We start from the raw sequence: 457,218 nt of genomic DNA, 5'->3' as shown, positions 1-457,218 counted from the left end.
GCAGCCAATCCGCCGCTGCCGACCACCTGGACCTCTCGCGCCCGGTGGTCTCGCGCTACCTGGCCGAACTGGAAGACTGGGTGGGCGCACGCCTGCTGCACCGCACCACGCGCAAGCTCAGCCTCACCGCCGCCGGGGGAGAAACGCTGCCGCGATGCCGGCAATTGTTGGATTTGTGTGGGGATATGCAGGCCGCCGTCAGCGAGCCCGATGACGCGCCCCGAGGCCTGTTGCGCCTGAGCGTCAGCACCTCGTTCGGCCAGGCGCAACTGGGCGCGGCGATTGCCGAGTACGTCAAACGCTACCCGTTGGTGACGGTCGATTTGCAGATGCTCGACCGCACGGTGAACCTGGTGGACGAGCGCATTGACCTGGCGATCCGCACCAGCAACGACCTGGACCCCAACCTGATCGCCCGGCGCCTGACCGTATGCCGCTCGGTGGTGTGCGCCACACCGGCCTATCTGCGCGAGCATCCGGCGCCGCAGAAAGTCGAAGACCTGGCCCGGCACAACTGCCTGACCCACTCTTACTTCGGCAAGAGCCTGTGGCATTTCGAAGAAAATGGCGAACACGTGTCGGTGCCGGTCCACGGCAATATCACGGCCAACGAGGCCAGCACGTTAATGCGCGTGACGCTGGCCGGGGCAGGGGTGGCGATGCTGCCCAGTTATCAGGCCGGTGAGCTGATTCGCAGTGGAGAATTGGTACGCTTGCTGCCGCACGCCGAGCCACGGCAAATGAATATTTACGCGGTGTACGCCTCACGCAAACACATGCCCTCGGCGCTGCGCAGCCTCCTGGATTTCCTGGTGCTGCGTTTCCCCGAAGAGCCTGTTTGGGACGTCGGGCTTTGAGCTGAAATAAGCGCGCTGAATGGCATCGCATCAGGGCAAGTTGACCTATGCTTTAAACAGCACCCTGTAGATCCGTTCAGAGGTCTGTGCCATGAGCATCAAAACCAGAAAGTACCTGACCATTTTCACCCTCTGCGCATTGGCGACAGCGCTGTATGGGACTGCCGCCTATCGCGTCGAGCAAACGCGCATGCAGCCGGCGGCGTTCGCCATCAGCTGCCATCAGGACCAATGCGTTCCGCGCACCGGCAGTTTCAGTGCACTCAGGTAGGCTGCTCGGCCTTCAGTTGTTCACGAAACGCCTTGGGTGAAAACCCGACCCGTCGGCGAAACAGCCGTGAGAAGTTGGTCGGGTCGGAAAAGCCCAGCACCTCGGACATCTCGTTGATGGTCATGCTGGTGTAGGTCAGCAGGCGCTTGGCTTCCAGCAACTGGCGGTCATGCATGATCTGCAATGCCGGCTGCCCACCCAACTCCCGACACGTCCCGTTCAAGTGTGAGACCGAGATGCCCAGCTTGTGGGCCAGGTCTTCAATCTTGGGGTGTTCGCGGTAATGCTGTTCGACCAGTTGCGTAAACCGCCGAAAGTACTCACGACCCCGCGGTGCGCGTGGATGGCGGCGTTGGATCGCCTGGCGGCTGACCCATACCAGCAACACACTGACCAGGGCGTGCAGCATCATGTCCCGTGCTGGTTGATCATCGGCGTATTCGTCCTGCAAACGCATGAACAGGCTGTTCAAGTAATCGCTGTCCTTGCCCGCTGGGTAACTGCCCAGGGTGTGCAGGCCATCGACGGTAGAGCCCAGTTGCGCCTGCAAGTGGCTGACCAGCGGCGCCGAAAGCGTCACCACGAACCCTTCCACATCCTCGGAAAAACGAAAGCCATGCACGCACAGCGGTGGCAGCACTTGCAGGCTCGATTCGTTGAGGGTGGTGCGCTGGCCTTCGATTTCCAGTTGTGCCTGGCCTTTGTGCACATACAGCAACTGGCACAGGTCCGCGTGCCGGTGGGGCTGGATTTCCCACTGGTATTCCCGACTGCGCCGGGAAATGGTTTCGCAGTGCAACAAATCGGGAGTCGGCCACTGCTGGCTTTCCCCGTAAAGCTTGAAGACCGGAATCGCGGTTTTGGTCATGGTTTCAATCCGATACTCAGGATAATGGTTCGGTAATCGCCCCGATTGGCGAAAAGCACAGGTTTTGACGCAGTTTTCACCTTCTTATGCGGCTCGCTCAAGTGAAAAATGTCAGCCATAAGAGCAATGACAACTCTTTCACTCCATACGTTCGCGTGAAGCTTGAAGGCCATAAAAATAATGAAAACCCTTAAAACTCAAGTCGCCATTATTGGCGCCGGTCCTTCCGGATTGCTGCTCGGCCAACTGTTGCACAATGCTGGCATCCAAACCCTTGTTCTAGAGCGCCAGAGCGCCGAGTACGTACAAGGCCGTATCCGCGCCGGCGTGTTGGAGCAGGGCATGGTCGACCTGCTGCGCGAAGCCGGGGTCAGCCAACGCATGGACGCCGAAGGTTTGGTGCACGACGGGTTTGACATTGCCCTCAACGGCCAACTCACGTCCATCGACCTCAAGGCCTTGACCGGCGGCCAGTCAGTGATGATCTACGGCCAGACCGAGGTCACCCGCGACCTGATGGCCGCCCGCGCAGCCGCCGGTGCTATCACCCTGTACGAAGCCTCCAATGTTCAACCCCATGACCTGAAGAGTGAACAGCCGTGGCTGACGTTCGAGCATGAAGGCCAAGCCTATCGCCTGGAATGCGACTACGTTGCCGGCTGCGACGGTTTCCATGGTGTGGCCCGCCAGTCGATACCGGCGCAAGCGCTGAAGGTGTTCGAGCGGGTCTACCCCTTCGGCTGGCTGGGTGTGCTGGCTGACACGCCGCCGGTACACGCTGAATTGGTGTACGCCAAACATGCGCGGGGTTTTGCGCTGTGCAGCATGCGGTCGCCGACCCGCAGCCGTTACTACCTGCAAGTGCCGGTCGAAGAGAAGCTGGAAGACTGGTCAGATGAACGTTTCTGGGATGAACTCAAAAGCCGCCTGCCCGGCTCATTGGCCGAACACTTGGTGACCGGCCCCTCGATCGAGAAAAGCATCGCGCCGCTGCGCAGCTTTGTGGTGGAACCCATGCAGTACGGGCGCCTGTTCCTGCTCGGCGATGCCGCGCACATTGTGCCGCCCACCGGTGCCAAGGGCTTGAACCTGGCGGCCAGCGATGTGAGCACTTTGTTCCGCATCTTGCTCAAGGTGTACCGCGAAGGGCGCCTGGACCTGCTGGAAAAGTACTCGGCAATCTGCCTGCGCCGGGTGTGGAAAGCCGAGCGGTTTTCCTGGTGGATGACCTCGATGCTGCATCAGTTTCCCCAGGCGGATGGCTTCAGCCAGCGCATTGCCGAAAGCGAGCTGGACTATTTCATTCACTCCCAGGCCGGGCGCAAAACCATCGCAGAAAATTACGTCGGCCTTCCTTACGAGCCTATCGAATAGCCTGCTATCGTATCGAGCATTCCCACCGGTGACCGTTGCCTGTGGGCCCTGCTCGAAGGTTCTGCCGTGACACACCTCAATCAGCCCGCTCCAACCGTCCCCGCCGTGCGCAGTATCCTGGTCGCGCTGATGATGGCGATCTTCCTGGGTGCCCTGGACCAGACCATCGTCGCCGTGTCCATGCCGGCCATTTCTGCGCAGTTCCATGACGTCAACCTGCTGGCCTGGGTGATCTCCGGCTACATGGTGGCGATGACCGTGGCGGTGCCGATCTACGGCAAGCTGGGTGATTTGTATGGGCGTCGGCCCATGATGCTGATCGGCATGGGCGTGTTCACCCTGGCGTCGCTGTTCTGTGGCCTGGCGCAAAGCATGGAACAACTGGTGTTGGCGCGGGTGCTGCAGGGTATCGGCGCGGGTGGGATGGTCTCGGTGAGCCAGGCGATCATTGGCGACATCATTCCTCCCCGCGAGCGTGGGCGTTATCAGGGCTATTTCAGCAGCATGTACGCGGTAGCCAGCGTGGCCGGGCCGGTGTTGGGCGGCTATATGACCGAGTACCTGTCGTGGCGCTGGGTGTTTTTGATCAACCTACCACTGGGTGCCGGCGCCTGGTACGTGGCCCATCGCACCCTGGTGGGGCTGCCGGTGCCGCAGCGCAAGCCCATTATCGATTACCTCGGCACGGTGCTGATGATCATCGGCCTGACTGCCTTGTTGCTGGGCATCACCGAAATCGGCCAGGGCCATTCGTGGCATGACGATCACGTGTTGGGGTTGCTGGCCTGCGCCCTGTTGGCCTTGAGCGCGTTTGTGTGGCACGAACGCCGGGCGCAAGAGCCGCTGCTGCCCATGCACTTGTTTGCCAACCGCAGCGCGGTGTTGTGCTGGTGCGCGATTTTTGTCACCAGTTTCCAGGCGATTTCCCTGACCGTGCTGATGCCCCTGCGTTACCAGAGCGTGACCGGCGCCGGTGCCGACAGCGCGGCCTTGCACTTGCTGCCCTTGGCGATGGGCTTGCCGATGGGCGCGTATTTCGCCGGGCGCATGACCTCGGTGACTGGCCGCTACAAACCGATGATCCTCAGCGGCGCGGTGTTGAGCCCACTGGCGATTCTCGGCATGGCCTACAGCGCGCCCCAGGCGGTGGTGCTCACCAGCGTATTCATGTTGTTGTGCGGTATCGCCGCCGGTATGCAGTTCCCGACCTCGTTGGTGGGTACGCAGAACTCGGTGGAACAGCGGGACATCGGCGTCGCTACCAGCACCACCAACCTGTTCCGCTCCCTGGGCGGGGCAGTGGGGGTGGCCTGTATGTCGGCGTTGCTGCTGGCGCTGTTGCACGATTCCAGCTTCGCCCATCTGGCAAACGGCGCACTGATGGCCGAAGGCAGTTCCGGCAACGTACTGCTCGATGGCCTCAACGCCGCACCCGGCCCGGCGCAGGATGCATTGCGCGGCGAGTTGGCGGTGACGTTCCGGCATTTGTTGATGGTGAGTGCGGCAGTGTCGCTGCTGGGGTTGGCCGCCGCGATAGCGATGCCGAATCGGGTACTGCGCGGCCGTGAAGACAAAGTTAGATAAGCGGACGCGGAGCGTCCCAGGCGGCGTTCCCACGCAGAGCGTGGGAACGATCAATAACGGTTAACCACCCTCTATAGGAGCGAGCTTGCTCGCGAAAAACGTCAACGATAACGCGGGCTTTCTGAGTGAACGCGGCGCCTTTGAGTTTTTCGCGAGCAAGCTCGCTCCTACAAAAAAGCGCTGCCCCCGCCCACCGTTTTATTACCGTTCAAATCTTGGATCAGGGGCTGTAATACCCCACCGCAACCATGAAATGCCCGCTCTTGCGCACATAAGCGTGCTTGTTCTCGACCTTGCCCGTCACCGGGTTTTTCCAGCGGTATTTGTATTCGCCCTGGTCCTGCTCGGCCATCATCTTGAGGATTGGCACACCCACCGGTTTGCCATCCGGGTCCTTGATCTTGGCGAAATCGGTGTTGATCAGGCGCAGGTTGGTGCCGTGGGCGACGTAGCGCCGGGTGTTCAGGTCCACCACGAACACGTACAGGTCATCTTGCAGGAAGCCGCCCTGCAAAGAGTTGATCGCCTTGAGCGTGCCGGTTTCGTCCTTGACCAACGCCTCCACCGCCTTGTTGCGCAGCGCCCGTGCCTGTTCCGGCGTGGCGCGCGGCAAGTAATAACCGACCGCCAGGATGCGTTCGCCCACCCGCTGATAAAACACATGCTTGTGTTCGACCTTGCCGTCATTCCAGTTCTGCCAGCGATAGTCAGCCTGCTGGATACCCTGGCCTTCGGGCACGCTAAGGGCTTGTTTGAACGAGGCTTGCAGGTCGGGCCCGAGCACCTCGGACACGTCGCGACCGATCAGCGCGGAGGAGGGCCCGCCACTGGCCAGCAGCACGCCTTTTGTATCGACCACAAACACATAGCGGTCCTGGTCGATGAACTCGCCCTGACGGCTGAAGGCGGCGAACGCCTTGTCACCTTGCTTGTGGTAGTACGCCAAGGCCTTTTCCAGCAGGGCCTTGGCGGCTTGGGCATCCGCTTCCTGTGCCGTGGCGGCATGCACCTGGCTGCAACACAACAGCAGCAGCCAGGTGTATCGGAGCAGTCTCTTCATTTACCCGTCCCTCGTTCTTGTTGGTGTGCCAAGAGCGTAGACGGTTGGCGGCAAATCAGAAGGGTTTGGTCGGCAGGTATTTGCCGTCCAAGGTGATGACCGCACGGGAGCCGCCGTCCGGGTCTTCGACTTTCTTGATGTCCAGTTTGAAGTTGATGGCGCTGATGATGCCGTCGCCAAACTGCTCATGCACCAGGGCCTTGAGGGTGGAGCCGTAGACCTGCAGCATCTCGTAGAAACGGTACATAGTCGGGTCGGTCGGCACACCGCTTGGGAAACTGCCGCGCAGGGGTACGCTTTGCAACAGGCGGCTGGCGTCCTCGTCGAGGCCGAGTTTGCTGCACACGATATCGGCTGCCTCCTTGGGCAGCGGGTGCTGGCCGAGCAGGGCGGCGGTGACGAATGCCAGGCTCAGCCCGGTGCCGTCGGTGAGGTCCTGCCACGACAGGTTTTTGCGTGCCTTGAGGTCGATAACGGTGTCGGCCAGGGCCAGGCGTGGGGTTTGGGCGAATTGGGATTGCAACATGGTGAGGTCCTCTTGGGTTGAATAAGGTTCAGGCGGCGTGGGCGCGGGTGCTGGGGTGGTCGAGCAGGGAGACGAAGCGCCCGGTGTGCCCGTCCAAAGCGTCAATGCCGCCGGTTTCGATGTCGTACACCCAGCCATGCAGGTTCATCCGGCCTTGTTCCAGCGCCAGGGCGACCGAAGGGTGGGTTTTGAGATTAGCCAGTTGGGCGACCACGTTTTCGCGCACCAAGGCATCCAGGCGTGCAGCGTCCGAGGCATGTGTGCGGGCGGCATTGATCACTTTGGCCGACTCGGCATGGCGCAACCAGTTGGCCACGGCGGGCAGGTGGTCCAGGCATTTGCAGGTGGAAATCGCAGTCATCGCGCCGCAGTCCGAATGCCCGCAAATCACAATGTCGCTGACGCCCAGCACCGCTACGGCATATTCGACCGTGGCCGACACACCGCCAGGCTCCGGGCCGTAGGACGGCACTATGTTGCCGGCATTGCGGATGACGAACAGGTCACCGGGTTCCTGCTGGGTCAACAGCTCGGGGACTACGCGGCTGTCAGAGCAGGACACGAACAAGGTGCCGGGGTTTTGCGTGGTCGCCAGGTGTTTGAACAAGTCACTGCGAGGGGTAAAGGCTTCACGTTGGAATTTGCGAAAGCCGTCGATGAGATGCTGCATGGTGGTTCTCCTTGCGTCGCTGATGGGGCAAGGATGGAAGTTTTCGGTTATAGCGTCCAAGACCGGTTTATGATGCTGTCTATAAGCTATGCCTATAGTTGGAGCGCTGCCCATGCTGTTGCGTCATATCCGTTACTTGCTGGCCGTTGCCGAGCACCGCAACTTCACGCGGGCTGCCGAGGCGCTGCACGTGTCGCAGCCGACTTTGTCGCAGCAGATCAAGCAACTGGAAGAAAACCTGGGCGCGCCACTGCTGGACCGCACCGGGCGCAGCATCAGCCTGACCGACGCGGGGCAGGCGTACGTACGCTATGCGCGCTTGGCCTTGCAGGATCTGCAGGCCGGCACCCGTGCGATACACGACGTGCAGGACCTGCGCCGAGGGCATTTGCGTCTGGCGATGACGCCGACCTTTACTGCCTACCTGATCGGCCCGCTGCTGGCACGGTTCAATGCGCTGTACCCCGGCATCACCCTGAGCATCGAGGAACTGACCCAAGACCGTATCGAAGCCGCGCTGGGGGAGGACCTGCTGGATATCGGCATCGGGTTTACTGGCGAGCATGGGCTAGAGATCGACTGTGAGGCGCTGTTTGTCGAAGAGCTGAGCCTGGTCGTCAGTACCAGTCATCCCGAACGCACACAACCGGCCTGGCTCGAACAGCCTCTGGTGCTGCTGAACACTGGCTTTGCCACCCGCCGCTATATCGACGATTACTGCCACCGGCAAGGGGTTAAACCGCAGATTGCCATGGAAGCCAATTCCATCAGTGCGATTATCGAGATCGTACGCAGCACGCCCCTGGCAACTATCCTGCCCCGGGCACTGGCCGAGGCTCAGGCGGGTCTGCATGCTGTGGTGATCGAGCCTGCGTTGCCGCAGCGTACTGCGGCCTTGTTGAGCCGCAAGGGGGGGTATCGCAGCGCTGCGTGTGCGGCGTTTGTAGCGTTGATCAAGGAGTAGGGCCGGACAGCCTGCGCTTATCTACCTGACACCCCGCGATCAAACTGTGGGAGCTGGCTTGCCTGCGATGGCGGCCCGCCAGCCGACGCCTTTCTACCTGATGCCCCGCGATTCAAATGTGGGAGCGGGCTTGCTCGCGAAGGCGGCCTGGCAGTCAACACAGTTGGACCGGGTACATATCCGTTATTTAGGTAACGGCCACTTAGGGTTCCGCCCTGACGGCGGCTCACTTTCGAAAAGCGCGAAAGTAAGCAAAGCGCTCTTGCCCCACCACTCGGCACCTCGCTTAGGCTCGGTGTGCCCGGAATTCGCCAGTGATTTGGGGGGCCGCCGCCACGCGCCATCCATGGCGCGGGGCGGCTAAACCGGCATCCCTGCCGGTTTACCCCCCAAATCCCTGGCGAATTCCGGCCAGCGTGGTTTAACGGGGCGCCTAAGATCAAAAGCAGATCAAGATCAAGAGCGGCTCGCTTCGCATCGTGGTTACCTTGGGCAGCAGCAGCTTTTTGTGTAGGTACTTATGGCCAATCGCAGGCAAGCCAGCTCCCACATTTAGACCGCGGGGGGCCACATTTATGGCGCAGCCAACCACTGCCCGACAATCCCCGCATACGCCCCGGTCGCCACACTCAAATGCAACCACTGATCCACATAACTCTTCCAGGCCACATCATCGCGCGGCAGCAAAAAGGCTTTTTCACTGTACTGCATCGGTTGCTCGGGGTTGACTGCACATAACCCAGGCTTGAGCTTCTGCTGATAACGCGCCTCGCTGGCGTCGGTGATCATTACATCGGCCTTGCCCGTCAGCAGTTCATCAAAAATCGTTACGTTGTCATGCAGGCGAATCTGCGTCTGGCCCAAGTGTGCACGGGCAAACACTTCGTTGGTGCCGCCCGCCGGTTCGATTACCCGCACCTGGGGCTGGTTGATCTGTTCCACCGTCTGGTAGCGCTGCACGTCGGCGCAGCGTACCAGTGGGATCTTGCCATCGACCCCGAGCGACTGGCTGAAGAAGGCTTTTTTCTGACGTTCCAACGACACGGAAATACCGCCCACGGCGATGTCGCAGCGTTGGGCCAGAAAGTCCGGCATCAGGGTTTTCCAGGTGGTGGGCACCCAGTTGATTTTGGCGTTGAGGCTCTTGGCCAGGGACTCGGCCATGGCAATGTCGATGCCTTCGTAGCCGCCGTCGCTGCGCAGCGAGGTGTAAGGCTTGTAGTCGCCGGTGGTACACACGGTGAGGGTGCCGCGTGCAATCACTTCGTCAAGGCGTGACGCGGCGGTGTCGGCCAGGGCGACATTGGCCAGGCTTGCCAGTACACAGAGGGCCAGAGGCGCTTTCATGGAGTCGAATCCTTAGGGCACGGTCGAAGCCGCCATAATGCCCGTTTTTTGTAGGAGCGAGCTTGCTCGCGAAAAACCTGAGTGCGCCGCTGTGAATCTGGCGTCCCGCGTTTTCGTTGACGATCTTCGCGAGCAAGCTCGCTCCTACAGACAGAATGTTTAGCCAAACTGCAACCAAACTCCGTCAAGCCTGAATTGACCCGCGTATCCCACCGTGTGACGCTCAGGTATCTCTCTCACTGTGACTTGCGCATGCACGCTTGCCCCGACACTCACACCGCGACATTGCCGTCTGCGCTTGCGTTCTGGGCCTTGTTCCATTGCCGGCACGCGCGCCCGCCAGATACCTCTCTCCTACGTTGATCTACCCCCATGGATGACGCGCACCTGTGCGCATCTGCCCGGCGGCGCCTGTGCGCTTGCCTGACGCAAACGTATGAGAATTCCCATGAGTGTTTTTGCCAGCCTGCACGAAGCCCAGGCGTTCCTTGAACAGAACCCCGACATTGAGATGTTCGAGCTGTTTATCCTCGATAACAACGGCGTACCACGCGGCAAACTGCTGCATCGCGACGAACTGCTGGCGGTTTACGAAAGTGGCCGGCCCCTGCCCAGCACCATCCTCGGCCTGACTATCAATGGCGATGACGTAGAAAACTCCGGGCTGGTGTGGGAGGTGGGGGATATCGACTGCCGCGCCTACCCGATCAGCGGCAGCTTGCAGCGCATGCCGTGGCGCTTGATCCCCACCGCGGCGGTGCAAGTCAGCATGCACCCCACCGAAGGCCTGCCCGCCACCGTGGCCGACCCCAGGCACCTGCTGGCCAAAGTTATCGACGCGCTCAAGGCCGACGGTTATTACCCGGTAATGGCGGCGGAGCTGGAGTTCTACCTGCTCGACCAGAAGCCCGACAGCAACGGCCGCCCGCAACCGGCACGGGATGTGGATGGCAATCGTCCGCGCTCGACTCAGGTCTACGGCCTGCGCGAGCTGGAGCAGATCGAGCCGTTTCTTGCCGACCTCTACAGCGCCTGCAAGCTGCAAGGCATTCCGGCGCGCACGGCCATCTCCGAATACGCGCCGGGCCAAGTGGAAATCACCCTCGAACACCGCCCCGACGCGTTGCAGGCGATGGACGAAGCCGTGCGCTACAAACGCCTGGTCAAGGGCGTGGCGCACAAGCATGGAATGACCGCCTGTTTCATGGCCAAGCCGTTCGACGACCTGGCCGGTACAGGCATGCATATGCACGTCAGCCTGGCCGATGCCCAGGGCAATAACCTGTTTGCCAGTGAGGCGGCCGACGGCACGCCACTGCTGCGCCAGGCCGTGGGCGGCATGCTCAGTACCTTGCTCGATTCACTGTTGATGTTCTGCCCCAACGCCAACTCTTATCGGCGCTTCCAAACCAACAGCTATGCGCCGCTCGCCGCCACTTGGGGCGTGGACAACCGCACCGTCAGCCTGCGCGTGCCCGGTGGCCCGGCCCAGTCCCGGCATATCGAACACCGCATCTGTGGCGCCGACGCCAACCCCTACCTGGCCGCAGCCGCCATTCTGGCCGGTATTCATCGAGGCATCCGCGAACAGCTCGACCCTGGTGCCCCGGTGGAAGGCAACGGTTATGCCCAGGCCAACGAACTGCTGCCCACCGACTGGCTGACCACCTTGCGCGCGCTTGAAGCTTCCCGCTGGGCGCCGGACGCGTTCGGGCGTGAATTCCTCGGCGTTTATCTGGCGGTCAAACGTGCCGAATACCGCCAGTTCATGGGCGAGGTGGGGGAGCAGGATTGGCGCTGGTATTTGCACCAGGCATGATCGATTTTAGCGGGTAGGGGCTTTCGACCTTTTTTTCACGTTGCGGCGGTTAAGCTGCGAATCAAGGTCGTTTACTACCGTTTCATTCACATGAGCCCGCGATGTCGCCACAACCTCCATCCTCCATCGAGACCGAATTCACCGAGCGCTATGACCGTGAGCATGCCAGGGGCTGTGGCGACCCGCGTCCGCCCAGGCTGTTGCAGCGCCTGTCGGCGTGGCGCGATGCGCGGCTGGTGCGCCAAGCCCTGAAGGTGGCGGGCGAGCCTGGGCTTATCCTCGACCTGGCGTGCGGTTCCGGGCGCTTCTGGCCGGTGCTGGCCGAACACGTCAACCGCGTGATCCTGGCCTCGGACAACTCCCAGGCGATGCTCGATCACGCACGTACCCATCACCCGGGCGCGTTGCTCAAGCGTGTCAAAACATTCCAGGGGTCGGCGTTTTCCATTGGCCTTTCGGCGAATGCGGTGGACTGCATTTTCTGCCTGGATTTGTTTCGCCATGTGCCCGACAGCGATGCGCGACTCATGTTGTTGCATGAATTTCACCGCGTCAGCCGCGACACCGTGATTGTTGCCGTGAACGTGGGCACGCCGGTAGAGAGCGAGTTTCGCCAAGCCGGTTTCAAAATCCTCAACTACCAAGAGTTCCTGCCGGGCTCGCGACTATGGTGCGTCTACGTTTTGCGTAAGAAGGGATAACTCCCCTTTGTCGGACTATTCTTCATCTCCTGTCGGAGTTTTCATGATGGCGTGTGCACTGCGGATGCTCGCAAGCCCCTTTCGCGATATATACTGCGCGCCATTCTTCAAGGGAGAGCCGTGTGGCCATCGATATTCACTGGATCTGCGACAACGATAGCCTCGGCCAGCATTGCGCCGAATGGCAGCAGTTGCCATTCGTCGCCCTCGACACCGAATTCATGCGGGTCGACACCTTTTACCCTATTGCCGGGCTGATCCAGATCGGTGATGGCGTGCGCGCTTACCTGATCGACCCCCTGACCATCGACAATTGGCAACCTTTGGCCGCCTTGCTGGAAAACCCAGCGGTGATCAAGGTGGTGCACGCCTGCAGCGAAGACCTGGAAGTGCTGTTGCGCTTGACCGGCAGCTTGCCGGTGCCGTTGTTCGACACCCAATTGGCGGCGGCGTACCTCAACCTCGGTTTCTCCATGGGCTACTCGCGCCTGGTGCAAGCGGTGTTGGATATCGAGCTGCCCAAGGGTGAAACCCGCTCCGACTGGCTGCAGCGGCCATTGTCGGAGACGCAGATCAGCTACGCCGCCGAAGACGCGGTGCACCTGGCCGAGGTTTACACCCGCCTGCGCCCGCAACTGTCGGACGACAAATACGCCTGGGTACTGGAAGACGGCGCCGAACTGGTGGCCAACCTGCGCCGCGAGATCGACCCCTACGAGCTGTACCGCGACGCCAAGCTGGCGTGGAAATTGTCCCGTGCCCAACTGGCGGTGCTGCGTGAACTGTGCGCCTGGCGCGAGCAGCAGGCCCGTGCCCGCGACTTGCCGCGCAACCGCATCGTTCGCGAACACTCGTTGTGGCCCTTGGCCAAATCCCAGCCGGATAACCTCGCCGCCCTGGGCAAGATCGAAGACATGCACCCGCGCACCGTGCGCCAGGACGGCCAGTTTTTGCTGGACCTGATCAAGCGCGCTGGTAGCGTGCCCATGGACCAATGGCCGCCTGCCGTGGCAGAGCCGTTACCCGTGGACGCCGCCGCGTTGATCAAGCAACTGCGAGCCCTGGGCCAAACCTTCGCCGAGCGCCTGGACATGGCGCCGGAACTGATGCTGCGCAAGAAAACCCTCGAAGCCCTGGTTAAAAGTGGCTACCCCGATGGGCCTTACCAATTGCCAGACTCGCTGCGTGGCTGGCGCCGTGAGTTGATGGGCCAGGCGTTGCTCGACAGCCTGGCCAATGCCGGAGAACAGCCTTGAAACGTATTTGCTCCATCTACCGCAGCAAGAAAAAAGACGGCATGTACCTCTATGTGCTCAAGAGCGATGCCCTGGAGCGCGTACCCGAGCCGTTGATGGACGCCTTCGGCAAGGCGCATCACGCCTTTGACATGGTGCTGACGCCGGAGCGCAAGCTGTCGCGCGAAGACATCACCGTGGTCCTGGAAAACCTCGACAAGCAGGGCTACCACCTGCAAATGCCGCCGGCCGAGGACGAGTACATCGAGCACTTGCCCGAAGAGCTGCTGCGCCGCAACGACCCGATGTGATCGACCAGTGCCCGCCTCAGGGCACAGTTTCAATGGAATCGTATTAGAGGACGGTGGCCGTAAGGATGCGGGCGGCCGTCTGCACTGTTTTTTCAAAGGTTTGAACCATGCGTGTTCTGATTGCTGAACAGGATCATCCGCTCTACGCCCAATTGCTCAGGGACGCCGCCCCAGACCTCGAAGTGCTGACCAGCGGTGACTCGGCCGAACTTTCGCGCCTGGCCGCCGACTGCCCGGTGTGGTTGGGCCAGCCCGACCTGCTGGCGACCTTGCTGCGCCAGGGCCATCACCCGCAATGGCTGCAATCGACCTGGGCGGGTATCACGCCGCTGCTGGCCGACGGCTTGCCCCGCGACTATCGCCTGACCCGCGCGGTGGGCATTTATGGCCAGGTCATGGCCGAGTTTGTCCTCACCTACATGCTGGGCCACGAGCGCGAAGTGCTGGCGCGGTTGGTCAGCCAGGTGGAGCGCAAGTGGGATAACCGCATGGGCCAGAGCCTGTCGGGGCGCAAGGCGCTGATCGTCGGCACCGGAGACATCGGCCAGAGCGTGGCCGAGTTTCTGCTGCCGTTTGGCGTGCAACTGTATGGCATCGCCAGCCAGGCCCGCGAGCAGGCACCGTTTATCGAAGTGGCCGGGCTGGACCAATTGGGCCGGCTGGTGGGGGAGGTGGATTACGTGATCAACCTGCTGCCCAACACGCCTGATACCCATGATTTGTACGACGCGGCGCTGTTCAAGCAATTCAAGCCCACCGGGTTGTTTATCAACGTCGGGCGCGGCGTGGCGGTGGTGGACGCCGACCTGGTCGAGGCGCTCAAAGAAGGGCATCTGGCCGGCGCGGTGATCGACGTGTGCCGCCAGGAGCCTTTGCCGCAACGCCACCCGTTCTGGACGGCGTGGGGGTTGCTGTTGACCGGGCACAGCTCGGCCCCGACCTCGCCGCCGATGATGGTGGAGTTGTTTGTGCAGAACCTGCGGGCGTATCAGGCCAAGCAAGCATTGCGCGGGGAAGTGGATTTCGAGCGCGGTTACTGAGCAGCTCGCCCAATGGCCTCCTGTAGGAGCGAGCTTGCTCGCGAAGAACCTCAACGATGACGCGTACTTTCTGAATAAACGCGGCGCCTGTGAGTTTTTCGCGAGCAAGCTCGCTCCTACAGAGGGTCAGAGGGTGATGCTTAGAGGCTGAAGTCCCCCTCGGACACCAGTTCGCTCAACGGCTTGCGCGGGCTCGGCATTTCGCGCCCTTGCAGGTACTCCGGCAAGCTCGACTTGTCCCCCAGCTTGCCCACCGCCACGGCTGCATGCAGCGCATAACCCTGGGGAATCTTCAGCTCTTTGCGGGTCAGTTCCTGATCGAAACCGGCCATGCCGTGGGTGTGCCAGCCACTGAGGCTGGCTTGTAGCGCCAGGTGGCCCCAGGCCGAGCCGGTGTCAAAGGTGTGCCACAGCGCCGGGGTTTCTTCGGTGGCGCCGGGGGCGATGAAGTCGGTTTTCGACGCGATGATCACCAGGGCCGACGCATGCTGTGCCCAATTGCGGTTGAATTCATTGAGCAGGCCCAGGAAACGCTCCCAATCCGGCGTGTCACGGCGCGCGTACAGAAACCTCCACGGCTGCGAGTTGTAGGCCGAAGGCGCCCAGCGTGCGGCTTCGAAGAAACTCAGCAGCGTCTCCTGCGGGATGCTCTCGCCGGTAAAGGCGCGGGGCGACCAGCGCTCGGTGAATTGGGTGTGGATCGGGTAATCGGCAACGCGGGGGTTATTGCTCATGGACAGATCCTGATGAAAAAAACCGGGATTCAACGCTACTGCGCCCAACCAGGCCTGACAAGCCTTGCAACACCGTCAGTCGTAAGCGCTTGGCCCCAACGGGCTTGGGCACTAGACTGGCGGCCTTTTCACCTTCCGATACTGATGCAGAGCCATGGCCGCCAAAGTCGAACCTTTCTGGATACGCAAAACCCTTGAGCACCTCGACCAAGAGGAGTGGGAGTCATTGTGCGACGGCTGTGGCCTGTGCTGCCTGCAAAAGCTTGAGGATGAAGACGACAACAGCGTCTATTACACGCGTATTGCCTGCAAACTGCTCGACCTGAAAACCTGCCAGTGCACCGATTACCCCAACCGCCGCGCCTCGGTACCCGACTGCATCCAGCTCACGCCGGGCCAGGCCGACCAATTCAAATGGTTGCCGCCGACCTGCGGTTACCGCCTGGTCAGCGAGCGCAAGGACTTGCCGCTGTGGCATCACCTGGTCTGCGGCGACCGTGACGCGGTGCACCACGAACGCATTTCCCAGTCCGGGCGCATGCTCAGCGAAGGCAGCGTGCCCGAGGACGACTGGGAGGATTACCTGATTTTTCGCGCAGGCTGAACGAGGAGTGTGTATGAAGGTGGCCGCCAAGTGGGCAGCGGGCCTGGTCGTGCTGGCGCTGAGCGGGCCGGGCTGGTGCGCGAAGAAAGTCGACCTGGATTACCACATCAAGCTGTTGCCCCAAAGCCAGCAGGCCGAGGTGCGCGTCAGCCTGTCCCAGGGCGCGGCGGTTCGCAGCCTGAACTTCGACCTGGGCCGTGACGGTGACTACAGCGACTTCAAGGCCGATGGCCAGTGGCAGATCACCGGCAACCGTGGCCTGTGGCAACCCAGCGCCGATAAGGCCAGCCTGACCTACCGGGTGCGCCTGGCCCATGCGCGCAAGCCTGGCGTCTATGACACGCGGATCACGCCCGCCTGGGCGTTACTGCGCGGCGAAGACCTGGTGCCGGCCGCACGTCTCGACCAGCAAGACGGCATCGAGTTGGTCTCACGCCTGCTGTTCGAACTGCCGACGGGGTGGAAAAGCGTCGAAACCGCCTGGCCGCGCATTGGCCAAAACAAATTTCGCATCGACAACGTCTCCCGCCTGTTCGACCGCCCCACCGGCTGGATGCTGGCGGGCAACCTCGGCAGCCGCCGCCTGCGCCTGGGTGAAACCGACGTCACCGTGGCCTCGCCCAAGGGTCAGGGCATGCGTCGCATGGACGTGCTGACGTTGCTGACGTTTGTCTGGCCCCAGGTGGAAGCCGCGTTCCCGCGCCATCCCGGCAAGCTGTTGATCGTCGGTGCCAGTGACCCGATGCGGCGGGGCGCTTATTCGTTACGCGATTCGATCTACCTCAACAGCCGCACGCCGCTGGTGGGCGAAAATGGCAGCAGCCCGTTGCTGCGCGAAGTGGTGCAGGCCATCGGACGCTTTAATGACCACGACAGCAGCGACTGGATCAGCGAGGGCTTGGGCGAGTACTACGCGATTGAACTGATGCGACGTGCCGGCGGCATCACCGATGAACGCTATGCGGCGATCCAGGCGCGGCTGACCAAGGAAGGCAAAGACGTCACCACGCTCAAAGGCGAGCACGTCAACGGCGCGACGCTGGCGCGTTCAGTGGTGGTGTTGCAGGAGCTGGACCGAGAGATCCGCGTGAAGACCCACAACAAACGCTCCCTGGACGATCTGGCGCAGGCGGTGATGCGGGTGAACAGCATCAACACCCAAGAGTTCGTGCAGTTGGCCGAGAGCGTGATCGGTGAGTCGTCGGTGGTGCTGGACAGCAAACTACTGCGCTGATCCCAACCCCTGTGCAATTCAAAATGTGGGAGGGGGCTTGCCCCCGATGGCGGTGGGTCAGCAAAAAGTAGGCTGCTGACACTCTGCTATCGGGGGTAAGCCCCCTCCCACATTTGAATCTCCAGCATGTCCAAGTCTTAGATCAGGCTTTAGGTTCCACCGCCTTTTCAGCCGCCACTTCGGCCTTGGTCTTCAGGTTCTTCAGCTCTTCCCCGGCGCGTTCGATTTTCGTGCGCACGCTGTTCATTTCCTGGCGGCCCTGCTCCAGTTTGTCCTTGAGCGAACTGTGCCCGGTAAAGCCACGGGCCAGTGCCACGCCACCAATCGCCACCTGGATCAAGCCGAAAATCCCGCCGCGGCGCAGGCCTTTACCCACCATCATCGCACCGCCGGCCACCGAGCCGATGCGCTCCCAGCCATGCACGTTCTGGGTGGGTTGAGGCTTCAACGGTGTGGCTTCGATGACAGGTCGCAAGGTTTTGCTGTCGCTCATGATCAGTCTCCAACAAGGGCAAGTGTTACTAGCTGACTGCGCGCACGTGCCGGATGTTCCCGCAATCTCAGTACTTGGGGCCCGAACGGGTGTTGTTGCCCTTGGCCAGGCGGTCATAGAGCACCACGTTGACCGTGGCCGCCAGGTTCATGCAGCCGGTGGTGGGGATGTACACCACGTCCTCGCACCAGTCGCGGATCTCTTTGTCCAGGGAGCCGTCTTCGGGGCCGAAGATATACAGCGCGCGGTCGGGGTGGGTGTATTCAGGCAACGGGCGGGCGCCTTCGACCAGTTCCACGGCCACCGGGATGCAGCCTAAGGGCAGGATCTTTTTCAGGTCGTCGATGCCGATCAGCGGGATGTCGTGGTGCACCTTCTTGGTGTCGGTAATGAAATCCCGGGCGCGCTCGTAACGCACGCCGGTGTAGAACACCGAGGCCACGCCGTAGCAGCCGGCGGCACGCATCACCGAACCGACGTTTTCGGGGGATTTGGGGTTATACAGACCGATGCAGCTGTAGCGTTTATTGCCCACGGGGAAGGGTGCCTTGAGAAAAACGGCGATTATACGGGGAATGTGGGACGGCGGTCGGGAACAAGTTATGTGTTGTTGCAGCCGCCGCCTTCGCGAGCAAGCCCGCTCCCACATTTGAATGTGTTCACACATCAAAATGTGGGAGCGGGCTTGCTCGCGAAAGGGCCGGGACAGTCAGCCAGGGCTTCAGTCGTCCTTCTTCATCAACCCCGCCAACGCCGCAAACGGGTTGTGCGTCGCCTTGGCAATGCTCGGGCTGCTGGTGGAGCCTTCGCCGAAGTATTGCTGGTCGGTGTAGCGCGAGTGTTCGTTGTCGTGGCAGTACAGGCACAGCAACTCCCAGTTGGAACCGTCCTGGGGGTTGTCATCATGGTTGTGGTTACGGTGGTGAACGGTCAGTTCACTCAGGCGCTTGCCGGAAAACTCACGGGCGCAGCGGCCACACACGTGGGGGTACATCTTCAAGGCTTTATCGCGGTAGCCCATTTCGCGGTCGCGCTGGGCATCGGCGAGGATGCGGTCCAGCTTGGCGGTGTGGGAGGGCGGGTTGTTCGAGCTCATCATGGCTCCTGGCTATTGTTGGGTGGTTCACGGACAAGGTTGATTCTAGCCGCTCCCACCGGGGATTGGCGCGATTGAATCAACCGTGATCAGCCCTTGAGCTTCTCTGCAATCCAGATGGTATGCCGCGTGCCCTTGTTGCCATGGGCAAATACTTGCACTTCCTCGGCCTTGAAACCGGCCTTGCGCAGTTTGTCGCTGAACAGCTTGTCGGCGCTGGCCGACCACACCGCCAGCACGCCTTTGGGCCGCAGAGCCTTGGCACAAGCGGCCAGGCCACTGGCCGAGTACAGCCAACTGTTGGCCTTTTGCGTGAGCCCCTCGGGGCCGTTGTCGACGTCGAGCATGATCGCGTCAAAGCCTTGGGGTTCGGCCTGCAGTACCTTGGCAACGTCTTCCTGGCGGACCACGGTGCGCGGGTCCAGCAGCGGGCGGCCGGACTTTTCCCCCAGCGGCCCACGGTTCCATTCCACGACGCCGGGCACCAGTTCGGCCACCACCACTTCGGCGCTCTTGCCCAAGTGCTTGAGCGCCGCGGCCAAGGTAAAGCCCATGCCCAGGCCGCCGATCAGCACCCGTGAACCCGGGCGCCCGGCCACTTTGCGGCAGGGAATCTCCGCCAGGGCATCTTCGGAGCCGTGCATGCGCGTGTTCATCAACTGGCCACCGTCACCGCCCTGGATCTTGATGACAAAGTCTTCGCCGTATTCGAACAGGCACAAGGCGCCGCCGTTGTCGGGGATTGGGGTGGTGTCCAGCAGAACGAAACGTTTCATGGAAATCTCATTGGGAAGGGCATTCTTGCGCGGTTGGGAGTAGCCTTAAGGCATTCCGGTCAGGCCATGGAGCCATCGATGAAGTGCAGCATTCTAACGGTCATTGTGTTGAGCGCGCTCGCATTGGGTAACGCGCAGGCTCAGGAGTTACAAACCGTACCGGTCGCGCCCACGCCAACCCCAGGCGCGCCGGGCACGCCAACGCCCACGTTGTACCCGCAAGTCACGCCGCCCGTAGCGCCCAAGACTCATAATGGCGCGCCACCGCTGGCGCCCATCGTGCTGCCGGCGCCGCCCAAGGACCAGACGGTCCCTGGCCTGCAGCAGAACGACAGCAAGCCAAAGACGCCAGGCGGTTAGACCAGGCCGAGGGCCTTGAACACAAAGGCATATTCGAGGGCGACGTCACGCAGGCCCTGATAGCGCCCGCTCATGCCGCCATGGCCGGCACCCAGCTCGGTCTTGAGCAGCAGCAGGTTGTCGTCCGTCTTGGTAGCCCGCAGCTTGGCCACCCACTTGGCGGCTTCCCAGTACTGCACGCGGCTGTCGTTATAACCGGCGATCACCAGCGTGGCCGGGTAAGCCTGGGCGCGGACGTTCTCGTAGGGCGCGTAGGCCTTGATGCGCGCGTACACCTCGGGGTCCTCGGGGTTGCCCCATTCGTCGTACTCGGTGATGGTCAGCGGCAGTTCCGGGTCGAGCATGGTATTGAGCACATCGACGAACGGCACTTCGGCAATCGCCGCCTGGAATAACTCCGGGCGCTGGTTGAGTACCGCGCCGATCAACAGGCCACCGGCACTGCCGCCGCTGATCGCCAGTTGCCGGGAGGTGGTCAGGCCCTCGGCGATCAAATGCTCGGCGCAGGCAACAAAGTCGCTGAAGGTGTTCTGCTTGTGTTCCTGCTTGCCGTTGCGATACCAGGCTTCCCCCAGCTCACCGCCGCCGCGCACATGAGCGATGGCAAACGCCACGCCACGGTCGAGCAGGCTCAGGCGCGCATGGGAGAACCACGGGTCCAGGCTTGAGCCGTAGGCGCCGTAGCCATACAGGTACAGCGGCGTCGGCTTGCCGAGCTGGTCACGCTTGACCACCAGGCTGATGGGCACCTGGGTGCCGTCGGCAGAAGTGGCCCACAGGCGTTGGCTAACGTAAACGTCGGCGTTGAAGACGCCCAGCACCGGGGTTTCCTTGAGCACGACCTGCGCGCCTGTCGCCAGGTCGAGTTGGCGCACTTGGGCCGGACGGTTCAAGGCCTCATAGCGCAGGCGGATCTTGTCGCTGGGAAACTCCAGGCTGTTCTGCACGTAAAGGCTGTAGGCGGCGTCAGGCAATTGCACCCGATAGGCCGGCACGTTCTCAGGGTGCACTTCGATGACTGGCAGGCCACCAATGCGCAGGCTCAAGGTCATGGCGTCGGCGTTCAGGCTCACGCCGTCGAGCATGACCTCATCACTGTGGGGGATCAGGTTGTGCCAGTCGGCTTCGGTGGGCGGCGTGCCGGTGTCGGCGGCCACGTACAGCGCATGGTTGATGCCGTCGCGGTTGCTGCGGATAAACCAGGTCCATTGGCCATTGCGCTTGCCGTGGTCGACGTCGTATTCGTGGTCTTCGACCCGTGGCGCCAGGCAGGTGAAGGCCAGGTGCGGTTGCTCGGCGTCCAGCGCCCAGACTTCGCTGGTGGTCTTGCTGCCCAGGGCCAGCAACAGTTGGCGCTCGGAGCTTGAGCGGTAGCAATGCAGGAAGAAACGGCCGTCGGGCTCGTGGAACACTTCCTGCGCGGCGGTGCCGTCCAGGCGATAGCGATACAGTTTGTGCGGGCGGTGGGTGTCGTCCAGTTCGCCGAAAAACAGGGTCAGGCTGTCATTGGCCCAGGTCATGCTGCCGTCGCAGTTGTCGAACGCCAGTTCGCTGACCTTGTCGGTCGCCAATTCCTTCACGAACAGGGTGTAAATCTCTTCGCCGCTGGTATCGAGGCTGTAGGCCAGGCGTTGGTGGTCGGGGCTGATGCTGAACGCGCCCAGGGAGAAAAAGCCGCCATTGGCCAGCACGTTCGGGTCCAGCAACAGTTCCTCGCTGCTGGCGTCCACCTGGTTGCTGTCATCGGCCGGGCGGCGGCAGCGGTAGTGGCGGGCGTACTCGTCGCCGGCGGTGGTGCGGGTGTAATACAAATACGGGCCCCAAGGGGAGGGCAGGGACAGGTCGGTTTCCAGAATGCGGCCCTTGATCTCGTCGAACAGGGTCTCGCGCAACGCCTGCTGATCGGCCAGTTGGGCTTCCTGCCAGGCGTTTTCGGCCTTGAGGTAGTCGAGCACCTCAGGGTTGTCGCGTTCTTGCAGCCAGGCGTACGGGTCTGGGCCTGGGGCCTTGCGGGCAATCGGTGCGGTGGAAATAGGCATGGATAATTCCCTATCTGGCAGACGGTGGCAGGCATTGCAGCCGCGACACGCAAAAGCCGTTATCATAGCCGCCTGTTTGCCAACCTTGCCATGGACACCATGACCGAGAACGACTATCTGACCGCTTGGGGCCTTTACGCCTTCGCCGCTTTGGGCTGCCTGTTGGTGTGGTGGCGCATGACCCGCTGGATCTGGCGCTGGCTGCGCGAGCCCCTGCAATTGCTGATGGCGGTGTTGCTGTTCAGCCCGACCATTGTCGACCCGGTCAAGACCCAGTTTGCGCCGGCCGTGGCCATTACCGCCCTGGACCTGGTGCTCAAGGTCGGCAACAACGCCTGGCGCGCCATTTCCGACCTGTTCATGTACACGATGATTGCGTTTGCCCTGTACATCGTGTTTGTGCTGATTCGCTGGCCCATCGAACGCGCCGCCAACGCTCGCCGTGAGCGCAAGGCGGCTGCGGATGCCGCCTTGGCCGCCGAGCCGGAAGACGACGAACCGTTCCGTCGCCCGGCGCCTGCCGGTGGTGTGCGGGTCGAACCGCGCCTTTAACGTTGTTTGCCCTGCAGCGAGAGCCCTGGCATGTGTGAATTATTGGGCATGAGTGCCAACGTCCCCACCGATATTGTGTTCAGCTTTACCGGGCTGATGCAGCGCGGTGGGCGCACTGGCCCGCACCGCGACGGTTGGGGCATTGCCTTCTATGAGGGCCGTGGCCTGCGCTTGTTCCAGGACCCGGCCGCCAGCAGCGAGTCAGAAGTCGCGTTGCTGGTGCAGCGTTACCCCATCAAGAGCGAAGTGGTGATTGGCCATATCCGCCAGGCCAATGTGGGCAAGGTCAGCCTGGCCAATACCCATCCGTTCGTGCGCGAGCTGTGGGGGCGTAACTGGTGTTTTGCCCACAACGGCCAACTGGCGGACTTTAACCCCCGCGCCACCTTCTACCGGCCGGTGGGTGATACCGACAGCGAAGCGGCGTTCTGCGACTTGCTCAACCGCGTGCGCGAGGCCTTCCCCGAGCCGGTGGACATCGAACAGGTGCTGCCCGACCTGATCGCCGCCTGCGCCGAGTACCGCAGCAAAGGCGTGTTCAACTGCCTGCTCAGCGACGGCGACTGGCTGTTCTGCTATTGCTCGACCAAGCTGGCGCAGATCACCCGGCGTGCGCCTTTTGGCCCGGCGCGCTTGAAAGATGTCGACGTGATCGTCGATTTTCAGGCCGAAACCACCCCCAATGATGTGGTAACGGTGATCGCCACCGAACCCTTGACCGACAACGAAAACTGGACCCGCTACGAACCGGGCCAATGGAGCCTGTGGCGACGCGGTGAATGTGTCAGCCAGGGCGTTACCGAGTAAGGAATCGAGCATGTTGCTGAGCTATCTGCGGTTGGTATTGTTTGCCGTTGGCTTGTTGGTCGGCGTGCAGGTGCCGGGGTTTATCAATGACTACGCCAAGCGCGTCGAGGCCCACCTGATCGAGGCTCAGACCGGCTTGCGCGGTTTCGAGTCCACGGCGCAGCAGTTCTTCAACGGTGATATGCAAGCCTTGGTGGCGCATTACCGCGCCAGCGATGACCCGGTATTCCAGAGCGACGCCAGCAGCCTGGGCGCCATGCTCGATCGCCAACTCGAGTTGGACAAGCAATACCAGGCCATGCAAGGCCCGTGGTACATCCGCGCCCTGCAGGTGGCGGTGGCCGCCGACCCGGATATCCGTCTGGAAACCTGGAATGGTTACAGCTACCAGATTCTGCTGACGCCTGAAGCCATGGGGTGGGGCCTGGGCGGGGCGATGTTGTTGTCATTCGGCATTGAATGCCTGTATCGCTTGATCGATTGGGTGGTGTTGGGCGGCCGGCGCCTGCGCCAGAGCCGGCCCATCGAAGAGCGGGACCTTAAGGGCCTGTAACGACCCACTGATCGTTCCCGCGCTCCGCGTGGGAATGCTTTTTCTGACGCTCCGCGTCGCGCGTGAGGGCGCAGAGCGCCCTGTGCTGCATTCCCACGCAGAGCGTGGGAACGATCAGTCGGGTTTATTCAGTTGCATGCGTTCTGTACCCACTTCCTCGGCATAGCGCGCCACGACCTTCTGGCACAACCCCACAATCTCCTCCACCAATTCCACCCCCACGCGCCACGACACTACCACCTGCAAGTTCGGCAGGCGCTGGGCCATGGGCAGCATCACCAATTCCCCTCGCTCCAGCTCTTCGCTGACCAGCACCGGCGGCAGCGCGCCAATGCCGAAGCCATCGCGCAGCAACCGGGTGATCGCCGACACCGAGTTCACACAGTTCATGCGCGGTGCGGCCACGCCATTGGCCTGCATCAAACTCAACACGTCCTGATGCGGGTGTGAGTTTTTCGAGTAGGTGATGATGCGTTCCTGGGCCAGTTCCGCGAGGGACGCGTAGTCGCGGTTGTAGATCGACTGGCTGGCCACGATCCAGGCCATGGGGTGGCTGGCCAGCTCCAGGCTGCGCACGGTTTCCAGGCGCAGCAGGTCGGTTTGCAGGATCAGGTCGAGGAAGCCTTTTTGCAGCTGATCGCTGAGGTTCAGCGCGGTATCGGCGATCAACTCGATCTCTACCAGCGGGTACAGCTTCATCAATTCAGCAACCAGCGGGCTCAGCCAGGTGTGGATCACCGTGTCCATCGCGCCGATCCGAATGCGCCCGACCTTGCTGCTGGTAGTCTCCAGGGACTGCTTCAAGCCCTGCATGGTCACCATCATCTGCTCGGCATAGTCGAGCACTTTCAAGCCTTCCGGCGTCAAGCTCACGCCACGCGAATCACGCAGGAACAGCTTCACCCCCAACTCGCTTTCCAGCACCGCGATGCGGCTGGAGATCGAGGCTTGGGTGGTGAACAGCTTCTCGGCCGTGAGCCGGAAGCTCTTGAGCTTGGCCACCCAGACGAAGGTTTCGAGGAACTTCAAATTCATGGGATCAACTTTTTCTTATGCATGGATCGGTTTTTATTAGTTGGACGTCGCACCGGGCAAGCGCCAAAAATCGAGCTATTCCACGATAAGCGTCGTTGGGGTGTCAGGACAAGTTGCGAGTTCTGCGTAAAAAATCCCACACTACAAGAAAACAAATCCTACAGGAGCGACCACCGTGAGCCGCCTGCTACTGAACTGCGACATCGGCGAAAGCTTTGGCAACTGGACCATGGGTCTGGACGCCGAGGTCATGCCGTTCATTGATTGCGCCAACGTGGCATGCGGTTTCCATGCGGGCGACCCGAGCATCATGCGCAAGACCGTCAGCCTGGCGTTCAAGCACGGTGTGCAAGTGGGCGCCCACCCGGCCTACCAGGACCTGCAAGGCTTCGGCCGGCGCTCCATGAACTACACGCCGCAGGAAATCCAGGACCTGTTGCACTACCAGATCGGCGCACTGGACGGCATCTGCCGGGCCCAGGGCGGGCGCGTCAGCTATGTGAAACCCCATGGCGCGATGTACAACGACATGATGGCCAACCCGGCGCAATTGCGTGCGGTGATCCAGGCCGTGGCGGCCTACGGCGACCTGCCGCTGATGCTGCTGGCCACCCGCGACAACCGCGCGGCCCAGGCCTTGGGCGACGAATACGGCGTGACCCTGTGGTTCGAAGCCTTTGCCGACCGTGCCTATGACAGCAAGGGCCATTTGGTGTCCCGGCAGTTGCCGGGCGCGGTGCATCACGATGCCGAGACCATCGTGCAGCAGGCCCTGACCCTTTCCCGTGGCGAAGCGCTGATTGCCAGCGACGGCAGCCCATTGGTACTCCAGGCCAATACCCTGTGTGTGCATGGCGACAACGCCAGTTCGGTCGCCGCCGTGCAGCGTATCCGCGAAGCGTTGAAAACAGCATGAACCCACGCATTGAAGTGGTGGCGATCGACTGCCTGATGGTGCGCCTGTTTGACGTGATCGCCGAAGCCAACATGCCGTGGATGCTCGCGGCTACCGAGCGCCTGCGCAACGGTTTTGGCCCGGCCTTGGTGGACTTGGTGCCGTCCTACACCACCTTGATGGTGCATTACGATCTCACGGTGCTCACCCCGGCCCAGGCCCGGGCGCTGATCGACCAGGCCCTCACCGATCTGCAACCCCAGGCTCAGGGCAGCGGCCAGTGCCATGTGCTGCCGGTGTGGTACGACCTGAGTGTCGGCCCGGAACTGGCCCTGTTGTCCCAGCGCAGCGGGCTGGCCGTGGAGGAGGTGATCCGCCGCCACAGCGTCCACGAGTACCAGGTGTTCGCCCTCGGTTTTGCTCCAGGGTTTGCCTTTATGGGGCTGGTGGACGAAGTGCTCGCCACGCCGCGCCTCAACACGCCGCGCAAACGCGTGGCCGCTGGCAGCGTCGGCATCGCCGAACGGCAAACCGCCGCGTACCCGGTGGTGTCCCCAGGCGGCTGGAACCTGATCGGCCGCACCCCGGCCAAACTGTTCGACCGTGAGCGCGACGGCTACAGCCTGATGCAGCCCGGCGACACGGTGCGCTTCGCCCCGGTCAGCCACGCCGAATTCGTCAACCTGGGTGGCGATGACACGCCGCTGGAGGCGCAGGCATGAGCCGCTTGATCATCGAGGCCAGCACACCGCTGTGCCTGTTGCAGGACGCCGGGCGGTTTGGCGTGCGTCATCTGGGCGTGACCCAGGGCGGCGCGCTGGATTGGGTGTCGATGTCCTGGGCTAACTGGCTGCTGGACAATGCCCTGGATGCGCCGGTGGTGGAAATCACCCTGGGCGGCTTTACCCTGCAGGCTGAGGACTATTGCCTGCTGGCCTTGGCCGGTGCGGATCTGGGTGCCTATGTCGATGAGCGCGCGATCAGCCCCGGTCGCAGTTTTATCCTGCAAAAGGGCCAGCGCCTGCGCTTCACCCAGCCGTTCAATGGCGCGCGCGCTTATCTTGCGGCACCTGGTGGCTTTGATGCGCAGGCTGTACTGGGCAGTTGTGCAACGGTGGTGCGCGAAGCGTTGGGCGGGGTGGACGGTTTCGGCAAGGCGTTGGCCGAAGGCGGGCGGTTGGCTTATTCCGGTACGGGCGGTGCGATGAAGGTGCTGGCCGAGCCGGATGTGCAGTCCGGTGCATCGCTGGACGTGATCATCGGCGCGCAGATAGGCCAGTTCAGCGGGCAGAGTCTGTTCGACGCCTTCAACAGCGAATGGGCCCTGGACAGCCGTGCCGACCGCATGGGTATGCGCTTGCTGGGCACGCCGTTGCAGTACCAGGGGCCGTCGTTGATTTCCGAAGGGATACCGTTGGGCGCGATCCAGGTGCCCCCGGATGGGCAGCCGATTGTGTTGCTCAATGACCGGCAGACGATCGGTGGTTATCCGCGCCTGGGAGCGCTGACGCCCTTGTCGCTGGCGCGGCTGGCGCAATGTCTGCCGGGGCAGAAGGTGCGGCTGGCCCCGGTGGTGCAGGAGGTGGCGCATCGGCAGCACATCAAGTTTTTGCAGCGGTTTAGCCAACCCTTGTAGGAGCGAGCTTGCTCGCGAAAAACGTCAACGATAACGCGGGCATCCAGATGTACGCGGCGGTCTCAGGTTTTTCGCGAGCAAGCTCGCTCCTACAGTAAGGCGGTGGTGTTATTTGGAGAGAAAGCGCATACCTTCTTCCAGCCCGCGTAGCGTCAGCGGATACATCTGATCCTCCACCAACTCCCGCACAATCCCCGTCGACGCCGTATAGCCCCAGGTATCTTTCGGGTAGGGGTTAATCCAGATCAGCTTCTTGTACTTGGCCATGAAGCGCTGCATCCACACATACCCCGGCTCCTCGTTCCAATGCTCGACGCTGCCACCTGCCTGGGTGATTTCATAAGGCGCCATGGCCGCATCGCCGATAAAGATCACTTTGTAATCGGCGCCGTATTTGTGCAGCAGGTCCTGGGTGGAGGTGCGTTCGGACGTGCGGCGCTGGTTGTTCTTCCACACCGATTCGTACACGAAGTTGTGGAAGTAGAAGTACTCCAGGTGCTTGAACTCGGTCTTGCACGCGGAGAACAGCTCTTCGCAGATCTTCACGTGGGCATCCATCGAGCCGCCGATGTCGAACAGCAGCAACAGCTTGATGGTGTTACGCCGCTCGGGGCGCATCTGGATGTTCAGCAAGCCGGCATCGCGGGCGGTGTGGTCGATGGTGCCGTCGATATCCAGCTCTTCGGCCGCGCCCTGGCGCGCAAATTTGCGCAGGCGGCGCAGGGCGATCTTGATGTTGCGCGTGCCCAGTTCCACCTGGTCGTCGAGGTTCTTGTACTCGCGCTGGTCCCAGACTTTTACGGCCTTGCCCTGGCGCTTGCCGGCGTCACCGACGCGAATGCCTTCGGGGTTGTAGCCGCCGGAACCAAAGGGGCTGGTGCCGCCGGTGCCGATCCACTTGTTGCCACCGGCATGGCGCTCTTTCTGTTCTTCCAGGCGTTTCTTGAATTCTTCGATGAGCTTGTCGAGGCCACCCAGGGACTGGATCTGCGCGCGTTCTTCATCGCTCAACGAGCGTTCGAACTCCTTGCGCAGCCACTCCTCGGGGATCAGCGCCTGCAGGTGGTCGTCGAGCTTTTCCAGGCCGTTGAAATAGGCACCGAAGGCCCGGTCGAACTTGTCGAAATGCCGCTCGTCCTTGACCAGGATCGCCCGGGCCAAGTAGTAGAACTCGTCCATGTCGGCGAAGGTCACGCGCTGTTTGAGCGCGTTGATCAGGTCGAGCAGCTCGCGCACCGATACCGGTACCTTGGCGGCACGCATTTCGTTGAACAGGTTGAGCAGCATCAGCGATTACCGCGACGGCTCATGAACGCCAGACGCTCCAGCAACTGCACGTCTTGCTCGTTCTTAACCAAAGCGCCAGCCAGGGGCGGGATGGCCTTGGTCGGGTCGCGCTCGCGCAGCACCGCTTCGCCAATATTGTCGGCCATCAGCAGCTTGAGCCAGTCGACCAGTTCGGAGGTGGAAGGTTTTTTCTTCAGGCCCGGCACCTTGCGCACATCGAAGAACACGTCCAGCGCTTCGCTGACCAGGTCTTTCTTGATGTCCGGGTAGTGCACATCCACGATCTTTTGCAGGGTGGTGCGGTCGGGGAAGGCGATGTAGTGGAAGAAACAGCGGCGCAGGAACGCGTCCGGCAGCTCTTTTTCGTTGTTGGAGGTAATGATGATGATCGGGCGTTTCTTGGCCTTGATGGTCTCGTCGATTTCGTAGACGTAGAACTCCATCTTGTCGAGCTCTTGCAGCAGGTCGTTGGGGAACTCGATGTCGGCTTTGTCGATTTCATCGATCAGCAGGATCACCCGCTCTTCGGACTCGAAAGCTTCCCAGAGCTTGCCCTTCTTCAGGTAATTGCGCACGTCGTGCACTTTGTCTACGCCCAGTTGCGAGTCACGCAGGCGGCTGACCGCGTCGTACTCGTACAGGCCTTGATGCGCCTTGGTGGTGGACTTGATGTGCCAGGTGATCAACTTGGCACCGAAGGATTCGGCCAGTTGCTCGGCAAGCATGGTCTTGCCGGTGCCCGGTTCGCCCTTGACCAGCAACGGCCGCTCCAGGGTGATGGCGGCGTTGACGGCCAGTTTCAGGTCATCGGTAGCCACATAGGCCTGGGTGCCTTCGAACTTCATCGGTCATTCCTCGAATTCATCAATGGCCTGACTATACCGCGCAGCCCCGGCGACTGTGAACGCAGACGGGGCATTCAGTCTCTGAATGGCGGGTCACATCGGCCTAGGCCCATACAGGACGTGTGGGAGCTGGCTTGCCTGCGATAGCGATGTATCAGCGAAAGATTAGTTGGCTGACCCACCGCCATCGCAGGCAAGCCCCACAGGGTTAATCAGCGCTGGGCTTGGGCTGTTCATACCGAGCATTGAACGCTTGGATAAACCCATTGCGCAGAATCGCGATCACCGCCGAAAACGCACTGACATTTTGCTGATGCACGCTACCGCTCAGCTCCACACGGGTGGCGAACTGGTTTTTGCGCTGGTTTTTCAGCACGGTTTCGCTGGCGCCCACCACGGCTTCCCAGATCGAGCGGAAGATATTCTTGTCCTGGTTTTCAACGTCTTGTTGCCAGTCAAACACCTCCACATCGCGCAGCAGCGGCTTGATATAGCCGGTGAGCCGGCCATTTTCAGCCTGGGCTTCGATCACCACGTCACCCGTGCCGGCCTTGAAGTCGAACTTGCCATAGGCTGAGGCGAAGTCATTCATGCGCTTGAGTTGCAGGTCGCGGGCGCGGAAGCGGAATTCGAACTCTTCAAAATCGCTCAGCGGGTCAAAGGTGGCGTTGGCCTCCAGAGGCGCCTGGCCTTGCAGCAGCGCCTTGCCTTCGAAGCGCGCGTCGCGCTTGCCTTTGACATCCACCACATTGGTCAGGTTATAGAAGCTGGCGTTGACCCCGGTGGCGTTGATATTCACCTGAGGCTTGGAGCTGAAGTTATGGAAGGCGATCTCGCCGTCTTCGATGCGCACTTCATTGAGGGTGATCGGCAACAGTTTGCGCAGTTGTTCCTGCCAGTCGGTACCTTTACCGGTCTGGGACGCCTGCTTGTTGGCACCGCCATCGACAAAGTTGATCTGCGGGCGCACAAAATGCCCCTCGGCCACAACGGCATGGTCGTACCACAGCGAATGCCAGCTCACCGCGAACTCGATCAGCGGCGCCTTGACGAACGGCACCGGGACCTTGCCGTCCACCTTGACGATTTGCAGGCCGTTGATCCGGTAGGCGCCGCGCCATAGCGCCAGGTCCACATCGGCAATCTCGCCACGGTAATCGCCCATGTTGGCGAGTTTGTCGTTCAGGTAGTTGCGCACCAGGTAGGGCAGCGCAAGGTGGATGGCAATCAAGACCAGCACCAGAGCGGCGATGGTCCCTAACGGCCAACTGTAGCGACGTTTCATAGGGCAGTTCTCCTTGCTTGTAGGAGATTGACTGTTCTGATTGGCGCAACGTTCCTCCGTCTGGACGCTTGGGAGCACGAGGCATACCCTTGGGGCCTTTCCCAACGCCTCGACAATAGGAACCGCCATGAGCCGCATCTTTGCAGACAACGCGCACTCCATCGGTAACACGCCCCTGATTCAGATCAACCGCATCGCACCGCGGGGCGTGACGATCCTGGCCAAGATCGAAGGGCGTAACCCCGGCTATTCGGTGAAGTGCCGCATTGGCGCCAGCATGGTCTGGGATGCGGAAAGCAGCGGCAAGCTCAAGCCGGGCATGACCATTGTCGAGCCGACTTCAGGTAATACCGGTATCGGCCTGGCCTTTGTCGCCGCCGCCCGTGGCTACAAACTGCTGCTGACCATGCCGTCGTCCATGAGCCTTGAGCGCCGTAAAGTGCTCAAGGCTCTCGGCGCCGAACTGGTGCTGACCGAGCCGGCCAAGGGCATGAAGGGTGCCATCGACAAGGCCGCCGAGATCGTCGCCAGCGACCCGGCCACCTACTTTATGCCGGCCCAGTTCGACAACCCGGCAAACCCTGCCATTCACGAGAAAACCACCGGCCCGGAAATCTGGAACGACACCGACGGCGCCGTGGATGTGCTGGTGGCGGGCGTAGGAACCGGCGGCACCATCACCGGGGTATCGCGCTATATCAAGAACACGGCGGGCAAGCCGATCCTGTCGGTGGCCGTGGAGCCCATGGTTTCCCCGGTGATCACCCAGGCATTGGCAGGTGAAGAGATCAAGCCCAGCCCGCACAAGATCCAGGGCATCGGTGCCGGTTTCGTGCCGAAAAACCTCGACCTGTCGATGGTCGACCGCGTGGAGCTGGCGACCGACGAGGAGTCCAAGGCCATGGCCCGGCGCTTGATGCTGGAAGAAGGCATTCTGTGCGGGATCTCCTGTGGTGCCGCCATGGCCGTGGCCGTGCGTCTGGCCGAGAAGCCGGAAATGCAGGGCAAGACTATCGTGGTGATCTTGCCGGACTCCGGTGAGCGCTACCTGTCGAGCATGTTGTTCAGCGATTTGTTTACCGAACAGGAAAACCAGGCCTGAAACGACTGTAGGAGCGAGCTTGCTCGCGAAAAACCTGAGAACGCCACGTTGTATCAGTAAACCCTCGTTATCGTTGACGTTCTTCGCGAGCAAGCTCGCTCCTACAAGGGTTGCGGGGGGTTGATACAGGTCAGTCCGTTTTCCTGGGCCTTCTGCATAATGGCTCAAGTGTTTATCATGGCCGGCTGTTACGTCTGGTTTCCCATTGACGGAAATTTGCTGGCCAGGCGCTTATTTCCAGGAGTTGCTGCATGACCTTTTCTTTGGCCGCCAAATTGTCGGTGTTGCTGCTGTTCATCGGCAGCACGCTGTATGTGCACCTGCGTGGCAAGGCCCGTTTGCCGATGTTGCGTCAGTTCGTCAACCATTCGGCGCTGTTCGCCCCCTATAACGCCCTGATGTACCTGTTTTCCGCGGTGCCGTCCAAGCCGTACCTGGACCGTAGCAAGTTCCCGGAACTGGATGTGCTCAAGGACAACTGGGAAGTGATCCGCGAAGAGGCCATGCACCTGTTCGACGAGGGCTACATCCGCGCCGCCGAAAAGAACAACGACGCCGGTTTCGGTTCGTTCTTCAAGAAGGGCTGGAAGCGTTTCTACCTCAAGTGGTACGACAAACCGCTGCCTTCGGCCGAGGCACTGTGCCCCAAGACTGTGGCGTTGGTGAGCAGCATCCCTAACGTCAAGGGCGCGATGTTCGCGCTGTTGCCGGGCGGCAGCCACCTCAACCCGCACCGCGACCCGTTCGCCGGTTCCCTGCGTTATCACCTGGGGCTTGCCACGCCGAACTCCGACGACTGCCGTATCTTCGTCGACGGCCAGGTCTACGCCTGGCGCGATGGTGAAGACGTGATGTTCGACGAAACCTACGTGCACTGGGTGAAAAACGAAACCGAACAGACCCGCGTGATCCTGTTCTGCGACATTGAGCGCCCCCTGAGCAACCGCGTGATGACCCGCATCAACCGCTGGGTCAGCAAGCAACTGGGCCGCGCGACCGCGCCGCAGAACCTCGATGACGAGCGCGTGGGCGGCATCAACCAGGCGTACGCCTGGAGCAAGACCTTCAGCGACAAGTTCAGCGGCCAGGTCAAGCAGTGGAAACGCAAGCATCCGAAGGCCTACCGTATTGCGCGGCCGGTGCTGGCGGTAGTCGTCTTGGTACTGCTGTGGAAGTGGCTGTTCGGCTGATCTGAAATACGGTCAAAACTGTGGGAGCGGGCTTGCTCGCGAATACTGAGTGTCAGTCGATACATTCTTGACTGACTCACCGCCTTCGCGAGCAAGCCCGCTCCCACATTAGTTTTGCGGCGTTGGTCAGGAGGCGATCAACTGGCGCAGCACGTAGTGCAGAATCCCACCGGCCTTGAAGTACTCCACCTCATTCAAGGTATCAATCCGGCACAGCACCTCAACTTTCTCGCTGCTGCCATCCTCCCGCGTGATCACCAACGTAAGGTTCATCCGCGGCTCGATCTCGGCATCGGTCAGCCCGAGGATATCGATCTTCTCCTTGCCGGTCAGCTTGAGTGTCTTGCGGTTCTGATCCAGCTTGAACTGCAACGGCAACACGCCCATGCCCACCAGGTTGGAGCGGTGGATACGCTCGAAACTCTCGGCGATCACTGCCTTGACGCCCAGCAGGTTAGTGCCCTTGGCCGCCCAGTCGCGGCTGGAGCCGGTGCCGTATTCCTGGCCGGCGATCACCACCAGCGGTGTGCCCGAGGCCTGGTACTGCATGGCGGCATCGTAGATCGCCATTTTCTCGCCAGTGGGGATATACAGCGTGTTACCGCCTTCTTCGCCGCCGAGCATTTCATTGCGGATACGGATATTGGCGAAGGTGCCGCGCATCATCACTTCATGGTTGCCCCGGCGTGAGCCGTAGGAGTTGAAGTCACGCGGCTCCACGCCCTGTTCGCGCAGGTAGCGACCGGCCGGGCTGTCGGCCTTGATGTTGCCGGCAGGCGAGATGTGGTCGGTGGTCACCGAGTCGCCCAGCAGGGCCAGCACGTTTGCGCCCTTGACGTCCTCGATCACCGGCAGCGGGCCAGCAATGTCGTCGAAGAACGGCGGGTGCTGGATGTAGGTGGAATCCGGCTGCCACACATAGGTGGCCGCCTGCGGCACCTCAATGGCTTGCCACTGCTCGTCGCCGGCAAACACTTCGGCATATTCCTTGTGGAACATGCTGGTGCTGACCTGGGCCACCGCCTCGGCGATTTCCTGGCTGCTGGGCCAGATGTCCTTCAGGTACACCGGGTTGCCCTGCTGGTCATTGCCCAGCGGCTCGCTGCTGATGTCGATGCGCACGGTGCCGGCCAACGCGTAGGCGACGACCAGGGGCGGTGAGGCCAGCCAGTTGGTTTTCACCAGCGGGTGCACGCGGCCTTCGAAGTTACGGTTACCGGACAGCACCGAGGCCACGGTGAGGTCGGCCTTCTGGATGGCTTTTTCGATCGGCTCGGGCAGGGGCCCGGAGTTGCCGATACAGGTGGTGCATCCGTAGCCCACCAGGTCGAAGCCAAGCTTGTCCAGGTATTGAGTGAGGCCCGCCGCCTTGTAGTAGTCGGTGACCACTTTGGAGCCCGGCGCCAGGGAGCTTTTCACCCAGGGCTTGCGGGTCAGGCCTTTTTCCACGGCTTTCTTTGCCACCAACCCGGCGGCCATCATCACGCTGGGGTTGGAGGTGTTGGTGCAGGAGGTAATGGCGGCAATCACCACCGCGCCGTTTTTCAGGCGATAGGTGTTGCCTTCATATTCATAATCGGCCTCGCCGACCAGGTCGGCATTGCCCACGGCAACGCCGCCACCGCCTTCGCTTTCCAGGCGGCCTTCTTCTTTGCTGGTGGGTTTGAATTGCAGGTCGAGAAAATCGCTGAACGCTTGGCCGACATTCGGCAGGGCAACCCGGTCCTGTGGGCGTTTGGGCCCGGCAAGGCTGGCCTCGACAGTGCCCATGTCCAGGGCCAGGGTGTCGGTGAAGATTGGCTCCTGGCCGGCGTTGCGCCACAGGCCCTGGGCCTTGGTATAGGCTTCCACCAGCTTGACCGTCTCAGCCGGGCGGCCGGACAGGCGCAGGTAGTCCAGGGTCACCTCATCCACCGGGAAAAAGCCACAGGTCGCGCCGTATTCCGGGGCCATGTTGGCGATTGTCGCGCGGTCGGCCAGGGGCAAGTCGGCCAGGCCGTCGCCGTAGAACTCGACGAACTTGCCCACCACGCCTTTTTTGCGCAGCATTTGCGTGACGGTCAGCACCAGATCGGTGGCGGTGATGCCTTCCTTGAGCTTGCCGGTGAGCTTGAAGCCGATCACTTCCGGGATCAGCATCGACACCGGCTGGCCGAGCATCGCCGCTTCGGCTTCGATGCCGCCCACGCCCCAGCCGAGTACGCCGAGGCCGTTGATCATGGTGGTGTGGGAGTCGGTGCCGACCAGGGTGTCGGGGAAGGCGTAGGTGCGGCCGTCTTCCTCTTTGGTCCACACGGTGCGGCCCAGGTATTCGAGGTTGACCTGGTGGCAGATGCCGGTGCCCGGCGGTACCACGCTGAAGTTGTCGAAGGCGCTCTGGCCCCAGCGCAGGAAGGCGTAGCGTTCGCCGTTGCGCTGCATTTCGATATCGACGTTCTGCTCGAAGGCGCTGGTGCTGCCGAACTTGTCTACCATCACCGAGTGGTCAATCACTAGGTCCACCGGGGACAGCGGGTTGATGCGCTGCGGGTCACCACCGGCCTTGGCCACGGCGGCGCGCATGGCGGCCAGGTCGACCACGGCGGGTACGCCGGTAAAGTCCTGCATCAGCACGCGAGCGGGGCGGTACTGGATCTCGCGGTGGGACTGGCGTTCTTTGAGCCAGGCGGCGATGGCCTTGAGGTCGGTGCCGGTGACGGTCTTGGCGTCTTCCCAGCGCAGCAGGTTTTCCAGCAGCACCTTGAGGGACATCGGCAGCTTGTCCAGGTCACCCAGGCTCTTGGCGGCTTCGGGCAGGCTGAAGTAGTGGTAAATTTTGCTGTCTATTTGCAGTGTCTTAAGGGTTCTCAGGCTATCAAGGGATGACATTACATGACTCCTTATGGTCCGCACGGCTACGGACCTGACGGGACGAACAGAGCTATCACGTTAGCGCTGTTTTCATTAGCAGGCTAATAACTGGACTCTATCGCTGAGTCCAAGGTTCCGAACTCGGCTATCATGCGCGCGTTTTCATGACAGGTATTGCGATAGCGCAAGGCCAGTTGATTCACCAGGAGATTCAATGAACACCCTTTTTATGCACTGCCGCCCGGGTTTTGAAGGCGAAGTCTGTTCCGAGATCGCGGAGCACGCCGCGCGCCTGAACGTTTCCGGCTACGCCAAGGCCAAGACCGGCAGCGCCTGCGCCGAATTTGTCTGCACCGAAGAAGATGGCGCCCAGCGCCTGATGCACGGCCAGCGCTTTGCCGAGCTGATCTTCCCGAGGCAGTGGGCGCGCGGGGTGTTTATCGACCTGCCGGAAACCGACCGCATCAGCGTGATCCTCGCCCACCTGCGCGAATTCCCCGTGTGCGGCAGCCTGTGGCTGGAGATGGTCGACACCAACGACGGCAAGGAACTGTCCAACTTCTGCAAGAAATTCGAAGTGCACCTGCGCAAAGCCCTGCTTAACGCCGGCAAGCTGGTGGACGACCCGAGCAAGCCGCGCCTGCTGTTGACCTTCAAGAGCGGCCGCGAAGTGTTCATGGGCCTGGCCGAGTCGAACAACTCGGCGATGTGGCCCATGGGCATTCCGCGCCTCAAGTTCCCGCGTGACGCGCCCAGCCGCTCGACCTTGAAGCTGGAAGAGGCCTGGCACCACTTTATCCCCCGTGACCAGTGGGACGAACGCCTGCACGGCGACATGACCGGCGTCGACCTTGGCGCAGCGCCAGGCGGCTGGACCTGGCAACTGGTCAACCGTGGCATGCTGGTGACCGCCATCGACAACGGCCCCATGGCCGAAAGCCTGATGGACACCGGCCTGGTGCAGCACTTGATGGCTGACGGCTTTACCTTCGTGCCCAAGCAGCCGGTGGACTGGATGGTCTGCGATATCGTCGAGAAACCTGCGCGCAACGCGGCACTGTTGGAAACCTGGATTGGCGAAGGGCATTGCCGCGAGGCGGTGGTAAACCTGAAGTTGCCGATGAAGCAGCGTTACGCCGAAGTGAAGCGTTTGCTGGAGCGCATCGAAGAGGGCTTCAAGGCGCGTGGCATTCGTGTGGAGATCGGCTGCAAGCAGCTCTACCACGACCGCGAAGAAGTGACATGTCACCTGCGCCGCCTGGTAGATGTAAAGAAATCCAAAAACCGCTGATATTAAATGTGGGAGCTGGCTTGCCTGCGAAAGCGGTATAACAGTAGAAATTTATGTTGAATGTGCCCCCGTCATCGCGGGCAAGCCCGCTCCCACAGTGTTGAGCGGTGCCAGTTTTAGGAGTGAAGTATGAGTCTTGAACAGCCTGTCGATGGCACCCTCGACGCCACCGGCCTCAATTGCCCAGAGCCGGTGATGATGTTGCACCAGCACATCCGCGACCTGCCGGCGGGCGGCCTGCTCAAGGTGATCGCGACCGACCCGTCGACCCGTCGCGATATCCCCAAGTTCTGCGTGTTTCTCGACCACGAACTGGTGGATCAACAGGAAGATGCTGGCACCTACTTGTACTGGATCCGCAAGAAAGCCGATTAAGCCTGCGCCTTTTCGGCCCGAATGCGTCGGCGTGCACTGCGCGCCAGGCGCACCACCAACATCCCCGCCGCACAGCTCAAGCCCACGATCAGCCCTTGCCATAAACCGCTCGGGCCGCTGGGCTCACCGAGCCAGTTGGTCAGGCCCAGGGCGTAACCCACCGGCAAGCCCACGCCCCAATAGGCGAACAGGGTCAGCACCATGGTCACCCGGGTGTCCTGGTAGCCGCGCAATGCGCCCGCGGCGGTGACCTGGATCGAGTCAGAGAACTGGAACAACGCCGAAAACACGATCAGCATCGACGCCAGATGGATCACCACCGGGTCGGGGGTGTAGATCGCTGCAATCTGCTCGCGAAACAGCAGCATCAAGCTGCAGGAAAAGCACGCGTACGCCAGGGCGGTGCCCATGCCGACGCCGGCGGCGAAGCGAGCTTCCCGGGGTTCGCCGCGCCCCAACGCCTGGCCGACCCGCACGGTGACGGCCATGCTCAGGGAATACGGGATCATGAACACCAGGGAGCTGACGTTCAGGGCGATCTGATGGCCGGACACCACGGTAGCGCCCAGGCTGCCAAGCAACAGGGCAATCACCGCGAAAATGCTCGACTCGGCGAAGATCGCCACACCAATCGGCAGGCCTATGCCCAATATGCGCTTGATCACCGTCCATTGCGGCCAGTCGAAGCGCTTGAACAATTCGCTGCTTTGATAGGCCGCGCCCCAGCGCGTCCAGATGGCCAGACCGATCATCATCACCCACATCGCAATGGCGGTAGCCCAGCCACAGCCCACGCCGCCCATGGCCGGTACGCCAAAGTGGCCGTAGATGAAGATGTAGTTCAGCGGAATATTCAGCGCCAACCCGCACAAGCCCATGACCATGCTCGGCCGTGTGCGGCCCAGGCCGTCACTGAAACAGCGAAACACGTAATACAACGCAACCGCCGGCATACCAGCGGCGATGCCGTGCAGGTAGCCCATGGACGGCTCGATCAGGTCGGGCTCAACCTTCATGGCATGCAGGATCGGCTCGGCGCACAGCAACAGCAGTGCGCCGCAGAGGCCGACCACCACGGCCAACCACAACGATTGGCGCACCAGAGGCCCGATCTCGGTGAGTTTGCCCGCGCCATAACGCTCGGCAACTTTCGGCGTGGTGGCCAGCAGAGTACCGGTCATCAACAGGTACACCGGGATCCAGATCGAATTACCCAGGCCCACCGCCGCCAAGTCCTGCGGGCTCACGCGCCCGGCCATTACCGCATCGACGAAGCTCATCGCGGTGGTTGCCAGTTGGCCAATCATGATCGGCAAGGCCAGCGTCAGCAGGCCGCGCACTTCCCGGCTGATGCGGGCGGGGCGGGAGAGGGTAGCGGTGGCAGTGTTCACGTACAGGTGTCCAATAAAAAGGCAGTCGCAAGGACGGCGGATTCTACGCGTTGACGCAGTGGTCAGGAAAAAACCTGTGTTAGGGATTTGTAAGCAATGCTCCCAGGCCTGCGCTGATCCCTGTGGGAGCTGGATCTTCTGTACACTGCCATTCCGCCAAAGGAGCCTGCCATGCTGATTGTTGCCGACGAAAATATCCCGCTGCTCGATGCATTCTTCGAAGGGTTTGGCGAGATTCGCCGTGTGCCCGGCCGTTCCATCGACCGCGCCACGGTCGAGCAGGCCGATGTACTGCTGGTGCGCTCGGTGACCAACGTCAACCGTGCCCTGCTCGAGGGCAGTAACGTGCGTTTTGTTGGCACTTGCACCATCGGCACCGACCACCTGGACCTCGACTACTTCAAGCAAGCGGGTATCCAGTGGTCCAGTGCGCCCGGCTGCAACGCGCGCGGGGTGGTGGACTACGTGCTTGGCAGCTTGCAGACCCTGGCTGAAATCGAAGGCGCCGACCTCAAGCAGCGTACCTACGGCATCGTTGGCGCCGGTGAAGTCGGCGGGCGCTTGGTCAAGGTGCTCAAGGGCCTGGGCTGGAATGTGTTGGTGTGCGACCCGCCGCGCCAGATTACCGAGGACGGTGACTACGTCAGCCTGCAGCAGATCATCGAGCAATGTGACGTGATCAGCTTGCATACGCCGCTGATCAAGTCTGGCAATGGTTCGACCTGGCACCTGTTTGATCGCCAACGCCTGGAACAGCTCAAGCCGGGCACCTGGCTGATCAACGCCAGCCGGGGCGCGGTGGTGGATAACGCCGCCCTGCGCGAGGTGTTGCTGGCGCGCGAAGACCTGCAAGCGGTGCTGGATGTGTGGGAAGGCGAGCCCGAAGTGGACGTCGACCTGGCTGACCTGTGCGTGCTGGCAACGCCCCATATCGCCGGCTACAGCCTCGATGGCAAACAGCGCGGCACCGCGCAGATTTACCAGGCGCTGTGCGCGCACCTGGGCCAGGAACCGAGTATTCAATTGAGTGATTTGCTACCGGCCCCCTGGCTGGCCGAGATGCACCTTAACGCTACGACTGACCCGGCCTGGGCGCTGGCGACCTTGTGCCGCAGTGTGTACGACCCACGCCGTGACGATGCGGATTTCCGTCGCAGTCTGGTAGGTACCGTGCAGGAACAGCGCCAGGCCTTTGACCTGCTGCGCAAGCATTACCCGGAGCGTCGCGAGATTGATGGCTTGAAGGTGCGCATCAAGGGGGAGTCGGCGGTGCTGTCGCAGATCGTGGCTGCTCTGGGTGCCGAAGACCTATAACCTATAACTGTAGGAGCGAGCTTGCTCGCGAAAAACGTCAACGATAACGCAGCGTTTCTGATTTAACGCGGCGCCCTCAGGTTTTTCGCGAGCAAGCTCGCTCCTACAGGGACACAAAAAACCCGGCCACCGGGGCCGGGTTTGAAAGAGCGTGGGCGCTTCAGCCTCGCGGGGCAGGATTAACCAGTCGCTGTTCCAGTTCGCAGCAGGCTTGCTGGATCATTTCTTCGGTAATCTGCACTTCCTGGCCTTTGGCATCGATATACGAGCAAGGCAGCTGCTGCGGCTGGCGGATCACTTCAATCTTGGCGTCGCTGCTATTTTGCAAGGTCATGGCCTGTCTCCTCATCAGGTTGTGTACCTACTTTAATTCCCCCGCATGAACGCGCTGTTACAACTCCTTACACGCTCATCGGTTTGAACACCCAGTCCACCAGAAACCGTTACATATTTCCAGATCAGGCTTAGACCGATAGCCTCTAGCGGCCTGTATCGGTGGGCATAATTAACCTGACTCATTGTTATTCACGCAAGTTCCCCCAATGTTGGAGGGTACAGACTCCTCATTGGTGATGCCTTCCATGTTCTCCATTCGTCAACGCCGTGCGATTCGCCTGGCCAGTCGCTTTATTGCGCCCTACCGCTGGCAGGCGCTTGGCGCACTGCTGGCGCTGATCGTCACCGCTGGCATCACCTTGTCCATGGGGCAGGGCATACGCCTGCTGGTGGACCAGGGCTTCATGACCCAGTCGCCGCACCTGCTCAACCAGTCCATCGGCCTGTTCATGCTGTTGGTGCTCGGCCTGGCCGTGGGCACCTTCACGCGGTTTTACCTGGTGTCGTGGATTGGCGAGCGGGTGGTGGCCGATATTCGCCGGCAAGTGTTCAACCACCTGATCTACCTGCACCCAGGCTTCTACGAGAACAACCGCAGCTCGGAAATCCAATCGCGGCTGACCACTGACACCACCTTGCTGCAATCGGTGATCGGCTCATCGCTGTCGCTGTTTCTGCGCAATGCGCTGATGGTGATCGGCGGCATCGTATTGCTGTTTATCACGAACCCCAAACTCACCAGCATCGTGGTGGTGGCGTTGCCGCTGGTGCTGGCGCCGATCCTGATCTTCGGGCGCCGGGTGCGCAGCCTGTCGCGTTTGAGCCAGGACCGTATTGCGGATGTCGGCAGCTATGTCGCCGAGACCTTGGGCCAGATCAAGACCGTGCAGGCCTATAACCATCAGGTGCAGGACGAACAGCGCTTTGCCGTCACCGTCGAGGACGCCTTCATCACCGCACGTAAGCGCATCTTGCAGCGCTCCTGGCTGATCACCCTGGTGATCATGCTGGTGCTCGGCGCGGTGGGTGTGATGCTGTGGGTGGGCGGCATGGACGTGATCAGCGGGCGCATTTCCGGCGGTGAGCTGGCGGCGTTCGTGTTCTACAGCCTGATTGTCGGCAGCGCCGTTGGCACCCTGAGCGAAGTGCTTGGCGAGTTGCAGCGTGCTGCCGGGGCGGCCGAGCGGATCGGTGAGCTGTTGCAGTCAGGCAACGACATCCAGGCGCCGGCCACTGGCGGCGTACGCTTGCCGGAACGGGTCAGCGGCCGCATGGAACTGCAAGACCTGCGCTTTTCCTACCCCTCGCGGCCGGACAGCTACGCCATCGATGGCTTGAACCTCACCATCAACCCGGGCGAAACCCTGGCGTTGGTAGGGCCGTCCGGCGCGGGAAAATCGACGATCTTCGACCTGCTGCTGCGTTTCTACGACCCCCAGCAAGGCCGCATCCTGCTCGAAGGCCAGCCGCTGACCGAGCTTGACCCGTTAGACCTGCGGCGCCATTTCGCCCTGGTGTCCCAGAGCCCGGCGTTATTCTTCGGCAGCGTCGAGGACAACATCCGCTATGGCAACCCGTCCGCTACCACCGCCCAGGTGGAAGCCGCCGCGCGTATTGCCCACGCCCACGACTTCATCCTGCAAATGCCCGACGGCTACCAAACCCACCTCGGCGAAAGTGGCCTGGGCCTCTCTGGCGGCCAGCGCCAACGCCTGGCCATCGCCCGCGCCTTGTTGGTCGACGCGCCGATCCTGCTGCTGGACGAAGCTACCAGCGCCCTCGACGCTCAGAGCGAACACCTGATCCAGCAAGCGCTGCCGCAACTCATGCAGGGGCGAACCACGCTGGTGATCGCACACCGTTTGGCCACGGTGAAGAATGCCGACCGCATTGCGGTGATGGACCAGGGCAAGCTGGTGGCGGTGGGCACGCATCAGCAGTTGATTGCGAGCAACCCGCTGTATGCGCGGTTGGCGGCGTTGCAGTTCAATGATGGAGATGAACAGGTGAAATAAAAAATGCCCGCATCTCTCGATGCAGGCACTGGAACCTCTGTAGGAGCGAGCTTGCTCGCGAAAACCTCACAGGCACCGCGTTCATCCATGAAGCACGCGTTAGCGTTGACGGTCTTCGCGAGCAAGCTCGCTCCTACAACATGTTACTGGTCGTCGAAGTAGCGCTCATGCCAATCCACCAACGGCTGCGGTGAATTGAGCTTCTGCCCGTAGATCACCGAATAAGACAGCACGTTCTGCACATACTGGCGGGTTTCGTCGAAGGGGATGCTTTCCACCCACACGTCGAAACTCAGGTGGTCTGCGCCGCGCAACCATTGGCGCACGCGGCCGGGGCCGGCGTTATAGGCGGCGGAGGCGAGCACGCGGTTGCCGTTGAACTGGCTGTGCACCTGGCTCAGGTAGGCAGCACCGAGCTGGATGTTTTTATCCGGGTCCAGCACCTGGGCCGGGGAGGCCAGGGGAATGCTGAACTTGCGCGCGGTTTCCTTGGCGGTGCCGGGCATCAGTTGCATCAGGCCGCTGGCGCCAACGCCGGAGCGGGCGTCATCCATAAACGCGCTTTCCTGGCGCGTGATGGCAAAGATCCAGCTGGAGTGCAGGCCGCGTACCTTGGCTTCGCGCACCAGGGTGTCGCGGTGAGCCATCGGGAAGCGGATGTCCAGGTCGTCCCAGTACTGGGCCTGGCTGATGGTGCGGATCGCCGGGAAGTACCACTTCATGTCGTAGGCCAGTTTGGCCTGGGCGACCATTTCGTCACGGTTGAAATGACGGCTGACGTGGTACCACTCACGGCGGCCGTCGACGATCTGGCCGCGGGCGTAGAACTCCAGGGCCCGGCGCACGCCTGGGGTGTTGCGGACCTTGTTGACCAGGGCCTGGCTCATCACCAGCGGCTTGTTGTTCAACTGGTAAGGGGATTTGGAGCGGTCAGCGGCGAGGAAACCGTAGAAGTCGCGCTCCTTGGCCACATTTTTGTACAGCACCAAAGCCTGCGGGTTTTTCGGCTCGGCCAGCTCCAGGCTGCGCGCCTGCCAGTAGCGCCAGCGGTTGGTGGTGGCCAGGTCTTGTGGGAGTTTGCGGGTCAATTGGTAGGCGTCTTCCCAGCGCGCCAGGCGCAGCAGCAGGCGCAGGCGCCACTCGGAGACCGTATTGTCGCGCAGTTCGGGGTCGTACTTGGTCATGACCTCCAGCGCGCGCGGGTCGAAGCGCTTGGCCAGGGTCAAGCCGATCTCGCGGGCAATCGACACTTTTTCGTCACGGGAGAAGTGCATGCTGCTGGCGTAACCGTCGAGCAGCGACATGGCTTTGTCCGGATCCTGGCGCGCCAGGCGGCGCAGGCCCAGGCCCACGGCGTCAGCCATGGCCTCGGTGGCCGGCTGAAAGCGTGACGGGTCGCTGAGCATGTCGGGCTTTTGCGCTACATCAACCATCAAGCGGCCCTGGGCGCCGAGGGTAGGCAGGGTTTTCACCAGGCTGTTGGCCAGCGCGTAGTTACGCGCTTCGGCGGCGAGCTTGGTGCGCTCCCAGATCTTCTGCTCGGTGAGTTGGCCGGCAGCGGCCCACTGGCCAAACGTGGCGTCACAGGCGGCGGGCTGGGATTTGCCGGTCATCCACAGCTTTTCGGCGGTCTTGTAGCCTTCGGCCTTCAGGTTATGGCTGAGCTGGTATTGGCCATGCAGGCAGTCCAGTTCGACGAAATTGAGCTTGGTGTCGTAGTACTTTTCAAAGGTCTGCCAATCGCCGCGTTCGGCCAGCCAGCGCAGCCAACGCAGTTTCATCCAGTTGGCCTGGGGCAGGTCGCCGTGTTTGGCGAGGAATTGTTCGATTTCCTCGTTGCTCGCGGTTTTCAGGCGCGCGGTCAGCTCGTCATAGGCCAGGTAGGGCGTGAGCGGGTAATCGGCCAGGGCCTGGCTGTATTGCATGTAGGGGTCGCTGTCGCCTTTGGCAAGGGCGCGTTTGGCTTGATCGTAATACTGGCGTTGAGTGGTGAGGTCCACCGCCTGGGCGGATTGAACGGCAGTGGCGGAAAGAAGCAGACAAGATAAAAAGTTGAAAAGGCGACTGCGCATGAGACGTCCGTGCAGAGAAATCACGACTAGCACCGGCACTGCCGACACTGATTGCCCCTAGCTTAGCCTTTTGCCAGCGGCCCGCGAAAGCTTTGCCGGCTGGTTCGTTCAAGTTCGCCGGAAATGTCCTACAGAACGTGTCAATAGAGAAAATGCCGACCGCATCCCACCCTCACATCAGGTAGAATGCGCGCCCAGTTTTTGGAGAAGCGTATGACCCTGCTCAAATTCAGCGATGTGTCCCTTGCTTTCGGCGCCATGCCGTTGTTGGACAAGGTGTCCTGGCAGATCGCCCGTGGTGAGCGGGTGTGCATCATCGGCCGCAACGGCACCGGCAAGTCCAGCATGATGAAACTGGTAAAAGGCGACCAGAAGCCCGATGACGGCTCTGTGTGGCGTGCCCCGGGCCTCAAGATCGGCGAATTGCCGCAAGAATTGCCGGTGGCCGACGGACGGACAGTGTTCGACGTGGTTGCCGAAGGCCTGGACGGCGTTGGCGAGTTGCTCGCGCAATACCATCACCTGGCGCAGAACTGCGTTACCGAGGAAGACCTCGACAAGCTGATGCACGTCCAGCAAGATCTCGAAGCCCGTGACGGCTGGCGCTTGCAGCAACTGGTGGACAGCACCCTGAGCCGCCTGCAACTGCCGGCCGACAAGACCCTCGCCGAATTGTCCGGCGGCTGGCGTCGTCGCGTGCTGCTGGCCCAGGCCCTGGTGTCCGAGCCGGACCTGCTGCTGCTCGACGAACCGACCAACCACCTGGACATCGGCGCCATTGCCTGGCTTGAAGAAGCCATCAAGGACTTCCAGGGCGCCGTGCTGTTTATCACGCACGACCGTGCATTCCTGCAGAGCCTGGCCACGCGCATCCTCGAACTGGACCGTGGCGGCCTGATCGACTGGAACGGCGACTACGCCAGCTTCCTGGTGCACAAGGAAGCCGCCCTGGCGGCCGAAGAAACCGCCAACGCGCTGTTCGACAAGAAGCTGGCCCAGGAAGAAGTCTGGATCCGCCAGGGCATCAAGGCCCGTCGCACCCGTAACGAAGGCCGCGTGCGTGCCTTGAAAGCCTTGCGCGTCGAGCGCAGTGAGCGCCGCGAGCGCACCGGCAAGGCCAATATCCAGCTCGATACTGCCGACAAGTCGGGCAAGCAAGTGATGGTGCTGGAGAACGTCAGCTTCCATCACCCGGACGGCCCGTTCCTGATCAAGGACTTCTCCATGGTCCTGCAGCGTGGCGACCGTATCGGCCTGCTGGGCGCCAACGGTACCGGCAAGACTACGTTGCTCAAGCTGATGCTCAGCGGTCTGCAACCGACCAGCGGCAAGGTGGAAGAGGGCACTCGCATCGACGTGGCCTACTTTGACCAGTTGCGCCACCAGTTGGACCTGGAAAAGACCGTGATCGACAACGTCGCCGAAGGCCGTGACTTTATCGACATCGACGGCCAGAGCCGCCACGTACTCAGCTACCTGGGCGACTTTCTGTTCAGCCCGCAACGTGCGCGCACGCCGGTCAAGGCGCTGTCCGGTGGTGAGCGTGCGCGTTTGCTGCTGGCCAAGCTGTTCAGCAAGCCGGCCAACCTGCTGGTACTCGACGAACCGACCAACGACCTCGACGTGGAAACCCTGGAACTGCTGGAGGAGGTCTTGCTGACCTTCAACGGCACCGTGCTGATGGTCAGCCACGACCGGGAATTCCTCGACAACGTGGTCACCAGCACCCTGGTCTTCGAAGGTGAAGGCAAGGTGCGTGAATACGTGGGCGGTTATCAGGACTGGCTGCGCCAGGGCGGCTCACCGCGCCTGCTGGGCGTGACCGAGAGCAAGTCGGGCAAAGCAGACTTGAACACGGCGGTGGTGGCTCCGGTCGCTGCCGAAGCGCCTGCACCGGCGGCTGACGCTGCGCCGGCCAAGAAAAAGCTCAGCTATAAGTTGCAGCGCGAGCTGGAAGCTTTGCCGGGTGATATCGACGCCAAGGAACAGCAGATTGCTGCGGTGGAAGCGGAAATGGCTGACGCTGGTTTCTACCTGCGCCCTGCGGCAGAGACCGCCAAGGTTATCGCCTCCCTGGAGACGTTGAACCAGGAGCTGGAAGCGTTGGTTGAGCGTTGGGCCGAGCTGGATGCCTGAGTGATCGCACCGCAATAAAAAAGCCCGGCGCTCTTCTATGAGCGCCGGGCTTTTTAATATGAAATGCGATTCAACTGTGGGAGCTGGCTTGCCTGCGATAGCAGTCTGTCAGTTGATGCATCGGGTGGCTGATACACCGCTATCGCAGGCGAGCCAGCTCCCACATTAGACCTTCATTGGTCTTACGAACTCTTTACCAGTTTGACGGCCAATACATCGCACGGCGCGCCGTGCAATACATCATTGGCAGTAGAACCCAGCAACAACGCCAAACCGTGACGACCATGGCTACCCACCACGATCAAGTCGCAAGCCTTTTCCTTGGCCAATTGGTGGATTTCCTGGCGCGGTTGGCCGTATGTCAGGTGGCAGTCATCCTTTTTCAGGTGCGGGTATTTGACAATCAAACGTTCCAGGCGCTCCTTGGCCTGGTCAAATTGTTGTTGCTGCAACTGGGAAAGGTCCATTGGCACGTCACCACCAAAGGCCATGGCCATGGGCTCGACGATATGTACCAACGACAGTTTGGCGCCATTGGCAATCGCGGATTCCTGTGCGCGCTTGATCACTGGGTCGCACTCTTCGGTCAGGTCGACAGCGACCAGAATATGTTCGTAGGGCATGAGGCGTTCCTCCAGGGGACTGCAATAAGTTCAGTATGGCTGCTTTCAAGCGGATGGGGTTGCCGCAGATCAAATCCGCTCATCTAGAAATTCGGGAGTACACATATGACGGTCTGGATAGTGGTGTCAATCCTTGCGGTGGTTTTAAGCCCCCTGGTATGGCTGCGTCCTTCGCGCCAGCAGAGTGGGCGCATGGCCCTGCGCATGGAGGCACGCCGCATCGGCTTGGCCATGCAGTTGGCGCCTCAGGAGTGGCCGCATTGGCTCAAGCAGGAGCCGCCGAGCCCCTGTGCGCAGTACTGCCGACCACGGCGCGGCAGCACCCCCGCGACCTGGAGTTACTGGCAGTTGGAGCCAGGGCTATGGGTCAATCAGTGGCGTGAACCTTGTGTGGATGAGAAGTTGTTGCCGCATTTTGCAACGCTGCCGGCGAACGTCTACAAGGTCGAGGCCGACAAGCAGATGATTGCTTTGTATTGGGGTGAGAAGGGCGACGCTAGCGTCCTGAAAGATATTGATACGCTGCTCAAGGCCCTGGCCTGACCTAAACCTTGTAGGAGCGAGCTTGCTCGCGAAAATCGCCAACGATAACGCGGGTAATCAGGCTATACGCGGCGCTCTCCAGATTTTCGCGAGCAAGCTCGCTCCTACAGAAAAGTCGAGCGATAAAAAGCCCGGAAAACCGCGCAATAAAAAGCCCGACATCATCATCGGGCTGGAGGTGGCCAGGCAGGCCGGTAAATCTGTAGGTTGCCGCTAGCCTAGCTGTGTATTGCTTTCTGTACAGCCTTTTCCCACATCTTTTCTATTATTGATCCTGTGAATATTTGAATATTGACGGGTGGCCCGCCTGTGGGGCGGGTTCTGAAATGACTGGAAAGTCGCGTTTTTACTAGCCTTTGGAGCGATTGACAATTGCTCGGAATTGGATGAAGGTGGCGTACCCAAATCAAACGGGCGTATGAATTGAGCGTTTGCCTGTCAGACGACTCATACAAAACCCGACTATCGCATTGGCGGGTGTGCCTGGCGGATTGGCGTGAGCATTGACTCAACTGTCAATGTCAAACCAGAGACCAGCGTCCAGTGTGTACTGTTCAGCTTCCATATCGTGGAGATCAGTTGATGATTTACGAAGGTAAAGCCATCACGGTTAAGGCTCTTGAAAGTGGCATCGTCGAACTCAAATTCGACCTCAAGGGTGAGTCCGTCAACAAGTTCAACCGTCTAACCCTGAACGAACTGCGTCAGGCCGTAGACACCATCAAAGCAGATGCTTCGGTCAAGGGCGTGATCGTCTCCAGCGGCAAGGACGTGTTTATCGTCGGCGCTGACATCACCGAATTCGTCGACAACTTCAAGCTGCCCGATGCCGAGCTGGTGGCTGGCAACCTCGAAGCCAACAAGATCTTCAGCGATTTCGAAGACCTCAACGTGCCGACCGTTGCTGCCATCAATGGCATCGCGTTGGGCGGCGGCCTGGAAATGTGCCTGGCGGCAGACTTCCGCGTCATGTCCGCGACGGCCAAGATCGGCCTGCCGGAAGTCAAGCTGGGCATCTACCCAGGCTTTGGCGGTACCGTGCGCCTGCCGCGCCTGATCGGTGCTGACAACGCGATCGAATGGATCGCCGCCGGTAAGGAAAACAAAGCCGAAGACGCACTGAAAGTCGGTGCCGTCGACGCGGTAGTAGCTCCGGACAAGCTGGCCGAAGCCGCGCTGAACCTGATCAAGGGCGCCATCAGCGGCGAATTTGACTACAAGGCTAAGCGTCAGCCGAAGCTGGAAAAACTCAAGCTCAACGCCATCGAACAGATGATGTCGTTCGAAACCGCCAAAGGTTTCGTGGCAGGCCAGGCCGGCCCGAACTACCCGGCGCCGGTTGAAGCGATCAAGACCATCCAGAAGGCCGCGAACTTCGGTCGCGACAAAGCCCTGGAAGTGGAAGCGGCAGGTTTCGTCAAACTGGCGAAAACCTCGGCTGCGCAAAGTCTGATCGGCCTGTTCCTGAACGATCAGGAGCTGAAGAAAAAGGCCAAGGCCTACGACGAAATTGCCAAGGACGTGAAACAGGCTGCCGTACTCGGCGCCGGTATCATGGGTGGCGGTATCGCCTATCAGTCGGCGTCCAAAGGCACGCCGATCCTGATGAAAGACATCAATGAACACGGGATCGAGCAGGGCCTGGCCGAAGCCGCCAAGCTGCTGGTGGGCCGCGTTGATAAAGGCCGCATGACCGCTGCAAAAATGGCTGAAGTGCTTAACGGCATTCGTCCTACGCTGTCCTACGGCGATTTCGGCCACGTCGACCTGGTGGTCGAAGCGGTTGTCGAAAACCCGAAGGTCAAGCAAGCCGTACTGGCTGAAGTAGAAGCCCAGGTCAAAGATGACACCATCCTGGCCTCCAACACCTCGACCATTTCCATCTCGCTGCTGGCCAAGGCCCTCAAGCGTCCGGAAAACTTCGTCGGCATGCACTTCTTCAACCCGGTGCACATGATGCCGCTGGTAGAAGTGATCCGTGGCGAGAAGTCCAGCGAACTGGCCGTGGCCACTACCGTTGCCTACGCCAAGAAAATGGGCAAGAACCCGATCGTGGTCAATGACTGCCCGGGCTTCTTGGTCAACCGCGTGCTGTTCCCGTACTTCGGCGGTTTCGCCAAGTTGGTCAGCGCCGGCGTGGATTTTGTACGCATCGACAAGGTCATGGAAAAATTCGGCTGGCCAATGGGCCCGGCGTACCTGATGGACGTGGTCGGCATCGACACCGGCCACCACGGTCGCGACGTCATGGCTGAAGGCTTCCCGGACCGCATGAAAGACGACCGTCGTTCGGCTGTCGACGCACTCTACGAAGCCAAGCGCCTGGGCCAGAAGAACGGCAAGGGCTTCTACGCCTACGAGACCGACAAGAAGGGCAAGCAGAAGAAAGTGGCCGATCCGTCGGTGCACGAAGTACTCGCTCCGGTCATCTACGAACAGCGTGAGGTGTCTGACGAAGACATCATCAACTGGATGATGATCGCCCTGTGCCTGGAAACCGTGCGTTGCCTGGAAGATGGCATCGTTGAAACCGCCGCCGAAGCCGATATGGGCCTGGTGTACGGTATTGGTTTCCCTCCATTCCGTGGTGGTGCGCTGCGTTACATCGACTCCATCGGTGTGGCCCAGTTCGTTGCCCTGGCTGATCAGTACGCTGATCTGGGCCCGCTGTACCACCCGACCGCGAAGCTGCGTGAAATGGCCAAGAACGGCCAGAGCTTCTTCGGTTAAGTGCCCAGACGACTAGAGCGAGAATATTTATGAGCTTGAATCCAAGAGACGTCGTGATCGTCGACTTCGGTCGTACGCCGATGGGCCGCTCCAAGGGCGGCATGCACCGCAACACCCGCGCCGAAGACATGTCGGCGCACCTGATCAGCAAAGTGCTGGAGCGCAACACCAAGGTCGACCCGAACGAAGTCGAGGACGTGATCTGGGGCTGCGTCAACCAGACCCTGGAGCAGGGCTGGAATATCGCGCGCATGGCGTCGCTGATGACCCAGATCCCGCACACTGCCGCTGGCCAGACCGTCAGCCGCCTGTGTGGCTCGTCGATGAGCGCGCTGCACACCGCTGCGCAAGCGATCATGACTGGCAACGGCGATGTGTTCGTAGTCGGCGGCGTGGAGCACATGGGCCACGTCAGCATGATGCACGGCGTCGATCCTAACCCGCACATGTCCCTCTACGCGGCGAAAGCCTCGGGCATGATGGGCCTGACCGCGGAAATGCTTGGCAAAATGCACGGCATCACCCGTGAAGCCCAGGACGCCTTCGGCCTGCGCTCCCACCAGCTCGCCCACAAGGCGACTGTGGAAGGCAAGTTCAAGGATGAAATCATCCCGATGAACGGCTACGACGAGAATGGTTTCCTGAAACTGTTCGACTACGACGAAACCATTCGTCCGGACACCACCCTGGAAAGCCTGGCGGCTCTCAAGCCAGCCTTCAATCCAAAGGGCGGCACCGTGACAGCCGGTACTTCCTCGCAGATCACCGACGGTGCTTCGTGCATGATCGTGATGTCGGCGCAACGTGCCCAGGACCTGGGTATCCAGCCGCTGGCCGTGATTCGTTCGATGGCAGTGGCGGGTGTGGATCCGGCGATCATGGGCTATGGTCCAGTACCGGCCACACAAAAAGCCTTGAAGCGCGCGGGCCTTTCCATCTCCGATATCGACTTCTTCGAGCTCAACGAAGCTTTCGCCGCACAGGCCCTGCCAGTGCTGAAAGATTTGAAAGTACTCGACAAGATGAACGAGAAGGTTAACCTGCACGGCGGTGCGATTGCCCTGGGCCACCCATTCGGTTGCTCCGGTGCGCGTATCTCCGGCACTTTGCTTAACGTGATGAAGCAAAATGGCGGCAACCTTGGGGTTGCTACCATGTGCATTGGTCTCGGCCAAGGCATCTCCACCGTCTTCGAACGCGTCTAAACGTTCGGTTGACGGAAGCCGGGGCCCAGTGCCCCGGTTTTTGTTTTTTGGAACTTTTAAATATTTTTTTTCAACAAATTTTGTACGAGGGCCAGAGCATGAAAGTCGAACCCGGGCTCTACCAGCATTACAAGGGGCCGCAGTACCGTGTTTTCAGCGTGGCGCGCCACTCTGAAACCGAAGAAGAAGTGGTGTTTTACCAAGCGCTGTATGGCGAATACGGTTTTTGGGTGCGCCCTTTGAGCATGTTCCTGGAGACCGTCGAAGTTGACGGCGAGCAGGTCCCGCGCTTTGCTTTGGTCACGGCCGAAGCCAGTCTTTTTACAGGGCAATAACGGCAGGTCGCGCAGAATGCTGCGCTTGACCTCATCCGGTTGCCACTATATATAGCGTTGCCGCGTCAGGCGCCAACTGCCTTTCACTTCTCGAATTCAGGAATTTTCCGATCCATGGGCAAATCGCTGGTCATTGTGGAATCCCCGGCTAAGGCCAAGACCATCAACAAGTACTTGGGCAACGAGTACGTGGTGAAGTCGAGTATCGGCCATATCCGAGACCTGCCCACCAGCGGTTCGGCTAGCGCCAGCAAGGAGCCTGCCGCCAAGCGCGGCAAGGCCGCCGCGGGCGAAGGTCCTGTACTCACGCCTAAAGAAAAAGCGCGCAAGCAACTGGTTTCGCGCATGGGTGTGGACCCGGACCATGGCTGGAAGGCCAAGTACGAAATCCTTCCGGGCAAGGAAAAGGTCATCGAAGAGCTGCGCCGGCTCGCCAAAGATGCCGACACCATCTATCTCGCGACGGACTTGGACCGCGAAGGGGAAGCCATTGCCTGGCACCTGCGCGAAGCCATCGGCGGTGATGACAGCCGCTACAAGCGCGTGGTGTTCAACGAAATCACCAAGAAAGCCATTCAGGAAGCGTTCTCCAAGCCGGGCGAGCTGGACATTGACCGTGTCAACGCCCAGCAGGCCCGTCGCTTCCTCGACCGCGTCGTGGGCTACATGGTCTCGCCACTGCTGTGGGCGAAGATCGCCCGTGGCCTGTCTGCCGGCCGTGTGCAATCGGTAGCGGTCAAGCTGGTGGTGGAGCGTGAGCGCGAGATCCGTGCGTTCATCCCTGAAGAATACTGGGAAGTCCACGCCGACCTGGGCACTGCCAAGGGCGCCAACGTGCGCTTTGAAGTGGCGCGTGAGAAAGGCGAGGCCTTCAAGCCGCTGAACGAAGCCCAGGCCATGGCCGCGCTGGAGAAGCTCAAGGCCTCCAGCTACAGCATCGTCAAGCGTGAAGACAAACCGACCAGCAGCAAGCCATCGGCGCCGTTCATCACCTCCACCCTGCAACAAGCCGCGAGCAACCGCCTGGGCTTCGGGGTGAAGAAGACCATGATGATGGCCCAGCGTCTGTATGAGGCTGGCTACATCACGTATATGCGTACGGACTCCACCAACCTGTCGCAAGACGCGGTGGCGATGGCGCGTACTTATATTGAAAGCGAATTCGGCAAGACCTACCTGCCGGAGAAGCCGAACGTCTACAGCAGCAAGGAAGGCGCACAAGAGGCTCACGAAGCGATTCGTCCTTCTGACGCCAACACCACGCCTGCCAAGCTGAGCGGCATGGAGCGCGACGCTGAGCGCCTCTACGAGCTGATCTGGCGCCAATTCCTGGCGTGCCAGATGCTGCCAGCGCAATACCTGTCTACTACCGTCAGCGTGGGCGCGGGCGATTTCGAGCTGCGTGCCAAGGGCCGTATCCTCAAGTTCGACGGCTACACCCGTGTGATGCCGCAGATCGCCAAGCCTGGCGATGATGACGTGCTGCCGGACATGGCCCAGGGCGACACGTTGAAGCTGATCAAGCTCGACCCGTCCCAGCACTTCACCAAACCACCGGCACGTTATTCCGAAGCCAGCCTGGTCAAAGAGATGGAGAAGCGCGGTATCGGTCGTCCTTCGACCTACGCGGCGATCATCTCCACCATCCAGGACCGTGGCTACGTTGCGCTGCACAACCGTCGTTTCTATTCGGAAAAGATGGGCGACATCGTGACCGAGCGTCTGTCGGAGAGCTTCTCCAACCTGATGGACTACGGCTTCACTGCCGGTATGGAAGAGAACCTCGATGACGTGGCCCAGGGCGAGCGCGACTGGAAAAACGTGCTCGACGAGTTCTATGGCGACTTCAAGAAAAAGCTCGAAGTGGCCGAGAACCCAGAAAACGGGATGCGCGCCAACCAGCCGGTGATGACGGATATTCCGTGCACCACCTGCGGTCGACCGATGCAGATTCGTACCGCCTCCACCGGCGTGTTCCTCGGTTGCTCGGGCTACAGCCTGCCGCCCAAAGAGCGCTGCAAGGCGACCGTCAACCTGGTGCCGGGCGATGAAATCGCGGCTGACGATGAGGGTGAATCCGAGTCGCTGGTGCTGCGCGGCAAGCATCGCTGCCCGATCTGCAGCACGGCGATGGACGCCTACCTGCTGGACGAGAAGCACAAGCTGCACATCTGCGGTAACAACCCCGATTGCAACGGCTACGAGATCGAAGAGGGCACCTACCGCATCAAGGGCTATGAAGGCCCGAGCCTGGAATGCGACAAGTGCGGCAGCGAGATGCAGCTCAAGACCGGCCGTTTCGGCAAGTTCTTCGGGTGCACCAACCCGACCTGCAAGAACACCCGCAAACTGCTGAAAAGCGGGGATGCGGCGCCGCCGAAAATGGACCCGGTGAAGATGCCTGAGCTCAAGTGCGAGAAGGTCAACGACACCTACATCCTGCGTGACGGCGCTTCGGGGCTGTTCCTGGCCGCCAGCCAGTTCCCGAAAAATCGCGAGACCCGTGCGCCCTTGGTGATGGAGATCGTGCCGCACAAGGACGAGATCGATCCGAAGTACCACTTCCTGTGTGAAGCGCCGAAGAAGGACCCGGATGGTCGCCCAGCCGTGATCCGCTACAGCCGCAAGACCAAGGAGCAGTACGTGCAGACCGAAGTGGACGGCAAGCCTACTGGCTGGAAAGCCTTCTACGACGGCGGCAAGTGGAAGGTCGAGGACAAGCGCCAAGGCGCTTGATCCGCTAGTCTGTTAACGCCAAAAGCCGTCTGTATAGACGGCTTTTGCTTACTGTAGGAGCGAGCTTGCTCGCGAAGATCGTTAACGAAAACGCAGGAAACCTGGCTCCCTGCGGTGCCTGGAAGTTTTTCGCGAGCAAGCTCGCACCTACACAGCCAGCATCACGCCTATTCGTTGTGGAGATTGCCGTCATGGCCAACGAACTCTATACCCGTACCAATCAGAAAATTTACTTCGCGGGTTTATCCCTGGAGGCCCTTGGCCGTGCCGAGGACGGGAAAGAGATGAATGCCATCGCGCTGGTACAGGCGGGGCGCGAAGCGGCGTTGTTCCACCTGTACGGTGCCTTGCTGGGGCTGTGCCATGAAATCGCCGGGTTCTACCGCTTGCCCCAGGCGGGCGCACCGCGGGCGGAAATGATCATGAATCGTGAAGTGCTGGATTCCATGGCCATCCCCGAGTTGGCCGAACTGGTGGAAATGGCCCAGAGCCCTGACAGTTGGGTGGCGCGGCTGCTCAAGGCCCATGCGGATATGTTTCAGCCACCGCGTATTCCCCATGTGCCCAAGGGGGATGTCACCCAGCCGCTGATTGTCGCCGTGGCGTTGGAGCAGGATGAGCCCAAGCCGTTGAGCCGTGAGGAGTTGGAAGGCTGGCGCCAGGAGTTGAAAAAGATGGCGTTGCGTTTTCGTGAAGGGCTGAACGAGTGCTGAACCTGTGGCGAGGGAGCTTGCTCCCGTGGCGACCGGACAGCCGACGCTTATCGACCTGGCGCCCCAGGATCCAACTGTGGGAGCTGGCTTGCCTGCGATGACGGCCTGCCAGCCGACACCTATCTAGCTGACGCCCCGCGATCAAATTGTGGGAGCGGGCTTGCTCGCGAAGGCTGCCTGGCAGTCAACACAGTTGTATTGTGTACATATCCATTGCTGCGGTAATGGCCGCTTAGGGTTCCGCCCTGACGGCGGCTCACTTTGCAAAAGCGGCAAAGTAAGCAAAACGCTCTTGCCCCACCACTCGGCACCTCGCTTAGGCTCGGTGTGCCCGAACGCAGGCTTGAATCCGTGGGCCGCCGCCACGCGCCATCCATGGCGCGGGGCGGCTAACCCCGCGTCCTGCCGGGTTACCCACGAATTCAAGCCTGCGTTCGGCCAGCGTGGTTTAACGGGGCGCCTAAGATCAAAAGCCAGATCAAGATCACAAGCAGAGCGAGATCAAGAGCGACTCGCTTCGCATCGTGGTTACCGTTGGCTGCTACAGCTTGCAAAGTTCTGTGAATGCCCATGCTGCGATAGAGGTGAGTCAGAAAAGCCCAGTAATAACTGACCCACCGCCATCGCCGGCAAGCCAGCTCCCACAGAGAGAAGCGTGTTGCCCAGGACACCATTCATCAAGCCGTCAACAAACCTGTCCATATCCCCTGCGAGGCTGGGTGGATGACTGATATAATCCCAGGCCTTTCGTGGAGAACAGACTTTTATGCCAACGTCCTTTCTGGAAATTGTTGAACTGCCTGACGGCCGAATCGAACTGCGCCGGGCGGAGGACGAGGGTTCTCTGGTTATTCTGGATTTCTCCGAAGACGCCAAGGTCTTCCTGCAAGGCCAGCACGTCGAAGTGGCTAAAGCCATGTTGAGCGTGGGCGTGCAGATGGCAGGTCGCCTTGCCGAAGGCGAGCCGGAAAAAGAAGAAGGGCCGCGCGTTCTTCACTGAGTCTTTGGTGAAGGCTGCGTCTGTGGCGCGCCCGTCATTACCCCAATCGAATATTCAAACTCTGTGCATCACCCGTGCGTGCAGCGCTGATCAGTTGCTGCTTGGCGCTGGCATTCAACGGGTTCAACCAGCTCACCACCGTATGGCTGCGGCCCAGGCGCAAGGCTTCGCAGGTTAGTTGCTGGGCGCTTTGTGCGCCGCGTGGTTGCAGCAACAGGATGCGCTCACGGTTGAGCCCGGCGTCCCGCAGCCAGGCCTGGGTGAGGCTGGCGGGCGGGGCGATCAGTGTCAGCCAGCGGGCGTCCTGATCTTCGCTTAATTCGCGCAGGATAGGTGCCAGCAGGTTCAGGCAGCTCTCAGCCGCACCGCGCAACGACAATTCACTGAACGCCTCAGGTTCGCCGCCCCAGGGGGCTTCGACCGTTTCCTTGAGGATCGGCGCAAGGGGCTGGGCCATGAAGGCCTCGAACAGCGACAGTTGTGTGTGTTGTGGGGTGTGCACGAGCTGCATGATGCCTCCTTTAGCGGCGAATGACGCCGACACTCAAGCCTTCGATCACCAGGTCCTGGTCTTTCAGGTTGACTTCGATCGGGGCAAACTCAGGGTTTTCGGCCAGGAGCCAGACCTTGCTGCCTTCGCGCTTGAAGCGTTTGACCGTGACCTCGTCACCGATACGGGCCACGACGATCTGGCCATTGCGGGCTTCGCGGGTGGTATGGACCGCCAGCAGGTCACCGTCAAAGATGCCCACGTCTTTCATGCTCATGCCGTGCACACGCAATAGGTAGTCGGCGCGAGGATGGAAGAAGGTCGGGTTGATGTTGCAGGATTCCTCGACGTGCTGCTGCGCCAGGATCGGCGCACCTGCGGCGACGCGGCCGATGATCGGCAATGTCGACTCGTCGGCCTTGGCTTCGAAGCCAGGGATACGAATACCCCGCGAAGCACCCGGGGTCATCTCGATCGCACCTTTGCGAGCGAGGGCCTTGAGGTGTTCCTCGGCGGCGTTCGGGGACTTGAACCCCAGTTCCAGGGCAATCTCCGCACGGGTAGGCGGGTACCCGTTGTCATCAAGGCAGCGCTTGATAAAAGCCAGAATCTCAGCTTGGCGTGGCGTCAGTTTTAGCATGTTGATCGCTCTGTCTTTTTATACAGTGACTGGGATTATATACAGTGAACTGCGCTTGGCAATCATCCTTTTTAGCGGCTCCGCTGGACGGTCATCCGTCAGCCGTCCTACAGAGCAGAAGCGGCGCTGCCTACAGAGCTGCGAGGATGTGATTAAATAGCGATGAAACAGATGACCGACCAGCCGCAAAGCGGACCCCCAGGCTTGACAAGACACACTCTGAAACGTATGTTTCAAACAAGTGTTTGTTTGTCAGGCGGAGTAGCCATGGCCCAGTCGGAAACCGTTGAACGCATTCTCGATGCTGCCGAGCAATTGTTCGCGGAAAAAGGATTTGCTGAAACTTCATTGCGGCTGATCACCAGCAAGGCTGGGGTCAACCTCGCTGCTGTGAACTATCATTTCGGCTCGAAAAAGGCCCTGATCCAGGCAGTGTTCTCACGCTTTCTGGGCCCGTTCTGCGCAAGCCTCGACCGTGAGCTGGAACGTCGCCAGGCCAAGGCCGATCACAAGCCCAGCCTGGAAGAGCTGCTGGAAATCCTGGTGGAGCAAGCGCTGGTTGTGCAGCCTCGCAGCGGCAACGACCTGTCGATCTTCATGCGCCTGCTGGGCCTGGCGTTCAGCCAGAGCCAGGGCCACTTGCGCCGTTATCTGGAAGACATGTACGGCAAGGTGTTCCGCCGCTATATGCTGCTGGTCAACGAAGCGGCCCCGCGTATTCCGCCTATCGAACTGTTCTGGCGCGTGCATTTCATGCTCGGTGCCGCTGCCTTCAGCATGTCCGGTATCAAAGCGTTGCGGGCGATTGCCGAGACCGATTTCGGCGTGAACACTTCCATCGAGCAAGTCATGCGCTTGATGGTGCCGTTCCTCGCCGCTGGCATGCGTGCCGAAACCGGCGTCAGCGATCCGGCCATGGCCGCCGCCCAGTTACGCCCACGCAGCAAAACCGTACCGGTCGCCGCCAAGGTTTGATCGCTGCGGGTGGGCGCGGCCGCTTGCATCCGCTAAGCTAGCCGCCATGCCGATTTCAGCTATTTATTCGCAACCCGTCGTCCTTGCCGTGCCTGGCAAGGACGACGGGTTGTGTGCGTTATTTAAGGAAGGTTTATGACTGCTGCCCTGCAAGGTTCTTTGATGGTCGACGTCGCCGGTACCTGGCTCACGGCCGAGGATCGTCATCTGTTGCGCCAGCCGGAAGTGGGCGGCCTGATCATTTTTGCGCGCAATATCGAGCACCCGCGCCAGGTTCGCGAGTTGAGCGCAGCCATTCGCGCAGTGCGCCCTGATTTACTGCTGGCCGTGGACCAGGAAGGCGGCCGCGTGCAGCGTCTGCGCCAAGGCTTTGTGCGCCTGCCGGCCATGCGTGCGCTGGCGGATAACCCCAACGCCGAATACCTGGCCGAACAATGCGGTTGGATCATGGCCACCGAGGTGCTGGCGGTGGGCCTGGACCTGAGTTTTGCCCCAGTGCTGGACCTCGACTACCAACGCAGCGCCGTGGTCGGCACCCGCTCCTTTGAAGGTGACCCCGAGCGCGCTGCCGTGCTCGCCGGTGCCTTTATCCGCGGTATGAACAGCGCCGGCATGGCTGCCACCGGCAAGCACTTCCCTGGCCACGGTTGGGCCGAGGCCGATTCCCACGTCGCCATTCCCACTGACGAGCGCAGCCTGGAACAGATTCGCGCCAATGACCTGGTGCCTTTCGCACGCCTGAGCAAGCAATTGGCCGCCGTGATGCCAGCGCACGTCATCTACCCGCAGGTCGATGCCCAGCCCGCCGGCTTCTCACGCCGCTGGTTGCAGGACATCCTGCGCGGTGAGTTGCAGTTCGACGGGGTGATCTTCAGCGATGATCTGTCCATGGCCGGCGCCCATGTGGTCGGCGATGCGGCCAGTCGTATCGAAGCGGCCCTGACCGCCGGCTGTGACATGGGCTTGGTGTGCAATGACCGTGCGGCGGCCGAGTTGGCGCTCAGTGCAGCGCAGCGGATGAAGGTCACGCCGTCAGCGCGGATTGCGCGTATGCGTGGGCAGGCGGTTGCGTCGACGGATTACAAGCAGGATCCACGCTGGTTGGCGGCCCTCACAGCGTTGCGAGACGCTCAACTGATCGAATAAACGTTAAAGAAAGAGGCGTGGTGTAGGAAGCGTCTGGGTGTTGCTGTAGCTATCTCTTACCGCTTTGTGGGAGTCGGCCTGCTTTAAATCGCGTTGCCGACCGTTGTAGAGTGCTGCCCCATGAATGACCTTATTGCACGTATCGTCGAGTTGGATTGGCAAGAGAGCTTTGACCCTCGTTCACTGGAGCGTGGTTTCGAGTACGCTGGCGAAAGTCGTCTCGAAATTGTCGAAGTGGGAAAACACCGGTTGATCGCACGTTGCAAGGGCTCCGGTCGCAACGTCTACACCCAGGTGATCACACATGTTGTCACATCAAATTGGGCGACTGTCGAGTGTGTGTGTTCTTGCCCGGTAGCGATCAATTGCAAGCACGCGGCTGCGGCGCTGTTTATGTTGACTGTCCTGCACGAAGACCTGAACTCGCCTGTAAAGCAGCAAAAGACACCGGTTGAGCGCCTCAGCCCCCAGCTCGAAAAGTGGCTTGAAAGCATCCCTGAACCCACGCCTGTGGATGAGGAACAACCCAGGAATACGGGCACCTCTTTGCTGTATCAGCTCTCCCCCGATCCCTATTCGACGAGGTGGTCATTAGAGCTATATCGGGCGCGTGTGTCGAAGAAAGGTGACTACAGCGATATCAAGCCGCTGTACTCGATCGATGAGACGTTGCGACGTGCTCCCGCCTATATGCATGAGCTGGATACACGTATTTGTCGATTGCTGTTGTTGAGCCGGTCTTATAGTTCCTATAACACCCGTTATCAGCTGGCCGGCGAGCCAGGTGCCGAAATTCTCCAATTGGCGCTGAAAACCCAACGTCTGTTTATTGAGCAGGGCTCTGGCCTGGCGCTTAAGCCCGGCCCGGCCCGGCCCGCGCGTTTTGATTGGGCCATGTTGTCCGATGGCAATCACATTCCCAAGTGGATCAGCAACGGGCGCGAGTTGAACGAGGTATTGCCCCTTAAACCGCTTCATTATCTTGACCGCGATAACCTGGCTATCGGGGTGGTCGAGCACGGGCTGGATGACAATCTGGCCATGCATCTTTGCGCCTTGCCGATGATTCCAGCTGATCAGGTCGCGTTATTCAGTCATCGGATCAGTTCGATATCCAAGGTGATTCCTCCGCCGCGCGAGCTGACCGAGCGTGTGGTCGATACGTTAGAGCCTCAAGGATGCCTCACCTTGGGTAGCGACGAGTCCTACGTCTACAGCCAGGCGCACCATCGGCAAATGCTCACGTTTGAACACCGCGCCGCCTTGGCTTACCGATACGACGCCTGCCTGGTCAGCGGCAAAGGCACTGAGGACATCCTGTTTCTCAACGGCACCGAAACCCAACGTATCCAACGCAAGCCGTTGGCTGAAAAAGCCCTGCGCAAGACCCTCACGAAGATCGGCCTTAAAGCGGTCACTCGCAAAACCCGTGCGCTGCCTGCCAGTGCCGGAGAGATGTTCGATCTACCCACTGATGAAGCCTGGCTGCGCTTTGTTGAGCGCGATTTGGCGGTTTTGCGCGAGGCCGGGTGGGAGGTGGTCATCCATCCGGGCTTTTATTACGACGTGGAGGCTGTGGATTACTGGTACGCGGACATCGAAGAGACGCCGGGTCATGAATGGTTCAACCTTGAGCTGGGCGTCGAGGTCAATGGCGAGCGGCACAGCCTGTTGCCAATCATGCTCGACTTGATGCGTCGTCAGCCCAAACTGCTCGATGCCACTTACATGGCTGAACGTGACGACGATGAACGGGTCTTGGTCAGTTTGGGCGCCGGCACTCATACAAAGGTGGCGCTGCCCTACGGCCGTATCAAACCCCTGATGGCGACCCTCGGCGAACTCTACCTGCGTGCACCTGAAGGCGATGCACTGCGGTTGAGTGCGCCCGACGCGGCAAGGCTCAGCAACCTGGATGCAATACCTTTGGTCTGGCAGGGCGGCGAGCGGCTGCGTGATTTCGCCAAGCGTCTCAAGGAGGCCACGCACGTCAATGTACCTGCTCCCCAGGGCCTGAACGCCGAACTACGTGGCTACCAGCTCGAAGGCCTTAACTGGATGCAAGCCCTGCGCGAGTTGGACGTCGGCGGGATTCTTGGGGATGACATGGGCCTGGGGAAAACACTGCAGGCCCTTGCCCATTTGCTCTGTGAGAAACAGGCCGGCCGCTTGCGGGCGCCTGCTCTGGCGGTGATGCCCACCAGCCTGGTCCCAAACTGGATGGATGAAGCCGCGCGCTTTACCCCTCAACTCAAGGTCCTGGCGCTGCACGGCTCGCAGCGCCAGGCTGACTTCGCGCGCCTGGCCGATTACGACCTGGTCCTCACCACTTACGCGCTGCTGTCGCGAGACCTTGAAGTGCTGCAGCCTCAATGTTGGAGTGTGCTGATCCTCGACGAAGCGCAAAACATCAAGAATCCCAATAGCAAGGCAGCCCAGGCGGCTCGTGAGTTGGAGGCCGGCCAGCGTTTATGCTTGAGCGGTACGCCATTGGAAAACCACTTGGGCGAGCTGTGGTCACTGTTCCATTTCTTGATGCCGGGCTGGTTGGGTGATAGCAAGAGCTTTAATCGCGATTACCGCACGCCCATCGAAAAACACGGTAATGCGCAGCGTATGCAGCACCTCACAGCGCGTATCAAGCCGTTCCTGTTGCGGCGCAAAAAGGAACAGGTTGCCACGGAGTTACCGCCCAAGTCGGAAATCGTGCACTGGGTAGAGCTCAGCGATGCACAGCGGGATGTCTACGAAACGGTGCGTGTGGCCATGGATAAAAAGGTGCGCGATGAGATCAGTCGTCATGGCGTGGCCCGCAGCCAGATCATCATCCTCGAAGCCCTGCTCAAACTGCGCCAGGTGTGCTGTGACTTGCGCCTGGTCAAGTCTGTGCCGATGACTAAAGCGGCCAAGGCCGGCACTGGCAAGCTGGGCAGCTTGATGGACATGTTGGAAGAGTTGCTCAGCGAGGGGCGGCGGATTTTGTTGTTCTCGCAGTTCACCTCGATGCTGGCGTTGATCGAAGAAGAGCTCAAGCTGCGTGGGGTTGAGTATTCGATCCTGACGGGAGACACCGTTGACCGACGTACGCCCGTTGAGAACTTCCAAGACGGCAAGACACCCCTATTCCTGATCAGCCTGAAGGCGGGCGGGACGGGCTTGAACCTGACAGCGGCGGATACGGTGATTCATTACGACCCTTGGTGGAACCCGGCGGTGGAAAATCAGGCCACCGACCGTGCCTACCGCATCGGGCAGGACAAACCGGTGTTTGTGTACAAGATGATTGCCCGGGGCACGGTGGAGGAAAAGATCCAGGCCTTGCAATTGGAGAAGGCTGCGTTGGCTGATGGGGTGCTGGAAGGTGGCGCCAGTGCGGGTTGGAAGCTGGAGCAGCGGGATATTGAGGCGCTGTTTGCGCCTTTGCCAGGCTGAAGACCGCGGCGCGGCCATCGCAGGCAAGCCAGCTCCCACACTTGAATGTATTTACAAATCAAAATGTGGGAGCGGGCTTGCTCGCGAAGGCGGCCTAACAGTCAGCGCTTCTCTTGCTTATTGGGCAACGGCGCAAACAACGCCTCAATCTCTTCATTGCCCAACTGCCAATCCCCCGTGGTTCGCCCATCCAGCACGCCCGCCGCCAGATCGGACTTCTCCTTCTGCAAGTGCTGAATTTTCTCCTCCACCGTGCCTCGGGCAATCATCTTGTACACGAACACCGGCTTTTCCTGCCCGATGCGGTACGCACGGTCGGTGGCCTGGTTTTCCGTGGCCGGGTTCCACCAGGGGTCATAGTGGATAACCGTGTCGGCTTCGGTCAGGTTCAAGCCTACGCCGCCAGCCTTCAGGCTGATCAAAAAGATCTGCAGCTTGCCGCTCTGGAAATCCTTCACCGGGGTGCGTCGATCCCGGGTCTGGCCGGTCAGCAAGGCGTAGGCAACCCCGCGTTTTTTCAGTTCGGCCTCGATCAGGCTCAGCATCGAGGTGAACTGCGAGAACAGCAGGATCCGGCGGCCCTCGGCAAACAGCTCATCGAGCATGTCCATCAGGCTGTCGAGCTTGCCCGAGCTGCTGCCACGGGCGGGCAGGGTAGCGTCGTTGACCAAGCGCAGGTCGCAGCACACCTGGCGCAGTTTCAGCAGGGCTTCAAGGATGATGATCTGGCTGCGGGCCACGCCCTTGCGGGTGATTTCGTCGCGGACCTTTTTATCCATGGCCAGGCGCATGGTTTCGTACACGTCGCGCTGGGCCTCGTTGAGGTCGACCCAGTGGATAATCTCGGTCTTGGGCGGCAGTTCAGTCGCCACTTGCTCCTTGGTACGGCGCAGCAGGAAGGGTTTGATCCGACCGTTAAGGTGTTGCAATCGCACCTCGCTGGCGCGTTTTTCAATCGGCACGCGGTAATCACGGTTGAAGCTCTTCACGTCGCCCAGCCAACCCGGCAGCAAGAAGTGGAACAGCGACCACAGCTCGCCCAAGTGGTTTTCCAAGGGCGTGCCGCTCAGGCACAGGCGCTGGCGGGCATTCAGTTCGCGCGCGGCCTGGGCCGCCTTGCTGGACGGGTTCTTGATGTACTGCGCTTCATCCAGGATCAAGACGTGCAAGGGCAGGGCGGCGAGCTGTTCGATGTCCTTGGGCAGCAGGGCGTAGGTGGTCAGCAGCAGGTCGTAGTCATTCAGGTTGGCGAAATGTTTCTTACGCCCCGCGCCATAAAGTGCCTGCACTCTCAGCTGCGGGGTGAAGTGCGCAGCCTCATCGAGCCAGTTCGGAATCAGGCTGGTAGGCATCACGACCATGCACGGCCGATCAAGGCGCCCGGCGATTTTCTCGGTAAGGATATGCGCCAGGGTTTGCAGGGTTTTACCCAGGCCCATGTCATCCGCGAGTATCCCACCCACCTCCAGTTGGCGCAGTGACTGCATCCAGCTCAAGCCTTCCAGCTGATAGGGGCGCAAGGTCGCATTCAAGCCTTCAGGCGCCGCGCAGGTGAAGTCCTTGATATCGCGCAGGCGCTGGGCGAAGTTGCGGATCTTCTCGCCGCCTTCCCATTGCAGTGGCAGGTCTTCCAGCGGGTTGAGGCGAATCGCGTCGGCCCTGGCCAGGCGCAGCGCGGTGGTGCCGGCTTCCTGCAGGTAAAACTCGCCGAGAGTCGCCAGCACCGGCTTCAAGCGGCCGTAGGGCAGCGCCACTTGCAGCGGGCCGTGGCCGTTGGGCAGGCCGGGGATATTCACCAGGATCAGCTCTTCATCGCGGCGCCGCGCGAGCTTCTCCGGGTTGAGAATCTCGGTGTGGGAGCGCATCAGGTTCAGCAGGATCGGCAGCAGGCTCAAGCGTTCGCCGTTGACGATAATGCCCAGCTCCAGGTCGAACCAGTCGCGTTCCGGCCCTTCATCCACCGTGGCATACCAGTCATCGACCGGGCTGAGGTCAAAGCCGAAGTCTTCATCGATCTGCAGCTCCCAGCCCTCGGCGCGCAAGCTTGGCGACACATTGAGGGTGAAGTTCAGCCAGGCGCTGTCATTGACCATCTCGAACAGCTCGCCGGCGCTTTCCGGCAGGGCCTTGCTCTGGCGCGTGGCGATCTTGAAGCCAAGCAGGCGCAGGTGTTCGCGATAGGCCTGTTCCTGCTCGGGTTGGCGCTTGATCCGCAGGCTCTGGGTCTCCTGGCGCACAATGATGTCGGCATTTTTTTGCCCGCTGACATAGTTGCCCAGGTAGTTGAACGACAGCGCCGCACGGTGCTGGATATAGCGCTGCATCTTGCCGTTGCGCGGCTCGAACGCGCTGAACTCCACGCTGGCCAGCCAGAGGCGCGGCACCGGTGGCACGTCGTCCATCACCACCTGGGGCAGGACCACGCGGTTATCCAGCACCGCCTGGAGCTTTTCCAGCAGTTGCGCATCCTGGGCTGCTGCCGGGTAGGCCAGGGTTTCCTGAACCTTGAGCAGCACCGCCGCGATGTGTTTGCAGTTGGTGTGTACCGGGCACGTGCAGCGGCTGTCTACCAGGATCAGCAAACCCTTGGCCGATTCGCGCAGTGAGATGGTCTGGCGGTAAACATTGCCGCCCGAGCCTTCGCAACTGGCGGTGATGGTGCTGTCGCCGCACTCGACGATGCGCACGCGGTTTTCCAGGGCGTAGCGCCGCCCGCGCTCAAGGCTCTGCTCTTTGAAGCGATTGGCCCACGAAGGGGCCAGGGGTTTGGTCAACGACGACGTCAGGGGCATGGCGCGCAATCAGTCCTGAAGGTCGGGCGGTGGTGCGCTGGGTGGCTTGGCGGTCAGCGAGGTGATCTTGATCAGCAGCGCCAGGTGGCCGCCGTCCAGGTAGTTGAGCTGGTTGTTCTTGGTGCGCACGTCTTTCTGGCTCAAGTGTTCGCTGGCAATCACGCTGCCGTTGCCGTCGAACTGGTTGATCCAGAAATCCGCATCGATATCGGTAAAGCGCCCCAGTTGCAGGCTCAACACCCCTTCGATAGGGAACTGGCCGAATTGCTCCTGGCCATCGGTGATCGCCACCTTCACCGCTTGCTCGCCCAGGTTCTGTTCCCAGGCCTTGTGCGCGAGCACCGTGTAGTTGGCGTCGGCGCGCAGCTTGTCGACGATATTGCCCAGGCGCGGCGGGCTCATCCGCTCACCCAGGCGCGGCGCGCCCGCATCCCAGTTTTCCGGGGCGGCGCGGCTGTTGATCACAGGTTCCGCATTCTGGCGCACCAGGATCATTTCCACCTGATACAGGCTGTCGGCAAAGGCCGAAGGTGCGAGTACCACCAACAACAGGCTCAAAATGCGGAACACGCGCATGGGGGCGTCCTTAAACGGATTTCGGAATGAGGCGTTCAAACAGCGCCTCCAAGGTGTTGAAGCGTTCTTCGGCACGTTCCATCGGCACCATGAACTTGAACAGCGTAGCCCCTTCGAACTTGTAGCGGTTGGGCTGGCCCTGGATCAGCTTGATCAGCACCAACGGGTCGACCGGCGTCTGCGCTTCGAATTCGATACGCCCGCCTTGCGGCCCGGCGTCGACTTTCTTGATGCCCAACTGCTCGGCCTGCAACTTGAGCAGGGTCAGGCGCACCAGGTTCTTGGTCGGCTCCGGCAGCAGGCCGAAGCGGTCGATCATCTCTACCTGCAAGTCCTTGAGGCCTTCTTCATCGGCCGCCGAGGCAATGCGCTTGTACAGGATCAACCGTGCATGCACATCCGGCAGGTAGTCTTCGGGAATCAACGCCGGCAAGCGCAGGTTGATCTCCGGGCCGCCGCCCAAGGGTTGGTCGAGGTTCGGTTGCTCGCCTTTGCGGATGGCTTTCACCGCGCGTTCGAGCATCTCCATGTACAGCGTGAAACCCACCGCCTGGATCTGCCCGCTCTGGCCGTCGCCGAGCAACTCGCCGGCACCCCGGATTTCCAGGTCGTTGGTGGCCAATACAAAGCCAGCGCCGAGGTCCTGGGTATTGGCGATCGCCTCCAGGCGTTTTTCCGCATCGGAAGTGATCTGCTGGCGCGGTGGCGTCAGCAGGTAGGCATAGGCCTGGTGGTGACTGCGCCCGACGCGGCCGCGCAATTGGTGCAACTGCGCCAGGCCGAACTTGTCGGCGCGCTCGATGATGATGGTGTTGGCGCTCGGCACGTCGATGCCGGTCTCGATGATGGTCGAGGCGATCAGCACGTTGAAGCGCTTGTGGTAGAAGTCGCTCATCACCTGTTCGAGTTCGCGCTCGCGCATCTGCCCGTGGCCGATGGCGATGCGGGCCTCCGGCACCAGTTCGGCGAGGTCGGCGGCGCATTTTTCGATGGTCTTTACGTCGTTGTGCAGGTAATACACCTGGCCGCCGCGCAGCAGTTCGCGCAGCAGGGCTTCCTTGACCGTGCTCTTGTTCTGCTCCATCACGAAGGTGCGCACCGACAAACGACGCGCCGGTGGCGTGGCGATGATCGACAGGTCGCGCATGCCCGACACTGCCATGTTCAGCGTGCGCGGAATCGGCGTGGCGGTGAGGGTGAGGATGTCGACTTCGCTGCGCAGGGCCTTGAGCTGTTCTTTCTGGCGCACGCCAAAGCGGTGCTCTTCGTCGATGATCACCAGGCCCAGGTTCTTGATCTTCACATCGTCCGACAGCAACTTGTGGGTGCCGATCACGATGTCGATCTTGCCTTCGGCCAGATCGGCGACGGCGGCATTCACTTCCTTGGCGGACTTGAAGCGGCTCATCACCTCCACGGTCACCGGCCAGTCGGCAAAGCGGTCGCGGAAACTGTTGTAGTGCTGCTGGGCGAGCAGGGTGGTGGGCACCAGGATCGCCACTTGGCGACCGCCGTGTACCGCAATAAAGGCTGCACGCATGGCCACTTCGGTCTTGCCAAAGCCCACGTCGCCACACACCAGGCGGTCCATCGGCTTGGGCGCGAGCATGTCGGCGCGCACGGCTTCGATGGTGGTTTGCTGGTCGGGGGTTTCTTCGAAGGCAAAACCGGCGCTGAAAGTGGCGTAGTCGGCTTTCGGGTCGGCGAACGCGTAACCTTCGCGGGCGGCGCGGCGCGCATAGATGTCGAGCAGTTCGGCAGCCACGTCGCGTACCTGTTCGGCGGCCTTGCGCTTGGCTTTCTGCCAGGTCTCGGAGCCCAGGCGGTGCAACGGCGCCAAGGCGTCGTCGCTGCCGGTGTAGCGGGCGATCAGGTGCAGGTTGGCCACCGGCACATAGAGCTTGGCGCCCTCGGCGTATTCCATGGTGAGGAATTCGGCGGCCTGGTTGTCGATCTCCAGGGTCTGCAGGCCCAGGTAGCGGCCCACGCCGTGGTCGATATGCACCACCGGCGCGCCTTCGCGCAGCTCGGTGAGGTTCTTGATCACCGCGTCGTTGTTGGCGTCGGCGCGTTTTTCCCGGCGTCGGCGTTGCATCACGCGTTGGCCGAACAGCGGGCTTTCGGCGATCAAGGCCAGTGCCGGGTCATCCAGCCGCAGCCCTTCGTCCAGCGGCGCGATGGTGATCGCCAGGCGCTCTTTGCTGGCGACAAAATCCGGCCAGCTGTCGACGGTTTTCGGACGCAGCTTCAGGCGTTCCAACAGCTCCAGCAGCACTTCGCGGCGCCCGGCGGATTCGGCGGTGAACAGCACGCGGCCGGGGAAGTCACCGAGGAAGTTCGACAACGCCTCCAGCGGTTGCGTGGCTTTGGCCTGGATCGCCAAGTCGGGCAGCGCGCTCGCCGGGAAACGCTCGCGGCCACTGCCAGCGTCCACGTCCTGCTGGCTGGCGACCACTCGCGGCCAGTTTTTCAGGCGCGCGAAGCAGTCTTCCACCGGCAGGAACAGCTCAGCGGGCGGCAATAAAGGCCGGGACGGATCCACGCGGCGCTCTTCATAGCGGTTGCGCACGTCGTTCCAGAAGTTTTCCGCGGCCTGTTCGATACCCGGCAGCGAGAACACCTGGGTGTCCTGGGGCAGGTAGTCGAAGAGGGTGGAGGTTTCGTCGAAGAACAGCGGCAGGTAGTACTCGATGCCCGCGGGCGTGATGCCGCTGCTCAAGTCCTGGAAGATCGGGCAGCGACGGAAGTCCACGTCGAAGCGTTCGCGAAAGCGCGCCTTGAAGCGCGTGACCGCGTCTTTTTGCAGCGGGAATTCCCGCGCCGGCAGCAGCTTGATCGAATCGACCTTGTCGATGGAGCGCTGGTTCTCCGGATCGAAGGTGCGCAGCGTCTCGATCTCGTCATCGAACAGGTCGATGCGGTACGGCAACTTGCTGCCCATCGGGAACAGGTCGATCAAGGCGCCGCGCACCGCGAACTCACCGTGTTCGTACACCGTGTCGACGCAGCGGTAGCCGCTGGCTTCCAGGCGCGTGCGCATCTGCTCCACATCGAGCTTCTGGCCGACGTCCAGCACCAGGCTGCTGCCCAGCAGGAACTTGGTCGGTGCCAGGCGGTGCAGGGCGGTGGTGATCGGCACCACCAGCACACCGTGGGCCAGTTCCGGCAAGCGGTACAGGCTGGCGATACGCTGGGAGATGATGTCCTGGTGCGGCGAGAACAGATCGTAAGGCAGGGTTTCCCAGTCGGGAAAATGCAGCACCGGCAAATCCGGGGCGAAGAAGCTCAGCTCCTGCTCCAACCGTTCGGCACTTTGGCTGTCGGCGGTGAGCAGCAGGGTAAAGCGCTTGGCTGCGCTGGCAGCCTCGGCAATGGCCAGGCTCAGGGCGGCACCGGGCAGGTTGCCCCAGTGCTGTTTACCTGCCGCGGCAGGGAGTAGCGGTAGACGCAGAACGGGCACGGAAGGTTGAGCTCCAAGCGTTGCGACAAAGTCGGTAATTGTAACGGCCCCAGGTGCCGCCTGTCAGTTGCTGACTGTGCCTATTACGGTTTGTAGGAAATGTAGTGGCTAAGACAAACAATGGCGGGTTTTGACTCAATATGTAGTGCCAAAATGCGCGAATGTTTAGGAGGGTTACGGACAAGTCGGCCTGCTCGCCAAACTAGTGGCCTTCTGGAACCCGCGTGTTTCCTGGGCTGTAGCGCGGTGGTATTTTTTTGCAAGGGCTTTTTGTTGTCCTTCGCGCATTGCTCAACGCTCAGTCGGGCGACATAATGTAGCCCCTTTTTTCTGCCCCTACATGTGGAAGGTTCCCGTGACTCAGAAGCCCGACCAGTGTCTTGGTGAATGGATCGACCGTGAAGCACTCGCTGAAGCGATGATTCCGCTTATCGGTCAGCTGTACCGCAATAACAATGTGGTGAGCTCGATCTATGGCCGCAGCCTGATCAACCAGTCTGTCATCGCGATTCTCAAAGCCCACCGCTTTGCGCGCCATCGCTCCGCCGACGACAGCGAACTCTCCGTCCACGAAACATTCCCACTGCTCAAAGCCATGAGCGAGCTCAAGCTCGGCGCGGCCTCGGTAGACCTGGGCAAGTTGGCGTACAAATTCCGCAAAGAAGGCGCTGGCCGCACCGCCGAGCAGTTCGTGCGTGAAGAAATGGCCGATGTGGTTGGCCAGCAAAACGCTGCCGCCCGTAAAGGCACCGACGTGGTGCTGTACGGCTTTGGCCGTATCGGCCGCCTGCTGGCGCGCATCCTGATCGAAAAAACCGGTGGCGGCGACGGCCTGCGCCTGCGTGCCATCGTGGTGCGCAAAGGCGCCGAGAACGACCTGACCAAGCGCGCCAGCCTGCTGCGTCGCGATTCGGTACACGGCTCGTTCAATGGCACCATCACCATTGACGAAGAAAACAACACCATCACCGCCAACGGTAACCTGATCCAGGTGATCTACGCGAAGAACCCGACTGAGGTGGATTACACCCAGTACGGCATCCAGAACGCCCTGCTGGTGGACAACACTGGCGTATGGCGTGATGCCGAGGGTCTGGGCCAGCACCTGGCGTGCCCGGGTGTCGACCGCGTTGTACTGACCGCGCCTGGCAAGGGCAAGCTCAAGAACATCGTGCACGGCATCAACCACGCTGAAATCACCGCTGACGACAAGATCGTGTCCGCCGCTTCCTGCACCACCAACGCCATCGTGCCGGTGCTCAAAGCTGTGAACGACAAGTTCGGCATCGTCAACGGTCACGTTGAAACGGTTCACTCGTACACCAACGACCAGAACCTGATCGACAACTTCCACAAAGGCGATCGCCGTGGCCGTAGCGCCGCGTTGAACATGGTGATCACCGAGACCGGTGCTGCTACCGCTGCTGCCAAGGCCCTGCCTGAGCTGGCTGGCAAGCTGACCGGTAACGCCATCCGTGTACCGACGCCGAACGTGTCGATGGCCATTCTCAACCTCAACCTTGAGAAAGCCGCCACCCGTGAAGAGATGAACGAGTACCTGCGCTACATGGCGCTGCACTCCGACCTGCACAAGCAGATCGACTTCGTCAATTCCCAGGAGGTGGTCTCCACCGACTTCGTGGGCTCGCGCCACGCCGGTGTGGTGGACGCCGAAGCGACCATCACCCAGGACAACCGTGTTGTGCTGTACGTGTGGTACGACAACGAGTTCGGCTACAGCTGCCAGGTGGTTCGCGTGATGGAAGACATGGCTGGGGTCAACCCGCCTGCGTTTCCGCGCTAAGCCTTTGCGCTGAATGAAGAAGCCCCGACTGGTTCGGGGCTTTTTTTATGGCTGTGGGTTATGTGGTGTCTGGGAGGGCCTTATCGCAGGCAAGCCAGCTCCCACAGTTGAAATGCATTTACCTGTGGGAGCGGGCTTGCCCGCGATGACGATGGAACCGTCGACACCGCCATCACTTGAGTAGCGTGTTGCGCAAACTGTCGGACAGCCCTTTGGGCCCCAACCAGATACCCAGGTAGGCCTTCGCTAATTCAGCGTCCGGGCTGCTGAACACCACCTGGCCATTAATCTCCAGATTCAACCCGCGCCCCGGACGAAAATCCAGGGCATAGCGATCGCCGCTGCGAATATCCCGAAAGCGCGCGTGCAGCTTGGCTAACTCCGGGTTCAACCCGGCATTGGCCTGCTGGCGTTCCAGGGTGACGGTGGCCGCCTTGATCACATCATTGCGGTCGATGTCGCGAAAGTAATACAGCGCCAGGCGCACAGCCCTCTGCTGGTCCCATGCCTGCTTTGCCGGCAGTTCAGTCGGGGCATACAGCGCCGCCGCATACACATCCGCCCACAGATAGTTGAACACCGCCTGGTTTTTCAGGGCCAGCCCCTCGACCTGTGCGGGGAAGCTTGCCTGCTTGAGCCGCTGCGCATCGTTGGCGTGCGCCGTGAGCGACACCATCAGCATCAAACAGAAAAATAGTTGTCGCATAATGGCTCATCCTGAATTCGGCGCTGGTTTGCGTCCTGTAGTATGGCAACACTGGCCTACGACGCGACCAAGGGTTAATGTTCGCGGCGCTCGGGCTTCTATAGACTGTGCCCCGGTTCACACACTTGAGCCAAATTGTCCTTCATGCTCGCTGGCCGCGGCATGATTTAGCCCGGCGTCCAACCGTACGCCTGGCCTGTTCTGAGGAGTACGCATGGCTGTCTACAACTACGACGTGGTGGTACTGGGTTCCGGCCCAGCTGGAGAAGGTGCGGCGATGAACGCTGCCAAAGCAGGGCGCAAGGTGGCGATGGTCGATAGCCGTCGCCAGGTCGGCGGTAACTGCACCCACCTGGGTACCATCCCGTCCAAGGCGTTGCGTCACTCGGTACGGCAGATCATGCAGTTCAACACCAACCCGATGTTCCGGGCCATTGGTGAGCCGCGCTGGTTCTCGTTCCCGGACGTATTGAAAAGCGCTGAAAAAGTCATCTCCAAGCAAGTCGCCTCGCGTACCGGCTACTACGCCCGTAACCGCGTCGACCTGTTCTTTGGCACCGGCAGTTTCGCCGACGAGCAAACCGTCGAAGTGGTCTGCGCCAATGGCGTGGTCGAGAAGCTGGTGGCCAAGCACATCATCATCGCCACCGGGTCGCGCCCGTATCGCCCGGCGGACATCGATTTTCACCACCCGCGTATCTACGATAGCGACACCATCCTGAGTCTGGGCCACACCCCGCGCAAACTGATCATCTACGGCGCCGGCGTGATCGGCTGTGAATACGCCTCGATCTTCAGTGGCCTGGGTGTACTGGTAGAGCTGGTGGACAACCGTGACCAGTTGCTCAGCTTCCTCGACTCGGAAATCTCCCAGGCGTTGAGCTACCACTTCAGCAACAACAACATCACCGTGCGCCATAACGAAGAGTACGAGCGGGTCGAAGGCCTGGACAACGGGGTGATCCTGCACCTCAAGTCCGGCAAGAAGATCAAGGCCGACGCCTTGCTGTGGTGCAATGGCCGTACCGGCAACACCGACAAGCTGGGCATGGAAAACATCGGGGTCAAGGTCAACAGCCGTGGCCAGATCGAAGTGGACGAGAATTACCGCACCTGCGTGCCGAACATCTACGGCGCCGGTGACGTGATCGGCTGGCCAAGCCTGGCCAGTGCCGCCCATGACCAGGGCCGCTCGGCCGCTGGCAGCATCGTTGACAATGGCAGCTGGCGCTACGTGAACGACGTGCCGACCGGGATCTATACGATTCCCGAGATCAGCTCCATCGGCAAGAACGAGCACGAACTGACCAAGGCCAAGGTGCCTTACGAAGTGGGCAAGGCGTTTTTCAAGAGCATGGCGCGTGCGCAGATCGCCGGCGAGCCGCAAGGCATGCTGAAAATCCTGTTCCACCGCGAAACCCTGGAAGTGCTCGGCGTGCATTGCTTCGGCTACCAGGCCTCGGAGATCGTGCACATCGGCCAGGCGATCATGAACCAGCCGGGTGAGCAAAATACCCTCAAGTATTTCGTCAACACCACCTTCAACTACCCGACCATGGCCGAAGCCTATCGGGTAGCGGCCTACGACGGCCTCAACCGGCTTTTTTGAGCGGCTCCGGCCGGTGGCCTGAGCCGGCCGGGGAGACCGATTTCAGTAATTCTCGAGGGTGGCAGTGGCCAAACCGGGAAAGTCTGTAATCAGGCTATCTACGCCGAAGTCGGCGAGCCTGCGCATCAGCGCAGGTTCGTTGACTGTCCACACGGACACATGCAAGCCCTGGCGCTGGGCTTTTTCCAGCCGCTCGGGGGTGCACAGCGTCCAGTTCAATGCCAAATACTCACAGCCATAGTTCTGCGCGACCTTCAGCGGGTCGAGCCAGGCGTATTCGGCGACCAGGCCGCGTGACAGGTCTGGGGTGAGTTCCACGGCGGCCTTGAGTACTTCCCGCGAGCTTGACGTGACCGTGACCTTGTCCATCAAGCCAAAGCGCACGGCCATTTCGCGAATCGCCAGCACGGTGGTCGCGGCACGGGTACGCGAGGCGCTTTTGACTTCCAGTTGCCAGTGATCGAAGTCGCACTGTTCGAACAACGCCTCCAGGCGCGGGATCGGGCAGGGGCTGACCCAGCCTGGGCCGCCTTTGCGCGCGTCCATCTTCACCAGGTCAGCCGCCGAATACTCGACGACTTTGCCGCGCCGGTCGGTGGTGCGCTTGAGGGTCGGGTCGTGGATGACCATCAACTCGCCGTCCATGGACAGGTGCAAGTCCAGCTCGCAGCGGCGTACGCCGTGCTTGAGGCACTCCTGAAAGCTGGTCAGGGTGTTTTCCGGTGCTTCGCCTTTGGCACCGCGGTGGCCGTAAATCAGGGTCACAGTTGCTCCTTTGCGCCAGGATGGCTGGCGTCGTGAATACGCATTCAGAGGTCTTCGCTTTGTTCTCGCGCCAGGCGGCGTTCCTGGGCCTGTTTCTGCAGGATATAGCGCGCCAGCAATTGGCGTTGGGCATCGGTCATGGACTCGAATTCCGTGCCCACATCAAAGCCGTCGCCCTTGGGGTCGCAATGGGTCACCCGCGCGCGCAGCAACAGGCCGAGCGCCTGGGGCATCAGCACCAGCTTGACCGCCAGGTGAGTGTCGGCGGCCAGCGGCGTGGGGTGCTGGAAGTCGATGCCGCCCTCGGAGAGGATCACCGGTTGCGGCGCGCCCACCTCGTTCAGCAAACCGCGGGCCATGACCTGGCTGAGCAGGTCCAGGCGTTTGTTCTGCACTTTGAGGAACGCCGCGAGGCTGCGGTCTTTCTCGTTGATCTGGCGCAACAGGTGCTGGGCTTCGAATTCGCTCAGGTGCAGTTCGCTGAGCAGATTGAACAGCGGCGAATCATCCAGCAACACTTCCTTGCTCGCCGCGTCGGGGCCAGACAGGGGTTTGATTTGAAGTGCGATCATGTCATCGATACGGTAGTATTCGCGGCGCTCTTCTTCATCTAATGTCGACATGGCGAACCCCAGGTAACGGTAATGGTCTGAGTGTAAAGCTGCTGACCAGACCCCGCCACCGGGACGTCTTCTTTTCCTCCGAACAAGCCCCGACATGTTCAGACCTCTCTTCGTATTTATCGGCACGCGTTATACCCGTGCAAAGCGTCGCAATCATTTTGTGTCGTTCATTTCCTTGACCTCGATGATCGGTCTCGCCCTGGGCGTGGTCGTGATGATCGTGGTGCTGTCGGTGATGAATGGCTTCGATCATGAGATGCGCACCCGCGTGCTGGGCATGGTGCCCCACGCGACCATTGAAGGCGATGCGCCGATCAATGACTGGCAAAGCCTGGCCGCCAAGGTCCAGCAGAACCCCAAGGTGGTGGCGGTAGCGCCGTTTACCCAGATGCAAGGGTTGCTGACCAACGACGGCAAGGTGCAGAAGATCCTGCTCAACGGCATCGATCCGGCCCAGGAACACAACGTCTCGATCATCGACAAGTTCATGCTGCAAGGTAAGCTCGACGCGTTGGCGCCGGGCAGCTTCGGCATCGTCATCGGTGACAAGGCCGCGGCCAAGCTGGGCGTGGGGGTTGGCGACAAGCTGACCTTCGTCGCCCCGGAAGTCACCGTGACCCCGGCCGGCATGTTCCCGCGCATGAAGCGCTTTACCGTGGTGGGCACCTTTCACGTTGGCGCTGGCGAGATCGACGGCTACATCGGCCTGACCAACCTCACCGACCTGGCTCGCCTGCATCGCTGGCAGCCCGACCAGGTGCAGGGCCTGCGCCTGAAATTCAACGACCTGTTCGACGCCCCGCGCGGCGCCTGGGAAATTGCCCAGCACCTGGGGGAGACCGAGTATTACGCCCGCGACTGGACCCGCACCCACGGCAACCTGTACCAGGCTATCCGCATGGAAAAAGCCATGATCGGTCTGTTGTTGCTGCTGATCGTCGCCGTGGCGGCCTTCAACATCATCTCCACTCTGGTGATGGTGGTGAACGACAAGAAGGGCGACATCGCCATCCTGCGTACTTTGGGCGCCACGCCGGGGCAGATCATGGCGATCTTCATGGTGCAGGGCACCGTGATCGGCGTGGTTGGCACCTTGATCGGCACGGCGGTGGGCATCCTGGCAGCGCTGAACGTCAGCGCCGCCATTGCCCTGCTTGAAAAAGTGATTGGCCATAAGTTTCTCAACGCCGACGTCTACTTCATCGATTACTTGCCGTCCCAGGTGCAAACCCAGGACGTGCTGATGGTGGGCGGCGCTGCGTTGGTCCTGAGCTTCCTTGCCACCCTGTATCCAGCCTGGCGCGCGGCACGTACCCAGCCAGCACAGGCATTACGTTATGAGTGAATCGGGCATGAGTGAAAAAGCAATCCTGAGCTGCCGCAACCTGGGCAAATCCTACGAGGAAGGCCCGGAGTCGGTGGTGGTGCTGTCCAACCTGCAGCTTGAACTGCACCCTGGCGAGCGCGTGGCAATCGTCGGCAGTTCCGGTTCCGGCAAAAGTACCTTGCTCAACCTGTTGGGCGGCCTCGATACGCCGTCCCAGGGCAGCGTATGGCTGGCCGGCGAAGAACTGTCGGCCTTGAATGAAAAGGCCCGTGGCCAACTGCGCAATCGCTCGTTGGGCTTTGTGTACCAGTTCCATCACTTGCTGCCGGAATTCACCGCCCTGGAAAACGTGTGCATGCCGCTGTTGATCGGCAAAACCGCAATTCCCGAAGCGCGCCAGCGTGCCACGGCCTTGCTTGAGCGTGTCGGCCTGGGCCATCGCCTGGAGCACAAGCCAGCAGAGTTGTCCGGTGGTGAGCGCCAGCGCGTGGCGATTGCCCGTGCCCTGGTGAACAACCCCGGCCTGGTGATGCTCGATGAGCCGACCGGTAACCTCGACTCCCACACCGCCCAGGGCATCAAGGACTTGATGCTGGAGTTGAGCACCCAGATGCGCACCGCGTTCCTGGTGGTGACCCATGACATGAGCATGGCCCGGCAGATGGACCGCGTACTGCATTTGCAGGAAGGTCATCTGGTCGCTATCTGACCTGTTGCAAGCCCGGTTTTTTGAGGCCGGGCTTTTTCATTTTTCCAACGGTGCCCGCGAATGTTCAGACCGTTATCGATTTTTATCGGCACGCGCTATACCCGCGCCAAGCGCCGCAACCGTTTTGTCTCGTTTATCTCGATGACCTCGATGATCGGCCTCGCCCTGGGCGTATTGGCGATGATCGTAGTGCTTTCGGTGATGAACGGCTTTCAGCGTGAAATGAGCTCGCGCATCCTCGGCATGGTGCCCCACGCCACTATCGTCGGCGTAAAGCCGATTGATGATTGGCAGCCGGTGGCCGCCGCTGCGATGAAGAATCCGCAAGTCACCGCCGCCGTGCCCTTCACCCAAATGGACGGCATGTTTTCCTATAAGGGCGCGATGCAGCCGATCGAGATCAGCGGCGTCGACCCGGCCCAGGAAGGCAAGGTGTCGATCGTGGCCCAGCACATCGTGCGCGGCAAACTCGACGACCTCAAACCTGGCGAATTCGGCGTGGTGGTCGGTGATATCACTGCACGCCGCTTTCGCCTGAGCGTGGGCGACAGGCTGACCCTGATCGTGCCGGAACTCAGCAGCGCGCCGGGCGGCATCACCCCCCGCATGCAGCGCCTGAACGTGGTGGGTATCTTCAAGGTCGGCGCCGAACTGGATGGCTCCATGGCCCTGATCCATATGGCCGACGCCGCTGAAATCCAGCATTGGCAGCCCAACCAGGTGCAAAGCGTACGCCTGGCGGTGAAGGACCTGTATGCAGCGCCCAAAGTCTCGGCAGATATCGCCGCCAGCCTGGGCGCGGCCTACAAGCCGGACGACTGGACCCACACCCAGGGCAGCCTGTTCAGCGCCATGAAAATGGAAAAGACCATGATCGGCCTGCTGTTGCTGATGATCGTCGCCGTGGCCGCGTTCAACATCATCGCCACCTTGATCATGGTGGTGAACGACAAGGGCGCGGACATCGCCATCCTGCGTACCATCGGCGCCACACCTCGGCAGATCATGGCGATCTTCATGGTGCAGGGCACCGTGATTGGCGTGGTCGGCACCTTGATCGGCGGCGTGCTCGGGGTGATTGCGGCCCTGAACGTGAGTGAGCTGGTGGGCTGGCTGGAGCGGGTGAGCGGGCAGCATATCTTCAGTTCGGATGTGTACTTTGTCAGCAACCTGCCTTCGGAGCTGCAAGGTGGGGATGTGTTGCTGATTTGCTCGGCGGGGTTTGTGTTGAGCTTCTTGGCGACGATTTACCCGGCGTATCGGGCGGCGAAGATTGAGCCGGCGCATGCGCTGAGGTATTCGTAACCTGATCGTTCCCACGCTCTGCGTGGGAATGCCTCACCGGGCGCTCCGCGTCCGCTGTTGGGACGCAGAGCGTCCCGGAATGCATTCCCACGCGGAGCGTGGGAACGATCAGCAAAGCGTGGGAACGATCAGCAGTCGCCCTTGGGCAACTCAATCACAAATCTGGTCCGGCCCGCCTGCGACTCACAATAAATCCTCCCGCCATGCGCCCGCACAATCGACTGGGTAATTGCCAACCCCAACCCCGCATGTTCGCTGCTGCCTGCACGCCTGGACGGATCGGCTCGGTAGAAACGATCAAACAGCCGCGGCAATAACGGCGCGGGAATGCCTTCCCCGCTGTTCTCCACCGTCAGTGTCACGCCACTCTCGATCCGTACCCGCACTTCACCGCCCGGTGGGGTAAAGCGCAGCGCGTTATCCAGCAAGTTCGACAGGGCCCGGCGCAACATGCCGCGATCGCCCATGGTATGGGCGCTGCCTTCGCGCACCAGCGTCACCTGCGCGTCCTCCGCCAGCAGGGCAAAAAACTCCAACAGTGCGTCGACCTCATCGCCCAAATCCAGGGCTTCTCGGCTGGGCATCAGCAAGCCGTGGTCAGCTTTGGCCAGGTACAGCATGTCGTTGACCAGTTGCGCCATCCATTGCAGCTCTTCGAGGTTGCTGTGCAGCGCCTCGCGGTAATCCTCCAGCGGGCGTGGCTGGGTGAGGATGACTTGGGTTTGGGTCAGCAGGTTGGACAGCGGTGTGCGCAGTTCGTGGGCGATATCTGCGCTGAAGGCAGACAGGCGCTGGAACGCGTCATCCAGGCGCGCCAGCATAGCGTTGACGGCCTGGGCCAGTTCCGCGAGTTCCACCGGCATTTGCTCCTGGGGTAAGCGTTGTGTGAGGGAGTGGGCGGAGACGCTGGCGGCCACTTCGCCCATGCGCCGCAGCGGTCGCAAGCCACTGCGCGCAGCCCAGGCGCCGAGCAGGGCGGTGGCCAGGGCCGAGAGGCCGACGGTCAGCCAGATCAAGCGTTGCATGCGCTGTAGAAAGTGCTGGTGGTGAGTGATGTCGAGGATCAGGGTCAGCTGTGGCGAATCCAGCTGGCTGGGCGCCAAGGGTGCGATGAACACGCGGTAGTCGGTGCCCGCCTGCTGCAGGCTATGCAGGCCGGGCGCCTGGGGCAAGCTAAGGTTGGGCGCGCCGTCCAGCCAACGTTGACCCGCCCCGGTGATGCGCAAGGTGAGGTCGGGCTGGTGATCGAGTTCGGCACGCAGTTGAGGGGTGCGCTGGGCGAGGTCTTCCGGTGAGGCGACACCCTGCAAGGTGCTGCGCAAGGCCACCAGTTTGCTTTCGAGCTGTTGCTGGTCCAGCTCCATGAAGTGCGCCTCGCTGGCCCGGTTGAACAACACCCCGGCGATCAACGAGACCACCGCCGTGCAGGCGGCAAACAGCAGCGCCAGGCGGCTGGTCAGGGACAGGCGCTTGATCACGTGAACCGCTCCTCCAGCACGTAACCCATGCCGCGCACGGTGTGGATCAGTTTGTTGGGGAAATTGTCGTCGACCTTCAGGCGCAGGCGGCGAATGGCGACTTCGATGATATTGGTGTCGCTGTCGAAATTCATGTCCCACACCTGGGAGGCGATCAGGGTCTTGGGCAGTACTTCGCCCTGGCGACGCAGCAGCAGCTCCAGCAGGGCGAACTCCTTGGCGGTGAGGTCGATGCGCTGGCCGCTGCGCTCGACGCGGCGGCGGATCAAGTCCAGGCTCAGGTCGGCCAGTTGCAACAGGGTGTCCTGCGGCGTGCTGCTGCCCCGGCGCAACAAGGTGCGCACCCGCGCCAGCAGTTCGGAAAAGGCGAAGGGTTTGACCAGGTAATCGTCGGCGCCCAGCTCCAGGCCGTGTACCCGGTCTTCGACGGCATCGCGAGCGGTGAGGAACAGCACCGGGATGTCCAGGCCGGCACTGCGCACCGCCTGCAGGATTTGCCAGCCGTCGCGGCCGGGCAGCATCACATCGAGGATCAACAAGTCATAGTCGCCCGTCAGCGCCAAGTGCTGGCCACTGGTGCCGTCTGCCACCAGCTCGGTGGTAAAACCCGCCTCGGCCAGGCCCTGGCGCAGGTAATGACCGGTTTTGGGTTGGTCTTCGACGATCAGCAGTTTCATATCGGGCTCTTGGTCAAGGTGGGCGCCGGCCTTTATACCCTGGGCTCCGGGGTATGGGCACAAGCTGACAAAGTTGTAATCTAGCAGTCAGCTGGCTGGCAGCGAGGCCATCTTAAAGTGTTGCCCAAGCTGGATACCTATTGTGGAGAGTGAAAGATGGCGTTGCGTACACCCCTGTTATTGGCGGGCTGCCTGCTGGCGTTGAGTTTCAATGCGCTGGCGGATGCGGCCCATACCTACGCGTTCGGCCAGCCGGCCCCGGCAGATAAAGCCACGCGCACCGTTGAAGTCACGCTGCGGGACATCGCCTTTGAGCCCAAGTCCCTGGACGTCAAGGCCGGTGAAACCGTGCGCTTCGTGCTGGTCAACAAGGGCAAGTTGCTGCATGAGTTCAACCTGGGCGACGCGGCCATGCATGCCGCCCACCAGAAAGAGATGATGCAGATGCAGGCCAGCGGCATGCTGACCGCCACCGGCATGGGCAAGATGGACCACGGCGCCATGGGCCACGGCGATATGGGCGGCATGAAGCACGATGACCCCAACAGTGTATTGGTGGAGCCGGGCAAGAAGGCCGAACTGACCTGGACGTTCAAGCAGGCCACCGACCTTGAGTTCGCCTGCAACCTGCCAGGGCACTACCAGGCAGGCATGGTCGGCAAACTGACCGTTGAGTGAGGCGTTTGTTAAGGGCGGGGGCAAAGGCTGGTAGACTGGCGCGGTTTATTTAGCCAGGTTTCCGCCATGCATCCCGCAGCCGAACATTCGCCGCTGGGCAAGTCCAGTGAATACATCAGCACCTACACGCCTTCGTTGCTGTTTCCGATTCCACGCGCCGCCAAGTGGGCCGAGCTGGGCCTGAGCGCCGAGACCCTGCCGTACAAGGGCGTGGATTTCTGGAACTGCTTCGAGCTGTCCTGGTTGTTGCCGTCGGGCAAGCCGGTGGTGGCCATCGGTGAATTCAGCATTCCCGCCGACTCGCCGAACATCATCGAGTCCAAGTCCTTCAAGTTGTACCTCAACTCGCTGAACCAGACCGCGTTTGCCGACACGCAAAGCCTCGAAGCCACCCTGCGCACCGACCTCAGCTTAGCGGCCGGCAAGCCCGTGAATGTGCGCATTCGCAGCCTGGCCGATATCGAAGCCGAAGGCGTGATGGCGCTGCCGGGCGTGTGCATTGATGGCCTGGATATCAACGTCAGCAGCTACGAACACCCGCGCCCGGAGCTGTTGCGTTGCGATGATTCGCGCGTGGTAGAGGAGAGCGTGCACAGCCACCTGCTCAAATCCAACTGCCCGGTGACCAGCCAGCCTGACTGGGGCAGTGTGGTGGTGGAATATCGCGGTGCGGCACTGGATCACGCCAGCCTGCTGGAATATATCGTCAGCTTTCGCCAGCACTCGGACTTTCATGAGCAGTGTGTGGAGCGGATCTTCCTGGACTTGCAGCGCTTGCTCAAGCCGGAGAAGTTGACCGTGTATGCGCGGTATGTGCGCCGGGGTGGGTTGGATATCAACCCGTACCGCAGCACTGAGAACACCCAGTTCCTGAACGTGCGGCTGGCGCGTCAGTAAACCTTACCCAAATCCCAATGTGGCAGGGGGCTTGTGTGGGAGCGGGCTTGCTCGCGAATGCAGTGGGTCAGTTACACATGAACTGACTGATACACCGCATTCGCGAGCAAGCCCGCTCCCACATTTTGCTTCTTTGTTTGGTTTGGGCTCGGGTTAGATGCCGATATTGGCCAGGGTGGTCATGATATTGCGCAAGGTCCCAGAAATGACTGGGTGTTCAGCATCAAACTCTATGGCCGCTTGATTCACATCGTCGGAAATACTGGGTGTCTGAGTCGCCGGTTCCAATTCAAGTTGCATTTCGAACTTGGCAATCAGCGCCTCCAGTGCTTTGCGTTTCTCCACTGGCAGCGGCGGGTCCTGTTCCAACTGCCCGCGCAGGATCTCGACCTGTTCTTCCAGTTTTTTGCGATCAGGCATGACGTTCTTTCCTTTTATCGATAGGCACTGGCATAGACCGCGGCGCGCCGTGAAAGGTCTACGGGCTGACCTGTAGATTAATCCACTGGGGCCAACTGTGCATGATCTCGATCAGGGCTTCTCGCCCTTGAGCTGGCGCAGGCGGATGTCGGCCAGGCAGGTGCCGAGTTCGCCGAGGTGGTCGATCACCGAGTGCACGCCCAGGCTGTAGAGTGCCACCGTGGCCTTGCCACGCTTGTGTTCGCGTTGCTGCTCGGTGAGCGCCTGCCATTGCTGGGGCGACAGGCCGCAGAGCGAACCGCAGGAGGCCAGGCCGATGGTCCACAAACCGGCATTCAGGCCCGATTGCAGCAGGCGCGGCTCGCCGCTGACCAGTACGCAGCCTTCCAGGCGTTCGATGTTCAACTCCATCAAGGCTTGCCAGCAGGCGTGGGGCGCAGGCCAGCGAATGGAGGAGGGCGAGGCGGCCTTGAGCCAGCCAGGCAGGCCGGCGCACAGTGGCGTGGTCACCGAGGGTGGCAGTTCATCCAGCCAGGCGCAGGGCACGCCTTGTTCTTTGAGGCTGCGCAATATCTTCAACGCCCCCGGCGTGGCCTCGGCGTCGGCGCAAGGTGAGTCGGTGCGCGCCAGGGAACCAAAATCCACCAGGCAGCCACTCAGGCCAAATAACACGGCGGTCAACGAGGGGGCGGCGGCGACGGCAATCTCGGCGTGTGGCATCTGAACGTCCCTGAAATAGCTGCCACGCTATCGGGGCGGCATGACAAGGGGATGACACTGTCGATATTTGTGGGAATTTTGTGCATTTTCCGTAAGACGATTCCAGGTAGCTGCCTAAATCGACACTTCCGTCATATACTGACAGCCTTATTCAGGGCATAGCGCCCATGACAGACCATTCAAGGAGCAAAAGCTATGCGCTGGAGCCAGTACTTCGCTCAGCTATCGGTGTGTGCCACCATCCTGTTGGCACCGTTCGCAGCCCAAGCGGCCTCGGAAGATGACCCATGGGAAAGCGTCAACCGCCCCATCTTCACCTTCAACGACACCGTTGACACCTACGCCCTCAAGCCCCTCGCCCAGGGCTATCAGTTCGTCACCCCGCAATTTGTGCAGGACGGCGTTCACAACTTCTTCCGCAACATCGGTGATGTCGGCAACCTGGCCAACAACGTGCTGCAACTCAAGCCGCACAATGCAGGCGTCGACACCGCCCGCCTGTTGGTCAACACCACGTTTGGCGTACTCGGCTTTATCGACGTCGGCACCAAAATGGGGCTGCAGCGCAGCGATGAAGACTTCGGCCAAACCCTCGGCTACTGGGGCGTGGGCAGCGGCCCGTACGTGATGATCCCGTTGCTGGGCCCAAGCACCTTGCGTGATGCGCCGTCCAAATACGTCGACAGCTATACCCAACCGTACCGCTACATGAACGACATCGGCTGGCGTAACAGCACCTTCGGCCTCAACGTCGTCGACGTGCGCGCCAGCCTGCTCGACAGCGAGAAGCTGATCAGCGGCGACAAGTACACCTTCATTCGTAACGCTTACCTGCAGAACCGCGAGTTCAAGGTCAAGGACGGCAAGGTCGTTGACGACTTTTAAGCTGTGACGTTTTGAAATGAAAAAGGCGACCTTTATAGGGTCGCCTTTTTTGTGCGCGCTGATCGTTCCCCACGCTCCGCGTGGGAACGCCTCCTGTGACGCTCCGCGTCACCCTTGCGCAGGGGCTGGATGTTGCGTTAGCGCATTTTCAGAATCTTGAGGCCCAGATGCTGGTCATCGCCTACCGCCTTGGTCCACACCACCTCTGTATCGGCCTCAAGGCCTTTGAGGGCAGCGTGTTCTGAATCAATGCGCACGGTCAGCAGGTCGCCCACGGTGAACTGGCGAGGTGCCTGCACCTGCATGCCGGAACTGGAGAGGTCCACGCAGGTAGCGGCAATCTCCTGCCCGGCATGGATCAAAGACACATCGGCATCTATTCGCATGCGGATGAAATCGCGTTTTTCGGCGTAGTCGCGCTCGTGTTCGCTCACAGCATCCATCCTTACTTTGCGTTGTGGTAGTGAGGGTTCTTATAACTCCCGGTGATTTGCGGTGTAAAGACGCCCGGCGACCATCGGCATGAGCTTGAAACCCCTCACGGATGGGAGTACCGTCTGCGCCTTAGAAGGGCACCTCTGCTTTACCGTTGTGCATGGGCCAAATCCCAATGCTTTGTAGGACAGAGAGGCTAGAAAGCGAATCCAGTACGTGAGCCCGGCCATTGCCGAGCCGCCTACGCCAACCTAATTCTGGCGCCGTTTGCCCACATGCAAAAAACCAGTGCCACGCTGCTGATAATCGATGACGACGAAGTAGTGCGCGCGAGCCTCGCGGCCTACTTGGAAGACAGTGGCTTCAGCGTCCTGCAGGCCAGTAATGGCCAACAGGGTCTCCAGGTATTCGAGCGCGACAAGCCCGACCTTGTGATCTGCGACCTGCGCATGCCCCAGATGGGCGGCCTTGAGCTGATTCGCCAGGTGACCGAGCTTGCCCCGCAAACGCCGGTGATTGTCGTGTCCGGTGCCGGTGTCATGAACGATGCCGTTGAAGCCTTGCGCCTGGGCGCCGCCGATTACCTGATCAAGCCCCTGGAAGACCTGGCTGTGCTGGAGCACTCGGTGCGCCGCGCCCTGGACCGTGCACGCCTGCTCCTGGAAAACCAGCGCTACCGTGAAAAGCTCGAGACCGCCAACCGCGAACTCGAAGCCAGCCTGAACCTGCTGCAGGAAGACCAGAACGCCGGTCGCCAGGTGCAGATGAACATGCTGCCGGTCAGCCCCTGGACCACCGACGAATTCAAGTTCGCCCACCAGATCATCCCGTCGTTGTACCTGTCGGGTGATTTTGTCGACTATTTCCGCGTCGATGAGCGGCGCGTAGCGTTCTACCTGGCCGACGTTTCCGGCCACGGCGCGTCTTCAGCGTTTGTGACCGTGTTGTTGAAGTTCATGACCACACGGCTGTTGTTCGAGTCCAAGCGCAATGGCACCTTGCCGGAGTTCACCCCCTCCGAGGTGCTGGGCCACATCAACCGAGGCCTGATCAGCTGCAAGCTGGGCAAGCACGTGACGATGGTCGGCGGCGTGATCGACGAAGAAACCGGTCTTTTGACCTACAGTATTGGCGGTCACCTGCCGATGCCTGTTTTATACACTCCTGACAGTGTGCGCTACCTGGAAGGGCGTGGCCTGCCCGTAGGCTTGTTTAACGAAGCCACCTACGAAGACCACATCCTGGAACTGCCGCCGACCTTCAGCCTGACGCTGATGTCTGACGGTATTCTGGACCTTCTTCCAGAGCCTACACTCAAAGAGAAAGAAGCCGCCTTGCCCCAAAAGGTCAAGTCGGCGGGCGGCAGCCTGGATGGCCTGCGGCAGGTTTTTGGATTGGCCACGCTAGGGGAGATGCCGGATGATATCGCCCTATTGGTGTTGAGCAGGAATCTTTGATGAGTACCGGAAGAATCCAATTCGCCGAGCAAGACGGGACCTTCGTCCTGAAATTTGTCGGTGAAGTGCGCCTGACCTTGTGTTCGGCCCTGGATGCGACGATCGAGCGGATCTTCACAGCGCTGAACTTCTCGGCGATCGTGATCGACCTGACCGAAACGCGCAGCATCGATAGCACCACCCTGGGCCTGTTGGCCAAGTTGTCCATTCTGTCGCGGCAGAAGGTCGGCCTGTTGCCGACCGTGGTCACCACCCACGAAGACATCACCCGTCTGTTGCAATCCATGGGTTTTGACCAGGTGTTCAACATCGTTGACCGCCCGATCCCCTGCCCGGAATGCCTCACCGACCTGCCGTCCCAGGACCAGTCCGAGGAAGTGGTGCGGGTCAAGGTGCTGGAAGCGCACAAGATCCTGATGGGCTTGAATGAGTCCAACCGCGAAGCCTTCCACGACCTCGTCAACGCCCTCGAGCGGCACTGACAGCTCCCCTGTTGAAACACATTCCCCTGTGGGAGCTGGCTTGCCTGCGATTGCGCCGTGTCAGTCGATGAAGTGTTGGCTGGCCCACCGCTATCGCAGGCAAGCCAGCTCCCACATCGGACGGCGGTCACACCGAGGCAAAAAAAGGGCGGCACCCTCACAGGTGCCGCCCTTTTTGCCGCTATCTGCCTTTACAGCTTGGCCGACAACAACGCTTCCAGCTTCTCCTGGTCCCGAGCAAACTGACGAATCCCCTCGGCCAGCTTCTCAGTCGCCATCGCGTCCTCGTTGGACTCCCAACGGAACTGCGCTTCAGTCATATGCACCCGCGCCTCACCGGCATGCCCTGGCGCCAACTTGCGCTCCAGCTTGCCTTCATCGGCTGCCAGTTTCTCCAGCAGGTCCGGGCTGATGGTCAGGCGATCACACCCGGCCAGCTCTTCGATCTGGCTGAGGTTACGGAAGCTCGCACCCATCACCACGGTCTTGTAGCCGTTAGCCTTGTAGTAGTTGTAGATGCGCGTCACCGACTGCACGCCCGGGTCATCGGAACCGGTGTAGTCGTTGCCGTTGGCCTTCTTGTACCAGTCGTAGATACGGCCCACGAACGGCGAAATCAGAAACACACCCGCTTCAGCACAAGCCACGGCCTGGGCAAACGAGAACAGCAGGGTCAGGTTGGTCTGGATGCCTTCTTTTTCCAGCTTCTCGGCGGCGCGGATGCCTTCCCAGGTGGAGGCGATCTTGATCAGCACGCGGTCCCGGCCAACGCCGGCTTTGTCGTACAGGTCGATCAGACGGTGCGCACGCTTGAGAATCGCGGCCTCGTCGAACGACAGGCGCGCATCCACCTCAGTGGAAATACGGCCCGGCACTACTTTAAGAATCTCTTGGCCCACCGCCACCGCAAAGCGGTCACTGGCCAGGCCCACATCGCCGTTGCAATCCTGCACACACTCATCCAGCAGCTTGGCATAGCCAGGAATCGACGCAGCCTTGAGCAGCAGGGAAGGGTTGGTGGTCGCGTCTTGCGGCTTGAGCTTGGCGAGCGTGGAGAAATCGCCGGTATCGGCTACGACGGTGGTGAATTGCTTGAGTTGTTCCAGCTTGGAAGTCATGGGCGTGCTCTGTCCTGTGGGTCTAGTGACATTACCCGAGCGCTGGCAGGCGCTCAAGGGCGCAAATGCGTTAGGTCGTTTGCGAGGGCAATAACCTGGAAACAGCCGTTTGAATCATCGGCCGTGGTGCTCATTTGGAGGGCAAAATCGATGGCAGGTTCAACCCAACTGCCCGATAACCACGTCATTGCCCTTGAGCCTGCTCCCAATACTGTAGGAGCGAGCTTGCTCGCGAAAAACCTCAACGATAACGCGCGCTTCCTGAATAAACGCGGCGCCTAAGGGTTTCTCGCGAGCAAGCTTGCTCCTGCACGCGGGCGAGGGGCAGCCGCCTAGAAGCTGTAGCGCGCAGTCAGCTTGAAATTGCGTGGGTCGCCGTAGATGTCGTAAGGCTCATAGGCGCCATTGGCGACGCTGGAGTAGTACTTGCGGTCAAACAGGTTGTTTACGTTCAGCTGCAGATCCAGATGCTCGTTGGCCTTGTACCCCGCTACCAGGCCGGCGATCGTGTACGAGCCCTGGCGGTTTTTCCATGCACTGGTGCCGCTGCCCCCCGAGGTGCGGATCTGGCTCTGCTGGTAGAGGTCACCGCCAATGCGCCAGCGGTTCAGGTCACCGGACAGGTTGTAGATGGTGGACACCTTAAACAGTTGGCGCGGCAGTCGGCGGTTGAAATCCTGTCCTTCCCTGGAGGTATCGGTATCGGTGACATATTTGGTCTGGGTGTAGGTGTACCCACCGGCCAGTTGCCAGTTTTCGGTCAGGGCGCCCTGAACTTCCAGGTCAATGCCTCGACTGCGCACCAGGCCGGAAGCCTCGTAGCATGAGCTTACAGGGGTTGTACCGCAGCCTTTGACATCAGGCATTTCCTGGGCACGATTGTTCTGATCGATCTGGAAGATGGCTGCACTGGCGTTCAGCGCACCATCAAAGTATTCGCCCTTGATGCCCACCTCGTAGTTTTCACCCTTGATCGGCTTCACCACTTGCCCTCCGAGACCTTTTTCGGTCTGCGGCTTGAAGATATCGGTGTAGCTCACGTAGACCGAGTGGTTGGCATCCAGGTCGTAGACCAGGCCGGCATAACGGGTCAGGTTGCGCGTGACCTTGTAGTTGCTTTCGGGGGTTTCCCGGCTTTCGAATTCGTACCAGTCCAGGCGGCCGCCGAGAATCAACGACAACGGCTCGGTCAAGCGCAAGCGGGTGCTGGTATAGAAGCTGTCCTGTGTGGTGGTCTCGGGACGCAGGGTGCGCCCCTTGGTGATCTCCGGCTTGGTATGACCCCGTGGATCCCAGCCGAAGAGGTCGACGTTACTGTCGATGAAACGCTCCCACAGTTTGCCGGTACGGTAGTCCAGCTGGCGCTTGCTGGCACCCACGGTGAAGTCATGTTCCATACCCAGTAGCTGGAAGGGGCCGCTGAGGGCCAGATCGTAGCCTTTTTCCTTCTGCTCCATGGCTTGCGTCCACAGGTAGTGGCGGTTGTATCCCCAGATGGAAGAGGCCAGCACGTCCGTGTTGGTCGTCGCCTGCATGGCGGCCATGCGCAGTTTCCAGTCATTGGCGAAGCCATGTTCCAGGGTCGCGAAATAACCTGTGGTGCGGTTGTCCATGTATTCATAGTCATGGCCCAGGAAGGTGTCGCGCGGCAATCCCAGATGGCCACCACCTCGGGCCATAGGCAGCCCACCCCAGACGTAGTTGGTGTAGTCCTTCTGCCGGTAGGCACCCACCGTCAGGGTGGTGGTATCGGTCAGGTCGGCGTCGACTACGCCGTAGTACAAGTCGGCGTCACTCTCGACCGCTTCGCGAAAACTTTTCGAGTCCTGCTTTGAGAGTACGGTGCGGGCGCGCAAGGTGCCGCTGTCGTTTAGCGGGCCGCCGACGTCCAGGGTGCTGCTGTAATCGTCCCAGCTACCGGCACTGCCGGTGAGCGTGGCCTGGAATTTACGGGTCGGGCGCTTGCGTATCAAGTTGATGGCGCCCGCGGGGCTGCCGGCGCCCTGAGCCAGGCCGGTGGCGCCGCGAACGATTTCGACGCGGTCATACATTGCCAGGTTGGCTTCGCTGCTGGGTATATAGGTGAGGAAACTGGTGGGGAAACCGTCGTACAAAATGGTATCGACGTCGAAGCCACGCGCGCTGAACGTGGGCCGCCCGGCGCCGCCGGAGGTATTGAGGAACACACCCGGCGCACTTTCGGCGACATCGCTGAGGGTGGTCATGGCCTTGTCGTCCATGCGCTTGCGCGTGACCACGCTGACCGACTGCGGCGTTTCCCGCAAGGTGAGTGGCAGCTTGGTGGCAGTCTGCATGGCCCCCGTCGTGTAGGAACCGCTGCCCTCGGTCGTCTCGCCCAAGTGCTGAGCGGTGATCGAGGTCTCACCCAGCTGCAAGGCACCGCCTGATTCAGCTGCCTTCTCCAGCGTCACGCTACCCTCAGCGGTAGGCCGCCACGTCAAGCCGCTGCCGCTCAACACTTCAGCCAGTGCGGCCTGCGGTTCTTTGGAGCCGACTACGCCAGGGCTGTTCTTGCCCGACACCAAAGAGCCATCAACGATCACCCGTAAACCGCTCTGAGCGGCCAGGCGATTCAGCGCGCTTGCCAAGGGCTGTGGTGCGATATTGAACTGATGAGGGTCGGCAGCCGCCAGATCGGACATCAGTACACACAGCATGGTAAGCGGCGCTACAGACAAAGATTTCACGCGCGAAACTTTATACAGCGGACGGTACATCGGCGCCTCCCCTAAATACGAAAAATTATCGTTCTAGGTAGTGAGACGGACGAAACACCAATAACCGTAAAAGATAATTGTAATATTCTGGGTGACCGCTAGAGACGGCTGCTCGTGCAGTGCTCGAATTTCATAACGACCGTGCGCAGCGAGCAGCACTGCCCCAATCAACGCCCCTCCAGCAATTCCCCCGCCTGATCCAACAACGCCAACGGATCACTCGCCTTATGAATATCCACCGACAACAACTGCCGAAACTTACGCGCCCCTGGAAAACCGGTCCCCAGCCCCAGAACATGGCGCGTAATGTGATGCATCGCGCCACCTGTCGCCAAGTGCTCGGCTATATACGGACGCAACTGCACCAGCGCCTCAGCACGGGTGATCACGGGCGCGGTGCTACCAAACAACTGTTGATCCACCTCCGCCAACAAATACGGATTGTGATAAGCCTCCCGCCCCAACATCACCCCATCAAACGTCTGCAAATGCTCCTGGCACTGCTCCAACGTCTTGATCCCACCGTTGAGATTAAACTCCAGCTCTGGAAAATCCCGCTTCAACTGCGCCGCCACGTCATAGCGCAACGGCGGAATGTCCCGGTTCTCCTTGGGCGACAACCCCTCCAGAATCGCAATCCGCGCATGCACGGTAAAACTGGTGCAACCGGCATCCTTCACCGTGCCGACGAAATCACACAGCTCGGCATAACTGTCCCGGCCATTGATGCCGATACGGTGCTTCACCGTCACCGGGATCGACACTGCATCGCGCATCGCCTTCACACAGTCCGCCACCAGGGCAGGGTGCGCCATCAGGATCGCGCCGATCATGTTGTTCTGCACCCGGTCGCTGGGGCAGCCGACGTTCAGGTTCACTTCATCGTAACCGGCGGCCTCGGCCATACGGGCGCAGGCGGCCAGATCGGCCGGGACACTGCCGCCCAGTTGCAGGGCCAGCGGGTGCTCGGCTTCGTTGTGGCGCAGGAAGCGGTCGTGGTCGCCATGGAGGATAGCGCCGGTGGTGACCATCTCGGTGTAGAGCAGGGCGTGCTTGGAGAGCAGGCGCAGGAAGAACCGGCAGTGGCGGTCGGTCCAATCCATCATGGGGGCGACGGAGAAGCGGCGGGAGAGGGGAGCGGTTTGTAGGGGCATGGGGGATCTGAGTTGGCGAGGCGAATGGGGCGTAGTTTATCAGGGATGTTTGTCGGGTACTTGGCGGGTTCTCAAGCCTAGCCAGTCAGCCTTCGGTGATAACCAGAGCACACGCTCGGTCAGGCGTTCGACGCGCACTTTGTGTTGATGATTTATTGTGGCTACGATAATCGTATACGGATTACCTATGACCCAGCCAAAGACGCTTGTGACGTTGAAGAACGTGGACTTCCGTTTGCATTGGTGCGGGACTTTGAATGCTCTACGGCCTTGATCGTGGAAGATGATCGATTCGACTACGGCGAGTGTCGTTATCGAGCGATGGGATACGTAGGGGATCGGCTGCAAGTCGTAGTGTTCACCCCACGAGGTGATGTGGCCCACATCATCAGCTTTCGTAAAGCCACCAAACGGGAGGTCAAAAATTATGACCAAGAAACCCAATCCTGAGAAGGTCGATACAGCGAACCCGGAATGGTCGGCTGAAGACTTTGCTAAGGCCAAGTCAGCCAGCGAGGTGCTTGTGGGATTGTTTGGCAAAGCTCAGGCGAAGGAAATGCTCACCCAAGCGCGGGCGGCCAAAGTCGTTAGCCGCTAAAGAGCACGTTAATGTTCGTTTTGATGCTGACGTGCTGGAGCGATTCAGGGCTGCCGGGCCGGGCTGGCAAACGCGAATGAACGCCGCCTTGGCTGATTGGCTTAAGGCGCATACGCCAGAAGAGCTGAAGGCCTAAGGCAAAAAGCCGCGGATGACGCGGCTTTTTGCTGTCTTGTGATTAGCTTTTTCTCAGCGATGGTGTAAATAAATCTGTCCTCTTTTTTTGATAGGTAAGTCGACGATACGCGCAACCCGCTCGGTGAAGCCAAAGATCATGTTGTTGCTGTCACATCGACCTCCCGCTGAATGGGCCTTACTTGTCGTGCCAGTTTCGTTCTGTTCGTATGTATGCATCGCTGTCCCAGTGCACAAATCCCTCCGGGAAATTTCCCACACTTTTCTCGGCTTGCCCCTCAGACCATCCATAGCTAACCTCCTCAAGCCGCTGCAAACCCAGCGGCCGGAGGTGGAAGTCCGTATTGCTAAGGCGTTTTTAACTCCCGAAAATATTTGGAGCTTCGCCAATGCACAACAACACACGCAGTTCTTCACTTGATCAAAGCGCATCGCCCATCGATCCCAAGCTTCAAGCCGCAGCCCAGCGCGCAATCCATCATCACTTGCCCCCATCCGACGACGCTGCGCCCGTCGAACGCCCAAGCAACAACCTATTCCTTGTCAACCCAACCATCGATCCCGAAACCCTCCTGGCCAATGCCGCCGAAAACCTGGCATCCGCCAACGAAATGGCCGCCACCTTGGCGTTCGACCTCGACGACTCCCAACGCGCCATCGCCTTGGGCATTCAGCAGTTAATCGAGTTGAGCTCGCTGCTCGTTGACCGGGCCCAGGAGCAAGTTGCGCCTGTAACCGCCCCAGTCAAAGCCTGACAACTAACCCTGCCGCCTTACCCAAGGCGGCAACCTGAACTCATGCTGTCACCCAGCAAAGTTTCATAATTCCCTGCGCCGTTGAGGTCTACGATTCCCTGTAAGAGAGGACCCCAGCGCCTCCAGCCCACAGGGAACTGAAACCATGATCTCGAACCTCGTCAAAGTCGTGATGATCACCGGCACGTTGTTGGTGAGTGCTTGTTCATCTTCATCGAGTGTGACCAACAGCGACCCGTGCTTTTCAGGCGGGTGCCAGGCATTTGGCGACCATAGCCCCAACAAAGCCGCGAAGATGAATTTTGGCGGTAGTGGGCTGGGGAGTAGTTATGGGGAGTATGGTTCGGGGTTGTTGCATGATGATTGATGGGGGCGGGGGCAGGCACTAATACCTGTCAGTTAAGCGTCATCGCCTTCTGTAGGAGCGAGCTTGCTCGCGAAAAACGTCAACGATAACGCGGGCTTCCTGAAGAAATGCGGCGTCTGTGAGTTTTTCGCGAGCAAGCTCGCTCCTACAAGAAGCCCTCCCACAGTTTGATTCAGTAGGGCGTTAGTGGCCGCCTTTCATCTGCCGGGCGATCAGGTAGAGTCCCAGGCCGACCAGCGCTGTGGCGGCGCCGATGTAGCCGGTGCTGGTCCAGCCCAGGCCGGCAGTGATGGCCATGCCACCAAACCACGGCCCCAGCGCATTCGCCAGGTTAAACGCCGCATGGTTCGAAGCCGCCGCCAGGCTCGGCGCTTCATGGGCAATGTCCATCAACCGAATCTGCAACGGCGCCGCCAACGCGACCATAGTGCCCACCAACCCCATGCTCAGCAGCACGCCCCACAGCGACGCCGCGGCGAAGGGGAAGAACAGCAGCACGGCCATCGACCACACCAATATCAAACCCACCGCCCGAAACTGCATGCGGTCAAACAACTTGCCGCCGGCAATGTTGCCGATGATGCCGCCCACGCCAAAGGCGGCGAGGCCGAAGGGAATCCACTGGGGCGAGACTTTGGTCACTTCGAGCATGGTCGGCGCCAGGTAGCTGAATACGCAGAACATCCCGGCAAAGCCAATCGCGCCGATGGACAGGGCCATCCATACCTGGGGTTTGGTGAAGGCGCGCAGTTCTTTGCGTGGGTCGCTGCGTTGTTCGTCGTGGCGGTGGGGTACGAATTGCCAGACCAGGGCGATGGTGAGCAGGGCGATCACGCTGACCAGGGCGAACGCCGAGCGCCAGCCCAGGTGTTGCCCGAGGAAGGTGGCGATGGGGTTGCCCAGCAGCATGGCCAGGGTCAGGCCCATCATCACTCGGGCCACGGCGCCGGCGCGTTTGTCGGTGGGTACCATGCTGGAGGCAACCACGGCGGCGATGCCGAAGTAGGCGCCGTGGGGCAGGCCACTGATAAAGCGGAAGGCCACCAGCGAGCCGAAGGTGGGGGTGAAGGCGGTGGCGAAGTTGCCCAAGGCGTACAGGCCCATCAGCAACAGCAGCATGTGTTTGCGCAGCAGCTTGGCGCCGAGGATGGCCAGCAGCGGGGCGCCCACCATGACGCCAAGGGCGTAGGCGCTGATGGCGTGGCCCACCTGGGGTTCGCTCAGGCCCAGGTTCTGGGCGATGTCGGGCATCAGGCCCATGACGGCGAATTCGCCGGTGCCGATCGCGAAGGCGCCCACGGCCATGGCTGCTTCCATTTTGGCGGCGCTGCGCGCGGGCAGTACGTGCCCGGGTGTTTGCTGGATAGTCATGGGTAACTCTGTGTGGAGGGTGTGCACGAAGGACGTCGCCGATGCTACGCAAGCCGCGACGAAGGTGTCTAGAACCGCCATTTTCGGCAGAGTTCCACGCCTGTGACCGCAGGTCGCGGCTGCCAGGCTTGACAGGGGCGCATTAAAACCCGCGATTTAGGCCTGTCAATTGGCCAAACGGCGCATAAACGCTGTTTAGCGTGATATTCTGCGCGCCGTCTTGGGCTAGTCTTTCCCTGGTGCGTACACCCGTATACGTCCCAGCGGTTGGCTGTCGCCCAGGTAGCTGAAGCCAATAATGATAAGAAGTCAGCGCAGAAGGGACATAACAGTGAGGTCGATCCATCGGCCTTGTGTGCCCACCCTGCAGCCTTTATGTGACTGTGCAGACCCTGCGGTACGTTGCCTGACGTAGCGTGAACGAGGGTTACTCATGATCAGGGGCGGTAGGGCGGATGGCGTTTTATCATAGGTGCTACTGATGTTTAAAAAAGTAAACACTGCCCTGCTGGGGCTGGCTTTGTCGATGGGGATCACGTCCGTTCACGCGGAAGAGGCAAAGAAAGTCGATGTGCTGCTGATCGGCGGCGGCATCATGAGTGCAACCCTGGGTGTCTGGCTCAATGAGCTGGAACCGGACTGGTCGATGGAGATGGTCGAGCGCCTCGATGGCGTGGCCGAAGAAAGCTCCAACGGTTGGAACAACGCCGGTACCGGTCACTCGGCCCTGGCTGAGCTGAACTACACCCCGGAAGACAAGAACGGCAACGTTGAGATCCCTAAAGCGGTCGAGATCAACGAAGCGTTCCAGATCTCCCGTCAGTTCTGGTCCTGGCAGGTTCAGCAGGGCGTGTTGAAGAACCCGCGTTCGTTCATCAATTCCACTCCGCACATGAGCTTTGTGTGGGGCGATGACAACATCAAGTTCCTGAAAAAACGCTACGAAGCCCTGAAGGCCAGCCCGCTGTTCGCCGGCATGCAGTACTCCGAAGACCCGGCGCAAATCGCCAAGTGGGTTCCGCTGATGATGGAAGGGCGTGACCCCAACCAGAAAATCGCGGCCACCTGGAGCCCGATCGGTACCGACGTGAACTTCGGCGAGATCACCCGCCAGTTCGTCGCTCACCTGCAAACCACGCCGAAGTTTGACTTGAAGCTGTCGAGCGAAGTGCAGGACATCACCAAGAACGCCGACGGTTCGTGGCGCGTGAGCTACAAAAACCTCAAAGACGGCACCAAGACTGAAACCGACGCCAAGTTCGTGTTCATCGGCGCTGGCGGCGGTGCACTGCACCTGCTGCAGAAGTCGGGCATTCCTGAAGGCAAGGAATACGCAGGCTTCCCAGTCGGTGGTTCGTTCCTGGTGACCGAGAACCCGACCATCGCTGAGCAGCACCTGGCCAAGGCCTACGGCAAGGCTTCGGTAGGTTCGCCACCGATGTCGGTTCCGCACCTGGACACCCGTGTGCTGGATGGCAAGCGCGTGATTCTGTTTGGCCCATTCGCGACCTTCTCGACCAAGTTCCTGAAGGAAGGCTCGTACCTGGACCTGCTGACCAGCACCACCACCCACAACATCTGGCCCATGACCAAAGTCGGTATTCGTGAATACCCACTGGTCGAGTACCTCGCCGGCCAACTGATGCTGTCCGATGACGACCGCTTCAAGGCGCTGCAAGAGTACTTCCCGAACGCCAAGCAGTCCGACTGGCGCCTGTGGCAAGCCGGCCAGCGTGTGCAGATCATCAAGCGTGACGAAGAGCAAGGCGGCGTGCTGAAGCTGGGTACCGAAGTGGTCAGCTCTGCCGACAACACCATCGCCGGCCTGCTGGGTGCATCGCCAGGCGCGTCCACCGCGGCTCCGATCATGCTGACCGTGCTGCAAAAGGTGTTCAAGGACAAAGTAGCCAGCCCGGCCTGGCAGGAAAAACTGCACCAGATCGTGCCAAGCTACGGCACCAAGCTGAACGACAGCCCTGAAGCGGTTGCCAAGGAATGGGCCTACACCGCCGGTATCCTGCAACTGACCCCGCCACCTGCGATCCCGCAGCTGGCTGCTCCACAGGCCACCGAGGCTGCCAAGCCTGCGGCTGAGCCAAGCAAGCCGGTTTCTGACCTGGCGCTGTAAGCCACACCCACGAAAAAGCCCGCTGAACCGGTGACGGTCAGCGGGCTTTTTTGTGCGCGGTGTTCAGACTCTGAAATACCTGACTTGCTCGTACAGGTGCAGTGCCAGTGCATTAGCGGTATCGCACAGCAGGTACAGATGCTGCGCGGGGAGGGCTGGCAGCTCCGTCATTTGCCTCAGCCCTTCGCCCATGCGGCTTTCCTCCATCAGGCCCACGGCCACGCCGCTGCGCATGCATGCCTCTACCGCCGATGAGTTGGGACTTTCCAGCAGTACGCGATGGTAAACCCCGTGATCTTTCAGCGCCTGTAACGCTGCCGCTCGATAAGGGCAACCCGCGATGGGTACGGTAACGGGCAATGGCACATTCGGCGGTGAGCTGAAACCCTCGGCCGCCACCCACAGCGGTTGCACGGGCCCCAGGCGTTCACCTTGGGCCAGGGGGAGTGGGCTGACGGTGAGCGTCAGGTCCAGCTGGTTGGCGATAAATAAACCCAGCAATTGCCCGCTGGTGCGCGCTTCGATTTCCAGTTCCAGCAGGGGGTTGTCAGCGATCAGTCGCGGCACAAACTCCTGTATGAAGGCGGGCGCATAGGTATCTGGCACGCCCAGGCGGATTTTGCCTTGCATGCGTTGGGGCATCAGTGAGATCAGCAAACGGTCATGGCTTTTCAGAAACTCGGTGGTTTCCCCCAGCAGTTTCTGGCCATACAGGGTCAATTCCACGCCCTGGTTGCTGCGGCTGAACAGACGCTGGCCGACCTGATCCTCCAGCTTCTGGATCTGCGTGGTCACGGTGGAGGCGCTGCGGTGCACATGCTCGGCCGCCTCGTTGAAGCGCCGAAAGCGTGCTACCGCATGGAAGGTGCGCAACAGTTCGATGTTCAGTTGTTTGGCCATGATTCTGTTTTTTCGGATTGGTTGTTCCAGTTATTCAAATATACAGAATCATGCGCGGCGCTTAGCCTTTAAGTCGATCACAGCGACGGGAGGCCATATGAAGCGATCTACCTTGGTGTTGGGGCTGTTGCAGGCGCTGTTTGTGCTGTCTTGGAGTTCAGGCTTTATCGGCGCCAAGCTGGGGACTCAGGGTGGAGATGCATTCAACCTGCTTTTCTGGCGTTTTCTGTTGGTTTCGCTGTGCCTGGCGCTGTTTTTGAACAGGCGTTTGCTGAGGGTTTCCTGGCAGCAGATCCGGCATCACGCGGTCGTTGGTTTCCTGTCGCAATTCCTCTATTTGAGCTGCGTCTACGTGGCGATCCAGAACGGTCTGCCGCCCGGCATCGCGGCGATCATTGCGGCGTTGCAGCCGTTGATGACAGCGGCATTGTCGACGGGCATGGCGTCCGAACGCAGTGGCGGCTGGCAGTGGGTGGGCTTGATGATCGGCTTTGTCGGTGTGTCGATTGTAATTGCTGGGCAGTATGGTGGTGGCGGGCAGCGTGTCGGGTTGGTCATGTATCTGTTGCCTCTGGTGTCGGCACTTGGGTTAACGCTGGCGACCTTGTACGAGCGTCGCTCGGTGCAGAGCCAGGACAGCGGGTTGGTGTTGCCGCTGTTTATCCAGTCGCTGTTGACCTTGATAGGTTTTACCGCGGCCGTGATCTACACCGACACCCTGAGCATTCCCCATGACACCAACGTACTGATCTCGATTGTGTGGCTGACCGTGTTCTCCACTTTCCTCGCCTACTTGAGCCTGTGGATGCTGCTGCGGGCGATGACTGCAACGCATGTGGCGGCGCTGGTGTACCTGGAGCCGCCGGTGACGCTGGTGTGGGCGGCGTTGATGTTTGGCGATGTGATCCATGCATCCACTTACGCGGGCGTTGCCGTAGTCGTGGCGGGGCTGGTGCTGGTGCGCCTGAAGCGACCGACTGTCGCCTGTACTTCCTGAGGCTTGCAGGTTCAGCAATCTGACAGACATCGCCTGTTAAAAAGTACCCAGGGCCAAGCAGGAGCGCGGCTGTAACAAGGGGGGATTTTTACCAGTGCAGGTGTTGGGCGTTCGCGCCCGAGGGTTTTGTATGTTGCTACGTTATGCAGCATTGGCCGCCGTGGTGGTGGCAGCGTCCGGGTGTGTACAAGAGCGTGTGGTGCATGAGCGCAGGCCGGTGCAACGTGAGTATGTTGAAGTGGTGGCGCCGCAGCCGCCACCGGTGCAGGTGATCGAAGTCGAACCGGCGGTACGCGAGGGTTATATCTGGTCACGCGGTTACTGGCGTTGGGAGGGCGGGCGTTACGTCGCGGTGCACGGCCATTGGGAGCCGGTGCGCCAGGGCTATCGCTACGTGCATCCGCACTGGGTGCAGCGTAACGATGGCTACCATTGGCAGGTCGGTGGCTGGATACGCTGACACACGCCATCTCCCATTGTAGGAGCGAGCTTGCTCGCGAAAAACGTCAACGGTTACGCGGGCATTCAGGTTGCACGCGGTGTCTGTGAGTTTTTCGCGAGCAAGCTCGCTCCTACACAAAAAAGCGGGCTAGCCGAGCCGTTTCATCCCCGCTGCCTTGGCCGCGTTCAGATCAAAGGTGGCGGTGTACTCGCAGCCCGCCGCATGGCCACAGCGTTCAACCAGGCAGTCGGCAAAGTCGGCTTTGCCTGCGGTGAACTTGCGCAGTGCCTGCCAGATGATATCGGCGTGCTCGACGGTCAGCTCCCGCGTGTGCAACAAGGTTTCCAGCACCATTACCACGTCGCTTTTGGCCGACTGGTAGCAGGACTGCAACACCCACACCAATTCCGTAAGGGTTACCAGGCTGACAAAGCCTGGCGAGGCGGCGGTGAGCGATTCGATCAGTTGGGATGCTTTAGCGGATTGAACCGGGTCGTCCTGGGTCACATAACGCACCAGCACGTTGGTATCCAGGCCAATCATCCAGCGGTTGCTCCCTGGGCCGCGATGGCGCGGTTCATGTCTTCGATAGACACGGCATGGGCGGGCTTGCGGATCAAACCCTTGAGGTCTTTGACGGTTTTGCTCGCGGCAATCATGGAAAACTTGCCGTCTTCCATTTCAACGAATTCCACCCGGTCGCCTGTTTCCAGGCCCAGGGCCGTCCTGACCTGGACAGGGATGGTGATTTGCCCTTTTGAAGTGAGTGTGGCGGTGGCCATAGTGAAGATCTCCATCGTGATATTCCTTACCATAGGGTAAGGAATGACAGAGGACAATATCCGTTGGTCCATAGGTCGCTCGCTGAGGTGGGTGAGTTGGAAGGAATAGTAAAACCCTAGCCCGAACACTCGAACCTCACACGCCGGGACATGCCCCAAACAGATACAAACTATGACCGACCGCCGCTAGCTCATTGCACCACGCGGTAGCACGGTACATAGGCCGCGCCGCCTGGCAACTTCATGCGGTGCTGGGCCACGAAGGCCTTCAGCAGCTCATCCAACGGTTTCATGATGGCCGGGTCACCGTGAATCTCATACGGGCCGTTTTCTTCGATCAGGCGAATGCCCTTGTCCTTGACGTTACCCGCCACAATCCCGGAGAACGCCCGGCGCAGGTTGGCCGCCAGTTCATGGGCCGGCAGCGCGTGGTTGAGTTGCAGGCTGGCCATGTTTTCGTGGGTGGGGTCGAACGGGCGCTGGAAGCCTTCGTCGATCTTCAGCAGCCAGTTGAAGTGGAACGCGTCGTTACGCTCGCGGCGGAACTGCTTCACCGCCTTGAGGCCAGTGGTCATCTGGCGGGCCACTTCAGCCGGGTCGTCGATGATGATCTGGTAATGCTTCTGCGCCGCTTCGCCCAGGGTGGCGCCGACGAACGCGTGCAATTGTTCCAGGTACGGCGCGGCATGTTTGGGCCCGGTGAGTACCACCGGGAACGGCAGGTCGCGGTTGTCCGGGTGCATGAGGATGCCCAGCAGGTACAGGAACTCCTCGGCCGTGCCGGCGCCGCCGGGGAAGATGATGATGCCGTGACCGACACGCACGAAGGCTTCCAGGCGTTTTTCGATGTCCGGCAAAATCACCAGTTCGTTGACGATGGGGTTCGGCGCTTCGGCAGCGATGATGCCTGGCTCGGTCAAGCCCAGATAACGACCATTGGTGATGCGTTGCTTGGCGTGGGAAATAGTCGCGCCTTTCATCGGGCCTTTCATCACGCCGGGGCCGCAACCGGTGCACACGTCGAGACTGCGAAGGCCCAGTTCGTGCCCGACTTTCTTGGTGTATTTGTATTCTTCGGTGTTGATCGAATGGCCGCCCCAGCACACCACGATCTTCGGCTCCACACCCGGGCGCAGCGTACGGGCGTTGCGCAGCAGGTGGAACACGTAGTCGGTGATGCCTTGGGAGTTGCTCAGGTCGATACGCTGGCTGTCCAGCTCGTTCTCGGTGTAGACGATGTCGCGCAGGGCGCTGAACAGCATCTCGCGGGTGCTGGCAATCATTTCGCCATCGACGAAGGCATCGGCCGGGGCGTTGAGCAGTTCCAGGCGCACGCCACGGTCTTGCTGGTGAATACGCACTTCAAAGTCTTTGTAGGCGTCGAGGATGGTCTTGGCGTTGTCGATATGCGCGCCGGTGTTGAGAATCGCCAGGGCGCATTGGCGGAACAGGGTGTAGATGCTGCCGGTACCGGCTTCGCTCAGTTGCTGCACTTCACGTTGGGACAGGGTTTCGAGGCTGCCCTTGGGGCTGACGGAGGCGTTGATGACTTGACGTTGGGGCATTCTGATTCCTTGAAAGCATAGCCACCGCGCCCGCTTGGGGGCGATGGCTTGAGAAAGGTGAGCGCCACTTAAGGTCGCACGAGACGGATATTTACCTCAGGCGCAAGGCCGAGCGCAAATGCCGTCCAACACCATCATGCCGCAGAACTTACTGAATCAGCTTCCAGTTTTTGTAGAAAACCCGACGCAGGGTAAAGACCAGGCCGGCAAACCCTGCGATCACGGCGTTGAGCACCGAGGGCAGCAAGGTCGGGCGCACAATATCAATGAACAGGCAGTAGCGTTTGGCGTCGTTTTTGTTGAAGGACGCGTGCATCAGCGTGTCATCGAATATAAACAGCGGGTCGTCGTGCCAGTAGTGCTTGTGCTTGCCCACCTGGATATACACGCCCTCATGGTGCGGTGCCGGCGCCATGTTGTAGAGCACACGGAACATCATGCGCAGGGGGCCGAAGTGGAACGACGTCGAGCGGTTCTCGTTGAACACCGAGACGCCGATGGTTTTCACGAACGGCAGTTTCTTGCGCAGTTGCGGGATATCCAGGGTGGTTTCGATCGGGCGACCGTACCACTGGAAGAACAGCATGCCGCGTTTCTTCTCGGCCATGCGCTCGTCCAGGTAGCTGATGATTTCATCCTTGCGAGCCATGGCGTCGTCGATCACCTGTTGCAGGTCTTCGCGCCAGGCCGGTGGCAGGTCGTTCAGGGTGTAGACATGCCGGTTGCGGCTGCTGAGCAGGTCGAGCAGGGTGTTGAACGGTGCCAGCACCCAGGTATTACGGCCGTTGCCGATAAAATACTTCTTGATGGTGTCGCGGTCGTACAGGCCGTTACGCAGGAAGTCATAAACGCCGCAGCACACCACCAACAGCAGAAACACCAGGCAACTGCGCGGGAAACAGTAGATCAACAGCAGAACGCCGAGCACCCAGGCCAGGGACACCAGCTTTTTGCCGACAGCATTTTTGCTCATGAAACGAGGCTCCAAAGCCGAAATATATCGAAACAATATCGTCATCATAGGGCTTTATCAGGCTCGCAGGCGTTTTTAAATAGGATGAAATTGTGAAGCCGCTGCACAATTTGTAACCGTTGCCGTGCAGGCTCCGACGTTTTGTGGATTGAATTTTGAGAACAGAAGATTTGCGACTATCGTGACGCTTCGGTTTTTCGGACGTCATAGACCGGTACGATTGAAGTTGAATGGCCACTATTGGCCTTCGGCACCTTGGAAGAGGCAGAAATTTTTATGATCATCAAACCGCGGGTTCGTGGCTTTATCTGTGTGACCGCTCACCCTGTTGGCTGTGAAGCGAACGTCAAAGAGCAGATCGACTACGTAACCAAAAACGGCGTCATCGAAGGCGGCCCTAAAAAGGTACTGGTCCTCGGTGCCTCCACCGGCTACGGCCTGGCCGCGCGCATCAGTGCTGCGTTTGGCTGCGGCGCCGACACCCTGGGCGTGTTTTTTGAGAAAGAAGGCGAAGAAGGCAAACTGAGCTCCGCCGGCTGGTACAACAGCGCGGCGTTCGAGAAGTTTGCCGTGGAAAAAGGCCTGTACGCCAAGAGCATCAACGGCGACGCGTTCTCTGACGAGATCAAGCGCCTGACCATCGAAACCATCAAGAAAGACCTGGGCAAGATCGACCTGGTGGTCTACAGCCTGGCCGCGCCACGCCGTACCGACCCGCAAGGCGTGGTACACAACTCCACCCTCAAGCCAATCGGCAAAGCTGTGACCTTGCGCGGTATCAACACCGACAAGGGCGTGGTGGTCGACACCACGCTTGAGCCTGCGACCCAGGAAGAAATCGACGGTACCGTGAAGGTCATGGGCGGCGAAGACTGGCAGCTGTGGATCGACGCCCTGCGTGACGCCGATGTATTGGCCGAAGGCGCCAAGACCACCGCGTTCACCTACCTCGGTGAGAAGCTGACCCAGGACATCTACTGGAACGGCTCCATCGGCGAAGCCAAGAAAGACCTGGACAAGAAAGTTTTGACCCTGCGCGAAAACCTCGCTGCGCTCAAGGGCGACGCCCGCGTGTCGGTGCTCAAGGCCGTGGTCACCCAGGCCAGCTCGGCGATCCCGATCATGCCGCTGTACCTGTCGCTGCTGTTCAAGGTGATGAAAGAGCAGGGCACCCACGAAGGCTGCATCGAGCAGGTCTACGGCCTGTTCAAAGACAGCCTGTACGGCAGCCAGCCGAAACTCGACGCCGATGGCCGCCTGCGTGCCGACCTGGCCGAGCTGGAACCGAAGGTCCAGGACGCCGTGGCCGCACTGTGGAACCAGGTGACCGACGACAACGTCAACGAGATCAGCGATTTTGCCGGTTACAAGGCTGAGTTCCTGCGCTTGTTTGGCTTTGAAGTCGACGGCGTGGATTACGACGCGGATGTGAACCCGACCGTCAAAATCCACGGCCTGATCCAGGCTTAAAACCATCGCCTTCTTGTAGGAGCGAGCTTGCTCGCGAAAAACGTCAACGATACCGCGTGCTTGCTGAATGAACGCGGCGCCTTTGAGTCTTTCGCGAGCAAGCTCGCTCCTACACTGACTTGCGCCGCGTTTTTTTCAGACACGTCTTACGCCCCGGCGCGCGCCTCCCTCTTGTAGATCTGTCAGACTCCAGCTGCTATCAAGCCACGCTAACGGAGGATCTGATGACGATTCGTGCAGTAGTTTTTGATTTCGGCGGTGTCCTGTTCGACTGGAGCCCGCAGCACCTGTACCGCCAGCTGATTGCCGACGACGTCGAGCGTCAGTGGTTTCTCGACACCATCTGCACCCAGGACTGGAACACCGAGCAAGATGCTGGTCGCTCCCTGGCCGAAGCCACCCGCACCCTGATTGCCCAATACCCCGAACACGAGACCTTGATCCAGGCTTATTACAAGCGCTGGCCCGAAATGCTACGCGGTGAATTGCCCGAGGGCGTGGCGATTCTCAAGGCGTTGGACCAAGTTGATATGCCGCTGTTCGGGCTCACCAACTGGTCAGCTGAAACCTTCCCTTACGCCCAGGCCAACTACCCGTTTCTGGAGCGTTTTCGCAATATTCTGGTGTCCGGCAAGGTGAAGTTGATCAAGCCTGACCCGGCGATCTACCACGCCAGCCTCAGTCAGGTGCGTGAACACTTGCCAGACATCCAGGCCAGTGAAGTGGTGTTCATCGACGACGTCGCCGGCAACATCGACGCCGCCATCGCATTGGGTTGGCAGGGCATTCACCACGTATCGGCCGAGCGCACCGCCGCGCGTTTGCGTGAGCTGGGCGTAGCGTTCTAGCGCGCCCATTTCTCCATCACAAAGTCGACGAACGCCCGCAGCTTGGGCAGGCGGTAGCGGTCCTGGCGATACATCAGGTGCATCGGGCGGCTGGGCAGTTTATAGGTGGTCAACAAGGCCACCAGCTTGCCGCTCGCAAGGTCCGGTTGCACCAGGGCATCGGCCAGCATGGTGATGCCCATGCCGTTGATGGCGGCCTGGCGCAAGCCTTGGGAACTGTTGATGGTCAATGAGCCGGACACCGGCACCTCGACTTCACCTTCATCGCCAGTCATGCGCCAGAGTTTATCGGTGTCGCGCCAGTTGTCGTTGGCGGGGTAGGCAAACGCCAGGCAGTCATGTTGCTGCAGGTCGGCCGGGGTTTGCGGTGTGCCGCGTCGCGCCAGGTAGGCAGGGGAGGCGCAAAGGGTGAGGGTGTAGGCCTGCAGGGGCCGGGCGATCAGGCTGGAGCTTTCCAGTTCGCCGAGACGGATCGCCACGTCAAAACCGCTGTCGACCAGGTCCATGCGCTCATTGCTCATCACCACGTACAGGTCGATAAGGGGGTAGCGCTGGGCGAACTCACTCAAGGCCGGCACCAGGCGTTCAGTGCCGAACACCGGCGGCGCGGTGATGCGCAGGCTGCCTTTGGGGGTTTCGCTGTGGACCTGCTCGGCCAGTAGCTCCGAGTCGGCCACCAGCCCCAGCACTTCCAGGCAGCGCTGATAATACTGCCCGCCAAATTCGGTGAGGTTCTGTTTGCGCGTAGTGCGTTTGAGCAGGCTGACGCCAAGCCGTTGCTCCAGCGCCCGCAGATGGTTGCCCACCATGGTGGTCGAGATTCCGCATTCCTGCGCGGCGGCGGTCATGCTGCCGGTTTCGACGACTTTCACGTACACCGACATTGCCTGGAACAGGTCCATTATCAAGCCCTGGTTTAAAGTTATTGCAGCGATTCTACGTTTATCCAGCAAGGGTGGTTAACCATACTGGATCCACCCCAACGATGCACTGGAGCCGCCACCATGACCGCCGCCTGCCTGATGAGCACTTATCAACCCCTGGCCCTGAGCTTCACCCGCGGCCTGGGCACGCGCCTATGGGACCAACAGGGCCGCGAATACCTGGACGCCGTGGCCGGCGTGGCGGTGACCAATGTCGGCCATTCCCACCCAAGGTTAGTAGCCGCCATCAGCGAACAGGCCGGCTTGCTGCTGCACACCTCCAACCTCTACAGCATCGACTGGCAACAACAATTGGCCCGGCGCCTGGCCCAACTGTCCGGGCTGGACCGAGCGTTCTTCAACAATTCCGGCGCTGAAGCCAACGAGACGGCGCTGAAGCTGGCGCGCTTGCATGGCTGGAAAAAAGGCATCGAACAGCCGCTGGTGGTGGTGATGGAGAACGCCTTCCACGGCCGCACGCTGGGTACCATGGCCGCCAGCGACGGACCATCGGTGCGCCTGGGGTTCCAGCGCCTGCCCGGCGATTTCATCAAGGTTGGCTTTGGCGACATGGCGGCTCTGGAGGCGCTCACCGCACAGTTCGGCACGCGCATTGCGGCGGTGTTGCTTGAACCGATCCAAGGCGAAAGTGGCGTGTTGGTGGCGCCGTCGGGGTATCTGAAAGCCCTGCGCGAGCACTGCACGCGCCACGGCTGGCTGATGATGCTCGACGAAATCCAGACCGGCATCGGGCGCACCGGCACCTGGTTTGCTTTCCAGCACGAAGGCATCGTGCCGGACGTGATGACCCTGGCCAAAGGCCTCGGCAATGGTGTGCCCATCGGCGCCTGCCTGGCCCGCGCCGCCGTCGCAGAGCTGTTCACCCCAGGCAGCCATGGCAGCACCTTTGGCGGCAACCCGCTGGCGTGTCGCGTCGGGTGTACGGTGCTGGAGATTATCCAGGAGCAAGGCTTGCTCGAAAATGCCGCACGCCAGGGCGAACACTTGCTGGCGCGGTTGCGCATGGAGTTGGAGGAACATCCCCAGGTGCGGGCAATTCGTGGCAAGGGCCTGATGATCGGTATTGAGCTGGCCAGCCCTTACCGCGACCTGGCCCAACGGGCGGCGCAGGAGCATGGGCTGTTGATCAACGTCACGCGGGGCAAGATCATTCGGCTGTTGCCGCCGCTGACGTTGCAAGGCAAGGAAGTAGAAATGATCGTGCGAGCCATCACCCGTCTCCTGGATTGAAAAAGTGTGGGAGGGGGGGGCGATGCTCGTTCCCACGCTCTGCGTGGTAACGCCTCCTGTGACGCTCTGCGTCACGCCTTAAGAGCCAGCCCTTTCAAGGTCTTTTCGTTTTGGCAGCCTTGATTACCCTGTCCGTTGAAACATGCGCATTCACCGCCTTGCCTTGCACCCATGTCTTGGGTTTAGGCACCTTGGGGCCGCGGGGACTTTTCGCAACTTGTTTGGGTTGGATGTTTCTGGCCAGCTCCAACAAACGCTGGGCCAACTTTTCCACAGGGATGGCGGGAAGATATTCCGAGGGAAGTGCAATCTGCATTCCCTCATAACCACTCCTGACCTGGACCGCCAAGTGATAGATCGAGGCTTCCCAGCCATCAGGCTGGGTCTCCCGATGGGCTTGCTCCACGCTTCGCTTGAGTACGGCCAGGACGTTGTAGGCCAACACTGCCGTAGTGAACCCGAGCAAGGCGGCCTTTGGGCTGCCGAGAGTTTCGATTTCACTTTCCAGGATCGCTTCCAGTCGCTGGAACATACCTTCAATGCTCCAGCGGCGGCGATAGAGTTGCGCGATCTGCTCAGCGCTGACGCTTTCAGGCAGGTTGCTCCAGAACATCAAGCTGCTGTCACCCGAGTCTGTTGGCGAATGAAGCGTCAGTTCGACGCGCCGACATTGGTAACCGCCTCTGACCTGGATGATCTGCTCACGCACAGAGCCTGTTTCCACAGGCACGGGTTCTTGCCACTCACCCTCTTGAATCAGGCGTGGATGTTTGGCTTGCTGGCGAATGACAAAGGACGTCTGGACCTGCTCACAAGCTTCCATTACCGGAAGCGTGCAGTAGAGTCGGTCAGCCAGCCACACCTGGCCCGGTTCAGCATTAGCCAACAGAGGCAACACGCAAACGCGCTCGCTGGCGTAGGCATCCTCACATGCCTGAAGGTCGATGACCTGATCGAGATCAGGATCGTAGACCACTACCGAAAAACCGGGACGAGCCGCACCTCGCTCCTGGCGTAAAGCCCCCAGACGCTTCTCAGTGGATGCCAGGTGATTGCCGTCTACCACGCGAACCTGCCAGTCCGGCAGCATCGTCGTGCAGCCCAGTTCTTTGATGGTTGGAGTCAGTCGTTGCGCACTACCGGTGACCAGAGCGCGCAATAGCTCGGGTTCTGTACGACTGATTTTGTCGTAAAGCGCCGCCAAGCTGACAGGGAGATCTTCCAGTTGCCGCGCAGCGGCGTGCAGGGATGGCTTCAAGCCCAATGAAACAAGGGACATCAGCTTGATTATGGTCGAGAACAGTAGTTCACGAGAATACTGCCGTTGCCGATGTTCTTCGAAGACCTGATCGACCCACTCAGGTGCAATAGCTTGTTCCAGCGCCAATTTGGCCATGACGCTGGCGGGTGCTTTTTTCTCGAAACGCGCTAGAACATCGGCCCACATCGTTTGGGATCCCTGAATGAAATTTCAGGGGATTTTACCGAAGACCTTGAAAGGGATGGCCTTAAGAGCGGACGCGGAGCGTCCAGGGCAGCATTCCCACGCGGAGCGTGGGAACGATCAGGGGGAGGGGCCATTGAGCCATTCCTGGTTCATGGTCTCCGTATCGCCCAAGTATTCCAGCAACCACGCCATGGCCGGCGACAGCTTGTTCTGCGCCCACGCCACACACGACGGGCTGGCCGGAAATGGCCGGCTCAATTGCAGCGCCACCAGTTCACCGCGCTCGATCCACGGCAACACCTGATGGGCCGGCGCCATGCCCACACACAGCCCATCGCGCAGGCAATCCAGGGCCGACGCCCAGTTGGGCACCACCAGGCGGCGCTGGTTATCCAGGGTCCAGGTGTCGCGCTTGGGCAGGTTGCGTGAGGTGTCGGTCATGCACAGCGAGGCAAAGGGGCGCAGTTGGTCATCACTGAGCAAACCTTGCACCGCCGCCAGCGGGTGCCGGGCGCTGACCACGCACAGCCAGTTCAACAGGCCCATGTCGCGGAAGCTGAAGTGGCTGGCCACTGGCACCGCGCTGGTGGCGCCGATCACGATGTCGGTGCGTTCATCCGCCAGCGCATCCCACACGCCGTTGTACACCTCGTATTCGAGCAGCAATTCCACTTCGGGAAACTGCCGATAGAAGTCGAGCACCAACTGCCGGCAGCGTTGGGGTTTGACGATCGAGTCCACAGCCACCTTCAACTGGCCACTCCAGCCATTGGCCACCTGTTGGCACAGGCGCCGGGTGCCGAGCATTTTTTTCATCACGCCGCGGGCTTCGTCGATGAATAAACGCCCGGCGGGGGTCAGTTCCACGTCGCGATGCCGGCGCACAAACAGCGGCACGGCCAGCCATTCTTCGAGCTGGCGCACGGTGTAACTGATGGCCGAGGGGACGCGGTGCAGTTCCTGGGCAGCGGCGCTGAAGCTGCCGTGACGGGCGACGGCGTCGACCACATCCAGGGACTATTCTGACCACATAGCGGCTGCCTTCAAAATTATTGATGAGAGTGTCCAATTATTATCGCTTCACACAAATATTGTCAGCTTCATAATGGGCGCCAGTCAGCAAATAGTTTGATGGCAGTATTTACAAGGCTTCGATGAAAAATTCTTTTGGTTTTACTTGGTATCTGGCGGGGCTGAGCATGCTCGGTTATCTGGCCATGGACATGTACTTGCCGGCGTTTGGCGCCATGGGCGAGCAGTTGAATATTGGTGCTGGCGCGGTGGGCGCCAGCTTGAGTATTTTCCTCGCAGGCTTTGCAGTGGGGCAGTTGCTGTGGGGGCCGCTCTCGGACCGCCTGGGGCGCAAGCCCATCCTGCTGGCGGGCCTGAGCCTGTTTGTGCTCGGTTGCCTGGGCATGTTCTGGGTCGAAACCGCGCCGCAGCTGCTGGCCTTGCGCTTTATGCAGGCGATTGGCGTATGTGCCGCCGCCGTAAGCTGGCAGGCCTTGGTGATTGACCGCTACCCGGCCGACAAGGCCCACCGCGTCTTCGCCAGCATCATGCCGTTGATGTCACTGTCCCCGGCCTTGGCACCGCTGTTGGGGGCCATAGTGCTGAATCACTTCGGATGGCAGGCGATCTTCGGCGTGTTGCTGGTGGTGTCGTTGCTGCTGCTGGTGCCGACCCTGTTCTTGCGCAACATGCCCAAGCGTCTGGAGCACAAGGGCAGCCCGGTGCGCCTGGGCTATGGGCAATTGCTCACCTCGCGGGTGTTTACCGGCAATGTGATGATCTTCGCCGCCTGTTCGGCCAGCTTCTTCGCTTGGCTGACGGCCTCGCCGTTCATCCTCGGTGGCATGGGCTACAGCCCCAATGACATCGGCCTCAGCTATGTATTGCCGACCCTGGCGTTTCTCATCGGCGGCTACAGTTGCCGCAGCGCCTTGCAGCGCCTGCCGGGTAAAACCCTGCTGCCGTGGTTGCTGGTCGCCTACTGCTTGAGCATGGTGGCGTTGTACCTGGTGGCCACCTTGAGCGTGCCGACCCTGACCACCTTGTTGATCCCGTTCTGCCTGATGGCGCTGTGCAACGGCGCCAGCTACCCGATTGTGGTGGCGAATGCGCTGATGCCCTTTGCAGAAAACTCCGGCAAGGCGGCGGCTCTGCAAAATACCCTGCAGTTGGGCCTGTGCTTCTTGGCCAGCCTGTTGGTGTCGTCGATGATCGAGCAACCGCTGTTGATCACGGTGATTGTGATGCTGGCGACGGCGCCGTTGGCGGTGTTGGGGTATTGGCTGGCACGCCCGAAGGGCAATTCTTCAGAGTTGGCAAGCGCCTGAGCTGATAACTCGGTCAAAAAATGTGGGAGCGGGCTTGCTCGCGAATACGGTGTGTCAGCCGGCACATTCGGTACTGACACACCGTATTCGCGAGCAAGCCCGCTCCCACATTTGGAGTCGGTTTCATCAGTGGTTAGAACGTGACTTCCATGTTCAACGTCGGCGTTGAGGTGCGGCTGCCACGGCCACCGTCCACGCCGAATTTGTTATGCCAGTACTCATACCCCACCCCCAGGTACAGGTTCGGCTTGACGCTTTTACCCGGCCGCACCGCCACCATCAGCGCTGTACGCATCAGCGCTTCCGCTGCGGTATCGCGGCCATGGTAATCCTCGCCTTTCTCTCCGACGTAGTTAATGAACCCCTGAAATTTCGCCGCATGGTTACCGATTTCGAACGGTCGCATCCACGTCAGATTGAGCATGTAGGTGTCGTCGAAGGTGTGGTTCGACTCCTGCGCGCCGGGAATGCCGGTGTGGTTCTTTTCCTTGTAATACATCAGGCTCAGGTCCAGTACGCCCACAGTGTTGAACTTCAACGTGGGGCCAATCACCAGGGCGCGCTTCTTGGCGGAAGCGAAGTTGTTGTTGCGGTTGGCGTCGAAGCCCAGGGTCAGCGCGTAATCCTTGATCAGCCCGGTGCCTGGCGGCAGGTCGAACACGCGTGAGGCATACAACTGATGCCGGTACACGGCGTACACCTCGCTGCCACCGTGGTCGGTGCCCTTGCGCGGGTCGCTGCTGTCGGACAGGAACACATCGAGGTTGAGGAAATTGCTGCCGTAACGGTAGCCGCTGGCGTGGGTAAAGCTGTAGATGCGCTTGCTGAAGTCGTCGGGGTTGTTGGGGTTGGTGAAGTGCTGCCCGTAGCGAAACCCGACGCTGTTGTTCATCCATTCCACCGCGACAGCCTCCCCGCCGCCCAGAAGGGTTAATGCGACGGTGGCGCCCTGTAGTGCCTTTTTCATTCTTTTTGTCCTTTGGCGTTCTGGCTCGTGACGGCCGGATTGTTTTTGTAACGCCGTTGGAGGGTATCTTGTTCGATTGATTGTATACAACTCTATGGACATACAGTCTTAACATTGCATACAGTGAGCGCACAACAAAAACAGAGAACCCCTCACCATGACTATCCCGAAAGCGTCACCGCAGCGGCCCGAAGATGAAAATCTGGGCGTCGCCGCCAACATGGCTTACGGCCTGCAGCATGTGCTCACCATGTATGGCGGCATCGTCGCTGTGCCGTTGATCGTCGGCCAGGCCGCCGGGTTGTCGCCGGCGGATATCGGCCTGCTGATTGCTGCATCGCTGTTTGCCGGTGGCTTGGCCACGCTGCTGCAAACCCTGGGCCTGCCGTTCTTCGGCTGTCAGTTGCCGCTGGTGCAGGGCGTGTCGTTCGCGGGTGTGGCGACCATGGTGGCGATTGTCGGCAGCGACGGTGCCGGTGGCGTGCCAGCGATTCTCGGCGCGGTGATGGCCGCGTCCTTTATCGGCTTGTTGATCACACCGGTGTTCTCAAGGATCACCAAGTTTTTCCCGCCGCTGGTGACGGGCATTGTGATTACCACCATCGGCCTGACCCTGATGCCCGTAGCGGCGCGCTGGGCCATGGGCGGCAACAGCCGGGCGGCGGATTTTGGCAGCATGTCCAACATCGGCCTGGCTGCGCTGACCCTGGTGCTGGTGCTGCTGCTGAGCAAGATCGGCAGCGCAACCATCTCTCGCTTGTCGATCCTGCTGGCGATGGTGATTGGCACGGTGATCGCGGTGCTGCTCGGCATGGCGGACTTCTCTGGCGTCATGCAGGGGCCGATGTTCGGTTTCCCCACACCCTTTCACTTCGGCATGCCCACCTTCCATGTGGCGGCGATCATTTCCATGTGCATCGTGGTGATGGTGACGCTGGTGGAAACCTCGGCGGACATCCTGGCGGTGGGTGAGATCATCGACACCAAGGTCGACTCCAAGCGCCTGGGCAACGGCTTGCGTGCCGACATGCTGTCGAGCATGTTCGCGCCGATCTTCGGTTCGTTTACCCAGAGCGCATTCGCCCAGAACGTCGGCCTGGTGGCAGTGACCGGGGTTAAGAGCCGGTTTGTGGTGGCCACCGGCGGGGTGTTCCTGGTGGTGCTTGGCCTGTTGCCATTTATGGGCCGGGTGATCGCGGCGGTGCCCACCTCTGTGTTGGGCGGCGCCGGGATTGTGTTGTTCGGCACGGTGGCGGCCAGCGGGATTCGCACGCTGTCGAAGGTGGATTACCGCAACAACATGAACCTGATCATCGTTGCCACGTCTATCGGCTTCGGCATGATCCCCATCGCCGCGCCGAGCTTCTACGATCAGTTTCCAAGCTGGTTCGCGACCATCTTCCACTCGGGCATCAGCTCGTCGGCGATCATGGCGATTTTGCTGAACCTGGCGTTCAACCACTTCACCGCCGGCAACTCGGACCAGCAGTCAGTGTTCGTGGCAGGGACTGAGCGCAGCTTGTGCTTTCGCGACGTGGCCGCGTTGCGCGATGGGGATTACTACCGGGGTGGGAAGTTGTTTGATGCAGAGGGCAAGGAAATTCCGCTGGTAGCGGATACCTCAAAGAAAGCCGCAAAACCCGAAACCACTGAGGTTTAAACAGGTAGGAGCGAGCTTGCTCGCGAAAAACGTCAACGATGACGCGTGCTACCTGAATAAACACGGCGTCGATGAGTTTTTCGCGAGCAAGCTCGCTCCTACAGAGGGCGGATTTCAACCCGCTTTGAGGGCTTTGTGCGGCAACGAACACGCCTCATCCAAAAACTTCACCACCGTCCCCATGCACGCCTGGCGTTCTTCCACATGGGGCATGTGGCTGGAGTCTTCAAACAGTGCCCAGCGCACGTTCTCTATCTCATCCAGGAACGGCTTGACCACCAACGGTGTGGCTTCGTCGTGCCGGCCGGAAATCACCAGGGTTGGCACCTTGATGGCTGACAGGCGGCCAATCACGTTCCAATCCTTCAAGCTGCCGATCACGTGGAATTCGGTCGGGCCGCTCATGGCGTGGTACACCGTCGGGTCGGCATCCACCTGGGCGAAGGTGCGCGCCACTTCTTCGGGCCACGGGTTGACCCGGCACACGTGCTGGTCATAGAAAATCCGTGAGGCCGCCAGATATTCCGGGTCTTGGTAGGTGCCGGCCTGCTCGTGCTTGAGCAGGGTTTCGTGCACGCCTTCAGGCAACAGCTTGCGCAGGCGGTTGGCTTCGCTGACCCAGGTGCGCATGCAGGTGGGCGAGTTGGCAGGAATAAACGCGCGCAAGCCCTTGGGTTGCAAGATCGCGTGCTCGCTGCCGAGCATGCCACCCCAGGATTGCCCGAGGATCGCGTAGTTCTCGCTGATTTGCAGGTGGTCCAGCAGGTTGTTCAACTCGTCGAGGAACAGGCCGATGGTCCAGAACGACGGGTCTTTTTCTGGCAAGTGCGTGGAGCGGCCGTTGCCCAACTGGTCGTAGTGGATGACCGCATGGCCGCTGGCGGCGACGTCCTTGAAGGCGTCGACGTAATCATGGGTGCAGCCCGGGCCGCCATGGATGATCACCAAGGGCGTGCGGCCTGTGCTCAGGTCGCCCGTGACGCGATACCAGGTCTGATAGGCGCCAAAGGGCGCGTAGCCTTCGCGAACTTTTTCGATGAATTCCATTTCGTACCCTGCTCTGAAAAAAAGGATCAGGGTTACGATAGTCTGAACAAAAAGTTTAGGTAACTAGCAAAACAGATAGGTTTTTGCCCAAAGCTCAACCTTCCAGCAAGCGGTAATGGGTGGCCCGAACCACTGCCTGAACACGGTTTTTGGCCCCCAATTTGTGCATCGCCGAGGCCAGGTGCAGGGTCACCACCGCCAGGGAACGGCTCAATTGCGTGGCGATTTCGGCGGCGGTCAGGCCTTCAGCCGCCCATTTCAGGCATTCGCGCTCGCGCTTGGTCAGGCGGATGTGCGGATAAGCCCGCACCTCCTTGCTGAACAGCGGGTACGCCGCTTCCTGGAGGGCATGGGTAATCAGGCTGAAATCGGCCAGGGTATGTTGGGCGTCCTTCAATACCGTGCGCGCCTTGCCGGTGCGTAAGCCGGTGAGCGAGGCAAAACCGCCCTTGGGCAGATGAATCGGCACACTGACGCCGCAGGTCAGCTGGCGTTCATGCAGGTAGGAAGAAACGGGGGCGTGGCAGGGGTCGATGATCTTTTGCAGGGCCGTCTCGGTCTTGGCCTCATAGGACCAGACAAACGGTGATACCGAACTCAGTGCCAGGTGTTGCACCGGGTCGATCTGGTAAAACCCTTCGCTGCACCATAAGGCGTGCCAGTCGGCCGGCGTGTTGCGCAGTTGCAACAGCGAGGGGGTGATCAGTGCGCCGTCGAGGTCGATGGGCACCGGGCTGTAGTCATACACCAGGGCATCGAAGCCCAGTTGTTGGGCAAGGATAAACGTATTGTCCATCTGTTCATCCAGGCTCCTGCCCGGTATGAGGCGATTATTGAAGGCGGTCAGCTTGGCCAGCATCCGTTCTGCTCCCGAATTCATTTGAATCTCGACTTGCTGCAAGTAGAATGCCACGCCCCGGCGAAGGACTGCCAGGCCAAACCTATAAGAAATACTAGGTTATGGACGCACGGCATCCTCGGTAGTGTTGACCTGATAAACGGCCGCTACCCGCCAGGCCGATACAACACAAGGAATGTATGCATGTGGCGTGAAATTGCCCCCGACCAGCAGTACAACGTGCAAGTCGACGGCCATAACCTCGTGGTCTACAGCTTTGGCGAAGGCGATGAGGTGCTGCTGTGTCTCAACGGCGGGCCGGGCCTGCCGTGTGACTATCTGCGCGACGCCCATGGCTGGCTCAAAGCACATAACCTGCGAGTGGTTGCATTCGACCAGCTTGGCACAGGCGCATCAGCCAGACCGACCGATGCCGCACTGTGGGAAATCCGCCGTTATGTCGAAGAAGTCGAGACCGTGCGCCAGGCGCTGGGCCTGGGCCGCGTGCATTTGCTCGGGCATTCCTGGGGCGGCTGGCTGGGGATCGAATATGCCGTGCATTATCCCGGTGCGCTCAAAAGCCTGATCCTGGAAAACACCGTCGGCGACATTCCCCACCTGTCCCAGGAACTGGAACGCCTGCGCGGCGCCCTGGGCAGCGAAACCGTGGCCATGATGCAACGCCATGAAGCCATGGGCACCCTCGACCACCCGCAGTACCAGGCCGCCATCACCTTGCTCAACTACCGCCACGTGTGCCGCCTCGACGAATGGCCGGAGCCGGTCAAGCGCTCCCTGGCCGACTGGAACATGGGGCCTTACGAAACCATGCAAGGCCCCAACGAGTTCCTCTATATCGGCAACCTCAAGGACTGGAACCGTCTCAAGGAAATGGCCGAGTTCACGATGCCGATCCTGATCACCACCGGCCAGCATGACGAACTTACTCCCGCCTGTGCGATGCGCATGAAACTCGCGGCACCCCATGCCGAGTTGCATGTGTTCCCCAACAGCAGTCATATGCCGTTTTACGAGGATCCGCAGGCGTACTTCCCGGTGCTGCTGGACTTTCTCGCTCGCCACCGAGGCTGACGCATGAACCTGGCGCGCTACCGTTTTGTGTTGTCCCGGCCCCTGCAATTGCTGCCGGTGCTGCTGGGCATCAGCCTGATCACCTTCGTGCTGGTGCGCTCGATTCCTGGCGACCCGGCGCGCGCCTTGCTGGGTTCGCGCAGCACGCCGGATGCGCTGTTGAAGATCCGCGCCCAGTTCGGCCTCGACCAGCCCTTGTGGCTGCAATACTTTTACTTCCTGAAAAACCTGCTCAAGGGCGACCTCGGCCAATCGCTGCTGTACAAGGTCGACGCTCTCAAACTGATCGTCACCCGCATCGAGCCGACCCTGGTGCTGGTGCTGGGCAGCGTGGTGCTGGCTTTGTTGATAGCGGTGCCACTGGCGACGATTGCGGCGCGCCAGCAAGGCCGTTGGGCGGACAAGCTGATCCGCGTGTTCACCACGGTCGGCCTGGGCATGCCGGCGTTCTGGCTGGGGTTGATGCTGATCCTGCTGCTCAGCGTGAAATGGGGCTTGTTCCCGGTGTCCGGTTACGGGCGCACCTGGCTGGACAAGGCGCACCATATGCTCTTGCCGTGCCTGACCATCGCCCTGGCGCTGTCGGCGGTGCTGGTGCGCAACCTGCGGGCGAGCATGTTGATGGAGTTGCAGGCAGACCATGTCACCGCCGCACGTGCGCGCGGGCTGCCTGAAGGCGCAGTGTTTCGCCGGCATGTACTGCCCAATGCCCTGGTGCCGGCGGTCAACCTGCTGGCCGTCAACATCGGTTGGCTGATCAGCGGTACGGTGGTCATCGAAAGCCTGTTCGCGATTCCAGGCATCGGCCAATTGCTGGTGCGCGGCATTTTCACCCGTGACTACATGGTGGTGCAGGGCGTGGCGATGGTGCTGGCCTGTGCCACGGTGGTAGTCAACTTCCTGGCCGACTTGGTAACCGTGGCCCTCGACCCACGGGTGAAGATGCAATGAGCAGCCGCCCCATGATTGCCCCGTGGCGCTTGCGCCTGCGCTTTGGTTTTCGCAATGGCCGACTGACCGCCGCATGGGGGTTGTTGATCCTGTCCGCGTGGTTGGCCCTGGCGCTGTTTGCGCCGTGGGTCGCGCCCTACGACCCCATCGCGCAGGACACCAGCATCAGTTTGCTGGCCCCCAGCCTTGCCCATCCGTTGGGTACGGACAATTACGGCCGGGATATCCTCTCGAGGGTGATCTGGGGCGCGCGCATCGACCTGCAACTGGCGGTGATCGGAGTGATCTTCCCGTTCATCATCGGCACCTTTATCGGCGCGGTTTCGGGTTACATCGGCGGGCGTTTCGACAGTGTCTGCATGCGCGTGATCGATGTGGTGCTGGCGTTCCCGTTCCTGGTGCTGATGCTGGCGATCATGGCCATCCTCGGGCCGGGCTTGCAGAGTTTTTACATCGCCATGGCGCTGGTGGGTTGGGTGTCGTACGCACGCCTGATTCGCTCGCAGATCCTGGTGCTCAAGGAAAGCGAATTCGCCCTGGCCGCCAAGAGCCTGGGCTTTGGCCATGGGCGCATTCTGTTCCGGCATTTGCTGCCCAATGCGCTGTTTGGTTCCATTGTGTTTTCCATGTCCGACGCGGTACTGGTGCTGCTCAACGGCGCCGCCGTCAGTTACCTGGGCCTGGGGGTGCAACCGCCGACCGCCGAATGGGGGACGATGGTGGCCGAAGGGCAAGCCTTTATCACCACCGCCTGGTGGATCTGCACCTTCCCGGGCCTGGCCATCGTGACCTTGGCCATGGGCTTCAGCCTGTTGGCCGACGGAGTTGCGCAGGTATTGGGAGAGCGCTCATGAGCCTGCTGCAGGTGCGCGACCTCAGTGTGATCGCCAACAATGCCGGGCGTGATATCACCTTGGTGGACAGGGTGTCGTTCGACCTGGCCGAAGGTGAAATCCTCGGCCTGGTGGGCGAGAGCGGTTCGGGCAAGACCATGGCCTGCCGCGGCTTGATGCGCCTGCTACCGTCACCCAATCTGCGCGTGCAGGGCGGCGCGGTGCGGTTGGCCGGCCAGGACCTGCTGGCGCTGGATGATGCCGGTATGCGCACCGTGCGCGGCGGGCAGTTGGGCATGGTCTTCCAGAACCCCAGCAGCCACCTCGACCCGTTGATGCGCATCGGTGAGCAAATCGCCGAGGGCATCCGCCTGCACCAAGGCGCGTCGAAAAAAGACGCGCGCGTGCAGGCGATCGAGGTATTGCGTCAGGTCGGGATTCCCGACCCCCAGGCGCGGGTCGACAACTACCCCCATGAGTTTTCCGGTGGCATGCGCCAACGCGCCATGATCGCCGTAGCCCTGGGCTGCAACCCGAAGGTGTTGATCGCCGACGAGCCGACCACCGCCCTGGATGTGACGGTGCAGGCGCAAATCCTGCGGCTGTTGCTCGACCTGCGCGACCAGCGTGGCCTGTCGATCATCATGATCACCCATGACCTGGGCGTGGTGGCGCAAACCTGCGATGCCATCGCCGTGATGTATGCCGGGCGCCTGTGCGAGCACGGCAGCAAATACGAACTGCTGGCCCAACCGCAACATCCGTATACCGCAGGCCTGATCGACTGCCAGCCGGCCCACAGCAGCGGCCATGCGTTGTTGCGCACCATTGCGGGCCAGCCGCCGTTGCTCGATGCATTGCCCGACGGCTGCCGCTTCCACCCGCGCTGCCCACAGGCCGGCGCCTTGTGCACCGAGTTGCTGCCCCAGGGCGCACGCGTGGCCTGTCACTATCCGTTGGGAGAGCGCCCATGAGCCTGTTGCAGATCAAGGATCTGGAGGTGCGCTTTGCCGCGTCCGGCAGCGGCCTGCTGGGCCTCAACCGCCAGTGGGTGAGGGCGGTGAACGGGGTGTCGCTGAACCTCGCCGCCGGGGAAACCCTGGGGTTGGTGGGCGAGTCCGGCAGTGGCAAGAGCACCCTGGGCCGGGCAATTTTGCACCTCAACCCGATCAGCGCCGGGCAGGTGCTGTTCGACGGTATCGACATGGCCCATGGCAGCGCTATCGACATTGCCCGGCTGCGGCATGAAACCGCGATGATTTTCCAGGACCCGTACGCAGCGCTGAACCCTCGGCATTCCATCGGCGAAACCCTGGCCGAAGTGCTGCGGGTACAGCGCAAAGTAGCGGTGACGCAGATTCCCGCGCGCGTCAACGAACTGCTGGAACTGGTGGGCCTGCGCCCCGAACTGGCGACGCGTAAGCCGGGCTCCCTGAGTGGCGGCCAGTGCCAGCGCGTGGGGATCGCCCGGGCGCTGGCGGTGGAGCCACGCCTGATCATTGCCGATGAATGCGTGGCGGCACTGGATGTGTCGATCCAGGGCCAGATCATCAACCTGCTGCTGGAACTGCAACAGCGTATGAACCTGGCGATCCTGTTTATCGCCCATGACCTGGCCATCGTGCGGCGCCTGTGCGACCGCGTGGCCGTGATGTACCTGGGCAAGATCGTCGAGGAAGGGCCGGTGGAGGCGGTGTTTACCGCGCCCCGTCACCCGTATACCGCGGCGTTGATCCAGGCCATCCCGGAGATCGATCCGCACCGCCCATTGCCAGCCCAGCCATTGCCCGGCGAGCCGCCCAGCCCGCTGAATCTGCCGACAGGCTGTGCCTTCCACCCACGTTGCCGGTATGCGCAAACCATGTGTTCCACGGTATTGCCCCCCACCCAATTCCTGCACGAGCATCGGTACAGTTGCGTGCTTGAAGACCCTTTGCTTTGACCCTCTGCCATTCATTAACAAGGAGTTGTGATATGCACTCGCGCCACTTGAAATTGCTCGCCGCCGCTACCCTCACGGCCTGGTCGCTGACCGCCGGCCTGGCCCAGGCCGCCGGTGTACTCACCATCGGCTGCCGTGAAGACAGCACCACCTTCGACCCGATCAAAAGCGCGCAAAACCGCGACACCTGGGTGTTTGCCAACGTCTACGACACCCTGGTGCGCGTGGATAACCTGGGCACCAAGATGGAGCCGGGCCTGGCCGAAAGCTGGGACATTTCCAAGGATGGCCTGACCTACACCTTCAAGCTGCGCGAGGCGAAGTTCTCTGACGGCTCGCCGATCACCGCCGCCGATGCTGCGTTCAGCCTGCTGCGCATCCGTGACAACAAGGCCTCGTTGTGGAGCGACCCGTTCAGCCTGATCAACACCGCCACGGCCAGCGATGCCAAGACCCTGGTGGTCACCCTGAAAACCCCGGCGGTGGCTTTCCTCTCGCAACTGGCGTCGCCAACGGTATCGATCCTGTCGGAAAAAGCCATGACCACGATGGGCGAAGACGCCTACTCGGAAAACCCGGTGACCTCCGGCGCATTTACCGTGGACGAGTGGCGCAAGGGCGACCGTGTGATCCTGAAGAAAAACCCGAATTTCTGGCAGGCCAGCAGCGTGAGCCTGGACGGCGTGGAATGGGTGTCGGTGACCGATGACAACACGCGCATGCGCATGGTGCAGAACAACGAACTCGACACGGCGATCTTTGTGCCGTTCTCCCGGGTGCAAGAGCTGAAAAAAGACCAGAACGTGGTGATCCACGCCGACCCGTCCACCCGTGAAGATCACCTGTTGATCAACCACGAGCACGGCCTGTTGGCCAAGCCTCAAGTGCGCCAGGCCCTGGACATGGCCATCGACAAGCAATCGCTGGTCAAAGCCGTCACTTACGGTCAAGGCACCGTGGCTTATTCCTACATTCCAAAGGGCTCGCTGTACCACTACGCCAACAACCTGCAACGCCCGTACGACCCGGCCGAAGCCAAGAAGCTGCTGGCCGCTGCGGGTGCCCAGGATTTGAAGCTCAACTACGTGGTCAACGCCGGCAACGAGGCCGACGAGCAGATCGCGGTGATCATCAAGGACCAACTGGCCAAGGTCGGCGTGACTGCCAACCTGGAGAAAGTCGACCCCACCCAAAGCTGGCAGATGCTGGTAGACGGTGAGTACGATATTTCGGTGATGTACTGGACCAACGACATCCTCGACCCCGACCAGAAAACTACCTTCGTGCTGGGCCATGACACCAACCAGAACTACATGACCCGCTACAAGAACGACCAGGTCAAGGCATTGGTGGCGGCCGCGCGAATCGAGGCAGACCCGGCCAAGCGTGAGCAGATGTATGTGGAGTTGCAGAAGCTGGCCAAGCAGGATGTGAACTGGATTGACCTGTACTACAGCCCGTATATCAACATCTCACGCAAGAACGTAAGCAACTTCCTGCAGAACCCGTTGGGGCGTTTCACTCTGGAGGAAGTGGTCAAAAACTGAGATTTTAACTACACCACAAAACAAAGGTGGGAGCAGGCAAGCCAGCTCCCACCTTTGTTTTGCGGGGTGTCAGGGCTTATTGCGCATCGAATGCCTGGCCATTGATGCCCGCACTGTCCGGCCCCATCAGGTACAGGTACACCGGCATGATCTCTTCCGGTGCTGGCCTTTCCATCGGGTTTTCGCCGGGGTACGCCTGGGCGCGCATGCTGGTGCGGGTACCGCCCGGGTTGATGCTGTTGGCGCGCACTGCGGCCACGTCTTCCAGCTCATCGGCCAGGGTTTGCATCAAGCCTTCGGTAGCGAACTTGGACACCCCATAGGCACCCCAATAAGCACGACCCTTGCGCCCGACGCTGCTGGAGGTGAACACCACCGACGCATCCTGGGACAGCTTGAGCAACGGCAGCAACGTGCTGGTCAGCATGAACATCGCGTTGACGTTCACATGCATCACCCGCATGAAGTTCTCGCCGGACAACTGCTCGATGGGCGTGCGTGGGCCGATGATCGAGGCGTTGTGCAACAGGCCGTCGAGGTGGCCGAATGCCTTTTCGATCATTGCTGCCAGCTCATCGTATTGATGGGGCAGGGCGGTCTCCAGGTTGAACGGGATCACCACCGGCTGCGGGTGGCCAGCGGCTTCGATCTCGTCATACACCTGGGCCAGGTTGGCTTCGGTCTTGCCCAGCAACAGCACGGTGGCGCCATGGGCGGCATAGGTTTTTGCCGCTGCCGCACCAATCCCGCGACCGGCGCCGGTCACCAGGATGGTCCGGCCTTTGAGCAGTTCTGGCGGTGCAGAGTAATCAAACATAAAAAGCCTCGACAAAATTCAAGGTGATACACCACTTGAAGTGGAATCCATTTCCTGTGGGAGCTGGCTTGCCTGCGATGGCGGACTACCTGTCGCCAAATGTGCTGGCTGGCAGGCCGCTATCGCAGGCAAGCCAGCTCCCACATTGATCTCAGTGTTGTTGAGATCTTCGAGCCATCAGCAACTGCACAGCGCGTTATCCAGCACCTTGCGCAATTCCAGCGGGTGATCCACCACCACGTCCGCGCCCCAGTGGCGTGGGTTGTCGTCCGGATGTATATAGCCGTAGGTGACCGCCGCCGTGCGTGTACCGGCGTCGCGGCCGGATTCGATGTCGCGCAGGTCATCGCCCACGAACAGCACGCTGGCCGGGTCCAGGTTGAGCATCTTGCACGCCAGGATCATCGGCTCCGGGTCCGGCTTGCTGTTTTTCACATGGTCTGGGCAGATCAGCACGGCCGAACGCTCGGCCAGGCCCAGGCGCTGCATGATCGGTTCGGCAAAGCGCACCGGCTTGTTGGTGACGACGCCCCAGATCAGCTTGGCTTTCTCGATGTCTTCCAGCAGCTCGGCCATGCCGTCGAACAGTTTGCTGTGCACTGCGCAATCCTTGAGGTAACGCTCCAGGAATTCCTGGCGCAGTTCCTCAAAGCCCGGCGACTCCGGGTCCATCGAGAACGTCACGGCGACCATCGCCCGCGCACCACCGGAAATTTCATCGCGGATGTGTTCGGGGTTGATCGGCGCCAGGCCACGGTCGGCGCGCATGGCCTGGCAGATGGCGATAAAGTCCGGCGCGGTGTCCAGCAGGGTACCGTCCATGTCGAAGAGAACCGCTCGCAACTTCACAGGCTTACTCCTCGCGCAGGGTCTGGATCATGTAGTTGACGTCAACGTCGTTGGCCAGCTTGTAGTGCTTGGTCAGCGGGTTGTAGGTCAGGCCGATGATGTCCTTGACGGTCAGCCCGGCCTGGCGGCTCCAGGCACCCAGCTCGGAAGGGCGGATGAATTTCTTGAAGTCATGGGTGCCGCGCGGCAGCAGCTTCATGATGTATTCGGCGCCGATGATCGCGAACAGGTAAGCCTTGGGGTTGCGGTTGATGGTGGAGAAGAACACCTGGCCGCCGGGCTTGACCATGCGGAAACAGGCGCGGATCACCGAGGACGGGTCTGGCACGTGTTCGAGCATTTCCAGGCAGGTGACCACGTCGAACTGCTCGGGCATTTCTTCGGCCAGGGCTTCGGCGGTGATCTGGCGGTATTCGACGCTCACGCCGGATTCGAGCTGGTGCAACTGGGCCACGGCCAGCGGCGCTTCGCCCATGTCGATGCCCATGACGGTGGCGCCGCGCTGGGCCATGGCTTCGCTGAGGATGCCGCCGCCGCAACCGACGTCCAGCACCTTCTTGCCGGCCAGGTTGACGCGCTCGTCAATCCAGTTGACCCGCAGAGGGTTGATGTCGTGCAGGGGTTTGAATTCGCTCTCGCGGTCCCACCAGCGGTGGGCCAGGGCTTCAAACTTGGCGATTTCGGCGTGGTCGACGTTGCTCATGGTGAATCCTCTGAATCTGATAAGTCGGTGTGTCGCGGCTGAACCCAAGGCCTCAGCCGCGTCGTTATTCGCTGTGCCCGCTGATGCGTTGGCCCCAGGCAATGGCCGTGGCGGTCAACTGTTGTTCATCCATGCGGGTCAATTGCCGGTCGTCGAGCAATGGCTTGCCGGCGACCCAAAGGTGTTTCACGCAATCGCGCCCGGTGGCATATATAAGCTGTGAGACCGGATCGTAGATCGGTTGTTGCGCCAGCCCGGAAAGATCAAAGGCGACGATGTCGGCTGCCTTGCCGACTTCCAATGAGCCAATCTGGCTGTCCAGGCCCATCGCCCTGGCACCGTTGAGCGTGGCCATGCGCAAGGCGCGGTGGGCATCCAGTGCTGTAGCGGAACCGGCCACGGCCTTGGCCAGCATCGCCGCCGTGCGGGTTTCGCCGAGCAAATCCAGGTCATTGTTGCTGGCGGCGCCGTCGGTGCCGATGGCCACGTTGACGCCAGCCTGCCACAAGCGCTCCACCGGGCAAAAGCCGCTGGCCAGTTTCAGGTTCGATTCCGGGCAGTGAATGACGCTGGTGTTGCTTTCTACCAGTAAAGCCAGGTCGTCTTCGCTGATTTGGGTCATGTGCACGGCCTGAAAGCGCGGGCCCAGCAGGCCGAGGCGAGCCAGGCGCGCCAATGGCCGCTCGCCGGTCTGCTCGACGGCTTGCTGCACTTCGAAGGCGGTTTCGTGAACGTGCATATGGATCACGGCGTCCAGCTCTTCGGCGATCACCCGGATCTTTTCCAGGTTGGCATCGCACACGGTGTAGGGCGCGTGGGGGCCGAAGGTGATCTTGATGCGCGGGTGGTGCTTGAGGTCGCCGAACAGCTCGATACCCTGGCGAATCGCCTCGTCGGCACTGCTGGCGCCGGGAATCGGGAAGTCGAGGATCGGCAACGCGATCTGCGCACGCATACCGCTGTTGTGCACGCAGTCGCTGGCGACCTTGGGGTAGAAATACATGTCCGAAAAGCAGGTGATGCCGCCCTTGATCTGCTCGGCGATGGCCAGGTTGGTGCCGTCGCGCACGAACGCTTCGTCGACCCACTTGGCTTCGGCGGGCCAGATGTGTTTTTCCAGCCATGTCATCAGCGGCAAATCGTCGGCCAGGCCACGGAACAGGGTCATGGCGGCATGGCCGTGGGCATTGATCAGGCCAGGGCTGAGCAGCATACCGGGCAGTTCACGCACCTCGCGCGCTGCCAGCTTCAACGCCGCGTCCCGTGGCCCGATAAAGGCAATGCAGCCATCGCGGATACCCAGGCCATGCTCCTTGAGCACCACGCCAGCGGGCTCGACGGGTACCAGCCAGGTCGGCAGCAGCAACAAGTCGAGCGGGGCGGCAGTGGAGGTCATCGCAGGCTTCTTCCCAGGCAGCTATAAAAGAAGGGCGAAGTATACCCGAGCGTCCTGGCTGGCGGATCGCTATAATCGGCGGCTTTTGTTCATGAGTGCGGGGTAAGGGATGCGCGACCGACTGTTGGCTGCAGAGAAAGTGAAGGCCATCCAATGGCGTGATGGCGCGCTGCACCTGCTCGATCAGCGTGTTTTGCCGTCCCGTGAGCGCTGGGTAGCCTGCGTTACCGTTGAAGCGGTGGCCGACGCCATTCGCACCATGGTGGTGCGTGGCGCGCCGGCTATCGGCATCTGCGCCGCCTATGGCTTGGTGCTCGCTGCCCGCGAGCGCATCGCCGAGGGTGGCGACTGGCAGGCCGCGTGGGAAGAAGACTACGCCTTGCTGGCCCATACTCGACCCACCGCATCGAACTTGTTCTGGGCCTTGCAGCGCATGCGCGACCGCCTCGACCGCCTCAAGCCGCACGCCGACCCGCTGGTGGTGCTGGAAGCCGAAGCCGTCGCGATCCATGAAAGCGACCGGGAGGCCAATGTGGTCATAGCCCAGTTGGGTATGGAGCGGATTCGCAAGCACCAGGGCAACGCCCAGGCGATCCTCACCCATGGCAACGCCGGCGCGTTGGCTTCCGGCGGCGTTGGCACAGCCCTCGGGGTCATTCATGCAGCGTATCTGGAGGGCTTGGTCGAGCAGGTCTATGTCAATGAAACCCGCCCATGGCTGCAAGGCTCGCGCCTGACGGCGTGGGAGTTGGCGGGCCAGGGCATCCCCGTGGCGGTGAATGCCGACTCCGCCGGGGCGCATATCCTCAAGACCAAAGGCGTGACCTGGGTAGTGGTCGGTGCGGACTGTATCGCGGCCAATGGCGATGTGATCAGCAAGATCGGCACTTATCAGCTGGCCGTGTGTGCCATGCACCATGGCGTACGCTTTATGGTGGTGGCGTCGAGTTCGACCCTGGATTTGATGATGGCTACTGGCGATGATGTTGCCCTGGAGCAGCGCGATAGTGGCGAGTTGCTGGAGGTTGATGGGCAGCGGTTGAATGTCGCGGCGTTTAACCCTGTGTTTGATGTGACGCCTGCGGATCTGATTGACGTGATCGTGACTGAAAAGGGCGTGGTGGAGCGGCCGGATGTGGCCAAGTTGGCCAAGTTGATGTGCCGTAAGCGCCTGCATTGAATGTGTCGGTGCCTGTGCGGGCGCTATCGCAGGCAAGCCAGCTCCCACATTTAACGGTGTTCACAAATCAAAGGTGGGAGCTGGCTTGCCTGCGATTGGTCCTTGAAGTCAACAAAACTTCTGCATTCCACCCTCAAAAAAACCACCACCGCGCCTCTGAGCCCCTCTCGTCCCCTTCAAGCCTGTCATCCGTCAAATTACTAGCCTCCATGCGCATCAGGGGGATAGGTGCGTGGCGGCGATTGTGATAACATCCGGCGGTTTCCAGGGCTGCCCCGAGGGGTTGCCTATAACGTGCAGATCCGTGTCATAACTCGTTGATTTGTCGTAAGTCGTTGTCAGGCACCGTGCCGGCAGCGGCGAGCTTCGTTCGTCCCGAATGGATGTGACGAGGTTTCACCCGAAAAAGGAATCAGGCTTCTCATGGGCGAACTGGCCAAAGAAATCCTCCCGGTCAATATCGAAGACGAGCTGAAACAGTCCTACCTCGACTACGCGATGAGCGTAATTGTCGGTCGGGCACTGCCTGATGCGCGCGATGGCTTGAAGCCCGTGCACCGGCGTGTGCTGTTCGCGATGAGCGAGCTGGGTAACGACTGGAACAAGCCGTACAAGAAATCTGCCCGTGTTGTCGGTGACGTGATCGGTAAGTATCACCCTCACGGCGACACTGCGGTGTACGACACCATCGTTCGGATGGCGCAGCCGTTTTCCCTGCGCTACCTGCTGGTAGACGGCCAGGGCAACTTCGGTTCGGTGGACGGCGACAACGCCGCGGCCATGCGATACACCGAAGTGCGCATGACCAAGCTGGCGCACGAGCTGCTGGCCGACCTGCACAAAGAAACCGTGGACTGGGTGCCGAACTACGACGGCACCGAAATGATCCCGGCTGTCATGCCCACCAAGATCCCCAACCTGCTGGTCAACGGTTCCAGCGGTATCGCCGTGGGCATGGCCACCAATATCCCGCCGCACAACCTCGGTGAAGTCATCGACGGTTGCCTGGCCCTTATCGACAACCCTGAGCTGACCGTCGATGAGCTGATGCAATACATCCCCGGCCCGGACTTCCCGACCGCCGCGATCATCAACGGTCGCGCCGGCATCATCGAAGCCTACCGCACCGGTCGCGGGCGCATTTACATGCGTGCCCGCTCGATGATCGAAGACATCGACAAGGTCGGTGGCCGCCAGCAGATCGTCATCACCGAACTCCCGTACCAGCTGAACAAGGCACGCTTGATCGAGAAGATCGCCGAGCTGGTTAAAGAGAAGAAGCTGGAAGGCATCACCGAGCTGCGCGACGAGTCCGACAAAGACGGTATGCGCGTAGTAATCGAGCTGCGCCGTGGCGAAGTGCCTGAGGTGATCCTCAACAACCTCTACGCCCAGACCCAGCTGCAAAGCGTGTTTGGTATCAACGTGGTTGCCCTGATCGACGGCCGCCCGCGCATCCTGAACCTCAAGGACCTGCTGGAAGCCTTCGTGCGTCACCGCCGCGAAGTGGTTACCCGCCGTACCGTGTTCGAACTGCGCAAGGCCCGCGAGCGCGGCCATATCCTGGAAGGCCAGGCGGTTGCGCTGTCGAACATCGACCCGGTGATCGCCCTGATCAAGGCCTCGCCAACCCCGTCGGAAGCCAAGGAAGCGCTGATCAGCACGCCGTGGGAATCCAGCGCCGTAGTGGCCATGGTTGAGCGCGCTGGCGCCGACTCGTGCCGCCCGGAGACCCTGGACCCGCAATACGGTCTGCGTGAAGGCAAGTACTTCCTGTCGCCAGAACAGGCCCAGGCCATCCTGGAACTGCGTCTGCACCGCCTCACCGGCCTTGAGCACGAGAAGCTGCTGGCCGAGTACCAGGAGATCCTCAACCAGATCGGCGAGTTGATCCGCATCCTCAGCAGCGCCGTGCGCCTGATGGAAGTGATCCGCGAAGAACTGGAAGTGATCCGCGCCGAATACGGCGACGTGCGCCGCACCGAAATCCTCGATGCGCGCCTGGACCTGACCCTGGGTGACATGATCCCGGAAGAAGAGCGCGTAGTGACCATCTCCCACGGTGGCTATGCCAAGACCCAGCCATTGGCGGCTTACCAAGCCCAGCGTCGTGGCGGTAAAGGTAAATCGGCTACCGGCGTGAAGGATGAGGACTACATCGCTCACCTGCTGGTCGCCAACAGCCACACCACGCTGCTGCTGTTCTCCAGCAAGGGCAAGGTGTACTGGCTCAAGACCTACGAGATCCCGGAAGCCTCCCGCGCTGCTCGTGGTCGTCCGTTGGTCAACCTGCTGCCGCTGGACAGTGATGAATACATCACCACCATGCTGCCGGTCGAGGAATACACCGAAGGTCACTTCATCTTCATGGCCACCGCTAAAGGCACCGTGAAGAAGACCCCGCTGGAATCCTTCAGCCGTCAACGCAGCGTGGGCCTGATCGCCCTGGAGCTGGACGAAGGCGACGTACTGATTTCCGCAGCCATCACCGACGGCGAACGCGAAGTCATGCTGTTCTCCGATGGCGGCAAGGTCACACGCTTCAAGGAATCCGATGTACGTGCCATGGGCCGTACTGCCCGCGGTGTACGCGGCATGCGCCTGCCAGAAGGGCAGAAGCTGATTTCGATGCTGATCCCGGAAGAAGGCAGCCAGATCCTCACCGCTTCCGAGCGTGGTTATGGCAAGCGCACCGCCATCAGCGAGTTCCCGGAGTACAAGCGTGGCGGCCAGGGCGTGATCGCCATGGTCAGCAACGACCGCAACGGCCGTCTGGTCGGCGCGGTGCAGGTGCTCGATGGCGAGGAAATCATGCTGATTTCCGACCAGGGCACCCTGGTGCGTACCCGTGTGGCCGAGGTCTCGAGCCTGGGCCGTAACACCCAGGGCGTGACCCTGATCAAGCTGGCCAAGGACGAAAAACTGGTCGGCCTGGAGCGTGTGCAGGAGCCTTCGGAAGTCGAAGGTGAAGAGCTCGAAGGTGAGGAATTTGAAGGCGAGGTGATCGCAGCCGGCGATGACAACGTTGACGAGCCAACCCTCGACGCTGCCGCAGACGAAGAAGAACCGCAGGAATAAGCGGACACACAGGGGGCGGATGAAGATTCGCCCCCTTGTTGTTTGTCCGGATGGAAATATCGACAACCATGGAGATCCCTTGTGGGAGCGGGCTTGCTCGCGAAGGCGGACTGACATTCACCGAAGATGGCGCCTGTTAGATCGATTTCGCGAGCAAGCCCGCTCCCACATGGGGTCCGGTGTCGGCTGATATGTTTGCCTGACTACCACCAGATCAGAGTGAGATTGGATGTGAGCAAGAGAGCCTATAACTTCTGTGCCGGTCCCGCGGCGCTTCCTGAAGCAGTCCTGCAGCGTGCGCAGGGTGAACTCCTCGACTGGCATGGAAAAGGCCTCTCCGTGATGGAAATGAGCCATCGCAGCGATGAGTTCGTGTCCATCGCCAACAAGGCCGAGCAGGACCTGCGCGACTTGCTGGACATCCCATCCAATTACAAAGTGCTGTTCCTGCAAGGCGGCGCGAGCCAACAGTTCGCCCAGTTGCCGCTGAACCTGCTGCCCGAAGGCGGCACTGCCGACTATATCGACACCGGTATCTGGGGGCAGAAGGCTATCGAAGAAGCCTCGCGCTATGGCCATGTCAACGTGGCAGGCACCGCCAAGCCCTATGACTACTTCGCCATTCCCGGCCAGAACGAGTGGAAGCTGTCCAAGGACGCGGCCTACGTTCACTACGTCGCGAACGAAACCATCGGCGGCCTGGAATTTGACTGGGTGCCTGAAGTCGGTGACGTGCCACTGGTGTGCGACATGTCCTCGGACATCCTCTCGCGCCCGATCGACGTGTCCAAATACGGCATGATCTACGCCGGCGCGCAGAAGAACATCGGCCCAAGCGGCATCCTGGTCAATATCATCCGCGAAGACCTGCTGGGCCGCGCCCGCTCGCTGTGCCCGACCATGCTCAACTACAAGGTCGCGGCCGATAACGGCTCGATGTACAACACCCCGCCGGCGTTCGCCTGGTACCTGTCGGGCCTGGTGTTCGAATGGCTCAAGGAGCAGGGCGGCGTGGCGGCCATGGGCAAGCTCAACGAAGAGAAGAAGCGCGTCCTGTACGACTTCATCGACGCCAGCGGCCTGTACAGCAACCCGATCAACCTCACTGACCGCTCGTGGATGAACGTGCCGTTCCGCCTGGCTGACGACCGCCTGGACAAGCCGTTCCTGGCTGGTGCCGACGCGCGCGGCCTGTTGAACCTCAAGGGCCACCGCTCGGTAGGTGGCATGCGCGCCTCCATTTATAACGCCGTCGACATCCACGCCATCAATGCGCTGGTTGCCTACATGGCAGAGTTCGAGAAGGAACACGGCTAATGTCTGAGCAAGAACTCAAGGCCCTGCGCGTACGCATTGACAGCCTGGACGAGAAGGTCCTGGAGCTGATCAGTGAACGTGCGCGCTGCGCCCAGGAAGTGGCACGGGTGAAGATGGCGTCCCTCGCCGAAGGCGAAGTGCCGGTGTTCTACCGCCCCGAGCGTGAAGCCCAGGTGCTCAAGCGTGTGATGGAGCGCAACAAAGGGCCGTTGGGCAACGAAGAGATGGCGCGGTTGTTCCGTGAAATCATGTCTTCGTGCCTGGCGCTGGAGCAGCCGCTGAAAGTGGCTTACCTCGGCCCTGAAGGCACCTTCACCCAGGCGGCGGCCATGAAGCACTTCGGCCACGCGGTGATCAGCAAGCCGATGGCGGCTATCGACGAAGTCTTCCGTGAAGTCGCGGCCGGTGCGGTGAATTTTGGCGTGGTGCCGGTGGAAAACTCCACCGAAGGCGCGGTCAACCACACCCTGGACAGCTTCCTTGAGCACGACATGGTCATCTGCGGTGAGGTGGAGCTGCGTATCCACCACCACCTGCTGGTGGGTGAAAACACCAAGACCGACAGCATCAGCCGCATCTACTCCCACGCCCAGTCCCTGGCCCAGTGCCGCAAGTGGCTGGACGCCCATTACCCGAATGTCGAGCGCGTGGCGGTGTCCAGCAACGCCGAAGCGGCCAAGCGGGTCAAGGGTGAGTGGAATTCGGCGGCGATTGCCGGCGATATGGCCGCGGGCCTATACGGCCTGACGCGCCTGGCCGAGAAAATCGAAGACCGCCCGGACAACTCCACGCGCTTTTTGATGATCGGCAGCCAGGAAGTGCCGCCCACCGGCGACGACAAGACCTCGATCATCGTTTCCATGAGCAACAAGCCCGGCGCGCTGCATGAGCTGCTGGTGCCGTTCCACGACAACGGGATTGACCTGACGCGCATCGAGACTCGTCCTTCGCGCAGCGGTAAATGGACCTACGTGTTCTTTATCGACTTCATCGGCCATCACCGCGACCCGCTGGTCAAGGGCGTGCTGGAGAAGATCAGTCAGGAAGCCGTGGCACTCAAGGTGCTGGGCTCTTACCCGAAAGCGGTTTTGTGAGGCTTTGACATGAGTGGCAACTTCCTCGCCCTGGCGCAGCCGGGCGTGCAACAACTTTCGCCTTACGTTCCAGGCAAGCCTGTGGACGAGTTGGCCCGCGAGTTGAATCTGGACCCGTCCAAGATCGTCAAGCTGGCGAGTAACGAAAACCCGCTGGGGCCGAGCCCCAAAGTGTTGGCGGCGATTCGTGAAGAGCTGGCCGAGCTGACCCGTTACCCCGACGGCAACGGTTTTGCCCTCAAGTCGCTGCTGGCGGACAAGTGCCGGGTCGAGTTGAACCAAGTGACCTTGGGCAACGGCTCCAACGACATCCTTGAACTGGTCGGCCGTGCCTACCTGGCGCCAGGTTTGAACGCGGTGTTCAGCGAACACGCGTTTGCGGTCTACCCGATCGTGACCCAGGCGGTGGGGGCGGATGCTCGCGTGATTCCTGCCAAGGACTGGGGCCATGACCTGCCGGCGATGCTGGCAGCCATCGATGCTCAGACTCGCGTGGTGTTTATCGCCAACCCGAACAACCCGACCGGCACTTGGTTTGACGAGCAGGCACTGAACGAATTCCTGCAGGATGTGCCGGAGCACGTGCTGGTCGTGCTGGACGAAGCCTACATCGAGTACGCCGAAGGCAGCGACTTGCCCGACGGCCTGGATTTCCTCGCGGCCTACCCGAACCTGCTGGTGTCGCGTACGTTCTCCAAGGCTTACGGCCTGGCGTCGTTGCGGGTCGGTTATGGCTTGTCCACGCCTGTGGTGGCCGATGTGCTGAACCGCGTGCGCCAGCCGTTCAACGTCAACAGCCTGGCCCTGGCGGCCGCCTGTGCGGCGGTGAAGGATGCCGAATACCTGGAAGAAGGCCGTCGCCTCAATGAAAGCGGCATGCTGCAATTGCAGGAAGGCTTTCGTGAGCTGGGCCTGGGCTGGATTCCGTCCAAGGGCAACTTCATCTGCGTCGACCTCGGCCAAGTGGCCGCGCCGGTGTTCCAGGGCTTGCTGCGCGAGGGCGTGATTGTGCGCCCGGTGGCCAACTACGGCATGCCGAACCACCTGCGTATCACCATCGGTTTGCCGGCTGAGAACAGCCGCTTCCTTGAGGCGCTGGCCAAGGTTCTGGCCCGTGGTTGATGTCACTGCATTGCAACCTGCTGTGCCTATGATCGGTCGCCTGGTGGTAGTCGGCCTGGGGTTGATCGGTGGCTCCTTCGCCAAAGGCCTGCGTGAAAGCGGGCTGTGTGGCGAAGTGGTGGGCGTGGACCTCGACCCGCAATCGCGCAAATTGGCGGTGGAGTTGGGGGTGGTGGACCGCTGTGAGGCGGACCTGGCCGTTGCATGCCAAGGCGCGGATGTGATCCAGCTCGCCGTGCCGATCCTGGCCATGGAGAAATTGCTGGCGGTACTGGCTGGCATGGACCTCGGGCAAGCGATCCTCACCGATGTGGGCAGCGCCAAAGGCAATGTGGTGCGCGCGGCACGATTGGCGTTTGGTGGCATGCCGCCGCGCTTTGTGCCGGGCCACCCCATTGCTGGCTCCGAGCAGAGCGGGGTGGAGGCGTCCAATGCGCAGCTGTTCCGTCGGCATAAGGTCATCCTGACGCCGCTTGCGCAAACCGATCCCACGGCGTTGGCAGTGGTGGATCGTCTCTGGCGCGAGCTGGGCGCGGATGTGGAGCATATGCAGGTCGAGCGTCACGACGAAGTGTTGGCAGCGACCAGTCACTTGCCGCATCTGCTGGCATTTGGCCTGGTGGATTCGCTGGCCAAGCGCAACGAGAACCTCGAGATTTTCCGTTACGCCGCTGGTGGTTTTCGCGATTTCACGCGGATTGCCGGCAGCGATCCGGTGATGTGGCACGACATCTTCCTCGCCAATCGCGAAGCGGTGTTGCGCACCCTGGACACCTTCCGCAGTGACCTCGATGCCTTGCGCGACGCGGTGGATGCGGGAGACGGCCACCAACTGCTGGGCGTGTTCACCCGTGCGCGGGTGGCGCGTGAACATTTCAGCAAGATCCTCGCGCGCCGGGCCTATATGGAAACCGCAGTGAACGCCGATGACCTGACCTTCATCGCCAGCCCGGGTGGCCGCTTGAGCGGGCGCATCCGCGTGCCGGGTGACAAGTCGATCTCTCATCGGTCGATCATGCTGGGTTCGTTGGCCGAGGGTGTGACCGAAGTCGAGGGTTTTCTTGAGGGCGAAGACGCCCTGGCGACCTTGCAGGCCTTTCGCGACATGGGCGTGGTGATCGAGGGGCCGCACCATGGGCGCGTGACCATTCACGGCGTCGGCCTGCAGGGCCTGAAGGCTGCGCCGGGGCCTATCTACGTAGGCAATTCCGGCACATCGATGCGCCTGTTGGCCGGTGTATTGGCGGCGCAGAGCTTCGACAGCGTGCTGACCGGCGATGCTTCGCTGTCCAAGCGCCCGATGAACCGCGTGGCCAAGCCGCTGCGGGAAATGGGCGCGATCATCGAAACCGGGCCGGACGGCCGTCCGCCACTGAGCATTCGTGGCGGGCAATCGCTTAAAGGCTTGAACTATGTACTGCCCATGGCCAGTGCCCAGGTGAAATCCTGCCTGTTATTAGCGGGGTTGTACGCTGAGGGTAAAACCTCGGTGACCGAGCCCGCACCGACCCGCGACCACACCGAGCGCATGCTGCGCGGCTTTGGCTACCCGGTGGCGGTGCAGGGCGCGACGGCGTCACTGGCGTCGGGGCATGGGTTGACCGCTACGCGTATTGAAGTGCCGGGGGACATTTCGTCTTCGGCGTTTTTCCTGGTGGCGGCCTCGATTGCCGAGGGATCCGAGCTGCTGCTGGAGCATGTCGGTATCAACCCGACCCGCACCGGGGTAATCGATATCCTGCGGCTGATGGGGGCTGATATCACCCTCGAAAATCAGCGCGAGGTGGGCGGCGAGCCGGTGGCGGATTTACGTGTGCGTGCCGCCGTGCTCAAGGGTATCGAGATTCCAGCGGCCCTGGTGCCGTTGGCGATTGATGAGTTTCCCGTGCTGTTTATCGCCGCAGCCTGCGCTCAAGGCCGCACCGTTTTACGCGGTGCCGAGGAGCTGCGCCTCAAGGAGTCCGATCGCATCCAGGTAATGGCCGACGGTCTGTTGGCCCTGGGTGTGAAGTGTGAACCCACGCCTGATGGGCTTATCATTGACGGTGGCCCGATGGGCGGCGGTGAAGTGCATGCCCATGGCGATCATCGGATTGCCATGGCGTTCAGTGTGGCTTCCCTGCGGGCGACGGCGCCTATTCGTATCCTTGACTGCGCCAATGTTGCTACGTCTTTTCCGAACTTTCTGACACTGTGTGCCCAAGTCGGCATCCGTGTTGCCCAAGAGGCTCAATTGTGAATATCAAAGCACCGGTGATTACCATCGACGGGCCTAGCGGCTCGGGCAAAGGCACAATCGCTGGCATTCTGGCCAAGCGCCTGGGTTGGTGCCTGCTGGATTCTGGCGCGTTGTACCGCCTGCTGGCGTTTGCTGCGCACAACCATGGTGTGGACCTGACCAACGAAGAATTGCTGACCAAACTTGCCGCCCATCTGGATGTGCAGTTCATTGCGGCGACCGAGGGTCAGCTGCAGCGCATTATTCTGGAAGGTGATGAAGTCAGTGATGTGATTCGCACCGAGAGTATCGGCGCGGGTGCCTCCCAAGTGGCCGCGCTGCCTGCCGTGCGCGAGGCGCTGCTGCAGCGCCAGCGCGCATTCCAGGAAGCGCCGGGCCTGGTGGCCGATGGCCGCGACATGGGCACGGTGGTGTTTCCCGAGGCGCCGCTGAAGATTTTCCTGACCGCCAGCGCCGAGGAACGGGCACGCCGCCGATACTTGCAGTTGAAGGGCAAAGTCGATGGTGTTAGTCTGTCGAGTCTGCTAGATGAGATCCGTGCACGCGATGAGCGTGATACCCAGCGTGCGGTAGCCCCGCTCAAGCCGGCGGCTGACGCCATACAGCTGGATTCCACGGAGTTGTCCATCGAGCAGGTGCTGGAACGCATCATGAGTGAAATCGCCATTCGCGATATCGCCGGGTGATCAAGAAGGCCGCAGGGGACCAGTCATAGTCCTGCGGTGGCTTCTTTTAACTGAAACTGACCCACACCGTCTGGGGTGTGGAGATGGGCGTATTCTTCGCCCTTATCAACAGGAATTAAAATGAGCGAAAGCTTTGCGGAACTCTTTGAAGAAAGCCTAAAAACCCTGAACCTTCAGGCAGGCTCCATCATCACCGGTGTTATCGTTGATATCGATTACCAAGCTCGATGGGTAACCGTTCACGCTGGTCTGAAGTCTGAAGCTCTGATCCCGCTGGAACAGTTCTACAACGATGCTGGTGACCTGACTATCAATGTCGGTGACGAAGTTCACGTTGCTCTGGACTCGGTTGAAGACGGTTTCGGTGAAACCAAGCTGTCCCGTGAAAAAGCCAAGCGCGCTGAATGCTGGATTGTTCTCGAAGCAGCCTTCGCAGCTGAAGAAGTGGTCAAGGGCGTTATCAACGGTAAGGTTAAAGGCGGCTTCACTGTCGACGTTAACGGCATCCGTGCGTTCCTGCCAGGTTCTTTGGTCGACGTTCGTCCAGTGCGCGACACCACGCACCTGGAAGGCAAAGAACTGGAATTCAAAGTCATCAAGCTCGACCAGAAGCGCAACAACGTTGTCGTTTCCCGTCGCAGCGTGCTGGAAGCAGAGAACTCCGCCGAGCGTGAAGCTCTGCTGGAATCCCTGCAGGAAGGCCAACAAGTCAAAGGTATCGTCAAGAACCTCACCGATTACGGCGCATTCGTCGATCTGGGTGGCGTCGATGGCCTGCTGCACATTACCGACATGGCTTGGAAGCGTATCAAGCATCCTTCCGAAATCGTCAACGTTGGCGACGAGATCGATGTAAAGGTTCTGAAGTACGATCGTGAGCGTAACCGCGTTTCCCTGGGCTTGAAGCAGCTGGGCGAAGATCCATGGGTTGCTATCAAAGCTCGTTACCCAGAAAGCACTCGCGTCACCGCGCGTGTTACCAACCTGACCGACTACGGCTGCTTCGCAGAGCTGGAAGAAGGCGTGGAAGGCCTGGTACACGTTTCCGAAATGGACTGGACCAACAAGAACATCCACCCTTCGAAAGTCGTACAAGTCGGCGACGAAGTGGAAGTTATGGTTCTGGACATCGACGAAGAGCGTCGTCGTATCTCCCTGGGCATCAAGCAGTGCAAATCTAACCCGTGGGAAGATTTCTCTGGCCAGTTCAACAAGGGCGATAAAATCTCCGGCACCATCAAGTCGATCACCGATTTCGGTATCTTCATTGGTCTGGACGGCGGCATCGACGGCCTGGTTCACCTGTCCGACATCTCCTGGAACGAAGTTGGCGAAGAAGCTGTTCGTCGTTTCAAGAAGGGCGACGAGCTGGACACCGTTATCCTGTCGGTTGACCCAGAGCGCGAGCGCATCTCCCTGGGCATCAAGCAACTGGAAAGCGATCCGTTCTCCGAGTACGTTCAAGAGAACGACAAAGGCGCCATCGTTAAAGGCACTGTGAAAGAAGTTGACGCCAAAGGCGCCATCATCGTTCTGGCCGACGATATCGAAGCGACTCTGAAAGCCTCCGAAATCAGCCGTGACCGCGTTGAAGACGCGCGCAACGTTCTGAAAGAAGGTCAGGAAGTAGAAGCCAAGATCATCAGCGTTGACCGCAAGAGCCGCGTGATTCAGCTCTCCATCAAGTCGAAAGACGAAGTGGAAGAGAAAGAAGCTATCCAGAGCCTGAAAGAAGCTGCTCCGGAAGCTGCTGCTGACACCACCATGGCGGCACTGCTGCGCCAGGCAATGGCTAAGCAGAACTAAGTTCTGTAAAGCTATAGAAAAAGGGCGACTTCGGTCGCCCTTTTTTGTTGCCTGACGCCTCAACGGTAGGAGCGAGCTCGCTCGCGAAAAACTCACAGACGACACGTTCATTCAGGATTCATGATCGTCCCCACGCTCCGCGTGGGAACGCCTCTTGAGACGCTCTGCGTCTCGTCCGTTAGCGCCAGTGAGGCAGAGCGTCACTGGCTGCATTCCCACGCAGAGCATGGGAACGATCACGATCAAGGGCCTTGCGATGCGAGGCCCTTTTTTTGCCTGAAATTTGATGAAGCAACTGCACCGAACCAAGGCATTCAGCCCAATGTCAGAACTGACTATAGTCTTGAAAACGGCTATTTCGCGTTGCTGACTCAATAAGGGTTTGAATGAACAGGATTATCGTAATACTCGCCTTGCTGGTACTTGCAGGCTGCTCCTCCACCAGCGCCAAGACCCACGCCAAGCGCGGCGTCAGCGGCATCGAGATCGACTGCTCTGGCCTGGGCAACAAGTGGGAAAAGTGCGAGAAGCGCGCCGCCCGTGAGTGCAAGATGCAGGGCTACAAGGTCATTACCCGTTCCAGTGATGCCGAGGACGAAGAGGGCGACTACCTGTTCGGCTGGAACCCTGCTGGCGCGGTGACACGGACCATGTTGGTGATCTGTAAGTAAGGGGTTGACCGCTCGCTGAGCATGTTTATTCAGCCTCAGATAAGTTGACACATGGGCTGTTCAAATTCATCAACTCATGCTAAAACCTTCGGAGCGCTTTTCCTAGCTGCTTGAAAAAGAAGGGAAAAATATGACGAAGTCGGAGTTGATCGAACGAATTGTCACCCATCAAGGGCTGCTCTCATCCAAGGATGTAGAGCTGGCTATCAAGACCATGCTTGAGCAAATGTCCCAATGCCTCGCCACCGGAGACCGCATCGAAATCCGCGGCTTCGGCAGCTTCTCCCTGCACTACCGCGCACCCCGCGTAGGCCGCAACCCAAAAACCGGTCAATCCGTCAGCCTCGACGGCAAATTCGTTCCCCACTTCAAACCGGGCAAGGAATTGCGCGATCGGGTGAACGAAGAAGAGGAAGAAGGCGTCTGAGTGTTTTTGGGGAAGGAGAAGGGTATGCGTGGGGTTAAGCGCGTTGTTGCGGTGTTGATTGCAGTGCTTGCAGCGTTGGTGGTTTTGGCGTTTGTGCTGGAGAACCAGCAGGGCGTGGCACTGTCGTTCCTGGGGTGGAGTACTGCGCAGATGCCGGTGGCGGTGTTTGTGGTGGTGGCTTTGATTGTGGGGATGGTGATTGGGCCGGTGTTGGGGGTGGTTGTGCGTAGGCGTCGGGGTAAGGCGGTGGTTTAGGGTTTAGTTTTAGGAGGATGGGAGGGGCGGTATTGGCGACCGTTTGTCAGAAACCATGCCATGTAGCGCGCTTTGAACTGCCTACCTACCTAGCCCTGTTGGTTACGACAGTTCTCCTAGAAAATCAGAATCGCCTGACAGACATGTCAAGACTTGTAATATGCCAAAGAGATGGCAGAATGGAATCTGTTCTCGATAACAGGCATTTTGTGCGCTCAAAATTTGGCAGAGACGCTGGGTTTTGGCGGTCACCTAATTAGAATAAAAAAACGCAATTTTGTCTGCATAACGAGCCCGCAGTTTCTCTTTGAAGGCAGGTTTTTGTTGTGAGTAGTAGCTTCCGCGCCCCCCCGATTCCTTCGTCCGACGAGATTGATCTCGTTGCGCTTTTTCAGGCTGTCTGGAAGCAGAAAAAGTTAATCATAGCCACTACTGCAAGCGCTGGCCTGGTCGCTGCGGTCTATGCGTTCGTCACGATTCCTCAGTATGAAGTCAGCAGTGTGTTGCGCCCGGCTGCAATCAACGAACTGGATTCTTTGAATCGATCCGAGATTTATACGCTTCCTCCTGGTGATGCTCTTGTCAGAGTGGGCGCGTCGTTGGAGTCTTACGATACCCGATTGGGTTTTTTTCGTTCACACCAGAAGTTGTTCACGGCCTTTGAGCAGCCGGGCAGAACGTTGGAGCAGAGTTTCGAAGAGTTCAACCGCAACTCTATTGAGCTCAGTTTACCTGATCCGAAGAAGGCCAACTCCCTTAGTGCTTATATCAAGCTTGAAATGAGTTATCCGAAAGGCGTCGATGGCGTCGCCATTCTCAACGGCTTCATCGATTACGCGATTGCCACAGAACGTGAGCAGATTGCGGCAGATCTGGATGTTATCGTAAAGAACCGATTGAACGAGCTCAAAGGCAAGATTGATGCTGCCCGCTCTGCCTATGAAGTTGATAAAGAGGCGAAAATTGCGGCCCTCCGGGAAGCGGATAGTCTGCGACGGGCGCAGTTGCAGGATGAGCTCAAGGCATTGCGCGCGCAACTGAAGACTGGGCGCACCGACCGAGTGGCGCAGTTGAACGAAGCTATCGCAATTGCAAGGTCCCTGGGGATCAGGAAGCCCAGTACGCCTTCCGCTTTGGGTGATTCAGACCGTAACGGTTCATCAAGTGTGATGCGCACAGAAATCAACAACCAGCAAATCCCTCTGTATTTCATGGGGGTTGAGGCGCTTGAGGCTGAGCGCGCCGCGTTGATGCAGCGCAAGTCCGATGATTTTACCGAGGGACGCATTGCGCAGATTGCCAAAGAGCTGCAATTGCTCCAATCCAATCGTGAGATTGAAGTGCTCAGTCGTCGTGAAAACGAGGACATGTTCCTCGCAGGCGTTCAGCCGGTGCGTGCCGAGGTGGCCCGGTTGAGTAACCTGAATATTGATATGAGCCGGCTCAAGCTGGTGACGATCGATAAGCAGGCGCTGGAGCCGTTGCGTCCGGTCAAGCCGAAGAAGGTATTGGTTATACTGTTGGGGCTGGTTCTGGGTGGCTTCATCGGGGTTTTCATTGCTGTGATTCGTCAACTCATCAGCACTCGTCAGCCCCAGTCGCAGTCGGTACTACTGTCCGTGCAGCCAGACTCACCGACGATGGTGGGTAGCGATACAGGTTTGAGCAAGCCACAATAAATGACTATGCAACCCGCATTTTATTCTCAGGCGGTGCAGTATCTGATCCCGCAAGGAAACTAGCTTGCAACTTGTTGTCTATAACGCGCGGGGATAAATGGTTCTTGATTTCAGGCCTCATGTGATATCTGAGGTTAGCCGCAGTGACTGGCACTTGAGGGGCTGTCTCCATGCCTGGCAGCATTCATGAAAAAAAGGCAGCGACTCGTAGCGGATGGATCATAATCACGCGAGTCGTTCAGCCTGGCCTGTCCTTCCCGGCGTAAAGTATTGCCTGCGTTTGCTGGGTACAGCTGCAGGCGAGGATTCTATCGTGAAAAAATAAACTTTTATGTTGGCGATTTTGGATGGCAGACCGCAGGCATTGAAATTGCGGTTCAATACCGAGAAGCTACGCGCTATTTTTCACCCGCCTGCCCGCGTGTTGGCCTGGTGTAACACAGATATTTAAGGAAGTTTTACAGACATGACGTACATCAAGCGCAAAGGCATCATCCTCGCTGGCGGCTCTGGGACGCGTTTGCATCCACTGACACTGGGTGTATCCAAGCAAATGTTACCGATTTTCGACAAGCCGATGATTTTCTATCCCCTGTCGGTGTTGATGCTTGCTGGCATGCGCGAAATCTTGATCATCTCTACTCCTGAAGATCTGTCTTGCTTTAAAAAGCTTCTGGGAGACGGCAGTCAGTACGGCATCCAGCTCAGCTATGCCGAGCAGCCAAGTCCAGACGGTCTGGCCCAGGCCTTCCTGATTGGTGAAGCGTTTATTGGTAACGATCCTTGCTGTCTGATCCTTGGCGACAATATTTTCTACGGCCAGCACTTTTCCGACAACTTGCGCTCCGCCATGTCCCAGACATCCGGAGCGACAGTCTTTGGCTATCACGTATCAGACCCTGAGCGTTTTGGTGTTGTTGAGTTCGATGCCACCGGTCGGGCGCTGAGTATCGAAGAAAAACCTTCGCAGCCGAAGTCCAACTACGCAGTAACAGGCTTGTACTTCTACGACAATCGCGTGGTGGACATTGCCAAAAGCATCAAGCCGTCCCCTCGTGGCGAGCTTGAAATTACTGACGTCAACCGCGCCTACCTGGATGACAAGTCGTTGACCGTCGAGATGCTGGGCCGTGGCTTTGCATGGTTGGACACGGGTACTCACGAATCGCTCCTTGAAGCGAGTCATTTCGTCCATACCATCGAGCACCGTCAGGGGCTGAAAGTCGCCTGTCTGGAAGAGATTGCGTTCCATAAAGGCTGGATCACCCCAGAACAGCTTGGGGCCCAAGCAGAGAAGCTGAAGAAGACAGGCTATGGCCAGTATTTGCAGGAACTTCTGGAAGAGGCTTCCAAGGCATGAAACTGATTCAGACTGCTATTCCTGACGTTGTAATCATTGAGCCAAAGATTTTTGGTGATGATCGCGGCTGGTTTATGGAAAGCTTTAACGAAGAACGCTTTCATACAGCGCTTAAAGAGCTAGGATTGTCCATCCCGCGAGCGTTTGTTCAGGATAATCACTCCTGCTCGACAAAGGGCGTGCTCAGGGGCTTGCACTTCCAGCGTGCGCCGCATGCCCAGGGCAAGCTGGTGCGTGTGGTGCGGGGTGCTGCATTTGATGTGGCGGTGGATATTCGGCCTGAGTCCAACACATACCTGCAATGGGTTGGTGTAGAACTCAGCAGCCAAAACAACTTGATGCTGTGGATTCCCGAAGGCTTTGCCCATGGATTTGTTGCGTTGGAAGATGACACGCACTTTTTGTATAAAGCGACAGATTATTACGATAAAGACTCTGAAGGGTCGGTTCATTGGAGTGACGTAAGGCTTGGGATAAATTGGCCTGCGATCGGCGGCTTTAACGTTAGCGATAAAGATGACAAGGCTCCGACATCCGATAGCCTGTCGGAGAAGCAAGCATGAGTTTGATCAGGTTTTTGGATATCACCTCAAAAGGTGATGAGCGTGGCCAGCTGGTTGCACTGGAATATGAAAATGATATTCCGTTTGAAATTAAGCGCGTTTATTACCTCACCGAAACAAAAGAAGGTGTTCCGCGCGGGTTTCATGCGCACAAGGAACTGATGCAGGTAGCCGTATGTGTATCTGGGCGCTGTCTGATGAAGCTTGATGATGGTGTGAATAAGGAGGAAGTGTGGCTGGATGCTCCTGACAAGGCTATCATTATCGACCGGATGATCTGGCGAGAAATGCATGAGTTTAGTTCGAATTGCGTATTGCTGGTGTTAGCAAGTGCTGTTTATGACGAACGTGACTATATAAGGGATTATTCAGTGTTTAAAAGCCTGGTTAATCAATCCTGAAATATAGAGAATATGCTAAAATGGCCGGCTGATTAAGTCGATAGTTGAAACGGTCTCTAGCTCTGTCAAAGTAAACGAGTGTTTGGTAAATGATAAAATTTCTTGATTTGAAGTCTGTGAATGATCTCTGTCGCGATGAGCTGGTAGCCGCTTGTACACGCGTTGTTGATTCCGGTTGGTATATCGGTGGGAAAGAACTCCAGACATTCGAGCATGAGTTTGCCCAGTATTGTGGCGCCGAGCATTGCATTGGCGTTGCCAACGGACTGGATGCCCTGGTACTGGTCATTCGTGCGTGGAAAGAGCTGGGCCGCCTCAGTGACGGTGATGAGGTTCTCGTTCCGTCCAATACCTATATCGCCAGCATCCTTGCCATTTCGGAAAACGGCTTGGTTCCGGTGTTGGTTGAGCCTGATCCAAAGACTTTCAACATTTGCCCCGTCAATGCAAAAGCCGCGATTACATCAAAAACCAAGATGATCCTACCTGTTCACCTCTATGGTCGACTGGCTGATATGCTGAACCTCATGGAGCTTGCCCGTTCCCATGATTTGTTGGTCCTAGAAGATTCGGCGCAAGCGCATGGTGCGATGATCGATGGGAAGAAGGCCGGGAGCTGGGGGCATGCGTCCGGATTCAGCTTCTATCCTGGAAAAAATCTCGGCGCACTGGGTGATGCTGGGGCAGTCACGACCAATGATGAGGTCTTGGCCAAGACGGTTCGTGCGTTGGGCAACTACGGATCTCATGAGAAATACAAAAACGTATATCGTGGCGTGAATAGCCGGCTTGATGAAATACAGGCCGCGTGTTTGTCGGTTAAGTTAAAACATTTGGACAAACAAACCGCCTATCGTCGTGAGCTCGCTGAGCTGTATAGCCGTTCGATCACCAACCCGGCGATTACCTTACCTGTGGCTACGGCATTCAACGCCTCAACCAATGAATGCCATGTTTGGCATGTCTACACGGTGCTCTGTGCTCAGCGAGATAATCTTCAAGCCCACCTTGCGGCCCAAGGTATTCAGACGCTCATCCATTATCCGATACCGCCTCATCTCCAGCAGGCATATGCTGAACTGAAGGATCAACAGCTACCGATATCGACGCAGATACATGAGCAGATTCTCAGTTTGCCAATCGGCCCCACGCTGTCGGTAGAGGAGGCTCGGGGTGTCATCGAAGCCTGCAATAGCTTTAGACCGGCCGCTGTATGAATCTTGTTCGGACCAGCTTGTTAAATGGTATTGCAGTTGCCATTAAAATGCTTACCTTGCTGGGCCTTAACAAAATCTTGGCGATCTATGTGGGGCCTGCTGGATATGCTGCGATAGGGCAGTTTCAAAACGCGCTGCAAGTGATCACGATATTTACCGGTGGCGCGATTACCAATGGCGTTGTCAAATACACTGCGCAATATCATGAGCAGCCTGAGCAGCAGATAAAATTGTGGAAAACAGCAGGGTTTGTAGCGATTCTGGGGAGTCTTATTGTTGCGGTGCTTGTTACTTTTTTTAATAAAGAGCTTGCGTCGTTATTCCTGAAAGATGCTGCGTTGAGTGGTGTTTTTCTTTGGTTTGCCGGTGTCGTAGTTTTTTTCTCGCTAAATATATTATTACTGGCGATACTGAACGGTCGAAAGGAAATCGTACTGTATATCGTGGCTAATATAGCCGGTAGCTTCTTGTCATTTTGGGTGACTTTTTACCTGGCTACCAGCTTTGGTCTGTACGGTGCGCTGGTGGCCTTGGTAGTTTATCAATCTATCAGTTTTGTCGTGACTTTATTGTTATGCCTGAGAACACACTGGTTTAAGCTTTCCTTCTTGTTTGGATGCCCCGATAAACAGATTGCGAAAAAGCTGTTTGCCTTTTTCTTGATGGCGGTCGTTTCTGCCGCATGTGCGCCTCTGGCACAGATGTTGGTTCGCAATCATATTGGGACAGTGTACGGCTGGGAGATGGCTGGTTATTGGGAAGCCATGTGGCGTCTAAGTGCCGCTTATCTTTTGCTGGTAACGACTACATTGAGTGTCTATTACCTGCCAAAACTTTCTGAGCTGAAAACGGCGGCCGAGGTTAAAGCCGAAATTATCCAGGGTTATAAACTGATTTTTCCGGTTGCCCTGTTAGCTGCTGCTGCAATGTATGTGCTGCGAGACTTCGTCGTGGCTGTACTCTTTACCTCTGATTTTTATCCTGTCCGAATGTTCTTTGCCGGACAAGTAGTGGGTGATTGCCTGAAGATATTCAGCTGGATTATGGCGTATGTCATGCTGAGCCGGGCCATGGTCAAGGTTTTTATTACCACTGAAATTATATTTTGCGTTTCCTTGTACTTGTTGACCATGGCGTTCACGCAATGGTGGGGGGTCGAGGCTGCTACCTGGGCTTATGCGGTAAATTACGCGGTGTATAGTCTGGTCATGTATATTTTTGTCTACCTAAGGCTTGATGATTATTTTTATAAGAAGCTGGAACACCACGCTTGAAAAAACTATTTAAGGATTTTGAAGTTGCCATTCGTGAGACGGCTGATCTGAATCAGGCGCTCACGTTGGCAAGTGCTTATGGCAACCTGCTCTGGTTTGCGGATGTAGGGATTCATGATGCTCCACTTGTCGAGGCTGACCTGATTGAACGCAGCCTCTCGATAGCGGGCACAAACTTCGTAGCAACATCCAATGAGCGTGGAGGGGTTTTGCATGTCGTGAGCGAGCCCTTCATGACTGGTGGGCATACGAGGTTAATGGAAAAACTGGCCTCCATGCATGCCGAGCCTGCCGATCTGTTGATCTCACGGCATGCGACGCCAGATGCCAAGGCCTGGGTTTGCAGATTTTTTGCTGATACCAGAGTTGTTAGTGCTACGTTTCCTGTTGATGCGCTGACGGAGATGGTGTGTCTATTGTTGAGTTATGAAAAAGCCGTACTGCATATCCATCCTGACGATATTCTGGTCGTCATTGCGTGCGGAGTCGCAAAACGAATTTCTGGGCTTGAGGTATTTTTTGTCAATCATGCCGACCACGTTTTCTCCTATGGGAGTTCAGTTGCTGACTATTACTTCGAACTCAGTGGACACGGCTGCCGCTTTGATTTGACCAAGCGTATTCAGGGGCGCAAGAGCTTCCTGGGTATCCCGGTGAACATCCCGCACGGGAAGATGGCCATTGATTTCAAACCCACGAAGCAGGCCCCGTTGCTTTTCGTTTCTGCAGGTTCGGATATCAAGTACAAGCCTCGTAAAGGCTTCAGTATTTTCAAATTGATAGCGCGTATTCTTGATGACTACCCCGCCTCGACATTCTTGGTTATCGGCAGTGATATCAAAAAAGCATTCTGGTGGTGGCCCTTAAAGCTGAAATATCGCTCCCGGCTGAGTATCAGGACTCACCTTGATTTTCAAGAGTACAGCGAACTGGTCAGTAAGGCGGACTTTTACGTCGACAGCCATCCGCTACCCGGAGGAACCGCATTTGCGGAGCAGTTCGTCAAAGGGCAGAGGTGTGTTGGGTTGATCTCCCCGATCCGCGGTTACTCACCGGCGGACAGGCTTAAGCGAATCGATATCAATGCTGTCATGGACTCTATAGCGGACTATCGGTACGACGAAGAGGTGCTTTTTGCTATTGAGAAAGTTAATGCCTATGACTCGGTAAAGGAGCGCTATCTGAGGTGTCTGTACGACGGGCAGGCTTACGCTAATCTATTGGATTCAAACGGTGACTGGCCTGGAGATAGCGCTTTTTTCGAGGAAGAGAAAGGTTCCTTAAAAGCGGACATTGCTTTGGACACATTTTTACTATTTTTCAGGCTTCAGCGCACCCTGGCCCTTCGCTTGTTTGTAGCGTTATCTATGGGGAAAAAAATAAAATTGCTAGCGAAGATGATCTTGGCGAGGAAAGTCCGATGAATGTTATTTTTGTTGGGCAAGAGTGGGTTTCCAATGAGTAGTCGGATTGTAAGTTGGCTTTTGTTCTTCTATTGCCTGTCAACCGTGCTGCTGCCGGTATTTATACTGAATAAATTGTTTTTTATACCACTTTTCTTGACGGCGATTTATGTTTTGTTGACTAGGCCAATTAAAACCCTTGCGCCACTTGTTGGTTTTTCGATTTTTTTATACGGTTTTTTTCTCGGGTTAATAGGCAGCACAGATGCTGATTATTCCCGGCAAATGCTTTTGGGCGCTGTTTCACTGTTTCTGATTTATTCTGTTGTCGAATTTAGGGTGAATGTGGGGACGATTGTCAAGGCGGTAGGCGCTATCTTTGCGCTTATCATGTGTGCTTTTTCTTCTGTGTTGATGGCTGAGCCGGGATCATCATTGAGCGGGGCGTTGCTTGACTTTTACAATGTCAATGAACTTGGTTACTACGGGTTACGTAGTTTTGGCGGGTTGGATATGTTTATGCTTCATCATCGATCCTCACCGTTTCTATTACTTCCATTGTCACTATTTTTTCTTGATTTTCTACAAATAAAACGCCTCTGGTCTCTATTTTTTGTGGCTGTTATTTTAATGGCTGTGATCTGGTCTGCCTCTAGGGGGTTGATCGTGATGGCGGCTGTTTCCATGTTAATACTTTATTTTTATAACAAAAGTTGGTCTGCTCGGCTGTTGATGTTGTGTATCTTGGTGCCGGTAATTATTCTGGGTATGGGTTACTTGCTAACAGAAACCAGTATGTTTAGCTCCGACGAGCAATCGAATAATATAAAAATTGGCCACATACTGTCGTTCCTGAGTGTGGCGGATTGGAAGATGCTAGTGTTCGGTAATGGTTTGGGGTCGTATTATTATACCGAAGGTTATGGCGAATTGGCTGCCCAAACTGAAATTACCTGGATGGATTCTATTCGGTATGTTGGGCTTCCATTGTCGCTTTTGTTGTTTTATGTGCTGCTTTTTCCTAATCGAAGATATATAGCGAGTGCGCAAAGCTCTTCCAGTCGTTTGATAATATTCATGTATCTGTTGATGTCATTAAGCAATCCCATTCTTTTCAACTCATTCGGGTTTCTAGTAATATTGTGGTACTGGTCTGTCGTGATTAAAAATCAAGAACCTTTGGCGTTGCACGCTGGAGTCAGGAGGTAAGTTGGATACTGTTGCAGCAATAGTCGTCGGTTATAATCCCGATATTGAGGTTCTTGATGAGTTGCTGACTTCCTTGGCAGCACAGGTTGAGTTTTTGGTGTTGGTCGATAACGGTGGGAGTGAGTCATTCTTGGCGCAAGCGCCTGAAGTGCGCGCGCGGGTCAACTATGTTTCGCTCAATGGCAACAAGGGGTTGGGCGCCGCGCTCAATATCGGCTTTGCAATGGCAATTGAGGCGGGTATGCAATACGTCGTGACGTTCGACCAGGACAGTCACGCCGAACCTGATCTTATTGCTCGGTTGTATCAGGCGATGATCAGCGCCAAGGCAAAGGATGCCTGTTGCATTGCTGTCAGTCCGGCGTTTTTTGATCGCCGCGATGGAAAGAAAATCAACTTCCCTTTTTACAGCTCCATCGGCGATGTTATCAAGCCGGTTTTCAGTTCTGACGATGAGCACGGTCTCGTGAAGGCTGATGCGCTGATTACTTCGGGTATGTTCATCAGTACTCGAGCGTGGATCGAAGGTGTTCGCTATGACGAAGGGATGTTCGTTGACTTTACGGATACGGAATGGTGTTTTCGGGTTTGTGACAAGGGCTATACGTTGTACGGTTGCCTGAATGTGGAAATGGGGCATGCATTGTCTGATGCTCCGCCCGTAAAAATTTTTGGCTTGAGTTTTTTCAGATACTCACCTGTGCGTCGTTATTTTTTCTTTCGTAATACTGTCGCTGTTTGCCGTATGCGACATACTCCGACTTGTTGGAAAAAGCGTTTGCTGTCTGCGCTGATACTGCGTTTTTTCGTTAACCTGTTGATTGATGACAGTAAGCTCAAATCACTGAAAATGATGATCCGTGGCGTAAGTCATGGCTGGCAGAAGAAGTTGGGCGGGGTGCGTTGAATGTCGTTTTCAGGACGTAACCTTCCATGGATTGTTTTTGGGTCAAGTACTAAGGGTGGATTCTGATGCAGCCACGTATTCTGGTTCTGCTCGCTGCCTACAACGGCATGCGTTGGATGGCCGAACAAGTTGACTCGATCTTGGGTCAAGTTGGTGTATCCGTTTCGATTCTGATCAGCGTGGACAGCTCCAACGACGGTACGGAAGAATGGGTCGATCAACTGTGCCAGATAGATTCAAGAGTCAAATGCTTGCCCCATGGTGAAAAATTTGGGGGGGCTGCACGAAATTTTTTCCGCCTGATCAATGAAGCTCCCACTGAAGGCTTTGATTATTTTTCATTCGCCGATCAGGACGATATATGGTTGGTGGATAAACTCGCCAGCGCCACGCAGCACATGAACCATACTGCGGCTGATGGCTACTCAGGCAACGTAACGGCATTCTGGCCCGACGGCCGTGAGTCGATCATCGTTAAATCGCAGCCTCAGGTTGCGTTTGATCATCTGTTTGAGGCTGCCGGGCCTGGGTGTACGTACGTTTTTTCCCGGCGTCTGTTTGTTGAGCTTCAGCAACATATCAACGGCTGTTATGCGCAAGTTGAGGGTGTGACGCTGCATGATTGGTATTGTTACGCGTATAGCCGTTCACATGGCTTCAAGTGGGTGATTGATGCCCAGCCTTATATGCGTTATCGCCAGCATGGTGGTAACCAGGTCGGTGTGAATAGCGGCACGAAGGCGTTCAAAAAGCGCTTATCTCAAGTGTTCGACGGATGGTGGCTGAACCAGGCTGCACTGATTGTCAGCATGGTGGGTATGGCGGACGAACCGTTTGTTCGGCGTTGGATCGGCCTGGGGCGTCTGGACTTGCTGCGCTTGGCGATCAGTGCTGCGAAGTGTCGCAGACGCCTGCGGGATAAGCTGGTATTCGCTGGTTTGTGTTTGGTATTGGCGGTCTTGAGGCAAAAGAAATGAAAACCCGCTTGTTAGTTACAGGTAGTAGCGGTTTTGTCGGCCGTCATCTGATTCAACAGTTGCAAGGAAGCACGGACTTGCAGGTACGTGCCCTTGTTCGTCGTTTACCGGATGTTTCGGCGTCGGATGTCGAGTACGCTGTGCTGCCTGATTTTTCGGCAGTCTCGCCAGAGCATCCGGCAGTGCAGGGCGTCGATGTTGTTGTTCACCTTGCTTCGCGTGTTCATGTCATGAACGACACTGAAGTGGATCCTCTTGCGGCTTTTCGACGGGTCAATGTCGGGCATACGCTCGCGTTGGCCCGTAGTGCCGCAGCTGCTGGAGCCAGGCGTTTTGTGTTCGTCAGTTCGGTGAAGGTCAACGGCGAGAAAACAGCCCTGGGCCGACCTTTTCGTGAAACAGACCCATCGGCACCCGTTGATCCTTACGGTATCTCCAAGATGGAGGCGGAGGACGCACTGAAGGCTCTGGCGCTTGATACCGGGCTTGAGGTGGTGATAATCCGACCGGTACTTGTGTATGGGCCCGGAGTAAAAGCGAACTTTGAAAGTATGATGAAATGGCTCGTGAAGCGCGTTCCACTGCCATTTGGTGCCATACGCAACCAAAGAAGTCTCGTTGCGCTGGACAATCTCGTAAGCCTGATCCTGACCTGCACGACTCACCCGGCTGCTTCCAATCAAGTCTTTTTGGCTAGTGACGGAGAGGACGTGTCGACTACTGAACTGCTACGCAAATTTGCAATAGCCCTGGACGCACCTGCCAGGCTTATACCCATTCCACAGTGGTTGCTGGTTTGGGGAGCGATGTTGTTAGGCAAAAAAGCACTGTCCCAACGTCTTTGCGGCTCGCTGCAAGTCGATATTACCAAGGCGCGTAAAGTGTTGGGTTGGCAACCGCCACTGACACTCGAGCAAGGTCTAGAGGTCACTGCGCAACACTATTTCAGCGAGCGAACTGAATGAAGTACTGGTACATCTTTCCCATTGTTGCCTTGGTTTCCCTGGCGCTGACTGCGCTCCTGCGTCAATATGCGTTGCATCGCAGCATCATTGATGTTCCCAATGCCCGCAGTTCGCATACGGTCCCGACCCCTCGCGGTGGGGGTGTGGCAATTGTTCTGACATTTGCGCTGTCGCTCGTTTGGCTGGCATGGGTGGAGTTGATAGCCGTTGCTCAGAGCGCTGCATTACTGGGCGCCGGATTGTTGATCGCACTCATTGGCTTCATGGATGATCACGGCCATATCGCCGCTCGCTGGCGCTTATTAGGGCACTTCTTTGCGGCGATCTGGACGTTGTTCTGGATGCATGGACTACCGGCAATTACAGCTTTTGGTATTACGTTCGATCTTGGTTTGGCGGGTCATGTCCTAGCCGTGTTTTATTTGGTCTGGATGCTCAATCTCTACAATTTCATGGATGGTATTGATGGTCTTGCCAGCTTGCAGGCCATCTGTGCTTGTCTCGCTTTGACGCTGATTTACTTTTTGAGCGGACATCAGTCGATGATCTGGGCCCCCTTGTTGTTGAGTGTGTCTGTGGCTGGCTTCTTGTATTGGAATTTCCCACCTGCCCGTATTTTCATGGGCGACGCAGGCAGTGGGTTCCTAGGGATCATTCTGGGAGGTCTTTCCATTCAGGCTGCCTGGGCCGGTAGCGAGTTTTTCTTCGCATGGCTGATCATGCTGGGAGTCTTTATCGTGGATGCAACCTTTACCCTCATTCGGCGGCTTGCCCGGGGCGATAAAGTCTACGAGGCTCATCGCAGTCATGCGTATCAATTTGCCAGCCGCCAATATGGGCGCCATCTGCCCGTCACACTAGCGGTCGCTGTCGTCAATGTGGTTTGGCTGTTGCCGTTGGCATTGGCGGTAGCGCTTTTTGGGTTGGATGCAGGGCTGGGCTCTGTTATTGCCTATGTTCCCCTGGTCTTCCTGGCTTTCAAATACAGGGCCGGGCAGAGAGAGTAGCGCCGCTGGCGAGGAAGTGGAGCAAGCGCATCAATGCGGTATTTACAGTGGTTATCTCGGGAGTTCGGTTAGATGGGTGGCAGGGCAATGATCCAAGGACGCAATGAGGAAATGAAAAAAACCGACTCGTTGGCACCCCATTTGAGCTACCGGCCCGATATCGATGGGTTACGTGCATTCGCGATCATTTCAGTTGTTTTGTATCACGCCTTTCCGGCCTATATGCGTGGCGGATTTATTGGTGTTGACATTTTTTTCGTTATCTCCGGTTATTTGATCTCAAGCATTATCTTTAAAGGGCTTGAGGCGGGTAGTTTTAGTTTTCCTGATTTTTACAAGCGCCGGGTCAACCGTATTTTTCCAGCCCTGATCGTTGTTTTGCTTGCCTGTTACGCCGTCGGCTGGTTTTCACTGATGACGGCAGAGTTCAAGTTTCTGGGCAAGCATGTCTTAGGTGGGATCGGTTTTATTCAAAACTTGGTCCTGTATAAGGAATCCGGTTATTTCGATACGTCTTCGGAACTGAAGATCCTGCTTCACCTCTGGTCCCTGGGGGTCGAAGAGCAGTTCTACATTCTGTTTCCCTTAGCGGCCTGGGTGTTGTGGCGTCGTCGGGTTCTGATGCTTCCACTCCTGATCAGTATGGCGGTAATTTCGTTCTGCGCTGGTCTTTACAAGTTGTCGGTAAATCCTTCGGCAGCTTTCTACATGCCGCAATATCGATTTTGGGAAATTTTGGTGGGTAGCTTAGTTGCCTACTTTTCGGTGTTCGGCAAGTCGGTGTCCGAGGTGACGAAAGGTTCATTGCGCGTAAGCGATCTGCTCTCTGTACTGGGCCTTGCTTTTTTGTTCGCCTCGGTTGCCCTGATTGATAAATACAAAGCGTTTCCTGGTTTTTGGGCACTGATCCCGGTCTGCGGTGCGGTGATGACGATACTTGCGGGGCCCCAGGCCTGGCTCAATAGCAAGTTTCTCGCCAGCAAGCCGTTGGTGTGGATTGGCTTGATTAGCTACCCGCTTTACCTGTGGCATTGGCCTGTCATTACCTTTATCCGTATCATAGGGGGAGATGAGCTAAATCTTTTCTCCGGCGTTTTTGCAGTAGGCCTCAGTGTGTTGTTGGCTTATATTACATACAGGTTCCTTGAGTTACCGCTACGCAGGGTCAGTCCTAAGGTGCCCAAGGCATCGGTGCTACTCGCTATAGGTGCCGCACTAGTTGTGCTCGGAGGCGTGACCTACGTAAAAGGTGGCTTTGTTGACCGTTTGGGGTTGCCAGCATCTCTCAAAGAGCGGGAAGGTTATGCTCAATACTATGAAAACTCCTTGCCCGGCTGGGCGTATTCCAGCAAACACGGGCTTTTTGAGAAATACAGATTCGAGTGCGACTTCTTTGACGTCGACAGTTACCGGGCGGGCAATGCGACAATGACGCCACGTCCAAAAATAGATGCAAGCTGTTACACCCCTGTCAGCAATACCAAGGTGATGATTTGGGGCGATTCGCATGCCCAACAGTTTTCCTACGGGCTTAGAGAAACGTTACCCCGTGATATCTCTTTTCTTCAGGTGGCAAGTTCAGGTTGTGAGGCAAACTTGCCTAGGCGCGCTACTGTCGGGCGTAAGTATTGCGATCGGTCAAACGAGTTTGCACTGGAAGTGATGCGCAAGGAAAGACCGGATGTATTGGTCATCGCGCAACTTGAAGGACATGACTCGATCAATAACCTAAAAGAGCTTGCACGAGTTGCAACAGAGTACGGAGTCAAAAATGTCATAGTTGTCGGGCCTGTGCCCCGTTTTGAACAAAACTTATATCAATTGGTTGTCAGGAAGTATTGGTCGCGAACTCCGCGGCGGATATCCGGTAATCTTCTGCCTGTGCCGTTTGAGACTGATAAGCTCTTGACGCAGCGGTACGCGGATGGCGCCGGCGGCTTCGAATATCTTTCTGCGATCAGTGTGTTTTGTGATCAGGACGGTTGTCTCACCTACCTGGGAGACGACCGGAAAACAGGTTTAGTAACGTTCGATTATGGCCATTTGACATCTATGGCTTCAGTATTTTTTTCCGAAAAAGCCTTGGGGCCGTTGATTATCAAAAAACTCATTGAAACGGGATACAGCCCTCAGCCGTCCAACTAGGTAGGCCGTTTGGGCAAGAAGATATAGAGCAGGCTGGAAACTCCGGCTGCCAAGGCGGAGATGGGCATGCAGGCTGAAGCTTTGGTTGTCATTTTTTTGCTTGGATACTTAAGCCTGTATGATTTGTTGGGCGAGAATCTCTGGGGAGGCGCGAAGGCCACGACAACACGCTTGTCTTTACCCATCAGAGCGGCGGGTGGAAGCCTCCAGCCGAGCGTTTTTCAATTGTATGCAGTAAGGGGTGGTCGGGAACAACATGGATAAATTACGGGCATATTTACTGAGCCTTCCTCGCAGGCGCAAACGGATCCTTCAGGTCCTTGCCGACATCGTGCTGGTCTGGTTCGCCCTCTGGACGGCGTTTGTTGTTCGTCTCGGGATCGATGAATTGGTTAACCCCGTCGTCCTGCATTCATGGCTGTTCATCAGCGCGCCAATCGTTTCAATCCCGCTATTTATTCGTTTTGGTATGTACCGCGCCGTGATGCGGTACTTCGGTAACGATGCACTCATTGCAATCATCAAGGCGGTGAGCCTGTCGGCGCTGATTCTTGGTGTTGTCGTCTATTGGTACAGCAATCACGAAAATGTGGTGCCGCGCTCCATCGTGTTCAACTACTGGTGGCTCAGCCTGATCATGATTGGTGGTTTGCGCCTGGCCATGCGCCAGTACTTTTTGGGTGACTGGTTTGCAGCAGTCCAACATGTACCGTTTACCAGTCGCGATGATGGGCTGACCAAGGTTGCGATCTACGGTGCAGGTGCTGCAGGCAATCAACTCGTTGCTGCGCTTCGCATGGGACGGGTCATGCGTCCGGTGGCTTTTATCGATGATGACAGCAGCATTTCTGATCGCGTCATTTCGGGCCTCCAAGTGTTCAAGCCCAAGCATATTCAACAGATGATCGATACAACGGGGGCCCAGGAAATCCTGTTGGCCATTCCATCGTCCAATCGTGCGCGTCGTCGTGAGATTCTTGGCTTGTTGGAAGGATTTCCGCTGCACGTACGTAGCGTCCCGGGTTTCATGGATCTTGCCAGTGGGCGGGTAAAGGTCGATGACATTCAGGAAGTAGATATCGCCGACTTGCTCGGGCGTGACGCCGTGCCTGCCCAGGGCGACTTGCTGGAGCACTGCATCAAAGGCCAGAGCGTGCTGGTGACGGGGGCGGGCGGTTCTATTGGTTCAGAGCTTTGCCGGCAGATCCTGGCATTGCGTCCAACGACCCTGTTGCTGTTTGAACACAGTGAATTCAACCTTTACAGCATCCTTTCCGAGCTTGAGCAGCGTATCATCCGTGAGTCGCTTCCTGTTCGTTTGCTACCGATCCTTGGCTCGGTACGCAACCAGGCAAAACTGCTCGATGTGATGAAAACCTGGCATGTTGATACGGTCTACCATGCGGCAGCCTACAAACATGTGCCGATGGTCGAGCACAACATTGCGGAAGGCGTCCTGAACAATGTCATTGGTACATTGAATACCGCTCAGGCGGCGCTTCAGGCCGGGGTATCCAACTTTGTACTGATCTCCACCGACAAGGCTGTTCGCCCAACCAATGTGATGGGCAGTACTAAGCGGTTGGCCGAGTTGACCTTGCAGGCATTGAGCCGCGAGTTAGCCCCCGTATTGTTTGGCGATAAGGCCAATATTTCCCGCGTCAACAAGACCCGTTTCACCATGGTTCGCTTTGGTAATGTACTTGGCTCGTCCGGCTCGGTTATCCCATTGTTCCACAAGCAGATCAAATCAGGTGGGCCGCTCACGGTCACTCATCCCAAGATTACGCGTTACTTCATGACTATTCCTGAAGCGGCCCAGTTGGTGATCCAAGCGGGTTCGATGGGACAGGGCGGGGATGTGTTCGTGTTGGATATGGGAGAACCGGTGAAAATCGTCGAGCTGGCAGAAAAGATGATTCATCTGTCTGGCCTGAGTATTCGCTCGGATAAGAATCCCCATGGTGATATCGCCATCGAGTTCACTGGATTACGTCCTGGCGAAAAGCTCTACGAAGAGCTACTGATTGGCGACAACGTCGTGGCCACCCAACATCCGATGATCATGAGTGCCAATGAGGATCATCTGGATTGGGAGATACTCAAAGGCAAGCTGAGCGAGCTGCTTGCGGCTGTGGATGCAGATGACTACAGCAGAGTCCGTCAACTGCTACGGGATACGGTCAGCGGATACGCTCCGGATGGTGAGATCGTAGATTGGATCTACCAGCAGCGCCGCCTTGAGCCTTGAGGGGCTGATTGGCTCATCGGTTAACTGTAAAAGTTTACCGATGAGTCCGTGTATCAGAGGTTATGAAAACTCCTTGATCCATTCAGCGACGGCTTTCGCTGGATAACCACGGTGGAAATGCCGACGCCAAGGATAGGCGTGCTCCCCGGAACCGTCCTTCAATTTGATTTTCTCCGTGCCACAAATAAACTTCGCGGGCGAGCCGGCCACAACCGCATCTGGATTGACGTCCTTGTTCACCGAGCTGTGGGCACCCACCAGTGCGCCTTTTTTGACGGTAACACCGGGCAGTATGATCGACATGGTGGCGATGACCGCGAAGTCTTCTATAGTTACACCGGCCATCACTTCACTCGGGGGATGAGGATCATTGGTCAAGACCACGTATGGGAAGATCCAGACATAGTTACCTATCGTGGAGTGCTGTCCAATATGAACATTGCTATGACATTTGACATAGTCGCCAATATGGCAATGACCCTGAATATCGCCCAACGTGCCAATCTGAAAGCCGTCTCCGGCCGTTGTCAGTTCTCTAATCGTGACTCGATGGCCCGTAACCAAGTTTTCACCAAAAGTCGAGCCTTCGTAAAGCACGCTGTGAGAGCGAATAACGGCGCCTTTACCAATGATTAGTGGGCGTTCGTTGGCAAGATTTGTCGGCAAGCCTATTTCGCAGTACGCACCGATCTCGGTGTTATCACCGATGACGACATTTTTATGAACGATACTGTACGGGCCAATATTGACATTTTTCCCGATCTTTGCACTATTATCTATAATTGCAGTTGTATGTATCATTGAGGACTCCCCTCCGGCAAAGCACTTAGATTAAATAAGTATTTTTGAGAATTAGTATTTGTAAAAGCCTTGGCCTGTTTTTCTACCTAGGTGATTGGCTCTAACCATTTTTCTCAACAGGGAATGGGCGCGGTATTTAGGGTCACCTGTTTCATTATGCAGAGTTTCCATAATCGAGAGATTCACATCATTGCCGATCAGGTCAGCAAGTGCTAGTGGGCCTATTGGGTGATTAGCGCCGTAGCGCATTGCCTTATCAATTTCCTCGGACGTGGCGACGCCCTCTGCGAGAATTCCAATGGCTTCGTTGATCATTGGAATTAACATGCGATTGACGATGAATCCTGGAGCTTCGTTAACAATTACAGGCTCTTTGCCTAACGCCTTTGAAAAATTCACCGCCCAGTCAAGCGTTGCACTTGAAGTAGCCAGTCCAGCAATCACTTCAGTCAATTTCATGACTGGGGCTGGATTGAAAAAGTGCAGGCCTACTACGTTTTGTGGGAAGGGGCAGAGAGAAGCTAGACCAGTAATAGAAAGTGACGAAGTGTTTGAAGCTAGGATCATGTCGGGTGAAGATATAGTTGAAAGTTCTTTAAATATAGCTTGCTTGGCGTCCATATTTTCCGCAATAGCTTCAATGATCAGTTTTATCCCAGACAGAGAAGCGTAATGCTCAACAGTGACTATTTTTTCGCGATATTGTTTAGCAAGCGACTCTTCTAATCGGCCTTTTTTAACTTGTCGACTCCATTGGTTTTCCAGCTCTACTAACGAGTCATTAACAGAAGCAAGACTACGTCCCTTCCAAAATACAGTCGAGATTTGATTCGACTGCGCGAGGATCTGTATTATTCCTTTACCCATAGTGCCGGTCCCAATTACCGCTACAGAGTACAGGTCAGTCGACATTTGCATTTCGTCCCGTCTCGCTTCTTTTCAAAAAAGTCTATGATATCCAATTCTCTTGGTAAGATGAAGCAATCAGTTCGTGCCCCGACACCGCGCGTTTATATTGGCTTAGTATTTACGGCAAGGTGTGGTTCTGCTCCATTCGCGGCCCACGGGCCTCGTCGGGTGCAGAGGAGGCAGAAAATATCTATTTTCGGTTGCCATATGTTGTAACTCATCCATTTTTGACTATCCCGGTACGTCATCTAATTTTTAAAAGCAGCTTCGGAAAAGCTGCTTTTCTCTTACCGATGTCATGGAGCGTCACCAATGCAAAACCTCTACATTTCCTCCCTAATCTTCGCCTTCCTCACCAGCCTCTCCATCGCAACCACCGCTGCGCCTCCCATGAAACCAGAAGCCCCCACGCCCATCTCCACCCAAATGACCAAGACCGAGCAATCCACCAAGGTCAACCTCAACGCCGCCGACGCCGAAACCCTGCGTCGCGATCTCTTCGGTATCGGCGCTTCCAAGGCGAAGGCAATCATCGCCTATCGCGAAAGCAACGGCCCGTTCACTGCGGTGGATGAGTTGCTTGAAGTAAAAGGCATCGGCAAGGCACTGCTGGAGAAAAATCGCGACAGGTTGGTGATTAATTGAGGATCTGAAAACAGCGCGGAGGGCCGGTTAATGACCGGCCTTTCCTTTATCCGGCCTTGCGATTTCCCTTCGCGGGCAGCATTGGCACGAAACGTGGTTACCTCTTCCTCAGTGATTGTTCAACAATCTCGAGGTAACGATGCCACTCACTTTATCTTTAGCCGACCAAATAGCCCTGGAACTACGCGCCGACATCATCGGTGGGCGTTTGCTGCCGGGTGTTTCGCTCGTCGAGGCGGAGTTAGTCAAGGCGTACAACGCCTCACGCAATACCATCCGTGAGGCGCTGCATCGCCTGGGCCAAGAAGGCCTTACCCGCTATGTCCGCAACAAGGGCGTAATGGTTCGGCGCTTGGAGCGAGCAGAGGTGCGTGATCTCTTTGTAGTCCGCCGCACCCTGGAGTTGCGGGCAATAGCCCAATGTGGCCCGCTGACGGACGCTCAATCAGGCCGTATGCAAAACGCCATCGACGCCTCCACCCTGTCCCGGGAGCGCGAGGATTGGCGAGCGGTGGCCACTCACAGTCTTGTGTTCCACCAACAGATCGTCGCGTTGATGGGCAGCCCGTTGTTCGACGAGTTCTTCGCCCAGGTGATTGCCCAGTTGCGCCTGGCGTTCTGCGCCGCGCCTGACGAGCAACGTTTCCAATCACCCTGGCTGGAGCGTGACCATGAGATATACACACTGCTAACCCGCAACCAAACCCAGGCCGCCAGCGAGGCGATGAGTCTGTACCTGGATGACTCGGAACACCTTTCCCTCGCCTTGTTTGATCACCCTTGATGGAGGAGTGCCCCATGTACAAAGACTATCCCGCCGCGTACCAGGTCAGCAAAGGTTCGGCGTTGCAGGTGGATACGGCGTTCTATGAGCGCATTCGTGATCAGAAAACCCAGCGCACGTTGATCGAACAGTTCGAGGTGCCGATTCGAACGGGGAGGGCGTGGAAGGTGCCGGCGGGGCATGTGTTTCGTGTGACCACGCCGGTGGGTCCGCAGGTGGGGGATTTCAATGTCTGGAACGCTAACGACCCACGCGAACGTTTGTGGGCCGCGCGCACCCGGCAGCTTCAAGGCGCCCATGTCAGCACCCATGATCGGTTGTGGTCGAACCTGCCTTTTCTACGGCCCTTGGTCACGATCACCGATGACAGCCTGGCCAGCTACGGCATTGATGAGCACGGTGGGCGTTTGCACGATTTGTTGGGCACGCGATGCGACCCCTATGTGAACCGTATGTTGACCGGGGAGGACTTTCATCACCATTGCCACTCGAACCTGACGCGTGCGGTATTGCCCCATGGGCTGACGGAGTTCGATGTGCATGACGTGTTGAATATTTTCCAGTGCACCGGGCTCAATCACGATGACATGTACTTTATGAAGGCCTGTCCGGCGCAGAAGGGCGATTACCTGGAGTTCTTTGCCGAGATTGATCTGCTGTGTGCGTTGTCGACGTGCCCAGGCGGGGATTTGTCGCTACCGATGTGGGGGCCCGATGCGCAGGATCCCCTGACGGTGTGTCGTCCGTTGGGGGTGGAGATCTACCGGTTGGAGGATGAGTTGCTCAATGGCTGGAGCCAACCGGAACGTGCGGCCTATAAGGGGCAACATGGGTTGCATAGTGCCAAGGCGGCATGGGAGTAGGGGGGCTGCTTCGCAGCCCAGCGGGAGCAAGCTCCCTCGCCACGGGGGAATAAGCGTTTATCTGTCTTGTGCATCCTTGGCATCCGCCTGCGCATTGCGCTCGGCTACGCGTTTGCGTTGTTCGTCGGTGAGTTCCACCTTGTTGGCGCTGTCACGCAGCATCATCAGGCCACCGACGATCGATCCGATCGCTACCACCATAATCAACCATGCATACCACGGCATAAGACGCTCCTTGAGGCAGAGGTTCGTGGGAGAATTTTCCCACGGTAATCACTGCTTTGAGTGACGGGCTTTCTGAGTAGTTCAGTGTAGGCCCGTTCTGCCTCATAGGCGCTATTGTCCGGTCAACATCGCATCCGCCGGTGCATCGACGCGGTCTTGTGCGGTCAACTGGAAGTAGATGAAACCCACCGCCATAAAGCCCAGAAAAATCAGCCCGATCACGGCATTGAACCAGGCCATCGCCACCAGGCACACCAGCGCCAGTACCAATGCGATACCGGGCACGATGGGGTAGCCCGGCGCGCGGAAGGTGCGTTCCAGCAGCGGTTCGGTCTTACGCAGTTTGAACAGGCTGAGCATGCTCATGATGTACATGACGATGGCGCCGAACACCGCCATGGTGATCATCGCGGCGGTCAGGGTCATGCCGCCCAGGTTGATCAGGCCATCGCTGTAGATGGCGGCGATGCCCACCACGCCGCCGGCGAGGATGGCCCGGTGCGGCGTCTGGAAGCGTGAGAGTTTGGCCAGGAAGGACGGCAGGTAACCGGCACGGGCCAGGGCGAAGAACTGGCGCGAGTAGCCGAGGATGATGCCGTGGAAGCTCGCCACCAGACCGAACAGGCCAATCCATACCAGCATGTGCAACCACCCGGAGCTGTCGCCCACCACGGTTTTCATCGCTTGGGGCAATGGGTCGTTGATGTTCGACAAGGTGCGCCAGTCGCCTACGCCGCCAGCGAAGAACATCACGCCCATGGCCAGAATTACCAGGGTGAGGATGCCGCTGATGTAGGCCTTCGGAATGGTGCGCTTGGGGTCCTTGGCTTCTTCGGCGGCCATGGCGGCGCCTTCGATGGCGAGGAAAAACCAGATGGCGAAGGGGATGGCGGCAAACATCCCGGCAATCGCCGGGGCACCGAAGGTGTCGGAACCGGCCCAGCCGTTCAGGGCGAAGTGGCTGAAGCTGAAGGCCGGGGCGACTACGCCCATGAACACCAGCAGTTCGGCGACGGCGAGTACGCACACCACCAACTCGAAGGTGGCGGCGAGTTTCACCCCGAGGATGTTCAGGCCCATGAACACGATGTAGGCGCCGACGGCGGCGTGCTTGGGGTCGAGTGCCGGGAACTGCACGTTCAGGTACGCGCCAATGGCCAAGGCAATCGCGGGCGGGGCAAAGACGAATTCGATCAAGGTGGCCAGGCCGGCAATCAAGCCGCCTTTTTCACCAAAGGCGCGACGGCTGTAGGCAAAAGGGCCTCCGGCATGGGGAATCGCGGTGGTCAGCTCGGTGAAGCTGAAGATAAAGCAGGTGTACATCGCGGCGACCATCAACGAGGTCACCAGAAAGCCCAGGGTACCGGCGACGCCCCAGCCATAGCTCCAGCCGAAATATTCGCCGGAGATCACCAACCCCACGGCGATGCCCCATAGATGCAAGGTGCCCAAGGTGGGCTTGAGTTGTGTGTTCATTGTGCTGCGCTCCCTGAACCGTTTGGAATGATTCAAGGTGTTGCAGTGGCTATGCCAAGCCTCAGAACTGTGTCGTAAAGCAGTGCCTATGTCGCCGGGGGGACGGTTTGGCGTTTGAATGTGGCATGAGTTGCACCACATAAGTGCGGTGGTGACTTGGCGGGCGCTTTCGCGGGCAAGCCCGCACACACTTGACCGAGTGTTAACTGAAAGAATGCAGTCGAATGTGGGAGCCGGGCTTGCCCGCGATGAGCATAGGTATCTACACAACTCTGTAGCGCTCAACGGTAACCACGATGCGAAGCGAGCCGCTCTTGATCTTGATCTGCTTGTGATCTTGATCTTAAGCGCCCCGTCAAACCACGCTGGCCGTAATTCGACAGTGATTTGGGGGGTAAACCGGCAGGGATGCCGGTTTAGCCGCCCCGCGCCATGGATGGCGCGTGGCGGCGGCCCCCCAAATCACTGGCGGATTACGGGCACACCGAGCCTAAGCGAGGTGCCGAGTGGTGGGGCAAGAGCCTTTTGCTTACTTTTGGGCTCTTCAAAAGTGAGCCGCCGTCAGGGCGGAACCCTAAGCGGCCGTTACCGCAGCAATGGATATGTACACAATCCAACTGTGTCGCCTGCCAGGCCGCCTTCGCGAGCAAGCCCGCTCCCACAGTTGGATCGCGGGGTGTCTGGTAGATAAGCATCGGCTGTCAGGTCGTCTTCGCAGGCAAGCCAGCTCCCACATTTGGATCCTGGGGCGTCAGGGAGATAGGCGCCGGCCGTCAGTCCGCCACGGGAGCAAGCTCCCTCGCCACCAGTCCAGCGTCACACCAAAGTTGTGTAGATACCTATACCGCGATGAGGCCCTCCCAGCCATTGCACATCTTCCTGTAAACCCCGCATAAACCCACTCTTTACGCCATCTTTACGCCCCACCCAGCCCCTCGCTCTCGTTCCTTTACACCGCTCCTGCGGACAATGCCCCCACACGCGGCAATCGCCGCACGAAGGGGAGACTTCCATGAGCGTTCTGGACGGGGTGTCACTGCTATTGGCCGTGGCGCTGTTCATTTATCTGCTGGTTGCGCTGTTACGCGCGGATCGGAACTAGGAGCGGGCTATGCACAGTTATGACTATTGGCTGATCATCGCCTTCTTCGCCGTGGTACTGGTGCCGGCACCGTTTCTGGGGCGGTTCTACTACAAGGTGATGGAAGGCCAGCGCACCTGGCTCACGCCCGTATTGGGGCCTGTTGAAAAGGCCTGTTACCGCCTCTCGGGCGTGGATGCGCAGCAGGAACAGAGCTGGCAGAAATACATGCTGGCCTTGCTTGCGTTCAACCTGGCGGGCTTCTTGTTGTTGTTTTCGATCCTGTTATTCCAGGGCTCCCTGCCACTGAACCCGCAGAAATTGCCCGGCCAGGAATGGACGCTGGCGTTCAACACTGCCGTTAGTTTCATGACCAACACCAACTGGCAGAACTACAGCGGCGAGGCATCTTTAAGTTACCTCAGCCAGATGGCCGGCCTCACTGTGCAGAACTTCGTCAGTGCCGCGACCGGCCTCGCGGTACTGGTCGCTTTATGCCGTGGGATCGGGCGCAAATCTGCCCAGACCCTGGGCAATTTCTGGGTCGACATGACCCGCGCCACCCTCTACGGCCTGCTGCCGTTGTGCCTGGTGCTCGCGCTGTTTTTGGTATGGCAGGGCGTGCCGCAAACCTTCGCCCACTATGTGGATGCCGTCACCCTGCAGGGCGTGGACCAGGTGATTCCCCTGGGGCCGGCTGCCAGCCAGATTGCGATCAAGCAATTGGGCACCAACGGCGGTGGCTTCTTCGGCGTGAACTCGGCGCATCCGTTCGAAGACCCGACCGCCTGGGCCAACCTGTTCGAAGTGGCCTCGATCATTCTGATCCCGGTGGCGTTGGTATTTACCTTCGGCCATTACGTCAAGGACCTGCGCCAGAGCCGGGCGATCCTCGCGTGCATGCTGGCGCTGTTCCTGATCGGCGGCGCGACGTCGCTGTGGTCCGAATACCAGCCCAACCCAACCTTGAACAACCCGGCGGTGGAGCAAACCGCACCGTTGGAAGGCAAGGAAACACGCTTTGGCACCACCGGCACTGTGCTGTGGTCGGTGACCACCACCGCGGCCTCCAACGGCTCGGTCAATGGCATGCAGGACAGCCTCAGCCCCCTGAGCGGGATGGTGGCATTGGTCAACATGATGGTCGGCGAAGTGATCTTCGGCGGTGTCGGTGCCGGCATGTACGGCATGTTGCTCAACGTGTTGATCGCAGTGTTCCTCGCCGGCTTGATGATCGGCCGTACCCCGGAGTACCTGGGCAAGAAGCTGCAAGCCAAGGAAGTGCAATTGCTGGTGGTGACCCTGCTGGTGATGCCGGTCGGCGTATTGGTGTTGAGTGCCATCGCTGCCAGCCTGCCCGGCCCGGCGGGCGCCATCAGTAACCCTGGCCCCCATGGGTTCAGCCAGTTGCTCTACGCGTACACCTCGGCCAGTGCCAACAACGGTTCGGCGTTTGCTGGCCTCGGCGCCAACACCCCGTTTCATAACCTGATGCTCGGCCTGGGCATGCTGATCGGCCGTTTCGGCTACATCCTCCCGGTGCTGGCCCTGGCCGGCAGCCTGGCGATGAAGAAGGCCGCACCGATTGGCCAGAACAGTTTCCCCACCCATGGCGCGCTGTTCGTGACCCTGTTGACCGTGACCATTTTGCTGGTGGGCGGCCTGACCTTCCTGCCGACACTGGCGTTGGGCCCCATCGCTGAACACTTGAGCATGGGCTTCTAGTTAAGGGATATGAAAATGAATATGCCTGCAAAAAACGCGGCCCCGGTCAAACCCCAGGAGCCTGCCAAAACCGCAATCTCTGCGCTGTGGCGCCCGGCGCTGGTCCAGGCCTTCGTCAAGCTGGACCCACGCCAACTGCAACGCTCGCCGGTGATGCTGGTGGTCGAACTGACCGCCATCCTCACCACCGTGCTGTGCTTTGTGCCCGATACCACCGTTCCAACGTTTGTCGCCGTGCAAATCGCCGTGTGGCTGTGGTTCACCGTGCTGTTTGCCAACTTCGCCGAAGCCTTGGCCGAGGGACGTGGCAAGGCCCGTGCCGATAGCCTCAAGGCCGGCAGCGAAGGCTTGAGCGCACGCCGCCAGGAGGCTGACGGCAGCTTCAAAATGATACCGGCCACCAGCCTGCGCAAGGGTGATGTGGTGCGTGTGGCCGCCGGGGAAATGATCCCCGGTGATGGCGAGGTCGTCGAAGGGATTGCGGCGGTCAACGAAGCGGCGATCACCGGCGAATCCGCCCCGGTCATCCGCGAGTCCGGCGGCGACCGCTCGGCCGTTACCGGCAACACGCGGCTGGTCTCGGACTGGCTGCTGATCCGCATCACTGCCAACCCGGGCGAGTCGACCCTGGACCGCATGATCGCCCTGGTGGAGGGCGCCAAGCGCCAGAAAACTCCCAACGAAGTCGCGCTGGATATCCTGCTGATCGGCCTGACCCTGATCTTCCTGCTGGTGGTGGTGACCCTGCAGCCGTTCGCCCACTTCGCCAATGGCAGCTTGCCTTTGGTGTTTCTGGTGGCACTGCTGGTGACGCTGATTCCTACCACCATTGGTGGCTTGTTGTCGGCCATCGGCATTGCCGGCATGGACCGCCTGGTGCGCCTCAATGTGATCGCCAAGTCTGGCCGCGCCGTGGAAGCGGCGGGGGACGTGCATGTGCTGTTGCTGGACAAGACCGGCACCATCACCTTCGGCAACCGTCGTTGCTCGGCCGTGGTCGCGGCGCCTGGCGTCAGTGGCCGCGAATTGGCCGAAGGCGCGCTGCTGGCGTCGCTGGCCGATGACACGGCGGAAGGCAAGTCCATCGTTGAATACCTGCGCGTCTTGCACCCGCAGGCCGAGCCAAGCCTGGAGGCGTTGACCGCCGTGCCTTTCAGCGCCGAGACCCGTTTGTCCGGTGTCGACTACCAGGGCCGTGTGTTCCGTAAAGGCGCGGTGGACTCGCTGCTGGCGTTTATTGGCCAGCAACGCAGCGACCTGCTGCCTGCGCTGTCGCGGGAAATCGACAAGATCGCCCAAAGCGGCGGCACGCCTTTGCTGGTGTGCGCCGATGGCAAATTGTTGGGAGCGATCCATCTCAAAGACGTGGTCAAGCCCGGTATCCGCGAGCGTTTTGCCGAGTTGCGCAAGCTGGGGATTCGTACCGTGATGGTCACCGGCGACAACCCGCTGACCGCCGCCGCGATTGCCGCTGAAGCGGGGGTGGACGACGTGCTGGCAGAAGCCACGCCAGAGAAGAAACTCGCGCGTATTCGTCATGAGCAGAACGATGGTCGTCTGGTTGCCATGTGCGGCGACGGCGCCAACGACGCCCCGGCGCTGGCCCAGGCTGACGTCGGTATGGCGATGAACGACGGCACCCAGGCCGCGCGCGAGGCCGCCAACATGGTCGACCTCGACAGCGACCCGACCAAGCTGCTGGACGTGGTGCAGATCGGCAAGGAACTGCTGGTGACTCGCGGCGCGCTGACGACCTTTTCCATCGCCAACGACGTGGCCAAGTACTTCGCGATCCTGCCAGCGCTGTTCGCCTCGATCTACCCGCAACTGGGCGTGCTCAACATCATGCACTTGCAGAGCCCCCAGAGCGCGATCCTCTCGGCCATCGTGTTCAACGCGCTGATTATCGTGGTGCTGATCCCCCTGGCTCTGCGCGGCGTTCGCGTACAGGCGGCAAGCGCGGCGGCGTTGTTGCGGCGCAATCTGCTGATCTACGGGCTGGGCGGGCTGTTGGTACCGTTCGTGGGCATCAAGGCCATCGACATGTTGCTGACCGCGCTGCACCTGGTTTGACCTGGCCGCTGATCGTTCCCACGCTCCGCGTGGGAATGCCACCCCGGACGCTCCGCGTCCCACCGCACCACTGAATTGAGGAGTCTGAAATGTCCAACATCATCCGCCCAGCTCTGAGCTTGCTGGTACTCATGACCCTGATCACCGGCGCGGCCTACCCGTTGGTAGTCACTGGCGTGGCGCAAGTGGCCTTCCCCGACCAAGCCAACGGCAGCCTGGTGCGCGACGCCAGCGGCAAGGTTCGCGGTTCCAGCCTGATCGCCCAGGACTTTACCGGCGACCGCTGGTTTCACCCACGCCCGTCAGCCGGTGCGTTTGCCACAGTGTCCAGCAGTGCCAGTAACCTGGGGCCCAGCAATCCGGCCTTGGCCACTCGCATAGTCGAGGAGGCCAGCAAGCAGTCAGTGCCGGGCCAGGGCCCGGTGCCACTGGCCTCGCTGACCACCTCCGGCAGCGGCCTTGATCCACACTTGCCACCGCAGGCGATTGCCTATCAACTGGCGCGAGTAGCGGCGGCGCGAAATGTGCCGGTGTCGACCTTGCAGCGGTTGCTGGATGAGCACATCGAAAGCCCGTTGGTTGGCCCGCCCGTAGTAAACGTCCTGGCCCTCAACATGGCCCTGGAACAACTCTGACCCCCTGTAGGAGCGAGCTTGCTCGCGAAGGTCGTTAACGATGACGCGGGCGCCCAGAATAAACGCGGCGCTCTTGAGTTTTTCGCGAGCAAGCTCGCTCCTACATTAATTATCGAAGGACCACAGCATGAGCGACGCCGGCCGCGCCGATGCCCTGTTAGCCGATCTGCCCCGGGACGGCCGTGGCCGGCTCAAAGTCTTCCTCGGCGCTGCGCCCGGTGTGGGCAAGACCTACGCCATGCTCCAGGCGGCCCATACCCAACTGCGCCAGGGCGTGCGCCTGATCGCCGGGGTGGTCGAAACCCACGGCCGCGCCGAAACCGAAGCCTTGCTCAGCGGCTTGCCGCAACAACCACTGTTGCGCAGCGAATACCGTGGCGTGATGCTCGAAGAAATGGACCTCGACGGCCTGCTCGCCGCTAAGCCAAAGCTGGTGCTGGTGGACGAACTGGCCCACAGCAATGCCCCCGGCAGCCGGCATGAAAAACGCTGGCAAGACATCCAGGAACTGCTCGCCGCCGGCATCAACGTGTTCACTACGGTCAACGTCCAGCACCTGGAAAGCCTCAACGACCAAGTGCGTGGCATCACCGGTGTGCAAGTGCGCGAAACCCTGCCGGACTGGGTGCTGCAAGAGGCCGACGAACTGCTGCTGATCGACCTGCCGTCCCGCGAGTTACTTGAGCGCCTGCGTGACGGCAAGGTGTATGTGCCCGAGCAGGCGCGTGCGGCCATCGATGCGTTTTTCACCCAGACCAACCTCATGGCCCTGCGCGAGTTGGCCATGCAAACCGCCGCCGCCCATGTCGATGACGACCTGGCCCAGGGCTACCGCCAACTCGGCCAGGCCGCGCCGGCGGTGCGCGGGCGCTTGCTGGTCGGCGTGGATGGCGACGCGCAAGCCGAACGCCTGGTGCGTCATGCCAGCCGCGTGGCCCAGCGTCGGCATTTGCCTTGGAGCCTGGTGCACATCGACAACGGCCGTGCGCGGAATGAGCAATCGCGCCTGCGCCTGCAAAACGCCCAGCAACTGGCAGAGCGGCTGGGCGGCGAAGTGGTGTTACTGCGCGCTGGGGAGGTGGCCAAGACTCTGATCCAGCATGCTGCCGAGCGCCGCGCCAGCCTGGTGCTGGTGGGGCAGTCGCGGATGCGCTGGCGGCGGCGTTTGTTCGGTGGCGGCTTGGCGGCGCGCCTGTTACGCAATGCCCGCGGCTTGGAAATCAACGTCCTCGACAGCGATGACATGCCTGCACCGCCACGGCTGCCCGATGTGCGCGGTTTGGTGTGGTTCGATTACGCCTTGGCGGTGGTGGCGACCCTCGCCGCTGCCGCAGTGGCCTGGGCCGTGTCCAGTGCGTTGGCGCTGCCGAACATCTCGTTGGTGTTTCTCGCCGCCGTGCTGTTGGTGGCGGTGCGCAGTAGCCTGGGGCCGTCCCTGATGTGTGCGGCGCTGTCGTTTTTGACTTACGATTTTCTGTTTATCCCGCCGAATTTTTCCTTCGCTATTCAGCGTGAAGAAGACGTGCTGACCCTGTTGTTCTTTCTGTTAATGGCGGCGTTGACCGGCAACCTCGCCGCACGCCAGCGTCGCCAGCTGCAGGCGTTGCGCGATACCCAGGAAGAAACCAGCGAGCTGCTCGACCTGTCGCGCAAACTCACCGCTGCCACCGACCGCCAAGCCGTCATCAGCGCCGCCGCCCACCATCTGCAAGGTTGGAACGACCTTGACCTGTGCCTGGTCAATCGCGACGGCCAGGGCGGCTGGAAGGTCGAAACCGGTGGCCCGTTGACCCTCACCGAAGCCGAACGCGCCGCCGCCGATTGGGCCTGGCAGCACGATCAGCCGGCTGGCATGGGCACCGGCACCTTACCGTTGGGGCGTTGGTGGTGGTGGCCGCTGTCGGGTGAAGAGGGGCCCTTGGGGTTGCTGGGTGTCAGTGCCAAGCCTGGCCTGGAATTGAGCGGGCAACGTCGGCGCTTGCTCACCGCGTTGAGCCAACCGCTGGCCCAGGCGCTGGCGCGGGCACAGCTGGGGCAGGAGTTGGAATCGGCACGCCTGCACGGCGAAACCGAACAACTGCGCAGCGCTTTGCTCGCCTCGGTGTCCCACGATTTGCGCACGCCGTTGACGTCCATGCGCGGCAGCATCGACAGCCTGCTGTCCCTCGGTGAAGCCATCCCGCTGGAGGATCGCCGCGAGTTGCTTGAAGGCACCCGCGATGAAGCCGAGCGCCTCGACCGCTATATTCAGAACCTGCTGGACATGACTCGCCTGGGCCACGGTGCGCTGAAACTGGCACGGGATTGGGTGTCGCCCGGCGATATTGTCGGCAGTGCCCTTGGGCGATTGCGCGCCGTGCTGGCGCCGTTGCAGGTGAGCACCGATGTGCCGCCGGAACTGCCTTTGTTGTATGTGCATGCGGCGTTGATCGAGCAGGCCCTGGTCAACGTGCTGGAAAACGCCGCACGGTTTTCGCCGCCCCAGGGCCGTTTGCAGTTGCGCGCGGGCGTGCAGGATGAGCAATTGTTTTTTGCCGTGGCGGATGAAGGGCCAGGGATTCCCGAGGAGGAGCGTGCGAAGATCTTCGACATGTTCTACACCGCCGCCCGCGGTGATCGAGGCGGGCAGGGCACCGGCCTCGGGTTGGCGATCTGCCAGGGCATGGTCGGCGCGCACGGTGGGCATATCAGCGTGGCCGATGGCATTGACGGGCGGGGTACCTGCATCACCTTGTTTCTTCCATTGCCGACACAACCTGCCTTGGAATAACCCTGTAGGAGCGAGCTTGCTCGCGAAGGTCGTTAACGATAATGATGGCGCCCTGAATGCACGCGGTGCCTAGAGGTTTTTCGCGAGCAAGCTCGCTCCTACAGAGAGGGTGATTTTTAATGGTTTTTAATGAGACACCATGAGCCAGACCGCGACGATTCTTGTCATTGATGACGAACCCCAGATCCGCAAATTCCTGCGCATCAGCCTGGCTTCCCAAGGCTATAAGGTGATCGAAGCCGGTACCGGCAACGAAGGCCTGGCCCAAGCGGCCTTGAGCAAACCGGATCTGCTGGTGCTCGACCTGGGCCTGCCCGACATGGACGGCCAACAGGTGCTGCGCGAGTTTCGCGAATGGTCCACGGTGCCGGTGCTGGTGCTGTCGGTGCGGGCCAGCGAAGGTCAGAAGGTCGAGGCCCTCGACGGTGGCGCCAATGACTACGTGACCAAACCGTTCGGCATCCAGGAGTTTCTTGCCCGTGTGCGTGCGCTGCTGCGCCAGGCACCGGCGGGAGAGGCCCAGGAAGCTGCCTTGAGTTTTGGCCCGCTGACCGTAGACCTAGCCTACCGCCGTGTCCTGCTGGACGGCGCCGAGGTGGCACTGACCCGCAAGGAATACGCAGTGCTGGCGCAACTGGCCCGCCATCCGGGGCGGGTGATTACCCAGCAGCAGTTGCTCAAGGACATCTGGGGGCCAACCCATACCGAGGACAGCCACTACCTGCGTATTGTGGTGGGGCACCTGCGCCAGAAGCTGGCAGATGACCCGACCCAGCCGCGGTTTATCGTGACTGAGGCGGGGGTGGGGTATCGGTTGCTAGGTGCCTGAATCTGTTGTGCCTGCGCTGGCGCCATCGCAGGCAAGCCAGCCACAGTTGAAATGCATTCCCCTGTGGGAGCCGGGCTTGCCCGCGATGAGGCCATCCGCAACACCCACACGCTCAACTCTGTTCGCTTTCATACCGATCCAACGTATCACTGGCAATCTCCCGCCCCAACGCGATCAACTCCGGCGCCTTGTAGAACTCGAAAAACCGGCACACCCGCTTTGGCACGTTGATCAGCACATCCGGCGGATACCCAGCGATCTTGTATTGCGCCAATGAGGTTTGCATCACCTCGAAACTCTGGTTGATCAGGTCCAGCAGCGATGCAGGCCCGACGTTGTCGATGATGAACGAGCCGGTCGCCGACTTCGGTGCGCCGGCTTTCTCCGGCGCCGCGGCAGGTTGCTGGGCTTCGGGTTCGGCAGACTCCAGCCACGGGTTGATTTCAGCGGCCTGGGCCTGCAAGGCTTCTTGTTCCAGCTTCATCAACTGCTCGGCCTGTTTGCGGCGAAACGGCAGGTGCGAGCCCAGGGACTTGGCCAGGCTGTTGAAGCGGCTCTTGAACGCGGGCGGGCGCTGGATCACCGGCAATTGGTAGTGCTTCTGGTTGGTGGCGTTGAGGTTGACCGCAATGATCAAGTCACAATGGCTCGACACCACCGGCACGATGGGCAGCGGGTTGAGCAGGCCGCCGTCCACCAGCATGCGGTTGCCCTGCATCACCGGTGTGAACAGGCTCGGGATCGCCGCCGAGGCGCGCATGGCCTGGTGCAGGCAGCCTTCCTGGAACCAGATCTCCTGTTGGTTGGTGAGGTCGGTGGCGACGGCGGTGTAGGGGATGCGCAGCTCCTCGATATTGATATCGCCGACAATCTTGCGGATTTGCCCGAACACCTTTTCACCACGAATCGCTCCCAGGCGAAAGCTCACATCCACCAGGCGCAATACGTCGAGGTAGTCCAGGCTTTCGATCCAGTTGCGGTACTCGTCGAGCTTGCCGGCAGCGTAGATCCCACCCACCACGGCACCCATGGAACAGCCGGCGATACAGGCGATGTCATAGCCGCGTCGTTCGATTTCTTCGATCACCCCGATATGGGCGTAGCCCCTGGCCCCACCGGAGCCCAGCACTAAGGCAACACGTTTCTTCATGGCCAGATCCTTCGCAAAACAGGGGCCCACAATGCACCCATCAAGGGGCCTGCTTCAATCCTTGCTGACAGCGCGCAATATTTTTCCAGGCTGGCGATCAGGCTCGGGTATGCTCTGGCAATAGGTACTACTGATTTCAGGCTAAGGACAAGGCACTTTTCCCTGTAGGCAACGTCTACAGGCTACGACTGAATTTGTATATTTGAGGTGTCATCAATGAAAGCCTGGATCTGTGTGCCTGTGATCGTGTTGGCCTTGGCTGGCTGTGCCGGGAAAACCGCGTATCGCGACAGCTGCGGCTCGCAATTGGACGCCGCCTGGAAAGAACTGGACCTGGCCAAGGCCGAAGGTTTTGCCGGCACTGTCAGCTACTCCAAGGCGTTGTCGCTGTTGACTGGCGCCAAGACTCAGCAGCAGTTCGAAGCCTTCGAGGGCTGCTCCAACAAGGCCGAAAAGGCGCGGTTCTACATTCGTGAGTCTCGCGCCGGGCGATGACCCCGCGGCGGGTAGGATTTTTCATCGGAAAGTGAGGGCAGGATGTCAGCGTTGGTCAATCAGTTAGTCGCTCAGGTCATTGGCCTGGAAGTAGGGTTACTGAGCTGCCAGGCTCGCCTCGCCGCCGTCACTGACGATGAAGCCCTGCATGATTTGCGCACCACGGTACGCCGCCTGCGCAGCCTGTTGCGGCCTTTGCGCGGGCTGCCCGGTGTCGAACAGCTTGAATTGGCCGCCAGCACGGTTGGCCAACTGACTACGCCGCTACGCGACCGAGAGGTGCTGGCGGCGTATTTGCATCAGCACGGTTATCACGACGCGGCTGATCGGCGTCTGCGTCTGCAGCCCGAGGCTTATCGCCAGGTGGCGCAAAGCCCGGAGCTGGCGCACTTGCTGCTGATCCTGGATGCATTCCCGCGGTTTATCCGCGCGTCCCAGCACCAGAAACTGCTCAAAGGCTTGCGCCCGCGTATCCAGAAGCGCCTGGCCAAGCAATGGCAGAGACTCGATGAGGCCCTGAAGGATCCCGATCATGATCGCCACCGGCTGCGGTTGCTGATCAAGCGTGTGCGCTACGCTGCCGAGGCGTATCCGGAGCTGGACAAGTTACCCACCAACGCCCTGTCGCACTTGAAGAAAGCCCAGAGTGCCCTGGGTAACTGGCATGACTGTTGGCAGTGGCTGGCCCAGGCCGGTCACGAGCCAGACCTGCAACCCTGCGTAGCGGTGTGGCAGCGCACCATGCTCAAGGCGCAAGGCAAGGCCGACCGCGTGCTGGATAAACTTAGCGCCGAGTGTTTTTAAACCGGTCCGGTTTTTGGCCGGAATAGGCGCTGTGCCTGTGCAATTGGATGGTTAAGATTCCTCCACGATTTACTTGATGTGAGGTCGCCATGCGCTTTAGTGATTTGCTCGATGCTGCCCGTAGCAATCCGCTGGATGTCACCATTCCTGCCGAATGGGCCCAGGGCCGGGCTACCTTTGGTGGCCTGGTCGCCGCCTTGCAATACGAGGCGCTGCGCGCTCAGGTGCCGGCGGATCGACCGCTGCGCTCCCTGGCCATCACCTTTGTCGGCCCGGTAGCGCCGGATGTACCTGCCAGCTATCAAGTCGAAGTGCTGCGCGAAGGCAAGGCGGTCAGCCAGTTGCTGGGGCGCGTGGTGCAGAACGGTGAAGTGGCGACCCTGGTCCAGGCCAGTTTTGGCGCCTCTCGCCCGTCGGAAATTGACGTGGCAAGTGAGCCGCCACCGGTCTTCAAACATTGGGATGAGTGCCAGGAACTGCCCTATATCAAGGGCGTTACCCCCGAGTTCATGCGCCACTTGGCGATGCGCTGGAGTGTCGGCGGCCTGCCATTTACCGGCAATAAATCCCGCGAGATGGGCGGTTGGGTACGGTTGCGAGGGGACGTAAAAGAAGAGCCACTGACCGAGGCGCATATCCTCGCCCTGGTCGACGCCTGGCCACCTGCATTGCTGCCCCACCTGAAAAAGCCCGCGCCGGGCAGCACCCTGACCTGGACCATCGAGTTCATCCAGCCCCTGCAAGATCTGAGCACCCTTGATTGGTGCCAGTACCACGTCAACATCGAACACGCCCGCGACGGCTACGGCCACGCTGCCGCTGCCTTGTGGAGCCCGACCGGCGAGTTGATCGCCCTCAGCCGCCAGACTGTGGTGGTATTCGCCTGAACCTGCCAGTCAGTGGTGGTGCCGCTGCCGCCAGGCGCGCCACCAGCCACCGCTGAGCACAAAGCGCGGGAAAGTCACGAACTGCTCCACCACCAGGCGCTGCACCGCATCTTTACGATCGCTGAACGGCTCACTGGCCTGGGCCTCCAGGCTATGGCCATGACGCTGCAACGCCAAGCCCGCGACAATGCCAATCACACCGACGGCGAAGCTGGCCAGGCTGAGACTGAACACGCCCGACACGATTAGCAGAAAACCGACGATAAACAGCGGCACGGCAATCAGGTGCAGCGCCAGGTTGGTCGGGTGCTGATGGTTCTGTGGGTACTGACGCCATTGCCAGGCGGGGAGATTGGGGTGACGTTTGCCCATGGTGGTGAATCCTCTGTCCGTTGAAACAACTTGAACAGAGTCTAGGTTTAGGTGGGCGGGCTGGCGAATTGGGGCTGGCTATGGGGGTCATAGTAATTACGCGATTTTTGTTCTATCTAGAAAAAATAATCGTCTGGACCATTTATGTATACGTTCGGATCGCAAAGTGAAATGAATTTAGCCTTGAATTCAATTAGAGAGCTTTCATTCTTTGCTTGGAAATGAAAAAGGTCATTTTGCTTGGTGATATCAACAAGAAACACCTCTCTAATGGGGATGTTGTGTATTTTTAATTCGCGAATGCCATGACAATCGATGCCCATTCTGCAGGTGTTATAGCCTTTTCCTTCCCATTTTTTTGGCAAAGTATCTGGGAATTCGGGTATGTCGAATCCTAATCCCACAGAAGGTCGATCATTTTCTATTTGCAAAGAAAAAAGAGCAATTTTGCCGATTTCTACAGGCGTGCTAAAAATTTTTTCAAAAAAAATATTATGATCAAGTTCGTTCCAGTATTTCATCGACTTCTCCTAAAGTTGTAATGGTCCTTGCCGCCGTCCACGGTTCCGTTTCGAGGCTTGTCTATTGGTCGCAAATTGAAATGCGCTTTTTGGTCACCTATGCCGTCTGGTCTGCCGAATTTATGCCCGGCAGAATGGTCCTGAATAAGAACCTTAGAGCCATCTGCTCTCGTGAATTGATAAACCCTTGAATTTATGGTTCTACCGCTTTCATCCAATATATTGTCATCATTCAAATCAGTCATTTTTTCTATTTTGTACTGTGTCGTTCTTCCTGAGCTCGGGTGTGTCATCACATCGGGGTTTTGAGTCATAGGCACATTGGCATCCCTTTTTGCTTGCCTGAACGCCCCTCTACGAGAGACATCAGGTATATCCGGTTCTGCCGGCAAGGAGCAGATCGGTTTTTTCTTTCCTGAGTCAGGACAATTTGCGCTTAACCCTAGAGGATCAACCCACCCGGTAGGATTGGGCACATACCGGTACCCATTGATCCCCCCCGCCAACTTCACCGGGTCCGGTGTCAGGTAGCGACCAATATCCGGATTGTAGTAGCGATGGCGGTTGTAGTGCAGCCCGCTTTCCGCATCGAAATACTGCCCTTGAAACCGCAGTGGGTTGTCGATTTTGCCTACGTCGAGCCGGGCAATATGGCCGTAGGCGCGGTAGTGGGCGGACCAGACGATGTCGCCTTCGGGGCTGGTGAGTTCCTGCGGGGTGCCGAGGTGGTCGAGTTGGTAGTGGTAGGGCTTGGTTTCTTTGGGGCCGAAACCTTCCAATAGTGCTAATGGGCGGAAGCTGTCGGGTTCGTAGAGGTAGCTGCGATGGCAGTCAGCATGGTGCTCGGCAATCAGCTTGTCGCCTTGCCAGAAAAACTCGGTGGTCTTGCCGTCGACGGTTTTGCTGATGCGCCGTCCAAACGGGTCGTAGCGATAGCTGGCGGTCTGGCCGTTGGGTTGGGTAACGCCGATCAGCCGATGCTGGCAGTCGTAGCGGTATTCGGTGGCGAGTTGCTGGCCCTTGCCACGTCGTTCGCGGATGAGGTTGCCGAAGGCGTCGTAGTCGTAGTGGCGGTCGCCTTGGATTATCAGGCGGTTGGCCGCGACGATGTCCGGGCCGGGGCGGTCTTGCGTCAGCAGGTTGCCGGCGGGGTTGTGGCCGAAGCGTTCCTGCACGTCTTGGGAGTGGTCGGCGCGGGTCAGGCGGGCGAGCGGGTCGTAGTGGTAGCGGTGTTCGCCTTTGCGGGTGTCGAGCAGGCGGGTGAGGTTGCCGGCTTTGTCGTAGTCGTATTGGCGTTGGTAGAGGTGGTTTTTTTGCTGCGTTACCGCGTGGGCGTGTAGGCGGTGTTGGTCGTCGTAGTGGTAGTGGCTGAGCAGTTGGCCTTGCTGGCGCTGGTGTTCGCGGCCGCTTTTGAAGAGATGTGAGGTGAGCACTTCTCCGTTGAGTTCTACGGTGGCGAGGTGGCCGCCTTTGTCGTGGTTGAAGGTGACGCGGTTGTTGTCTGGCAGGCACAAGTTTTTCAGCTGGCCGCAGGCGTCGTAGCCGTAGCGCAGGGTGCCCCAGCCTTGGTGTTCGGCGGTGAGGCGATTTTGGCGGTCGTACTCGTAGGCCAGCGCCCAGTGGCCGTCTTCGACGCTGAGGAGGTTGCCTTGGCGGTCGTAGGCGTAGTCGACAACGTTGCTGTCGGGCAGGGTTTTTCGTACGAGGCGTCCGGCGTGGTCGCGCTCGTAACGGGTGATTAGCTGCCTGCCATCGTCGCCGTATTCTGTTTTCTCCAGCAGGTTGCCGTTGAGGTCGTAGGCGTAGGCGGTGCGCTGGCCGTCGAAGCCGGTTTCCTGGCGGATCAGGCCGTTGGGGTGGTAGTCGAGTTGGTAGGTTTCGCCGGCTTCGTTTTCGATCTCGGTGAGCAGCAGCCGAGTGTTGTCGTAGCGGTAGTTGACCTGGGTGCCGTCGGCGTTGAAGCGGCGGCTGATCAGGTGCAGGCCGTCGGCGTATTCGTAGCGGGTGACGTGGCCGAGTTCATCGCGTTCAGCGATGATTTTGCCGTAGGGGTTGTAGCTGAATTCCTTACAACCACCGCCGGGCTGGGTCAGTTTCAGCAAACGTCCTGCGGCGTCCCACTGATACTGGATTAGTGCGCCGTGCTCATCCTCACGGGCAACCTGTCGACCCAGATCGTCATAGCGATAACGCTTGATCCCACCATTGGGCAATTGCTCCTCAAGCAACTGCCCACGCTCGTTCCACACCAGCCGATGACAACTGCTGTCCGGGTACCAAATCCCCGTCAGTTGCCCCTGTTTGTTGTAGCTGTAGTCAGTCGAATGGCCATCGGGATCAGTCTTGCGAATGACATCGCCCTGGTCATTACGCTCATATTTCCAGACCGCCTCACCACGCCGTACAACCCGTACGAACCCATTCTCATGTTCGTAGGAAGTCGGCTCATCATCCCCCGGAAACAGCGCCACCAAGCGTCCAGCGTCGTCATACTGATAGGCCGTCACCGCGCCCATAGGGTCTTGCTCGACGGTCAGCCGCCCCTGATCGTCGTAGGATTTGAAATGCGTGGCGCCATCAGGATCAATGCGCTGCACCAACCGCGCCCGCTGATCATGGATATACACCTCCTGGCTACCATCGGCGTTATGCACCGTGACACGCCCGTCATCGTCCCAGGCATAGCGCGTGTCCATCTGCGAAAAACTCGCCCAATGCCGGACGCAACGCGCCGCCTTGCCTGCGTGCTCCCATTCCCAAAAGAAGCTCGCCCCACCGGCCAGTTGCCGCTCCAGAATGACGTGCTGATCGTCGTACCGATAACGCTCGCTTTCCCCGACAGCATTGGTCGCGCAGACCAGTCGTCCATCTTCGTCATAGGCGTAGGAAACAACGTTCTGCTCGGTCTCCCACACGTAGGGCTCTCGCCCTTTGGCGCGATGCACCTGGTAGTCCACCGCCACAATGCGATCCAGCTCATAACGCAACAGCAGCGAACGGCCAGCACCGTTATCCAGCCGCTCAATTCTCCCTGAGTGATCACGGCAAAGGCGCAGGCGGTTGTCATACGCATCGCTGATCGAGACCAGTACACCATCGCGAAAGTGATAGAAGCGCGAGGCCTGGGCCAGCACCAACTCATCAGGAGCCGAACCTAAATAGATCGCTGCTTCGGCCAGGCTATTGGTGATCGCGGGCCGAGAGTCGGTGGGCAAGGGCAGGGTAGTCGAGCGGTTCTCATGGTCAGTCCACACCACCGAATCGCCCGACACCACCAGCCGATGGGCCAGCGCATGGCTCCAACCAAACCCCAACCCACAATCGACTTCCACCGCGCTGGTGCGATACAGCCGCGTCCACTCAAACGGCAAGATTCCATCCAGCGCGCCGTCGGTAAGGGTCAGCAATTCCTCACCAGTGACCATCGACACCGGGCAACCGTGAGTGACGGTTTTATCCGCAGAAGCCGCCGCATCCCCCTTCGGATTTGAAGCCACAGCCGGCACATCATCGACAGGCTCCTGACGGACCAACGTGGTGCGCTGGGTCTTGCCGCGCACCATCGGCACCGGGTTCGAAACCAGCGTATCGCCCGCCTTCAACGGCACAGCCGGCACCGCCTTGACCGGCGTCGCCGCACTGCTCAGCAACACCGGCTTGGCGACCTCGACATGGGTTTCCAGCCGAGGCCCTGCCACCTGCTTGGCCAGCAATTCCAACAACGCCCGTGCCCGCCCGGACTTGACGTGACTGAGCGTCTGCGCGCCCAGGCGCAGCTGTACCCCAATGCCTCGCGTGGCCCAGATCAGCAACAGATTGATCAGGACCTCACCGGTGATTTCACCCAGCAGTTCGTACATGTCGGGCGGCGGCAGCATGCGTACCCAGGTCACCAGCGCCGACAGGTAGATAAACAACAGCGGCTCATCACTGAGCACCAGCAATCCCTTGGCCAGCGTGTCTTTGCCCAGCGCGAGCAGCGCCTTCAGCTCGGCTTCGGACAGGTATTTCAGCAACTTTTCGCTGTTGGATTTGAGGTTGGCGAGCAGGTCGTACAGCTCGGTGATGTTGTCCCACAGGTTATAAAGCGCGTTGCCAAGCCCGGCAGCAAAGGCCATGCCCTGTAATGCACTGCGCTTGTAGGCGGGCGCTTTGGCAAAGTCTGCCCATCGAGGTTTGAAGTGCTCGGCCCAGGCCTTGCGCAAATCGGCTTCCAGCCCGGCGATCACAGACTCATAGGACGCGTACAGCGCCTGGACGTGAGCCTTGGAAACGTTGGGGTAAAAGGTGATTTCGTACGTCTGGTCGCGGGTACAGTCGTTGACTTCAAGAATGCCGCTGGGGCCAATGGTGCGATGCAGTGGCGCACCTATCGGGCTTCTGTCTTGTGCAACGGCTTGCAGCCTCACGGGCGTGTTGCCGATGGGCACGAACTGCGTGCTTTCGAACAGATGCACTAAGGTCAGCCCACCTTGGGCTTTGCATTGAGCGACCGTGCGACTGGGTTTTTTCGAAGAAACCGGTGCGACCAGTGCGACCTGTTCTCCAACCTTGAAGACCTGCTCCACGCTAAGTGCCGAACCACTTAAAAAGCTGTCGGCCCACTTATCAAAGGTATTCAGGCAGGTGCGGAAATCCGCGAATACGCGCTCAACCTTCGGCGCTTCGGGATCCATCGGCACCAGCACCAGGTTGGCCAGCACCGAGATCAAGAGACAGCCCCATCCACCAGGGCTTTAACGAACACCACCATCTGCACTCCCTCGCACTGTTTGATCAGGCGAGGGACTTTGCAGCGGTTGTCAGGTAAAAGAAGTCGGCGTTATTCGCGAGAGGGGCGAGGAAGTTTCGTCTTAATCTCAGGTAAATCGAGGCTTGGTCGTAGGAGTCGGATTACAGCTGGAACAGTCTTACAACTTCAACTGCCCAATCGCCTTGCTCAACTCTCCGGCCAGCGTCGCCAGTTCATTGCTGGTAGTCGCGGATGCCACGGTTTGATGTACGGTGTTTTCGGTCACGTCGCGAATGCTCACCACGGCGCGGTTCATTTCTTCGGCGACATGGCTTTGTTGCTCGGCGGCCACGGCAATCTGGGTGTTGCTCTCACGCATCTGTGCCACGGCCCCGGTGATTTCAGCCAGCGCGAGGCCGGCTTCCTGGGCCTGCTGTACGCAGTCGTCGGCCTTGAACGAGCTTTCCTGCATGAAGTCCACGGCGTCGCGGGTGCCGGCTTGCAGCGCCGAGACCATGCGGGTGATTTCGTCGGTGGAGCTTTGCACGCGTTTGGCCAGGTTGCGCACTTCGTCGGCGACTACCGCGAAACCGCGGCCCATTTCCCCGGCGCGGGCGGCTTCGATGGCGGCGTTGAGGGCGAGCAGGTTGGTCTGTTCGGCGATGCTGTGGATCACCCCGACCACGCCGTTGATTTTCTGGCTGTCTTCGGCCAGTTTCTGGATCATTTCGGCAGTCTGCTGCACGCCACTGGACAGCCCGGCGATCGAGCGCTGCACCCGGGTGACCACTGCCTGGCCGCTGCCGGCGAGGGTGTCGGCGGACTGCGACAAGTCACGGGTGGCGCCCGCGTGCTGGGCGATGTGGTAGACGGTGGCGGTCATTTCGTTGATGGCGGTGGCGGCCTGGTCGGTTTCGCTTTGCTGGCCAAGCATGCCGTGCTGTACCTCGTTCATGCTGCTGGCCAGGCGTGCGGCGCCGTCGTCCAGTTGCCGGGCGGTGCGGGCCACGGTATTGACCACCCGCTGGTAGCCGGCTTGCATGGCGTTGAAGGCACTGGCCATCTGGCCGACTTCATCCTTGCAAGCCAATGGCACCCGCGCCGAGAGGTCGCCGGTTTTTTCAACGTGCAGCATCACATCCTTGAGGGTGTTGAGTTGGCTGAGCAGAAAACGGATCAACAACTGCGAGGCGCCGAGCATGGCCAGCATCAGCACGGCCACGGCGACGGCGTAATGAGTGAAGCGTTCACGGAACACCTGGCTCAGGCTCGGCGCGTAGGCCAGGACTGCGACCTGCTGGCCGTCGGCCCGGCTGATCACTTCGGCGCCGATCAGCGGGTTTTCACCGAACAACGGCATGGGGTTGAGTTCAGTCCAGCCGCTGGCACTACTCAGCGCGGGCAGATCCTGGGGGATCTGGCCTTTGGCAAAGGTGAGCCAGTGCTCACCCGTGGGCAAGGTTTTGTCGGCTGGCCAGGCGCTGAGCAGGCGCCCCTGAGCCTGGGCCGATGCCTGCGACGCCTGGCTGCGCGCCTGTTGTTCAAGCTGTACGGCGTACAGCACCAGCAGCAGGGTGGTGATAAAGGCGACCGCATTGACGGCCCAGAATTTGTATTTGAGCGAGATATTGCTAAGCCAGGCACCCATGGAAGGTTTTCTCTGATAGCGGAAACAGTATTGGCAAGGTGCCATTATTGTGCCGCTATTCAGAACAGCGCTTTTGACATGGGTCAATGCGCCGCATTAATCGATGGCAGGCAAGCCGAAAAAGCGCCGGGCGCACGCGGTGCTGTGCAGCGCCAGGTCTTCCATTGTTTCGTTACGGTGCAAGGCCACTTCACGCAGTACTTCGGGCAGGTACGCCGGTTCATTGCGACCGTTCTTTGGTTTGGGACGCAACGTGCGTGGCAACAGGTAGGGCGCATCGCTTTCCAGCATCAGACGGCCTCGGGGAATTTCCCGGACCAGCGGATGCAGATGAGTGCCACGGCGTTCGTCGCAGATCCAACCCGTGATGCCAATGTGCAAGTCCAGGTCCAGGTAGCTGAACAGCGCCGCCTGTTCACCGGTGAAGCAGTGCACCACGGCGGCTGGCAGGTGGTCGCGGTAGTCCTTGAGGATCTCCAGCAGACGCTGGTTGGCATCGCGCTCATGGAGAAATACCGGCAGTTGCAGCTCGACCGCCAGGGCCAGGTGTTCTTCGAGGACTTTTTCTTGCTGGGGGCGAGGGGAGAAGTCCCGGTTGAAATCCAGCCCGCATTCACCCACGGCGCGCACTCGGCTGTCGCCCAGCAAGCTGCGCAGGCGTTGAGCGCTGTCGCTGTTCCAGTCGCTGGCAGAGTGGGGGTGAATGCCGGCGGTGCTGAACAGTCGCTGGCCGCTTTCGTCGAGTTTTACACACAGTTGCAGGGCCTGTTCGCTGCCCTCGACGCTGGTGCCGGTGAGTACCAATTGCTGCACGCCAGCGGCGTAGGCGCGTTCGAGAACGGCCGTGTGCCTCTCGTCGAAACTGGGGTTGGTCAGGTTGACGCCAATATCAATGAGTTGCATGGTGCTATCTCCGCCTGCGGCCGGAAAGCATATCAGAGCTGTAGATTGATAAGAAAAACCAAGAACTACAATGCGTTAACGCTGTCTTTGAACGTCGCAAGCGACATTGTGGTGGGCCGATTGCCTGCCACCGTGGCGCCGTTGCACGCCTTGCCAGCGCATAAAGCGCTCTGTTTCTGACCACCAGCACTGCGTTATTCGCGCAGGCGCTGGCCAGTTTTCTTTCCGGAGAGCGGATGATCCGACCCTCGGCGTTGCTTATGTTGTGTCTGACGTTATGGCTGCCCATGGCGGCGGTCGCACGTCTGGATGGGCCGCTGCAGGTGGCCAAACCCGGCAAGGTCCGCGACCTCGCGCAAATTCGCTCCAGCCGCACCCTGCGCGTCTTGGTCAACCAGAGCCGCAACAGCTCCGGTGAAGTGCAGGGCCAGGCCATCGGTGTCGAATACCACCGGTTGCGCGCCTTCGAGCAGTACCTCAACGGCCATGCCCGTGATGGGCAGGCCATCAACCTCAAGATCATCCCCAAGGCCAAGGACCAGTTACTCGGCGCGCTGGCCCGCGGTGAAGGCGACCTGGTGGCGCCCGGTGAGTTGCTGGACGTGAAGGGCGTGCGCAAGGTCAGTGCCAGCGACCCGATTGTCAGCGATGTGCCGTTGTGGCTGGTGGGCGTCAAGGGCGAACGGCGGTTTACCAAGCTGGAGCAACTGTCGGGTCGCACGGTGACGCTGACCACAGGCAGTGCGGCGGCGGATGCCATCAGTCAGGTCAATCAAAAACTGGCCCTGCACAAACGCCCACCGGTGAAAGTGGAATGGGTTGACCCCAGCCTGGCGGTGGAAGATGTCCTGGAGATGGTGCAGGCCGGGATTTTTCACCTGACGATTGTGGAAAAACCGATTGCCCAACGCTGGGCGAAAATCCTGCCCAAGTTGCGCTTTGACAAACAAGTAGTGATCAGCGAACCGGGCGACGAGTTCTGGTTTGTGCGCCAGGACGCGTCGATGCTGCGCGCGAGCATTGATCGGTTTCTCAAGACCTATCACACGCCTTCCGATCAGGATGTGGCCTTCCAGCGTATCTATCGACGCCTCTACCAGGTCCGTAACCCATTGGCGCGGGCTGACCGCCAGCGCCTGGAAAAACTGCGCCCGGTTTTGCAAAAACATGCACGTGAGCAAGGTATGGACTGGCTGAACCTGGCGGCGTTGGCGTTCAAGGAGTCTTCCCTGGACCCAGGTGCGCGCAACAGCGGCGGCCCCACTGGCCTGATGCAGATCACGCCGTCGGCGGCCCAGCGGGTGGGGGTCAACAATATCGAGACGCTCGACAATAACGTGCAAGCGGGGGCACGTTACCTGGCGATGATCCGTCGCAAGTTTTTCGCCAGCCCCAAGCTCAATGAGCGCGAGCGCATGGCCTTTATGCTGGCAGCGTACAACATGGGGCCGGAGCGAGTGCAAGGCATGCGCACCGAGGCCAAGCGCCGCGGGCTTAACCCCAATCAGTGGTTTTTCCAGGTTGAACGCATTGCCATGGAGCAGGTAGGGATGGGCGGCGTCAGCTATGTTAATAGCGTCAACAAGTATTATTTGGCGTTCGATCGGGAGCGGGAGTCCCTTGAGCCGGTAGCTGCTAAAATTGCCTCGCGCAAATAATCGAATTGTTAGATATTAATTAGGCAATATTTCGGCTTTTATCATTGTTTAAACTGATTAATATAGCGGCCAACCAACCCCTACCTGGAAAAGGATTTACCCCATGAGCCCAATGATTACCCGTGTACTGTCCACTCGCGCCGGTTATGGCCTGACTATTCTGCGCATCTTCGTCGGCATAATCTTCGCTGCCCACGGCTCGCAAAAACTCTTCGGCTGGTTTGGCGGTGGTGGCCTGGCGGGCACCGCACAATGGATGGAAAGCATCGGCCTGGCGCCGGGTACGCTGATGGCGCTGCTGTCGGGCGGTACCGAGTTCTTCGCCGGCCTGGCCCTGATCATCGGTTTGCTGGTCCGCCCTGCTGCATTGGGCCTGACCTTCCTGACGCTGGTGGCGATTTTCTCTGTACACATCCACAACGGGCTGTTCATGGCCAACAACGGTTATGAGTTCGCACTGGCGTTGCTCGGCGGCGCGCTGGCGGTGTTGCTGGAAGGTGCGGGCAAATTGTCTGTCGACCGCGCGATCACTCACTGATCGTTTTGCACGCTGCACAAAAGGCCCGCTGATGCGGGCCTTTTCGTTGCCCGGGATTCTTGACACTGCCCCACCGGCTTCTCTAGGATGCTGCTCATGCGCCGATTTAAACAGCTAATTGCGGGGCGCCACTGGGTCTCAATGCAGCCCGACAGAAGCACGCTTGCTCACGCAGGGCGTTCCTCGAAATACCGCTAAAGCGCTGGTTCGGTGTTGCCTCTCACCTGCCCGCAGACTTTTGAGGCAGAGACACGACACGATGAATGCACTACGCCCCCTCATACGCCTGGCCCCGATCACCGCGGACCTGACGCAACGCAATCCGAAAATCCTGTTGGGCGGCAAGCACCAGCCGACACTGCTGCGCTATCTGGACGGCTGGCCACGTCGTTCCGGTCGGCCCTCGGCGTTCCTGATCCAGTTTGTTGAAGATGGTGACTCTCTGGCCCGTTTTGCCAGCGACAGTTTCGACCTGGCAGTGATTCAGGCACCGAGTGCCAGCAACGCCCATGAGGTGATCCACCAACTGACGCGCATTGCCCGGCAAGGGCTGATTGCCCGTCGGTGAGCGATTAGTGAAAGATCGCGGGGGTACGACGCCGGCGCTGGTGTAGGAAAAGTAACCAGGCAATCAGGCACAACAGCAGCGGAAGGGGCACGATTATCAGCCCTTTGAGCTGTCGCTCGAAACGCTGCACCGGGGCATAGGCCTGCGCCTTGAGTGCTTGCAACTCGATGGGCAACTGCAGGCGCTCCTTGTTGAGTGCCTGCAACTGGGTACTGGTATCCACCGCTTGGGTAATAAGCCGTGTGTGCAGTGGGTTCAACCTTCGCCACGCTTGCTCCGTCTGCTCAAATCGTCGCTCCAGCTCAAGCGAATTTTTCCGATACGCCTGTGCGGCTTGGTCCCGCATCTGATCCAGCCTGTGCAACGGTTGGTGCATGACACGGGGTCGAATGCGTTTGAGTGCGTCGGGCGCCGCCAGGTTATCCAATGTGTTCAATACCAACTGCGCGTTGCCGTTGGGTCGTGCCTGGCTGAGAGTGTCCGCTAGCAGGTCAGTGTCGGCCACGACTACCATCTGAATCAGTTCTGCTTTTTGCAGCCCGGGCGGCTGGCCCTTGTAACCGTCGGGAAACGCTGAGTAAGCGGGCCCCTCAATGCGCGCTGCGATTACGTGGCGCTGCCCTGAAGTTGCCGTTTCATCGATGAGCGAGTCGAATGTGGTCGCTGAGGCAAAGCGTTTTGCGTCCAACAGGGCCGACTGCCCTGAGCTCAGTAGAAGTGGGGTCAGCAGTGAGCGGCTCTTGGGCGCTAGCGAAAGCGCGCCGCTGCTTGAGACGATGACGCTGTCCAGTCCCCAGGTGCTGATATCCGTCGTGGCCATGGCCTGTCGTGGCAGGTGTAGCCGGGCCGGGTGCAGTACCCGGGGCATTCCCGGACCGGGCGTGGCTGATGAGGCATAAAGATTGTCGATCAACAGCTTGTCCTCCGGCATCTGGATGCCCCACGCGTTCAGCAGCCCCTCCATTCTCGCGTTCGCTGACACGGCGTCAGCGCCTATCTCGCTCACAGGGTCGATGAACATCATCAACGGGGTGCCTTTCAATACCGATTGCTCAATGGCATATAAGGCCCGCTCAGGTAAGGCGTGCGGCTGTATGACCATCAATGTCGCGATGGATGGCGGTACCTGAGCAATGTTCGACGCCAGTTCCACCACATTGAATTGCTCGCGCATCAACGCCAGCAGCTCGCTGGCTGGTTTATCCAGCGACAGGCCCGACAGCAGGCCGACAGTGGCACGCTCAGGGTGCCCCAACTTATAGATCAGGTGGCTGATCTCATATTCTAGTAATGACTCGTGCTCAGGGCGGAACGCTTCGATGCGTTGGGCGCCCTGGCCAGCGCGGGTGCCGATAAGACCAAGAAATCCTTGCGTGTCATCAAGCCCGAACAAGCTGGCTTTGTAGGCGTCTTCAGAAAAGGGAGCGGGGTTGATGATATGTAAGTTGATCATGCCGTTTGCCGCTTTTTCGAACGCCTTGAGCACGTCTTCGACGCGCCGGCCATAACGTTCTAATGCCTGGCTTTTTTGCGGCGCATTGAGGGTGTTGAAGTAATACAGATCCAGTGGGCTTTCAAGTGAGGCAAGTAGTTGCCGCGTTGCCGGCGATAACGTATGGATTTTTTCTTGGGAAAAGTCCCATTGGGCAGTAGGTAGTTTGGGTACCCAGACTAGATTGAGTGCCAGAAACAGCAGTGATATGACGAGAAGTGTCATACCCGCACGAAAAGCGGATCCCATCAGTGGTCTTCCTTTTCTCAACTGCTTTTGTAGTTGAGTGTGAGGGTGGTTGCAAACAGAAAAGCAACGATCATGCTGATAAAGTACAGGCTGTCATGCAGTGTGAGTCTGCCGTTATCCATCGCGCTGAAGCGGGCGATGGGATCCAGGGATATCAAACTGTCGATAACCCATATCGGTGCTTGTTGTTCAAGTGCATCCAGTACTGACGAAAGCCCACTGGCGGTCAGCAATAAGCCGAGGGTGAAAAAGAAAATCAGCAGGCGTTGGTTCGCAAGTACACAGATGAAGCAACCCACGGAAAGATAACTTCCCGCCAGCAACCAACTGGCCAGGAACTGCGAAGCGATAACGGTATTGTCAGGCGTGCCCAGATAATTGACGGCAATTACCAAGGGGAAGTTAAGCATCAGCGCAATGCCACAGACAGTCCATGCTGCGATAAATTTTCCGATCACTCGTTCCACTGAGGTGACAGGCAAGGCATTCAGGGTGTCGTAAAAGCTGGCGTTGGATTCATCCGACCACAACTGCGTCGATAACAGGGGGACCAGCAGGAGATAGAGCCAGGGATGCAGCTCGAAAAAGGCCTGCAGATCGCTGCTGTTGCGCTCCATCCATTGGTTGGAATGCAGTCCCAGCACGGCGCATAGCGCGAGAAAAATTGCCACGCTCAGATAGGTGCTGGGCGCGCAGGCGTAGCTGGCGAGTTGTCGTTTGAAAATGACAGGTAGCAGTCTCAAGGTGTTACCTCTTGGCTCAGATGGTGAACGACATCGTTCAGGCGACCCGGCTCCAGATTCATTGACGTGATGTTCCAGCCGCGATGGGTGATAAGCGCGTTGATTGCGGGAAATACGGAATGCCCAGGCATGGCCAGGACCGTCACCTTGCCGGGTGCATGTCGGTCTTCTTCGATGCCGGCGACGCCGGGCAATACGGCCAGCGCGAGCAAGTCCAGCGGGGTGTCTGCTGCGAGGGTGACGGCCTGGAAATGCCGGGAGCTGCGCTGTAAGTCGGGCAGCGAGGCATCGGCCACCAGGCGGCCACCGGCCATAACCAAGGCACGGGTGCAGATGTCCGCCAGCTCCTGGTAATGGCGGGAGGCGATGATGATGGTCATTTCATCGCTCAGGGACTCAATGAGTGCCCGGAACTTGAGCCGTTGATCAGGACAGAGCCCTTCTGTGGGTTCATCCAACAGCAGCAGGCTTGGTGAATGCAGGAGCGCCTGGGCCATTGCCACTCTGCGCTTCAAGCCAAGGGAAAGTGCGCTGATGGCGCAGTCGAGCACGGGCAGCAGTTCCAGGCGTGCGACGACCTGCGCCACTTGGCTGCGTTTTTCCAGCCCGCTCAAACCGCGAATGGCAGCAATGAAATTGAGCATGTGTTTGACGGACATCGTGTGATGGTCGAGGCCGCCTTGAAGTTGATAGCCAATGACTTTTTTGGCTTGAGTTGAATGGGTATGGGTATTGAAACCTTGAATAGTGATATGCCCGGCCGTCGGCTTGATCGCCCCGGCGATCAAGCTCAATAGTGTGGTTTTCCCTGCACCGCTCTCTCCCAGCAGGCCCACACACTCCTGGCGCTGGGCACAGAAGGACACGTTGCTGATTACGCGTGTTTTGCCCAGCTGTTTTGTCAGGTTGCTTATCTCGATCATGGTTTTACCGAATAAGTTTTGCAGGGCGTGTGAGAGGGGCCGGCTGTAGGGGAAAGTGCTTTAAAAAGGGTACGTTCAATATGAAGGCTTGGGAACGCGAAGTATGCTTAATAAGAAGAATCCTACGTTCGCTCCGATAATTCGCTGAAACAATTGTTTTGTTTTGAATACTTATTAATGCCCGGATGTTTATCGGATGTTTATATAAAGTTTTCTTTTTTGTAATGAGGCCTGATTGCCATGATGCTTCTACGTACTCTTGTTCTTGAGCGCAACGATGAAGGGACGCCGGTTAACGGCGCCTTGTTGTGCGGGTTTGCTGTTACGCAAACGGCGTCCAACTTTCTGGTGTACAGCCTGGATGAGGAGGCGGAGCCCGGCCACTCCAGGGTTTATATCGCCGCATTACGTAAAAAGATTGAACGGTATTTCCTGGGAGGCGTTGATTCCAAAGAGGACCTGCAATTAGCCATGCAAGTCTTCAAACAGATCTTGACGATGGCAGCCGCAGCCGGCTCGAAGACGACGCCCATTGCCGAACCCCAGGTTCCCTTTCATTTCATTGATTTGAAAGGCTGCCGGTTACCGCCGGCCAGGCCAGAGGATCACCACTCGGTGATCATCAAGAAGGCCCTGGTCATGAAGGTCATCACCCTGGGCATGTCAGCCCCGGCGTTGCCTGCGATCGAAAGCAGTGCAGTGATCGTGCCGTCCATTCGCTTCTCGTCGCAAATGGTTGCGCCGCCGCGAAATCCGCGCTCAGCCAAGACTGCGCCGCAGCCTATGGATGAAGACACCGTTGAGGAACCGGCGCGGTCGCTGGTCGCGATACCGCAGGAGCAGGTTGAGAGCAGTGCGTCGCCTGTTCCGGTTGAACAAGATGACAGTCACTTTGAGCCAAACAACCTGCGGTTGGACCCACCCGAGCCGGAGCCCGAACCCTTGGACCCGCCTGCTCAGATGGACCATACCTCTTTGCTCGAAATGGACAGCGCACTGAGCAACCTGGCCAAGGTCGCCCAGGAATTGACGCAAAAAAAATGCGCAGTACTGGAGAAGGAACAGATGCTGGAACAGTGGCAGGCGCGATTGCAACAGCAGCAGAGCCAGCTGGAAGAGAAGGGCCGTGAACTTGAACAGCGCCATGCCTATTTGCAGGAGCAGGGCTTGGAGGTCAGCCAGAAGGCCGAAAAGCTGGCGATGATGATGTTGCAGTTGTCGGGTATGCGCCAGCGTATGCAGGGCACGTTGCTTGAGTTGGATCAAGTGCTGGAGGGGCATGGGTGAGGTAATGGGGCGCCGGCCTGGATACTTTCCAGGGTTCATTTATCATCAGTCCCAGCCAGCCGCTGCCTGGGCATGATGCCCTGGCATAACGGCACCATTGGACATTGCCTGGGGATGCAAGCGTTTGAGTACCAAGCTGATTACCAAAGAAGGTCATGAAGCGCTGAAAAAAGAGCTGGATTACCTGTGGCGTGAAAAGCGTCCGGATACCACGCGCAAAGTGACCTGGGCGGCCTCCCTGGGAGATCGCAGTGAAAACGCCGATTACCAGTACAACAAGAAGCTGTTGCGCGAGATAGACCGGCGCGTGCGTTACCTGCGCAAACGCCTGGAAGACATGCGGGTGGTGGAGTACATGCCCGAGCAGGAGGGAAAGGTATTTTTCGGCGCATGGGTCGAAATCGAAAACGAACAGGGCGAGACCAAGCGTTTTCGCATCGTGGGTTATGACGAGATCTACGACCGTATGGATTACATCTCCATCGACTCACCCATGGCACGGGCCCTGCTGCGCAAGGAGGTGGATGACGAGGCAATCGTACAGACCCCCGGCGGAGAGGTGTGCTGGTGGATCACCAAGATCGAATATGTGAAGCCCGCCTGATGGCACGTACCTTGGCTGGGTACGTGCCATCCGGGTTTCAGCCTTCGCGCAATACGGTCAGCGGGCTGGCATTCAGCGCACGGCGCGTGCCGAACACCCCGGCAGCGCCAATCAACAAAGCACCGATCACGGGCAGCAGCAACAGCCACGGGTGGGGATGCCACGCCAGGTCAAAGGCATAGCGGTACAGTACCCAGGTCACCAGTTCGGTGCCCAGTGCCGCCAACAAGCCGCTGACGGCGCCCAGCAGGCCGAACTCAATGCGTCGGGCCTTGACCAGCAACTTACGCTCGGCACCCAGGGCGCGCAGCAATGCACCCTGGCGGATTCGTTCATCCAGGGTGGCCTGCAGGCCAGAGAACAACACCGCCATGCCCGCCGCGAGTACAAACAACAGCACGTATTCGACGGCCAAGGTCACTTGGGCAAGGATGCTGCGCAACTGCTCCAGCAGGGCCTCGACCTGCAGGATAGTGACCGCCGGGAAGGCCCGTGACAGGTCGACGATCTGTTGGTCATGGCCGGGAGCCAGATAGAAGCTGGTGAGGTAAGTCGCGGGCAGATCCTTCAAGGTGCCCGGTTGGAAAATCATGAAGAAGTTGGGCTGGAAGTTATCCCAGTTGATGGTGCGCAGGCTGGTAACCCGCGCCTCACGGTTTTCACCGCCGATGGTGAACACCAGATGGTCGTTGAGCTTGAGCTTCAGGCTCTCGGCCACTTTGGCTTCCACCGACACGCCAGGAACCCCATCAGTGGGTTGCGCCGACCACCAGCTACCTGCCGTCAGGACGTTACCCGCTGGCAAGTCGGCTGCCCAGGTCAGGCTCAGGTCGCGTTGAATGGCACGGTCGCCGCTGGAGTCCTTGCTGACAATCTCCTGCACCGGTTCGCCATTGATGCTGATCAAGCGCCCTGGCACCACCGGGTAGAGCGGCGCCGCTTGCGCCTGGACGTCCAGCAGGCGGGCGCCAAAGGCATCCTTGTCGGCCGGCAGGATATTCAAGGCGAAGTAGTTGGGCGCATCCTTGGGCAACTGGTTTTGCCAGGTGTCGAGCAATTCGCCCCGCAACAGCGCGATCAACCCCATCGACAGCAGGATCAAGCCAAAGGCCAGGGATTGGCCTGCCGCCGCCAACGGGTGACGCAACAACTGGCCCAGGCCCAGGCGCCAGGGCAGGGAGGCGCGAGCCAATAACCGTCGCAGACTTTGCAACAACAGCAACAGCAAGCCACCCAGGAGCAGCGCAGCGACTACACCGCCGCCGAGTAACGCGAAGGTCAGTACCAAATCCAGGCTCAGGCGCCACATGATCAGGCCCAAGGCAAACAGTGCCGCGCCGTAGACCATCCAGGTGCTTGAAGGAATAGGCAGCAAATCGCGGCGCAACACCCGCAGCGGCGGTACCCGGCCCAGTGCGGCCAGTGGCGGCAGGGCGAAGCCGGCGAGGGCGACCAGCCCGGTACCGATCCCGGCGACGGCCGGCAGCAGCCCGCCCGGCGGTACGTCGGCGGGCAGCAGGTCGTGCAGGAAATAGAACAGGCCAAACTGCGCCAGCCAGCCGAGCAGGGCGCCGGCCAGGCTCGCCAGCAAGCCCAGCACACTCAGTTGCAGGGTGAACAACAACATCGCTTCACGGCGCGACAGGCCCAGGCAGCGCAACAACGCGCTGGCATCGAAACGTCGACTGGCGAAGCGGTTGGCCGACAGCGCCACGGCCACCCCAGCCAGCAGCACGGCCACCAGGCTGGCCATGTTCAGGTAGCGCTCAGCCTTGCCCAGCGCGCCGCCGATCTGCTGGTTGCCATCGCGAGAGTCCTGCAGGCGCTGGTTGGCGGCCAGGCCCGGCTTGACCAGGTCGCGATAGGTTTGCAGCGCTGTGCTGCCTTGCGGCGCACGCCATAGTTCGCGGTAGCTCACCCGGCTGCCTGGCTGCACGACACCGGTGGCGTCCAGGTCCGCCAGGTTGATCATGACCCTGGGCGTGAGGCTGTAGAAGTTGCCGGCGCGATCGGGCTCATAGGTCAGGATGCGCGCCAAACGCAGGGTCTTCATGCCGACATCAATGCTGTCGCCGACTTTCAGGTCCAGCGCCGTCAGCAATCGTGCTTCCACCCAGGCTTCGCCGGGTTTTGGACCACCGCCCGGAACTTCAGCGCCGAAGGGCTCGGTGCTGCTTTTAAGCTCGCCACGCAACGGGTACTGCTCGTTGACCGCCTTGATGCTGGAAAGCTGGATGCCGTTGTCGGTGGCGATAACGCTGGAGAACTCCACGATGCGAGCGTGATCCAGGCCCAGTTCGGTCCCTGATTTGATTTGCTCGGGACGGGCCGGCGAGCTGCCTTCGAGCACCAGGTCGGCGCCGAGGAACTCGGTGGCACGCAGCAGCATGGCGCCGTTGAGGCGCGCACCAAAGTAGCCGATGGCGGTGCTGGCGGCCACGGCCACCAGCAGGGCAAAGAACAATACGCGCAATTCACCGGCGCGGGCATCGCGCAGTAACTGACGCATGGCAAGGCTGAACAGACGCAACAGCGGCAAACGTGCCATCAAGGCTCCAGGGGCGCGACCATCAGGCCGGCTTCAAGGCGGATCAGGCGTCGGCAACGATGGGCCAGGCGCTCGTCATGGGTGACCAGTACCAGGGTCGTGCCGCTCTCTTTATTCAACTCGAACAGCAGGTCGCTGATGCGCTCGCCAGTATGGCTGTCGAGGTTGCCGGTGGGCTCGTCGGCGAACAGCACGTCCGGTTCGGCGGCAAACGCGCGGGCGATCGCCACCCGCTGTTGTTCGCCACCGGACAGCTGGCGGGGCGAGTGGGTCAGGCGCTGGCCCAGGCCTACGCGCTCCAGCAGGTGTTTGGCACGCTCGCGGGCGTCCTGGCGACCGTCCAGCTCCAACGGCAGCATCACGTTTTCCAGCGCGTTCAAGCTGTCGAGCAACTGGAAGGATTGGAATACGAAGCCCACATGTTCGGCACGGATGCGTGCGCGCTGGTCTTCGTCGAGGGTGCTTAGGGCTTGCCCGGCCAGGGTCACTTCGCCGCTGCTGGGCAGGTCGAGGCCGGCCAGCAGGCCCAGTAGGGTGGATTTACCGGAACCGGAGCTGCCGACGATAGCCAGGCTATCGCCCTTGTTCAGTTCCAGGCTCAGTTCGTGCAGGATAGTCAGTTCACCTTCCGCGCTGGGAACCACTTTGCTAAGGTTTCGCGCGGTGAGAATGCTTGCGCCCATGGAGAATCCGATGCGAGTGTGGTTTTTGAGTGCTGGCCTGGCCTTGATGTGCATGGCCCAGAACGCAGCGGCGGGTACAGTCCTGATCGTTGGCGATAGTATCAGTGCCGGTTTCGGCCTGGATACCCGCAAAGGGTGGGTCGCGTTGCTGGAGCAACGGCTCAAGCAGGAGGGTTTTGACGATAAAGTGGTCAATGCTTCCATCAGCGGCGACACCAGTGCAGGAGGCCTCGCGCGGCTGCCGGCGGCACTTGCGGCGCATAAACCGGATGTGGTGGTGATCGAGTTGGGTGGCAACGATGGCTTGCGCGGCCAGCCGCCTGCGCAATTGAAACAAAATCTTGCGTCGATGATTGACCAGTCCAAGGCCGGTGGTGCCAAGGTGCTGTTGCTGGGCATGCAGTTGCCACCCAATTATGGGCCCCGATACACCAATGCGTTTGCACAAGTCTATGGTGCATTGGCCCAGGAAAAAGACATTCCTCTGGTACCGTTTTTCCTTGAGGGCGTGGGCGGTCATCCTGAGCTGATGCAGGCTGATCAATTGCATCCGGCAGTCGCCGCGCAAGGCAAGTTACTGGAAAATGTCTGGCCAACGCTAAAACCGCTGTTATGACGCTTTTCTACCGGCAGGCTTTCGGCTAAGGTGGCGCCCCCCCGATTTGGAGCCCTCGATGTCGCGCCCTGCCTGGTCCCTTTTTAACTACCAACTGATCGAGCCGGACGAGCAGCTGGACCTGTTCGCCTGCCAGGAAGTGCGGGTGCATTTGGTGGCGCGTCAATTGGAACTGGGCGGCTCCATTGATCGCACGCTCTGCGGCACTCTATTGCCGGCACAGCCACGCTGGTCATCGGTCAACCGCTCGATTTTCCAAGACCAGCGACTCTGCCCTTTGTGCCGGGCGATTCTCGAATCGCAAAAGCGCGGCACGCCGCCGATCTGGCCGGAGCTGCGCTTCGAGCTGTAAAACCGCTTGAAGCTTGGCGCTGCGAAGCCGTATACAATCAATTTTTCCCTACCCGTCGTCTTGCGAAGGATTTTTCGGATGTTGTCGCGCCTTTCCGTCGTTACCTGCTGCCTGTCTCTTGCTGCGCTTTGTGCGGCGGGTTCGGCGGCGGCCTTGCAGTTGCCCTTGCCACCGCCCGGTGAGGACATTGTCGGCCAGGTCCAAGTGATCAAGGCCAAGTACGAAGACACCTTTGCCGATCTGGGTACTACCTACGACCTGGGCTATTCGGAAATGGTCGCGGCCAACCCGGGTGTCGATGCCTGGTTGCCGGGCGCGGGCACCGAGATTGTGCTGCCCACACGCTTTATCCTGCCGCCCGGGCCGCGGGAAGGCATTGTGATCAACCTGGCGGAATACCGGCTCTACTACTATCCAAAAGGCCAAAACGTCGTCTACACCTTCCCCTTGGGTATTGGCCGAGAAGGCTGGGGTTCGCCGATCGCCCATACCAGTATCATCGCCAAGACGCCGAATCCGACCTGGACGCCACCGGCCTCGATCAAGGCCGAGCACGCCGCCAACGGTGATCCGTTGCCCAACGTGGTGCCTGCCGGCCCCGATAACCCACTGGGGCCGTTCAAGTTCACCCTGGGCACGCCGGGTTACCTGATCCACGGCTCCAACATGAAGTTTGGTATTGGCACACGAACCAGCCACGGTTGCTTCCGCATGTTCAATAACAACGTGTTGGAAATGGCGGGCATGGTGCCGGTGGGTACGTCAGTGCGCATCATCAACGACGCGTACAAGTTCGGCAGCAGCGGTGGCAAGGTCTATCTTGAAGCCCACACGCCGTTGAACGATGACGGTACGCCATCGGTGGTCGACAAGCACACCGCAGTTATCAATGCGTTGCTCAAGCGCGAAGACCTGTCCAATAACCTGCGGGTCAACTGGGACCAGGTACGTGATGTGGTCGCCGCCGAGGATGGCTTGCCGACCGAAATTGGTGTGCCAGGCGCGGCTCCGGTGGCCTCAAGCACGCCGGCCGACCTGCTGTAGGAGCGAGCTTGCTCGCGAAAAACCCGAGGGCGCCGCTGTAAATCAGCACGCCCGCGTCATCGTTGACCACCTTCGCGAGCAAGCTCGCTCCTACAGGTGGCGCGTGCCAAATCAAAGGCAAAAAAAAGCCGACCCATAAATGGATCGGCTTGATAACAACCCCGAAGGATTATTACTTGCGGCTTGCTTTTTCAAGCATGCGCAGAGCGCGCTCGTTAGCTTCGTCAGCAGTCTGTTGTGCTTTTTGAGCAGCAGCCAGAGCTTCATCAGCTTTACGGTAGGCTTCGTCTGCACGGGCCTGGGAGCGAGCTGCTGCGTCTTCAGTTGCAGTCAGACGAGCTTCGGTTTCTTTGGAGACGCTGCTGCAACCGGTAGCCAGAACTGCGGCCAGAGCCAGAGCAGAGAATTTCAGAACGTTGTTCATCGTGTTCCCCTTCAAGGACTTTCAATTTAATGGCTACTTTCTCAGAGTGAGCTAATAGCCGGCGTACATACTACCCATTACTTGTAGTAAGTAAACTGACGTTGCGCAAGAAGCAAAAAAATTTCTTGTGCCGAATCTATTTTGGCTAATCTTTTGACGGTTTGTATGAAAACCGTCCAATTTTTTGCGCCTCGACGAACATTGGATCCAGGCTGAAAGGGCCGGCCCGCATGTGTTAAGCCTTGTAAACAGATGAAATTTTATATAACGAAGCGGGGCACTTTGGTTGCGTTTGGCTTTACTGCGGCTGGCATCTTTTGCGCATCTAGAGGTGACTTTAAGAGCGCCAGTTCGTCTCAAGGTTCAACTGCCGGCAATGTTCAGGCTATCGGTCACCGGTTGATCGAGGCCCTTTCTATATCCACCAGCGGCGGGGAATGACGAGTGCGCCTTGAGCAATTTCAGGATTGGTGCCTACTATTCCCTATGTGCTGGTTGTGAGCGCTCACGGTTTTCTCGCTGTCGAAACCGGCACGGGGTGGCGTAGATGTTCCTTCGCCGGAAAAACATCGGTAAGGTAGGGTCGTTAATTCAGACCCGCGAGGAGTAGTGATGAGCGAGGCGTTGTCCATCCACCATGACCAGGCTGGTCATCAGTTCGAGACCAATGTGGACGGTCATCGTGCCTACCTGACCTACATGGACCTCGGGAAGCAGACCCTGGATATCTATCGCACGTTCGTGCCCAACGCACTGCGGGGGCGAGGCATTGCGGCGGCGTTGACCGAGGAAGCCTTGAAGTTTGCCGAAGAGGCTGGCTACACGGTGATCCCGTCGTGCTCCTATGTCGAACGCTACATGGAGCGCCACCAGCGCCATGCCGCGAAGCTGTAACTGACCAGTTGCCAATAAAAAACGCCGGGCTTAGCCCGGCGTTTTTGTGTGCGCGAAACAGGTACAGGCTCAGGTGCGTTTGCGCTGGGGCAACACGTCCTTGAGTTTGGCACGCATGCTGCGCAGGGTGGTTTCGGTGGCGGACCAGTCGATACAGGCATCGGTGATCGACACGCCATACTGCAAGTCGGCCAGGTCTTTTGGAATCGCCTGGCAACCCCAGTTCAAATGGCTCTCTACCATCAAGCCGATGATCGACTGGTTGCCTTCCAGGATCTGGTTGGCAACGTTCTCCATCACCAGCGGCTGCAACGCCGGGTCTTTGTTGGAGTTGGCGTGGCTGCAGTCGACCATGATGTTTGGCTTGATCTTGGCCTTGTTCAGCGCCTGTTCGCACAGGGCGACGCTGACCGAATCATAGTTGGGCTTGCCATTGCCGCCACGCAGCACCACGTGGCCGTAGGCGTTGCCCTTGGTGGTCACGATGGACACGCCGCCTTCCTGGTTGATGCCCAGGAAACGGTGAGGGCTGGAGACCGATTGCAGCGCATTGATCGCCACGGTCAGGCCGCCGTCGGTGCCGTTCTTGAAGCCTACGGCCGAGGACAGGCCGGACGCCATTTCGCGGTGAGTCTGGGATTCGGTGGTGCGGGCGCCGATGGCCGACCAGCTGATCAGGTCCTGCAGGTATTGCGGGGAGATCGGGTCGAGGGCTTCGGTGGCAGTGGGCAGGCCCATTTCAGCCAGGTCCAGCAGCAGCTTGCGACCGATGTGCAAGCCGTCCTGGATCTTGAAGGAGTCGTCTAGGTACGGGTCGTTGATCAAGCCTTTCCAGCCGACGGTGGTACGCGGCTTCTCGAAATACACGCGCATGACCAGGTACAAGGTGTCGGACACTTCAGCCGCCAGCACCTTGAGGCGCTCGGCATATTCGTGGGCGGCCTTGAGGTCGTGGATAGAGCAGGGCCCGATCACCACGAAGAGGCGGTGGTCGGTGCCGTCGAGAATGTCACGGATGACTTCGCGGCCCTTGGTGACGGTCTGCAAGGCAGCGTCGCTCAGGGGGATTTCGCGCTTGAGCTGATCGGGGGTGATCAGGGTCTCGTTGGATTCAACGTTAAGGTCATTGATCGGTAAATCAGCCATCGTGTTACTCGCCAGGGTCACGGGTGCCGGCCGCCAGCTATCCCCGTGCGGCGGGCACAGCATGATTTGAATGCAGGGGGGAGGAACCTTAGCGCGTAACACGGGCCCGCGACAATGGGCAAAGCCCGGTTTAATCCAGCGCTGGCTGCACAACCGCCTCATGGGAGAACTCGCCGGCATGGCGCGACACCCAATCACGGGCCATGGCTTCCAGTTGCGCAGGCGTTGGCTCGGCATCTTCGTGCAGGCGGCAGTAACGCTCGATCTGGCACACTTGCTCGCCCATCCGCGCACCGAACAAGGCGTGTTCATCGGTAAAGCAGATACCGATGCGATAGCCCTGTTCGACCTTGCGGCACCAGGCAACATAGCCCGGATAACGGGCGCTGGGCCCCAGGGAAGGTATATGCAGGTCAACCGCCGTGCCGGCGCGCCAGGCACGCGGCCAATTGCAGGCGATGCCGCCACGGCCGATAGTGTGCAGGCGTTGGCGGGGCAGGGCGGGAGTGGGACGTTGGATCAACTCGACAGCGACATCATCAGGGTGAGGTAAAAAACGACCCATGTACACGGACTCCGAGCGCCGTCCAGTTGACGGCAATGGCAGCAGTATAGTGAAGGAACTGGAATTGACCGACCTGGATATTGACCAGCAATTGCTGGGATTGCCAGGTATTTCGCTGGTAGTGTTCACCAGTGTCGGTTGTGCCAGTTGCCGCTGGGCACGCCAGCAGTTACCTGGCTGGCAGTTGCCGGTGGACCGCGTGTGCTGGGTGGATGCCGGGCACAATGGCGGTGCGGTGCAACGCTACCAGATCTTTCATTTGCCGGCGTTGTTCCTGGTGTGCGAGGGTCAATTCCTTGGGCAATTACAGACACGTCTTACAGCGTCCGACCTCGCCGAATGCGTAAACCAGGCGCTAACCCGAACACCAGAGGATTTGCCATGACAGCAGTTGCAGCCCCGTCGCCACGCATTGGCATTATCGGCACCGGTGCCATTGGTGGTTACTACGGACTGATGCTGGCGCGTGCCGGCTTCGACGTGCATTTTCTGTTGCGCAGCGAATACGCCGCGGTGAGCAAGCATGGCCTGCACGTCAACAGTACGGTGCATGGGCAACTGCACCTGCATCCGGTGCAGGCCTATGCCAGCGCCGCCGACATGCCGCCGTGCGACTGGCTATTGGTGGGCACCAAGTCCACCGGCAATGTAGACCTGGCGCCGACCATCGCCCAGGTGGCGGCGCCGGACGCCAAAGTGGTGCTCCTGCAAAACGGCCTCGATGTGGAAGACAGCCTGCGTGAACACCTGCCGCCGTCGCTGCATCTGTTGGGCGGCCTGTGCTACATCGGTGTGCACCGCTCGGCCCCCGGTGTGGTCGAGCATCAGGCGTTGGGCCGGGTCAACCTGGGTTATCACAGCGGCACGGCGGCCAACGATGAGGCGCAGCAACAGGCGATTGTCGAAGCCGGCGCCGGGCTGTTTCATCAAGCCGGCATCGAGTCCCAGGCCATGGCCAATGTGCATCTGGCGCGTTGGCACAAGCTGGTCTGGAACGTGCCGTTCAACGGCCTCTCGGTGTTGCTGGGCACAGGCACCACGGCCATGATGGCCGATGAGTCCAGCCGCGAGTTGATCCAGGCGCTGATGGCCGAGGTGGTGCAGGGCGCTCATGCCTGTGGGCATGAAATTGCTGCCAGCTACGCCGGGCAGATGTTCGCCATGACCGAAACCATGGACGACTACCTGCCCAGCATGTACCACGACCACCTGCACAAGCGGCCGTTGGAACTGGCGGCCATCTACGCCCGTCCCTTGGCCGCTGCCAAAGCGGCCGGTTGCGAACTGCCACGCATGCAGGCGCTTTACCAGGCCTTGAGTTTTATTGATCGGCACAACCGCTGATTGGGGGGAGTCCAGACCGAGCGCTAGCTGCTAAGCTCATTCAATCCCCGCCATCCTGGCAGTCCAGGAGGTTCTATGATTCGTTCGATGCTGTTTGCCACGGACCTCGGTCTGTATGCGCCCTACGTGATGCAACATGCACTGGCGCTGGCGCGAACGTTCAAGGCTGACCTGTATGTGATCCACGTGGTCGAGCCCATCGGCTTGTTCGCCGAATCGGTACTGCAGAGCTACCTTGATGAGGCCGCCTTGAGCGAATGGCAGAGCAAGGGGCTGAGCACGGTGATGGCGACGATTGAACAACGCGTGCTGGACAGCTTTCGCGAGGAGTGGGGGGAAGGGGAGCAGGACCTGCAATGGATTCGCTCGGTCAAGGTGATCCAGGGGGACCCTTGCGAGGTGATTCTCGACCAATTGCGAAAACTGTCCGTCGACTTGCTGGTCGTCGGCAGTCATAGCCAGGCAACCGGCGTGGCCGTCCCCCTTGGACGTACCGCCGCACGGATGTTGCAGTTGTCCCCGGTGCCGGTTTACCTGGTGCCGTCGCTGCAGCGTCGGCGCAGTGACGACAGTTGATCGGTAAAAAGGATAAAAAGTTCTAGATTTATCCGCTAAACCTTTAATATAGTTATATACCGTCGCTGATACCCGTGGCGTCTATCTGCTTTGAGGGATTGATATGAAGCTTCAACAACTGCGCTACATCTGGGAAGTGGCGCACCACGACCTCAACGTTTCCGCTACCGCTCAAAGCCTCTACACCTCGCAGCCTGGTATCAGCAAGCAGATCCGCCTGCTCGAAGACGAGTTGGGCGTCGAAGTCTTCGCACGCAGTGGCAAACACCTGACCCGCGTCACTCCAGCTGGCGAGCGCATCATCACCACCGCCGGCGAGATCCTGCGTAAAGTCGAAAGCATCAAGCAGATCGCCCAGGAATTCTCCAACGAGAAGAAAGGCACCTTGTCGATCGCCACCACTCACACCCAGGCGCGCTATGCATTGCCGCCGGTGATCCGTGATTTCATCAAGCAATACCCGGATGTGGCCCTGCACATGCACCAGGGTTCGCCGATGCAGATTGCCGAAATGGCCGCTGACGGCACCGTCGATTTTGCCATCGCCACCGAAGCCCTGGAACTGTTCGGCGACCTGGTGATGATGCCGTGCTACCGCTGGAACCGTTGCGTGGTTGTGCCTCAGGGGCACCCGTTGGCCAAGCTGCCGAAGCTGACCCTGGAAGCCTTGGCTGAATACCCGATCGTGACCTATGTGTTCGGCTTTACCGGCCGTTCCAAGCTCGACGAAGCCTTCAGCCATCGCGGCCTCACGCCCAAGGTGGTGTTCACCGCTGCCGATGCCGACGTGATCAAAACCTATGTGCGCCTCGGCCTGGGCGTTGGGATCGTTGCCAAGATGGCGGTCGACACCAACCTCGATAAAGACCTGGTGGTGCTGGATGCCAGTGAATTGTTCGAGTCCAGCGTGACCAAGATCGGTTTCCGTCGCGGTACTTTCCTGCGCGGTTTCATGTGCGACTTCATCGAGAAGTTCGCGCCGCACCTGACCCGCGAAGTGATGGCCAAGGCGATCCAGTGCCACAACAAGCAAGAGCTGGAAGAGCTGTTCGACGGCGTCGAATTGCCCGTCCACTGACACGATTACCCTGTAGGAGCGAGCTTGCTCGCGAAGAGCGTCAACGATAACGCGGGGCGCCAGGTTGAATGCGGCGCCCTTGCGTTTCTTCGCGAGCGAGCTCGCTCCTACAGGGGTTGTAGGTTAACTGGCCTCGGTCACCGTAAAGTACTGCCGAGCGCCGGCCACCAGAATCTCCACTTCTTCATCGATACGTTTGCCCAACAGGCCTTTGCCCAACGGCGAGCGCGGCGTGATGACCGTCACCGGTTGCCCGACCACATCCACTTTCAAACCCGCCGCATCCGGCGCCAGGAACAGCCACTGCTGGCGACCGTCCTCATCTTCCAGGCCCACCAGCGTGCCGATCTCTATCCCGCGTTGATCATCGTACGCACGTAGCTGCAGTTGCTGGCACAGCACCAGCGATTGCTTGATCTCCTCCACTCGCCGGGCCTGCCCGGTGGCCAGGTAGGAAGCCTCCAGGCCGAGGGTGTCGTATTTGTTCTCGGCGATGTTTTCTTCGTGAGTCGCGGTTTCGTAGGCGGTCTGCGCGGCGCGTTGGACGATGTCGAGGTCGACGGTGAGTTTTTCCAGGATCAACTGGAGCACGGCGTGTTTATTCATGGCGGTATTTGGCATCAATCGCAGAATTGCAGGACATTGGCCCGCGTCTTTTCATTGGGGGCGTTCTGGTCTTGTTGCAGCCAGAACTGGCATTTGGGGTTGGACAGGTTACGCGCGTTGCTTCGGGCCTGGTCCAAGGCCTGTTGTTGTGCCTGTTTTTGCAGGTTCTGTTGGTACTGTTCGAACAGGCGGTTCGGTGGTTGTGACTCATCGACCGTGGCCGGTTTGCCCAATTGCTGAACCGCCTGGGCCACCGGTGCCAAGCTTTGGGGGAACAGGTAGCGAGACGCCAGCCAGGTGGTCAGCGCAATGGCGATAAACCCCAGCCATACGCCTGCGGCAATCGCGATGCAGAGCTTGAACAACGACAACGGACGGTCAGACATAAGGGCCTCCTGGCAGGCATTGACGGCATGGCGGTGATTGTCGCACAGCCTCCTTGCAGAATAATCGCGATCAAGCCTTCTGCATCCACCCATTTATGCGGACAATCAGACCTTTGATCGATGGAGCCCGGAATGAAAGCCCGCTGGGATATTTTTTGCAGTGTCGTCGACAACTACGGCGACATCGGCGTGACCTGGCGCCTGGCCCGGCAGTTGGTGGTGGAGCATGGCTGTGATGTGCGCTTGTGGGTCGACGACCTGCGCGCCTTCGAACGCATGTGCCCGGACATTGATGTGCAGGTGGGCCAGCAATGGCAAGAGGGCGTGCAAGTGCGTCACTGGCCAGCCGAATGGCCGGGCGCACACCCGGCCGATGTGGTGATTGCCGCGTTCGCCTGCCAGCTACCGCCTGAATACATGGACCGCATGGCCGAGCGTGAGCGTGCGCCATTGTGGATGAACCTCGATTACCTCGGCGCCGAAGACTGGGTGGTGGGCTGCCATCGCTTGCCTTCGGTGAAGTACAAAGGCGTGCAGAAATACTTTTTCTTCCCCGGTTTTCGCCCTGGCACCGGCGGCCTGCTGCGTGAAGCTGGCTTGTTGGAGCGCCGCCAGGCATTTCAGCAGGATGACGTCGCGCAGCAACAGTTCCTGCAAAGCCTGGGCGTTGCTCCGACGGTCGGCGCGCGTTTGATGTCGCTGTTTGCCTATGAGAATGACGGCTTGGCCGGCTGGCTCGACGTATTGGCGGCTGATGGGCGTGGGACGCACTTGCTGGTGCCGGAAGGGCGCATTCTGGGGGATGTGCAACGCTGGCTAGGCGTGAACAGCTTGTCCGCAGGCGACATCCAGGTGCGCGGCGCGCTGACCGTGCAGGTCATTGCATTCGTGCGCCAGGAGCAATATGACCAGTTGTTGTGGTGTTGTGAATTCAATGCCGTGCGTGGCGAAGACTCATTCGTGCGTGCCCAGTGGGCGGGGAGGCCACTGCTGTGGCATATCTATCGCCAGGACGAAGACATCCACCTGGACAAGCTCGACGCCTTCTTGGAACTGTACACCGCCGCACTTTCGCCAGCCGCCAAGGCTGCCGTCGTCACGCTCTGGCAAGCCTGGAACGCTGATGGCGATATGGCACAGTCCTGGAAAATGCTGCTGGAACATTGGCCCGAGGTCAGCCAGCACGCGCAGAACTGGTGTCTGGAACAAGGCTTGCAGGCCGATCTTGCGACGGCGCTGGTACAGTTTTATGAAAGTTGGATATGATACGCCACCTTGATTTTTGTCAATCCCATCCAAATTTCGGATATACGCAATGAAAACTGGTAAAGAACTGAAACCCGGTACAGTGATCCGTCTCGAAAACGACCCTTGGCTGGTTCAGAAAGCTGAGTTCACCAAGTCTGGTCGTAACAGCGCAATCATGAAGACCAAGCTGAAGAACCTGCTGACCGGTTACAAGACCGAGATCGTCTACAGCGCCGATGACAAACTGGACGACGTGATCCTCGACCGCAAAGAAGCGACCCTGTCCTTCATCAGCGGCGACACCTACACGTTCATGGACACCACCGACTACACCATGTACGAGCTGAACGCTGAAGATATCGAAGCCGTTCTGCCGTTCATTGAAGAAGGCATGGAAGACGTCTGCGAAGCTATCTTCTTCGAAGAGCGCTTGGTTTCCGTAGAACTGCCGACCACCATCGTGCGTAAGGTTGCTTACACCGAAGGCTCCGCTCGCGGCGACACTTCCGGCAAGGTGATGAAGCCTGCCAAGCTGAGCAACGGTACCGAACTGCAAGTGGCCGATTTCATCGAAATCGACGACCTGATCGAGATCGACACCCGTGAAGGTGGTTCGTACAAAGGTCGCGCCAAGAAGTAATTCTGGCCCCGGCGATACGAAAAAAAGCCCGACCTTGAGTCGGGCTTTTTCATGGGCGTCTGTTTATCAGACCGTTACATGCAAGCGCACATCCACGTTGCCACGGGTAGCGTTGGAGTACGGGCAGACTTGGTGCGCGGCGTCGACCAGACTTTGTGCATCATCCTGGGCCAGGCCCGGCAGGCTGATATGCAGGTCGATATCCAGGCCGAAGCCGCCAGGGATCTGGCCGATGCCCACGTGGGCAGTGATCGACGCGTCATCCGGGATCTTGCGTTTGGTCTGGCTGGCCACGAATTTCAGTGCGCCGATAAAGCAAGCGGAGTAGCCGGCGGCAAACAATTGCTCGGGGTTAGTGGCCTGGCCTCCAGCGCCGCCCAACTCCTTTGGAGTCGACAGTTTTACGTCGAGGATATTGTCGCTGGAAACGGCGCGACCATCACGGCCGCCAGTGGCGGTGGCTACTGCGGTGTAGAGCGTTTGCATGGGGCGTTCCTCTGTGTTTTAGCGCTAAACATTTGCGCGCTAGGTAGTTGGTGAGGTGAATGTATAGCGCTAATGTTTTGTGCGCAAGATAAATTTTCAGCTTTTTTAGGTGAACAAAAATTTGAGGGGCACCACAGAGCAAAAGTGGGAGCTGGCTTGCCTGCGATGACGGCGAGTCAGCTTGCACATGAGCGGCTGATACACCGCCATCGCAGCCTAGGTATCTACACAACTTTGCAGGCTGTAGCAGCCAACGCTAACCACGATGCGAAGCGAGCCGCTCTTGATCTGCTTTTGATCTCAGGCGCCCCGTCAAACCACGCTGGCCGGAATTCGACAGGGATTTGGGGGGTAAACCGGCAGGGATGCCGGTTTAGCCGCCCCGCGCCATGGATGGCGCGTGGCGGCGGCCCCCCAAATCACTGGCGGATTACGGGCACACCGAGCCTAGGCGAGGTGCCGAGTGGTGGGGCAAGAGCCCTTTGGTTACTTTGGGGCTCTTTTCCAAAGTGACCCGCCGTCAGGCGGAACCCTAAGTGGCCGTTACCGCAGCAATGGATATGTACACAATCCAACTGTGTTGACTGCCAGGCCGCCTTCGCGAGCAAGCCCGCTCCCACAGTTGGATCGTTGGGGTGTCAGGTAGATAGGTATCGGCTGTGAGGGCGCCATCGCAGGCAAGCCAGCTCCCACTTCTGAGTGTGTGTAATGCTGGGGGTGTCAGAGGCTGGTTTGCAGATTAGCGCGCAGCGCGATCAGGTCGCCTTGCAGCTTGCGCAATTGCTCCAGCGCCATCCCGCTGGCACCCAGGATGCATTGCGGAACATCCTTGGCCTTCTCCTGCAAAGCGCGCCCGGCATCGGTCAGCTCCACCACCACCACCCGCTCATCTTCACGGCTGCGGGTGCGGCTGAGCAAACCCTCCGCTTCCAGGCGCTTGAGCAGTGGCGTCATGGAGCCCGGGTCCGTTAGCAGGCGGCTGCTGATTTCGCTGACAGTCAACTCATCCTCTTCCCACAGCACCATCATGGCCAGGTATTGCGGGTAAGTCAGGCCGATGGCTTGGAGCAGCGGCTTGTAGACCTTGGTCATCAGCAGTGAAGTGGAGTGCAGGGCGAAGCACAGCTGGTTGTCCAGCAACAGCGATTCGCAGGGATCAGGGTTTTTGCTCATGGAGGCGCCTCGAAAAAGCATGTATGGGCTGGAATCTAGCGGGCAAATCTTTAATGCGCCAGATAATTATTGTCCTCGGCGTCAGACCAAGCCACTTTGCAATGCCAGATCCCAAGGCGGCACCGGGCTGAAACGGGATTTGAGGTATTCGAGCAGCAACCGGCTGCGCGCATTGGGCTGCTGTTCCAGGCGCAGCGCATAAATGCCGGCGGTTTCCGGGCTGGGCAACCCGTCTTCACAAAACAGCGGCAACAGTTCGCCGCGCACCAGGTATTCACTGGCCAACCAGGTCGGCAGGTGAGCGATGCCCAGCCCGGCCAATGCGCCCGAAAGCAGGGCTTCGGCATTGTTGGCGCTCATGCGGATGCGCCGCGGGCGATAGGTGGTGCGACGCCCGTCCAGTTCGAAGCGCCAGGCGAACATCGGCGCCAGCCCGTCCCAGTCCAGGCCATCATGTTCGCTCAGCTCCCGAGGATGGGCCGGCGTGCCGCGGCTTTTCAGGTACGCGGGGCTGGCACAGGCGATACGCACGATACTCGCCAACGGCGTAGCGATCAGCCGCGAGTCAACGATATGCCCGGCACGCAGTACCAGATCGACCTTGCCCAAATGCGCGCCCTGCATATCGACAAAGCTGTCGATCAAGTGCAGGTGCACGTCCAGGCCGGGATACAGGCTCAAAAAGTCCGCAATGACCGGCGCCAGGTGCCGGCGGCCAAACGCTGCGGGCGCATCGACCCGGATCAACCCTTCCGGCGCATGGCTCAGCGAGACGGCTTCGGCCCGCGCCAATTGCAACTCGCTGACAATCCGTCGCGCCCGCTCGGCAAAGGCCAAGCCCGCTGAGGTGGGCACCACCGCATGGGTGCTGCGCTGGAACAGGCGGCTGCCCACTGAGTTCTCCAGGCTGTCGATGCGCCGCGCCACGGCGGAAGGCGTCAGCGGATGGCGGCGCGCGGCGGCGGAAAAACTGCCGGTTTCCAATACATCCAGAAACAGGCTCAGTTGGTCGGTCAAGGTGTTGGGGTTCATGGCTCAACGCTTATGCGAGATTGGCACAGCCATTGTGCGTTGCTGTGCGTTTCCGCGCCAGGGCCGACTGCGTAGCATGCCAAGCATCAAATGGCGGAGTAGCAAGCGGTGTGGGATTTAGTGATGTACCTGGCATTGGGCGCGGCGTTGGGCACCGTGGGTGGGCTGTTTGGCATTGGCGGCGGGCTGATTGCTATCCCGGTGCTGGGCGTGTTGTTCGGCCTGGATCAGCAGATTGCCCAAGGCACCGCTTTGGTGATGGTCGTGCCGAACGTGATGCTCGCCCTGTGGCGCTATCACCAGCGTAACCGCATCGAGTTGCGTCACGCCTTACCCCTGGGTGTGACCGGCTTTTGCTTTGCCTGGCTGGGGTCGATCTGGGCGGTGGGGCTGGATGCGGGCGCCATGCGTATCGGCTTCATTGCTTTTTTGGTCGCGCTATCGGCCTACAACCTGGTGCGCATGTTCACTCGCAACGCGCCGCCCACCGCGCAAATGCGTTATTCCTGGCCTTGGCTTGGCGTCTTGGGCGCGGCATCCGGTTCCATGGGCGGGCTGTTCGGGGTCGGCGGCGCGGTGGTCGCTACGCCGGTACTCACCAGTGTCTTCGGCACTACTCAGGTGGTCGCCCAAGGCTTGTCGTTGGCCTTGGCGTTGCCTAGCACCGGTGTGACCCTGGTCACTTATGCCTGGCACCACGAGGTGGACTGGATGATCGGCCTGCCGCTGGCGATAGGTGGCCTGCTGAGTATCAGTTGGGGTGTGAAAGTGGCCCATGCCTTGCCGGAGCGTCTGTTGCGCGGCCTGTTCTGTGGCTTTTTGGTGGTGTGCGCGGTGATGCTGACCTTCAAAGTTTGAAGCCTTCGACGATGTAGTCTGCCAGGCATTCGGTGATCGGCGATGTCATCTGCGGGTTACGCAGCAAGCGCAGGTTCATCGACGGCAAAGGCGGGAAGCCTTCGTCGCTGCCGAGCACGCGCAGGTCGTCGGTGACCAGGCTTTCCATGCTGACCATCGCCGCCAGGCCCGCACTCACCACCGCCAGGATCGCTGCTCCGTTGGAGCTGTGATAGGCCAGGCGATAATCTCGCCCAGCCGCGTCCAGTGCGGCACGCGCCCAATGGGTGTACAGGCACTCGTCGCCGGACACCGCCAGGGGCAGGGCATCGTGCTCCTCCACGCAAAAGCACGGCGATGCTGCTCACACCATGCGTTCGGTACGCAATAACTCACCCAGATCATTGCCGGGTTCGCGGCTGATCACGGTCAACGCCAGGTCCCGTCGCTGCATCAACACGGTGGATGCTTCGCAGTGCATTTCGATCTGAATCAGTGGGTAGGCTTTGGAAAACTGCTTGAGGATCCCTGGCAGAAAGCGCATCACGTAGTCATCCGGTGTGCCGATGCGCACCAACCCCACCATATGCGGCTCGCGCAGGGTATTGAACACCTCGCTGTGCAATTTCAGGATGCGTCGCGCATAACCCAGCAGCACCTGGCCTTCGGGCGTGAGCCGTACCTGCCGGCCATCGCGCTCGAACAGTTTGCGCTGCAACACGTCTTCTTCCAGACGCTTCATCTGCATGCTCACCGCCGATTGAGTGCGGTTGACCTGCTCGCCGGCGCGGGTGAAACCGCCCTGGTCGGCAATCGCGACGAAGGTGCGCAGCACGTCCGTGTCGATGCTGGGATAGGCGGACAATTGATCAATCTCCGAGATGTATTGCATAAGAAACATTCGTTGGATTGATCATAATGCCAGGCACACACTGTCGTCATCCCCACTGGAGGGCGAGAAGATGAAAGGTCAAAAAGGTTTCATATCGACGGATAAATGGCCGTTTGCCGGGCTGTTTCACACATTTGCGCGTTGGCAGCTACTGCATCAGGAGCGCCAGATGCTGGCGACCCTGAGCGATGACGCACTCAAGGACATCGGGCTCAATCGCGCCGACGTCGCACAGGAGAGCCATCGGCATTTCTGGGAAGACCCGCTGCGAAAATAAGTCCGGATGCAGTAGGGTAGGGGGCGAGCTTCTATGGAGATTGCCATGCCCGCCGACCTGTGTTTTTCACTCAAGCAAGCTCGACGCATGGCGCTGGCAGCCCAGGGTTTTTCCGGGCGCCAGGCGCCTGCACAGATAAAGGCTGCGCACCTCAACCGCCTGGTTGAACGCCTGGGCGTCCTGCAGATCGACTCGGTCAATGCGCTGGTGCGTTCCCATTACCTGCCCGTGTTTTCCCGCCTCGGCCATTATTCCCCGTCAATTCTTGAGCAAGCCGCCTGGAGCCAGGGGCGGCGGCGCTCGTTGTTCGAATACTGGGGGCACGAGGCGTCGCTGCTGCCCATGGCGCTGTATCCGCTGATGAAGTGGCGCATGGAGCGCGCCCGGCAAGGGCAGGGGATCTATGCGCAGATGGCGCGCTTTGGCCGCGAACAGCAAGCGACGATCCAGCGCGTGTTGCGCACCGTCGAACAGCAGGGCGCCTTGGGCGCTGGCAGCTTGTCGACCCGCGAGGAGCGTGCCGGGCCCTGGTGGGACTGGAGTGATGAAAAGCATGCGCTGGAATGGCTGTTCGCCGCAGGCTTGGTCACGGTCGCCGGTCGTCGAGGGTTTGAGCGACTCTATGATTTGCCCGAGCGTGTTATCCCCACCGAGGTGCTCAATGTCTCCATGGGGGAGGCTCAAGCGCAGCGCGGCTTGCTGTTGCACAGTGCGACGGCATTGGGTGTCGCCACCGAAAAAGACCTGCGCGATTATTTTCGCCTCGAGCCCGCCGACAGCCGCAACCGCTTGGCCGAACTGGTCGAGGATGGGCAACTGCTGGCGTGCCAGGTGCGGGGTTGGAAGCAACCCGCGTATTGCCTGGCGCAGCCGAAACTGCCGCGCAACGTACCGGCCAGTGCATTGTTGTCACCGTTCGATTCGCTGATATGGGAGCGCAGCCGCACCGAGCGCCTGTTCGACTTTCGCTATCGGCTGGAGATCTACACCCCGCAAGAAAAGCGCGTGTATGGCTATTACGTGCTGCCGTTTCTGCACAACGAGCGCATTGCCGCGCGCGTCGACCTGCGGGCCGAGCGTGCCCATGGGCGCCTGGCCGTGCATGCCGTGCATGAGGAAGAGCCGGGGCTGGATGAGGAAGGCATGCTGGCGCTGGCGATGAACCTGCGCAAAATGGCCGACTGGCTAGGGCTGGAACAGGTCCAGCTCAATTGCCAGCGGCCCAGTGCTGCCCGGTTAAGGGCAGCGATGCTGAACCGAGATACCAACCTTTAAACCTCTATCGCGGGCAAGCCCGGCTCCCACAGAGAAACGCGTTCAAATGTGGGAGCCGGGCTTGCCCGCGATGGCGTCATCCCGGTCGATAAAACGTCAGCGTTTAACCTGTTTCAAGGTCTCGGCAATCAGAAACGCCAACTCCAGCGACTGATCGGCATTCATCCGTGGGTCGCAATGGGTGTGATAACGGTCCGACAGGCCATCTTCGGTGATCGGGCGTGCGCCGCCGATGCATTCGGTGACGTTCTGCCCGGTCATCTCGATATGAATTCCGCCGGCATAGGTGCCTTCTGCCTGGTGCACCTGGAAGAAATCCTTCACTTCGCCAAGGATCTGCGCAAAGTCGCGGGTCTTGTAACCACTGCTGGCCTTGATGGTGTTGCCGTGCATCGGGTCGCTGCTCCACAGCACTTGCTTGCCTTCGCGCTGCACGGCACGGATCAGGTTGGGCAGATGGTCGCCGACCTTGCCTGCGCCCATACGGGCGATGAGGTTGAGGCGGCCAGGGTCGTTATCCGGGTTGAGGATGTCGATCAGGCGGATCAGGTCGTCGGGGTTCATGCTCGGTCCGACTTTCACGCCGATCGGGTTGTTCACCCCACGCAGGAACTCGACATGGGCGCCGTCCAACTGACGGGTACGGTCGCCGATCCACAGCATGTGCGCCGAGCAGTCGTAGTAGTCGTTGGTCAGGCTGTCACGGCGTACGAAGGCTTGTTCATAGTTGAGCAGCAACGCTTCGTGGGCGGTGAAGAAGCTGGTTTCGCGCAATTGCGGCGAGCTGTCCATGCCACAGGCGCGCATGAAGGCCAGGGTTTCGTCGATGCGGTCGGCCAGTTGGCTGTACTTTTCAGCCAGGGCTGAGTTGGCGATGAAATCCAGGTTCCACTTGTGCACCTGGTGCAGGTCAGCGAAACCGCCCTGGGCAAAGGCGCGCAGCAGGTTGAGGGTGGCGGTGGACTGGTGGTAGGACTGCAGCAGGCGGTCCGGGTCTGGCACGCGGCTTTTTTCGTCGAAGCCGATGCCGTTGACGATATCGCCACGGTAGGCGGGCAGGGTGATGCCGTCGATGGTTTCATCGTTGGCCGAGCGTGGTTTGGCGAACTGGCCGGCCATGCGCCCGACTTTCACCACCGGGCAACCGGCGGCGAAGGTCATGACAATAGCCATCTGCAGCAGCACCTTGAAGGTGTCGCGGATCTTCGCGGCGGAAAACTCGGCAAAGCTCTCGGCGCAATCGCCACCTTGCAGCAGGAAGGCACGGCCCTGGGTCACTTCGGCAAACTGACGGCGCAATTCGCGGGCTTCCCCGGCAAACACCAGGGGCGGGTAGCTCGCCAGGCTTTGTTCCACTTGCAGCAAGTGGGCAGCGTCCGGGTATCGGGGTTGCTGCTGGATCGGCAGGGCTCGCCAGCTATCGGGGCTCCAGGGTTGGCTCATCATGAACTCGTTTGCGGGTGGATGTCGGGGCGTCAATGTTAGCAGCAATTAGTGCGTGACCTGTGGCGGCCGCTTGGCCGACAATCGCGCCTTTGTCGTGCGGTAGACCCTTTAGGAGTAGTGATGAGCGAGGAGCGTGTCGAGCGCCTGCTGGCCGAAGTCCATGATGAATTCGGCATGATCCGTGTGCTTGAAGTGGCGGATTACCGCTTTCTCGAATTCGGCGATGCCATTGAGCAAAGCTGTGTATTCACCGCTGACCCGAGCTGGCTGGAGTACGACTACACCCGCGCGATGCTGATTGGTGCGTTGTGTCATGAGCAGCCGGAGAGTGCGTTGTTTCTCGGCCTGGGCGCGGGCACGTTGACCCAGGCGTGCCTCAAGTTCCTGGCGCTGGACGATGTCGAAGCCATTGAGCTGCGCCCCGATGTACCGCGTCTGGCGATTGAATATCTGGGGCTGGATGACGATCCGCGCTTGTACATCCGCATTGGTGACGCGCTGCAATTGCTCGACAGTGCCGAATCGGCCGATCTGATTTTCGTCGACCTCTACACCGATGTCGGCCCAGGCGTGGGGCATCTGGCCTGGACCTTCCTGGAAAACTGCCAGAAGAAACTCAACCCCGGCGGCTGGCTGGTGATCAACCAGTGGGCCACCGATGACGGCAAACCGCTGGGGGCGGCGTTGCTGCGTGGGTTGTACCACCGGCATTACTGGGAGCTGCCGGTGAAGGAGGGCAATGTGATTCTGTTGGTGCCTTCGGAGTTGGATCAGGAGCTGGACCTGGAGGCGCTGTCAGCCCGCGCCGAAGCCTTGGCGCCGCGCTTGGGGTATTCGTTGCAGCCGTTGATCAAGGCGATTCGGCCAGCAACTTAGTTGCCCGTTCGGACGCTTTCGCGGGCAAGCCCGCTCCCACAGTTGAATTGCATTCTCTGTTGAAGTGCATCCCCTGTGGGAGCGGGCTTGCCCGCGAAGAGGCTCTCACTGCCGACCGCTAATTCAGTTCGTTCAAATCCCCTTGAACACCCCCGGCCGCTTCTCGACCATCGCCCGCACCCCTTCCTTGGCATCTTCGCTATTGAGCAGTTTATCCACCATGGGCGGCAGAGCGGCGGCGGCGACGGCCTCACCCTCCATCCGCGCCATCCGCGCCGACATCAACGTGGCCTGTACCCCCAGCGGCGCCTGGCGCGCAATGCGGTTGGCCAGCTCAATGGCGCGGGGCAGCAGGTCCTCACTGGCCATCACTTCCTGCACCAACCCCAGGCGCAGGGCTTCATGGGCGTCGAATTCGTCGCCAGTGAGCAGCCAGCGCATCGCATTGCCCCAGCCGGCAATCTGATGAAAGCGCAATGTCGCGCCGCCAAATGGAAAGATCCCACGTTGAACTTCCATCTGGGCAAAGCGGGTATTGCTGGCGCAGAGGTTGATATCCGCCGCCAGCATCAACTCGATACCTATAGTCAGGCAGTAGCCTTGGGCGGCGACAATTACCGGCTTGCTCACGCGCGGGCCGGCAAACACCCCCCACGGGTCGCACCCTCCCAGCGGCGGTTGCCAGCCGCCCGCCATCACGCTGCTGACATTGGCCAGGTCCAGCCCGGCCGTGAAGTGATCGCCATGGGCAAACACCACGGCCACCCGTGCGTCATCGTTTCGATCAAATTCGCCATAGGCCAGGCTCAGCGCATTGAGCAAATCCAGGTCGAAGGCGTTGCGTTTGGCCACACGGTCCAGGCCCAGCAATAGAACATGGCCCTCAAGTGCGCGGCTGACACGGCTACTGCTGGCTTGATTCATGGGGTGTGCCCTCGGGGCGCGGGTAAGGTTTCAGACCAAAGGGTCTCAATGGTTGGGTGAACCGTTTAAGCGTGATGACCAACAGGGCCGGGCCTCTGAAAAATAGACGCTGGCGCACGGATCTGCAAAACCCGTGACGCAGTGCGCTTTATCGGTGCCTGGCGATAAAAAAAGCTCCCTTTTTCAGCTATTTCCGGTATAGTGCGCGCCGGCCTTTAACCGGGCCGCGTTTAGGTAGCGCAATTCCCCGAAGTCAGCTTCGGCTGCACGTCCGCACAGCGGACTCTCCCTTGACGAATCTTTTTCATTCATTCGTTTTCGCAAATCCCCGCCGACAAAGCAGCCAGGGCGACTCTTGAGTCTCAACACGGCATGCGCAGCTTTGGAGCATGGGTCTTTGCGGATGCACTTAGAGGCAGACCCATGACCCAGGAAACCGGCGGCTTCGCCGCTTTTAATCTTAACCCGAATATTCTTGCAGCCGTCGCAGCGACTGGCTACGAAGAACCTTCGGCGATTCAGCAGCAATCGATCCCGATCATCATGGCCGGTAAGGACATGATTGGCCAGGCGCAAACCGGTACCGGTAAAACCGCCGCGTTCGCCCTGCCTATTCTGCATTGCATCGATCCTGCCAAGCGCGAGCCGCAAGCCCTGATCCTGGCGCCAACCCGTGAGTTGGCGCTGCAAGTAGCAACCGCCTTTGAAACCTACGCCAAGCAAATGCCGGGTGTAACTGTTGTGGCCGTTTACGGCGGCGCGCCTATGGGCCCACAACTCAAGGCCATCCGTAATGGCGCACAGATCGTTGTCGCCACTCCGGGCCGTCTGTGCGACCACCTGCGTCGTGACGAAAAAGTCCTGTCGACCGTGAACCACCTGGTTCTGGACGAAGCTGACGAAATGTTGAAGCTGGGCTTCATGGATGACCTGGAAGTCATCTTCAAGGCACTGCCAGCGACCCGTCAGACCGTATTGTTCTCGGCTACCCTGCCGCAGTCCATCCGTGCCATTGCCGAACGCCACCTGCGCGATCCGGAGCACGTGAAGATCCAGACCAAGACCCAGACCGTTACCGCGATCGAACAGGCTCACCTGTTGGTTCACGCTGACCAGAAGACCTCGGCTGTATTGAGCCTGCTGGAAGTCGAAGACTTCGACGCCCTGATCATGTTCGTGCGCACCAAGCAAGCGACCCTGGACCTGGCCAGCGCCCTGGAAGCCAAAGGCTACAAGGCCGCTGCGCTGAACGGCGACATTGCCCAGAACCAGCGTGAGCGCGTGATCGACTCCCTCAAGGATGGCCGTCTGGACATCGTTGTGGCGACCGACGTTGCCGCCCGTGGCCTCGACGTTCCACGTATCACCCACGTGTTCAACGTTGACATGCCTTACGATCCAGAGTCCTACGTTCACCGTATCGGCCGTACTGGCCGTGCCGGTCGCGAAGGTCGTGCATTGCTGCTGGTGACTCCACGTGAGCGCCGCATGCTGCAAGTGATCGAGCGTGTTACCGGTCAGAAAGTTGCCGAAGTCCGCCTGCCGGATGCCCAGGCCGTTCTCGATGCGCGCATCAAGAAACTGACCAACAGCCTGGCGCCACTGGTGGCTGACGCTGAATCGACCCACGGCGACCTGCTGGACCGCCTGACCGCCGATATCGGTTGCACCCCGCGTGCCCTGGCTGCAGCTCTGCTGCGCAAAGCCACCAACGGTCAGGCCCTGACCCTGGCAGCCATCGAAAAAGAACGTCCACTGGTTCCGAACAGCGCGCCACGCGGTGATCGTCCAGAGCGTTCCGGTGACCGTCCAGACCGTGGCGACCGCGAGCGTCGTGCTCCAGTGCCATTGGCTGAAGGCCGTGCTCGTTGCCGTACCGCGCTGGGTGCGCGTGACGGTATCGCTGCCAAGAACCTGCTGGGCGCTATCCTCAATGAGGGTGGCCTGGCGCGTGAAGCCATCGGTCGTATTCAGGTGCGTGACAGCTTCTCCCTGGTGGAGCTGCCGGAAGACGGCCTGGAAAAACTGCTGACCAAGCTCAAAGACACTCGCGTTGCCGGTAAGCAGCTCAAGCTGCGTCGCTACCGCGAAGATTGATCCGCCCTTGGGCTGATTGATCGCACATAAAAAATCCCCGACTGGTTCGGGGATTTTTTTTGCCTTCTGTTTTAGTCTTCGACGCTATCAACTGTGGGAGTTGGCTTGCCTGCCATAGCCATAGGTATCTACACAACTTTGTAGGCTGTCGCAGCAAACGGTAACCACGATGCGAAGCGAGCCGCTCTTGATCTGCTTTTGATCTTGATCTTAGGCGCCCCGTTAAACCACGCTGGCCGGAATTCGACAGGGATTTGGGGGGTAAACCGGCAGGGATGCCGGTTTAGCCGCCCCGCGCCATGGATGGCGCGTGGCGGCGGCCCCCCAAATCACTGGCGGATTACGGGCACACCGAGCCTAGGCGAGGTGCCGAGTGGTGGGGCAAGAGCGTTTTGCTTACTTTTGCGCTTTTCAAAAGTGAGCCGCTGTCAGAGCGGAACCCTAGGTGGCCGTTACCGCAGGAATGGATATGTACACGGTCCAGCTGTGTTGACTGTCAGGCCGTCTTCGCAGGCAAGCCAGCTCCCACATTTGGACTGCGGTGTGTCAGTTAGAACAGCGTCGGTTGGCAGCCCGTTAAGGGAGCAAGCTCCCTCGCCACAGGTCCAGCGTCACACCAAAGTTGTGTAGATACCTATGCTGCGATAGCGGTGAGTCAGCAAGCCAGTCTGTGACTGATACATCGCTATCGCAGGCAAGCCAGCTTCAAAAGGTATGACGGCGTCAGCCAAAGCGATAGATATCCATGCCCAGGGCGCCCAGTGTGAAGCCTTGGTGCGCCACGCTGAAATCTGCGCCCGCACCCCGCGCAAAGTACAGCGGCAGCAAATGCTCATCGCTGGGATGGCTGCGCACGGCATGTGGCGCTTGGCGGCGATAGTCATGCAAGGCGGCGTCGTCATTGGTCGCCAGTTTGTCGACCACCCAGTCGCGAAATTCCCGGGCCCACGGTGTGATCGTCTCCGGCCCGGCGCGCCAATCCAGTTCGCCCAGGTTATGGGTGATGCTACCGGAGCCGATCAACAGCACACCCTGTTCACGCAGGCTGGCGAGTGCATGCCCGACACGGGTCTGCAGGGCAGGGCCCATGCGACTGGGCAAGGAGACTTGCACCACCGGAATATCTGCTGCCGGGTACATCAGCGACAGCGGGACCCAAGTGCCATGGTCGAAAGGCCGACGTTCATCAATGCTGGCAGCCAGACCGTCGGCGTGCAGCAGTTCGACAATCTCATTGGCCAGTTGTGGGTCACCCGGCGCGGGGTATTGCACCGCAAACAGCTCGCGCGGGAAGCCGCCGAAGTCGTGCCAGGTTTCGGGTGCAGCACTGCCGCTGACCAGCAGCTGCGGGCTTTCCCAATGCGCCGACACCACCACAATGGCTGTGGGCCGTGGCAGCTCGGCAGCCAGGCGCTGCAGCGCAGGGCCGCTGGCGCCGGGTTGCAAGGCCAGCATGGGCGAGCCGTGGGAGATAAACAGGCTGGGGAGCATGAGCAGGGTCCTGAGGGTTAAGATGGAGCCATCTTCAATCAGATCATCGATCTAAATCTAATATAAGTTTTAGCGCCTTTTGATCGAATTTTCGGAGTGATTTATGCAGCCTGAATTTTGGCAGGACCGCTGGGCGAGCAATCAGATTGGTTTCCACCAGCGCGAGGTCAATCCCTATTTGCAACGGCACTGGCCCGTGCTGGGGCTGCCCGAGGGGGCAAAGGTGCTGGTGCCGTTGTGTGGCAAAAGCCTGGACTTGGTATGGCTTAAGAGCCAGGGGTACCCGGTAATGGGCGTGGAGCTATCGGAGCAGGCGGTTGAGGCGTTCTTCAGCGAGCAGGGGCTTGTGCCGCACGTCACTCAGAAGGGCGCCTTCAAGGTCTACCAGGCGGGCCAGATCGAACTGTGGTGTGGCGATTTCTTCAGCCTGGATGCCGAGGCGGTGGCCGGTTGCCGCGGCGTATATGATCGCGCCGCGTTGATCGCATTGCCGCCACTGATGCGTGCGCAATACGCCGAGCACCTGAATGCCTTGCTGACCTCAGGCTGCCAGGGGTTGCTGATTACCGTCGATTACGACCAAGCGCAGAAGGCCGGCCCACCTTTTGCTGTTACGGACGAGGAAGTGCAGCTGCTGCTGGGGTCATATTGGGCGTTGGAGCGGCTGGAGGAGCGGGACATCCTGAGCGAGAGCGGAAAGTTCCTGCAGGACGGTGTTACCCGCCTTGAAGAGCGTGCTTATCGGCTGACCAGGCGCTGATAAGGGCTTTTGCTTTTGTAGGAGCGAGCTTGCTCGCGAAAAACTCCCAGGCGCCGCGTTCATTCAGAAAGCCCGCGTATCGTTGAAGTTTTTCGCGAGCAAGCTCGCTCCTACAGAGAGCGGTGAAAATCAGCAGGCATAAAAAAGGGGCGATCAGATCGCCCCTTGTCGAGTCATCCGGCTATCAGCCGCGGCGACGCAGTGCGTCAATCCGCTCTTCCAGCGGCGGGTGGCTCATGAACAAGCGAGCCAGGCCCTGCTTGATGCCGCCGTTGATGCCGAAGGCGGTCAGGCTGTCGGGCATATGCACCGGCAGGCCCTGTTCGGAGCGCAAGCGTTGCAGCGCGCCGATCATTGCGCTGGTGCCCGCCAGGCGTGCGCCGGCTTCGTCGGCGCGGAACTCGCGTTTGCGCGAGAACCACATCACGATGGCGCTGGCCAGGAAGCCCAGGACCAACTCGGCGAAAATGGTCGCCACGAAGTAGGCAATGCCACGGCCTTCTTCGTTCTTGAAGATGACCTTGTCGACGAAGTTGCCGATGATCCGCGCAAAGAACATCACGAAGGTGTTCACCACGCCCTGTACCAGCGCCAGGGTGACCATGTCGCCGTTGGCTACGTGGCCGATCTCGTGGGCCAGCACCGCCTTGACTTCATCGGGCGAAAACCGCTCCAGCAGGCCCTGGCTCACGGCCACCAATGCGTCGTTCTTGTTCCAGCCGGTCGCAAAGGCGTTGGCCTCATAGGCTGGAAAAATCCCCACTTCGGGCATTTTGATGCCAGCTTCCTGAGACAACTGCTCCACGGTTTGCATCAGCCATTGTTCATGGCGAGTGCGGGGTTGAGTGATGATCTGGGTGCTGGTGCTCATCTTCGCCATCCACTTGGAGATGAACAGCGAGAACAGCGAACCGGCAAAACCAAAGACCGCACAGAAAATCAGCAGCTGATTGAGGTTCAGATCAACCCCATTGGCCGCCATGAACCCGTTGAAGCCAAAAAGGCTCAGGGTGACGCTGGCAATCAGTACGACCGCCAGGTTAGTGGCCAAGAACAGCAGGATGCGCATCATGGTTGTAGAATTCTCCTCATGCTTAATATGTCGCTCACTGCGGGGTATATAAGGTGCGGCATGGGGTGATTCAACCGGGGGACTATTTCAAACTGTGTCCTACACCTCGGGCGTAGGGCCTTGAAGGGATTTTCCCACCTGTATTGTCAGCCTTGATCGACCCGATGCTGCCCCGTCGCCCCGTGATTATAGGGGGTACGACATCGGCAGAGGCCGAATGAAGTACAACCGCAAGTAAGTGACACAGAAGTGTTGCTAGATAATCGCTGTACGACCCTTTGTGGGTCGTACAGCGTCAATGGCCTTACTGGCGATAGGACTTCAGGAAGTTGCCGATGCGACCAATGGCCATTTCCAGGTCATCCACGCGTGGCAAGGTCACTACGCGAAAGTGATCCGGCCACGGCCAGTTGAAGGCGGTGCCTTGCACCACCAGCAGTTTTTCTGACAGCAGCAGGTCGAGCACGAACTTCTCATCGTTGAGGATCGGGCAGACTTTCGGGTCGATCCGCGGAAACGCATAAAGCGCGCCCATGGGCTTCACACAGCTCACGCCGGGGATTGCGTTGAGCAATTCCCAGGTGCGGTTACGCTGCTCCAGCAAGCGGCCTTGGGGCAGGATCAGGTCATTGATGCTCTGGTAACCGCCGAGGGCGGTCTGGATCGCGTGCTGGCTCGGTACGTTGGCGCACAGGCGCATGTTGGCCAGCATGTCGATGCCTTCGATGTAGCTTTGCGCGTTGTGCTTGGGCCCGGAGATGGCGATCCAGCCGGAGCGGAAACCCGCCACGCGGTAGGACTTGGACAGGCCATTGAAGGTCAGGCACAGCAGGTCCGGGGCCAGGGAGGCGGTGCAGATATGCACGGCGTCATCGTAGAGGATCTTGTCGTAGATCTCGTCGGAGAACACCACCAGGTTGTGCTGGCGTGCCAGTTCCAGCATGCCCAGCAGCACCTCCCTGGAATACACCGCGCCTGTAGGGTTGTTCGGGTTGATGATCACCAGGGCCTTGGTGTTGGGGGTGATCTTGGCCTTGATGTCGGCCAGGTCCGGGAACCAGTCGGCGCCTTCATCACACAGGTAATGCACCGGGTGGCCGCCCGCCAGGGTCACGGCGGCGGTCCACAGTGGGTAATCCGGGGCTGGCACCAGCACTTCATCGCCATTGTTAAGCAATGCCTGCATGGACATCACGATCAGCTCGGACACGCCGTTGCCCAGGTAGATGTCCTCGATGCCGACGCCTTCTACCTGCTTCTGCTGGTAGTACTGCATCACCGCCTTGCGCGCGCTGAACAGGCCCTTGGAGTCGCTATAACCCTGGGCGGTCGGCAGGTTGCGGATCACATCCTGGAGGATTTCGTCCGGCGCCTCGAAACCAAACGGCGCCGGGTTGCCAATGTTCAGCTTGAGGATGCGATGGCCTTCCTCTTCCAGGCGTTTGGCGTGCTTGAGCACTGGGCCGCGAATGTCGTAGCAGACGTTGGCGAGCTTGTTCGATTTGCTGACCTGCATGGCGATGTGATCCTGAAAATGAACGATCCCGACGGCGTAGGCACTACCGTAGGGTGAAGCCTGCACGGCCCGCACCCATAAATACGTTTGAATGCCGGTGGCGCGGGTGCCAGACTGGCGTTTTGAAGAGGCGCAATCATACGTGCCGCCTGATCCATGGAAAAGACACAGATCAGGGTTTTTCAGTTGCCGAGGTGTACCGATGGATAAGTTGCAGAAAACTGTAGACGAATGGAAGGCGATGCTCGATCCGGAGCAGTACAACGTGTGCCGTCTCAAAGGTACCGAGCGACCGTTCAGCGGCAAGTACAACGCCACCAAGACCGACGGCGTCTACCACTGCATCTGCTGCAACGAGCCGCTGTTCGATTCCAAGGCCAAGTTTGATTCCGGCTGCGGTTGGCCCAGCTTCTATGAGCCGATTGCCGATAGTGCGATGGTCGAGATCCGCGATGTCAGCCACGGCATGATTCGCACCGAAGTCACCTGCGCCAAGTGTGACGCACACCTGGGGCATGTGTTCCCGGACGGTCCACCGCCGACGGGCCTGCGCTATTGCATCAACTCGGTATGCCTGGATCTGGTGCCGCGCTAGGCTCGCGTAGCCCCCGTAGGAGCGAGCTTGCTCGCGAAAAACGTCAACGATAACGCGGGGCGCCTGAATGAGCGCGGCGTCTGGGAGTTTTTCGCGAGCAAGCTCGCTCCTACACGAATAAGGTTCTTCTTTCGCTGACTTGAGGTATTGCCATGAGCGACTCCCTGCTGAGCATCCCTTGCACCACCATCAAGGGTGAACAAAAGACCTTGGCCGATTTTGCTGGCAAGGCCATTCTGGTGGTCAACACCGCCAGCAAATGCGGCTTCACCCCGCAGTACAAGGGCCTCGAGCAACTTTGGCAGCAATACAAGGACCAGGGCCTGGTAGTGCTCGGCTTTCCCTGCAACCAGTTCGGCAAGCAGGAGCCTGGCAACGAAGGCGCGATATCCGAGTTTTGCGAGCTGAATTTCGGCGTCAGTTTTCCGCTGTTCAAGAAGATCGACGTCAATGGCAGCGACGCTCACCCGCTGTTCGTGCAGTTGAAAAAGCAGGCTCCGGGGCTACTGGGTTCCAAGAACATCAAGTGGAACTTCACCAAGTTCCTCATCGGCCGTGATGGCCAGCAGGTCAAGCGCTTTGCGCCAACCACCAAGCCCCAGGACTTGACCCAGGAGATCGAAGCCCTGCTCAAATGACCTACGCGGTGCGGGTACCCGTCAGAGGCTGGTGGTCTTCGGTACCCACAGTTCCAGCAGCGCGTTGAGTTCTTCCCGGCGAAACGGCTTGGCCAGGTAATCGTTCATTCCCGCGGCCCGGCAACGCTCGCGTTCTTCGGCCATCGCGTTGGCGGTCAAGGCCACGATGGGCAAGTCCGGCCAACGCCCGCTGCGGCGAATCTGTCGGCTGGCCTCATAGCCATCCATCACGGGCATGTTGCAGTCCATCAACACCATATCGAAGCGCTGGTCCTCCAGCAGCTTGAGGGCTTCGCCGCCATGGGCAGCGACGATTACCTCGCACCCGAGCTTGCTGAGCATTCCCTTGGCTACTAGTTGGTTGACCGCGTTGTCCTCCACCAACAGGATGCGCGCGCGGTGCGCAAGCGGTGCGGTTTCTATCTGGACCGGGTCGAGCACCAGTTGCGCGTCGCTGCGCAGGTTGCGTTGCAGGATCTGGTACAGCGCGTTACGGCTCAACGGGCGGGCTTGTTGCTGCAGCGGCGCCAGGGCCGCGACTTCTTCGCTGGGCAAAAAGTTGCCGTAGGCGGTGACCAGCAGAATCGGCGCGCTGATGCCCGGGCGCAAGCGGAACAAGCATTCAGGGCAGTCGGTGATCAACAGGTCGGGCGCCAACCCGCTCAGATCATCGTCCTGGGAATAGCAGCGCGGCGTCAGCCCCCAAGAGGGCAATAGCGTGGTGAGCAGCTCCGTCAGCCCGCCGCCGGCGTTGGTGATGGCGATCACCTCGCCCGTGAGCGGTGCATAGCGTGTGGCAGGCAAATGCGCGGGCAGCGGTAGATCGGCGCAGAACTGGCTGCCAAAGCCCACCTCCGAGCTGATACTCAAGCGGCCTTGCATGGCTTCGCACAGGTTATGGGTCAATGCCAGGCCTAAACCCGTGCCGCCAAACTGACGGGTGATGCCAGCACCGGCCTGGGTGAACGGCTGGAAAATTTTCACCTGGGCTTCCTGGGCGATGCCAATGCCGGTGTCGCACACTTCGATGCTGACCCGGCCTGCCGAGGCGCGCAGGCGCACATCGACGCGGCCGAAGCGGGTGAACTTCAAGGCATTGGAGAGCAGGTTGCTGACGATTTGCCGCACACGGGTCGGGTCACCGATCACCTGGGCGGGAAATTGCGGGTCGATCAGGCAGGTCAGCTCCACACTGGGCGCGGCGTTTTGCGACAGCAGGTTGGCGGTGTCCTCCACCAGGGAGCCCAGGTCGAAGGGGATATGCTCCAGTTCCAGCTGGCCGGCGTCGAATTTGGACAGGTCGAGGATATCGTTGAGCAACTCCACCAGCACTTTGCCTGAGTCATGGGCAATGGACAGTTGCTGGCGCTGTTCGGCGGTCAGCGGGCTGTCCAGTGACAGGGCAATCATGCCCAGCAGCCCATTGAGTGGCGTGCGGATTTCATGGCTCATATTGGCCAGGAACGCCGCCCGCGCCTGGGCCATGCCCAGCGCTGTCATTTTCGCCGCCTCCAGCTCATCGTTGGACTGGCTCAAGCGTTGGTTGCTGGCCTTGAGTTCAAGGGTGCGCGCCGAAACGATATTTTCCAGTTGCCCCAGGTACTCCGTGAGGCGGTCCTCGGCGTGGCGCCGCTGCTGGATCTCGGTTTCCATGTTCTCGAATTGTTGGTTGGCGACGTTGACCAGCACGCCGATTTCATCGTGTTCGTGCCCCGGCGGGCAATCCAGGCGCGCCTGTTTGCGTGTGCTCAGCTCGCGGATAATGCGCACCAGCGGTTGGGTGAGCATTACGTAGAACAGGCCGAGTAAAATCCCGGTGAGCAGCAGGCTGCGGGCGAAGCCGTTGAGCAGGGTGATCTCGGCGCGATGCAGGAAACGGCTGCCAAAGGCATAGGTATCGACGTCCAGGCGCAGCACACCGAGTGAGTCGTTGGGCATATGGCTGAGAAACAGCCGGTCTTCGAACTGGCGATTGGCCCCAAACAGAAAATCGCTGACGGGCCGATAGTTGCTTTCTTTGCGCGGGCGGTTGACGTCGGCCAGCACCACGCCATTGTTGTCGATCAACTGCGCGCGGATGATGGCAGGGGAGTGCAGCAGGCCCAGGGTCAGTTCTTGGGCGAGTTCGGCATCGATGTTGTAGGCGATGCGTGACGCCGGGTTGTGGCTGATTTCAATCAGTGAGCGTATTTCACGGTTGATGGATGCGTCTTCACTGGCATAATCAATGCCGATTTGGATCAGGCTGAGCAGGGTTCCCAAGACGAAACCGACCAGCACAGTCAATCTGGCTTGTTTATAAGACAAGCGGTGGGCGAACTTGATATCCATCGAGTGTTGAACCACTTAGCGTTTCCCTTCGCCCGGCAAGCATAGCTGAACATCCACAAGCTTTGGCTCGCCCGGCATGAATCGTTTTTTTGATGCAGCCCATGCAGTGTGCCGCAGGGTTGCCAATACGCCATCTTTTGCAAGAAGTTGCCAGAGGAATAGCTGTGGATTCTCGATTGAATGCCTTTCTTGAGCGCGCCGATGCGGTGCTGGCTCGCCTGGAACCGTTGTTACCCGCCCCGCGCCAAGCGATCGACTGGAGCCAATGCCTGGCCGCCCGTTGGCAGCGCGAAGGTCGCAGTGGCTTCCTGTTGCCGCTGGAGGTCAGCCTGGACATGCGCCTGTCGGACCTGATCGGTGTCGATAAACAACGCGAGCAACTGGCGCGCAACACCCAACAGTTTCTCGACGGTTTGCCCGCCAACCATGCGCTGTTATGGGGTTCGCGTGGCACCGGCAAGTCTTCCATGGTCCGGGCCTTGCTCGCCCAGCACGCCAAGGCGGGCCTGCGCTTGATCGAGATCGAGCGTGACCACCTGGCGGACCTGCCGCGGGTGGTCGAGCAACTGCTCAAGCTACCCCAACGCTTTATTCTGTTTTGCGATGACTTGTCGTTTGAAGCGGGCGAAGGCGATTATCGCGTGCTCAAGAGCGTGCTCGATGGCTCCCTGGAACAGGCGCCGGAAAACGTGCTGCTGTATGCCACGTCCAACCGTCGCCACCTCGTGCCGGAAAACCAGAGCGACAATGACAACTGGAAGCGCGTGGATGGCGAATTGCACCCGAGCGAGGCGGTTGAAGACAAGATTGCTTTGTCGGATCGTTTTGGCCTGTGGCTGTCGTTCTACCCGTTTAGCCAGGAGCATTTCTTGGATGTGGTGGAGCACTGGATCGGCGAGTTGGCCAGCAAGGCCGGCTTGCAGTGGCAGCGCGATGAGCAGCTTGATGTCCTCGCGGTGCGTTGGGCCACTGGGCGCGGCAACCGCAATGGCCGGTGCGCCTATCAATTCGCCCGTTACTGGGTGGGTCTTAAATTGTTGGAACGTCAACCATGATCGATTTACAACAGGCCGGCAGCGGCCTTGATGGCTATGCCATGCTGTGTGCGCAACTGGAGTCACTGTTGGCTGATGAGCGCGATTTTATTGCCAACAGTGCGCAGTTTTCCGCGTTCCTGTTCAACCAGTTGGATGACTTGAACTGGGCGGGCTTTTACCTCAATCGCAATGAAGAGTTGGTACTTGGGCCCTTCCAGGGGCAGATCGCCTGTGTGCGCATTCCGTTTGGTCGTGGCGTGTGTGGTGCGGCTGCGGCAACGCGGCAAACCCAGCGCGTGGAGGATGTGCACGCGTTCCCAGGCCATATTGCCTGTGACAGCGCTTCGAACAGTGAATTGGTAGTGCCCTTGGTCAAGGACGGTCACCTGATTGGCGTTCTTGACCTCGACAGTCCATTGCTGGCCCGGTTCACCCCTCAGGACCAGGTGGGCATTGAGCGGCTGGCGGAGATTTTCCTGCGGTTGACCGACTGCTGAAGCGGCTGGTGAGGCAGGTTGGGGTAGGGGCGCGTTACCCCTACCGACCCTGGCGCTTATTGGCTTTGCAGCTCATCCAGTTGAACCTGCAGCATCTTTTCCAGTGCTTGCATGAGTTGTTCCAGGGCCTTGATACCGCTTTCGATCACGGCCCATTCCTCATTGCGCGAACAGCTTTGCTCCAAGGCTTCACATTGCCCCGCCAATGAATGGGCTTGCACGATACGGGCTGCGCCCTTGATCTTGTGGGCTTGCTCAATGATTTCCGAGAGTGGAGCGTGTCGATCCAGCAGTTCGCTAAGGATCTGGCGGTCTTGATGGCTGCTGCTCAGTAGTTCCTCCAGCAGGCGTCGACTCAAATGGGGGTCACCGCCGGTCAACGCTTCCAGGCATTGGAGGTCCAGTCGTTGGTGCACGGCTTTAGGGACAATGTGTGCCAGTTGGCGCTCCAGTACGGTGAGGCTGATGGGCTTGAACAGACAGTCATCCATGCCGGCCTGCACGCATCGTTGCCTTTCTTCTGGCTGGGCATTGGCGGTAAAGCCCAGTACCACGCAGGGCACCAATTGTTCGCGCTGCTCATACTCACGGATTGAGCGACTCAGTTCATAGCCATTCATGATGGGCATGTTGCAGTCGGCAATCACCAGGTCGAAATGCTCTTTACGCCAGGCCTGGAACCCCGCCGCACCGTGCTCGGCAGCGGTGAATTTATGCCCCAGGTAGCCCAGTTGCTGGCACATCAGCAGGCGGTTCGCCGGGTGGTCGTCTACCACCAGTACGTTAAGCACCAGTGCGGTGGCCGGCGTTTGCGGCGTGTGTTCACCCTCCGCCTGGATCGCTTGCAGGCGAGGCATGCTCAGGTTGACGTGCACCTGGGTGCCTACCATGGGCACGCTGCTCAGGCTCAACTGGCCGCCCATCATCGCGCACAGGCTGCGGCAGATCACCAGCCCCAGGCCCGCGCCACTGCGGGCCAGTTGCCCGGAGTTGTCCGCTTGGGCAAAAGGTTCGAACAGGCGCAACTGGTCTTCCCGGCTGATGCCGATGCCGGTGTCTTCCACCACCAGTCTCAGTTCGATCTGCTCCGGGGCCTGGGTAGGCTGCAGCTCAACCTTGATCTTGACCTGGCCCTGTTCGGTGAACTTGATCGCGTTGCTCACAAGGTTCGATAGCACCTGCTTGAAGCGCAGCGGGTCTATCAGCACCTCGATATCGTTCAGATCGGGTTTGAACTCCAGCAGCAGGCTGAGGGTTTTCTGGCGTGCCAGCCCGTCGAAGACGCGCACCACTGATTCAATCACCTCCCGCAGGTTGACGCGCTCCGGCGCCAGGCTGAGGCGGCCAGACTCGATACGCGCGATGTCGAGAATGTCACCGATCAGCTCCAGCAGGTCCCTGGCCGAGTTGTACGCCACCTCGATCGCCGGACGGTCAAGGTGCCCTTGGTCGGCGCGCTTGAGCGTCAGTTCGAGCATGCCGATCACGGCGTTCATCGGCGTGCGAATCTCGTGGCTCATGGTGGCCAGGAACGTGCTCTTGGCGCGATTGGCTTCGTCGGCGCGCTCCTTGGCAGCGCGTAGTTCATCGAATAGCTGGCGTCGGTCACTGATATCGATCCAGCCACCGATGATGCCTTGGACTTCACCCGTGGAGTCGCGGTAGGGCAGGATCCAATGATAGATGGTCAGTTTCCTGTCGTGGATATGCAAGCTGCGATCAAGGATCAGCGGGTTACCCTCGGCGACGACGCGCAGATAGTCAGCATGATACTGGGCGGCCTCCGAGGCCAGGGCCATGGTCATCTGGGTCACGCTTTTGCCGATCACCTCTTCGCGCTTGACATCGAACACCTGCAGGTAGCTGTCGTTACAGGTCTGCAACAGCCCATTGCGGTCGCGCACGTAGATCGGATGGGGCGTCTCATTGACCAGTGCACGCATGAACTCGAACTGATCGTTGAGGGCGCGTTCGGCCATTTTTCGATGCTTGATCTGGCGACGCATGTAGGCGTTCCAGGCCAGGGAGATCAATAGCAGCAGCCCGGTGCCGATGATGATGCGCGCGATCAGTTGATGGTAATTACGCCAGTAGCTGTCGGATGCGGCGGTGTAGCCACGCCAGCGGCTGTTGATCACACCCATTTCATCCGGGGCGATGCTGAGCAGGGCCTTGTCGAGGATCGAGCTCAACTCCGTGGCTTGACGCGAGGTGGCCAGGGTGAAGGTCGCAGGGGTCGTGCCGATGCTGGCGCTGATTTGCAATTTATCCTGGAAGACCTGGGAAGACAGGAAGTAGTTGGCGATCACCAGGGTGTTCACGGCCCCATCCACTTGTCCCTGTGCGAGCAGCTCCGATGCTCTGAACGTATCACTGGTTTCCACCAGTTGAACCTGCGGGAAGTCTTTGCTCAAGGTCGCGGCCAGTGGGCTGCCTCGGGTGATTGCCAGACGCTTTCCTGCCATCTGCTCCATGTTCGAGGGGGCACCTTGCTCTCTGCGTGTCAACAATACATAGGAGTTTTCCAGGTAGGGGCGGCTGAAATTAAGCTGCGAATCTCGTTCGTTACTGGGCACGATGGCGCCGATCATATCGACTTTCTGGGCCGCGACCTGTTCTATCATCGCGCCGACCTCGCGGCCGCGCTGCACCGAAAAACGCAGGCCGGTGCGCAGGCGAATCAACTCCAGCAAGTCAGCGGTGATGCCGCGAAAGTTGCCGTCCGCATCGAAGAACGTCAGGGGCGCGAAGGTTTCGTTGACGATCACCGTGACCACCGGATGCTCTTTGAGCCAACGCTCTTCGCGCTGGGTCAGTTGCAGTTTCTGGTCGGTCAGCAGAATGTCGCTGCCGGCGCTCCAGCGCTTGGCAATGCTGTCCCTTTCGTTGATGGGCACCGAGGCCAGGGCTGAATCGACAATGCTGAGGAGCATCCGGTTGTCCTGGCGTGTGGCAAAACTGAAACCATACGCTTCATGCTTGCCGAAGTTGGCCATGCGAATGTTTTTGAGATAGCCCTTGTTGATCATGTAATGGGTGGAAATGGTGTCACCGAGAAACACATCCGCCTGGTCGAAGGCCACTGCATTCAAGGCATTTTGATAAGACGGGTAGGCGCGGATGATCGCCTTGGGGTACAACTTTTCCACCTCATTGAGCGGCAGGTAGTGATAGACAAGGCTCAGGCGCAGCCCGTCGAGGCCTTCGCTGAGGCTGCGGGTTTCTCCCTCGCGCGTGACCAGCACCGGCTGGTCCACGGCATAGGGTTCGGAGAGGATAAGGTTCGGCGTTGCAGCTTCAAACCCGTTGGAGGAGCCCAGCAGGTCAATTTCCCCGGCTTCCAGGGCACGAATGGCCGCCGCTCGGGAGGGGTAGCGCATCACAGTGATGGGCAGGGAGAGTGCCTTGGCCAGCAGTCCTGCATAGTCGGCGGTAAGGCCTTCGTAATCATGGCCGCTGGAAGTGAGGTCAAAGGGCGGGTAGTCAGGGGTGGATGTACCCAGCGTTAGTTCACGTTTGTTCTGCAGCCACTGGCGTTGGGCCTTGTCAAAATGAGTGTCCAGTTGAACAGCTCCCGCGCGACTCAAGAGGGTGAAGCGTTCCGGGCTGGTTTGGTGCTCAGCGAGCACAGTCGTGCTGAAGTACAAACCGGCACTTAATATTATTAGATAGTCCTTTATACGCCTGGGCATCCGCTTTCTCACACTAGCGCGTTTCGTTTTGCCATCTCGATGAGGTCAACCAAGGATTTGGCTTGGAGTTTTTGCATGAGTCTCTTTTTATAAGTGCTGACGGTCTTGTTACTTAAGAACATGCCTTTGGCGATTTCCTTGTTAGTGCGGCCCTGTGCAAACAGTTGCAGGACCATCAGTTCCCGGTCGTTGACGGTCTTGAACAGTTCCAGCTCTTGAGCATCCATGCCTTCGGTTCCGGGGCCATTCAAAGCCTGGCTGGGGAAGTAGTTGTAGCCGGACAGCACCGCGCGAATGGCACTCAGCAACTCGCTCAGGTCACCCTCCTTGCACACGTAGCCTTCGGCCCCCGAGCGCATGCAGCGCGTGGCAAACAGCGTGGGGCATTGGGCCGTGAGGACCAGGGTTTTCATCGAGGTGTTCATGGCATTGAACCGGCAGAGCACCTCAAGGCCATCAAGTTTCGGGATGCTGATGTCGAGAATCACCAGGTCTGGAAGGCATTCACGGACCATCTGTATGGCATCGCACCCGTTATCTGTTTCGCCGACGACTTTGTAACCTTCGTGCTCCAGCAACATTCGAATGGCAAGCCGGATAACGGGGTGGTCATCGATAATAAAAACTGTGTTCATAGTCACTTTCCATGCAGGTGCAGATAAAGCGGGCACATTAGCTCAGAAGGTGAGTGCACAGTATGAAGCTCGCACGGAGTAGATGCAGAACAGGAAAGTTCCTACATTTAAAAAGGTATAGGCCTACAAGTTGTTAGGTAATCGTGACAGGGCATGTGAGCGTTTTGAGGATGAGCCAGGCAAGAAGGGAGGCTTGGAGATTTACGGCGGGCCCCGAATCCTTTTTCGTTGTAGGGGATGTTTAAAATCCTACAGGAGTGGGTTAAAAGTTGAGCGGACTAATCGCTCAAGTTCATCTTTGTTCAAAGGTTTTGATAAGTAGCCTAGGAGGGGGAGACTTCGTTGTGCGGCTTGTATCGTCAGGTTAACCAATTCCGAAGTGGGTAAACCGCTTAACAAGATAGCGCTGGTGATGAAGCGTCGGCGGCTGGCGATTTCCACCAGTTCAAGCCCGGGCAGGTCGGGCAGGCATTGGTCGCATAACATCAGGTCGAAAGGGTGTTCGGACTGACTCATCACGCGTATGGCTTGCTCGGCATTTTCCACCGGGGTCAGTTGATCGAAGCCGAAGCTTCTGAGCAGGCACTGGGTGGCCATGAGTTGAAAGGGGTGATCCTCCACCAAAAGAATACGAAGAGAATAGCTGGGCATAAAGAGCACACAGTAAGGCAAGCGTCGATGGGGGCAGTAGGAATTACTCGGCGGGTCCGTTGGGGCGCGCGTGATTATTCTTCGTGCGCCTGTACGAATTCGATCAGGCTGCTCTGTTCCCATCGTAGGGCAATTCGCTTCAGGGAACAGGCAGTTGGATGGAGTCGTTATTGAGGGCTGGAGCGCCCGGTCATTTCCCGTGCCATTTCGGTGGCGTAGCTGTCGGTCATACCGGCGATGAAGTCGATCATGCGCAGGAAAGAGGCGTGCAGCGGCCAGGCGGGGTCCGGCGCGCTATTGCCCAGCAAATCGAGAATGCGCCGGTTCTTGAACGACGGCGTGCGCCCGCCATGTTGTTCCAGGGCCGCGCCACAAAAGGCATTCAGCAGGATTTCGAGGGTGGTATAGGCCCCGATCTCATGCAACGTCTTGCGCTTGTCCTGGAAGATCTTCTTGCGTGCCATGTCCTTGGCATCCAGCACGCAGCGCTTTGCCGGGCCATGCATGTGTTCCACCAAGTCACCGGGCAGCGTGCCGGCCAATAGGGCGTCCTGCTGTTCGACAAACGCCTGCGCCGCCGCATTGGTCAGGTGTTCGATGGCTTTGCCGCGCAGGATCGCCAGCTTGCGGCGACGTGAGTCCATTGGGCCCAGTTGGCGATAGGTTTGCGGCAGGTCATCGCCGACCAGGTTCAGCAGCAGCGACTCGACTTCGGCGTACTGCAGAAGCTCCATTTCCAAGCCGTCTTCCAGGTCGATCAGCGCATAGCAGATATCGTCGGCGGCCTCCATCAGGTAGACGAGCGGGTGACGTGCCCAGCGTTGCTCCTCCAACTGGGGCAGGCCAAGCTTGTGGGCGATCTGCTCAAGAATCGGCAGTTCGCTCTGGTAACAGCCGAACTTGTGTTTCTTGTACCCCAGCGAGTCGGCGTGGCGGGCGGTCCAGGGGTATTTGAGGTAAGTGCCCAAGGTGGCGTAGGTCAGCCGCGTGCCGCCGTCGAACTGATGGTATTCAAGTTGGGTGAGCACCCGAAAGCCCTGGGCATTGCCTTCGAAGTTCAGGAAGTCATTGCGTTCGGCGCTGCTCATGTCATCCAGCCAGCCGCGCCCGGCGGCCTGTTGGAACCAGTGGCGAATGGCGTCTTCGCCCGAGTGCCCGAACGGCGGGTTGCCGATGTCATGGGCCAGGCAGGCCGATTGCACCACCATGCCCAGATCGCTCGGGTCGCACCAGTCGGGCAGGGCGCTACGCAGGGTTTCGCCTACGCGCATACCGAGTGAGCGCCCCACGCAGCTGACTTCCAGGGAGTGGGTCAAGCGTGTATGGATATGGTCGTTACTCGAAACCGGGTGCACTTGGGTCTTGCGCCCCAGGCGCCGGAACGCGCCGGAGAAAATAATGCGGTCGTGATCTTTGTGGAAGGGGCTGCGGCCCAGTTCTTCAGGGCTGTGCAGGGGTTTTCCAAGACGTTCGCGGGTCAGCAGGGTGGGCCAATCCAAGGCGCAGGTTCTCCGTAAGATGAATGACAGTTCCAGCTTCCCGCTTCGGCTTTTGTGGTGCAAGCGAATCCAGCGGTAAGCCGAGTCGATATCAATTAACAGCCAGCGCAAAAAACCGCAATGACCAGCAGGTGTCTGGTCATTGCGGTCGTCGGCTCCCGCGTATCAGCTTTTGCGCGAAGAGCTTTGCATGGCCAACTTGATCAGCGGGATCAACCCGGCACCCAGCCGCACCAGGCGCGTGATGCTGCTGATGCTGCCGCCCTTGGCGCCTTTGCCGGTAAAGAAGCCCATCAGCGTGACCGCCGCCACGCCCCACAACGGCGCGTGCTTGATGCCCAGGCTGTCCTGCCAGTTGTGGCGCATGTTGCGCATCTTGTGCAGGGGCGCCATGAGTTGTTGGGACTCATGCCGGATTTCCTGGCGGTGCATTTCCATGCGCAGGCGGATCAAGGCTTTGCGCATTTCCCGGCGTGACGTGTTTTGCGGGATCTCAGTCATGCTCATGGCAGCAGGCGCTCCCGGTCATTGGCCAGCTCTTCGAGCGTGGCGTGGAAGGGCGTGGACTCATCGAACACCGCCGCTTTCAAACGCACACCGCAGAATGCAGCGGCCAGGCTATAGAACACGCACAGGCAGATGATACCGGTGAGTCGATAGCCCGTGTCCCACACCAGGATCATCACCAGCGTCGACAACCCCACCAGCAACAGCAGGGCAAACACCAACGCCAGGCCGGCAAACAGCAACAGGCTGACGGTGCGGGCCTTTTGCTCTTGTAACTCGATGCCGAACAACTCGACGTGACTGTGCAGCAAGCCCAGCACAGCTGCGCCCAGGCGTCGGGAAGTCGAACCGCTTGCTGAGGAATGTGCACTCGAAGATGAGCTGGATTCGCCGATAGACATGGTTAGCGCCTTGTAGCCAGCAGACCGATCAAAAAGCCTACGCCGGCAGCAATGCCGACTGACTGCCATGGGTTGGCTTGCACGTAGTCTTCGGTGGCAGTGATCGCCGCCTGGCCGCGCTCGCGCAACGAGTCTTCAGTCAATTGCAGGGTCTCGCGGGCCTTGAGCAGGCTTTCGTGGATCTTGGTGCGCAGCTCGTCAGCCTGGTCACCGGCCAGCACGGCGGTGTCGTCCAGCAACTTTTCGGTATCGCTGACCAGGGTTTGAAAATCCTCCATCAGTATCTCTTGAGCAGTCTTTGCTGTTTTACCGGCCATGGTTGTCTCCGTGGGTAGCTGATCTGTACGTGTGGTTTCGAGTCGCGGCGTTGGCTGAAGGTTCAGTGCAATTGTGTGGTACAGCTTTTGCTTTGCCTTGGTGCGCAGGCTTTAGGGCCTGCGCTGAATCCGGGCGGTCGAGGTAAAAACCTTGAAAAACCTTACCCTAAATCACTTAACTTCGCGGAAAAACCCTGTCGGCAACGGCCTGATGTGTTGATTGCTGCGCTAAAGCGGTTCACGCTCTCTGAAGAAGGGCGAAGCCGGCGGTGCCAATTTAGTGCGCGAAACCCCGGCTTGAACCGCTTTGGTGCTTTTTGCCTTGATGCAGGCCTGCCAACCTCCATGGAAAACTTGCAAAGCGCAGTGGACACCCTTGTCCACAGTTCCAACACCCTGTTCATCCTGATTGGCGCGGTCATGGTACTGGCCATGCACGCCGGCTTTGCCTTCCTTGAAGTCGGCACGGTACGCCAGAAGAACCAGGTCAACGCCTTGTCGAAAATCCTCAGTGATTTTGCGATTTCAACGCTGGCCTATTTCTTTATAGGCTATTGGATCTCCTACGGTGTGAGCTTCCTGCAACCAGCCGCCGTGATCAGCGCCGATCATGGTTACGGCCTGGTGAAGTTTTTCTTCCTGCTGACGTTTGCCGCGGCGATTCCGGCGATCATTTCCGGCGGGATTGCCGAGCGTGCGAAGTTTGCGCCGCAGTTGTGTGCCACCGCGCTGATCGTGGCGTTTATTTACCCGTTCTTCGAAGGCCTGGTGTGGAACGGCAACTTTGGCCTGCAAGCCTGGCTGCTCGCAACCTTTGGCGCCAGCTTCCACGACTTTGCCGGCTCCGTGGTGGTGCACGCCATGGGTGGCTGGCTGGCGCTGGCGGCGGTGTTGCTGCTGGGCCCGCGCAATGGACGTTACCGTGAAGGGCGCCTGGTGGCGTTTGCGCCGTCGAGCATTCCCTTCCTGGCGCTGGGCTCGTGGATTCTGATCGTGGGCTGGTTCGGCTTTAACGTGATGAGCGCGCAAACCCTCAATGGCGTTAGTGGCCTGGTGGCCGTCAATTCGCTGATGGCCATGGTCGGTGGCACCGTGGCTGCTTTGGTGATTGGCCGCAACGATCCGGGTTTCCTGCACAACGGTCCCTTGGCCGGGCTGGTGGCGATCTGCGCCGGTTCCGACCTGATGCACCCGGTGGGCGCGCTGGTCACGGGTGTGGTCGCTGGCGGTTTGTTCGTGTGGTGCTTTATCGCCGCCCAGTCTCGCTGGAAGATCGACGACGTGCTGGGCGTGTGGCCGTTGCATGGTTTGTGTGGTGTGTGGGGCGGCATTGCCTGCGGCATCTTCGGGCAGACCGCCCTGGGTGGGCTGGGTGGTGTGAGCCTGATCAGCCAGTTGATCGGCACCGGGCTGGGCATGGCGGTGGCGTTTGGCGGCGGCTTGCTGGTGTACGGCGTGATCAAGCGCGTGCAAGGGCTGCGCTTGACTCAGGAACAGGAGTATTACGGTGCGGACCTGTCGATCCACAAGATCGGCGCGGTCAGTCAGGATTGATCGGCGCTTCTTCCTCTGTATGTGGCGGCGGGTAAAAACCGTGTAGCAGGCGGTAGCGGTTGTGCCGTACCTCATCCACCCGCGCCTGTACCTGTTGGTCCGGCAGGCCCAGCAGGATCAGCGCATGGGCGGCGAGCATCAGGCTTGATTCCAGCAACTCGGGCACCACTTCGCTGGCGCCCGCGGCCTTGAGCTCAGCCAACTGGCTGTCATCGCGGGTGCGCACCAGGATCGGTACGTCGGGGTTGATCTGTCGCGCCTCCTTGAGCACCACCAGGGCGACATCACTGTTGTCCACCGCGATCACCACCAACCGCGCCCGCTCCAGGCCGACGGCGCTGAGCAAGGCGCCACGGCGGCAGTCGCCGTAATGCACGCTGCTGTCCTCGGTGGCGGCTTCCTGCACCCGTTCGGGGTCATCATCCAGGGCGATAAACGCCTGTTGTTCGCGGCGCATAAAGCGCCCAATGGACTGGCCTACGCGGCCATACCCGCAAATCACTACGTGCCCGTGCAGTTGGGCATTGAGCGCGGTGATCTGCTCCAGTTGCACTTGCTGGTTGGGCTTGCGGTGCAGGCGCAGGGCAACGGCCGGTGCCGCACGCAACAGCAGCGGTGTCAGCAGCATCGAGCAGAAGGTGGCGGCCAATAGCAAGCCGTTGAACTCATCGGGAATCAACCGGCTCTGCTGCATCTGCGCCATCAGCGCAAAACAGAACTCGCCGCCCTGGGCCAGTGCCAGGCCGCTGCGCCAGGCCGTTTCGGTGTCGCTGTTACGCCATTTGACCAGCGCCGCGACCACCATGCCTTTGACCAGCATCAACGCGATCGTCAGGCCGAGGATCAACAGGCTGTGGCTGACGAACAACTGCAGGTCGATAAGCATGCCGATGCTGACAAAAAACAGCCCCAGCAGGATGTCGCGAAACGGGCGGATATCCGCTTCGATCTGGTGTCGGTAATGGCTCTCGCCCAGCAGCATGCCGGCCAGGAACGCACCGAGGGCAGGGGACAGGCCCAGCAGGTGGGTGAGCCAGGCGGTGAGCAAGACAATCACCAACGCCAGCAGCACAAACAGCTCCGCCGAATGGGACGCGGCGACTTCACGGAACAAGCGCGGCAGCAACCAGCGGCTGGCGAGCAACAGGCCCACGAACAGCACCACGGTCTTGCCCAGGGTCAGCGGCAGCGCCCAGTACCAGGCCTGGTCACTGCTGCCGGCAAACACCGGCACCAACGTCAGCAGCAACACCGCCACGACGTCCTGAAACAGCAACACGCCAATCGCATTCTGGCCATGACTGCTGAAGATCTCACCGAGGCTGGTCAACTCCTTGCTGACAATGGCCGTGGACGATAACGCCAGCCCGGCGCCCAGCAGCAACGCGATGCCGGGTGCGAGGCCAAAGCCCATCAGTAATACGCCCAGCAATGCCCCACACCCCAACACTTGCAGGCTGCCCAGGCCGAATACCACGCTGCGCAGCGCCAACATTTTCGACAGGGAAAACTCAAGCCCCAGGGAAAACAGCAGGAACACCACGCCCATCTCCGCCAGGTCCGGCAGGTCTTCGTTGTCATTGACCCAGTCCAGCGCGGTGGGCCCCACTGCCAGGCCAACGCACAGGTAGCCCAGCACAGGCGGCAGTTGCAGCCGGCGAAACAGCGCAATCACCACCAGGGATGAGGCCAGGATAATTAGCAGGTTGGCGAACACAGGCATCTCCGTTGCAGGGTGAGCGGCAAAAAGCCGCAAGCATTGCTGAATCAGTTATAGGCCATGGTGATCTGGGTCAGGCTTTTTACACCGTAGGAGCGCGCTTGCTCGCGAAAAACGTCAACGATAACGCGGGGTTCTTGAATGAACGCGGCGCACCGGAATTTTTCGCGAGCAAGCTCGCTCCTACAACGGACTTGTTGGGCTTAGAATGGAGGTTCGTTTTGTGACCTGAGTCCTTTCATCATGCTTCCTGAATGCCAGCTGTTCGGCACCCTGGGTTGCCATCTATGTGATATCGCCGAAGCCGAAATCATGCCGCTCGTCGAACACGGGCTGTTGGTGGAGTTGGTGGATATCACCGATCCCCAGGACCTGACAGACGTCTACGGCCTGCGGATTCCGGTGCTTCGCCGCACGGACACCGGGGCGGAACTGGACTGGCCGTTCGACACCGAGCAGGTGGTTGCCTTCCTGCGCTGAGATTTATGCGATGGCGGCTTTTCAAATATTCAGTTACTGTATATTCGTACAGCGATTGAATAGAGGGAACGCCCGTGGTGAATGTTGAACAACTTAAAAGCAGCGTCAATCGCATGTCCGCCGATGTGGTGCGCGACGCGGTGAACGAGCTGCGCCTCGATGGCCTGGTCACGGAAGGCAAGACGCCGTTTAACAAAGTGCATTTCAACACCTGCTTCGCGGAAATCGAGGCGCTGTTCCAGCGCGCCGGTTATCACAAGCAATTGGATGTGGTGGGTTATCAGGGCTTGCTCTACGCGCTGTATGACCCAGGCCGTTGGGAAGCGGTGGACGTGCTGCGCTGGCTCAAGGAATTCACCGAGGAGGCGAGCGCCTCGCCGGTGCTGCGGGCTCAACTGGCCAAGGCCTGAGATAGGCCCTAGGCAATCGCACGCCATGGGCGATAATGCCCGCCTGTTTTCCAGGCTTTGAGCGTCAGCATGTCCACTTCCGGTTTTTCTCCCTCCCAGCACCAAGCCAGCACCCTGTACTTGCCGCCGGGCTCCTGGGTGACGGTGCTCGACTGCCTATGCGCACATTTCCCGGCTATTGGCCGTGAACAGTGGCTGGACCGCATTGCCCGAGGCCGGGTGCTGGATGTCAACGGCAGCCCGATCAGTCTGGGCCTGGGCTACAAGGAAGGCCTGTGCATTTATTATTTTCGCGAAGTGCCCAACGAAAAAGTGATTCCGGTGCAGGAAAGCATCCTGTACGCCGATGAGCACCTGGTGGTAGCGGACAAACCGCATTTCCTGCCAGTGACACCCGCTGGCGAGTACGTCGAGCACACCTTGTTGCGGCGCTTGATCCGGCGTCTGGACAACCCCGCCCTGGTACCTCTGCACCGCATCGACCGGCATACGGCGGGGTTGGTGCTGTTCTCCGCTAACCCGCACAGCCGCTCGGCCTATCAGCAACTGTTTCCCACGCGGCGTATCGACAAATTCTACGAAGCCATCGCCCCGGCCTTGCCGCACCTTACTTTCCCGTTGGTGCACAAAAGCCGCCTGGTGGATGGCGAACCTTTCTTTCGCATGCAGGAAGGGCCGGGCGCCAGCAACACCGAGACGGCGGTAGAGGTGCGCGAGAAAAATGGCGATCTATGGCGCTACGGCCTGTTCCCGGTGACCGGCAAGAAGCACCAGTTGCGCGTGCATATGACGGCGCTGGGAGCGAGCATCTGCAATGACCCGTTCTACCCCGAAGTGATCAAGGATGCCGAGGACGATTACGCCAAGCCACTCAAGCTGTTGGCCCAGGGCGTGCGCTTTATCGACCCGGTGAGCGGCCAGGAGCGCAGCTTCCGCAGCCAGATCACCCTCGACTGGTAAACCCCAGGAACAACAAGGCCCGCGCGAGGCGGGCCTTGTGTGCAAGCGCTAAGGCTTACAGGTCTTTAACGGTGCGAACCTGATCTTTGTTGATACGGGTGTGCTTGCCGTCCAGTTGTTCGAATTCGTAGAAGCCCGAATCTTCATCGTACTTCGGGGTGTCGACGGCCTGGATTTCGCGACCGTCATTCAGGGTGATCACTGTTGGCGAAGCGCAACCGGCGAGGGTAGCGAGGCCCAGTGCAAGCATGAGAGCGGCGATGGTCCGTTGAGTCATGAGTTTGTCTCCGAGAGAATACTTTTAAATTGCTGACCTTGTGACGTACGGGACGCCGGCAAAGTTCCTTGTGCAGGCTTCATTCTGACATGCCAGCCCCGGGGTGCAACAGCTCGGGCGTATTAAGATTGGCCAGGCGCGGGTCATTGGCCGGGCATTGCAGGGCCACCGCGCCCAGTTGCAACCAGAGCTTGCGCGGGCTGCGTTCACCCGCTTGCCACGCCTGTTCCACCTGGTTTTTCAGGCCAGTGGGGATGATGCACAGCAAGGGTTCCCAGTCTTCACCCTGGCGCACCATCACCGGTAGCTGCGGGTTGCGTCGTGAGGTCGCACGCAGGTCGGCCAGCAATTGCGCATCGATCTGCGGCACATCGCAAGGCAAGATCAGCAGATGCGCATGGCGTGCGGCGAAGAGTCCCGCACGGATACCGGCCAGCGGGCCGGGGAAGTCCGGGTTGTCATCGCTCACCTGTTGGTCGGCATAGGGCGCGTAGCGTTCATGGTTGCGGTTGCACGAGATGATCAGGTCATCGGTGAGCGGCCGGGCCAGCTGGTGCAGGTGGGCGATCAAGGGCTGGCCTTGCCATTCCAGCAGCCCTTTGTCCTGGCCGCCCATGCGCTGGCCGCGACCTCCGGCCAACAACAGGATTGAACACGGCAGGGAGGAAAATTCAAAGCTCATGATGGTTGCGCTGCGGCAGGTAAACAGGGGCCTGTGATATAACATCGGGCTGTTCCTTCGACAACCGGACCGTGCCATGAAAGCCAAGGCCGATGCGCCCTTTGTACCCCTCAATATTGCTGTATTGACCGTCAGCGACACCCGTACCCTGGAGACTGACACCTCCGGCCAGGTCTTCGTCGACCGCCTCACCGCCGCCGGCCACCACTTGGCCGAGCGCGTGCTGCTCAAGGACGACCTCTACAAGATCCGCGCCCAGGTGGCCCACTGGATCGCCGAAGACGTGGTGCAAGTGGTGCTGATTACCGGCGGCACCGGCTTCACCGGCCGCGACAGCACGCCTGAAGCCGTGAGCTGCCTGCTCGACAAGCAGGTCGATGGTTTCGGCGAGCTGTTCCGCCAGATATCCGTGGCCGATATCGGCACCTCCACCGTGCAATCGCGCGCCCTGGCGGGGTTGGCCAATGGCACCCTGGTGTGCTGCCTGCCAGGCTCCACCAATGCCGTGCGCACCGGTTGGGACGGCATCCTCGCCGAGCAGTTGGATAACCGTCACCGCCCGTGCAATTTCGTCCCGCATCTGAAGCAGGCCGAACCTTGTGAATCCCGTGGATAAGCCCGGCAAGACCGGCGCCCTGATGCCGGTGGAAGCGGCCTTGCAACGTTTGCTCGACATGGCCGCCGCGGCGCCGATCCGCGAACAGCAAGTGCTGCCCCTGGCTGAGTGTGATGGCCGGGTATTGGCCCAGGACCTGATTTCCACACTCGACCTGCCGCCGTGGCCCAACAGTGCCATGGACGGCTATGCCGTGCGCCTGGCGGACTGGGCCGGCGAACCCTTGGTGGTGAGCCAGCGTGTTTTCGCCGGCACTGCCCCTGAACCCTTGGCGGTAGGCACCTGCGCACGCATTTTTACCGGCGCACCGGTGCCCCAGGGTGCGGACTGCGTGCAGATGCAGGAAAACGCCGTGGTGCATGCCGACCAGCGCGTGAGTTTCACCGAGCCGTTGCAGAGGGGCGACAACATCCGTCCCCAGGGCCAGGAAACCACCGTTGGCGAGACCGTACTCAATGCCGGCACCCGCCTGGGCCCCATCGAGCTGGGTTTGGCCGCGTCCCTTGGGCGTGATCGACTTGAGGTGGTGCGACGCGTGCGCGTGGCCGTGTTGTCGACCGGCGATGAACTGATCGAGCCAGGGCTGCCGCTCGGCCCGGGGCAGATCTACAACAGCAACCGCCGCGTGCTGTGCAGTTGGTTGGCGCGCATGGGCTGTGAAGTGATTGATGCCGGGATTTTGCCGGATGATCTGGAACAGACCCGCACGCGCCTGGCGGGGTTGGGCAGCGTTGACCTGATCCTCTCGACCGGCGGTGTGTCGGTGGGCGAGGCGGACTTCCTCGGCATTGCTTTGCGCGAAGAGGGAGAGCTGGCGTTGTGGAAGCTGGCGATCAAGCCGGGCAAGCCGCTGACCTTCGGGCATTTTCGTGGCGTGCCGGTGATCGGCCTGCCGGGCAACCCGGCCTCGACCCTGGTGACCTTTGCGCTGTTGGCGCGCCCTTATCTGCTACGCCGTCAAGGTGTGCTGGAGGTGCAGCCGCTGCGCTTCGAAGTGCCGGCAGGGTTTGTCTGGCCCAAGCCTGGCAACCGTCGCGAGTACCTGCGTGGGCGGATCGAACAGGGCAAGGCGATCATCTACCGCAACCAAAGCTCCGGGGTGCTGCGCAGTGCGGCATGGGCTGAGGGGTTTGTGGAGGTGATGGAGGGGACCACGTTGGCCATTGGCGACCGGGTCAATTTTATTCCCTTGAGTGAAGTGCTGAACTGACCCGTGCGCTAAAAATGTGGGAGCTGGCTTGCCTGCGATGGCGGCCTGCCAGCCGCCCCCTATCTACCTGACACCCCAACGATCCAACTTGTGGGAGCGGGCTTGCTCGCGAAGGCGGCCTTACAGTCGACACTGTTATTCCGAGTACATATCCATGCCTGCGGTAACGGCCACTTAGGGTTCCGCCCTGACGGCGGCTCACTTTTGAAAAGCGCAAAAGTAAGCAAAACGCTCTTGCCCCACCACTCGGCACCTCGCTTAGGCTCGGTGTGCCCGAACACAGGCTTGAATCCGTGGGCCGCCGCCACGCGCCATCCATGGCGCGGGGCGGCTAACCCGGCGTCCTGCCGGGTTACCCACGAATTCAAGCCTGCGTTCGGCCAGCGTGGTTTAACGGGGCGCCTGAGATCAAAAGCAGATCAAGATCAAGAGCGGCTCGCTTCGCATCGTAGTTACCGTTGATCGCTATGTCGTTGTATCAGGAACAAATGGGCCGACTGAACCGCCGCTATCGCAGCATAGGTATCTACACAACTGTGCAGTTCGCCGCAGCCACCGGGTAACCACGATGCGAAGCGAGCCGCTCTTGATCTTGATCTTAGGCGCCCCGTTAAACCACGCTGGCCGGAATTCGACAGGGATTTGGGGGGTAAACCGGCAGGACGCCGGTTTAGCCGCCCCGCGCCATGGATGGCGCGTGGCGGCGGCCCCCCAAATCACTGGCGGATTACGGGCACACCGAGCCTAGGCGAGGTGCCGAGTGGTGGGGCAAGAGCGTTTTGCTTACTTTTGCGCTTTTCAAAAGTGAGCCGCTGTCAGAGCGGAACCCTAGGTGGCCGTTACCTAAATAACGGATATGTACCCGGTCCAACTGTGTTGACTGCCAGGCCGTCTTCGCAGGCAAGCCAGCTCCCACAGTTGGATGTGTATGGAGCTCATGAGCAATCAGTAATCGTCACCCTGTTCAGTGACGTCCCGCTCCACCGGCCCCGCATCCGGGTCGTAGCCCACCGGGAACTTGCCCTTCAATGTCCAGGCAAATGCAATGATTTCGGCAATGGTGCGGTACAGCTCTTCCGGAATGCTGTCGCCCAGTTCCATGCGCGCCAGCAGTTTCACCAGCTCGGGATTTTCATAGATGGGGACTTCGTTCTCCCGTGCCAATTTGAGGATGGCTTCGGCCAGGGCATCATCGCCTTTGGCCGTCAGGGTGGGGGCCTGTTGGCCGTCGTACTTGAGGGCGATGGCCTGGCGGGGTGGGGCGGCGTTTTTCATGCGGTTTCATCCACCCAGCGTTGCTCCAGTCCGGTTTTTGGCCCGCGTGGCGGTGTGCCCAGATGGCAATCCAGGTCGCCGACGTTGAGGCCGGATGACACCAGGCGCTCGCGCAGGCTGCCCAAGTGGCTTTCGATCAGGCTGGCGGTGAACGGGCGGCTGGCCCACAGTTGGCTGGACAGTTTGCCCTGGGACAACTGCGCCTGAACCTGCAAGGGGCCCAGCGGCTCCATGTCGAAGGCCAGTTCGACGCGCCAGAGCATTTGCTTAGGGTCTTTTTTATCTTTGCGCTCGGGCTGGTCCTTGTCTGGCGCGGGCTCCTCGCGTTGGAACTTGACCTGCAACGGCACGATGTCTTGCAGAGTGCGCAGGGGGATTTCCAACTGCCAGGTCGTTTGCAGGCGGCCGTCGGCGGTGGTGCCGGTCTGTTCCAGGCTCGACAGTTGATGGCTCTGCAAGCGCGAGATCGCCCCGGCGGCCAGGCGCAGCAGGTTTTCCAGGTCGCCTTCACCTTCCAGTTTTGCCATCAGCCTTTCGGGCAGCGGGAAGCCGGCGGGGATCTGGCGGGCGCCGACCTGGCCGAGGGTGTTCAACGGGCTGCGCACAAAGTGTGGCAACACCTGGGCCAGGGTATTGGCGGCGAGGATCGCATTCAGGTTGGTGCTGGCGGGCAGGGCGGGCAGCAGGTCTGCGACCAGCCGCAACAGCGCGCCTTTCATGTCCAGCGGTGGGATTTGCGGGTTCTGGCCGGCGAGCAATTTGGCTTCCAGAAAGGCGCCGCTGTTCTGCACCACCTGGGCCAGCACCTTGGGGTTGCTGACCTGTGCCAGATCGGGCAAGGCCGCCAATAATCGCTCGGCGGCGGCCCGCAGCTCGGCCGATGTGCTGTCGCCACGGGGCAGGTTTTGCAAGGCGGTAAACACCGCGTCCAGCGAGCCTTGGCGACTTTGCTGAGTGGCGAGTTGTTGCGCCACGGCCAGTTGGTCTTTCAAGCCGCTCAGCGGTACGAAGTTCAGGGTTTGCGCGTTCTGCACCACGGCACTGAGCAAGCTGCCCACCCTCAGCGGCTGAGGGCTTTCCAACGCCAGGGTGGCACCGGCCAGGGCGTTATTGAGCACGCTCACCAGCGAGCGATAGATTGCCGGTTGCGCCGTGCCCTGGGGCAGCATCTGCGTGGTCAGCACCTTGGCTTGCAGCAGCGTGCCCACCGGCATTTGCGTGGTGTCGAGGCGTGTGAGGGCGGCCACGTTGGCGCTCATGGCTTGCTGCAAGGTGATGGCCAGGTTGCCCGCAGGCGTCTGGCTCACCGCCACGTTGCTGCCCAGGGGCAAGGGCTGGGCACTGCTGGCCTGCACCAGGGTCTGGCGACCGCCTTCGAGGGTCAACTTGAGCAGCAGTTGAAAGGCCTCGCCGCCTTGTTTAAGCGCGATGACCTCGGCGTTCACGGTTTTCCCCGGGCCGATCAACCCGGCCTGCGGTTCCAGCAGCTTGAGCAGCTCGCCGGCAGCCGGCAGCGGCCCGGGTCCGGGGGCTGAGGTGGGCGGCAGTGGAGGAAGGTTGATCTCACCGGTCATCGTGCGCGTGGTCTCTGGGGAAATTGCCCTCTTTAGAGTAGGGCATCGCATGTATAATGCCGCCCGTCTGCAAAGAGAGCGGTAAAAACCTCACAACTATTTGATCCAGCTCTCTAAAATCGGTCGCCAAAGCCGTTATTGTGCATCTCTCTATAACGGCCGCTGCACCGCCGACTTGAACCGTAAAGGCCCGCGATCTTTTGACCAGCCCTCTTCTTGAAGCCGTAGCGCTTGCCTGTGAACGCGACCTGCGCCTGCTGTTCGAGCAACTCGACTTGCGGCTTTCGGGGGGCGACATGGTGCAAATCAGTGGCCCCAACGGCAGCGGCAAGACCAGCCTGCTGCGCCTGCTGGCCGGGTTGATGCAGCCCACGGCCGGCGTGGTGCGTCTCAACGGCAAGCCGTTGAACGAACAACGTAGCGAGCTTGCGCGCAACCTAGTCTGGATCGGCCACGCCGCCGGCATCAAGGACGTACTCACCGCTGAAGAAAACCTCAGTTGGCTCAGCGCCCTGCATCATCCTGCTTCCCGTGACGCCATCTGGCAGGCCCTGGCCGCGGTGGGCCTCAAGGGCTTTGAAGACGTTCCCTGCCACACCCTGTCCGCCGGCCAGCAGCGCCGTGTGGCCCTGGCCCGCTTGTACTTGCCCGGCCCGCCGCTGTGGATTCTCGATGAACCGTTCACGGCCCTCGACAAACAAGGCGTGGCTCAACTCGAAGCGCACCTGGCCCAGCACTGCGAACAAGGCGGTCTGGTGGTGCTCACTACCCACCACACCTTGGCGCGCATGCCTGCCGGCTACCGTGAGCTGGACCTGGGGCGGTGGTCGCTATGAGTGTGTTCGCCCTGTTGGTGGCCCGCGAAGCCCGGCTGTTGTGCCGTCGCCCTGCCGAACTGGCCAACCCACTGGTGTTCTTTGCCATCGTGATCGCGCTGTTTCCGCTGGCGGTCGGCCCGGAGACTAAACTGTTGCAAACCTTGTCCCCGGGACTGGTGTGGGTCGCCGCGCTTTTATCGGTCCTGCTCTCGCTGGACGGGCTGTTTCGCAGTGATTTCGAAGACGGTTCCCTGGAACAGTGGGTCCTTTCGTCGCACCCTTTGCCACTTCTGGTACTGGCCAAGGTACTGGCACACTGGGCTTTTTCCGGCTTGGCGCTAGTCTTGCTCTCGCCACTGCTTGCCATGATGCTGGGGTTGCCCGTTGAATGCCTGCCGGTGCTGCTCTTGTCCTTGTTACTCGGCACGCCGGTGCTCAGCCTGTTGGGGGCGGTGGGCGCAGCGTTGACGGTCGGTTTGAAGCGCGGCGGGCTGTTGCTGGCCCTATTGATTCTGCCTTTGTATATCCCGGTGTTGATCCTGGGCAGCGGCGCGTTGCAAGCCGCGCTCATGGGCATGCCGGCGACCGGTTACCTCTTGTGGCTTGGCAGCCTGACCGCCCTGGCGGTAACCCTGACACCTTTTGCTATAGCCGCCGGCCTGAAAATCAGCGTCGGCGAATAATGAGGTCTGACCCGGCGTTAACGACGCGGAGTCAGTAAAGACCCTGAGCTTTTCGCCACGACGAAAAGCACCGTGATGGAAACAGCAATGAACTGGACCTGGTTTCACAAGCTCGGCTCGCCCAAATGGTTTTATGGCATCAGTGGCAAGCTGCTGCCGTGGTTGAGTCTCTTCGCCATCCTGCTGATCGGCATCGGCCTGGTCTGGGGCCTGGCCTTTGCACCGCCGGACTATCAGCAAGGCAACAGCTTTCGCATCATCTATATCCACGTGCCTGCCGCGATGCTGGCCCAGTCCTGCTATGTGATGCTGGCGGTGTGCGGCATTGTCGGCCTGGTCTGGAAGATGAAGCTGGCCGACGTAGCCCTGCAATGCGCCGCGCCCATCGGTGCGTGGATGACCGCCGTGGCGCTGGTGACCGGTGCAATCTGGGGCAAACCGACCTGGGGTTCGTGGTGGGTGTGGGATGCGCGCCTGACCTCGATGCTGATCCTGCTGTTCCTGTATTTCGGCCTGATCGCCTTGGGCAACGCCATCAGCAACCGCGACAGCGCCGCCAAGGCCTGCGCGGTGCTGGCGATTGTCGGCGTGATCAACATCCCGATCATCAAGTACTCGGTGGAGTGGTGGAACACCCTGCACCAGGGCGCTACCTTCACCCTCACTGAAAAACCGGCGATGCCTGTGGAAATGTGGGCGCCGTTGCTGCTGATGGTGCTGGGTTTCTACTGTTTCTTCGGTGCCGTATTGCTGCTGCGCATGCGCCTTGAAGTGCTCAAGCGTGAAGCCCGTACCAGTTGGGTCAAAGCCGAAGTGCAAAACTGCCTGGGAGCACGCGGATGATTTTTGCTTCTTTCAGTGATTTTCTCGCCATGGGCCACCACGGCCTGTATGTCTGGACGGCCTATGGCATCTGCCTGGCGGTACTGGCCCTCAACGTCGCCGCGCCGATCCTGGCCCGCAAGCGTTACTTGCAACAAGAGGCGCGACGTCTGCGCCGGGAGACCGAAAAGTGAATCCGCTGCGTAGAAAGCGTCTGTTGATCATCCTTGCCATCCTGGCCGGCGTCGGCATTGCCGTGACCTTGGCCCTGAGCGCCCTGCAGCAGAACATCAACCTGTTCTACACGCCCACCCAGATCGCCAATGGCGAAGCGCCGGTCGATACGCGCATCCGCGCTGGCGGCATGGTGGAGCAGGGCTCGTTGAAGCGTTCCGGCGATTCGTTGGACGTGACCTTCGTGGTCACCGACTTCAACAAGGCCGTGACCATCACCTATCGCGGCATCCTCCCGGACCTGTTCCGCGAAGGCCAGGGCATTGTCGCCCTGGGCAAACTCAACGCCGACGGCGTGGTAGTGGCTGACGAAGTGCTTGCCAAGCACGATGAAAAATACATGCCGCCCGAGGTCACCAAAGCCTTGAAAGACAGCGGCCAAACCGCGCCCGCCGCGCCAGCCAAGGAGGGCTAAGCCATGACGTCCGCACTGTTTATTCCTGAGTTGGGCCAGTTGGCGATGATCCTCGCGCTGTGCTTTGCGGTGGTCCAGGCCGTGGTGCCCTTGCTGGGTGCCTGGCGCGGCGATCGCCTGTGGATGAGCCTGGCGCAGCCGGCCGCCTGGGGCCAGTTCGCTTTCTTGCTGTTCGCCTTTGGTTGCTTGACCTACGCCTTCATGACCGACGATTTTTCCGTCGCCTACGTTGCCAACAACTCCAACAGCGCTTTGCCCTGGTACTACAAGTTCAGCGCCGTGTGGGGCGCCCACGAAGGCTCATTGCTGCTGTGGGCCTTGATCCTCGGCGGCTGGACCTTCGCCGTCTCGGTGTTCTCGCGCCAATTGCCGCAAGTGATGCTGGCGCGGGTGCTGGCAGTGATGGGCATGATCAGCATCGGCTTCCTGCTGTTCCTGATCATGACCTCCAACCCGTTCACCCGCATCCTGCCGCAGATCCCGGTGGACGGTCACGACCTCAACCCGTTGCTGCAGGATATCGGCCTGATCGTGCACCCGCCGATGCTCTACATGGGCTATGTGGGCTTTTCCGTGGCCTTCGCGTTCGCCATCGCCGCCTTGCTCGGCGGGCGTCTCGACGCCGCCTGGGCGCGCTGGTCACGGCCATGGACCATCGTCGCCTGGGCCTTCCTCGGTATCGGTATCACCCTGGGCTCTTGGTGGGCCTACTACGAACTCGGCTGGGGCGGCTGGTGGTTCTGGGACCCGGTGGAAAACGCCTCCTTCATGCCGTGGCTGGTGGGCACCGCGCTGATTCACTCCCTGGCCGTTACCGAAAAACGTGGCGTGTTCAAGAGCTGGACGGTACTGCTCGCCATCGCGGCGTTTTCCCTCAGCCTGCTCGGCACTTTCCTGGTGCGCTCGGGCGTGCTGACCTCGGTGCACGCGTTTGCCTCAGACCCTGAGCGCGGCGTGTTCATCCTGATCTTCCTGCTGTTTGTTGTCGGCGGTTCGCTCACCCTGTTTGCCCTGCGCGCGCCGGTGGTCAAGAGCCAGGTCGGTTTCAATCTGTGGTCGCGGGAAACCCTGTTGCTGGGCAATAACCTGGTGCTGGTGGTGGCCGCGTCGATGATCCTGCTCGGCACCCTCTACCCGCTGGTGCTGGACGCCTTGAGCGGCGCCAAGCTGTCCGTGGGGCCGCCGTACTTCAATGCGTTGTTCATCCCGCTGATGGGCCTGTTGATGGTGGTGATGGCGGTTGGCGTGCTGGTGCGCTGGAAAGACACCCCGGTGAAATGGCTGGCAGGCATGCTGATGCCGGTGCTGCTCGGCAGCGTGGCCCTGGCGGTGATCGCCGGGTTTGCCTACGGCGACTTCAATTGGGCGGTACTCGCCACGTTCCTGCTGGCGGCCTGGGTGTTGCTGGCGGGGGCGCGGGACATCGTCGACAAGACGCGCCACAAGGGTTTGCTCAAGGGCCTGCCCACTCTGACCCGCAGCTACTGGGGCATGCAGATCGCACACATTGGTATCGCGGTGTGCGCCCTTGGCGTGGTGCTGTCCAGCCAGAACAGCGCCGAGCGCGACCTGCGCCTGGCGCCGGGCGAGTCCATGGACCTGGCTGGTTACCATTTCATCTTCGAAGGTGCCAAGCACTTCGAAGGGCCGAACTTCACCTCCGACAAAGGCACGGTCCGCGTGGTGCGCAATGGTAAGGAAATCGCCGTGCTGCACCCGGAAAAACGCCTGTACACCGTTCAGAGTTCGATGATGACCGAGGCTGGCATCGACGCCGGTTTCACCCGTGACCTGTATGTGGCCCTCGGTGAACCCCTGGGCGACGGCGCCTGGGCCGTGCGCGTGCATGTCAAACCCTTCGTGCGCTGGATCTGGTTCGGCGGCTTGCTCACCGGGTTCGGCGGGTTGCTCGCGGCGCTGGACCGGCGCTATCGGGTCAAGGTCAAGAGCCGGGTGCGTGAAGCGCTGGGCCTTTCGGGAGCTGCGGTATGAAGCGTTGGTTGATGGTTGTGCCGCTGGCGTTGTTCCTGCTGGTGGCGGTGTTTCTGTATCGCGGGTTGTACCTGGACCCGGCCGAGCTGCCTTCGGCGATGATCGGCAAGCCGTTCCCCGCCTTCAACCTGCCAACGGTGCAGGGTGACAAGACCCTCACCCAGGCCGATTTGCAGGGCAAACCGGCGCTGGTCAACGTGTGGGCCACCTGGTGCATCTCTTGCCGCGTCGAACACCCGGTTTTGAACAAACTGGCCGAGAAGGGCGTGGTGATCTACGGCATCAACTACAAGGACGACAACGCGGCGGCCTTGAAGTGGCTGGCGGAATTTCATAACCCGTACCAGCTGGATATCCGCGACGAAGACGGCAACCTGGGGTTGAACCTCGGCGTGTACGGCGCGCCGGAAACCTTCTTCATCGACGCCAAAGGTGTGATCCGCGACAAGTACGTCGGCGTGATCGACGAAACGGTGTGGCGCGAGCAACTGGCCGCCAAGTACCAGGCTCTGGTCGATGAGGCCAAGCCATGAAGCGTTGGTTGACCGCTGCCGTATTAGCCCTGGGCCTTGCCGGTGTGGCCCATGCCGCCATCGACACTTATGAATTTGCCAACGACGCCGAGCGCGAGCGTTTCCGCGACCTGACCAAGGAACTGCGCTGCCCCAAATGCCAGAACCAGGACATCGCCGACTCCAACGCCCCGATCGCCACCGACCTGCGCCGAGAGATCTTCCGCATGTTGGGGGAGGGCAAGGACGACCAGCAGATCATCGACTTCATGGTCGACCGCTACGGCGATTTCGTGCGCTACAAACCGGCGCTCACCGGCAAGACTGCGCTGCTCTGGTTCGGCCCGGCCGGGCTGTTGCTGGCTGGCGTGGTGGTGATGGCCGTGATCGTGCGCCGTCGCCGCGTCGCACCGATTGATGGCGCTGATGCGCTGTCCCCTGAAGAGCGCAAACGCCTCGACCAATTGCTGGACACCAAGACTGATGATTGATTTCTGGCTCGCAGCCGGTTTGCTGCTACTGATTGCCCTGAGTTTCCTGTTGATCCCTGTGTTGCGTGGCCGTCGTGCCCAGCGTGAAGAGGATCGCACCGCGTTGAACGTGGCGCTGTACCAGGAACGCGTCGCTGAGCTGCAAGCGCAGCAGGACGAAGGTGTGTTGAATACCGCGCAACTCGACACGGGCCGCGCCGAAGCGGCCCGTGAGTTGCTGGCCGACACCGAAGGCGTGGAAAAACCCCGTGAATCGCGGTTGGGCAAACCACTGCCGTTTTTGGCGGCGTTTCTGGTGCCTGTGCTGGGCGTTGCGCTGTACCTGCATTATGGCGCGAGCGACAAGGTTGAACTGACCCGTGAATTTTCCCAACCGCCCGTCTCCATGGCCGACATGACCCGCCGCCTGGAACGTGCCGCCGCTGCACAACCGGATTCGGCAGAAGGCTTGTACTTCCTTGGGCGCGCCTATATGGCCCAGGACCGTGCCGCCGACGCCGCCAAAGTCTTTGAACGTACGGTTGCATTGGCCGGGCGCCAACCGGAACTGCTCGGGCAATGGGCCCAGGCGCAGTACTTTGCCGACAACAAACAATGGTCGCCAAAGGTTCAGGCCTTGACCGACGAAGCCTTGAAGCTCGACCCCAAGGAAGTCACCAGCCTTGGGCTGCTGGGTATCGCCGCCTTTGAGGGCCAGCGTTATCAGGAAGCCATCGACTACTGGAACCGCCTGCTCGCGCAATTGCCGCCAGAGGACAATTCCCGTGTCGCCCTGCAAGGCGGGATTGATCGCGCGGCAGAGAAGCTCAAGGAGAGCGGTGGCAGCGTCGCACAGGCGCCCAAGGCGCTGCTGAAAGTGCGTGTGGATGTATCCGCCGAGGTAAAAGCCAAAGCCCTGCCAGGCGACAGCGTGTTCATCTTCGCTCGCGCCGTTAACGGCCCGCCGGCGCCCTTGGCGGCCAAGCGCGTGACCGTCGACGCATTGCCGGTCACCGTCGAACTGGGCGATGCTGACGCGATGATGCCGCAGTTGAAACTGTCCAACTTCCCCGAAGTCCAACTGGTTGCGCGCATATCCCGGGCCGGCCAACCGACCACTGGCGAATGGATCGGCCGCAGCCAACCGTTGGCCAGCAGCACCACTGCGCTGCAGCAATTGACCATCGACACTCCGGACCAGTAATTCTGAGGACACACCCATGACCGCATTTGCACGCATCACCCTGCTCAGCCTGGTACTCGGCCTGAGCGCCTGTGCGGTCCACCGCCCACCTGCGGCGCCAACCGGCCCGACTATTCCACCGTCAGGCCCCTCAACCCAGCCGAACACCAAACCTTCGGGCCCGGTGACGCCGCCGCCCAAACCCCTGCCAAGCAAATCCCCGACCTTCGCCCCACCGCCGGGCGCCGCCAGCCACTGGGACGGCAAGATGCAGGTGTACGTGCTGGACGACCAGCCCGACACCTTCTACCGCCAGCGCACCTACTACCGCTGGAGCAACGGCTGGAGCCGCTCCATCAGCCCCAATGGGCCATGGGAAGAAACCAACGTGCAAGGCGTGCCGCCGGGGTTGAGCAAGCAGTACGCGCAATGATGAAAGGCGACCTGAGGGTCGCCTTTTTCATGGCTTTCAAATGCACTGTGTCGATCATGGCAGGGCTAAGCCATTCAAGCCCGGTGTATGCGCCTAATGCGCAGCGCCCTCGCGTAATGTGGCCATCGCTGGCCTAGCTTGGGAATGATTGCTAGGTATACTTTCTTACGACTACGACGACGCGGCCTCCCAGGTGTAAACCAGGCGCTGCGCAGTGGGGCCGGGGATGTACCGGTCTGGAGACAAACGAAGAGGGTTTTTAATGGCAGGCAGGTTGATCTATCTCATCGGGCCATCGGGTTCGGGCAAAGACAGTCTGCTGGATGCCGCACGTCCACGCCTGGTCGAGCGTGGGTGCCGTATGGTGCGACGGGTGATCACACGGTCGGCTGAGGCGGTGGGCGAAGCGGCGCAAGGCGTGAGCCCCGAGCAGTTTGCGGCCATGGAGGCCGAGGGCGCATTTGCCTTGAGCTGGCAGGCTAATGGCTTGTCTTACGGCATTCCCAAGGAGATCGACGAGTGGTTGGCCGCCGGGGACGACGTGCTGGTCAATGGCTCCCGTGCCCACCTGGCGCAGACCCGCGAGCGTTATCCGACCTTGCTGGTATTGCTGCTGACGGTGGATCAAGCGGTGCTGCGCCAACGTCTGATTGCTCGTGGGCGGGAGTCATTGGAGGACATCGAGGAACGCCTGGCGCGCAATGCGCGGTTCACTGCCGAGTTGATTGCCGGTCATGGCGCCGGTTTGTTCGTATTGGACAATTCCGGCCCGCTGGCGCATACCGTCGAACGCTTGCTGTGCTGCCTGGACCACGGGCATAGCGTATGCACCTGACCCCAATCTCGGTAGGGTGGGGCAATACGTTCATGTAGTGCGTGGTGATGTCAGAGCTGCGATAAAACCCCGGCACCCAGCTTATTTTTCGCTGATATGTTTGTTTGGTTTACTGGATATTTTAAAGTTGATGAGTGGGCCAATTAAGTTAATTTTTTGGCGGCTTTTTATGTCTGTTGTGTTAGGGCGTGTCGCGGTCAGTCAATAAGGGTGGGTAGGTTGCGCTGAATAAAACTTGTGCGGATTTTTTGCGAGCGTGTTTATAGTGGGTTCTTGCAAAGAATTAGCGATGGTGAAGACATTTTCAATATGGGAGCTTTATCGGGCTGGTAATGGATCAGTCAGCATCGATAACTTCTATACATGGACGGGTCATTTCACTGTTCAGAGTAATAAAGCACCATGCATATCCCGGTTAGGCAGTCTACCCAGTCGCATGTCCCAGAGACGTCGCACTCGCATTTCTCCGCCGATGAGAATCAAGTTATTCTCTGGGCCAATAATAAAAAATCTTTCACCACGGACCAGGCGGCGAAACATATCACGCGCAATGGTTTCAAATTTAAAGACAGTAATAGAGATGGCAAAATTGTCGTGGGTTTCAACTTCAGCGGGGGGTTCAATGCAGCTCAGAAAGAGCGAGCCAGGCAAGCCCTTCAATACTGGGCCGATGTTGCTAATATCCAATTTGTTGAAAAGGGCTCAAACACCGATGGCAACATCACTATCAATGGGATTGGCGGGTCGGCAGGCTATGCGAACTTACCGTCCGGTTATTATGCGAAACCCCAAGCCAACATAGGCACCTACGGCGGGCAGAACCCGACAATGGGCAGTCACTTCCTGGGTTTGTTGATCCATGAACTGGGGCATACCTTGGGGCTGAGCCATCCAGGTCAATACGATGGCCAGGGCTTCAATTACGGGCGCAATGCCGAATACGCCCAGGACACCAAGGCACGCAGTGTCATGAGTTATTGGGACGAGACCCATCAGCCCGGCCACAATTTTGCCCGGCTCAGCCCAGCGGCACCGATGATGGACGATATCGCCGCGGCACAGCGGCTTTACGGCGCCAATACCAAAACCCGCAATACCGACACCACCTACGGCTTCAATTCCAATTCTGGTCGGGAGGTGTACAGCCTTAAACGGGGGAGTGACAAACCGATTTTCACCGTTTGGGATGGCGGGGGTAACGACACACTCGATTTTTCCGGGTTCACCCAGAACCAAACCATTAACCTCAAGGCCGAGGCGTTTTCGGATGTGGGTGGCTTGCGCGGGAATGTGTCGGTTGCCAAGGGCGTCATGGTGGAAAACGCCATTGGCGGTGCTGGCAACGATACCTTGACGGGAAACGAGGGCAATAATCGCCTTACGGGTGGCAGGGGGGCTGACAGGTTGTTCGGTGGCGCTGGGGCAGACACCTTTGTCTACCACCGTGCCAGCGATTCAACCGCGCAAAAACCTGATATCATCCAGGACTTCCAAAGCGGGATCGACAAGATCGACCTGACCGGCGTTCTTCAGGAGGCGGGTCTCAAAGCGTTGAATTTCTCTGAACGATTGAGCGGCAAAGCCGGGGACGCCGTGCTCGGCCAGGACCCGAAAACCGGTCGTTTCACATTGGCGGTGGATACGACGGGCAATGCCTCGGCGGACCTCCTGGTGGTCAGCCAAAGCCAGATCAAACAGACGGACGTGATCTGGAGCGGGCAAGCGCCGACCGTGACGCCGACGCCGACCCCCCCTGTCGTGCCTGTTTCGGACCCCCTCCCGGCGCCTACTTCAGAGCCGACTGAACCCGAGCCTGAGCCCGAACCTGAACCTGAACCGGCCCCTCGGCCCGGAGGAGGGTTTTTCGAGAAAATTTTTTCGTCGTTCAAAGGGTTCCTCAACAAGGTGTGGTCGATATTCAGCTGAGCCCACTCTACGATCAGTGAACACCTTCCTGCTTTAAAAGCCGTTACCCAGGTTTCCTTCTCTCCAGGTTTGGACGTGCGCGGCATCGCGTTCAAGCCTGCCTGTCACGTGCAGCATCGTTACCCCCCCCAGACACGCTCATATTCATGTGGTGCGCTTTTCACCGGGCTATCTCGGTGATTCCTTCCTGTTTCGTCGGCCCATGGGGCAATCGCTTCGCGCGTTTTGCACAGCTATTCATTGGCCGTAGCATCCGTATGTTTATCATGATTGCGTTTGGGCGAGATCAGCCTGATCGGCTGTTGCAGTGCCTTGAATTACCGTTGAGGGCCAGACATAAAACCCCTCTATGCACTCTTTGGATTTTTTCCTTCACTTCATATTTTACTATTCGCCCTTTAATCAAACTGCTGTGTAGGGTGCGTTAAAAGTTTTAAGTCGGGTATATGTTTTTGTACGGTCAGGGTCTTGTCTGATTGTGAATAATGCTTTGCAATAAAAATGACCGCGAGCGTGGTTGTGGAATTTTATTTTCATATAAAACAGGTGGTTATCGTTTTTGCCGGGCGGTGGTTCCGCTACTGCGATTTCAGAGTTTTTCGGTTGTTGGGTCAAAGTGTTTTTAAATTTTAGAGTGTGTCGAGTTGAATTAATTCGTCGCTGGCCTGCGGCTAGGGAGTGTGCGAATTTAAAGCGGTGCCGATAACTACTGCTGCTCTTGTTGGGCGGGAATCGGTATCTCGAATGTTTTAAATTTTATCGTTCGAGTCTGATTTTTATGAGGACTTTGGTTTATGAGAATGCCAGGACCATCCACAACTAATGTTGGTGTGCCCCAAGCGCTGGTTTCCGGGAGCAGTTTCAGCCCTGAGGGCCCTGCTGAGGTATCTACGCTAAACAGCAAAAAGCCGGTGTTCACTTCGCAACAGGCTGGGAAACAACTCACCCGCGGCGGTTACAAGGTTCATGACAATAACGGTGACGGCAAAACCACGTTGTCCTATCGCGTCGCCAAGGGCTTCACTCCACAGCAGGCAGAGCAAGCCAGGCAGGCAATGCAGTCCTGGCAGGATGTTGCTAACGTGACATTTACCGAAAAAGCGCTGCATCGTGACGGCCATGTTGATATCAATGACATGCCCGACTCCTCGGGAGGGGTGGCTTCACTTCCCCATCGGTATATGACCCAGACTTCCGCAAACATTGGAACGCAGAATGTGGGCGCGAACCCGTCACCGGGGCATTTCTTTCGTATGGTTTTAGTTCATGAACTAGGCCACGCCCTTGGGTTGGAGCATCCGGGAAACTACGACGGTAACGGTAACTATGGACGTCACGCAACGTATGCCGGGGATACTCAAGCGCGTTCTGTCATGAGTTACTTTTCGGAGAAAAATCAGCCCGGGCATGACTTCAAATCGCTGTACCCCTCTGCGCCGATGATGGATGACATAGCGGCTGCCCAGAAACTTTATGGGGCGAATACTAAAACACGCAATACCGACACGACCTATGGGTTTAATTCCAATACGAACCGTGAAGCGCTTAGTTTGAAGTCGGCGAATGACAATCCTATTTTCTGTGTGTGGGATGGGGGAGGCAACGACACTCTGGATTTCTCCGGGTATTCGCAGAATCAGAAAATCAACCTCAATGCCGAGTCCTTTTCGGATGTGGGCGCGTTGAAGGGTAATGTCTCCGTTGCCAAGGGCGTCATACTGGAAAACGCAGTGGGCGGTAAAGGGAATGATGCCCTGATAGGTAATGCTGTTGCCAATCGTCTCAAAGGAGGCGGTGGAGCAGACCGGTTGTCAGGGGGGGGCGGTGCAGATACCTTCGTTTATGATCACGCCAGTGACTCCACCCCGGATAACCCCGACGTCATTCTGGATTTTCAGAGTGGCTCCGACAAGATTGATGTTCGCGCCGTCCTGAAACAGGCGAATCTCAGTGCGCTTAAATACGTCGAACGCCTTACCGGTCAACCCGGTCAGGCGGTGATAAGTTACAACCAGGGTAGCAACGAAGGGAGTCTGGCCCTGGATCTGACGGGTAACGGTAAGGCAGACCTATTAATCAAAAGCCTCGGCCAGATAAAAGCAGGTGATGTCTTGGCGTTGGGCGACACCCCAACGGCAAACCCTGAACCGAAAGACCCCAAGCCTGCGCCGCGTCCTCAACCCGAGGAGCCCAAACCCAAGCCGGAACCAAAACCGGAGGAGCCAAAACCGAAACCACGTCCGGATCCGTGTGAACCGAAGCCGCGTCCATATCCGCGTGAGCCGCAGCCACGTCCAGATCCGTGTGAGCCACAGCCACGTCCGGATCCGTATGAACCGAAGCCGCGTCCATATCCGCGTGAGCCGCAGCCACGTCCAGATCCGTGTGAGCCACAACCACGTCCGGATCCGTGTGAACCGAGGCCGCGACCATACCCGCGTGAGCCGCAGCCACGTCCAGATCCGTGTGAGCCACAGCCACGCCCGGTTCCGTGTGAGCCCAGACCCATCCCTTGTACAGATCCGTGTGAGCCGAAAGCTTTCATTCGAAATTCAAGACCGGCCTATGGCTTCAATACCCATTCAGGTCAGTCCCGCGCGATGCACGCGTCGGCTTTTGATCAGTCGGCGTTTTCCGCGCGGGGTTGAAGGTGGAACCATTCAATGTCAGACGCGCGCTGAGTCTATTCAAGTCCATCGCTGTTATGAGTGAAACATCAGGCCAAGCGTAAGTGCTGACTACACGTAATAACTTGGCTGTTTTATGACGCTCGCTGAAAAGTTTGAGTGGTCATGTTTGAGATCGGCTATTTAAGAATTCATGGGTGCCTTACTTGTGAAGTGTCGTGTTGTTGTTTTTAACTAACTGAGAAAACTTAATTATGATTAATGTCAAACCATCCGCTGCAAACCACTATATGCCCACGCCGAGCGTGACTCCTCAGCCGTCATCGCTGGCACATCCTGGAAACCAGGGAGGCAGTGAAGCCGCTAAGTCTTCTCACGGCAATGCGAACTCCGCAGCAGACAACCACGTCTCGACAAGCTCCAAGTTACTTAGTCTTTCCGCTCCGCTGGTAGGTGAGCGCACTGGCCTACAGCGAATGTATGGATCGAGCCTGAACTCCGGGCTGCTTCAACTTGGAGACGTTAATTCCGGCAAAGTGGTAATGGCTCAGTGCTATTCGAAGCCACAGGCAGATACCGAACCCACTGCTGAGCCCAAGTCAAACGGCGAAACCAAACCGGCAGCGGATCAGCCCATCTCGGACGGCGATACCAAGCCAGTAACGACTAAGCCCAAGCCGAGCGGCTACAAAACGCCATTAACTGATCGGCTAAAGCCACGCGGCGGCACCAAGGAGCCAGTGGTTGAGCAGCCCAAGGCAAGCGGCACCAAGGAGCCAGTGGTTGAACAGCCCAAGGCAAGCGGCACCAAGGAGCCGGTGGTTGAACAGCCCAAGGCAAGCGGCACCAAGGAGCCGGTGGTTGAACAGCCCAAGGCAAGCGGCACCAAGGAGCCGGTGGTTGAACAGCCCAAGGCAAGCGGCACCAAGGAGCCGGTGGTTGAACAGCCCAAGGCAAGCGGCACCAAGGAGCCAGTGGCTGAACAGCCCAAGGCAAGCGGCACCAAGGAGCCGGTGGTTGAACAGCCCAAGGCAAGCGGCACCAAGGAGCCAGCGGTTGAACAGCCCAAGGCAGGCGGCGACACCAGGACTGACGACACCACCTACGGGTTCAACTCGAATACCGGCAGGTTGGAAACTACCCTGACGTCAGCGTCCGATAAACCCAAATTCAATATCTGGGATCAGCGCGGGAACGACACCTTTGATTTCTCTGGCTTCAAGCAGGATCAAATCATCGACTTGCGTGGTGGTGCGCTGTCCAGCGTAGGCGGGATGAGGGAAAACGTCAGGATCGGCGAGAAGACCGTGATCGAAAATGCCGTGGGGGGCCGCGGTAACGATCGCATCATTGGTAACAGCGCCGATAACGTACTGACCGGTGGTGCAGGGGCCGATACGCTGGTGGGCGGCGAGGGTTGGAACACCTTCAAGTTCAATGCCTTCAGCGATTCAACCCGTGCCAATGCCGACGTGCTACTGGACTTCAAAACCGGGCAAGACAAGATCGATCTGTCGCAAATGGCGCTCGACGGCAAGGTCACGTTGAACTTCGTCGATAACTACACGGGGGCTGCGGGTGACACCATCATCAAGTTCAATCCGCAGACGGGACGTTACTTGCTGGCGACCGACCTGGATGGCGATGGCAAGACCGACTTCCTGATCAAAAGCACCCGAATGATCAGCCCGGAAGATGTCATCGGGCTCAACATCAAAGAGGGCGGTTATCTCTAACGAGTTGATCGCGCACCTTTGACGGTCGCCATTGCTTGAAGCAAGGCGGGGCGGGACTTAATCAATGGTTGATCAAGTCCCGCCCCTTTGTGCGTTGTGAAAAATTTTGTTGGGCCAATGACCCGTCAGGACGCTTGCGCGGTGCCCAACGCGACTTTACGTGACGCACTCAAGAAGCGTAACAAGGCGACCAGGGCAAATGCACTGCCCACCAACATTACAGCCAACCAGCCGCCGTGTTCATACACGCTGCTGGCAATCGCCGAACCGAATGCTCCGCCGATGAAGATGCTGGTCATGTACAGCGCGTTCAGACGGCTGCGGCTGTGGGCGTCGAGGGCGTAGATGGCGCGTTGGCCGAGGACCATGTTCATCTGCACGCAGAAATCCAGGACCACCCCGGTGACTGCCAAGCCGATCACGCTGTAGAGCGGGTGCACCAACGCCGGCAGGAAGCTCAGCGCACCAAACAACATCGCCAGCAAAGAAGCGCGGTGGGTATGGCCAGCATCGGCCAGGCGACCGGCCATAGGCGCGGCGATGGCGCCAAGGGCACCGACCAAGGCAAACAGTGCGATTTCGCTTTGGCTCAGACCGTGGTTACGCGCCAGTTCCAGTGGCACGGCGGTCCAGAACAGGCTGAAAGCGGCGAACATGCAACCCTGGTAAAACGCCCGCTGGCGCAACAGCGGTTGCTCACGTAGCAGGGTGCCCAGGGAGCGCAGCAACTGGCCGTAGCTGGCACTGTGATCGGGTTGGCGCTTGGGGATGGTCAGCATCAGCACCACGCTGATAAACGCCATCAGCGCCGCGGCCGCCATGAACATCGCACGCCAGCCGAAGTGGTCGGCCACCACGCTCGACACCGGCCGTGCCAGCAGGATGCCCAGCAGCAGGCCGCCCATGATACTGCCGACCACCCGGCCACGAGACTCGGCGGGCGCCAGGTGTGCGGCCAGCGGAATCAGGATCTGCACCGAGACGGAACTGAAACCGATCAGCAGCGATACCAGCAGGAACAGGTTCGGCTGTTCGATAAACGCTGCGCCCAACAGGCTGCCGATTGCCACGACGGTGGTGGCAATCATCAGCTTGCGATTTTCCAGCAGGTCGCCCAGGGGCACCAGGAAGAACAGGCCCAGGGCATAGCCGATTTGCGTGAGGGACACGATCAGGCTGGCCATTGCTGGCGTCAGGCCAATGTCTGGGGCAATCAGCTCGATGATCGGTTGCGCATAGTAGATGTTGGCGACGATGGCGCCGCAGCAAAACGCGAACAGCATGACCATGCCCCGGGTCATGGTGCCAGCAGCGGGAGAGGTTGCGTTCATGGTGTACTCATAAAGGCGAAGGACGATGGGGTGGGAGAGTAAAGACAAGGCCTGCAAGTGAGTAGGTTGCTTGTGGTGATATCACTTATGTCGGCTGATGATACATTCAGATACATCTGCTTCGCGCAAAAAAGTGGGCGCTGGCTTGCCTGCGAAGACGGCCTGGCAGCCGACGCTGATCTGACTGACGCACCGCGATCCAAATGTGGGAGCTGGCTTGCCTGCGATGACGGCCTGCCAGTCGACGCCTATCTACCTGACGCTCCGCAATCCAACTGTGGGAGCGGGCTTGCTCGCGAAAGCGGTCTGGCAGTCAACACAGTTGGATTGTATACATATCCATTGCTGCGGTAACGGCCACTTGGGGTTCCGCCCTGACGGCGGGTCACTTTGGAAAAGCCCCAAAGTAACCAAAGGGCTCTTGCCCCACCACTCGGCACCTCGCCTGGGCTCGGTGTGCCCGTAATCCGCCAGTGATGTGGGGGGCCGCCGCCACGCGCCATCCATGGCGCGGGGCGGCTAAACCGGCATCCCTGCCGGTTTACCCCCCAAATCCCTGTCGAATTCCGGCCAGCGTGGTTTAACGGGGCGCTTGAGATCAAAAGCAGATCAAGATCAAGAGCGGCTCGCTTCGCATCGTGGTTAGCGTTGGCTGCTACAACCTACAAAGTTGTGTAGATACCTATGCTGCTATGGCGGGGTATCAGCCGCTCATGTGCAAGCTGACTCGCCGTCATCGCAGGCAAGCCAGCTCCCACAGGTTTGACCGAGTTGATTCAGTCAGATGTGTTATTGGCCAGAGTAGATCTGGTCGAACACGCCGCCATCATTGAAGTGGGTCTTTTGCACCGTGCGCCAGTCACCAAAGGTTTTCTCCACCGACAGGAAATCCACCTTGGGGAACCGGTCGGTGTACTTGGCCAACACCTTCGGGTCCCGTGGGCGCAGGTAGTTGTTGGCCGCAATTTCCTGGCCTTCGGGCGACCACAGGTACTTGAGGTAGTCCTCGGCCGCAGCACGGGTGCCTTTTTTCTCGACCACTTTATCCACCACCGACACCGGCGGTTCGGCTTCGGCGGAGACGCTTGGGTAGACCACTTCGAACTGATCACGGCCAAATTCACGGGCGATCATTTCGGCTTCGTTTTCAAAGGTCACCAGCACGTCGCCAATCTGGTTGGTCATGAAGGTGGTGGTGGCGGCGCGGCCACCGGTGTCCAGTACTGGCGCTTGCTTGAACAACTTGCCAACGAAGGTCTTGGCCTTTTCCTCATCGCCGCCGTTCTTCAACACGTAGCCCCAGGCCGACAGGTAGGTGTAGCGGCCGTTACCGGAGGTTTTCGGGTTGGGCACGATCACCTGCACGCCGTCCTTGAGTAGGTCGGGCCAGTCTTTCAAGGCTTTGGGGTTGCCTTTGCGCACGATAAACACCGTGGCGGAGGTGAACGGCGCGCTGTTGTTCGGCAAGCGCGTTACCCAGTTGTCCGGCACCAGTTTGCCGTTGTCGACCAGGGCATTGATGTCGGTGGCCATGTTCATGGTGATCACGTCGGCGGGCAGGCCGTCGATCACCGAGCGCGCCTGTTTGCTGGAGCCGCCGAAGGACATCTGCAACGTCAGCTTGTCGTCCGGGTGCTCAGCTGCCCAGTGCTTCAGGAACGCGGCGTTGTAGTCCTTGTAGAAATCGCGCATCACGTCGTAGGAGACGTTGAGCAGGGTGGTCGCGGCCTGGGCGGAGCCCGCCAGGGCCAGGCCGGCGGCCAGTAGGGAGGCGCTGAGGATTTTTTTCACTGCTCATTCCTTGTTGTTCGAGAAGAGGGGAGGCAATTTGCCAGCGACTATAGCCGGGCCTGCATAGACCCTTAAAGATTAAAACGAACTTTGCTTATTCCAGTTTGCGAAACAGATTGCTGCCACAGCGCGCGCAAAATGCGGCGTTGGGTTCATGGCTGTCCTTTTTGCACACTGGGCAGTCGGTGTGCAGCTGTTCGCCGCGCATGGCACTGGCCAGTTCGGCGGTAAAAATACCCGTCGGCACCGCGATGATCGAGTAACCGGTGATCATCACCAGCGACGAAATCACCTGGCCCAGGGGCGTCTTGGGCACGATATCGCCGAAGCCCACGGTGGTCAGGGTGACGATGGCCCAGTAGATGCCCTTGGGAATACTGGTGAAGCCATGTTCCGGGCCTTCGATCACGTACATCAGGGTGCCGAACACCGTCACCAGGGTGCACACGCTGACCAGGAACACCACGATCTTCTGTTTGCTGCCGCGCAGCGCGGCCATCAGGTAGTTGGCCTGCTTGAGGTACGGGCTGAGCTTGAGCACGCGGAAGATGCGCAGCATGCGGATGATGCGGATGATCAGCAGATACTGGGCATCGCTGTAGTACAGCGCGAGGATGCCGGGGACGATGGCGAGCAGGTCCACCAAGCCATAAAAGCTGAAGGCATAGCGCAGCGGCTTGGGCGAGCAATACAGGCGCAGGCCGTACTCGATGGCGAAGATCAGCGTGAAGCCCCACTCGATATAGGCCAGCACGTCGGCGTAGTTCTGGTGAATTGTGTCGATGCTGTCGAGCATCACGATCACCAGGCTGGCGAGGATGATCAGCAGCAGGATGCCGTCAAAGCGCCGCCCGGCGACGGTATCGCTTTGGAACACCATGATGTAGAGGCGCTGGCGCCAGTCGTTGTTGCTGTCCATAAACCCTGCCCGAAACGAATATCGAGCAAGCCTAGGGCGATTCGAACGGGCTGTCCATGTGGGGCTTGTGCAGCATTCGCTGACCGGCGCGCACCAGCCAGCACGCGAGGATAAACGGCGCGGTCAGCGCGGGCAGGTGCAGGCCGGCGAAGCCCGGGGTGAGCAGGATGGCCAGGCCGATGCCCAGCAGCGGTAACCAGGGCTGGCGACGTGATGAGCACAGGGCCAGGGCCGCCAGCGCGGGGTTATAGCTGTGCAGGCCGAGCAGGGCGCCAGTGGGGTCGTTCAGCCACCAGCCGGCGAGCATGCCCAGAGCGGCGCCGCCCAAGGCCCACGCGGCGGCGCGACGGTCGGCCAGCAGCAAGCCCAGGGCAATCAGTACACCCGCGAGCGGCTGGTCCAGCAGCATGATTTGCCCAAGGCCGGTGAAGGGCGCAGCCACTACAGCGACAGTGTCGGGCTCGATCAGTGCAAGGGTGTTTTCAGGACTCTGGCCGAGCAGCAACCAGCCCAGGCCAACAAAGGGCACGGTGTAGGCGGGCAAATCCTGGGGCCCGGTTGCGTGTTTCAACCAGTGCCGAGTGAGGATCGCACTCAAGCCGCCGCACGCCAGGATCAACGGCGGCACCAGCGCCGACCAGGCAAAGTGCTGGCTGATCAACAGGCCCAGCAATACGCCGTTGTAGCTATACAGCCCGGCCTGGCGCTCGGCCTTGGGATACCCCCGGCGCTGGGCCGTGAGCAACCCCGCGACGCCACCCAGCAAGGCCCCGCCAAGCAAGGCCGGGGCGCCAATCAGGATCGCCAGCAGGCACAGCAGGCCGCACAGCGGATGGCGCTGCAGGAAGATTTGGCTGAAGCCGTTGAGCAGGGCTTCGGCCCAGTCGGGGCAGGTTGGGTTGTGCATGTCAGCTCCCTGTAGGAGCGAGCTTGCTCGCGAAAAACCTGAGGGCGCCGCGTGCATTCAGGATACCCGCGTCATCGTTGACGTTCTTCGCGAGCAAGCTCGCTCCTACAGTAGGGTTTCGATACGCAGCGAATTGGTCGACCCCGGCTGCCCGAACGGCACCCCCGCGGTAATCACCAAGGTATCGCCACGCTGCGCCATGCCCTGGGCCTGGGCAATTTCCAGCGCGGTGGAACACACCTCATCTACCTGGCGCAGCCGATCATTGACCACCGAGTGCACGCCCCACGCCACGCTCAGGCGTCGCGCCGTGGATAGGTTGGGCGTGAGGTTGAGGATCGGCGCCACCGGCCGTTCCCGCGCCGCGCGCAAGCTGGAACTGCCGGACTCGCTGTAATTCACCAGCACCGCCACCGGCAGAATGCTGCTGATACGGCGGATCGCACAGCTGATGGCGTCCGACACCGTGGCATCCGCCTTGGGCCGGCTGACGTCCAACTGGGCCTGGTAGTCCGGGCCGTTTTCCACCTGGCGGATGATCTTGCTCATCATCTGCACCGCTTCCAGTGGGTACTCGCCCGAAGCGGTTTCGGCTGACAGCATCACCGCGTCGGCACCTTCAGCCACCGCGTTGGCGACATCGGTGACTTCGGCGCGGGTAGGTGCCGGCGAGAAGCGCATGGATTCGAGCATCTGCGTGGCCACCACCACCGGCTTACCCAGTTGGCGGCAGGTGCTGATGATGTCTTTCTGGATCTGCGGCACGCTCTCGGCCGGCACTTCCACGCCCAAATCACCTCGGGCCACCATGATCGCGTCGCTCAATTCGGCGATTTCGCGCAGCCGTTGCACCGCCGAAGGCTTTTCGATCTTGGCCATCAAAAACGCCTTATCGCCAATCAGCTCGCGGGCTTCACGGATGTCTTCCGGGCGTTGCACAAACGACAGCGCCACCCAGTCCACACCCAGCTCCAGGCCGAAGCTCAGGTCGCGGCGGTCCTTGGCGGTGAGGGGGCTCAGTTCCAACAGCGCTTGCGGGACGTTCACACCTTTGCGGTCAGACAGTTCGCCGCCATTGAGCACGGTGGTGTCAATGGCATCGGCATGCTTGGTGATCACGCGCAGGCGCAGCTTGCCGTCGTCGAGCAGCAGGTCCATGCCCGGCTCCAGGGCCGCGATGATTTCCGGGTGGGGCAGGTTGACCCGACGTTGGTCGCCCGGAGTTTCATCCAAGTCCAGGCGCAGGGCCTGGCCGCGTACGAGCTGCACCTTGCCTTCGGCAAAGCGTCCCACCCGCAGCTTCGGCCCTTGCAGGTCCATGAGGATGCCGAGCGGGTAGTTGAGCTGGCGCTCGACCTGGCGAATCCACTGGTAGCGCTGGGCATGGTCGGCGTGGTCGCCGTGGCTGAAGTTGAGGCGGAAGATATTTACCCCGGCCTCCACCAGCTCAAGGATGTCGTCGATACCGTCGGTGGCCGGGCCCAGGGTGGCGAGGATTTTGACCTTCTTGTCAGGCGTCATGGTTGGCAGTCTCAAGGATCAGGATGGCGCGAAAGTCGTTGACGTTGGTGCGCGTCGGCTCGGTGATGATCAAGTCGCCCAGGGCGGCGAAATAGCCGTAGCCGTTGTTGTTGTCCAGCTCATCGCTGGCCGACAGGCCCAGGGCTTCGGCACGGCGGTAGCTGCAGGGGGTCATGATCGCGCCGGCGTTGTCTTCCGAACCGTCGATGCCATCGGTATCGCCGGCCAGGGCGTACACGCCGGGCAGGCCCTTGAGGCTGTCGGTAAGGCTCAAGAGGAATTCCGCATTACGCCCGCCACGGCCGTCGCCGCGTACGGTGACGGTGGTTTCGCCCCCCGAAAGAATCACGCACGGCGCCGCCAGTGGCTGGCCGTGCTGCACGATCTGCCGGGCGATGCCGGCGTGTACCTTGGCCACATCGCGGGCTTCGCCTTCCAGATCTCCGAGGATCAGCGGGCTGAAACCGGCCTGGCGCACTTTTACTGCCACTGCTTCAAGCGATTGCTGCGGGCGGGCGATCAATTGGAAGTGGCTGCGGGCAAGCACCGGGTCACCGGGCTTGACGGTTTCCGAGGCCGGGTTCTGCAACCAACTGCGCACCGAAGCAGGGGCGTCGATCTGGTAACGCTTGAGGATCGCCAGGGCCTGTTGCGAGGTACTCGGGTCACCGACTGTCGGGCCCGAGGCAATCACCGTGGCCTGGTCACCCGGCACGTCGGAGATCGCGTAGGTGTACACCGTGGCCGGCCACGCGGCCTTGGCCAAGCGCCCGCCCTTGATGGCCGAGAGGTGCTTGCGCACGCAATTCATCTCGCCAATGGTGGCGCCGGATTTAAGCAGGGCTTTGTTGATGGTTTGCTTGTCGGCCAGAGTGATGCCCTCGGCGGGCAGGGCGAGTAATGCCGAGCCACCGCCGGAGAGCAGGAAGATCACGCGGTCGTCTTCACCCAGATGGCTGATCAGTTCCAGCACGCGCTGGGCCACGGCCAGGCCGGCTGCATCGGGAACCGGGTGGGCGGCTTCGACCACTTCGATTTTTTTGCACGGCGCGCCGTGGCCGTAACGGGTAACTACCAGGCCCGAAACTTCGCCCTGCCAGCAGTCTTCGACAACCAGCGCCATGGCGGCCGCGGCCTTGCCGGCGCCGATCACGATCACACGGCCACTGCGGTCGGCAGGCAGGTAGGGTTCGAGGACTTGCCGGGGGTGGGCGGCGTCGATGGCTGTGGCAAACAGCTCGCGAAGCAGGTGTTGCGGATCGACCGACATAAGCGGGCTCCCGGGGATTCTTATTATTTGTAGGAGCGAGCTTGCTCGCGAAAATCGTCAACGATAACGCGGGTAACCAGGGAGCCAGTGGTGCTCTCAGGTTTTTCGCGAGCAAGCTCGCTCCTACAGGGGGGTATTGCGTATTTCCGTTATTTATCGCGAATCGAGAAGTTCGCCATATGCTCCAGGCCCTTGATCAGTGCCGAGTGGTCCCAGTTGCCGCCGCCAATTGCGGTGCAGGTGCTGAACACTTGCTGGGTGCCGGCGGTGTTCGGCAGGTTGATCCCCAGTTCCTTGGCGCCGGCCAATGCCAGGTTCAGGTCCTTCTGGTGCAGGTTGATGCGGAAACCCGGGTCGAAGGTGCCCTTGATCATGCGCTCGCCGTGCACTTCCAGGATCTTGGACGATGCAAAGCCACCCATCAGCGCTTCACGCACTTTGGCTGGGTCGGCGCCGTTTTTGGCGGCGAACAACAACGCTTCGGCCACCGCCTGGATGTTCAGCGCAACGATGATCTGGTTGGCCACCTTGGCGGTCTGGCCATCGCCATTGCCGCCCACCAGGGTGATGTTCTTGCCCATGCTCTGGAACAGCGGCAGCGCACGTTCAAAAGTCTGCGGTTCGCCGCCGACCATGATACTCAAGGTGCCGGCCTTGGCGCCGACTTCACCACCGGACACCGGGGCGTCCAGGTACTGCGCGCCGGCCTGGTTGACCTTGGCGGCGAACGCCTTGGTGGCAGTCGGGGAGATCGAACTCATGTCGATCACCACCTTGTTCGGTGACAGGCCCGCAGCCACGCCGTCGGCGCGGAACAGCACGTCATCGACTTGTGGGGTGTCGGGCACCATGACGATGATGAACTCGGCTTCCTGGGCCACTTGTTGCGGGTTGGCCAGGGCCACGGCGCCGGCGCTGATCAGTTCAGCCGGTGCCTTGCCGTGATGTTCGGAGAGAAACAGTTGATGACCTGCTTTCTGCAGGTTGGCGGCCATGGGTTGGCCCATGATGCCGGTGCCGATAAATCCGATTTTAGCCATGATCAAAATCCTCTTTTAATGTGGGAGCAGGCAAGCCAGCTCCCACATTGTTTTGTGTGGTGTCAGTGGTCAGATGGCGTTATGGGTCTTGAGCCAACCCAAACCCGCCTCGGTAGTGGTCAACGGCTTGTACTCACAGCCGACCCACCCCGCGTAACCAATGCGGTCCAGATGCTCGAACAGGAAGCGGTAGTTGATCTCACCGGTGCCTGGCTCGTTGCGTCCTGGGTTGTCCGCCAGCTGGATGTGGTTGATCTCGCCCAGGTGCGTCGCCATGGTCCGCGCCAGGTCACCTTCCATGATTTGCATGTGGTAGATGTCGTATTGCAGGAACAGGTTGGCGCTGCCCACTTGCTCGCGAATCGACAGGGCCTGCGCCGTGTTGTTGAGGTAGAAGCCCGGAATGTCGCGGGTGTTGATCATCTCCATCACCAGCTTGATACCCGCCGCCTGCAGCTTCTCGGCGGCGTACTTGAGGTTGGCGACGAAGGTCTTTTCTACGGTCTCGTCATCAACGCCTTGTGGCCGGATACCCGCCAGGCAGTTGACCTGGGTGTTGCCCAATACCTGGGCATAGGCGATGGCCAGCTTGACCCCGGCACGGAACTCCTCGATCCGGTCCGGGTGGCACGCCAGGCCGCGCTCGCCCTTGGCCCAGTCACCGGCTGGCAGGTTGAACAGCACCTGGGTCAGGCCGTTGGCGTCCAGCTGCGCCTTGATGTCGGCAGAGCTGAATTCATACGGGAACAGGTACTCCACGCCCTGGAAACCGGCATCGGCAGCCGCTTTGAAGCGGGCAAGGAAATCCTGTTCGGTAAACAGCATGGACAGGTTGGCAGCAAAGCGCGGCATAGGGTTCTCCTTAATCGAGCAGGGAAATGGCAGTCGGCGCATCGTTGCCGACCAGGGCCAGGTCTTCGAATTCATTGACGGCGTTGATCTCGGTGCCCATGGAAATATTGGTCACCCGTTCCAGAATAATCTCAACGATCACTGGCACCTTGAATTCTTCGATCATCTCTTGGGCGCGGCGCAAGGCCGGTTGGATCTGGCCCGGCTCGAACACACGCAGGGCCTTGCAACCCAGGCCCTCGGCAACCGCCACATGGTCGACGCCGTAGCCGTTGAGTTCCGGGGCGTTGAGGTTGTCGAAGGACAGCTGCACGCAGTAGTCCATTTCGAATCCGCGCTGGGCCTGGCGGATCAGGCCCAGGTAAGAGTTGTTCACCACCACGTGGATGTAGGGCAGCTTGAACTGCGCGCCCACCGCCAGTTCTTCGATCATGAACTGGAAGTCATAGTCGCCCGACAAGGCCACTACTTTGCGGCTCGGGTCGGCCTTGACCACGCCCAGCGCTGCCGGAATGGTCCAGCCCAATGGGCCGGCCTGGCCACAGTTGATCCAGTGACGTGGCTTGTACACATGCAAAAATTGCGCGCCGGCAATCTGCGACAGGCCGATGGTGCTGACGTAGCAAGTGTCTTTGCCGAACACCTGGTTCATCTCTTCGTATACGCGCTGCGGCTTGACCGGCACGTTGTCGAAGTGAGTCTTGCGGTGCAGGGTGGCCTTGCGCTGTTGGCAGTCATGCAACCAGGCACTGCGGTCCTTGAGCTTGCCGGCGGCTTTCCACTCGCGGGCCACTTCAATGAACATTGTCAGCGCGGAGCCAGCGTCGGAAACGATGCCCAGGTCTGGCGTGAATACGCGGCCAATCTGGGTCGGCTCGATGTCGACATGAATGAATTTACGGCCTTCGGTGTACACCTCGACCGAACCGGTGTGACGGTTGGCCCAGCGGTTACCGATGCCCAGCACCACGTCCGACTTGAGCATCGTCGCGTTGCCGTAGCGGTGCGAGGTTTGCAGACCGACCATGCCCACCATCAGCGGGTGATCGTCCGGAATCGTGCCCCAGCCCATCAGGGTCGGGATCACCGGGATGCCAGTCAACTCAGCGAACTCCACCAGCAGCTCGCTGGCGTCGGCGTTGATCACGCCGCCACCGCTTACCAGCAAGGGGCGTTCGGCTGCATCGAGCAGGGCCAGGGCTTTTTCTACCTGCACGCGGGTCGCCAGCGGCTTGGCCAGGGGCAGCGGCTGGTAGGCGTCGATGTCGAATTCGATCTCGGCCATCTGTACGTCGAACGGCAGGTCGATCAGCACCGGGCCAGGGCGGCCGGAGCGCATTTCATAGAAGGCTTTCTGGAACGCGTAAGGCACTTGGCCGGGTTCCAGCACCGTGGTTGCCCACTTGGTCACCGGCTTGACGATGCTGGTGATGTCCACGGCCTGGAAGTCTTCCTTGTGCATCCGGGCGCGAGGGGCTTGGCCGGTGATGCACAGGATCGGGATGGAGTCGGCCGAGGCGCTGTACAAGCCGGTGACCATGTCGGTGCCCGCCGGGCCGGAAGTGCCGATGCACACGCCGATATTGCCGGCCTTGGTGCGGGTGTAGCCCTCGGCCATGTGCGAGGCGCCTTCAACGTGGCGAGCAAGGACGTGATCGATGCCACCCACCTTCTGCAAGGCCGAATACAGCGGGTTGATCGCGGCGCCTGGGATACCGAAGGCGGTATCCACACCTTCACGGCGCATCACCAGAACGGCGGCTTCGATTGCTCTCATTTTGCTCATGGTTTTGGTGCCTCTTGCGTTTTGTAATTGTATACAAGTGGTGTCTGTCCAAAGTGTATTCACGCCGAGCTGCGTTGGTCAATGCCTTTCGTAAACTGACCTTGGCGTTCGTCGGAAGCGCTTTTTTCGACGTATGGAGCCTTTGTTGGAAAATATTGTATACAAAAACAAATGTCATTGTGTTCTATTTGTGTGATCGAGCATCTGATCAAACAGACCTCACCGCTTTACCCATAACAAGATAAGGACGGCACCTATGAGCGCTTTAACCTTGAAACTCGCCACCCAACTGGCCACCCAGGCCCTCACCGCAGGCCGCACTATTTCGGCTGCGCCCCTGACCATCGCGGTGCTCGACAGCGGTGGCCACCTGGTCACCCTGCAACGCGAAGACGGCGCCAGCCTGCTACGCCCGCAAATCGCCATCGGCAAGGCCTGGGGCGCCATCGCCCTGGGCAAGGGCTCGCGTTTGCTGGCACTGGACGCCCAACAGCGCCCGGCGTTTATCGCGGCGTTGAACAGCCTGGGGCAGGGCAGCGTCGTTCCGGCGCCGGGTGGTGTTTTGATTCGGGATCAGAGCGGCGTGGTGTTGGGCGCAATTGGGATCAGCGGGGACACGTCCGATATTGACGAGCAGTGCGCGATCACCGCGATAGAAGGGGTGGGGTTGATGGCGGATGCGGGGGTGTCGGCTTGATTTGTTCTGACTGTGAGTAAGCCATCGCAGGCAAGCCAGCTCCCACATTGACGGTGTTCACAAATCCAACTGTATGAATCCAATCAGTGTGGGAGCTGGCTTGCCTGCGATGCAGTCGACTCGGTCTACAGTCAAACCCAAATGGCATCCCACAGCGGATAGTCACCAACCTTCTTTACCAACCCGGCCCTGAGTGGATTGGCTACGATGTAACGCGCAATCGCCTCAAGGCTTTCCTCTCGACGCACGGCATGATCATGAAAACCCGGCTGCCAGAGGCGACCTTGGCGGCTGAGGCTGATCTGTGGACTTTTGGCAGGATGTGTCTGGGAGGGCGTTTTCGCGAGCAAGCCCGCTCCCACAGGGAGATTTGTGCGGTTTATACAATGTGTGTCTGGCTTTGCACCTACCTGTGGGAGCGGGCTTGCTCGCGAATTTTACAGGCGCCGCGGTCTATCAGTCCGGCTCACACCCCTTGAGTACCAACCGAATAATCGTCTGCGCCGCCGCCTCATAATCGGCTTCATCCAGCTTGGCCTTGCCGGTCACTGCCGAGATCTGCCAGTCGAAATCGGCATAGGTCTGGGTGGCTGCCCAGATGCTGAACATCAGGTGGTTGGGGTCAATCGCTGCGATCAGGCCACGGTCAACCCAGCTCTGGATGCAGTCGATATTGTGCTTGGCCTGGGCATTGAGCTGTTCAACCTGGTCGGCGCTCAGGTGTGGGGCGCCGTGCATGATTTCGCTGGCGAACACCTTGGAGGCGAACGGCAGGTCGCGGGAGATGCGGATTTTGGAGCGGATGTAGTTGCTCAATACTTCCTTGGGCTCGCCTTCGGGGTTGAACGGCGTGGAGGCGGCCAGGATCGGCTCGATGATGCTTTCGAGCACCTCGCGGTAGAGGTTGTCCTTGGATTTGAAGTAGTAATAGACATTGGGCTTGGGCAGCCCGGCCTTGGCGGCGATGTCGCTGGTTTTGGTCGCGGCGAAGCCCTTGTCGGCAAACTCCTCGCTCGCCGCCCGCAGGATTTTTTCTTTGTTGCGCTCGCGAATGCTGCTCATAAACCAGACGTTTCCTTGCCATGACAGGCGGTTGCGCATGGTAGCACCGGCCATCCGCAGGCCTCAACAATCTGCCCGCAAGGCCTTGCGCCGCGTTATGCTCGCGCCATCTCTCTCTAACGGAAGTCCGGTTCATGGCAGGAAGCAGCTTATTGGTGTTGATCGACGATATCGCCGCGGTACTCGATGACGTTGCGCTGATGACAAAAATGGCCGCCAAGAAGACATCGGGCGTGCTGGGCGATGACCTTGCACTGAACGCCCAGCAGGTCTCCGGCGTGCGCGCCGAGCGGGAAATTCCCGTGGTGTGGGCGGTGGCCAAGGGCTCGTTTATCAACAAGCTGATCCTGGTGCCGACGGCCCTGTTGATCAGCGCCTTTGCCCCCTGGGCGGTGATACCGTTATTGATGCTCGGCGGTGCCTATTTGTGTTTCGAGGGCTTCGAAAAACTCGCTCACAAGTTCCTGCACAGCAAGGCTGAAGACCAGGCCGAACACGCACAATTGACTGAGGCGGTAGCCGATCCAGCAACCGATCTGGTGGCTTTCGAAAAAGACAAGATCAAGGGCGCGATCCGCACCGACTTCATTCTCTCCGCCGAGATCATCGCTATCACCCTCGGCATCGTCGCCGACGCGCAGCTCACGCAGCAGGTGATCGTGCTGTCGGGTATCGCCATTGTTATGACCATCGGCGTATATGGATTGGTGGCCGGTATCGTCAAGCTCGATGACCTGGGGCTGTGGCTGACGCAGAAGCCGGGCCAGGTGGCGCGCAGTATTGGCGGCGCTATCTTGAGTGCGGCACCCTACATGATGAAGAGCCTGTCAGTGATCGGCACGGCGGCGATGTTCATGGTCGGTGGCGGCATCCTTACCCATGGCGTGCCCGTGGTGCATCACTGGATCGAAACCGTGAGCCAAAGCACTGGCGCGTTCGCGTGGCTGATGCCGACGCTGCTCAATGCGGTGGCGGGGATCATTGCCGGCGCTGTCGTCCTGGCAGTGGTCAGCGTGGCAGGTAAAGGTTGGAAAGCACTGCGAGGGTGAAACCGCAGGCACAAAAAAGGCCATTCAATCGAATGGCCTTTTTTTATCGCTGCGGTTTACTCGGCAATCTGCAACTTGCGCGATTCGGTGTAGATATACCGCACCTTCTCATACTCAAACGGCGAGTTCATCTGGCCGTAGCGGAAGCTGGTCTGGTAGCGCTTGTCGACGGCGCGCAGGGCCCAGACTTCCGGATGGTTGGAGCTGACTTCGGACACGTTGAGGAAGTTGATCTGCGATTCGGCGCTGTAGTCCACCAGCAGGCCGCCGGTATCACGCAGGTTCGACGGGCCGAAGATCGGCAGCATCAGGTAAGCACCCCCCGGTACACCGTAGAAGCCCAGGGTCTGGCCGAAGTCTTCGCTCTGGCGCGGCAGGCCCATGGCGGTGGCCGGGTCCCACAGGCCCGCGATGCCAATGGTGGTGTTGACCAGCAGGCGCCCGGTGGTTTCCAGCGAGCGGTGGCCCTTGAGCTGCAACAAGCTGTTCATCAGGTTAGGCACATCGCCCAGGTTGTTGAAGAAGTTGCTCACGCCGGTGCGCAGGAAGCTCGGCGTGACGTAGCGGTAACCGTTTACGACCGGCAGGAACACCCACTGGTCGAAGCGATAGTTGAAGTGGTACACGCGGCGGTTCCACGACTCCAGTGGGTCGTAGACGTTGAGCGCGGTGAGCGTGGAGCGTTCGAACTCACGCTGGTCCAAGCCTGGGTTGAACTTGAGCTTGGTCAGCGGCTCCTTGAAGCCGTCGGCATCGACCTTGACGGGTTCCTGGGCCTTGCTGTTGTCGGCATTGGCCACGCCTGCGCACATCAGTGCGGCGAGCAGCAGAAGATATTTAGCCACGGAAGAACTCCAGCATGGCGTCGGCGTTGACGCGGTAATTAAGGTTGCCGCAGTGGCCGCCCAGCGGGTAGACGGTCAAGCGATCGCCGAAGGTTTTACGCAGGAAACCCAGGTCGCCAGGGCCGAGGATCACATCGTCGGCGTTATGCATCACGGCGATTTTCGGGCTGTCACGCAGGTAGTCCTTGAGGGCGTACAGGCTGACCTGGTCGATCAGTTGCAGCAGGCTGCCGCCATCGGAACGCGCGCGCCACATCGGGATCACTTGTTCGGTAAGGTAGCAGTCGAAGTCACACTGCAGGGCACGCTTGAGGAACGGCGTGAGGCTGGTGCCTTCGGTGATCGGGTACTTGGGCGGAATGATCAGGCCACGGCGGTTGATCAAGTCCGAGGTAAAGGCAATGTCGGCGGCCGAGAAGCGGAACGAGGTGCCGATCAGCATGGCCATCTGTTCGTTGGTCAGGTGCTGCTTGGACTGCTGGAAGTCATAAAGCAGGGCATCGTTGAGGTCGATGTAGCCTTTTTGCTGGAAGTAACGCGTCAGTTTGCTCAGCACCAACTCATAGAAAGTGGTGCTGTTGTTGATGCCCTTGACCTCGGTCTGTACCAGCTTGTCGAGGTTGGTGATCGAGGTGTAGAGGTTGACCGGCGGGTTGAGCAGCAGCACTTTCTTGAAATTGAAGCTGCGGCGGGTCTCATCCAGCTTGCTGACAAACGCCGCATCCAGGGCGCCCAGGCTGTAGCCGGTGAGGTAGAAGTCGGTCACGGGCAACGAGGCGTTCTGCGCGCGTACGGCTTGCATCACGCGGTACATGTCTTCGGCGTCTTCCTGGGTGATGCCCGGGGTGGCGAAGCGCGAAGCGGCGCTGATGAAGTCGAAGCTGGTCGGCGAGGACAGCTGCACCACATGGTAGCCGGCCTGGTAATACAGCTTTTTCAGGTATTCGTTGATGCTGCTGTCAAAGCGTGCACCGGTGCCGGCGATGAGGAAGATCAACGGCGCAGCACGGTCCTGCTTGGCAATGCGGTAGGTGAGTTTCTTCACCGCCCAGAAATTGTCTGGCAGGCTGAACTCGCGCTCGGGGCGCATCGTCAGGGTGTAGTCGGACTGGGTGATCTCGTCATCCGTTGGCAGGGTTGGCCGCAGATCGGGAGGTGTGGTGGCGATGGTCGCTTCGAACGGGTTGGTCAAAGGGTAGCCATAGCTGGCTTGGTCGATATCGACGGCCAGTGCTGACGCACTCAAAAATAGGCTGCCCAGCAAGGCAGCACAGCGCAAGGAACGGAGCATGACTTAATCCCTAAGAGGAACGGGCTGAATGAAGTTCGCAGGCTATGACCACCGCCTTGTCACCGAAGTGCCAGCACTCGGCACGAAAAGTCGGAAAAAACGTCGGAATCGGGGTAATAGTAGCGAGACGATACACTTTGCCATGCTTTGTTGAACAGATATCTGTGCGAACACCTTGCTAACGGCCGCCGTGGGATTAAGCTGGGCGCCGTTTTTGCCTATCGGAGTGCCCTATGTCCCGTCGTTTGCCGTTGATCCTGCTGCTTATTGCCCTGCCGTTATGGCTGGCCGCCAGTTATGCCGCACGCTATGGCTTCATGGAGGATGGGCAATGGGTTGGCATCTGCGCGGATGAGGCCAGCCGCTGGGAATGCCAGGTGCGTTCGAATTTGGGTTTGATGATTCATTTCAAGCTGCTGGGGTGGGCGGCGTTGATCACCTCGGTGCTGGGCTTTTTTGTACCGGGGCGTGCGGGGTGGGCGTTGGCGGTAGTGGGGTTGGTGTTCGGGTTGCCGGCGCTGGCGTTGTACAACACGACGTTTGCGGTGTTTGCAGTGGTGATTGCGGGGTTGCGGTTGGTCAGGAAGTCGCGCGGCGCCTTGTAGGAGCGAGCTTGCTCGCGAGGGTCGTTAACGATAACGCGGGGTACCTGATGCCCCGCGTTATCTTGGTGTTTTTCGCGAGCAAGCTCGCTCCTACAGGCGATTGGGTTAAACCTTGCGCACCCGCAAGCAACGCCACAAAGCCGCAACCATCAGCACGCTGACCACTGCCCAACCCCAGGCCTGCTGGTTCAACAGCCCTTCACGGTACAACTGCGGCGCAATGCCGGCACCGATGATAAAGGCCAGCAACGCAATCTCCCGACGCGGCCCGGTTACCGGGCGTACCAGGTACACCAGGGCCGGCAGCACCAGCGCTGCGCTTGGGAAGCTGCGATAGCGCGGGTCAAACACCAGCGCCAGCATCATCACGGCACCGGCAAACCCGGCGATTGCCACCAGCCAGCCGGCGCGCTGCTCCAGCCAGTGTAACCCTCGCTCACGCCAGCCCTCGCGGGCGCTGAGGGCCAGGGCGGCATGGGCCAGCACCAGCAGGTTCAACACCACCAGCAAGCCTGCCCATACCCATTCATCGCTGAAGCGTGCGGTAACGCGGGTCAGTTCGGCCCAACTGCCGATGGAGCACGCTGCCACGGCACCGAGCAACGGCAGTATTAATGCAGAGCGCGTGCTGCGAACGCGGCCGCCGAGCACCAGGGTGCCAAGCAGGATGAGCCCGCCGACGCCCAGCCACAGCGGCCAGTACGGCACATTGGTCACAGGACCTGCGAGAACGCCTTTGTCTTGGCGGTCTGCATCGAACAGCCCCCAGTAACCGCCCACAGCCCCTTCACTGGCGCGCTTCCATGGCTGGTCAAAGGCTTCGATCAGGTTGTATCGCCAGCCATTGGCTTCGGCCATGGCCACGAAGCCGCGCATGAACCTGGCTTCATTGACCCGGCTGGGCACGGCGGTTTCGCGCTGGCGGCCCTCGCTAGGCCAGCCGGTTTCACCGATCACGATGTCCTTGGGTGCAAATTTATGGCCGAAGGTCTGGCGCACATCGCCCACGTGCTTGAGCGCCTGGTCGATGCCGGACGGGTCATCTTCCCAATACGGCAGCAGGTGAATGGTGAGGAAGTCCACCGCCGGCTCGATTTCTGGGTGTTGCAGCCAGAATTCCCAGACATCGGCATAGGTGACGGGCTGCTTGATCTGGCTTTTAACCTGATGGATCAGCGCCACCAGCTGCTTGGCAGTGACTTCCTTGCGCAGCAGGGCTTCGTTGCCGACGATCACCGAGGTCACCACGTCCGGGCTGGCGTTGGCCGCCGCGATCAACTCGTTGATCTCTTTTTGAGTCGCCACGGGGTCACTGCTGACCCAGGCCCCGGCCATCACCTTCAACCCATGCTTGCGCGCCATGTCCGGCAGGGCTTCCAGGCCGGTCATGGAATAGGTGCGAATGCATTCAAAACGCGTGGCGAGCAGCGCCAGGTCGGCGTCCATGCGCTCGGGGCGCAGCGCGAACGGTTGGTCGAATGGGGATTGGTCTTTGTCGAACGGCGTGTAGGACGCGCATTGCAACTTATGGCTGGCGCTGGCGACGTCCGGCAACACCACGGGCCGGCCGAGGCCGTACCAGTAGCCGACAAGGGCAAGCACGCCGAGGATCAAGGCGAAGAAATAGGGCAGGGCAGGGAAGCGGGCAGTTGCGGGCATGGTCGGCTTATCTGGGGGAGCAAAGGCGCGCATCTTACCCGGATTTGCCGCAGCCCAGTGCGGCTGCATAATTTTGACATGCAAACTTCGGGCGGGATTCTGGCGATAACGCCTACAAAGCGTCCTACTGGCGATGTGATGTCGTTTCTTGCTCAACCAAGGTCGCTGACAGAGCAGGGCAAATGCCTACGCAGGTTGAAGATAAAACTGTCAGTACTCCACTGATGCCTCAGCAACCGGATCGATGCGCGTGAAGGGGGCGCGGTGCACCCTATAACAACAGTTTGACGTCGCTCGGCATCCGTCGGGCGCAGCACTTTCGGGGAAGTACTATGAAGATGCGACGACTCTTGGGCGCAGCTGCCACTCTGGTAGTTGCGATGGGCTCCACACTGGCCAGTGCCGACAGCAAGACCCTGAGCATCGGCTACGTGGACGGCTGGTCCGACAGCGTTGCCACTACTCATGTGGCGGCAGAGGTGATCAAGCAAAAGCTCGGCTATGACGTAAAACTGCAAGCGGTTGCCACCGGGATCATGTGGCAGGGTGTTGCCACCGGCAAACTCGATGCCATGCTCTCCGCCTGGCTCCCGGTGACCCACGGTGAATACTGGACCAAGAACAAGGACAAGGTGGTCGACTACGGCCCCAACTTCAAGGACGCCAAGATCGGCCTGATCGTGCCGGAGTACGTCAAGGCCAAGTCCATCGAAGACCTCAAGACCGATACCACCTTCAAGAACAAGATCGTCGGCATCGACGCCGGTTCAGGCGTAATGCTCAAGACCGACGAAGCCATCAAGCAATATGGCTTGGACTACAAACTGCAAGCCAGCTCGGGTGCGGCGATGATTGCCGAACTGACCCGCGCCGAAGACAAGCAGGAGTCGATTGCGGTCACCGGTTGGGTGCCGCACTGGATGTTCGCCAAGTGGAAACTGCGTTTCCTGGACGACCCAAAAGGGATTTATGGTGCTGCTGAAACGGTCAACAGCATCGGCAGCAAGGGCCTGGAGAAGAAAGCGCCGGAAGTCGCGGCCTTCCTGAAGAAATTCCAGTGGGCCTCCAAGGATGAAATCGGTGAAGTCATGCTGGCGATTCAAGAAGGCGCCAAGCCGGACGCCGCGGCCAAGGACTGGGTAGCCAAGCACCCCGAGCGCGTCGCCGAATGGACCGCTAAATAACCCCGCCCCAACTGTAGGAGCGAGCTTGCTCGCGAAGAACGCACCGGCACCGCGATCATCCAGGATGAACGCGTTATCGTTGACGTTTTTCGCGAGCAAGCTCGCTCCTACAGTTTTTTCAAATCCTCGCTAAGCTCGATCTACTACTAAGGTCGTCTGGAACCCATTGCGCAGCCGCATACAGTGGATACGTTCCAAAATAATAAAAAGCTGTGCTGCGAGGATAAAAACAATGAACGACAGCATTTACCTCTCGATTCAAAACAGCCCGCGTTTCAAGGAGCTGGTCAGGAAAAGGGAAAGGTTCGCCTGGATTCTCTCGGCGATCATGCTAGGGCTTTACTCCGCTTTCATCCTGTTGATTGCCTACGGGCCACAAGTACTGGGGGCCAAGATCAGCCCCGGTTCCTCGATTACCTGGGGCATTCCCCTGGGCGTCGGGCTGATTGTGTCGGCCTTCATTCTCACCGGCATCTACGTGCGTCGGGCCAACGGCGAATTTGACGACCTGAACAATGCGATTCTCAAGGAGGCTGCGCAATGATCCGGCGTCTATTGGCTCTATTCGGCGCTTCGCTGTTGGCTCCGGCCGTTTGGGCGGCGGACGCATTGACCGGTGAAGTGCACAAGCAACCGCTGAACGTCTCGGCCATTGTGATGTTCGTCGCGTTTGTCGGCGCCACCCTGTGCATCACCTACTGGGCGTCCAAGCGCAACAAATCGGCGGCGGACTACTATGCGGCCGGCGGCAAGATCACCGGTTTCCAGAACGGCCTGGCCATTGCCGGTGACTACATGTCGGCGGCGTCCTTCCTGGGGATTTCCGCGCTGGTGTTCACTTCCGGCTACGACGGCTTGATCTACTCGATCGGCTTCCTGGTGGGCTGGCCGATCATTCTGTTCCTGATCGCCGAGCGCCTGCGTAACTTGGGCAAATACACCTTTGCCGACGTGGCGTCCTATCGCCTGGGGCAAACCCAGATCCGCAGCCTGTCGGCCTGTGGCTCGCTGGTGGTGGTGGCGTTCTACCTGATCGCGCAGATGGTCGGCGCCGGCAAGCTGATCCAGCTGCTGTTTGGCCTTGATTACCATGTGGCAGTAATCCTGGTGGGTATCCTGATGTGCCTGTACGTGCTGTTCGGCGGCATGCTGGCGACCACCTGGGTGCAGATCATCAAGGCGGTACTGTTGCTGTCCGGTGCCTCGTTCATGGCGCTGATGGTGATGAAGCACGTCAACTTCGACTTCAACATGCTGTTCTCCGAGGCGATCAAGGTTCACCCCAAAGGTGAAGCGATCATGAGCCCTGGCGGCCTGGTGAAAGACCCGATCTCGGCATTCTCCCTGGGCCTGGCACTGATGTTCGGTACCGCTGGCCTGCCGCACATCCTGATGCGCTTCTTCACGGTGAGCGACGCCAAGGAAGCGCGTAAGAGCGTGCTGTACGCAACCGGCTTCATCGGCTACTTCTATATCCTGACCTTCATCATCGGCTTCGGCGCGATCCTGTTGGTCAGCACCAACCCGGCGTTCAAGGACGCAGCGGGCGCCTTGCTTGGTGGTAACAACATGGCGGCGGTGCACCTGGCCAACGCGGTTGGCGGCAGTATCTTCCTGGGCTTCATCTCGGCCGTGGCGTTTGCCACCATCCTGGCGGTGGTTGCCGGCTTGACCCTGGCGGGTGCTTCGGCGGTGTCCCATGACCTGTATGCCAGCGTGATCAAGAAAGGCAAGGCCAACGAGAAAGATGAGATTCGCGTGTCGAAGATCACCACCGTAGCCTTGGGTGTATTGGCCATCGGCCTGGGTATCCTGTTCGAAAGCCAGAACATTGCGTTCATGGTCGGCCTGGCGTTCTCCATCGCTGCCAGCTGTAACTTCCCGGTGCTGCTGCTTTCCATGTACTGGAAAAACCTCACCACCCGTGGCGCCATGATTGGCGGCTGGCTGGGCTTGATCAGCGCCGTGGGCCTGATGATCCTCGGCCCGACCATCTGGGTCTCGATCCTGCACCATGAAAAAGCGATCTTCCCGTACGAGTACCCGGCGCTGTTCTCGATGATCATTGCGTTCGTCGGCATCTGGTTCTTCTCCATCACCGACAAGTCGGCGGCGGCAGAGAAAGAGCGTGCGCTGTACTTCCCGCAGTTTGTGCGTTCGCAGACTGGCCTGGGGGCGAGCGGGGCGGTTAATCACTAAGTTGTCAGTTGTATAAGAGATACCCCGGTCGTAAGGCTGGGGTATTTTTTTGCCAGGGCTAGCCTCATCGCGGCATAGGTATCTACACAATTTTGTAGGTGGTAGCAGCCAACGCTAACCACGATGCGAAGCGAGCCGCTCTTGATCTTGATCTGCTTTTGATCTTAGGCGCCCCGTCAAACCACGCTGGCCGGAATTCGACAGGGATTTGGGGGGTAAACCGGCAGGGATGCCGGTTTAGCCGCCCCGCGCCATGGATGGCGCGTGGCGGCGGCCCCCCAAATCACTGGCGGATTACGGGCACACCGAGCCTAAGCGAGGTGCCGAGTGGTGGGGCAAGAGCGTTTTGCTTACTTTTGCGCTTTTCAAAAGTGAGCCGCCGTCAGGGCGGAACCCTAAGCGGCCGTTATCGTAGGAATGGATATGTACACAATCCAACCGTGTTGACCGCCAGGCCGCCTTCGCGAGCAAGCCCACACAGTTGGGTCGTGGGGCGTCAGGTAAATAGGTGTCGGCTGGCAGGTCGCTATCGCAGGCAAGCCAGCTCCCACATTTGGATGGTGGTGTGTCAGGTAGATAAGCGCCAGCTATAAGGCCGTCACGGGAGCAAGCTCCCTCGCCACAGGGTCAGCGTCGCACCAAAGTTGTGTAGATTCGCGGGCAAGCCCGACTGTGTGAACCCGGTCAACTGTGGGAGCTGGCTTGCCTGCGATGGCGGTAGATCAGGCCACACAAACAAAAACGGCCTCCACTAAGGGAGGCCGTTCTCAGTACAAACAAGCAATCAGGTGCTTACTTGCGATCTTCCAGCTTGGTGATGTCACGCGACTCGTAGCCAGTGTACAGCTGGCGCGGGCGGCCAATCTTGTACGGGCTGGAGAGCATTTCTTTCCAGTGGGAGATCCAGCCCACGGTCCGCGCCAGGGCGAAGATCACGGTGAACATGCTGGTTGGAATGCCGATCGCCTTGAGGATGATCCCCGAGTAGAAGTCGACGTTCGGGTACAGCGAGCGTTCGATGAAGTACGGGTCGGTCAGGGCGATCTCTTCCAGGCGCATGGCCAGTTCGAGTTGCGGATCGTTCTTGATGCCCAGTTCCTTCAGCACTTCGTCGCAGGTCTGCTTCATGACGGTAGCGCGCGGGTCGCGGTTCTTGTAGACCCGGTGACCGAAGCCCATCAACTTGAACGGATCGTTCTTGTCCTTGGCCTTGGCGATGAATTTGTCGATGTTGGACACATCGCCGATTTCATCGAGCATGGTCAATACGGCTTCGTTCGCACCGCCGTGGGCAGGGCCCCACAGTGCGGCGATGCCGGCGGCAATACAGGCGAACGGGTTGGCACCCGAAGAGCCCGCCAGGCGCACGGTAGAGGTGGAAGCGTTCTGCTCGTGGTCGGCGTGGAGGATGAAGATCCGGTCCATGGCCTTGGCGAGCACCGGGCTGATCGGTTTGATCTCGCACGGGGTGTTGAACATCATGTGCAGGAAGTTTTCCGCGTACGTCAGGTCGTTGCGCGGGTACATCATGGGTTGGCCCATGGAGTACTTGTAAACCATTGCGGCCAGGGTAGGCATCTTGGCAACCAGGCGGATCGCGGAAATTTCGCGATGCTGCGGGTTATTGATGTCCAGGGAGTCGTGATAGAAGGCCGACAGGGCGCCTACTACACCGCACATGACGGCCATCGGGTGGGCGTCGCGACGGAAGCCGTTGAAGAAGGTCTTCAACTGCTCGTGCACCATGGTGTGGTTCTTCACGGTGCTGACGAACTGGGCTTTCTGCTCGGCTGTTGGCAATTCGCCATTTAGCAGCAGGTAGCAGGTTTCCAGGTAGTCCGACTTTTCAGCCAGTTGCTCGATCGGGTAGCCGCGATGAAGCAGAATGCCATTATCACCATCGATATAGGTGATCTTCGACTCGCAGGAAGCGGTCGACATGAAACCTGGGTCGAAAGTAAAACGGCCCGTGGCCGTCAGGCCCCGTACGTCGATAACATCGGGACCAACGGTGCCGGTTAAAATGGGCAGCTCGACGGGGGCTGCGCCCTCGATGATCAACTGCGCTTTTTTGTCAGCCATGTGGCCTCCTATTTATGCTTCAAATCATCAGACAGACCCCCCACGCAGGGCCCGCACCACTATATTGATATAAATCCAGATGTCAATTTGCCTAAAGTCTTGCGCCAGAAGGCTTTAACCGTACTTTTTCGTCGAAATTGCCTGCCATTTACGCCTTTTATCCCGCCAGCGCAATCAGCTATTAGGGTGAGGTGTGCGCGTTGTCATTAGTAACCTAACTGTCTATACTCGGCCACCGACCGCCAAGGGCTTTTGGGCTTGCTTTCATTGGGGGTCGCACTCCCTGGGTGGTGCTTACCTGACCAGTCGCACTCCCCAACAACTTTGCCCTGATTGTTAGGGGCTCTTCAGTGTGAAAAAAAGCCGTGAATAGCCAACGACCTGTAAACCTAGACCTAAGGACCATCAAACTCCCCATCACCGGCGTTACGTCGTTCCTGCACCGTGTTTCCGGCATCATCCTGTTCCTGGGCTTGGGCATCATGCTTTATGCATTGAGCAAATCCCTGGGTTCCGAGGAAGGATACGCCGAGGTGAAGGCATGCTTGACCAGCCCGCTGGCCAAGTTCGTAGCATGGGGCCTCCTGTCCTCTCTTCTGTATCACCTGGTAGCCGGTGTGCGCCACTTGATCATGGACATGGGCATCGGTGAGACGCTGGAAGGCGGCCGCCTGGGCTCGAAAATCATCGTCGCCATTTCCGTGGTGCTGATCGTTCTGGCAGGAGTTTGGATATGGTAACCAGCGTAACGAATCTGTCGCGTTCGGGCCTCTATGACTGGATGGCACAGCGTGTGTCTGCGGTCGTTCTCGCGGCTTATTTCATTTTCCTGATCGGATACCTCGTCGCAAACCCGGGCATCGGCTATGAGCAATGGCATGGCCTGTTTTCCCACAATGCGATGCGAATCTTCAGTCTGCTGGCCCTTGTAGCCCTGGGCGCTCACGCCTGGGTCGGCATGTGGACCATCGCGACTGACTACCTGACGCCGATGGCGCTGGGCAAGTCCGCGACTGCAGTACGTTTCCTCTTCCAGGCAGTATGCGGCGTCGCGATGTTCGCTTACTTCGTCTGGGGTGTGCAGATTCTTTGGGGTATCTGATTCATGGCTAACATTCCAACTATTTCATTCGACGCCATCATTATTGGTGGCGGCGGTGCTGGCATGCGCGCTGCGCTGCAGCTGGCCCAGGGCGGTCACAAGACTGCCGTGATCACCAAGGTGTTCCCGACGCGTTCCCACACCGTATCGGCCCAGGGTGGCATCACCTGCGCCATCGCCTCCGCCGACCCGAACGATGACTGGCGCTGGCACATGTACGATACCGTCAAGGGTTCCGACTATATCGGTGACCAGGACGCTATCGAATACATGTGTCAGGAAGGCCCGGCCGCGGTGTTCGAGCTGGACCACATGGGCCTGCCGTTCTCCCGTACCGAGCAAGGCCGTATCTACCAGCGTCCATTCGGCGGCCAGTCCAAGGATTACGGTAAAGGCGGGCAGGCTGCCCGTACCTGCGCTGCGTCCGACCGTACCGGTCACGCGCTGCTGCACACCCTTTACCAAGGCAACCTGAAAGCCGGTACCACGTTCCTGAACGAGTACTACGCGGTTGACCTGGTCAAGAACGCGCAAGGCGAGTTCGTCGGTGTGATCGCCATCTGCATCGAAACCGGTGAAACCACCTACATCCGCGCCAAGGCAACTGTTCTGGCGACCGGTGGTGCAGGTCGTATCTATGCGTCGACCACCAATGCCCTGATCAACACCGGGGACGGCGTCGGCATGGCTCTGCGTGCTGGCGTACCGGTACAAGACATCGAAATGTGGCAGTTCCACCCGACCGGCATCGCCGGCGCCGGTGTACTGGTGACCGAAGGTTGCCGTGGTGAAGGTGGTTACCTGATCAACAAGCACGGCGAGCGTTTCATGGAGCGTTATGCTCCGAACGCCAAAGACTTGGCCGGTCGTGACGTTGTAGCTCGTTCGATGGTTAAAGAGATCATCGCCGGTAACGGCTGTGGCCCGAATGGCGACCACGTACTGCTCAAGCTCGATCACCTGGGCGAAGAAGTGCTGCACAGCCGTCTGCCTGGTATCTGCGAGCTGTCCAAGACCTTTGCCCACGTTGACCCGGTAGTTGCTCCGGTTCCGGTGGTTCCAACTTGCCACTATATGATGGGCGGCGTGCCGACCAACATTCATGGCCAGGCAATCACCCAGAACGCCGAAGGCGAAGACGAGATCATTCATGGTCTGTTCGCGGTAGGTGAAGTGGCTTGCGTATCGGTTCATGGTGCCAACCGCCTCGGCGGCAACTCGCTGCTCGACCTGGTGGTATTCGGTCGCGCGGCCGGCCTGCACCTGGAAAAGGCGCTGACCGACGGCATCGAATACGATGACGCCACCGACGCCAACATCGAAGCTGCCCTGGCGCGCCTGAACGCTCTGAACGAGCGTACGGATGGCGAAGACGTAGCAACCCTGCGTCGCGAGCTGCAAAGCTGCATGCAGAACTACTTCGGTGTGTTCCGTACCGGCGAATACATGCAGAAGGGTATTGCCCAGCTGGCTGACCTGCGCAAGCGTATCGCCAACGTCAAGATCAACGATAAGAGCCAGGCGTTCAACACCGCTCGTATCGAAGCCCTTGAACTGCAAAACCTGCTGGAAGTGGCTGAAGCGACCGCGATCGCCGCCGAGGTTCGTAAAGAATCCCGTGGTGCTCACGCTCGTGAAGACTTTGAAGATCGCGACGACGAAAACTGGTTGTGCCACACCCTGTACTTCCCGGGTGACAAGCGCGTAACCAAGCGTGCCGTGAACTTCTCGCCGAAGACGGTGCCGACGTTTGAACCGAAGATTCGGACTTACTAAGGGTGGCTGCCATGTTGAAAGTCAGTGTTTATCGCTACAACCCTGATCAGGACGCTGCGCCGTTCATGCAGGAATTCCAGGTCGATACCGGCGGTAAAGACCTGATGGTGCTGGATGTATTGGCACTGATCAAAGAGCAGGACGAAGGTTTCTCCTATCGTCGCTCTTGCCGTGAAGGTGTGTGCGGTTCCGACGGCATGAACATCAACGGCAAAAACGGCCTGGCGTGCATCACGCCGCTGTCCGCCGTGGTCAAAGGCAACAAGCTGATCGTTCGTCCACTGCCAGGTTTGCCGGTTATCCGTGACCTGGTCGTCGATATGAGCATCTTCTACAAGCAATACGAGAAAGTTAAGCCGTTCCTGCAGAACGACACGCCGGCTCCGGCCATCGAGCGTCTGCAGTCCCCGGAAGAACGTGAAAAGCTCGATGGCCTGTACGAGTGCATTCTGTGCGCTTGCTGCTCGACATCCTGCCCGTCCTTCTGGTGGAACCCGGACAAGTTCCTGGGTCCAGCTGCGCTGCTGCAAGCCTACCGCTTCCTGGCAGACAGCCGTGATACCAAGACGTCCGAGCGTCTGGCTTCGCTGGATGACCCGTTCAGCGTATTCCGCTGCCGCGGGATCATGAACTGCGTCAACGTATGTCCTAAAGGCCTGAACCCGACTAAGGCCATTGGTCACATCCGTAACATGCTGCTGCAGAGCGGCGTGTAACTGACGTTGTAGTAAAAGCAGGACCGTTGTGCCCGTAAATGCTACGGCGCAGGCTTCAACCGGCGCCGTAGTTTTAACTTGAGCAGCGACTTACAAAGCCGCGGCTCTTATTTTGAAGAAATGAGACAAGCAGGGGCATTCGGGTTGGTACCCGAACTATCAGCGTGATCCTAAGTGGCTTGTTTTGGTCGCTGCACTTGGCCTTTTGCAAGCAAACTCGGTGTTTTCGCCGGTGGTGTCCCCAAATCGAGGGTGACCAAGCATGCAAGAAAGCGTGATGCAGCGCATGTGGAACAGCGGCTATCTTTCAGGTGGTAACGCTGCCTATGTGGAAGAGCTTTATGAGCTCTACCTGCACGACCCTAACGCTGTGCCAGAAGAATGGCGCACCAAATTTCAGACGTTGTCTTCAGACGGCAACGCTGCCACCGATGTATCGCACGCAACAATTCGCGATCAGTTCGTGCTGCTGGCAAAGAACCAGCGCCGCGCCCAACCGGTTTCCGCCGGCAGCGTGAGCAGTGAGCATGAGAAGAAGCAAGTTGAAGTACTGCGACTGATCCAGGCCTACCGTATGCGTGGCCACCAGGCAGCCCAGCTTGACCCGCTGGGGCTGTGGCAGCGTCCTGCACCTGCAGACCTGTCGATCAATCATTACGGCTTGACCAATGCCGATCTTGATACGACCTTCCGTGCCGGCGACCTGTTCATCGGCAAAGAGGAAGCGAGCCTACGCGAAATTCACGAAGCGTTGCAGCAGACATATTGCCGCACCATCGGCGCTGAATTCACGCACATCACCGATTCCGAGCAGCGCCACTGGTTCCAGCACCGCCTGGAAGGCGTGCGTGGCCGTCCGGTATTGTCCGCCGATGTGCGCGGCCACCTGCTGGAGCGCGTGACCGCGGCCGAAGGCCTCGAGAAATACCTGGGCACCAAATACCCAGGCACCAAGCGTTTCGGCCTGGAAGGCGGCGAAAGCCTGATTCCGATGCTCGACGAACTGATCCAGCGTTCCGGTTCCTATGGCACCAAGGAAATCGTGATCGGCATGGCTCACCGTGGTCGCCTGAACGTGTTGGTCAACACCTTCGGCAAGAACCCGCGCGAGCTGTTCGACGAGTTCGAAGGCAAGAAGAAGGTCGAGCTGGGTTCCGGTGACGTTAAATACCACCAGGGCTTCTCGTCCAACGTGATGACCACCGGCGGTGAAGTTCACCTGGCCATGGCATTCAACCCCTCCCACCTGGAAATCGTTTCGCCAGTGGTCGAGGGTTCGGTACGTGCTCGCCAGGATCGTCGTAACGACGCCACCGGTGAGAAAGTGCTGCCGATTTCCATCCACGGTGACGCGGCATTCGCCGGTCAAGGCGTGGTCCTGGAAACGTTCCAGATGTCGCAGACCCGCGGCTTCAAGACCGGCGGTACCGTTCACATCGTCATCAACAACCAGGTGGGTTTCACCATCAGCAACCCGTTGGATGCGCGCTCCACCGAGTACGCCACCGACGTTGCCAAGATGATCCAGGCGCCGATCCTCCATGTGAATGGCGATGATCCGGAAGCCGTGCTGTTCGTGACCCAACTGGCTGTCGACTACCGCATGCAGTTCAAGCGTGACGTGGTCATCGACCTGGTTTGCTACCGCCGTCGCGGTCACAACGAAGCGGACGAGCCAAGCGGTACCCAGCCGTTGATGTACCAGCAGATCACCAAGCAGCGCACCACCCGTGAGCTGTACGCCGAAAGCCTGACCAAGGCCGGCGTGGTTGACGATGCGCGTGTTCAGGCGAAAGTCGACGAATACCGCAACGCGCTGGACAACGGCCTGCATGTAGTGAAAAGCCTGGTCAAAGAGCCGAACAAAGAGCTGTTCGTTGACTGGCGCCCCTACCTGGGTCACACCTGGACTGCACGTCACGATACCTCGTTCGATTTGAAGACGTTGCAGGAACTGTCCGCCAAGCTGCTGGAAATTCCGGAAGGCTTCGTCGTACAGCGCCAGGTTGCGAAGATCTACGAAGACCGTCAGAAGATGCAAGCCGGCGGCCTGCCGATCAACTGGGGTTACGCCGAAACCATGGCGTACGCGACCCTGGCGTTCGAAGGTCACCCGATCCGCATGACCGGCCAGGACATCGGCCGCGGTACGTTCTCGCACCGTCATGCTGTATTGCACAACCAGAAAGACGCGGGCACCTACATCCCGTTGCAGAACCTGTACGAAGGCCAGCCACGTTTCGACCTGTACGATTCGTTCCTGTCCGAAGAAGCCGTACTGGCGTTCGAATACGGTTACTCGACCACCACGCCTAATGCGCTGGTGATCTGGGAAGCCCAGTTCGGCGACTTCGCCAACGGTGCCCAAGTGGTGATCGACCAGTTCATCACCAGCGGCGAGCACAAGTGGGGCCGTCTGTGCGGTCTGACCATGCTGTTGCCACACGGTTATGAAGGTCAGGGGCCAGAGCACTCCTCGGCCCGTCTGGAGCGTTACCTGCAACTGTGCGCCGAGCACAACATCCAGGTGTGCGTGCCGACGACCCCGGCCCAGATCTACCACTTGCTGCGTCGCCAGGTGATCCGTCCGCTGCGCAAGCCGCTGGTGGTGCTCACGCCGAAGTCGCTGTTGCGTCACAAACTGGCCGTTTCGACCCTGGAAGATCTGGCCCAAGGTTCGTTCCAGACCGTGATTCCAGAGATCGACACGCTGGACGCCGCCAAGGTCACTCGCCTGATCCTGTGCAGCGGCAAGGTCTACTACGATCTGCTGGAAAAGCGCCGTGCCGAAGGCCGCGAAGACATCGCCATCGTGCGTATCGAGCAGCTTTATCCGTTCCCGGAAGATGACCTCATGGAGATCATCGCGCCTTACACCAACCTCACGAACGTTGTGTGGTGTCAGGAAGAACCGATGAACCAGGGCGCCTGGTACAGCAGCCAGCATCATCTGCGTCGCAGCATCGGCAACCACAACAAGGCCCTGGTCCTTGAGTACGCCGGTCGTGATGCTTCTGCTGCACCTGCCTGTGGTTATGCGTCGATGCACGCCGAGCAGCAGGAAAAACTGCTGCAAGATGCTTTCACTGTTTAACGCCTTCGCGCTGACTGAAACCGAATTTTAAGGACCTACAGATAATGGCTATCGAAATCAAAGCCCCGTCATTCCCGGAATCGGTTGCCGATGGCACCGTTGCCACCTGGCACAAGAAACCAGGCGAGGCCGTCAAGCGTGACGACCTGATCGTCGACATCGAGACCGACAAAGTCGTTCTGGAAGTGTTGGCCGAAGCTGACGGCGTGCTGGGCGCGATCGTTGCTGAAGAGGGCGCTACCGTTCTGTCGAACCAGGTACTGGGTTCGATCGAAGAGGGCAGCGCTGCTGCCGCTCCTGCTCCTGCCGCCGCTGCACCGGCTGCTTCTGCCCCTGCTGCACCGGCTGCGGGTGGCGAAGACCCAATCGCTGCACCGGCTGCGCGTCAACTGGCTGAAGAAAACGGCATCAACCTGGCTTCCATCAAGGGCACTGGCAAAGATGGCCGCGTGACCAAGGAAGACGTGGTTGCCGCCGTTGAAGCCAAGAAGAACGCTCCGGCTGCCGCACCTGCCAAGGCTGCAGCGCCTGCTGCCGCTGCGCCTGTGTTTGCTGCGGGCGACCGCACCGAGAAGCGCGTACCGATGACTCGCGTACGTGCCACCGTGGCCAAGCGCCTGGTTGAAGCACAGTCGAACATGGCGATGCTGACCACCTTCAACGAAGTCGACATGACCGAAGTCATGGCCCTGCGTTCGAAGTACAAGGACCTGTTCGAGAAGTCCCACAACGGCGTGCGCCTGGGCTTCATGTCGTTCTTCGTGAAAGCGGCCACCGAAGCGCTGAAGCGCTTCCCGGCAGTCAACGCTTCCATCGACGGCGGCGACATCGTTTACCACGGCTACTCGGATATCGGCGTTGCCGTCTCCAGCGATCGTGGCCTGGTGGTTCCAGTACTGCGTAACGCCGAGCTGATGAGCCTGGCCGAAATCGAAGGCGGCATCGCCGGCTTCGGCAAGAAAGCCCGTGACGGCAAGCTGACCATCGACGAGATGACCGGCGGTACCTTCACCATCACCAACGGTGGTACCTTCGGTTCGATGATGTCGACGCCGATCGTCAACCCACCGCAAGCCGCGATCCTGGGCATGCACAACATCATCCAGCGTCCGATGGCCATCAACGGCCAGGTTGTGATCCGCCCAATGATGTACCTGGCACTGTCTTACGATCACCGCCTGATCGACGGTAAAGAAGCCGTGACGTTCCTGGTGACCATCAAGAACCTGCTGGAAGACCCGGCTCGCCTGCTCCTGGACATCTGATAGAAGCAGTTGCACGTTGCGAGCTACAAGCTGTAGGAAAAAGCAGCTTGGCTTGCAACGTGTGGCTAGAAGCTTGTCGCAAATAGAGGATCTATTTTCATGACACAGAAATTTGACGTTGTAGTGATTGGTGCAGGCCCTGGCGGCTATGTTGCCGCCATCAAGGCCGCGCAACTGGGCCTGTCCACTGCTTGCATCGAAAAATACACCGACAAGGAAGGCAAACTGGCGCTGGGCGGTACTTGCCTGAACGTAGGTTGCATTCCGTCCAAGGCGCTGCTGGACAGCTCCTGGAAATTCCACGAAGCCCAAGACGGCTTCGCGATCCACGGCATCAACCATGCTGGCGTGACCATGGACGTGCCAGCAATGGTCGGCCGTAAAGCCAACATCGTCAAAGGCCTGACTTCCGGCGTTGCCACCTTGTTCAAGGCCAACGGCGTTACGTCGATTCAAGGCCACGGCAAGCTGCTGGCTGGCAAGAAAGTTGAAGTCACCAAGCCAGACGGTTCGGTTGAAGTCATCGAAGCCGAAAACGTGATCCTGGCCCCAGGTTCGCGTCCAATCGACATTCCGCCTGCACCTGTCGATAACAACGTGATCGTTGATTCGACCGGCGCCCTGGAATTCCAAGCCGTACCTAAGCGCCTGGGCGTGATCGGCGCTGGCGTAATCGGTCTGGAGCTGGGTTCGGTATGGTCGCGTCTGGGCGCTGAAGTCACCGTGCTGGAAGCCCTGGATACGTTCCTGCTGGCTGCCGACACCGCGGTGTCCAAGGAAGCGCTGAAAACCCTGACCAAACAAGGTCTGGACATCAAGCTCGGCGCCCGTGTTACCGGTTCCAAGGTCAACGGCGAAGAAGTCGTAGTGACCTACACCGATAAAGACGGCGAGCAGACCATCACCTTCGATAAGCTGATCGTCGCCGTGGGCCGCCGCCCAGTGACCAACGACCTGCTGGCTTCCGACAGCGGCGTGAACATCGACGAGCGTGGTTTCATCCACGTTGACGATCATTGCGCCACCACCGTGCCTGGCGTCTATGCCATTGGCGACGTGGTTCGTGGCATGATGCTGGCCCACAAGGCTTCCGAAGAGGGCATCATGGTCGTTGAGCGCATCAAGGGTCACAAGACCCAGATGAACTACGACCTGATCCCATCGGTTATCTACACCCACCCGGAAATTGCATGGGTCGGCAAGAACGAACAGCAGTTGAAAGCTGAAGGCGTTGAAGTTAACGTCGGCACCTTCCCGTTTGCCGCTTCTGGCCGTGCCATGGCAGCTAACGACACCGGTGGTTTTGTCAAAGTCATCGCTGATGCCAAGACTGACCGCGTATTGGGCGTCCACGTGATTGGCCCAAGCGCTGCAGAACTGGTTCAGCAAGGCGCAATCGGCATGGAATTCGGCACCAGTGCCGAGGACCTGGGCATGATGGTTTTCTCCCATCCGACCCTGTCCGAAGCGTTGCACGAAGCCGCGTTGGCAGTGAATGGCGGCGCCATCCACATCGCCAACCGCAAGAAGCGCTAAGCGAGATAATAAGAAACCACGGCGGAGTTGCCCGTCGTGAGCCTTGCGCGCAAGACTCACCGCGGAATATCCGCTGGACGCAGCCTTGCGCAGCTTTACGGGCCATAAGCCCCGCAAGTTGCGCAAGCAGCAGTCACAGGTGGCGCGGCACTCATAATGAGCGCAGCGCCGAATGCGCAGTACCTAACGAAGACGGTAAAAAGCATGAATCTTCACGAGTATCAGGGTAAGCAGCTGTTCGCTGAATACGGCCTGCCAGTTTCCAAGGGCTACGCAGTAGACACCCCGGAAGCAGCAGCAGAAGCTTGCGACAAAATCGGCGGCAGCGAGTGGGTTGTCAAAGCCCAGGTCCACGCCGGTGGTCGCGGTAAAGCGGGCGGCGTCAAGCTGGTTCGCAGCAAAGAAGACGCCAAGGCCTTCGCACAGCAGTGGCTGGGCAAGCGTCTGGTGACTTACCAGACTGATGCCAATGGCCAACCAGTCACCAAGATCCTGGTTGAATCGTGCACTGATATCGCTAAAGAGCTGTACCTGGGCGCTGTCGTTGACCGTTCGAGCCGTCGCATCGTGTTCATGGCTTCCACCGAAGGTGGCGTGGACATCGAGAAAATCGCTCACGAAACCCCAGAAAAAATTCTGAAGGCCACTATCGATCCACTGGTTGGCGCACAGCCATTCCAGGGTCGCGAACTGGCTTTCCAGCTGGGTCTGGAAGGCAAGCAAGTTGCCCAGTTCGCCAAGATCTTCGTTGGTCTGGCCAAACTGTTCCAGGATCACGATCTGGCCCTGCTGGAAGTGAACCCGCTGGTGATCAAGGCTGACGGCGATCTGCACTGCCTCGATGCCAAGATCAACATCGACGCCAACGCCATGTACCGTCAGCCTAAGCTGAAGACTTTCCACGATCCGTCGCAAGACGATCCGCGCGAAGCGCACGCTGCCAAGTTCGAACTGAACTACGTAGCCCTGGAAGGTAACATCGGCTGCATGGTCAACGGTGCTGGCCTGGCCATGGGTACCATGGACATCGTCAACCTGCATGGCGGCAAGCCAGCCAACTTCCTCGACGTAGGTGGTGGCGCTACCAAGGAACGCGTTACCGAAGCGTTCAAGATCATCCTGTCCGACTCCAACGTCGCTGCAGTACTGGTCAACATCTTCGGCGGCATCGTTCGTTGCGACATGATTGCCGAAGGCATCATCGGTGCAGTGAAAGAAGTCGGCGTTAAAATCCCGGTTGTTGTTCGCCTTGAAGGTAACAACGCTGAACTGGGCGCTAAAGTACTGGCAGAAAGCGGTTTGAACATCATCGCGGCTACCAGCCTGACCGACGCTGCTCAACAAGTTGTCAAAGCTGCGGAGGGCAAGTAATGAGCGTCCTGATCAATAAAGACACCAAAGTTATCTGCCAGGGTATTACCGGTTCGCAAGGTAGTTTCCACACCCAGCAAGCCATCGAGTACGGCACCCAGATGGTTGGCGGCGTAACGCCTGGCAAAGGCGGCACCGAGCACCTGGGCCTGCCCGTGTTCAACACCGTGAAAGAAGCCGTAGAAACCACTGGCGCCACCGCCAGCGTGATCTACGTTCCAGCTCCTTTCTGCAAGGACTCGATCCTGGAAGCGGCATTCGGCGGCATCAAGCTGATCGTCTGCATCACCGAAGGCATTCCTACCCTGGACATGCTGGACGCTAAAGTTAAGTGCGACGAGCTGGGCGTAGTCCTGATCGGCCCTAACTGCCCAGGCGTGATCACCCCAGGCGAATGCAAGATCGGCATCATGCCAGGTCACATTCACTTGCCAGGTAAAGTCGGTATCGTTTCCCGTTCCGGCACCCTGACCTACGAAGCTGTGAAGCAGACCACTGACGCCGGTTTCGGTCAGTCGACTTGCGTCGGCATCGGCGGTGACCCGATCCCAGGCTCCAACTTCATCGACATCCTGAAGCTGTTCCAGGAAGACCCGAAGACCGAAGCGATCGTAATGATCGGTGAGATCGGCGGTTCGGCTGAAGAAGAAGCGGCTGCCTACATCAAGGCACACGTGACCAAGCCGGTTGTTTCCTACATCGCTGGTGTGACTGCCCCTGCGGGCAAGCGCATGGGCCATGCTGGCGCAATCATCTCTGGCGGCAAAGGCACTGCAGACGAGAAATTCGCTGCACTGCAAGACGCAGGTGTTAAAACCGTGCGTTCGCTGGCAGACATCGGCAAGGCCCTGGCCGAGCTGACCGGTTGGGCTGTCAAGTAAGCCTCGCGCTTAGCTGACGCTTCACCACACAAAGGCCACCTTCGGGTGGCCTTTGTGCATTCTGGGTATGCGAATATTGCCCTCTGTAGGAGCGAGCTCGCTCGCGAAAAACCTCAACGATAACGCGTGCTTCCTGAATGAGCGCGGCGCCTGTGAGTTTTTCGCGAGCAAGCTCGCTCCTACAAAAAAACTGTATGGGCAAATTAAGTATGAAAACGCGACATTCAAATGTCGCTTATCGGACAGTCCGCCCCGCAACAGTGCGTTTGTCAGGCTAATTCTGTACTCTAGCCGCCTCTTTATGCGTCCGCGTCCCAAAAGGAAGCTGCGCGCTAGACCGGTCGGTCCCCACAAGGGCCGGCAGCATTTCCCTCATCCATAGGGAAGCCCTCTCTAAATTCCGATTCAGTAGTGTGGTATTTCCTCAAATGAAAGTGTTGAAAAGCCAGGATATCCTGGCGCTGGGCTTTATGACCTTTGCCCTGTTCGTGGGCGCCGGCAACATCATCTTCCCGCCTATCGTTGGTTTGCAGTCCGGGCCGCATGTGTGGATGGCGGCGCTGGGCTTTCTGATCACCGCAGTCGGTTTGCCGGTGGTCACGGTGATCGCCCTGGCCAAGGTCGGTGGTGGCATGGATGCGCTGAGCAGCCCGATTGGCAAGATCGCCGGTGGCCTGCTGGCGGCAGCGGCCTACCTGGCCGTGGGCCCGCTGTTTGCGACCCCGCGCACCGCAACCGTGTCGTTTGAAGTAGGCCTGGCGCCCTTGACCGGTGAAAGCCCGTTGGCGCTGTTCCTCTACAGCTCGGTGTATTTTTTGGTGGTGTTCTTTGTCTCACTGTACCCGGGTCGACTGCTGGACACCGTGGGCCGTTTCCTGGCGCCGCTGAAGATCATCGCCCTGGCCATTCTCGGTATCGCTGCGTTTGCCTTGCCTGCGGGTGAGGTGGGGGTTGCCACGCCGGAATACGTGGCCGCGCCGTTCTCCCAAGGCTTTATCAATGGTTACCTGACCATGGATACCCTGGGCGCCCTGGTGTTCGGCATCGTGATCGTCAACGCGATCCGCTCCCGTGGCGTCGAGTCGCCCAAGCTGATCACCCGCTACGCGATCATTGCCGGGCTGATTGCCGGCGTGGGCCTGGCGCTGGTGTACGTCAGCCTGTTCCGCCTGGGTTCGGGCAGCCATGCCGTGGCCGCGGGTGCCAGTAATGGCGCGGCAGTACTGCACGCCTACGTGCAATACACGTTCGGCTCCCTGGGCAGTGGTTTCCTCGCCGTGCTGATTTCCCTGGCATGCCTGGTGACTGCCGTGGGCCTGACCTGCGCCTGCGCCGAGTACTTCAGCAAGATCCTGCCACTGTCCTACAAGACCCTGGTGGTGATCCTGGCGCTGTTCTCGCTGTTTGTGTCCAACCTGGGCCTGACCAAACTGATTGCCTTCTCGATCCCGGTGCTGACCGCGATCTACCCGCCGTGCATCGTGTTGGTGGCCCTGAGCTTCTGCAAAGGGTTCTGGCAGGAACAGGGCCGTATTGTCGGCCCGGTGATGCTGGTGTCGTTCATCTTTGGCTGCATCGACGCACTCAAGGGTGCGGGCCTGGCGGGTTGGATGCCAACGCAGTTGGTAAACCTGCCGTTGAGCGAACAAGGCTTGGCGTGGCTGGTGCCATCGGTGATGACGCTGGTGGCGGCGGTGGTGATTGACCGTATGCTGGGCAAGCGCAGCGAAGCCATCGCGTAACACGCGGTTCGTGCTGTACTGAAATGCCCCGTATCAAACGATACGGGGCATTTTTTTTGCGTATGACATTACATATTTCTAAACTTGTGAACCGGTAATGTGGGAGCGGGCTTGCTCGCGAATGCGGTGTGTCAGCAAACTAATATGCAGCTGGCACACCGTATTCGCGAGCAAGCCCGCTCCCACAGTTTGTCCGCGTTTTCACCATGGCTACCCTGTACAAGGACCTACATGTCGTTTGTCGAAATCAATCAAGCTCATCTGCTTGCAGCACTCTGGTTTGTTATCTGCTGGGGCGGCTACACCCGTTACGCCACTTGGAAAGCCCGGGACACGGCGTGCCTGGCCAGTGTGTTGCACCTGTACCGTGAAGACTGGATGCGCCGCATGCTGCTGCGCGACAACCGTATCGCCGACGCCAGTGTGATCGGTAACCTGGAGCGCAATGCCTCGTTCTTTGCCTCCAGCACCTTGATCATCCTCGCCGGTATCCTCACGGTGCTGGGGGCTTCGGAACGCGCAGTGTCACTGCTGGCAGATATTCCCATGGTGCAGCAGGCATCCCAGGGCATGTCGGAGATCAAATTGCTGTGCCTGGCATTGGTGTTCGTTTACGCCTTTTTTACCTTCAGTTGGTGCATGCGCCAGTACAACTTCGCGGCAGTGCTAGTGGGTTCGGCGCCCATGATTGGTGAGCGGCATGTGTCGGAGCAGGAGCGCAAGGCATTTGCTTTGCGGGCGGCTCGAGTGATTTCGATGGCGGCCAACCAGTTCAACTTTGGCCTGCGTGCTTATTACTTCGGCATGACCATGCTGGCCTGGTTTGTCAGCCCCTGGTTGTTCATGTTGATGAGCAGCGGGGTGGTGTTGGTGCTGTACCGCCGCGAGTTCCATTCGGATGTATTGCAGGTGATGGTGTATACGCCAACCGATATGCCGGCAGTCGACGCAGTAAAAGAGGGCGCATCGTAGCGCTGGCAGCAAATCCCAGACAAAGAAAAGCCCGCTTAGTCAGCGGGCTTTCTTTTTGCTGCAATACAGCTTTAAACCCTGCGATTACTGCTTGGCAGGTTCTGCTGGTGCGGCAGGTGCAGCTTCTTTTGCAGCCGCTTCGTTCGATTCGGCCTGAGCTTTGGCAGCTTCGGCGTTTTCTTTCGCAGCGTCGTTCACTTTATCCTGTGCTTTAGCCATATCTTGCTGAGCTTGCTCAGAATGTGCAGCAGCGTCTTGGGCTTTGTCTTCGGATTTCTTGTCGCAGGCAGCCAGACCGAGAGCAGCGGCCAGCATCATGGAAATAGCTAATGTCTTACGCATGGGGTGTTTCTCCTTATTGAAGATATCTACTGGCCTTTCGAACCCAAGGGGCCAGCATTAGTTCCTTATGTCCCACAGATATATAGCATGTTTCGTACAGGAACTTTACCCAGTCATTCCCGTCCGCTGAATTCACACTAATAAGAGTCTAAAAACAATGACCGAAAACCCTTTGTTAGAGCGTGCCGTGCGCTTCGTTTCGGCCCTGCGCCATTGCCAGGTGCTGGGTGTGAGTGTTCATCAAGCCAGCGAGGAGGGCATGACCCTCGTACTGCCGTATGGGCCGCATATCGTCGGTGACCCCCTGAGCGGGGTGATCCATGGCGGCGCGCTCACCTCGTTGATGGACACCGCCTGCGGCATGGCGACCCTGTGCGTATTGCCCGAATTCGAAGTGTGCCCCACCCTGGACCTGCGCATCGACTACATGCATCCCGCCGAACCCCACAAGCCGGTCTATGGCTTCGCGCAATGTTACCGGGTGACCACCGACGTGATCTTCACCCGTGGCGTTGCCTATCAGGATGACCCGCAACAACCTATTGCCCATGTGGTGGGTACGTTCATGCGCATGGGCAAGCGCCTCAAAGGCACCCAAGGCTTGGGCACGGTCATCAAGGGAGAGCAGGCATGACGCATCGGTTCAAGACCCGCCTGGAGCAAGCCCTTGATCGTGGCGACTATGACGCGCTGCTCGAGTTGGTGCCCTATGCCAGGTTGATCGGCATCGAATGCACCCGTCTGGGGGATGAGTTGCTGTTTCGCCTGCCGGCCAACAAGGACAATATTGGTAACCCCATATTGCCGGCGTTGCATGGCGGGGTGATCGCCGGCTTCATGGAGTTGGCCGCCGCCCTGCATCTGATGGTGTTTACGGGCGCTCCGGGCCTGCCGAAGATCATCGACTTCTCCCTGGATTACCTGCGTGCCGGCCAGTTTCGGGACACCTACGCCAAGTGCCAGGTGTGGCGCCAGGGCCGGCGCGTGGCTAACGTGGCGATTACCGCCTGGCAGAGCACCCCGGCCGAGCCGATTGCCACCGCCCGGGCACATTTCAAAATTGAGGAATTGGCCCGCCCTTGAAATCCTGGCCTGAGCCCCCAACTTTGATGACAACCCGCCGCCAACCCTTTCGGGCGCGGCCACTGCCATCCAATTGGAGTTTGATGACCATGAGTGTGGAAACTCAAAAGGAAACCCTGGGCTTCCAGACCGAGGTGAAGCAACTGCTGCACCTCATGATCCATTCGCTGTATTCCAACAAGGAAATTTTCCTTCGCGAATTGATCTCGAACGCCTCTGACGCTGTCGACAAATTACGTTTCGAAGCCCTGTCCAAGCCTGAGTTGCTGGAAGGCGGCGCGGAACTGAAGATCCGTGTGAGCTACGACAAAGACGCCAAGACCGTCACTCTCGAAGACAACGGTATCGGCATGAGCCGTGACGATGCGATCACCCACCTGGGGACCATCGCCAAATCCGGCACCGCAGATTTCATGAAGAACCTGTCGGGCGACCAGAAAAAAGACTCTCACCTGATCGGCCAGTTCGGCGTGGGCTTCTATTCGGCCTTCATCGTCGCCGACAAGGTTGAAGTCTTCAGCCGCCGCGCCGGCCTCGACGCCAGCGAAGGCGTGCACTGGGCTTCCAAGGGCGAGGGCGAATTTGAAATCGCCACTATCGACAAGGCTGACCGCGGCACCCGCATCGTGCTGCACCTGAAAGCCGGTGAAGACGAATTCGCCGATGGCTGGCGCCTGCGCAACATCATCAAGAAGTACTCCGACCACATCGCGTTGCCGATCGAGTTGCCCAAGGAACAGACCGTTGCCGAAGGCGAAGAAGCCCCGGCGGTGGAATGGGAGACCGTCAACCGCGCCAGCGCCCTGTGGACCCGTCCGCGTACCGAGATCAAGGACGAGGAATACCAGGAGTTCTACAAGCACATCGGCCACGATTACGAGAACCCGCTGAGCTGGAGCCACAACAAGGTTGAAGGCAAGCTCGAATACAGCTCGCTGCTCTACGTACCGGCCCGTGCTCCGTTCGACCTGTACCAGCGTGAAGCGCCAAAAGGCCTGAAGCTCTACGTGCAGCGTGTGTTCGTGATGGACCAGGCGGAATCCTTCCTGCCGCTGTACCTGCGCTTTATCAAAGGTGTGGTCGACTCCAACGACCTGTCGCTGAACGTGTCGCGGGAAATCCTGCAGAAAGACCCGATCATCGACTCAATGAAGTCGGCGCTGACCAAGCGTGTACTCGACATGCTGGAAAAACTGGCGAAGAACGAGCCTGAGCAATACAAGAGCTTCTGGAAAAACTTCGGCCAGGTCATGAAAGAAGGCCCGGCGGAAGATTTTGCCAACAAGGAAAAAATCGCCGGCTTGCTGCGTTTTGCTTCGACTCAGGGCGAAGACGGCGAGCAGGTTGTGTCCCTGGCTGACTACCTGGCGCGCGCCAAGGAAGGTCAGGACAAGATCTACTACCTGACCGGCGAAACCTACGCTCAGGTCAAGAACAGCCCGCACCTGGAAGTCTTCCGCAAGAAAGGCATCGAAGTGCTACTGCTGACCGACCGTATCGATGAGTGGCTGATGAGCTACCTCACCGAGTTCGACGGCAAAACCTTTGTCGACGTGGCCCGTGGTGACCTGGACCTGGGTAACCTGGACTCCGAAGAAGAGAAGAAAGAAGCCGAAGAAGTCGCCAAGTCCAAAGAGGGCCTGGTTGAGCGCATCAAGGCTTCCCTGGGCGACGCGGTCAGTGAAGTGCGGGTTTCCCACCGCCTGACCGACTCCCCGGCGATCCTGGCTATCGGCGAGCAAGACCTGGGCTTGCAGATGCGTCAGATCCTCGAGGCCAGCGGGCAGAAAGTGCCGGACTCCAAGCCGATCTTCGAATTCAACCCGTCTCACCCGCTGATCGAGAAACTCGATGGCGAGCAGAGCGAAGAGCGGTTTGGCGACCTGTCGCACATCCTCTTCGACCAGGCCGCCCTGGCAGCCGGCGACAGCTTGAAGGACCCGGCCGCGTATGTGCGCCGACTGAACAAGCTGTTGGTTGAATTGTCGGTTTAACACCGATGTAGAAAAACCCGCTTCGGCGGGTTTTTTCATTTGTAGGAGCGAGCTTGCTCGCGAAAAACGTCAACGATAACGCGTACATCCTGAATCAACGCGGTGCCCTGAAGTTTTTCGCGAGCAAGCTCGCTCCTACAGTCGCATTACCGTTTCTGCGTGTACCTCAACTGGAGTGAATCATGAGCCAAGTCACTGTACGTTCCGTGGTCTATCAGATTGATGGCCAGTCTTATGAAAGCCGTCTGGCGTTCGATGCCAGCCACAAAGGCCCGCTTCCGGGTTTGCTGATGGCGCCGAACTGGATGGGCGTGAGTGCAGGGGCCGAAGAGATCGCCAAGGCCGTTGCTGGCAAAGGCTACGTGGTGTTGATTGCCGACCTCTACGGGCAAAACGTACGGCCTTCAAATGGCGATGAGGCCGGTGCGGCGATGATGCCGTTGAAGAATGATCGCCCGCTGCTGAACAAACGCATGCAAGCGGCCTTCGAGCAACTGCAAGGCCAGACTGAAGCAGCAGTGGACACGTCGAAACTGGCCACCTTCGGCTTCTGCTTTGGCGGTTGCTGCTCCCTGGAACTGGCCCGTACCGGTGCGCCGTTGAAGGCCGCTGTGTCGTTCCACGGCACGCTGGATACGCCGAACCCGGCGGACGCGAAGAACATCAAGGGTTCAGTGCTGGTGCTGCATGGCGCCGCGGACCCGTTGGTGCCCAAAGAGCAACTGCCGGCGTTCGAAGATGAAATGAACGCGGCGGGTGTGGATTGGCAGTTGCTCAGCTACGGCGGCGCAGTGCATTCCTTCACCGACCCCCATGCCAATGTGCCAGGCAAGATGATGTACGACGCGAAGACCGCTGCTCGGGCGTTCCAGGCGATGCATAACTTGTTGGATGAAGTGTTCACGGGTTGATGCTTCGGCGCCTGTTGCGGCCTTTTCGCGAGCAGGCCCGCTCCCACATTTGACTGCGTTCACAGGTCGAAATGTGGGAGCGGGCTTGCTCGCGAATGTTATTTAACAGGCAACTCGATTCTTTCTGACTCCCCCGGCACAGTGGGCCAATCCCCAGCCGCCCAGCGCTGTCTCGCCTGCTCGATCACCGCCGGATCACTCGCCACAAAATTCCAGTTGATCCGCCGTGGCCCATCCAACGGCGCCCCGCCAAATACCATCAGGTGGCAATCACTCTCGGCATACAGGGTCATCTCCTGCCCAGTCGGCAATACCACCAAACTGTTCACCTCCAGCGCTTCACCATCCAACTGCACCTCACCCTCAAGCACATACACCGCACGTTCCTCATGCTCATCGGCAATCAGCAGGGTCGTGGCGGTTTGCATCTGTACCTCGGCATACAGCGTCGGCGACAGCACCGGCACCGGGGATCTGAGGCAAAAACCATCACCGGCGATCAAGCGGATTTGCACACCGAGGTTATCGCTCACCGGCAAGCTCGCCGCGGGGTGATGGCTGTAGTGTCCCGGCCCGGTCTCGTGGTCCTTGGGCGAGGCCAGCCACACCTGCAGGCCATGCAGGTTGAAACCCCTGGCCTTGACCGCTTGCGGTGTGCGCTCAACGTGGGCAATCGCACTGCCGGCGGTCATCCAGCTGACATCGCCGGCTTGCACCACCTGGTCCGAGCCCAGGCTGTCCTTATGCTGCAAGGCGCCTTCAAACAGGTAGGTGAGAGTGGACAGGCCAATGTGGGGATGCTGGCGGATATTCATGCCGGTACCCGGCGCGTAGCGGTTCGGCAGCATATGGTCGAAAAACACAAAGGGCCCGACGCTACGGCATTCACGCGAGGGCAGGGGGCGCAGGATGGGCTGGCCTTCTACATCTTCGGGGCGAGGGCGAATTACGGTGAGGGTGGTCATGGGCATCCCAGTCTGAGCGGGTTGGATGCGATGAAGCATAACCCGCTCGGTGGGAAGTTGGGGCTATTGGCTGAAGGCGCCTTCCGACAATTTCGTCTCGATAGTGACTTCGGCGGTGGTCATCAGCTTGTGTACCGGGCACTTATCGGCCACCCGATGCAGTTCATCGCGCTGGGCGTCGGTGAGTACGCCCTTGAGGGTCAGCTTGACGTTGAGCTTGTATTTACCCTTCTGTTCCTCAGTGCTGTCGTGGGTGACCTCCACAGTCACGCCGGTCAGCGGGATATCTTTTTTCTGCGCGTAGAGCCTTACGGTCAAGGCTTTGCACGACGCCAGCGCAGCATCGAAATAATCGTGAGGGGAGGGGGCCGAATCGTCACCGCCCAGGCTCTTGGGCAGGTCGGTAAACAGTTCGTGATTATTGATATTCACGCTGTGACGGAAGTTTTCAGCGTTGAGCGTATTGACGGTAACAGGCATGGCAAACCTCGTAAGGGCGCAGGATGAAGGTCATGCAGTTATAGAGCATGCTGGCACTCCAGTGTTCCGGTTTTTTCCATGCTGAACCCGCAAGGCTGGCGCAAGGTCTACCCGTATCCGCCCTTATTGAGGTTTTACCGTGTTTGGAGCCCGCCTGAGTCTCGCCTTGTTGCTCGCCGCCAGCAGCCTTGCCGCGCAGGCCCGTGACTATGCCTACAGCGACGCGCACCTGCATTACGTGGACTTTTTCCAGGAAACTGCCGGCATGGACAAGCTGCTCAAGGCCATGGCGGACAACCGCGTAAAGCACGTCATGATTTCCGGGATTCCCGTGGCCAAGAAATGGCACGAAGATGAACCCAAGCGCCCGCGCTACTACGCCGGTGACGACGCCGATGCCTATTGGTACAGCGCCACGGATGTGATCGTCGCGGCGGCGGTCAATAAACTTTCCCCCGCGCAACGCCAGCACTTTCATCCCTTCCTGGCCGGCTTCAATCCCAACGACAAGAACTCTGCGGCCCATATCCAGCGCATGCTCGACCTCAACCCAGGGCTGTGGCAAGGCATTGGGGAAGTGTTCACCCGCCACGATGACCTTACCGCCCTTACCTCGGGTGATACGCCGCGCGCCAATAACGAAGCCATGACGCGCATCTACCACCTGGCAGCCGAAAACGATCTGCCGGTGATGCTGCATTCCAACATCACCTCCAAACGTGAGCGCAACCCGCTGTACCTGGCGGAAGTCGAGCAGCCGTTACGCAACCACCCGCACACGCGTTTTATCTGGGCCCATGCCGGTACCAGCAAGGAAATCCACCGTCATCAGGTGCAAATGGATTTTTTGCTGCCCACCTTGAATCGTCTGCTTGAGGCGTATCCCAACCTGTATATCGACTTGTCCTGGAGCATGCTCACGCCGTATCTGCTGGATGAGGCGGGTAACCCTCGGCCTGAGTGGGTAAAGCTGGTGGAGCGCTTCCCGGATCGCTTCATGCTCGGCTCCGACGTGGTGGGGCGCTTCAATAAGTTGGGCAAGGAAATGCGCCGCTTCGATACTTTCCTCGATGCGTTGCCCGAAGACGTTGCCCACAAGGTCGCGCGCGACAATTTCCTGGCCATCCTGCCCAAGCCGCCTCGCGATGGTGACGCGCGTTGATATCGCGTTTTGGTCTTATGCCAATGACCTGAGGTGCCGATAACGTCCAAGAGACCTGCTGCAGGTGGATGCAGTACTTTTGGAAGGAACCCTGGCATGAATATCCGCAGTTTGAATATCGCCCCTCGCGCCGGCCTGGGCTTTGGTGTGCTGGCGTTGATGGTGTTCGTCTTGGGCGGCTTCGCCCTGTTGCAGATGGCCAATATGCGCCAGCAGTCGGACCAGGTGGAGACCAACTGGCTGCCCAGCGTGATGGCGGTAGGGGAGATGAACCAGGATGTGTTGCGCATTCGGGCCCTGACGTTGCGCTTGCTGGTCAACCGCGACCCCCAGGCGGTGGCGCAGAACGAGCAGAAAATCGCCGAGATCAAAACCGATTTGCACCACGCTGAAGGCGTGTACGAGGCGTTGATTGTCTTGCCTGAGGAGCGCGTGCTGTTTGATCGCTTCAAGGTCGAGCAGCAGCAGTACCTGCAACGCCAGGAGCTGGTGGTGGGCCTATCCAAGGCCAATCGGCTGGAGGAGGCCATTGCGGTGGTTAATGGCGAAATGAATCAGATGGCCGACCAAATGGCTGTCACCCTGCGTGAGCTGGTCAATCTGAACAAGTCCAGCGCCAACGAGGCCGCCCGGCTGGCACAGCAGGTGTTCAGCCAGTCGCGGGTTTGGGTGATGGTCATGATTGGCATCACAGCGTTGATCACGATCGGCCTGGCGGTGTGGCTCACGCGCAGCATCGTGCTGCCGCTGGCGCAGTCATTGAAAGTGGCCCAGGGCGTTGCCAGTGGCGACTTGACCGGCGAGATCAGGCTCAGTGGCAGCGACGAGCCGGCGCGCTTGCAGCAGGCGCTCAAGCGCATGCAGGAGAGTTTGCGCGACACTATCCGGCGCATATCTGAATCGTCGAACCAATTGGCGTCCGCGTCTGAAGAGCTCAGTTGCGTCACTGAGGATGCGACCCGTGGTTTGCACCAGCAGAACCAGGAAATCGAACAGGCGGCCACGGCAGTCAATCAGATGACGGTGGCGGTGGAGGAGGTGGCGAGCAATGCCGTGGCCACTTCCCAGGCATCTCGCGAATCCGACCGGATTGCCCAGCAAGGGCGTGAACAGGTGCAGCAGACGGTGGTGTCGATTGAAGCCCTGGCGACCGATGTGACCGCCAATGTGACCCAGGTCGAGGAGTTGGCGCAAAAGGTCTATGGCATCAGCACAGTGCTGGACGTGATTCGCTCGATTGCCGAGCAAACAAACTTGCTGGCCCTGAACGCGGCAATTGAAGCGGCGCGAGCCGGGGATGCCGGGCGCGGGTTTGCGGTGGTGGCCGATGAGGTGCGGGCCTTGGCCCATCGCACGCAACAGTCGACCCAGGAAATCGAACAGATGATCAGCGGCATTCAGCAGGGCACCGACCTGGCCGTTAGCTCGATGCAGCAGAGCAACACGCGGGCGCGGTCCACGTTGGACATCGCCAAATCGGCGGGCATGGCCCTGGAAGAAATTGCCTCGGCGTTTACCTTGATCAACGAACGCAACCTGGTGATTGCCAGTGCCTCGGAGGAGCAGGCGGCGGTGGCCCGAGAGGTGGATCGCAACCTGATGAATATCCGCGACCTGGCGCACCAGACATCGACCGGGGCCAACCAGACCAGTGCGGCGAGCCAGGAGCTGTCGCGGTTGGCGGTGGATCTGAATTCGATGGTGGCGCGGTTTTCGGTGTAGGGCTGGGGGGCGGGTTGGCCCATTCGCAGCATAGGTATCCACACAACTTCGGGATGACGCCGAACCTGTGGCGAGGGGAGCTTGCTCCCGTGACGGTCTGACGGCCGACACCTATCCACCTGACACCCCACGATCCAACTGTGGGAGCGGGCTTGCTCGCGAAGGCGGCCTAGCAGTCAACGCAGTTGGATTGTGTACATATCCATTGTTGCGGTAACGGCCGCTTAGGGTTCCGCCCTGACGGCGGGTCACTTTTGGAAGGACCCAAAAGTAACCAAAAGGTCCTCGCCCCACCACTCGGCACCTCGCTTAGGCTCGGTGTGCCCGTAATCCGCCAGTGATTTGGGGCGCCGCCGCCACGCGCCATCCATGGCGCGGGGCGGCTAAACCGGCATCCCTGCCGGTTTACCCCCCAAATCCCTGTCGAATTCCGGCCAGCGTGGTTTGACGGGGCGCTTAAGATCAAGATCAAAAGCAGATCAAGAGCGACTCGCTTCGCATCGTGGTTACCGTTGAGCGCTACAGAGTTGTGTAGATACCTATGCTATTCCCAGGCAAGCCCCCACATTTGACGGTATTCACAATTCAAAGGTGGGAGCTGGCTTGCCTGCGATGAAGGCGACGCGGTTTCAAATCAACGCGCAAAAAAAAGCCCCGAACCAGTCGGGGCTTTTTCATGTGATCAACCTGCGGGGCTTACTTGCCCTGCCAGCGCTTCAGTACCAGGGTGGCATTGGTGCCACCAAAGCCAAAGCTGTTGCTCATCACGGTGTCGATCTTGGCGTTTTCAACGGTCTTGGTCAGGATCGGCATATCAGCCACAACCGGATCAATCTCGTCGATGTTGGCCGAGCCGGCCATGAAGTTGCCTTCCATCATCAGCAGGCAGTAGATCGCTTCGTGAACGCCAGCGGCGCCCAGGGAGTGACCCGACAGGCTCTTGGTGGAGCTGATCTTCGGAGCCTTGTCGCCGAATACCGCACGCACGCCTTCCATTTCCTTGGCATCGCCGACCGGGGTCGAGGTGCCGTGGGTGTTCAGGTAATCGATTGGGGTGTCGACGGTGGACATTGCCATCTGCATGCAGCGGATGGCGCCTTCACCGCTTGGCGCAACCATGTCGTAGCCGTCGGACGTCGCGCCGTAGCCAACGATTTCCGCGTAGATCTTGGCGCCACGGGCCAGGGCGTGTTCCAGCTCTTCGACCACGACCATGCCGCCACCGCCGGCGATGACGAAACCGTCACGCTTGGCGTCGTAGGCGCGGGAGGCTTTTTCCGGGGTTTCGTTGTACTGGGTGGACAATGCACCCATGGCGTCGAACAGGAACGACTGGCTCCAATGCTCTTCTTCACCGCCGCCGGCGAACACGATGTCCTGCTTGCCCAGTTGGATCTGCTCAACGGCAGTCCCGATGCAGTGGGCGCTGGTGGCGCACGCGGAGGAGATCGAGTAGTTCACGCCCTTGATCTGGAAGGGTGTGGCCAGGCAGGCGGAAACGGTGCTGCCCATGGTCCGCGTGACACGGTACGGGCCGACGCGCTTCACGCCTTTTTCGCGCAGGATGTCCAGCGCTTCCATCTGGTTGAGGGTCGATGCGCCGCCGGAGCCGGCGATCAGGCCGGTGCGTACGTTCGAAACCTGGTCTTCGCTCAGGCCGGAGTCGGCGATTGCGTCTTTCATGGCCAGGTAGGCGTAGGCGGCAGCGTGGCCGACGAAGCGATAGATCTTGCGATCGATCAGTTCTTCGAGGGGCAGGTCAATGGAGCCGGAAACCTGGCTACGCAGACCCATTTCGGCATATTCCGGGTTGAAGCGGATGCCAGGGCGACTTGCACGCAGGTTAGCGGTGACGGTCTCTTTGTCATTGCCCAGGCAAGAAACGATGCCCAGACCAGTGATAACGACGCGGCGCATGCGGATAACCCTTAAAAGTTGTCAGTGGAAGTGAATACGCCGACCCGAAGGCCTTCGGCAGTATAGATCTCGCGACCGTCGACAGTCACCGAACCGTCGGCGATGGCCAGGTTCAGCTTGCCCTTGAGGACGCGCTTGATTTGAATGTTATAGGTGACTTTCTTGGCGCTCGGCAGTACCTGGCCAAAGAACTTCACTTCGCCCGAACCCAGGGCGCGACCGCGGCCCGGCAGGCCTTGCCAGCCCAGGTAGAAACCGACCAGCTGCCACATGGCGTCAAGGCCCAGGCAGCCTGGCATCACAGGGTCACCTTCGAAGTGGCAAGCGAAGAACCACAGGTCAGGGGTGATATCCAGCTCGGCGACCAATTCACCTTTGCCGTACTTGCCACCCTCTTCGCTGATATGGGTGATGCGATCCACCATCAGCATGTTCGGGGCGGGCAGTTGCGCGTTACCTGGGCCGAACAGCTCACCGCGACTGCAGCGCAGCAGGTCTTCCCGAGTAAAGGCGTTTTGTTTGGTCATGCGAGCTCCTCAATAATCCCATGCGGCAGGGTAGGGCAAATCTTCCCGAACCGAATGAAGCGTTCATGCCTCATAGCGGCAGCCTACACATAGACTATTGCGTTGTAGTGAAAGTCACAGCGGCAAGGCACTGAATGTACACTTGTTCACTGAAATTTTAAACCGGGCCTGTTTATCGGCCCGTTCGGGTGCCTAAGACTGCCGCACTTTCGTCTTTCACGCCAGTCGCAGTTGGCTGATGGCGCGGCGCTATTGCACCCAGCGCTGCAGGATTTGCTGCAAATCCGTGCGTTTGAACGGCTTGGCCAGGTAATCGTTCATTCCGGCTGCCAGGCAGGCTTCGCGGTCGCCCTGCAAGGCGTTGGCGGTCAGGGCGATGATCGGCAGGTCGGCGCAGCCGGGCAGTTGGCGAATCTGCCGCGTGGCTTCGTAGCCGTCGATCAAGGGCAGGCGGCAGTCCATCAGGATGGCGGTGAAAATCAGGCTCTCGGCACTGCGGATCGCCTCGGCGCCGTCCGTGGCCAGGCTGACTTCAAAGCCCAGGCTGCGCAGCATGGCTTCGACCACGGTGCGGTTGACCGGGTTGTCTTCCACCAGCAGCACGTGGCGCCCGTCGCCGGCGCTGGCTTTGCCGAGCGCGTCAGGCGCGGCCACCGGCACATGCTGCTGATCGATGGCCAGCGGAATTTCCAGGGTGAACACCGAGCCTCGACCTTCTTCGCTCTGGGCGCGCAAGGTACCGCCCATGCGCTCGGCCAGGGTGCGCGCAATCGGCAGGCCCAGGCCTGTCCCACCGTAACGCCTGGAAATCGAGCTGTCGGCCTGCTGGAATGCATCGAACATCAATTCTAGGCGTTCAGTGGAAATACCAATGCCGCTGTCGCGCACGGTGCAGGTGAACCACACCAGCTCATGGTCCAGGGTTTGCCAGTGGGGCTCGACGGTCACGCTGCCACGTTCGGTAAATTTGAGTGCGTTGCCGATCAGGTTCACCAGGATCTGGCGGATCCGTGTCGGATCGCCGCGCACCCGCAGGGCCTCCATGCCCATGGGAATCGGCAGTTCCAGGCTCAGCCCACGCTGCTGGGCGCTGTGCTGGAAAGCCTGGGCGCAGCTGTTGATAAGGTCGGCGAGATTGAACGCAATATGTTCCAGTTCCAGAGCGGCGCGTTCTATGCGCGAGAAATCAAGGATGTCATTGATCACCTTGAGCAAATGCTCGGTGGACTCGGACGCCAGCGCCGCATACTCGGTCTGCTCCTCGGTCATCTCGGTGGTTTCCAACAGTTGCAGCATGCCCAGTACGCCATTCATGGGCGTGCGCAGTTCATGGCTCATCATCGCCAGGAAATCCGACTTGGCGTTGTTCGCCCGCTCGGCTTCTTCACGGGTCTGGATCAGCTGGGCCATGGCTTGCTGCTGTTCGCGACTGGCCTGTTGAAGGCCCTCGGCCAGGTTGTTGATATGCCGCGAAAGGTCGCCCAATTCCGAGTCATCGACGATCGGCAGTGGCGTTTTGTAGTCGCCTTGCTGGATGGCCTTGACCGCATGCCCCATGGCGCTGATCGGCTTTGACAGGCTCGCCGACAAGCGTCGCGCGAGCAGGAAGGTAAACAGCAGGGCGAACAGCGCCAGGATCCCGGCTTTGAACAGGATTTCCTGCTGGCGCTGGCTGAACGCATCGTTGGACATACCCACGATCACCCGACCCAGGTAGTCCGCGCGCGGAGCTTTGGGTTCGTTGAGGTTGTCCTGGAAAAAGTCATTGTTGAGCTGGATGTGTTGCAGGCGGATCGGTGCCTGGAACACCTTCACCGACAGCGAGCGATCATGTCGCTCGGACGGCTGCTCCACGTACACCAGGATGTTCTCGGCGCTGTCCTGGATCTCGAGGAAGCGCACATGGGGGGTGGCCAAGGTCGCGCGCAGCAGGGTTTCAAGCACATCGTTGTTGCCGGAAATCACGCCGTACTCAGTGGCAGGCGCCAACTGGTTGGCGATCAATTGACCGGTGTGGTCCAGCTCCTGGCGCAAATCCTGGATGCGCACGAAGGTGAAGAAGGTGATGAGCAGCAGGGTCAACAGCAGCGCGGGGCCCAGGGTAATGAGCTGGGTGCGGGTGTTGATATCCCAACGACGGCGCAAGGTCATGGGCGTTTTTCTCCTTCTGCCAGGCGGGCGGCAACGGCGACTTCATCGACCTGTTCGATGCCCAGTGAGCGTGCGACTTGCGGGTTGCCCACGACTTTGAAGTGTTGCGGGTAGAGCGTGTGCGGCCAATTGGCCGGCGGCTGGTCCAGCAGGTGATTCAGCACGGCGAGCCAGTCGGCCTGATCGCTGTAGGTGCTGGCCAGGCTGCCGGCCCGCACAAACCCGGCATTGGGCCCTACCAACGGCAGTTGTTGGGCATAACTGCTCAGCAACAGGTTTTTCACGGTTTTGGGGTTGTACAGGTTCGGGTCGTCGAGGCCCAGTAGCACGTCGCTGTTCTTGAACAGGTTTTGCAGCGGCCGGCTGTCACTGGTGTTCTCCCAGAGCTGGGGCACGATTTCCAGGCCCATGGGCTTGGCGGATTGAGTCAGTTCGCGCAGCAGGAACTCGCTGCCAGCTTCGTAAAGCACGCCAACCCGCTGTGCCTGGGGCAGGATATGGGCGATCAGGCGCAACTGACGGTCCAGCGGCGGGTCGCTCCAGAGCAGGCTGATTTTCGCCGGATGGGTGTTGCCCAGGCGTTGCCGGGCCTGCAGGCGGCTGATGCGCAATACTAGGGTGGGCGGCCCTTGTTCATCCTGCAGTCGCCAGTCCAGGCCGGGCAGGTCAAGGAGGATCAGGCGGGTGCTGGCAGGCAAGTCCCTGGGCGCCGGCAACGCGTTGAGGGGGGTGAAGCTGACCTGGTCGTCGGGGCGCTGCTGGGCAAGGGCCTGGGTAAAGGCGCGCACGCCGGCGCTGTCTTCGGCGGCCGTCAGCAGGATGTTGGCGCTCCACGCCGGCGCCGCCAGCAACAGGCACGCGAGCAGCAGGCCACGGCGCCAAAACCGTGAAACCAAGAGGGTCATCCGTGACTGATCGGCCATGTCAGAAGTCCAGCTCGGCGCTGAAGTAGAGAACGTGGCGATGGTCGTAGTTGTTGTCGGCCCAGGTGGTGGGCTGGTTGTCCAGGCGTTGTTGCAACATGCCCGCCAGCTCCACATTGGTTTTGCCTACGGCGATGCGCTTGGCCACCCGCAGGTCGACCCGCTGGAAGCGATACTGGTTGAGTGCGTCGTCGCCATAGTAGAACAAGGCGCTGGACCAACCCTGGCCCCATTCACGCAGCCAACCGGCCGCGCCGCTGTTACGCGCGGTTTGCGCCTTGTCCCGCGGGTTGCTGGAGGTGGCGTCTACATAAGCATAGGTCAGGCGCAGGCGGTCGGCGTTACTCACGCGCCAGTCGAACTGCGACTCGGCACCGCTAAAGCGCGCACTGTTGGCGTTGCTGGCGATGTATTGGTTGTTGCGCAGCGGCGAGCTGATCATGTCGGTGATTTCGTCATAGAACAGCTTCACGTCGACATTCAGCCCCAGCTCGGCAAAGAAGCCGTTGTAGCCCAGCTCGCGCGAGCGCATCAACTCTTTGTCGAGGTTGCCGGGGCCGCGCGTCACGACAAAATATTGCCCGGCGTTTTGCCCATAGGTCGGCGAACTGAGATTGGTGACGCGATAGCTCCAATTGACGTTGTTCTCGAACATGTCCGGCGAGCGGATCGCCTCGGAGTAAACCGCGCGCAAGCCGTGGCGGGGGTTGATCAGGTAATTGACCGCCACCCGTGGCGTCAGCGAGTTGCCGCTCAGGTGGGTGTCTTCGTACATGGCGCCACCTTGCAGCAGCCAGTGCTCGCTGGCGCGCCATTCCAGGTGCCCAAACAGGCGCCAGGTGGTGTCGTCCAGGGTGCCATTGAAGTAGGTCTCGGAATCGGCGCGGTCGTAGCGGTAATTCATGCCGCTGACCAGGCGCAGGCTGTCGGAGAGGCTGAGCGTGTCCTGGATCTCCAGGTCGTAGCGGCTTTCACGGGTGCTCTGGTCGATATCGCCACACACGCTCTGGTTGGCGCCGTTGCGCCACTGGTCCAGCACCTGGTTGGCCAAGGCCTGTTCGGCGGCGTTACCCGGTGGGGCGGAGCCTTGGCTGTAAGTGTCCATGTGCCGCGCCAGCAATTCGGCATAGTTGGGGTTGAGCTGCCATAGCTGGGTCAGTTCAGGGCTGAACGAGGCCTTGGCGTCACAGGCTTTCCAGATTTGCTTGCGGTCCCATTGCTGTGCCGAGCCCTGGATATACAGGCTGTGGTCGGGGTTGAAGTCAAAGTTCCAGCGCAGGGAGCCCGCGTAGTCTTTGGCGGTGACGTCGGAATTGCTGCCGCCTTCGGTAATCCCGGCAAACACTGGGGTGTAGGTGTATGGGCGTTGGTTGGTGCCTTCCTTGACGTTCAGTTGCCAGTCGAGGCTTTGTTGCGCGTTCAAGGTCTGGCTCACCGCCAGGCTGAAACGGTTGAGACGACGCCCGTCACGGCGGTCGGCGCCGGCCGCGTCGCTGTCAAAACCATCGTCCTGTTGCCCGGACAGGGACAAGCGCAAATCGCCGGTCTCCCAGCCCACACCCTGGCTGGCATAGAAGTCATTGATGCCACGCTCGCCACGGATGACCTTTACCCGCGAGCCATGGCTATTGGCCGGCGAGCGGGTGAGGATATTCACCACCGCCATCAGCGCATTGGCACCGTAGCTGACCGTGTTGGGGCCGCGAAACACCTCGATACGCTCGATATCCTCCATGGCCACCGGGATATCGCTCCAGTCCACCGTGGCCAGGCCGGCGCGGTAGACCGAGCGCCCATCGATCAGCACCTGCATGCGCCGTGCGTCGCTGGCGCTGGTGCCGTGGTAATTCACTGAGGCCTGGTTACCGCTGGTGTAGCCGACCATCATCCCCGGGACCAGCCGCAGCAGTTCCGAGATGTCCCGGGCGCCGCTGGCCTTGATCAGCTCACTGTCGATCACCGTCATGCTGCCGGGCACGGCGGCGGCCGATTGCTTGAGGCGCGTGGCGGTCAAGACCTGCGGCAGCGGCTGGCTGTCGAGGAATAGATCGTCGGCTTGCGCGCAGGTAGCGCACGCCAGCATCAATAACAGTGATGAGCGAGGAGGGGGGCCTAGATACACGGCACGGCCTTGTTAATTGCGGATAGCCGCCCATGTTAACCGAGGCGCGGCTATTTGCCAGTCGTAGGACTTGCAATTACTTCGCACCTCCATGGCATTTTCCGACAACCCCGCGAATTGATACGGGGGCTGGCCGCAAGCCGGGCGCCCCGTATAATGCCGCCATCGCCACTGGTATGGATTAACGGATTGCATATGACTGAACAGCGCCCTATTGCGGTCCTGGGAGGCGGAAGTTTTGGTACCGCCGTGGCTAACCTGCTGGCCGAGAACGGCCACGCGGTGCGCCAGTGGATGCGCGACCCCGAGCAGGCCGAAGCCATTCGCGTGCATCGCGAAAACCCCCGTTACCTTAAAGGTATCAAGATTCATCCTGCCGTCGAGCCGGTGACCGACCTGCTGGGAACCCTCACGGCCTGCGACCTGTGCTTCGTCGCGCTGCCTTCCAGCGCCTTGCGCTCGGTATTGGCACCCCACGCCGAACGCCTGGCCGGCAAGCTGCTGGTCAGCCTGACCAAGGGCATCGAGGCCGACACCTTCAAGTTGATGAGTGAAATCCTCACCGAAATCGCCCCGCAGGCGCGTATTGGCGTGCTGTCCGGGCCGAACCTGGCGCGGGAAGTCGCCGAGCACGCGTTGACCGCCACCGTGGTCGCGAGTGAAGACGAGGCCTTGTGCGAGCGCGTCCAGGCGGTGCTGCATGGCCGTACTTTCCGGGTCTACGCCAGCGCCGATCGCTTCGGCGTCGAATTGGGCGGGGCGTTGAAAAACGTCTACGCGATCATTGCCGGCATGGCCGTGGCCCTGGGCATGGGCGAAAACACCAAGAGCATGTTGATCACCCGTGCCCTGGCCGAGATGACCCGTTTTGCGGTGAACCAGGGCGCCAACCCCATGACCTTCCTCGGCCTGGCGGGCGTGGGTGACTTGATCGTCACCTGTTCATCGCCTAAAAGCCGCAACTATCAGGTCGGGTTTGCCTTGGGCCAAGGGCTGAGCCTGGACGAGGCAGTGACCCGCCTGGGCGAAGTGGCCGAAGGGGTCAACACCCTCAAGGTCTTGAAGGCCAAGGCCCAGGAAGTGGGCGTATATATGCCGCTGGTCGCCGGGCTGCACGCGATCCTGTTCGAAGGGCGCACCTTGAACCAGGTCATCGAGTTGCTGATGCGGGCCGAGCCCAAGACCGATGTCGACTTTATTTCCACCAGTGGTTTCAACTGAGGAACGCGTCATGAACGATCCCAAAGCTGCCCCTCCTTACGAGTCGATTGTCTTGCGCATCCTGTGGATGCTGGTGTTTGCGCTGGTATGGCAGGTGGCGCAATTCCTGCTCGGCGCGCTGGTGGTGGTGCAATTGATTTACCGGCTGATCTACGGCGCACCGAACCTGGGTCTGATGAATTTTGGCGACAGCCTCAGCCAGTTCCTGGCGCAGATCGGCCGCTTTGGCAGCTTCCACACTGAACAAAAGCCTTGGCCGTTCGCCGATTGGCCAACCCCGCGTGCGCCCGAAGGTGAAGCGGCCCACAGCGTACCGCCGGCACCGCACCCGGTGCGTGATGAAGAGCCGAAGCTATGAAGGTATGGATTTTGCGTCACGGTGAGGCCCAAGCGCATGCGCGCACGGACGCCGAGCGCAACCTTACCGAGCATGGGCGTGCCGAAGTCTTGCGCAGTGCTGCGCACCTGATTGGCCAGCCCTTGGGCGCCATCATTGCCAGCCCTTATGTGCGAGCGCAGCAGACGGCGCAGTTGGTGCGCGATGTGCTGGGGTTTGAGCGCGAGATCCTTACGGTGCCGTGGCTGACGCCCGATGAGGATGTTCGACAGGTGCTGGAGAAGCTCGATACTGATGACGACGTGCTGTTGGTCAGCCACCAGCCGTTGGTGGGCAACCTGATCAGTTTTTTGCAGCATGGGCATCAGCGTCAGCCACAGCCGATGTATACGGCCAGCTTGGCGCAGCTTGAGGGGGACTTTCCGTTGGCGGGGTTGATGAGTCTGGTGGATGTGAAGAATCCCTAACGCACTCCAACTGTGGGAGCTGGCTTGCCTGCGATGACGGCCTGCCAGCCGACACCTGTCCACCTGACACCCCACAATCCAACTGTGGGAGCGGGCTTGCTCGCGAAGGCGGCTTGGCAGTCAACACAGTTGGATTGGGTACATATCCATTGCTGCGGTAACGGCCGCTTAGGGTTCCGCCCTGACGGCGGCTCACTTTTGAAAAGCGCAAAAGTAAGCAAAACGCTCTTGCCCCACCACTCGGCACCTCGCTTGGGCTCGGTGTGCCCGTAATCCGCCAGTGATTTAGGGGGCCGCCGCCACGCGCCATCCATGGCGCGGGGCGGCTAAACCGGCATCCCTGCCGGTTTACCCCCCAAATCCCTGTCGAATTCCGGCCAGCGTGGTTTGACGGGGCGCTTAAGATCAAAATCAAAAGCAGATCAAAAGCAGATCAAGAGCGACTCGCTTCGCATCGGGTTAGCTGCAGGCCGTTTCCTTCTCCTGTGCTATACAGTCAACCAAGCAAGTGCTTGGTTGGCTGTATCTCGGATCACAAAGGAGCGCGTCCCATGCCTGTCGCTTTTCGTTTGCCGTTGCAGGTCTTCTTTGAGCGTGAAGCGCGGCACCCGCGTAAAGTTTTTCTTGTTCAGCCCATCGGCGGCGGTGAGGTGCAGACCCTCACCTGGGGCGAGGTGGGCCACCAGGCGCGTTGCGCTGCGCACTGGCTGCGTGCGCGGAAGTTGCCCCTGGGCTCGCACATTGCGCTGATTTCAAAAAACTGCGCCCACTGGATCATCGCCGACCTGGCGATCTGGATGGCCGGGCATGTGTCGGTGCCGCTTTATCCCAACCTTACCGCTGAGTCCGTCGCCCATGTGTTGACCCATTCGCAGGCGCGGTTGGCGTTGATCGGTAAACTCGATGACTGGCCGGCGATGGCGCCTGGCGTTCCTGCGGGGGTGCCGACTATCAGCCTGCCGCTGTGTCCGGAGGGGACTTTCGATTTCAGTTGGATGGACCTGCAAGCCTGTTCTCCTATCCAGGACAACCCGCTGCCGGATGCCGCCAGCCTGGCCACTATTATCTACACCTCCGGTACTACCGGCCTGCCTAAAGGGGTGATGCACAGTTTCGGCGCCTTGGGTTTTGCTGCCACGCGCGGTACTGAGTTGTTCGGCCTGGGGGAGGGTGACCGGTTGCTGTCGTACCTGCCGCTGTGCCATGTGGCGGAGCGGATGTTTGTTGAAATGGCGTCGATCTATACCGGGCAAACCGTTTTTTTCGCCGAGAGCCTGGAGACGTTCCTCACCGATCTGCGCAGGGCGCGGCCGACGGCCTTGTTTGGTGTGCCGCGCATCTGGACCAAATTCCAACTGGGCGTCTACGCCAAAATCCCGGAAAAACGCCTTGATACCCTGTTACGCCTGCCTTTTATCGGCAAGCGCGTCGGCCATAAAGTCCTCGCCGGTCTGGGGCTGGATGCGCTGCGTATCGCTCTGTCCGGCGCGGCGCCGGTGCCCGAGGCGTTGCTGCGTTGGTATCAGCGCCTGGGCCTGGATGTGCTGGAGGTGTATGGCATGACCGAAAACTGCGGCTATTCCCATGTGTGTCGCCCAGGCGGGCAAACGCTCGGTTGGATCGGCCAGCCCTGCCCAGGTGTGCAAGTGCGCATCGACCCGTCAGGGGAAGTGCAGGTACACAGTGGCGCGACCATGTTGGGGTATTTCAAGGACCCGCAGAAAACCGCGGATACGCTCACCGCAGATGGCTTCCTGCGCACGGGGGACAAGGGCGAGCAGGACGCTGACGGTCGTCTGCGCCTGACCGGGCGCCTCAAGGAGATCTTCAAGACCAGCAAAGGCAAATACGTGGCCCCGGCGCCGATTGAAAACCGCCTGGCCGAACATGCACGGATTGAACAGGTGTGTGTGGTCGGCGAGGGGCTCAGCGCACCGATCGGGCTGTGCGTGTTGTCGGGGCCGTGCGAGGACCGCCACGCCCTGGGCAGTGGCCTTCAGCGTTGGCTGGCACAGGTGAATGCCGGCCTGGATAAGCATGAGCGCATGGGGCAGTTGGTGGTGGTGAAAGATCACTGGGCGGTGGAAAACGGCTTTCTCACGCCGACCTTGAAGATCAAGCGCAACGTGATCGAGTCGACGTACGGGCCACATTTGCAAGCGTGGAGCGCGCGCGGCGAAACCGTTCTGTGGCAGGATTAGGGCCGTAATAAAACCAACAAGGACAACCGTATGAGCCTGTGGCGTACCCAACCGAATATCGAACACCTCAACGCGATCCAGAAAAACACCATCGGTGAATTGCTGGATATTCGTTTCGAAAGCTTCGACGACGAATCCCTCACCGCCAGTATGGTGGTCGACCACCGCACCCATCAGCCCTACGGCCTGCTGCACGGTGGCGCCTCGGTGGTACTGGCCGAAAGTGTCGGCTCCATGGCTGCCTATTTGTGCATTGATGCCAGCAAGTTCTATTGCGTGGGCCTGGAGGTCAACGCCAACCACCTGCGCGGCGTGCGCAGCGGGCGGGTGACGGCGGTGGCCAAGGCCATTCATATCGGGCGCACCACCCAGGTGTGGGACATCCGCTTGAGCAGCGACGAGGGCAAGGCCAGTTGTGTCTCACGCCTGACCATGGCCGTGGTGCCGCTGGGTGAACAACAGCCGGCGCGATAGGCGTGGCGTGAGTGTCATCATTCCTGGCAGTTACAGTCATTGCTGTAGGCGCCGGGCATGGTGACAATCCCCCTCTGTTTTGGTTGATGGAAACTGTATGTCGCAGCACGTGTTTTTTACCCACGCCAATGGCTTCCCTTCGGCCACCTACGGCAAACTGTTTGCCGCCTTGGCCCCGGAATATGCAGTGGCACATCTGCCGCAGCACGGTCACGACCCCAGGTTCCCGGTGGATGATAACTGGCAGAACCTGGTGGACGAACTCATCCACCATCTGGAGCAGCAGCCAGAGCCAGTGTGGGGCGTGGGCCACTCCCTGGGCGGCGTGCTGCATTTGCACGCGGCCATGCGCTGCCCGCACCTGTACCGGGGCGTGGTGATGCTGGATTCACCGGTGCTCACCCGCGCAGACCGCTGGGTGATCCGCGCTGCCAAGCGCTTTGGCTTTATCGACCGCCTCACCCCAGCCGGGCGCACCCTTGGCCGGCGCGAAGAATTCACCGACCTGGACACCGCGCGCAGCTACTTCGCCGGCAAGACCCTGTTCCGTGGCTTCGACCCCGATTGCTTTGACGCGTACCTGCAACATGGCCTGCAGCAAGTGGGCGACCGCCTGCGCCTGCGGTTCGACCCGGCCACCGAAATCAGCATCTATCGCGGCGTGCCGCACACCAGCCCGGGCCAGGTGCGCCAGTTGAAGGTGCCGCTGGCCGTGGTGCGTGGTCGCCAGAGCCGGGTGGTGATGCGTCACCATGCCAGTGGCGTCGACCGCCTGCCCATGGGCGAAATGCTCACCATGCCCGGCGGCCATATGTTCCCGCTCGAACGCCCTCAGGACACTGCTGCCTTGATCAAGACGCTGTTCGCTCGCTGGCAGGCCCGTGAGCGAAATTGCGCATGAGCACGCCTGTCGAAGAGGTTCGCCTGAGCCTGCCGCATATCGAACTGGCCGCGCATCTGTTCGGGCCTGAGGACGGCCTGCCGGTGATTGCCCTGCATGGCTGGCTGGACAACGCCAACAGCTTTGCGCGCCTTGCGCCCAAGTTGCACGGTTTGCGCATCGTTGCCCTGGACATGGCAGGGCATGGGCATTCGGCGCATCGCCCGGCCGGCGCCGGTTATGCCTTGTGGGATTACGTCTACGACGTGCTGCAGGTGGCCGAGCAACTGGGCTGGAAACGTTTTGCATTACTTGGCCACTCCCTGGGCGCCATCGTCTCTCTGGTATTAGCCGGAGCCTTGCCGGAGCGGGTGACGCACTTGGGCCTGATCGACGGCGTGATCCCACCGACCGCCAGCGGCGAGAACGCGGCCGAGCGCCTGGGCATGGCCTTGCAGGCGCAATTGAGCCTGCAAGATAAGCGCAAGCCGGTCTACAACAGCCTTGATCGAGCGGTTGAGGCGCGGATGAAAGGCGTGGTGGCGGTCAGCCGTGAAGCGGCGCAGCTCCTGGCCCAGCGCGGTTTGATGCCGGTACCGGGCGGTTACACCTGGCGCAGCGACAGCCGCCTGACCCTGGCGTCACCGATGCGCCTGACCGAAGAACAAGCCATGGCTTTCGTGCGACGGGTAGGGTGCCCTACGCAGTTGGTGGTCGCGGCTGACGGCATGCTGGCGAAACATCCCGAATTGCTTTCTCAGCTACCCTTCACGGTTACCACGCTGCCAGGCGGCCATCATTTACACCTGAATGACGAGCCCGGCGCGGCTCTTGTTGCAGACTGTTTCAATCGGTTCTTCTCCACGCCTTGACTTGGCGGGGTCAACTGCCGAGGCTGGGCGGATTGAAAGGGAGTCAACCATGAACACACTCAATATCGCTGTGACCAACATTGGCCAGGGCTCACTGATCCGATGAGCCTGGGTAAAGGAAGTATCCGTGCCCTTGGCCTTTGCTGTTTCAGCCCCCTGGTATTTGCCGCCGACCTGCCGGGCAGCCAGGATCTGCCGGCGGTAGCCCGCCAGGTGGATGCGCAAATCGTCGATTACCGCCCCGCTGAAGACAAGGAACGCATCTACCCCATGGGCGCGATTCGCAAGATCAGCGGCCAGTTGCGTTACGAAGGCCAGGCCATCGCACGCGGCCCGGCCACTGCAATCACCTATGAACTGCCCGCCGAACACAGCTCCAGCGCTGCCTTTACCGCAACGCGCGAAGCCTTGCAGGCCAAGGGTGCGCAGTTGTTGTTCTGGTGCAAGGCCCGCGATTGTGGCGAAAGCAGCCTGTGGGCCAACGAAGTGTTCGGCAACGCCAAGCTGGTGGGCGCCGACGGCCAACAGGAATACCTGCTGCTACGCCTGGCCGCCCCGCAGGACAATTCCCTGGTCGCGCTGTACGGCATCACCCGTGGTAACCGCCGCGCCTACCTGCATGTGGAGCAACTCGACGCCAGCGCGCCCTTGGGCGACCTGCTGCCCACCTCGGCCACCCTGCTGCGTGAACTCAAAAGCACCGGCGAGCTGGATTTCCCCGCGCTGGGCGCCGAACCGGATGACACCTGGCTGACCTTGATATCCCGAGCCTTGAACCTCGACACCACCCTGCGCGTCAGCCTGAGCGGGCCGAAGGCTGAGGCCTGGCGCCAGGCACTGGTAGAGAAGGGCGTGCGCACCGCCCGTCTGGAAACCGGCAGCGGTGAAACCCAAGGACTGCATCTGCATCTGATACGCTAAGCACCACAGGGCGAACGGACCCGCGCCGTTCGCCTAAGCTCTCTTTCTACAGCCTTCTTCTCGAGATACCCGATGCTCAATAACGATCGCCTGCTGGTGCAAATCCTGCTGCTGGTGCTGTTTGGTGCCAGCTTCTGGGTCATGGCGCCGTTCTGGTCGGCGCTGTTCTGGGGCGCGGTGCTGGCCTTTGCCAGTTGGCCGCTGATGCGTTTGCTCACCCGCTGGCTCGGCGGTCGGGAATCCCTGGCGGCTGGCATCCTGACGTTGGGCTGGATGTTGCTGGTGGCAGTGCCATTGGTATGGCTGGGGTTCAACCTGGCGGACCATGTGCGTGATGCAGTGGCGCTGATCAAGGACATCCAGGTCGACGGCTTGCCCGAGGCGCCGACCTGGTTGGGGTCGATCCCCTTCGTAGGCGAGCGCCTGGTGGCGACATGGGACAGTATTGATCAACAAGGCGCGGCGCTGATGGTGAGCATCAAGCCGTACCTGGGCCAGGTCGGCAATTGGTTGTTGGCGCGCAGTGCGCAAATCGGCGGCGGCATTCTTGAGCTGACCCTGAGCCTGGTCTTCGTGTTCTTTTTCTACCGTGACGGGCCGCGCCTGGCGATGTTTGTGCACCGCCTGTTGGAGCGTCTGATTGGCGAGCGCGCGGGCTATTACATCGAACTGGTGGCCGGCACGGTGCAGCGGGTGGTCAATGGTGTGATCGGCACCGCTGCGGCCCAGGCGCTGCTGGCGCTGATCGGCTTTCTGATCGCTGGCGTACCGGGCGCGTTGGTGCTGGGTATCGTGACCTTCTTGCTCAGCCTGATTCCCATGGGCCCGCCGCTGGTGTGGATCCCGGCCACGGCGTGGCTGGCGTGGAAGGGCGACTACACCTACGCGGTGTTCCTGGGCGTGTGGGGCACGTTCGTGATCAGCGGCGTGGATAACGTGCTCAAGCCGTACCTGATCAGCCGTGGCGGCAACCTGCCGTTGGTGATTGTGTTGTTGGGCGTGTTTGGCGGGTTGATAGCGTTCGGCTTTATCGGCCTGTTTATCGGCCCGACGTTGTTGGCGGTGGCTTACAGCCTGCTGACAGACTGGAGCGCGAGCCAGGCGCAGGTGCGCCGTGAAGACAAACCGTGTAACTGATCGGTGACTACATAACTGTCATGCGACGCTGCACCTGTGGGCTGGCTTGCCTGCGATAGCCATAGGTATCTACACAGCTTTGTAGCCTGTAGCAGCCGACGGTAACCACGATGCGAAGCGAGCCGCTCTTGATCTTGATCTGCTTTTGATCTTAGGCGCCCCGTTAAACCACGCTGGCTGGAATTCGACAGGGATTTGGGGGGTAAACCGGCAGGGATGCCGGTTTAGCCGCCCCGCGCCATGGATGGCGCGTGGCGGCGGCCCCCCAAATCACTGGCGGATTACGGGCACACCGAGCCTAGGCGAGGTGCCGAGTGGTGGGGCAAGAGCGTTTTGCTTACTTTTGCGCTTTTCAAAAGTGAGCCGCCGTCAGGGCGGAACCCTAGGTGGCCGTTACCGCAGCAATGGATATGTACACAATCCAACTGTGTTGACCGCCAGGCCGCCTTCGCAGCGATGCGGCGACCCGACAAGCCAGCTCCCACATTTGGATCGCGGCGCGTCAGGTAATGGGAGTGCTTAAACCCTCGGCAACCACATCACCGCCGTCAACCCACCGCCCGGTGTGTCCTCCAGGCTCAGGTGGCCACCGAGTCGCTCGACGGCCTCCCGGGCAATGGTCATCCCCAAACCGACCCCCCCGGAATTGCGGTTGCGCGACCCTTCCAGGCGAAAGAACGGCTCGAACACCGCTTCGCGCTTATCGGCGGCGATCCCCGGGCCGTGGTCGATCACCCGGATCACCAGGGCGCCACGGCTGTCGGCCAGTTCTACCCGGGCGGTGCCGGCATAGCGCAGGGCGTTGTCGATCAGGTTATTCAGGCAGGAACGCAGGGCCATCGGCTGCACCTGCAACGGCGTACAGGTGCCGGAAAATTGCACGTCGCGGCCTTGGTCCTGGGCGTTTTCACTTAAAGACTCCACCAATGCCTGCACATCGAGCCAATGCCGTGTCTCGCTGGTGCGCTGTTCGTGCAGGTAGCTCAAGGTGGCATCGAGCATGCCGATCATGTCGTCCAGGTCCTGGCGCATCTGGCCTTGCAGCTTGGGATCTTCGATCTGTTCCAGGCGCAGCTTGAGGCGCGAGAGCGGGGTGCGCAGGTCATGGGAGACCGCGCCGAGCATGCGGGCGCGCTGGCTGACCTGTTCGCGAATGCGCTTTTGCATCAGGTTGAAGGTGGAGGCCGCCTGGCGTGCTTCGCGAGGGCCGGATTCCACCAGGGGTGGGCTGTCGAGGTCGACGCTCAAGCGCTCGGCCGCCGCGCTCAGGCGCTGGATCGGCCGGCTCAGCAGTTTGGCGCCGTACCAGGCGGCGATGATCAGCGAGATGAATTGAAATGTCAGGGGCACTACCGGGCCACCGAACCAGGGGCGAGGCGCCTTGCGCAAGGGCGTGAGGCTGCCGTCCGGTTGTTCGACGAACGCCGCGCGGGGCGGTGGCGGCGGGCCGTAGTGGTGGAACCAGAAGAATGCCAGCACGTGGGCCAGCACAATCGCCACCAACAACAGGCCGAACAGTCGCCCGAACAGCGTATTGAAGGGGGCGCGCATCAACCGATATCCCGGGCGTCGAACAGGTAGCCTTCGCCGCGTACGGTCTTGATCAATTGCGGAGCCTTGGGGTCATCCCCCAGCTTCTGGCGCAGGCGCGACACCAGCAAGTCGATGCTGCGATCAAAAGCCTCGATGGAGCGCCCACGGGCCGCGTCCAGCAGCTGTTCGCGGCTCAGTACGCGGCGCGGGCGTTCGATAAACACCCACAACAAACGAAACTCGGCGTTGGACAACGGCACCACCAGGCCATCATCGGCCACCAGCTGGCGCAGGACGCTGTTCAGGCGCCAGGTGTCGAAACGGATATTGGCCCGCTGTTCGGTGCGGTCATCACGCACCCGGCGCAGGATGGTCTGGATACGCGCGACCAGTTCTCGGGGTTCGAACGGCTTGGACATATAGTCATCAGCGCCCAGTTCCAGGCCGATGATGCGATCGGTAGGTTCGCAACGGGCAGTAAGCATCAGGATCGGAATGTCCGACTCGGCGCGCAGCCAGCGGCACAAGGTCAGCCCGTCTTCGCCCGGCAACATCAAGTCGAGCACCACCACATCGAAGGTCTCCGCTTGCATGGCCTGGCGCATGGCGGTGCCGTCGGTGACACCCGAGGCGAGAATATTGAAGCGTGCCAGGTAGTCGATCAGCAGTTCGCGGATCGGCACGTCGTCGTCGACAATCAGCGCACGGGTGTTCCAGCGCTTGTCTTCGGCGATCACCGCGTCTTTTGGCGCTTCGTTTACAGGGTCGCAAGGGGTATGCATAGCGAGATCATCTGCCTGGTTGTGGCTGTCAGCATAGGCGCCCAGTTCCAGGGCTGGAAGTGCTGGGCGGGCGGTCATGTGCGCGAGGCTAGCCGGGCGGCGTATTGGGGGCGTGTCGTGAATGTATCGAGGTTGAAACAATTACCCTGAATCGCCGGTATTGGGCGCTTGATCGGTATTTACCGATCATCGGATCCCGCAACGGCGCTGCTTGCGCTACAATCCGCGCCGATTTCGACTTGCCTGAGAGCCCATTCCAATGTCCGTCTGCCAGACTCCTATCATCGTCGCCCTGGATTACCCCACCCGTGACGCCGCACTGAAGCTGGCTGACCAGTTGGACCCCAAGCTTTGCCGGGTCAAGGTCGGCAAGGAACTGTTCACCAGTTGCGCGGCGGAAATCGTCGGCACCCTGCGTGACAAAGGTTTCGAAGTGTTCCTTGATCTGAAATTCCATGACATCCCCAACACCACGGCGATGGCCGTCAAAGCCGCGGCCGAGATGGGCGTGTGGATGGTCAATGTGCACTGCTCCGGTGGCCTGCGCATGATGAGCGCCTGCCGCGAAGTGCTGGAACAGCGCAGCGGCCCCAAACCGTTGTTGATCGGCGTGACCGTGCTCACCAGCATGGAGCGCGAAGACCTGGCGGGCATTGGCCTGGATATCGAGCCGCAGGTGCAGGTGTTGCGCCTGGCAGCCCTGGCGCAGAAAGCCGGCCTCGACGGCCTGGTGTGCTCGGCCCTGGAAGCCCAGGCCCTGAAGAACGCTCACCCGTCGTTGCAGCTGGTGACACCGGGTATTCGTCCCACCGGCAGCGCCCAGGATGACCAGCGCCGTATCCTGACCCCGCGCCAGGCCCTGGATGCGGGCTCGGATTACCTGGTGATCGGCCGTCCGATCAGCCAGGCGGCGGATCCTGCAAAAGCGTTGGCAGCGGTCGTCGCCGAGATCGCCTGATTTTTAGAGTGAGCAAAAAATGTGGGCTGCCCACAGAATCAGTGCAAGGAACAGATCCCCTGTGGGAGCGGGCTTGCCCGCGATGGCCATAGGTATCTACACAATTTTGGGACGACACTGGACCTGTGGCGAGGGAGCTTGCTCCCGTGACGGCCTGATAGTCAACGCAGTTAGACCCGGTACATATCCGTTATTTAGGTAACGGCCACCTAGGGTTCCGCTCTGACAGCGGCTCACTTTCGAAAAGCGCGAAAGTAAGCAAAGCGCTCTTGCCCCACCACTCGGCACCTCGCCTAGGCTCGGTGTGCCCGTAATCCGCCAGTGATTTGGGGGGCCGCCGCCACGCGCCATCCATGGCGCGGGGCGGCTAAACCGGCATCCCTGCCGGTTTACCCCCCAAATCCCTGTCGAATTCCGGCCAGCGTGGTTTAACGGGGCGCCTAAGATCAAGATCAAGAGCGGCTCGCTTCGCATCGTGGTTACCCGGTGGCTGCGGCGAACTGCACAGTTGTGTAGATACCTATGCCGCGATGGCGGTGGGTCAGATTAATTAATCTGACCCACCGCTTTCGCAGGCAAGCCAGCTCCCACATCTGTTTTTGTGGTGTGTCAGCTGACTTTGAGCACCAACTTCCCGAAGTTCTCGCCGTTGAACAGCTTCATCAGCGTTTCCGGGAATGTCTCCAGCCCTTCGACAATATCTTCCTTGCTCTTGAGCTTGCCCTGGGCCATCCAGCCGGCCATTTCCTGACCCGCCGCCGCAAAGTTTGCCGCGTGGTCCATCACCACAAAGCCTTCCATGCGCGCACGATTGACCAGCAATGACAGGTAGTTGGCCGGGCCTTTGACCGCTTCCTTGTTGTTGTACTGGCTGATTGCACCGCAAATCACCACGCGGGCTTTGAGTGCCAGGCGGCTGAGCACCGCGTCGAGAATATCGCCGCCGACGTTATCGAAATACACGTCCACGCCTTTGGGGCACTCGCGCTTGAGGGCGGCGGGCACGTCTTCGCTTTTGTAGTCGATGGCGGCGTCGAAGCCCAACTCATCGACCAGGAACTTGCACTTCTCGGCGCCACCGGCGATTCCCACCACGCGACAGCCCTTGAGCTTGGCGATCTGCCCGGCGATGCTGCCCACGGCACCGGCAGCACCGGAGATCACCACGGTGTCACCGGCTTCCGGTGCGCCGGTCTCCAGCAGAGCAAAGTAGGCCGTCATGCCGGTCATGCCCAGGGCGGACAGGTAGCGGGGCAGGGGCGCCAGCTTGGGGTCCACCTTGTAGAAACCACGGGGCTCGCCGAGGAAGTAATCCTGCACGCCCAGTGCACCGTTCACGTAGTCCCCCACCGCGAAGTTCGGATGCTTCGAGGCAAGTACCTTGCCGACGCCCAGGGCGCGCATCACTTCGCCGATGCCCACCGGTGGAATGTAGGACTTGCCTTCATTCATCCAGCCACGCATGGCCGGGTCGAGGGACAGGTATTCGTTGCGCACCAGCACCTGGCCGTCCTGGGGTTCGCCCACCGGCACTTCCTGGTAAGTGAAGGTCTCGCGCGTGGCGGCACCGACCGGGCGTTTGGCGAGCAGAAATTGGCGGTTGGTCTGGGCGGTCATGGCAAGGACTCTTTAGAAATGGAACATGAGTGATAGACCCTCAGTGGCAGAAGGGCAAGGGTGTGCGGCGCAGGCGAATGCCCGGCAATAGGCCTCATTGATAATCAGCCGGGCGGCTTTATCACTGCGATTCATGCAGCGCCAACCGGCCTTCTGATAGTGCTGACGCGCGGCTCCCGGCGTTGGCTAGACTCGCTCCACCGCTACTAACTCCACAGGACAGTTCCCATGAGCATGACGTTTTCCGGCCAGGTCGCTTTGGTGACCGGCGCCGCCGCTGGTATTGGCCGTGCCACCGCGCTGGCATTCGCCGCCGAAGGCTTGAAGGTGGTGGTCGCTGACCTCGATGTGGCGGGAGGCGAGGGCACTGTGGCACTGATCCACCAGGCCGGTGGCGAAGGGATATTTGTGCGCTGCAACGTCACGCTCGACACCGACGTACAGCAATTGATGGCGCAGACCGTCGCCACCTATGGGCGCCTGGACTACGCCTTCAACAACGCCGGCATCGAGATCGAAAAGGGCAAGCTGGCCGACGGCAGTCTCGATGAGTTCGATGCCATCATGGGGGTTAACGTCAAAGGCGTGTGGCTGTGCATGAAGTATCAGCTGCCGTTGCTGTTGGCCCAGGGCGGCGGGGCCATCGTCAACACCGCCTCGGTGGCGGGGTTGGGGGCGGCCCCGAAGATGAGCATCTATGCGGCGTCCAAGCATGCGGTGATCGGCCTGACCAAATCAGCGGCCATCGAGTACGCGAAGAAGAAAATCCGCGTGAATGCCGTCTGCCCGGCCGTGATTGATACCGACATGTTTCGCCGCGCCTATGAGGCTGACCCGCGCAAGGCTGAGTTTGCCGCAGCCATGCACCCCGTTGGACGCATTGGCAAGGTTGAGGAAATCGCCAGCGCCGTGTTGTACCTGTGCAGTGATGGCGCAGGGTTTACCACCGGTCAGGCCCTGGCGGTGGACGGTGGCGCGACGGCGATCTAGGACGGCAGGTCGCGCGGCATTCGAAAACAGATCCAGGCGCTGTGGGGCGTTTCCATGGCAGGCAGTGGGCTGTGCCTGAATATGTTTCAGTAGGTAAATAACTCAATAAAATCAATACTTTAATAAAAGTTGGCGACCGGTTTTAACAGGCTTCTGTGCTTAACTGTTTTGGGTTAACAGACAGTTTAAGTGAGTGGCTCATGGATTTAGGGATTGATCGACAAGCCCAGGTACCGGTTGTTCAGCAGATCGTCAGCGCGGTGGCAGAATGGATTCGCAAGGAGGGGGTCAGCCCTGGCACACGCTTGCCGTCCATTCGCCAATTGGCCCTCGATAACCTGCTGAGCCAGGCCAGCGTGATCGAGGCATTCGAGCGGTTGGTGGCCCAGGGGCTGCTGGCCCCCAGGCAGGGTTCAGGGTTTGTGGTAGCGCAGCCCACCACGGCCCACGAAAACCACTGGTATGAAGGTGCGGAACAGGGCTGGGGCGCCTTTACCGATGGCCCGCTGGGCGAGCTGAAGCTGGGCTGCGGCTGGCTACCCGACACCTGGCGCGAAAGCGATGACATCAGCTACGCGATCCGTGAACTGAGCCGTACCGACACCGGCGGCCTGTTCAACTACAGCACGCCTCTGGGGCTGCCGGCGTTGCGCGAACAACTGCTCAAGCGCCTGACCCAGATACACGTGCCCGCCAGCCTGGACCGTATCCTCACCACCCATGGCGCCAGCCATGCCCAGGACCTGCTGATACGCACGCTGCTCAAGCCCGGTGATAAGGTGGTGGTCGAGACCCCAGGGTATGGCAACCTCTATCGCCAACTGGCCTTTCAGGGGGTCACGCTGCTGCACGTGCCGCGCACCCGTGGTGGCCCGGATATCCCGGCATTGGAAGCGCTGCTGCACACCCACCGACCCAAGTGCCTGTTCATCAACAGCCTGTATCACAACCCCACAGGGACCAGTTTGAGCCGTCCGGTGGCGGAGCGCTTGTTGGAGCTGGCACGCGAGCGCGACTTCCTGATTATCGAAGAGGACGTCTACGGCGACCTGCAACATGCCAGTTGCACACGCTTGGCGGCGCTGGCCCATGATGACCGGGTGATCTATGTGTCGAGCTTTTCCAAGACCCTGAGCAGCGCCCTGCGCGTGGGTTACCTGTGCGCCAGTGCTGCGATCATCTCGCAATTGGCCCAACTCAAGACCCTGACTGGCATCGGCACTTCACGTTTTGCCGAAGCCATGGTGACGACGTTGTTGACTAACGGCACTTACCGTAAGTGGGTGCAGCGCCTGCGCAAGCGCCTGAACGCGCAGATGGCCGCGACGTTGCAGGTGCTGGAGGATGAAGAGTGGCAGGTATTTGCCGCGCCCGCGGGCGGTATGTTCCTGTGGGCGCGACCCGGCTTGGCCGACCCCTCGCGGCTGCAAGCCTGCGCCCAGCGCCTCGGTGTGTTGCTGTCGCCGGGGGCGTTGTTCAGCCCGACAGGGGAGCGCAGCGAATGGCTGCGTATCAATGTGGCCTACGCCGCTGATCAACGCGCGTTGACGCTGTTTCGAGCCATGGGCGCGGCAAGATCGACCTCGACCATTCTGAAAACGACGCACATGTAGCTTTTTGCCATTATTCCGGCGCCAGCGGCTTGTGCTCAGTGCCTCGGGGTTGCGAATCTCGCTGCTTGTAAACCTGGCCTATGGCATTTGCCATTGCAAGAGGATCAAGTGCAATGATTTCGGGCGTGCAACGACGTTTCGCCAACCTCGGTATGGCAAAAAAACTCGGCTTGGGTTTTACCCTGGTACTGCTGCTGACGGCCCTGGTCGCGGCCATCGGTGTGTGGTCCCTGCAGACCATCGGCCAGCGCTTCGAAGGCCTCACGTCGATGTCGACGCTTAACAGTGACCTGCTCAAGGTGCGCTTGATCGAACAGGACTATGCGCTGCACGCCGACGCCAAGGCCGTTGACGCCCTGCATGCCAGTGTCGATGCGCTGCTGGCCCAGGCCACGCGCCTCAAGGCTCGGTCCGCCAGCAACGAGCGAGTGATGGGCGACGTTGAGCAAGCTTTGGTCGCCTATCGCAAGGCATTCGATGAGTTCGTCGAGTTGACCCAGACCAAAGACCTCGCCTTGGAAATGGCCAGTTGGTCGGTGTCCAGCGTGGCCAATAATCTGGATGTGCTGCAAGCCGGGCTGGCGGATGACGGTGCCTACGGCCTCAAGGAAAGCCAAGGCAAGGAGGGCGCGGAGTTTATCGAGCAGGCAGGGCAAGTCAGCCAAGTGTCGCGGCTGATGTTGCAGGCCATGAACGAAGCACGGGTGCGCCTGGACCAGAGCCGCAGGGCAGACGCAGACGACGCCGGGCAGGGCAAGATCGAGCAAGCCGACCAGGCCCTGGCTGAAGTCGAGAAACTCAAAACCACGGTTAAGGACCCCGGCTACCAGACCGTGCTCAATGAAGTCTCCGGGCATATCGCGTCGTTCAGTGACAAGCTCGGCGAATACACCGGGCTGCTGGCCCAGGAAAAAGTGGTCTACACACAATTGCATGACCGCGCCGAGCAAGTGGTCAGCCGGGTCAACCAGGCGTATGCCGCCGAAGACCAGTCCATGCAAACGCAGTTGCAGCACAGCACGCTGTTGATCATCGGTTCATCTGCTCTGGCACTGCTGGTGGGTTTGATCGCTGCGTGGGTGATCACCCGCTTGATTGTTGCGCCGTTGCGCGCGGTGATCGCCGTGGCCCAGCAGATCGCCTCGGGTGACCTGAGTGGGCGCATGGAGGTCAGCCGGCGTGATGAAATCGGCCAGTTGATGCAGGCGATGCAGCAGATGGGCAACAGCTTGAGCCAGATGGTCAGTGGGTTGCAGACGGGGATCGAACAGCTCGCCAGCTCCGCACATTCGCTGTCCAGCGTCACCGAGCAAACCACTGCCGAAGTCAGCAACCAGAAGGACGAAACCGAACAGGTCGCCACGGCGATGAACCAGATGACCGCCACGGTGCACGATGTGGCACGCAATGCCGAGCAGGCGGCCCAGGCCGCGCAGACCGCGGATGCCAAGGTTGATAGCGGCCAGCAGGTGGTGCGCATGAGCCTGCAGCGTATTGAGCTGCTGGCCACATCCAGCAGCAGTGCCAGCGCCAGTATCGAAAGCCTCAGTGCGCAAATCCAGAACATTGGTACCGTCTTGAGCGTGATCCAGAGCGTGGCCGAACAGACCAACCTGCTGGCCTTGAACGCTGCGATTGAGGCGGCGCGTGCCGGTGAGCAAGGGCGTGGCTTTGCGGTGGTGGCCGATGAAGTGCGGGCACTGGCCAAGCGCACCCAGCAATCGACCGAAGAAATCGAACGGCTGGTCAGCACGCTGCGCAGTGCGGCGCAGTCCTCGGTGCAGCAGATCCAGCAGAGCGGCGAGCTGGTGAAGCTGGCGGTCAGTGATGCGCTGGAAACCGAAGGGGCCTTAGGTAGCATTGCGGCGGCTGTTTCATTGATCCAGCAGATGAACCAACAGATCGCCGCCGCCGCCGAGGAGCAGAGCTCGGTGGCCGAAGAGATCAACCGCAGCGTTACCAGTATTCGGGCGAGTGCCGATCATTCGGCGTTGAGCATGCAAGACAATGCCGCCTCCAGCATCCAGTTGGCGCAGTTGGGCGCGCAACTCAAGGGCATGGTGGGGCATTTCCGCCTTTGATCGCAGCCAAGGCGCTGCGATCTGAGGGCAGGGCGATCAGGCGTGGTTGGCGAGGAAGGTCAGCAGCGCCTCGTTGACGAAATCCGGGTTCTCGCGACTGGAGATATGCCCGGCTTCGGGGATCAGGATCAGGCTGCAACCAATCAGTTCGGCCATTTCCTCGGACTCGGCCGGTGGCCGGGGTTTGTCCTGCTCGCCGCACATCACCAGGGTGGTGTCGGAGTCCAAGGCCGGTAGTTGCGCCAGGATGTCTTCGCGGCTGAAGATCAGGCGGCCCAGCGGCACGATGCTGTCCAGCAGGCGTTCTTTGGGGAAGCTTTGCAGTGACTGGCGAAAATCCTGGTACAGCGCGGATTCGCGGTCAATGTTCGGGCGGAAGAAGATCGGCGCGATCACATCCAGCAACGGTTCGGGGATCGCCCCGGCGTCTTCGATCATCTTGAACAGCGAGAAATAGTACTGGCACGTTGCTTCGGGTTCGGCCCCGAGGTAGGTGTCCATCAGTACCACGCTGTTGATGCGCTCGGGAGCCAGCAGCGCCAGGCGTGCGCCCCACATGCCGCCGACCGAGAGGCCCACCAGGTTGGCCTCTGCGATGTCCAGGTGATCCAGCAGTGCCAGGGCCTGGCGGGCCAGGTCATCCAGGGAATGGGTGGGTGCTGGCAACGGGCCGGACTCACCGTGGCCCCATAATTCGGGGACGATTACGCGGTATTGCTGCGACAGCGCTTCAATCTGCGGCGCCCACATGTCGCTGGCCCATAGGTAACTCGAACCCAGTAGCACGACGGGGCCGGCGCCCTGGTCGATATAGTGCAGCGGTTGTCCATCAATCACGGCGACAGGCATAACAGGCCTCTAATTTCACGGAGTGAGGGGCACTTTTTTACGCTAGTCGGGGGCGGGGGGATAGGGTCATATTAATGGCATGTGGCAGAGTCGGATTTTCCTTAGCGGCCTGACACCCCACGATCCTACTGTGGGAGCTGGCTTGCCTGCGATGAAGGCCCGCCAGCCGATACTCACCTACCTGACACCCCACCATCGAACTGTGGGAGCGGGCTTGCTCGCGAAAGCGGTGGGTCAGTCAACATCAATCTTTGCTGAGCCGACGTCTTCGCCGGCAAGCCCCACCTTTGATCTTCGTTGCTTTGAGCATTGCGCTCGCGTTGCCATCAATCGTAAATAGCTTTCTTCTTCCACTCGGCGTCAGCGTCAACGACTTTCAAGCCCTCGGTCAGCTCGTTGACTTCGTCCTCGGCAGGCTGGCTGTTGGTCAGCACCGTGGAGTTGGCGGGCGCAAGTTGGGATTCCAGCAGTTGCAACTGAGCGCTGTAGAGCACCGGCTCTGGCTGTTTGCGCAGGTACTGCACGCCGCGCTCGAACGCCAGGCGTGCCTGGCCGGGTTGGCCTTGCAGCAGGGCGTGCTGGCCGAGGTTGTTGAAAAACTCGATGTGCAGCAGCACCAGGATATGCCGGATTTCCTTGATCCAGTGCTTGGCCTCGTTGGTCGGCAGGAAGCCGTCCTGGGCGGCGCGGGTGACTTGGCCGTGCAGGGCTTCGAGCAAGAAGCGCACGTCCTTGGCCTTGGCTTCGGTCTGGATCGGCGCCGGCGGGTTGGCCACTGGAATCGACTCGCCTTGGGCGATCAGCGCATTCAGTTCGTTGATGCGCGCCTTGAGTGGTGTGCTGGACTTGTTCAGGTTCAACAGGCGCTGGTTGACGTTCAGCTCCAGGCGAGCCAGCAACAGCTTGAGCGCTGGGGTCATCAGTTGGCCAGGGAAGGTCTCGGTGATTTCACCGCAGCGACGCAGCCGATCGTTAAGCTCGATCTCGGTGCGCTTCTTTTCCAGCTTGTTGTTTTCCACCACGTGGTTCATGTAGCCAATGGCGATCAGTATTACGATCCCGGCTATTACCAGCAGGGTGATCATGAGTGGTGTCACCGGTGTGACCTCTTTAATAGGGTGTGCTGTGGAGTGTAGTGACTGGGTCATCCGGCGGATAGGACCGATCGACCAGTTGCCCAGGTGATTTCTTCTATATAGGTAGGCGTTGCCTGAATGGATGCACATTGCCATCATTTACCTGGGTGAACTATAGCGCCTTGTCGAACGCCAGAATATAGGCGCCAAGGCTCGGACGGCACCAATGCCCGCGAAGGCCGTGAAACCATGGCGAAGTCATTGATTTAAATAAATTTATCCTTGGGGGTTGACGACCTTTCAATCCATCCATAGAATGCGCGCCACTTACAGCGTAAAGCACACAGCGAAACGGGGTAGGGAGTGAATGTTGTACGTGTGTCCCCTTCGTCTAGTGGCCTAGGACACCGCCCTTTCACGGCGGTAACAGGGGTTCGAGTCCCCTAGGGGACGCCATATGCGGGAATAGCTCAGTTGGTAGAGCACGACCTTGCCAAGGTCGGGGTCGCGAGTTCGAGTCTCGTTTCCCGCTCCAATTTACAAGCAGTGTGGCCCTCGGGCGGCATTGAGTGAAACCAGGACCAAGTCTTCGGACAAGGCCTCTGGGCACTGGAACACACATCATGTGTTTCAGTAGCGTGTCCCCTTCGTCTAGTGGCCTAGGACACCGCCCTTTCACGGCGGTAACAGGGGTTCGAGTCCCCTAGGGGACGCCATTTGCGGGAATAGCTCAGTTGGTAGAGCACGACCTTGCCAAGGTCGGGGTCGCGAGTTCGAGTCTCGTTTCCCGCTCCATATTTAACGAAAACGCCGATCAGTGATGATCGGCGTTTTTGTTTGTGCGCAATTTACCTCGCCAGCGCACCGCCCCCCTTCAAAGCGTCGAGGTAATCTCCTGCCGTGGCATAAAAAACCGCGCAAACAGCTCCGACTGAGATTTGATATTCAGCTTGCTGTAGATATTGCGGCGGTGAACCTTGATGGTTTCCGTCGACAGCGACAACTTGCCCGCGATCTCTTTGTTGGAGAACCCACTGAGCAGTAACTTGAGCACGTCTTTTTCACGCGTCGTTACGTGTGTTTCCAACTGAGTAAGTGCCTCGGCCCATGGGGTCGGCTCGGCGAGGTTTTTTGCCGGGTCAGTTTCAAAGCCCATGCGTTGATGCATCATTGCCGTTACCCACGGCTTGATCATATCCAATACCGTTATCTGCGCCTGGGTGAAGCGCAGGTTGCTGCCAAATGACATGCACAACGTTCTGTCGGCATCGAGCCGTACGTTGTATTGCGCCTCATCGACCGAGATGTACTGCGCAAAATATTGTTGGTAGTACTCGGTTTCCCGGAAGTGTTCCGGCGCAATATCGAGCAGATGGAAGAACCCGCTCTGCGGGTTTTCTCGATCAGCGATATAGAACGGGTCCAGCAGATACAGGCCTTTCACATAGCGATGAATAAAGGCGTCGATTTCTTCGCTGTCGGCCACCTCGGGCAGGCTGATCACACGTACTGCGTGGTCGCCGAAAACCAGCACCACCCAATTGTCTATCTGCACATATTCATTCAGTACCCGAATCAACGAACTCCAGAACTCCGGGCGATTGAGCTGCATGATCAGTTTTCCAACCGATCGGTGCCAAGCCAGGCTATGAAGGTCAAGCGACATGTTCTACCCCTTTAGGGTTAGGGCTTTGCAGGCCAGAGCTAAGTACTTGTAGGTATTTACTATTCGTCGAGGCTCGGTATATTCACCCCCAGCTTACGATAGCCATGAAGGCGCGTCGTGTGGACAGGGATAGTCATATGAGTCGAGCACACTTGCGAGCTATTTTTTTAGCTTCGTTTATGGGCGCTGTAATCAGCACGCCCGCAGCCGCCGCTGAAAATTCGGTGTATCTGTATAACTGGTTTGGCTTTCTTGAGCCGCAGACGCCCAAGCAATTCCAGCAGGAGAGCGGCATCAAGCTGCATATGGATGCCTTCGACAGCGCCGAAACCATGCAAAGCAAGGTCATGGCTGGGCGCACCGGTTATGACCTGGTGGTGGCCACCTCCAATGTATTGCCCGGCTTGATCAAGGCCGGGGTGTTGCAACCATTGGATCGTGCGCAGTTGAGTAATCTGTCGCACATCGACCCTGACATCCTGGCCCTGCTGGCGGTCAATGACCCCGGTAACCGCTACGCCGTGCCCTATGTCTGGGGCACCACCGGCATTGGCTACGACGTGGATAAGGTCAAAGCGGCACTGGGTGATGACGCGCCGGTGGACAGCTGGGACCTGATCTTCAAAGAAGAAAACATCAGCAAGCTCAAGTCTTGTGGCGTGGCCATGCTCGACTCCCCCAGCGAGATCATTTCCATTGCCTTGCACTATCTGGGGCTGCCCAGTAACAGCACTGACCCAGAGGATTACCAGAAGGCCCAGGCGCTGTTGTTGAAAATCCGTCCCTATGTACTCTATTTCGACTCGTCGAGAATCGACACCGACCTGGCAGACGGCAATATCTGTGCGGTCGTCGGCTGGGCCAATGGTGCGCTGGCGGCGCAGGCGATTAATGAAAAGTCCAACAGTGGCCGCAAGATTGCCTACAGCCTGCCGCGCGAAGGCGCCTTGGTCTGGTCTGAAAACTGGGTGTTGCTCAAGGACGCTCGCCACCCCAAGGCCGCTCTGGAATTCATCAACTACATGCTGCGGCCACAGGTGATAGCCAAGACCTCCAACTACATGCTCTATCCCAACGCCAACAAAGATGCCACGAAGTTTGTCGAGCAGAAGTTGCGGGATAACCCTTGGATCTATCCCGATAAAAAGACCATGGCGACATTGGTTCCGCTTGAGCCCTTGCCGCTGAAGGCCGAGCGTATTCGCACGCGGGTCTGGACCAAGGTTAAAAGCGGTACGTGATGGGGATGGGGCCGGGGAGGGAGACAGCATGCGCCAGGGCGGTGATCAGCGCTACTTAGAGTCAGACGACTACAAGGCCTACAAAGAAATTGAAGAGCAGATCGGCTTGTGTACGCCAGAACAGGCCTGGGCCATGTATTACGTTTCGACGGGCATGGTGCGGGAAAACATTACCCTGGCGGTGATGGAGCACATTGGCCGGGGCAATCGTGCCTTGTTGCTTGAGTTTCCCGACCTGGTGCGAGTTGCCGGGCGTGACGCTGAGCCGGGTGCGCTCGCCTCCAACTGGCCTTTGCTGCGCAGGCGTCGTCGATAACTCTGCTGGGTGTACCTCTCGACGGGCGATACGCAGCATCGATACGAAGCTGAACCCGTGACGGTCCGACAGCCGACGCCTATCTCCCTGACACACCACGATCAAACTGTGGGAGCTGGCTTGCCTGCGATGACGGCCTGCCAGCCGACGCCTATCTCTCTGACACCCCGCGATCAAACTGTGGGAGCGGGCTTGCTCGCGAAGGCGGCCTGACAGTCAACACAGTTGGACCGGGTACATATTCGTTATTTAGGTAACGGCCACTTAGGGTTCCGCCCTGACGGCGGCTCACTTTTGAACAGCGCAAAAGTAAGCAAAACGCTCTTGCCCCACCACTTGGCACCTCGCTTAGGCTCGGTGTGCCCGAACGCAGGCTTGAATCCGTGGGCCGCCGCCACGCGCCATCCATGGCGCGGGGCGGCTAACCCGGCGTCCTGCCGGGTTACCCACGAATTCAAGCCTGCGTTCGGCCAGCGTGGTTTAACGGGGCGCCTAAGATCAAAAGCAGATCAAGAGCGGCTCGCTTCGCATCGTGGTTACCGTCGGGTACTTCGGCTTATAGAGTTGTATCGATACTTATCCCTATGGGGAGGTGCAGCTCAGTTGTAGGTTATTATTGTGAGGCTTGTAGGGAAAGTCTGCATTTTTTGTAGGGTCGATGCCTTTTCGCCCTGTGTTCTCTACTCTGGCCACCCATTCTCCCTGCCCACTTCAGAGAACTGACCGGATGCTTCAACTCGATTTTTATTCAACCCTCGTTGCCGCTTCACTGGTGCTATTGCTGGGACGCGGGCTTGTGGCCCGTATCGGCTTTTTGCGTACTTACAATATTCCTGAACCGGTAGCCGGTGGCCTGCTGGTCGCCATGCTGCTCCTGGCGTTGCGCGGGTTTGCCGATATCGAAGTACGCTTCGATCCTTCATTGCAAACCCCGTTGATGCTGGCGTTCTTTGCCACGATCGGTTTGAACGCCGACTTTGCCAGCCTGAAGAAAGGCGGGCGTATCCTGGCGGTGTTTCTGCTGGTGGTAACGGGCTTGCTGGTGGTGCAAAACGCCATGGGGATCGCGCTGGCGTCGGCGCTCGGGCTTGACCCGTTGATGGGCCTGCTGGCGGGTTCGGTGACCTTGTCCGGTGGGCATGGCACCGGCGCGGCCTGGGGGGCGGTGTTCAGTGAGCAGTATGGCGTGGCTTCGGCGTCTGAATTGGCGATTGCCTCGGCAACCTTTGGCCTGGTGCTCGGCGGCCTGATCGGCGGGCCTGTGGCGCGTTTTCTGATCAAGCGGGTCGAGGTGCCAGGTATTGGGCAACCGCAATCGAGCCTGGCCAAGGGGTTTGAACAGCCGAATGAAGAGCGCCTGATCACGGCGTTTTCGTTTATCGAGACCTTGGCACTGGTCGCGATCAGCCTACAGGGCGGCAACCTGTTGAATGCCGCCATCCAAGGCACCGCTTTCGAATTGCCGACGTTCGTGTGTGTACTGTTCGTGGGTGTGGTGCTGCGCAATGGGCTGTCGATGCTCGGCTGGCATCAGGTGTTCGAGCGCGAAGTCTCGGTGCTGGGCAATGTCAGTTTGTCGTTGTTCCTGGCGATGGCGCTGATGTCACTCAAGCTCTGGGACTTGGCGGCACTGGCCTTGCCGATTGTCATTCTGCTGGCCGCACAGGCATTGCTGATGGCGTTGTTCGCGATTTTCGTGACGTTCCGGGTGATGGGCCGCAACTATGATGCGGCGGTACTGGCGGCGGGCCATTGCGGCTTCGGGCTTGGCGCTACGCCCACGGCGATTGCGAATATGCAGGCGGTGACGCAACGCTTCGGGCCTTCGCAGATCGCGTTTCTGGTGGTGCCGATGGTGGGCGCGTTCTTCATCGATATCGCTAACGCCGTGGTGATCAAGTTGTACCTGGCGCTGCCGTTCCTGGGCACTGCTGGCTGATATTGCACATTTCCTCGTCACGGGCTTGATGACGCGCGCTAGCGTTGCCGCCACAGCCCGTGACGCAGTCTCGCTGGACGTGCTGCTGGCCGTCGATGCATCGGCAGCTCGCGCCGTTACCCGGACGTTGATCCGAACCTGACCCTTCCCACCTCAATCAGTGCGCCATACATCTTTCCAATACGCTGCTGGGCTCGGCGCCATCTTCATTCTTGGGACATTTCATACAACAACTAAGGCGTTTATATCGGTTGTTTGTCCCGACGCTGACACAAGATGAGCTGCCGCATTCGGCTCATGGAAACGTCAACACACCCGCGTCGGATTGCCCCTTGAATGAAGTGTGTTGTTTTGTGTTCAAACCGTATTGGAATAATAAAATGCAAATATCCAAGTCTGTTCCCGTATTGCTACTGGCCACTTCTGCCATTTACATGTCGCAGGCGATTGCTGCGCCGGCGGACGAGGAGGGGTACTACGGGGTTGCTCGGGTGATCAGCGCCGAGCGCAAAGCCCGCAATATGGATTCCAGTGCCCGCCCCGGTATTGGTTCGTTCGTGCCCGGCGACGACAGCCAGAAGGATATGACCGGGTCCATCGGAGTCGGCTATCGCTTCGGTAATGGCTGGCGCGTGGAGGGCGAACTGACCCTCCCGCAAAGCGACACATTCACCAGTGGTTCGACTGCTTTCCCTACCAGTCTCAATCAGCACCACATCGACTCCAGGCGCGTGATGCTCAACGCCTATCGCGACTTTCGAATCACCGAGAAGTTAGCGATTTATGGTTCGGCCGGGCTGGGTCTTGCCCGCCTTGAGTCGAAAGGGTGGCAGGGCAATGAGTCTCGCCAGTATGGGGCCTCGACCCAGACCAACCTGGCGTGGTCGGTCGGTGCAGGCGTCGCTTATGACGTTACCGATCGCCTGGCCCTGGACCTCGGCTATCGCTACGTTGATATGGGCGATACCGAAAGTGGCTGGAACAACTTTGCCAATGCCCGCGGCCTGCAAGATGAAAAAATGAAGGCCAACCTGGTCTCCAGCGAATTCTCGTTGGGCATGCGCTGGGCGTTCTAACACGCGCCCTCGCCGCAGGCTTTGGCCAAACGCAAAGTGGCCTCGCGGATCTCGTCCTGATTGAGTGACGCGAAGCCCAGGCGCAGAGCATTCTGCGGTTGGTCCAGCGGCGAAAACTGGCGGCCGCTGCGCACCACCAAACCGTGGTCCACAGCGGTTGCCACCATCCGATCAACGTTTATTCCCTCCTCGAAACGCACCCACAATGCCAGGCCGCCTTCGGGCTCGCGCAGCTGGATACGCTCACCCAAGGCTTCATGCAGGCAGTTTTGCAAGGTCTCTCGCCGGGCCCGGTATTCTTTCGATACACGGCGCAGGTGCTTCTTCAGCTCACCGTCATTGATCAGGTCGGCCAGCATCCTCTGCGCGACAGCGTCGGCATCGCCCAACATCAGCGCCGCGTTGCGATGCAGCACCTCAATCACTTGGGCGGGAGCCACCACATAGCTGCAGCGAAACGTCGAGCCCAGCGTCTTGGATAGCGAGCCTATATAAATCACATGGCGCTGAGAGCGTTCACTGGCCAGTGGCAGGTAAGGGCGGCCGTTGAAGTGAAACTCATGGTCGTAGTCCTCTTCGATAATGCAGAAGTCATGCTGCGCGGCCAGCGCCAGCAAGTGCTGCCGGCGTGCGGCATGCAGGCTCACGGTGGTGGGGAACTGGTGATGGGGCGTGAGGTATATCATGCGCACGTTGTGCTCACGGCATAAGCGCTCGACCTGATCGGTGCGGCAACCTTCATCGTCGATGTCGACCGTGACCAACTGTGCGCCGAGCTTGCGGAAAATCTCCCACGCAGGTGGGTAGCTCAGGCGTTCCACCAGTACCACGTCGCCGGGCTTGAGCAGCAGGCTGGCGCTCAGGTACAGGGACATCTGGGTGCCCTGGGTCAGGCAGATATTTTCAGCAGTGACCGTCAGCCCACGGTTGTTGCGCAGCATCTCGGCCAAGGCGCAGCGCAAGTGATAGCCGGTGCCTTCGCTGCCGTAGCGCACGGTATTGGAGGCGAAACTGTTGCGCAGTGCGTGGCGATAGTAACGGTGCAAAACGGCCTGGGGCAGCAGGCGGTGGTCGCTGGTGCCGTTGTCGAAAAACAGCGCATCGCGCCGACGCTGGAGTGCGACCACTTGGGCGTTATGGGTGAAATACGGCACCCGTGGTTGCTCCAGCAACGGCGGCGCGAAAGACGGTTGTGTGACGCTGGGCAGTTGTTTGGGTGTCAGCTGCGCATTGACGAAGGTGCCACGGCGCGGCTCGCTGACCAGCCAGCCCTTGGTCATGGCTTCTTCGTAGGCCAGGATCACCGTCTTGCGGTTGACGTTGAGCAACTGCGCCATTTCCCGCGTGCCTGGCAGCAATGTCCCAGGTGGCAGGCGGCCTTCGAGGATGGCATTGACCAAGCCTTCGGCAATCTTACGGTAGGACGCCTGGGTCGTGCCCTCTTCAAGCCTGAGCAATGGGCGCCATTTGCGCATCTGGACCATCTGAAGTATCCAAATCTGGAGGTTTTAATGGGCCTAGTCTAGCGCAACAATCAGGCCTCACTTAGCCCGAGGTTGTTATGAATACACGTCATGTCATCGAACTGTCGCCCTCGGGGAAAACCTTTGAGGCGGGCGACGAATTGTTGCTCGACGCCATGCTCGCCAGTGGCCTGGCCGTGCCGTTCTCCTGTCGGCGTGGTGCCTGCGGTTCGTGCAAGGTGGTGGTGGCCGAAGGTGAGTACCGGGGCAAGCGCCTGGCGCCGGGTGCGCTGGCGCCTTCTTATCCTTTGGCAGCCAATGAAATGTTGTTATGCCAGAGCCACGCCTGTGGCGACATGCGCCTGCATATTCCCGGTTGGTCGCTGGATACGCCCGCGCTGGTAGTGGCGGCGCAAGTCCACAGTAAGCGTGCGCTCGGCCCGGATGTGATCGAGTTGGTTTTGATGCCCGAAACCCCTGTGGCGGTGCGCGCTGGCCAATACCTCAAGTTTTGCCTGGCGGACGGTGACACACGTTGCTTCTCGGTTGCCAACCTGCCCGCTGAGGACGATGGGCGGTTGGTCTTCCAGATTCGCCGGGTGAGTGGCGGGTACTTTTCCGAGGGTATCCTGAGTGGTCTCGCCGTGGGTGAGCGTCTGCACGTGGAAGGGCCTTTTGGTGCCTGTACCTGGCAGGATGATGAGGCGGCGCCCGTGGTGTTATTTGCCACGGGCACTGGTTATGCGGGCATCAAGCCTATCCTGCTGACCGCGCTCAAGCGCGATGTCGACGTGACGTTGTATTGGGGCGGCGCGCAATCGGCGGATTTTTATGACAGTGCTTTTCTCGACCACCTGATGCTTGAGCATCCCCGTTTTCGCTGGCATTGCGTGCGGTCATCCGAGGGTAGGGTGCAAGAGGTTGCAATGAGTCATGGGCATCAGTGGGAACAGGCCCAGGTCTATGCGTGCGGCAACGCTGCAATGCTCGGCCAGGTGCGGGCCCATTGCCTTGAAGCGGGGTTGCCGAGCCACCGGTTTATCGCAGAGGCGTTTGTCGCCAGTGGTCGGTCAGGCGCTGAAACAGGCTCGCTGTTGTTTGACCCGGTCTGGGAGAAAGTCGGCCCGCGCTATTCCCTGGATGGCATGCTGGCAGCGCGGGAAAAATCCATGCGTGCCCTGGCGGCGATTGCCAGCCAGTTGAAAGTTGGCATGACTACCGGTGAGGCCCTTGAGATGGCTGCGAGGCAACTGCAGGCCATGGGCGCTTCGCACACCTGGCATCCGACCTACATTCGTTTTGGCGCTGACACCGTTCGCCCACCGCGCGAGGGCATAGATCGCCAACGCAGGCTGCGGGCTGATGACATTGCCGTGGTCGACCTTGGCCCGGTATGGGATGGCTACGAAGGGGACTATGGCGATACGTTTGTGTTTGGCGATGGGCCTTTGCATCAGGCCTGTACAACGGCCTTGCATGAAGTCTTCGATGAAACGCGCCAAGCGTGGCTGCGTGGCCTGACCGGGCGTGAACTCTACGACTTTGCCGAGCAGAGTGCCCTGTCCAAAGGCTGGAGACTGGCACGCAACCTGGCAGGGCACCGCCTTGCAGATTTCCCCCATGCATTGTTCGAGAGCAAAGAGTTGGCTGACCTGGAGATCTCGCCCAGTGAAATGGCCTGGGTATTGGAAATCCAGCTGTGCCATCCCACCGAGCCGGTCGGTGGGTTCTTTGAGGATATGCTGATGATGCAAGGCTGAATTGCGCATACACCGCCGATCCCCTGTGGGAGCTGTCGAGCCTTAGCGAGGCTGCGAAAGCGGTGGTTCAGCGCTGAAGATTCTGCCTGTGCCGCCGCCTTCGCAGCCTCGCTGGGGCTTCAACTGGGTCAGAGCTTCGGCAACTGCCCGACGCGGCCCATCATTTCGGTGACGATCTGCAGGTCCAGCAAGAACTGCTCAACCGTCTTGAACTCACTGTCAGTGTGCCCGGTGTACTTCTCTTCCGGGCGCGCCAGGCCAAATTGCACGCCGTTGGGCAGGTCATGCACGGAGGTTGCGCCGGCTGAGGTGCCGAATTTGTGTGCCATCCCCAGGTTTTCCGTGGCCACCGCCAACAAGGCCTTGACCCATTCACCTTCCGGGTTGCGGTACATCGGGGTGTCGAGCGAGTAAGTGAAGCTCACGTTGACCTTGGCGTTCTTGTCCCAGGCGTTCAGCTTCTGCTCGATCTGCGCCTTGAGCGCTTCCGGGGTTTTACCTTTCGGCGCGCGCAGGTTCACGGCCAGTTTGAAAGCTTTGTCATCCTGCCCCACAAACGTCAGCGAGGTGGTCAGCGGGCCCATGAAATCATCCGCGTAGCCCACGCCCAATTTGCCACCCAGGTAATCCAGGCCCCAGTTGTCGGCGGCATACCGCGCAGCATCGGTGATGTGGTTGTGCTTGAGGGCGACCTTGCCATCGAGGCTGTGGATCAGCTCCAGCATGCGTGCCACCGGGTTGACTCCGGTTTCGGGCTCGGAGGAGTGCGCGGACACGCCGGTCACCGTAAGTTTGACGTCCTTGCCATCGACCTTGGCCGTCACCTGAAAATTGCCACCGTTGCGCTTGGCATAGTCGGCACCGGCCTGTTGCAGGCTGGCGGCCAGTTCGGCGGGTGCATCGCTGACCAGCGTGGCCACCGAGGCCGATGGGATCTGGTTGTTCGCCTTGCCGCCGGTCATCGCGATGATCTCTGCGCCTTTGCCTTCGCCTTTGCGCACCGGGAAGGTGGCCATGACCGTCCCCGAGCCTTTCTCGGCGATCACCACCGGGTAGCCGCCATCCAGCGCCAGGTTGTATTGCGGCACGGGATTGCGCTCGAAATAGTAAGGAATAGCCTCACCGGAAGTTTCTTCGGTGGTGTCCACCAGCAGCTTGAACGTGCGCGCCAGTGGCAGCTTTTCTTCCTTGATCACCTTCATCGCGTACATCGTCACCACGATGCCGTTCTTGTCATCCTCGGTACCGCGGCCATACATGCGGTCGCCGATCAGCGTGACCTTGAACGGGTCGAGTTTGGTACCGTCTTGCAGCACCCAGTTTTCCGGGGTAACGGGCACCACATCGGCGTGGGCATGCACACCCACGACTTCATCACCGCTGCCTTCCAGGGAGATTTCGTACACGCGGTTATCGACGTTACGGAAGTTCAGGTTGAAGGACTTGGCCAGGGCCTCGATCTTCGCGGCGATCTTGAGGAATTCCGGGTTTTTGTACTGTGGCAGACCGTCTACGTTGAACGTAGGGATCTCCACCAGTTCACGCAGGGTTTCGAGCGCGGCTTTGCCGTATTTCACGCGGGTGTAAATGCCCAGCAGGCGATTGATCTCGTTCTGCTGCTCGGCGCTCAGGGTTTTGTTGCCCAGAAACGCGTTGATAGCCGGGCCAGTGTCAGCGGTTTTACCCAGTTCGCCCTTAGCCAGGGTGCCGAGGAAGCTGCGGAAATCGGTGACCGAGGTCTCGCTGAAGTGCTTCAGGATTGCCGTGCTTTGGTCTGCAGTGATGTTAGCGGATGCAGGCGTGGCGATTGCCGAAAGGCTCGCGGCGAACAAGGTGGCAGCCACCAGTTTTTTCAATGGAAAGTGCATGGTTAAAGGCATTCCTTTGCAGGTAGTGAGTAGGAGGTTTCTGATGGAGGAGTCAGAAACATTTCCACACACTACCATTACTCAGGTGCCCAAGGTCAATGCTGGCCAGGGTGGGGCGCGGGATACTCCTCCGTCACGCTCAAGGCTCTAGCGTAAGGCCCATCCCACAATTGTTGATGCAGTTGGCCTACGCGCTTGGCCATCGCCTCACTGCGCATCACCACCTCCAGATTGCGCGAATTATCCAGGTAACCACCCAACCAGTTGCTGGTGCCGACCCACGCCACCTGGCCATCGATCTCCATGGTTTTGCTATGGATCACCCGCGCATATGGGATAAAGCCCTGCTTGGCTTCGGGCAGGGTGACGATCTTGATTTCGACATTGGGCAGCACCGCCAGGCTCTTGAGATAGGGCAGCTCCAGTGGGTCGGTATTCCAGTTGGACACCATCAGTTTGACCGACACGCCACGGGCAGCGGCGGCGCGCACAGCGTTGTCGATCACGGCGTAGTACGGCCGGGTTCGATCCGGCCCGTAGGACAACGGCGCGTAGTCGAGCAACTGCACGCGCACCTCTTTTTTGGCTTCGCCCAGCAGGCGCGGCAGTTCCAGCTGTGAGTCGCCCACGCCGGGCGGGTTGTAGCGTTGCGGGCTGGCCACCAGGTAGTTGCCGGTACGTGCAGGTGCCTGGCCGTTGGCGGGTAGCGGCACCGGTTGTTTACCCGCCAGCGCGGCCTGGGCTTGCCAGTCTTGCTCGAAGATCGCCTGCACTTGGCCCACCACCGTTTCGTCAGTGATCCGCAGCCCGGTTTCGTGGATATGCTCCAGGGCGCGCCAGTCGAAATTCTGACTGCCGACAAACGCCTGCTTGCCATCCACCAGCAGGTACTTGGCGTGGATGATGCCGCCGCTCAGTTGCCCGTAGGGCAGCACGCGCAAGGTCAGGTTGGGAATGGCGCGCAAGCGTTCCAGGGTGGCGGCGTCCGAGAGCTTGATGCCTTTTTCTTCGAGCAGGAAACGAATCTTCACGCCGCGTTTGCCGGCGGCTTCCAGGTGTTCAAGCACCGTATTCATCACCGAGCCAGGGTGGTCCGCGGCGTAGAACTGGCCGATATCAATGCGGCTTTTGGCGCCGTCGAACAGCTCGATCCATACCGGGCCTGGCTGGCGCAAGTCGTCGGTGCCCAGGGCGGTGTCCACGGGTACGGTGTGCACCAGTTCAAAGCCTGGAATGGAAAAGTCCGCCTGGGCCAGCGGACTGAGGAGCAAGCCGGTCAGGCCGGCGATACGCAACTTTATCGAAAGGGACATAAGCGTCTCATCGCACCAAAGGAAAAGGCGAGCGCCCAAGGCGCCCGCCCTGCAGGTCAGGCTGTGCGGCTGTGCAGCGGGGTGGGCACGCGATGGGGCACTTCATCCTGTGCGCGGGCGCCGGTGGCGGCGCGAATCAACAGGATCTTCAACTGGTCGTTGATACGCTCCAGGCTGTCCTGGAAGAAGTTGTGGAACACCACGCAGAACAGCGCGATGGCGATACCTAATCCCGTGGCAAACAAGGCCGTCCCGATACCACCGGAAATCTGCCCTGGGTCCGACACGCCTGCGGTGGCCAGTGCCTTGAAGGTGTCGATGATGCCGAGAATGGTACCCAGCAGGCCCAGCAGCGGGGCGGCGGTGGTGATGGTCTCGATGATCCACAGGCTGCGGGCCAGTGGGGCGCGGGTCTTCAGGTACTGGGTGTCGATTTCGTCGTCCAGGTCCTTGCGCGAACCGTGGGTCGCCTTTTGGGCCAGCACCGGCAAGATCATGTTCAGCGGCAGGCTGTCGCGACGGGTCAGGTTTTCCGGCAGGTCACGCTCGTTGTGCACGTTGGTGCCCAGGGCATCGATCAACGCGCGAGCCTGGCGGCGCACGTAGGCAAAGTAGATACCGCGTTCGATGGCGATGAAGATCGCAATGGCCATCGCCGCGTACATCACATAGAAGGTGACGTCGTGGAGCAGGTTCATATCCATGATGGTGTTCCTCTTGAGGTGAGTCTTAGAAATTCGCTTCCAGCGAAACCGTGACGGTGCGGTCCAGGCCGACGATGTACGCAGGGTCGCCATCGCGGAAACCGCTGTAGCTGGCCGCGTTGGTCTTGGTGGTGTACACGCCGTCCAGGTATTTCTTGTCGAACAGGTTGTCGACGTTCAGGCGCAGGGTCGCGTCCTTGACCACCTTCTTGTCCACCGGCAGGTAAATACCGGCGCCGAGGTTGAACACGGTGCGCCCGGAAATCGCCTCGTCGTTGGTCAGGTCGCCGTAGAGCTTGCTGGTGTACTTGCCGCCGAAGGTGCCGTAGAAGCGCCCGTCGTCATAGCCGATGTTGGCCGCCAGCATGTTCTTGGGCACGTTGGCGAACTGCTTGCCGCTGGTGGGCAGCACGATGGGTTTGCCGGCGTTGTAGACGGTCAGGTCATCCTGCTGCTCGGCCTTGGTGTAGGTGTAGGAGGTGTAGTAATTGAAGTGGTGGGGCAACTGCCCGCTCCACTCCAGTTCCAGGCCTTTGTTGACCACGGAACCTGCGTTGATATCGGCAAAGTCGCCGTTGATATCCCGGGACGACACTTGGCGGTTCTTGAAGTCCATGTAGAACAGGGTGGCGGCCAGGCTCATGTCGTCGCCGCTGTAGCGCCAGCCCAGCTCATGGTTCCAGCTGGTTTCCGGCTCGGCGTCGATCGAGCCGGCGCCTTTGTCGTAGAGCACGTAGTTCTGCGGCACGCGCATGTTGCGCGACAGGCTGTAGAACAACTGGTCACGCTCGTCCAGCTGGTATTTCAGGCCGGCGTTGGGCAGCAGTTTGTTGTAGGTCTGGTTACGTTTTTCCGGGCGTTCGTTGAGGCTGCCGTGGTTGGTGCCTTCACGCTCGACGTTCATGTAGGCCAGGCCTGCGATGAAGGTCCAGTCCGGGTTGATGTACCAGGTGTCCTGGGCCCAGACCTTTTGCGCCGGCGTCACGGTGAAACGGTCGCGACCCTGCACGGTGTTGCCGTTGGCATCGACGATGGCGCTGTTGGAGTCCGGCCAGGTGTCCACCGGCTTGCCGTTGCTCTTGAGCGGAATGAATGGCTGGGTCTGGCTCTGGCGTGCGCGCTCGTACCAGTAACCGAATTGCAGGCTGTGGTCGCCCAGGTCCCAGGTCAGCTTGGTGGTGATGCCTGGGCGCCAGGTTTGCGTGCGTGAAGGGCGGTAGTAGACGCCGCTGTTGGGTGTGCCGTCGGCGTTGTATTGGGCGGCGGTGGGCAGGTTGCCAAGGTCGAACACACCGCCCTGGTTGGAGCCACGGTTGAGGGGGTAGCTGGATGAACCGACGCCGCTGCCATTGCCCCAGTAGTAATACGGGATCACCGACAGCGCGAGGTTATCGGCCAGTTTGAACTGGGTGTTGAGCACGGCGGTGAAGGTCTGGAACGGGTTCTGCGCCAGGGCGTAATAGCTGTTGTACTTGCCGTTGCTGCCCACGCTGGGGGTGGCCGGATAAGGGTCGTACTTGCGGCCATTTTGCTGGAATTGCGCCTTGGTCAACTGGCTGTAACTGTTGTTGTCCTGCTCGTGGTACTTGAGGATCAGGTTGGCGGTGTTGCCATTGCCGGCGTCGAAGAAGCTGTTCCACTCCACCTTGTCCGCACGTACCGCGCCCGAGCCGCGCCACATTTCACCTTCGGTATGGGACACCGACAGCCAGTTGCTCAGGCCGTTGATTTCGCCGGTATTGAGGCGGGCAAAGGTCTTGCGCGTGGCATTGCTGCCGACGACCTGTTTGACGAAGGCGCCGGTTTCCTTGGTCGGGCGAATGGTCACGATGCCAATGTTGCCGCCGCTGGAACCAATGTGCGGGCCGTCGGATTCCGCGGCGCCCTGGGTGACGAAGATCTGGTCGATGTTTTCCGGGTCGCCCAGCAGGTTGGAATACAGCGCGTAGTTGCCCGAATCGTTGATCGGCATGCCGTCCACCGACATGCCCACCTGGTCGGAGTTCATGCCGCGCATGGTGAAGCGAAAGCCCGACAGGCCGGTGTTGTCTTCACTGGAGATGTTCAAGCCCGGGGTGTACTTGAGCTTGTCGATGGCATTGCCCGTGGCCGCCTGTTTATCCAGTGCTTCCTTGGTCACCGTGGAGCGGCCCTTGATGCTTTCCTCCGGCACCATGTAACCGCCCCCCGCGGTCGCCTTGCCTTGTACCCCAATGGTGCCGACATCACTGTCGCTGGTCTCTGCCATGACCATTCCCTGGGTCATGCTGGTCGCGGCCACAAGTGCCAGATGAATACGGGTGAACTTCATCACTGTCGTCCTGGTGTCGGGTGCTTATTGCACGCTGTAGTTGAAGGTGGCGGTGAAGCGCTGCTCATTGCGCCCCCCGAAGGCTTGCTCGGGGAACGGTTTGACTTGCTTGATGCGACGCAAGCTATTGGTGGCGGCCCGGTTGAGCAGCATGCTCGAGGCCTGGGTTTGTAAACCCGAGTCGAGTACGCGGCCTTGACGGTCTACCAGCAACCACACCACCACCTCGCCGCTCGGGCGTTCGAGGGACGCCTGGCGCCCGGTGGGGTACTGCTTGTAGGTGTCCAGTTCGTTGCGCAAGCCTTTGAGGTAACCGCTTTCCAGGGCCTGGCCATCGACCTTCGGTGGCGCCGGTGGGGCGGGCGTCGGTGCCGCTTGGGCCACCGGGGCTGGTTTGGCGGCCACCGGTGGCGGTGTCGGCGCGGGCTTGGCGACCACGGGCGCAGGCTTGGGCACAGGTTTTGGCTTGGGCTTGGGTTCGGGTTTTGGCAGCGGCTTGGGCGGTGGCGGCGGGGGAGCAGGCTCGGCCTCTTCCTCTTCGATCACCGGCGGTGGCGGTTCTTGCTCCACCACCGGTTCAGGGACCACTTCCGGTTCCGGCTCGACCAAGGCCAATTCGACCGCCGACTCGTCATACACCGGCTCGACTTTCAACGTCTGGGACTGGATACCCAGTGCAATCAGCACCAGGGCGATCAGGGCCGGGACACTGCCCAGCAGCTGACGCGCACGAAACAGAACGTACATGATCAGGACTTACGCGTAGCAATGGACACGGAGGTGAAGCCACCCAGGCGCAGGGTGTCCATCACTTCCACCAGGCGCGAAACCTCCACGCCTTTGTCGCTGTTGACGATGATCGTCGACTTGGTATCGGGCTTTTCGGCCGCCTTCAGCGCCGGCACCAGGGCATCCACCGTCAGGTCCTTGCCGTCCAGTTGCAACTGGCCTTCCAGGCCCAGGGTGAGGATGAATTTGTTCTGCGGCTTGAGCTGCTGGGAACTGCTGGCGCTGGGCAATTGGGTCTTCATGCCGAGCGCGGGAATCACGTTCAGGCTCACCAGTACGAAAAACACCAGCAGGAACATCATCACGTCGATCATCGGGATCAGCTCGATGTGCGCCTTGCGTTTCTTGGGTTCGTCCCAGGTTCTCATTCCGTTACCCCGTCATTGAATTAGGGGCAAAACGCTAACAGCCAAAAATGACCGATTGGTTAACTTTAATTGACCGTTTGGAGGCTCTAGGACGCGTCTTTCAGAAAACTTACCAGTCAGTTTTCGGGCGTAATGAAACTGACACTCGGGGCATCCATGCTTGAGAAATTTATCTTGAGAGTCGGCTCCCATGCCTACCGCACTGCCTCAATTGACGACCCCGCGACTGTTGTTGCGCGCACTGCAAATGCACCAGGCGCAGGTGCTTTTCACGCTTGCCAACGGGCCGAAAATTGCCGACAACACGGCGAACATTCCATCGCCCTACACCCTGGAAACCGCCCAGGATTTTATTGCCGGGATCGCTGACAAGTACCGCACCGGTGAGCTGTTGAACCTGGGTATGCACGTGCGCGGCACCGATGAATTGGTCGGCATGGTCAGCCTGCGTATCAATGCTCACCATCACTATGGGCACTTGGGGGGCTGGGTGGCGGCACACTGTCGTAATCAGGGTTACGCGGCGGAAGCGGCGAGCGCGGTGATGGACTTCGGCTTCGAGGCGCTAGGGTTGCAGCGCGTGGGCAGCCAGTGTTTCGCGCGCAACAAGGAGTCGGCGCGGGTCATGGAAAAGATCGGCCTGCGCTATGAAGGTTGCATGCGCCAGGCGTTTTTAAAGAACGGCGTGTATGAGGACATGCTCGGGTTTGCCACCGTACGTGACGACTGGGAGCGCTGCCGGTGAGCGGCGAAGTCGACCACGGCCGGCGCCGGGTCCTCGGCGGGCTGGCGGTCGCTACGGCGTTTTCTATTCTCAGCCCGTTTGCGCGCAGTGCCGGGGTGGATTATCCGTTCACCCTTGGCGTGGCTTGCGGCGACCCGCTGCCGGATGGCTTTGTGATCTGGACGCGCTTGGCACCTTTGTTCAATGCGGCGGATGGCCGTGGCGGCCTGAGTCGCACGGTGCCGGTGCGTTGGCGGGTGGCCAGCGATGCGGCGATGACGCGCATTGTGAAGCAGGGCGAAGTACTGGCGACATCGCGTTTCGCTCACGCAGTGCATGTTGAAGTGGCGGGGCTGGCGGCGGATCGGCCGTATTGGTATCAGTTTGAAGGGCTCGGCGCGCAGAGCCCGGTGGGCCAGTCGCGCACGATGCCGCCGCTGCACGCCATGGCCTCGGCCCGGCTGGGGTTTGTGTCCTGCTCGCACTGGGAGCGTGGCTATTTCAGCGCCTACCGACACCTTGCCGCCGAGCAGCCGGACCTGGTGTTTTTCCTCGGTGATTATATTTACGACAGTTCCTATGCGGCGCAGTCGGGCAAGGTGTTTCGTTCCCACGGCAGTGGCAATGCGCAAAGCCTGAGCGATTACCGCAACCGCTACGCACTGTACAAGACCGATCCAGACCTGCAGGCCCTTCACGCCGCAGCTCCCAGCGTCATGACGTGGGATGATCACGAGGTCCAGAATGACTACGCCAACCGCTGGTCCCAGGACCCGAAGGTGGCCGTGGCGCAGTTTCTCAAGCAACGGGCCGCGGCGTACCAGGCGTTTTACGAACACATGCCCCTGCGTGCCAGCAGCGTGCCGAAGGGGCCGGACATGCGCATCTACCGGCGCCTGGATTACGGCCAGCTTGCGCGTTTCCATGTGCTCGATGGTCGCCAGTACCGTTCCGAGCAACCGTGCATCGCGGCCAATGGCAGCCATCAAGGGCATATTGTCACCACCCCTTGCAGCGACCTGCGTGACCCTGGCCGCACGTTGCTCGGCTGGCAGCAAGAGGCCTGGCTGGACCAAGGATTTGCCCAGTCCAAGGCGCAGTGGAATATCATCGCCCAGGATTTGCTGGTGGCGCCGCTGATGCAGCGTGACCTCACCAACCATAAGCTTGGCCGCTGGACCGATGGTTGGGATGGCTACATGGCTAACCGCTCACGGATGCTGGCGTCGATCGTGCGCAACCGGGTGAAGAACCCGGTGTTCTGGGGTGGGGATATTCATTCGTTCTGGGCCACCGACCTGCATGCCGACGCCGACAGGCCAGACTCGGCGGTGGTCGCCACCGAGTTTGTCGGCTCGTCGGTTACCTCCGACGGCCCGCCCTATGACGCGTTCATGAAGATCATGCCGCTCAACCCCCATGTGAAGTTCTTCGACAGCCGCCAGCGTGGCTATGTGTCGGTGGAGTTGGCGGCCAACACCATGTTGACGAATTTTCGTGCGATCAGCGACCCGCGTGACCCGGCGGCGACGGTGTCGACGTTGAAGTCGTTCGTCAATGAATCGGGCCAGCCGAGCGTGGCCCTGTAGGAGCGAGCTTGCTCGCGAAAAACCAAAGGGCGCTGATGGAAATCAGGTACCCCGCGTTATCGTTAACGTTCTTCGCGAGCAAGCTCGCTCCTACAGTGTCAGGGTGTCAGCGAGGCTGTAGCGTACTGACAGCGCGCCTTTTTTCTCCGATAGCGCCAGGATCGTCACCTGGCCCAGTTCGCTCAACGCTTGAACATGCGTGCCGCCACAGGCGTAAGCCGGCAACTCGCCGAAGCCGACTTCACGGGTGCCGTCTTCCAGCGTCATATGGCGGGGATAGTCGGCGGCGATCCATGTGTTGACCCACTGCTGGAGCGTCTGCGCATCCATGTCTTGCGCGGCCTGGCCACGGATAAAGGTGATCTTGCCTTCGCCCGGCCAATGGTGGGCTTTGATCGGCATCCAGCCCAGGCGTTCGCCCGCATTGCCGATCAAATGCCCTGCCGAATGCAGACGTGTGTGCAAGGCGCGCCGCTCTGCGTCGACGCGTGCAATGACAGGTCCAGGTTCCAGAGGTTGGTCGACGTAGTGCACCACCCGTTCGGCTTCCTGCATGACTCGCAGTACCTGGCTGTCGCCGAGCCAGCCGGTGTCGTACGGCTGGCCTCCGCCTTGGGGATGGAAAATCGTCGATTGCACAATCACGGCGAATTGCTCTTCATACGCGGTGCAACTGAGCACTTCCAGCTCGGCCGTCAGGTGATCGTGGGTAAAAAACAGGCGCTCGGTCATCATCTACATCCGCATCAGGGTTCTGCGGGCAGTATAAATAGTGCGCAGATGAGTGATAATCCGCTCAATTATCAATGGACCTGTGCGTCATGAGCATCAATCTTCCTTTGCCGTTATTGGGTGAAATGGCGATTTTCGTCAAGGTCGTGGAAACCGGCAGCTTCTCTGAAGCGGCGCGGCAACTCAGTGTTTCGCCTTCGGCGGTGAGCCGCAGCATCTCGCGCCTGGAACACGCCCTGGCCACGCGCCTGCTGCAACGCACCACGCGTAAGCTGCGCCTGAGCGAGGGTGGCGAGGAGGTGTTCAAGCGTTGCCAGGAGATGGTCAACGCGGCGCGCTCAGTGATGGAAATCAGCGGGCAATTCACCCATGAAGCCGAGGGCCTGGTGCGGGTCAGTGTGCCCAAGGCGGTGGGGCGATTCGTGGTGCACCCACATATGGCGGAATTCTTGCGGCGCTACCCCAAGGTGGATGTGCAATTGATCCTGGAAGATCGGCATGTGGATTTGATCGACGACAACGTCGACTTGAGCATCCGCATCACCGACAGCCCTCCGCCGGGCTTGGTCGGGCGCCAGCTGTTGCCCATCGAACATTTGCTGTGCGCGACGCCGCAGTACCTGGCCGAGCACGGTACACCGAGCCATCCCCATGATCTGCTTGGGCACAGTTGCATCTATCTGGGTGAGACACCGGGAGATTCACGCTGGAAGTTTCGCCAGGCTGGCAAGGCAGTCACGGTCGGCGTACGCGGGCGGTATGCGGCGAACCACACCGGGGTGCGGCTGGAGGCGGCGTTGCAGCATGTCGGGATTGCCAGCTTGCCGTATTTCACCGCGCGGCACGCGCTGGAAGCGGGGGAGTTGGTGCAGGTGTTGCCGGGGTGGGATTTTATTGCCTCGTACCATGGCGAGGCGTGGCTGCTGCATTCGCCCACACGGTACCTGCCGCCAAAGTTGCGGGTGTTTATCGATTATCTGGTGGAGTGCATGGCCAGGGAGCCCACGCTGCGCCGACGGTAGGAACGCGGTTGCTCGTTCCCACGCTCTGCGTGGGAATGCCACCTTGGACGCTCCGCGTCCTGCCTTTATGCCTGTGCACGGGTGACGCAGAGCGTCACAGCATAGGTTCCCACGCAGAGCGTGGGAACGAGCATCGTTGTCAGTGTTTGCTCTGGTCCTGAGGCATCGCCAGCAGCTGTTTTTCCTGGTTCCAGTCGAACGGTTCGTCGTTCTGTTCGGCTTCATAGCGACGTTCTTCCAGGGCCTGGTACAGGTCCAGTTCTTCGTCGGGCATGAAGTGCAGGCAGTCCCCACCGAAGAACCACAGCAGGTCGCGGGGCACCAGGTGGGCGATTTGCGGGTAACGCACAATGACCTGGCTCATCAGGTCCTGGCCCAGGTACTGGCTTTCGATCGGGTCGATCGGCAGCAGGGCGCGCAGTTCGTCGAAGCGCTCCAGGAACAGTGCGTGGCTTTCCTCGGGCACCTGTTCGGCTTCGCCGACGGCAACCAGGATGCTGCGCAAGTGGTCGAGCAAGACGAGATGATCGGCAACGACGTTGGACACGAGATAAGGCCTCTAAAGCAAAAACGGGCGCGAGAGTATAAGCCTCTCGCGCCCGTTTTTATATGACCGCTCGACTCAGCGGACTTTACCCTCTGCCTGCATCAGCTCTTCCTTGCTGAAATCATCCACGTCGATCACCTTGCGTCGCGCCGCCTCGGCATCGCGCAGAGTTTGCGCCTCGGCCGGTTGCAGCACGCCGGCCTGCAAGGCCGCGTCGATGGCGTGCTCACCGGCCACCGGTTTGACCTGGCCGCTCTTGAGCGCACTGTGAAGTTTTTTCTGCAAGGTATGGCTGGCACCGAGCAGGTCGTAGGCATGTTGCAGGGCGCCCACCGGATCTTCTGCCGATTGCGGGCGATAACAGCCAGCCAGCAACTCTTCCAGGGTCGGGTCGCCCTTGGCGCGGCCGATCACGGCTGCCACTTCGGCATCCAGCGCGTCGGACGGCCCGGTATGACGACGCCCGAATGGGAACACAATCACTCGCAGCAGGCAGCCCAGCACCTTGTTCGGGAAGTTGCTCAGCAGCTCATCCAGTGCACGTTCCGATTCACCCAGGCTTTCTTCCATGGCCCAGGCAAACAGCGGCTCCAGATGGTCCGGCGAGTCCAGGTCGTGATAACGCTTGAGCGCCGCCGAGGCCAGGTACATGTGGCTGAGCACATCACCCAGGCGGGCGGACAGGCGTTCGCGGCGCTTGAGCTCGCCACCCAGCAACATCATGCTCAGGTCGGCTAGCAGGGCAAACGCAGCCGCCTGGCGGTTCAGGGCACGGAAGTAGCCCTGGCTCAACCGGTTGCCCGGGGCTTTTTCGAAGTGCCCCAAGCCCAGGTTCAGCACCAATGTGCTGGCAGCGTTACTCACGGCGAAGCCGATGTGTTGCATCAGCAGGCCGTCGAATTCCTTCAACGCCTGGTCATGGTCTTCGCGGCCGGCCAGGGCCATCTCCTTGAGTACGAAGGGATGGCAACGAATCGCGCCCTGGCCGAAGATCATCAAGTTACGCGAGAGGATATTGGCGCCTTCCACGGTGATGAAGATCGGTGCGCCCTGCCAGTTGCGGCCCAGGTAGTTGTTGGGCCCCATGATGATGCCCTTGCCGCCGTGCACGTCCATGGCGTGGCTGATGCACTCGCGGCCGCGCTCGGTCAGGTGGTACTTGAGGATCGCCGACAGCACAGACGGCTTCTCGCCCAGGTCCACGGCGTTGGCGGTGAGCATGCGCGCGCTGTCCATCAGCCAGGCGTTGCCACCAATGCGCGCCAGGGCTTCCTGGATGCCTTCGAAGGCCGACAGCGGCACGTTGAACTGTTCGCGCACCTGGGCGTATTGCCCGGTCACCAGGCTGGTGAACTTGGCGGCGCCGGTGCCGACCGCAGGCAGCGAGATCGAACGGCCGACCGACAGGCAGTTCATCAGCATCATCCAGCCCTTGCCGAGCATTTCCTGGCCACCGATCAGGTATTCCAGGGGGATGAACACATCTTTGCCGGAGTTGGGGCCGTTCATGAAGGCGGCGCCAAGCGGCAGGTGACGACGGCCGATTTCCACGCCAGGGGTGTCGGTAGGAATCAACGCGAGGCTGATGCCCAGGTCTTCTTCTTCGCCCAGCAGGTGGTCCGGGTCATGGGCCTTGAAGGCCAGGCCAAGCAAGGTCGCGACCGGGCCGAGAGTGATGTAGCGTTTTTCCCAGTTCAGGCGCAGGCCGAGGGTTTCCTTGCCTTCCCATTCGCCTTTGCAGATCACCCCGGTGTCGGGCATGGCGCCCGCATCGGAGCCGGCCAGCGGGCCGGTGAGGGCGAAGCACGGGATGTCGTCGCCACGGGCCAGGCGCGGCAGGTAGTGGTTGCGTTGTTCCTCGGTGCCGTAGTGCAGCAGCAGTTCGGCCGGGCCCAGGGAGTTGGGGACCATCACGGTGGAGGCGAGGTCACCGCTACGGGTTGCGAGCTTCATGGCAACCTGGGAGTGGGCATAGGCGGAGAAGCCCTTGCCGCCGTACTCCTTGGGAATGATCAGGGCGAAGAAACCATGGGTCTTGATGTGTTCCCAGGCTTGCGGCGGCAGGTCCATGGCCTGGCCGATTTCCCAGTCGCTGACCATGGCGCAGAGTTCTTCGGTGGGGCCGTCGATAAACGCCTGCTCTTCCTCGGTCAATTGCGCCTTGGGGTAGGCCAGCAATTTGTCCCAGTCGGGGCGGCCACTGAACAGTTCGCCGTCCCACCAGACGGTGCCGGCATCGATCGCATCGCGCTCGGTCTCGGACATCGGCGGCAGCACTTTCTGGAACCAGCTGAACAGCGGCTTGGTGAAGTATTGGCGGCGCAGGTCAGGCAGCAACAACGGCGCGGCCACCACGGCCAGGAGCACCCAGAAGATCAGCAGCAGCCAACCCGGTGCGTGGCTCCAGGCGCCCATCGCCAGCAGGTAGACGGCGACCACACCCAGGGCGGGCAGGGGGGCAGTACGGCGGTGTGCCAGGTAGGCAATGCCGACCACCAGCACCAGTATCCACAACAACAGCATATTCAATCCTCCGTGAACCAGGGGCGAAACCACCAGGGAGCTTAGTCGGCATCCGAACAAGCCGGGTGATCAGGGTGTAACAAGGTGTACTGGGCAACCCATCAGCCGGCGCCGGCATTTGGCCGAATCGTCGTTATCTCTCGGGCAGGCCTGGTGGTTAAACTCCAGGCTCCCCTCGGAGATCAAGCTCATGAATACGTACTTGAGTCCCAGCCGCTTCATCGATAGTGACCACCCTGTGGTGGTGGAGTTCGCCGAGAAACATCGCGGAACCCGCCCGGATTTAAGTGACCAGGCAGTCAGTCTTTACTACGCCGTGCGTGAGGCCATTCGCTACAACCCCTATACCTTCAGCCGTGACCCCAACACCTTGAGCGCCAGCTTCGCCCTGGCGGCCGGCGAAAGCTACTGTGTGCCCAAAGCTACGTTGCTCGCCGCTTGCGCGCGCCACTGCGGCATTCCCGCACGCATTGGCCTGGCGGACGTGCGCAACCACCTGTCCACACCGCGACTGCTCGCTCTGCTCAAAAGTGACGTGTTCGCCATGCACGGTTATACCGAGCTTTACCTGAACGGCCGCTGGGTCAAGGCCACGCCGGCGTTCAACCAGCAACTGTGCGAAGTGTTCGACGTGCCGCCGTTGGAATTCGATGGCCTGCACGACAGCGTGTTCCACGCGTTCAATCGCCAGGGCCAGCGTTCGATGGAGTACGTGGTGGACCACGGGCAATTTGCTGACGTGCCCGAAGCATTTTTCTTCGCGCATATCCGCCAGTGTTACCCGCACTTGTTTGGCGACGATGCGCCCACCTTGCTCGGCGATATGCAGGGCGATTTAAGCCGCGGCTGAACCGGCGTATGCTGCTGCCTTCATCAAGCCATGTTCATCAACGATAAGGCGCGGTCATGCTGAAGATCTGGGGTCGTAAAAATTCATCAAACGTCAGGAAAGCACTGTGGTGCGCCGAGGAACTCGGCCTGGACTATGAAGCAATTGATGCGGGCGGGGCTTTTGGTGTGGTCGATACCCCGCAATACCGGGCCATGAACCCCAATGGCCGGGTGCCGGTGATAGAAGATGGCGACTTTGTGCTGTGGGAATCCAACACCATCGTGCGTTACCTGTGTGCCAAGCAGGCATCGGACTTTTACCCCAGCGACCTGCAAGCCCGGGCCAATGCCGAGAAGTGGATGGACTGGACCACTTCCACGCTCGCCGACCCGTTCAAGGCGGTGTTCTGGGGCATCGTGCGCACCCCGGCTGACCAGCAAAACTGGGACAGTATCAATGCCGGGCGCCAAGCCTGTATCGACGCGCTCAAAACCGTCGAGCAAGCCCTCGCCGAGCAACCCTACCTGTCCGGCCAGGCGTTCGGCATGGGCGATATTCCCTTGGGCTGCTTTATCTACGCCTGGTTCGAGATGCCCATCGAACGCCCCGCCATGCCCCATCTGGAGGCCTGGTACCAGCGCCTGCAACAGCGCCCGGCCTACCGCAAGGCGGTGATGACCGCGTTGACTTAATACACACTATTAATACGGGTGACTGTACTTGTGCGGCATGGGCACGCACCATGCTCGCACTGCATCGCAGGTTGAACTACCTGGGGTGTGCCTTCATCTATTCTTTCTATTCCCTTCTTTGGTGCGTATTCCCATATGAGTTCCGCTCTGTCCATCCGGCAGCTAACCAAAACCTACGGCAACGGTTTCCAGGCCCTGAGTGGTATCGATCTGGACGTTGCCGAAGGTGACTTCTTCGCCTTGCTCGGCCCCAACGGCGCCGGCAAATCCACCACCATCGGTATTCTCTCGACCCTGGTCAACAAAACCAGCGGCACGGTGAATATCTTCGGGCATGACTTGGACAAATCTCCGGCGGCGCTCAAGCGCTCCATTGGCGTGGTGCCCCAGGAATTCAATTTCAACCAGTTCGAAAAGACCTTCGACATTGTGGTGACCCAGGCTGGCTACTACGGCATTCCGGCGAAAGTCGCCAAGGAACGCGCCGAGCAGTACCTGACCCAACTGGGCCTGTGGGACAAGCGCGACGTGCCTTCGCGCTCGCTGTCCGGTGGCATGAAGCGCCGCCTGATGATCGCCCGCGCCCTGGTGCATGAGCCGCGCCTGTTGATCCTCGACGAACCTACCGCCGGCGTGGATATCGAACTGCGCCGCTCGATGTGGACCTTCCTCACCGAACTGAACGAGAAGGGCATCACCATCATCCTCACCACCCACTACCTGGAAGAGGCTGAGCAGTTGTGCCGCAACATCGGCATCATCGACCACGGCACCATTGTCGAGAACACCAGCATGCGCAACCTGCTGGGCCAGTTGCATGTGGAAACCTTCCTGCTCGACCTGAAGAACAACCTGTCGGTGGCGCCGCAGTTGCTTGGCTACCCCAGCCGGCTGGTGGACAGCCACACCCTGGAAGTCCAGGTAGATAAGGCCATGGGCATCACCGCGCTGTTCACCCAGTTGGCGACTCAGAACATCGAAGTGCTGAGCCTGCGTAATAAAACCAATCGCCTTGAGGAGTTGTTCGTGTCCCTGGTGGAGAAAAATCTGGCGAAGGTGGCGGTATGAGTTCTGAACTGCAACCCAACCTCGTCGCGCTGCAAACCATTGTCTATCGCGAAGTGAAGCGCTTTACCCGGATCTGGCCGCAGACCCTGCTGCCGCCGGCGATCACCATGGTCCTGTACTTTGTGATCTTCGGTAACCTGATCGGCCGGCAGATCGGCGACATGGGTGGTTTCACCTACATGGAGTACATCGTGCCGGGCCTGATCATGATGTCGGTGATCACCAACTCCTACGGCAACGTAGTGTCGAGTTTCTTTGGCAGCAAGTTCCAGCGCTCCATTGAAGAACTGATGGTCTCGCCGGTGTCACCGCATACCATCCTGATCGGCTACACCTTGGGCGGCGTGTTGCGTGGCCTGATGGTGGGGGTGATCGTGACGCTGCTGTCGCTGTTCTTTACCCACCTGCAGGTGCATCACCTTGGGGTCACTATTCTGGTGGTAGTGCTGACGGCGACGATCTTCTCGCTGTTGGGCTTTATCAACGCCGTATTTGCACGCAACTTCGATGATATTTCCATCATCCCAACCTTCGTGCTGACGCCGCTGACCTACCTGGGCGGGGTGTTTTACTCCATCACCTTGCTGCCGCCGTTCTGGCAGACCGTATCCCTGGCCAATCCGGTGCTGCATATGGTCAACGCTTTCCGCTACGGCATTCTGGGTGTTTCGGATATCAAGATCAGTGTGGCGATCACCTTCATGATCGTGGCCACCATCGTCTTGTATATCGGTTGTGCGCGGTTGCTCGTGAGTGGGCGTGGGATGCGTACCTAGCCGCTGACAGCACGCGATAAAAAATGTGGGAGCGGGCTTGCTCGCGAAGGCGGTAGATCAGTTGCTGATGCATTGACTGACACGACGCCTTCGCGAGCAAGCCCGCTCCCACATTTGCTATGTGCCGGTCTTTAAGCCTTCAGTGCCAGTTCGATCAGGGCGTGCAGTTCTTCTACCGCCAACGGCTGGGCCGAAAACAGAATACGAAACACTGTCGGCGCAGCGAGCAGGTTGATCAGATGGTCAACGCTCGGCGGCTGTTCCTGCGGGTAGCGGTCCACGATCACCTGCAACTGCCCACTCAGGATGCTCACGCAATACCCAGGCGTGGGGCTGCTTTGCACGTCGCGCATCATGTTGCGGCCTACGTCCGAACTCATCTCATCCAGGTATTGCTCGGCCCAGGCTTGCAGGTCGCCGCGCAGGCTGCCGGTGTTGGCCGGTTCGGTATCGGGGCGCATACGGGCCAGGGCGACGTCGGCGAGCAGTACTGACAGATCGCCCCAGCGCCGATAGATGGTCGACGGCGTGACGCCTGCACATGCCGCAATCATCGGCACGGTGACGCTGGACCGCTCATGGTTTTCCAGCAGTTCGCGCACCGCCCTGTGGACGGATTCTTGTACCCGGGCACTACGGCCCCCCGGGCGGAGGCCTTCTTTGATCGCCATGGGCAAGACCTTAACACAAAGAATTTGCTTTAAGCCCCAGCGAGTAGCACACTCCACAAAAGCAAAATATTAGCTTTAGCGGAGCGTGCCCATGCCCAGCGTCATCTCTCAACGGTCCAGCCTGGCGTTTTTGGTCATCACCGTGCTGACCTTTCTCGCTGCCTCCAGCGCGCCGACGCCGTTGTACCAGGTGTATCAAGACCACCTGCTTTTTTCGGCGGCGATGCTCACGGCCATCTTTGGCGTTTATGCCGTGAGCCTGTTGGCGGCGCTGCTCACCGTAGGGTCGCTTTCGGATTACCTGGGGCGCAAACCGGTGATCTTCGCCGCGTTGCTGCTCAATATCGTGGCGATGTTGCTGTTTATCGTTGCTGACAGCACCAGCTACCTGCTGGCCGCGCGGGCGTTGCAGGGTTTCGCGACCGGCACGGCGACCGCGGTATTGGGTGCGACGCTGCTCGACACCGACCGCGTGCGCGGCCCGATGCTCAACAGCCTTGCACCGATGCTCGGCATGGCCAGTGGTGGCCTGGGCAGTGGGCTGCTGGTGGAGTTCGCGCCCTGGCCAACCCAATTGATCTATTTCACCCTGCTGGGCTTGATGGTATTGCAGGCGCTGTATGTGTGGCGCCTGCCTGAAACGGTCAGCCGCATACCGGGCGCCTTGAAGTCGCTGGCGCCAACCCTGCATGTGCCGCCGCAAGCGCGGCGCGCGTTGTGGCTGGCGATGCCATTGAATGTGGCCGTGTGGGCGCTGGGTGGGTTCTTTTCCTCGTTGGCGCCGTCGTTGGTGCGTGTCGCCACGGGTTCGACCTCGCACTTGATCGGCGGCGGGCTGGTGGCGGTGGTGACCTTGAGCGGCGCGGTGATGATCTACAGCCTGCGCAATCACGCGGCTGACAGGGTGATGCGCTTGTCGGCTGCACTGCTGGCCGTGGGCGTGGGGTTACTGCTGGTTGCCGTAAACACCGCCAGCCTGTGGTTGTTCTTTGTCGCCAGTGTGATCGCAGGTCTGGGCTTCGGCGGCGGCTTCATGGGCAGTGTGCGCAGTATCGTGGGCCTGGCGTTGCCCCATGAACGGGCGGGCCTGATGTCGGCGTTCTATGTATTGAGCTACCTGGCGTTCTGCATACCGGCGTTATTGGCGGGTAACCTGAGCCGTGTGTTTGGCCTGATCGCGACTACGGACGGCTACGGTGCGGTGCTTATCTTGCTATCTCTCGGCGCGCTTGTTGGTTTGTTGATGCGCGACTCGGCGCAGGCAAGGGCGAGCGCATGATTGCGGTCTATATAGGTAAAACAGATAACAGTTAGAGATATTACCCGTTATATAGATATTCGATCAGGTTCTATCATGGCTTCAACCTCAAATGAGGAAGAGGATTAACCCATGACCTGCTCGACTACTCACCGCTACAAACCCTTCAGTCACCTGACCCGTCCGCGGGAAGTGATTCGCCAGTTCACCCCGAACTGGTTCGCCGCGACCATGGGCACCGGTGTGCTGGCGCTGGCCTTGGCTCAGTTGCCAGTCAACTTGCCAGGCTTGCACGCTGTCGCCGAGGGCTTGTGGTTGTTCACCATCGGCCTGTTTGTACTGTTCAGCGTGCTGTATGCCGCCCGCTGGGTGATGTTTTTCCACGAGGCGCGACGCATCTTCGGGCACTCCACCGTCTCGATGTTTTTCGGCACCATCCCCATGGGGCTGGCGACCATTCTTAATGGCTTGCTGCTGTTCGGTCTGCCGCGCTGGGGCGGTGATGTGATCCCGTTGGCCGAAGCCTTGTGGTGGCTGGACGTCGCCATGTCCCTGGCCTGCGGCGTGCTGATCCCGTTCATGATGTTTACCCGCCAGGAGCACAGCATCGACCAGATGACTGCCGTCTGGCTGTTGCCTGTGGTGGCGGCCGAAGTGGCGGCGGCCAGCGGCGGCTTGCTCGCGCCGCACTTGGCCGATGCCCATTCGCAACTGGTGATGCTGGTGACCAGCTACGTGCTGTGGGCGTTTTCCCTGCCGGTAGCGTTCAGCATCCTGACCATCCTGATGCTGCGCATGGCCTTGCATAAGTTGCCTCACGCCAATATGGCAGCGTCGAGTTGGTTGGCCCTGGGCCCCATCGGCACCGGTGCCCTGGGCATGTTGCTGCTCGGTACGGACGCTCCTGCGATCTTCGCCGCCAATGGCCTGGCCAGTGTCGGTGAAATGGCCCACGGCCTGGGCCTGATTGCGGGCATCACCCTGTGGGGCTTCGGCTTGTGGTGGATGTTGATTGCGGTGTTGATCACCCTGCGTTACCTGCGCGCCGGTATCCCGTTCAACCTGGGCTGGTGGGGCTTCACCTTCCCATTGGGGGTGTACGCCCTGGCCACGCTGAAATTGGCGAGCCTGTTGCAGCTGGAGTTTTTCAGTGTGTTTGGCAGCGTGCTGGTGGTTGCGCTGGCGCTAATGTGGCTGATCGTGGCCAAGCGCACCGTGCAGGGCGCTTATAAAGGCGAGCTTTTTGTTTCGCCTTGTATTGCCGGGCTAGCGAATAAGTAAGCAGGATTAGGTAAAGTCGTGGCCTGATAAATAAGGCCACGCAGGAACACGGACGACGATGAGCCATCCTTCCCAATTTACCTTGCTGCGCACGCGGCGCTTCTTGCCGTTTTTCATCACTCAATTGCTGGGCGCGTTCAACGACAACATCTTCAAGCAATCGCTGATCCTGGCCATCCTTTACAAGCTCACCATCGAGGGCGACCGCTCCATCTGGGTCAACCTGTGCGCCTTGTTGTTTATCCTGCCGTTCTTCCTGTTCTCGGCGTTGGCCGGGCAGTTTGGCGAGAAATTCAACAAGGACGCGTTGATCCGCGCGATCAAGATCGGCGAGATCGTGATCATGGCCGTGGGCGCGACGGGTTTTTTGACCAATCATCTTGAGCTGATGCTGCTGGCGCTGTTTGCCATGGGCACTCACTCGGCACTGTTCGGCCCGGTGAAATACTCGATCATGCCCCAGGCATTGCACGACGATGAGTTGGTCGGTGGTAACGGACTGGTAGAGATGGGCACGTTCCTGGCGATTCTGGCCGGCACCATCGGCGCCGGGATCATGATGTCTTCCACCCATTACGCGCCGGTGGTGGCGGTGGCGATTGTGGCCGTGGCGGTGCTGGGCTACCTGGCCAGCCGCAGCATCCCCCGCGCGGCGGCGTCGACACCTCAACTGCGCCTGGACTGGAATATCTTCACGCAGTCCTGGGCAACGTTGCGCATGGGCCTGGGGCAGACGCCTGCTGTGTCGCGCTCGATTGTCGGCAACTCATGGTTCTGGTTTGTCGGCGCGATCTACCTCACGCAAATCCCGGCCTATGCCAAGGAATGGTTGTACGGCGACGAAACCGTGGTGACCTTGATCCTCACGGTGTTTTCGGTGGGCATCGCCCTGGGCTCGATGCTGTGCGAAAAACTCTCCGGGCGTAAGGTGGAAATCGGCCTGGTGCCGTTTGGCTCGTTTGGCCTGACTGTGTTCGGCCTGCTGCTGTGGTGGCACTCCGGCGGCTTTCCGCAGAACGTGCAAGCCAACGATTGGCTCGCGGTGCTCAGCTACGGCCAGGCGTGGTGGGTGCTGCTTGATATCCTCGGCCTGGGTGTGTTCGGCGGCTTTTACATCGTGCCGCTGTATGCGCTGATCCAGTCGCGCACCGCCGAGAACGAACGAGCTCGGGTGATCGCGGCCAACAACATCCTCAATGCACTGTTCATGGTGGTCTCGGCCATCGTTTCGATCCTGCTGTTGAGCGTGGCCAAGCTGTCGATCCCCGAGTTGTTCCTGGTGGTGTCGCTGCTCAACATCGCGGTTAACACTTACATCTTTAAGATCGTCCCCGAGTTCACCATGCGCTTCATGATCTGGCTGCTCAGCCATTCCATGTACCGCGTGGAGCATCGCAACCTGCAAGCCATCCCGGATGAAGGCGCGGCGTTGCTGGTGTGCAACCATGTGTCGTTTGTCGATGCGCTGTTGATTGGCGGTGCAGTACGTCGGCCGATTCGCTTTGTCATGTACTACAAGATCTACCGCTTGCCGGTGCTCAACTTTATCTTCCGCACCGCCGGGGCGATTCCGATTGCCGGTCGCCATGAAGACATTCAGATCTACGAAAAGGCGTTCGCGCGGATTGCTCAGTACCTCAAGGACGGCGAGTTGGTGTGCATCTTCCCGGAAGGCAAGCTGACCGCCGATGGCGAGATGAATGAGTTTCGCGGTGGGGTGACACGCATCCTGGAGGAGACGCCTGTGCCGGTGATCCCGATGGCGTTGCAGGGGTTGTGGGGGAGTTTCTTCAGCCGCGATCCTAACAAGGGCTTTTTCCATCGGATCTGGTCGCGGGTGGTGTTGGTGGCGGGTGAGCCGGTGACTGTGGAGGCGGCGACGCCTGAGCAGTTGCAGGTTGTGGTGGGTGGTTTGCGGGGGAGTGTCAGGTAGTTTGTGGTTGTTTGTCGGGGCCTCATCGCAGGCAAGCCAGCTCCCACCTTTTGAATTGTGAATACAGTCAAATGTGGGAGCTGGCTTGCCTGCGATAGCGGTAGTGGCTTAAGTCGAGATTTTGAGGCCAATCAGCCCGCAAATAATCAACGCCACACTGGCCAACCGAAACAGCGCCATGGATTCTCCGAACAGGATAATCCCGGCAATCACGGTGCCCACGGCACCGACGCCGGTCCAGATGGCATAGGCGGTACCCAGCGGCAGTTCCTTCATGGCCAGCCCCAATAGCCCAAGGCTGACGGCCATGGCGGCAATCGTCAGGGCGGTGGGCAGCGGCTTGCTGAACCCGTCGGTGTACTTCAGGCCGACGGCCCAGCCCACTTCAAACAACCCGGCAAAAAACAGAATGATCCAGGACATGATGACCTCGCTTCTATCAAAGTGGGGTCGTCCCCGGGTAAGCGCTTGATAGCGTCGCGAGGTCGTCCCCGCGAAGTTCGGTAGAGTGCCGAAATTGGACCAGGCGATCAAGCTACGGCGTGGTTTCCAGCGCGCGACGGTCTTCCTTCTCGCTCATGCGCCGGAAGTAGGTCGACAGCAACGCCCCGGAAATATTGTGCCAGACGCTGAAGAGCGCACTGGGCACTGCCGCCAGCGGCGAAAAGTGTGCACTGGCCAAGGCGGCGCCCAGCCCGGAGTTCTGCATGCCCACTTCCAGGGCCAGCGACTTGCGTTGCGCCAGGGGCAACTTGAACAGGCGCCCGGTGAAGTAGCCCAGCAGGTAACCGAAGCTGTTGTGCAGCATCACCACGGCCATGATCAGCAGGCCCGACTCGGCAATCTTGCCTTGGCTTGCGGCGACCACGGCCGCGACGATGATCACAATGCTGACCACCGACACCAGTGGCAGCACGTCCACCGCGTGCCGTACTCGATCACCGAGTAAACGCTGCGCGACCACACCCAGTACGATCGGCAGCAGCACTACTTGCAGGATCGACCAGAACAGCTCCATGAACGACACCGGCAGCCAGGCCGAGGCCAGCAGCCAGATCAATGCCGGTGTGAGCAGCGGCGCGAGGAGGGTGGTGACCGCGGCAATCGCCACCGATAACGCCAGGTCACCCCGTGCCAGCCAGGTCATCACGTTGGACGACGTGCCACTTGGGCAACAGCCGACCAGGATCACGCCAACGGCAATTTCCGCTGGCAAATGGAACGCCTGGCACAGCAACCATGCCACGCCCGGCATGATCACGAAATGCGCGACCACGCCCAGCGCCACGCGCCAGGGGTGGCGAGCGACTTCGGCGAAGTCTTCCAGTTTCAAGGTCAACCCCATGCCGAACATCACCAGGCCCAGCAGTGGGACGATGGCGCTTTTCAGGCCGATGAACCAGCTGGGTTGGAGAAAGGCGACGACGGCGAAGATCAACACCCAGTAGGCGAAGGTGTTGCCGACGAAGCGGCTCAAGGCGGCGAGTGCGCGCATGGGGAGGTCCTTGTTATTAGATTCTTAAGGTGTGAATGCAATCAAATGTGGGAGCGGGCTTGCTCGCGAAAGCGGTGAATCAGTCACCATATATACTGACTGATACACCGCTTTCGCGAGCAAGCCCGCTCCCACATTTTGATTTTCACATGGCTTAGATGCCCTGTGGTGTCTCTTCGCCGCCCAGTGCTTCCACCAACGCTGGCAGGAAATCGCCGAAGGTCAGCATCATCAAGGTAAAGCTGGCATCCAGTTGGCCCAGGGCTTCATCACCACCGTCCTGTTCCGCCTGGTCTTGCAGCAGGTCTTCGAACTTCAGGCGCTTGACGGTCATCTTGTCGTCGAGCATGAAGGACAACTTGTCCTGCCACGCCAGGGACAGTTGGGTCACGACCTTGCCGGTGGTCAGGTGCAGTTGGATCTCTTCGCTGGTCAGGTCCTGACGCTTGCAACGCACGATGCCGCCGTCTTCGTGGGTGTCACGCAGTTCGCATTCGTCGAGGACGAAGAAGTCGTCGGCCGGTTTCTGGGTGGTAACCCAGTCGGTCATGATCGCAGTCGGGGCGGTTTTTACCGTCAGCGGGCGGACGGGCAGGGTGCCGATCACTTCGCGCAGGGTGGAGAGCAGGTCTTCGGCGCGCTTGGGGCTGGCCGAGTTGACCAGGATCAGGCCCTGTTTCGGCGCGATCGCAGCGAAGGTCGACGAGCGACGGATAAAGGCGCGGGGCAGGAAGGCCTGGATGATTTCATCCTTGATCTGGTCGCGCTCCTTCTTATAGACCTTGCGCATCTGCTCGGCTTCGATCTCTTCGACTTTCTCTTTAAGTGCATCACGCACCACGCTACCCGGCAGGATGCGTTCTTCCTTGCGGGCGGCGATCAGCAGGAAATCGCCGCTGACGTGAACCAGGGGAGCATCTTCACCTTTACCGAAAGGTGCGACGAAACCGTAAGTGGTCAACTCTTGGCTTGCACAAGGGCGCGCCAGTTTGGTGGCCATGGCCGCTTCCAACGCCTCGGCATCAACAGGCAGATCTTGGGTCAGGCGATAGATAAGCAGGTTCTTGAACCACATGGGGTGAGTCTCTCCTCTATACAAAGGGGGGCATTATTCTCTTGATCACGCCGCAGGCCAACCCTGCCTAAGCCATTGGAAGGGCTGAAAAAAAAGATTTAAGAAAGTGCTTGCCAGACTTAAGGTCGCTCCGTAGAATGCGCGCCACACCGAAACGAAGGGTGATTAGCTCAGCTGGGAGAGCGTCTGCCTTACAAGCAGAATGTCGGCGGTTCGATCCCGTCATCACCCACCATTCGCTTCATGTGTTACGCGCAGCGGTAGTTCAGTCGGTTAGAATACCGGCCTGTCACGCCGGGGGTCGCGGGTTCGAGTCCCGTCCGCTGCGCCATATTCGGTCACCTGGAACGCTGAACGCCAGGTAACCACAGAAAGCCCGCTCATCGAGCGGGCTTTTTTCTGTCCGAAATATGGCAAAAAATCGTGCGCTAAACTTTTTTTAAATAAATTGCATTTAAATCAAGACATTACGATTTTTTGGTGTATGATGCGCCCACACCGAAACGAAGGGTGATTAGCTCAGCTGGGAGAGCGTCTGCCTTACAAGCAGAATGTCGGCGGTTCGATCCCGTCATCACCCACCATTCGCTTCATGTGTTACGCGCAGCGGTAGTTCAGTCGGTTAGAATACCGGCCTGTCACGCCGGGGGTCGCGGGTTCGAGTCCCGTCCGCTGCGCCATATTCGGTAACCTGGAACACTGAACGCCAGGTAGCCACAAGAAACCCGCTCATTGAGCGGGTTTTTTTTCGCCTGCGATTTAACGCACCTTACGGTGCGTTGCGGCTGTGGCGGTAGTCGCTGACGGCTTCGTACACCGCTTTGCGCAAGCGGTTGATGCCGCCGATGGGGCGGTGCGCCTCCAAACCGAACCAGGGGTTGAACGACTGGTTATCGCACGCCAGGTTCTGCGCCGGCGTGTCGAAGTCCTGGGCGGGAATCCTGACCTTGGCCACGGTTTCATACGGTGCGTCGCTTTCCTTCCATTCGATGCTGGTGTCTTCGATGGGCATGAAGGCCTGCGGGTTTTGCCGCTGGATCTGCAGCACAAAACACGCATCTACACGGTCGGTGGACAGTTGCTGGTTGAGCGCGCTGCGCAGGAAGTTGGGCAGGTCCTGGTTCTGTTTGGGCAGTACATAATCCGGGCAGCTTTGCGGGTCGGGCGCGACGCGAAACTTGGCGTTGGCCGCACCAAACTTATAAGGCGACACTGAAAAGTAAGTCGTCTGCGTCGGGCTGGCCGGTGCGGGCGCCAGGGTTGCCAGGGCGATAAACAGGTGACGTACTTGCCAGCTGCGCGGGTCGAGCTTGGGAAAGAACGCCAGGACCTTCTTGCCGTCCGCTTGCGCACCGATGTTCTGCGCGTATTCCGCAACATCGCTGACAAAGAAGTTCGGATGGCTGAACATCACGAAATCCTGCTCGGTGCGCGCTTGCTGGTCGGCCATCAGTTGCTTGCCCGGCACATCCAACAGCTTGATCGCCATGCCGCGGGCATCGCGGATGCTGTCGAATTGCGGGTAGGCATTGCCGTTGGACAGGCGCATCGTCGCCTGCCAGGTCTTGCCTGGCTCGGCGAACACACCCTGGCGCAAGGCCGGGTCGAGATCCGCCAGGACGTTGACCTCGGCTTTCACGCATCCATGGGCCTTGGCATGGGCATCACGCAGGTAGCGAGTGCCTTCGCGATGCTGGTCAACGATGCGCACGGCGGTCTGGATGATGCCTTGGGTCATCGCCGCTTCACCCGGCGGGATCTGTTCTTTCACCGACACCGGGCCCCGGTGCTGCCAGGCGAACCAGGCCGTGGCCAACACCCACCCCAGCAGGCCCAGGCCCAGCAGCCACAGCAGGGTTTTACCCACAAAGGCGCCAAGGCGCAGCCAGAGACGAGCAAGCATGGAGCGGTCCTTGTTTTGCGATCGGATAATCATGGCAGTTGTTGCTCCAGCGGGCCGCCCAGCACTTTGAGGTATTCGAGCAGCGCCCAGCGTTCCTGCGGCAGCAGGCCACGGCCGATAACGCCATTGCCACGTTCGCCGGCACGGAATTCGTGGCCGCTGTTGTGGTTGCCGGTGATCTTGGTGTCGAACAGGAAGGCATTCTTGAAGGCGCTGGTCTCAAACCCCAGGTGACGCGGGTCGTAGTTGAAGGTGCCTTTATAGAAGGTGGTGCTGCGTTCGTCCTGGGGCGAGAGCAGTTGGTAGATTGTCGGCACCGAACCGTTGTGCAGGAACGGCGGGGTGGCCCATACGCCGGCCAACGGTCGCGCCTTGTAGGCGCGCAACTCGCGCACGCCGATGGGCAGGCCGAACCCGTCCAGGCCTGGGCGCTCGGCCGGGGTGACGCCGGCCGCACGGTAGGCGTGTTCTTCGACGAAGGCGGTGACATAGGCCAGGCCTTGGGCCACCGACATTTTTTTCAGGTCCAGCGGCGCGGTGGGGGTGGGGTGCAGTTCGACATTGAGCCGGGCCAGTTCGGCCGGGTCCCATTGCAGGGCACTGAGGTCATAGCGTTGGTCGGCAATGTTGTTGGCCGTGCCGGGGTCGGTGCCAATGTAGTCCACCGGCAGCATTTTCAACTGCTGCACCGGGCGGCCGTTTTCTTGGGTAACGGTGGGCAGGTGGCAGCCGGCGCAGTTCTCGGCAAAGAGTGCGCGGCCCTGGGCGGCGAGGGGTTTGTCGATGGCACCGAACAAGTCTTGCGGCCAGGTCGGCGGCTTGAGCCGTTGCAGGGTCTCTTCGATCAGGTGCAGGTCGCGCACCCGTACGCTGGACGGGTAGCGGGCATCGCCTTTGAGCGGTTGCCCGGCTGCGTCGAAGAACGCCAGGGTCGCGCCTACACCAAGGGCTTCGCCGATATTGCGCGCCATGGGCTGCTGGGCCGAGCCATTCCACTGCACCCAGTCGAAGGTCCAGATATCCCACAGCTGCGGGTAGTCCACCGGCGCATTGGCGACGCGATAATTGTCTGGGGAAATAGCGTCGCCAAAACTGGCGTTGGCGATGCGCCCAAAGGCGTCAGTACGGCCTGGGCCTTCTTCGGTGGGGTAAAGGCCGCGATGGGTGTCATTCCAGGCGACTTTTAGGAACTGGTTCAGCGATTGTTTGAAGTCTTTGCGCAGTTGATCGCGCTGCGCATCGTACTGATCCCCCAGCACCTTGTGGGCAAAGCGCTCGAACTTCCATGGGTTGTAATAGGTAGCAGCCAGGCTGGCGACCAAGGCCTGGCCGAAACTGCCGCCGCGCAACGTGGGAACGCTGGAGGGCAGTACGTGTTGCGCCGAGCCACCGTCGATGCGCAGGGCCTGGCCCTTGAAGTGCAATTCGCCGGTGTGGCAGGCCGCACAGGTGATATCCAGGTACTGAGCCTTGCTATCGGCGTTCTGGTGCCGGGCGAAACCTACCGGCAGGTTGCCAGGGTTTTGCGCGGTGGGCGTCTGCTTGGGGTCGACCAGGAAGCCAAAGCGCGCCAGGTACTCCGGCGCGGCAAAGCGTTGCTCGGAAAACGGCAGTTCCAGGGCGGTGAACCAGTCGTAGTGCAGGCCTTTTACTTGGGTGCCCTGGGGCGTGAAGTAGTAGGTCTGACGGTCGTCGGCACTCCATTGCTCCTGGTAGTGCACCTGCTTTACGGGCACATAATCCGGCAGCTTGGGGTTGAGGGTGTAGTAGAGCACCACGGCCAGAATCAGGCCCAGTGCGATCAGTATCAGGAGTAAAACACGGGAAAAAATGCGCAAGATAACTATCCTTGTCGAATTGTCGCGTTGTTATGCCACTGCGCCACAGGTGCGGCAAGTAGCAATTGGCCCGCTATCAGGCGGTCCCGCGATCCGTCGCGGGGCCCCATGATAAAGGGAAATGCTTTTAAACACGTGAACTTATCAGAAGTTTCCTGCTCACATGCCGGTAGCCATTGGTCGTGGCCGCCTGATAAGCTCGCGACTTTATTCGAATGCCCTTATGGCGCATGAACAAGGAAATAGCATGAAACAGCATCGGTTGGCGGCGGCGGTGGCCCTGGTTAGCCTGGTACTTGCGGGTTGTGATTCGCAGACCAGCGTAGAGCTGAAAACCCCGGCGCAGAAAGCTTCCTACGGCATCGGCCTGAACATGGGCAAGAGCCTTGCCCAAGAAGGCATGGACGACCTGGACTCCAAAGCTGTTGCTCAGGGCATCGAAGATGCCGTCGGCAAGAAAGAGCAGAAGCTCAAGGACGATGAGCTTGTTGAGGCGTTTGCCGCACTGCAAAAGCGTGCTGAAGAACGCATGACCAAAATGAGCGAAGAGTCGGCAGCCGCTGGCAAGAAATTCCTCGAAGACAACGCCAAGAAAGACGGCGTCGTCACCACCGCTTCCGGCCTGCAGTACAAGATCGTGAAGAAGGCCGACGGCGCCCAGCCTAAGCCAACCGACGTGGTGACTGTTCACTACACCGGCAAGCTCACCAACGGCACTACCTTTGACAGCTCCGTAGATCGCGGTAGCCCGATCGATCTGCCGGTCAGCGGCGTGATCCCGGGTTGGGTCGAAGGTCTGCAACTGATGCACGTTGGCGAGAAGGTCGAGCTGTACATCCCGTCCGACCTGGCCTACGGCGCCCAGAGCCCGAGCCCGGCGATCCCGGCCAACTCGGTGCTGGTATTTGACCTGGAGCTGCTGGCCATCAAGGACCCAGCCAAGGCAGAAGCGGCTGACGCACCTGCTGCACCAGCCGCCAAAAAGTAATCGGCGCCTGAACACACAACGCCCCGTCTCGACGGGGCGTTGTTGTTTTCGGCGTTGGTCAAACGACGCAAAATTCCCTGTGGGAGCTGGCTTGCCTGCGATGGCGGCTAGCCAGCCAAAGCCTATCTCCCAGACACCCCAACGATCCAACTGTGGGAGCTGGCTTGCCTGCGATGGCGGCCTGCCAGCCGACGCCTATCTCCCAGGCACCCCAACGATCCAACTGTGCGGGCTTGCTCGCGAAGGCGGCCTGACAGGCGACACAGCTATACCGAGTACATATCCATTCCTGCGGTAACGGCCACCTAGGGTTCCGCTCTGACAGCGGCTCACTTTTGAAAAGCGCAAAAGTAAGCAAAACGCTCTTGCCCCACCACTCGGCACCTCGCTTAGGCTCGGTGTGCCCTCACTCCGGCTTGAATCCGTGGGCCGCCGTCATGGGCCATCCTTGGCCCAGGACGGCTAACCCGGCGTCCTGCCGGGTTACCCACGGATTCAAGCCTGCGTTCGGCCAGCGTGGTTTAACGGGGCGCCTGAGATCAAGATCAAGAGCAGATCAAGAGCGGCTCGCTTCGCATCGTGGTTTGCGTTGGCTGCTACAGCCTGTAGGGTTGTGTAGAGACTTATGGCAATCGCAGGCAAGCCAGCCCCTACGTTGAAGCCTCTACAAATCCAAACGAACGTCCGCAACCGGACACAGTCTGATATAAGACTCGAGCACGGGTAGCCGCACATACATGCCAAGTCAATGAATTCTTGGGTTTTTTTGATGTGCGCAAAAAACGCCCGATCTGACTGTAGGCCTTGTAGTCCGTGGCTTTCAGCCGATAAAACAGGCTCTGTTCACAAGGTTATCCACAATTTGTGTGGATAACCTTTTATGTCGCCTGGAACTGGAGTGCCCTATGAAACCACCGTTCAATTTCACCCGTTTCCTGCCGATGGCCGCGCGCTTGCTCGGTCGTGGGCGTTTGCCAACCTTGCTGTTTGCCGTCGCTGCCAAAGGCTCAAGCCAAGGCAATCGGCTCGGCCAGCTCAAGGATGATCTCAAGTTGCTGCAGGCCCTGTGCCTGGCTTACTGGCGCGGCGAATACCGTGCGATCAGCCCTAAGGCGTTGATCTCGGTGGTGGCGGGGCTGATGTATTTTCTTAGCCCGATTGATGCGATTCCGGATTTTCTCCCCATGTTCGGCATGCTCGACGACATCGCCGTGCTGGCGTGGGTCATGAAGACCCTGAGCGGCGAGCTGAGCGCCTTTCGCGCCTGGCGCGATGGGCAACGTCCGGAAAAACTCGCGGTGGTTGAGCGGCTGCCTGCGACGCCTGAGCTACTGGCCCGGGAAAACCCGCAAAAAAACTAATGCCGCCAGCTATCCCCTGCGACCTTTGTGGCTGTTAGGATTACACTCTTAAGAAGGAAATAACTTACTTAGTAAGTGTTTTTATCCTACGGGGCAGTCATGGATATCCAGATCATTTCACGCGATGGCGAACCCGAATATGCGGTGTTGCCATGGGACCAGTACCAGGCGCTGCTAAAAGCCGCCGGTCAGTTGCAACCGCCACGCGCTTCTCCTTCTGCTGCACCCACCGCCACCGAGCAGGACCTGCGCCCGCTTGCGGCCCTGCGCGGCCTGCGTGAGGCCAAGGGCCTGGCGATCGAGGCCCTGGCGCGTACCGTGGGTATCAGCCCTTCGTATCTTGGATTGATAGAAAGTGGTGAACGCCAGCCGGATGCCGCCATTCGCCGCAGCCTGGCCTGGGAATTGGGCGTTGCAGGTTGGAGGGATGAGTCTTGAGCCTACGTATCAGCCGTCAACACTGGGATGGGTTAATCAATGAATTGGACCAGGCGCGTCGCCAGCGCCATTTGCTGACGTATCGTGCGTTGCTGGAGCGCCTGCAATTCCCCACGCCGGCCATGCAGACCCTGGCTGCGGCTTTGGAGCACCTGGCGGCGCTGGATGCCAAGGCGGAGCAACCGCTGCGCAGTTCCCTGGTGATCAGCCAGGGCGCCAGCCGCCTGCCGCGCACCGGTTTTTTTGAGTGTGTGGAGCGCCTGGGGCGGTTCAGCGGGCCTTCCGATGGTGTGGCCGCTGCGTCCTGGCATGCATCCGAAGTGGTGCGGGTGTTCGAGTACGAGTACCCGGAATCCGCCGAGGCCTAGAGCGCCTGGGTGCAGCTGTCCATGCTGTCGATCACGTGGATGCTGTAGCCCGCCACATCCTTGGCATGGTGCTTGGCTTGTGAAGCCAGCTCTGCCAACTGGCTGGCATCGAGTTGCGCACAGGCCTGTGGATACAAGTGCACCACGCCGATGGACAGCGACAGCAATGCAAATTCCTGGCGCGCGCCCTGGCGGTTGAGGGCCACGAAGCAGCCAGCCTCAAGGTGTTCGGCGCGGTAGAAGCGTCGGCATTGGGTGTGGAAGTCGTCCAGCAGCTGGTTGAGGCGCTTGCGCCAATCCTGCGGGCCCAGCACCAGCAGAAAGTCATCGCCGCCAATGTGCCCGACAAAGTCGCGGCTGGGGTCTACCCGATCGTTCAGGCACTGCGCCAGGCATAGCAGCACTTCATCCCCGCGCCCGTAGCCGTAGATATCGTTGAACGGCTTGAAGCTGTCGATATCCACATAGCAGATCACCGACTCGCGCTGTTGCTGCAACAGCCTAGTGAGGCATTGCTGGATCGGCACGTTGCCAGGCAGCAAGGTCAGCGGGTTGGCGTAGCGGGCCTGCTGGATTTTCAGTTCGGTGATCAATTTGAGCACGTCGATAACCCGGCCCAGCCCCAGATAATCACCGTTCAGGGTGATGATGAAATCCTCTTCGATGCGTTGCCGTGCGCGGCTGGTCAATAAGCGGCTGACCTGCTGCAAGGACTGGCTCAGTTCCACCGCCAGAAAGTCATCGCTCATCAGGCGGCTGATGGGTTTGCGCGCGAACAAGTCGGTGGCGAATGGCTTGAGCAGCGCGTCTGACAGCGAGTGTCGGTGCACAATGCCGACCGGGCGACCGCAGCCGTCCAATACCGCCAGCGAGTTGAGGTTGGCCTGGCGGCGGAACGATTCCAGCACTTGGGCGGTGGCGGTGTCTTGATCCACGGCGGGCTGCTCATTGAGCAGGGCGCTCAGGTCACTGCCTTCGTCATTGAGGGCCAGCATGGCGTTATCCGGCTTGGGCAGCATCAGGCGCGCTTCCTGCGGCGGCTGTTCCTGAGGGCGGCAGAGCAGGTAGCCCTGGACCAGGTCGACGCCCATTTCGGTCAACACCGCCAGTTCTTCCGGCAACTCGATACCCTCGGCAATCACCTGGGCGCGGGACGCCTTGGCGATCTGCAGGATCGAGCCGACAAACTCACGCTTGAGGGCGTCCTGGTGAATGCCGTCGATAAAATGCCGGTCGATCTTCACGTAGTCCGGGCGCAGTTCGGACCACAACCGCAAGCTGGAATAACCGGCGCCCAAGTCATCCAGTGCGATGGCAAACCCCATGTCGCGGTAGTGGTGCAAAGCGGTTTGCAACAGCGCGAAATCGTCGGTGGGCGCCTGCTCGGTGAGTTCGATCACCACGTGGCTGGGAGAAATACCGAAGTCGCGCAACAGTTGCAGGGTGCGCCCTGGCTGATGCGCGTGCTCCATCAACGATTCCGGCGAGATATTGAGGAACAGCTTGCCGGGCAGTTTCTGCTCGCTGAAGCGCCGGCATGCGCTCTCTCGACACGCCATGTCCAGCTCGCTCAGGCGTCCGGCATGGCTGGCCACCGAGAACAGCGCGACGGGGGAGTGCAGCGGGCTGTTGGACGGGCCGCGACTGAGGGCTTCGTAACCGAGGATGCGCCGCTCTGACAGGCAGATGATCGGTTGGAACAGGCTGTGCAAACTGCCTTGAGCCAGGATTGAGCCCAATGCATTCAGCTGTTCGGTCATGGTCATGGCGGTCTCGATCAAAAAAAGGACCGCAGGCGTAAACCTGCGGTCCTTTTATTTCACGACAGAATGATGTCTATATGATGACACTCCGAGGCGCGATCACATTAAATCGCCATCATTTATTGCTTGGCCACCTGCTTGGTGATCTTCAAGTAATCCAGCAGGATCCGGCCCGTCTCGGCCAAGTAGGCGTCGTCTTCCGGCTTGGTTTTATCCGCCTCGGTCGGCAGCGCGTCTTCATCTTCTTTCTTCAGCTCTTTGAGCGGGTCTTCACCCTTGGCCTTGCGGCGGGTGTTTTCCAGCACCAGTTGCTGATTCTCGATGCTGGAGTGCTGTGCACGGCGATCCGCTTCGTTGAGGCTGACGGTCTTCTCTTCCATCAGCTTCTTGGCCAGGGCCAGCTTGTCGCGGATAAACACGAACTCGGCATCCTTGGCAGAGCGGGTGTCGTGGTCAGCCTTCAACTGAGCCAGGAACGGCTTGAACGGATCCGACGCCGGCTTGATGGCAGGGCGGATGGTGTCCCACGGCATGGCTTCAGGCAGGGCACTTTCGCCGATTTCCTTAGTGTCGATGATCGACGGGAAATCGATATCCGGCAGCACGCCCTGATGCTGGGTGCTCTGCCCGGAGACCCGGTAGAACTTGGCCAGTGTCAGCTTAAGCTCGCCATGGTTCAGCGGCTGGATGGTCTGCACGGTGCCTTTGCCGAAGGTCTGGCCGCCGATGATCAATGCACGGTGGTAGTCCTGCATGGCGCCGGCGAAAATCTCCGAGGCCGAAGCCGAGAGGCGGTTGACCAGCAGCGCCATCGGCCCTTTGTAGAAGGCCCCCGGGTTCTCGTCTTCCAGCACGTCGACACGGCCGTCAGCGTTGCGTACCAACACGGTCGGGCCCTTGTCGATAAACAGGCTGGTCAGCTCGGTGGCTTCCTGCAGGGAGCCGCCGCCGTTATTGCGCAGGTCGATGACCACGCCGTCGACTTTCTCTTTCTGCAGTTCCGTGAGGATTTTCTTCACGTCGCGGGTGGTGGACTTGTAGTCTGGATCACCGGCACGGAACGCCTTGAAGTCCAGGTAGAAGGCCGGGATTTCAATCACGCCCAGCTTGTAGTCCTTGCCATCCTGCTTGAGGTTGAGGACTTTCTTCTGCACGGCCTGGTCTTCGAGCTTCACCGCTTCGCGGGTGATGGACACGATCTTGCTGGTCTGGTCGTTCGGTGCATTGGTGTGCGGAATCACTTCCAGGCGCACCACGCTGCCTTTAGGCCCACGGATCAGCTTGACCACTTCGTCCAGGCGCCAGCCGACCACATCGACCATCTCTTTGTCGGCCTGGGCCACGCCGATGATCTTGTCGGCCGGTGCCACTTGCTTGGTTTTGTCAGCAGGGCCTGCCGGCACCAGACGTACGATCTTCACCTGGTCATTGTCGCTTTGCAGGACGGCACCGATGCCTTCCAGGGACAGACTCATATTGATATCGAAATTTTCCGCGTTATCTGGCGACAGATAATTGGTGTGCGGGTCGTAGGACATCGCAAAGGTGTTGATGTAGGCCTGGAAGATATCCTCGGCACGGGTCTGGTCCAGGCGTGCCAGCTGGTTCTTGTAGCGCTTGGTCAACAGCTCTTGAATGGCCTTGGGCTCTTTGCCGGCGATCTTCAAGCGCAGCACTTCGTCCTTGACGCGTTTGCGCCACAGGTCGTCCAGGGCTGCGGTGCTGGTCAGCCAAGGGGCGTCCTTGCGATCCACCAGCAGGGTTTCTTTCTGGGTGAAGTCGAGCTTGTCGACGCCTTTGTTCAGCTCACCCAACGCGAAGTCCAGACGCGCTTTGACGCGGTCCAGGTAGCGCTTGTAGATAGTGAAGCCAGGCTGCAGGTCGCCGCTCTTGAGGAAGTCGTCGAATTGCGTCTTCCACTTGTCGAACTCAGCGATATCGCTGGCCAGGAAGTAGCTGCGCGACGGGTCCAGCAGCTTGAGGTAGCTGTCGTAGATGATCACTGAGCGAGCGTCGTCCAGCGGCGGCTTGCTGTAGTGATGGCGCTTGAGCAACTCGACGACGTTAAGGCTGGCAATCACCTCATCGCGATCAGGCTGAAGGTTGTCCCAGCTATTGGCTGCGAACGTATTGGTCGACATCGACGCGAAGCCGAGACCAATGAAAAAAGCGAGGGCGGTGCTGGGGAACAGATGCTTCATGCTGATTCGACGCGGGGGCAATTGATAACGCATATTAGGCCGTCTTTGAGGGAGCCGGTTCCATATGGTCCGGTCGCATAATGCAAAAAGCCCGGCGCTACAGCACCGGGCTCAGTCCAGACTCACTATGGAGGCACTGTGAAAGCATTGCAAGGCGTTGACGGTGATGTGGAGAGCTAGAACAACCCCGTCCTACGTTCGGTGTAGTCCATATTGCCAACGGCCTGAGCGAATCCTAGATTGAAATGCAGTCAGTGTGGGAGCTGGCTTGCCTGCGATAGCGGTGCACCAGATGAAGAATTCTTCACTGTTGCACCGCTATCGCAGCATAGGTATCTACACAACTTTGGTGCGACGCTGGACCTGTGGCGAGGGAGCTTGCTCCCGTGACGACCGGACAGCTGGCGCCTATCTCCCTGAGGCACCGCGATCCAAATGTGGGAGCTGGCTTGCCTGCGAAGACGGCCTAACAGTCAACACAGTTGGACAGGGTACATATCCGTTATTTAGGTAACGGCCACTTAGGGTTCCGCCCTGACGGCGGCTCACTTTTGAAAAGCGCAAAAGTAAGCAAAACGCTCTTGCCCCACCACTCGGCACCTCGCTTAGGCTCGGTGTGCCCGTAATCCGCCAGTGATTTGGGGGGCCGCCGCCACGCGCCATCCATGGCGCGGGGCGGCTAAACCGGCATCCCTGCCGGTTTACCCCCCAAATCCCTGTCGAATTCCGGCCAGCGTGGTTTAACGGGGCGCCTAAGATCAAAAGCAGATCAAGAGCGACTCGCTTCGCATCGTGGTTACCATCTGCTGTTACAACCCACAAAGTTGTGTGATACCTATGGCTATCGCAGGCAAGCCAGCTCTCACAGGTTGATCTCTATTGAGTCAGGTCCAGTGGTGGATCGGCCAGCCGGCCTGTTCGGCATGGGCGCGCAACACCGGGTCCGGGTTCACTACCTGCGGGTGATCCACCTTGAGCAGCAGCGGCAAGTCATTGCGCGAATCCGAGTAAAAATACGCACCTTCAAGGGTTTCACCTTCCTGCTCCAGCCATTCCAGCAAGCGCGTGATCTTGCCCTCACGATAGGTCAGCACGCCTACGGTCTTACCGCTGTACACGCCGTGGCTGACCTCCAGGTTAATCCCCAGCACTTCCTCGATACCGATACGCGCCGCAATCGGCGTGACCAGGTGAGTGCCCGAAGCGGAAATCACCAGGATCCGGTCGCCGTTCGCGCGGTGGAGGGCGATGGTCTTGGTGGCGTCGCTGTAGATCAGCGGCTCGATCACGTCCTCGACCCACGGCTCCACCAGGTGCTCGATTTCTTCCGGGGTGCGGCCGATCATCGGCTCCAGGCTGAAATCCATGAAATCTTCCATCAACAGCTTGCCCTGGCTGTAGGCATCCATCAGCTCGTTGTTCCGGCGCATGAATGACTCAGGGTCGACCCAGCCGAGGCGGCCCATCTGTTCGCTCCACAGCGTGGCGCAGTCGCCGTGGATGAGGGTGTCGTCCAGATCAAAAATTACCAATGCCATCGGTGATGCTCTCTCTCAATAGGTCGCTGCCTGTCAGGCTACTTCACACAGTGCGCTGGGGTCGATGGAAAGTGCCAGGCGCTGGCCATCCGGGTGCAGGTCGTCGGCCGAACGATTGAGCACATCCACCACCAGCTCGACGCCACGGGCTTCGATGCGGTAGCGAATCACGTTACCCAGCAGGCTGTGGCTACGCACCAGCGCATCGAGCTCGCCGCTGCGGCTCAACTCGATGGCCTCGGGGCGAATCGCGATGCGCCCGCTGATCGGCCGTTGCAGCAATTGGCTGGCCTTGTCGGCATCGAGCAGGTTGTAGTTGCCGATAAACCCGGCAGCGAACGCATCCACCGGCGCGGTATAGAGGGTTTCGGCATCGCCGCTCTGCACGATCTTGCCCTGGTTCATCAAGAAGATGCGGTCGGACATGGTCAGCGCTTCTTCCTGGTCATGGGTCACGAAGATCGTGGTCAGCCCCAGCTCGCGCTGGATCTGGCGGATCTGTTCGCGCAAATGCTTGCGAATCCGTGCATCCAGCGCAGACAGCGGCTCATCCAGCAGCAGCAGGCGCGGGCGGGTCACCAGGGAGCGGGCGAGGGCGACGCGCTGGCACTGGCCACCGGACATCTGGTGCGGATAGCGGCCGGCCAGGTCCTTGAGCTCCACCAGTTGCAGCACTTCTTGCACGCGCTTGTGGCTGTCGTCGGCGTTGACCTTCTGCATGCGCAGGCCGAAGGCGACGTTCTGCTCTACGGTCATGTTGGGGAACAGCGCGTAGCTCTGGAACACCATGCCGATCTGGCGTTTCTGCGGGCTCAGGGGCACGATGTCTTGGCCATCCAGGAGGATTTGGCCACTGTCCACCGGGGTAAGCCCGGCGATGCAGCGCAGCAGGGTGGATTTGCCGCAACCGGACGGGCCGAGCAGGGTGACGAACTCGCCCTTGGCGATCTCGCAATTGATATCGCTGAACACCGGGGTGCCGGTGTAGCCTTTTTGCAGGTGTTGGACGCTGACGAAGCTCATTGGCTTTTGTCCTTGTTCAAGAGCGTGGCGGCCCAGGTGAGCACCAGCACAAAGAAGAAATAGGAGATCACCACGGCACTGGTGAAATGGCCGCTGCTGTTGCGCATGTTGTTGAGGTACACCTGCAGGGTTTCGTAGCGGGTGCCGACGAGGATGTTGGCGAACACGAACTCACCGAACAGGAACGAGAACGACAGCAGCAGCGCCACCATCAGGCCCTTGCGCAGGTTGGGCAGCACCACCAGGATCGCGGCCTGCCAGGTGCTGGCGCCGAGCAGTTGCGACGCGTCCATCAGGTCGCGCAGATTGATGGCTTGCAGGTTATTGGTGATCGCGCGGTACATGAATGGCAGCGCGACGGTGAAGTAGCAGCCGATCAGAATCCACGGCGTGCCCACCATCGCCAGCGGCCCGGAACCGTAGAGTTGCAGCAGACCTACCGAGGACACCACCGGCGGCACCGCAAAGGGCAGCAGGATCAGGATGTTCATCAGCGCGTCGAGCTTGGGAAAGTGGTAATGCACCACGAACAGCAGCGGCAAAATCAACACCACCGAAAGGATCAGTGCGCCCACGCACACCAGCAACGATTGCCCGAAGGCCATCAGAAAGCGCGGGTCGCTCCACAGCTGTACATACCATTTCACGCTGAAGCCGGCGGGCAGGATGGTCGCCGACCAACTGCTGGAAATCGAGTAGACAAAGGTGCCCACCAAAGGCAGCACCAGGATCAGGAACAACAGGTACACCACCACCCGGTGGTAGAGGGAGGCCGTACCGGCTTCAGCGCGAGACATGATAGCTCCTCTTGAGCAGCAGTTGATGCACCACCGTGACCACGGTCATCAGCGCCACCAGCACCACGGCCAGGGCGCTGGCCATGTTCGGGTCCAGCGACACATCGCCGGACACCAGGCCGGCAATGCGAATCGGCAGTACGTTGAAGTTGCCGGTGGTCAGCGCATAGACCGTGGCATAGGCGCCGAGGGCGTTGGCCAGCAGGATCACAAAGGTACCGAGCAGGGCCGGGGTGAGCACCGGCAGGCCGATATGCCGCCAGAACTGCCAGCCATTCGCACCGAGCAGGGCGGCCGACTCGCGCCAGTCTTCGCGCAATGCGTCAAAGGCCGGGTAGAGCAGCAGCACGCCGAGGGGAATCTGGAAGTAGGTATAGAGGATGATCAAGCCGGTTTTGGAGTACAGGTTGAAGTCCTCAATGATCCCGGCTTGCTTGAGCATGAGGGTGATGCTGCCGTTGAACCCCAGCAGGATGATGAACGCGAAGGCCAGGGGTACGCCGGCGAAGTTGCTGGTCATGTTGGCGAACGCGGTGACAAAGTTGCGCAGCGGCGAATCCACCCGTCGCAGTGAGTAGCTGCCCAGGGTGGCGATGATGATGCCGAAGATGCTGGAGTAAAAGCTGATCTCCAGGCTGAGCTGGATCGCCTGCCGGTAGAACTTAGAGGTGAAGATGCGGGTGAAGTTTTCCAGGCTCCAGCCGGCCTCTTCGGTTTGCAGGCTGCTGATCAACACCCACACCAGCGGCGCAATTTCGAACACGATAAAGAACAGTGCGAAGGGCAGCAGGCATAGCAGGGCCAGCCATTTGCCGCGGGTCAATGCATTCACTTGAGCAACTCCCGGCACACAGGTTTGTCGTGGGGCACGCCCAGCAGTTCGCAGACGGTGCCGCACAGGTCGGTCTGTTTCGGTGCTGCATGACTGTCCAGGCTGAAGGCGTCACCGATGACAAACAGCGGCACTTCCCGTTCTTCGCGCAACAGGCCGTTGTGGGAGCGGTCGTTATTCATGCCGTGGTCGGCGGTGACCAGTACCTGGTAGCCGGCATCGAGCCAGCCTTGCAGGTAGTCGGCCAGGATGATGTCCGCCGAGCGTGCGCTGTTGCGGTATTGCGCGGTGTCGAGGCCGTGCTTGTGGCCGGCATCGTCGATGTTCATCGGGTGCACCAGCAAAAAGTTTGGCGCGTGCTTGAGCCGCAGGCTTTCCGCATCGGCGAACAGGTGGGAATCGGGGTAGTGGTCATTCCAGTAGAAATGCCCGTGCTGGATCGCCAGCGCCTGGTCGTCGGTGTGACGATCGCGGGCGGCGAGAAAGGGCGTGCGGTTATACAACTCGCTGACCCAATGGTAAGCCGCCGCCGCGGTGCTCAAGCCTGCGTCGGTGGCGTAATGGAAAATGCTGCGCTGGTTGGACAGGCGCGAGACGTTGTTGTGCACGATACCGCTTTGAATCGGCGGCACGCCGGTGAGGATGCATTCATACAACGGGCGGGACAGGGCAGGCAGTTCACATTCCAGTTTGTAAAGGGCTGCGCGTCCTGCGCCGACATAGGCCTGCAAGTGCCCCATGGCGTGCCGGGCGACCTCGAAGTTGAGGCCGTCGAGCACCACAAGGATGACATTGTGCTTCATGGGGGCTGGGGCTCCGCAACAGATGGTATAGCTCAGTATCAACTTGGAATGGGATCAAATGTGGGAGCTGGCTTGCCTGCGATGGCGGCGTATCAGTGGACACACATGTTGAATGTCAGCCCGCTATCGCAGGCAAGCCAGCTCCCACACTGACCGCCTTTGGATCAGAGGGACCGATTACTTCATTTCTACGATGACCTGCTCGTTCCACATCTGTGGGAGCTTCTTGGACGTCGCTTCCCAGGCATCGGCATCCTTGATCGGCTGCGGGTTGGCCTTGGTGTACTGCTCGCCCGGGATCAGGTTCTTGGCAACGTCTGCCGGCAGTTTCAAGTCGGTTTCAGCGCGGATCGGACGCGCATTGCCGCGCGCCAGGTTGAGCTGGCCGGCATCGCTGAAGATGTATTCGCGGGTGAGCTTGGCGGCGTTCGGGTGCTTGGCGTATTTGTTGATGATGGTGGTGTAGCCGGATTTAACCGAGCCATCCGAGGGGATCAGCACCACGTAGTCATCCGGGTTGGCCATCTTGGCCTTGTAGCTCAGGCCGTTGAAGTCCCAGACGAGGCCCACTTCGACTTCGCCTTTTTCCATGGTGGCGATGGTCGGGTTGGACAGCGAGAGGCGACCTTGCTGGGCGATCTTGGTGAAGAATTGCAGGCCCGGCGCGATGTTTTTCTCGTCGCCCTTGTTGGCGATGGCCGCGGCGAGTACCGCGTTTGAAGCCTGGGCGGCAGTGCTCACGTCACCCACCGATACCTTGTACTTGCCGGTTTGCAGGTCAGCCCAGGTGGTAGGCACTTCGGAGCCGTGCAGCAGCTTTTTGTTGACGATAAAGGCAATGGTGCCGGTGTAGGCCAAGGCCCAGTGACCGTCCTTGTCTTTCGCCCAATCCGGCACCTGGGCCCAGGTGGACGGCTTGTACGGCTGGGTGACTTCCTGCTTCACCGCGATAGGGCCGAAGGCCGCGCCCACGTCACCGATATCGGCGCTGGCGTTGTCTTTTTCGGCTTTGAACTTGGCGATTTCCTGGGCCGAGCTCATGTCGGTGTCGATGTGCTTGAGGCCGTAGGTCTTGGCCAGGTCTTCCCAAGTGCCCTTCCAGTTGGCCCAGTCATCGGGCATGCCGACGCTGTTGACGGCGCCTTCCGCTTTGGCGGCGGCTTCCAAGGTTTTTAGATCGGTATCAGCAGCCATGGCGGCGGTGCACATGGCAATGGTCGAGCCTAACAGTGATGCCAGGAAAAGCTGTTTCATCCGAAGCTCCTTTGGGCGTTTTCAACGCGGCGTTTTATCTGAACGTTAGCGGTGGTTTGGTCTAGGTCAGCAATACCTGAGCCAATCTAGGCCCCCTGGATGACAGTTTCATGTCGATGTCGTTTTTGAAGCGCTGATGTCGCTCAGCTTCGACTTAGCGTAGACCATGCCCAAGTGCCCGCAGGCCCTGGACTTGGCCGATGTATTGCAGGGTGTGGTAGAGGCCGTCGACAGCCTTTGTCATCTGTCGGTCATCTGGAGTGCCTAGGCTGGCAGACAGCAGCAAAAGCCCAGATAGAGCGCGTTTTGTGCACCTGAACGGTGCTGGTCTAGTCCAGATAGGTAACGTTGATGCGTGATGAGGCAATCAAGGCGGTAACTTCCATCGGCCTGGCGCTGCAAGAGCAGATCGACCATGGCCTGTTGCCGCCTGCCAGCAAACTGCCCGCCGAACGCAAGCTCAGCGAGTTGTTTGGTACCACTCGGATTACCGTGCGGGAAGCCTTGTTACAACTGGAAGCCCAAGGGCAGATCTACCGCGAAGAGCGCAGGGGCTGGTTCGTCTCGCCGCCACGGCTGGCCTATAACTTGATGCAGCGCAGCCACTTTCACGCCATGGTCAGCGACCAGGGGCGCGAGGCTTCCACGCAGGTTATTTCCGCACGCTTGCAACCGGCGTCGGCGGCGGTATGCGCGTGGTTGCAGTTGCCGGCGTTGTCGAGCGTGATCCAGATTTGCCGGGGGCGCAGGATTGACGGGCGCTTGGTGTTGTACGTGGAGCACTACCTGAACCCGCAGTATTTTCCGGGGATCCTGGCGTGTGATTTGAATCAGTCGATGACTGAGCTGTATGCCAGCAAATATGACTTGCACTACGGGCGGGTGCGTTTTGAGATTGTGCCGACCTCACTGCCGGTAGAAGCAGCTGCTGCGCTGCGGGTCTCGGTGGGCAGCCCGGGCTTGCGCATCGCCCGGGTCAACTACGACCAGCATCAACGCCTGATCGATTGTGACCTGGAGTTCTGGCGGCATGATGCGATTCATGTGGGGGTGGATGTGGTGTAGCGGCCACCTCGGACTGAATGACACAACGCAGACTCCATGTGGGAGCGGGCTTGCTCGCGAATGCGGTGGGACAGTCAGCTAATGCAGCGGCTGGTACATCGCATTCGCGAGCAAGCCCGCTCCCACAGTTGAACCGAGCCAGGCATGCACGATCGATGGGCTTTCAGGGCGTGAGTGCCTTGATCACTTGGTCCACATTGGTTTCCAACTCCGTCACCGGGTCGGCGCCATCCACATTCAACACCAACAGTCTGGCGCCGCCGGCAGTGACGGCGGCTTTGACCGCATCACTGGGTTGACGGTGATGCAGCACCACCGCCACGTCGTTGTCCTTCAACTCGGCGCTGAGTTTTTGCAGCGCCTCAGGCGTCCACTCGGCATCCGGCCGTGCATCGGTGCTGAGCACTTCTAGGTTCAAGCTGCTGACCAAGTACGCGAAGTGATCGCTCAAGCTGACCACACTCAGGTTGTCGGCCTTGGCCAATCGCGCCTCGCTGTCGGCGGTGAGCTTGAGTAAACGCTGTTTGAGTGCGGCCAGGTTGGCGTCGATCCTGGGTTTGGCTGCCGGCGCCAGGCGGCTCAGGTCGGCGGCCATCACGTCGGCCATGCGTCCCATGTTGTTGCTCGATTGCCAGGGTTGGCTGTTCAAGCCATCGGTGACTCCCGGTTGTACTGCGATACCCGGCAAGCCGCCGTCCACCGGGCGCGCGGCATCGACTTCGACGATGCGGATATTGCTGCGCCGTGCCACGGGGTACAGCGGGTCATCGGCCCACAGCGAGCGCAGGCCGATGGCCGCGTCGGCGTCCAGCGCCAACGTGTTCAATGCCGCAGCACCGCGGCCGGTGAAGTAGGACACCTGCCGCGAACCCGGCAGGTTGGCCGGCGCGGCGCGTTCCAGCTGCACGTCGGTGCTTTTGAGCAGCGCTTCGGCCAAGCCGTATGTAATCGGCAACGAGGCCAGCACCTTGACCGGTTGCTTGGCCTTGGTCAGGGCTGCGTGACCGAGGCCTTGGTTGACTTTGAAGTCCTTGGCGTCGAAACCATCGACGGCCAGCGCCGACGTACTCATCAAGCAAGCGATGGCCAGGGCCAGTGGGCGAAAGACAGGGCGCATTATCCAAGATTCCCTTTGAGGCTGGGCACAACGCCACGGGCGATGGCGGCGAAGGCGAAGGCGATACCGGCAACCAGAATGATGGCGGCGCCGGAGGGGATGGGCAGGTCGAAGATGATCGGCAGCAGAATGCCGCACAGGGTGCTGACGGTAGCGATCAGCACCGATATCCAGAAAAACCCTTTGAGTGACTGGCTCAACAGGCGCGCCGCCGCGGCAGGAATCACCAGCAAGGCACCGACCAGGATTGCGCCGATGACCTTGACCGCGGCCACGGTGATCAGGGTCACCAGGATCACGAACAGGTAGTCCAGGCTTTTCACCGCCACCCCGCGCACTGCCGCCAATTGCGGGTTGAAACTGGCCAGCATGATGCGGTTGTACAGTGGCAATGCCAGGGCCATCACCAGCGAGCCGACAATGGCCAGCACCAGCAGATCGTTGCCGTTGACCGTCAGCACCGAGCCAAACAGCACGTTCTCGAGAATGTGCACGTTGATCTTGCCGGCCAGGATCAGCAGCAGGCTTGCCCCCAGCGCCAGGGACACCGACAGGAACACGCCGATCAAGGTATCGGGCGCCAGGCCGGTGCGGTTACGCAGGTAATTGAGCAGGATGCCGAACAGCAGGCAGTAGCCAAACAGGCTGCCATAGGGCCCCGTATAGGGTTCGCCCAGCAGAATGCCCACGGCCACGCCGGTCAGCGCGGCATGGCCGACCGCTTCGGAGAAAAACGCAAAGCGCTTGACCACCACCAGCGTACCCAGGCCGCCGAGTACCGGGCCGATCAACAAGCCGGCGAGCAGGGCGTTGACCACAAACCCATAGGCCAGGGCTTCGGGCAGGTAACCGGAAGAGGCCCAGCCCTGGACCATCAAGCGAAAGGCTTCATAACTCATGGCGCCGGGCTCCGAGGGTGGGTGGAGAACAGGGTGAGCAGACGGTCCGGGGTCAGCGCCTCTTTCGGTGTGGCGTCGAACAGCACGCGGCGGTTCAAGCCGGTGACGCGGTCGGCCAGGCGGCCCACGGCCCCCAGGTCGTGCTCGATCCACAGCACGGTAATCCCGGCCAGGCGCCAGTCGTTCAGCAGCCGTTCGAACACCTGGATACCCGCCTCGTCGAGGGCCGACATCGGCTCGTCCAGCACCAGCAATTGCGGCGCCGGAATCAGCCCCTGGGCCAGCAGTACGCGCTGGCGCTCACCGCCGGACAACGCGCCCATGCGGCGCTTGCGCTTGTCTTCCATGCCAACGCGCTCAAGGGCATCGCCAATTGCCCCCGCGTAATGCCTGGACAGGCCCAGAAACGCCGGGCGACGCTGGCACATGGCAGCCATGAAATCGTCCACGGTCATCGGCAGGCCCCGGTCAAATTCCAGCGCCTGGGGCACGTAACCGATGGTGCCGGGTGTGGTTGGCCACTCCAGGCTCAAACGCCCTTGGTGCGGCGTCTGCCCCAGCAGGGTCTTGATCAGCGAGCTTTTGCCGCCGCCATTGGGGCCAACCAGCGCATGGATGCTGCCCGGTTGTACTTGGAAACTTACGCCGTCGAGGATCACGGTGCGCCCCAGGGTCAGGGAGACCTGGTCGAAGTTCAGAGTGGGGCCGACGCTGACGGCGTTCAGTTGCTGCGCCGCGGTCATGCTCCCGACTCCTGGATCGCGCGGACCACGGTGTTGAGGTTGCCGGTCATCTCCACTTCGTACTTCTCGGCGCTGTATTCGCCGTAGGAAATATGCGACAGCGGGTACAGCTTGACCCCGGATTCACGCTGGATGGTATCGACGTAGGTGGACGGGAAGTCCATCTCCGAGAAGATCACTTTCACATCCAGGGCGCGCAATTCATCGATGGTCTTTTTCAGCTGGCTGGGGCTTGGCTCGATACCGTGTGCCGGCTCGACCACGGCGGTGACTTCCAGGCCAAACTCGCGCAACAGGTAGTCGTAGGCCGCGTGTACGGTGGCCACGCGCAGGTCCGGGTTGGGCGCGCTGGTCAGCTTGGCCAGGGCGTCGGCGCGCATCTGGCGCAGGCGCTTGCCATAGGCGCGGGCGTTCTGGGTGTAGGTTTTGGCGTTGTCCGGGTCGAGCTTGCCCAACTCACGGGCAATATTATTGACCTGGGCAATCGACGCGCTGATCGACAGGAAGGTGTGCGGGTTGACCACCTTGCCCGCACCGCGTGCGGCGTTACCGGTGGCAGCGAGCAACGGCACGTTGGCGTTGGCTTCGATCACCTTGATGTCCGGGCGCTCGCTGGTGGCGATCATGCGGTCGGCGAAGTCGTCATGGCCGACGCCGTTGAGCACGATCAGATCCAGGGTGCCGATGCGCTTGATGTCTTCGGCGCGCGGCTCGTAGGCGTGGGGGTTGAAACCGGCGGGAATCAGCGGCACCACTTCGGCCTTGTCGCCCACGATATTGGCTACGTAGCTGTAATAGGGGTGCAAGGTAATGCCGATACGCAGGCGCTTGGCGGCCTCGGCATTGGCAAGGGGAGCGAGCATCAGGCTGAACAGGCCAACCATTAACAGGCGTAACAGGGGCGATGACATAGGCATGGGCAATCGGTCTTCTCGTTCAGTGACGGTGCTGGCGGGTGACGCCGGCATCGAATTGCGCGACCACCTGCTGCCAGCCGGCCGCGATCAGCGCCTGGTCAGTGAGGTCGGATGGGGCGGCAAGGTTGGCGCTGCGGTTGAGCCAGATATCCGGCTCACTGCCTTGCACGCGCATCAGCAGCGAACCGCTGGTAGCCGGCGCCTGGCTCAAACCCAGGTAGGCGGCGGGTGCCAGCAACTGCCAGCGATGGCCACCACGGCTGACCGAACTGGCGTCCTGGGCAAACGGCGCGAAGCCTTCCTCGGCCAGTTGCTCAGGCGTCGGCAAGGCGCTGTGTTCCTGCTGCAACAGGTGGATTTCATCCAGGGTCACCCGCAGGTCGGCGTAGATGCCTTGCTCGGCCGCGCTCAGGTCGCGGCGGGCGTCCAACTGGTGGCTGGGCACCGCCACGACTTCCTGGGTTTCCCCGTGCAACGCCACGACCGTGCCCGCCACCGCGAGGATGATCAGGCACAACAGCAACACATAAAGGGTTTCGTGGCCGGCGCCGGCGGGGCGTACAACCTGTGTGGTACTCATTGCGACGGGATATCCGCTTGGTCGATTTCCACCACGTGGCCAGGGCCGGCATCGAACAGCACGTAGAACTCGGCGGCGGGCTTCTTGAAGGTCAGGGTCGAGTCCTCGCCGAGCTTGCCTGGCACCAGGATGGTTTCGTCGTAGCCGATCACATCCAGGGTTACGCCGGGGGCGCCACTGCCGTCGGAGAAACCGCCTTTGCACTGGATCTGCTCGCCGGGGATTTCCTTGCATTCGCACATCGGGTTGTGGGCGAAGGCGGTGGTACTCAGGCCGGCGCACAGCAACAGCGCGGCGCGGGTGAGGCGCTTGAACGTCATGGTTTGACTCCTTGCTTGTTCAGCCAGGCAATGGTGGCAGGCGAGGCCTGGCTCAGCGGGATGGAACCCTGGTGCATGCTGCCGTCCCACCCTTCCATGGTCACCCATATTTCGGCGTCCGCCGGGGTGCGTTCGGGGATCGGCAGGGCGGCGCCCATACGGTACGGCGTGCCGAAGAAGATCACCCCGGCGGCGCGCAGGCTGCGGGGTTTGCCGATACGCAGGTAAGTAGCCTTGACCTGCTCGGCACAGGCGTCACACAGGGCGGCGTTGAAGAACTTCATCGGGCCAGCCGGGTTCGGGCTCGGGCCTTTGTTGCGAAACTCAGCCAGCGTGAGGCTCCAGGGGCCGACTTGTACCTGCCCGGCCACGCGCTCGCCGATGCCGGCATCCCCGCGAAACAGTGCGGCGTCGGCAAAGTACTTGGGCATGAACCCCAACGGCACCAGCAACAGCAGGATGTTGATATGGAAACGCCATTTAAGCCAAAAGGCGCGCAGCGGGGACGGCGGTACGGTCGCGACCTTGCTCATCGCTGGGCCTCCGAGGTTTTAGCGCGCATGGCCGGGATGGAAGCGGATTGACGTTGCGTCTTAGTTTCCCGCTTGAGGGCGTTGAGGGTGGCCAGGGCGGTGCGCTTGGTCCAGATCAGCAAGCCGCTCAATACCATCATGCTCAGCACCAGGCCGAAGAACGCCCAGATCAGCTTGACCCACAAGCCGCCGAAGTCACCGGTGTGCAGTGGGCGCATCGACTCGGTGACAAATTCCAGTTTCGAGCGGTCGGACAGCAGGTGCGCGGCGGCGACCTCCCCGTCATAGGGGTTGATCTGCGCAGTCTGGTACATCAACGGATACCAGCCCCGTCCGCCGATCTGCAGGTGGCTGTAAGCATTCATGGGAAGGCTGATGAAACTTGGCTCCAGGCCGGGGATACGCTGCGTGGCGATTTTGATCGCGTCATCAATGGGAATCATCGGCGCCGGTACACCAGGCGCCGACATTGGCACCTTATCCCGGGCAATCACCGGGATGACGGGCTCGGTGGAAATCGAAATGTGGTTGTCCCCCAGGATGGCGCGGATCAGGAACCAGATGCCGGTGACGGCAATCACAGCAATGAACCAGATCGACCAGATGCCGCTCAACCGGTGGAAGTCGCCCCAGAAAATCCGTGCACCGTGGCGCACACGCAGTGTCGGGCGTAGGAAGCCCTTCCAGAACTTCTTGTAAACCACCAGTCCTGTGACCAGTGAAGCAAGCAGCGGAATACCGAGGGCAGAGACCAGATACCAGCCCCAACTGTAGCCGTTGGTGAACGGTACAAGCCACCAACCGTGCAGGGCGCGAGTGAATTCCTGGAAATTGAACGAAGGGCTCATGCCCTGGATTGCTCCGGTGTAGGGGTTGACGTAGACCTCGACCGAGCGCCCGTCGGGATAGCTGAGGTCTACGCTCAGAGCGAAATGGGATTCGTCGGGACGGCTGATTGACTGAACGAACACCCGGGGCTCTTCGCGTTTGATGGCCGCGATCACTTGGTCGTAGCTCAGCGGCTGAGCGTCATCCGACGGCTTGCTGGCGCGGATATCCGGGTTGGCCAGCCACACGATTTCCTGGCTGACCACGGCCAGCGTGCCGGTGACGCAGACAATCAGTACAAAGAACCAGATGGGCAACGCCAGCCAGCTATGGACGAGAAACCAGAGTTTGGAGCGTGACTTCTTCGACATATCAATGAGGGTCTTGATCGGAGGGGGCGATGGAGGCCCGGAAAAGGCCAGTCGTAGCTTTTGCTGACGCGACAGGCTGTATCTAAGTTAAGACGGATGAGAATGAGAAATCCCTAAGGCGGATATGAAAGAAAATGTTTCAGGTTCACATTCAGGCCGGATTTCAGCGCTGATCGAATACGTTATACACCAGCCCGCAGGCGTTCAGCGGCTTGCGTTAGGCCGGGGCAGACCTCCAAGGACGTGATCATGCCGCTGTGTGATGTCGTCAGCAGCTATGCATTTGAGCGCCACTACCTCGCGGCCAACCCCTGGCTCAGCTGAAGTGCGGCTACGTAGTTGTATAAGTAGAAATAACGCTCTCTATAGTTACTTTCAGTGTTATTTGTTTTTCAAATAGCTTGGCTTGAACGAAAGCACCCCTTGTCATTACGGGGTGTTGGCGCGGGTGCCGGTTAATTCCAGAGGGACTACAAGGTTATTGTATTGACACATTGGCGGGCATCGGCTTTAGTGAGTGCGGACTTGGAAGTCGGATTTTATAAAAAGGAAGTTAATCGCATGACCGTGCTAGTCGTTTATTCGTGCCATCACGTGCTGAACTGTTATATCTCTCTGGTGCCGTTGATCAAGTTAGTTACTTGATCGTGGTCTCTCGCCTGCCCGTCGATTGTCATTGCTGCGAATAATACTTTTCCTGCGCTGGAAAAGTACGCGACCCTATGCCTTAACAGAGAGTTCAAATTCATGTCGATTTTTGATCAAACCATGCATCGTTCAGTTCAATGGCAAGACTGGCGTTGGCAGCAGAAGAATGCCATCCGCGATGAACCTGCACTGCGCAATGCCTGCGGTGGATGGGACGAGGCCACAACGGCGCATATCGAGCACAACTTGCAAGATCGCAAGATGCAGATCACGCCTTACTACATTGATTTGATCAAGCGTTCACTCACCACCGCAGAGGTGATGGACCACCCCCTGTGGCGCCAGGTAGTACCGTATTGGAGCGAACAGGTGCAGGGCGACTACGACGGCAGTTCCGAAAACTGGGAACTCAATCATGAGATGAAGACGCCCATCTGCCAGCACAAGTACGACAACCGCGTGATCCTGCGCACCACCAACACGTGCAATGCCTATTGCCAGTTCTGTTTCGAGGCGCTGCGCACGCTGCAGGTGGGCACCGACAAAGCTAACGCCAACACCGACTCGTTCAAGGATTCGGTGGAGTACATCCGCGGTAACCCAGCGATTGAAGAGGTGATTCTCAGCGGCGGTGACCCACTGATGCTGGCCGACCGCAAGCTTGAGGAGATGCTGGCCGCATTGCGCGGCATTCGTGATGATCTGCTGATACGCATTCATTCGCGGGCCTTGAGTTTCAACCCGTTTCGCGTGACCGATGAATTAGTGGCGATGCTGGAGAAGTACAAGGTCAATGCATTTGGTGTGCATGTCTGCCACCCGCTTGAGCTCAGTGCTGATTTTGCCGTCGCGGTTAAACGGATTCAGGGTGTGGTACCGATTGTATTCTCTAACATGCCGCTGTTGCGTGGCGTGAATGATGATGAAACGACGTTGCATAAACTATTCATTGATCTTTATCGTCTGGGCGTAAAGCCATATTACTTATATCACTTCATGCCGTTTTCACCCGGTGCTTCAGAGTATAAGGCGTCGATCAGCCAAGCCATCGCCATAATGGATCGGCTCAAACGCCGCGTATCGAATATTGCCCTGCCCGAATATGTACTGCCTCACGCACAAGGCAAGTTCACCGTGCCGTTGTTGGACTTTGAAAAACCTGAAGACTTACCGCATTTTGAAGTCCGCGATGGGCAGCGCACTTACCGTTTTCGCAACTGGGAGGGCCAATGGTGCAGCTGGCAGGATGCGGTATGAAACAGGCTGCGATTCTGTTTATTGATGTAGATGACAGCACTTGCGCTCGCTACCGCTACCGGGAACCGCATTTCACGGTGGCCCGCGCCGACGGCTTGGCGTGTTTGACGGCCGCCGTGGCTGGGCACAAGCACTTGCAACGACTCAAGGACGACAGTGACGAAGTGTTCCTGCTCGAAACGCTCAGTGAGCAGTCTATTCTGGAGTTGGTCGGACAGTTAGACGGGCGTTATCAGGTGCGGGGGATTTTCTGCCAGGCCGGGCACCCGTCCGCACAAGGGGAGGTGGGCTGTATCGTTGCGCAGGCGTGTCAGCGGTTGGGCTTGGTCTACAGCCACCCAGGGGCGATTGCCGCGTGCAATAACAAGTTCTTGATGCGCCGCGTGTTGAAACAGCACGAATTGCGTTCGGTACCGTTCGTGCTGTGCAACAACGAACAGGAACTCCAGCAAGGCGCCGAGCGCGTGGGTTATCCACTGATCGCCAAACCGCCCTTTGGCGGGGCTTCAGCGTTTATCAAAAAATGCTCGAGCTGGGAGGAGCTACGCAGCCACTATCGGCATTTTGTGAGTGATCATGGCGCCGCCGCGTATGCGGACTTCTACGGCTGTGCGCACGCCCTGCCACTTGAGGATGGGCTGCGGCGTGAATACCTGCCAGGCCACAGCATTCTGCTGGAAGGTTATATTCCTGGCATCGAAGGCAGTGTGGAATGTGTGATTGTCGGCGAGCGTGTCCATCCGCTGCTGATCAATGAAAAACTGCTGCTGACCGAGCGCAGCGGCACGGTCCTTGAGAACTTGCTGATTTCCCCGCCGACGTCGTTCAGCCAGGCCCAATGCGAGCAGATCCGCCGGTACGCGGTGGACTGCCTGCACGCGGTGGGCCTGACCAACGCTGTGGTGCATTTCGAGTTTCGCATGACGGACGCAGGGCCGGTGGCCATCGAGATCAACCCGCGCCTGGGCGGACTGTATGTGAACTCGGCGTTCCGCGACTTGGCCGGTATCGATCCTTATCAGTTGTACATGGGATTGTTGTTGGGCGAGAAGGGCATCAATGCACAGTTAGAGGCTGGCGCACATAAGGTTGCCGATGCGGGGCAACACTACGCGATGCTGGCGATTTATCCGCAGCACAGTGGCCTTTTCAGGGGCATTGACGGCCTGCAGTTCCTGGACCAACACCGCTCGGTGCTGGAATATGCCCCGCAGGACCCCGGCCACTACATTGACGCGGATATCGAGGAGCATTATTTGCTCAAATGCTGGGCCCGGGTTGGCAATGCCGCCGACGCCCATGCCTTGCACGATGCGTTGCAGCAACACCTGCGCATCCTCATCGATCCACCGGTTGCAGGATAGCGATATGGACATCCATCAGATTTCGGCGCTTTTGCGCGAACATCACTTCTGTCATCGCCCGGACTTTCGCGAACTGGTCAACGTTGAACCCGGTGAGGAGCAAAGCTTTCGTGCGTATTGGGACAACCTGGTGCGCGACGAGGCGTTCAGGACTTATACCCACCGCGAGCGGCGCATCTTGCGCTATCGTCTGTTACCGTCACGGCAATTGCAGATCGACAGGAATACGGCGTTCAAATCGCCGGTCACCTACGCGGTGAACTATCGCCAGGGTGTGAACCACCTGAGCTATAGCGAGGAAGGCTTTATCGAGCACCCACTCATGCACAAGCTGCTGGCGACGGACCTTGCGGTGATTGCCCCGCACCTGGGCGAACAGACCTATACGATCGATATTCACCAGTTCCGGGTGCGGGCGGATGTGTCATCGAGCAGCCCGACCACATCGGGGATTCACCAGGACGGCCTGGATTGGGTGTTCATGCACTTTATTGGCGAATGCAACACGGTGCCGGTGGTGTCGGAGGTGTTTGCCGACGAAACGGAGCACAGCCGGCTGCTGAAACTGCCGATGGAGAAATTTCTGGAGACTATCGTGATCAACGACCGTGGCTTCTACCATCGGGCCGGGGAGGTGCGACCGCGGCTGGCGACGGCACCGGCCTGGCGCGATGTGCTCTTGGTAAGCCTGCGCAGTGTCGAGGAGGCACAGTCTGCATGAGCCACGATCAACAACTGAATCTGTCGACCCGCAACGCTCGCCTGATCATCTTTGCCCGCGGTGTGTCGGATTTTGGCGCGTTCCTCAACATGGTGGCGTTGTCCACTTATGTGTACTGGCTCAGCCAGAGCGTAGTGTTTGTCAGCATCTTCCTGGCGTGCCGGGTCACCGGCGGGATTGTCGCGAGCCTGTTTGGCATCCCGTTTTTCCGGCGGTTTGCCGGGCGTGGGACGTTGGCGGGGTTGGACCTGGCCCGGGCGCTGTTGCTGACGCCCCTGTTGGTGTTGTTACCGGCCCATCAACTCACCCTTCTTCCCTTTATCGCCTTCGGCATCGGCCTGTGCAATTCGCTGTTTGCCATTGGCCTCAACAGTCAGTTGCCCACCTGGGTCGCGCTTGAACAGCGGGTAAATACCAACGCATGGATCACCTCGGCGGCCGCCACCGGCGCGGTCTTCGGCAGTTTGCTCTCCGGCTTGTTGATTGCCACGGGCGGATTTGAAGCGGTGTTTGCCGTCAACATCGGCACCTATGTGATTGCCGCTTGCCTGGTCTTGCCCTTGCGCGCGTTATATAGCGTTGCTGTTGCCGTCCATCGCGGGCTCGCCGCTGAATGGCACGAGCTGACCAAGGGGTTGCGCGGTGCGCCGGTACTGGCTGCGATGTTGCTGATCAGTATGCTCGACACCCTCGGCAGTGCGGCCCATAACGTTGGCTGGCCAGTGCTGTCGCAGTATATTTCACCGGACACGGCCAAGACGGTCATGGGCTATCTGCTGGCCGTGTGGGCCTGTGGCAAGTTTGTTGGCGCGCGCATCGCCAGTGCAGTGTTGAAAGGTCGTGGCACCCAAGGCATGGAGCGCTTGTTCATGCTCGGTGTGGCGTTGATGTCCAGCGGCTTTATCCTGACATTCCAGCAGACCGAACTGTGGCTGGCGCTGTTGCTGGTGGTGTGGGCAGGGTTGGGCGATGGATTGTCCGAGGTGGCGTTGATTTCCCGTGCGCAAAGCGAGCCCGATAGCCTCCGCTTGCCGTTGTTCAGCCTCTTGACCCTGATCCAGATGGCCGGTTTTGGCGTGGGCATGCTGGTGGTCGGGCCGTTCTATGTGACGTGGACGCCGGCCCAGGTGATCGTGTTGTTCCATGGGCTGCCATTGACCGCCTTGTTGGTCATGACGATATGGCTGGGGCGCAATGCCTACCGGGGTGTCAGATCGACGAACCCTTGACATGTTCCAAACGCCACAGAGGCCTTTAACTTGCCGGAGTAGGCCGGTTGGAACCTGGGGCAAGGTGTGGCGTGTTGCAGGCGCGAGCAAGCTCACGCCCACAGGGTTAATTTTGCTTGAACATCTCCATGGCACGTTGGCGGATTTGCTTCTCGGTCAGGTCCTCCTTATGGGTGGCCAGGAACCACAGGTGCCCGAACGGATCTTTCACACTCGCCGAGCGATCCCCATAGAACTGATCCTGCGGCTTGGACACCTCGCTGGCGCCGGCATCAACCGCCTGTTTGAATTGTTTGTCCACGTCATTTACATACAGGTGCAGGCCGACACTGGGATGTGCGTCCGGATTGCGCAGGGCCGTTTCGTCGCAGGGTGTGCCCAGCATGATCACCGCTTCGCCAATGCGCAGTTCCGCATGGCCGACCCTGCCGTCAGGCATGTCCAGGCGCATGAACACTGAGGCGCCAAAGGCCTTCTTGTAGAACTCGATCGCCTTTGCGGCCTCGTTGATGCCCAGATAGGGGGTAATGCCGTGATAACCCTCGGGAATAGCTTTAACGCTCATAACGTTCTCCTTGAGTCGAGATACGAGCATTTCACTATAGGCCACGTAATGCGTGGCCTGCGGGCAGCCGACGAGGTGCTTTTTATCAAGGCTGTGTAGTGGGCTCCAGCAACTGGGCGCCTGGCCCATGCTCAGCGAGCTTATCGTCCTGATTGCGCAACGGGCACGCCTCCATCGACAGGCACCCGCACCCGATGCAGCCATTGAGCTTGTCGCGTAGCAGTATCAGCTTGTTGATGCGCTCATCCAGGTCTTCACGCCACAACGCCGACAGGCGCTCCCAGTCTTGAGCATTGGGTGTGCGCCCATCGGGCAAGGCCTGCAATGCCTCGCCAATGTTGGCCAGCGGAATGCCCAAGCGCTGGGCGATCTTGATCAGCACCACCCGCCGTAGCACATCCCGTGGGTAACGCCGCTGGTTACCGGCATTGCGATTGCTCTTGATCAGCCCTTTGGCCTCGTAGAAGTGCAGGGCAGTCACCGCGACGCCGCTGCGGGCAGCGAGCTGACCGACGCTGAGTTCCTTAGTGAGCATGAACCTCTCCCAAACAGTGCTTGACCTCGACTTAACTAGAGGTTTTACCCTGCGTGGCATCGAATCGCAAGATTCTGCCTACAGAGCGAGGGGAGTTTTCATGCCGGTATCAGAGAAAAATCACAGCTTCACTCAACTGATCGAATTTCACATCGAACCCCGTCAGCAATCCGCCCTGGTGGCCGCCTTGACCACCCAGAGCGAGCGTCTGGCCGTGCGCCATGGCGGCTTCTTGAGTGCCAGCGTGCAGGTCAGCGATGACGGGCGGCGGGTGCTCAATTATTTGCAATGGCAATCGCGGGAAGAGGGTGAAGCCGCCTTCAAATGTTTTGAACAGGGCGGCGAAGATTTCTGGACGCTGATCCGTGCTCACCGGGCCACGGCCGTGACCTTTGGCGCATTTCAGGTACTGCGCAGTTTTGAGCGCAGTCAGGACGATGCCCTGCACTGCCGGCTAAATGGATAGATGCAGCATCCGTTCGCCTTGCACGTGTGCCCCAAGCCTGCGCTTGTTCACGGCCAGTTCGCCGATCTTGATCAGGCGAGCGCGGGTGACGTTTCGGCTCAGGCCCAGCAGGTTGGCGGTGTGCACCTGGTTGGAGTGGCTGAAGCGATAAGCAGCGCGCAATAAAGCGTCCTCGACCTTTTCATGCAGGGCGCCGGACTGTTCCTCGAAGAGCTTTTGAAACGCCCGCGCCAGCAGGGCTTCTGCACTGGGATCGGGATCGGGATCGGTGTCGCTGTCGTCCTGGCGTTCGATGCGCAGGCTCGACAGGCGCAGGTCGTCGGGTTCGATCACAGCATTGCGGCAGATCAGCAGGGTGTGATGAATCACGTTTTCCAGCTCACGGATATTACCCGGCCAGCTGTAGCGCTTGAGCTTGTGCTCGGCCTCGTGGCTCACGCTGATCGGGCCGTAGCCCAGGCGCTGGCTGTAGATTTGGATGAAGTGCCGGGTCAGCGGCAAGATATCGCCGGTACGTTCGCGCAGCGGGCGCAATGCCAGGCTGACTACATTGAGGCGGTAGTAGAGGTCTTCACGGAAACGCCCAGCGTTGATGGCCTTTTCCAGTTGTACATTGGTGGCGGCCAGGACTCGCACATTGATAGCAATGCTCTTGCGCGAACCCAGGCGCACCACCTCTCGCTCTTGTAGCACCCGCAGCAGCTTGACCTGGATGGCCATCGGCAAATCGCCGATCTCATCCAGAAACAAGGTGCCCCCGTCAGCCTCTTCGAACCAGCCGGCCTTGGCGCTGAGGGCTCCGGTAAAGGCGCCTTTCTCATGGCCGAACAACTCGGCTTCCACCAGGGAGTGCGAAAAGGCCCCGCAGTTCACCGCCACGAAGGGCCGGTTTCGCCGCGCACTGAGGTGGTGGATATGCCGCGCAACAAGTTCTTTGCCGGTGCCGGTTTCGCCAATGATCAGCACGCTGGCTTCGCTGGGGGCCACTTGTTGGATATGGTCGAGCAGGGCCTGGGACTTTGGGTCTTCGAAGACCTGGGCTGTGGCGCGGATCGAGGTCGCGAGGGCAGGCGAGGGCGGCAGGGTGAACAGCTGCATGGTGACCTCTCGTGGGAATTCGGGCTTTGTTGAAGGGCTGTTGCCTGGTGGACAGTGGCTGCGCGCACGGTCTTTATAGAGGTATCGTCTTAATTCGTAAATGAAGGTTTTTCTATATTTATAGAACTTAAATGAATATAAAGGTGTTCCCGTCGCAGACGCCGATGCGCGTGATAGCGACTATCACGGACGATGATTTTTCAGCGAGAAGGGCCGGGAGTAGCCTGTGTTCATTGACTCGAAACCTCCTTCGCAGGGCCATCGCCATGAACCGTTTCCTCGCTGTTTCCTTTTTACTTGTCACCTCTGTCCTTGCGGGTTGTGCGACCCAGCCTTCCCCGGAGTTGCGTCCCTATACGGCCGAGGAAACCAAGCAGTTGGCCCTGGAGGCCCTGGGCCGTCGCGGCTTGTCGTTTGACGACTATCAACGCCAGCGCGCCGCATTGATTGGTCAGCCACAAAAGCCTTTCGGTTTTGATCGCCAGGGCGAAATGAACGCCGAGCGCAGTGTGGTCCTGCATGGCCGCCCCAGTTGAGCGCGCTTCCTGCAGCAAAAAGCCCGAGGCTTCCCACAAGGAACCTCGGGCTTTTTGTTTGCCATGGGGCTACTTCAGCCTGTTAAGCTCAATTCCAGGAGCGTTCCTACGCACATTTAAATAAAGTTACCTTCTTTAATGGCATTCGATCGGTTAAACCTGACGACCTCTGTTCTGGTCGATGCCCCCCGAGACGCTGCTCTTGGGAATACGCTCTGCGAGTTTTAACCTCATGAATAAACGTCCGTTGTATTTCGACTACGCCGCCACCACGCCGGTGGATGAGCGAGTTATCCAGGTGATGGTCGAGTGTCTGGGTTTCAACGCCCATTTCGGCAACCCTGCGTCCAGTTCCCATGCATTCGGCCAAGCGGCCCGGCAGAAGGTTGAACAGGCGCGTCGCCAGGTGGCCGAGTTGGTGGGGGCCGAGGCCGAGCAGATCGTCTGGACCTCCGGTGCCACGGAATCCAACAACCTTGCGCTCAAGGGCGTGGCCCAGGCCCGGGGTGTGGCGGGTGGGCATATCATCACCAGCCAGATCGAACACAAGGCCACGCTGGACACCGCGAGGCAATTGCAGGAAGCCGGTGTGGCAGTGACTTACCTGGTACCGGATGCAGACGGCTTGATCAGCGTCGAGGCGGTCAGCGAAGCCTTGCGCGAGGATACCTTTCTGGTCTCGCTGATGCTGGTCAACAACGAACTGGGTACCCTCAACGACATCCCGGCCATTGGCGCACGGGTGCGTGAGCAGGGCGCGTTGTTCCATGTGGACGCGGCGCAAGGGGCAGGCAAAGTGGCTATCGACCTGGGCCGGTGGCCGGTGGACTTGATGTCGTTCTCTGCTCACAAGCTGTATGGGCCCAAGGGCATCGGCGCGTTATATGTCGGGCCGCGGGCGCAGCAGAAAATATTGGCGCAGATTCACGGCGGTGGCCACGAAGGCGGTTTGCGCTCCGGCACCCTGGCGACCCATCAGATTGCCGGCATGGGCACGGCGTTTGCCCTGGCGGCGGCGTCTTTCGCCGATGAGAAGGCCACGATTGTCGCGCTGCGCCAGCGCTTGCTGGATCAGTTGGCGTCGGTTGCCGGGTTGCGTCTTAATGGCAGCCCAACCCAGCGTATTCCGCACACATTGAGCCTTACCTTCAGCGAGGGTGAATTCAATTCAGCCGCATTGAGTGCAGGCATTGCCTTTTCCGCGACTTCAGCGTGCAATTCTGCCAGCAATGCGCCGTCCCATGTGCTCCTGGCCTTGGGGCATGACGCTCGCAGTGCCGCTCGCACTATTCGCTTGAGCCTGGGCCGGTTCACCACCGAACAGGATATCGACCAGGCCGCGCAGTTGATCAAGGCCGCGTTGGCGAGCGCGCCGGCATTCTGGGCGGTCTGATTTATCATTCGCAACACATAACAATTATTAGTGGTTAGCAGGAGACACAATGAGTACGCAGCCTTTGACCCATGGAACGGTTCCCCAGCGCCTGGCGCATACCCGTGAACTGATGCGCCGCGAAGGCATTCATGCCCTGCTGGTGCCATCGGCGGACCCGCACCTGTCCGAATATTTGCCGGGTTACTGGCAAGGGCGTCAGTGGTTGTCCGGCTTTCATGGTTCGGTGGGCACCCTGATCGTCACGGCGGAGTTTGCCGGGGTCTGGGCGGACAGCCGTTACTGGGAACAGGCGACCAAGGAACTCAAGGGCAGCGGTATCGAGTTGGTGAAGCTGCAACCGGGTCAGCCTGGCCCGCTGGAGTGGTTGGCCGAGCAAACCCCTGAGGGTGGCGTGGTGGCGGTGGACGGTGCGGTCATGGCCGTGGCCTCGGCACGTACCCTGGGTGGCAAGTTGGCCGAGCGTGGCGCGCGTCTGCGTACCGATATCGATGTACTCAATGAAGTCTGGCAAGACCGCCCGGCATTGCCGAACCAGCCGATCTATCAGCATCTGCCGCCCCAGGCCACCGTCAGTCGTGGCGAGAAACTGGCCGCTTTGCGCGCCAGTTTGAAAGACAAGGGCGCCGACTGGCATTTCATCGCGACGCTGGATGACATCGCCTGGCTATTCAACCTGCGCGGCGCTGATGTGTCGTTCAATCCAGTGTTTGTGTCCTTTGCCTTGATCAATCAACAGCAGGCGACTTTGTTTGTGGCGTTGGGCAAGGTCGATGCGCAACTGCGGGCGGTGCTTGAGCAGGATGGCGTGACCATGCGTGATTACAGCGAGGTGGCGCAAGCGCTGCGAGCGGTACCGGCGGGCGCAAGCTTGCAAGTAGACCCCGCCCGCGTCACTGCCGGCTTGCTGGAAAACCTCGACGCGGGCGTCAAGCTGGTTGAAAGCCTCAACCCCACCACACTGGCCAAATCCCGCAAGAGCCTGGCGGACGCGGAACATATCCGCCAAGCCATGGAGCAGGATGGTGCGGCGCTGTGCGAATTCTTTGCCTGGCTCGACAGTGCCCTGGGCCGCGAGCGCATTACCGAACTGACGATTGACGAACACCTGACCGCTGCGCGTACCCGCCGTCCAGGCTATGTATCGCTGAGCTTCAACACCATTGCCGCCTTCAATGCCAACGGCGCGATGCCGCATTACCACGCCACCGAAGAAGAACATGCGCTGATCGAGGGTGATGGCTTGCTGCTGATCGACTCGGGCGGCCAGTACCTGGGCGGAACCACGGACATCACGCGGATGGTGCCCATCGGTACACCGAGTGAAGAACAGAAGCGCGATTGCACGCGGGTACTCAAGGGCGTGATTGCCCTGTCTCGTGCGCAGTTCCCCAAAGGCATTCTTTCACCGTTGCTGGACGCCATTGCCCGGGCGCCGATCTGGGCAGAAGGTGTGGACTACGGTCACGGTACAGGCCACGGCGTAGGGTATTTCCTCAACGTGCATGAGGGCCCGCAAGTGATTGCCTATCAAGCCGCTACGGCGCCACAAACGGCGATGCAACCAGGAATGATTACGTCGATTGAGCCGGGTACTTATCGCCCTGGCCGTTGGGGCGTGCGCATCGAGAACCTGGTGTTGAACCGGGAAGCGGACAAGACCGAGTTTGGCGAATTCCTCAAGTTCGAAACCCTGACCCTGTGCCCGATTGATACCCGGTGCCTGGAGCCGTCGTTGCTGACGGCGGATGAGCGTGAATGGTTCAACGCGTATCACGCCCAGGTGCGTGAGCGTTTGAGCCCGCTGCTCGATGGTGCAGCCCTTGAATGGTTGCAGGTGCGCACTGCGGCGATTTGATCGGATGCAGCCGGGGCATTGCCGGCTGCAATCGATATCTAGCTGAGGGCTTCACGCACAAAGTCCAGACGGTCCTGGCCGAAGAACAGCTGGTTTCCTACAAAGAAACTGGGAGCGCCGAACACGCCGCGCTTAATGGCTTGTTCGGTTTTGTCCTTGAGAGCGTCCTTGACGGCTGCATCGTTTGACAGGGCCAGTACCTGCTCGGGATCGAACCCCTGTGCGGTGAGCACATTGGCCACGACCTCTGGGTCGCCCAGGTGATGGCCTTCCACCCAGAGTGCTTGGAACAGGCAGTCGATGAAGTCGAGGAAGCGCTCAGGCTGGTGGATTTGAATGCCGATGACAGCGCGCATCAGCAACAAGGTATTGATGGGAAAGTGCGGGTTGAACCTGAGCGGCACGTTGTAGCGTTTGGCGTAACGCGCCAGGTCATCGAGCATGTAGCGCCCCTTGGCAGGCACCGTGATCGGTGAGGCATTGCCCGTGGTCTTGAAAACACCGCCCAATAGCATCGGTTGATACACCACCTGTGCGCCGGTTTGGGCACACAGCGCCGGCAACTGGGTATAAGCCAGGTAAGTGGCGGGGCTGCCGAGATCAAAGAAAAACTCCAGGGTTTTACTCATGGTCTGTACTCGCTGCTTATTGTTATAGGGGGCGTCACCAGGTTTCGTTCCAGGGGCGCAGGTCCAGTTCGAACGTCCAGGCGTCCCGTGGCTGCTTGTGCAGGAACCAGTAGTTGTCGGCAATATGGTCAGGGTTGAGGAGGGCGTCCTGATCCTTGAGGGCGTACTTTTGCGGGAAATTTTCGCGAATGAAGTCGGTATCGATGGCGCCGTCGACCACCACATGGGCAACATGGATGTTCATCGGGCCTAACTCCCGCGCCATGCTTTGTGCCAGGGCGCGTATCCCGTGTTTGGCGCCGGCGAAGGCGGCAAACCCTGCGCTCCCGCGCAAGCCGGCGGTGGCGCCGGTGAACAGGATAGTGCCGCGGTTACGCGTGACCATGCGTTTGGCGACTTCCCGTGCGTTCAAGAAGCCAGAGAAGCACGCCATCTCCCAGATCTTGAAGTACTTGCGCGCGGTTTCTTCCAGAATGCTGCAAGGCACATTGGCGCCGATGTTGAAGACGAACGCTTCAATAGGCCCCAGCTCGGTTTCGATTTGCTCGACCAGTGCGATTACGTCTTCTTCTTTACGTGCATCACAGGCAAAGCCATGGGCTTCACCGCCGGCTGATTGAATGCTGTCTACCAAGGGCTGCAGTTTGTCGGCGCTGCGACGGGTGACGCAGGCGATGTAGCCTTCGCGGGCAAAGCGTTTGGCTATGGCGCCGCCGGTTGCGTCACCGGCCCCCACTACTAATACGATCTTTTTGTTGTTGTGCGGCATGGGAACTCCATTGGCTCGATGGTCGAGCAGGAGTTTAGCCTTCATGCCGCAAATGGCCGGGATTTAAGATGAGCAGTCAGGAAAGACTGCTCGGGCAACTATTTGCAGATGACGATCATGCTACGGCTGGTATAGCCGGCAGGGTTGAGACCGAAGGGGTAGTCCCCAGGCTCCTCGGAGTTATCGCCGGATTTGGCGATCACCCGGTAGCCCTTGGCGCCGCATGAGTTGGCTGCACTGGTGTAGCACTGGTCCCAGGAGGAGGACAGGCCCGAACAGTTGATATGCAGCCCTTTCTTACCCCGTTTCACTTCTGTTTTTGTGGTTGCAGCACAGCCAGCGATGCCCACAACCAGCAACAGTATCAAAATTCGTTTCATTCCCATCCTTAATAGCCGCCCTGCAAAAGAACAGAGCCGCTTTACTCGCTCTCGAGCGAAGCGTTCATGCTGTCCGTGTCGAAATTCTCCATGAATGACATTCGGTTACGACCTAAACATGGCCTAAATGAGCGGCAAATACCAGCGCTGGCTTTAAAGATGATCAGTCGGCGGGTACTAACGGTTTGGATTCGTTGCGCATCGTCAACGTGGCGCCTACGGACGCCAGGATAATGCACGTGATGGCCAGCCATTGGGCTAGAGATAAATGCTCATGCAGAAAGAACAGGCCGGAAAGGGCGCCGAACGCCGGTTCGATACTCATCAAGGTGCCGAACGTGCGGGCGGGCAGGCGAGTCAGCGCGACCATCTCCAATGTGTAGGGCAAGGCCGTGGACAGAATCGCGACGCCGATGGCGATAGGGATCAGGGCAGGCGTCAGCAGCGCGGCGCCTGCATGCACGATGCCGATCGGTGCGACGAACAGGGCGGCAATCATCACGCCGAGTGCGGCGGTCTGAACACCATTGTCGTTCCCAGCCTTTTGGCCGAACAAAATATAGAGGGCCCAGCATCCGCCTGCGCCCAGCGCGTAAGCCGCGCCGACCCAGTCGATACCGCTACTGGCCTCGCCCAGTGGAATCAACAGCAGTAGGCCGATGATCGCCAGGGCAATCCACAGGAAGTCGACAGCCCGGCGCGAGGCATAGATTGCGACGGCAAGCGGGCCTGTGAACTCAAGTGCTACTGCAATCCCCAGGGGGACGGTGCGAAGGGACATATAGAAGAGGAAGTTCATGCCGCCCAGCGCCATCCCGTAAATGATCACTGTGCGTAAGGACTTGGCCGTCAGCGTGGCGCGCCATGGGCGTAATAGCACCAGCATGATCACACTGGCAAAAATCAAACGCAGAGCAGTGGTGCCTTGTGCGCCAACAATAGGAAACATGCTTTTGGCCAATGACGCACCGGATTGGATGGACGCCATGGCGATTAATAGCAGGCCGATCGGAAACAATGCGGATGCCAGGCTGCGAGGAGGGGTGGTCATTGCGGGGGTTCTTCCGAAGTCATGATCGATAAATACGTGGCGCTATGATGCTTAACTGCCAGTGAATGAGCAATATATTGCTCAAATACTGGCTCATAACCATCTATATAGTGGAAATATCGAGTTTTTGAGGTTTTTGATAGAGAAACCGAATAATTGGGTTGACGGCAGATTCTGGAAGCCTATAATTCGCGCCACTTCCGGCGCAGTCGAAACGGAAAACTCCTTGGTAAACAAAGGGTTACGCAGTTATCGACAGCAAGTTGCTTCAGTTCATCGAAGCCAAAAGGAAGTTGAAAAAGAGGTGTTGACAGCAGCGTGTAACGCTGTAGAATTCGCCTCCCGCTTACGAGAGATCGCAAGCGCAAGTGGTTGAAGTTGCTGAAGAAATCTTCGAAATCTTCGAAATCTTCGAAATCTTCGAAATCTTCGAAATCTTCGAAATCTTCTGAAAATAACCACTTGACAGCAAGTGAGGCTGCTGTAGAATGCGCGCCTCGGTTGAGACGAAAGATCTTAACCAACCGCTCTTTAACAACTGAATCAAGCAATTCGTGTGGGTGCTTGTGGGGTCAGACTGATAGTCAACAAGATTATCAGCATCACAAGTTACTCCGCGAGAAATCAAAGATGTAACCAACGATTGCTGAGCCAAGTTTAGGGTTTCTTAAAAACCCAAAGATGTTTGAACTGAAGAGTTTGATCATGGCTCAGATTGAACGCTGGCGGCAGGCCTAACACATGCAAGTCGAGCGGTAGAGAGAAGCTTGCTTCTCTTGAGAGCGGCGGACGGGTGAGTAATGCCTAGGAATCTGCCTGGTAGTGGGGGATAACGTTCGGAAACGGACGCTAATACCGCATACGTCCTACGGGAGAAAGCAGGGGACCTTCGGGCCTTGCGCTATCAGATGAGCCTAGGTCGGATTAGCTAGTTGGTGAGGTAATGGCTCACCAAGGCGACGATCCGTAACTGGTCTGAGAGGATGATCAGTCACACTGGAACTGAGACACGGTCCAGACTCCTACGGGAGGCAGCAGTGGGGAATATTGGACAATGGGCGAAAGCCTGATCCAGCCATGCCGCGTGTGTGAAGAAGGTCTTCGGATTGTAAAGCACTTTAAGTTGGGAGGAAGGGTTGTAGATTAATACTCTGCAATTTTGACGTTACCGACAGAATAAGCACCGGCTAACTCTGTGCCAGCAGCCGCGGTAATACAGAGGGTGCAAGCGTTAATCGGAATTACTGGGCGTAAAGCGCGCGTAGGTGGTTTGTTAAGTTGGATGTGAAATCCCCGGGCTCAACCTGGGAACTGCATTCAAAACTGACTGACTAGAGTATGGTAGAGGGTGGTGGAATTTCCTGTGTAGCGGTGAAATGCGTAGATATAGGAAGGAACACCAGTGGCGAAGGCGACCGCCTGGACTAATACTGACACTGAGGTGCGAAAGCGTGGGGAGCAAACAGGATTAGATACCCTGGTAGTCCACGCCGTAAACGATGTCAACTAGCCGTTGGAAGCCTTGAGCTTTTAGTGGCGCAGCTAACGCATTAAGTTGACCGCCTGGGGAGTACGGCCGCAAGGTTAAAACTCAAATGAATTGACGGGGGCCCGCACAAGCGGTGGAGCATGTGGTTTAATTCGAAGCAACGCGAAGAACCTTACCAGGCCTTGACATCCAATGAACTTTCTAGAGATAGATTGGTGCCTTCGGGAACATTGAGACAGGTGCTGCATGGCTGTCGTCAGCTCGTGTCGTGAGATGTTGGGTTAAGTCCCGTAACGAGCGCAACCCTTGTCCTTAGTTACCAGCACGTAATGGTGGGCACTCTAAGGAGACTGCCGGTGACAAACCGGAGGAAGGTGGGGATGACGTCAAGTCATCATGGCCCTTACGGCCTGGGCTACACACGTGCTACAATGGTCGGTACAGAGGGTTGCCAAGCCGCGAGGTGGAGCTAATCCCATAAAACCGATCGTAGTCCGGATCGCAGTCTGCAACTCGACTGCGTGAAGTCGGAATCGCTAGTAATCGCGAATCAGAATGTCGCGGTGAATACGTTCCCGGGCCTTGTACACACCGCCCGTCACACCATGGGAGTGGGTTGCACCAGAAGTAGCTAGTCTAACCTTCGGGAGGACGGTTACCACGGTGTGATTCATGACTGGGGTGAAGTCGTAACAAGGTAGCCGTAGGGGAACCTGCGGCTGGATCACCTCCTTAATCGACGACATCAGCTGCTCCATAAGTTCCCACACGAATTGCTTGATTCATTGAAGAAGACGAAAGAAGCAGCCTAAAGGGTTGTAGCTTAGTTGGTTGGAGCGCACCCCATGCTCTGTGGTAAAGAGCAGGGTGAGGTCGGCCTTAGCAGCTCGAAATTGGGTCTGTAGCTCAGTTGGTTAGAGCGCACCCCTGATAAGGGTGAGGTCGGCAGTTCGAATCTGCCCAGACCCACCAATTTTGTGTGGGAAACGCCTGTAGAAATACGGGGCCATAGCTCAGCTGGGAGAGCGCCTGCCTTGCACGCAGGAGGTCAACGGTTCGATCCCGTTTGGCTCCACCACTACTGCTTCTGTTTGTATAAAGCTTAGAAATGAGCATTCCATCGTTGTGATGGTGAATGTTGATTTCTAGTCTTTGACTAGTTCGTTCTTTAAAAATTTGGGTATGTGATAGAAAGATAGACTGAACGTTACTTTCACTGGTAACGGATCAGGCTAAGGTAAAATTTGTGAGTTCTCTTAATTGAGAAATTCGAATTTTCGGCGAATGTCGTCTTCATAGTATAACCAGATTGCTTGGGGTTATATGGTCAAGTGAAGAAGCGCATACGGTGGATGCCTTGGCAGTCAGAGGCGATGAAAGACGTGGTAGCCTGCGAAAAGCTTCGGGGAGTCGGCAAACAGACTTTGATCCGGAGATGTCTGAATGGGGGAACCCAGCCATCATAAGATGGTTATCTTGTACTGAATACATAGGTGCAAGAGGCGAACCAGGGGAACTGAAACATCTAAGTACCCTGAGGAAAAGAAATCAACCGAGATTCCCTTAGTAGTGGCGAGCGAACGGGGACTAGCCCTTAAGTGGCTTTGAGATTAGCGGAACGCTCTGGAAAGTGCGGCCATAGTGGGTGATAGCCCTGTACGCGAAAATCTCTTAGTCATGAAATCGAGTAGGACGGAGCACGAGAAACTTTGTCTGAATATGGGGGACCATCCTCCAAGGCTAAATACTACTGACTGACCGATAGTGAACTAGTACCGTGAGGGAAAGGCGAAAAGAACCCCGGAGAGGGGAGTGAAATAGATCCTGAAACCGTATGCGTACAAGCAGTGGGAGCCCACTTTGTTGGGTGACTGCGTACCTTTTGTATAATGGGTCAGCGACTTATTTTCAGTGGCGAGCTTAACCGAATAGGGGAGGCGTAGCGAAAGCGAGTCTTAATAGGGCGTCTAGTCGCTGGGAATAGACCCGAAACCGGGCGATCTATCCATGGGCAGGTTGAAGGTTGGGTAACACTAACTGGAGGACCGAACCGACTACCGTTGAAAAGTTAGCGGATGACCTGTGGATCGGAGTGAAAGGCTAATCAAGCTCGGAGATAGCTGGTTCTCCTCGAAAGCTATTTAGGTAGCGCCTCATGTATCACTGTAGGGGGTAGAGCACTGTTTCGGCTAGGGGGTCATCCCGACTTACCAAACCGATGCAAACTCCGAATACCTACAAGTGCCGAGCATGGGAGACACACGGCGGGTGCTAACGTCCGTCGTGAAAAGGGAAACAACCCAGACCGTCAGCTAAGGTCCCAAAGTTATGGTTAAGTGGGAAACGATGTGGGAAGGCTTAGACAGCTAGGAGGTTGGCTTAGAAGCAGCCACCCTTTAAAGAAAGCGTAATAGCTCACTAGTCGAGTCGGCCTGCGCGGAAGATGTAACGGGGCTCAAACCATACACCGAAGCTACGGGTATCACGTAAGTGATGCGGTAGAGGAGCGTTCTGTAAGCCTGTGAAGGTGAGTTGAGAAGCTTGCTGGAGGTATCAGAAGTGCGAATGCTGACATGAGTAACGATAATGGGTGTGAAAAACACCCACGCCGAAAGACCAAGGTTTCCTGCGCAACGTTAATCGACGCAGGGTTAGTCGGTCCCTAAGGCGAGGCTGAAAAGCGTAGTCGATGGAAAACAGGTTAATATTCCTGTACTTCTGGTTATTGCGATGGAGGGACGGAGAAGGCTAGGCCAGCTTGGCGTTGGTTGTCCAAGTTTAAGGTGGTAGGCTGGAATCTTAGGTAAATCCGGGATTCTAAGGCCGAGAGCTGATGACGAGTTACCTTTTAGGTAACGAAGTGGTTGATGCCATGCTTCCAAGAAAAGCTTCTAAGCTTCAGGTAACCAGGAACCGTACCCCAAACCGACACAGGTGGTTGGGTAGAGAATACCAAGGCGCTTGAGAGAACTCGGGTGAAGGAACTAGGCAAAATGGCACCGTAACTTCGGGAGAAGGTGCGCCGGTGAGGGTGAAGGACTTGCTCCGTAAGCTCATGCCGGTCGAAGATACCAGGCCGCTGCGACTGTTTATTAAAAACACAGCACTCTGCAAACACGAAAGTGGACGTATAGGGTGTGACGCCTGCCCGGTGCCGGAAGGTTAATTGATGGGGTTAGCTAACGCGAAGCTCTTGATCGAAGCCCCGGTAAACGGCGGCCGTAACTATAACGGTCCTAAGGTAGCGAAATTCCTTGTCGGGTAAGTTCCGACCTGCACGAATGGCGTAACGATGGCGGCGCTGTCTCCACCCGAGACTCAGTGAAATTGAAATCGCTGTGAAGATGCAGTGTATCCGCGGCTAGACGGAAAGACCCCGTGAACCTTTACTATAGCTTTGCACTGGACTTTGAATTTGCTTGTGTAGGATAGGTGGGAGGCTTTGAAGCGTGGACGCCAGTCTGCGTGGAGCCATCCTTGAAATACCACCCTGGCAACTTTGAGGTTCTAACTCAGGTCCGTTATCCGGATCGAGGACAGTGTATGGTGGGTAGTTTGACTGGGGCGGTCTCCTCCTAAAGAGTAACGGAGGAGTACGAAGGTGCGCTCAGACCGGTCGGAAATCGGTCGTAGAGTATAAAGGCAAAAGCGCGCTTGACTGCGAGACAGACACGTCGAGCAGGTACGAAAGTAGGTCTTAGTGATCCGGTGGTTCTGTATGGAAGGGCCATCGCTCAACGGATAAAAGGTACTCCGGGGATAACAGGCTGATACCGCCCAAGAGTTCATATCGACGGCGGTGTTTGGCACCTCGATGTCGGCTCATCACATCCTGGGGCTGAAGCCGGTCCCAAGGGTATGGCTGTTCGCCATTTAAAGTGGTACGCGAGCTGGGTTTAGAACGTCGTGAGACAGTTCGGTCCCTATCTGCCGTGGACGTTTGAGATTTGAGAGGGGCTGCTCCTAGTACGAGAGGACCGGAGTGGACGAACCTCTGGTGTTCCGGTTGTCACGCCAGTGGCATTGCCGGGTAGCTATGTTCGGAATAGATAACCGCTGAAAGCATCTAAGCGGGAAACTAGCCTCAAGATGAGATCTCACTGGAACCTTGAGTTCCCTGAAGGGCCGTCGAAGACTACGACGTTGATAGGTTGGGTGTGTAAGCGCTGTGAGGCGTTGAGCTAACCAATACTAATTGCCCGTGAGGCTTGACCATATAACACCCAAGCAATTTGACTACTCTAACGAGCATCAGATTGCGGTGTGTGAAGACGAAAATGAACCGAAAGTTCGACGCTCACAAAACACCGAGATCTATCACCTACCCAATTTGCTGAAGCGAGGCCAGCTGGCCACGACTCAGTACCCGAATTTCTTGACGACCATAGAGCATTGGAACCACCTGATCCCATCCCGAACTCAGCAGTGAAACGATGCATCGCCGATGGTAGTGTGGGGTTTCCCCATGTGAGAGTAGGTCATCGTCAAGATTAAATTCCGAAACCCCAATTGCGAAAGCAGTTGGGGTTTTGTTTTGGGCGCTCGAAAATTCCAGCGCTTCTGGCAACATTAAATAAGCTGCCGTTGAGGGAATTCGATACAAAGTGTTTCTGCATTTTTGCTATGGTGCAGCACATTTTCACAAGGATTGATCTTTATCCGCAGGATGCGGCGTCGACCTTTTCCAACGAGATGCTGTAGAAATGCCTGAACCGATACCTATCAAAGATCATGAAAAAGAAAACCGCCTGGTCAACAAGCGCTTGCTCGCCTGCGCGTTGTTGGTGATTGGGATCACGTGTGCGCTGGTAGGGCGCATGTATTTCCTGCAGGTGGTGCAGTACGACTACCACTCCACAATTTCGGAAAACAACCGGGTCCACGTACTGCCCATCACACCGACTCGCGGCTTGATCTATGACCGTAATGGCGTGGTGCTGGCCGACAACCGCCCTAGTTATAACCTGACCATCACCCGTGAGCGCACCGCCGACCTCAAGGGTGAGCTGGACGAAATCGTCAATCTGTTACACCTGCCTGCCGAAGACCGTGCGGTGTTTGATAAGGCGCTCAAGCAGGCCCGTCACCCGTTTGTTCCCGTCACGTTGTTCTACGAGCTGACCGAAGAGCAGATCGCCGTTTTGGCCGTCAACGAGTTCCGTCTACCTGGTGTGGACGTCGAGCCACAATTCGTTCGCCACTACCCCCTGGGCGCGCACTTTGCCCACTCGATTGGCTACGTCGGTCGCATCAACGAAAAAGAATCCAAGACCCTTGATTCGGTCGAGTACCGCGGTACCCAATCCATCGGCAAAACCGGAATCGAGCGCTTTTACGAGTCAGAACTGCATGGCCATGTCGGTTATGAAGAGGTGGAGACCAACGCACAGGGCCGTGTGCTGCGCGTGCTCAAGCACACCGATCCGATCCCTGGCAAAAACATCGTCCTGAGCCTCGACGTCAAGCTACAGGAAGCCGCCGAAGAGGCCTTGGGCGACCGTCGTGGTTCGGTAGTCGCCCTGGACCCGCAAACCGGTGAAGTACTGGCGATGGTCAGTAAACCGAGTTTCGATCCGAACCTCTTCGTCACCGGCATCAGCTTCAAGGAGTACGCCGCGCTGCACGACTCCATTGACCGACCGCTGTTCAACCGCGTGCTACGCGGTCTCTATGCGCCAGGTTCAACCATCAAGCCGGAAGTGGCCATTGCCGGTCTCGACAGTGGTGTCGTTACCCCACAAACCCGAGTCTTCGACCCGGGTTACTATCAGTTGCCTGACTTTGACCATAAATACCGCAACTGGAACCACAGCGGTGACGGCTGGGTGGACATGGACGCGGCCATCATGCGTTCCAACGACACTTATTTTTACGACCTGGCCCATAAGCTCGGGATCGACCGCCTGCACGACTATCTGGCCGAGTTCGGCCTGGGCCAGAAAGTGTCCCTGGATATGTTCGAAGAATCTGCCGGCCTGATGCCATCCCAAGCCTGGAAGCGTGCGACCCGTCGCCAGCCGTGGTTCCCAGGCGAAACCGTGATCCTCGGCATTGGCCAAGGTTATATGCAAGTGACACCGCTGCAATTGGCCCAGGCCACAGCATTGATCGCCAACAAAGGTGTATGGAACCGGCCGCACCTGGCCAAGACCATTAACGGTGTGGCTCCGGTAGATGAACACCCGATGCCCAACGTGGTGCTCAAAGACCCGCGTGACTGGGAGCAGGTCAACCACGGCATGCAATTGGTGATGCACGATCCCCGCGGTATCGCCCGGGCGGCAGCGCAAGGCGCCCAATACCGTATCGCCGGCAAGAGTGGTACCGCCCAGGTGGTGGCGATCAAACAGGGTGAGCGCTACAACCGCAACAAGACGTTGGAGCGGCATCGCGATAACGCCTTGTTCGTCGGCTTCGCGCCGGCCGAACATCCGAAAATCGTGATTTCAGTCATGATCGAAAACGGCGAGGCCGGCGGCCGTGTAGCCGGGCCTGTGGTGCGACAGATCATGGATGCCTGGTTGCTCGACCAGGAAGGCCACCTCAAGCCGCAATATGCAGCGCCGGCCAAGGCTCCTGGCGATCCACGGGTTTGACTCAGACCTTCCATTCGTCCCAGCGCGCTACGCCGTCATAGGCCAGCCAGGGCACTTCATGGGCCGTCCAGATATGCGAGGTGGGCCTGACGCCCGGATCCTCATCCAGCGTCGCCACCCGCACAATCACGTGGGGCTGATGCCCACGTTCAGCGATCAGATGTGAGCCGCAGCGCGAGCAGAAATGTCTGAATTTGCCCGGCGAAGATTCAAAGGACGACAGCAGTTCCTCACCCTGCGTCCAGCGAAAATGCTCACGCATCACCCCGGCCGTGGCAACAAACGCGGCCGCGTGTGCCTTGCGGCAGCTTTCGCAGTGGCAGTGGTTGATGGGCATGTCCAGGCTGTCCACTTGGTAGCGCACGCCTTTGCACAAGCAACTTCCATTCAGTGGGTCAGTCATAACCTATGGCCAGGCAAGGAGGGGGTCATCATCATCGCGCACAACGCAAGGTTGCGCATTGGTTGATGTCGCCTAGTGTTCAATGAAGGAGGTGACTTTTGCACGTATTAGATCGCATCGAACGCAAAGTCCTGCTCAACGCATCACGTAAACAGGTCTGGGAGGCACTCACGCAGGCCGAGCAATTTGGTCAGTGGTTCGGTATCGCGCTTAAGGGTAAAACCTTTGTGGCCGGAGAAACCATCGAAGCACCCATTACCTACAAAGGTTACGAACATGTCGTGTGGAAGGCCAGGATCGAACGCATCCTGCCCCAAACGCTGTTTTCTTTCTGGTGGCATCCTTTCGCAGTGGAAGAGGGCATCGACTACGACAAGGAGGCACCGACGCTGGTGGAGTTCACGATTGAAGATCGCGCTCTAGGCCTGCTCTTGCGAGTAGTCGAGTCCGGTTTTGACCAGATCCCCGAAGCGCGGCGCCAGAAAGCCTTCAAGATGAACTCCCGTGGCTGGGACGAGCAAATGGGCAATATCGAAAATTATCTGAGCAGCCGCCCAACAAGGTGAGGGGGCGCGGGGGAGTTCTGTCCCCCAACCCTTTTACGTTTTCAGAAATCAATCGTCGCCGACAACTTCGCCACCCGCGGATCCCCCTGGCTCAGGAATCCACCCTGGGCCGATTCCCAATACTTCTCGTTGGCCACGTTCTCCACCGTGGCACCCACCGTCACCTCACGCTGTTGCAGCATGAAGGTGTAGCGCGCGCCCACGTCGAAGCGGTTCCAGGCCGGCAGGCTCAGCTCGTTGGCTGCGTCGGCGTACTGGCCGCCGGTGCGCAGCATACGGCCGTTGAGGGTCACGCCCTGCAAGCCCGGCACATCCCAATCCACCCCGGCGTTGAGCTGGAATGAAGGTACGCCAATGGCGCGGTTGCCGTCGTTGGCGCCGTTGAGTGTGCCCTTGAGTTCGGTATTCATCAGCGTCACTCCGCCCAGCAGGCGCAGGCCGCTGACGGGCTCACCAAAGACGTTCAGCTCGACGCCTTTGTTGATCTGCTGGCCTTCACGCACATAGCGGGCGTTGGTGGCGTCGATGGCTTCGGCATAACCCGCGCCTGGCTGTTCGATACGGTACACACCCAAGGTCGCGCCATAGGAGCCCATGTCCACTTTGACACCCGCTTCGATCTGCTTGGACCGTGCAGGCGCATAAGCCTGCCCGCCACCGATGACCGTGAGGCTGCCGGATTTGAGCGGCGATGTCGGGCCCTGGGCCAGGCCTTCGATGCGGTTGGCATATAGCGACACATGCTCCCAAGGCTTGAACACAATGCCGTACACCGGCGTGGTGATCGACTCGTCATAATTGGCCGTGCGGGTGCCGCTCATGTAGTTGTAACTCTGTACCACCATCTGCTGGCGGCGTGCGCCGACGGTCACCAGCAAGCGGTCGTCGAAGAACCCTAAAGTGTCGGATGCCGCGAGGCTGCGTACGAACGTCTTGCCAGTGATGGTCGGATCGCTGAAGTCGGTACCGGGAGTATTGCGCGGGCTATTGAGGGCCGGTGGCGCGCCGGTCACCGGGTGATAGATGTTGGTTGGCGTTTTTTCGCTGGCGAACACATAGGCGTTGCGCGCCTCGGTCCAGATACCGGCCAGGCCGACGTTGAGCCGATGGCTGACGGGGCCGGTCTGGAACTTGCCATTGAGCCCACCCATCGCGCTGGTGTTGTTTTCTTCGTGGGCGATCGTCGAGCCACTGGCGCTGGCATTGCCGAGGTTATCGCTCAGTGTCACCGACGAGTAGCGCCCCATTTCGCGGCTGTGCTTGGCGCCGGCTGCCGCGTATGCGGTCCAGTATTCGTTGAGGTCGTACTCGGCGCGCAGCATGCCCAAGGTATCCTCCAGGTTGGTACTGCTCCAGCTCGGTGCGTAGTTGGTGTCTGCCGAAGGGGCATCCGGTACGTGGGTGATCTTGCCGAGAAAGACCGAGTTGCGCCCGCCGTTGATGCGCTGCTTCTGATACACAAAGTCACCGGACAAGCGCAACGCATCGCCGCGGTAGTCCAGGCCGGCGGCAAACAGCATCGAACGCTGGTTCTCATCATCAATGCCGGTATCGCCTTCGCGCTGGGACAGGTTGACCCGTGCGCCGAAACGGTTGTCTTCGCCAAAGCGCTGGCCAATATCCAAGTGTTCTCCAATCCGGCCATCACTGCTGATGTCGGTGCTGAAACGACGCAGCGGCACATCATCGGCGCGCTTGGGTTGTAGATTTACACCGCCGCCGATCCCCGAGCCGGTGGGGGTGACGCCGTTGATAAACGCGTTGGGGCCCTTGAATACCTCTACGCGCTCCAGGGCGTCAGTGGAGATGATCTGGCGCGGCAGGATGCCGTACAAACCGTTATAGGAAATGTCGTCGCCATTCAACGGCAGGCCACGGATCATGAACGTCTGGGACTGGTTCGCATACCCCGAGGCCTGGCGCACCGAGGAGTCATTGAGCAGCACGTCGCCAACGGTTTCTGCCTGCTGGTCGCGAATCAACTTCTCGGTGTAGGAGGACATGCTGAAGGGCACATCCATGATGTCTTGGTTGCCCAGCACACCCAGTTGGCCGCCACGTGCAACCTGGCCGCCGGCAAACTCGGGGGGCAGCGCAGTGGGGGCCGGCGCTTCGGCATTGATGCTGGTGGCACCCAGCTCCAGCACGTTGTCTGACGTCGATGGGGGGGCCGCCTGTGCCGTAACACTCAGGGAGCAGCACAAGGCAAGCAGGGCAGGGCGAAACGGTACAGCGAGAGGGTGACAGATGGGCATGGTCGGTCCTGACGGCGAACCGTCAATTATGAGGAAGTGGGCAACAACGTTGCGCTTCCTCACTGCGCGGATACGACTCCGGTGCAAATGATAGTAATTACTATTAATGCCCTGCAACAAATTTATGAGATTGCGCGTTGCGTATGCGTTTACCCGCCGCCTTAGCCCGGATGCCGAGTAGAATCACGCCCTGAATGCGATTCTTGAGGTGCGGTACGGTGGATTTACAGCAGGGTTTTGTCCTGACCCGGCATTGGCGCGATACCCCGGCAGGCACGGAGGTCAGCTTCTGGTTGGCCACCGACCAAGGGCCACGGTGCATTCGCCTACCCGTGCAAACCTCGGTGGTGTTCATCCCGGAAGCTCACCGCAAGCCGCTCGATTGGTTGCTCAAGGGCGAGCGCGATCTTGAGTTGCGCCCGTTGCAGCTGTGCGACTTTCATCACCGCCCGGTCCTGGGCCTGTATGCGCGCCAGCACCGCCAGTTGATGGACATCGAAAAGCGCCTGCGCGCTGCCGGGGTCGATGTCTACGAAGGTGACGTGCGCCCGCCCGAGCGCTACATGATGGAGCGCTTTATCACCGCCCCGGTGTGGTTCGGCGGCACGCCGGATGCGAGCGGCACCTTGCTCGACGCGCAGATGAAGCCCGCCCCCGACTACCGCCCGCCCTTGAAGCTGGTGTCCCTGGACATCGAGACCACCGCAAAGGGCGATCTCTACTCCATCGCCCTTGAAGGCTGCGGCGAACGCCAGGTGTACATGCTCGGCCCGCCGAACAAAACCGACGCCGTGGATTTCAAGCTCGACTATTGCGACACCCGCGCGCAACTGCTCGAACGCCTCAACCAATGGCTGGCCACGTTTGACCCCGACGCGATCATCGGCTGGAACGTGGTGCAGTTCGACCTGCGCGTCCTCCACGAACACGCCCAACGCCTGAACGTGCCGCTGTTGCTGGGACGTGGCGGTGAAGCCATGGCCTGGCGTGAGCACGGCAGCCGCAATCACTACTTCGCTGCGGCGGCGGGGCGGTTGATCATCGACGGTATCGAAGCGCTGCGTTCGGCCACTTGGAGTTTTGAGTCCTTCAGCCTGGAAAACGTCGCGCAAACCCTGCTCGGCGAAGGCAAGGACATCTCCACGCCGTACCAGCGCATGGACGAAATCAACCGCATGTTCGCTGAGGACAAGCCCGCCCTGGCGCGCTACAACCTCAAGGACTGCGAACTGGTCACGCGGATTTTCGAGAAGACCGAGCTGCTCAAGTTCCTGCTCGAACGCGCCAGCGTCACCGGGTTGCCGGCCGACCGTAACGGCGGCTCCGTGGCTGCCTTCACCCACCTGTACATGCCGTTGATGCACCGCCAGGGTTTCGTCGCGCCGAACCTGGGCGACAAACCGCCCCAAGCCAGCCCCGGCGGGTTTGTCATGGACTCACGCCCGGGCCTTTACGAGTCGGTGCTGGTGCTGGACTACAAAAGCCTTTACCCGTCGATCATCCGCAGTTTCCTCATCGACCCGGTGGGCTTGATCGAAGGCCTCAAGCACCCTGACGACAGCGACTCGGTGGAAGGTTTTCGCGGGGCGCGCTTCTCCCGTACCCGGCATTGCCTGCCGTCCATCGTCACCCGCGTGTCCGAAGGCCGCGAAGAGGCCAAGCGCGAGCGCAATGCGCCGCTCTCCCAGGCGCTGAAGATCATCATGAACGCCTTTTACGGGGTGCTCGGCTCCAGCGGTTGTCGGTTCTTCGACACTCGGCTGGCGTCCTCGATCACCCTGCGGGGTCACCAGATCATGCGCCAGACTCGCGCACTGGTTGAGGCCCAAGGGTACGAGGTGATTTACGGTGACACCGACTCCACCTTCGTCTGGCTCGGCAGCGCGCATTCTGCGCAGGATGCCAATCGCATCGGCCTGGCGCTGGTGCAGCACGTCAACGATTGGTGGCGTGCGCACCTGAGCAACGAATATGGCCTGCAAAGCGCTCTGGAGCTGCAATACGAAACCCACTTCAGCCGCTTCCTGATGCCGACTATCCGCGGCGCCGAGGAGGGCAGCAAAAAGCGCTATGCCGGCCTGGTCGTACGCGAAGATGGCAGTGAAGACATGGTCTACAAGGGCCTGGAAACCGTGCGCAGCGACTGGTCGCCCCTGGCCCGGCAATTCCAGCAGGAACTCTACCAACGCATCTTCCATCGCCAACCCCATCAGGACTACATACGCGACTACGTGCGGCGTACCTTGAGCGGTGAATTCGATGAGTTGCTGATCTACCGCAAACGCCTGCGCCGGCCCTTGCACGACTACGAACGCAACGTCCCGCCCCACGTACGCGCCGCGCGCCTGGCGGACGAGTACAACGATCGCCTGGGCCGCCCGCGCCAGTACCAGCGCGGTGGCTGGATCAGCTACGTGATCAGCGTCAACGGCCCGGAACCGCTGGAAGTACGCCAGGCGCCCATCGACTACGACCACTACGTCACGCGCCAATTGCAGCCCGTGGCCGACGCAATACTGCCGTTCGTGAATGATGATTTCGGTACGTTGGTGGGCGGGCAAATGGGACTATTCTAGCTAATCGACCACAGGCTCACTATTGCCCTTAGCTCAGGAGGAAACGCCCATGTACACGCTCTATGGCACCGACGAATCCGGCTCCTGCATGATCGAAATTGCCCTGCAACGCTGCGCAGTGCCGTGGCATCGCGTGGAGGCCAGTTCCTGGCAGGACGGCGAGGGCAGCGACGCCCTTGCACGTATCAATCCACTCAAGCAGATCCCCACGCTGGTTACTCCAAATGGTCAGGTGCTGACCGAAAGCGCCGCGATCCTGATCCACCTGGGCCTGGAGTATCCCAATGCCGAGTTGCTGGCTGGCGATCGTACGCAGATCCTGCGCGGCTTGCTGTACATCGCCGCCAACTGCTATGCGGCGATCGGCATCATCGACTACCCGCAACGCTGGTTGGGCAATGCCGATGAGGCGCAGCAAGCGCAACTGGTCAGCGGCACACGGCGCTACCTGCACCAGGCCTGGGTCGTGTTTGCCGATCAGTTTGCCGGCCAGCTGTTTACCCCGAGCAACGCGCCGAATGCACTGGGCATCATGGCGGCGGCGGTGTCGCGTTGGGACGACGCGCGGGAGGTGCTCGGCAATCTGGCGCCGGGCTTTGCGCAGAGCCTGGAGCGGGTAGACGCTGACCCGGTCGTGGCCCCCGTTTTTGCCCGGCATTGGCCGCAGTGGAAGGCCTCGTAACCGGAAGAAACAATGACCAGGCCACTGTCCAAGCCCTTGCGTAGCGGGCTTCCTGACCTACGCTTCTCAAAGTGGTGTAGGAATCATCCTTGAATTTGGCTGTCGCAGACATGAAACTCAAGAACCCTGCATGGAATTCAAAGGAGGTGCGCATGCTCATCCGGTCGCTGACCCTGGCTACCTTGATGGCTTTTACGGGGCCGTTGTTGGCCGCTGATGATAATCCGCTCAAGCAGGAATTGGGCAAGACGCGCCCCCTGGTGGTCGTAGAGCTTGATGCTGGAAACCCGACACTGGCAACGCTGAAGAAACAACTGGAAGAGGCTGCCACCAAGCAGTCCTTCGAAGAGCGCAAGATGGTGCTCTACACCGTGAAGTTCGGCAACATTGGTGCAGAGGGAAGAAGTTTCGCCAAGGACACTCAAGGCGGCAAAGAGCTTCAACCGCCTGAAACCAACGCGCTGATCCGCGCCCTCAAACTCGGCGTCGGCAGCGGCACCAAGGTGATCCTGATCGGCAAGGACGGCGAGAAGAAACTCGAAAAAACCGTACCCCCAGACAGCCTCGACCTGAAGGAATTCTTCAGCGCCATCGACCAGATGCCTCAGGCGGAAAAGGAGCTTGCCGCACCTGCGGAGCCGGAGCCTGTTCCAGCCGCGCCAGCGGCTCCGGCCAAGGGCAGCAAACCCGCCAAGCCCGGCAGCAAAGCCCCCAAGCCACTGGAGGATTAACAGATCCTCATCCCACCCCTGTGGTGGGAGCAGGCCTCAGGCTTTCCACGGCTTGAGCCAAAGCCCCAACCCCAGCAACACCAGCGCGCCGGCCAGGCTGCTCAACCCCAACTGCCATCCATCGTTGTGCAAGGGGTGCAGGGCCAGCGCCGCCACTCCCAACAGCACCCCGCTCAAGCCCCACTGCAACGGCCAGCCCAGTTGGCCGAGCAGTTGCTGGCGGTGCATCAGCAACAGGTTGGTCACCACCACGCCACCCAACGCCGCCAAGGCGATCCCCGGCAGGCCGAAACAATAGGGCAGCACCACCAGTAACGCGGCATTGACCAGGCTGCCCAGCAGTTCGCAATTGAGCGGCAGGCGCGTGTCACCGCTGGCGTAGGCGTAGCGCGCGAGCATCGCGTTCCAGGCGCCAAACACCAGCGGCGTGGCGAACCAGGCCAGCAGCGCCGGCAGTGGGCCGTCGGCGCTCTGGGCGGGCATCAGCAGATGAATCAGCGTAGGGCTGGCGCCAATCAGGCCGAAGGCCGCAGGCAGGCTCAGCAGGGTCGCTGCATCCAGGCCGCGGCGCAGCAGCGCCAGGCGCTGTTGGCCTTGCTCGCCGCTCATCATGCCCAGCAGCACTTGGTTAAGGCTCATCAAGGCAATCAGTGGCAGGTTGATCAGCTTGCGCGCGAGGTTGACCCACGTCACAGCGCCTTCCCCCAGGAAACTGGCGATCAACCGCTCCAGTAGCGCCAGGCCCTGGCTGGCCACGTTGCTGGCCAACAACGGGCCGATGCGCCCCAGCAATTCGCGGCCTGCCAGCGGATCGCCGCTGACCTGCCACGGCCGCCAGCCGAAGGACCAGACCGGCGCCAGCAACGGCAGGCACATCAACACACTACCCGCAAAAAAGCTCATGGCCAGCTCGGCACTGTCGCTGGAGCTGCCACGGATAAACAGGTACAGCACCGGTGGCAGATTGAACAATAAAGAGCCCAGGCCCGGCAGGACAAAACGTTGGCGTGCCTGCAAGGGAATACTGAACAACCCATGCATCACCAAGCCTGGCGCACAGGCCGCCAGCCAGCGCAGGTTGGCGGCGGCCTGTGCATGGGCCGCGGCGTCCAGGCCGGGGCCGATCAGGCGTACCCACAGCGGCGCGCCCAGCGCCAGTAGGGCAAACAGGGCCAGGCCCACGCCCAGCAGGCGGGGGGACAGGCTGGCCAGCCAGGCTTGCTGGCGCTGTGGGTCGCGTTGCTGATAGAGGGGCAGGGCAGCCGCTGCGAGCAAGCCGGCGGCCAGGGTCATGCGCAATGCTTCGGGCAAAAACACCGCCACCAGAAACCCGTCGCTGCGACTGCCCGCACCCCAGGCCGCCACCAGCAGCCATTCGCGGGCAAAACCGGCCACCAGCCCGGCGAGCGTCGCCAGGGTCAGCCAGAGCGTGCTGCCGAACATCAGTGAAACAGGGTGAACAGGCCTTTGCCACCCACCTTGTAGTTCAGGTCATGGCAACGTTCGCCCATGATTTTGGCGCCGCTGCCGCCAATGATTTTGTAGGGGGCCACTGCCTTGGCCACCACGGTATTGGCGCTGATCACTGAACCATGGCCCAGGTGCGTGCCGTAGCCGATCAACGCTCGGCTGCCGATCCACACATAATCGTCGATGTAGATCGGCCCGGAAATCGACCAGAACTCCGGCGCCTGCAAATCATGACTGCCGGCGATGATCAGCACGTGGGAGGCAATCGCCACATGGTTGCCGATCACCAGCCCGGCGCGGGCGTCCACCTGGCAATGCCAACCGATGACCGAATCGTCGCCGACCACCAGATTGTGCATGCCCAGCACTTCGGTGTTACGCCACACGCTGGAGCCCTTGCCGATCTTCGCGCCACCCAGGCGCAGCCAGGCGATGCGCACATGGTGGCTGGGGATCTTGTTGATCAAGATGTTGTAGGCCATGTCCCAGACACTGCGCCATCGGTCTTTGACGGTTGCCCAGTTTTTGCCGTAACGCGGCAGTAGCTGGGCCGCAAGGTCCTGTTTCATCCGGTGGAACAGGCGGCGCGCCACCGGGTGCTCAATCGCGGTTTCCAAGTCGATGGAGCTGATCCAGAAGCGCTTGTTGTCGCCTTCGCCTTCTTCAAATACCACGTCGTGGGCCAGGCACCAGTCCAGCGCCTCTTCCAGGTCTGGCAGGCTCACGCCTATTTCAGCGGCCAGCGTGGGGAGGCGGTCGCGCAAGTCGGTGGAGTGAATCATCCGGTGCTTCATGGTTGGTTATCCTTTGGCGCAGTAGCAGCAACAGGGGCGGTAATGGAAGGGCGCAGGCGCACCTGTTGCAGGCTCATGCCCATCAACAGCCAGAACAGCGCGATCAGTACAAAGGTGAAGCTGAAGTAGTGGTCGAAAATCCCCGTCAGCAGCGCCGCCAGCACGCCACAAACGCACCCCAGCCACAGCGCATTGTCGGCCGTGACTTTGCGCACCTGGCCCAGGGGCCGCACTTCGCGCCACCACAACAGGGTGACGGTGATAAACAGCAGCATCCCTGGAATGCCGACCTTGTAGATAAAGTTCAGCCACAGGTTGGAGATCCCCAACAGATTGGAGCCGGGCACGGGCGGGTCGATCTTGAAGCCGATCCCCAGGGGGAAGGTCGCCATGGCGGTGGGGAACCTGGCGTACTCGTCAAAGCGGATTTCGGTACTGGCGTTGGTGGTCGAGAAGATGGTCAGCAAGCGCTCCTGCAACGGCGGATAGAACATCACCAGCGCAACGGCGAACGCCGCCCCGATACCGATGATGCGCCCGCTGTTCGGCACGCGCTTGTAGGCCAGCCAGATCAACACCAGCGCCAGGGCCACGATGGCGCCACGGGAAATACTCAGCAGCAGGCCGGCACACCCCAGCACCGCCACCGCCAGGCCCAGGGCCCGACGCCAGCCGCTGCGGGTCCAGCCATAAAACAGTGCCAGGGGAATAAACAGCACCAGCACGCCGCCGGTCAGGTTGGGGTGCACCCAGGGCGAGGCCATGCGCGTGTAGTTGGCGGAGAAAATATCCTTCACCGCTTCCGGGTGGGCGTATTTGAGGTCGGTGAGAATATCGATCATCGACATCGCATTGCGTGTCTTCAGGAACATGAAGATCGACAGCAACAGCATCGCTAGGTTACCCAGCAACAGGGCGACCACTACCTTGTCGCGGTCGGCGTCGGTGCGCAGCAGCAGCGGCACGATAAACAACATCGACAGGTTCATCAGCCAGCGCACCCAGTTCACCGGCCCGTTGCCTTCGGCATGGATGATCAGCATGCCCCAGATAAACGGAATGGTGCTGAACAGCATCAGCCACATCAGCGCCCGCTCGGTCGGCCGCCACAGCATGAAGCCACGGGTCTTGCCGATGAACGATTGCCAGAACACCCCGACCCAGGTCAGCCCCAGCACCGCCTCGCTGACGGTGGTGCGGATGCCCAGTTGCAAGGTGGTGTAGGGAATACTGGTGGCCAGTACCGCGAAAATCAGCAAGCCCCACAGGGGAAAGCGGATCAGGGTCAAGGCCACGGCCACACCGGCCACCACCAACATGACCTTGATCGGTGACAGGGCCAACAGCAACCCGCCGAACACCAGGCCCAGCAGCAGACTGACGAATTTTCCTGGCAGCATTAGCGGTCCAATTCCTTGAGCAAAGTGTCCAGGCGCGCGCGATAGGCCGGTTCGGCAAATTGCCGGGCCCAGGCGCGGTGTGTTTCGCCGTCTTGCGTGGCCTCGGCGGCTGCCAGTTGTTGCATGACCTTGTGCAGTTGCTCGGCGTCATGGGGGGCGAAGCGCGGGGCGTTGGGCGGCGCGATTTCATCCAGGGCGCTGCCGCGTGCCACCGCTACCGGCGTGCCGACACTCAAGGCTTCCACCACCGGCAAGCCAAAGCCCTCGGCATAGGACGGCTGCCACAGGCACGCGGCATGACGGTAGAGCGCTTGCAGTTGGCTGTCCGATAAACCGCTGCACCAATGCAGGCCTGGTAAGTCACCGAGTGCTGCGGGTACATCGCTGGCGTGGCCCACCAGTACCATGTCCGGCACATCAGGGTTCAGCGCACGGCAGGCCTGCCATTGGCGCAGGAAGAATTCCATGTTCTTGCGTGGCTCCCGCGTGCCCACCACCAGCCAGTAGCGTGTCGGCAGGTTGGTTGGCAGTGGCTCTGGCGCTGCGTTCAGTTCGGGCACCAGGTTGTTCAGCACGCGGAACTTGGACCGTGCCCAAGGGAACAGACGCGCGGCCTCATTGCAGGAAAACTGCGAAGGGCACCACACCCGATCAGCCTGCCATACCGACCAGGCAATCGAAGCCCCGTCGATCAAGCGGTAGGCCAGGGCCTTGAGCTTGGAGCGATGAAAGTTGCGGTGGGTGAGCTGAAACAGGTCATGCAGCACCAGCACATAGCGGGTACCGGCGGGTTTGCGACACAGCGGCAAGCCCATATTGGCCGTGGCGATGTACAGGTCGATCTGCTGCTCGTGCAGCGCCTTGGGCAAGAAGCCGCGCTCGAACCGCAGGCGCACTTGTGGGCGTTGCAGGCCGTCCAGCGGGCTGGCCCAGGCCGGGCAAACCGCAGTCTGGCGTTGCGGGTGGTCCAGAGGCGCCTCACTGAACAGCACCACCTCGGTGTTGCCCCGCGCGCGCAGGGCGTCTTCCAGTGCCACGACCTGGCGGGCGATGCCCGAAGACGGCGCAACCGTGGCGGGGCGATAGTCCAGGGCTACGCGCATGGCTGAGACTCCTTGGCGGTAAGCAAGCTGCGGTAGAGGTGTTCCAGTTCATTACCCGCCACCGCCCAGTCGTGGTATTGCCGCGCATAGTCGCGTGCGGCATCGGCCAGTCGCCCGGCCAGCGCCGGTTCATCCAGCAGGCGCACAACGGCGTCGGCCAGGGCCTCGGCGTTTTCGCCGGCCAGGTAATGCACCTGCGGCTGTACCGCCAACCCGGAAACACCCTGGGCCGTGCTCACCAGCGGCAAGCCGGCGGCCATCGCTTCCAACACCTTGAGCTTGGAGCCGCCGCCATGGCGCAACGGGGCGACAAAACCGGCGCAGCGGCGTTGCAAGGCGCACAGGTCGGGAACAAACCCGAGCCACTCGATACGTTCATCGGGCCAACGCTCGCGCCAGTGTTCGGGTAAGCCATAGCCGACTACCGCCAGGCGTGCGTTCGGGCACTGCAACCAGACCCTGGGGAAGATCTCTTCGAGCAGCCACTGCACAGCGTCTAGGTTCGGTGCGTACTCGTAGTTGCCGACGAACAACAGGCGCTGGCTCTGTGCATCGGCGTTGACCTCGGCGAAGGCGCGGCTGTCAACCCCATTGACCACCACGCTCACCGGCGTCGACGACAATGGCCGCATGGCCTGAGCGTCCGCCTCGGTCACCGCGACCACATGAGCGGCGGCATCGAACGCCTTGCGTTCCCATTGCCGGCAGCGCCACTGGTCGTACTGCACAAATGGCGCGGCCCACTTGGGGAAGCGGTCGTAAGTGGCGCCGCCGAGGCTCGACTCCAAGTTGTGCTCGGTCAGCACAAACTCGCGCCGCTGCTGCTGCAAGGTGCGTAGAAACGGTTGCAGGCTGTAGCTGTGTTCTACCTGAATCACGTCCCAGCGCTCGTTCAACAGCTGCGCAAACTGGGCCTGCAACGGTGCCGACAGGCCGTTGACTGTGGTCAACAGCGGCCAGGGCGCGAACAAGCCTGCGAGCAGGGTCAGCGGGTGTTTCAGTGGCCGGCGCGGTACCACGATCAGGCGCTCGAGCAGCGGCTCAAGGGCCGCGTGCACCGCGTCATCGGCTAGCGTTTTCGATTGCGCCAGCAGCGTGATGCGATGCCCGCGCTCACTCAAGGTGCGCAGCAAATGGTACTGCCGCGTCTTGCCACCGCTGGTGGTCGGCCACGGCAGGTAGGGCACAATCCAGAGGATTCTCATGTACAGCTCTCCATGCCCGGGGCTACCACACCAGTATCTGCAAACTTGGCTTCACCGCTGGGCGAATACCGTTGTCGTCGCTCAGGGTTTGCCGGGCGCCGGTCAGCGGGTCCAGCAGTTCCGCGTTTTTGATGCCGGGCAGGCTGATGCTGCTGCCTTTGGCGCTCCAATACATCAGCAGGTTTTTTCCGTCAGGGCGGGTCCAGGCCACGCTGTAGAAGCTGTCCGGTACATCCTGCAATTGCGGCGTGTTGCCGGGTTTAAGCGTGGGGCCGGTAATCTCCAGGAAGCGGGCGAGGGCGGTGTACACCGGCTTGGGTTCGCCATCGAGGTTCAACAGGCCGTAATGCTGGTCGCGTGGCGAGGCACGTTGGTCGAGGTCGGACAGCGCGAACAGGAAGATCTTCTGGTAGTCCTGGGACGCCATCAACGCCAGGCGGCGCAAGGTGTAATCGGCTTGCCCGTCGATACCGATCAGGTCCTGCATCTCCTTGGGGCCGGCATAGCTGGACCAGCCCCATTCAGTGGCCCAGACCTGCTTGATCCCGGCACCGTGCAGCATTGAATTGAGTTGATCGCCGCGCAGCAGCACTTCGTTCTTGCCCGGCTCATCGGTTTCCGGGGTCATCGAATAGGGGTGATAAGCCGCGACCATGCCCAGGCTTTGCACGCCCAGCGCGCCGAGTGCTTCGAACATCAGGGTTTTGCCACGCGGCGGCATCTGGCTGTAATACGCCATGCCACCCATGACCTGCAGTTTGTCCGGCGCTGCAATGTTCAAGGCCTTGTGACTGGCCAACAACAACTGCGCGTATTCCTTGGCGTTGACTTTGGGGCGCCAGTTGTTCGGCAGGTTCTGTTCATTCCACACCTGCCAGGCATCGATATTCGGATAACGCTTGGCCAGGACGGCCAGGCGCATGGCATAGATATTGGCGTCCCTCGGTTGATACTGGTCCTGGAACGGCACGCCCTTGGGGGCGGTGGTGATAAAGGGTGCCGACCCCACCAGGTAAAACACCGAACGCAGTTTTTCGGCGGTCAGGGTGCGGTCCAGTTCATCGAAGGTAGCGAGCTGATAATCGTCTTCCTTGGGTTCCAGGCGATCCCAGTGCAGGTCGACCCGCACCCATTGCAATCCAAGCTTCTTATATTGGTGGATCTGCTTACGGTACTGCTCGGGCGTGAACCACAGAAAGTGGGCGTTCACGCCGAGAAAGTCCTTCCAGACTACGGTGCGCTCCGGGGCCAGGTTCACCGGTTGTGCATCGACTTTTTCACTCAACAGCAGGGCGCTACCGACGGCGATTGACAGCACCAGCGGCAGGTAGCGCCACAGTGGACGAACGGATGACAGGTTCATCGCAACGGCTCCTCACAAGCAACCCGAAATAATTCAGCAAACCGCTGGGCCGTGTTGGCCCACTGGCGTTGGTGGCCGATTTCTCCTGCCCGAGCGGCCCATTGCTGCGCCTGTTGCGGGTCGAGGATCAAGCGGCCCAAGGCGTTGCTCAAGGACGCTGTATCGCCCTGCTGATAGGTGATGCCATTGCCGCCGGCCACCTCTTCGGCGAAGGCGCGGGCGTTGGAGGTGATCACCCCGCGCCCGCATGCATTGGCCCACGACAGCGCGCCACTGGTGCCACGCATCTGCCCCAGGAAGCTGAGTTTTTTCGATTCGCGATAGGGCAGCACCATCACATGGTGTGCCTGGATCGTAGAAGGGATCTGCGCCGAGGGCAGGTCCAGTTGCCAGTCCACCACATCCTCAAGATGCAGGGCGCTGATCTGCTCGCGCAGGCCGTCGAGGTAGTTGCCGGCGGGGTCAAAGGTCATTTCCGGCGCGGTGCCACCGGCCAGGGTCAGGCGTACCTGGCCTCGGCATTGCGGGTGGGCGGCCAGTGATTGGGCCAGGGCCAGCAGCAAGTCCTCAATGCCCTTGCCACGGTAGATAAAGCCGAAATACAGCAGGCGCAACGGCGCCAGTGGCGGCAACGCCTGGGGCGCGATGGGCAGGTTGCCATGGGCAATCACCGCCACCTGTTGCGGGCGCAGGCCCATGCGCTGGCGCAGGCAGTCGCCGCCCAGGCGGGTGAGGGTGATCAGGCGGCGCATGCCTTTGGCCAGGCGCCGTTCTTCGTGCAAGGTCAACGGGTCGGCCAGCAGCGCCGCCGCCTGGGGCAGCGGGTGGGGCAGGCGTTCAAGCAGGGTCAGAGGGAAAAACAGCTTGGCCCGGCGCCAGATCAGGCGCTCCGGGTCATGCACCGTGGCGGTCAACGGCAGGTGCGGTTGCGCCCGGCGCAGGTACTCCAGCGCCTGGAACTCACCGAAGCGTCCACCCCCCAGTTCAGCATGCACCAGGTCCACGCTGCGCCAGTCAAAGGCCTGCAGGCGCTTCAACTGTTCAGGCAGCTCCAGGCAGCCGGCGAGTGGGGTCACCACCTCCAGGCCTTGTTCGATCAACGCGTTGCGCAAATGCGCGGCGTAATCGGCGATCCCGGTCTGCTCCGGTGGCAGCGGCGCCAGCAATGCGATACGCATCAGGCCGCCCCACGCCAGCTGTTGAGTCGCGCCAGCACCTTGGCCGGCACTTCGAAGCGACGGCGGTTGAGGATCATGCCGTCGACTTTGCCGAACGCGGTGGTCAGCAACGACACGGCATTTTCGATCGTCGGGACGGTGCTGGTGCGGGCTTCGATCACCAGCACAATCTGGTCAGCGCGGCGCAGCGTCAGGAACGCCTGCGGGTTGGAGGACAACGCCGAGGCGTCCAGCAGCAACACTTCACCCGGCGTTGGCGCGTTCGCCCCATCGACCGAGACGCGGTGACCACGCTCCTCCAGCAGACGCTTGAGTTGCGAGGCGATAAAGGTCACACCCTCGCCATGGCGCGCCGAGGTCAGGCCCAGGGCAAAACCTTGGGTGGCAATGCGATCCAGGGGCAACAGGCTGTACAAGCGATAAAGGCTGGCGGTGACGGCTGCCGGCGTTGCGTCTTGCACATCGGGAATGCTGCTCCACAGCGGCACGTGGAACATCTCCTGCAAGCGGGTGCCATCGTGGATGCGCTGGTCCAGCAGGTAAAGCACATAGATGGTCAGCAAGCCCACGGCCACGCCAGCGGGAATAGCGAACAACAGCATCAGCAGGCTCTTGGGAAACACACGTGCCGGGTTGAGGGTGGCGTGTTCGATCAGGGCGATGTTGCTGATCTGGCTGTTGTCCAGTTCGTGGTCGATTCGCGCCTGTTCAAGATTGTCCGAGTACAAGGCATAGCTTTTTTCGGCGGTGCGCAGTTGTTGGCTCAGGGTGTTGAGTTGCGGTTCATCGGTCATCGCCTGGTCACGCTGGGCGCGCAATTCGGCAAGGGTCTTGTCGTAGTTCTCGATTTCCCCGGCCAGTTTGCGCTCTTGCAACTGGGCGTCGATCATTTGCTGTTTGACGTTGATCACCAGGCTGTTGGGCGCGGTGTTCTGTGAGCGTTCCAGGCGGGTGGCTTCCTGGGCGCTGAGGGCTTCCATGTCGCGGATGTTCTGCTCGATCTGATTGACTTGCGGCGTGCCCGGCAGGTACGTGCGCAACAGCCGAGCCCGCTCCACTTGCAGCGCATTGAGCTGGCGCTTGAGGTCGAGCTGGGTGGGGTTGAGGCTGGTTTCGCGCATCGTCACCACGTCTGCCGGCTGGCTCTTGATCTGCTGGCTGGCGTTGGCCAGCAGGCTGCGAATCCCCGAGATCTGGTTCTGTGCGCTGACCTTGGCATCGGTGACGCGGTCGATCTGGTTGGTCAGGTTCTTCAGGCGCGCATCGACACTGATCGAGTCGATCTGCTTCAAGCGGCCTTGCAACTGGTCCTTCAGGCTCTGGATATTCTCCGCCACCTTGGCGCGTTCGGTTTCATAGAAGGTGTGCAGGCTCTTGCGCCCGAGAATCCGCGCACGTTCTTCGAGGTAGGCGTTGACCCAGGTCTCGACGATTTTTTGCGCCACCGCCGGGTCGTCCCAGGTGAAGGATATCTCGATCACCGAAGAACCCGGCTCGTGGCCGGCGGTAAAGTTCTTCTCCAGTGAGGTCGCCAAGCGCTCCAGCGGGCTTTGTTTCTCGGCAAGGCCGACGAACTGCAGCACACTACGAATGCCATTGATGACTTCGCCCACGCCCTTTTTGATGTAGAACTTGGTGACCTTCCAGAAGCCTTGCGGCGGCTCGGCGGTCATTGCCATATAGCGCTCGGCGACGATATGCACGATGGGCCGGCCCGTGAGCATTTTTTCTTCGTCGACAATCGGGTCGTGCTGGGTGCTCGGAGCAATCAGCGTCTGGCGGTTGGCGGCCTCGATCGGCAAGGTGGTGTTATCCCGCCCCGGCTTGACCAGCAAGCGCGCGTCCGACTCGTAGCGAGCCGGCAGCAGGAAGGCACCGAGCACGGCGATGACGATCGTGGTGAGCACGGCCAGTTTGAATTCGCGGCGGTAGATGAAAAACAGCCGCAGCAGGTCGCGAAGAGAGCGGATTTCGATCACAGGATTACTCCATTGAAAATTGTTTAACGCTGAATGCGAAAAATTGCAGTCAAGCCAATCTGGTAACGATCAAGGAGTTGTGCCTGATGGAAAGACGTTTATAGGGCCATTAGTCGTGTTCCCGCTGTTCTTCACGCCGCTGTCGTTGAGGTCGTAATTCAAGCCAATACCAATCCCTTTGTTGATCGGAAACAGCTTGGTGAAGTACATATCCACAGCCTCCACCGTCGCGCCGATGCCCGACTGCGGCACAAAGATCAAATCGCCGCGCTGCAACGCCACCCGCGGGTGATTGGGGTCGGTCAGCATGCTCTCCAGGCTGATGAAGTACGTCCTGTACTTGCCATCGGGGCCAGTGCGCAGCAAGGCTACGTTGGAGGCATCCGCCGAGGGCAATACACCACCGGAACTGAGCAGCGCCTGCTCGACGCTGACGTTGCCGGCCAGGTCGAAAAACGCCGGGTTGGACACCGCACCGCCGATAAACACCTTGTTGCTCGGTGCGCTGGCGATGTTCACCGTCACCGCAGGTTCGCGGTAGATGCGCTTGTACTTCTCGGTGATTTCCTTGCCCAGGTCTTCGGGCGTGCGCAAGGCGGCCTTGACCCGGCCAATATTGGGCAGCGAGATCACACCGTCGGGGCGCACCACGAACACGGTCATGTCATCGGCCGCCGACGGCTCCTGGGCATCACGCACGATACGCAGCGAGTCGCCGCTCTGGATCAGCACCTGCGGCGGTGGCAGGTCGGCCAGGGTCAGCGCCGCTTGATGGCCGGCCTTGAGCGTATTGTTGTCAGGAAGCGGTACCCGTGCGGGGGTCGAGCAACCCGCCAGCCAGATTGAGGCACTCAAGAGGCTGAGCAGGGTAAGACGGGAACGTCGGTTGATAGTCTTCATGACGGCTCAAGTCCAGTAGGTGGAAAACATGCCCAGGCGCCGTTTCAGCGCATTGGGCAAGTGGCGTTCAAGGTGGCCGAGGCGATAACCCAGCAATTTAAAGGCACTGCGCAGCACCACTTCCGGCGCACGGTGCAGCGCGTTGGCCTCGCGCAATGCGCGCAGTTCGGCCAGCACATAACGTTTACCTTCGCCGCCGGCGTCGCCGAACGCCTGGCGAATCCACGGCTCGCGGCCGTAGAACACACCGATATCGAAGTAGCGCTTGAACTCTTCCAGCAAGCGGTAATCATGGGAGTGATACACCTGCGCGCTGGCGGCGTAGCGCACCTGGTAGCCGGCCAGCACCATGCGGGCGGCGACATAGGCGTCTTCGCTGCCAATCACATCCTGGGGGAAACCGCCCACCGCCTGCAGGGCGCTGCGCCGGTACACCGAAAACGAGTCGGAGCTGAAGCAGGTCTTGATGCCCAAGTGCGGTGCATCGGCCAGGCTTTTGCTGCGGCTGGTCGCCGGGTAATTGAAATGCCGCGACTGCGCCCCCAGCACCCCGGCGCCGGGGTGCGGCAGTTGCCGTCCATAGGCCACACCATTGAGCGGCTCCAGTTGCAGTTCGGCGATCAGGTTGGCGAAGGTTTCGGCCGTGGCCGGGATCGCGTCCTGGGTCATGACGATCAAGGCGTCACCGCCCACCTGCTCACTGGCCCAGCGCCGAGTGCCGCCGTGGTTGAAGTCGCGGGCATCAATCACCTCCACCCGTGCGCCAAACTCGCGAAAGCGCGCTACGGTGTCATCGCCCGATGCGCTGTCGACCACCAGCATTTCGTCCGGTTGCAGGGTTTGCATGCGCAGCGCCGGCAGCAGGCGGTCCAGATGGCTGGCCGCGTTGCGGGTGGGGATGATCAGGGACGTGCGCATCAGGGTTTCTCTTCCACCGGCGCGCGGCCGTAGATGTCGTCATAGCGCACGATGTCGTCTTCACCCAGGTACTCACCGCTCTGCACCTCGATCATCACCAGGTCGATGATGCCGGGGTTGGTCAGGCGGTGCTTGTGGCCGGCGGGAATGTAGGTGGACTCGTTCATGTTGAGCAGGATTTCGCGCTCACCATTGGTGATCATCGCCGCGCCGCTGACCACCACCCAATGCTCGCTGCGGTGATGGTGCATTTGCAGGGACAGCGAACCTTTGGGCTTGACCACGATGCGCTTGATCTTGAACCGCGTGCTTTCTTCCAGCACCGTGTAGGTGCCCCAGGGCCGGGTGACGGTGCGATGCAGGCTGAACGCCGGGTGATTCTGGCGCTTGAGTTCGGCCACGATATAGCGCACGTCCTGGCTGCGATGGGCGTCGGCGATCAGCAGGGCATCGGGGGTGTCGACGATGATCAGGTCACGCACGCCCACTGCACCGAGTACCCGCTTGGGCGAGTCGATGTAGCAGTTATGCACGTCATGCAGGATGGCCTCGCCATTGATCTGGTTGCCATTGTCGTCACTGGGCGTGAGTTGGCGCAGGGCTTCCCAGGAGCCGATATCGCTCCAGCCTATGTCGCAGGGCACGACCGCGACCTGGGCGGATTTTTCCATCAGCGCCACATCGATGGAGATATCCGGCGCGGTGCCGAAACCTTCCGGGCTCAGTTCGCGCTGGCGGCTGCTGCTGTTTTGCAGGCTCTGGCTGTGCTCCAGCGCCGCCTTGGCCGCTTCCAGAACCGCCGGGGCGTGGCTGGCCAATTCTTCCAGCAGGGTGGCGGCCTTGAAGCAGAACATGCCGGCGTTCCACAGGTGCTTGCCGCCGTCCAGGTAGCCTTGCGCAGTGGCCTGGTCGGGCTTTTCGACAAAGCGCTGCACCCGAAAACCTGAGCCCAGGGCCGGCCCTTGTTCGATATAGCCAAAGCCGGTTTCTGCTCGGTCAGGCTGGATGCCAAAGGTCACCAGGTAACCGGCCTCAGCCAAGGCGCGGGCTTTTTCCACCGCCTGGGCAAAGGCGCTTTCATCCAGCACCAGGTGATCGGCCGGCATCACCAGCAACTGCGCGTCTGCGCCAAAATGCTCCTGCACATGCAAGGCGGCCACGGCGATGGCGGCGGCGGTGTTGCGGCCAAACGGCTCCAGCAGCAGGTCGAGGCCCAAGCGCTGGGTGTTCACCGCGCGGTAGTCGTCGAGGGTGCGAAACAGCAGGTCGCGGTTGGTCACGGTCAGGATGCTGTCGACGCCCGGCAAGTGACTGGCCCGCAGGAAGGTTTTCTGCAACAGGCTCTGGTCGTCGCGCATGCGCATGAAGGGCTTGGGCATGTTCTGCCGCGAAACCGGCCATAGCCGCGTACCCGAACCACCGGAGATGATGCAGGGAATCAATCCGTTAAGTGGGTTCATCAATAGACTTCCTTGGTGGAAAGAACGGCCGGGACCGTCATGAAAACGATGTAGAGGTCCAGCCATACGGACCATTTGGCGATGTATTCCAGGTCGTATTCGACCCGCTTCTGAATCTTGAACAGCGTATCGGTCTCGCCGCGGTAACCATTGATCTGCGCCCAACCGGTGATGCCAGGCTTGACCCGATGGCGCGAACTGTATTCGCTGACCGCTTCCTCGAAAGGAATCCCTGCAGCCTTGGTGGCCGTGGCGTGGGGGCGTGGGCCGACCATCGACATATTGCCCAGCAGCACGTTGAACAGTTGGGGCAGCTCATCGATGCTGGTCTTGCGGATGATCCTGCCGACCCGAGTGATGCGCGGGTCCTGGCGCGTGGTCTGGTGCTCGGCGTTGAGGTCGGTCTGCTCGACGTACATCGAGCGGAACTTGAACACGCGGATCAGGTTGTCGTTGTAGCCATAGCGCTTCTGGCGAAACAGTACCGGGCCCTTGGAATCGAGTTTGATCGCGATGGCGGTCACCAGCATCACCGGCGACAGCAGCAACAGGCCGATACTGGCCAGCAGCAGGTCTTCGCAACGCTTGATAAAGGGCGACCAGCCCCGCAGCGGCAACTGCGAGGTGTTGAACATCAGGATGCCGCCCACATCGGTGATGCGGTTATGGCCGTAGCGCAGGGCGGCCATGTCCGGCACCAGCATGACGTTCACCGACATCTGCCGCAGGCGCTTGACCAACCCATTGATGCGCTGCTCGGCGGCCCAGGGCAGGGTGATCATCACCTGGTTGACCTGTTCGGAGCGGATCAGCTTTTCCAGGTCGCGGGTATTGCCCAGCAACGGCAGGCGGCTCAACTCCTTGGGAATGCGCTCGGTACGGTCGTCGATAAAACCGATCAGGCCGGAACGGATGTCACTGTTGCGCGACAGGTGTTCAGCCACATGCACGGCCGTGTCGGTAAAGCCCAGGATCACGGTGCGCTGAAGGAACTTGCCGTTGTCCATCAAATGGCGGTACAGGCGCAGCATCAGTATGCGCTCCACGCCAAACAGCACCAGGCTCGCGGAAAACCAGAACATCAGGTTGCGAGGGCTCAACTGCGGGAACAGGAGCAGGATCTGGTACATGAACAACAGGATGCAAAACGCCGAGACCCAGGCCACCAGCATCACGCGAAAACGCAGGCGATTGCTGAACAGGTCATCGGAGTAAACCCCCAGGGCCTGGAACAAGATAATGGTCAGGATCGCAAAGAACGCCAGCAGGCCCAGATAGTGAGTGCGCATGTGTTCTGCGACCGGGTCCGGGTAGAACAACAGGATGATCGCCGGCGAGATTGCGGTCAGCCCGTGAAGCAGTTTTACGAAAACGACAAAAAACTCAACGAAACCGGTGCGAGTCAAAAACAGGCTATCAACGGACGATTTACCGCGCATACATCAGATCCTCAATACACCACCAGAACGTTCCTATTCGTTTGCTCATCCATAAGGCAGGTATGCATTACAAGTGGTGCAAATCGAACGACTTCTGTTGCTGGGTAATCCGTAATGGCTGTCTAGACGCAGGCATTTACTGGGTGATGGCTAAATAGTGGCTCCTTTGAGGATTTGTGTCAATGATTTGGCTTTTTGTCCGTTTTCTTCGATGATCCTCTCAAGGTCTCCATGATATGACGGTTTGTTGACGTGGCGGCTGGGTATTTCAGAATAATCGAGAATCGATGATGGCTTTTTGGAGTGTAGGAACAAACCTAGGGATTTGCCTGCCAGCGAAGAAAAGCTTTTGCAGGGGGACGAGGCTTTTTTGTAGGAGCGAGGGGGACGCCTAGTTCTTGCTCGCGAAAGACGTCAACGATAACGCGTGCTTCCTGGGTACACGCGGCGTCTGTGAGTTTTTCGCGAGCAAGCTCGCTCCTACAGGAGGGGGTGCGGTGCTTGCCTTTGAGGCTCAGTGTCAGGTTACGCGGCTCCCCGTTGACGCCACCGTCCAACTGATAGTCGCCCCACACCCTGAGCCTATGTCGGGGCAAGTGGGTGTTGGAGACCGCGTCTTCAGCAATCACTAGGTTCGCTGCGTGAGCAATGTATCCAGCACAATTTTTTGTAGGGCCTGCCAGCGCCGATTAATCTGGGTTTTTCCCAGCGGACGGTTCAACCATGATCAGCCTCGTCACACTCGGTGTTTTTTCCGGCGCTGTGTTGCTATTGCTGCTGTCACCGGGGCCGAACATGGCGTTTGTCATCAGCCAGGGTGTCACCCATGGCTGGCGCGGCGGTGTTGCTTCGGCCCTGGGCATTGGCGTGGCCGACCTGTTGCTGACGGCATTGACCGCCATGGGGGTGACGGCGGTGGTCGCCAGTTGGCCGCCGGCATTCGACCTGATCCGTTATGCGGGCGTGATCTACCTGCTGTGGCTGGTCTTCAAAACCTTGCAAAAACGCCCCAGCCTGGGCGCCGCTCACGTCGGCCGGGTGGCGTCGGGCCGAGTGTTTTTGCAGGCCATGTTCAACAGTTTGCTCAACCCCAAGGCGTTGTTGTTTTTCATGGTGTTCCTGCCACAGTTTGTGCGGCCCGAGGCGGGGCCCATCGCTTTGCAACTGATGGTGCTGGGCGGCGTGCTGACGCTGATCGCGAGCGTGTTTCATGTGCTGTTGGGCCTGTTTGGCGGGACGCTGAGCCGCTTTTTCGCCAAGCGCACAAAAAGCGCCTGGCTGCAGAAGTGGGGCTTGGCGGCGGTGCTGATGGCGTTGGCTGTGCGTTTGGCGGTGATGTCGCGTCCTGCCTGAAGCCACGCAAGTTTCTTTGTGGCGGGGGGCCGACAGCCGATGCTCATCTACCGGACACCCCAAAATCCAATTGTGGGAGCTGGCTTGCCTGCGATGGCGGCCTGACAGGCGATGCTTTTCTACCTGACACCCCGCGATCCAACTGTGGGAGCTGGCTTGCCTGCGATGACGGCCTGACAGCCGACGCTTCTCTACCTGACACCCCACGATCCAATTGTGGGAGCTGGCTTGCCTGCGATGGCGGCCTGACAGGCGATGCTTCTCTACCTGACACCCCGCGATCCAAATGTGGGAGCGGGCTTGCTCGCGAAGGCGGCCTGGCAGTCAACACGAATGGATTGTGTACATATCCATTGCTGCGGTAACGGCCACTTAGGGTTCCGCCCTGACGGCGGCTCACTTTCGAAAAGCGCGAAAGTAAGCAAAGCGCTCTTGCCCCACCACTCGGCACCTCGCTGGGGCTCGGTGTGCCCGTAATCCGCCAGTGATTTGGGGCGCCGCCGCCACGCGCCATCCATGGCGCGGGGCGGCTAAACCGGCATCCCTGCCGGTTTACCCCCCAAATCCCTGTCGAATTCCGGCCAGCGTGGTTTAACGGGGCGCTTAAGATCAAGTTCAAAAGCAGATCAAGATCAAGAGCGACTCGCTTCGCATCGTGGTTACTGTCGGCTACAACCGGACAGCCGTTTAGTACCGAAAGAATCAAAAGAAGTTTCGTACAGCAGCCTAGGACTCACCTTGCGTCCAGGCGCTGAAGCCGGCTTTTTCCCACAACCCTTTAAGGTTGCTGCTAGGAATGGTCATCACTAGTCTTGCCCAGTCGCTGCCAATTCAGCGACCGGACGTGAGAAATCCGAACTACTCCATTGGCGCAAAAGCGCTCACCGTATACAGTGCACGCGCTTTTCGGCTTGCTGTTATGGCGGCTGTGCGCGGGCACGCTTCGGCGTGGCCAAGCTCCTGGGGTCTTGGTTTTCTCACTCCGCGTACAGCTGCCACCTTCAGTTCGTGAGAAAAACTCGGTGGTAGTCCATTACTCTCAGGAACTACACCATGATCAAAGACAGCCCCAATCCTCCTTCAGATTCCAACCTGCTCTTCACCCTCCATCCCAACCTCGACACCGAAACCCTGTTGGTCAATGCCTCTCAGGATCTGGAATCCATCAATGCGATAGCGGCGCACCTGGCCTTTGAGGTTGAGGGTTCGCAGCGCAGTGTGGTGCTGGGGATTTGCCGAATGGTGGAGGGTGTTCAGTTGCTGGTTGATCGGGTAGTAGAGGGAGGCGGCGAGACGCGAGCGCAGTAACGGCGATGCCCGTCAGTTAAGAAGCATTGCTGTACTGTGGCGAGGGAGCAAGCTCCCTCGCCACGGATGAACATTCACCCCAACCGCGCAGCCGCCCGCGCCACAATCTCCCCGCGCACTCTGCGTGACTCTTCCGTGCGCTTGTTAGCCTCCTCCAGCACATGCCGGGGCGCCGTTTCCGGGCGGCCGGAGTCAAACGGTGGGGCTGGCGCGTATTCGATTTGCAGTTGCACCAGTTGCGCTGCCGCTTCGCTGTACAGCTCCGCGGCCAGGGTCAGGGCAAAGTCGATGCCGGCGGTGATCCCGCCGCCGGTAAACAGGTTGCCGTCACGCACTACACGCTCCTGCACGGGGATGGCACCGAGCGGGGCGAGCAGGTTGTGGTAGGCCCAGTGGGTGGTGGCCTTGCGACCGCGCAGTAACCCTGCCGCGCCCAGTACCAATGAACCGGTGCACACCGAGGTCATGTAGCGCACTGTCTGTGCCTGGGCTTTGAGGAAGTCCAGGGTTTGCGGGTCTTCCATCAACGGGCCCACACCGGCGCCGCCGGGTACGCAGAGCACATCCAGGTTCGGGCAGTCGGCGTAGGTCATGGTCGGCGTGAACACCAGGCCAGTGCTGGAGGTGATCGGCGCGAGGTCTTTCCACACCAGGTGCAGTTTCACGTCTGGCAGCGAACCGAGGACATCATAGGGGCCGGTAAGGTCCAGTTGCTGGATGCCGGGGAACAATAGAAAGCCGATCTGCAAGGTCATGATTCAAGCTCCGAAAGGAATGGACGTCCTTACTGTAGAAGCCTAGGCTTTGGCGAATACGCCATTGAACCCACTAATCTCGCCAATCATGCCAAAAGTTATTCATGTACTCGCGTTTGAGAATGTCCAGGTGCTCGATGTGACCGGGCCTCTACAGGTGTTCGCATCGGCTAACGATCTGGCGCGCCAGCGTGGTTTGCCATTGCCCTATGCGGTCAACGTCATTGCTACTCAGGCTGGGCCGGTGATGACGTCGGCCGGCCTGGCGCTGCTGGCCGAGGCGTTGCCCGCCATTGAGCAGTCCTGCGACACCCTGGTGATCGCCGGTGGTTGGGGCGTGTACGGTGTTGCCGAGGACCCGGCGCTGGTGCAATGGGTGCGCGATAAATCCCGGCACACACGGCGCATGGCTTCGGTGTGCACCGGGGCTTTTCTGCTGGCCGCCAGTGGCTTGCTCGATGGTTGCCGCGTGGCCACGCACTGGACGCGCTGTGAAGAGCTGGCGCGCAAGTTCCCTGCGCTCACAGTGGAGGCCAATCCGATTTTCATCCAGCAGGGCGCGGTGTGGACATCTGCCGGTGTGACCGCCGGGATCGACCTGTGTCTGGCTTTGGTAGAGGAGGACCTGGGGCGTGCGATTGCCCTGGAAGTGGCGCGCCACTTGGTGGTGTTCCTCAAGCGCCCTGGCGGTCAGTCGCAGTTCAGCGTGACGTTATCCCTGCAAAAGAGCGACAGCCGCTTTGCCGAGCTGCATGCCTGGATCGCCGATAACCTGACGCTGGAGTTGAGCATCGCCACCCTGGCGGCCCAGGCTGGCATGAGCGAGCGCAGCTTTGTGCGTCACTACCGCACCGAGACCGGCCAAACCCCGGCACGCGCCGTGGAACTGATCCGCGTCGAAAACGCACGCCGGCAACTGGCAGACAGCACAACCTCCATCAAGCGTATCGCCATGCAATGCGGTTTTGGCTGTGAAGAGACCTTGCGTCGCAGCTTTCTAAGGGCTTTGTCGGTGACGCCCCAGGCTTATCGGGAGCGTTTTTCACCGCTCCAGTAGTTCCAGCAGTGCTTCAAGCGTGACCTGCGGCGCTTCCTGGAAAACATTATGCCCAACACCGGGCAACACCTGGCGGCGATAAAAGCCGCTGAAGTGCTCCACATCGTCATCCACAAGCGGCGGCGGGCCCACACCGTCGTCGGCCCCGCACAACGAAATACTCGGTACCGATATCGGCGGTTGTGGCACCAGCGCCTGCTCGATGTATTCCAGCGCGGGATCACCCAGCGCATACATGAAGCGATGGCGATAGGAATGAATCACCACCTCGACAAAATCCGGGTTATCAAACGACGGCGCAGTCAGCGCGTAGCGGCTTGGCCCTTCAGCCCAGGACGGCGACCACAGCGTCCAGAGCAATTGGCAGAGTTCACGCCGGTTGGCCGTCAAGCCATCGACCCCGCGCTGGGTGTGAAAGTAATACTGATACCAGAGCCGGTGCTCTGTTTCCGGTGACCGGGGCTTGAGCGACTGGCTGATGGCCTGAATGTTGTAGCCATCGCCGGTCACCAGGCCGCGTACCCGCTGCGGCCATAGCGCCGCGACAATACAGGCGGCGCGTCCACCCCAGTCAAAGCCGGCGAGGGTGGCTTGCGGGATGGCCAAGGCATCCATGAAGTCGAGCAAGTCCTTGGCCAGCGCCGCCTGTTGGCCGGAGCGCATCACTTGCGTGTTGATAAACCGTGTCGGGCCATAGCCGCGTAAGTACGGGACCAATACCCGATAACCACGTTCAGCCAGCACCGGCGCGATGTCGTCGTAACCCCGAGGGTCGTAGGGGAAGCCATGCAGCAGGATCACCGGTTCGCCATCGACGGGGCCGTGGGTTTCGTAAGCCACATCAAGCAGGGTGGTGCGCACATACAGCAATGCGGGTGGGGTGGTCACGGTTGCCATACGGTCTTCTCCCCGCTGAGCTTGCGGTCCAGGAATGTTGCCGCGCTGATCAACGCCAAATGGCTCAAGGCCTGGGGCGTGTTGCCCAGGTGCCGGGCCTGGCTGTCGAACTCTTCGGCGTACAACCCCAGCGGGTTGGCGTAACGCAGCAACTGTTCGAACTCCAGGTGGGCTTTTTCCACTTGCCCGGCGCGCGCCAGGCATTCGACATACCAGAACGAGCAGGCGGCAAACGCGCCTTCGACGCCTTGCAGCCCATCGATCTGGCTGTCGTCATTGCGATAGCGGTAGACCATGCCGTCGCGCACCAGGCTTTTCTGGATCGCTTCCAGTGTCGACAGCCAGCGCGGGTCCGTGGCGGCGACAAAGCGCACCAGTGGCATCAACAGCATGGAACCGTCGAGGGCGGTGCTGCCGATATGCTGCACAAAATGCCCGCGTTCTTCGTTCCAGAAGTTCGTCCAGATGTCGGCGTAGATCGCCTGGCGTGTCTGGTCCCAGCGTGCGAACGGCGCTGGTAGTGAACGTTTGGAGGCCAGGCGGATGGCGCGGTCCAGGGCCACCCAGCACATCAGGCGTGAGTGCAGGAAGTGATGCTGCTCACCGCGCATTTCCCAGATGCCTACGTCTTTGTGGTTCCAGATCTCACACACCTGGTCGACCACTTCCACCGTGTGTTTCCAACCTTGGTGGGAGATGGCTTCGCCGTATTTGTTGACCAGGTAAACCGCGTCCATCAGTTCGCCATAGATATCCAGCTGAATCTGATCGAACGCCTCATTGCCCACCCGCACCGGTTGGGCGCCGCCGTGGCCGCTCAAGTGGTCGAGGGTGGTTTCCGGTAGTTCCTGGCGGCCGTCGATGCCGTACAGGATGTTGATCTTGGTCGGCTGGCCGCAGCAGTCGCTGACCCGGCCCCTGAGCCAGCGCATATAGGCGTTGGCTTCCTCGACGAAACCCAGGCGCATGAACGCATAGACGGTGAACGAGGCGTCGCGGATCCAGGTGTAGCGGTAGTCCCAGTTGCGTTCGCCGCCGGGTGTTTCCGGCAGCCCGAACGTGGCCGCGGCGATGATGGCGCCGTGTTTGCGCGAGGTCAGCAGTTTCAGCGCCAGGGCCGAGCGGTTGACCATCTCGCGCCAGCGTCCGCGGTAGTTGGACTGGCTGATCCAACCGCGCCAGAACTTCAAGGTGCGCTCCAGGTAGAGGTCGGTACAGTCGTTGGTGACGCGCGCATCGTCCTGGCCGCCGAGGACAAATTCGGCACCTTCATCCTGGGCGAGGGTAAAGGTGGCGAGGGCGGTGTTGTCTTGAAGAGTCAGCGGCTGGCTGCCGATCAGGCGCAGGCCGGGCTGGCCGCTGGCGGTGAACACCACGCTGGCAGCCTCGGCCTTCGCCTCGGTGGCGGCCCTGGCATAGTCATGGCGCACGGCGCAGCTCAGGTGGATAGTCGCCTTGCCACTGACCACCCGTACCCGCCTGATCAGCAACGGCAGTTCGTCGACGTTTTCGCTGACGTTCAGCAGGTCGGTGATCTCCACCACCGCTTCATCACTCAGCCAGCGGGTCTGCAGCACGTTGGTATCGGGCAGGTAGATCTGCTCGCGGCGGGCGTTGGGCAGGTCCGGGGTAAGTTGGAACGTGCCGGCCTCGGGCGTGTCGAGCAATGCGCAGAACACCGAAGGGCTGTCGAATTCCGGCCAGCAGAAGAAGTCGATGCTGCCGCGGTCATTCACCAGTGCCGCGCTGCGCATGTCGCCGATAATCCCGTGGGCATCGATGGCGCTTTGAGGTTCGTTCTTGAAATCAACCATTGCCACGGAACTCCGGGTAGAGGCTCATACCGCCATCAATGAACAAGGTGCTGCCAACCACATAATCAGAGGCATCGCTGGCTAGCCACACCACCGCATTGGCCACGTCTTCGACGTCACCGACACGACCATAAGGAATCAATTTAAGCAGCTCTTGTTCTGCCGCGCCTTCGGTGGCCGCACGGTTGATCGCCGTACGAATGGCCCCCGGTGCGATGCCGTTGATACGGATGCGTTGCTCGCTGACTTCCTGGGCGAGCGTGCGCATCAGCATCTCCACGCCGCCCTTGGACGCCGCGTAATTCACATGCCCGGCCCAGGGGATGATTTGATGCACCGAACTCATATGGATGATTTTGCCGGCGGCCCGTGACACACCTTCACGAACGCCCTGGCGATTGAAGATACGCACCGCCGCCCGCGCGCACAGGAATTGCCCGGTGAGGTTGACGCCAATCACCGTGTTCCAATCCTCAAGAGTCATATCGACTAGGTTGGCGTCTTTTTGCAGGCCGGAATTGGCCACCAGAATATCCAGATGGCCGAAGGCGTCGAGGGTTTGCGCGAACAGGCGTTCGACATCGGCTTCCTTGGACACATCGCCGCCAATCGCCAGCGCCTGGCCGCCGTTGGCATTGATCTGCGCGGCGAGGGCCTCAGCCGGTGCCGCCTGGGAGTTGTAGTTAAGCACCACCGCCGCGCCTGCTGCGGCCAGGGCTTTGGCCGCACCCGCGCCAATGCCGGAACTGGCCCCGGTGACCAGGGCCACTTGTTGCTGCAAGGAAATCTGCATCGCCCACCCACCGTTTTATGAGAGTCCTTCTTGCTGACTGGCGGCGGGGAGCGGAAGTTCACCCCCAGGCGTTTACGCCCAGCGCGAGTAAACGCGCGACTTATCGTATGATGCTGAAAACAAAGGGCAATACAGGAAGCGATGGAATGCATGCGTGGGCCGATACCCGATTGATCAAACTGTTAGTCAGCGGCGTCTTGGCCGTTTTATCACTGACTCAGACAGCCCTGTGCCTCGCCGATAACAGCAATGGTAAAACGCTGTATCTACAGCGCTGTGCTGTGTGCCATGGGCCCGATATCAAAGGCACGGGGCCATTGGCTAAAAAAAGTAATCCGCCAACCCCCGACCTGACAACCGCCGCCTTCAAGAAACGACTCCATGATTATCCGGGCGTTATCGTCTCCTCGGTCATCCTTCGCCCCAATGGCAACCTGATCCCCAAGACGCTGCAGGACAATGGCGTAAAGATCGCGCCGCATGCCTGGAGCGTTAAAGACTTTCGCGATTTGCATCAATACATGAGTGAGGTCATTTCAAACAAATAGTGGGGGCGATCAGCAGCAATTGCTCCGCTTAATAGGAAGCATTACTATTCACGGCCCGCCTTCCCAGTGCTCCCGTGATGACTCCTCAGCCGCCCCGCAGAACAGGCTTTTTCGAGCACTACGAAGAGTTGATCGGCACCTGGACGCGCCGCCTGAGAAACCGTCAGCAGGCCGAAGACCTGGCGCACGACACCTTCGTGAGGGTGCTTGAGTCCGCTGCCTGCGAGGTGGCGCAGCCGCGCGCCTACCTGCATCAAACCGCGCGCAATATTGCGGTGGACGCCTACCGCCGCGAAGACCGTCGCGAGGCGTTGACGTTGCAGGCGCTTGATCACAGCACGCCCCATAGCGGCGACCCGGAGCATTACATGCACGCCATCCAGTTGGCCGACGCCATCGAGCGGGCGCTGGCAGAGTTGCCGCTCAACTGTCGCAGGGTTTTTATCTGGCAGAAGATCGAAGGGCTCACCCAACAGGAAATCGCTACACGCCTGGGGCTGTCTAAAAACATGGTGGAAAAGTATATGATCCGCACCCTGCGGCATCTGCGTGATCGTCTGGATGCGAGCGCGCCATGACCGGCTTTGAAACAGGATCTTCCACGATGGATAACCGTGTCCGTGATGAGGCCGCGCAGTGGTTTGTACGCCTGCAAGACGGCCCATTGAGTGCCCAGGAACGTCAACGTTTCGATGCCTGGCGTGGGGCGCATCCCGCGCATCAGTACGAAATCGATGTGCTGCAAGGGCTATGGAACGCTACGGATTTACTGCCCAAGGCCCGCTTGCAGGCGCTGGGCGACGCGCCGGTCGAGCGCCCCGGTCGGCGTGCGTTGATGCGTTATGCCGTGGCCGCCAGTGTGGTCGCCGTTGCAGTGGGCTTGAGTGTATTCAGCGTGTTTGAGCCAAAGCCCTACAATGCCGAATTCAGTACGCAAGTGGGCGAGCATCGCCAAGTGACTTTGCCCGACGGTTCAGTGATGGACCTCAACAGCCGCAGCGTGGTCGCGGTTCACTACGCAAAGGGCCGGCGAGGCGTGGAGCTCAAACAGGGCGAGGCGATGTTCAGCGTGCAACATGACGCCGGCCGCCCGTTTGTAGTCGCCGCCGGGGCAGGGCAGGTGACCGTCACCGGCACGCGTTTTGATGTGCGCCTGGATGCGGACCAGACCCGCGTGGCGGTCGAAGCCGGCACGGTCAAGGTGCAGGGCCAGGCGTCCGATCACATCGTCACGCTCACCGCCGGGCGTGGCACCCATGTCGACCCCCAAGGCGAAGTGGCAGCGGCCTACGCGGTAAACCCTGAAGAACTGACCGCGTGGCGCAGTGGTAAACTGGTGTTCAACAACGCCACCCTGAGTGAGGTGGCGCGGGAAGTGTCGCGCTACCGCGAGCAACCGCTGCGCGTCAGTACGGCAGCGGTGGGCAACCTGCGCTTGACCAGCGTGTTCAAATCCAGCGACACCGACGCCTTGCTCAAGGCCTTGCCCCACATCCTGCCGGTCGCCTTGCGCACCTTGTCGGACGGTAGCCAGGAAATTATTTCACGCTGACATTCAGGTTTTTTTCGAGTTCTTCGTCTTCTTCTGCAACTGCAACTGGTTTGCATTAACGGCCGCGCATGCTTGCGATCACAGGACTAGGTTCGACGTGAAAAAACTTGCCCTCCACAACAATAAAATCTCCCGCTGGGCGCCCTTGGCCCTGGCCGTTGCCATCAGTACCGCACAGGCTGCCGAGGGCATCCACATTCGCGCCCAATCCCTGGGCGCAGCCTTGAGCCAATTGGGCCAACAGACCTCGCTGCAAGTGTTCTTCAGCCCCGATATGGTTGCCGGCAAGCAAGCCCCCGCGGTGGATGGCAAGCTCTCGCCCGAACAAGCCCTGCGCCAATTACTGCAAGGCAGTGGCCTGGATTACCAGATTGACGCCGGCTCCGTGACCTTGCGCCCGGTGAGCAACGGCACCGGTGAAGCCGGCTCGCCGCTGGTGCTGGGTGTGACCGATATCAAGGTGGTAGGCGACTGGCTTGCCGACGCCGATGCCGAAGTGGTGCAGAACCATCCCGGCGCGCGCACGGTCATTCGCCGCGAGGCCATGGTAGAGCAGGGCGCGATGAACGTCGGTGATGTGTTGCGCCGCGTGCCTGGCGTGCAAGTGCAGGAATCCAACGGCACCGGTGGCAGTGATATTTCCCTCAACGTCGGTGTACGCGGGCTGACCTCGCGCTTGTCACCGCGATCCACTGTGCTGATTGATGGCGTACCGGCGGCGTTTGCTCCCTACGGCCAGCCACAACTGTCGATGGCGCCGATTTCTGCCGGTAACCTGGAAAGTATCGACGTTGTCCGTGGCGCGGGTTCGGTGCGTTATGGGCCACAGAACGTCGGCGGTGTGATCAACTTCGTAACCCGTGCGATCCCGCAAGACTTCTCCGGGGAAGTCGGCACCACCCTGCAAACCTCCGCCCATGGTGGCTGGAAACATGTGGAGAACGCCTTTATCGGCGGCACGGCCGACAACGGTATCGGCGCCGCGCTGCTGTACTCCGGGGTCAACGGCAACGGTTACCGCAACAGCAACAACGGCAACGACATCGATGACGTGATCTTCAAGACCCACTGGGCGCCGACCGATCAAGACGATTTCTCGCTGAACTTCCATTATTACGATGCCAGCGCCGATATGCCCGGCGGCCTGACCCAGCAGCAGTTCGACGCCAACCCGTACCAATCGTTACGCGACTGGGACAACTTCAGCGGGCGCCGCAAGGACGTGTCCTTCAAGTACATCCGCCAGATCGACGACCGCACCCAGGCCGAAGTGCTGACTTACTATTCCGACAGTTTCCGTGGCAGCACCATTGCCAACCGCGACCTCAAGACCCTCAGCTCCTACCCGCGCACCTACTACACCTTCGGCATCGAGCCGCGTGTGTCCCATGTGTTCGACCTGGGGCCCAGCACCCAGGAAGTCAGCGTGGGTTATCGCTACCTCAAAGAAGGCATGCACGAGGAGGCCAGCAGCCTGAACCTGGTCAACAACGTGCCGACGCCGGGCGGGCAGAGCGACGGCCACGTATACCAGGACCGTACTGGGGGCACCGAAGCCAACGCCTTCTATATCGATAACAAAATCGATATCGGCAAATGGACCATCACCCCCGGTATTCGCTTCGAAGACATCCGCACCGAATGGCATGATCGTCCGGTCGTGGCCCTGAATGGCAAGCGTACCGAGGAAAAGCGCCGCGAAGTCCACAACAACGAACCGCTGCCGGCCCTGAGCGTGATGTACCACGTATCTGACGCGTGGAAACTGTTCGCCAACTACGAAACCTCCTTCGGCAGCCTGCAGTATTTCCAATTGGGCCAGGGCGGTACCGGCGACCAGACGGCCAACGGCCTGAACCCGGAAAAGGCCAAGACCTACGAGGTCGGTACGCGCTACAACGACAGCGTCTGGGGTGGCGAAGTGACGCTGTTCTACATCGACTTCTCGGATGAACTGCAATACGTCAGTAATGACGTGGGCTGGACCAACCTCGGCGCCACCAAGCACAGCGGCATCGAAGCATCGGCCCATTACGACCTGGCCAACCTTGACCCGCGCCTCGACGGCCTCACCGCCAACGCGGGCTTTACCTACACCAAGGCCACCTCCGAAGGTGATGTGCCGTTCAAGGGCCGCGACCTGCCACTGTATTCCCGCCAAGTGGCGACCCTGGGCCTGCGTTACGACGTCAACCACTGGACCCACAACCTGGACGTCTATGCCCAGTCCGGCCAACGTGCGCCAGGCACCGGTACCACCTATATCACCCAAGGCACTGCGGATGGCCAATACGGTGATATCCCAGGGTATGTCTCGGTCAACGTGCGCAGTGGCTATGACTTTGGCGCGCAACTGTCGAACCTGAAGCTGGGGGTGGGTGTGAAAAACGTCTTCGACCAGCAGCATTACACGCGCTCCAGCGACAACAATGCCGGGTTGTACCTGGGTGAGCCTCGCACGTTTTTCGTACAGGCGAGCGTGGGGTTCTGATCTGTTGTCGGTAGGAAAGATCGCAACCCCAGGGTTGCGATTTTTTTTGCCTGGGTCAGGCGCTCTGCTCACTCATAACCGGCAGGCCACCCTCAGTTTCCTACGTCGCCCCGCACAGATTATTGCTGGCTCAGGAACTGATTCCGACGCAAAACCACACATGGGAAAGCTGATGGGCTTCGACATTACGTTGGAGCGACAAGCTGAAAATCGCCCACTGTCATGGAGAAACGTATGTCGGTATCGATGTCGGATGCACCCGTCTCTGCGTCATCAACGCCTGACCTCTCACCGGCCAATGCCAAGGCCGAGATCAAAAACACCCGCCAGGCGCCCGCAACGCCTTCCTTCAGTGGTCAGCAGGCTGCCCATGTGAATTTTCAAACCGGGGACAACAAGGCCGGGCCTGTATTCAGTCATCACCAGGCGCCAACCACCGCGGCAGATGTGCTTGGGCATCACCACAGCCCCCCGGACATGCAGAACTTCCTGAGCCAACTCAAGCACTGGATCAGTCACTGGTTCTCTGGGCATCGGCCCCCCATGCATCCTGGTTGTGGGCATCCGCCGTCACGGCCGAACCCAGGTTGCAGCAACCCGCCACCCAGGCCGAACCCTAGTGAGTGCAACCCACCACCACGACCGGATCCCACCGCATGTCGGCCGTATCCGCCCGCCCCCTGCAGGCCAGACGCGCAGTATTCTCTCAAGAGTCGAGAAGAGTTGGCGCAGCAGTTGCGTGACAGCTTCCATGCCTTCAGAGACCCGAAGAACCCTGGCTCTATCAGCGTTGACAGCATTCTTGCGATGGCCAAAAGAGGGTGGTCGCCCAGCTCGGGCATGAACGAGAACATTCGCCTGGCCAATGAGTTGCTACGGCGTCCGGAACTGATGGCCGCGCTGGATCGGCACGGTTCCACGGGCGCTTTGGATGGCCTGATCGACCGGCACAGCCTGAATGCGGTGATCCAAGGGGAAAACTACTTCAAGTACAAGACTGACAAAGAGCTGGCCGGTGAACTGCTTGAGCATTTTGACGAGTTGAAGGACGGGAGCGGGGGCTCAAGCCTTAAAATCTGCGACTTGAAAAAGTGGGCATGCAAGCCGCTTACCGGCGACGCGGCCAAGGATCACCTGATCCAGTTGGCCCAGGAAATGCTCAAGCGCAGTGACGTGCTTGAGCGGATGGATAACCGCGCCAGTAAAGATGACGATGGGAAGATCAGCCGTACAGGCCTGTACCTGTTGTCCCGCTGAGCCTTCTTCAGGCGTCGCCTCTCGGAGGCGGCGCCAGTCCTATATGTTTCAAGGAACGAATCACGCCCATTTGCCACATAAGTGGTACCTGCGGTTGCGACTCGCGCCGTCGCTTTTCAGATTCTGAATGAGGGAAAAATATGCCTTCAACCTCGTTTAATTCTCGCCCAACCGGGCCCATCGAACTCCTGCGCAATACCCAACGTGAAAGTCTGCCAGTCTCCCAGGACCGCGCACCCTCGTGCAGTTTCCCTTTTGCGTCGACGGAATATGAGGCACAGGCGCGGCGTATGAAAGCTTATGCCGGCCAGCTTAAATTCCAAGCGCCTGTGTCGGACGATTTTTCCCGAGGCATGCTGGCAGACCCACAGGTTAAGGGGCAGGGTACTGATTCGTTGGACGACACCGGCTTGATCAACTGCCTGACCAGTTGGTGGCGCAGGCGCAAGCTGGGCTAACCGTGGCTGAGCACGGTTTACATATTGTCATGGGTATTTATCGTCCACTCGGAACTGTCGAGTTCATCCAACCACACATGAGGTGCCTGCCTGAGTGGAGTCCAGTCGTTGATTTTGCCCATCAAGGTAACGTCAACCCAGCGGATATGCATCTGAACAGAGTTGGAGAAAACCCATGACAATCGAGGGTGTACTACCTTCCCGGCCTCTCCCCCCCGACAGGCCGGCCTTACAACCAACCAAGCCACCACCGGCCACCGCTGAAACCTGGCATGAAAGCTCTTCCACGTCCCCGCTGGAAGGCCCGCGCAAGGCCCGTCTTTTTCGTGCACCCTTGTCTGCTCTGCGTCATCGAGACTTGCAGAACTTATCCATTGAGCGGTCCAGTGGTGTACTGCCGAGCGCAACGTCAACGGATAGCCAGTTGGCTAAAGCGCTGGAAAAATCCTTCGCCTTGCTGCACTCGTTCCTGAGTGATGGGCGACTGACCTGGCTGTCCTTGCAGCGGATCGCCGCTCATCCTATGGGGGAAAGCGAGGCGTTGGATGACGTGATTCAGGTCGTGCGGGAAATGCTCAAGCGCCCGCGCTTGAGTGATGCGGTTTTCAGCCGGGACGGCGATATCACGCGTGATAGCCTCAATACGGCTGCCCAGGCTTTGCCGGGGAACAGCTCGGCGAATGTGTTCAGTCAAGACCCGTTTCATGCCCAAGGCAATGCGCAGGTGGTGGAGGCACTGCAAAGCCAGTTTGCGCTGTTGAGAGACGAGACCATGGATCGAACCTACCTGTTTGAACAGCATCAGTACGTTGAAATCGCCAAGCTCAGGGAGGTCATGCAGGACCCGTACGAGGTTGATCAACAGGGCGCGCCCGTGCTGGATACGTCCACGGGCATGCCCCAATCCAAATACAGCGAGTTCTGCGTCTACACCGCCAAGAACATTATTGAACGCCCAGGCTTGTTGCCCTCATTGGAGCGTGCAAATGTCACACGACTATTTGGCCCACCTCACAAAGAGGGGTGGCTGAGCAACAAAAGCCTTGAACGGTGGCATGAGCAGGACGCCGCTCGCAAGGCACGCTGAAAAGCGAGCTATACCTTGAGGATTTTGCCACTGATGGCCACTGCCGCCAGCAATACCGCGATCAGGATGAAGGCAGTACTCAAGCTGCTGCCATGGGCGATAAAGCCAATCATGGCGGGGCCGGCGAGAATGCCGGCATAACCCAGTGTGGTGATGGCTGGCACCGCAATATGTTCCGGCATCACTGTTTGCTTACCCACGGCGGTATATAGCACCGGCACGATATTCGAACACCCGGCACCCACCAGTGCATACCCGAGCAGCGCCGTTTCCCACGCTGGCAATAGGGTTGCGAGGAGCAAGCCGGCACAGGCCAGCGCGCCACCGATCACAATCACCCGTGTGGGCCCCAGGCGTCGAACAATGGCATCGCCGGTCAGGCGTCCAGCGGTCATGGTCAAGGCAAATGCCGCGTAGCCCATGCCGGCGTAAGCCTCATCCAGGCCGCGCTCGGCGCTCAAAAACACAGCACTCCAATCCAGTACGGCGCCTTCAGCCAAAAAGACGATGAAACACAGGCAACCGATAAACAGCACTACCCCATGGGGCACTGCAAATGCCGGCCCCGAGCTTTCACTGCCATAAGGCAACAAGTGCGGTGCAGCCTTGAACAGCGCTGCCAGCGTGATAACCACCACCACCAGGGTTGCCTGCAATGGCGACAGCCCCAGGCCAAGTAACCCCGCAACCCCCGCTGCGCCGACAATGCCCCCCAGGCTGAACAAGCCATGGAAGCCCGACATCATGGTTTTGCCACTGGCGCGCTCAACGATCACCGCTTGCAGGTTGACGGTGGAGTCCACGGTGCCCAGGCCTGCGCCAAACAGGAACAACCCGGCAATCAACAACGGGATCGAACTGACGGTCGCCAGCATCGGCAGGGCCATGCAGATCATCAGCGTCCCTGCGGTCAGCACCCGTCGGCAGCCATAGCGCGAGGCCAGCGCGCCCGCCGCCGGCATTGCGATGATCGACCCCACTCCCAGGCACAACAACAGCAGGCCAAGGGTGCCTTCATTCAGGTCCGCACGCGCCTTGGCGTACGGCACCAACGGCGCCCAGGCCGCGATACCAAAACCTGCGATAAAAAAAGCGATGCGGGTCGACATCTGTTCCAGCCGCCCAGGAACCACGGGGGCAGGGGTGGAAATGGCAGTCATGAAAAATCCTTGGTTTGGCGTTCAACGAACGATGTCCGGCGCGACATCCTTGCACATCAGGCCCTCTCGAGCGAGCCGGGTTCCCTTGGTGTTACGGGGTGCGAGGCAAATTTTTTTACAAACACGGAACGCTTTGGTCGCCGGTGACCACGTAGAAATGATCGAGCCTGTAGGAGGTGAGCTGGAAGGTGTGTAATCCCTGTGGGAGTGGCTGAACCCCAGGTTTCTTGCGGCGGATTACCACCTTCCAGCTCACTTCCACAGACTTGGCGTTGTAATACGCCGCAGTCCCGCTAGGTAGAGACGCGGGGGCGATATCAGTGGGGGAGGCCTGACGTCCCGCGATCCTAATGTGGGAGCTGGCTTGCCTGCGATGACGGCCTGCCAGCCGATGCAGATCTACCTGACACCCCACTCTCAAACTGTGGGGCTTGCTCGCGAAGGTGGCCTAGCAGTCAACACAGTTGGATTGTGTGCATATCCATTGCTGCGGTAACGGCTACTTAGGGTTCCGCCTGACGGCGGGTCACTTTGGAAAAGAGCCCCAAAGTAACCAAAGGGCTCTTGCCCCACCACTCGGCACCTCGCTTGGGCTCGGTGTGCCCGTAATCCGCCAGTGATTTGGGGGGCCGCCGCCACGCGCCATCCATGGCGCGGGGCGGCTAAACCGGCATCCCTGCCGGTTTACCCCCCAAATCTCTGTCGAATTCCGGCCAGCGTGGTTTGACGGGGCGCTTAAGATCAAGATCAAAAGCAGATCAAGAGCGGCTCGCTTCGCATCGTGGTTAGGCATGGTCAGGAGCCGACACTTGTAGCGGGACAGGGCGACTAAAAAGCGGAATCGACTGTCGCATTAATAAGTGTCAGCCGTTTCCTTAAAGTTTAGTTATACAGAGACAA

407 protein-coding genes, 10 tRNA genes, 3 rRNA genes and 5 pseudogenes (1 of these 425 cut by a window edge) are annotated in these 457,218 nt (G+C 59.8%); 243 read left to right on the top strand and 182 right to left on the bottom strand.

Annotated features, from left to right (window positions below; genetic code table 11):
* Positions 1-857: the 3' portion of a LysR family transcriptional regulator gene (locus CRN80_RS29535; RefSeq protein WP_044273488.1), read on the top strand. The gene continues 49 nt to the left of window position 1, outside the view; the window shows 857 of its 906 coding nt (coding positions 50-906); its start codon lies beyond the left edge, outside the window; the stop codon is at positions 855-857.
* Between the two features lie 91 nt (positions 858-948).
* A complete protein-coding gene (locus CRN80_RS29530) occupies positions 949-1,128 on the top strand; it encodes a hypothetical protein (RefSeq protein WP_003189580.1) in 180 nt (59 codons plus the stop codon).
* Here CRN80_RS29530 and CRN80_RS29525 read toward each other — a convergent pair.
* On the bottom strand, positions 1,121-1,996 hold the full coding sequence (locus CRN80_RS29525; protein WP_003189581.1) for a helix-turn-helix domain-containing protein: 876 nt from the start codon (positions 1,994-1,996) through the stop codon (positions 1,121-1,123). The genes CRN80_RS29530 and CRN80_RS29525 overlap by 8 nt on opposite strands.
* A gap of 180 nt (positions 1,997-2,176) precedes the next feature.
* Between CRN80_RS29525 and pobA the strand changes: the two genes are divergently transcribed.
* Together pobA and CRN80_RS29515 are read left to right on the top strand one after the other, a co-directional pair.
* On the top strand, positions 2,177-3,370 hold the full coding sequence (pobA, locus tag CRN80_RS29520; protein ID WP_098952437.1) for a 4-hydroxybenzoate 3-monooxygenase: 1,194 nt from the start codon (positions 2,177-2,179) through the stop codon (positions 3,368-3,370).
* A gap of 66 nt (positions 3,371-3,436) precedes the next feature.
* Positions 3,437-4,954: an MDR family MFS transporter gene (locus CRN80_RS29515; protein WP_098952436.1), complete on the top strand. Its 1,518-nt coding sequence runs from the start codon at positions 3,437-3,439 to the stop codon at positions 4,952-4,954.
* Positions 4,955-5,174: 220 nt separating this feature from the next.
* Here the strand turns inward: CRN80_RS29515 and CRN80_RS29510 are convergent, their stop codons facing one another.
* From CRN80_RS29510 to CRN80_RS29500, 3 genes are read right to left on the bottom strand one after another with little or no spacing between them, the layout of a single operon-like run.
* A complete protein-coding gene (locus CRN80_RS29510) occupies positions 5,175-6,014 on the bottom strand; it encodes a cache domain-containing protein (RefSeq protein WP_098952434.1) in 840 nt (279 codons plus the stop codon).
* Positions 6,015-6,069: 55 nt separating this feature from the next.
* Complete coding sequence (cynS, locus tag CRN80_RS29505; RefSeq protein ID WP_032892881.1) at positions 6,070-6,540, bottom strand: cyanase; 471 nt, start codon at positions 6,538-6,540, stop codon at positions 6,070-6,072.
* 28 nt (positions 6,541-6,568) lie between these two features.
* Complete coding sequence (locus CRN80_RS29500) at positions 6,569-7,210, bottom strand: carbonic anhydrase (protein WP_003189587.1); 642 nt, start codon at positions 7,208-7,210, stop codon at positions 6,569-6,571.
* Positions 7,211-7,322: 112 nt separating this feature from the next.
* Here CRN80_RS29500 and cynR point away from each other — a divergent pair, with 112 nt between their 5' ends.
* Positions 7,323-8,174 carry a transcriptional regulator CynR gene (gene cynR, locus CRN80_RS29495; protein WP_098952433.1) on the top strand — a complete coding sequence of 284 codons (852 nt, stop codon included), beginning with the start codon at positions 7,323-7,325 and terminating at the stop codon, positions 8,172-8,174.
* 573 nt (positions 8,175-8,747) lie between these two features.
* Here the strand turns inward: cynR and CRN80_RS29490 are convergent.
* Entirely contained in the window at positions 8,748-9,521 is a 774-nt protein-coding gene (locus tag CRN80_RS29490) for a transporter substrate-binding domain-containing protein (protein WP_032892878.1), read from the bottom strand.
* 448 nt (positions 9,522-9,969) lie between these two features.
* On the opposite strand from CRN80_RS29490, the gene CRN80_RS29485 reads away from it, so the two are divergent.
* The 5 genes from CRN80_RS29485 to CRN80_RS29465 all read left to right on the top strand — a co-directional run bounded on the left by CRN80_RS29485 (position 9,970) and on the right by CRN80_RS29465 (position 14,627).
* On the top strand, positions 9,970-11,340 hold the full coding sequence (locus CRN80_RS29485) for a glutamine synthetase family protein (protein ID WP_098952431.1): 1,371 nt from the start codon (positions 9,970-9,972) through the stop codon (positions 11,338-11,340).
* A 101-nt stretch (positions 11,341-11,441) separates the two neighbouring features.
* On the top strand, positions 11,442-12,041 hold the full coding sequence (locus tag CRN80_RS29480; protein ID WP_032892876.1) for a class I SAM-dependent methyltransferase: 600 nt from the start codon (positions 11,442-11,444) through the stop codon (positions 12,039-12,041).
* A 122-nt stretch (positions 12,042-12,163) separates the two neighbouring features.
* Positions 12,164-13,297: a ribonuclease D gene (gene rnd / locus CRN80_RS29475; RefSeq protein WP_032892875.1), complete on the top strand. Its 1,134-nt coding sequence runs from the start codon at positions 12,164-12,166 to the stop codon at positions 13,295-13,297.
* Positions 13,294-13,587: a YcgL domain-containing protein gene (locus CRN80_RS29470; protein ID WP_005786089.1), complete on the top strand. Its 294-nt coding sequence runs from the start codon at positions 13,294-13,296 to the stop codon at positions 13,585-13,587. Before rnd ends, CRN80_RS29470 begins: the two co-directional genes overlap by 4 nt.
* A 107-nt stretch (positions 13,588-13,694) precedes the next feature.
* Positions 13,695-14,627, top strand: a complete 933-nt coding sequence (locus tag CRN80_RS29465) for a D-2-hydroxyacid dehydrogenase (RefSeq protein ID WP_032892874.1) — start codon at positions 13,695-13,697, stop codon at positions 14,625-14,627.
* Between the two features lie 140 nt (positions 14,628-14,767).
* Here the strand turns inward: CRN80_RS29465 and CRN80_RS29460 are convergent, their stop codons facing one another.
* On the bottom strand, positions 14,768-15,361 hold the full coding sequence (locus tag CRN80_RS29460; protein ID WP_003189601.1) for a nitroreductase family protein: 594 nt from the start codon (positions 15,359-15,361) through the stop codon (positions 14,768-14,770).
* A gap of 154 nt (positions 15,362-15,515) precedes the next feature.
* Here CRN80_RS29460 and CRN80_RS29455 point away from each other — a divergent pair, with 154 nt between their 5' ends.
* Both CRN80_RS29455 and CRN80_RS29450 read left to right on the top strand, forming a co-directional pair.
* Positions 15,516-15,965 (top strand): YcgN family cysteine cluster protein, encoded by a 450-nt coding sequence (locus CRN80_RS29455; RefSeq protein WP_003172524.1) that lies wholly within the window; start codon positions 15,516-15,518, stop codon positions 15,963-15,965.
* A 13-nt stretch (positions 15,966-15,978) separates the two neighbouring features.
* Positions 15,979-17,199 (top strand): hypothetical protein, encoded by a 1,221-nt coding sequence (locus CRN80_RS29450; RefSeq protein ID WP_098952429.1) that lies wholly within the window; start codon positions 15,979-15,981, stop codon positions 17,197-17,199.
* Between the two features lie 142 nt (positions 17,200-17,341).
* On the opposite strand, the gene CRN80_RS29445 is transcribed toward CRN80_RS29450, so the two are convergent.
* From CRN80_RS29445 to CRN80_RS29430, 4 genes are all read right to left on the bottom strand, one after another.
* Positions 17,342-17,692: a DUF2892 domain-containing protein gene (locus tag CRN80_RS29445; protein ID WP_098952428.1), complete on the bottom strand. Its 351-nt coding sequence runs from the start codon at positions 17,690-17,692 to the stop codon at positions 17,342-17,344.
* A 67-nt stretch (positions 17,693-17,759) separates the two neighbouring features.
* Positions 17,760-18,227, bottom strand: a complete 468-nt coding sequence (locus CRN80_RS29440; protein WP_003189607.1) for an RNA methyltransferase — start codon at positions 18,225-18,227, stop codon at positions 17,760-17,762.
* Positions 18,228-18,413: 186 nt separating this feature from the next.
* Positions 18,414-18,788, bottom strand: a complete 375-nt coding sequence (locus tag CRN80_RS29435) for a YajD family HNH nuclease (RefSeq protein ID WP_003189609.1) — start codon at positions 18,786-18,788, stop codon at positions 18,414-18,416.
* An 89-nt stretch (positions 18,789-18,877) separates the two neighbouring features.
* A complete protein-coding gene (locus CRN80_RS29430) occupies positions 18,878-19,564 on the bottom strand; it encodes a spermidine synthase (RefSeq protein ID WP_003189610.1) in 687 nt (228 codons plus the stop codon).
* 78 nt (positions 19,565-19,642) lie between these two features.
* On the opposite strand from CRN80_RS29430, the gene CRN80_RS29425 reads away from it, so the two are divergent.
* Entirely contained in the window at positions 19,643-19,924 is a 282-nt protein-coding gene (locus CRN80_RS29425) for a hypothetical protein (protein ID WP_032892870.1), read from the top strand.
* Here the strand turns inward: CRN80_RS29425 and CRN80_RS29420 are convergent.
* The gene (locus CRN80_RS29420) at positions 19,921-21,963 is read right to left on the bottom strand and encodes a S9 family peptidase (RefSeq protein WP_098952426.1); all 2,043 of its coding nucleotides are present in this window, start codon (positions 21,961-21,963) and stop codon (positions 19,921-19,923) included. The genes CRN80_RS29425 and CRN80_RS29420 overlap by 4 nt on opposite strands.
* A 24-nt stretch (positions 21,964-21,987) precedes the next feature.
* Between CRN80_RS29420 and CRN80_RS29415 the strand changes: the two genes are divergently transcribed.
* Genes CRN80_RS29415 through CRN80_RS29405 form a run of 3 tightly spaced genes read left to right on the top strand, consistent with a single transcriptional unit; the run spans position 21,988 to position 23,875 of the window.
* Positions 21,988-22,515 (top strand): MFS transporter, encoded by a 528-nt coding sequence (locus CRN80_RS29415; RefSeq protein WP_098952425.1) that lies wholly within the window; start codon positions 21,988-21,990, stop codon positions 22,513-22,515.
* A 30-nt stretch (positions 22,516-22,545) separates the two neighbouring features.
* On the top strand, positions 22,546-23,322 hold the full coding sequence (locus CRN80_RS29410; protein ID WP_003189615.1) for a class II glutamine amidotransferase: 777 nt from the start codon (positions 22,546-22,548) through the stop codon (positions 23,320-23,322).
* Positions 23,323-23,332: 10 nt separating this feature from the next.
* Positions 23,333-23,875: a DUF2937 family protein gene (locus tag CRN80_RS29405; RefSeq protein ID WP_034134972.1), complete on the top strand. Its 543-nt coding sequence runs from the start codon at positions 23,333-23,335 to the stop codon at positions 23,873-23,875.
* Between the two features lie 114 nt (positions 23,876-23,989).
* Here the strand turns inward: CRN80_RS29405 and CRN80_RS29400 are convergent, their stop codons facing one another.
* Positions 23,990-24,910, bottom strand: a complete 921-nt coding sequence (locus CRN80_RS29400; protein ID WP_032892868.1) for a LysR family transcriptional regulator — start codon at positions 24,908-24,910, stop codon at positions 23,990-23,992.
* A gap of 175 nt (positions 24,911-25,085) precedes the next feature.
* Between CRN80_RS29400 and CRN80_RS29395 the strand changes: the two genes are divergently transcribed.
* The 3 genes from CRN80_RS29395 to CRN80_RS29385 are packed head-to-tail and all read left to right on the top strand — an operon-like array spanning position 25,086 to position 27,441.
* A complete protein-coding gene (locus CRN80_RS29395; protein ID WP_098952423.1) occupies positions 25,086-25,826 on the top strand; it encodes a 5-oxoprolinase subunit PxpA in 741 nt (246 codons plus the stop codon).
* Complete coding sequence (gene pxpB / locus CRN80_RS29390; RefSeq protein WP_098952422.1) at positions 25,823-26,527, top strand: 5-oxoprolinase subunit PxpB; 705 nt, start codon at positions 25,823-25,825, stop codon at positions 26,525-26,527. The genes CRN80_RS29395 and pxpB overlap by 4 nt, the downstream gene beginning before the upstream one ends.
* Positions 26,524-27,441, top strand: coding sequence for a biotin-dependent carboxyltransferase family protein (locus tag CRN80_RS29385; protein WP_098952421.1), 918 nt, complete (start codon positions 26,524-26,526; stop codon positions 27,439-27,441). Before pxpB ends, CRN80_RS29385 begins: the two co-directional genes overlap by 4 nt.
* Positions 27,442-27,549: 108 nt before the next feature.
* Here the strand turns inward: CRN80_RS29385 and CRN80_RS29380 are convergent, their stop codons facing one another.
* From CRN80_RS29380 to CRN80_RS29370, 3 genes are all read right to left on the bottom strand, one after another.
* Positions 27,550-28,728, bottom strand: coding sequence for a VWA domain-containing protein (locus CRN80_RS29380; protein ID WP_003189625.1), 1,179 nt, complete (start codon positions 28,726-28,728; stop codon positions 27,550-27,552).
* Positions 28,728-29,573: a MoxR family ATPase gene (locus CRN80_RS29375; RefSeq protein ID WP_003210690.1), complete on the bottom strand. Its 846-nt coding sequence runs from the start codon at positions 29,571-29,573 to the stop codon at positions 28,728-28,730. The genes CRN80_RS29380 and CRN80_RS29375 overlap by 1 nt, the downstream gene beginning before the upstream one ends.
* 208 nt (positions 29,574-29,781) lie before the next feature.
* Positions 29,782-30,858, bottom strand: a complete 1,077-nt coding sequence (locus tag CRN80_RS29370; protein WP_003189629.1) for a DUF748 domain-containing protein — start codon at positions 30,856-30,858, stop codon at positions 29,782-29,784.
* 127 nt (positions 30,859-30,985) lie between these two features.
* Here CRN80_RS29370 and cysK point away from each other — a divergent pair, with 127 nt between their 5' ends.
* Positions 30,986-31,960, top strand: coding sequence for a cysteine synthase A (cysK, locus tag CRN80_RS29365; protein WP_032892862.1), 975 nt, complete (start codon positions 30,986-30,988; stop codon positions 31,958-31,960).
* A 251-nt stretch (positions 31,961-32,211) separates the two neighbouring features.
* Positions 32,212-33,150 (top strand): aspartyl/asparaginyl beta-hydroxylase domain-containing protein, encoded by a 939-nt coding sequence (locus CRN80_RS29360; RefSeq protein WP_003189633.1) that lies wholly within the window; start codon positions 32,212-32,214, stop codon positions 33,148-33,150.
* 126 nt (positions 33,151-33,276) lie between these two features.
* On the opposite strand, the gene acnA is transcribed toward CRN80_RS29360, so the two are convergent.
* Positions 33,277-36,018: an aconitate hydratase AcnA gene (gene acnA, locus CRN80_RS29355; RefSeq protein ID WP_098952419.1), complete on the bottom strand. Its 2,742-nt coding sequence runs from the start codon at positions 36,016-36,018 to the stop codon at positions 33,277-33,279.
* Between the two features lie 196 nt (positions 36,019-36,214).
* On the opposite strand from acnA, the gene rlmM reads away from it, so the two are divergent.
* Positions 36,215-37,291, top strand: a complete 1,077-nt coding sequence (gene rlmM / locus CRN80_RS29350) for a 23S rRNA (cytidine(2498)-2'-O)-methyltransferase RlmM (protein WP_098952417.1) — start codon at positions 36,215-36,217, stop codon at positions 37,289-37,291.
* Positions 37,292-37,420: 129 nt separating this feature from the next.
* A complete protein-coding gene (gene tusA / locus CRN80_RS29345; protein ID WP_020302891.1) occupies positions 37,421-37,666 on the top strand; it encodes a sulfurtransferase TusA in 246 nt (81 codons plus the stop codon).
* Here the strand turns inward: tusA and CRN80_RS29340 are convergent.
* On the bottom strand, positions 37,663-39,057 hold the full coding sequence (locus CRN80_RS29340; RefSeq protein WP_003189639.1) for an MATE family efflux transporter: 1,395 nt from the start codon (positions 39,055-39,057) through the stop codon (positions 37,663-37,665). The genes tusA and CRN80_RS29340 overlap by 4 nt on opposite strands.
* Positions 39,058-39,228: 171 nt before the next feature.
* On the opposite strand from CRN80_RS29340, the gene pdxB reads away from it, so the two are divergent.
* A complete protein-coding gene (pdxB, locus tag CRN80_RS29335) occupies positions 39,229-40,371 on the top strand; it encodes a 4-phosphoerythronate dehydrogenase PdxB (protein WP_098952415.1) in 1,143 nt (380 codons plus the stop codon).
* Between the two features lie 160 nt (positions 40,372-40,531).
* Here the strand turns inward: pdxB and CRN80_RS31330 are convergent, their stop codons facing one another.
* A complete protein-coding gene (locus CRN80_RS31330) occupies positions 40,532-40,705 on the bottom strand; it encodes a PA1571 family protein (RefSeq protein WP_032892854.1) in 174 nt (57 codons plus the stop codon).
* Positions 40,706-40,943: 238 nt separating this feature from the next.
* Here CRN80_RS31330 and CRN80_RS29330 point away from each other — a divergent pair, with 238 nt between their 5' ends.
* On the top strand, positions 40,944-42,722 hold the full coding sequence (locus CRN80_RS29330) for an ABC transporter transmembrane domain-containing protein (RefSeq protein WP_169918519.1): 1,779 nt from the start codon (positions 40,944-40,946) through the stop codon (positions 42,720-42,722).
* Between the two features lie 143 nt (positions 42,723-42,865).
* On the opposite strand, the gene CRN80_RS29320 is transcribed toward CRN80_RS29330, so the two are convergent.
* Positions 42,866-44,794, bottom strand: coding sequence for a transglycosylase SLT domain-containing protein (locus CRN80_RS29320; protein WP_098952412.1), 1,929 nt, complete (start codon positions 44,792-44,794; stop codon positions 42,866-42,868).
* 213 nt (positions 44,795-45,007) lie between these two features.
* Between CRN80_RS29320 and CRN80_RS29315 the strand changes: the two genes are divergently transcribed.
* Entirely contained in the window at positions 45,008-46,930 is a 1,923-nt protein-coding gene (locus CRN80_RS29315; RefSeq protein ID WP_003189646.1) for an ATP-binding cassette domain-containing protein, read from the top strand.
* A 182-nt stretch (positions 46,931-47,112) separates the two neighbouring features.
* On the opposite strand, the gene CRN80_RS29310 is transcribed toward CRN80_RS29315, so the two are convergent.
* On the bottom strand, positions 47,113-47,553 hold the full coding sequence (locus tag CRN80_RS29310) for a universal stress protein (RefSeq protein WP_032892849.1): 441 nt from the start codon (positions 47,551-47,553) through the stop codon (positions 47,113-47,115).
* 105 nt (positions 47,554-47,658) lie between these two features.
* Here CRN80_RS29310 and CRN80_RS29305 point away from each other — a divergent pair, with 105 nt between their 5' ends.
* The 8 genes from CRN80_RS29305 to CRN80_RS29260 all read left to right on the top strand — a co-directional run bounded on the left by CRN80_RS29305 (position 47,659) and on the right by CRN80_RS29260 (position 56,815).
* The gene (locus CRN80_RS29305; RefSeq protein WP_047710330.1) at positions 47,659-48,096 is read left to right on the top strand and encodes a hypothetical protein; all 438 of its coding nucleotides are present in this window, start codon (positions 47,659-47,661) and stop codon (positions 48,094-48,096) included.
* A gap of 22 nt (positions 48,097-48,118) precedes the next feature.
* Positions 48,119-48,313, top strand: a complete 195-nt coding sequence (locus CRN80_RS31925; RefSeq protein WP_098952411.1) for a hypothetical protein — start codon at positions 48,119-48,121, stop codon at positions 48,311-48,313.
* A 365-nt stretch (positions 48,314-48,678) separates the two neighbouring features.
* On the top strand, positions 48,679-50,826 hold the full coding sequence (fadB, locus tag CRN80_RS29295; RefSeq protein WP_003189649.1) for a fatty acid oxidation complex subunit alpha FadB: 2,148 nt from the start codon (positions 48,679-48,681) through the stop codon (positions 50,824-50,826).
* A gap of 29 nt (positions 50,827-50,855) precedes the next feature.
* Positions 50,856-52,031: an acetyl-CoA C-acyltransferase FadA gene (fadA, locus tag CRN80_RS29290; RefSeq protein ID WP_003189650.1), complete on the top strand. Its 1,176-nt coding sequence runs from the start codon at positions 50,856-50,858 to the stop codon at positions 52,029-52,031.
* 98 nt (positions 52,032-52,129) lie between these two features.
* Positions 52,130-52,366 (top strand): DUF1653 domain-containing protein, encoded by a 237-nt coding sequence (locus CRN80_RS29285; protein WP_098952410.1) that lies wholly within the window; start codon positions 52,130-52,132, stop codon positions 52,364-52,366.
* Positions 52,367-52,480: 114 nt separating this feature from the next.
* Entirely contained in the window at positions 52,481-55,102 is a 2,622-nt protein-coding gene (gene topA / locus CRN80_RS29280) for a type I DNA topoisomerase (RefSeq protein ID WP_003189652.1), read from the top strand.
* Between the two features lie 191 nt (positions 55,103-55,293).
* Complete coding sequence (locus tag CRN80_RS29275; RefSeq protein WP_098952408.1) at positions 55,294-55,815, top strand: DUF6586 family protein; 522 nt, start codon at positions 55,294-55,296, stop codon at positions 55,813-55,815.
* A gap of 766 nt (positions 55,816-56,581) precedes the next feature.
* Entirely contained in the window at positions 56,582-56,815 is a 234-nt protein-coding gene (locus CRN80_RS29260; protein ID WP_003189656.1) for a hypothetical protein, read from the top strand.
* A 37-nt stretch (positions 56,816-56,852) separates the two neighbouring features.
* On the opposite strand, the gene sulA is transcribed toward CRN80_RS29260, so the two are convergent.
* Positions 56,853-57,326 carry an SOS-induced cell division inhibitor SulA gene (gene sulA / locus CRN80_RS29255; RefSeq protein ID WP_005786162.1) on the bottom strand — a complete coding sequence of 158 codons (474 nt, stop codon included), beginning with the start codon at positions 57,324-57,326 and terminating at the stop codon, positions 56,853-56,855.
* Positions 57,327-57,336: 10 nt separating this feature from the next.
* Positions 57,337-57,945, bottom strand: a complete 609-nt coding sequence (lexA, locus tag CRN80_RS29250) for a transcriptional repressor LexA (protein ID WP_003172575.1) — start codon at positions 57,943-57,945, stop codon at positions 57,337-57,339.
* 267 nt (positions 57,946-58,212) lie between these two features.
* Here lexA and CRN80_RS29245 point away from each other — a divergent pair, with 267 nt between their 5' ends.
* The 3 genes from CRN80_RS29245 (at position 58,213) to CRN80_RS29235 (ending at position 63,498) form a co-directional block, all read left to right on the top strand.
* Complete coding sequence (locus CRN80_RS29245; protein ID WP_003189661.1) at positions 58,213-58,920, top strand: TetR/AcrR family transcriptional regulator; 708 nt, start codon at positions 58,213-58,215, stop codon at positions 58,918-58,920.
* Positions 58,921-59,055: 135 nt separating this feature from the next.
* Positions 59,056-60,066: a beta-N-acetylhexosaminidase gene (gene nagZ, locus CRN80_RS29240; RefSeq protein WP_098952405.1), complete on the top strand. Its 1,011-nt coding sequence runs from the start codon at positions 59,056-59,058 to the stop codon at positions 60,064-60,066.
* Between the two features lie 120 nt (positions 60,067-60,186).
* Entirely contained in the window at positions 60,187-63,498 is a 3,312-nt protein-coding gene (locus CRN80_RS29235) for a DEAD/DEAH box helicase (protein ID WP_098952404.1), read from the top strand.
* Positions 63,499-63,599: 101 nt separating this feature from the next.
* On the opposite strand, the gene CRN80_RS29230 is transcribed toward CRN80_RS29235, so the two are convergent.
* The 3 genes from CRN80_RS29230 to mfd are packed head-to-tail and all read right to left on the bottom strand — an operon-like array spanning position 63,600 to position 70,326.
* A complete protein-coding gene (locus CRN80_RS29230; protein WP_098952402.1) occupies positions 63,600-66,290 on the bottom strand; it encodes a DEAD/DEAH box helicase in 2,691 nt (896 codons plus the stop codon).
* Positions 66,291-66,299: 9 nt separating this feature from the next.
* On the bottom strand, positions 66,300-66,866 hold the full coding sequence (locus tag CRN80_RS29225; protein WP_014717515.1) for a CsiV family protein: 567 nt from the start codon (positions 66,864-66,866) through the stop codon (positions 66,300-66,302).
* Positions 66,867-66,876: 10 nt separating this feature from the next.
* Positions 66,877-70,326: a transcription-repair coupling factor gene (gene mfd, locus CRN80_RS29220; RefSeq protein ID WP_032892840.1), complete on the bottom strand. Its 3,450-nt coding sequence runs from the start codon at positions 70,324-70,326 to the stop codon at positions 66,877-66,879.
* 340 nt (positions 70,327-70,666) lie between these two features.
* On the opposite strand from mfd, the gene CRN80_RS29215 reads away from it, so the two are divergent.
* The gene (locus CRN80_RS29215) at positions 70,667-72,130 is read left to right on the top strand and encodes a glyceraldehyde-3-phosphate dehydrogenase (protein WP_032873405.1); all 1,464 of its coding nucleotides are present in this window, start codon (positions 70,667-70,669) and stop codon (positions 72,128-72,130) included.
* Between the two features lie 172 nt (positions 72,131-72,302).
* On the opposite strand, the gene CRN80_RS29210 is transcribed toward CRN80_RS29215, so the two are convergent.
* Entirely contained in the window at positions 72,303-72,836 is a 534-nt protein-coding gene (locus tag CRN80_RS29210; protein ID WP_098952400.1) for a chalcone isomerase family protein, read from the bottom strand.
* Positions 72,837-73,050: 214 nt separating this feature from the next.
* On the opposite strand from CRN80_RS29210, the gene sthA reads away from it, so the two are divergent.
* Complete coding sequence (gene sthA / locus CRN80_RS29205) at positions 73,051-74,445, top strand: Si-specific NAD(P)(+) transhydrogenase (protein WP_003189670.1); 1,395 nt, start codon at positions 73,051-73,053, stop codon at positions 74,443-74,445.
* Positions 74,446-74,487: 42 nt separating this feature from the next.
* Here sthA and CRN80_RS29200 read toward each other — a convergent pair whose 3' ends face one another.
* Positions 74,488-75,210 carry a glycerophosphodiester phosphodiesterase family protein gene (locus tag CRN80_RS29200; protein ID WP_003189671.1) on the bottom strand — a complete coding sequence of 241 codons (723 nt, stop codon included), beginning with the start codon at positions 75,208-75,210 and terminating at the stop codon, positions 74,488-74,490.
* Positions 75,211-75,254: 44 nt separating this feature from the next.
* Positions 75,255-75,833 (bottom strand): PilZ domain-containing protein, encoded by a 579-nt coding sequence (locus CRN80_RS29195; RefSeq protein WP_003189673.1) that lies wholly within the window; start codon positions 75,831-75,833, stop codon positions 75,255-75,257.
* 94 nt (positions 75,834-75,927) lie between these two features.
* Here CRN80_RS29195 and CRN80_RS29190 point away from each other — a divergent pair, with 94 nt between their 5' ends.
* Genes CRN80_RS29190 through CRN80_RS29180 form a run of 3 tightly spaced genes read left to right on the top strand, consistent with a single transcriptional unit; the run spans position 75,928 to position 79,174 of the window.
* Positions 75,928-77,178: a lipoprotein-releasing ABC transporter permease subunit gene (locus CRN80_RS29190; RefSeq protein WP_003189676.1), complete on the top strand. Its 1,251-nt coding sequence runs from the start codon at positions 75,928-75,930 to the stop codon at positions 77,176-77,178.
* 7 nt (positions 77,179-77,185) lie between these two features.
* A complete protein-coding gene (gene lolD, locus CRN80_RS29185; protein WP_019818240.1) occupies positions 77,186-77,869 on the top strand; it encodes a lipoprotein-releasing ABC transporter ATP-binding protein LolD in 684 nt (227 codons plus the stop codon).
* A 60-nt stretch (positions 77,870-77,929) separates the two neighbouring features.
* Entirely contained in the window at positions 77,930-79,174 is a 1,245-nt protein-coding gene (locus tag CRN80_RS29180) for a lipoprotein-releasing ABC transporter permease subunit (RefSeq protein WP_098952398.1), read from the top strand.
* 128 nt (positions 79,175-79,302) lie between these two features.
* Here the strand turns inward: CRN80_RS29180 and CRN80_RS29170 are convergent, their stop codons facing one another.
* Together CRN80_RS29170 and CRN80_RS29165 are read right to left on the bottom strand one after the other, a co-directional pair.
* The gene (locus CRN80_RS29170) at positions 79,303-80,652 is read right to left on the bottom strand and encodes a heavy metal sensor histidine kinase (protein ID WP_098952395.1); all 1,350 of its coding nucleotides are present in this window, start codon (positions 80,650-80,652) and stop codon (positions 79,303-79,305) included.
* Positions 80,649-81,329, bottom strand: a complete 681-nt coding sequence (locus CRN80_RS29165) for a heavy metal response regulator transcription factor (protein ID WP_032892835.1) — start codon at positions 81,327-81,329, stop codon at positions 80,649-80,651. Before CRN80_RS29165 ends, CRN80_RS29170 begins: the two co-directional genes overlap by 4 nt.
* Positions 81,330-81,485: 156 nt before the next feature.
* Here CRN80_RS29165 and CRN80_RS29160 point away from each other — a divergent pair, with 156 nt between their 5' ends.
* Positions 81,486-82,007, top strand: a complete 522-nt coding sequence (locus CRN80_RS29160) for a plastocyanin/azurin family copper-binding protein (RefSeq protein ID WP_098952393.1) — start codon at positions 81,486-81,488, stop codon at positions 82,005-82,007.
* 66 nt (positions 82,008-82,073) lie between these two features.
* A complete protein-coding gene (gene queF, locus CRN80_RS29155) occupies positions 82,074-82,904 on the top strand; it encodes an NADPH-dependent 7-cyano-7-deazaguanine reductase QueF (protein WP_098952391.1) in 831 nt (276 codons plus the stop codon).
* 153 nt (positions 82,905-83,057) lie between these two features.
* Here the strand turns inward: queF and CRN80_RS29150 are convergent, their stop codons facing one another.
* Positions 83,058-83,324, bottom strand: a complete 267-nt coding sequence (locus CRN80_RS29150; protein ID WP_047710338.1) for a DUF4404 family protein — start codon at positions 83,322-83,324, stop codon at positions 83,058-83,060.
* A gap of 111 nt (positions 83,325-83,435) precedes the next feature.
* Positions 83,436-84,044 (bottom strand): phosphatase, encoded by a 609-nt coding sequence (locus CRN80_RS29145; protein ID WP_098952389.1) that lies wholly within the window; start codon positions 84,042-84,044, stop codon positions 83,436-83,438.
* Between the two features lie 195 nt (positions 84,045-84,239).
* Here CRN80_RS29145 and CRN80_RS29140 point away from each other — a divergent pair, with 195 nt between their 5' ends.
* Positions 84,240-84,929, top strand: a complete 690-nt coding sequence (locus tag CRN80_RS29140) for a VacJ family lipoprotein (protein ID WP_032892828.1) — start codon at positions 84,240-84,242, stop codon at positions 84,927-84,929.
* 137 nt (positions 84,930-85,066) lie between these two features.
* On the opposite strand, the gene CRN80_RS29135 is transcribed toward CRN80_RS29140, so the two are convergent.
* Positions 85,067-85,363, bottom strand: coding sequence for a PilZ domain-containing protein (locus CRN80_RS29135; RefSeq protein WP_098952387.1), 297 nt, complete (start codon positions 85,361-85,363; stop codon positions 85,067-85,069).
* A gap of 276 nt (positions 85,364-85,639) precedes the next feature.
* Here CRN80_RS29135 and rssB point away from each other — a divergent pair, with 276 nt between their 5' ends.
* Both rssB and rssC read left to right on the top strand, forming a co-directional pair.
* Complete coding sequence (gene rssB / locus CRN80_RS29125; protein WP_098952385.1) at positions 85,640-86,821, top strand: two-component system response regulator RssB; 1,182 nt, start codon at positions 85,640-85,642, stop codon at positions 86,819-86,821.
* Positions 86,821-87,303: an anti-sigma factor antagonist RssC gene (rssC, locus tag CRN80_RS29120; protein ID WP_003172602.1), complete on the top strand. Its 483-nt coding sequence runs from the start codon at positions 86,821-86,823 to the stop codon at positions 87,301-87,303. Before rssB ends, rssC begins: the two co-directional genes overlap by 1 nt.
* Before the next feature lie 191 nt (positions 87,304-87,494).
* Here the strand turns inward: rssC and tal are convergent, their stop codons facing one another.
* On the bottom strand, positions 87,495-88,421 hold the full coding sequence (gene tal, locus CRN80_RS29115) for a transaldolase (RefSeq protein WP_019818234.1): 927 nt from the start codon (positions 88,419-88,421) through the stop codon (positions 87,495-87,497).
* A 150-nt stretch (positions 88,422-88,571) separates the two neighbouring features.
* On the opposite strand from tal, the gene CRN80_RS31915 reads away from it, so the two are divergent.
* Positions 88,572-88,703 carry a hypothetical protein gene (locus tag CRN80_RS31915; protein ID WP_256588615.1) on the top strand — a complete coding sequence of 44 codons (132 nt, stop codon included), beginning with the start codon at positions 88,572-88,574 and terminating at the stop codon, positions 88,701-88,703.
* Between the two features lie 50 nt (positions 88,704-88,753).
* On the opposite strand, the gene CRN80_RS29110 is transcribed toward CRN80_RS31915, so the two are convergent.
* Both CRN80_RS29110 and dusA read right to left on the bottom strand, forming a co-directional pair.
* The gene (locus tag CRN80_RS29110; RefSeq protein WP_032892824.1) at positions 88,754-91,159 is read right to left on the bottom strand and encodes a TonB-dependent receptor; all 2,406 of its coding nucleotides are present in this window, start codon (positions 91,157-91,159) and stop codon (positions 88,754-88,756) included.
* Between the two features lie 167 nt (positions 91,160-91,326).
* Complete coding sequence (gene dusA / locus CRN80_RS29105) at positions 91,327-92,313, bottom strand: tRNA dihydrouridine(20/20a) synthase DusA (protein WP_098952383.1); 987 nt, start codon at positions 92,311-92,313, stop codon at positions 91,327-91,329.
* Positions 92,314-92,460: 147 nt separating this feature from the next.
* Here dusA and CRN80_RS29100 point away from each other — a divergent pair, with 147 nt between their 5' ends.
* The 5 genes from CRN80_RS29100 (at position 92,461) to CRN80_RS29085 (ending at position 94,168) form a co-directional block, all read left to right on the top strand.
* Positions 92,461-92,763 (top strand): BrnT family toxin, encoded by a 303-nt coding sequence (locus CRN80_RS29100; RefSeq protein WP_178110569.1) that lies wholly within the window; start codon positions 92,461-92,463, stop codon positions 92,761-92,763.
* Positions 92,741-92,911, top strand: coding sequence for a hypothetical protein (locus tag CRN80_RS31910; RefSeq protein ID WP_256588898.1), 171 nt, complete (start codon positions 92,741-92,743; stop codon positions 92,909-92,911). The genes CRN80_RS29100 and CRN80_RS31910 overlap by 23 nt, the downstream gene beginning before the upstream one ends.
* Entirely contained in the window at positions 92,835-93,047 is a 213-nt protein-coding gene (locus CRN80_RS29095) for a BrnA antitoxin family protein (RefSeq protein WP_371861785.1), read from the top strand. Before CRN80_RS31910 ends, CRN80_RS29095 begins: the two co-directional genes overlap by 77 nt.
* Before the next feature lie 388 nt (positions 93,048-93,435).
* The gene (locus CRN80_RS29090) at positions 93,436-93,801 is read left to right on the top strand and encodes a DUF6124 family protein (RefSeq protein WP_098952379.1); all 366 of its coding nucleotides are present in this window, start codon (positions 93,436-93,438) and stop codon (positions 93,799-93,801) included.
* 145 nt (positions 93,802-93,946) lie between these two features.
* The gene (locus tag CRN80_RS29085) at positions 93,947-94,168 is read left to right on the top strand and encodes a hypothetical protein (RefSeq protein WP_098952377.1); all 222 of its coding nucleotides are present in this window, start codon (positions 93,947-93,949) and stop codon (positions 94,166-94,168) included.
* A gap of 183 nt (positions 94,169-94,351) precedes the next feature.
* Here the strand turns inward: CRN80_RS29085 and CRN80_RS29080 are convergent, their stop codons facing one another.
* A complete protein-coding gene (locus CRN80_RS29080; protein WP_098952375.1) occupies positions 94,352-95,539 on the bottom strand; it encodes an MFS transporter in 1,188 nt (395 codons plus the stop codon).
* A 481-nt stretch (positions 95,540-96,020) separates the two neighbouring features.
* Between CRN80_RS29080 and mqo the strand changes: the two genes are divergently transcribed.
* Complete coding sequence (mqo, locus tag CRN80_RS29075) at positions 96,021-97,667, top strand: malate dehydrogenase (quinone) (protein ID WP_034135222.1); 1,647 nt, start codon at positions 96,021-96,023, stop codon at positions 97,665-97,667.
* A 63-nt stretch (positions 97,668-97,730) separates the two neighbouring features.
* Here the strand turns inward: mqo and CRN80_RS29070 are convergent, their stop codons facing one another.
* Positions 97,731-98,567 carry a LysR family transcriptional regulator gene (locus CRN80_RS29070; protein WP_098952374.1) on the bottom strand — a complete coding sequence of 279 codons (837 nt, stop codon included), beginning with the start codon at positions 98,565-98,567 and terminating at the stop codon, positions 97,731-97,733.
* 97 nt (positions 98,568-98,664) lie between these two features.
* On the opposite strand from CRN80_RS29070, the gene CRN80_RS29065 reads away from it, so the two are divergent.
* Complete coding sequence (locus tag CRN80_RS29065; protein WP_098952372.1) at positions 98,665-99,564, top strand: DMT family transporter; 900 nt, start codon at positions 98,665-98,667, stop codon at positions 99,562-99,564.
* A gap of 130 nt (positions 99,565-99,694) precedes the next feature.
* Entirely contained in the window at positions 99,695-100,024 is a 330-nt protein-coding gene (locus CRN80_RS29060; RefSeq protein ID WP_032892815.1) for a YXWGXW repeat-containing protein, read from the top strand.
* Positions 100,025-100,153: 129 nt separating this feature from the next.
* Here CRN80_RS29060 and CRN80_RS29055 read toward each other — a convergent pair whose 3' ends face one another.
* The 4 genes from CRN80_RS29055 to CRN80_RS29040 all read right to left on the bottom strand — a co-directional run bounded on the left by CRN80_RS29055 (position 100,154) and on the right by CRN80_RS29040 (position 103,326).
* Positions 100,154-100,549: a PIN domain-containing protein gene (locus CRN80_RS29055; RefSeq protein ID WP_032892813.1), complete on the bottom strand. Its 396-nt coding sequence runs from the start codon at positions 100,547-100,549 to the stop codon at positions 100,154-100,156.
* Positions 100,546-100,803 (bottom strand): AbrB/MazE/SpoVT family DNA-binding domain-containing protein, encoded by a 258-nt coding sequence (locus CRN80_RS29050; RefSeq protein ID WP_032892812.1) that lies wholly within the window; start codon positions 100,801-100,803, stop codon positions 100,546-100,548. The genes CRN80_RS29055 and CRN80_RS29050 overlap by 4 nt, the downstream gene beginning before the upstream one ends.
* Before the next feature lie 176 nt (positions 100,804-100,979).
* A complete protein-coding gene (ppnN, locus tag CRN80_RS29045; RefSeq protein WP_032892811.1) occupies positions 100,980-102,353 on the bottom strand; it encodes a nucleotide 5'-monophosphate nucleosidase PpnN in 1,374 nt (457 codons plus the stop codon).
* A 148-nt stretch (positions 102,354-102,501) separates the two neighbouring features.
* Complete coding sequence (locus CRN80_RS29040) at positions 102,502-103,326, bottom strand: aspartyl/asparaginyl beta-hydroxylase domain-containing protein (RefSeq protein ID WP_056791828.1); 825 nt, start codon at positions 103,324-103,326, stop codon at positions 102,502-102,504.
* A gap of 276 nt (positions 103,327-103,602) precedes the next feature.
* Here CRN80_RS29040 and fabV point away from each other — a divergent pair, with 276 nt between their 5' ends.
* Together fabV and CRN80_RS29030 are read left to right on the top strand one after the other, a co-directional pair.
* On the top strand, positions 103,603-104,796 hold the full coding sequence (gene fabV, locus CRN80_RS29035; RefSeq protein WP_098952717.1) for an enoyl-ACP reductase FabV: 1,194 nt from the start codon (positions 103,603-103,605) through the stop codon (positions 104,794-104,796).
* Positions 104,797-105,020: 224 nt separating this feature from the next.
* Positions 105,021-105,644 (top strand): HAD family phosphatase, encoded by a 624-nt coding sequence (locus CRN80_RS29030; RefSeq protein WP_098952370.1) that lies wholly within the window; start codon positions 105,021-105,023, stop codon positions 105,642-105,644.
* On the opposite strand, the gene CRN80_RS29025 is transcribed toward CRN80_RS29030, so the two are convergent.
* Positions 105,641-106,546 carry a LysR family transcriptional regulator gene (locus tag CRN80_RS29025; protein WP_098952368.1) on the bottom strand — a complete coding sequence of 302 codons (906 nt, stop codon included), beginning with the start codon at positions 106,544-106,546 and terminating at the stop codon, positions 105,641-105,643. The two genes, CRN80_RS29030 and CRN80_RS29025, sit on opposite strands and share 4 nt — an antisense overlap.
* A gap of 102 nt (positions 106,547-106,648) precedes the next feature.
* Between CRN80_RS29025 and CRN80_RS29020 the strand changes: the two genes are divergently transcribed.
* Complete coding sequence (locus CRN80_RS29020) at positions 106,649-107,818, top strand: aspartate aminotransferase family protein (protein ID WP_098952367.1); 1,170 nt, start codon at positions 106,649-106,651, stop codon at positions 107,816-107,818.
* A 94-nt stretch (positions 107,819-107,912) separates the two neighbouring features.
* Here CRN80_RS29020 and CRN80_RS29015 read toward each other — a convergent pair whose 3' ends face one another.
* Positions 107,913-109,214, bottom strand: a complete 1,302-nt coding sequence (locus tag CRN80_RS29015; protein WP_098952603.1) for an IS4 family transposase — start codon at positions 109,212-109,214, stop codon at positions 107,913-107,915.
* Positions 109,215-109,382: 168 nt separating this feature from the next.
* A complete protein-coding gene (gene punR / locus CRN80_RS29010; protein ID WP_256588894.1) occupies positions 109,383-110,279 on the bottom strand; it encodes a DNA-binding transcriptional activator PunR in 897 nt (298 codons plus the stop codon).
* Positions 110,280-110,419: 140 nt separating this feature from the next.
* Between punR and punC the strand changes: the two genes are divergently transcribed.
* Positions 110,420-111,604: a purine nucleoside transporter PunC gene (punC, locus tag CRN80_RS29005; protein WP_098952365.1), complete on the top strand. Its 1,185-nt coding sequence runs from the start codon at positions 110,420-110,422 to the stop codon at positions 111,602-111,604.
* A gap of 133 nt (positions 111,605-111,737) precedes the next feature.
* Here punC and CRN80_RS29000 read toward each other — a convergent pair whose 3' ends face one another.
* On the bottom strand, positions 111,738-112,571 hold the full coding sequence (locus CRN80_RS29000; RefSeq protein WP_047710354.1) for a nucleoside-binding outer membrane protein: 834 nt from the start codon (positions 112,569-112,571) through the stop codon (positions 111,738-111,740).
* A gap of 157 nt (positions 112,572-112,728) precedes the next feature.
* Between CRN80_RS29000 and CRN80_RS28995 the strand changes: the two genes are divergently transcribed.
* Positions 112,729-114,231, top strand: a complete 1,503-nt coding sequence (locus tag CRN80_RS28995; protein WP_032892803.1) for a nucleobase:cation symporter-2 family protein — start codon at positions 112,729-112,731, stop codon at positions 114,229-114,231.
* Between the two features lie 114 nt (positions 114,232-114,345).
* Here CRN80_RS28995 and CRN80_RS28990 read toward each other — a convergent pair whose 3' ends face one another.
* Both CRN80_RS28990 and CRN80_RS28985 read right to left on the bottom strand, forming a co-directional pair.
* Positions 114,346-115,278, bottom strand: coding sequence for a proline iminopeptidase-family hydrolase (locus tag CRN80_RS28990; protein ID WP_032892802.1), 933 nt, complete (start codon positions 115,276-115,278; stop codon positions 114,346-114,348).
* 94 nt (positions 115,279-115,372) lie between these two features.
* Positions 115,373-116,137 carry a LuxR family transcriptional regulator gene (locus tag CRN80_RS28985; protein ID WP_032892801.1) on the bottom strand — a complete coding sequence of 255 codons (765 nt, stop codon included), beginning with the start codon at positions 116,135-116,137 and terminating at the stop codon, positions 115,373-115,375.
* A 183-nt stretch (positions 116,138-116,320) separates the two neighbouring features.
* Between CRN80_RS28985 and CRN80_RS28980 the strand changes: the two genes are divergently transcribed.
* The 6 genes from CRN80_RS28980 to CRN80_RS28955 are packed head-to-tail and all read left to right on the top strand — an operon-like array spanning position 116,321 to position 122,481.
* Positions 116,321-117,208 carry a proline iminopeptidase-family hydrolase gene (locus CRN80_RS28980; protein ID WP_098952363.1) on the top strand — a complete coding sequence of 296 codons (888 nt, stop codon included), beginning with the start codon at positions 116,321-116,323 and terminating at the stop codon, positions 117,206-117,208.
* 3 nt (positions 117,209-117,211) lie between these two features.
* The gene (locus CRN80_RS28975; RefSeq protein ID WP_032892800.1) at positions 117,212-118,159 is read left to right on the top strand and encodes an ABC transporter permease; all 948 of its coding nucleotides are present in this window, start codon (positions 117,212-117,214) and stop codon (positions 118,157-118,159) included.
* Positions 118,156-119,013 (top strand): ABC transporter permease, encoded by an 858-nt coding sequence (locus CRN80_RS28970; RefSeq protein WP_098952361.1) that lies wholly within the window; start codon positions 118,156-118,158, stop codon positions 119,011-119,013. The genes CRN80_RS28975 and CRN80_RS28970 overlap by 4 nt, the downstream gene beginning before the upstream one ends.
* Positions 119,010-119,966, top strand: coding sequence for an ABC transporter ATP-binding protein (locus tag CRN80_RS28965; RefSeq protein ID WP_098952359.1), 957 nt, complete (start codon positions 119,010-119,012; stop codon positions 119,964-119,966). Before CRN80_RS28970 ends, CRN80_RS28965 begins: the two co-directional genes overlap by 4 nt.
* Positions 119,963-120,934: an ABC transporter ATP-binding protein gene (locus CRN80_RS28960; RefSeq protein ID WP_098952357.1), complete on the top strand. Its 972-nt coding sequence runs from the start codon at positions 119,963-119,965 to the stop codon at positions 120,932-120,934. Before CRN80_RS28965 ends, CRN80_RS28960 begins: the two co-directional genes overlap by 4 nt.
* A gap of 32 nt (positions 120,935-120,966) precedes the next feature.
* Positions 120,967-122,481: an ABC transporter substrate-binding protein gene (locus CRN80_RS28955; protein ID WP_098952355.1), complete on the top strand. Its 1,515-nt coding sequence runs from the start codon at positions 120,967-120,969 to the stop codon at positions 122,479-122,481.
* 76 nt (positions 122,482-122,557) lie between these two features.
* Here the strand turns inward: CRN80_RS28955 and CRN80_RS28950 are convergent, their stop codons facing one another.
* The 4 genes from CRN80_RS28950 to CRN80_RS28935 form a co-directional block, all read right to left on the bottom strand.
* On the bottom strand, positions 122,558-123,298 hold the full coding sequence (locus CRN80_RS28950; protein ID WP_003189758.1) for a YciK family oxidoreductase: 741 nt from the start codon (positions 123,296-123,298) through the stop codon (positions 122,558-122,560).
* Between the two features lie 177 nt (positions 123,299-123,475).
* On the bottom strand, positions 123,476-124,147 hold the full coding sequence (gene mupP / locus CRN80_RS28945; protein WP_032892795.1) for an N-acetylmuramic acid 6-phosphate phosphatase MupP: 672 nt from the start codon (positions 124,145-124,147) through the stop codon (positions 123,476-123,478).
* A 4-nt stretch (positions 124,148-124,151) separates the two neighbouring features.
* Positions 124,152-124,850, bottom strand: coding sequence for a bifunctional 2-polyprenyl-6-hydroxyphenol methylase/3-demethylubiquinol 3-O-methyltransferase UbiG (ubiG, locus tag CRN80_RS28940; RefSeq protein WP_003189760.1), 699 nt, complete (start codon positions 124,848-124,850; stop codon positions 124,152-124,154).
* A 64-nt stretch (positions 124,851-124,914) separates the two neighbouring features.
* Positions 124,915-126,246 (bottom strand): TRZ/ATZ family hydrolase, encoded by a 1,332-nt coding sequence (locus tag CRN80_RS28935; RefSeq protein WP_098952354.1) that lies wholly within the window; start codon positions 126,244-126,246, stop codon positions 124,915-124,917.
* A gap of 109 nt (positions 126,247-126,355) precedes the next feature.
* Between CRN80_RS28935 and mtnA the strand changes: the two genes are divergently transcribed.
* The 25 genes from mtnA to CRN80_RS28810 all read left to right on the top strand — a co-directional run bounded on the left by mtnA (position 126,356) and on the right by CRN80_RS28810 (position 157,479).
* On the top strand, positions 126,356-127,426 hold the full coding sequence (gene mtnA / locus CRN80_RS28930) for an S-methyl-5-thioribose-1-phosphate isomerase (RefSeq protein ID WP_098952352.1): 1,071 nt from the start codon (positions 126,356-126,358) through the stop codon (positions 127,424-127,426).
* Between the two features lie 423 nt (positions 127,427-127,849).
* On the top strand, positions 127,850-130,504 hold the full coding sequence (gene gyrA / locus CRN80_RS28925) for a DNA gyrase subunit A (protein WP_032892792.1): 2,655 nt from the start codon (positions 127,850-127,852) through the stop codon (positions 130,502-130,504).
* Positions 130,505-130,735: 231 nt separating this feature from the next.
* Complete coding sequence (gene serC / locus CRN80_RS28920; RefSeq protein WP_044272959.1) at positions 130,736-131,821, top strand: 3-phosphoserine/phosphohydroxythreonine transaminase; 1,086 nt, start codon at positions 130,736-130,738, stop codon at positions 131,819-131,821.
* Entirely contained in the window at positions 131,821-132,915 is a 1,095-nt protein-coding gene (gene pheA / locus CRN80_RS28915; protein ID WP_003172650.1) for a prephenate dehydratase, read from the top strand. Before serC ends, pheA begins: the two co-directional genes overlap by 1 nt.
* Positions 132,916-132,924: 9 nt before the next feature.
* A complete protein-coding gene (gene hisC / locus CRN80_RS28910) occupies positions 132,925-134,037 on the top strand; it encodes a histidinol-phosphate transaminase (protein WP_003189769.1) in 1,113 nt (370 codons plus the stop codon).
* Positions 134,038-134,065: 28 nt separating this feature from the next.
* Positions 134,066-136,276 carry a bifunctional prephenate dehydrogenase/3-phosphoshikimate 1-carboxyvinyltransferase gene (locus tag CRN80_RS28905; protein ID WP_256588893.1) on the top strand — a complete coding sequence of 737 codons (2,211 nt, stop codon included), beginning with the start codon at positions 134,066-134,068 and terminating at the stop codon, positions 136,274-136,276.
* Entirely contained in the window at positions 136,273-136,962 is a 690-nt protein-coding gene (gene cmk, locus CRN80_RS28900; protein WP_003189772.1) for a (d)CMP kinase, read from the top strand. The genes CRN80_RS28905 and cmk overlap by 4 nt, the downstream gene beginning before the upstream one ends.
* 120 nt (positions 136,963-137,082) lie before the next feature.
* On the top strand, positions 137,083-138,768 hold the full coding sequence (rpsA, locus tag CRN80_RS28895; RefSeq protein WP_003189774.1) for a 30S ribosomal protein S1: 1,686 nt from the start codon (positions 137,083-137,085) through the stop codon (positions 138,766-138,768).
* Between the two features lie 386 nt (positions 138,769-139,154).
* A complete protein-coding gene (locus CRN80_RS28890) occupies positions 139,155-139,439 on the top strand; it encodes a hypothetical protein (protein WP_003189775.1) in 285 nt (94 codons plus the stop codon).
* 130 nt (positions 139,440-139,569) lie between these two features.
* Entirely contained in the window at positions 139,570-139,866 is a 297-nt protein-coding gene (gene ihfB / locus CRN80_RS28885) for an integration host factor subunit beta (RefSeq protein WP_003189779.1), read from the top strand.
* A 24-nt stretch (positions 139,867-139,890) separates the two neighbouring features.
* Positions 139,891-140,121, top strand: coding sequence for a lipopolysaccharide assembly protein LapA domain-containing protein (locus CRN80_RS28880; RefSeq protein ID WP_003189781.1), 231 nt, complete (start codon positions 139,891-139,893; stop codon positions 140,119-140,121).
* Positions 140,122-140,447: 326 nt separating this feature from the next.
* Positions 140,448-141,800, top strand: a complete 1,353-nt coding sequence (locus CRN80_RS28875; protein ID WP_098952349.1) for a Wzz/FepE/Etk N-terminal domain-containing protein — start codon at positions 140,448-140,450, stop codon at positions 141,798-141,800.
* Positions 141,801-142,266: 466 nt separating this feature from the next.
* Positions 142,267-143,160, top strand: a complete 894-nt coding sequence (gene rfbA / locus CRN80_RS28870) for a glucose-1-phosphate thymidylyltransferase RfbA (protein WP_098952347.1) — start codon at positions 142,267-142,269, stop codon at positions 143,158-143,160.
* Positions 143,157-143,723: a dTDP-4-dehydrorhamnose 3,5-epimerase gene (gene rfbC, locus CRN80_RS28865; protein WP_098952345.1), complete on the top strand. Its 567-nt coding sequence runs from the start codon at positions 143,157-143,159 to the stop codon at positions 143,721-143,723. Before rfbA ends, rfbC begins: the two co-directional genes overlap by 4 nt.
* Positions 143,720-144,124: an FdtA/QdtA family cupin domain-containing protein gene (locus tag CRN80_RS28860; RefSeq protein ID WP_098952343.1), complete on the top strand. Its 405-nt coding sequence runs from the start codon at positions 143,720-143,722 to the stop codon at positions 144,122-144,124. The genes rfbC and CRN80_RS28860 overlap by 4 nt, the downstream gene beginning before the upstream one ends.
* A gap of 89 nt (positions 144,125-144,213) precedes the next feature.
* The gene (locus CRN80_RS28855; RefSeq protein WP_098952341.1) at positions 144,214-145,341 is read left to right on the top strand and encodes a DegT/DnrJ/EryC1/StrS aminotransferase family protein; all 1,128 of its coding nucleotides are present in this window, start codon (positions 144,214-144,216) and stop codon (positions 145,339-145,341) included.
* Positions 145,338-146,615, top strand: coding sequence for an O-antigen translocase (locus CRN80_RS28850; RefSeq protein WP_098952340.1), 1,278 nt, complete (start codon positions 145,338-145,340; stop codon positions 146,613-146,615). The genes CRN80_RS28855 and CRN80_RS28850 overlap by 4 nt, the downstream gene beginning before the upstream one ends.
* Positions 146,612-148,039 (top strand): group 1 glycosyl transferase, encoded by a 1,428-nt coding sequence (locus CRN80_RS28845; RefSeq protein ID WP_098952338.1) that lies wholly within the window; start codon positions 146,612-146,614, stop codon positions 148,037-148,039. Before CRN80_RS28850 ends, CRN80_RS28845 begins: the two co-directional genes overlap by 4 nt.
* Positions 148,040-149,227, top strand: a complete 1,188-nt coding sequence (locus CRN80_RS28840) for a hypothetical protein (protein WP_098952336.1) — start codon at positions 148,040-148,042, stop codon at positions 149,225-149,227.
* A gap of 1 nt (position 149,228) precedes the next feature.
* Positions 149,229-150,134 (top strand): glycosyltransferase family 2 protein, encoded by a 906-nt coding sequence (locus tag CRN80_RS28835; RefSeq protein ID WP_169918661.1) that lies wholly within the window; start codon positions 149,229-149,231, stop codon positions 150,132-150,134.
* A gap of 65 nt (positions 150,135-150,199) precedes the next feature.
* Positions 150,200-151,111, top strand: coding sequence for a glycosyltransferase (locus tag CRN80_RS28830; RefSeq protein WP_098952333.1), 912 nt, complete (start codon positions 150,200-150,202; stop codon positions 151,109-151,111).
* Complete coding sequence (locus tag CRN80_RS28825) at positions 151,108-152,076, top strand: SDR family oxidoreductase (RefSeq protein ID WP_098952331.1); 969 nt, start codon at positions 151,108-151,110, stop codon at positions 152,074-152,076. Before CRN80_RS28830 ends, CRN80_RS28825 begins: the two co-directional genes overlap by 4 nt.
* The gene (locus CRN80_RS28820) at positions 152,073-153,083 is read left to right on the top strand and encodes a glycosyltransferase family 4 protein (protein ID WP_098952330.1); all 1,011 of its coding nucleotides are present in this window, start codon (positions 152,073-152,075) and stop codon (positions 153,081-153,083) included. Before CRN80_RS28825 ends, CRN80_RS28820 begins: the two co-directional genes overlap by 4 nt.
* Positions 153,084-153,194: 111 nt before the next feature.
* Positions 153,195-155,228: an acyltransferase family protein gene (locus tag CRN80_RS28815; protein ID WP_098952715.1), complete on the top strand. Its 2,034-nt coding sequence runs from the start codon at positions 153,195-153,197 to the stop codon at positions 155,226-155,228.
* Positions 155,229-155,484: 256 nt separating this feature from the next.
* Positions 155,485-157,479 (top strand): nucleoside-diphosphate sugar epimerase/dehydratase, encoded by a 1,995-nt coding sequence (locus CRN80_RS28810; RefSeq protein WP_098952328.1) that lies wholly within the window; start codon positions 155,485-155,487, stop codon positions 157,477-157,479.
* A 60-nt stretch (positions 157,480-157,539) separates the two neighbouring features.
* Here the strand turns inward: CRN80_RS28810 and CRN80_RS28805 are convergent, their stop codons facing one another.
* Positions 157,540-158,280, bottom strand: a complete 741-nt coding sequence (locus CRN80_RS28805; protein ID WP_098952327.1) for an acyltransferase — start codon at positions 158,278-158,280, stop codon at positions 157,540-157,542.
* A gap of 51 nt (positions 158,281-158,331) precedes the next feature.
* Positions 158,332-159,192 (bottom strand): 3-hydroxyacyl-CoA dehydrogenase family protein, encoded by an 861-nt coding sequence (locus CRN80_RS28800; protein WP_098952714.1) that lies wholly within the window; start codon positions 159,190-159,192, stop codon positions 158,332-158,334.
* A 309-nt stretch (positions 159,193-159,501) separates the two neighbouring features.
* Between CRN80_RS28800 and CRN80_RS28795 the strand changes: the two genes are divergently transcribed.
* The 3 genes from CRN80_RS28795 (at position 159,502) to CRN80_RS28785 (ending at position 161,481) form a co-directional block, all read left to right on the top strand.
* The gene (locus CRN80_RS28795; protein ID WP_098952325.1) at positions 159,502-159,834 is read left to right on the top strand and encodes a ComEA family DNA-binding protein; all 333 of its coding nucleotides are present in this window, start codon (positions 159,502-159,504) and stop codon (positions 159,832-159,834) included.
* A 139-nt stretch (positions 159,835-159,973) separates the two neighbouring features.
* Positions 159,974-160,618: a GntR family transcriptional regulator gene (locus CRN80_RS28790; protein ID WP_098952323.1), complete on the top strand. Its 645-nt coding sequence runs from the start codon at positions 159,974-159,976 to the stop codon at positions 160,616-160,618.
* A 14-nt stretch (positions 160,619-160,632) separates the two neighbouring features.
* The gene (locus tag CRN80_RS28785; RefSeq protein ID WP_098952321.1) at positions 160,633-161,481 is read left to right on the top strand and encodes a DUF1989 domain-containing protein; all 849 of its coding nucleotides are present in this window, start codon (positions 160,633-160,635) and stop codon (positions 161,479-161,481) included.
* Between the two features lie 57 nt (positions 161,482-161,538).
* Here the strand turns inward: CRN80_RS28785 and CRN80_RS28780 are convergent, their stop codons facing one another.
* Together CRN80_RS28780 and eat are read right to left on the bottom strand one after the other, a co-directional pair.
* Positions 161,539-161,706 carry a DUF2897 family protein gene (locus tag CRN80_RS28780; RefSeq protein WP_003172675.1) on the bottom strand — a complete coding sequence of 56 codons (168 nt, stop codon included), beginning with the start codon at positions 161,704-161,706 and terminating at the stop codon, positions 161,539-161,541.
* Positions 161,707-161,817: 111 nt separating this feature from the next.
* Complete coding sequence (gene eat / locus CRN80_RS28775) at positions 161,818-163,182, bottom strand: ethanolamine permease (RefSeq protein WP_098952320.1); 1,365 nt, start codon at positions 163,180-163,182, stop codon at positions 161,818-161,820.
* Positions 163,183-164,194: 1,012 nt separating this feature from the next.
* On the opposite strand from eat, the gene kdpF reads away from it, so the two are divergent.
* The 7 genes and pseudogenes from kdpF to CRN80_RS28740 all read left to right on the top strand — a co-directional run bounded on the left by kdpF (position 164,195) and on the right by CRN80_RS28740 (position 172,295).
* Positions 164,195-164,284: a K(+)-transporting ATPase subunit F gene (gene kdpF / locus CRN80_RS28765; RefSeq protein WP_003218754.1), complete on the top strand. Its 90-nt coding sequence runs from the start codon at positions 164,195-164,197 to the stop codon at positions 164,282-164,284.
* Positions 164,285-164,293: 9 nt separating this feature from the next.
* The gene (gene kdpA, locus CRN80_RS28760) at positions 164,294-165,988 is read left to right on the top strand and encodes a potassium-transporting ATPase subunit KdpA (RefSeq protein WP_098952319.1); all 1,695 of its coding nucleotides are present in this window, start codon (positions 164,294-164,296) and stop codon (positions 165,986-165,988) included.
* Positions 165,989-166,003: 15 nt separating this feature from the next.
* On the top strand, positions 166,004-168,061 hold the full coding sequence (gene kdpB, locus CRN80_RS28755) for a potassium-transporting ATPase subunit KdpB (RefSeq protein WP_169918662.1): 2,058 nt from the start codon (positions 166,004-166,006) through the stop codon (positions 168,059-168,061).
* Between the two features lie 89 nt (positions 168,062-168,150).
* Positions 168,151-168,696 carry a potassium-transporting ATPase subunit KdpC gene (gene kdpC / locus CRN80_RS28750; RefSeq protein WP_098952315.1) on the top strand — a complete coding sequence of 182 codons (546 nt, stop codon included), beginning with the start codon at positions 168,151-168,153 and terminating at the stop codon, positions 168,694-168,696.
* An 18-nt stretch (positions 168,697-168,714) separates the two neighbouring features.
* Positions 168,715-168,804: pseudogene (locus CRN80_RS32240) on the top strand (outer membrane lipoprotein carrier protein LolA); the annotation flags it as partial.
* A gap of 19 nt (positions 168,805-168,823) precedes the next feature.
* Positions 168,824-171,466 (top strand): sensor histidine kinase KdpD, encoded by a 2,643-nt coding sequence (locus CRN80_RS28745; protein WP_098952313.1) that lies wholly within the window; start codon positions 168,824-168,826, stop codon positions 171,464-171,466.
* 139 nt (positions 171,467-171,605) lie between these two features.
* Complete coding sequence (locus CRN80_RS28740) at positions 171,606-172,295, top strand: response regulator (RefSeq protein WP_032892766.1); 690 nt, start codon at positions 171,606-171,608, stop codon at positions 172,293-172,295.
* 112 nt (positions 172,296-172,407) lie between these two features.
* Here the strand turns inward: CRN80_RS28740 and CRN80_RS28735 are convergent, their stop codons facing one another.
* A complete protein-coding gene (locus CRN80_RS28735) occupies positions 172,408-173,445 on the bottom strand; it encodes a patatin-like phospholipase family protein (RefSeq protein WP_003189836.1) in 1,038 nt (345 codons plus the stop codon).
* A gap of 216 nt (positions 173,446-173,661) precedes the next feature.
* On the opposite strand from CRN80_RS28735, the gene CRN80_RS28730 reads away from it, so the two are divergent.
* The 3 genes from CRN80_RS28730 (at position 173,662) to CRN80_RS28720 (ending at position 175,631) form a co-directional block, all read left to right on the top strand.
* A complete protein-coding gene (locus tag CRN80_RS28730; protein ID WP_003189839.1) occupies positions 173,662-173,940 on the top strand; it encodes a hypothetical protein in 279 nt (92 codons plus the stop codon).
* Positions 173,941-173,982: 42 nt separating this feature from the next.
* Positions 173,983-174,744, top strand: coding sequence for a CHAD domain-containing protein (locus CRN80_RS28725; RefSeq protein WP_098952311.1), 762 nt, complete (start codon positions 173,983-173,985; stop codon positions 174,742-174,744).
* A gap of 89 nt (positions 174,745-174,833) precedes the next feature.
* The gene (locus CRN80_RS28720; protein ID WP_098952300.1) at positions 174,834-175,631 is read left to right on the top strand and encodes an acyl-CoA thioesterase II; all 798 of its coding nucleotides are present in this window, start codon (positions 174,834-174,836) and stop codon (positions 175,629-175,631) included.
* 9 nt (positions 175,632-175,640) lie between these two features.
* Here the strand turns inward: CRN80_RS28720 and CRN80_RS28715 are convergent, their stop codons facing one another.
* From CRN80_RS28715 to CRN80_RS28695, 5 genes are all read right to left on the bottom strand, one after another.
* Positions 175,641-176,003, bottom strand: coding sequence for an Mpo1-like protein (locus CRN80_RS28715; RefSeq protein WP_003189844.1), 363 nt, complete (start codon positions 176,001-176,003; stop codon positions 175,641-175,643).
* A 116-nt stretch (positions 176,004-176,119) separates the two neighbouring features.
* On the bottom strand, positions 176,120-176,524 hold the full coding sequence (locus CRN80_RS28710; protein ID WP_032900491.1) for an Imm50 family immunity protein: 405 nt from the start codon (positions 176,522-176,524) through the stop codon (positions 176,120-176,122).
* Positions 176,521-181,236, bottom strand: coding sequence for an RHS repeat-associated core domain-containing protein (locus CRN80_RS28705; protein ID WP_098952298.1), 4,716 nt, complete (start codon positions 181,234-181,236; stop codon positions 176,521-176,523). Before CRN80_RS28705 ends, CRN80_RS28710 begins: the two co-directional genes overlap by 4 nt.
* 198 nt (positions 181,237-181,434) lie before the next feature.
* Positions 181,435-182,904 (bottom strand): methyl-accepting chemotaxis protein, encoded by a 1,470-nt coding sequence (locus tag CRN80_RS28700; RefSeq protein ID WP_098952297.1) that lies wholly within the window; start codon positions 182,902-182,904, stop codon positions 181,435-181,437.
* Between the two features lie 96 nt (positions 182,905-183,000).
* Positions 183,001-183,807 carry a TatD family hydrolase gene (locus CRN80_RS28695; protein ID WP_098952295.1) on the bottom strand — a complete coding sequence of 269 codons (807 nt, stop codon included), beginning with the start codon at positions 183,805-183,807 and terminating at the stop codon, positions 183,001-183,003.
* Between the two features lie 236 nt (positions 183,808-184,043).
* Here CRN80_RS28695 and CRN80_RS28690 point away from each other — a divergent pair, with 236 nt between their 5' ends.
* The 3 genes from CRN80_RS28690 (at position 184,044) to CRN80_RS28680 (ending at position 186,571) form a co-directional block, all read left to right on the top strand.
* Positions 184,044-185,465, top strand: a complete 1,422-nt coding sequence (locus CRN80_RS28690; protein WP_098952293.1) for a transglycosylase SLT domain-containing protein — start codon at positions 184,044-184,046, stop codon at positions 185,463-185,465.
* A 103-nt stretch (positions 185,466-185,568) separates the two neighbouring features.
* On the top strand, positions 185,569-186,003 hold the full coding sequence (locus CRN80_RS28685) for a DoxX family protein (RefSeq protein WP_003189852.1): 435 nt from the start codon (positions 185,569-185,571) through the stop codon (positions 186,001-186,003).
* 259 nt (positions 186,004-186,262) lie between these two features.
* Complete coding sequence (locus CRN80_RS28680; protein ID WP_003189853.1) at positions 186,263-186,571, top strand: hypothetical protein; 309 nt, start codon at positions 186,263-186,265, stop codon at positions 186,569-186,571.
* A 4-nt stretch (positions 186,572-186,575) separates the two neighbouring features.
* On the opposite strand, the gene CRN80_RS28675 is transcribed toward CRN80_RS28680, so the two are convergent.
* Genes CRN80_RS28675 through CRN80_RS28665 form a run of 3 tightly spaced genes read right to left on the bottom strand, consistent with a single transcriptional unit; the run spans position 186,576 to position 189,978 of the window.
* Complete coding sequence (locus tag CRN80_RS28675) at positions 186,576-188,312, bottom strand: Gldg family protein (protein WP_098952291.1); 1,737 nt, start codon at positions 188,310-188,312, stop codon at positions 186,576-186,578.
* 17 nt (positions 188,313-188,329) lie between these two features.
* Positions 188,330-189,055: an ABC transporter permease gene (locus tag CRN80_RS28670; protein ID WP_098952290.1), complete on the bottom strand. Its 726-nt coding sequence runs from the start codon at positions 189,053-189,055 to the stop codon at positions 188,330-188,332.
* Positions 189,052-189,978 carry an ABC transporter ATP-binding protein gene (locus CRN80_RS28665; RefSeq protein ID WP_032892751.1) on the bottom strand — a complete coding sequence of 309 codons (927 nt, stop codon included), beginning with the start codon at positions 189,976-189,978 and terminating at the stop codon, positions 189,052-189,054. The genes CRN80_RS28670 and CRN80_RS28665 overlap by 4 nt, the downstream gene beginning before the upstream one ends.
* 240 nt (positions 189,979-190,218) lie before the next feature.
* Between CRN80_RS28665 and CRN80_RS28660 the strand changes: the two genes are divergently transcribed.
* Together CRN80_RS28660 and greB are read left to right on the top strand one after the other, a co-directional pair.
* The gene (locus tag CRN80_RS28660; protein ID WP_032892750.1) at positions 190,219-191,265 is read left to right on the top strand and encodes a hypothetical protein; all 1,047 of its coding nucleotides are present in this window, start codon (positions 190,219-190,221) and stop codon (positions 191,263-191,265) included.
* A 124-nt stretch (positions 191,266-191,389) separates the two neighbouring features.
* Positions 191,390-191,869: a transcription elongation factor GreB gene (gene greB, locus CRN80_RS28655; RefSeq protein ID WP_032897540.1), complete on the top strand. Its 480-nt coding sequence runs from the start codon at positions 191,390-191,392 to the stop codon at positions 191,867-191,869.
* Between the two features lie 37 nt (positions 191,870-191,906).
* Here the strand turns inward: greB and CRN80_RS28650 are convergent, their stop codons facing one another.
* Both CRN80_RS28650 and CRN80_RS28645 read right to left on the bottom strand, forming a co-directional pair.
* Positions 191,907-194,417: an ABC transporter permease gene (locus CRN80_RS28650; RefSeq protein ID WP_098952288.1), complete on the bottom strand. Its 2,511-nt coding sequence runs from the start codon at positions 194,415-194,417 to the stop codon at positions 191,907-191,909.
* Positions 194,417-195,100 carry an ABC transporter ATP-binding protein gene (locus CRN80_RS28645; protein ID WP_003189864.1) on the bottom strand — a complete coding sequence of 228 codons (684 nt, stop codon included), beginning with the start codon at positions 195,098-195,100 and terminating at the stop codon, positions 194,417-194,419. Before CRN80_RS28645 ends, CRN80_RS28650 begins: the two co-directional genes overlap by 1 nt.
* A gap of 10 nt (positions 195,101-195,110) precedes the next feature.
* Here CRN80_RS28645 and CRN80_RS28640 point away from each other — a divergent pair, with 10 nt between their 5' ends.
* The 3 genes from CRN80_RS28640 to CRN80_RS28630 all read left to right on the top strand — a co-directional run bounded on the left by CRN80_RS28640 (position 195,111) and on the right by CRN80_RS28630 (position 197,112).
* The gene (locus CRN80_RS28640; protein WP_169918663.1) at positions 195,111-195,716 is read left to right on the top strand and encodes an arylesterase; all 606 of its coding nucleotides are present in this window, start codon (positions 195,111-195,113) and stop codon (positions 195,714-195,716) included.
* 58 nt (positions 195,717-195,774) lie between these two features.
* The gene (locus CRN80_RS28635; protein ID WP_003189866.1) at positions 195,775-196,068 is read left to right on the top strand and encodes a hypothetical protein; all 294 of its coding nucleotides are present in this window, start codon (positions 195,775-195,777) and stop codon (positions 196,066-196,068) included.
* Between the two features lie 78 nt (positions 196,069-196,146).
* Complete coding sequence (locus tag CRN80_RS28630) at positions 196,147-197,112, top strand: L,D-transpeptidase family protein (RefSeq protein WP_003189867.1); 966 nt, start codon at positions 196,147-196,149, stop codon at positions 197,110-197,112.
* Between the two features lie 172 nt (positions 197,113-197,284).
* Here the strand turns inward: CRN80_RS28630 and oprI are convergent, their stop codons facing one another.
* Positions 197,285-197,536, bottom strand: a complete 252-nt coding sequence (gene oprI, locus CRN80_RS28620; protein WP_003172710.1) for an outer membrane lipoprotei OprI — start codon at positions 197,534-197,536, stop codon at positions 197,285-197,287.
* 612 nt (positions 197,537-198,148) lie between these two features.
* Here oprI and CRN80_RS28615 point away from each other — a divergent pair.
* Complete coding sequence (locus tag CRN80_RS28615; protein WP_003189869.1) at positions 198,149-198,430, top strand: GNAT family N-acetyltransferase; 282 nt, start codon at positions 198,149-198,151, stop codon at positions 198,428-198,430.
* A 69-nt stretch (positions 198,431-198,499) separates the two neighbouring features.
* Here CRN80_RS28615 and CRN80_RS28610 read toward each other — a convergent pair whose 3' ends face one another.
* Together CRN80_RS28610 and CRN80_RS28605 are read right to left on the bottom strand one after the other, a co-directional pair.
* A complete protein-coding gene (locus CRN80_RS28610) occupies positions 198,500-199,576 on the bottom strand; it encodes a 3-deoxy-7-phosphoheptulonate synthase (RefSeq protein WP_032892746.1) in 1,077 nt (358 codons plus the stop codon).
* Between the two features lie 130 nt (positions 199,577-199,706).
* Complete coding sequence (locus CRN80_RS28605; protein ID WP_098952286.1) at positions 199,707-200,141, bottom strand: PilZ domain-containing protein; 435 nt, start codon at positions 200,139-200,141, stop codon at positions 199,707-199,709.
* Here CRN80_RS28605 and CRN80_RS28600 point away from each other — a divergent pair.
* The 4 genes from CRN80_RS28600 (at position 200,140) to cysB (ending at position 203,139) form a co-directional block, all read left to right on the top strand.
* Complete coding sequence (locus tag CRN80_RS28600; RefSeq protein ID WP_044274564.1) at positions 200,140-200,526, top strand: thioredoxin; 387 nt, start codon at positions 200,140-200,142, stop codon at positions 200,524-200,526. The genes CRN80_RS28605 and CRN80_RS28600 overlap by 2 nt on opposite strands.
* On the top strand, positions 200,523-201,485 hold the full coding sequence (locus CRN80_RS28595) for a putative 2-dehydropantoate 2-reductase (protein ID WP_098952284.1): 963 nt from the start codon (positions 200,523-200,525) through the stop codon (positions 201,483-201,485). Before CRN80_RS28600 ends, CRN80_RS28595 begins: the two co-directional genes overlap by 4 nt.
* A gap of 75 nt (positions 201,486-201,560) precedes the next feature.
* On the top strand, positions 201,561-202,061 hold the full coding sequence (locus tag CRN80_RS28590; RefSeq protein ID WP_098952283.1) for a universal stress protein: 501 nt from the start codon (positions 201,561-201,563) through the stop codon (positions 202,059-202,061).
* Positions 202,062-202,164: 103 nt separating this feature from the next.
* Positions 202,165-203,139, top strand: a complete 975-nt coding sequence (cysB, locus tag CRN80_RS28585) for an HTH-type transcriptional regulator CysB (protein WP_003189876.1) — start codon at positions 202,165-202,167, stop codon at positions 203,137-203,139.
* Positions 203,140-203,262: 123 nt separating this feature from the next.
* Here cysB and CRN80_RS28580 read toward each other — a convergent pair whose 3' ends face one another.
* Together CRN80_RS28580 and CRN80_RS28575 are read right to left on the bottom strand one after the other, a co-directional pair.
* Complete coding sequence (locus CRN80_RS28580; RefSeq protein WP_098952712.1) at positions 203,263-203,745, bottom strand: GreA/GreB family elongation factor; 483 nt, start codon at positions 203,743-203,745, stop codon at positions 203,263-203,265.
* 14 nt (positions 203,746-203,759) lie between these two features.
* Positions 203,760-204,131, bottom strand: coding sequence for a hypothetical protein (locus CRN80_RS28575; RefSeq protein ID WP_032892740.1), 372 nt, complete (start codon positions 204,129-204,131; stop codon positions 203,760-203,762).
* Positions 204,132-204,263: 132 nt separating this feature from the next.
* On the opposite strand from CRN80_RS28575, the gene earP reads away from it, so the two are divergent.
* Both earP and CRN80_RS28565 read left to right on the top strand, forming a co-directional pair.
* Positions 204,264-205,397: an elongation factor P maturation arginine rhamnosyltransferase EarP gene (gene earP, locus CRN80_RS28570; RefSeq protein WP_098952281.1), complete on the top strand. Its 1,134-nt coding sequence runs from the start codon at positions 204,264-204,266 to the stop codon at positions 205,395-205,397.
* A gap of 49 nt (positions 205,398-205,446) precedes the next feature.
* Positions 205,447-206,019 carry an elongation factor P gene (locus CRN80_RS28565; protein WP_003172723.1) on the top strand — a complete coding sequence of 191 codons (573 nt, stop codon included), beginning with the start codon at positions 205,447-205,449 and terminating at the stop codon, positions 206,017-206,019.
* Between the two features lie 66 nt (positions 206,020-206,085).
* On the opposite strand, the gene CRN80_RS28560 is transcribed toward CRN80_RS28565, so the two are convergent.
* From CRN80_RS28560 to CRN80_RS28545, 3 genes are all read right to left on the bottom strand, one after another.
* Positions 206,086-206,505, bottom strand: a complete 420-nt coding sequence (locus tag CRN80_RS28560) for an organic hydroperoxide resistance protein (RefSeq protein WP_010176159.1) — start codon at positions 206,503-206,505, stop codon at positions 206,086-206,088.
* A 720-nt stretch (positions 206,506-207,225) separates the two neighbouring features.
* The gene (locus CRN80_RS28550) at positions 207,226-207,678 is read right to left on the bottom strand and encodes a MarR family winged helix-turn-helix transcriptional regulator (protein ID WP_056789311.1); all 453 of its coding nucleotides are present in this window, start codon (positions 207,676-207,678) and stop codon (positions 207,226-207,228) included.
* Between the two features lie 81 nt (positions 207,679-207,759).
* Positions 207,760-208,710, bottom strand: coding sequence for a LysR family transcriptional regulator (locus CRN80_RS28545; protein ID WP_056789308.1), 951 nt, complete (start codon positions 208,708-208,710; stop codon positions 207,760-207,762).
* A 108-nt stretch (positions 208,711-208,818) separates the two neighbouring features.
* On the opposite strand from CRN80_RS28545, the gene CRN80_RS28540 reads away from it, so the two are divergent.
* Positions 208,819-209,568 carry a sulfite exporter TauE/SafE family protein gene (locus CRN80_RS28540; protein WP_044274558.1) on the top strand — a complete coding sequence of 250 codons (750 nt, stop codon included), beginning with the start codon at positions 208,819-208,821 and terminating at the stop codon, positions 209,566-209,568.
* On the opposite strand, the pseudogene CRN80_RS28535 reads toward CRN80_RS28540, so the two are convergent.
* A pseudogene (locus CRN80_RS28535) lies at positions 209,558-210,439 on the bottom strand (LysR family transcriptional regulator). The gene CRN80_RS28540 and the pseudogene CRN80_RS28535 overlap by 11 nt on opposite strands.
* 70 nt (positions 210,440-210,509) lie before the next feature.
* Here CRN80_RS28535 and CRN80_RS28530 point away from each other — a divergent pair.
* Positions 210,510-210,716, top strand: a complete 207-nt coding sequence (locus tag CRN80_RS28530; protein ID WP_014717673.1) for a DUF1127 domain-containing protein — start codon at positions 210,510-210,512, stop codon at positions 210,714-210,716.
* 45 nt (positions 210,717-210,761) lie between these two features.
* Positions 210,762-211,991: a winged helix-turn-helix domain-containing protein gene (locus tag CRN80_RS28525; protein WP_098952280.1), complete on the top strand. Its 1,230-nt coding sequence runs from the start codon at positions 210,762-210,764 to the stop codon at positions 211,989-211,991.
* Between the two features lie 96 nt (positions 211,992-212,087).
* Here CRN80_RS28525 and CRN80_RS28520 read toward each other — a convergent pair whose 3' ends face one another.
* On the bottom strand, positions 212,088-213,434 hold the full coding sequence (locus tag CRN80_RS28520) for a class II 3-deoxy-7-phosphoheptulonate synthase (RefSeq protein ID WP_032892728.1): 1,347 nt from the start codon (positions 213,432-213,434) through the stop codon (positions 212,088-212,090).
* A gap of 123 nt (positions 213,435-213,557) precedes the next feature.
* Here CRN80_RS28520 and CRN80_RS28515 point away from each other — a divergent pair, with 123 nt between their 5' ends.
* A complete protein-coding gene (locus CRN80_RS28515; protein ID WP_003189897.1) occupies positions 213,558-214,313 on the top strand; it encodes a spermidine synthase in 756 nt (251 codons plus the stop codon).
* A gap of 132 nt (positions 214,314-214,445) precedes the next feature.
* Here the strand turns inward: CRN80_RS28515 and CRN80_RS28510 are convergent, their stop codons facing one another.
* Complete coding sequence (locus CRN80_RS28510; RefSeq protein ID WP_032892724.1) at positions 214,446-215,237, bottom strand: crotonase/enoyl-CoA hydratase family protein; 792 nt, start codon at positions 215,235-215,237, stop codon at positions 214,446-214,448.
* 423 nt (positions 215,238-215,660) lie between these two features.
* Here CRN80_RS28510 and CRN80_RS28505 point away from each other — a divergent pair, with 423 nt between their 5' ends.
* Positions 215,661-217,334 carry a DEAD/DEAH box helicase gene (locus CRN80_RS28505; protein ID WP_003189900.1) on the top strand — a complete coding sequence of 558 codons (1,674 nt, stop codon included), beginning with the start codon at positions 215,661-215,663 and terminating at the stop codon, positions 217,332-217,334.
* Positions 217,335-218,057: 723 nt separating this feature from the next.
* Here CRN80_RS28505 and CRN80_RS28495 read toward each other — a convergent pair.
* Positions 218,058-218,825 carry a class III extradiol ring-cleavage dioxygenase gene (locus tag CRN80_RS28495; RefSeq protein ID WP_098952277.1) on the bottom strand — a complete coding sequence of 256 codons (768 nt, stop codon included), beginning with the start codon at positions 218,823-218,825 and terminating at the stop codon, positions 218,058-218,060.
* Positions 218,826-218,928: 103 nt separating this feature from the next.
* Between CRN80_RS28495 and CRN80_RS28490 the strand changes: the two genes are divergently transcribed.
* Positions 218,929-219,585 (top strand): thiopurine S-methyltransferase, encoded by a 657-nt coding sequence (locus CRN80_RS28490; RefSeq protein ID WP_098952275.1) that lies wholly within the window; start codon positions 218,929-218,931, stop codon positions 219,583-219,585.
* A 184-nt stretch (positions 219,586-219,769) separates the two neighbouring features.
* Here CRN80_RS28490 and htpX read toward each other — a convergent pair whose 3' ends face one another.
* Positions 219,770-220,657 (bottom strand): protease HtpX, encoded by an 888-nt coding sequence (htpX, locus tag CRN80_RS28485; RefSeq protein ID WP_003189904.1) that lies wholly within the window; start codon positions 220,655-220,657, stop codon positions 219,770-219,772.
* 304 nt (positions 220,658-220,961) lie between these two features.
* A complete protein-coding gene (locus CRN80_RS28480) occupies positions 220,962-222,173 on the bottom strand; it encodes a pyridoxal phosphate-dependent aminotransferase (RefSeq protein WP_044273990.1) in 1,212 nt (403 codons plus the stop codon).
* A gap of 202 nt (positions 222,174-222,375) precedes the next feature.
* On the opposite strand from CRN80_RS28480, the gene msrB reads away from it, so the two are divergent.
* Positions 222,376-222,768 (top strand): peptide-methionine (R)-S-oxide reductase MsrB, encoded by a 393-nt coding sequence (msrB, locus tag CRN80_RS28475; RefSeq protein ID WP_003189907.1) that lies wholly within the window; start codon positions 222,376-222,378, stop codon positions 222,766-222,768.
* Positions 222,769-222,920: 152 nt separating this feature from the next.
* Positions 222,921-223,406 (top strand): glutathione peroxidase, encoded by a 486-nt coding sequence (locus tag CRN80_RS28470; RefSeq protein ID WP_014717681.1) that lies wholly within the window; start codon positions 222,921-222,923, stop codon positions 223,404-223,406.
* A 21-nt stretch (positions 223,407-223,427) separates the two neighbouring features.
* On the opposite strand, the gene CRN80_RS28465 is transcribed toward CRN80_RS28470, so the two are convergent.
* Positions 223,428-225,737: a response regulator gene (locus CRN80_RS28465; RefSeq protein ID WP_032892708.1), complete on the bottom strand. Its 2,310-nt coding sequence runs from the start codon at positions 225,735-225,737 to the stop codon at positions 223,428-223,430.
* Positions 225,738-225,901: 164 nt separating this feature from the next.
* Here CRN80_RS28465 and CRN80_RS28460 point away from each other — a divergent pair, with 164 nt between their 5' ends.
* On the top strand, positions 225,902-226,792 hold the full coding sequence (locus CRN80_RS28460; RefSeq protein WP_003189912.1) for an ATP-binding protein: 891 nt from the start codon (positions 225,902-225,904) through the stop codon (positions 226,790-226,792).
* Positions 226,789-227,271 (top strand): GAF domain-containing protein, encoded by a 483-nt coding sequence (locus CRN80_RS28455; RefSeq protein ID WP_032892706.1) that lies wholly within the window; start codon positions 226,789-226,791, stop codon positions 227,269-227,271. The genes CRN80_RS28460 and CRN80_RS28455 overlap by 4 nt, the downstream gene beginning before the upstream one ends.
* Positions 227,272-227,327: 56 nt before the next feature.
* On the opposite strand, the gene CRN80_RS28450 is transcribed toward CRN80_RS28455, so the two are convergent.
* The 7 genes from CRN80_RS28450 to CRN80_RS28420 all read right to left on the bottom strand — a co-directional run bounded on the left by CRN80_RS28450 (position 227,328) and on the right by CRN80_RS28420 (position 234,973).
* On the bottom strand, positions 227,328-230,963 hold the full coding sequence (locus CRN80_RS28450) for a transporter substrate-binding domain-containing protein (RefSeq protein WP_098952273.1): 3,636 nt from the start codon (positions 230,961-230,963) through the stop codon (positions 227,328-227,330).
* An 8-nt stretch (positions 230,964-230,971) separates the two neighbouring features.
* Entirely contained in the window at positions 230,972-231,598 is a 627-nt protein-coding gene (locus CRN80_RS28445) for a response regulator transcription factor (protein ID WP_003189917.1), read from the bottom strand.
* Positions 231,599-231,847: 249 nt separating this feature from the next.
* Complete coding sequence (locus CRN80_RS28440) at positions 231,848-232,249, bottom strand: response regulator (RefSeq protein WP_098952272.1); 402 nt, start codon at positions 232,247-232,249, stop codon at positions 231,848-231,850.
* Between the two features lie 167 nt (positions 232,250-232,416).
* Positions 232,417-233,748, bottom strand: coding sequence for a deoxyguanosinetriphosphate triphosphohydrolase (locus tag CRN80_RS28435; RefSeq protein ID WP_032892699.1), 1,332 nt, complete (start codon positions 233,746-233,748; stop codon positions 232,417-232,419).
* A 165-nt stretch (positions 233,749-233,913) separates the two neighbouring features.
* A complete protein-coding gene (locus CRN80_RS28430) occupies positions 233,914-234,255 on the bottom strand; it encodes a hypothetical protein (RefSeq protein WP_032892697.1) in 342 nt (113 codons plus the stop codon).
* The gene (locus CRN80_RS28425; protein ID WP_032892696.1) at positions 234,252-234,656 is read right to left on the bottom strand and encodes a phage holin family protein; all 405 of its coding nucleotides are present in this window, start codon (positions 234,654-234,656) and stop codon (positions 234,252-234,254) included. The genes CRN80_RS28430 and CRN80_RS28425 overlap by 4 nt, the downstream gene beginning before the upstream one ends.
* 2 nt (positions 234,657-234,658) lie before the next feature.
* Positions 234,659-234,973: a YqjD family protein gene (locus tag CRN80_RS28420; RefSeq protein ID WP_003189926.1), complete on the bottom strand. Its 315-nt coding sequence runs from the start codon at positions 234,971-234,973 to the stop codon at positions 234,659-234,661.
* A gap of 345 nt (positions 234,974-235,318) precedes the next feature.
* Between CRN80_RS28420 and CRN80_RS28415 the strand changes: the two genes are divergently transcribed.
* The gene (locus CRN80_RS28415; protein ID WP_098952270.1) at positions 235,319-236,527 is read left to right on the top strand and encodes an ammonium transporter; all 1,209 of its coding nucleotides are present in this window, start codon (positions 235,319-235,321) and stop codon (positions 236,525-236,527) included.
* Here the strand turns inward: CRN80_RS28415 and CRN80_RS28410 are convergent.
* The gene (locus tag CRN80_RS28410; protein WP_138183589.1) at positions 236,514-238,244 is read right to left on the bottom strand and encodes a monovalent cation:proton antiporter-2 (CPA2) family protein; all 1,731 of its coding nucleotides are present in this window, start codon (positions 238,242-238,244) and stop codon (positions 236,514-236,516) included. The genes CRN80_RS28415 and CRN80_RS28410 overlap by 14 nt on opposite strands.
* Before the next feature lie 246 nt (positions 238,245-238,490).
* Between CRN80_RS28410 and CRN80_RS28400 the strand changes: the two genes are divergently transcribed.
* The 3 genes from CRN80_RS28400 to CRN80_RS28390 all read left to right on the top strand — a co-directional run bounded on the left by CRN80_RS28400 (position 238,491) and on the right by CRN80_RS28390 (position 240,097).
* Positions 238,491-238,727, top strand: a complete 237-nt coding sequence (locus CRN80_RS28400) for a glutaredoxin family protein (protein WP_032892690.1) — start codon at positions 238,491-238,493, stop codon at positions 238,725-238,727.
* Positions 238,728-238,801: 74 nt separating this feature from the next.
* On the top strand, positions 238,802-239,137 hold the full coding sequence (locus tag CRN80_RS28395) for a hypothetical protein (protein ID WP_032892689.1): 336 nt from the start codon (positions 238,802-238,804) through the stop codon (positions 239,135-239,137).
* 69 nt (positions 239,138-239,206) lie between these two features.
* Complete coding sequence (locus tag CRN80_RS28390) at positions 239,207-240,097, top strand: pseudouridine synthase (protein ID WP_032892686.1); 891 nt, start codon at positions 239,207-239,209, stop codon at positions 240,095-240,097.
* A gap of 55 nt (positions 240,098-240,152) precedes the next feature.
* Here CRN80_RS28390 and CRN80_RS28385 read toward each other — a convergent pair whose 3' ends face one another.
* Both CRN80_RS28385 and mobA read right to left on the bottom strand, forming a co-directional pair.
* Entirely contained in the window at positions 240,153-240,374 is a 222-nt protein-coding gene (locus CRN80_RS28385; RefSeq protein ID WP_003189935.1) for a YgdI/YgdR family lipoprotein, read from the bottom strand.
* 79 nt (positions 240,375-240,453) lie between these two features.
* On the bottom strand, positions 240,454-241,056 hold the full coding sequence (gene mobA / locus CRN80_RS28380; RefSeq protein ID WP_098952710.1) for a molybdenum cofactor guanylyltransferase MobA: 603 nt from the start codon (positions 241,054-241,056) through the stop codon (positions 240,454-240,456).
* Between the two features lie 76 nt (positions 241,057-241,132).
* On the opposite strand from mobA, the gene moaB reads away from it, so the two are divergent.
* A complete protein-coding gene (moaB, locus tag CRN80_RS28375) occupies positions 241,133-241,672 on the top strand; it encodes a molybdenum cofactor biosynthesis protein B (protein WP_032892684.1) in 540 nt (179 codons plus the stop codon).
* Entirely contained in the window at positions 241,656-242,882 is a 1,227-nt protein-coding gene (glp, locus tag CRN80_RS28370; protein WP_098952265.1) for a gephyrin-like molybdotransferase Glp, read from the top strand. Before moaB ends, glp begins: the two co-directional genes overlap by 17 nt.
* A gap of 945 nt (positions 242,883-243,827) precedes the next feature.
* Here glp and CRN80_RS28355 read toward each other — a convergent pair.
* Both CRN80_RS28355 and CRN80_RS28350 read right to left on the bottom strand, forming a co-directional pair.
* Positions 243,828-244,157 (bottom strand): EscU/YscU/HrcU family type III secretion system export apparatus switch protein, encoded by a 330-nt coding sequence (locus CRN80_RS28355; RefSeq protein WP_003189945.1) that lies wholly within the window; start codon positions 244,155-244,157, stop codon positions 243,828-243,830.
* Positions 244,154-245,731 carry a flagellar hook-length control protein FliK gene (locus CRN80_RS28350; protein ID WP_098952261.1) on the bottom strand — a complete coding sequence of 526 codons (1,578 nt, stop codon included), beginning with the start codon at positions 245,729-245,731 and terminating at the stop codon, positions 244,154-244,156. Before CRN80_RS28350 ends, CRN80_RS28355 begins: the two co-directional genes overlap by 4 nt.
* A 200-nt stretch (positions 245,732-245,931) precedes the next feature.
* Between CRN80_RS28350 and ccmA the strand changes: the two genes are divergently transcribed.
* The 14 genes from ccmA (at position 245,932) to CRN80_RS28280 (ending at position 260,417) form a co-directional block, all read left to right on the top strand.
* Positions 245,932-246,567, top strand: coding sequence for a cytochrome c biogenesis heme-transporting ATPase CcmA (gene ccmA / locus CRN80_RS28345; protein ID WP_098952260.1), 636 nt, complete (start codon positions 245,932-245,934; stop codon positions 246,565-246,567).
* Positions 246,564-247,232, top strand: a complete 669-nt coding sequence (ccmB, locus tag CRN80_RS28340) for a heme exporter protein CcmB (protein ID WP_003189951.1) — start codon at positions 246,564-246,566, stop codon at positions 247,230-247,232. The genes ccmA and ccmB overlap by 4 nt, the downstream gene beginning before the upstream one ends.
* A gap of 87 nt (positions 247,233-247,319) precedes the next feature.
* A complete protein-coding gene (locus tag CRN80_RS28335; RefSeq protein ID WP_032892679.1) occupies positions 247,320-248,075 on the top strand; it encodes a heme ABC transporter permease in 756 nt (251 codons plus the stop codon).
* Positions 248,072-248,248 carry a heme exporter protein CcmD gene (ccmD, locus tag CRN80_RS28330; RefSeq protein WP_098952258.1) on the top strand — a complete coding sequence of 59 codons (177 nt, stop codon included), beginning with the start codon at positions 248,072-248,074 and terminating at the stop codon, positions 248,246-248,248. The genes CRN80_RS28335 and ccmD overlap by 4 nt, the downstream gene beginning before the upstream one ends.
* Entirely contained in the window at positions 248,245-248,703 is a 459-nt protein-coding gene (gene ccmE / locus CRN80_RS28325; protein ID WP_032892677.1) for a cytochrome c maturation protein CcmE, read from the top strand. Before ccmD ends, ccmE begins: the two co-directional genes overlap by 4 nt.
* 3 nt (positions 248,704-248,706) lie before the next feature.
* A complete protein-coding gene (locus CRN80_RS28320; RefSeq protein WP_032892675.1) occupies positions 248,707-250,695 on the top strand; it encodes a heme lyase CcmF/NrfE family subunit in 1,989 nt (662 codons plus the stop codon).
* Complete coding sequence (locus CRN80_RS28315; protein ID WP_032892673.1) at positions 250,692-251,228, top strand: DsbE family thiol:disulfide interchange protein; 537 nt, start codon at positions 250,692-250,694, stop codon at positions 251,226-251,228. Before CRN80_RS28320 ends, CRN80_RS28315 begins: the two co-directional genes overlap by 4 nt.
* Complete coding sequence (locus CRN80_RS28310; RefSeq protein WP_003189960.1) at positions 251,225-251,698, top strand: cytochrome c-type biogenesis protein; 474 nt, start codon at positions 251,225-251,227, stop codon at positions 251,696-251,698. Before CRN80_RS28315 ends, CRN80_RS28310 begins: the two co-directional genes overlap by 4 nt.
* Positions 251,691-252,881: a c-type cytochrome biogenesis protein CcmI gene (gene ccmI / locus CRN80_RS28305; RefSeq protein ID WP_056788601.1), complete on the top strand. Its 1,191-nt coding sequence runs from the start codon at positions 251,691-251,693 to the stop codon at positions 252,879-252,881. The genes CRN80_RS28310 and ccmI overlap by 8 nt, the downstream gene beginning before the upstream one ends.
* 16 nt (positions 252,882-252,897) lie before the next feature.
* A complete protein-coding gene (locus CRN80_RS28300) occupies positions 252,898-253,293 on the top strand; it encodes a hypothetical protein (RefSeq protein WP_032892669.1) in 396 nt (131 codons plus the stop codon).
* A gap of 262 nt (positions 253,294-253,555) precedes the next feature.
* Positions 253,556-254,128 carry a phosphonate metabolism protein/1,5-bisphosphokinase (PRPP-forming) PhnN gene (phnN, locus tag CRN80_RS28295; RefSeq protein WP_032892667.1) on the top strand — a complete coding sequence of 191 codons (573 nt, stop codon included), beginning with the start codon at positions 253,556-253,558 and terminating at the stop codon, positions 254,126-254,128.
* 402 nt (positions 254,129-254,530) lie between these two features.
* Complete coding sequence (locus CRN80_RS28290; protein ID WP_098952256.1) at positions 254,531-256,054, top strand: M57 family metalloprotease; 1,524 nt, start codon at positions 254,531-254,533, stop codon at positions 256,052-256,054.
* Between the two features lie 911 nt (positions 256,055-256,965).
* Complete coding sequence (locus CRN80_RS28285) at positions 256,966-258,702, top strand: M10 family metallopeptidase C-terminal domain-containing protein (protein ID WP_305885279.1); 1,737 nt, start codon at positions 256,966-256,968, stop codon at positions 258,700-258,702.
* 233 nt (positions 258,703-258,935) lie between these two features.
* Positions 258,936-260,417, top strand: coding sequence for a M10 family metallopeptidase C-terminal domain-containing protein (locus CRN80_RS28280; protein ID WP_098952255.1), 1,482 nt, complete (start codon positions 258,936-258,938; stop codon positions 260,415-260,417).
* 125 nt (positions 260,418-260,542) lie between these two features.
* Here the strand turns inward: CRN80_RS28280 and CRN80_RS28275 are convergent, their stop codons facing one another.
* The 10 genes and pseudogenes from CRN80_RS28275 to gcl form a co-directional block, all read right to left on the bottom strand.
* On the bottom strand, positions 260,543-261,748 hold the full coding sequence (locus tag CRN80_RS28275) for an MFS transporter (RefSeq protein ID WP_098952253.1): 1,206 nt from the start codon (positions 261,746-261,748) through the stop codon (positions 260,543-260,545).
* A gap of 789 nt (positions 261,749-262,537) precedes the next feature.
* Positions 262,538-263,539, bottom strand: coding sequence for a sulfate ABC transporter substrate-binding protein (locus CRN80_RS28265; RefSeq protein WP_032892659.1), 1,002 nt, complete (start codon positions 263,537-263,539; stop codon positions 262,538-262,540).
* Between the two features lie 94 nt (positions 263,540-263,633).
* Positions 263,634-264,458 carry an ion transporter gene (locus tag CRN80_RS28260; protein ID WP_014717713.1) on the bottom strand — a complete coding sequence of 275 codons (825 nt, stop codon included), beginning with the start codon at positions 264,456-264,458 and terminating at the stop codon, positions 263,634-263,636.
* 31 nt (positions 264,459-264,489) lie between these two features.
* Complete coding sequence (locus tag CRN80_RS28255) at positions 264,490-265,365, bottom strand: urea transporter (protein ID WP_098952251.1); 876 nt, start codon at positions 265,363-265,365, stop codon at positions 264,490-264,492.
* Positions 265,366-265,375: 10 nt separating this feature from the next.
* Positions 265,376-265,462 (bottom strand): annotated as a pseudogene (locus tag CRN80_RS31905) (outer membrane lipoprotein carrier protein LolA); the annotation flags it as partial.
* An 8-nt stretch (positions 265,463-265,470) separates the two neighbouring features.
* Positions 265,471-266,886, bottom strand: coding sequence for a pyruvate kinase (gene pyk / locus CRN80_RS28250; protein WP_032892655.1), 1,416 nt, complete (start codon positions 266,884-266,886; stop codon positions 265,471-265,473).
* Positions 266,876-268,156, bottom strand: coding sequence for a glycerate kinase (locus CRN80_RS28245; RefSeq protein WP_032892653.1), 1,281 nt, complete (start codon positions 268,154-268,156; stop codon positions 266,876-266,878). The genes pyk and CRN80_RS28245 overlap by 11 nt, the downstream gene beginning before the upstream one ends.
* Positions 268,157-268,305: 149 nt before the next feature.
* Positions 268,306-269,196, bottom strand: a complete 891-nt coding sequence (locus CRN80_RS28235) for a 2-hydroxy-3-oxopropionate reductase (RefSeq protein WP_032892651.1) — start codon at positions 269,194-269,196, stop codon at positions 268,306-268,308.
* 69 nt (positions 269,197-269,265) lie between these two features.
* Positions 269,266-270,048: a hydroxypyruvate isomerase gene (gene hyi, locus CRN80_RS28230; protein ID WP_032892650.1), complete on the bottom strand. Its 783-nt coding sequence runs from the start codon at positions 270,046-270,048 to the stop codon at positions 269,266-269,268.
* A gap of 10 nt (positions 270,049-270,058) precedes the next feature.
* The gene (gcl, locus tag CRN80_RS28225) at positions 270,059-271,834 is read right to left on the bottom strand and encodes a glyoxylate carboligase (protein WP_003189987.1); all 1,776 of its coding nucleotides are present in this window, start codon (positions 271,832-271,834) and stop codon (positions 270,059-270,061) included.
* Positions 271,835-272,090: 256 nt separating this feature from the next.
* Between gcl and CRN80_RS28220 the strand changes: the two genes are divergently transcribed.
* Positions 272,091-272,531: a heme-binding protein gene (locus CRN80_RS28220; RefSeq protein ID WP_073521695.1), complete on the top strand. Its 441-nt coding sequence runs from the start codon at positions 272,091-272,093 to the stop codon at positions 272,529-272,531.
* A gap of 131 nt (positions 272,532-272,662) precedes the next feature.
* Here the strand turns inward: CRN80_RS28220 and CRN80_RS31900 are convergent.
* A pseudogene (locus tag CRN80_RS31900) lies at positions 272,663-272,821 on the bottom strand (transposase); the annotation flags it as partial.
* Between the two features lie 166 nt (positions 272,822-272,987).
* Positions 272,988-273,593 (bottom strand): TetR/AcrR family transcriptional regulator, encoded by a 606-nt coding sequence (locus tag CRN80_RS28210; protein WP_032897537.1) that lies wholly within the window; start codon positions 273,591-273,593, stop codon positions 272,988-272,990.
* A 134-nt stretch (positions 273,594-273,727) separates the two neighbouring features.
* On the opposite strand from CRN80_RS28210, the gene CRN80_RS28205 reads away from it, so the two are divergent.
* Positions 273,728-274,642: a DUF808 domain-containing protein gene (locus CRN80_RS28205; protein ID WP_098952250.1), complete on the top strand. Its 915-nt coding sequence runs from the start codon at positions 273,728-273,730 to the stop codon at positions 274,640-274,642.
* Positions 274,643-274,698: 56 nt separating this feature from the next.
* Here the strand turns inward: CRN80_RS28205 and CRN80_RS28200 are convergent, their stop codons facing one another.
* On the bottom strand, positions 274,699-275,487 hold the full coding sequence (locus CRN80_RS28200) for a VacJ family lipoprotein (RefSeq protein ID WP_003189993.1): 789 nt from the start codon (positions 275,485-275,487) through the stop codon (positions 274,699-274,701).
* Complete coding sequence (locus tag CRN80_RS28195; RefSeq protein ID WP_032892643.1) at positions 275,480-276,778, bottom strand: serine/threonine protein kinase; 1,299 nt, start codon at positions 276,776-276,778, stop codon at positions 275,480-275,482. Before CRN80_RS28195 ends, CRN80_RS28200 begins: the two co-directional genes overlap by 8 nt.
* Before the next feature lie 233 nt (positions 276,779-277,011).
* On the opposite strand from CRN80_RS28195, the gene CRN80_RS28190 reads away from it, so the two are divergent.
* Entirely contained in the window at positions 277,012-277,383 is a 372-nt protein-coding gene (locus tag CRN80_RS28190) for a hypothetical protein (protein ID WP_098952248.1), read from the top strand.
* Positions 277,384-277,488: 105 nt separating this feature from the next.
* Here the strand turns inward: CRN80_RS28190 and CRN80_RS28180 are convergent, their stop codons facing one another.
* Positions 277,489-279,042 (bottom strand): glycosyl hydrolase family 17 protein, encoded by a 1,554-nt coding sequence (locus CRN80_RS28180; protein ID WP_098952247.1) that lies wholly within the window; start codon positions 279,040-279,042, stop codon positions 277,489-277,491.
* 332 nt (positions 279,043-279,374) lie between these two features.
* Between CRN80_RS28180 and CRN80_RS28175 the strand changes: the two genes are divergently transcribed.
* The 3 genes from CRN80_RS28175 to CRN80_RS28165 all read left to right on the top strand — a co-directional run bounded on the left by CRN80_RS28175 (position 279,375) and on the right by CRN80_RS28165 (position 282,425).
* Positions 279,375-280,226 carry a glycine betaine ABC transporter substrate-binding protein gene (locus tag CRN80_RS28175; RefSeq protein WP_003233255.1) on the top strand — a complete coding sequence of 284 codons (852 nt, stop codon included), beginning with the start codon at positions 279,375-279,377 and terminating at the stop codon, positions 280,224-280,226.
* 232 nt (positions 280,227-280,458) lie between these two features.
* On the top strand, positions 280,459-280,770 hold the full coding sequence (locus CRN80_RS28170) for a DUF485 domain-containing protein (protein ID WP_003190001.1): 312 nt from the start codon (positions 280,459-280,461) through the stop codon (positions 280,768-280,770).
* Positions 280,767-282,425, top strand: a complete 1,659-nt coding sequence (locus CRN80_RS28165) for a cation acetate symporter (RefSeq protein ID WP_032892639.1) — start codon at positions 280,767-280,769, stop codon at positions 282,423-282,425. The genes CRN80_RS28170 and CRN80_RS28165 overlap by 4 nt, the downstream gene beginning before the upstream one ends.
* Before the next feature lie 792 nt (positions 282,426-283,217).
* Here CRN80_RS28165 and gltA read toward each other — a convergent pair.
* Positions 283,218-284,507, bottom strand: coding sequence for a citrate synthase (gene gltA, locus CRN80_RS28160; RefSeq protein WP_003172803.1), 1,290 nt, complete (start codon positions 284,505-284,507; stop codon positions 283,218-283,220).
* Between the two features lie 365 nt (positions 284,508-284,872).
* Here gltA and sdhC point away from each other — a divergent pair, with 365 nt between their 5' ends.
* The 11 genes from sdhC to CRN80_RS28105 all read left to right on the top strand — a co-directional run bounded on the left by sdhC (position 284,873) and on the right by CRN80_RS28105 (position 298,962).
* A complete protein-coding gene (sdhC, locus tag CRN80_RS28155; RefSeq protein WP_014717729.1) occupies positions 284,873-285,247 on the top strand; it encodes a succinate dehydrogenase, cytochrome b556 subunit in 375 nt (124 codons plus the stop codon).
* Positions 285,241-285,609 (top strand): succinate dehydrogenase, hydrophobic membrane anchor protein, encoded by a 369-nt coding sequence (gene sdhD / locus CRN80_RS28150; RefSeq protein WP_003172805.1) that lies wholly within the window; start codon positions 285,241-285,243, stop codon positions 285,607-285,609. The genes sdhC and sdhD overlap by 7 nt, the downstream gene beginning before the upstream one ends.
* A gap of 3 nt (positions 285,610-285,612) precedes the next feature.
* The gene (gene sdhA / locus CRN80_RS28145; protein WP_010211741.1) at positions 285,613-287,385 is read left to right on the top strand and encodes a succinate dehydrogenase flavoprotein subunit; all 1,773 of its coding nucleotides are present in this window, start codon (positions 285,613-285,615) and stop codon (positions 287,383-287,385) included.
* Positions 287,386-287,396: 11 nt separating this feature from the next.
* Positions 287,397-288,101: a succinate dehydrogenase iron-sulfur subunit gene (locus tag CRN80_RS28140; protein WP_003172807.1), complete on the top strand. Its 705-nt coding sequence runs from the start codon at positions 287,397-287,399 to the stop codon at positions 288,099-288,101.
* A gap of 262 nt (positions 288,102-288,363) precedes the next feature.
* A complete protein-coding gene (locus CRN80_RS28135) occupies positions 288,364-291,195 on the top strand; it encodes a 2-oxoglutarate dehydrogenase E1 component (protein ID WP_032892637.1) in 2,832 nt (943 codons plus the stop codon).
* A gap of 44 nt (positions 291,196-291,239) precedes the next feature.
* Entirely contained in the window at positions 291,240-292,460 is a 1,221-nt protein-coding gene (gene odhB, locus CRN80_RS28130) for a 2-oxoglutarate dehydrogenase complex dihydrolipoyllysine-residue succinyltransferase (protein ID WP_003190009.1), read from the top strand.
* A 99-nt stretch (positions 292,461-292,559) separates the two neighbouring features.
* Positions 292,560-293,996 carry a dihydrolipoyl dehydrogenase gene (gene lpdA / locus CRN80_RS28125; RefSeq protein WP_003190010.1) on the top strand — a complete coding sequence of 479 codons (1,437 nt, stop codon included), beginning with the start codon at positions 292,560-292,562 and terminating at the stop codon, positions 293,994-293,996.
* 204 nt (positions 293,997-294,200) lie between these two features.
* Positions 294,201-295,367, top strand: a complete 1,167-nt coding sequence (gene sucC / locus CRN80_RS28120; protein ID WP_003190011.1) for an ADP-forming succinate--CoA ligase subunit beta — start codon at positions 294,201-294,203, stop codon at positions 295,365-295,367.
* Positions 295,367-296,248, top strand: coding sequence for a succinate--CoA ligase subunit alpha (gene sucD / locus CRN80_RS28115; RefSeq protein ID WP_005786582.1), 882 nt, complete (start codon positions 295,367-295,369; stop codon positions 296,246-296,248). Before sucC ends, sucD begins: the two co-directional genes overlap by 1 nt.
* 428 nt (positions 296,249-296,676) lie before the next feature.
* Complete coding sequence (gene brnQ, locus CRN80_RS28110; RefSeq protein WP_047710425.1) at positions 296,677-297,990, top strand: branched-chain amino acid transport system II carrier protein; 1,314 nt, start codon at positions 296,677-296,679, stop codon at positions 297,988-297,990.
* 231 nt (positions 297,991-298,221) lie between these two features.
* Positions 298,222-298,962 carry a DUF599 domain-containing protein gene (locus CRN80_RS28105; protein WP_098952245.1) on the top strand — a complete coding sequence of 247 codons (741 nt, stop codon included), beginning with the start codon at positions 298,222-298,224 and terminating at the stop codon, positions 298,960-298,962.
* An 84-nt stretch (positions 298,963-299,046) separates the two neighbouring features.
* On the opposite strand, the gene CRN80_RS28100 is transcribed toward CRN80_RS28105, so the two are convergent.
* Complete coding sequence (locus tag CRN80_RS28100) at positions 299,047-299,304, bottom strand: hypothetical protein (RefSeq protein ID WP_003190018.1); 258 nt, start codon at positions 299,302-299,304, stop codon at positions 299,047-299,049.
* A 157-nt stretch (positions 299,305-299,461) separates the two neighbouring features.
* Here CRN80_RS28100 and CRN80_RS28095 point away from each other — a divergent pair, with 157 nt between their 5' ends.
* From CRN80_RS28095 to CRN80_RS28080, 4 genes are all read left to right on the top strand, one after another.
* Positions 299,462-299,938 (top strand): PaaI family thioesterase, encoded by a 477-nt coding sequence (locus tag CRN80_RS28095; protein WP_032892630.1) that lies wholly within the window; start codon positions 299,462-299,464, stop codon positions 299,936-299,938.
* Positions 299,935-300,387, top strand: coding sequence for a PaaI family thioesterase (locus CRN80_RS28090; protein ID WP_098952243.1), 453 nt, complete (start codon positions 299,935-299,937; stop codon positions 300,385-300,387). The genes CRN80_RS28095 and CRN80_RS28090 overlap by 4 nt, the downstream gene beginning before the upstream one ends.
* A gap of 89 nt (positions 300,388-300,476) precedes the next feature.
* Positions 300,477-302,381 (top strand): molecular chaperone HtpG, encoded by a 1,905-nt coding sequence (gene htpG, locus CRN80_RS28085; RefSeq protein WP_044273084.1) that lies wholly within the window; start codon positions 300,477-300,479, stop codon positions 302,379-302,381.
* A gap of 182 nt (positions 302,382-302,563) precedes the next feature.
* Positions 302,564-303,292 carry a dienelactone hydrolase family protein gene (locus CRN80_RS28080; protein ID WP_032892628.1) on the top strand — a complete coding sequence of 243 codons (729 nt, stop codon included), beginning with the start codon at positions 302,564-302,566 and terminating at the stop codon, positions 303,290-303,292.
* 98 nt (positions 303,293-303,390) lie between these two features.
* Here the strand turns inward: CRN80_RS28080 and CRN80_RS28075 are convergent, their stop codons facing one another.
* Complete coding sequence (locus CRN80_RS28075) at positions 303,391-304,257, bottom strand: pirin family protein (protein WP_098952241.1); 867 nt, start codon at positions 304,255-304,257, stop codon at positions 303,391-303,393.
* Between the two features lie 63 nt (positions 304,258-304,320).
* Positions 304,321-304,737 (bottom strand): OsmC family protein, encoded by a 417-nt coding sequence (locus CRN80_RS28070; RefSeq protein WP_003190027.1) that lies wholly within the window; start codon positions 304,735-304,737, stop codon positions 304,321-304,323.
* Positions 304,738-304,876: 139 nt separating this feature from the next.
* Here CRN80_RS28070 and CRN80_RS28065 point away from each other — a divergent pair, with 139 nt between their 5' ends.
* Together CRN80_RS28065 and CRN80_RS28060 are read left to right on the top strand one after the other, a co-directional pair.
* On the top strand, positions 304,877-305,899 hold the full coding sequence (locus CRN80_RS28065) for an amidohydrolase family protein (protein WP_098952240.1): 1,023 nt from the start codon (positions 304,877-304,879) through the stop codon (positions 305,897-305,899).
* A 96-nt stretch (positions 305,900-305,995) separates the two neighbouring features.
* A complete protein-coding gene (locus CRN80_RS28060) occupies positions 305,996-307,621 on the top strand; it encodes a methyl-accepting chemotaxis protein (protein ID WP_098952238.1) in 1,626 nt (541 codons plus the stop codon).
* 696 nt (positions 307,622-308,317) lie between these two features.
* Here CRN80_RS28060 and fabB read toward each other — a convergent pair.
* The 5 genes from fabB to CRN80_RS28030 form a co-directional block, all read right to left on the bottom strand.
* Positions 308,318-309,538, bottom strand: coding sequence for a beta-ketoacyl-ACP synthase I (gene fabB / locus CRN80_RS28050; RefSeq protein WP_003190033.1), 1,221 nt, complete (start codon positions 309,536-309,538; stop codon positions 308,318-308,320).
* 11 nt (positions 309,539-309,549) lie between these two features.
* Positions 309,550-310,065: a 3-hydroxyacyl-[acyl-carrier-protein] dehydratase FabA gene (gene fabA / locus CRN80_RS28045; RefSeq protein WP_003190035.1), complete on the bottom strand. Its 516-nt coding sequence runs from the start codon at positions 310,063-310,065 to the stop codon at positions 309,550-309,552.
* A 249-nt stretch (positions 310,066-310,314) separates the two neighbouring features.
* The gene (locus tag CRN80_RS28040) at positions 310,315-312,216 is read right to left on the bottom strand and encodes an ATP-binding protein (RefSeq protein WP_098952236.1); all 1,902 of its coding nucleotides are present in this window, start codon (positions 312,214-312,216) and stop codon (positions 310,315-310,317) included.
* On the bottom strand, positions 312,213-313,139 hold the full coding sequence (locus tag CRN80_RS28035) for an ABC transporter substrate-binding protein (RefSeq protein ID WP_098952234.1): 927 nt from the start codon (positions 313,137-313,139) through the stop codon (positions 312,213-312,215). Before CRN80_RS28035 ends, CRN80_RS28040 begins: the two co-directional genes overlap by 4 nt.
* A 1-nt stretch (position 313,140) precedes the next feature.
* Positions 313,141-315,261: a TonB-dependent siderophore receptor gene (locus CRN80_RS28030; RefSeq protein WP_098952232.1), complete on the bottom strand. Its 2,121-nt coding sequence runs from the start codon at positions 315,259-315,261 to the stop codon at positions 313,141-313,143.
* Between the two features lie 195 nt (positions 315,262-315,456).
* On the opposite strand from CRN80_RS28030, the gene CRN80_RS28025 reads away from it, so the two are divergent.
* From CRN80_RS28025 to CRN80_RS27980, 9 genes are all read left to right on the top strand, one after another.
* On the top strand, positions 315,457-316,482 hold the full coding sequence (locus CRN80_RS28025) for an NAD(P)H-dependent glycerol-3-phosphate dehydrogenase (RefSeq protein ID WP_098952230.1): 1,026 nt from the start codon (positions 315,457-315,459) through the stop codon (positions 316,480-316,482).
* Between the two features lie 10 nt (positions 316,483-316,492).
* Positions 316,493-316,840 (top strand): DUF4389 domain-containing protein, encoded by a 348-nt coding sequence (locus CRN80_RS28020; RefSeq protein WP_003190047.1) that lies wholly within the window; start codon positions 316,493-316,495, stop codon positions 316,838-316,840.
* Positions 316,837-317,286 (top strand): phosphohistidine phosphatase SixA, encoded by a 450-nt coding sequence (gene sixA / locus CRN80_RS28015; RefSeq protein WP_032892620.1) that lies wholly within the window; start codon positions 316,837-316,839, stop codon positions 317,284-317,286. Before CRN80_RS28020 ends, sixA begins: the two co-directional genes overlap by 4 nt.
* Positions 317,287-317,837: 551 nt before the next feature.
* Positions 317,838-319,487, top strand: coding sequence for an AMP-binding protein (locus CRN80_RS28005; protein WP_098952226.1), 1,650 nt, complete (start codon positions 317,838-317,840; stop codon positions 319,485-319,487).
* Positions 319,488-319,517: 30 nt separating this feature from the next.
* Entirely contained in the window at positions 319,518-319,961 is a 444-nt protein-coding gene (locus CRN80_RS28000; protein WP_098952224.1) for a hotdog fold thioesterase, read from the top strand.
* A gap of 97 nt (positions 319,962-320,058) precedes the next feature.
* On the top strand, positions 320,059-320,862 hold the full coding sequence (locus tag CRN80_RS27995; protein ID WP_056788499.1) for an alpha/beta fold hydrolase: 804 nt from the start codon (positions 320,059-320,061) through the stop codon (positions 320,860-320,862).
* Positions 320,859-321,713: an alpha/beta hydrolase gene (locus CRN80_RS27990; RefSeq protein WP_098952222.1), complete on the top strand. Its 855-nt coding sequence runs from the start codon at positions 320,859-320,861 to the stop codon at positions 321,711-321,713. The genes CRN80_RS27995 and CRN80_RS27990 overlap by 4 nt, the downstream gene beginning before the upstream one ends.
* A 102-nt stretch (positions 321,714-321,815) precedes the next feature.
* On the top strand, positions 321,816-322,634 hold the full coding sequence (locus CRN80_RS27985) for a DUF4892 domain-containing protein (protein ID WP_098952220.1): 819 nt from the start codon (positions 321,816-321,818) through the stop codon (positions 322,632-322,634).
* 72 nt (positions 322,635-322,706) lie between these two features.
* Positions 322,707-323,771 carry an AI-2E family transporter gene (locus tag CRN80_RS27980; protein WP_003190063.1) on the top strand — a complete coding sequence of 355 codons (1,065 nt, stop codon included), beginning with the start codon at positions 322,707-322,709 and terminating at the stop codon, positions 323,769-323,771.
* A gap of 519 nt (positions 323,772-324,290) precedes the next feature.
* Here CRN80_RS27980 and CRN80_RS27970 read toward each other — a convergent pair.
* Positions 324,291-325,322: a HAMP domain-containing sensor histidine kinase gene (locus tag CRN80_RS27970; protein ID WP_044273032.1), complete on the bottom strand. Its 1,032-nt coding sequence runs from the start codon at positions 325,320-325,322 to the stop codon at positions 324,291-324,293.
* Positions 325,322-326,086, bottom strand: coding sequence for a response regulator (locus CRN80_RS27965; protein WP_014717756.1), 765 nt, complete (start codon positions 326,084-326,086; stop codon positions 325,322-325,324). Before CRN80_RS27965 ends, CRN80_RS27970 begins: the two co-directional genes overlap by 1 nt.
* Positions 326,087-326,345: 259 nt before the next feature.
* On the opposite strand from CRN80_RS27965, the gene pyrF reads away from it, so the two are divergent.
* Positions 326,346-327,044 carry an orotidine-5'-phosphate decarboxylase gene (pyrF, locus tag CRN80_RS27960; protein WP_003190068.1) on the top strand — a complete coding sequence of 233 codons (699 nt, stop codon included), beginning with the start codon at positions 326,346-326,348 and terminating at the stop codon, positions 327,042-327,044.
* 609 nt (positions 327,045-327,653) lie between these two features.
* Here pyrF and CRN80_RS27955 read toward each other — a convergent pair.
* On the bottom strand, positions 327,654-328,661 hold the full coding sequence (locus CRN80_RS27955) for an NADP-dependent oxidoreductase (protein ID WP_098952216.1): 1,008 nt from the start codon (positions 328,659-328,661) through the stop codon (positions 327,654-327,656).
* Between the two features lie 228 nt (positions 328,662-328,889).
* Here CRN80_RS27955 and CRN80_RS27950 point away from each other — a divergent pair, with 228 nt between their 5' ends.
* From CRN80_RS27950 to CRN80_RS32230, 4 genes and pseudogenes are all read left to right on the top strand, one after another.
* Positions 328,890-329,651 carry an SDR family oxidoreductase gene (locus CRN80_RS27950; protein WP_098952214.1) on the top strand — a complete coding sequence of 254 codons (762 nt, stop codon included), beginning with the start codon at positions 328,890-328,892 and terminating at the stop codon, positions 329,649-329,651.
* A 200-nt stretch (positions 329,652-329,851) separates the two neighbouring features.
* On the top strand, positions 329,852-331,264 hold the full coding sequence (locus tag CRN80_RS27945; RefSeq protein WP_098952213.1) for a PLP-dependent aminotransferase family protein: 1,413 nt from the start codon (positions 329,852-329,854) through the stop codon (positions 331,262-331,264).
* A gap of 80 nt (positions 331,265-331,344) precedes the next feature.
* Positions 331,345-332,439, top strand: a pseudogene (locus CRN80_RS32235) (HAMP domain-containing protein); the annotation flags it as partial.
* Entirely contained in the window at positions 332,428-333,345 is a 918-nt protein-coding gene (locus CRN80_RS32230) for a methyl-accepting chemotaxis protein (protein ID WP_371861815.1), read from the top strand. The pseudogene CRN80_RS32235 and the gene CRN80_RS32230, both read left to right, overlap by 12 nt.
* 36 nt (positions 333,346-333,381) lie before the next feature.
* Here CRN80_RS32230 and CRN80_RS27935 read toward each other — a convergent pair whose 3' ends face one another.
* Entirely contained in the window at positions 333,382-334,194 is an 813-nt protein-coding gene (locus tag CRN80_RS27935) for an alpha/beta fold hydrolase (RefSeq protein WP_098952211.1), read from the bottom strand.
* Between the two features lie 326 nt (positions 334,195-334,520).
* Positions 334,521-335,291, bottom strand: a complete 771-nt coding sequence (locus CRN80_RS27930; protein WP_178081030.1) for a hypothetical protein — start codon at positions 335,289-335,291, stop codon at positions 334,521-334,523.
* Between the two features lie 359 nt (positions 335,292-335,650).
* Between CRN80_RS27930 and CRN80_RS27925 the strand changes: the two genes are divergently transcribed.
* The 4 genes from CRN80_RS27925 to CRN80_RS27910 all read left to right on the top strand — a co-directional run bounded on the left by CRN80_RS27925 (position 335,651) and on the right by CRN80_RS27910 (position 336,065).
* Positions 335,651-335,726 (top strand) — tRNA-Glu (locus CRN80_RS27925).
* 3 nt (positions 335,727-335,729) lie between these two features.
* Positions 335,730-335,805, top strand: a tRNA-Gly gene (locus CRN80_RS27920).
* A gap of 105 nt (positions 335,806-335,910) precedes the next feature.
* A tRNA-Glu gene (locus tag CRN80_RS27915) sits at positions 335,911-335,986 on the top strand.
* A 3-nt stretch (positions 335,987-335,989) separates the two neighbouring features.
* Positions 335,990-336,065, top strand: a tRNA-Gly gene (locus CRN80_RS27910).
* A 79-nt stretch (positions 336,066-336,144) separates the two neighbouring features.
* Here the strand turns inward: CRN80_RS27910 and CRN80_RS27905 are convergent.
* Complete coding sequence (locus tag CRN80_RS27905; protein ID WP_044273038.1) at positions 336,145-336,936, bottom strand: LuxR C-terminal-related transcriptional regulator; 792 nt, start codon at positions 336,934-336,936, stop codon at positions 336,145-336,147.
* Positions 336,937-337,073: 137 nt separating this feature from the next.
* Between CRN80_RS27905 and CRN80_RS27900 the strand changes: the two genes are divergently transcribed.
* The 4 genes from CRN80_RS27900 to CRN80_RS27875 all read left to right on the top strand — a co-directional run bounded on the left by CRN80_RS27900 (position 337,074) and on the right by CRN80_RS27875 (position 341,508).
* Positions 337,074-338,177, top strand: a complete 1,104-nt coding sequence (locus CRN80_RS27900; RefSeq protein ID WP_098952208.1) for a polyamine ABC transporter substrate-binding protein — start codon at positions 337,074-337,076, stop codon at positions 338,175-338,177.
* Positions 338,178-338,205: 28 nt separating this feature from the next.
* A complete protein-coding gene (locus CRN80_RS27895) occupies positions 338,206-338,493 on the top strand; it encodes a hypothetical protein (RefSeq protein ID WP_032892595.1) in 288 nt (95 codons plus the stop codon).
* 727 nt (positions 338,494-339,220) lie between these two features.
* Complete coding sequence (gltS, locus tag CRN80_RS27880) at positions 339,221-340,432, top strand: sodium/glutamate symporter (protein WP_003190086.1); 1,212 nt, start codon at positions 339,221-339,223, stop codon at positions 340,430-340,432.
* Positions 340,433-340,773: 341 nt separating this feature from the next.
* Positions 340,774-341,508, top strand: a complete 735-nt coding sequence (locus CRN80_RS27875) for an outer membrane protein (protein ID WP_256588892.1) — start codon at positions 340,774-340,776, stop codon at positions 341,506-341,508.
* On the opposite strand, the gene CRN80_RS27870 is transcribed toward CRN80_RS27875, so the two are convergent.
* Positions 341,505-342,992 (bottom strand): PLP-dependent aminotransferase family protein, encoded by a 1,488-nt coding sequence (locus CRN80_RS27870; protein ID WP_098952204.1) that lies wholly within the window; start codon positions 342,990-342,992, stop codon positions 341,505-341,507. The genes CRN80_RS27875 and CRN80_RS27870 overlap by 4 nt on opposite strands.
* A gap of 77 nt (positions 342,993-343,069) precedes the next feature.
* Between CRN80_RS27870 and CRN80_RS27865 the strand changes: the two genes are divergently transcribed.
* Positions 343,070-344,731 (top strand): M24 family metallopeptidase, encoded by a 1,662-nt coding sequence (locus CRN80_RS27865; RefSeq protein ID WP_098952202.1) that lies wholly within the window; start codon positions 343,070-343,072, stop codon positions 344,729-344,731.
* Positions 344,732-344,859: 128 nt separating this feature from the next.
* Here CRN80_RS27865 and CRN80_RS27860 read toward each other — a convergent pair whose 3' ends face one another.
* The 6 genes from CRN80_RS27860 to CRN80_RS27835 all read right to left on the bottom strand — a co-directional run bounded on the left by CRN80_RS27860 (position 344,860) and on the right by CRN80_RS27835 (position 352,084).
* Positions 344,860-346,599: a dipeptidase gene (locus tag CRN80_RS27860; RefSeq protein ID WP_098952200.1), complete on the bottom strand. Its 1,740-nt coding sequence runs from the start codon at positions 346,597-346,599 to the stop codon at positions 344,860-344,862.
* A 95-nt stretch (positions 346,600-346,694) separates the two neighbouring features.
* Positions 346,695-347,912 carry a phospholipase D-like domain-containing protein gene (locus tag CRN80_RS27855; RefSeq protein WP_098952198.1) on the bottom strand — a complete coding sequence of 406 codons (1,218 nt, stop codon included), beginning with the start codon at positions 347,910-347,912 and terminating at the stop codon, positions 346,695-346,697.
* A 56-nt stretch (positions 347,913-347,968) separates the two neighbouring features.
* A complete protein-coding gene (locus CRN80_RS27850; protein WP_098952197.1) occupies positions 347,969-348,616 on the bottom strand; it encodes a MotA/TolQ/ExbB proton channel family protein in 648 nt (215 codons plus the stop codon).
* A gap of 25 nt (positions 348,617-348,641) precedes the next feature.
* Positions 348,642-350,927: a TonB-dependent receptor gene (locus CRN80_RS27845; RefSeq protein ID WP_032892587.1), complete on the bottom strand. Its 2,286-nt coding sequence runs from the start codon at positions 350,925-350,927 to the stop codon at positions 348,642-348,644.
* A 24-nt stretch (positions 350,928-350,951) separates the two neighbouring features.
* A complete protein-coding gene (locus CRN80_RS27840; RefSeq protein WP_032892586.1) occupies positions 350,952-351,674 on the bottom strand; it encodes an energy transducer TonB in 723 nt (240 codons plus the stop codon).
* Positions 351,675-351,676: 2 nt separating this feature from the next.
* Complete coding sequence (locus CRN80_RS27835; protein WP_005786670.1) at positions 351,677-352,084, bottom strand: biopolymer transporter ExbD; 408 nt, start codon at positions 352,082-352,084, stop codon at positions 351,677-351,679.
* A 190-nt stretch (positions 352,085-352,274) separates the two neighbouring features.
* Between CRN80_RS27835 and CRN80_RS27830 the strand changes: the two genes are divergently transcribed.
* The gene (locus tag CRN80_RS27830) at positions 352,275-352,829 is read left to right on the top strand and encodes a GNAT family N-acetyltransferase (RefSeq protein ID WP_098952195.1); all 555 of its coding nucleotides are present in this window, start codon (positions 352,275-352,277) and stop codon (positions 352,827-352,829) included.
* Positions 352,826-354,397, top strand: coding sequence for an alkaline phosphatase (locus CRN80_RS27825; RefSeq protein ID WP_098952193.1), 1,572 nt, complete (start codon positions 352,826-352,828; stop codon positions 354,395-354,397). Before CRN80_RS27830 ends, CRN80_RS27825 begins: the two co-directional genes overlap by 4 nt.
* 90 nt (positions 354,398-354,487) lie before the next feature.
* On the opposite strand, the gene CRN80_RS27820 is transcribed toward CRN80_RS27825, so the two are convergent.
* Positions 354,488-355,129 (bottom strand): hypothetical protein, encoded by a 642-nt coding sequence (locus CRN80_RS27820; RefSeq protein ID WP_098952707.1) that lies wholly within the window; start codon positions 355,127-355,129, stop codon positions 354,488-354,490.
* An 89-nt stretch (positions 355,130-355,218) separates the two neighbouring features.
* On the opposite strand from CRN80_RS27820, the gene CRN80_RS27815 reads away from it, so the two are divergent.
* The gene (locus tag CRN80_RS27815) at positions 355,219-356,151 is read left to right on the top strand and encodes a LysR family transcriptional regulator (RefSeq protein WP_098952192.1); all 933 of its coding nucleotides are present in this window, start codon (positions 355,219-355,221) and stop codon (positions 356,149-356,151) included.
* A gap of 139 nt (positions 356,152-356,290) precedes the next feature.
* Here the strand turns inward: CRN80_RS27815 and CRN80_RS27810 are convergent, their stop codons facing one another.
* Together CRN80_RS27810 and CRN80_RS27805 are read right to left on the bottom strand one after the other, a co-directional pair.
* Positions 356,291-356,698 carry a PA2817 family protein gene (locus tag CRN80_RS27810; RefSeq protein WP_032892578.1) on the bottom strand — a complete coding sequence of 136 codons (408 nt, stop codon included), beginning with the start codon at positions 356,696-356,698 and terminating at the stop codon, positions 356,291-356,293.
* A gap of 75 nt (positions 356,699-356,773) precedes the next feature.
* Positions 356,774-359,221, bottom strand: a complete 2,448-nt coding sequence (locus tag CRN80_RS27805; protein ID WP_098952190.1) for an acyl-CoA dehydrogenase — start codon at positions 359,219-359,221, stop codon at positions 356,774-356,776.
* Between the two features lie 190 nt (positions 359,222-359,411).
* Here CRN80_RS27805 and CRN80_RS27800 point away from each other — a divergent pair, with 190 nt between their 5' ends.
* The 4 genes from CRN80_RS27800 (at position 359,412) to CRN80_RS27785 (ending at position 362,589) form a co-directional block, all read left to right on the top strand.
* Positions 359,412-360,071 carry a transglutaminase family protein gene (locus tag CRN80_RS27800; protein WP_032892576.1) on the top strand — a complete coding sequence of 220 codons (660 nt, stop codon included), beginning with the start codon at positions 359,412-359,414 and terminating at the stop codon, positions 360,069-360,071.
* Between the two features lie 56 nt (positions 360,072-360,127).
* Positions 360,128-360,745 carry a glutathione S-transferase family protein gene (locus CRN80_RS27795; RefSeq protein ID WP_032892575.1) on the top strand — a complete coding sequence of 206 codons (618 nt, stop codon included), beginning with the start codon at positions 360,128-360,130 and terminating at the stop codon, positions 360,743-360,745.
* Positions 360,746-360,880: 135 nt separating this feature from the next.
* On the top strand, positions 360,881-361,813 hold the full coding sequence (locus CRN80_RS27790; RefSeq protein WP_014717781.1) for an ABC transporter ATP-binding protein: 933 nt from the start codon (positions 360,881-360,883) through the stop codon (positions 361,811-361,813).
* Positions 361,810-362,589: an ABC transporter permease gene (locus tag CRN80_RS27785; protein ID WP_003190115.1), complete on the top strand. Its 780-nt coding sequence runs from the start codon at positions 361,810-361,812 to the stop codon at positions 362,587-362,589. Before CRN80_RS27790 ends, CRN80_RS27785 begins: the two co-directional genes overlap by 4 nt.
* Positions 362,590-362,720: 131 nt before the next feature.
* Here CRN80_RS27785 and CRN80_RS27780 read toward each other — a convergent pair whose 3' ends face one another.
* Complete coding sequence (locus CRN80_RS27780; RefSeq protein ID WP_032892573.1) at positions 362,721-363,260, bottom strand: TetR/AcrR family transcriptional regulator; 540 nt, start codon at positions 363,258-363,260, stop codon at positions 362,721-362,723.
* Positions 363,261-363,351: 91 nt separating this feature from the next.
* Between CRN80_RS27780 and CRN80_RS27775 the strand changes: the two genes are divergently transcribed.
* The 3 genes from CRN80_RS27775 to CRN80_RS27765 all read left to right on the top strand — a co-directional run bounded on the left by CRN80_RS27775 (position 363,352) and on the right by CRN80_RS27765 (position 367,732).
* The gene (locus CRN80_RS27775) at positions 363,352-364,539 is read left to right on the top strand and encodes an MFS transporter (RefSeq protein WP_098952188.1); all 1,188 of its coding nucleotides are present in this window, start codon (positions 363,352-363,354) and stop codon (positions 364,537-364,539) included.
* Between the two features lie 111 nt (positions 364,540-364,650).
* On the top strand, positions 364,651-365,799 hold the full coding sequence (locus CRN80_RS27770) for a TDT family transporter (protein WP_098952186.1): 1,149 nt from the start codon (positions 364,651-364,653) through the stop codon (positions 365,797-365,799).
* 58 nt (positions 365,800-365,857) lie between these two features.
* The gene (locus CRN80_RS27765) at positions 365,858-367,732 is read left to right on the top strand and encodes an MFS transporter (RefSeq protein ID WP_098952184.1); all 1,875 of its coding nucleotides are present in this window, start codon (positions 365,858-365,860) and stop codon (positions 367,730-367,732) included.
* A 108-nt stretch (positions 367,733-367,840) separates the two neighbouring features.
* On the opposite strand, the gene sugE is transcribed toward CRN80_RS27765, so the two are convergent.
* The 3 genes from sugE to rdgC all read right to left on the bottom strand — a co-directional run bounded on the left by sugE (position 367,841) and on the right by rdgC (position 370,302).
* Positions 367,841-368,155, bottom strand: a complete 315-nt coding sequence (gene sugE, locus CRN80_RS27760; RefSeq protein WP_010211634.1) for a quaternary ammonium compound efflux SMR transporter SugE — start codon at positions 368,153-368,155, stop codon at positions 367,841-367,843.
* A gap of 112 nt (positions 368,156-368,267) precedes the next feature.
* The gene (locus tag CRN80_RS27755) at positions 368,268-369,227 is read right to left on the bottom strand and encodes a bile acid:sodium symporter family protein (RefSeq protein WP_003190129.1); all 960 of its coding nucleotides are present in this window, start codon (positions 369,225-369,227) and stop codon (positions 368,268-368,270) included.
* Positions 369,228-369,381: 154 nt separating this feature from the next.
* Complete coding sequence (gene rdgC / locus CRN80_RS27750) at positions 369,382-370,302, bottom strand: recombination-associated protein RdgC (RefSeq protein WP_020301078.1); 921 nt, start codon at positions 370,300-370,302, stop codon at positions 369,382-369,384.
* A 159-nt stretch (positions 370,303-370,461) separates the two neighbouring features.
* Between rdgC and CRN80_RS27745 the strand changes: the two genes are divergently transcribed.
* From CRN80_RS27745 to CRN80_RS27730, 4 genes are all read left to right on the top strand, one after another.
* Positions 370,462-370,537: transfer RNA gene (locus CRN80_RS27745), tRNA-Val, on the top strand.
* A gap of 19 nt (positions 370,538-370,556) precedes the next feature.
* Positions 370,557-370,633, top strand: a tRNA-Asp gene (locus CRN80_RS27740).
* A gap of 177 nt (positions 370,634-370,810) precedes the next feature.
* Positions 370,811-370,886: transfer RNA gene (locus tag CRN80_RS27735), tRNA-Val, on the top strand.
* Between the two features lie 19 nt (positions 370,887-370,905).
* Positions 370,906-370,982: transfer RNA gene (locus CRN80_RS27730), tRNA-Asp, on the top strand.
* Positions 370,983-371,071: 89 nt separating this feature from the next.
* Here the strand turns inward: CRN80_RS27730 and CRN80_RS27725 are convergent.
* Positions 371,072-372,205, bottom strand: coding sequence for a catalase family protein (locus tag CRN80_RS27725; RefSeq protein WP_098952705.1), 1,134 nt, complete (start codon positions 372,203-372,205; stop codon positions 371,072-371,074).
* 29 nt (positions 372,206-372,234) lie between these two features.
* Positions 372,235-374,043, bottom strand: coding sequence for a di-heme-cytochrome C peroxidase (locus tag CRN80_RS27720; protein WP_098952183.1), 1,809 nt, complete (start codon positions 374,041-374,043; stop codon positions 372,235-372,237).
* A 247-nt stretch (positions 374,044-374,290) separates the two neighbouring features.
* Here CRN80_RS27720 and CRN80_RS27715 point away from each other — a divergent pair, with 247 nt between their 5' ends.
* From CRN80_RS27715 to CRN80_RS27685, 4 genes are all read left to right on the top strand, one after another.
* Positions 374,291-375,031 carry an FKBP-type peptidyl-prolyl cis-trans isomerase gene (locus tag CRN80_RS27715; RefSeq protein WP_003190133.1) on the top strand — a complete coding sequence of 247 codons (741 nt, stop codon included), beginning with the start codon at positions 374,291-374,293 and terminating at the stop codon, positions 375,029-375,031.
* Positions 375,032-375,936: 905 nt separating this feature from the next.
* A complete protein-coding gene (locus CRN80_RS27695) occupies positions 375,937-376,392 on the top strand; it encodes a YkvA family protein (protein ID WP_020301075.1) in 456 nt (151 codons plus the stop codon).
* Positions 376,393-376,491: 99 nt separating this feature from the next.
* Positions 376,492-376,830, top strand: coding sequence for a helix-turn-helix transcriptional regulator (locus CRN80_RS27690; RefSeq protein WP_032892567.1), 339 nt, complete (start codon positions 376,492-376,494; stop codon positions 376,828-376,830).
* Entirely contained in the window at positions 376,827-377,198 is a 372-nt protein-coding gene (locus CRN80_RS27685) for a hypothetical protein (protein WP_003190138.1), read from the top strand. Before CRN80_RS27690 ends, CRN80_RS27685 begins: the two co-directional genes overlap by 4 nt.
* Here the strand turns inward: CRN80_RS27685 and CRN80_RS27680 are convergent.
* The 8 genes from CRN80_RS27680 to CRN80_RS27645 form a co-directional block, all read right to left on the bottom strand.
* The gene (locus CRN80_RS27680; protein ID WP_032892566.1) at positions 377,195-378,964 is read right to left on the bottom strand and encodes a bifunctional diguanylate cyclase/phosphodiesterase; all 1,770 of its coding nucleotides are present in this window, start codon (positions 378,962-378,964) and stop codon (positions 377,195-377,197) included. The genes CRN80_RS27685 and CRN80_RS27680 overlap by 4 nt on opposite strands.
* A gap of 116 nt (positions 378,965-379,080) precedes the next feature.
* Positions 379,081-381,162, bottom strand: coding sequence for a carboxy terminal-processing peptidase (locus tag CRN80_RS27675; protein ID WP_223816873.1), 2,082 nt, complete (start codon positions 381,160-381,162; stop codon positions 379,081-379,083).
* 884 nt (positions 381,163-382,046) lie between these two features.
* Complete coding sequence (locus CRN80_RS27670) at positions 382,047-382,700, bottom strand: HAD family phosphatase (protein ID WP_098952179.1); 654 nt, start codon at positions 382,698-382,700, stop codon at positions 382,047-382,049.
* Positions 382,701-382,733: 33 nt separating this feature from the next.
* Positions 382,734-383,723, bottom strand: a complete 990-nt coding sequence (locus CRN80_RS27665; RefSeq protein ID WP_003190143.1) for an ABC transporter ATP-binding protein — start codon at positions 383,721-383,723, stop codon at positions 382,734-382,736.
* A complete protein-coding gene (locus CRN80_RS27660; RefSeq protein WP_032892564.1) occupies positions 383,720-384,520 on the bottom strand; it encodes an ABC transporter permease in 801 nt (266 codons plus the stop codon). The genes CRN80_RS27665 and CRN80_RS27660 overlap by 4 nt, the downstream gene beginning before the upstream one ends.
* Positions 384,507-385,352 (bottom strand): ABC transporter permease subunit, encoded by an 846-nt coding sequence (locus CRN80_RS27655; protein WP_098952178.1) that lies wholly within the window; start codon positions 385,350-385,352, stop codon positions 384,507-384,509. Before CRN80_RS27655 ends, CRN80_RS27660 begins: the two co-directional genes overlap by 14 nt.
* Positions 385,349-386,155 carry an alkaline phosphatase family protein gene (locus tag CRN80_RS27650; protein ID WP_098952176.1) on the bottom strand — a complete coding sequence of 269 codons (807 nt, stop codon included), beginning with the start codon at positions 386,153-386,155 and terminating at the stop codon, positions 385,349-385,351. Before CRN80_RS27650 ends, CRN80_RS27655 begins: the two co-directional genes overlap by 4 nt.
* Positions 386,156-386,332: 177 nt before the next feature.
* On the bottom strand, positions 386,333-387,409 hold the full coding sequence (locus CRN80_RS27645) for an ABC transporter substrate-binding protein (protein WP_003190150.1): 1,077 nt from the start codon (positions 387,407-387,409) through the stop codon (positions 386,333-386,335).
* 351 nt (positions 387,410-387,760) lie between these two features.
* Between CRN80_RS27645 and CRN80_RS27640 the strand changes: the two genes are divergently transcribed.
* Positions 387,761-388,474: a UTRA domain-containing protein gene (locus CRN80_RS27640; protein WP_003190151.1), complete on the top strand. Its 714-nt coding sequence runs from the start codon at positions 387,761-387,763 to the stop codon at positions 388,472-388,474.
* A gap of 163 nt (positions 388,475-388,637) precedes the next feature.
* Here the strand turns inward: CRN80_RS27640 and CRN80_RS27635 are convergent, their stop codons facing one another.
* From CRN80_RS27635 to CRN80_RS27600, 8 genes are read right to left on the bottom strand one after another with little or no spacing between them, the layout of a single operon-like run.
* Entirely contained in the window at positions 388,638-389,591 is a 954-nt protein-coding gene (locus tag CRN80_RS27635; RefSeq protein WP_098952174.1) for a metal ABC transporter solute-binding protein, Zn/Mn family, read from the bottom strand.
* Positions 389,591-390,490 carry a metal ABC transporter permease gene (locus tag CRN80_RS27630; protein ID WP_003190154.1) on the bottom strand — a complete coding sequence of 300 codons (900 nt, stop codon included), beginning with the start codon at positions 390,488-390,490 and terminating at the stop codon, positions 389,591-389,593. Before CRN80_RS27630 ends, CRN80_RS27635 begins: the two co-directional genes overlap by 1 nt.
* Positions 390,487-391,233, bottom strand: a complete 747-nt coding sequence (locus CRN80_RS27625; protein WP_098952173.1) for a metal ABC transporter ATP-binding protein — start codon at positions 391,231-391,233, stop codon at positions 390,487-390,489. Before CRN80_RS27625 ends, CRN80_RS27630 begins: the two co-directional genes overlap by 4 nt.
* Positions 391,230-392,150, bottom strand: coding sequence for a metal ABC transporter substrate-binding protein (locus tag CRN80_RS27620; RefSeq protein WP_098952171.1), 921 nt, complete (start codon positions 392,148-392,150; stop codon positions 391,230-391,232). The genes CRN80_RS27625 and CRN80_RS27620 overlap by 4 nt, the downstream gene beginning before the upstream one ends.
* Positions 392,151-392,169: 19 nt before the next feature.
* Positions 392,170-392,730: a DUF6162 family protein gene (locus CRN80_RS27615; RefSeq protein WP_098952170.1), complete on the bottom strand. Its 561-nt coding sequence runs from the start codon at positions 392,728-392,730 to the stop codon at positions 392,170-392,172.
* Complete coding sequence (locus CRN80_RS27610) at positions 392,727-393,050, bottom strand: hypothetical protein (protein WP_014717808.1); 324 nt, start codon at positions 393,048-393,050, stop codon at positions 392,727-392,729. Before CRN80_RS27610 ends, CRN80_RS27615 begins: the two co-directional genes overlap by 4 nt.
* Positions 393,047-393,583, bottom strand: coding sequence for a thiamine pyrophosphate-binding protein (locus tag CRN80_RS27605; protein WP_098952168.1), 537 nt, complete (start codon positions 393,581-393,583; stop codon positions 393,047-393,049). The genes CRN80_RS27610 and CRN80_RS27605 overlap by 4 nt, the downstream gene beginning before the upstream one ends.
* Positions 393,580-394,782, bottom strand: a complete 1,203-nt coding sequence (locus tag CRN80_RS27600; RefSeq protein ID WP_098952167.1) for a PepSY domain-containing protein — start codon at positions 394,780-394,782, stop codon at positions 393,580-393,582. Before CRN80_RS27600 ends, CRN80_RS27605 begins: the two co-directional genes overlap by 4 nt.
* 747 nt (positions 394,783-395,529) lie before the next feature.
* On the opposite strand from CRN80_RS27600, the gene CRN80_RS27595 reads away from it, so the two are divergent.
* The 4 genes from CRN80_RS27595 to CRN80_RS27580 are packed head-to-tail and all read left to right on the top strand — an operon-like array spanning position 395,530 to position 400,001.
* Positions 395,530-396,687, top strand: coding sequence for a KamA family radical SAM protein (locus CRN80_RS27595; protein ID WP_098952165.1), 1,158 nt, complete (start codon positions 395,530-395,532; stop codon positions 396,685-396,687).
* Positions 396,684-398,051, top strand: a complete 1,368-nt coding sequence (locus CRN80_RS27590; protein ID WP_098952163.1) for an acetyl-CoA carboxylase biotin carboxylase subunit family protein — start codon at positions 396,684-396,686, stop codon at positions 398,049-398,051. Before CRN80_RS27595 ends, CRN80_RS27590 begins: the two co-directional genes overlap by 4 nt.
* A gap of 4 nt (positions 398,052-398,055) precedes the next feature.
* On the top strand, positions 398,056-398,772 hold the full coding sequence (locus tag CRN80_RS27585) for a 2OG-Fe dioxygenase family protein (RefSeq protein ID WP_098952162.1): 717 nt from the start codon (positions 398,056-398,058) through the stop codon (positions 398,770-398,772).
* The gene (locus CRN80_RS27580) at positions 398,769-400,001 is read left to right on the top strand and encodes an MFS transporter (protein WP_098952160.1); all 1,233 of its coding nucleotides are present in this window, start codon (positions 398,769-398,771) and stop codon (positions 399,999-400,001) included. Before CRN80_RS27585 ends, CRN80_RS27580 begins: the two co-directional genes overlap by 4 nt.
* Positions 400,002-400,107: 106 nt before the next feature.
* Here the strand turns inward: CRN80_RS27580 and CRN80_RS27575 are convergent, their stop codons facing one another.
* Positions 400,108-400,566, bottom strand: a complete 459-nt coding sequence (locus CRN80_RS27575) for a VOC family protein (protein ID WP_098952159.1) — start codon at positions 400,564-400,566, stop codon at positions 400,108-400,110.
* An 85-nt stretch (positions 400,567-400,651) separates the two neighbouring features.
* Entirely contained in the window at positions 400,652-401,101 is a 450-nt protein-coding gene (gene soxR / locus CRN80_RS27570; RefSeq protein WP_098952157.1) for a redox-sensitive transcriptional activator SoxR, read from the bottom strand.
* A gap of 100 nt (positions 401,102-401,201) precedes the next feature.
* Here soxR and CRN80_RS27565 point away from each other — a divergent pair, with 100 nt between their 5' ends.
* Entirely contained in the window at positions 401,202-401,567 is a 366-nt protein-coding gene (locus CRN80_RS27565) for an antibiotic biosynthesis monooxygenase (RefSeq protein WP_098952155.1), read from the top strand.
* Here the strand turns inward: CRN80_RS27565 and CRN80_RS27560 are convergent.
* Positions 401,556-402,665: a sigma-54-dependent Fis family transcriptional regulator gene (locus CRN80_RS27560; RefSeq protein ID WP_098952153.1), complete on the bottom strand. Its 1,110-nt coding sequence runs from the start codon at positions 402,663-402,665 to the stop codon at positions 401,556-401,558. The two genes, CRN80_RS27565 and CRN80_RS27560, sit on opposite strands and share 12 nt — an antisense overlap.
* A gap of 266 nt (positions 402,666-402,931) precedes the next feature.
* Here CRN80_RS27560 and CRN80_RS27555 point away from each other — a divergent pair, with 266 nt between their 5' ends.
* The 3 genes from CRN80_RS27555 to CRN80_RS27545 all read left to right on the top strand — a co-directional run bounded on the left by CRN80_RS27555 (position 402,932) and on the right by CRN80_RS27545 (position 406,452).
* Positions 402,932-403,201 carry a hypothetical protein gene (locus CRN80_RS27555; protein WP_098952151.1) on the top strand — a complete coding sequence of 90 codons (270 nt, stop codon included), beginning with the start codon at positions 402,932-402,934 and terminating at the stop codon, positions 403,199-403,201.
* 232 nt (positions 403,202-403,433) lie between these two features.
* Entirely contained in the window at positions 403,434-404,594 is a 1,161-nt protein-coding gene (locus tag CRN80_RS27550; protein ID WP_098952150.1) for a cysteine desulfurase family protein, read from the top strand.
* Positions 404,595-404,643: 49 nt separating this feature from the next.
* Positions 404,644-406,452, top strand: coding sequence for an aminopeptidase P family protein (locus CRN80_RS27545; RefSeq protein ID WP_098952148.1), 1,809 nt, complete (start codon positions 404,644-404,646; stop codon positions 406,450-406,452).
* A 38-nt stretch (positions 406,453-406,490) separates the two neighbouring features.
* Here CRN80_RS27545 and CRN80_RS27540 read toward each other — a convergent pair whose 3' ends face one another.
* The 4 genes from CRN80_RS27540 to rhtA all read right to left on the bottom strand — a co-directional run bounded on the left by CRN80_RS27540 (position 406,491) and on the right by rhtA (position 409,281).
* Complete coding sequence (locus CRN80_RS27540) at positions 406,491-407,081, bottom strand: 2-hydroxychromene-2-carboxylate isomerase (RefSeq protein ID WP_098952146.1); 591 nt, start codon at positions 407,079-407,081, stop codon at positions 406,491-406,493.
* Between the two features lie 34 nt (positions 407,082-407,115).
* On the bottom strand, positions 407,116-407,850 hold the full coding sequence (locus CRN80_RS27535) for an SDR family oxidoreductase (protein WP_098952145.1): 735 nt from the start codon (positions 407,848-407,850) through the stop codon (positions 407,116-407,118).
* Between the two features lie 98 nt (positions 407,851-407,948).
* A complete protein-coding gene (locus CRN80_RS27530) occupies positions 407,949-408,230 on the bottom strand; it encodes a hypothetical protein (protein ID WP_003190182.1) in 282 nt (93 codons plus the stop codon).
* Positions 408,231-408,393: 163 nt separating this feature from the next.
* The gene (rhtA, locus tag CRN80_RS27525) at positions 408,394-409,281 is read right to left on the bottom strand and encodes a threonine/homoserine exporter RhtA (RefSeq protein ID WP_032892541.1); all 888 of its coding nucleotides are present in this window, start codon (positions 409,279-409,281) and stop codon (positions 408,394-408,396) included.
* 687 nt (positions 409,282-409,968) lie between these two features.
* On the opposite strand from rhtA, the gene CRN80_RS27515 reads away from it, so the two are divergent.
* From CRN80_RS27515 to mrdA, 6 genes are all read left to right on the top strand, one after another.
* Positions 409,969-411,505, top strand: a 16S ribosomal RNA gene (locus CRN80_RS27515).
* 160 nt (positions 411,506-411,665) lie between these two features.
* Positions 411,666-411,742: transfer RNA gene (locus CRN80_RS27510), tRNA-Ile, on the top strand.
* Between the two features lie 30 nt (positions 411,743-411,772).
* Positions 411,773-411,848 (top strand) — tRNA-Ala (locus tag CRN80_RS27505).
* Positions 411,849-412,095: 247 nt separating this feature from the next.
* Positions 412,096-414,986, top strand: a 23S ribosomal RNA gene (locus CRN80_RS27500).
* Between the two features lie 158 nt (positions 414,987-415,144).
* Positions 415,145-415,260: ribosomal RNA gene (gene rrf / locus CRN80_RS27495) — 5S ribosomal RNA — on the top strand.
* Together the 16S, 23S and 5S rRNA genes with 2 tRNA genes alongside form the textbook arrangement of a ribosomal RNA operon.
* Before the next feature lie 213 nt (positions 415,261-415,473).
* Positions 415,474-417,366, top strand: a complete 1,893-nt coding sequence (mrdA, locus tag CRN80_RS27490) for a penicillin-binding protein 2 (protein WP_032892540.1) — start codon at positions 415,474-415,476, stop codon at positions 417,364-417,366.
* 1 nt (position 417,367) lies between these two features.
* Here mrdA and CRN80_RS27485 read toward each other — a convergent pair whose 3' ends face one another.
* Positions 417,368-417,769: a GFA family protein gene (locus CRN80_RS27485; protein ID WP_098952143.1), complete on the bottom strand. Its 402-nt coding sequence runs from the start codon at positions 417,767-417,769 to the stop codon at positions 417,368-417,370.
* A 98-nt stretch (positions 417,770-417,867) separates the two neighbouring features.
* On the opposite strand from CRN80_RS27485, the gene CRN80_RS27480 reads away from it, so the two are divergent.
* Entirely contained in the window at positions 417,868-418,335 is a 468-nt protein-coding gene (locus CRN80_RS27480) for an SRPBCC family protein (protein WP_098952142.1), read from the top strand.
* 41 nt (positions 418,336-418,376) lie between these two features.
* Here CRN80_RS27480 and CRN80_RS27475 read toward each other — a convergent pair whose 3' ends face one another.
* The gene (locus CRN80_RS27475; protein ID WP_098952140.1) at positions 418,377-420,590 is read right to left on the bottom strand and encodes a TonB-dependent siderophore receptor; all 2,214 of its coding nucleotides are present in this window, start codon (positions 420,588-420,590) and stop codon (positions 418,377-418,379) included.
* A 218-nt stretch (positions 420,591-420,808) separates the two neighbouring features.
* Between CRN80_RS27475 and CRN80_RS27470 the strand changes: the two genes are divergently transcribed.
* From CRN80_RS27470 to CRN80_RS27460, 3 genes are all read left to right on the top strand, one after another.
* Complete coding sequence (locus CRN80_RS27470; RefSeq protein WP_098952139.1) at positions 420,809-423,166, top strand: DNA polymerase II; 2,358 nt, start codon at positions 420,809-420,811, stop codon at positions 423,164-423,166.
* 49 nt (positions 423,167-423,215) lie between these two features.
* The gene (locus tag CRN80_RS27465) at positions 423,216-423,848 is read left to right on the top strand and encodes a glutathione S-transferase family protein (protein ID WP_098952137.1); all 633 of its coding nucleotides are present in this window, start codon (positions 423,216-423,218) and stop codon (positions 423,846-423,848) included.
* A 152-nt stretch (positions 423,849-424,000) separates the two neighbouring features.
* A complete protein-coding gene (locus CRN80_RS27460; RefSeq protein WP_098952135.1) occupies positions 424,001-424,579 on the top strand; it encodes a DUF4174 domain-containing protein in 579 nt (192 codons plus the stop codon).
* A gap of 36 nt (positions 424,580-424,615) precedes the next feature.
* On the opposite strand, the gene CRN80_RS27455 is transcribed toward CRN80_RS27460, so the two are convergent.
* The 12 genes from CRN80_RS27455 to CRN80_RS27400 all read right to left on the bottom strand — a co-directional run bounded on the left by CRN80_RS27455 (position 424,616) and on the right by CRN80_RS27400 (position 439,788).
* Entirely contained in the window at positions 424,616-426,022 is a 1,407-nt protein-coding gene (locus CRN80_RS27455; RefSeq protein WP_098952134.1) for a lipid II flippase MurJ, read from the bottom strand.
* Positions 426,022-426,843, bottom strand: a complete 822-nt coding sequence (locus tag CRN80_RS27450) for a DapH/DapD/GlmU-related protein (protein ID WP_098952132.1) — start codon at positions 426,841-426,843, stop codon at positions 426,022-426,024. Before CRN80_RS27450 ends, CRN80_RS27455 begins: the two co-directional genes overlap by 1 nt.
* Positions 426,840-428,243, bottom strand: coding sequence for an O-antigen ligase (locus CRN80_RS27445; protein ID WP_098952130.1), 1,404 nt, complete (start codon positions 428,241-428,243; stop codon positions 426,840-426,842). Before CRN80_RS27445 ends, CRN80_RS27450 begins: the two co-directional genes overlap by 4 nt.
* Positions 428,243-429,346 (bottom strand): glycosyltransferase family 1 protein, encoded by a 1,104-nt coding sequence (locus tag CRN80_RS27440; RefSeq protein WP_098952128.1) that lies wholly within the window; start codon positions 429,344-429,346, stop codon positions 428,243-428,245. The genes CRN80_RS27445 and CRN80_RS27440 overlap by 1 nt, the downstream gene beginning before the upstream one ends.
* Positions 429,337-430,551 (bottom strand): glycosyltransferase family 4 protein, encoded by a 1,215-nt coding sequence (locus CRN80_RS27435; protein WP_098952126.1) that lies wholly within the window; start codon positions 430,549-430,551, stop codon positions 429,337-429,339. The genes CRN80_RS27440 and CRN80_RS27435 overlap by 10 nt, the downstream gene beginning before the upstream one ends.
* 22 nt (positions 430,552-430,573) lie before the next feature.
* Positions 430,574-431,914: a beta-galactosidase gene (locus CRN80_RS27430; protein WP_098952124.1), complete on the bottom strand. Its 1,341-nt coding sequence runs from the start codon at positions 431,912-431,914 to the stop codon at positions 430,574-430,576.
* On the bottom strand, positions 431,911-433,092 hold the full coding sequence (locus CRN80_RS27425; RefSeq protein ID WP_098952123.1) for a glycosyltransferase: 1,182 nt from the start codon (positions 433,090-433,092) through the stop codon (positions 431,911-431,913). Before CRN80_RS27425 ends, CRN80_RS27430 begins: the two co-directional genes overlap by 4 nt.
* Complete coding sequence (locus tag CRN80_RS27420; protein WP_098952121.1) at positions 433,092-435,071, bottom strand: exopolysaccharide transport family protein; 1,980 nt, start codon at positions 435,069-435,071, stop codon at positions 433,092-433,094. Before CRN80_RS27420 ends, CRN80_RS27425 begins: the two co-directional genes overlap by 1 nt.
* A 69-nt stretch (positions 435,072-435,140) precedes the next feature.
* Positions 435,141-435,971, bottom strand: a complete 831-nt coding sequence (locus tag CRN80_RS27415) for a polysaccharide biosynthesis/export family protein (protein WP_098952119.1) — start codon at positions 435,969-435,971, stop codon at positions 435,141-435,143.
* A 6-nt stretch (positions 435,972-435,977) separates the two neighbouring features.
* Positions 435,978-436,889, bottom strand: a complete 912-nt coding sequence (locus tag CRN80_RS27410; protein ID WP_098952118.1) for a glycosyltransferase family 2 protein — start codon at positions 436,887-436,889, stop codon at positions 435,978-435,980.
* Positions 436,889-438,349, bottom strand: a complete 1,461-nt coding sequence (locus CRN80_RS27405) for a mannose-1-phosphate guanylyltransferase/mannose-6-phosphate isomerase (protein WP_098952116.1) — start codon at positions 438,347-438,349, stop codon at positions 436,889-436,891. Before CRN80_RS27405 ends, CRN80_RS27410 begins: the two co-directional genes overlap by 1 nt.
* Complete coding sequence (locus tag CRN80_RS27400; RefSeq protein ID WP_032892520.1) at positions 438,349-439,788, bottom strand: undecaprenyl-phosphate glucose phosphotransferase; 1,440 nt, start codon at positions 439,786-439,788, stop codon at positions 438,349-438,351. Before CRN80_RS27400 ends, CRN80_RS27405 begins: the two co-directional genes overlap by 1 nt.
* A 723-nt stretch (positions 439,789-440,511) precedes the next feature.
* Here CRN80_RS27400 and CRN80_RS27390 point away from each other — a divergent pair.
* Both CRN80_RS27390 and CRN80_RS27380 read left to right on the top strand, forming a co-directional pair.
* Entirely contained in the window at positions 440,512-441,141 is a 630-nt protein-coding gene (locus CRN80_RS27390; protein WP_098952112.1) for a LysE family translocator, read from the top strand.
* Between the two features lie 1,053 nt (positions 441,142-442,194).
* Positions 442,195-442,449, top strand: coding sequence for a DUF6124 family protein (locus tag CRN80_RS27380; protein WP_098952109.1), 255 nt, complete (start codon positions 442,195-442,197; stop codon positions 442,447-442,449).
* Positions 442,450-442,523: 74 nt separating this feature from the next.
* On the opposite strand, the gene inhA is transcribed toward CRN80_RS27380, so the two are convergent.
* Complete coding sequence (gene inhA, locus CRN80_RS27375) at positions 442,524-443,204, bottom strand: isonitrile hydratase (RefSeq protein ID WP_098952107.1); 681 nt, start codon at positions 443,202-443,204, stop codon at positions 442,524-442,526.
* A gap of 88 nt (positions 443,205-443,292) precedes the next feature.
* On the opposite strand from inhA, the gene CRN80_RS27370 reads away from it, so the two are divergent.
* Complete coding sequence (locus CRN80_RS27370) at positions 443,293-444,261, top strand: GlxA family transcriptional regulator (protein ID WP_098952106.1); 969 nt, start codon at positions 443,293-443,295, stop codon at positions 444,259-444,261.
* Here CRN80_RS27370 and CRN80_RS27365 read toward each other — a convergent pair.
* The 3 genes from CRN80_RS27365 to CRN80_RS27355 are packed head-to-tail and all read right to left on the bottom strand — an operon-like array spanning position 444,247 to position 447,765.
* Positions 444,247-445,158 (bottom strand): alpha/beta fold hydrolase, encoded by a 912-nt coding sequence (locus CRN80_RS27365; protein ID WP_032892515.1) that lies wholly within the window; start codon positions 445,156-445,158, stop codon positions 444,247-444,249. The genes CRN80_RS27370 and CRN80_RS27365 overlap by 15 nt on opposite strands.
* The gene (locus CRN80_RS27360) at positions 445,146-446,972 is read right to left on the bottom strand and encodes a glycoside hydrolase family 15 protein (RefSeq protein WP_098952104.1); all 1,827 of its coding nucleotides are present in this window, start codon (positions 446,970-446,972) and stop codon (positions 445,146-445,148) included. Before CRN80_RS27360 ends, CRN80_RS27365 begins: the two co-directional genes overlap by 13 nt.
* Positions 446,965-447,765, bottom strand: a complete 801-nt coding sequence (locus CRN80_RS27355) for a glucose 1-dehydrogenase (RefSeq protein ID WP_098952102.1) — start codon at positions 447,763-447,765, stop codon at positions 446,965-446,967. The genes CRN80_RS27360 and CRN80_RS27355 overlap by 8 nt, the downstream gene beginning before the upstream one ends.
* 146 nt (positions 447,766-447,911) lie before the next feature.
* On the opposite strand from CRN80_RS27355, the gene CRN80_RS27350 reads away from it, so the two are divergent.
* The 7 genes from CRN80_RS27350 to CRN80_RS27315 all read left to right on the top strand — a co-directional run bounded on the left by CRN80_RS27350 (position 447,912) and on the right by CRN80_RS27315 (position 455,158).
* Entirely contained in the window at positions 447,912-448,313 is a 402-nt protein-coding gene (locus CRN80_RS27350) for a cytochrome c (RefSeq protein WP_098952100.1), read from the top strand.
* Positions 448,314-448,390: 77 nt separating this feature from the next.
* Positions 448,391-448,891, top strand: a complete 501-nt coding sequence (locus CRN80_RS27345) for a sigma-70 family RNA polymerase sigma factor (RefSeq protein WP_098952098.1) — start codon at positions 448,391-448,393, stop codon at positions 448,889-448,891.
* Between the two features lie 26 nt (positions 448,892-448,917).
* Entirely contained in the window at positions 448,918-449,865 is a 948-nt protein-coding gene (locus CRN80_RS27340) for a FecR family protein (protein ID WP_098952096.1), read from the top strand.
* A 97-nt stretch (positions 449,866-449,962) separates the two neighbouring features.
* Entirely contained in the window at positions 449,963-452,356 is a 2,394-nt protein-coding gene (locus CRN80_RS27335; protein ID WP_098952094.1) for a TonB-dependent receptor, read from the top strand.
* 234 nt (positions 452,357-452,590) lie between these two features.
* Complete coding sequence (locus tag CRN80_RS31325) at positions 452,591-453,613, top strand: type III secretion effector protein (protein WP_169918677.1); 1,023 nt, start codon at positions 452,591-452,593, stop codon at positions 453,611-453,613.
* A 290-nt stretch (positions 453,614-453,903) separates the two neighbouring features.
* Entirely contained in the window at positions 453,904-454,071 is a 168-nt protein-coding gene (locus CRN80_RS27320; RefSeq protein WP_084570923.1) for a type III secretion effector protein, read from the top strand.
* A gap of 424 nt (positions 454,072-454,495) precedes the next feature.
* A complete protein-coding gene (locus CRN80_RS27315; protein ID WP_256588588.1) occupies positions 454,496-455,158 on the top strand; it encodes a type III secretion effector protein in 663 nt (220 codons plus the stop codon).
* 8 nt (positions 455,159-455,166) lie between these two features.
* On the opposite strand, the gene CRN80_RS27310 is transcribed toward CRN80_RS27315, so the two are convergent.
* Positions 455,167-456,318, bottom strand: coding sequence for an MFS transporter (locus tag CRN80_RS27310; RefSeq protein ID WP_098952092.1), 1,152 nt, complete (start codon positions 456,316-456,318; stop codon positions 455,167-455,169).
* Between the last annotated feature and the right edge of the window lie 900 nt (positions 456,319-457,218).

Source organism: Pseudomonas sp. FDAARGOS_380 (genome assembly GCF_002591235.1).
Lineage (GTDB): Bacteria > Pseudomonadota > Gammaproteobacteria > Pseudomonadales > Pseudomonadaceae > Aquipseudomonas > Aquipseudomonas salmasensis.
Note: the sequence above shows the minus strand (reverse complement) of the source record. Positions and strands in the feature narration are given on the sequence as shown.

Excerpts from the sequence above, each read along its gene's own strand:
- CRN80_RS27970 (WP_044273032.1), bottom strand. The coding sequence starts at position 325,322 with ATGCGCGCCCCCTTCAATACGCTGTTCGGGCGACTGTTCGGCCTGTTG.
- CRN80_RS29065 (WP_098952372.1), top strand. The coding sequence starts at position 98,665 with ATGAAGCGATCTACCTTGGTGTTGGGGCTGTTGCAGGCGCTGTTTGTG.
- CRN80_RS27360 (WP_098952104.1), bottom strand. The coding sequence starts at position 446,972 with ATGGTTGATTTCAAGAACGAACCTCAAAGCGCCATCGATGCCCACGGG.
- CRN80_RS27390 (WP_098952112.1), top strand. The coding sequence starts at position 440,512 with ATGATCAGCCTCGTCACACTCGGTGTTTTTTCCGGCGCTGTGTTGCTA.
- gcl (WP_003189987.1), bottom strand. The coding sequence starts at position 271,834 with ATGAGCAAAATGAGAGCAATCGAAGCCGCCGTTCTGGTGATGCGCCGT.
- CRN80_RS28970 (WP_098952361.1), top strand. The coding sequence starts at position 118,156 with ATGAGCAGCCGCCCCATGATTGCCCCGTGGCGCTTGCGCCTGCGCTTT.
- rdgC (WP_020301078.1), bottom strand. The coding sequence starts at position 370,302 with ATGTGGTTCAAGAACCTGCTTATCTATCGCCTGACCCAAGATCTGCCT.
- CRN80_RS27555 (WP_098952151.1), top strand. The coding sequence starts at position 402,932 with ATGAACCGTTTCCTCGCTGTTTCCTTTTTACTTGTCACCTCTGTCCTT.
- CRN80_RS27485 (WP_098952143.1), bottom strand. The coding sequence starts at position 417,769 with ATGACTGACCCACTGAATGGAAGTTGCTTGTGCAAAGGCGTGCGCTAC.
- CRN80_RS28190 (WP_098952248.1), top strand. The coding sequence starts at position 277,012 with ATGTCCCGTCGTTTGCCGTTGATCCTGCTGCTTATTGCCCTGCCGTTA.
- CRN80_RS27935 (WP_098952211.1), bottom strand. The coding sequence starts at position 334,194 with ATGCCTGTCGCCGTGATTGATGGACAACCGCTGCACTATATCGACCAG.
- CRN80_RS27415 (WP_098952119.1), bottom strand. The coding sequence starts at position 435,971 with ATGAAGACTATCAACCGACGTTCCCGTCTTACCCTGCTCAGCCTCTTG.
- CRN80_RS28980 (WP_098952363.1), top strand. The coding sequence starts at position 116,321 with ATGTGGCGTGAAATTGCCCCCGACCAGCAGTACAACGTGCAAGTCGAC.
- CRN80_RS28660 (WP_032892750.1), top strand. The coding sequence starts at position 190,219 with ATGATGCTTCTACGTACTCTTGTTCTTGAGCGCAACGATGAAGGGACG.
- rssB (WP_098952385.1), top strand. The coding sequence starts at position 85,640 with ATGCAAAAAACCAGTGCCACGCTGCTGATAATCGATGACGACGAAGTA.
- CRN80_RS29310 (WP_032892849.1), bottom strand. The coding sequence starts at position 47,553 with ATGCCCTACGAACATATTCTGGTCGCTGTCGACCTGACCGAAGAGTGC.
- CRN80_RS27460 (WP_098952135.1), top strand. The coding sequence starts at position 424,001 with ATGCTCATCCGGTCGCTGACCCTGGCTACCTTGATGGCTTTTACGGGG.
- punC (WP_098952365.1), top strand. The coding sequence starts at position 110,420 with ATGAAAAATTCTTTTGGTTTTACTTGGTATCTGGCGGGGCTGAGCATG.
- CRN80_RS28680 (WP_003189853.1), top strand. The coding sequence starts at position 186,263 with ATGAATGCACTACGCCCCCTCATACGCCTGGCCCCGATCACCGCGGAC.
- acnA (WP_098952419.1), bottom strand. The coding sequence starts at position 36,018 with ATGTCATCCCTTGATAGCCTGAGAACCCTTAAGACACTGCAAATAGAC.
- CRN80_RS29420 (WP_098952426.1), bottom strand. The coding sequence starts at position 21,963 with ATGCCTATTTCCACCGCACCGATTGCCCGCAAGGCCCCAGGCCCAGAC.
- CRN80_RS27380 (WP_098952109.1), top strand. The coding sequence starts at position 442,195 with ATGATCAAAGACAGCCCCAATCCTCCTTCAGATTCCAACCTGCTCTTC.
- CRN80_RS29525 (WP_003189581.1), bottom strand. The coding sequence starts at position 1,996 with ATGACCAAAACCGCGATTCCGGTCTTCAAGCTTTACGGGGAAAGCCAG.
- CRN80_RS28995 (WP_032892803.1), top strand. The coding sequence starts at position 112,729 with ATGACTATCCCGAAAGCGTCACCGCAGCGGCCCGAAGATGAAAATCTG.
- CRN80_RS29235 (WP_098952404.1), top strand. The coding sequence starts at position 60,187 with ATGAATGACCTTATTGCACGTATCGTCGAGTTGGATTGGCAAGAGAGC.
- moaB (WP_032892684.1), top strand. The coding sequence starts at position 241,133 with ATGAAAGCCAAGGCCGATGCGCCCTTTGTACCCCTCAATATTGCTGTA.
- odhB (WP_003190009.1), top strand. The coding sequence starts at position 291,240 with ATGGCTATCGAAATCAAAGCCCCGTCATTCCCGGAATCGGTTGCCGAT.
- earP (WP_098952281.1), top strand. The coding sequence starts at position 204,264 with ATGAAAGCCCGCTGGGATATTTTTTGCAGTGTCGTCGACAACTACGGC.
- CRN80_RS28430 (WP_032892697.1), bottom strand. The coding sequence starts at position 234,255 with ATGAGCATGACTGAGATCCCGCAAAACACGTCACGCCGGGAAATGCGC.
- CRN80_RS28455 (WP_032892706.1), top strand. The coding sequence starts at position 226,789 with ATGATCGATTTACAACAGGCCGGCAGCGGCCTTGATGGCTATGCCATG.
- CRN80_RS28100 (WP_003190018.1), bottom strand. The coding sequence starts at position 299,304 with ATGCGTAAGACATTAGCTATTTCCATGATGCTGGCCGCTGCTCTCGGT.
- CRN80_RS27800 (WP_032892576.1), top strand. The coding sequence starts at position 359,412 with ATGAATACGTACTTGAGTCCCAGCCGCTTCATCGATAGTGACCACCCT.
- CRN80_RS28105 (WP_098952245.1), top strand. The coding sequence starts at position 298,222 with ATGTCGTTTGTCGAAATCAATCAAGCTCATCTGCTTGCAGCACTCTGG.
- CRN80_RS27600 (WP_098952167.1), bottom strand. The coding sequence starts at position 394,782 with ATGTCGAAGAAGTCACGCTCCAAACTCTGGTTTCTCGTCCATAGCTGG.
- CRN80_RS28310 (WP_003189960.1), top strand. The coding sequence starts at position 251,225 with ATGAAGCGTTGGTTGACCGCTGCCGTATTAGCCCTGGGCCTTGCCGGT.
- CRN80_RS28780 (WP_003172675.1), bottom strand. The coding sequence starts at position 161,706 with ATGCCGTGGTATGCATGGTTGATTATGGTGGTAGCGATCGGATCGATC.
- CRN80_RS28935 (WP_098952354.1), bottom strand. The coding sequence starts at position 126,246 with ATGACCTCCACTGCCGCCCCGCTCGACTTGTTGCTGCTGCCGACCTGG.
- CRN80_RS27320 (WP_084570923.1), top strand. The coding sequence starts at position 453,904 with ATGAAAGCTTATGCCGGCCAGCTTAAATTCCAAGCGCCTGTGTCGGAC.
- CRN80_RS29150 (WP_047710338.1), bottom strand. The coding sequence starts at position 83,324 with ATGCCTGATCGCAAAAAACTGGAAGAACAGGTCGAGATCCTGCGCGGG.
- CRN80_RS28235 (WP_032892651.1), bottom strand. The coding sequence starts at position 269,196 with ATGGCTAAAATCGGATTTATCGGCACCGGCATCATGGGCCAACCCATG.
- CRN80_RS27640 (WP_003190151.1), top strand. The coding sequence starts at position 387,761 with ATGCGTGATGAGGCAATCAAGGCGGTAACTTCCATCGGCCTGGCGCTG.
- CRN80_RS29460 (WP_003189601.1), bottom strand. The coding sequence starts at position 15,361 with ATGAGCAATAACCCCCGCGTTGCCGATTACCCGATCCACACCCAATTC.
- CRN80_RS28590 (WP_098952283.1), top strand. The coding sequence starts at position 201,561 with ATGATTCGTTCGATGCTGTTTGCCACGGACCTCGGTCTGTATGCGCCC.
- fabB (WP_003190033.1), bottom strand. The coding sequence starts at position 309,538 with ATGCGCCGCGTCGTTATCACTGGTCTGGGCATCGTTTCTTGCCTGGGC.
- CRN80_RS28080 (WP_032892628.1), top strand. The coding sequence starts at position 302,564 with ATGAGCCAAGTCACTGTACGTTCCGTGGTCTATCAGATTGATGGCCAG.
- CRN80_RS27370 (WP_098952106.1), top strand. The coding sequence starts at position 443,293 with ATGCCAAAAGTTATTCATGTACTCGCGTTTGAGAATGTCCAGGTGCTC.
- CRN80_RS28615 (WP_003189869.1), top strand. The coding sequence starts at position 198,149 with ATGAGCGAGGCGTTGTCCATCCACCATGACCAGGCTGGTCATCAGTTC.
- CRN80_RS28390 (WP_032892686.1), top strand. The coding sequence starts at position 239,207 with ATGTCCACTTCCGGTTTTTCTCCCTCCCAGCACCAAGCCAGCACCCTG.
- tal (WP_019818234.1), bottom strand. The coding sequence starts at position 88,421 with ATGACTTCCAAGCTGGAACAACTCAAGCAATTCACCACCGTCGTAGCC.
- CRN80_RS27350 (WP_098952100.1), top strand. The coding sequence starts at position 447,912 with ATGCATGCGTGGGCCGATACCCGATTGATCAAACTGTTAGTCAGCGGC.
- CRN80_RS27665 (WP_003190143.1), bottom strand. The coding sequence starts at position 383,723 with ATGAGCTTCGTCAGCGTCCAACACCTGCAAAAAGGCTACACCGGCACC.
- CRN80_RS27840 (WP_032892586.1), bottom strand. The coding sequence starts at position 351,674 with ATGTACGTTCTGTTTCGTGCGCGTCAGCTGCTGGGCAGTGTCCCGGCC.
- CRN80_RS28610 (WP_032892746.1), bottom strand. The coding sequence starts at position 199,576 with ATGGCTGATTTACCGATCAATGACCTTAACGTTGAATCCAACGAGACC.
- CRN80_RS29430 (WP_003189610.1), bottom strand. The coding sequence starts at position 19,564 with ATGAAACGTTTCGTTCTGCTGGACACCACCCCAATCCCCGACAACGGC.
- CRN80_RS27795 (WP_032892575.1), top strand. The coding sequence starts at position 360,128 with ATGCTGAAGATCTGGGGTCGTAAAAATTCATCAAACGTCAGGAAAGCA.
- CRN80_RS28520 (WP_032892728.1), bottom strand. The coding sequence starts at position 213,434 with ATGAGCCAACCCTGGAGCCCCGATAGCTGGCGAGCCCTGCCGATCCAG.
- mtnA (WP_098952352.1), top strand. The coding sequence starts at position 126,356 with ATGCGCGACCGACTGTTGGCTGCAGAGAAAGTGAAGGCCATCCAATGG.
- CRN80_RS27980 (WP_003190063.1), top strand. The coding sequence starts at position 322,707 with ATGCTCAATAACGATCGCCTGCTGGTGCAAATCCTGCTGCTGGTGCTG.
- CRN80_RS28260 (WP_014717713.1), bottom strand. The coding sequence starts at position 264,458 with ATGGACAGCAACAACGACTGGCGCCAGCGCCTCTACATCATGGTGTTC.
- CRN80_RS28000 (WP_098952224.1), top strand. The coding sequence starts at position 319,518 with ATGAGCCTGTGGCGTACCCAACCGAATATCGAACACCTCAACGCGATC.
- CRN80_RS29070 (WP_098952374.1), bottom strand. The coding sequence starts at position 98,567 with ATGGCCAAACAACTGAACATCGAACTGTTGCGCACCTTCCATGCGGTA.
- CRN80_RS27785 (WP_003190115.1), top strand. The coding sequence starts at position 361,810 with ATGAGTTCTGAACTGCAACCCAACCTCGTCGCGCTGCAAACCATTGTC.
- CRN80_RS27865 (WP_098952202.1), top strand. The coding sequence starts at position 343,070 with ATGAATACACGTCATGTCATCGAACTGTCGCCCTCGGGGAAAACCTTT.
- CRN80_RS28355 (WP_003189945.1), bottom strand. The coding sequence starts at position 244,157 with ATGAAAAACGCCGCCCCACCCCGCCAGGCCATCGCCCTCAAGTACGAC.
- gltS (WP_003190086.1), top strand. The coding sequence starts at position 339,221 with ATGCTTCAACTCGATTTTTATTCAACCCTCGTTGCCGCTTCACTGGTG.
- CRN80_RS28095 (WP_032892630.1), top strand. The coding sequence starts at position 299,462 with ATGACCGAAAACCCTTTGTTAGAGCGTGCCGTGCGCTTCGTTTCGGCC.
- CRN80_RS27835 (WP_005786670.1), bottom strand. The coding sequence starts at position 352,084 with ATGAGAACCTGGGACGAACCCAAGAAACGCAAGGCGCACATCGAGCTG.
- CRN80_RS28025 (WP_098952230.1), top strand. The coding sequence starts at position 315,457 with ATGACTGAACAGCGCCCTATTGCGGTCCTGGGAGGCGGAAGTTTTGGT.
- htpG (WP_044273084.1), top strand. The coding sequence starts at position 300,477 with ATGAGTGTGGAAACTCAAAAGGAAACCCTGGGCTTCCAGACCGAGGTG.
- sugE (WP_010211634.1), bottom strand. The coding sequence starts at position 368,155 with ATGTCCTGGATCATTCTGTTTTTTGCCGGGTTGTTTGAAGTGGGCTGG.
- gltA (WP_003172803.1), bottom strand. The coding sequence starts at position 284,507 with ATGGCTGACAAAAAAGCGCAGTTGATCATCGAGGGCGCAGCCCCCGTC.
- CRN80_RS29450 (WP_098952429.1), top strand. The coding sequence starts at position 15,979 with ATGAAGGTGGCCGCCAAGTGGGCAGCGGGCCTGGTCGTGCTGGCGCTG.
- CRN80_RS27990 (WP_098952222.1), top strand. The coding sequence starts at position 320,859 with ATGAGCACGCCTGTCGAAGAGGTTCGCCTGAGCCTGCCGCATATCGAA.
- CRN80_RS27400 (WP_032892520.1), bottom strand. The coding sequence starts at position 439,788 with ATGCGCGGTAAATCGTCCGTTGATAGCCTGTTTTTGACTCGCACCGGT.
- brnQ (WP_047710425.1), top strand. The coding sequence starts at position 296,677 with ATGAAAGTGTTGAAAAGCCAGGATATCCTGGCGCTGGGCTTTATGACC.
- CRN80_RS29245 (WP_003189661.1), top strand. The coding sequence starts at position 58,213 with ATGGCCCAGTCGGAAACCGTTGAACGCATTCTCGATGCTGCCGAGCAA.
- CRN80_RS27715 (WP_003190133.1), top strand. The coding sequence starts at position 374,291 with ATGAAACAGCATCGGTTGGCGGCGGCGGTGGCCCTGGTTAGCCTGGTA.
- CRN80_RS28990 (WP_032892802.1), bottom strand. The coding sequence starts at position 115,278 with ATGGAATTCATCGAAAAAGTTCGCGAAGGCTACGCGCCCTTTGGCGCC.
- CRN80_RS28850 (WP_098952340.1), top strand. The coding sequence starts at position 145,338 with ATGAATCTTGTTCGGACCAGCTTGTTAAATGGTATTGCAGTTGCCATT.
- ihfB (WP_003189779.1), top strand. The coding sequence starts at position 139,570 with ATGACGAAGTCGGAGTTGATCGAACGAATTGTCACCCATCAAGGGCTG.
- cysK (WP_032892862.1), top strand. The coding sequence starts at position 30,986 with ATGAGCCGCATCTTTGCAGACAACGCGCACTCCATCGGTAACACGCCC.
- CRN80_RS28275 (WP_098952253.1), bottom strand. The coding sequence starts at position 261,748 with ATGAACGCAACCTCTCCCGCTGCTGGCACCATGACCCGGGGCATGGTC.
- CRN80_RS28955 (WP_098952355.1), top strand. The coding sequence starts at position 120,967 with ATGCACTCGCGCCACTTGAAATTGCTCGCCGCCGCTACCCTCACGGCC.
- CRN80_RS28810 (WP_098952328.1), top strand. The coding sequence starts at position 155,485 with ATGGATAAATTACGGGCATATTTACTGAGCCTTCCTCGCAGGCGCAAA.
- CRN80_RS28840 (WP_098952336.1), top strand. The coding sequence starts at position 148,040 with ATGTTATTTTTGTTGGGCAAGAGTGGGTTTCCAATGAGTAGTCGGATT.
- CRN80_RS27895 (WP_032892595.1), top strand. The coding sequence starts at position 338,206 with ATGCGCCAGGGCGGTGATCAGCGCTACTTAGAGTCAGACGACTACAAG.
- CRN80_RS27565 (WP_098952155.1), top strand. The coding sequence starts at position 401,202 with ATGCCGGTATCAGAGAAAAATCACAGCTTCACTCAACTGATCGAATTT.
- queF (WP_098952391.1), top strand. The coding sequence starts at position 82,074 with ATGCATCCCGCAGCCGAACATTCGCCGCTGGGCAAGTCCAGTGAATAC.
- CRN80_RS29030 (WP_098952370.1), top strand. The coding sequence starts at position 105,021 with ATGACGATTCGTGCAGTAGTTTTTGATTTCGGCGGTGTCCTGTTCGAC.
- CRN80_RS28985 (WP_032892801.1), bottom strand. The coding sequence starts at position 116,137 with ATGCTGGCCAAGCTGACCGCCTTCAATAATCGCCTCATACCGGGCAGG.
- CRN80_RS27540 (WP_098952146.1), bottom strand. The coding sequence starts at position 407,081 with ATGAGTAAAACCCTGGAGTTTTTCTTTGATCTCGGCAGCCCCGCCACT.
- CRN80_RS28165 (WP_032892639.1), top strand. The coding sequence starts at position 280,767 with ATGATCCGGCGTCTATTGGCTCTATTCGGCGCTTCGCTGTTGGCTCCG.
- CRN80_RS28805 (WP_098952327.1), bottom strand. The coding sequence starts at position 158,280 with ATGATACATACAACTGCAATTATAGATAATAGTGCAAAGATCGGGAAA.
- CRN80_RS27620 (WP_098952171.1), bottom strand. The coding sequence starts at position 392,150 with ATGCCTATGTCATCGCCCCTGTTACGCCTGTTAATGGTTGGCCTGTTC.
- CRN80_RS27625 (WP_098952173.1), bottom strand. The coding sequence starts at position 391,233 with ATGACCGCGGCGCAGCAACTGAACGCCGTCAGCGTCGGCCCCACTCTG.
- CRN80_RS28005 (WP_098952226.1), top strand. The coding sequence starts at position 317,838 with ATGCCTGTCGCTTTTCGTTTGCCGTTGCAGGTCTTCTTTGAGCGTGAA.
- CRN80_RS28210 (WP_032897537.1), bottom strand. The coding sequence starts at position 273,593 with ATGAGCAGCATTCGCGAGCGCAACAAAGAAAAAATCCTGCGGGCGGCG.
- CRN80_RS29380 (WP_003189625.1), bottom strand. The coding sequence starts at position 28,728 with ATGCTGCTCAACCTGTTCAACGAAATGCGTGCCGCCAAGGTACCGGTA.
- CRN80_RS28600 (WP_044274564.1), top strand. The coding sequence starts at position 200,140 with ATGTACACGGACTCCGAGCGCCGTCCAGTTGACGGCAATGGCAGCAGT.
- CRN80_RS28830 (WP_098952333.1), top strand. The coding sequence starts at position 150,200 with ATGCAGCCACGTATTCTGGTTCTGCTCGCTGCCTACAACGGCATGCGT.
- CRN80_RS27955 (WP_098952216.1), bottom strand. The coding sequence starts at position 328,661 with ATGACCGCCCAGACCAACCGCCAATTTCTGCTCGCCAAACGCCCGGTC.
- CRN80_RS27615 (WP_098952170.1), bottom strand. The coding sequence starts at position 392,730 with ATGAGTACCACACAGGTTGTACGCCCCGCCGGCGCCGGCCACGAAACC.
- CRN80_RS28465 (WP_032892708.1), bottom strand. The coding sequence starts at position 225,737 with ATGGATATCAAGTTCGCCCACCGCTTGTCTTATAAACAAGCCAGATTG.
- CRN80_RS28790 (WP_098952323.1), top strand. The coding sequence starts at position 159,974 with ATGCCACTCACTTTATCTTTAGCCGACCAAATAGCCCTGGAACTACGC.
- CRN80_RS28255 (WP_098952251.1), bottom strand. The coding sequence starts at position 265,365 with ATGCACAACCCAACCTGCCCCGACTGGGCCGAAGCCCTGCTCAACGGC.
- CRN80_RS27815 (WP_098952192.1), top strand. The coding sequence starts at position 355,219 with ATGAGCATCAATCTTCCTTTGCCGTTATTGGGTGAAATGGCGATTTTC.
- CRN80_RS27860 (WP_098952200.1), bottom strand. The coding sequence starts at position 346,599 with ATGCACTTTCCATTGAAAAAACTGGTGGCTGCCACCTTGTTCGCCGCG.
- ppnN (WP_032892811.1), bottom strand. The coding sequence starts at position 102,353 with ATGCCCCAACGTCAAGTCATCAACGCCTCCGTCAGCCCCAAGGGCAGC.
- msrB (WP_003189907.1), top strand. The coding sequence starts at position 222,376 with ATGGATAAGTTGCAGAAAACTGTAGACGAATGGAAGGCGATGCTCGAT.
- CRN80_RS29320 (WP_098952412.1), bottom strand. The coding sequence starts at position 44,794 with ATGCGCAGTCGCCTTTTCAACTTTTTATCTTGTCTGCTTCTTTCCGCC.
- CRN80_RS29085 (WP_098952377.1), top strand. The coding sequence starts at position 93,947 with ATGATCTCGAACCTCGTCAAAGTCGTGATGATCACCGGCACGTTGTTG.
- CRN80_RS28480 (WP_044273990.1), bottom strand. The coding sequence starts at position 222,173 with ATGCAGGTCAGCAAATCGAACAAGCTCGCCAACGTCTGCTACGACATT.
- CRN80_RS27770 (WP_098952186.1), top strand. The coding sequence starts at position 364,651 with ATGACCTGCTCGACTACTCACCGCTACAAACCCTTCAGTCACCTGACC.
- CRN80_RS29145 (WP_098952389.1), bottom strand. The coding sequence starts at position 84,044 with ATGCCACACGCCGAGATTGCCGTCGCCGCCGCCCCCTCGTTGACCGCC.
- CRN80_RS27475 (WP_098952140.1), bottom strand. The coding sequence starts at position 420,590 with ATGCCCATCTGTCACCCTCTCGCTGTACCGTTTCGCCCTGCCCTGCTT.
- CRN80_RS29375 (WP_003210690.1), bottom strand. The coding sequence starts at position 29,573 with ATGAAGTTCGAAGGCACCCAGGCCTATGTGGCTACCGATGACCTGAAA.
- tusA (WP_020302891.1), top strand. The coding sequence starts at position 37,421 with ATGAGTCTTGAACAGCCTGTCGATGGCACCCTCGACGCCACCGGCCTC.
- CRN80_RS28700 (WP_098952297.1), bottom strand. The coding sequence starts at position 182,904 with ATGGGTGCCTGGCTTAGCAATATCTCGCTCAAATACAAATTCTGGGCC.
- nagZ (WP_098952405.1), top strand. The coding sequence starts at position 59,056 with ATGACTGCTGCCCTGCAAGGTTCTTTGATGGTCGACGTCGCCGGTACC.
- CRN80_RS29195 (WP_003189673.1), bottom strand. The coding sequence starts at position 75,833 with ATGTCGACATTAGATGAAGAAGAGCGCCGCGAATACTACCGTATCGAT.
- CRN80_RS27900 (WP_098952208.1), top strand. The coding sequence starts at position 337,074 with ATGAGTCGAGCACACTTGCGAGCTATTTTTTTAGCTTCGTTTATGGGC.
- CRN80_RS29100 (WP_178110569.1), top strand. The coding sequence starts at position 92,461 with ATGATTTATTGTGGCTACGATAATCGTATACGGATTACCTATGACCCA.
- lexA (WP_003172575.1), bottom strand. The coding sequence starts at position 57,945 with ATGCTAAAACTGACGCCACGCCAAGCTGAGATTCTGGCTTTTATCAAG.
- sdhD (WP_003172805.1), top strand. The coding sequence starts at position 285,241 with ATGGTAACCAGCGTAACGAATCTGTCGCGTTCGGGCCTCTATGACTGG.
- CRN80_RS29435 (WP_003189609.1), bottom strand. The coding sequence starts at position 18,788 with ATGAGCTCGAACAACCCGCCCTCCCACACCGCCAAGCTGGACCGCATC.
- CRN80_RS29080 (WP_098952375.1), bottom strand. The coding sequence starts at position 95,539 with ATGACTATCCAGCAAACACCCGGGCACGTACTGCCCGCGCGCAGCGCC.
- CRN80_RS27405 (WP_098952116.1), bottom strand. The coding sequence starts at position 438,349 with ATGAACCCACTTAACGGATTGATTCCCTGCATCATCTCCGGTGGTTCG.
- CRN80_RS28205 (WP_098952250.1), top strand. The coding sequence starts at position 273,728 with ATGGCAGGAAGCAGCTTATTGGTGTTGATCGACGATATCGCCGCGGTA.
- CRN80_RS28245 (WP_032892653.1), bottom strand. The coding sequence starts at position 268,156 with ATGTCGGTCGATCCGCAACACCTGCTTCGCGAGCTGTTTGCCACAGCC.
- CRN80_RS28195 (WP_032892643.1), bottom strand. The coding sequence starts at position 276,778 with ATGCTCCGTTCCTTGCGCTGTGCTGCCTTGCTGGGCAGCCTATTTTTG.
- CRN80_RS27635 (WP_098952174.1), bottom strand. The coding sequence starts at position 389,591 with ATGCGCCCTGTCTTTCGCCCACTGGCCCTGGCCATCGCTTGCTTGATG.
- CRN80_RS28880 (WP_003189781.1), top strand. The coding sequence starts at position 139,891 with ATGCGTGGGGTTAAGCGCGTTGTTGCGGTGTTGATTGCAGTGCTTGCA.
- CRN80_RS27870 (WP_098952204.1), bottom strand. The coding sequence starts at position 342,992 with ATGGTCCAGATGCGCAAATGGCGCCCATTGCTCAGGCTTGAAGAGGGC.
- CRN80_RS28040 (WP_098952236.1), bottom strand. The coding sequence starts at position 312,216 with ATGACCTTGCGCCGTCGTTGGGATATCAACACCCGCACCCAGCTCATT.
- CRN80_RS29510 (WP_098952434.1), bottom strand. The coding sequence starts at position 6,014 with ATGAAGAGACTGCTCCGATACACCTGGCTGCTGCTGTTGTGTTGCAGC.
- CRN80_RS27410 (WP_098952118.1), bottom strand. The coding sequence starts at position 436,889 with ATGCGCACGTCCCTGATCATCCCCACCCGCAACGCGGCCAGCCATCTG.
- CRN80_RS27340 (WP_098952096.1), top strand. The coding sequence starts at position 448,918 with ATGGATAACCGTGTCCGTGATGAGGCCGCGCAGTGGTTTGTACGCCTG.
- CRN80_RS29210 (WP_098952400.1), bottom strand. The coding sequence starts at position 72,836 with ATGCGACAACTATTTTTCTGTTTGATGCTGATGGTGTCGCTCACGGCG.
- rfbC (WP_098952345.1), top strand. The coding sequence starts at position 143,157 with ATGAAACTGATTCAGACTGCTATTCCTGACGTTGTAATCATTGAGCCA.
- CRN80_RS28785 (WP_098952321.1), top strand. The coding sequence starts at position 160,633 with ATGTACAAAGACTATCCCGCCGCGTACCAGGTCAGCAAAGGTTCGGCG.
- CRN80_RS29110 (WP_032892824.1), bottom strand. The coding sequence starts at position 91,159 with ATGTACCGTCCGCTGTATAAAGTTTCGCGCGTGAAATCTTTGTCTGTA.
- CRN80_RS28090 (WP_098952243.1), top strand. The coding sequence starts at position 299,935 with ATGACGCATCGGTTCAAGACCCGCCTGGAGCAAGCCCTTGATCGTGGC.
- rlmM (WP_098952417.1), top strand. The coding sequence starts at position 36,215 with ATGAACACCCTTTTTATGCACTGCCGCCCGGGTTTTGAAGGCGAAGTC.
- fadA (WP_003189650.1), top strand. The coding sequence starts at position 50,856 with ATGAGCTTGAATCCAAGAGACGTCGTGATCGTCGACTTCGGTCGTACG.
- CRN80_RS29180 (WP_098952398.1), top strand. The coding sequence starts at position 77,930 with ATGTTCAGACCGTTATCGATTTTTATCGGCACGCGCTATACCCGCGCC.
- CRN80_RS28550 (WP_056789311.1), bottom strand. The coding sequence starts at position 207,678 with ATGAGCAAAAACCCTGATCCCTGCGAATCGCTGTTGCTGGACAACCAG.
- CRN80_RS27355 (WP_098952102.1), bottom strand. The coding sequence starts at position 447,765 with ATGCAGATTTCCTTGCAGCAACAAGTGGCCCTGGTCACCGGGGCCAGT.
- CRN80_RS27435 (WP_098952126.1), bottom strand. The coding sequence starts at position 430,551 with ATGAGAATCCTCTGGATTGTGCCCTACCTGCCGTGGCCGACCACCAGC.
- phnN (WP_032892667.1), top strand. The coding sequence starts at position 253,556 with ATGGCAGGCAGGTTGATCTATCTCATCGGGCCATCGGGTTCGGGCAAA.
- CRN80_RS29260 (WP_003189656.1), top strand. The coding sequence starts at position 56,582 with ATGCCAACGTCCTTTCTGGAAATTGTTGAACTGCCTGACGGCCGAATC.
- CRN80_RS28735 (WP_003189836.1), bottom strand. The coding sequence starts at position 173,445 with ATGAAGAAACGTGTTGCCTTAGTGCTGGGCTCCGGTGGGGCCAGGGGC.
- CRN80_RS29480 (WP_032892876.1), top strand. The coding sequence starts at position 11,442 with ATGTCGCCACAACCTCCATCCTCCATCGAGACCGAATTCACCGAGCGC.
- CRN80_RS28720 (WP_098952300.1), top strand. The coding sequence starts at position 174,834 with ATGCGCTTTAGTGATTTGCTCGATGCTGCCCGTAGCAATCCGCTGGAT.
- kdpB (WP_169918662.1), top strand. The coding sequence starts at position 166,004 with ATGAATATGCCTGCAAAAAACGCGGCCCCGGTCAAACCCCAGGAGCCT.
- CRN80_RS28725 (WP_098952311.1), top strand. The coding sequence starts at position 173,983 with ATGTCAGCGTTGGTCAATCAGTTAGTCGCTCAGGTCATTGGCCTGGAA.
- CRN80_RS27425 (WP_098952123.1), bottom strand. The coding sequence starts at position 433,092 with ATGCGTATCGCATTGCTGGCGCCGCTGCCACCGGAGCAGACCGGGATC.
- ccmB (WP_003189951.1), top strand. The coding sequence starts at position 246,564 with ATGAGTGTGTTCGCCCTGTTGGTGGCCCGCGAAGCCCGGCTGTTGTGC.
- CRN80_RS27450 (WP_098952132.1), bottom strand. The coding sequence starts at position 426,843 with ATGAAGCACCGGATGATTCACTCCACCGACTTGCGCGACCGCCTCCCC.
- CRN80_RS28180 (WP_098952247.1), bottom strand. The coding sequence starts at position 279,042 with ATGCCCGCAACTGCCCGCTTCCCTGCCCTGCCCTATTTCTTCGCCTTG.
- sthA (WP_003189670.1), top strand. The coding sequence starts at position 73,051 with ATGGCTGTCTACAACTACGACGTGGTGGTACTGGGTTCCGGCCCAGCT.
- CRN80_RS28220 (WP_073521695.1), top strand. The coding sequence starts at position 272,091 with ATGAGCGCTTTAACCTTGAAACTCGCCACCCAACTGGCCACCCAGGCC.
- CRN80_RS28075 (WP_098952241.1), bottom strand. The coding sequence starts at position 304,257 with ATGACCACCCTCACCGTAATTCGCCCTCGCCCCGAAGATGTAGAAGGC.
- CRN80_RS28640 (WP_169918663.1), top strand. The coding sequence starts at position 195,111 with ATGCGAGTGTGGTTTTTGAGTGCTGGCCTGGCCTTGATGTGCATGGCC.
- CRN80_RS27660 (WP_032892564.1), bottom strand. The coding sequence starts at position 384,520 with ATGTCTCGCGCTGAAGCCGGTACGGCCTCCCTCTACCACCGGGTGGTG.
- CRN80_RS29215 (WP_032873405.1), top strand. The coding sequence starts at position 70,667 with ATGTGGAAGGTTCCCGTGACTCAGAAGCCCGACCAGTGTCTTGGTGAA.
- CRN80_RS29055 (WP_032892813.1), bottom strand. The coding sequence starts at position 100,549 with ATGATTGGCCTGGATACCAACGTGCTGGTGCGTTATGTGACCCAGGAC.
- CRN80_RS27820 (WP_098952707.1), bottom strand. The coding sequence starts at position 355,129 with ATGACCGAGCGCCTGTTTTTTACCCACGATCACCTGACGGCCGAGCTG.
- CRN80_RS28815 (WP_098952715.1), top strand. The coding sequence starts at position 153,195 with ATGAAAAAAACCGACTCGTTGGCACCCCATTTGAGCTACCGGCCCGAT.
- CRN80_RS28905 (WP_256588893.1), top strand. The coding sequence starts at position 134,066 with ATGATCGGTCGCCTGGTGGTAGTCGGCCTGGGGTTGATCGGTGGCTCC.
- CRN80_RS27905 (WP_044273038.1), bottom strand. The coding sequence starts at position 336,936 with ATGTCGCTTGACCTTCATAGCCTGGCTTGGCACCGATCGGTTGGAAAA.
- CRN80_RS28450 (WP_098952273.1), bottom strand. The coding sequence starts at position 230,963 with ATGCCCAGGCGTATAAAGGACTATCTAATAATATTAAGTGCCGGTTTG.
- CRN80_RS28860 (WP_098952343.1), top strand. The coding sequence starts at position 143,720 with ATGAGTTTGATCAGGTTTTTGGATATCACCTCAAAAGGTGATGAGCGT.
- CRN80_RS27605 (WP_098952168.1), bottom strand. The coding sequence starts at position 393,583 with ATGAGCAAGGTCGCGACCGTACCGCCGTCCCCGCTGCGCGCCTTTTGG.
- sixA (WP_032892620.1), top strand. The coding sequence starts at position 316,837 with ATGAAGGTATGGATTTTGCGTCACGGTGAGGCCCAAGCGCATGCGCGC.
- CRN80_RS27575 (WP_098952159.1), bottom strand. The coding sequence starts at position 400,566 with ATGAGCGTTAAAGCTATTCCCGAGGGTTATCACGGCATTACCCCCTAT.
- CRN80_RS27365 (WP_032892515.1), bottom strand. The coding sequence starts at position 445,158 with ATGGCAACCGTGACCACCCCACCCGCATTGCTGTATGTGCGCACCACC.
- CRN80_RS27580 (WP_098952160.1), top strand. The coding sequence starts at position 398,769 with ATGAGCCACGATCAACAACTGAATCTGTCGACCCGCAACGCTCGCCTG.
- CRN80_RS27695 (WP_020301075.1), top strand. The coding sequence starts at position 375,937 with ATGAAACCACCGTTCAATTTCACCCGTTTCCTGCCGATGGCCGCGCGC.
- CRN80_RS29275 (WP_098952408.1), top strand. The coding sequence starts at position 55,294 with ATGGCCAACGAACTCTATACCCGTACCAATCAGAAAATTTACTTCGCG.
- CRN80_RS28545 (WP_056789308.1), bottom strand. The coding sequence starts at position 208,710 with ATGAACCCCAACACCTTGACCGACCAACTGAGCCTGTTTCTGGATGTA.
- sucD (WP_005786582.1), top strand. The coding sequence starts at position 295,367 with ATGAGCGTCCTGATCAATAAAGACACCAAAGTTATCTGCCAGGGTATT.
- CRN80_RS28890 (WP_003189775.1), top strand. The coding sequence starts at position 139,155 with ATGAACAGGATTATCGTAATACTCGCCTTGCTGGTACTTGCAGGCTGC.
- CRN80_RS28035 (WP_098952234.1), bottom strand. The coding sequence starts at position 313,139 with ATGGCCGATCAGTCACGGATGACCCTCTTGGTTTCACGGTTTTGGCGC.
- pyk (WP_032892655.1), bottom strand. The coding sequence starts at position 266,886 with ATGACGCCTGACAAGAAGGTCAAAATCCTCGCCACCCTGGGCCCGGCC.
- CRN80_RS29000 (WP_047710354.1), bottom strand. The coding sequence starts at position 112,571 with ATGAAAAAGGCACTACAGGGCGCCACCGTCGCATTAACCCTTCTGGGC.
- CRN80_RS27440 (WP_098952128.1), bottom strand. The coding sequence starts at position 429,346 with ATGCGCGTAGCCCTGGACTATCGCCCCGCCACGGTTGCGCCGTCTTCG.
- pdxB (WP_098952415.1), top strand. The coding sequence starts at position 39,229 with ATGCTGATTGTTGCCGACGAAAATATCCCGCTGCTCGATGCATTCTTC.
- kdpC (WP_098952315.1), top strand. The coding sequence starts at position 168,151 with ATGTCCAACATCATCCGCCCAGCTCTGAGCTTGCTGGTACTCATGACC.
- CRN80_RS31330 (WP_032892854.1), bottom strand. The coding sequence starts at position 40,705 with ATGACCTTGCAAAATAGCAGCGACGCCAAGATTGAAGTGATCCGCCAG.
- CRN80_RS27670 (WP_098952179.1), bottom strand. The coding sequence starts at position 382,700 with ATGGCATTGGTAATTTTTGATCTGGACGACACCCTCATCCACGGCGAC.
- CRN80_RS27585 (WP_098952162.1), top strand. The coding sequence starts at position 398,056 with ATGGACATCCATCAGATTTCGGCGCTTTTGCGCGAACATCACTTCTGT.
- CRN80_RS27590 (WP_098952163.1), top strand. The coding sequence starts at position 396,684 with ATGAAACAGGCTGCGATTCTGTTTATTGATGTAGATGACAGCACTTGC.
- CRN80_RS28820 (WP_098952330.1), top strand. The coding sequence starts at position 152,073 with ATGAAGTACTGGTACATCTTTCCCATTGTTGCCTTGGTTTCCCTGGCG.
- ubiG (WP_003189760.1), bottom strand. The coding sequence starts at position 124,850 with ATGAGCAACGTCGACCACGCCGAAATCGCCAAGTTTGAAGCCCTGGCC.
- CRN80_RS27550 (WP_098952150.1), top strand. The coding sequence starts at position 403,434 with ATGAATAAACGTCCGTTGTATTTCGACTACGCCGCCACCACGCCGGTG.
- CRN80_RS27765 (WP_098952184.1), top strand. The coding sequence starts at position 365,858 with ATGAGCCATCCTTCCCAATTTACCTTGCTGCGCACGCGGCGCTTCTTG.
- CRN80_RS28385 (WP_003189935.1), bottom strand. The coding sequence starts at position 240,374 with ATGACTCAACGGACCATCGCCGCTCTCATGCTTGCACTGGGCCTCGCT.
- CRN80_RS27985 (WP_098952220.1), top strand. The coding sequence starts at position 321,816 with ATGAGCCTGGGTAAAGGAAGTATCCGTGCCCTTGGCCTTTGCTGTTTC.
- CRN80_RS29190 (WP_003189676.1), top strand. The coding sequence starts at position 75,928 with ATGTTCAGACCTCTCTTCGTATTTATCGGCACGCGTTATACCCGTGCA.
- CRN80_RS29060 (WP_032892815.1), top strand. The coding sequence starts at position 99,695 with ATGTTGCTACGTTATGCAGCATTGGCCGCCGTGGTGGTGGCAGCGTCC.
- CRN80_RS29015 (WP_098952603.1), bottom strand. The coding sequence starts at position 109,214 with ATGGCCAAATTGGCGCTGGAACAAGCTATTGCACCTGAGTGGGTCGAT.
- CRN80_RS27725 (WP_098952705.1), bottom strand. The coding sequence starts at position 372,205 with ATGCTTGCTCGTCTCTGGCTGCGCCTTGGCGCCTTTGTGGGTAAAACC.
- CRN80_RS28280 (WP_098952255.1), top strand. The coding sequence starts at position 258,936 with ATGATTAATGTCAAACCATCCGCTGCAAACCACTATATGCCCACGCCG.
- sdhA (WP_010211741.1), top strand. The coding sequence starts at position 285,613 with ATGGCTAACATTCCAACTATTTCATTCGACGCCATCATTATTGGTGGC.
- CRN80_RS27775 (WP_098952188.1), top strand. The coding sequence starts at position 363,352 with ATGCCCAGCGTCATCTCTCAACGGTCCAGCCTGGCGTTTTTGGTCATC.
- CRN80_RS28950 (WP_003189758.1), bottom strand. The coding sequence starts at position 123,298 with ATGTTTGATTACTCTGCACCGCCAGAACTGCTCAAAGGCCGGACCATC.
- CRN80_RS28420 (WP_003189926.1), bottom strand. The coding sequence starts at position 234,973 with ATGGCCGGTAAAACAGCAAAGACTGCTCAAGAGATACTGATGGAGGAT.
- CRN80_RS28635 (WP_003189866.1), top strand. The coding sequence starts at position 195,775 with ATGTCGCGCCCTGCCTGGTCCCTTTTTAACTACCAACTGATCGAGCCG.
- CRN80_RS29490 (WP_032892878.1), bottom strand. The coding sequence starts at position 9,521 with ATGAAAGCGCCTCTGGCCCTCTGTGTACTGGCAAGCCTGGCCAATGTC.
- CRN80_RS28020 (WP_003190047.1), top strand. The coding sequence starts at position 316,493 with ATGAACGATCCCAAAGCTGCCCCTCCTTACGAGTCGATTGTCTTGCGC.
- CRN80_RS29165 (WP_032892835.1), bottom strand. The coding sequence starts at position 81,329 with ATGAAACTGCTGATCGTCGAAGACCAACCCAAAACCGGTCATTACCTG.
- CRN80_RS27845 (WP_032892587.1), bottom strand. The coding sequence starts at position 350,927 with ATGAAGTTCACCCGTATTCATCTGGCACTTGTGGCCGCGACCAGCATG.
- CRN80_RS28495 (WP_098952277.1), bottom strand. The coding sequence starts at position 218,825 with ATGCTCCCCAGCCTGTTTATCTCCCACGGCTCGCCCATGCTGGCCTTG.
- CRN80_RS27630 (WP_003190154.1), bottom strand. The coding sequence starts at position 390,490 with ATGAGTTATGAAGCCTTTCGCTTGATGGTCCAGGGCTGGGCCTCTTCC.
- CRN80_RS27645 (WP_003190150.1), bottom strand. The coding sequence starts at position 387,409 with ATGAAACAGCTTTTCCTGGCATCACTGTTAGGCTCGACCATTGCCATG.
- CRN80_RS28070 (WP_003190027.1), bottom strand. The coding sequence starts at position 304,737 with ATGCCTGTTACCGTCAATACGCTCAACGCTGAAAACTTCCGTCACAGC.
- fabV (WP_098952717.1), top strand. The coding sequence starts at position 103,603 with ATGATCATCAAACCGCGGGTTCGTGGCTTTATCTGTGTGACCGCTCAC.
- CRN80_RS29140 (WP_032892828.1), top strand. The coding sequence starts at position 84,240 with ATGCGCTGGAGCCAGTACTTCGCTCAGCTATCGGTGTGTGCCACCATC.
- CRN80_RS29410 (WP_003189615.1), top strand. The coding sequence starts at position 22,546 with ATGTGTGAATTATTGGGCATGAGTGCCAACGTCCCCACCGATATTGTG.
- CRN80_RS27690 (WP_032892567.1), top strand. The coding sequence starts at position 376,492 with ATGGATATCCAGATCATTTCACGCGATGGCGAACCCGAATATGCGGTG.
- CRN80_RS27455 (WP_098952134.1), bottom strand. The coding sequence starts at position 426,022 with ATGTTCGGCAGCACGCTCTGGCTGACCCTGGCGACGCTCGCCGGGCTG.
- CRN80_RS27345 (WP_098952098.1), top strand. The coding sequence starts at position 448,391 with ATGACTCCTCAGCCGCCCCGCAGAACAGGCTTTTTCGAGCACTACGAA.
- CRN80_RS27965 (WP_014717756.1), bottom strand. The coding sequence starts at position 326,086 with ATGCATACCCCTTGCGACCCTGTAAACGAAGCGCCAAAAGACGCGGTG.
- CRN80_RS28470 (WP_014717681.1), top strand. The coding sequence starts at position 222,921 with ATGAGCGACTCCCTGCTGAGCATCCCTTGCACCACCATCAAGGGTGAA.
- cysB (WP_003189876.1), top strand. The coding sequence starts at position 202,165 with ATGAAGCTTCAACAACTGCGCTACATCTGGGAAGTGGCGCACCACGAC.
- CRN80_RS27445 (WP_098952130.1), bottom strand. The coding sequence starts at position 428,243 with ATGCTGCCAGGAAAATTCGTCAGTCTGCTGCTGGGCCTGGTGTTCGGC.
- CRN80_RS27535 (WP_098952145.1), bottom strand. The coding sequence starts at position 407,850 with ATGCCGCACAACAACAAAAAGATCGTATTAGTAGTGGGGGCCGGTGAC.
- hyi (WP_032892650.1), bottom strand. The coding sequence starts at position 270,048 with ATGCCGCGCTTTGCTGCCAACCTGTCCATGCTGTTTACCGAACAGGAT.
- sulA (WP_005786162.1), bottom strand. The coding sequence starts at position 57,326 with ATGCAGCTCGTGCACACCCCACAACACACACAACTGTCGCTGTTCGAG.
- htpX (WP_003189904.1), bottom strand. The coding sequence starts at position 220,657 with ATGATGCGCATCCTGCTGTTCTTGGCCACTAACCTGGCGGTCGTACTG.
- CRN80_RS28445 (WP_003189917.1), bottom strand. The coding sequence starts at position 231,598 with ATGAACACAGTTTTTATTATCGATGACCACCCCGTTATCCGGCTTGCC.
- CRN80_RS27680 (WP_032892566.1), bottom strand. The coding sequence starts at position 378,964 with ATGACCATGACCGAACAGCTGAATGCATTGGGCTCAATCCTGGCTCAA.
- CRN80_RS29020 (WP_098952367.1), top strand. The coding sequence starts at position 106,649 with ATGACCGCCGCCTGCCTGATGAGCACTTATCAACCCCTGGCCCTGAGC.
- sucC (WP_003190011.1), top strand. The coding sequence starts at position 294,201 with ATGAATCTTCACGAGTATCAGGGTAAGCAGCTGTTCGCTGAATACGGC.
- inhA (WP_098952107.1), bottom strand. The coding sequence starts at position 443,204 with ATGACCTTGCAGATCGGCTTTCTATTGTTCCCCGGCATCCAGCAACTG.
- CRN80_RS29530 (WP_003189580.1), top strand. The coding sequence starts at position 949 with ATGAGCATCAAAACCAGAAAGTACCTGACCATTTTCACCCTCTGCGCA.
- CRN80_RS28665 (WP_032892751.1), bottom strand. The coding sequence starts at position 189,978 with ATGATCGAGATAAGCAACCTGACAAAACAGCTGGGCAAAACACGCGTA.
- CRN80_RS32230 (WP_371861815.1), top strand. The coding sequence starts at position 332,428 with ATGGAGGTCAGCCGGCGTGATGAAATCGGCCAGTTGATGCAGGCGATG.
- CRN80_RS28175 (WP_003233255.1), top strand. The coding sequence starts at position 279,375 with ATGAAGATGCGACGACTCTTGGGCGCAGCTGCCACTCTGGTAGTTGCG.
- CRN80_RS28170 (WP_003190001.1), top strand. The coding sequence starts at position 280,459 with ATGAACGACAGCATTTACCTCTCGATTCAAAACAGCCCGCGTTTCAAG.
- CRN80_RS28685 (WP_003189852.1), top strand. The coding sequence starts at position 185,569 with ATGAGCCCAATGATTACCCGTGTACTGTCCACTCGCGCCGGTTATGGC.
- pxpB (WP_098952422.1), top strand. The coding sequence starts at position 25,823 with ATGAACCCACGCATTGAAGTGGTGGCGATCGACTGCCTGATGGTGCGC.
- CRN80_RS27675 (WP_223816873.1), bottom strand. The coding sequence starts at position 381,162 with ATGAAGCATCTGTTCCCCAGCACCGCCCTCGCTTTTTTCATTGGTCTC.
- CRN80_RS29040 (WP_056791828.1), bottom strand. The coding sequence starts at position 103,326 with ATGAGCAAAAATGCTGTCGGCAAAAAGCTGGTGTCCCTGGCCTGGGTG.
- CRN80_RS27945 (WP_098952213.1), top strand. The coding sequence starts at position 329,852 with ATGGATTTAGGGATTGATCGACAAGCCCAGGTACCGGTTGTTCAGCAG.
- CRN80_RS28350 (WP_098952261.1), bottom strand. The coding sequence starts at position 245,731 with ATGACCGGTGAGATCAACCTTCCTCCACTGCCGCCCACCTCAGCCCCC.
- CRN80_RS28690 (WP_098952293.1), top strand. The coding sequence starts at position 184,044 with ATGATCCGACCCTCGGCGTTGCTTATGTTGTGTCTGACGTTATGGCTG.
- CRN80_RS27595 (WP_098952165.1), top strand. The coding sequence starts at position 395,530 with ATGTCGATTTTTGATCAAACCATGCATCGTTCAGTTCAATGGCAAGAC.
- CRN80_RS27610 (WP_014717808.1), bottom strand. The coding sequence starts at position 393,050 with ATGACGTTCAAGCGCCTCACCCGCGCCGCGCTGTTGCTGTGCGCCGGC.
- CRN80_RS27850 (WP_098952197.1), bottom strand. The coding sequence starts at position 348,616 with ATGGATATGAACCTGCTCCACGACGTCACCTTCTATGTGATGTACGCG.
- CRN80_RS28630 (WP_003189867.1), top strand. The coding sequence starts at position 196,147 with ATGTTGTCGCGCCTTTCCGTCGTTACCTGCTGCCTGTCTCTTGCTGCG.
- CRN80_RS27465 (WP_098952137.1), top strand. The coding sequence starts at position 423,216 with ATGTACACGCTCTATGGCACCGACGAATCCGGCTCCTGCATGATCGAA.
- CRN80_RS28515 (WP_003189897.1), top strand. The coding sequence starts at position 213,558 with ATGAGCGAGGAGCGTGTCGAGCGCCTGCTGGCCGAAGTCCATGATGAA.
- CRN80_RS29385 (WP_098952421.1), top strand. The coding sequence starts at position 26,524 with ATGAGCCGCTTGATCATCGAGGCCAGCACACCGCTGTGCCTGTTGCAG.
- ccmD (WP_098952258.1), top strand. The coding sequence starts at position 248,072 with ATGATTTTTGCTTCTTTCAGTGATTTTCTCGCCATGGGCCACCACGGC.
- ccmI (WP_056788601.1), top strand. The coding sequence starts at position 251,691 with ATGATTGATTTCTGGCTCGCAGCCGGTTTGCTGCTACTGATTGCCCTG.
- CRN80_RS28595 (WP_098952284.1), top strand. The coding sequence starts at position 200,523 with ATGACAGCAGTTGCAGCCCCGTCGCCACGCATTGGCATTATCGGCACC.
- CRN80_RS28715 (WP_003189844.1), bottom strand. The coding sequence starts at position 176,003 with ATGGGCAAACGTCACCCCAATCTCCCCGCCTGGCAATGGCGTCAGTAC.
- CRN80_RS31325 (WP_169918677.1), top strand. The coding sequence starts at position 452,591 with ATGTCGGTATCGATGTCGGATGCACCCGTCTCTGCGTCATCAACGCCT.
- lpdA (WP_003190010.1), top strand. The coding sequence starts at position 292,560 with ATGACACAGAAATTTGACGTTGTAGTGATTGGTGCAGGCCCTGGCGGC.
- CRN80_RS27790 (WP_014717781.1), top strand. The coding sequence starts at position 360,881 with ATGAGTTCCGCTCTGTCCATCCGGCAGCTAACCAAAACCTACGGCAAC.
- CRN80_RS28300 (WP_032892669.1), top strand. The coding sequence starts at position 252,898 with ATGACCGCATTTGCACGCATCACCCTGCTCAGCCTGGTACTCGGCCTG.
- CRN80_RS28605 (WP_098952286.1), bottom strand. The coding sequence starts at position 200,141 with ATGGGTCGTTTTTTACCTCACCCTGATGATGTCGCTGTCGAGTTGATC.
- CRN80_RS29025 (WP_098952368.1), bottom strand. The coding sequence starts at position 106,546 with ATGGACCTGTTCCAGGCAATGTCGGTGTACGTGAAAGTCGTCGAAACC.
- CRN80_RS28315 (WP_032892673.1), top strand. The coding sequence starts at position 250,692 with ATGAAGCGTTGGTTGATGGTTGTGCCGCTGGCGTTGTTCCTGCTGGTG.
- CRN80_RS29160 (WP_098952393.1), top strand. The coding sequence starts at position 81,486 with ATGGCGTTGCGTACACCCCTGTTATTGGCGGGCTGCCTGCTGGCGTTG.
- CRN80_RS29405 (WP_034134972.1), top strand. The coding sequence starts at position 23,333 with ATGTTGCTGAGCTATCTGCGGTTGGTATTGTTTGCCGTTGGCTTGTTG.
- CRN80_RS29285 (WP_098952410.1), top strand. The coding sequence starts at position 52,130 with ATGAAAGTCGAACCCGGGCTCTACCAGCATTACAAGGGGCCGCAGTAC.
- CRN80_RS29360 (WP_003189633.1), top strand. The coding sequence starts at position 32,212 with ATGACCTTTTCTTTGGCCGCCAAATTGTCGGTGTTGCTGCTGTTCATC.
- CRN80_RS27780 (WP_032892573.1), bottom strand. The coding sequence starts at position 363,260 with ATGGCGATCAAAGAAGGCCTCCGCCCGGGGGGCCGTAGTGCCCGGGTA.
- CRN80_RS29425 (WP_032892870.1), top strand. The coding sequence starts at position 19,643 with ATGAAGTGCAGCATTCTAACGGTCATTGTGTTGAGCGCGCTCGCATTG.
- hisC (WP_003189769.1), top strand. The coding sequence starts at position 132,925 with ATGAGTGGCAACTTCCTCGCCCTGGCGCAGCCGGGCGTGCAACAACTT.
- fadB (WP_003189649.1), top strand. The coding sequence starts at position 48,679 with ATGATTTACGAAGGTAAAGCCATCACGGTTAAGGCTCTTGAAAGTGGC.
- CRN80_RS28730 (WP_003189839.1), top strand. The coding sequence starts at position 173,662 with ATGAAAGCCTGGATCTGTGTGCCTGTGATCGTGTTGGCCTTGGCTGGC.
- oprI (WP_003172710.1), bottom strand. The coding sequence starts at position 197,536 with ATGAACAACGTTCTGAAATTCTCTGCTCTGGCTCTGGCCGCAGTTCTG.
- eat (WP_098952320.1), bottom strand. The coding sequence starts at position 163,182 with ATGAACACACAACTCAAGCCCACCTTGGGCACCTTGCATCTATGGGGC.
- gyrA (WP_032892792.1), top strand. The coding sequence starts at position 127,850 with ATGGGCGAACTGGCCAAAGAAATCCTCCCGGTCAATATCGAAGACGAG.
- CRN80_RS28415 (WP_098952270.1), top strand. The coding sequence starts at position 235,319 with ATGGAAAACTTGCAAAGCGCAGTGGACACCCTTGTCCACAGTTCCAAC.
- CRN80_RS28855 (WP_098952341.1), top strand. The coding sequence starts at position 144,214 with ATGATAAAATTTCTTGATTTGAAGTCTGTGAATGATCTCTGTCGCGAT.
- CRN80_RS29465 (WP_032892874.1), top strand. The coding sequence starts at position 13,695 with ATGCGTGTTCTGATTGCTGAACAGGATCATCCGCTCTACGCCCAATTG.
- rfbA (WP_098952347.1), top strand. The coding sequence starts at position 142,267 with ATGACGTACATCAAGCGCAAAGGCATCATCCTCGCTGGCGGCTCTGGG.
- CRN80_RS31915 (WP_256588615.1), top strand. The coding sequence starts at position 88,572 with ATGGCAGGTTCAACCCAACTGCCCGATAACCACGTCATTGCCCTTGAG.
- CRN80_RS29090 (WP_098952379.1), top strand. The coding sequence starts at position 93,436 with ATGCACAACAACACACGCAGTTCTTCACTTGATCAAAGCGCATCGCCC.
- mqo (WP_034135222.1), top strand. The coding sequence starts at position 96,021 with ATGTTTAAAAAAGTAAACACTGCCCTGCTGGGGCTGGCTTTGTCGATG.
- kdpA (WP_098952319.1), top strand. The coding sequence starts at position 164,294 with ATGCACAGTTATGACTATTGGCTGATCATCGCCTTCTTCGCCGTGGTA.
- CRN80_RS29050 (WP_032892812.1), bottom strand. The coding sequence starts at position 100,803 with ATGGAGATCTTCACTATGGCCACCGCCACACTCACTTCAAAAGGGCAA.
- CRN80_RS28710 (WP_032900491.1), bottom strand. The coding sequence starts at position 176,524 with ATGAAATACTGGAACGAACTTGATCATAATATTTTTTTTGAAAAAATT.
- CRN80_RS28505 (WP_003189900.1), top strand. The coding sequence starts at position 215,661 with ATGACCCAGGAAACCGGCGGCTTCGCCGCTTTTAATCTTAACCCGAAT.
- mobA (WP_098952710.1), bottom strand. The coding sequence starts at position 241,056 with ATGAGCTTTGAATTTTCCTCCCTGCCGTGTTCAATCCTGTTGTTGGCC.
- pyrF (WP_003190068.1), top strand. The coding sequence starts at position 326,346 with ATGTCCGTCTGCCAGACTCCTATCATCGTCGCCCTGGATTACCCCACC.
- CRN80_RS29330 (WP_169918519.1), top strand. The coding sequence starts at position 40,944 with ATGCCTTCCATGTTCTCCATTCGTCAACGCCGTGCGATTCGCCTGGCC.
- CRN80_RS29485 (WP_098952431.1), top strand. The coding sequence starts at position 9,970 with ATGAGTGTTTTTGCCAGCCTGCACGAAGCCCAGGCGTTCCTTGAACAG.
- CRN80_RS28510 (WP_032892724.1), bottom strand. The coding sequence starts at position 215,237 with ATGAATCAAGCCAGCAGTAGCCGTGTCAGCCGCGCACTTGAGGGCCAT.
- CRN80_RS29225 (WP_014717515.1), bottom strand. The coding sequence starts at position 66,866 with ATGCGCGTGTTCCGCATTTTGAGCCTGTTGTTGGTGGTACTCGCACCT.
- CRN80_RS28960 (WP_098952357.1), top strand. The coding sequence starts at position 119,963 with ATGAGCCTGTTGCAGATCAAGGATCTGGAGGTGCGCTTTGCCGCGTCC.
- CRN80_RS27430 (WP_098952124.1), bottom strand. The coding sequence starts at position 431,914 with ATGAACCTGTCATCCGTTCGTCCACTGTGGCGCTACCTGCCGCTGGTG.
- CRN80_RS28645 (WP_003189864.1), bottom strand. The coding sequence starts at position 195,100 with ATGGGCGCAAGCATTCTCACCGCGCGAAACCTTAGCAAAGTGGTTCCC.
- CRN80_RS28800 (WP_098952714.1), bottom strand. The coding sequence starts at position 159,192 with ATGTCGACTGACCTGTACTCTGTAGCGGTAATTGGGACCGGCACTATG.
- CRN80_RS28440 (WP_098952272.1), bottom strand. The coding sequence starts at position 232,249 with ATGCCCAGCTATTCTCTTCGTATTCTTTTGGTGGAGGATCACCCCTTT.
- CRN80_RS28650 (WP_098952288.1), bottom strand. The coding sequence starts at position 194,417 with ATGGCACGTTTGCCGCTGTTGCGTCTGTTCAGCCTTGCCATGCGTCAG.
- CRN80_RS28400 (WP_032892690.1), top strand. The coding sequence starts at position 238,491 with ATGCTTCCTGAATGCCAGCTGTTCGGCACCCTGGGTTGCCATCTATGT.
- CRN80_RS28975 (WP_032892800.1), top strand. The coding sequence starts at position 117,212 with ATGAACCTGGCGCGCTACCGTTTTGTGTTGTCCCGGCCCCTGCAATTG.
- CRN80_RS28740 (WP_032892766.1), top strand. The coding sequence starts at position 171,606 with ATGAGCCAGACCGCGACGATTCTTGTCATTGATGACGAACCCCAGATC.
- CRN80_RS27830 (WP_098952195.1), top strand. The coding sequence starts at position 352,275 with ATGCCTACCGCACTGCCTCAATTGACGACCCCGCGACTGTTGTTGCGC.
- lolD (WP_019818240.1), top strand. The coding sequence starts at position 77,186 with ATGAGTGAAAAAGCAATCCTGAGCTGCCGCAACCTGGGCAAATCCTAC.
- CRN80_RS27530 (WP_003190182.1), bottom strand. The coding sequence starts at position 408,230 with ATGAAACGAATTTTGATACTGTTGCTGGTTGTGGGCATCGCTGGCTGT.
- CRN80_RS28580 (WP_098952712.1), bottom strand. The coding sequence starts at position 203,745 with ATGAATAAACACGCCGTGCTCCAGTTGATCCTGGAAAAACTCACCGTC.
- pheA (WP_003172650.1), top strand. The coding sequence starts at position 131,821 with ATGTCTGAGCAAGAACTCAAGGCCCTGCGCGTACGCATTGACAGCCTG.
- CRN80_RS28695 (WP_098952295.1), bottom strand. The coding sequence starts at position 183,807 with ATGCAACTCATTGATATTGGCGTCAACCTGACCAACCCCAGTTTCGAC.
- rpsA (WP_003189774.1), top strand. The coding sequence starts at position 137,083 with ATGAGCGAAAGCTTTGCGGAACTCTTTGAAGAAAGCCTAAAAACCCTG.
- rhtA (WP_032892541.1), bottom strand. The coding sequence starts at position 409,281 with ATGACCACCCCTCCTCGCAGCCTGGCATCCGCATTGTTTCCGATCGGC.
- CRN80_RS27855 (WP_098952198.1), bottom strand. The coding sequence starts at position 347,912 with ATGTCCCTTTCGATAAAGTTGCGTATCGCCGGCCTGACCGGCTTGCTC.
- CRN80_RS27650 (WP_098952176.1), bottom strand. The coding sequence starts at position 386,155 with ATGAAGCACAATGTCATCCTTGTGGTGCTCGACGGCCTCAACTTCGAG.
- CRN80_RS28965 (WP_098952359.1), top strand. The coding sequence starts at position 119,010 with ATGAGCCTGCTGCAGGTGCGCGACCTCAGTGTGATCGCCAACAATGCC.
- CRN80_RS28140 (WP_003172807.1), top strand. The coding sequence starts at position 287,397 with ATGTTGAAAGTCAGTGTTTATCGCTACAACCCTGATCAGGACGCTGCG.
- rssC (WP_003172602.1), top strand. The coding sequence starts at position 86,821 with ATGAGTACCGGAAGAATCCAATTCGCCGAGCAAGACGGGACCTTCGTC.
- CRN80_RS28320 (WP_032892675.1), top strand. The coding sequence starts at position 248,707 with ATGACGTCCGCACTGTTTATTCCTGAGTTGGGCCAGTTGGCGATGATC.
- CRN80_RS28525 (WP_098952280.1), top strand. The coding sequence starts at position 210,762 with ATGCCCGCCGACCTGTGTTTTTCACTCAAGCAAGCTCGACGCATGGCG.
- CRN80_RS31910 (WP_256588898.1), top strand. The coding sequence starts at position 92,741 with ATGACCAAGAAACCCAATCCTGAGAAGGTCGATACAGCGAACCCGGAA.
- CRN80_RS28490 (WP_098952275.1), top strand. The coding sequence starts at position 218,929 with ATGCAGCCTGAATTTTGGCAGGACCGCTGGGCGAGCAATCAGATTGGT.
- dusA (WP_098952383.1), bottom strand. The coding sequence starts at position 92,313 with ATGCCCCTACAAACCGCTCCCCTCTCCCGCCGCTTCTCCGTCGCCCCC.
- CRN80_RS29400 (WP_032892868.1), bottom strand. The coding sequence starts at position 24,910 with ATGAATTTGAAGTTCCTCGAAACCTTCGTCTGGGTGGCCAAGCTCAAG.
- CRN80_RS27995 (WP_056788499.1), top strand. The coding sequence starts at position 320,059 with ATGTCGCAGCACGTGTTTTTTACCCACGCCAATGGCTTCCCTTCGGCC.
- CRN80_RS27310 (WP_098952092.1), bottom strand. The coding sequence starts at position 456,318 with ATGACTGCCATTTCCACCCCTGCCCCCGTGGTTCCTGGGCGGCTGGAA.
- CRN80_RS29370 (WP_003189629.1), bottom strand. The coding sequence starts at position 30,858 with ATGAAACGTCGCTACAGTTGGCCGTTAGGGACCATCGCCGCTCTGGTG.
- CRN80_RS28825 (WP_098952331.1), top strand. The coding sequence starts at position 151,108 with ATGAAAACCCGCTTGTTAGTTACAGGTAGTAGCGGTTTTGTCGGCCGT.
- CRN80_RS29500 (WP_003189587.1), bottom strand. The coding sequence starts at position 7,210 with ATGCAGCATCTCATCGACGGCTTTCGCAAATTCCAACGTGAAGCCTTT.
- CRN80_RS29305 (WP_047710330.1), top strand. The coding sequence starts at position 47,659 with ATGACGGTCTGGATAGTGGTGTCAATCCTTGCGGTGGTTTTAAGCCCC.
- CRN80_RS29455 (WP_003172524.1), top strand. The coding sequence starts at position 15,516 with ATGGCCGCCAAAGTCGAACCTTTCTGGATACGCAAAACCCTTGAGCAC.
- CRN80_RS28560 (WP_010176159.1), bottom strand. The coding sequence starts at position 206,505 with ATGCAAACGCTCTACACCGCAGTAGCCACCGCCACTGGCGGCCGTGAT.
- CRN80_RS27560 (WP_098952153.1), bottom strand. The coding sequence starts at position 402,665 with ATGCAGCTGTTCACCCTGCCGCCCTCGCCTGCCCTCGCGACCTCGATC.
- pobA (WP_098952437.1), top strand. The coding sequence starts at position 2,177 with ATGAAAACCCTTAAAACTCAAGTCGCCATTATTGGCGCCGGTCCTTCC.
- cynR (WP_098952433.1), top strand. The coding sequence starts at position 7,323 with ATGCTGTTGCGTCATATCCGTTACTTGCTGGCCGTTGCCGAGCACCGC.
- CRN80_RS28745 (WP_098952313.1), top strand. The coding sequence starts at position 168,824 with ATGAGCGACGCCGGCCGCGCCGATGCCCTGTTAGCCGATCTGCCCCGG.
- topA (WP_003189652.1), top strand. The coding sequence starts at position 52,481 with ATGGGCAAATCGCTGGTCATTGTGGAATCCCCGGCTAAGGCCAAGACC.
- CRN80_RS28135 (WP_032892637.1), top strand. The coding sequence starts at position 288,364 with ATGCAAGAAAGCGTGATGCAGCGCATGTGGAACAGCGGCTATCTTTCA.
- soxR (WP_098952157.1), bottom strand. The coding sequence starts at position 401,101 with ATGCTCACTAAGGAACTCAGCGTCGGTCAGCTCGCTGCCCGCAGCGGC.
- CRN80_RS28335 (WP_032892679.1), top strand. The coding sequence starts at position 247,320 with ATGAACTGGACCTGGTTTCACAAGCTCGGCTCGCCCAAATGGTTTTAT.
- CRN80_RS28060 (WP_098952238.1), top strand. The coding sequence starts at position 305,996 with ATGAATATCCGCAGTTTGAATATCGCCCCTCGCGCCGGCCTGGGCTTT.
- CRN80_RS29445 (WP_098952428.1), bottom strand. The coding sequence starts at position 17,692 with ATGAGCGACAGCAAAACCTTGCGACCTGTCATCGAAGCCACACCGTTG.
- mrdA (WP_032892540.1), top strand. The coding sequence starts at position 415,474 with ATGCCTGAACCGATACCTATCAAAGATCATGAAAAAGAAAACCGCCTG.
- CRN80_RS27755 (WP_003190129.1), bottom strand. The coding sequence starts at position 369,227 with ATGCGCGCACTCGCCGCCTTGAGCCGCTTCGTCGGCAACACCTTCGCC.
- CRN80_RS29230 (WP_098952402.1), bottom strand. The coding sequence starts at position 66,290 with ATGCCCCTGACGTCGTCGTTGACCAAACCCCTGGCCCCTTCGTGGGCC.
- CRN80_RS28565 (WP_003172723.1), top strand. The coding sequence starts at position 205,447 with ATGAAAACTGGTAAAGAACTGAAACCCGGTACAGTGATCCGTCTCGAA.
- CRN80_RS28795 (WP_098952325.1), top strand. The coding sequence starts at position 159,502 with ATGCAAAACCTCTACATTTCCTCCCTAATCTTCGCCTTCCTCACCAGC.
- CRN80_RS29315 (WP_003189646.1), top strand. The coding sequence starts at position 45,008 with ATGACCCTGCTCAAATTCAGCGATGTGTCCCTTGCTTTCGGCGCCATG.
- CRN80_RS28575 (WP_032892740.1), bottom strand. The coding sequence starts at position 204,131 with ATGTCTGACCGTCCGTTGTCGTTGTTCAAGCTCTGCATCGCGATTGCC.
- fabA (WP_003190035.1), bottom strand. The coding sequence starts at position 310,065 with ATGACCAAACAAAACGCCTTTACTCGGGAAGACCTGCTGCGCTGCAGT.
- CRN80_RS28675 (WP_098952291.1), bottom strand. The coding sequence starts at position 188,312 with ATGGGATCCGCTTTTCGTGCGGGTATGACACTTCTCGTCATATCACTG.
- CRN80_RS27545 (WP_098952148.1), top strand. The coding sequence starts at position 404,644 with ATGAGTACGCAGCCTTTGACCCATGGAACGGTTCCCCAGCGCCTGGCG.
- kdpF (WP_003218754.1), top strand. The coding sequence starts at position 164,195 with ATGAGCGTTCTGGACGGGGTGTCACTGCTATTGGCCGTGGCGCTGTTC.
- CRN80_RS27950 (WP_098952214.1), top strand. The coding sequence starts at position 328,890 with ATGAGCATGACGTTTTCCGGCCAGGTCGCTTTGGTGACCGGCGCCGCC.
- cynS (WP_032892881.1), bottom strand. The coding sequence starts at position 6,540 with ATGTTGCAATCCCAATTCGCCCAAACCCCACGCCTGGCCCTGGCCGAC.
- CRN80_RS28530 (WP_014717673.1), top strand. The coding sequence starts at position 210,510 with ATGAAAGGTCAAAAAGGTTTCATATCGACGGATAAATGGCCGTTTGCC.
- CRN80_RS28290 (WP_098952256.1), top strand. The coding sequence starts at position 254,531 with ATGCATATCCCGGTTAGGCAGTCTACCCAGTCGCATGTCCCAGAGACG.
- CRN80_RS27805 (WP_098952190.1), bottom strand. The coding sequence starts at position 359,221 with ATGCTGTTGTTGTGGATACTGGTGCTGGTGGTCGGCATTGCCTACCTG.
- CRN80_RS28425 (WP_032892696.1), bottom strand. The coding sequence starts at position 234,656 with ATGTCTATCGGCGAATCCAGCTCATCTTCGAGTGCACATTCCTCAGCA.